The 397,791-nt window shown below is 52.1% G+C and carries 327 protein-coding genes, 14 tRNA genes, 9 rRNA genes, 2 other RNA genes, 4 pseudogenes and 4 riboswitches (1 of these 360 cut by a window edge); of the genes and pseudogenes, 257 read left to right on the forward strand and 99 right to left on the reverse strand.

What is annotated here, in order from left to right; translation table 11 throughout:
• The 14 genes from NST43_RS31235 to rpsF all read right to left on the reverse strand — a co-directional run.
• Nucleotides 1-386, reverse strand: the 5' portion of a protein-coding gene (locus NST43_RS31235) for a hypothetical protein (protein ID WP_339221399.1). Its footprint begins 298 nt before the window's first position; only the first 386 of its 684 coding nucleotides appear in the window; its start codon is at nt 384-386; its stop codon lies off the left edge, out of view.
• A 206-nt stretch (nt 387-592) separates the two neighbouring features.
• A complete protein-coding gene (locus NST43_RS31240) occupies nt 593-1,879 on the reverse strand; it encodes an adenylosuccinate synthase (RefSeq protein WP_339221401.1) in 1,287 nt (428 codons plus the stop codon).
• Nucleotides 1,880-2,095: 216 nt separating this feature from the next.
• Nucleotides 2,096-3,457, reverse strand: a complete 1,362-nt coding sequence (gene dnaB / locus NST43_RS31245) for a replicative DNA helicase (RefSeq protein WP_209987359.1) — start codon at nt 3,455-3,457, stop codon at nt 2,096-2,098.
• Between the two features lies 1 nt (nt 3,458).
• Entirely contained in the window at nt 3,459-3,905 is a 447-nt protein-coding gene (gene rplI / locus NST43_RS31250) for a 50S ribosomal protein L9 (RefSeq protein ID WP_209987362.1), read from the reverse strand.
• A complete protein-coding gene (locus tag NST43_RS31255; RefSeq protein WP_339221403.1) occupies nt 3,902-5,905 on the reverse strand; it encodes a DHH family phosphoesterase in 2,004 nt (667 codons plus the stop codon). Before NST43_RS31255 ends, rplI begins: the two co-directional genes overlap by 4 nt.
• Nucleotides 5,906-5,916: 11 nt before the next feature.
• The gene (locus NST43_RS31260) at nt 5,917-6,813 is read right to left on the reverse strand and encodes a DUF2232 domain-containing protein (RefSeq protein WP_339221405.1); all 897 of its coding nucleotides are present in this window, start codon (nt 6,811-6,813) and stop codon (nt 5,917-5,919) included.
• A gap of 27 nt (nt 6,814-6,840) precedes the next feature.
• Entirely contained in the window at nt 6,841-7,143 is a 303-nt protein-coding gene (locus tag NST43_RS31265) for a MazG-like family protein (RefSeq protein WP_206105356.1), read from the reverse strand.
• A 159-nt stretch (nt 7,144-7,302) separates the two neighbouring features.
• Entirely contained in the window at nt 7,303-7,728 is a 426-nt protein-coding gene (locus NST43_RS31270) for a CBS domain-containing protein (RefSeq protein ID WP_339221406.1), read from the reverse strand.
• A gap of 191 nt (nt 7,729-7,919) precedes the next feature.
• The gene (locus NST43_RS31275) at nt 7,920-8,972 is read right to left on the reverse strand and encodes an LCP family protein (RefSeq protein ID WP_339221407.1); all 1,053 of its coding nucleotides are present in this window, start codon (nt 8,970-8,972) and stop codon (nt 7,920-7,922) included.
• A 395-nt stretch (nt 8,973-9,367) separates the two neighbouring features.
• Nucleotides 9,368-11,089 (reverse strand): oligopeptide ABC transporter substrate-binding protein, encoded by a 1,722-nt coding sequence (gene opp4A, locus NST43_RS31280; protein ID WP_339221409.1) that lies wholly within the window; start codon nt 11,087-11,089, stop codon nt 9,368-9,370.
• Nucleotides 11,090-11,319: 230 nt separating this feature from the next.
• A complete protein-coding gene (locus tag NST43_RS31285; RefSeq protein WP_339221411.1) occupies nt 11,320-13,293 on the reverse strand; it encodes a DNA mismatch repair protein MutS in 1,974 nt (657 codons plus the stop codon).
• 557 nt (nt 13,294-13,850) lie between these two features.
• A complete protein-coding gene (gene rpsR, locus NST43_RS31290; protein WP_036699837.1) occupies nt 13,851-14,123 on the reverse strand; it encodes a 30S ribosomal protein S18 in 273 nt (90 codons plus the stop codon).
• Between the two features lie 21 nt (nt 14,124-14,144).
• Entirely contained in the window at nt 14,145-14,660 is a 516-nt protein-coding gene (gene ssb / locus NST43_RS31295) for a single-stranded DNA-binding protein (protein WP_173134671.1), read from the reverse strand.
• 49 nt (nt 14,661-14,709) lie between these two features.
• Nucleotides 14,710-14,994, reverse strand: a complete 285-nt coding sequence (rpsF, locus tag NST43_RS31300; RefSeq protein WP_036699842.1) for a 30S ribosomal protein S6 — start codon at nt 14,992-14,994, stop codon at nt 14,710-14,712.
• A gap of 247 nt (nt 14,995-15,241) precedes the next feature.
• Here rpsF and NST43_RS31305 point away from each other — a divergent pair, with 247 nt between their 5' ends.
• A complete protein-coding gene (locus NST43_RS31305) occupies nt 15,242-15,439 on the forward strand; it encodes a YjzC family protein (protein WP_209987382.1) in 198 nt (65 codons plus the stop codon).
• 335 nt (nt 15,440-15,774) lie between these two features.
• On the opposite strand, the gene NST43_RS31310 is transcribed toward NST43_RS31305, so the two are convergent.
• The 4 genes from NST43_RS31310 to NST43_RS31325 all read right to left on the reverse strand — a co-directional run bounded on the left by NST43_RS31310 (nt 15,775) and on the right by NST43_RS31325 (nt 17,457).
• A tRNA-Ser gene (locus NST43_RS31310) sits at nt 15,775-15,865 on the reverse strand.
• Between the two features lie 76 nt (nt 15,866-15,941).
• Nucleotides 15,942-16,154: a DUF951 family protein gene (locus NST43_RS31315; RefSeq protein ID WP_209987549.1), complete on the reverse strand. Its 213-nt coding sequence runs from the start codon at nt 16,152-16,154 to the stop codon at nt 15,942-15,944.
• A complete protein-coding gene (locus NST43_RS31320; RefSeq protein ID WP_339221415.1) occupies nt 16,154-17,188 on the reverse strand; it encodes a mechanosensitive ion channel family protein in 1,035 nt (344 codons plus the stop codon). Before NST43_RS31320 ends, NST43_RS31315 begins: the two co-directional genes overlap by 1 nt.
• A complete protein-coding gene (locus NST43_RS31325; RefSeq protein ID WP_339221416.1) occupies nt 17,185-17,457 on the reverse strand; it encodes a DUF3343 domain-containing protein in 273 nt (90 codons plus the stop codon). Before NST43_RS31325 ends, NST43_RS31320 begins: the two co-directional genes overlap by 4 nt.
• Nucleotides 17,458-17,654: 197 nt before the next feature.
• Here NST43_RS31325 and yyaC point away from each other — a divergent pair, with 197 nt between their 5' ends.
• A complete protein-coding gene (yyaC, locus tag NST43_RS31330; protein ID WP_209987552.1) occupies nt 17,655-18,263 on the forward strand; it encodes a spore protease YyaC in 609 nt (202 codons plus the stop codon).
• Here yyaC and NST43_RS31335 read toward each other — a convergent pair.
• The 12 genes from NST43_RS31335 to rpmH form a co-directional block, all read right to left on the reverse strand.
• On the reverse strand, nt 18,235-18,735 hold the full coding sequence (locus tag NST43_RS31335) for a DUF4446 family protein (RefSeq protein WP_209987391.1): 501 nt from the start codon (nt 18,733-18,735) through the stop codon (nt 18,235-18,237). The two genes, yyaC and NST43_RS31335, sit on opposite strands and share 29 nt — an antisense overlap.
• Nucleotides 18,736-18,821: 86 nt before the next feature.
• A complete protein-coding gene (locus NST43_RS31340; protein ID WP_209987393.1) occupies nt 18,822-19,985 on the reverse strand; it encodes an aminotransferase class V-fold PLP-dependent enzyme in 1,164 nt (387 codons plus the stop codon).
• Between the two features lie 92 nt (nt 19,986-20,077).
• Nucleotides 20,078-20,920, reverse strand: coding sequence for a ParB/RepB/Spo0J family partition protein (locus NST43_RS31345; RefSeq protein WP_209987395.1), 843 nt, complete (start codon nt 20,918-20,920; stop codon nt 20,078-20,080).
• Nucleotides 20,913-21,674, reverse strand: coding sequence for a ParA family protein (locus NST43_RS31350; RefSeq protein ID WP_209987398.1), 762 nt, complete (start codon nt 21,672-21,674; stop codon nt 20,913-20,915). The genes NST43_RS31345 and NST43_RS31350 overlap by 8 nt, the downstream gene beginning before the upstream one ends.
• Before the next feature lie 166 nt (nt 21,675-21,840).
• Complete coding sequence (gene noc / locus NST43_RS31355; protein ID WP_209987401.1) at nt 21,841-22,656, reverse strand: nucleoid occlusion protein; 816 nt, start codon at nt 22,654-22,656, stop codon at nt 21,841-21,843.
• A 296-nt stretch (nt 22,657-22,952) separates the two neighbouring features.
• Nucleotides 22,953-23,675 (reverse strand): 16S rRNA (guanine(527)-N(7))-methyltransferase RsmG, encoded by a 723-nt coding sequence (rsmG, locus tag NST43_RS31360; protein ID WP_339221422.1) that lies wholly within the window; start codon nt 23,673-23,675, stop codon nt 22,953-22,955.
• 3 nt (nt 23,676-23,678) lie between these two features.
• On the reverse strand, nt 23,679-25,565 hold the full coding sequence (mnmG, locus tag NST43_RS31365) for a tRNA uridine-5-carboxymethylaminomethyl(34) synthesis enzyme MnmG (RefSeq protein WP_339221423.1): 1,887 nt from the start codon (nt 25,563-25,565) through the stop codon (nt 23,679-23,681).
• A 15-nt stretch (nt 25,566-25,580) separates the two neighbouring features.
• Complete coding sequence (gene mnmE, locus NST43_RS31370) at nt 25,581-26,957, reverse strand: tRNA uridine-5-carboxymethylaminomethyl(34) synthesis GTPase MnmE (RefSeq protein ID WP_339221424.1); 1,377 nt, start codon at nt 26,955-26,957, stop codon at nt 25,581-25,583.
• Between the two features lie 79 nt (nt 26,958-27,036).
• Complete coding sequence (gene jag / locus NST43_RS31375; RefSeq protein WP_339221426.1) at nt 27,037-27,771, reverse strand: RNA-binding cell elongation regulator Jag/EloR; 735 nt, start codon at nt 27,769-27,771, stop codon at nt 27,037-27,039.
• Nucleotides 27,768-28,706 carry a YidC/Oxa1 family membrane protein insertase gene (locus NST43_RS31380; RefSeq protein WP_339221428.1) on the reverse strand — a complete coding sequence of 313 codons (939 nt, stop codon included), beginning with the start codon at nt 28,704-28,706 and terminating at the stop codon, nt 27,768-27,770. The genes jag and NST43_RS31380 overlap by 4 nt, the downstream gene beginning before the upstream one ends.
• An 87-nt stretch (nt 28,707-28,793) precedes the next feature.
• Nucleotides 28,794-29,144 carry a ribonuclease P protein component gene (rnpA, locus tag NST43_RS31385; RefSeq protein ID WP_209987450.1) on the reverse strand — a complete coding sequence of 117 codons (351 nt, stop codon included), beginning with the start codon at nt 29,142-29,144 and terminating at the stop codon, nt 28,794-28,796.
• Nucleotides 29,145-29,535: 391 nt separating this feature from the next.
• Nucleotides 29,536-29,670 (reverse strand): 50S ribosomal protein L34, encoded by a 135-nt coding sequence (gene rpmH, locus NST43_RS31390; RefSeq protein WP_039295761.1) that lies wholly within the window; start codon nt 29,668-29,670, stop codon nt 29,536-29,538.
• Nucleotides 29,671-30,407: 737 nt separating this feature from the next.
• Here rpmH and dnaA point away from each other — a divergent pair.
• From dnaA to gyrB, 6 genes are all read left to right on the forward strand, one after another.
• Nucleotides 30,408-31,754: a chromosomal replication initiator protein DnaA gene (dnaA, locus tag NST43_RS31395; RefSeq protein WP_339221431.1), complete on the forward strand. Its 1,347-nt coding sequence runs from the start codon at nt 30,408-30,410 to the stop codon at nt 31,752-31,754.
• Between the two features lie 196 nt (nt 31,755-31,950).
• Nucleotides 31,951-33,093, forward strand: coding sequence for a DNA polymerase III subunit beta (gene dnaN, locus NST43_RS31400; protein WP_209987456.1), 1,143 nt, complete (start codon nt 31,951-31,953; stop codon nt 33,091-33,093).
• Nucleotides 33,094-33,141: 48 nt separating this feature from the next.
• A complete protein-coding gene (gene yaaA / locus NST43_RS31405) occupies nt 33,142-33,372 on the forward strand; it encodes a S4 domain-containing protein YaaA (protein ID WP_209987458.1) in 231 nt (76 codons plus the stop codon).
• A gap of 20 nt (nt 33,373-33,392) precedes the next feature.
• Nucleotides 33,393-34,511 carry a DNA replication/repair protein RecF gene (gene recF, locus NST43_RS31410; RefSeq protein WP_209987461.1) on the forward strand — a complete coding sequence of 373 codons (1,119 nt, stop codon included), beginning with the start codon at nt 33,393-33,395 and terminating at the stop codon, nt 34,509-34,511.
• Nucleotides 34,512-34,526: 15 nt separating this feature from the next.
• Entirely contained in the window at nt 34,527-34,775 is a 249-nt protein-coding gene (locus NST43_RS31415; RefSeq protein WP_209987465.1) for an extracellular matrix/biofilm biosynthesis regulator RemA family protein, read from the forward strand.
• 46 nt (nt 34,776-34,821) lie between these two features.
• Nucleotides 34,822-36,732 (forward strand): DNA topoisomerase (ATP-hydrolyzing) subunit B, encoded by a 1,911-nt coding sequence (gyrB, locus tag NST43_RS31420; RefSeq protein WP_209987468.1) that lies wholly within the window; start codon nt 34,822-34,824, stop codon nt 36,730-36,732.
• Between the two features lie 69 nt (nt 36,733-36,801).
• Here the strand turns inward: gyrB and NST43_RS31425 are convergent, their stop codons facing one another.
• Entirely contained in the window at nt 36,802-37,689 is an 888-nt protein-coding gene (locus NST43_RS31425; RefSeq protein ID WP_209987471.1) for a YheC/YheD family protein, read from the reverse strand.
• 295 nt (nt 37,690-37,984) lie between these two features.
• Here NST43_RS31425 and gyrA point away from each other — a divergent pair, with 295 nt between their 5' ends.
• The 6 genes from gyrA to NST43_RS31455 all read left to right on the forward strand — a co-directional run bounded on the left by gyrA (nt 37,985) and on the right by NST43_RS31455 (nt 47,871).
• On the forward strand, nt 37,985-40,525 hold the full coding sequence (gene gyrA / locus NST43_RS31430; RefSeq protein ID WP_209987473.1) for a DNA gyrase subunit A: 2,541 nt from the start codon (nt 37,985-37,987) through the stop codon (nt 40,523-40,525).
• Between the two features lie 160 nt (nt 40,526-40,685).
• Nucleotides 40,686-41,786 (forward strand): HD-GYP domain-containing protein, encoded by a 1,101-nt coding sequence (locus NST43_RS31435; RefSeq protein ID WP_339221433.1) that lies wholly within the window; start codon nt 40,686-40,688, stop codon nt 41,784-41,786.
• 373 nt (nt 41,787-42,159) lie between these two features.
• A 16S ribosomal RNA gene (locus tag NST43_RS31440) occupies nt 42,160-43,718 on the forward strand.
• A 269-nt stretch (nt 43,719-43,987) separates the two neighbouring features.
• Nucleotides 43,988-46,930 (forward strand): 23S ribosomal RNA (locus NST43_RS31445).
• A 138-nt stretch (nt 46,931-47,068) separates the two neighbouring features.
• A 5S ribosomal RNA gene (rrf, locus tag NST43_RS31450) occupies nt 47,069-47,185 on the forward strand.
• Together the 16S, 23S and 5S rRNA genes form the textbook arrangement of a ribosomal RNA operon.
• Before the next feature lie 260 nt (nt 47,186-47,445).
• Complete coding sequence (locus NST43_RS31455; protein WP_209994351.1) at nt 47,446-47,871, forward strand: hypothetical protein; 426 nt, start codon at nt 47,446-47,448, stop codon at nt 47,869-47,871.
• Between the two features lie 84 nt (nt 47,872-47,955).
• On the opposite strand, the gene NST43_RS31460 is transcribed toward NST43_RS31455, so the two are convergent.
• The gene (locus tag NST43_RS31460; RefSeq protein ID WP_209994352.1) at nt 47,956-48,480 is read right to left on the reverse strand and encodes a hypothetical protein; all 525 of its coding nucleotides are present in this window, start codon (nt 48,478-48,480) and stop codon (nt 47,956-47,958) included.
• 210 nt (nt 48,481-48,690) lie between these two features.
• Between NST43_RS31460 and NST43_RS31465 the strand changes: the two genes are divergently transcribed.
• From NST43_RS31465 to rsmI, 10 genes are all read left to right on the forward strand, one after another.
• Nucleotides 48,691-48,876: a sigma factor G inhibitor Gin gene (locus NST43_RS31465; protein WP_209994353.1), complete on the forward strand. Its 186-nt coding sequence runs from the start codon at nt 48,691-48,693 to the stop codon at nt 48,874-48,876.
• A 217-nt stretch (nt 48,877-49,093) separates the two neighbouring features.
• Nucleotides 49,094-50,716 (forward strand): aminotransferase class I/II-fold pyridoxal phosphate-dependent enzyme, encoded by a 1,623-nt coding sequence (locus tag NST43_RS31470; RefSeq protein WP_339221434.1) that lies wholly within the window; start codon nt 49,094-49,096, stop codon nt 50,714-50,716.
• A complete protein-coding gene (tmk, locus tag NST43_RS31475) occupies nt 50,717-51,358 on the forward strand; it encodes a dTMP kinase (RefSeq protein WP_036723984.1) in 642 nt (213 codons plus the stop codon).
• A gap of 115 nt (nt 51,359-51,473) precedes the next feature.
• A complete protein-coding gene (locus NST43_RS31480; protein ID WP_036723983.1) occupies nt 51,474-51,803 on the forward strand; it encodes a cyclic-di-AMP receptor in 330 nt (109 codons plus the stop codon).
• A 5-nt stretch (nt 51,804-51,808) separates the two neighbouring features.
• The gene (locus tag NST43_RS31485; protein WP_036723982.1) at nt 51,809-52,252 is read left to right on the forward strand and encodes a YaaR family protein; all 444 of its coding nucleotides are present in this window, start codon (nt 51,809-51,811) and stop codon (nt 52,250-52,252) included.
• An 18-nt stretch (nt 52,253-52,270) separates the two neighbouring features.
• Nucleotides 52,271-53,245, forward strand: coding sequence for a DNA polymerase III subunit delta' (holB, locus tag NST43_RS31490; RefSeq protein WP_036696363.1), 975 nt, complete (start codon nt 52,271-52,273; stop codon nt 53,243-53,245).
• A gap of 150 nt (nt 53,246-53,395) precedes the next feature.
• Entirely contained in the window at nt 53,396-54,196 is an 801-nt protein-coding gene (locus NST43_RS31495; protein WP_036696365.1) for a stage 0 sporulation family protein, read from the forward strand.
• 31 nt (nt 54,197-54,227) lie between these two features.
• Complete coding sequence (gene yabA / locus NST43_RS31500) at nt 54,228-54,590, forward strand: DNA replication initiation control protein YabA (RefSeq protein ID WP_209994356.1); 363 nt, start codon at nt 54,228-54,230, stop codon at nt 54,588-54,590.
• 62 nt (nt 54,591-54,652) lie between these two features.
• Nucleotides 54,653-55,429 (forward strand): tRNA1(Val) (adenine(37)-N6)-methyltransferase, encoded by a 777-nt coding sequence (locus NST43_RS31505; RefSeq protein WP_339221440.1) that lies wholly within the window; start codon nt 54,653-54,655, stop codon nt 55,427-55,429.
• The gene (gene rsmI / locus NST43_RS31510; RefSeq protein ID WP_339221442.1) at nt 55,426-56,331 is read left to right on the forward strand and encodes a 16S rRNA (cytidine(1402)-2'-O)-methyltransferase; all 906 of its coding nucleotides are present in this window, start codon (nt 55,426-55,428) and stop codon (nt 56,329-56,331) included. The genes NST43_RS31505 and rsmI overlap by 4 nt, the downstream gene beginning before the upstream one ends.
• Nucleotides 56,332-57,146: 815 nt before the next feature.
• Here the strand turns inward: rsmI and NST43_RS31515 are convergent.
• On the reverse strand, nt 57,147-57,401 hold the full coding sequence (locus NST43_RS31515; RefSeq protein WP_019914502.1) for an AbrB/MazE/SpoVT family DNA-binding domain-containing protein: 255 nt from the start codon (nt 57,399-57,401) through the stop codon (nt 57,147-57,149).
• Between the two features lie 275 nt (nt 57,402-57,676).
• On the opposite strand from NST43_RS31515, the gene NST43_RS31520 reads away from it, so the two are divergent.
• The 13 genes from NST43_RS31520 (at nt 57,677) to NST43_RS31580 (ending at nt 70,350) form a co-directional block, all read left to right on the forward strand.
• Nucleotides 57,677-58,960, forward strand: a complete 1,284-nt coding sequence (locus tag NST43_RS31520; RefSeq protein WP_209994358.1) for an HD domain-containing protein — start codon at nt 57,677-57,679, stop codon at nt 58,958-58,960.
• A 62-nt stretch (nt 58,961-59,022) separates the two neighbouring features.
• Nucleotides 59,023-59,793, forward strand: coding sequence for a TatD family hydrolase (locus NST43_RS31525; RefSeq protein WP_209994359.1), 771 nt, complete (start codon nt 59,023-59,025; stop codon nt 59,791-59,793).
• A 198-nt stretch (nt 59,794-59,991) separates the two neighbouring features.
• A riboswitch (cyclic di-AMP (ydaO/yuaA leader) is annotated at nt 59,992-60,219 on the forward strand.
• Nucleotides 60,220-60,505: 286 nt separating this feature from the next.
• The gene (locus NST43_RS31530) at nt 60,506-61,666 is read left to right on the forward strand and encodes a 3D domain-containing protein (protein WP_209994360.1); all 1,161 of its coding nucleotides are present in this window, start codon (nt 60,506-60,508) and stop codon (nt 61,664-61,666) included.
• A gap of 161 nt (nt 61,667-61,827) precedes the next feature.
• Nucleotides 61,828-62,379, forward strand: coding sequence for a ribonuclease M5 (gene rnmV, locus NST43_RS31535; RefSeq protein ID WP_209994361.1), 552 nt, complete (start codon nt 61,828-61,830; stop codon nt 62,377-62,379).
• Entirely contained in the window at nt 62,376-63,260 is an 885-nt protein-coding gene (gene rsmA, locus NST43_RS31540) for a 16S rRNA (adenine(1518)-N(6)/adenine(1519)-N(6))-dimethyltransferase RsmA (protein WP_209994362.1), read from the forward strand. The genes rnmV and rsmA overlap by 4 nt, the downstream gene beginning before the upstream one ends.
• A gap of 74 nt (nt 63,261-63,334) precedes the next feature.
• A complete protein-coding gene (yabG, locus tag NST43_RS31545; RefSeq protein ID WP_209994363.1) occupies nt 63,335-64,243 on the forward strand; it encodes a sporulation peptidase YabG in 909 nt (302 codons plus the stop codon).
• Between the two features lie 274 nt (nt 64,244-64,517).
• A complete protein-coding gene (locus NST43_RS31550) occupies nt 64,518-64,793 on the forward strand; it encodes a Veg family protein (protein ID WP_036696386.1) in 276 nt (91 codons plus the stop codon).
• 229 nt (nt 64,794-65,022) lie between these two features.
• Nucleotides 65,023-65,199: a small, acid-soluble spore protein, alpha/beta type gene (locus NST43_RS31555; RefSeq protein ID WP_209994364.1), complete on the forward strand. Its 177-nt coding sequence runs from the start codon at nt 65,023-65,025 to the stop codon at nt 65,197-65,199.
• A gap of 260 nt (nt 65,200-65,459) precedes the next feature.
• Nucleotides 65,460-66,314: a 4-(cytidine 5'-diphospho)-2-C-methyl-D-erythritol kinase gene (ispE, locus tag NST43_RS31560; protein ID WP_339221447.1), complete on the forward strand. Its 855-nt coding sequence runs from the start codon at nt 65,460-65,462 to the stop codon at nt 66,312-66,314.
• A 76-nt stretch (nt 66,315-66,390) separates the two neighbouring features.
• Nucleotides 66,391-67,218: a pur operon repressor gene (purR, locus tag NST43_RS31565; RefSeq protein ID WP_209994366.1), complete on the forward strand. Its 828-nt coding sequence runs from the start codon at nt 66,391-66,393 to the stop codon at nt 67,216-67,218.
• A 209-nt stretch (nt 67,219-67,427) separates the two neighbouring features.
• Nucleotides 67,428-67,715 (forward strand): septation regulator SpoVG, encoded by a 288-nt coding sequence (gene spoVG / locus NST43_RS31570; protein WP_036696395.1) that lies wholly within the window; start codon nt 67,428-67,430, stop codon nt 67,713-67,715.
• Nucleotides 67,716-67,888: 173 nt separating this feature from the next.
• A complete protein-coding gene (gene glmU, locus NST43_RS31575) occupies nt 67,889-69,289 on the forward strand; it encodes a bifunctional UDP-N-acetylglucosamine diphosphorylase/glucosamine-1-phosphate N-acetyltransferase GlmU (protein WP_339221449.1) in 1,401 nt (466 codons plus the stop codon).
• 107 nt (nt 69,290-69,396) lie between these two features.
• Entirely contained in the window at nt 69,397-70,350 is a 954-nt protein-coding gene (locus NST43_RS31580) for a ribose-phosphate diphosphokinase (RefSeq protein ID WP_019914487.1), read from the forward strand.
• A gap of 102 nt (nt 70,351-70,452) precedes the next feature.
• Here the strand turns inward: NST43_RS31580 and NST43_RS31585 are convergent, their stop codons facing one another.
• The gene (locus NST43_RS31585; RefSeq protein ID WP_036696494.1) at nt 70,453-70,653 is read right to left on the reverse strand and encodes a hypothetical protein; all 201 of its coding nucleotides are present in this window, start codon (nt 70,651-70,653) and stop codon (nt 70,453-70,455) included.
• Between the two features lie 91 nt (nt 70,654-70,744).
• Between NST43_RS31585 and pth the strand changes: the two genes are divergently transcribed.
• The 48 genes from pth (at nt 70,745) to NST43_RS31825 (ending at nt 122,593) form a co-directional block, all read left to right on the forward strand.
• Nucleotides 70,745-71,305 carry an aminoacyl-tRNA hydrolase gene (gene pth / locus NST43_RS31590; RefSeq protein ID WP_209994367.1) on the forward strand — a complete coding sequence of 187 codons (561 nt, stop codon included), beginning with the start codon at nt 70,745-70,747 and terminating at the stop codon, nt 71,303-71,305.
• Nucleotides 71,306-71,394: 89 nt separating this feature from the next.
• Nucleotides 71,395-71,625, forward strand: a complete 231-nt coding sequence (locus NST43_RS31595) for an anti-sigma-F factor Fin family protein (protein ID WP_036696405.1) — start codon at nt 71,395-71,397, stop codon at nt 71,623-71,625.
• 132 nt (nt 71,626-71,757) lie between these two features.
• Complete coding sequence (mfd, locus tag NST43_RS31600; RefSeq protein WP_339221452.1) at nt 71,758-75,282, forward strand: transcription-repair coupling factor; 3,525 nt, start codon at nt 71,758-71,760, stop codon at nt 75,280-75,282.
• Nucleotides 75,269-76,318 (forward strand): peptidylprolyl isomerase, encoded by a 1,050-nt coding sequence (locus NST43_RS31605; protein ID WP_339221453.1) that lies wholly within the window; start codon nt 75,269-75,271, stop codon nt 76,316-76,318. The genes mfd and NST43_RS31605 overlap by 14 nt, the downstream gene beginning before the upstream one ends.
• Nucleotides 76,319-76,534: 216 nt before the next feature.
• Complete coding sequence (gene spoVT / locus NST43_RS31610; protein WP_209994370.1) at nt 76,535-77,077, forward strand: stage V sporulation protein T; 543 nt, start codon at nt 76,535-76,537, stop codon at nt 77,075-77,077.
• Nucleotides 77,078-77,282: 205 nt separating this feature from the next.
• Entirely contained in the window at nt 77,283-78,935 is a 1,653-nt protein-coding gene (locus NST43_RS31615) for a polysaccharide biosynthesis protein (protein WP_209994371.1), read from the forward strand.
• Nucleotides 78,936-79,006: 71 nt separating this feature from the next.
• Entirely contained in the window at nt 79,007-80,506 is a 1,500-nt protein-coding gene (gene mazG, locus NST43_RS31620; protein WP_209994372.1) for a nucleoside triphosphate pyrophosphohydrolase, read from the forward strand.
• Between the two features lie 324 nt (nt 80,507-80,830).
• Complete coding sequence (locus NST43_RS31625; RefSeq protein WP_036696423.1) at nt 80,831-81,103, forward strand: HU family DNA-binding protein; 273 nt, start codon at nt 80,831-80,833, stop codon at nt 81,101-81,103.
• Nucleotides 81,103-81,381: an RNA-binding S4 domain-containing protein gene (locus tag NST43_RS31630; protein ID WP_036696426.1), complete on the forward strand. Its 279-nt coding sequence runs from the start codon at nt 81,103-81,105 to the stop codon at nt 81,379-81,381. The genes NST43_RS31625 and NST43_RS31630 overlap by 1 nt, the downstream gene beginning before the upstream one ends.
• 141 nt (nt 81,382-81,522) lie before the next feature.
• Nucleotides 81,523-81,807, forward strand: a complete 285-nt coding sequence (gene yabP, locus NST43_RS31635) for a sporulation protein YabP (protein ID WP_209994373.1) — start codon at nt 81,523-81,525, stop codon at nt 81,805-81,807.
• Nucleotides 81,804-82,367, forward strand: a complete 564-nt coding sequence (yabQ, locus tag NST43_RS31640) for a spore cortex biosynthesis protein YabQ (RefSeq protein ID WP_209994374.1) — start codon at nt 81,804-81,806, stop codon at nt 82,365-82,367. Before yabP ends, yabQ begins: the two co-directional genes overlap by 4 nt.
• A 30-nt stretch (nt 82,368-82,397) precedes the next feature.
• Nucleotides 82,398-82,733 carry a septum formation initiator family protein gene (locus tag NST43_RS31645; protein ID WP_209994375.1) on the forward strand — a complete coding sequence of 112 codons (336 nt, stop codon included), beginning with the start codon at nt 82,398-82,400 and terminating at the stop codon, nt 82,731-82,733.
• A 125-nt stretch (nt 82,734-82,858) separates the two neighbouring features.
• Nucleotides 82,859-83,359, forward strand: a complete 501-nt coding sequence (locus NST43_RS31650) for a S1 domain-containing RNA-binding protein (RefSeq protein WP_036696437.1) — start codon at nt 82,859-82,861, stop codon at nt 83,357-83,359.
• 451 nt (nt 83,360-83,810) lie between these two features.
• On the forward strand, nt 83,811-86,318 hold the full coding sequence (spoIIE, locus tag NST43_RS31655; protein WP_209994376.1) for a stage II sporulation protein E: 2,508 nt from the start codon (nt 83,811-83,813) through the stop codon (nt 86,316-86,318).
• Between the two features lie 485 nt (nt 86,319-86,803).
• Nucleotides 86,804-87,550, forward strand: coding sequence for a VWA domain-containing protein (locus tag NST43_RS31660; RefSeq protein WP_339221457.1), 747 nt, complete (start codon nt 86,804-86,806; stop codon nt 87,548-87,550).
• Complete coding sequence (locus NST43_RS31665; protein WP_339221459.1) at nt 87,534-88,478, forward strand: serine/threonine protein kinase; 945 nt, start codon at nt 87,534-87,536, stop codon at nt 88,476-88,478. The genes NST43_RS31660 and NST43_RS31665 overlap by 17 nt, the downstream gene beginning before the upstream one ends.
• Before the next feature lie 86 nt (nt 88,479-88,564).
• Nucleotides 88,565-90,007, forward strand: coding sequence for a tRNA lysidine(34) synthetase TilS (tilS, locus tag NST43_RS31670; protein ID WP_339221460.1), 1,443 nt, complete (start codon nt 88,565-88,567; stop codon nt 90,005-90,007).
• Nucleotides 90,008-90,053: 46 nt separating this feature from the next.
• Complete coding sequence (hpt, locus tag NST43_RS31675; RefSeq protein WP_036696450.1) at nt 90,054-90,593, forward strand: hypoxanthine phosphoribosyltransferase; 540 nt, start codon at nt 90,054-90,056, stop codon at nt 90,591-90,593.
• A gap of 111 nt (nt 90,594-90,704) precedes the next feature.
• Nucleotides 90,705-92,750: an ATP-dependent zinc metalloprotease FtsH gene (ftsH, locus tag NST43_RS31680; RefSeq protein ID WP_209994380.1), complete on the forward strand. Its 2,046-nt coding sequence runs from the start codon at nt 90,705-90,707 to the stop codon at nt 92,748-92,750.
• Between the two features lie 245 nt (nt 92,751-92,995).
• Nucleotides 92,996-93,934 (forward strand): quinolinate synthase NadA, encoded by a 939-nt coding sequence (gene nadA / locus NST43_RS31685; RefSeq protein ID WP_036723934.1) that lies wholly within the window; start codon nt 92,996-92,998, stop codon nt 93,932-93,934.
• 39 nt (nt 93,935-93,973) lie between these two features.
• Nucleotides 93,974-95,590, forward strand: coding sequence for an L-aspartate oxidase (gene nadB / locus NST43_RS31690; RefSeq protein WP_209994381.1), 1,617 nt, complete (start codon nt 93,974-93,976; stop codon nt 95,588-95,590).
• Nucleotides 95,580-96,452, forward strand: a complete 873-nt coding sequence (gene nadC / locus NST43_RS31695) for a carboxylating nicotinate-nucleotide diphosphorylase (RefSeq protein WP_339221463.1) — start codon at nt 95,580-95,582, stop codon at nt 96,450-96,452. Before nadB ends, nadC begins: the two co-directional genes overlap by 11 nt.
• On the forward strand, nt 96,452-97,219 hold the full coding sequence (locus NST43_RS31700) for a type III pantothenate kinase (protein ID WP_209994383.1): 768 nt from the start codon (nt 96,452-96,454) through the stop codon (nt 97,217-97,219). The genes nadC and NST43_RS31700 overlap by 1 nt, the downstream gene beginning before the upstream one ends.
• Before the next feature lie 51 nt (nt 97,220-97,270).
• Nucleotides 97,271-98,155, forward strand: a complete 885-nt coding sequence (gene hslO / locus NST43_RS31705; RefSeq protein WP_209994384.1) for an Hsp33 family molecular chaperone HslO — start codon at nt 97,271-97,273, stop codon at nt 98,153-98,155.
• Nucleotides 98,156-98,164: 9 nt separating this feature from the next.
• Nucleotides 98,165-99,109: a peptidylprolyl isomerase gene (locus NST43_RS31710; protein WP_339221465.1), complete on the forward strand. Its 945-nt coding sequence runs from the start codon at nt 98,165-98,167 to the stop codon at nt 99,107-99,109.
• A 147-nt stretch (nt 99,110-99,256) separates the two neighbouring features.
• Nucleotides 99,257-100,195, forward strand: a complete 939-nt coding sequence (gene cysK, locus NST43_RS31715) for a cysteine synthase A (RefSeq protein ID WP_209879227.1) — start codon at nt 99,257-99,259, stop codon at nt 100,193-100,195.
• Nucleotides 100,196-100,359: 164 nt separating this feature from the next.
• Nucleotides 100,360-101,982, forward strand: coding sequence for an anthranilate synthase component I family protein (locus tag NST43_RS31720; RefSeq protein ID WP_339221468.1), 1,623 nt, complete (start codon nt 100,360-100,362; stop codon nt 101,980-101,982).
• The gene (gene pabA / locus NST43_RS31725; protein WP_209994388.1) at nt 101,979-102,560 is read left to right on the forward strand and encodes an aminodeoxychorismate/anthranilate synthase component II; all 582 of its coding nucleotides are present in this window, start codon (nt 101,979-101,981) and stop codon (nt 102,558-102,560) included. Before NST43_RS31720 ends, pabA begins: the two co-directional genes overlap by 4 nt.
• A complete protein-coding gene (locus NST43_RS31730; protein WP_339221470.1) occupies nt 102,557-103,435 on the forward strand; it encodes an aminotransferase class IV in 879 nt (292 codons plus the stop codon). The genes pabA and NST43_RS31730 overlap by 4 nt, the downstream gene beginning before the upstream one ends.
• Complete coding sequence (folP, locus tag NST43_RS31735) at nt 103,432-104,289, forward strand: dihydropteroate synthase (RefSeq protein WP_339225573.1); 858 nt, start codon at nt 103,432-103,434, stop codon at nt 104,287-104,289. Before NST43_RS31730 ends, folP begins: the two co-directional genes overlap by 4 nt.
• 33 nt (nt 104,290-104,322) lie before the next feature.
• Nucleotides 104,323-104,685 carry a dihydroneopterin aldolase gene (folB, locus tag NST43_RS31740; RefSeq protein ID WP_209994390.1) on the forward strand — a complete coding sequence of 121 codons (363 nt, stop codon included), beginning with the start codon at nt 104,323-104,325 and terminating at the stop codon, nt 104,683-104,685.
• A gap of 9 nt (nt 104,686-104,694) precedes the next feature.
• Nucleotides 104,695-105,246 (forward strand): 2-amino-4-hydroxy-6-hydroxymethyldihydropteridine diphosphokinase, encoded by a 552-nt coding sequence (gene folK / locus NST43_RS31745; protein ID WP_339221472.1) that lies wholly within the window; start codon nt 104,695-104,697, stop codon nt 105,244-105,246.
• On the forward strand, nt 105,198-105,407 hold the full coding sequence (locus NST43_RS31750; protein WP_209994392.1) for a helix-turn-helix transcriptional regulator: 210 nt from the start codon (nt 105,198-105,200) through the stop codon (nt 105,405-105,407). Before folK ends, NST43_RS31750 begins: the two co-directional genes overlap by 49 nt.
• A 45-nt stretch (nt 105,408-105,452) precedes the next feature.
• Nucleotides 105,453-106,469: a tRNA dihydrouridine synthase DusB gene (dusB, locus tag NST43_RS31755; RefSeq protein WP_339221474.1), complete on the forward strand. Its 1,017-nt coding sequence runs from the start codon at nt 105,453-105,455 to the stop codon at nt 106,467-106,469.
• Between the two features lie 224 nt (nt 106,470-106,693).
• Entirely contained in the window at nt 106,694-107,173 is a 480-nt protein-coding gene (gene greA / locus NST43_RS31760) for a transcription elongation factor GreA (RefSeq protein WP_209994394.1), read from the forward strand.
• 172 nt (nt 107,174-107,345) lie between these two features.
• A complete protein-coding gene (lysS, locus tag NST43_RS31765) occupies nt 107,346-108,860 on the forward strand; it encodes a lysine--tRNA ligase (RefSeq protein ID WP_339221475.1) in 1,515 nt (504 codons plus the stop codon).
• 378 nt (nt 108,861-109,238) lie between these two features.
• Nucleotides 109,239-110,797, forward strand: a 16S ribosomal RNA gene (locus NST43_RS31770).
• A 269-nt stretch (nt 110,798-111,066) separates the two neighbouring features.
• A 23S ribosomal RNA gene (locus NST43_RS31775) occupies nt 111,067-113,999 on the forward strand.
• 138 nt (nt 114,000-114,137) lie between these two features.
• Nucleotides 114,138-114,254, forward strand: a 5S ribosomal RNA gene (gene rrf / locus NST43_RS31780).
• A 359-nt stretch (nt 114,255-114,613) separates the two neighbouring features.
• Nucleotides 114,614-116,071 (forward strand): IMP dehydrogenase, encoded by a 1,458-nt coding sequence (gene guaB, locus NST43_RS31785; protein WP_209994818.1) that lies wholly within the window; start codon nt 114,614-114,616, stop codon nt 116,069-116,071.
• A gap of 126 nt (nt 116,072-116,197) precedes the next feature.
• Entirely contained in the window at nt 116,198-117,595 is a 1,398-nt protein-coding gene (locus tag NST43_RS31790; RefSeq protein WP_339221477.1) for a D-alanyl-D-alanine carboxypeptidase family protein, read from the forward strand.
• Nucleotides 117,596-117,714: 119 nt separating this feature from the next.
• Nucleotides 117,715-118,596 carry a pyridoxal 5'-phosphate synthase lyase subunit PdxS gene (gene pdxS / locus NST43_RS31795; RefSeq protein WP_209994802.1) on the forward strand — a complete coding sequence of 294 codons (882 nt, stop codon included), beginning with the start codon at nt 117,715-117,717 and terminating at the stop codon, nt 118,594-118,596.
• An 18-nt stretch (nt 118,597-118,614) separates the two neighbouring features.
• Nucleotides 118,615-119,199, forward strand: coding sequence for a pyridoxal 5'-phosphate synthase glutaminase subunit PdxT (gene pdxT / locus NST43_RS31800; RefSeq protein ID WP_209994803.1), 585 nt, complete (start codon nt 118,615-118,617; stop codon nt 119,197-119,199).
• Between the two features lie 90 nt (nt 119,200-119,289).
• Complete coding sequence (gene serS, locus NST43_RS31805) at nt 119,290-120,579, forward strand: serine--tRNA ligase (protein ID WP_209994804.1); 1,290 nt, start codon at nt 119,290-119,292, stop codon at nt 120,577-120,579.
• Between the two features lie 65 nt (nt 120,580-120,644).
• Nucleotides 120,645-120,733 (forward strand) — tRNA-Ser (locus NST43_RS31810).
• A gap of 154 nt (nt 120,734-120,887) precedes the next feature.
• On the forward strand, nt 120,888-121,229 hold the full coding sequence (locus NST43_RS31815; protein ID WP_209994805.1) for a hypothetical protein: 342 nt from the start codon (nt 120,888-120,890) through the stop codon (nt 121,227-121,229).
• A 12-nt stretch (nt 121,230-121,241) separates the two neighbouring features.
• Nucleotides 121,242-121,394: a small acid-soluble spore protein P gene (locus tag NST43_RS31820; protein ID WP_339221480.1), complete on the forward strand. Its 153-nt coding sequence runs from the start codon at nt 121,242-121,244 to the stop codon at nt 121,392-121,394.
• Nucleotides 121,395-121,498: 104 nt separating this feature from the next.
• Nucleotides 121,499-122,593, forward strand: coding sequence for a DUF6612 family protein (locus NST43_RS31825; RefSeq protein ID WP_173141060.1), 1,095 nt, complete (start codon nt 121,499-121,501; stop codon nt 122,591-122,593).
• 74 nt (nt 122,594-122,667) lie between these two features.
• Here the strand turns inward: NST43_RS31825 and NST43_RS31830 are convergent, their stop codons facing one another.
• Together NST43_RS31830 and tadA are read right to left on the reverse strand one after the other, a co-directional pair.
• Complete coding sequence (locus NST43_RS31830; RefSeq protein ID WP_209994820.1) at nt 122,668-123,243, reverse strand: GNAT family protein; 576 nt, start codon at nt 123,241-123,243, stop codon at nt 122,668-122,670.
• A gap of 42 nt (nt 123,244-123,285) precedes the next feature.
• A complete protein-coding gene (tadA, locus tag NST43_RS31835; RefSeq protein WP_339221482.1) occupies nt 123,286-123,789 on the reverse strand; it encodes a tRNA adenosine(34) deaminase TadA in 504 nt (167 codons plus the stop codon).
• Between the two features lie 306 nt (nt 123,790-124,095).
• On the opposite strand from tadA, the gene NST43_RS31840 reads away from it, so the two are divergent.
• On the forward strand, nt 124,096-126,426 hold the full coding sequence (locus NST43_RS31840) for an ATP-binding protein (RefSeq protein WP_339221483.1): 2,331 nt from the start codon (nt 124,096-124,098) through the stop codon (nt 126,424-126,426).
• Nucleotides 126,413-127,114, forward strand: a complete 702-nt coding sequence (locus tag NST43_RS31845) for a pseudouridine synthase (RefSeq protein ID WP_339221485.1) — start codon at nt 126,413-126,415, stop codon at nt 127,112-127,114. The genes NST43_RS31840 and NST43_RS31845 overlap by 14 nt, the downstream gene beginning before the upstream one ends.
• A gap of 86 nt (nt 127,115-127,200) precedes the next feature.
• Here the strand turns inward: NST43_RS31845 and motB are convergent, their stop codons facing one another.
• Both motB and motA read right to left on the reverse strand, forming a co-directional pair.
• Nucleotides 127,201-128,022: a flagellar motor protein MotB gene (gene motB, locus NST43_RS31850; protein WP_339221486.1), complete on the reverse strand. Its 822-nt coding sequence runs from the start codon at nt 128,020-128,022 to the stop codon at nt 127,201-127,203.
• Nucleotides 128,006-128,806 (reverse strand): flagellar motor stator protein MotA, encoded by an 801-nt coding sequence (gene motA, locus NST43_RS31855; protein WP_209994810.1) that lies wholly within the window; start codon nt 128,804-128,806, stop codon nt 128,006-128,008. The genes motB and motA overlap by 17 nt, the downstream gene beginning before the upstream one ends.
• 203 nt (nt 128,807-129,009) lie before the next feature.
• Between motA and NST43_RS31860 the strand changes: the two genes are divergently transcribed.
• Nucleotides 129,010-129,303: a hypothetical protein gene (locus NST43_RS31860; protein ID WP_209994811.1), complete on the forward strand. Its 294-nt coding sequence runs from the start codon at nt 129,010-129,012 to the stop codon at nt 129,301-129,303.
• Between the two features lie 180 nt (nt 129,304-129,483).
• Complete coding sequence (locus NST43_RS31865; protein ID WP_209994812.1) at nt 129,484-129,759, forward strand: 4a-hydroxytetrahydrobiopterin dehydratase; 276 nt, start codon at nt 129,484-129,486, stop codon at nt 129,757-129,759.
• A gap of 128 nt (nt 129,760-129,887) precedes the next feature.
• Here the strand turns inward: NST43_RS31865 and NST43_RS31870 are convergent, their stop codons facing one another.
• From NST43_RS31870 to NST43_RS31895, 6 genes are all read right to left on the reverse strand, one after another.
• Complete coding sequence (locus tag NST43_RS31870) at nt 129,888-130,244, reverse strand: c-type cytochrome (RefSeq protein WP_209994821.1); 357 nt, start codon at nt 130,242-130,244, stop codon at nt 129,888-129,890.
• Between the two features lie 127 nt (nt 130,245-130,371).
• Nucleotides 130,372-130,857: a GNAT family protein gene (locus tag NST43_RS31875; protein ID WP_209994813.1), complete on the reverse strand. Its 486-nt coding sequence runs from the start codon at nt 130,855-130,857 to the stop codon at nt 130,372-130,374.
• A 174-nt stretch (nt 130,858-131,031) separates the two neighbouring features.
• Entirely contained in the window at nt 131,032-131,523 is a 492-nt protein-coding gene (locus NST43_RS31880; protein ID WP_339221488.1) for a C40 family peptidase, read from the reverse strand.
• 4 nt (nt 131,524-131,527) lie between these two features.
• Nucleotides 131,528-131,671, reverse strand: a riboswitch (cyclic di-AMP (ydaO/yuaA leader).
• Nucleotides 131,672-132,068: 397 nt separating this feature from the next.
• Nucleotides 132,069-132,497: an NlpC/P60 family protein gene (locus NST43_RS31885; protein WP_209994822.1), complete on the reverse strand. Its 429-nt coding sequence runs from the start codon at nt 132,495-132,497 to the stop codon at nt 132,069-132,071.
• 57 nt (nt 132,498-132,554) lie between these two features.
• Nucleotides 132,555-132,693, reverse strand: a riboswitch (cyclic di-AMP (ydaO/yuaA leader).
• A gap of 214 nt (nt 132,694-132,907) precedes the next feature.
• Nucleotides 132,908-133,705: a hypothetical protein gene (locus NST43_RS31890; RefSeq protein ID WP_339221489.1), complete on the reverse strand. Its 798-nt coding sequence runs from the start codon at nt 133,703-133,705 to the stop codon at nt 132,908-132,910.
• A 45-nt stretch (nt 133,706-133,750) separates the two neighbouring features.
• Nucleotides 133,751-135,766, reverse strand: a complete 2,016-nt coding sequence (locus NST43_RS31895) for a M1 family aminopeptidase (protein WP_209994816.1) — start codon at nt 135,764-135,766, stop codon at nt 133,751-133,753.
• Nucleotides 135,767-135,870: 104 nt separating this feature from the next.
• Here NST43_RS31895 and NST43_RS31900 point away from each other — a divergent pair, with 104 nt between their 5' ends.
• Complete coding sequence (locus tag NST43_RS31900; protein WP_339221490.1) at nt 135,871-136,377, forward strand: YwhD family protein; 507 nt, start codon at nt 135,871-135,873, stop codon at nt 136,375-136,377.
• Nucleotides 136,378-136,484: 107 nt separating this feature from the next.
• Here the strand turns inward: NST43_RS31900 and NST43_RS31905 are convergent, their stop codons facing one another.
• The 3 genes from NST43_RS31905 to NST43_RS31915 form a co-directional block, all read right to left on the reverse strand.
• Nucleotides 136,485-136,967 carry a regulator gene (locus NST43_RS31905; RefSeq protein WP_209994778.1) on the reverse strand — a complete coding sequence of 161 codons (483 nt, stop codon included), beginning with the start codon at nt 136,965-136,967 and terminating at the stop codon, nt 136,485-136,487.
• Between the two features lie 267 nt (nt 136,968-137,234).
• Nucleotides 137,235-138,044: a DNA-3-methyladenine glycosylase gene (locus NST43_RS31910; RefSeq protein WP_339221491.1), complete on the reverse strand. Its 810-nt coding sequence runs from the start codon at nt 138,042-138,044 to the stop codon at nt 137,235-137,237.
• A complete protein-coding gene (locus NST43_RS31915) occupies nt 138,011-140,086 on the reverse strand; it encodes a PBP1A family penicillin-binding protein (protein WP_339221492.1) in 2,076 nt (691 codons plus the stop codon). Before NST43_RS31915 ends, NST43_RS31910 begins: the two co-directional genes overlap by 34 nt.
• Before the next feature lie 354 nt (nt 140,087-140,440).
• Here NST43_RS31915 and NST43_RS31920 point away from each other — a divergent pair, with 354 nt between their 5' ends.
• The 5 genes from NST43_RS31920 (at nt 140,441) to argS (ending at nt 144,938) form a co-directional block, all read left to right on the forward strand.
• Nucleotides 140,441-141,298, forward strand: a complete 858-nt coding sequence (locus NST43_RS31920; protein WP_339221494.1) for a carbon-nitrogen hydrolase family protein — start codon at nt 140,441-140,443, stop codon at nt 141,296-141,298.
• A gap of 23 nt (nt 141,299-141,321) precedes the next feature.
• Nucleotides 141,322-141,993 carry a GNAT family N-acetyltransferase gene (locus NST43_RS31925; RefSeq protein WP_209994776.1) on the forward strand — a complete coding sequence of 224 codons (672 nt, stop codon included), beginning with the start codon at nt 141,322-141,324 and terminating at the stop codon, nt 141,991-141,993.
• A 35-nt stretch (nt 141,994-142,028) separates the two neighbouring features.
• Complete coding sequence (locus tag NST43_RS31930; RefSeq protein WP_209994779.1) at nt 142,029-142,697, forward strand: GNAT family N-acetyltransferase; 669 nt, start codon at nt 142,029-142,031, stop codon at nt 142,695-142,697.
• Between the two features lie 115 nt (nt 142,698-142,812).
• Nucleotides 142,813-143,256, forward strand: a complete 444-nt coding sequence (locus NST43_RS31935; RefSeq protein WP_209994775.1) for a DUF1934 family protein — start codon at nt 142,813-142,815, stop codon at nt 143,254-143,256.
• Entirely contained in the window at nt 143,253-144,938 is a 1,686-nt protein-coding gene (argS, locus tag NST43_RS31940; protein ID WP_209994774.1) for an arginine--tRNA ligase, read from the forward strand. The genes NST43_RS31935 and argS overlap by 4 nt, the downstream gene beginning before the upstream one ends.
• A 310-nt stretch (nt 144,939-145,248) precedes the next feature.
• On the opposite strand, the gene NST43_RS31945 is transcribed toward argS, so the two are convergent.
• A complete protein-coding gene (locus tag NST43_RS31945) occupies nt 145,249-146,505 on the reverse strand; it encodes a S8 family peptidase (RefSeq protein WP_339221495.1) in 1,257 nt (418 codons plus the stop codon).
• Between the two features lie 544 nt (nt 146,506-147,049).
• Between NST43_RS31945 and rpoE the strand changes: the two genes are divergently transcribed.
• From rpoE to NST43_RS32115, 34 genes and pseudogenes are all read left to right on the forward strand, one after another.
• Nucleotides 147,050-147,601, forward strand: a complete 552-nt coding sequence (gene rpoE / locus NST43_RS31950) for a DNA-directed RNA polymerase subunit delta (protein ID WP_209994772.1) — start codon at nt 147,050-147,052, stop codon at nt 147,599-147,601.
• A gap of 359 nt (nt 147,602-147,960) precedes the next feature.
• On the forward strand, nt 147,961-149,568 hold the full coding sequence (locus tag NST43_RS31955) for a CTP synthase (RefSeq protein WP_209994771.1): 1,608 nt from the start codon (nt 147,961-147,963) through the stop codon (nt 149,566-149,568).
• Between the two features lie 334 nt (nt 149,569-149,902).
• The gene (locus tag NST43_RS31960; RefSeq protein WP_036698896.1) at nt 149,903-150,289 is read left to right on the forward strand and encodes a response regulator; all 387 of its coding nucleotides are present in this window, start codon (nt 149,903-149,905) and stop codon (nt 150,287-150,289) included.
• Nucleotides 150,290-150,495: 206 nt separating this feature from the next.
• A complete protein-coding gene (gene fba / locus NST43_RS31965) occupies nt 150,496-151,350 on the forward strand; it encodes a class II fructose-1,6-bisphosphate aldolase (RefSeq protein ID WP_209994770.1) in 855 nt (284 codons plus the stop codon).
• Between the two features lie 200 nt (nt 151,351-151,550).
• A complete protein-coding gene (locus NST43_RS31970) occupies nt 151,551-152,804 on the forward strand; it encodes a UDP-N-acetylglucosamine 1-carboxyvinyltransferase (RefSeq protein ID WP_209994769.1) in 1,254 nt (417 codons plus the stop codon).
• Between the two features lie 145 nt (nt 152,805-152,949).
• Nucleotides 152,950-154,308: a transcription termination factor Rho gene (gene rho, locus NST43_RS31975; protein WP_209994768.1), complete on the forward strand. Its 1,359-nt coding sequence runs from the start codon at nt 152,950-152,952 to the stop codon at nt 154,306-154,308.
• A gap of 25 nt (nt 154,309-154,333) precedes the next feature.
• Complete coding sequence (locus NST43_RS31980; RefSeq protein ID WP_339221500.1) at nt 154,334-155,611, forward strand: radical SAM protein; 1,278 nt, start codon at nt 154,334-154,336, stop codon at nt 155,609-155,611.
• A gap of 125 nt (nt 155,612-155,736) precedes the next feature.
• On the forward strand, nt 155,737-155,934 hold the full coding sequence (rpmE, locus tag NST43_RS31985) for a 50S ribosomal protein L31 (RefSeq protein ID WP_209994766.1): 198 nt from the start codon (nt 155,737-155,739) through the stop codon (nt 155,932-155,934).
• 46 nt (nt 155,935-155,980) lie between these two features.
• An RNA gene (ffs, locus tag NST43_RS31990) (signal recognition particle sRNA large type) lies at nt 155,981-156,249 on the forward strand.
• Between the two features lie 215 nt (nt 156,250-156,464).
• Nucleotides 156,465-158,234 carry a DNA polymerase III subunit gamma/tau gene (dnaX, locus tag NST43_RS31995; protein WP_209994765.1) on the forward strand — a complete coding sequence of 590 codons (1,770 nt, stop codon included), beginning with the start codon at nt 156,465-156,467 and terminating at the stop codon, nt 158,232-158,234.
• Between the two features lie 49 nt (nt 158,235-158,283).
• Nucleotides 158,284-158,595 (forward strand): YbaB/EbfC family nucleoid-associated protein, encoded by a 312-nt coding sequence (locus NST43_RS32000; RefSeq protein ID WP_209994764.1) that lies wholly within the window; start codon nt 158,284-158,286, stop codon nt 158,593-158,595.
• Nucleotides 158,596-158,631: 36 nt separating this feature from the next.
• A complete protein-coding gene (gene recR, locus NST43_RS32005; protein ID WP_209994763.1) occupies nt 158,632-159,231 on the forward strand; it encodes a recombination mediator RecR in 600 nt (199 codons plus the stop codon).
• A gap of 203 nt (nt 159,232-159,434) precedes the next feature.
• Complete coding sequence (locus NST43_RS32010) at nt 159,435-159,701, forward strand: hypothetical protein (RefSeq protein ID WP_209994782.1); 267 nt, start codon at nt 159,435-159,437, stop codon at nt 159,699-159,701.
• Between the two features lie 28 nt (nt 159,702-159,729).
• Complete coding sequence (locus tag NST43_RS32015) at nt 159,730-159,996, forward strand: pro-sigmaK processing inhibitor BofA family protein (protein ID WP_209994762.1); 267 nt, start codon at nt 159,730-159,732, stop codon at nt 159,994-159,996.
• A gap of 302 nt (nt 159,997-160,298) precedes the next feature.
• Nucleotides 160,299-161,857, forward strand: a 16S ribosomal RNA gene (locus NST43_RS32020).
• 125 nt (nt 161,858-161,982) lie between these two features.
• Nucleotides 161,983-162,099, forward strand: a 5S ribosomal RNA gene (gene rrf / locus NST43_RS32025).
• A gap of 47 nt (nt 162,100-162,146) precedes the next feature.
• Nucleotides 162,147-162,223, forward strand: a tRNA-Ile gene (locus NST43_RS32030).
• 29 nt (nt 162,224-162,252) lie between these two features.
• A tRNA-Ala gene (locus tag NST43_RS32035) sits at nt 162,253-162,328 on the forward strand.
• Nucleotides 162,329-162,550: 222 nt separating this feature from the next.
• Nucleotides 162,551-165,478: ribosomal RNA gene (locus NST43_RS32040) — 23S ribosomal RNA — on the forward strand.
• An 81-nt stretch (nt 165,479-165,559) separates the two neighbouring features.
• Nucleotides 165,560-165,651 (forward strand) — tRNA-Ser (locus NST43_RS32045).
• A 24-nt stretch (nt 165,652-165,675) separates the two neighbouring features.
• Nucleotides 165,676-165,752 (forward strand) — tRNA-Met (locus NST43_RS32050).
• A 9-nt stretch (nt 165,753-165,761) separates the two neighbouring features.
• Nucleotides 165,762-165,837 (forward strand) — tRNA-Val (locus tag NST43_RS32055).
• A 33-nt stretch (nt 165,838-165,870) separates the two neighbouring features.
• Nucleotides 165,871-165,946: transfer RNA gene (locus tag NST43_RS32060), tRNA-Thr, on the forward strand.
• Between the two features lie 17 nt (nt 165,947-165,963).
• A tRNA-Asp gene (locus NST43_RS32065) sits at nt 165,964-166,041 on the forward strand.
• Nucleotides 166,042-166,067: 26 nt separating this feature from the next.
• Nucleotides 166,068-166,143: transfer RNA gene (locus NST43_RS32070), tRNA-Phe, on the forward strand.
• A gap of 4 nt (nt 166,144-166,147) precedes the next feature.
• A tRNA-Tyr gene (locus NST43_RS32075) sits at nt 166,148-166,230 on the forward strand.
• Between the two features lie 11 nt (nt 166,231-166,241).
• Nucleotides 166,242-166,314, forward strand: a tRNA-Lys gene (locus NST43_RS32080).
• 175 nt (nt 166,315-166,489) lie between these two features.
• Nucleotides 166,490-167,560 carry a helix-turn-helix domain-containing protein gene (locus tag NST43_RS32085; RefSeq protein WP_339221502.1) on the forward strand — a complete coding sequence of 357 codons (1,071 nt, stop codon included), beginning with the start codon at nt 166,490-166,492 and terminating at the stop codon, nt 167,558-167,560.
• Between the two features lie 109 nt (nt 167,561-167,669).
• The gene (ugpC, locus tag NST43_RS32090) at nt 167,670-168,791 is read left to right on the forward strand and encodes a sn-glycerol-3-phosphate ABC transporter ATP-binding protein UgpC (protein WP_339221503.1); all 1,122 of its coding nucleotides are present in this window, start codon (nt 167,670-167,672) and stop codon (nt 168,789-168,791) included.
• A 228-nt stretch (nt 168,792-169,019) separates the two neighbouring features.
• Nucleotides 169,020-169,957, forward strand: a pseudogene (hprK, locus tag NST43_RS32095) (HPr(Ser) kinase/phosphatase).
• 12 nt (nt 169,958-169,969) lie between these two features.
• Nucleotides 169,970-170,992, forward strand: coding sequence for a prolipoprotein diacylglyceryl transferase (gene lgt / locus NST43_RS32100; RefSeq protein WP_209994490.1), 1,023 nt, complete (start codon nt 169,970-169,972; stop codon nt 170,990-170,992).
• 8 nt (nt 170,993-171,000) lie between these two features.
• Nucleotides 171,001-171,660: a pyrophosphatase PpaX gene (ppaX, locus tag NST43_RS32105; RefSeq protein ID WP_339221504.1), complete on the forward strand. Its 660-nt coding sequence runs from the start codon at nt 171,001-171,003 to the stop codon at nt 171,658-171,660.
• On the forward strand, nt 171,657-172,145 hold the full coding sequence (locus tag NST43_RS32110) for an acyltransferase (protein ID WP_339221505.1): 489 nt from the start codon (nt 171,657-171,659) through the stop codon (nt 172,143-172,145). Before ppaX ends, NST43_RS32110 begins: the two co-directional genes overlap by 4 nt.
• Before the next feature lie 2 nt (nt 172,146-172,147).
• The gene (locus NST43_RS32115; RefSeq protein WP_339221506.1) at nt 172,148-173,236 is read left to right on the forward strand and encodes an acyltransferase family protein; all 1,089 of its coding nucleotides are present in this window, start codon (nt 172,148-172,150) and stop codon (nt 173,234-173,236) included.
• Nucleotides 173,237-173,408: 172 nt separating this feature from the next.
• Here NST43_RS32115 and gntK read toward each other — a convergent pair whose 3' ends face one another.
• Complete coding sequence (gntK, locus tag NST43_RS32120; protein ID WP_339221507.1) at nt 173,409-174,962, reverse strand: gluconokinase; 1,554 nt, start codon at nt 174,960-174,962, stop codon at nt 173,409-173,411.
• 254 nt (nt 174,963-175,216) lie between these two features.
• Between gntK and NST43_RS32125 the strand changes: the two genes are divergently transcribed.
• The 24 genes from NST43_RS32125 to NST43_RS32240 all read left to right on the forward strand — a co-directional run bounded on the left by NST43_RS32125 (nt 175,217) and on the right by NST43_RS32240 (nt 198,509).
• Complete coding sequence (locus NST43_RS32125) at nt 175,217-176,434, forward strand: ATP phosphoribosyltransferase regulatory subunit (protein WP_339221508.1); 1,218 nt, start codon at nt 175,217-175,219, stop codon at nt 176,432-176,434.
• A gap of 69 nt (nt 176,435-176,503) precedes the next feature.
• Entirely contained in the window at nt 176,504-177,148 is a 645-nt protein-coding gene (gene hisG, locus NST43_RS32130) for an ATP phosphoribosyltransferase (protein ID WP_209994480.1), read from the forward strand.
• A gap of 37 nt (nt 177,149-177,185) precedes the next feature.
• Nucleotides 177,186-178,496, forward strand: a complete 1,311-nt coding sequence (hisD, locus tag NST43_RS32135) for a histidinol dehydrogenase (RefSeq protein WP_209994478.1) — start codon at nt 177,186-177,188, stop codon at nt 178,494-178,496.
• A complete protein-coding gene (gene hisB / locus NST43_RS32140) occupies nt 178,483-179,094 on the forward strand; it encodes an imidazoleglycerol-phosphate dehydratase HisB (RefSeq protein WP_246553205.1) in 612 nt (203 codons plus the stop codon). Before hisD ends, hisB begins: the two co-directional genes overlap by 14 nt.
• A gap of 1 nt (nt 179,095) precedes the next feature.
• Nucleotides 179,096-179,716 (forward strand): imidazole glycerol phosphate synthase subunit HisH, encoded by a 621-nt coding sequence (gene hisH / locus NST43_RS32145; protein WP_209994477.1) that lies wholly within the window; start codon nt 179,096-179,098, stop codon nt 179,714-179,716.
• Nucleotides 179,717-179,758: 42 nt separating this feature from the next.
• Entirely contained in the window at nt 179,759-180,508 is a 750-nt protein-coding gene (gene hisA, locus NST43_RS32150) for a 1-(5-phosphoribosyl)-5-[(5-phosphoribosylamino)methylideneamino]imidazole-4-carboxamide isomerase (RefSeq protein ID WP_339221513.1), read from the forward strand.
• Between the two features lie 26 nt (nt 180,509-180,534).
• Nucleotides 180,535-181,293: an imidazole glycerol phosphate synthase subunit HisF gene (hisF, locus tag NST43_RS32155; protein WP_209994475.1), complete on the forward strand. Its 759-nt coding sequence runs from the start codon at nt 180,535-180,537 to the stop codon at nt 181,291-181,293.
• Nucleotides 181,290-182,009 carry a bifunctional phosphoribosyl-AMP cyclohydrolase/phosphoribosyl-ATP diphosphatase HisIE gene (gene hisIE, locus NST43_RS32160; protein ID WP_209994474.1) on the forward strand — a complete coding sequence of 240 codons (720 nt, stop codon included), beginning with the start codon at nt 181,290-181,292 and terminating at the stop codon, nt 182,007-182,009. Before hisF ends, hisIE begins: the two co-directional genes overlap by 4 nt.
• A gap of 14 nt (nt 182,010-182,023) precedes the next feature.
• A complete protein-coding gene (hisJ, locus tag NST43_RS32165) occupies nt 182,024-182,851 on the forward strand; it encodes a histidinol-phosphatase HisJ (protein WP_209994473.1) in 828 nt (275 codons plus the stop codon).
• Between the two features lie 23 nt (nt 182,852-182,874).
• Nucleotides 182,875-183,822: a ribose-phosphate pyrophosphokinase gene (locus NST43_RS32170; RefSeq protein WP_173135697.1), complete on the forward strand. Its 948-nt coding sequence runs from the start codon at nt 182,875-182,877 to the stop codon at nt 183,820-183,822.
• A gap of 206 nt (nt 183,823-184,028) precedes the next feature.
• Complete coding sequence (locus NST43_RS32175; RefSeq protein WP_339221515.1) at nt 184,029-185,786, forward strand: tetratricopeptide repeat protein; 1,758 nt, start codon at nt 184,029-184,031, stop codon at nt 185,784-185,786.
• 45 nt (nt 185,787-185,831) lie between these two features.
• Nucleotides 185,832-186,785, forward strand: coding sequence for a thioredoxin-disulfide reductase (gene trxB, locus NST43_RS32180; RefSeq protein WP_076077056.1), 954 nt, complete (start codon nt 185,832-185,834; stop codon nt 186,783-186,785).
• A 49-nt stretch (nt 186,786-186,834) separates the two neighbouring features.
• A riboswitch (TPP riboswitch) is annotated at nt 186,835-186,941 on the forward strand.
• Between the two features lie 151 nt (nt 186,942-187,092).
• Complete coding sequence (gene thiC / locus NST43_RS32185; protein WP_339221518.1) at nt 187,093-188,787, forward strand: phosphomethylpyrimidine synthase ThiC; 1,695 nt, start codon at nt 187,093-187,095, stop codon at nt 188,785-188,787.
• Nucleotides 188,788-188,954: 167 nt separating this feature from the next.
• Complete coding sequence (locus NST43_RS32190; RefSeq protein WP_339221520.1) at nt 188,955-189,182, forward strand: DUF1858 domain-containing protein; 228 nt, start codon at nt 188,955-188,957, stop codon at nt 189,180-189,182.
• Nucleotides 189,183-189,196: 14 nt separating this feature from the next.
• On the forward strand, nt 189,197-190,459 hold the full coding sequence (locus NST43_RS32195; protein ID WP_209994470.1) for a DUF438 domain-containing protein: 1,263 nt from the start codon (nt 189,197-189,199) through the stop codon (nt 190,457-190,459).
• Between the two features lie 201 nt (nt 190,460-190,660).
• On the forward strand, nt 190,661-191,611 hold the full coding sequence (locus NST43_RS32200) for an ROK family glucokinase (RefSeq protein WP_209994469.1): 951 nt from the start codon (nt 190,661-190,663) through the stop codon (nt 191,609-191,611).
• A 45-nt stretch (nt 191,612-191,656) separates the two neighbouring features.
• Complete coding sequence (rapZ, locus tag NST43_RS32205; protein ID WP_209994468.1) at nt 191,657-192,556, forward strand: RNase adapter RapZ; 900 nt, start codon at nt 191,657-191,659, stop codon at nt 192,554-192,556.
• A 57-nt stretch (nt 192,557-192,613) separates the two neighbouring features.
• The gene (locus NST43_RS32210; RefSeq protein ID WP_209994501.1) at nt 192,614-193,555 is read left to right on the forward strand and encodes a YvcK family protein; all 942 of its coding nucleotides are present in this window, start codon (nt 192,614-192,616) and stop codon (nt 193,553-193,555) included.
• A gap of 19 nt (nt 193,556-193,574) precedes the next feature.
• On the forward strand, nt 193,575-194,504 hold the full coding sequence (whiA, locus tag NST43_RS32215; RefSeq protein ID WP_209994500.1) for a DNA-binding protein WhiA: 930 nt from the start codon (nt 193,575-193,577) through the stop codon (nt 194,502-194,504).
• Nucleotides 194,505-194,601: 97 nt separating this feature from the next.
• Complete coding sequence (locus NST43_RS32220) at nt 194,602-194,871, forward strand: HPr family phosphocarrier protein (protein ID WP_036690075.1); 270 nt, start codon at nt 194,602-194,604, stop codon at nt 194,869-194,871.
• Between the two features lie 103 nt (nt 194,872-194,974).
• Complete coding sequence (locus tag NST43_RS32225) at nt 194,975-195,487, forward strand: GNAT family N-acetyltransferase (protein WP_339225574.1); 513 nt, start codon at nt 194,975-194,977, stop codon at nt 195,485-195,487.
• Between the two features lie 94 nt (nt 195,488-195,581).
• Nucleotides 195,582-196,337, forward strand: coding sequence for an SIMPL domain-containing protein (locus NST43_RS32230; protein ID WP_339221522.1), 756 nt, complete (start codon nt 195,582-195,584; stop codon nt 196,335-196,337).
• 273 nt (nt 196,338-196,610) lie between these two features.
• On the forward strand, nt 196,611-197,714 hold the full coding sequence (locus tag NST43_RS32235) for a DUF4163 domain-containing protein (RefSeq protein WP_339221523.1): 1,104 nt from the start codon (nt 196,611-196,613) through the stop codon (nt 197,712-197,714).
• Between the two features lie 156 nt (nt 197,715-197,870).
• Nucleotides 197,871-198,509: a GDSL-type esterase/lipase family protein gene (locus tag NST43_RS32240; protein ID WP_209994464.1), complete on the forward strand. Its 639-nt coding sequence runs from the start codon at nt 197,871-197,873 to the stop codon at nt 198,507-198,509.
• An 84-nt stretch (nt 198,510-198,593) separates the two neighbouring features.
• Here NST43_RS32240 and clpP read toward each other — a convergent pair whose 3' ends face one another.
• Complete coding sequence (gene clpP / locus NST43_RS32245) at nt 198,594-199,190, reverse strand: ATP-dependent Clp endopeptidase proteolytic subunit ClpP (RefSeq protein WP_042132753.1); 597 nt, start codon at nt 199,188-199,190, stop codon at nt 198,594-198,596.
• Nucleotides 199,191-199,383: 193 nt separating this feature from the next.
• Nucleotides 199,384-199,458, reverse strand: a tRNA-Arg gene (locus tag NST43_RS32250).
• A 302-nt stretch (nt 199,459-199,760) separates the two neighbouring features.
• Between NST43_RS32250 and NST43_RS32255 the strand changes: the two genes are divergently transcribed.
• The 11 genes and pseudogenes from NST43_RS32255 to NST43_RS32305 all read left to right on the forward strand — a co-directional run.
• Nucleotides 199,761-200,813 carry a sugar-binding domain-containing protein gene (locus NST43_RS32255; RefSeq protein ID WP_339221526.1) on the forward strand — a complete coding sequence of 351 codons (1,053 nt, stop codon included), beginning with the start codon at nt 199,761-199,763 and terminating at the stop codon, nt 200,811-200,813.
• A 116-nt stretch (nt 200,814-200,929) separates the two neighbouring features.
• Nucleotides 200,930-201,940, forward strand: a complete 1,011-nt coding sequence (gene gap / locus NST43_RS32260; RefSeq protein WP_209994462.1) for a type I glyceraldehyde-3-phosphate dehydrogenase — start codon at nt 200,930-200,932, stop codon at nt 201,938-201,940.
• 132 nt (nt 201,941-202,072) lie between these two features.
• Complete coding sequence (locus tag NST43_RS32265) at nt 202,073-203,254, forward strand: phosphoglycerate kinase (protein WP_339221528.1); 1,182 nt, start codon at nt 202,073-202,075, stop codon at nt 203,252-203,254.
• Nucleotides 203,255-203,281: 27 nt separating this feature from the next.
• Nucleotides 203,282-204,037, forward strand: a complete 756-nt coding sequence (tpiA, locus tag NST43_RS32270) for a triose-phosphate isomerase (RefSeq protein ID WP_036690091.1) — start codon at nt 203,282-203,284, stop codon at nt 204,035-204,037.
• Between the two features lie 2 nt (nt 204,038-204,039).
• Complete coding sequence (gene gpmI / locus NST43_RS32275) at nt 204,040-205,584, forward strand: 2,3-bisphosphoglycerate-independent phosphoglycerate mutase (protein ID WP_339221530.1); 1,545 nt, start codon at nt 204,040-204,042, stop codon at nt 205,582-205,584.
• A gap of 75 nt (nt 205,585-205,659) precedes the next feature.
• Nucleotides 205,660-206,946, forward strand: coding sequence for a phosphopyruvate hydratase (eno, locus tag NST43_RS32280; protein ID WP_209994458.1), 1,287 nt, complete (start codon nt 205,660-205,662; stop codon nt 206,944-206,946).
• A 229-nt stretch (nt 206,947-207,175) separates the two neighbouring features.
• Nucleotides 207,176-207,409 carry a preprotein translocase subunit SecG gene (gene secG / locus NST43_RS32285; RefSeq protein WP_036690096.1) on the forward strand — a complete coding sequence of 78 codons (234 nt, stop codon included), beginning with the start codon at nt 207,176-207,178 and terminating at the stop codon, nt 207,407-207,409.
• Between the two features lie 231 nt (nt 207,410-207,640).
• Nucleotides 207,641-210,586, forward strand: coding sequence for a ribonuclease R (rnr, locus tag NST43_RS32290; RefSeq protein ID WP_339221532.1), 2,946 nt, complete (start codon nt 207,641-207,643; stop codon nt 210,584-210,586).
• A 178-nt stretch (nt 210,587-210,764) separates the two neighbouring features.
• A complete protein-coding gene (smpB, locus tag NST43_RS32295; RefSeq protein WP_036690100.1) occupies nt 210,765-211,244 on the forward strand; it encodes an SsrA-binding protein SmpB in 480 nt (159 codons plus the stop codon).
• 202 nt (nt 211,245-211,446) lie between these two features.
• Nucleotides 211,447-211,810: a transfer-messenger RNA gene (ssrA, locus tag NST43_RS32300) on the forward strand.
• A 434-nt stretch (nt 211,811-212,244) separates the two neighbouring features.
• A pseudogene (locus NST43_RS32305) lies at nt 212,245-212,483 on the forward strand (PD-(D/E)XK nuclease family transposase); the annotation flags it as partial.
• 20 nt (nt 212,484-212,503) lie between these two features.
• Here NST43_RS32305 and NST43_RS32310 read toward each other — a convergent pair.
• On the reverse strand, nt 212,504-213,355 hold the full coding sequence (locus NST43_RS32310; RefSeq protein WP_339221534.1) for a hypothetical protein: 852 nt from the start codon (nt 213,353-213,355) through the stop codon (nt 212,504-212,506).
• A gap of 171 nt (nt 213,356-213,526) precedes the next feature.
• Between NST43_RS32310 and NST43_RS32315 the strand changes: the two genes are divergently transcribed.
• Together NST43_RS32315 and NST43_RS32320 are read left to right on the forward strand one after the other, a co-directional pair.
• On the forward strand, nt 213,527-213,898 hold the full coding sequence (locus tag NST43_RS32315; RefSeq protein ID WP_339221536.1) for an Rpn family recombination-promoting nuclease/putative transposase: 372 nt from the start codon (nt 213,527-213,529) through the stop codon (nt 213,896-213,898).
• Nucleotides 213,899-214,767: 869 nt separating this feature from the next.
• The gene (locus NST43_RS32320) at nt 214,768-215,553 is read left to right on the forward strand and encodes a nucleotidyltransferase domain-containing protein (RefSeq protein WP_339221538.1); all 786 of its coding nucleotides are present in this window, start codon (nt 214,768-214,770) and stop codon (nt 215,551-215,553) included.
• Nucleotides 215,554-215,657: 104 nt separating this feature from the next.
• Here the strand turns inward: NST43_RS32320 and NST43_RS32325 are convergent, their stop codons facing one another.
• Nucleotides 215,658-217,529, reverse strand: a complete 1,872-nt coding sequence (locus tag NST43_RS32325; RefSeq protein WP_339221539.1) for an alpha/beta fold hydrolase — start codon at nt 217,527-217,529, stop codon at nt 215,658-215,660.
• 62 nt (nt 217,530-217,591) lie between these two features.
• Nucleotides 217,592-218,176, reverse strand: coding sequence for a TetR/AcrR family transcriptional regulator (locus tag NST43_RS32330; protein WP_339221541.1), 585 nt, complete (start codon nt 218,174-218,176; stop codon nt 217,592-217,594).
• Between the two features lie 111 nt (nt 218,177-218,287).
• On the opposite strand from NST43_RS32330, the gene NST43_RS32335 reads away from it, so the two are divergent.
• From NST43_RS32335 to NST43_RS32360, 6 genes are all read left to right on the forward strand, one after another.
• Entirely contained in the window at nt 218,288-219,541 is a 1,254-nt protein-coding gene (locus NST43_RS32335; RefSeq protein ID WP_339225575.1) for a mechanosensitive ion channel family protein, read from the forward strand.
• Between the two features lie 222 nt (nt 219,542-219,763).
• Nucleotides 219,764-220,525, forward strand: coding sequence for a DNA-binding protein (locus tag NST43_RS32340; protein ID WP_339221542.1), 762 nt, complete (start codon nt 219,764-219,766; stop codon nt 220,523-220,525).
• Nucleotides 220,512-220,670, forward strand: a complete 159-nt coding sequence (locus NST43_RS32345) for a hypothetical protein (protein ID WP_339221544.1) — start codon at nt 220,512-220,514, stop codon at nt 220,668-220,670. The genes NST43_RS32340 and NST43_RS32345 overlap by 14 nt, the downstream gene beginning before the upstream one ends.
• Nucleotides 220,671-220,795: 125 nt before the next feature.
• Nucleotides 220,796-221,020, forward strand: coding sequence for a hypothetical protein (locus NST43_RS32350; RefSeq protein ID WP_339221545.1), 225 nt, complete (start codon nt 220,796-220,798; stop codon nt 221,018-221,020).
• Nucleotides 221,021-221,102: 82 nt separating this feature from the next.
• Nucleotides 221,103-221,648, forward strand: coding sequence for a DUF6155 family protein (locus NST43_RS32355; protein ID WP_339221547.1), 546 nt, complete (start codon nt 221,103-221,105; stop codon nt 221,646-221,648).
• Nucleotides 221,649-221,785: 137 nt separating this feature from the next.
• Nucleotides 221,786-222,703: a VOC family protein gene (locus NST43_RS32360; RefSeq protein ID WP_339221549.1), complete on the forward strand. Its 918-nt coding sequence runs from the start codon at nt 221,786-221,788 to the stop codon at nt 222,701-222,703.
• A 70-nt stretch (nt 222,704-222,773) separates the two neighbouring features.
• Here the strand turns inward: NST43_RS32360 and NST43_RS32365 are convergent, their stop codons facing one another.
• Complete coding sequence (locus NST43_RS32365) at nt 222,774-225,104, reverse strand: helix-turn-helix domain-containing protein (protein ID WP_339221551.1); 2,331 nt, start codon at nt 225,102-225,104, stop codon at nt 222,774-222,776.
• Between the two features lie 255 nt (nt 225,105-225,359).
• On the opposite strand from NST43_RS32365, the gene NST43_RS32370 reads away from it, so the two are divergent.
• The 11 genes and pseudogenes from NST43_RS32370 to NST43_RS32420 all read left to right on the forward strand — a co-directional run bounded on the left by NST43_RS32370 (nt 225,360) and on the right by NST43_RS32420 (nt 241,353).
• Nucleotides 225,360-226,298 carry an ABC transporter permease subunit gene (locus tag NST43_RS32370; protein WP_209994845.1) on the forward strand — a complete coding sequence of 313 codons (939 nt, stop codon included), beginning with the start codon at nt 225,360-225,362 and terminating at the stop codon, nt 226,296-226,298.
• 10 nt (nt 226,299-226,308) lie between these two features.
• On the forward strand, nt 226,309-227,193 hold the full coding sequence (locus NST43_RS32375; protein ID WP_339221553.1) for a carbohydrate ABC transporter permease: 885 nt from the start codon (nt 226,309-226,311) through the stop codon (nt 227,191-227,193).
• Nucleotides 227,194-227,231: 38 nt separating this feature from the next.
• Entirely contained in the window at nt 227,232-228,773 is a 1,542-nt protein-coding gene (locus NST43_RS32380; RefSeq protein ID WP_339221554.1) for a DUF3502 domain-containing protein, read from the forward strand.
• Between the two features lie 32 nt (nt 228,774-228,805).
• Nucleotides 228,806-229,852, forward strand: a complete 1,047-nt coding sequence (locus NST43_RS32385) for a glycoside hydrolase family 130 protein (RefSeq protein ID WP_339221555.1) — start codon at nt 228,806-228,808, stop codon at nt 229,850-229,852.
• 86 nt (nt 229,853-229,938) lie between these two features.
• Nucleotides 229,939-234,459 carry a polysaccharide lyase family 8 super-sandwich domain-containing protein gene (locus tag NST43_RS32390; RefSeq protein ID WP_339221557.1) on the forward strand — a complete coding sequence of 1,507 codons (4,521 nt, stop codon included), beginning with the start codon at nt 229,939-229,941 and terminating at the stop codon, nt 234,457-234,459.
• 148 nt (nt 234,460-234,607) lie between these two features.
• Nucleotides 234,608-235,915, forward strand: coding sequence for an aminoacetone oxidase family FAD-binding enzyme (locus tag NST43_RS32395; RefSeq protein WP_339221559.1), 1,308 nt, complete (start codon nt 234,608-234,610; stop codon nt 235,913-235,915).
• Between the two features lie 31 nt (nt 235,916-235,946).
• Complete coding sequence (locus tag NST43_RS32400; protein ID WP_339221560.1) at nt 235,947-237,263, forward strand: NAD(P)/FAD-dependent oxidoreductase; 1,317 nt, start codon at nt 235,947-235,949, stop codon at nt 237,261-237,263.
• 437 nt (nt 237,264-237,700) lie between these two features.
• A pseudogene (locus NST43_RS32405) lies at nt 237,701-239,276 on the forward strand (IS1182 family transposase).
• Between the two features lie 354 nt (nt 239,277-239,630).
• Nucleotides 239,631-240,599, forward strand: coding sequence for a stalk domain-containing protein (locus NST43_RS32410; RefSeq protein WP_209994025.1), 969 nt, complete (start codon nt 239,631-239,633; stop codon nt 240,597-240,599).
• A 222-nt stretch (nt 240,600-240,821) separates the two neighbouring features.
• Nucleotides 240,822-240,953: a hypothetical protein gene (locus tag NST43_RS32415; protein WP_339221561.1), complete on the forward strand. Its 132-nt coding sequence runs from the start codon at nt 240,822-240,824 to the stop codon at nt 240,951-240,953.
• A 46-nt stretch (nt 240,954-240,999) separates the two neighbouring features.
• Entirely contained in the window at nt 241,000-241,353 is a 354-nt protein-coding gene (locus NST43_RS32420) for a nitrous oxide-stimulated promoter family protein (protein ID WP_339221563.1), read from the forward strand.
• A 36-nt stretch (nt 241,354-241,389) separates the two neighbouring features.
• Here NST43_RS32420 and NST43_RS32425 read toward each other — a convergent pair whose 3' ends face one another.
• From NST43_RS32425 to NST43_RS32435, 3 genes are read right to left on the reverse strand one after another with little or no spacing between them, the layout of a single operon-like run.
• Nucleotides 241,390-241,932 (reverse strand): GNAT family N-acetyltransferase, encoded by a 543-nt coding sequence (locus tag NST43_RS32425; RefSeq protein WP_339221565.1) that lies wholly within the window; start codon nt 241,930-241,932, stop codon nt 241,390-241,392.
• A gap of 16 nt (nt 241,933-241,948) precedes the next feature.
• Entirely contained in the window at nt 241,949-243,277 is a 1,329-nt protein-coding gene (locus NST43_RS32430; protein WP_339221567.1) for a HAMP domain-containing sensor histidine kinase, read from the reverse strand.
• Nucleotides 243,267-243,974 carry a response regulator transcription factor gene (locus NST43_RS32435; protein ID WP_339221568.1) on the reverse strand — a complete coding sequence of 236 codons (708 nt, stop codon included), beginning with the start codon at nt 243,972-243,974 and terminating at the stop codon, nt 243,267-243,269. Before NST43_RS32435 ends, NST43_RS32430 begins: the two co-directional genes overlap by 11 nt.
• A gap of 173 nt (nt 243,975-244,147) precedes the next feature.
• On the opposite strand from NST43_RS32435, the gene NST43_RS32440 reads away from it, so the two are divergent.
• The 4 genes and pseudogenes from NST43_RS32440 to NST43_RS32455 all read left to right on the forward strand — a co-directional run.
• Nucleotides 244,148-244,852: a VTT domain-containing protein gene (locus NST43_RS32440; RefSeq protein ID WP_339221569.1), complete on the forward strand. Its 705-nt coding sequence runs from the start codon at nt 244,148-244,150 to the stop codon at nt 244,850-244,852.
• A gap of 64 nt (nt 244,853-244,916) precedes the next feature.
• Nucleotides 244,917-245,306: a DUF948 domain-containing protein gene (locus NST43_RS32445; protein ID WP_339221570.1), complete on the forward strand. Its 390-nt coding sequence runs from the start codon at nt 244,917-244,919 to the stop codon at nt 245,304-245,306.
• A gap of 204 nt (nt 245,307-245,510) precedes the next feature.
• Nucleotides 245,511-247,652 carry a pectate lyase gene (locus tag NST43_RS32450; protein ID WP_339221571.1) on the forward strand — a complete coding sequence of 714 codons (2,142 nt, stop codon included), beginning with the start codon at nt 245,511-245,513 and terminating at the stop codon, nt 247,650-247,652.
• A gap of 18 nt (nt 247,653-247,670) precedes the next feature.
• Nucleotides 247,671-247,757: pseudogene (locus NST43_RS32455) on the forward strand (YgjP-like metallopeptidase domain-containing protein); the annotation flags it as partial.
• Nucleotides 247,758-247,766: 9 nt separating this feature from the next.
• Here NST43_RS32455 and NST43_RS32460 read toward each other — a convergent pair.
• Complete coding sequence (locus NST43_RS32460) at nt 247,767-248,852, reverse strand: saccharopine dehydrogenase (protein ID WP_339221572.1); 1,086 nt, start codon at nt 248,850-248,852, stop codon at nt 247,767-247,769.
• A 100-nt stretch (nt 248,853-248,952) separates the two neighbouring features.
• Nucleotides 248,953-249,273, reverse strand: a complete 321-nt coding sequence (locus NST43_RS32465; RefSeq protein ID WP_209994033.1) for a winged helix-turn-helix domain-containing protein — start codon at nt 249,271-249,273, stop codon at nt 248,953-248,955.
• A 122-nt stretch (nt 249,274-249,395) separates the two neighbouring features.
• Between NST43_RS32465 and NST43_RS32470 the strand changes: the two genes are divergently transcribed.
• Nucleotides 249,396-249,647 carry a hypothetical protein gene (locus NST43_RS32470; protein WP_339221573.1) on the forward strand — a complete coding sequence of 84 codons (252 nt, stop codon included), beginning with the start codon at nt 249,396-249,398 and terminating at the stop codon, nt 249,645-249,647.
• 711 nt (nt 249,648-250,358) lie between these two features.
• Here NST43_RS32470 and NST43_RS32475 read toward each other — a convergent pair.
• The 3 genes from NST43_RS32475 to NST43_RS32485 form a co-directional block, all read right to left on the reverse strand.
• Entirely contained in the window at nt 250,359-250,586 is a 228-nt protein-coding gene (locus NST43_RS32475; RefSeq protein ID WP_209994035.1) for a helix-turn-helix transcriptional regulator, read from the reverse strand.
• A 291-nt stretch (nt 250,587-250,877) separates the two neighbouring features.
• The gene (locus tag NST43_RS32480) at nt 250,878-251,684 is read right to left on the reverse strand and encodes a WYL domain-containing protein (RefSeq protein ID WP_339221574.1); all 807 of its coding nucleotides are present in this window, start codon (nt 251,682-251,684) and stop codon (nt 250,878-250,880) included.
• Complete coding sequence (locus NST43_RS32485; RefSeq protein ID WP_339221576.1) at nt 251,671-252,984, reverse strand: WYL domain-containing protein; 1,314 nt, start codon at nt 252,982-252,984, stop codon at nt 251,671-251,673. The genes NST43_RS32480 and NST43_RS32485 overlap by 14 nt, the downstream gene beginning before the upstream one ends.
• A 177-nt stretch (nt 252,985-253,161) precedes the next feature.
• Between NST43_RS32485 and NST43_RS32490 the strand changes: the two genes are divergently transcribed.
• The 5 genes from NST43_RS32490 to NST43_RS32510 all read left to right on the forward strand — a co-directional run bounded on the left by NST43_RS32490 (nt 253,162) and on the right by NST43_RS32510 (nt 259,064).
• The gene (locus tag NST43_RS32490) at nt 253,162-253,968 is read left to right on the forward strand and encodes a nucleotidyltransferase domain-containing protein (RefSeq protein ID WP_339221577.1); all 807 of its coding nucleotides are present in this window, start codon (nt 253,162-253,164) and stop codon (nt 253,966-253,968) included.
• Nucleotides 253,969-254,170: 202 nt separating this feature from the next.
• Nucleotides 254,171-255,436, forward strand: coding sequence for a class I SAM-dependent methyltransferase (locus tag NST43_RS32495; protein ID WP_339221579.1), 1,266 nt, complete (start codon nt 254,171-254,173; stop codon nt 255,434-255,436).
• A gap of 3 nt (nt 255,437-255,439) precedes the next feature.
• The gene (locus NST43_RS32500) at nt 255,440-258,040 is read left to right on the forward strand and encodes a metallophosphoesterase (protein ID WP_339221581.1); all 2,601 of its coding nucleotides are present in this window, start codon (nt 255,440-255,442) and stop codon (nt 258,038-258,040) included.
• Nucleotides 258,041-258,211: 171 nt separating this feature from the next.
• Complete coding sequence (locus tag NST43_RS32505; protein WP_339221583.1) at nt 258,212-258,661, forward strand: LytTR family DNA-binding domain-containing protein; 450 nt, start codon at nt 258,212-258,214, stop codon at nt 258,659-258,661.
• Complete coding sequence (locus tag NST43_RS32510; protein ID WP_339221584.1) at nt 258,654-259,064, forward strand: hypothetical protein; 411 nt, start codon at nt 258,654-258,656, stop codon at nt 259,062-259,064. Before NST43_RS32505 ends, NST43_RS32510 begins: the two co-directional genes overlap by 8 nt.
• A gap of 92 nt (nt 259,065-259,156) precedes the next feature.
• Here NST43_RS32510 and NST43_RS32515 read toward each other — a convergent pair whose 3' ends face one another.
• Nucleotides 259,157-261,538, reverse strand: a complete 2,382-nt coding sequence (locus NST43_RS32515) for a N,N'-diacetylchitobiose phosphorylase (protein ID WP_339221586.1) — start codon at nt 261,536-261,538, stop codon at nt 259,157-259,159.
• Between the two features lie 253 nt (nt 261,539-261,791).
• Here NST43_RS32515 and NST43_RS32520 point away from each other — a divergent pair, with 253 nt between their 5' ends.
• From NST43_RS32520 to NST43_RS32550, 7 genes are all read left to right on the forward strand, one after another.
• Complete coding sequence (locus NST43_RS32520; protein ID WP_339221587.1) at nt 261,792-262,724, forward strand: GNAT family N-acetyltransferase; 933 nt, start codon at nt 261,792-261,794, stop codon at nt 262,722-262,724.
• 340 nt (nt 262,725-263,064) lie between these two features.
• The gene (locus NST43_RS32525; RefSeq protein WP_339221588.1) at nt 263,065-267,621 is read left to right on the forward strand and encodes an S-layer homology domain-containing protein; all 4,557 of its coding nucleotides are present in this window, start codon (nt 263,065-263,067) and stop codon (nt 267,619-267,621) included.
• A 110-nt stretch (nt 267,622-267,731) separates the two neighbouring features.
• Complete coding sequence (locus NST43_RS32530) at nt 267,732-268,874, forward strand: response regulator (RefSeq protein ID WP_339221590.1); 1,143 nt, start codon at nt 267,732-267,734, stop codon at nt 268,872-268,874.
• Between the two features lie 93 nt (nt 268,875-268,967).
• Nucleotides 268,968-269,690, forward strand: coding sequence for a GntR family transcriptional regulator (locus tag NST43_RS32535; RefSeq protein WP_339221592.1), 723 nt, complete (start codon nt 268,968-268,970; stop codon nt 269,688-269,690).
• Between the two features lie 261 nt (nt 269,691-269,951).
• Complete coding sequence (locus NST43_RS32540) at nt 269,952-272,336, forward strand: phosphoketolase family protein (RefSeq protein ID WP_339221593.1); 2,385 nt, start codon at nt 269,952-269,954, stop codon at nt 272,334-272,336.
• Nucleotides 272,337-272,541: 205 nt separating this feature from the next.
• On the forward strand, nt 272,542-272,952 hold the full coding sequence (locus NST43_RS32545) for a hypothetical protein (RefSeq protein WP_339221595.1): 411 nt from the start codon (nt 272,542-272,544) through the stop codon (nt 272,950-272,952).
• A complete protein-coding gene (locus tag NST43_RS32550; RefSeq protein ID WP_339221597.1) occupies nt 272,915-273,676 on the forward strand; it encodes a HipA domain-containing protein in 762 nt (253 codons plus the stop codon). The genes NST43_RS32545 and NST43_RS32550 overlap by 38 nt, the downstream gene beginning before the upstream one ends.
• A 101-nt stretch (nt 273,677-273,777) precedes the next feature.
• On the opposite strand, the gene tnpB is transcribed toward NST43_RS32550, so the two are convergent.
• The 4 genes from tnpB to NST43_RS32570 all read right to left on the reverse strand — a co-directional run bounded on the left by tnpB (nt 273,778) and on the right by NST43_RS32570 (nt 277,549).
• Entirely contained in the window at nt 273,778-274,851 is a 1,074-nt protein-coding gene (gene tnpB, locus NST43_RS32555) for an IS200/IS605 family element RNA-guided endonuclease TnpB (RefSeq protein WP_339221599.1), read from the reverse strand.
• A gap of 6 nt (nt 274,852-274,857) precedes the next feature.
• On the reverse strand, nt 274,858-275,259 hold the full coding sequence (gene tnpA / locus NST43_RS32560) for an IS200/IS605 family transposase (RefSeq protein ID WP_339221601.1): 402 nt from the start codon (nt 275,257-275,259) through the stop codon (nt 274,858-274,860).
• A 101-nt stretch (nt 275,260-275,360) separates the two neighbouring features.
• Nucleotides 275,361-276,236 (reverse strand): TIGR03915 family putative DNA repair protein, encoded by an 876-nt coding sequence (locus tag NST43_RS32565; protein ID WP_339221602.1) that lies wholly within the window; start codon nt 276,234-276,236, stop codon nt 275,361-275,363.
• The gene (locus NST43_RS32570) at nt 276,236-277,549 is read right to left on the reverse strand and encodes a putative DNA modification/repair radical SAM protein (protein ID WP_339221604.1); all 1,314 of its coding nucleotides are present in this window, start codon (nt 277,547-277,549) and stop codon (nt 276,236-276,238) included. The genes NST43_RS32565 and NST43_RS32570 overlap by 1 nt, the downstream gene beginning before the upstream one ends.
• A 194-nt stretch (nt 277,550-277,743) precedes the next feature.
• On the opposite strand from NST43_RS32570, the gene NST43_RS32575 reads away from it, so the two are divergent.
• The 3 genes from NST43_RS32575 to NST43_RS32585 all read left to right on the forward strand — a co-directional run bounded on the left by NST43_RS32575 (nt 277,744) and on the right by NST43_RS32585 (nt 282,509).
• The gene (locus NST43_RS32575; RefSeq protein ID WP_036726332.1) at nt 277,744-277,935 is read left to right on the forward strand and encodes a hypothetical protein; all 192 of its coding nucleotides are present in this window, start codon (nt 277,744-277,746) and stop codon (nt 277,933-277,935) included.
• Nucleotides 277,936-278,245: 310 nt separating this feature from the next.
• Nucleotides 278,246-281,032 carry a glycoside hydrolase family 3 C-terminal domain-containing protein gene (locus tag NST43_RS32580; protein ID WP_339221609.1) on the forward strand — a complete coding sequence of 929 codons (2,787 nt, stop codon included), beginning with the start codon at nt 278,246-278,248 and terminating at the stop codon, nt 281,030-281,032.
• 190 nt (nt 281,033-281,222) lie between these two features.
• Nucleotides 281,223-282,509: a glycoside hydrolase family 18 protein gene (locus NST43_RS32585; RefSeq protein WP_339221610.1), complete on the forward strand. Its 1,287-nt coding sequence runs from the start codon at nt 281,223-281,225 to the stop codon at nt 282,507-282,509.
• A gap of 101 nt (nt 282,510-282,610) precedes the next feature.
• On the opposite strand, the gene NST43_RS32590 is transcribed toward NST43_RS32585, so the two are convergent.
• Nucleotides 282,611-283,003: a hypothetical protein gene (locus NST43_RS32590; RefSeq protein ID WP_339221612.1), complete on the reverse strand. Its 393-nt coding sequence runs from the start codon at nt 283,001-283,003 to the stop codon at nt 282,611-282,613.
• 290 nt (nt 283,004-283,293) lie between these two features.
• Here NST43_RS32590 and NST43_RS32595 point away from each other — a divergent pair, with 290 nt between their 5' ends.
• The 3 genes from NST43_RS32595 to NST43_RS32605 all read left to right on the forward strand — a co-directional run bounded on the left by NST43_RS32595 (nt 283,294) and on the right by NST43_RS32605 (nt 289,330).
• Nucleotides 283,294-286,359, forward strand: a complete 3,066-nt coding sequence (locus NST43_RS32595) for an S-layer homology domain-containing protein (RefSeq protein WP_339221614.1) — start codon at nt 283,294-283,296, stop codon at nt 286,357-286,359.
• A 590-nt stretch (nt 286,360-286,949) separates the two neighbouring features.
• On the forward strand, nt 286,950-288,242 hold the full coding sequence (gene ltrA, locus NST43_RS32600; RefSeq protein ID WP_339221615.1) for a group II intron reverse transcriptase/maturase: 1,293 nt from the start codon (nt 286,950-286,952) through the stop codon (nt 288,240-288,242).
• Between the two features lie 182 nt (nt 288,243-288,424).
• The gene (locus NST43_RS32605; RefSeq protein WP_339221617.1) at nt 288,425-289,330 is read left to right on the forward strand and encodes an AraC family transcriptional regulator; all 906 of its coding nucleotides are present in this window, start codon (nt 288,425-288,427) and stop codon (nt 289,328-289,330) included.
• A gap of 124 nt (nt 289,331-289,454) precedes the next feature.
• Here NST43_RS32605 and NST43_RS32610 read toward each other — a convergent pair whose 3' ends face one another.
• Nucleotides 289,455-291,248, reverse strand: a complete 1,794-nt coding sequence (locus NST43_RS32610; RefSeq protein WP_339221618.1) for a helix-turn-helix transcriptional regulator — start codon at nt 291,246-291,248, stop codon at nt 289,455-289,457.
• A 254-nt stretch (nt 291,249-291,502) separates the two neighbouring features.
• On the opposite strand from NST43_RS32610, the gene NST43_RS32615 reads away from it, so the two are divergent.
• Nucleotides 291,503-291,586 (forward strand) — tRNA-Leu (locus tag NST43_RS32615).
• A gap of 307 nt (nt 291,587-291,893) precedes the next feature.
• Here the strand turns inward: NST43_RS32615 and NST43_RS32620 are convergent.
• Nucleotides 291,894-293,180: a Gfo/Idh/MocA family oxidoreductase gene (locus tag NST43_RS32620; RefSeq protein WP_339221619.1), complete on the reverse strand. Its 1,287-nt coding sequence runs from the start codon at nt 293,178-293,180 to the stop codon at nt 291,894-291,896.
• A gap of 126 nt (nt 293,181-293,306) precedes the next feature.
• Between NST43_RS32620 and NST43_RS32625 the strand changes: the two genes are divergently transcribed.
• Both NST43_RS32625 and NST43_RS32630 read left to right on the forward strand, forming a co-directional pair.
• Nucleotides 293,307-294,122: an AraC family transcriptional regulator gene (locus NST43_RS32625; RefSeq protein ID WP_339221620.1), complete on the forward strand. Its 816-nt coding sequence runs from the start codon at nt 293,307-293,309 to the stop codon at nt 294,120-294,122.
• Nucleotides 294,123-294,247: 125 nt separating this feature from the next.
• A complete protein-coding gene (locus NST43_RS32630) occupies nt 294,248-294,967 on the forward strand; it encodes a bZIP transcription factor (protein WP_339221621.1) in 720 nt (239 codons plus the stop codon).
• Between the two features lie 66 nt (nt 294,968-295,033).
• Here NST43_RS32630 and NST43_RS32635 read toward each other — a convergent pair whose 3' ends face one another.
• The 4 genes from NST43_RS32635 to udk all read right to left on the reverse strand — a co-directional run bounded on the left by NST43_RS32635 (nt 295,034) and on the right by udk (nt 299,414).
• The gene (locus NST43_RS32635; RefSeq protein ID WP_339221622.1) at nt 295,034-296,347 is read right to left on the reverse strand and encodes a 6-phospho-beta-glucosidase; all 1,314 of its coding nucleotides are present in this window, start codon (nt 296,345-296,347) and stop codon (nt 295,034-295,036) included.
• A gap of 6 nt (nt 296,348-296,353) precedes the next feature.
• Nucleotides 296,354-297,349 carry a BadF/BadG/BcrA/BcrD ATPase family protein gene (locus tag NST43_RS32640; protein WP_209994062.1) on the reverse strand — a complete coding sequence of 332 codons (996 nt, stop codon included), beginning with the start codon at nt 297,347-297,349 and terminating at the stop codon, nt 296,354-296,356.
• Nucleotides 297,350-297,362: 13 nt separating this feature from the next.
• Complete coding sequence (locus tag NST43_RS32645; RefSeq protein ID WP_339221624.1) at nt 297,363-298,355, reverse strand: LacI family DNA-binding transcriptional regulator; 993 nt, start codon at nt 298,353-298,355, stop codon at nt 297,363-297,365.
• Nucleotides 298,356-298,784: 429 nt separating this feature from the next.
• Complete coding sequence (udk, locus tag NST43_RS32650) at nt 298,785-299,414, reverse strand: uridine kinase (RefSeq protein ID WP_036726376.1); 630 nt, start codon at nt 299,412-299,414, stop codon at nt 298,785-298,787.
• Nucleotides 299,415-299,609: 195 nt separating this feature from the next.
• Between udk and NST43_RS32655 the strand changes: the two genes are divergently transcribed.
• Nucleotides 299,610-300,701: a beta-eliminating lyase-related protein gene (locus NST43_RS32655; RefSeq protein WP_339221626.1), complete on the forward strand. Its 1,092-nt coding sequence runs from the start codon at nt 299,610-299,612 to the stop codon at nt 300,699-300,701.
• A gap of 100 nt (nt 300,702-300,801) precedes the next feature.
• Here NST43_RS32655 and NST43_RS32660 read toward each other — a convergent pair whose 3' ends face one another.
• The 4 genes from NST43_RS32660 to NST43_RS32675 form a co-directional block, all read right to left on the reverse strand.
• A complete protein-coding gene (locus NST43_RS32660; RefSeq protein ID WP_339221627.1) occupies nt 300,802-302,316 on the reverse strand; it encodes an oligosaccharide flippase family protein in 1,515 nt (504 codons plus the stop codon).
• A 44-nt stretch (nt 302,317-302,360) separates the two neighbouring features.
• Nucleotides 302,361-303,467, reverse strand: a complete 1,107-nt coding sequence (locus NST43_RS32665; RefSeq protein WP_339221628.1) for a polysaccharide pyruvyl transferase family protein — start codon at nt 303,465-303,467, stop codon at nt 302,361-302,363.
• Nucleotides 303,464-304,453, reverse strand: a complete 990-nt coding sequence (locus NST43_RS32670) for a glycosyltransferase (RefSeq protein ID WP_339221629.1) — start codon at nt 304,451-304,453, stop codon at nt 303,464-303,466. Before NST43_RS32670 ends, NST43_RS32665 begins: the two co-directional genes overlap by 4 nt.
• Before the next feature lie 210 nt (nt 304,454-304,663).
• Nucleotides 304,664-305,539, reverse strand: a complete 876-nt coding sequence (locus NST43_RS32675) for an aldose 1-epimerase family protein (RefSeq protein WP_339221631.1) — start codon at nt 305,537-305,539, stop codon at nt 304,664-304,666.
• 190 nt (nt 305,540-305,729) lie between these two features.
• Here NST43_RS32675 and NST43_RS32680 point away from each other — a divergent pair, with 190 nt between their 5' ends.
• The 7 genes from NST43_RS32680 to NST43_RS32710 all read left to right on the forward strand — a co-directional run bounded on the left by NST43_RS32680 (nt 305,730) and on the right by NST43_RS32710 (nt 315,511).
• Nucleotides 305,730-306,974 carry a Zn-dependent hydrolase gene (locus NST43_RS32680; RefSeq protein ID WP_339221632.1) on the forward strand — a complete coding sequence of 415 codons (1,245 nt, stop codon included), beginning with the start codon at nt 305,730-305,732 and terminating at the stop codon, nt 306,972-306,974.
• A 641-nt stretch (nt 306,975-307,615) separates the two neighbouring features.
• Nucleotides 307,616-309,202 carry an extracellular solute-binding protein gene (locus tag NST43_RS32685; protein WP_209994070.1) on the forward strand — a complete coding sequence of 529 codons (1,587 nt, stop codon included), beginning with the start codon at nt 307,616-307,618 and terminating at the stop codon, nt 309,200-309,202.
• 88 nt (nt 309,203-309,290) lie between these two features.
• Entirely contained in the window at nt 309,291-310,208 is a 918-nt protein-coding gene (locus NST43_RS32690) for an ABC transporter permease subunit (RefSeq protein ID WP_339221633.1), read from the forward strand.
• A gap of 13 nt (nt 310,209-310,221) precedes the next feature.
• A complete protein-coding gene (locus NST43_RS32695; protein WP_339221634.1) occupies nt 310,222-311,106 on the forward strand; it encodes a carbohydrate ABC transporter permease in 885 nt (294 codons plus the stop codon).
• A gap of 52 nt (nt 311,107-311,158) precedes the next feature.
• Entirely contained in the window at nt 311,159-313,492 is a 2,334-nt protein-coding gene (locus NST43_RS32700; RefSeq protein WP_339221635.1) for a helix-turn-helix domain-containing protein, read from the forward strand.
• Nucleotides 313,493-313,510: 18 nt separating this feature from the next.
• Nucleotides 313,511-314,647 carry a glycoside hydrolase family 88 protein gene (locus NST43_RS32705; protein WP_339221637.1) on the forward strand — a complete coding sequence of 379 codons (1,137 nt, stop codon included), beginning with the start codon at nt 313,511-313,513 and terminating at the stop codon, nt 314,645-314,647.
• 99 nt (nt 314,648-314,746) lie between these two features.
• On the forward strand, nt 314,747-315,511 hold the full coding sequence (locus NST43_RS32710) for a class I SAM-dependent methyltransferase (RefSeq protein ID WP_339221638.1): 765 nt from the start codon (nt 314,747-314,749) through the stop codon (nt 315,509-315,511).
• A 361-nt stretch (nt 315,512-315,872) separates the two neighbouring features.
• Here NST43_RS32710 and NST43_RS32715 read toward each other — a convergent pair whose 3' ends face one another.
• From NST43_RS32715 to NST43_RS32735, 5 genes are all read right to left on the reverse strand, one after another.
• Nucleotides 315,873-316,700, reverse strand: a complete 828-nt coding sequence (locus NST43_RS32715; protein WP_339221640.1) for a carbohydrate ABC transporter permease — start codon at nt 316,698-316,700, stop codon at nt 315,873-315,875.
• A 12-nt stretch (nt 316,701-316,712) separates the two neighbouring features.
• Entirely contained in the window at nt 316,713-317,594 is an 882-nt protein-coding gene (locus NST43_RS32720) for a sugar ABC transporter permease (RefSeq protein WP_036726391.1), read from the reverse strand.
• Nucleotides 317,595-317,828: 234 nt separating this feature from the next.
• Nucleotides 317,829-318,620: a response regulator gene (locus NST43_RS32725; RefSeq protein ID WP_339221642.1), complete on the reverse strand. Its 792-nt coding sequence runs from the start codon at nt 318,618-318,620 to the stop codon at nt 317,829-317,831.
• A gap of 27 nt (nt 318,621-318,647) precedes the next feature.
• Nucleotides 318,648-320,420, reverse strand: coding sequence for a histidine kinase (locus NST43_RS32730; RefSeq protein ID WP_339221643.1), 1,773 nt, complete (start codon nt 320,418-320,420; stop codon nt 318,648-318,650).
• A 536-nt stretch (nt 320,421-320,956) separates the two neighbouring features.
• Nucleotides 320,957-322,276, reverse strand: coding sequence for an extracellular solute-binding protein (locus tag NST43_RS32735; protein ID WP_339221644.1), 1,320 nt, complete (start codon nt 322,274-322,276; stop codon nt 320,957-320,959).
• Between the two features lie 313 nt (nt 322,277-322,589).
• Between NST43_RS32735 and ald the strand changes: the two genes are divergently transcribed.
• Complete coding sequence (gene ald, locus NST43_RS32740) at nt 322,590-323,723, forward strand: alanine dehydrogenase (protein ID WP_339221646.1); 1,134 nt, start codon at nt 322,590-322,592, stop codon at nt 323,721-323,723.
• A 403-nt stretch (nt 323,724-324,126) separates the two neighbouring features.
• The gene (locus tag NST43_RS32745) at nt 324,127-325,395 is read left to right on the forward strand and encodes a helix-turn-helix domain-containing protein (RefSeq protein ID WP_339221647.1); all 1,269 of its coding nucleotides are present in this window, start codon (nt 324,127-324,129) and stop codon (nt 325,393-325,395) included.
• Here NST43_RS32745 and NST43_RS32750 read toward each other — a convergent pair whose 3' ends face one another.
• On the reverse strand, nt 325,396-325,794 hold the full coding sequence (locus NST43_RS32750) for a GNAT family N-acetyltransferase (RefSeq protein ID WP_209992805.1): 399 nt from the start codon (nt 325,792-325,794) through the stop codon (nt 325,396-325,398).
• A gap of 412 nt (nt 325,795-326,206) precedes the next feature.
• Here NST43_RS32750 and NST43_RS32755 point away from each other — a divergent pair, with 412 nt between their 5' ends.
• The 4 genes from NST43_RS32755 (at nt 326,207) to NST43_RS32770 (ending at nt 331,268) form a co-directional block, all read left to right on the forward strand.
• Nucleotides 326,207-326,818 carry a hypothetical protein gene (locus NST43_RS32755; protein WP_339221649.1) on the forward strand — a complete coding sequence of 204 codons (612 nt, stop codon included), beginning with the start codon at nt 326,207-326,209 and terminating at the stop codon, nt 326,816-326,818.
• A gap of 144 nt (nt 326,819-326,962) precedes the next feature.
• Nucleotides 326,963-328,663, forward strand: a complete 1,701-nt coding sequence (locus tag NST43_RS32760; protein ID WP_339221650.1) for a DUF4127 family protein — start codon at nt 326,963-326,965, stop codon at nt 328,661-328,663.
• Nucleotides 328,664-328,995: 332 nt separating this feature from the next.
• Complete coding sequence (locus tag NST43_RS32765; protein WP_339221652.1) at nt 328,996-329,736, forward strand: hypothetical protein; 741 nt, start codon at nt 328,996-328,998, stop codon at nt 329,734-329,736.
• Nucleotides 329,737-330,539: 803 nt separating this feature from the next.
• A complete protein-coding gene (locus tag NST43_RS32770) occupies nt 330,540-331,268 on the forward strand; it encodes a protein-glutamine gamma-glutamyltransferase (protein ID WP_209992809.1) in 729 nt (242 codons plus the stop codon).
• Nucleotides 331,269-331,282: 14 nt separating this feature from the next.
• On the opposite strand, the gene NST43_RS32775 is transcribed toward NST43_RS32770, so the two are convergent.
• Together NST43_RS32775 and NST43_RS32780 are read right to left on the reverse strand one after the other, a co-directional pair.
• Nucleotides 331,283-332,899, reverse strand: coding sequence for a response regulator (locus tag NST43_RS32775; protein ID WP_339221654.1), 1,617 nt, complete (start codon nt 332,897-332,899; stop codon nt 331,283-331,285).
• Nucleotides 332,874-334,766, reverse strand: coding sequence for a sensor histidine kinase (locus tag NST43_RS32780; RefSeq protein ID WP_339221656.1), 1,893 nt, complete (start codon nt 334,764-334,766; stop codon nt 332,874-332,876). Before NST43_RS32780 ends, NST43_RS32775 begins: the two co-directional genes overlap by 26 nt.
• Nucleotides 334,767-334,845: 79 nt before the next feature.
• Between NST43_RS32780 and NST43_RS32785 the strand changes: the two genes are divergently transcribed.
• The 9 genes from NST43_RS32785 (at nt 334,846) to NST43_RS32825 (ending at nt 351,246) form a co-directional block, all read left to right on the forward strand.
• Nucleotides 334,846-336,321: an extracellular solute-binding protein gene (locus tag NST43_RS32785; protein WP_339221657.1), complete on the forward strand. Its 1,476-nt coding sequence runs from the start codon at nt 334,846-334,848 to the stop codon at nt 336,319-336,321.
• A gap of 250 nt (nt 336,322-336,571) precedes the next feature.
• Nucleotides 336,572-338,449 (forward strand): collagen-like triple helix repeat-containing protein, encoded by a 1,878-nt coding sequence (locus NST43_RS32790; protein ID WP_339221659.1) that lies wholly within the window; start codon nt 336,572-336,574, stop codon nt 338,447-338,449.
• 522 nt (nt 338,450-338,971) lie between these two features.
• Nucleotides 338,972-339,913 carry an ABC transporter permease subunit gene (locus tag NST43_RS32795; protein ID WP_339221660.1) on the forward strand — a complete coding sequence of 314 codons (942 nt, stop codon included), beginning with the start codon at nt 338,972-338,974 and terminating at the stop codon, nt 339,911-339,913.
• Between the two features lie 46 nt (nt 339,914-339,959).
• Nucleotides 339,960-340,853, forward strand: a complete 894-nt coding sequence (locus NST43_RS32800; protein ID WP_339221661.1) for a carbohydrate ABC transporter permease — start codon at nt 339,960-339,962, stop codon at nt 340,851-340,853.
• A gap of 54 nt (nt 340,854-340,907) precedes the next feature.
• Nucleotides 340,908-342,461 (forward strand): ABC transporter substrate-binding protein, encoded by a 1,554-nt coding sequence (locus NST43_RS32805; protein WP_339221663.1) that lies wholly within the window; start codon nt 340,908-340,910, stop codon nt 342,459-342,461.
• Between the two features lie 133 nt (nt 342,462-342,594).
• Nucleotides 342,595-346,062: a carbohydrate-binding domain-containing protein gene (locus NST43_RS32810; protein ID WP_339221665.1), complete on the forward strand. Its 3,468-nt coding sequence runs from the start codon at nt 342,595-342,597 to the stop codon at nt 346,060-346,062.
• Between the two features lie 137 nt (nt 346,063-346,199).
• Nucleotides 346,200-347,930 (forward strand): glycoside hydrolase family 3 N-terminal domain-containing protein, encoded by a 1,731-nt coding sequence (locus NST43_RS32815; RefSeq protein WP_339221666.1) that lies wholly within the window; start codon nt 346,200-346,202, stop codon nt 347,928-347,930.
• Nucleotides 347,927-349,249: a glycoside hydrolase family 88 protein gene (locus NST43_RS32820; protein ID WP_339221667.1), complete on the forward strand. Its 1,323-nt coding sequence runs from the start codon at nt 347,927-347,929 to the stop codon at nt 349,247-349,249. The genes NST43_RS32815 and NST43_RS32820 overlap by 4 nt, the downstream gene beginning before the upstream one ends.
• Before the next feature lie 2 nt (nt 349,250-349,251).
• Nucleotides 349,252-351,246 (forward strand): hypothetical protein, encoded by a 1,995-nt coding sequence (locus NST43_RS32825; RefSeq protein WP_339221669.1) that lies wholly within the window; start codon nt 349,252-349,254, stop codon nt 351,244-351,246.
• A 537-nt stretch (nt 351,247-351,783) separates the two neighbouring features.
• On the opposite strand, the gene hflX is transcribed toward NST43_RS32825, so the two are convergent.
• Nucleotides 351,784-353,055 carry a GTPase HflX gene (gene hflX, locus NST43_RS32830; RefSeq protein ID WP_209992819.1) on the reverse strand — a complete coding sequence of 424 codons (1,272 nt, stop codon included), beginning with the start codon at nt 353,053-353,055 and terminating at the stop codon, nt 351,784-351,786.
• Nucleotides 353,056-353,126: 71 nt separating this feature from the next.
• Between hflX and NST43_RS32835 the strand changes: the two genes are divergently transcribed.
• Entirely contained in the window at nt 353,127-353,360 is a 234-nt protein-coding gene (locus NST43_RS32835; RefSeq protein ID WP_209992820.1) for a hypothetical protein, read from the forward strand.
• A 307-nt stretch (nt 353,361-353,667) separates the two neighbouring features.
• Nucleotides 353,668-354,462: a hypothetical protein gene (locus NST43_RS32840; protein WP_339221671.1), complete on the forward strand. Its 795-nt coding sequence runs from the start codon at nt 353,668-353,670 to the stop codon at nt 354,460-354,462.
• Between the two features lie 114 nt (nt 354,463-354,576).
• Here NST43_RS32840 and NST43_RS32845 read toward each other — a convergent pair whose 3' ends face one another.
• Together NST43_RS32845 and NST43_RS32850 are read right to left on the reverse strand one after the other, a co-directional pair.
• Nucleotides 354,577-357,618, reverse strand: a complete 3,042-nt coding sequence (locus tag NST43_RS32845; RefSeq protein WP_339221673.1) for a DEAD/DEAH box helicase — start codon at nt 357,616-357,618, stop codon at nt 354,577-354,579.
• On the reverse strand, nt 357,615-359,252 hold the full coding sequence (locus NST43_RS32850) for an SWIM zinc finger family protein (protein WP_339221675.1): 1,638 nt from the start codon (nt 359,250-359,252) through the stop codon (nt 357,615-357,617). Before NST43_RS32850 ends, NST43_RS32845 begins: the two co-directional genes overlap by 4 nt.
• Nucleotides 359,253-359,437: 185 nt before the next feature.
• Between NST43_RS32850 and NST43_RS32855 the strand changes: the two genes are divergently transcribed.
• From NST43_RS32855 to kdgT, 3 genes are all read left to right on the forward strand, one after another.
• On the forward strand, nt 359,438-361,756 hold the full coding sequence (locus NST43_RS32855; protein ID WP_339221676.1) for a helix-turn-helix domain-containing protein: 2,319 nt from the start codon (nt 359,438-359,440) through the stop codon (nt 361,754-361,756).
• Nucleotides 361,757-361,938: 182 nt separating this feature from the next.
• On the forward strand, nt 361,939-362,955 hold the full coding sequence (locus NST43_RS32860) for a tripartite tricarboxylate transporter substrate binding protein (protein ID WP_339221677.1): 1,017 nt from the start codon (nt 361,939-361,941) through the stop codon (nt 362,953-362,955).
• Between the two features lie 42 nt (nt 362,956-362,997).
• Nucleotides 362,998-364,002, forward strand: a complete 1,005-nt coding sequence (kdgT, locus tag NST43_RS32865; protein WP_339221678.1) for a 2-keto-3-deoxygluconate transporter — start codon at nt 362,998-363,000, stop codon at nt 364,000-364,002.
• A gap of 345 nt (nt 364,003-364,347) precedes the next feature.
• Here kdgT and NST43_RS32870 read toward each other — a convergent pair whose 3' ends face one another.
• The 3 genes from NST43_RS32870 to NST43_RS32880 all read right to left on the reverse strand — a co-directional run bounded on the left by NST43_RS32870 (nt 364,348) and on the right by NST43_RS32880 (nt 367,189).
• Nucleotides 364,348-365,193 (reverse strand): copper amine oxidase N-terminal domain-containing protein, encoded by an 846-nt coding sequence (locus NST43_RS32870; RefSeq protein ID WP_339221679.1) that lies wholly within the window; start codon nt 365,191-365,193, stop codon nt 364,348-364,350.
• Between the two features lie 195 nt (nt 365,194-365,388).
• On the reverse strand, nt 365,389-366,267 hold the full coding sequence (locus NST43_RS32875) for an AraC family transcriptional regulator (RefSeq protein WP_339221680.1): 879 nt from the start codon (nt 366,265-366,267) through the stop codon (nt 365,389-365,391).
• A 22-nt stretch (nt 366,268-366,289) separates the two neighbouring features.
• Nucleotides 366,290-367,189 carry a GNAT family N-acetyltransferase gene (locus tag NST43_RS32880; RefSeq protein WP_339221682.1) on the reverse strand — a complete coding sequence of 300 codons (900 nt, stop codon included), beginning with the start codon at nt 367,187-367,189 and terminating at the stop codon, nt 366,290-366,292.
• Between the two features lie 203 nt (nt 367,190-367,392).
• On the opposite strand from NST43_RS32880, the gene NST43_RS32885 reads away from it, so the two are divergent.
• From NST43_RS32885 to NST43_RS32895, 3 genes are read left to right on the forward strand one after another with little or no spacing between them, the layout of a single operon-like run.
• Nucleotides 367,393-367,983, forward strand: a complete 591-nt coding sequence (locus NST43_RS32885; RefSeq protein ID WP_339221683.1) for an Ada metal-binding domain-containing protein — start codon at nt 367,393-367,395, stop codon at nt 367,981-367,983.
• Nucleotides 367,964-368,548, forward strand: a complete 585-nt coding sequence (locus tag NST43_RS32890) for a methylated-DNA--[protein]-cysteine S-methyltransferase (protein WP_339221684.1) — start codon at nt 367,964-367,966, stop codon at nt 368,546-368,548. The genes NST43_RS32885 and NST43_RS32890 overlap by 20 nt, the downstream gene beginning before the upstream one ends.
• The gene (locus NST43_RS32895) at nt 368,529-369,428 is read left to right on the forward strand and encodes a DNA-3-methyladenine glycosylase 2 (protein ID WP_339221685.1); all 900 of its coding nucleotides are present in this window, start codon (nt 368,529-368,531) and stop codon (nt 369,426-369,428) included. The genes NST43_RS32890 and NST43_RS32895 overlap by 20 nt, the downstream gene beginning before the upstream one ends.
• Before the next feature lie 197 nt (nt 369,429-369,625).
• Here the strand turns inward: NST43_RS32895 and NST43_RS32900 are convergent, their stop codons facing one another.
• Nucleotides 369,626-370,051 carry a VOC family protein gene (locus tag NST43_RS32900; RefSeq protein ID WP_339221686.1) on the reverse strand — a complete coding sequence of 142 codons (426 nt, stop codon included), beginning with the start codon at nt 370,049-370,051 and terminating at the stop codon, nt 369,626-369,628.
• A 114-nt stretch (nt 370,052-370,165) separates the two neighbouring features.
• Here NST43_RS32900 and NST43_RS32905 point away from each other — a divergent pair, with 114 nt between their 5' ends.
• The 11 genes from NST43_RS32905 to NST43_RS32955 all read left to right on the forward strand — a co-directional run bounded on the left by NST43_RS32905 (nt 370,166) and on the right by NST43_RS32955 (nt 387,867).
• Complete coding sequence (locus tag NST43_RS32905; RefSeq protein ID WP_339221687.1) at nt 370,166-371,128, forward strand: YafY family protein; 963 nt, start codon at nt 370,166-370,168, stop codon at nt 371,126-371,128.
• Nucleotides 371,129-371,403: 275 nt separating this feature from the next.
• Entirely contained in the window at nt 371,404-373,872 is a 2,469-nt protein-coding gene (locus tag NST43_RS32910; protein WP_209992837.1) for a hemoblobin-interacting domain-containing protein, read from the forward strand.
• 126 nt (nt 373,873-373,998) lie between these two features.
• Complete coding sequence (locus NST43_RS32915; RefSeq protein WP_209992838.1) at nt 373,999-375,810, forward strand: S-layer homology domain-containing protein; 1,812 nt, start codon at nt 373,999-374,001, stop codon at nt 375,808-375,810.
• Nucleotides 375,811-376,130: 320 nt separating this feature from the next.
• Entirely contained in the window at nt 376,131-378,167 is a 2,037-nt protein-coding gene (locus NST43_RS32920; RefSeq protein WP_339221688.1) for an S-layer homology domain-containing protein, read from the forward strand.
• 218 nt (nt 378,168-378,385) lie between these two features.
• Complete coding sequence (locus NST43_RS32925; protein ID WP_339221690.1) at nt 378,386-380,194, forward strand: histidine kinase N-terminal 7TM domain-containing protein; 1,809 nt, start codon at nt 378,386-378,388, stop codon at nt 380,192-380,194.
• Nucleotides 380,191-381,327: a response regulator gene (locus NST43_RS32930; protein ID WP_339221692.1), complete on the forward strand. Its 1,137-nt coding sequence runs from the start codon at nt 380,191-380,193 to the stop codon at nt 381,325-381,327. Before NST43_RS32925 ends, NST43_RS32930 begins: the two co-directional genes overlap by 4 nt.
• 102 nt (nt 381,328-381,429) lie before the next feature.
• A complete protein-coding gene (locus NST43_RS32935) occupies nt 381,430-381,984 on the forward strand; it encodes a GNAT family protein (protein ID WP_036723653.1) in 555 nt (184 codons plus the stop codon).
• A 213-nt stretch (nt 381,985-382,197) separates the two neighbouring features.
• Complete coding sequence (locus NST43_RS32940) at nt 382,198-382,671, forward strand: Hsp20/alpha crystallin family protein (RefSeq protein WP_339221694.1); 474 nt, start codon at nt 382,198-382,200, stop codon at nt 382,669-382,671.
• A 224-nt stretch (nt 382,672-382,895) separates the two neighbouring features.
• A complete protein-coding gene (locus NST43_RS32945; RefSeq protein WP_339221696.1) occupies nt 382,896-383,909 on the forward strand; it encodes a DnaJ C-terminal domain-containing protein in 1,014 nt (337 codons plus the stop codon).
• Nucleotides 383,910-383,984: 75 nt separating this feature from the next.
• Nucleotides 383,985-386,627, forward strand: a complete 2,643-nt coding sequence (gene clpB / locus NST43_RS32950) for an ATP-dependent chaperone ClpB (RefSeq protein ID WP_339221698.1) — start codon at nt 383,985-383,987, stop codon at nt 386,625-386,627.
• 814 nt (nt 386,628-387,441) lie between these two features.
• Nucleotides 387,442-387,867, forward strand: coding sequence for a hypothetical protein (locus tag NST43_RS32955; protein WP_339221700.1), 426 nt, complete (start codon nt 387,442-387,444; stop codon nt 387,865-387,867).
• Here the strand turns inward: NST43_RS32955 and NST43_RS32960 are convergent.
• From NST43_RS32960 to NST43_RS32975, 4 genes are all read right to left on the reverse strand, one after another.
• Nucleotides 387,794-387,961 (reverse strand): hypothetical protein, encoded by a 168-nt coding sequence (locus tag NST43_RS32960; protein WP_339221702.1) that lies wholly within the window; start codon nt 387,959-387,961, stop codon nt 387,794-387,796. The two genes, NST43_RS32955 and NST43_RS32960, sit on opposite strands and share 74 nt — an antisense overlap.
• Before the next feature lie 140 nt (nt 387,962-388,101).
• Nucleotides 388,102-388,323: a hypothetical protein gene (locus NST43_RS32965; RefSeq protein ID WP_339221704.1), complete on the reverse strand. Its 222-nt coding sequence runs from the start codon at nt 388,321-388,323 to the stop codon at nt 388,102-388,104.
• On the reverse strand, nt 388,266-388,607 hold the full coding sequence (locus NST43_RS32970) for a sigma factor-like helix-turn-helix DNA-binding protein (protein ID WP_339221706.1): 342 nt from the start codon (nt 388,605-388,607) through the stop codon (nt 388,266-388,268). Before NST43_RS32970 ends, NST43_RS32965 begins: the two co-directional genes overlap by 58 nt.
• Nucleotides 388,608-388,815: 208 nt before the next feature.
• Nucleotides 388,816-390,594: a glycosyltransferase family 2 protein gene (locus NST43_RS32975; protein WP_339221708.1), complete on the reverse strand. Its 1,779-nt coding sequence runs from the start codon at nt 390,592-390,594 to the stop codon at nt 388,816-388,818.
• Nucleotides 390,595-390,801: 207 nt separating this feature from the next.
• On the opposite strand from NST43_RS32975, the gene NST43_RS32980 reads away from it, so the two are divergent.
• Nucleotides 390,802-391,248 (forward strand): hypothetical protein, encoded by a 447-nt coding sequence (locus NST43_RS32980; protein ID WP_339221709.1) that lies wholly within the window; start codon nt 390,802-390,804, stop codon nt 391,246-391,248.
• Nucleotides 391,249-391,350: 102 nt separating this feature from the next.
• Here the strand turns inward: NST43_RS32980 and NST43_RS32985 are convergent, their stop codons facing one another.
• Nucleotides 391,351-392,190, reverse strand: coding sequence for an SDR family oxidoreductase (locus NST43_RS32985; RefSeq protein ID WP_339221710.1), 840 nt, complete (start codon nt 392,188-392,190; stop codon nt 391,351-391,353).
• A 219-nt stretch (nt 392,191-392,409) separates the two neighbouring features.
• On the opposite strand from NST43_RS32985, the gene NST43_RS32990 reads away from it, so the two are divergent.
• The 5 genes from NST43_RS32990 (at nt 392,410) to NST43_RS33010 (ending at nt 397,669) form a co-directional block, all read left to right on the forward strand.
• Nucleotides 392,410-393,444, forward strand: a complete 1,035-nt coding sequence (locus NST43_RS32990) for an AI-2E family transporter (protein WP_209992849.1) — start codon at nt 392,410-392,412, stop codon at nt 393,442-393,444.
• 173 nt (nt 393,445-393,617) lie between these two features.
• Nucleotides 393,618-394,634: a S66 peptidase family protein gene (locus NST43_RS32995; RefSeq protein ID WP_339221711.1), complete on the forward strand. Its 1,017-nt coding sequence runs from the start codon at nt 393,618-393,620 to the stop codon at nt 394,632-394,634.
• A 255-nt stretch (nt 394,635-394,889) separates the two neighbouring features.
• Nucleotides 394,890-395,774 (forward strand): DegV family protein, encoded by an 885-nt coding sequence (locus NST43_RS33000; RefSeq protein WP_209992851.1) that lies wholly within the window; start codon nt 394,890-394,892, stop codon nt 395,772-395,774.
• Nucleotides 395,775-395,789: 15 nt separating this feature from the next.
• Nucleotides 395,790-396,347, forward strand: coding sequence for a hypothetical protein (locus tag NST43_RS33005; protein ID WP_339221712.1), 558 nt, complete (start codon nt 395,790-395,792; stop codon nt 396,345-396,347).
• 206 nt (nt 396,348-396,553) lie between these two features.
• A complete protein-coding gene (locus NST43_RS33010) occupies nt 396,554-397,669 on the forward strand; it encodes a DUF4037 domain-containing protein (protein WP_339221713.1) in 1,116 nt (371 codons plus the stop codon).
• Nucleotides 397,670-397,791: the final 122 nt, after the last annotated feature.

Consider the following 397,791-nt stretch of genomic DNA (forward strand, 5'->3'; position numbering starts at 1 on the left):
GCGGCTTGTCCCATCACAGGCAGCGCATTATCCGGCACTGTCTCATCCACCGGTTTCTCTTGAATATTGCCGGATTTCCCGCCACTGCTATCCTTCTTCTCCCCGTCGACCTTGCTCGAATCCGCCTCCTTGGTGGAGTTCTTAGGCTCGCTTGATGCCGCTTTGGAGTTCTCCTTGGAGGTAGCCCCGCTGCCGCCCATTCCTGTCATACTCTTCACGAAGCCGCCGATTCCCGGTCCCGGCCCATCCAGTTTGATATCGAAGCTGGCCAGCACCGACTGGATATACGTATTCACCACATAAGCCGTTGTCAACATAGACAGTCCGCTGGCCAGCACCACAATCAGGCAGACGCTAAGTGCTCGCTTCACTATTTTCACCATCATCACTCCCCTACACCCTGCTCTATTCAATCTCTAAAGAATCAGTTCGCTATGATCCCATTCTCACAGTATTGACTAGAACAACGCCCGGGAAACGTCCCTGAAGCACAGAAAAGCTATTCACCTGCTGAAAAATCATCCAGACATACAGAAACAGGAGCCTCACCGAGGCCCCTGCTCCTATACGTATCTATTCAGTTCTGCCCAGTCTAGATATAGATTGGCAGCACTTGATTGGTCTGTTCACGGTTACGGCCCACGGAGAAGATCGAGATCGGAATACCCGTCAGCTCTGATACACGTTCCACATATTTGCGTGTGTTGGCCGGCAGATCCTCCAGTGTCTTCGCCGAAGTGATGTCCTCACTCCAGCCTGGAAGCTCCTCGTAGACCGCTTCACATTCTGCCAGCATTTTCAGGCTCGCCGGGTAATGTGTGATAATATCTCCACGGAACTTGTAGCCGGTGCAGATCTTCACAGTCTCAAGGCCGCTCAATACGTCCAGCGAGTTCAGCGACAGGCCGGTAATTCCGCTGACGCGGCGGGCATGACGCACAACCACACTGTCGAACCAGCCTACGCGGCGGGCGCGTCCGGTTACCGTACCGTACTCATGCCCGGTCTCACGGATATAATCACCGGTAGCATCGTTCAGCTCGGTAGGGAACGGGCCGTCGCCGACACGGGTGGTATACGACTTCGCCACACCGATAACCTGCTTGATCTTGGACGGGCCAACGCCCGAGCCGATGCAGACGCCGCCAGCCGACGGATTCGATGAAGTAACGAACGGATAAGTTCCCTGGTCGATATCAAGCATTACGCCCTGCGCGCCTTCGAACAGTACACGGCAATCCGCATCAATCGCATCATTCAGCACCACCGAAGTATCGGTTACATAGCCGCGCAGCACTTCTGCATACTCCAGATATTTGGTCAGAATCTCTTCCACATTCAGCGGCTCTGCGCCGTATACCTGAGTGATCACCTGATTCTTCTCTTCCATCAGCGGACGAAGTCTCAGCTCGAATTCCTCAGCGTCCATCAGATCGGCAATCCGGATGCCGTTACGGGCAGCCTTATCCATGTAGCACGGGCCAATCCCCTTGCGTGTTGTACCGATTTTGTTCGGGCCTTTGCGGTCTTCCTCAAGTGCATCCAGCACCATATGATAAGGCATAATGACATGCGCACGATCGCTGATTACCAGGTTCTTCGTATCAAAGCCATTGTCATGAATATAATTAATTTCTTGGATCAGCGCTTCCGGGTTGATAACCATTCCGTTGCCGATAACACAAGTCTTCTCTTTATAAAATACACCAGATGGAATCAAGCTCAGCTTGAACTTCTTTCCGTCAATCAGAATCGTGTGACCGGCATTGTTCCCCCCTTGATACCGGGCGACCACATCTGCACTTTCCGCCAGAAAATCCGTGATCTTCCCTTTGCCTTCGTCTCCCCATTGTGTTCCCACGACGACTACCGTTGACATGTTCATTCCTCCGTAGGTGCTAGCAAGCACCATTATTTTTCCGTTTATCATAGGAGCTTTGTACGCGCTTCATCCTGTACGCAGCCCTCCGGATACCAGGCGGTCAGGCCGCCAAAGCACAATAATCAGTGTAACAGCGGCACTTTTTAAAGTCAAATAAAAACGAACGATCACAGACTGAAATGTGCGATCGTTCGTGTATTGTGCGAAATTTGCCTAACCCGCGAAGGGTTCTGCCTGGGCCCGCTCGTAGTTAACGAACTTGTTAAAGTTCTTAAGGAACACAAGCTCCACCGTCCCCACCGGACCGTTACGCTGCTTGGCGATAATAATTTCGATAATATTCTTCTTCTCGGTATCCTGATTGTAATAATCATCACGGTACAGGAACGCTACAATATCGGCATCCTGCTCGATGGAGCCTGATTCACGAAGGTCACTCATCATCGGCCGTTTGTCCTGACGCTGCTCCACACCGCGGCTGAGCTGGGACAGGGCAATGACGGGAACGTCAAGCTCACGGGCGATCTGCTTCAGGGTACGGGAGATTTCCGATACCTCCTGCTGGCGGTTCTCGCCAGCCTTGCCCCGGCCCTGAATGAGCTGCAGGTAATCGATGACAATCATTCCGAGCCCTTTTTCCTTCTTCAGCCGGCGGCATTTCGCCCGGATATCGGTAACCGTAATGCCGGGAGTGTCGTCAATGTAGATTTCGGACTCGGACAGCGACTGGATACCCATCGTGAGCTTAGACCAGTCATCATCGCTTTTGAAATCACCGGTACGCATAATATTGGCATCCAGATTGGCCTCCGCGCAGATCATACGCTGAACCAGCTGGGGCGCCGACATTTCCAGACTGAAGATGGCTACCGTCTCCTTCGCCCGGACCGCCACATTCTGGGCGATATTCAGAGCGAAGGCCGTCTTCCCGACGGAAGGACGGGCCGCCACAATAATTAAGTCATTGCGCTGGAAACCGTTCGTCATGTGGTCAAGATCCACGAAGCCGCTTGGAATCCCCGAGGTTCCACCCTTATTCTGATGGAGCAGCTCTACCCGGTCGAATACCTGCATCAGCACATCGCGGATGGCGATGAACCCGCTGCCGCTGCGGCGGTTCGAGATCTCCAGGATTCGCCGTTCGGCGTCACTCAGCATAATGCCTACATCTTCGCCGCCGGTATAGCCTTCGCTGACAATCTGCGTTGCTGTGCGGATCAGCCGCCGCAGCATCGCCTTCTCTTCAATAATCTGGGCATAATATTCGACGTTGGCCGCAGTCGGCACCGCATGCGCCAGCTTAGCCAGATAGCTGACGCCGCCGATATCCTCAAGCTCCCCTTTATCCTGGAGCCGGGATGTCAATGTAATCAGATCAATCGGCTGGCTCTCTTCTCCGAGCTGCACCATCGCCTCAAATATCATCTGATGCGGTTTGTCGTAGAAGTCTTCGGTATTCACCCGCTCCATCGCGGTAATTAGCGCCTCATCCGACAGTAGAACTGCACCCAGTACGGCCTGTTCTGCCTCCAGATTCTGCGGGGGAACCCGATCGAAAAAGAGATCTCCACCCATCTTACTCCTCCGTTACCTGAACCGTGAGGTTAGCCTTTACTTCAGTATGCAGCTTTACCGTTACCTGGAACGTGCCTACATGGCGGATCGAATCGCTCAACTCAATTTTGCGCTTGTCGATTACGATTCCCTGCGAGGCTGCCAGTGTCTCGCCGATCTGCTTGCTGGTGATCGCGCCGAACAGACGGCCGCCTTCACCTGCTTTTGCCTTCAGAGTCAGGGTCAGCTCATCCAGCTTCTTGCCCAGCTGTACCGCTTCCTCCTTCTCCTGGTCCTTGCGGCGCTGTTCGGCTGCCGCCTGGTTCTCCAGTGTCTTCACATTGCCGTCTGTAGCCGGACGAACCAGCCCGCGCGGCAGCAGGAAATTGGCTGCATAGCCTTCCGATACCTCTTTAACCTGACCCTTCTTGCCCTGCCCCTTAACATCCTTCAAGAATATGACCTTCATTCAAATAACCCCTCTTTCGCTTCAATTTCGGCCAGCACTGCGAGCAGCCTGGCTTCCGCTTCTTTCGTTGTTCCTTCAAGCTGTACAGCCGCGTTAGACAGATGTCCGCCGCCGCCCAGCTTCTCCATCACTACCTGTACATTCATTCGTCCCAGGGAACGGGCGCTGATGCCAATCAGGCCGTCAGGACGCTCACTGATGACGAAGGACGCGACCACATTCGTCATCCCCAGCAGCGTATCCGCCGTCTGGGCGATCAGCAGCTGCGGGATCTTCATCCCGGACTGTGTAACCACCAGCGCTATTTGGTCATACACCATACGCGCATGCTTGATGATCTCCGCCTTCGAGATGTACTCCTGCAGATCCTCCTTCAGCATACGCTGGATCAGAATTGTATCCGCCCCGACCCGGCGCAGGAACCCGGCGGCCTCGAAAGTCCGCGACCCTGTGTGCAGCGCGAAATGCTTCGTATCGACCGTGATTCCGGCCAGCAGCATCGTGGCTTCCAGCGGGCTGAGCTTAATCTTGTCGTGAATATACTGCAGCAGCTCCGTCACCAGCTCACAGGTTGATGAAGCATACGGCTCCAGATACACGAGCACTGCGTCATTAATGAACTCTTCACCCCGGCGGTGATGGTCTACCACTACAATCCGGCTGGCATACTGCACCAGTCTCGGCTCCATAGTCATGGAGGCCTTGTGTGTGTCTACAACAATCAGCAGCGTATGCTCCGTCATCACCTGGAGAGCCTGCTCTGTCGTGATGAAGGTTTTGTAGAGCGGCTCATCCTTGCGGATCTCCTCCATCATCCGGGTAATCGAAGGATTCGGCGTCTCCATCACAATGCTGGCTTCCACATTGTACATCTGCGCCGCCTTGAGCAAGCCGATCGCCGCTCCCACCGCATCGATATCCGGTATCCGGTGCCCCATAATCAGCACCCGGTCGCTCTCCTGCATCAGATCCCGCAGGGCATGGGCGATCACGCGCGCCCGGACGCGGGTGCGTTTCTCTGCGGCATTGCTCTTGCCACCGTAGAAGGAGAGCCGCTGGCCCGCCTTCACAGCGGCCTGGTCCCCGCCTCTGCCGAGCGCCATGTCCAGACTCGACTGGGCAAGCGCCCCCAGCTCGCTGGCCGATTCCGAGCCGTAGGCAAGGCCTATACTCAGCGTCATCGGCACCTTGAGATCGGCTGTCATCTCGCGGACCTCGTCAAGCACCACGAACCTGCTCTCCTCCAGGGCCTGAAGGCTGCGGTGATTCAGCAGCATGAGATACCGCTCGGAAGACAACCGGCGCAGATAGACCTCGAACTGCTTGCTCCACTCAGTAATCTCGCTGGCTACCTTGGCAATCAGCGAAGTGCGCTGCTGATCATCCATACCCTGGGCGGCTTCGTCCAGATTATCCATCATGACAATTCCGATTGCCAGCTTCTCTTCCTCATACCGCTCACGCAGCACAACAAGCTCGGTAATATCGAATAAATACAGCAGGCGTTCGCTTGGAATCACCACGACCTCATAGTAACGGTCATCGACCGTGAGTTCATGGCGGTGTTCCTTCAGGACACCTTCCTTAACCGGTTCCCGCTTGGACGGCAAATTCTGCAGCGAAGCCATCACCTCCGGCATCAGCTCCTGCATACCTTCACCAACAAGAGACTTGCGGGAGAAGATCTGGCCGGCATTCCGGTTATGCCATTCCACCGCACGGTCCTCACTGTACAGGATGATTCCGAGCGGAAGCATGCTTACGGCCTCCCCCTCCACCCGCTTGATGCGGAAGGACAGACCGTTGATATAATCTACAAGGTTGCGGCGGAACGACAGCTCGGCCTGCAGCATGGTGAAACACAATGTGCCGGCCAGGAAGAGGCTGGCAACACCGAGGACCCAGTTATAGACACTGACTACTATAATCAGGACCAGCAGCAGTAAGAACGCCCACACGGTATGGTAGCCGTGCCAGCGTCTTTGCAGAAATTTTGGCATGAGCTCTCACCCTATCGTTTCGATTTCTTGACAAGCTCCCGCAGCGGAAACGCCAGGTCCACCACACCAATAATCCAGAATCCCGGCAGAGCAATTACAGGTATCGCCAGCAGAAGGGCAATGATCTTGCTCCACTTCCGTTCATGCACCAGGAAGAAGAGGAAGCCGACGGTCTGGATCTTGAACGCAATCTGCAGCAGCGGCAGCAGATTGGCCGAGACCATCAGCATGAAGCCGCTGTCTGCAGCGCCGAACAACAGGCTGATTACTACGCCAAGCAGATAATACCAGATGAAGGATTTGGCCAGTCTCCATTCCCGCGCCGGCTTCAGCTTGGGTACCGCATATCCCATACTGTTCAGAATAGGGCGGACAATCGAATGGGTGATGACAGCAATCACGAAGGCACTGAGGATCAGCGTCATCGGAATCGCCTGAATCGTCAGCCAGCTCATCTGTCCAATCTGATCGGAGGAGATAGCGATCTCGGACAGCAGCGGATTGCTTGCCCCCATACTTGTCAGCCACTCCGTATAAGTCCGCAGGACATCGTAGACATAGTCGTATAAATTAAACTTAAGGAACGCCGTACTGATTAGCAGAATCAGCAGGAATTCGGCTAGTATAGCGACCATGCCGGCAATCAGTGTAGAGATCGCTGAAGCACGCTTCTTGTACCATCGTCCCATCACAAGCGCCGGGATCAGGAAATAGGCCGCAATCAGGATATACATCGGGGTAATCAGGCCCACAATCAGCAGAACCGGTAACAGATGCAGAATGAACTGCTTGGTGTTAAGGGTCGTGAAGAGCACTATGGCCGGAATAATCATAAAGAATGTTGTAATAAGCAATAGCGGGGTTGACAGGGATAACAGCAGCAACAGATAAGCTATGCTCCAAGCCACAGATGTCCAGCGAAATTTCAACAGTATTCACCTCTTACGCATATGTTCTTCTAATGCAGATATATCCTGGTACCATTCTTCCAGCTGATGGCCTTCCTGCCTGTGCTTTCTCAGCTTCTCCAGCAGTAAATCATCCAGCTCGCGATAAGGGATGCCCAGTCTGCGCCCCAAGATGTACGAACTCATAATCAGACTGGCCAGACTGTCGCCGACACGCGCGGTACTGCCTTCCCACAGCGCTTTGAATAACCTTGAGACTTGATCAATTACTTCCGTCTTTAACCACTCAATTACCTTGGCACGTTTGGCCACATCCAGATCCTTCGGCACATTGGGCACTGTCTCTCTACCTCCGGCAAAAAGCATTATTCTCCATTATAGCATAAAAATTTCCGAGCCACACGGACGCCTGCCACCCCTGAATATAGCCTTCATTCTTTCAAAAAAGGCCCGCATTCCGTTTCGCCGGAAATACAGGCCCTGGTCCCCTTATAACGATTCGAGCGATTGCCTTGAGACAAACTTCTCGCAGTATTCAATAATCTGGCTCCGTCGTACAATACCAATGAACCGCTTCATGTCATCGACCACCGGAACAAAATTCTGCACCTTGGCCAGATTAATCAGATCCTCCATATCCGCATCAATTGAGACCGCCAGATTGTTCATCCGCAGCGGTACATCCTTGAGCAGAAATTTGGAAGCATTCTCAAAAGTGACCGCGCCGCCCGACTCCTTCATGTACCAGAGCAAATCACCTTCTGTAACCGTTCCGGCATATTCCCCGTTCCGGATCAGGATCGGTACTGCGGTATAGCGGTGAAACTCCATCCGTTCCAGGGTCTGGCGCAGCGTCGAATCCATGGTAACGCATGCAACCTCCTGCTTCGGAAGTAAAAAAAACGCAATATTCATCTCGTGATCCTCCTCAAAGAATTCCGAAGGAATGTTACTCTACCTTCCTTGCACACTAAAGCCCACCGTACTTATACGCCTGCACGCACAATTAGTTCCATTCCATTATAGCATGAAGACAGTAAACAGCAGCCATTAACCTGTGGGAATGGCTGCTGTTTTTATAACGGCAAGACTGGCCGGTCTAATCCTTATTGTGCTGCGGGTGTAGCCGAAGGCTCCAGCGCGTTCACTGCCTTGCCTGGTTCGATAAGCTGGTCAACCGGTGTACTGGCACTCATCCAGTTGTCAATCAGTACCTTGGCTTTGTTCAGATCCTCTTCATTCACAATATCGTAGTAGACACCGCCGATGCGCTTGCCTTCACCCATCACCGTGAAGCTGGAGATATCCATATCCTTGCCGCCCATGAACTTCTTGGCGAGACTGATGATCATGGAGGGCTGAATATCCGTTTTGAAATTCTCCCCCATAATGTCCAGCAGCTCGGGGATATTGCCAATTTGGCTGATCGATAACATTTTATTCGCTACGACATCAATAAAGACCTGTTGACGTTTCGTCCGGTTGAAGTCGCTGTCCTCACGGTAGCGCGTATAGTTGAGCGCCTCTTGCCCGCTGTAATTCGACTTATTGGCTTTGATCGTGAATTTCTCATGGTCAGCACCTTTGTTGACAATATCCTTCTTGATCGGAAGCGGAACTCCGCCAATGGCATCTACGGCATCCTTCAACCCTTGGAAGTTAATAGTGGCATAATACTGAATATCGTGGCCGAGCAGCGCTTCGAGCGTATCCTTGGACATTTGCTGGCCGCCGAACGCGTAAGCATGTGTGATCTTATCCTTCTTGTCACCGTTATGTCCGATGATTTCCGTGTAGGTATCCCGGGGAATGGAGATCAGCAGAATCTTGTAATCCTCCGGCCGGATCACCGCATACATCATGGTATCGGAGCGTGCGGTTTCATTCTTCCGCTGATCTGTACCCAATAGCATCAGAGAGAACGGATCGTTTTTGAGTGCCACGGGTTCAGCCTTAACGGAAGTTGGTGTCTTGCTGGTGTTATTCTCCAGAGGCACATAGGATGCATCCGTCAGCTTCTTCTCTACCTGATCGGATAAAAAGAGGTCAAAGGCCAGCACAGCAAGCGGCTTCTGGAACAGAAACGCTCCGGCGGCAATCACCAGTACCAGAATAAGCGCAATGTATCTTTTCTTTATTTTTTTAATCTTATTCATCATTATTAATTCCTTCTTTATGGTGGAATGTACATATCATTGCTGTAATCTATTTACAATGGCCGCCTGGGCTTCCAGGGCAGTCATGGGTGGGCTGTTCTTGCTGCTATGCGCCGCCCTGCTTCAGATTGTATTATTCCCCCTTTCCGGGATTCGGGTCGTTCTAATTGTAGAATAAACCTGGAAAACGGCTTTGACACATAAACAATATTTCTATTGTAATCACTTCACAACTAAAAAGAAACAACAAATAACGACAACATCAGCATCCATGCCACTAATATTCCATAAAGTATATGACGCAGCAAACACCGTTTTGATTCTTTTTGAGGCAGAAAAATAAAAAAAGACAGTCTGTACAGCCGCTCTACGCAGCAGATCAGACCATCTTCCCTAGCCTATTCAGTATCCTTAATCCACCAGCTCTGCGGATCGATGATATTGCTTAAGGTGTTCATCGTTATCCCCTGCAGCCGCTTATTCACCGCAGTAATATTCGACCGTTCTGCGAAAAAGATCATCGGAACCTCATCATTGATCAGCTTCTGCCATTCATAATAGATCTCTTTGCGGAAGTCCCTGTCATAGGCCTTCAGGCTGACTCCGTCCCGGATCAGGTCCTCACTGCGCTTCGAGGTCCACCGGGGATAATTCCATGAATCGGTAGCGCGCCATAAGCCCGAAGGATCAGGGTCACTGGCCAGTCCCCATACGCCGTTGAACAGCTCCACTGCCGGATCGTCTGACTCCACCGCTTCATAGAAGGCATTCAGCTCCTTCAGGCTTCCTCCGCTAAGCCGCACATCCAGCCCCACATCACGCCAATTCTGGAGAATGGCTGCCGTGCGCGCCTCGGCCGTTTTACTGCCGCTCATCGCATCATAATGAATAACGAACTTTTTGCCGCCGGGATCTTCGCGGAGTCCGTCCCCGTCCTTATCCCGATATCCGGCCTCATCCAGCAGCTGCTTAGCCTTCTCTGGAAGATAGGGATAGGTGTCAATCTCCTCGTCCGCTATCTTGGCCCAGCTGGAGCTAGGGACGGGCGTCTCAATAAGCGTCCCCAGGCCATAGGAATATTGATCAATGATCCCTTGCCGGTCAAGCGCATAATACATCGCCTTACGCAGACGTTTTTCCTGGAACTTGGGATTATCCATTACCACCTGGCCGCTGGCCTCATCCCAGTGTCCAAACTTAAAGCCGATATATTCAAACGACAGTCCAGGTGTGACCATAATCTGAACATTGTCCAGTTGGCCTGCGGCCTCATAGGCATCACGCGGCAAAGTGGCCATATCCACAGTTCCTGCTTCAAGCAGAGCGGTGATATCTTTGTTGTCAATCGCTTTGTACGTAATCCCGTCCAGAAGCGCCTCGCCCTTGTAATAATTATCGAACCGTTTCATTTCCACCGTCTGGCCCGGCACAATGCCGGTTACCATGAACGGACCGGTACCAATCGGCCGCTTGCGCACCTGATCGCTGTCCATCATGTCCTTGACTGCCACTCCCTCGAAGTATCGCTTGTTCATCGGGTAGGCCCACAGATTATCAATCACGTTCACCCGTGCTGAATTCATTGTAATGCGCAGCGTATAAGGGTCCATCACCTTAAGCCCCGTAATTTCCTTCGCCTGGCCCTGGTGATATGCTTCAGCGCCCTTAATCATCTCAACACTATAGTATCTGGAACCCGTATACTCCGGGCTGGCGATAGTCTCCAGGGCAAATTTCCAATCCTCTACAGTCAGCTCATCCCCGTTATGCCAGCGTACCCCCGGCTTAATGGTGAATGTGAACACCGTATGATCCTCAGACTCCTGCCAGCTGGCGATATTAGGAGCCGTAGACAAATCATCCTTCACGGTAAACATGCCCTCAGTGGTGAACTCAAGCACATTGGCATCATCTTCCCCTTCGAAGAAGGCTGGTTCAAAGATACCTTGAAAAGTGGACGGGTAACCAAAGGTCACAGTTCCGCCTGTAATGGGTTCATCGGCTGTTTGGCTAAGGCGCGCCACAACATTCTTGACGGCCGGGCTTGGCCCATTGCATGCCGACAATGCCACCAAGAGCGCAAGCGGTAGCATCAGTCTGCCGATGAGTCGGTTTGACATATATTTCTTCCCTCCCGGGTTGGACCACACAGTAATGTAAGCGGTTTCTACACTAGATTTTACTGTAATGCCTATTATGCAGATTGTGGACAATTCATTATTCCACATTATAGAGAATATACAATATTCACTGTAAAGTGAAGTCTTTAATTTATTTTGGGTCAGCCAAGAACCCTTCCTTTATTGAAAAAAGCCTGCCCTGACGGGCAGACTCCAGGTACAGCAGTGTCTTATTTTTCCTCCCCGGGATGGATGATGCTCAGGCCCTCCACATGCTTTTTCCGCATCAGCTTACGCTTCTTCCGGGTCTCCTTGCTCTCAAAAATAATATCAAAATCATAATCCTCCGGGTACAGCTCCTCCTTGGACAGATAAGGCTTCAGCCGCTTATGGTTAATGCTCAGCTTCTGCTGCTGAATCATCACTCCGACCCTCCCCCGGCTGTCCTTCCTCTCATAGACAATTCCCGTGCGCCCTAGCGAGCTGACATAGACGGCATCCCCTACCTCAAATTCAGGTTTCCGAACATTCTCCTCCTGTACTGCATCCTTTCCATTTCCATGTCCATGCTCTCCAGTAGCTGTTCTGTCCGCTCTTGGGGGTATTCCAGCTTCTGCAGCTTTAGCCCTCTGTGCAGCTCTGATAGCGTCCTTCCAAGGGCTGTGGCCGCCTCTGTGCCCTTGCTGCTCTGTAACGAGCTGTTTCGCCCGCTCAATGACGGAATGGACAATACCCAGCTTCTCGGCGATCTGTAGCGCATAGCTCTCGCCCGCCTCGCCAATCGTCAGCTGATACAGCGGCTGCAGAGTATTCTTATCGAACTCCATGCGCGCATTCTCGAAGCCTGACGTCGCGGCCGCGAAGGCCTTCAGCTCATTGAAGTGGGTCGTTACCACGATATTGGCCCCCTTCCGGTTCAGCTCCTCCAGAATCGCGATGGACAGCGCGAACCCTTCACCGGGGTCTGTGCCCGCTGCCAGCTCATCAATTAGCAGCAGCACGCCTCTGCCGGCATCATAGAGCATTCCTTCAATACTCTTCATCTGTGCCGAGAAGGTACTCAGGGACTGTGTCAGGCTCTGTCCGTCTCCGATTACGCTCATTACATTGGTGAAGACGGGGAAGTCGCTGCCGGGATCAACCGGGATCAGCAGGCCGGACTGTGCCATTAATACGAGCAGCCCCAAGGTTTTGAGCACAACCGTCTTGCCGCCTGTATTCGGCCCGGTTACGATCAGCGATTTATACCCCTGGCCCAGCTCCAGACTGACCGGCACCATCTCCTTCAGCAGCGGGTGCCGGCCGCCATTCATCCTCAGATAACCGCGTTCGTTCAGAGCGACTGGCCCCGCATCCATTACCCGGGCGTATTTCCCTTTGGCAAAAATAAAGTCATAACTGCCCGTTACCTCAATATTAAGCCGAATAGCGGCCTGCTCCTGCTCTAACAGCCCTGTCAGCATACTCAGGATTATTCCTTCCTCACGGGCCTCGTCGGCAGTTAGCAGCTCTATCTCCCCCTGAAGCGAGGCTACCTCATCCGGCTCCACGAATACCGTCTGCCCGCTGGTGGACTGGTCCAGCACCGAGCCCTTAATTTGCTTGTGATACTCCCGTTTCACCGGGATGACATAACGGCCGCCGCGCATACTGACCAGACTATCCTGCAAAATCGATTTGTGGCGGTTCATGATGCCCTCCAGCTTCCGGTGAAGGCGCTCCTTGGCAGCCTTCAGCCGTTTGCGTACCCGTTCCAGTCCTTTGCTGGCCTGGTCATCGATGACCCCCAGCCGGATACAACGTTCAATCTCATCACGGACCCCGTTCAGCTCCTGTAGGGATGCCCCGTAAGCGGCGATGCGCGGCGCAATCTGCTCCTTGGCGGCCATGTACTTCCTCAGCTGTCCGCAGCTGTTCAGAAACTGGGAAACTGCGGTGAAATCCTGCTCATTATACATGTATCCGGTCCCGAGTAACGACAGCACCCATTCAATGCCTTCCAGCGAGGGAATCGGCACACTGGCTCCGCGCTCCAGCAGCTCCTTTGCTTCCTGCGCCTCCTCGAGCGCCCGGTGTATGGCTGGCAGGTAGACCATCGGTTCTAGCTCGCTGACATACCTTCTTCCTTCATAAGATACCGCATGACGCAGCAATTCCTGCTTAATCGTCTCATATTCCAGTGTGTGCAGACTTTGTAGATTCAAGCTGAATTCCTCCTTGTATACAAGTATGTTTCTTATCCCAATCCACTGCGCATAACGCAAAAAGAGGGCAAAGAACCGCCACCACGGCAGTCTTCGCCCTCTTTTTGCTGCTACTTATCCTCTTTAGCTTCAAGGCTCCCCTTACGGAAAGACTCCTGAAAACAGAAAAAACCGTGCTGCAAGAGCACGGTTAATCACAAAGAGAACAATAGCCGGATAAAGAGGCCATCATGACGCTTCGCGTGTGTTCTTAACTAAATCATTCATTCCAGCAGCCCGCGGTCTATTCAGTCAGAGACGTCACCAGGACAGACTCTAACAAGACATGCCCTTGGAAAAATCAGAGCATTAGGCGGCTAAGAGCCGGAACGATATGAAATTGCTTAGTTAAGAACGCTCACCAACATCAAAATTTCCCCTTTAGTTATAGGATATCTGTAATTTACTACATCTGGAATCTATTTGTCAATGGAGAGTGAAGCAGTTTATCACCTTTGGGACTCCAGCTAAAACCCAAAAAAAAGCAGCCGGCTAAGCCGGCTGCTTCATAAAACGTCCTATTCTGTTGTGTAAGGCAGCAGCGCGATTTGACGCGAGCGCTTTACAGCAATAGTCAGAGCGCGTTGGTATTTTGCACTAGTACCTGTTACACGACGCGGCAAAATCTTTCCGCGTTCGCTGATGAACTTCTTAAGAAGCTCAGTGTCTTTATAATCAATGTGAGTAATCTTGTTCACAGTGAAATAGCACACTTTTTTACGCTTGTTGCGTCCACCACGACGTGCCGGTCTTTTGTCGTTGTCCGCACCTTCTCTTGGTTTGAAAGCCATGTTCAGTTCAGTCCTTCCTTATTAAAATGGCAAATCATCGTCCGATATATCGATCGGTTTTCCATCGCCCGAAAAAGGATCTTGGGTATTGTTGTTACGCGAGAAATTATTGTTATTTCCATTTCCGCGAGCACTGTTCCCACCGTTACCGCCGCCACCTAAGGCTGGCTCTTCAGGCATACTTCCACCACTTGATGCATTTCCGCCTTCACGGCTCTGCGCGGATTCCAGGAAACGGACATTATCGGCAATAACTTCAGTAACGTATACACGTTTGCCTTCGTTATTCTCGTAATTCCGTACTTGGATGCGTCCTTCTACGGCTGCCAGTCTTCCTTTGCGCAAGTAATTGGCACAGGTCTCAGCCAGCTGTCTCCAGGTTACTACCGGGATAAAGTCCGCTTCACGTTCACCATTCTGGCCCGTAAAGTTACGGTCTACGGCAAGCGTAAACTGTGTTACGGCAACACCAGCAGGAGTATAACGAAGTTCCGGGTCACGGGTCAACCGACCGATCAGAATGATACGGTTCAACAATTAGGTCCCCTCCTTAATAGCGCGATTCGTTACAAAGCTTGTCAATATCTTAGGCAACGTCGTTCGTAATGAGATAACGAATTACTTCGTCAGAAATCTTCATGATACGCTCAAGTTCAGTAACTACTGCAGGTTCTGCACTGAAGTTAACCAAAACAAAAACGCCATCACGATGTTTCTTGATCTCATACGCAAGACGGCGTTTACCTTGTACGTCGTGCTTTGTAATTTCTCCGCCGTTGGAGATGATGCCTTGGAATTTTTCGACTGCTGCTTGAACGGCTTCTTGTTCAATGTCAGGACGAATAATGTACATGACTTCATATTTGCGCATAATTTTCACCTCCTTATGGTCTGAGGCCCCTAATCAGGTCAGGAGCAAGGAACGAGCACAAACATAGACTCGCACCAAATCAATATACCAAATTGAGTAGAGGATTGCAAGTTTTATTAATACGTTCCAGATGCTGGACCCAAGAAAAAACTGTTGCCGGATTCCGTAAGAACCCCAGAGTAATCCCTGCTAGCCAGGGCAACAATATAACGGCTTCATCATTCTATGACAGGAGGGATATCCACCAATGGGCGAACAAACGGAATACGAAAAGGGCGACAAAGCCCCCAACCCGGGCATTTACACCGAAGTAGGCGAAGCGCGGAGCTTCCACACCGAGATTCAGAATCCGAAGCAGATCACGATGGAGAAAGGCGACACCTTCCCTGAAACCACCAACCAGAACCGCAAGTGGAAAAAAGTCGAGAAGGCCCGCGTCCATTAATTTGGTACAGCCAGGTATAAAACCCTGAAGGCCGCACATACTAGACCCAGGCAGTACAAAAGAGAGGTGTGGTTCCGTTGAACGTCGCAGACGAACACGATCACAGGGATTCTGAATTCAGCAGCTATCGTAGCACGGGTTTCAATACCCAATCACAGTAGTGGCTATAGACAGAGACTTCCGAACATCATTGCTGTACTGCCTCTGGAAGAGAGACCTGAGAAGGTCTCTCTTTTTGCATGCCTGTATCTGGACTGCGCACCGAAGTAATAAGACACAAAAAAGCCCCCGTATCAAAACGGAGGACTCATAGTTTAAGTATATAATTGCTGAAGTGGCGGAGAGGGTGGGATTCGAACCCACGCACGCTGTGACACGCCTAACTGATTTCGAGTCAGCCCCCTTGGGCCTCTTGGGTACCTCTCCGCAGCAAGAGTTATCATATCATGCTGAACTCACAATTGCAAGCATAATTAACCTACGCTTCCCTTCCTGCGCCAGCTTAATTATTCTCCGCTCCGCTTTCCGCTGACTGCAGCACCTTCTTCAGATTCTTCTCGAATTTGGCGCGGGGAATGAGGACGCTATGCTGACAGCCGGTGCACTTAATCCGGATATCCATCCCCATACGAATAATCTCCATCTCGTTCGTCCCGCAGGGATGCTGCTTCTTCATCTGTACAATATCACCCAGCCCGAATACCTTGCGTTCCATCACTCTTCCCCCTTCTCTCCCTCTTGCGCGGCAGCCATCTGTCGTCTTGGGCTTGCCTCATGCTCCTTACGGGCTCTACGGGCTTCCTCTGCGCGTTCCTGCTCACGAGCTGCCTCAGCTTCTCTTGCCTCCCTCTCCGCCTGCTCACACGCCTCCTGCTTGGCCTTAGCGGCCTCTAGGGCGCTCTGCTTCTCCAGAGCATGCTTGATATCGTTCTGAATCTGCCGCTCGGCAGCATCCCTGGCATTAGGCAGGCAATTCGCCGCTACACGGATGACATACTCCGAGGTGCTCATCGACTGGATTCCCAGAATATTAGGGTAGGCAATGACACTGGAGCTCCGCTCCTCGATGCCCTGAAGCGCCTCGCCGATCAGTGCCAGGGTGGCTTCCAGTCCGCGCTCTATTTTGACCGGAACATCTACTACAGCCAGTGCATTCGCCAGCGAATAATTCGTGACATTTACAATCGTGCCGTTAGGGATGATGTGTATCTCGCCCGTAGCACTTAATAGCCTTGTCGTCCTCAGGCCAATCATCTCTACTGTTCCCTTATAGGTTCCGCTCTGGATAACATCCCCCACTGCAAACTGATCCTCAAAAATGATAAAGAAGCCCGTAATCACATCTTTGACCAAACTTTGTGCGCCGAACCCTATAGCCAGCCCGACTACACCTGCTCCGGCGAGAAGCGGCTTCAGATCGAAGTTGAACTCCGACAGAACCAGCAGAATCATGGTGAAGTTACAGAAGAAGCTAACCACATTCTTCATCAGTCCGCCTACCGTGGAGAAACGGCGGTTGTTCGCTAACATTCTACCCCTCGTCTCCCGCTCCAGGGAACGGTCAATAACGCCCGAGACCACTCTGATAATCACCCGGGTCAGAATGAAGATCAGGAGAATCCGTATCCCCGCAAACAGCACGGCGGCCCACATATCCATATTGGTTATCCAGTCCCATATTCTATCCTTGAAGCGGACTGCATCCTTGAGGGCTTCTCCGCCAGTTGTTTCCAGTATCCAGTTATTCATCGAACCCCTCCTTCTTCCCCTACCTCTATATACCCGTCTCCCATAGCAGCTTTGGCATAGATTCCGCGGATCTCTATACTTTGCTCTGCCACAATGACCCGCACCTGTTCCAGCGCACTCCGGCAGAATTGGATCGACATCGCACAGCCGGCGGTGATCTCCTTTGGCGTAGGGAAGATATCGATTTCAATCTCCGCATATTCAAGCAGCATTTCGGCGCGCAGCGCCTGCTGGGTCGAATCAAAGGCTATCAGCAGTTCTTCCTCCACACTTCACGCCTCCCCTGGGCTATTGGTCCTATCTATTGCGGCCATAGTATAAAAAACCACTTCCATCCATATACTAGGATCATCAAAACACTCTCTCGCGGACGTAAGCCTTGGTAATCAGCAGCCTAGCAGACAGACCGCTTATTCAGCTGATTTTCCCCGTGATTCGCAGTCGCCGCCTCAGAAAGGACGATTATATGAATTTCTCTTCCAAAGCTCCACCACTTCAAGAACCATCCTGTTTAAAAATATCACATGCTGATCCCAATATCTATTCTGCCATTACCCACCGTCTGCTGTTCCACTTTTCGCGCACCCGCCCGGATACGCCTATTGTTATTATCTGCGTGGGGACAGACCGCTCTACCGGTGACTCCCTCGGCCCCTTGGTCGGCACGACACTGGCCCGCTTTCGCAGCCCGCTGTTCCATCTCTATGGAACGTTGGAGGAGCCGGTACATGCCATTAACCTGGAAGAGACCCTCACCCTTGTGTATCAAAAACATGCTAACCCGTTCATCATTGCCATTGATGCCTGCCTCGGCCAATCCACCAGCGTCGGCTGCATCCAGGTCGTTGAAGGTCCGCTGCGTCCCGGCGCAGGGGTCAACAAACAGCTTCCTCCAGTTGGTGATATCCATTTGACCGGCATCGTTAATGTGGGAGGATTCATGGAGTATTTCGTATTGCAGAACACCAGATTAAGCCTGGTAATGCGCTTGTCAGATATTATTTCATCCAGCCTCTACTCTGCCCTGAAGCAATGGAACCTGCATTCTAGATCTGCTGCAACGCGAGAGCAATGACCTCTTTTTCCTCCGGAGATAGAGGATACGGGGACTCTCCCTTTTCAAGCGGTTTAGCATAGATATATGAGTTCTCGCGGTTGTGCAGACTGCTCAGCACAATTCCGCTATGGTTGTCATCCAGAATGGCAAGCGAGAAGCTCAGATCATTGCCGCGTTCTCCAAAGGCATTATAGCGTTTCATCGCCACCTTAGACTTCATGCCGCGCATTTTGGTTTGTGCAGCTTCAAGCAGCGCCTTTTGCTCCTGCTGGGCCTCCTCCAGCATATCCCCCTGATTCTTCAGGTTGACCAGCAGATTCTCCAGATCCTCTATTCCATTTCCGCTCATCATGGCTTCATATCTGCTCCGCATTCTGCGAAGTTTGGTACCCTGGACAATCAGCATAATAGCCAGCAGTAAGATTACCCCGGCAAAGCCCATGATGAACACCGCTAATTGCTCGCTTAACAATTCATTTAATTCCGACATATTGAATCATCCTTTATATAAAGATAAGAATCCCCTCGCTGCAACGACACCGACCTGTACAATCCACCTGAATCCTTATCCATTTGTTATCTTGAACGGGATACGCCGAACATATCGTCCATGGCTGACAGTAGCCTCTGAACATCCTCTTCCGTGGAACTCACTCCCACACTTGCCCGCACTGCTCCGCTATCCAGCGTATCCGCAGATTGGTGGGCTAACGGTGTGCAATGCATCCCTGCACGTACGGCAATCTGGTATTCGCGGTCCAGCCGGTGGGCAATATGCGCCGACTCCTGTCCCTCTACGACAAAAGCCACAATTCCGCTGCGCGGAGCGCCCGGCGCCGGACCCAGAATCCGCATGCCCGGAATAGCAGCCAACCCTTCCATCAATAACTGTGTCAGCTTCCATTCCTGCCTATGAATCTGTTCTACTCCCAGAGCCTTAACCGCCTTCACACCAGCCAGCAGTCCGGCTATTCCGACGGCATTCTGTGTTCCTGCCTCATAACGATCCGGACGTACATTTGGCTGCTCAATATTCTCTGACTGACTGCCTGTTCCCCCATGCATTAGAGGCTCCAGATCCAGCTCAGGAGAGATATACAGCCCACCGGTCCCTTGTGGACCGAGCAGCCCTTTATGCCCTGGAAATGCCAGCAGATCAATATTCATGGCCGCCACATCGATATTAAGCGCCCCTGCACTCTGAGCAGCATCAACCAGGAATACAGCCCCATGCGATTTCACAACATCACCGATATCCCCAATCGGCAGAATACTCCCCAGCAGATTGGAGCTATGATTGCAGATCACCATCCGGGTGTTAGGACGCAGAGATCGCTGAAGCTCCTGAAGATTGATTTGGCCCTCACGGTCCGCCTGAATATAATCGACTTCAATCCCGATCATCCGGCGCAAATACTCCAAGGGTCTGCGCACTGAGTTATGTTCTGTCATCGTTGACACGACATGATCCCCAGGTTGAAGTGTGCCCTTAATAGCCATATTTAGCCCCATAGTTGTGTTATGAGTAAAAGCAATATCCTGGGCATTCGCTATACCAAATAGCTCTGCCAGCTGCATCCGCGCCCGGACCAACACCCGCCCTGTCCCGATAGCGAGTGAGTGATTGCCCCGCCCGGCATTGGCTCCTGCCTGCTCTAAGGCCTCTACCATGGCTACCGCCACCTCTGGCGGCTTCGGCCATGAAGTAGCTGCATGATCGAGATAGACCAACCGTTCCATCTTCCATCCTCCTTTTTTCGATTTAAAAAACATATCCCTCCATATCCGTATTAAGGATATCTCAGGATATGTTTTCGGTACAAATATCCACATCAGTCCCCTAGCAGTTCCAGCAATCTCTCCAGGTCTTGGGCACTGTAATAGTTTAATTCGATTTTCCCTTTTTCCTTACCTTGTTTGATTTTGACTGTTGTCTTGAACCGCTCCCGCAATACTTCCTCAACATTATCAATATAAGGATCGCGCTTAACGACCTTGGCCTTGATCCCGTTAGCAGGTTTGCGGTCAATATTCTTCACTACCTCTTCCAGTTCTCTAACACTCCACTGAAGCTCAACACATTGTGCAGCCAGTTGTTTGATCATCTCCGGATCTTTCAGGGCAACAATTGCACGGGCATGTCCCATCGAAATTGTTCCACGTGAAACATAATCTTTCACTTCTTCCGGCAAGCTAAGCAGCCGCAAAAAGTTAGCGATATGCGATCTGGACTTTCCGACTTTAAGTGAAAGCTCTTCCTGGGTCAGCGAGAATTGATCCATCAATCCTTGATAGGCAACCGCTATTTCCATAGCGTTAAGATTCTCACGTTGCAGGTTCTCGATCAGGGCAATCTCCATTACCTGCTGATCACTTAGGCTACGTACCACTGCAGGAATTGTAGCTTTACCGCAATACTGCGAGGCCCGGAATCTCCGCTCCCCGGCAATAATCTCATACCCTTTTAACACACTACGCACAATGATCGGCTGGATAACTCCGTGCTGTCTTATGGATTCTGCAAGCTCCTGGATTGCCTCTTCATTGAAGTCCTTGCGCGGCTGATAGGGATTGGCTCTCAGCTGCGTCAACGGGATCTCTACTACCTTGTCGTCTTCATTGATAGAGAGAGAAGGTATTAATGCATCCAAGCCTTTCCCCAATCGCTTACTCATAAGAGATCACTTCCTTTGCCAACTCTAAATATACTTCCGCTCCCTTGGAACGGGAATCGTAGGTAATAATCGACTGTCCATGTGAAGGAGCTTCACTGAGGCGCACATTCCGCGGAATAATCGTTCTGTATACCTTTTCCTGGAAATATTTTTTCACCTCTTCAATGACCTGAATTCCTAGATTCGTCCGGGCATCCAGCATAGTCAGCAATACTCCCTCTATTTTGAGATGAGGGTTAAGATTCTTCTGCACCAGCCTGACAGTATTGAGCAGCTGGCTTAGCCCTTCAAGCGCATAATATTCGCATTGTATAGGGATGATCACTGAATCTGCAGCCGTTAGAGAGTTAATGGTAAGAATCCCTAATGATGGAGGGCAATCTATGATAATGTAATCATAATTTGCCTTCACTGCATTCAGTGCCTTTTTCAGCTTCAGTTCTCTCGATATGGTTGAGACCAGTTCGATCTCTGCCCCTGCCAGTTGAATCGTTGCCGGAATAATATGCAGGCCCTCAATCCGGGTCTCCTGTATCGTTTCCTGGGGATTCACTTCATTAATAAGAATATCATAGATGCAATTCTCTACATCCGCTTTGTTGACGCCAACGCCGCTCGTAGTGTTGCCTTGCGGATCAATATCAACAAGCAGCACTCTCTTCCCCAGAGTAGCCATGCTGGCACCCAGGTTTACAGAGGTTGTTGTTTTACCGACCCCACCTTTTTGATTTGCTATGGCAATAATCTTGGACACTTATTTCACCTCGAATTGTTTAGAAAGAATCATCTCGTAGTTCTTAGCTGTTAACGGCATAATAATCTGGATTTACGGCATCACGTTTGCGGAGATGTAGACGTTCGGAGCTAGTCATAGAAAAGGCGGCCAACACCTCAGGGCCGCCTTCAGCTTTTGTAACCATTTATCGTTTTGGAATTTGGATAACAATTTCATAATGATCGCCGCGATCATTCTCGGAGGTCTTAATCTCCATTCCTGAACCGGTCACCATATCTATAGATTGGCGAATTGTATTAAGAGCGAGACGAACATCTTTGGTATAGGAGGTTCGTTTTGATTTTTTAGTCTGGCTTACAGCCTTATAAAAGGCAATACGTGCTTCTGTTTGTTTTACATTCAATTCCTTGGAAATAATCTCAGCCAGCACCTTATGCTGCATCTCCTCAGTGTCCAGCGACAAGAGCGAGCGTGCATGGCGCTCCGTAATTTTTCTTTCCATTAATGCCGTCTTGACCTGTTCGGGCAAATTCAGCAAGCGGATTTTGTTGGCAATGGTAGATTGGCTTTTGCCAAGCCGCTGAGCCAGACTTTCCTGGGTCAATTGATGCAAGTCAATCAGCTTCTGATACGCAATTGCCTCTTCAATAGAAGTTAAGCCCTCACGCTGCAGGTTCTCTATCAATGCGATGGAAGCAGCCTGTGAATCATTGAATTCGCGCACAAGCGCCGGAATGGTCTCCATGCCCAGCTTTTTAACCGCCCGCCAGCGTCTTTCGCCTGCAATAATCTCATACTTTGAATCACGCATACGCACAACGATCGGCTGGATCACTCCATGAGTTTTGATAGTCTGACATAACTCATCTATCTTCTCATCATCGAAAATGGTCCGTGGCTGATACGGACTGCTGATGACCTCATGAACCGGGATTTGTTTGATCTCTTCTCCGCTGCTCCGCTCGGTAAATCCAAAAAGCTTGGTGAATTGTTCTTTCATTCCGTTCATAACCACCTAATTTCGTTATAGTACGATCTCTAAACCTTTCATGCGAAAAGCTTATCGTACAGCGTAAGACGGCCGAGCAATAATTCTAATCCTATCTATTAAAAGACTTACTATATTATTCTATCACTTTTCTGCTAATAATCCTATTCTCCATACTGACCTATTTTTCCTGCAATACAGCTTGAAATGAGGTAGCTTTCCTTAAAAATAAAAAGATCAAGCTCACTTTTGCATGAGCTTGATCCAGTAGAACAGAAGACAGTCAATTGTTGTTTCACGTGAAACAATTAGATGAGTGGCGACTTGGCAGGTACGCCGGGATTCCGTGGATACTTGGACGGTGTTGCCCCCGTCTTACGTACAAGAATAATGTGGCGGGAAGATTCTTCCACCGGAAGAGTAAAGGATTCTACCTTGTGCAGCTCAGCACGCAGTTCCTTGAAGCTGCGCTTGGCCTCTTCCAGTTCCTCCGTCGGATCGCTCCCTTTCATAGCAGCGAAGATTCCATCCTTGCGGGTGAATGGCAGACAGAATTCATTCAGCAGCGATAAGCGGGCCACTGCACGGGCAGTGACCACATCATAAGCATCGCGGTGGACAAACTGTCTGGCGACATCCTCTGCCCGGCCGTGGATAAGCTGTACATCCGTTAAGCCTAGGCGATCACAGACATGCTGCAAGAAGGTGATCCGTTTGCTAAGTGAATCCACAATCGTCAGCTTAAGCTGAGGGAAGCATATTTTCAGGGGAATTCCAGGGAACCCCGCTCCCGAGCCGATATCAGCAAGACTCTTCGTCTCCTGCATATTCACATAGAAGGCTAAGGATAAAGAATCATAGAAGTGCTTGGTATAGACCTGGCCCCGCTCTGTGATCCCGGTTAGATTCATCTTCTCATTCCAGGAGACCAGCTCCTGGTAATAGAGTTCAAATTGTTCAAGCTGCTTCATTGAGAGTTCAACCCCTCGCTCCTTGAGCAGGGCGGTGAACTCGGCTACTGTTGTATCCATAGATTATCCTTTCGCCGCTGTTACACGGTTATAGTGCTCCAGATGAACCAGCAGAATTGAGATATCTGCCGGTGTAACTCCTCCGATGCGGGAAGCCTGGCCTATCGAGATTGGAGCGATTTTGGTCAGCTTTTGCCGGGCCTCCATTGCCAGTCCATGAATCTCATTATAATTGATGTCGTCAGGAATCTTCTTCTTCTCCATCTTCTGCAGCTTCTCCACATGTTGGAGCTGTTTCTCAATATAGCCGGCATACTTAATCTGAATCTCTACCTGCTCCTTCATCTCTTCATCCAGTTCTTCCGGGGAAGGAGAGATCAGATCCACGAAGCTGTAGGCTAACTCAGGGCGGCGCATTAAGGTCAGCAGATTACTTCCGTCCACAATTGGTGCAGATCCATAACCGGCTAGAGCTTCATTCACCTGAACCGGTTTGACCTTCGTCTCCTGCAAACGGATAATCTCACGGTCTACCCGACCTTTTTTATCAAGGAAGGCTTCATAGCGCTGCTCTGGTATCAGTCCAATGTCATAGCCGATTGGCGTCAAGCGGAGATCCGCATTATCATGACGGAGCAGCAGCCGGTATTCCGCACGGGAAGTCAGCAGACGATAAGGCTCATTCGTTCCCTTGGTAACGAGATCATCGATCAGAACGCCAATATAGCCCTGCGAACGGTCCAGTACCACCGGTTCCTTCTCCTGCACTTTACGCGCTGCATTGATGCCTGCAATAATTCCCTGCCCTGCCGCTTCCTCATAACCGGAGGTGCCGTTGATTTGTCCCGCAGTGAATAGTCCGGGCAGACGTTTGGTTTCCAGAGAAGGCCAGAGCTGCGTGGGAACCATGGCATCATATTCAATGGCATAGCCGTTGCGCATCATCTCTACTTTCTCCATACCGGGAATAGACCGCAGGACCGCCAGCTGAACATCCTCAGGAAGGCTTGTAGACAGGCCTTGTACATAGTATTCCGATGTGTTTTTACCTTCCGGCTCCAGGAAGATCTGATGCTGTGATTTATCACTGAACCGGACGACCTTATCTTCAATCGAAGGACAATAACGCGGACCTGTTCCTTCAATAATACCGGTGAACATCGGCGCCCGGTGCAGATTATCATTAATGATCTGATGGGTAACCGGAGAGGTGTAGGTCAGCCAGCACGGCAATTGCTCATTATCCGAGGATTTGGTTTCAAAAGAGAAGAATTTCAGCTTCTCATCGCCCGGCTGGATTTCCGTCTTGGAGAAATCAATCGAATCCTTGTGGACACGCGGCGGTGTTCCTGTCTTGAATCGGACCAAATCGAACCCCAGTTCGCGTAGATTCTCGGACAGCCGTATAGACGGCTGCTGATTATTCGGCCCGCTCTCATACGTCAGCTCACCCATAATCACTTTGCCGCGCAGATAGGTTCCCGTGGTCAGAATAACGGTCTTGCTGTGATACACCGTCCCGGTCTTCGTCACTACTCCGGCGCAGCGTCCGTCTTGGGCGATCAGCTCCTCCACCATCCCCTGGCGCAGGGTCAGATTAGGAGTCTTCTCCATCGTTTCTTTCATTGCGTGCTGATAGAGGAACTTGTCGGCTTGTGCACGCAAAGCGTGAACAGCAGGCCCCTTGCCTGTATTAAGCATTCGCAGCTGAATGAAGGTCTTATCTATATTGCGGCCCATTTCTCCGCCCAGTGCATCGATTTCACGCACCACATGGCCCTTGGCGGGTCCGCCAATCGATGGATTACAGGGCATGAAGGCCACCATATCCAGGTTAATCGTGATCATCAGTGTGCGGCTGCCCATCCGTGCAGCAGCCAGAGCCGCTTCGCAGCCGGCATGTCCGGCGCCGATGACGATAACATCATAGCTGCCTCCATCATAATTCATAACGGTTCCTCCTTATTATTTGCCCAAGCAGAATTGCGAGAAGATCTGGTCCAGCAGAGAATCAGCCGCCGTATCTCCAATAATCTCCCCAAGCTGCTCCCAGGCCAGTCGTACATCAATCTGTATCATATCTATAGGAATCAGCATCTGCGCTGCTTCATAGGCATCCTGCAGTGATCTATGCGCCTTCTTAAGCAAGGCTATATGCCTTACATTGCTTACATAGGTCAGATCGCCCGATTCCAGCTTGCCTCCGAAGAACAGTGCGGAGATCGCCTCTTCCAGTGTGTCGAGTCCTTCCTCTTCCAGCACAGACATTGGTACAATACTCGCTTCATCGAAAAAGGAGCGCAGCTTTCCCGTGTCCAGACGGGGCGGTAAGTCCATTTTATTCATGATGACCAGCGCTTGTCTACCGTGGATTTGTTCCATAAGCGCCAGTTCATCCTCATGAAGCTCCTCATTAGCATTTAGTACCAGCAGAATCAGATCCGCATCGCTGAATGCCGCCTTCGAGCGCTCCACACCGATTCTCTCCACCACATCCATCGTCTCACGGATACCGGCAGTATCCAGCAGCTTCAGCGGGATATTATTAATCGTTACATACTCTTCTATCACATCACGCGTTGTTCCCGGAATGTCGGTAACAATCGCCTTGTTGTCGCGGGCAAGCGCGTTCAGCAGTGAAGACTTCCCTACATTGGGCCGGCCCACAATAGCTGTCGTAATCCCTTCGCGCAGAATCTTTCCTTCATTGGCGGTCCGAAGCAGCTTATCTATGCCTTGCATAACCTCTTGACTCTTATCTTTGATGAAATCGGCAGTTAAAGATTCTACATCATGTTCCGGGTAATCAATGTTCACTTCAATATGGGCCAGTGTCTCAATAAGGGTGTGCCGAAGCTCATGAATACGTGTGGATAACGAGCCGCTAACCTGCTTGAGCGCAACAGAGAAGGCCCGGTCCGACTTGGAACGTATCAGATCAATCACGGCCTCCGCCTGCGACAGATCAATCCGCCCGCCCAAAAAAGCACGTTTCGTGAACTCTCCCGGCTCCGCTAATCTGATATCCTGCTGCAGCAGCAGATCCATTACTCTTCTTACAGAGATTACGCCGCCATGGGCGCTGATCTCTACCACATCCTCTGTTGTAAAAGAACGCGGTCCCTTCATGACCGTTACCAGAACCTCCTCCAGCTGCTCCCCATCCAGCGGACTTACGATATGTCCATAATGCACCGTATGAGAGTCAGCTTCCGTAAGGGGGATACGGCTTTTGAACAAGGGAGCTACTTGGGGGATGGCCTGCGGTCCGCTAACCCGGATGATGGCAATACCGCCCTCACCCAAGGCTGTCGATACGGCAGCAATAGTGTCACTAAGCATGTTGTAATTCACCTCTGGGTATGGTATTAAAAAACAATGACTCCTCGCATAGGTCAAGGAGTCATTGCGGCATATAGTTCTATTTCAAAGTGATAACGACGCGGCGGTTCGGTTCTTCACCCTTGCTAAGGGTGTTCACCTGCCGGTGATCCTGTAGTCTGGAATGGATGATCTTGCGTTCCTGCGGAGACATGGGCTCAAGCACCACCTCTTTGCGGGTCCTCACCACACGCCCGGCCAGACGGTCGGCCAGCTCCTCCAGCGTCTTCTTGCGGCGCTCCCGGAAGTTCTCCGCATCCAGCACGAGCCGGATGAAGCTGTCGGAATACCGGTTGGCAACAATATTAGCCAAATACTGCAAAGCATCGAGAGTTTGTCCTCTTCTGCCAATCAGCAGCCCAAGCTCCGGACCGGAAATTTGCAGAACAGTTGATTCCTTGGCATGAACAATTTCAACTTCCACCTCGAGCCCCATGCTCTTGGCGACATCTACAATGAAATGAACGGCCTGACCGTATGCTTCTTCCACCGGGTGTCCGGAATCCTGGCGCGGCACACCGCTGATCGCCTCTATATTGCTCTCTCTTGTTGACTGCTGAGACAGTAGCGGAGCACTCGCCGCTGATGCCGGTGCGGCTTCCGGGATCAAGGTCAATTCCACCTTGGCTCCCTTCGCACCGATCAATCCAAGGAATCCTTTTGACGGCTGTTCAAGTACGTTGACCGTTACCCGGTCCTTGTGAACTCCAAGCTGATTAAGTCCCCGTTCTACAGCTTCTTCAATGGTTTTCCCTGTCGCGACGACTTTGCTCATTTTGACTTTTTGACCCCCTTCTTCCCATTGCTTCCGTTTGCTTTAGCAGTAGGAGTTACATCTTTGCGGGCGTTAGAGTTGCTGTTCTTGCTCTTCGTCAGGTTAACATCCTTGGCCTTGCTGTTGCCTGCATTGGCCGTGGCATTGGCAGCAACAAGTGCTGCTTTGTGCTTATCATTGTTGCGGTACAAGAAGTAGTTCTGGACAATGGTGTAAATATTGCTGTATACCCAGTACAGAGGCAGAGCAGCCGGGAAATTGTAGGACATGATGAAAATCAGAACCGGATAGACCATCATCATGAACTGCATTGGACCCTGCTGTTGGACCGGATTCATCTTGGTCATCATGCGGGTCTGAATGAAGGTGGTTGCAGCAGCAAGAACCGGCAGGATGAACAAGTGATCGGGTTTGCCGAGCTGCAGCCACAGGAAGTCATGTAATCTAAGATCTGGGTTGTAGTAAATCGAGTTGTATAGGGCGATGAAGATCGGCATTTGCACAATCAGCGGCAGACAGCCTGCCATAGGATTGACCTTATTCTCCTGGAACAGGCGCATCGTTTCCTGCTGTACCTTTTCGGGCTCATCTTTATATTTTTTCTTAATCTTCTCAAGTTCCGGCTGGATGGCCTGCATGGCACGCGAACTCTTTACCTGCTTAATCGTAAGTGGAAGAATCAGCGTACGGACAATGATAACCATTACAAGAACGGCTAGACCATATTGGCCATTGAACCATTTCGCGAAAGTATCCAGGGCAATGGCGAAATAATACACTACATTACTCTGCCAGAAGCCTCCATTTTTCAAATCCTCCGTAGTGTGCGTCACTGTCGTCGCAGACGGAGAGCATCCCGACAGAACAGCGATCATTAGAACCATTAACCCGAGGAGAAGAAACATTTTTCCTCGCTTAGTCTTCATTAGAGACACTTCAAAACCCCTCTCATAAACATTCCATTGCACCGTAAATCATAACATAATTATGGATACAAATAAACAAGCCCTCTTCAGGCTCTTTTACTTGCGTAAAGCCTTGAGCAGCTTGGCTTTGCGCAGCACATGCAGCACGCTTTTCTCCAGCTCGCCGTAATCCTTGGAAAGCGCTCCTTTTCTGACGATGAACACGATGTCCAGATTGCCGGCAATTTCCGGCTCATGGTGACGCACAATCTCCTTCACCAGCCTTCTCATCCGGTTGCGGACTACAGCATTTCCGACCTTCTTGCTGACGGATATGCCCACCCGGAACCGTTCCACCTCTCTTTTGGGGAACCAATACACCACATACTGATGATTCGCAAATGACTTCCCATGGCGGTATACGCGGCTGAAGTCGGCACGGTTTCGTAATCGTAAACTTTTGTGCACGGGAATCTCCTATTCAAATACCGGAATTTCTCCAGGCTCCGGAATTTCATCTTCTAATTAGTATTGTCATTCAAGGGAGACCATAAACAGTTACCGCTGCGGCCCTGGAGACACCCTGCTAACAAACATAGACTCTTGTGCTACCTATAATAATGTGGAAATCATGTGAAACATATAAAATCTTATATTTTAAAAAAAAGCCCCGCAGTAGCGTCAAATCCTCTGCAGAGCCTTTCATTTATTGTCGCAGCAGCAGAAGTAATGGCTGGTTGTCCACTCTCTGAGCGTCATCCTGTTCTGCGCTATATATAGAAGAGAAATAAAAATAATGATACATTCTGCAAATTCAGCGTAAAAAAGGACCACAGCAGTGGTCCCAACGTGGCCTATCTTACGCACTCAAAACTTTTCTGCCTTTCAAGCGGCGGGCTGCCAGCACTTTGCGGCCGTTTTTCGTGCTCATTCTTTTGCGGAAACCATGCACCTTCTTGCGTTTGCTCACATTTGGTCTGAACGTCGGTCTCATGTATTGCACCTCCCTTACAGGAACATAATTACTGTCATATTAGCAGAAACGGACTAAGCCGTCCTTAAAGTAGGGACAGTATCTACAAGTATTATCAATTAAATTTGGAGACATATCCTCACAGAAAACACCTTTATATATTTAAACACATTTTTGCGGCAAAAGTCAACCTTGTCCCTTCTCCCTCTTTTTAAAGGTGTCCCCGTTTCCGGGTATCGGCCGGAATTTTATCCCCAGCTTACCTTGCCCTTCACAATTCTATCCTTAACCGCTTATCCACAAAGAAAAAAATCCAAAAAATAATCCACAGGCTTAAACAGTTATCCACCTGTGATTAATTATGAACGCAGTTTGCTCACAGGTGCGCACAACCTGTGTATAAAAAAATCGCGTCCATTGCAGAAACTGTCGAACGGTAAACAAATTATCAACAATATGTAGTGGTGTGCTTAAAAATTATACACAAGTGATTGAATTTGTGGATAAAATAGCGTGGCTCATTGAAAAACAAGGGGCGTTTTGCTATGATGGTATTACTTTTGAATGTGAATAGATTTGTTTGTTCAATAAATTATCAACAAGCTGTGGATAAAGTTGTGAACAATTCAAGTTTATCCATATTTTTTTGTCTCTTGAACTTGTATACTGGGGATAAGATTCAGCAACAACCCATTTTCTTCGACATTTCCACTTCATGGCTGATGCCACATTTGGAAGATTTAAAGGAGTGACAGTCTGTGGACAGCCATACTTCCGAATTATGGCAGGAAATTTTATTGATTATTCAAACCAAATTAAGCAAACCGAGCTTCGATACCTGGTTCAAGGCCACCAAGGCCATGACGTTCAATTCCCAGGCTCTTATCATCTCGGCGCCCACAACCTTTGCCGTAGAATGGCTGGAAAGTCGCTATACCAAATTGGTAGGAGCAACGGTATATGAAGTTACCGGACAGCAAGTGGAAGTCAGATTTGTCATTGAGGAGAACAAGCCCTCTGAGCCTGTTGTTCAACAAAATGCACCCACTCCCGTCGTCTCTCGCGAAGAAGCGCAGACGCATCTGCTCAATCCCAAATACACCTTCGATACGTTCGTGATTGGTTCCGGCAACCGTTTTGCGCATGCAGCCTCACTCGCTGTAGCCGAAGCGCCGGCCAAAGCCTATAACCCTCTGTTTTTGTATGGAGGCGTAGGTCTCGGGAAGACCCACCTGATGCATGCGATCGGCCACTATGTGCTGGAGCATAACCCCAACAATAAGGTGATTTACATCTCCTCCGAGAAGTTCACGAATGAATTCATCAACTCCATCCGTGATAACCGCGGCGAAAGCTTCCGCAACAAGTACCGCAGTGTTGACATTTTGCTGATTGATGACATCCAATTCCTGGCTGGCAAAGAGTCGACACAGGAGGAATTTTTCCATACGTTCAATGCACTTCATGAAGAACGCAAACAGATCATCATCTCAAGCGACCGGCCTCCCAAGGAAATTCCCACGCTGGAGGAACGGCTTCGTTCCCGGTTTGAATGGGGTCTGATCACTGATATTCAGCCTCCGGATCTGGAGACACGGATTGCCATTCTGCGTAAGAAGGCCAAAGCGGAGAACCTGGACATCCCGAACGAAGCGATGATGTACATCGCCAATCAGATTGATACGAATATCCGGGAGCTGGAAGGCGCGCTGATTCGTGTTGTAGCCTATTCATCGCTGACCAATCAGGATGTGACGACGCATCTGGCGGCGGAAGCGCTGAAGGATATCATTCCATCCAGCCGTCCGAAGATGATCACCATGAACGATATTCAGCAAAAAGTCGGCGAATACTACAATTTGCGCATGGAGGATTTCAAAGCGCGGAAACGCACGAAGGCTGTTGCTTTTCCAAGGCAGATTGCCATGTACTTGTCGCGTGAACTGACAGATTATTCGCTGCCCAAGATCGGTGAAGCCTTCGGAGGACGTGATCATACGACCGTTATCCATGCCCATGAGAAGATTACGCAGCAATTAAAGGTGGACCAGGAGCTCTATAAAGTGGTAAATAATCTTGCGGAGAAAATTAAAAATCCTTCCTAAGAGGAACAAAGAGCCTATACACAATCTATACACATGTGGGTAGGCTTAATTTTATGCTGTTTTGCGACTTATCCACATAAACGGAGCCCCTACTACTAATACTATTAAATAACTATAATAATTCATCTTCTAAGAGCAGGTTTCAAAGAGGATTTACGTAGACCCATTTCTCAATTTTTCAGCTAGGAGTGAAATTATGAAAATCAGCATTCTCAAAAATGAACTCAACGAATCCATTGGCCATGTCTCCAAGGCAATCTCCAGCAGAACAACCATCCCTATTCTGACCGGTATTAAGTTTGAGGTTAGCCATCAAGGAGTTACGCTGACTGCAAGCGATACGGATATTTCCATTCAGTCCTTCATCCCTGCCGAGAATGATAGCCAGACGATCGTCAAGGTAGAACAACCGGGCAGCGTAGTGCTTCCAGCCAAGTTCTTCGTTGAGATTATCAAGAAGCTCCCCTCCCAAGAGATTCACATGGAAGTTAAAGACGGCTTCCAAACCTTCATCTCCTCCGGCTCTACGGAGATTCAGATTGTGGGCCTCGATCCTGAAGAGTTCCCTGTCCTGCCAAGCATCGAGGAGAATGAAACCATCTCCATGCCTGGTGATTTGCTGAAGAATATGATCAAGCAGACCGCTTTCTCCATCTCCACCCAAGAGACAACACCGATTCTGACAGGCATTCTGTGGAATCTGGCTGACAATGAATTCAAGTTCACGGCTACCGACCGCCACCGGCTCGCTACCAGAGCTGCACATCTCGAAGGGACAGAGAGCATACAGTTCGCGAATATTGTCATTGCCGGCAAAACGCTGAACGAGCTCAGCAAAATCATCCCTGATCAGAATATGCTGGTGGATATTGTCGTGGCCGATAATCAAGTTCTGTTCAAAATCGACAAAGTGCTGTTCTATTCGCGCATTCTGGATGGCATTTATCCGGATACTTCTAGAATTATTCCAACCACCTACAAAACAGAACTAACTTTGGACACAAAAAAATTAAGCGAATCGATTGACCGTGCTTATTTGCTGTCCCGTGAAGAAAAAACGAACATCGTCCGCATGCAGACCCTGGAGAACGGCGATGTAGAGATCTCCTCCAGCTCGTCAGAGCTTGGTAAGGTACGTGAAGAGCTGGAAGTCATCGATTTCAAGGGTGAGCCGCTGCGGATCTCCTTCAACTCCAAATACATGCTTGATGTGCTGAAGGTTGTGGAGAGCGAGCAGCTTGTCATCGCTTTCACCGGCATGATGAGCCCGATTATTCTTAGACCGCTCGATGAGAGCCGGAGCCTGTATGTGATTCTGCCGTACCGGACAACTAATTAACGCCCTGTTCATCAACATGTGGATAAGTGGCAGGAAGGATAAAAAAAGATGAAAAAAATAGTTATCCACAGTGGATACATTAAGCTCGACCAGTTCCTGAAGCTCTCCGATTGTGTATCCACAGGGGGGATGGCCAAGGCGCTGCTGCAGGAAGGGCATGTGCAGGTGAATGGTGAGGTTGAAGAACGCCGTGGCCGGAAGCTCTACCCGGGTGATAAAATACAGGTACAGGATAACGGCGTGTTTGAAGTTGAGGGCGGCGGAGTCAAGGAGGAGTAACCCTAAGGAGGAACAGGCTCTTGTTTGTCAAAAATATCGGACTGCAGGATTACCGTAACTATGGGCTGCTGCGTCTTGAGCATCTGGGCGATGTGAACCTTATTCTCGGACAGAACGCCCAAGGCAAAACCAATCTCATGGAGGCCTTGTTTGTCTTGGCCATGACCAAAAGCCATCGTACCTCCAAGGACAAGGAACTGATCTCCTTCGATGCACCGTCGGGTTCGGCACAGATTGTTGCCGAGGTGGAGCGTAAGTACGGGGATCTTAAGCTGGAGCTGACCCTGTCCCCGCAGGGCAAGAAGGCCAGAATTAACGGCCTCGAGCAGCGCCGGCTAAGTGAATTCGTAGGTTCACTGAACGTGGTAATGTTTGCCCCGGAGGATCTGGAGATTGTCAAAGGCACTCCGGGAATCCGGCGCCGGTTCCTTGACATGGAGATTGGTCAGGTCCAGCCAAGCTACCTGTTTCATCTGCAGCAGTACCAGAAAATCCTCCTCCAACGGGGCAATCTGCTGAAGCAACTATGGGGTAAAGAGGCAAGCGGCCGGGAGCTTCTGGACATCTGGGACGCCCAACTTGTAGAACATGGTGTTAAAATCGTAAAAAAAAGGAAACAATTCATAAAGAAGCTGCAGATATGGGCAGAAAGCATCCACCGGGGCATCACAAACGGCGGAGAAGAGCTCAAACTGCTCTATGTCCCCTCGTTTGGTGAGCGTGAAGAGGAAGATGAAGCTGTCTTATTGGACAAATTTATGTTAAAGTTATCACAAACAAGAGATCAGGAAATCAGGCGCGGCATGACGCTGACGGGTCCCCATCGGGATGACCTGTCCTTTTTTATCAACGGAAGAGAAGCTCAGGTCTACGGTTCCCAGGGACAGCAACGTACGGCAGCTTTATCGCTCAAGCTGGCGGAAATTGAACTGATCCATGAGGAGATCGGAGAATATCCTGTGCTGCTTCTTGATGATGTTTTGTCCGAACTTGATCCCTATCGTCAGACCCAGCTTATCGAAACCTTTCAGAGCAAGGTGCAGACCTTCATCACCGCCACCGGTGTAGAGGGACTGAATGCTGATAAACTAAAGGGTGCAATCCTGTATCATGTTCATGGCGGCAAAGTGGAGCTATAAGAGCGGAGGAAGACCATGTATATTCATTTGGGCGGAGAAAAAATTATTCGATCCTCAGAGCTGATTGCTATATTTGATATATCGATTGAGAAATCCTCCAAGGTATCGAAGCAATTTATGACTCATTCCCAGCAGGATAAGAAGCTGGAACGCATTGGTGAAGAGGAAGCGAAGTCTATAGTCGTAACCAGAAATACTGTCTACTACTCCCCGATCTCCTCCTCCACTCTCAAAAAAAGAGCCAAACTCTTGTTAGAAATATAAGGTTTCACAAGTTACATGAGATAATCTGAAAGAAGTAGGTGAAGGCATGTCAATGAATCAACCGACATATGATGAGAGCCAGATTCAGGTACTGGAAGGGCTGGAAGCAGTTCGGAAACGTCCCGGCATGTACATTGGCTCCACTAGCGCCAAAGGTCTGCATCATTTGGTCTGGGAGGTTGTCGATAATAGTATCGATGAGGCGCTGGCAGGTTTTTGCGACCGGATTCAAGTCATAATTACTGAAAATAATAGTGTGACTGTTATTGACAACGGGCGGGGAATTCCTGTTGGTGAGAACGTCAAGCTGAAGAAGTCCACGCTTGAAGTGGTCATGACTGTCCTGCATGCGGGCGGAAAGTTCGGCGGCGGGGGTTACAAGGTGTCCGGCGGTCTTCACGGCGTAGGGATCTCTGTGGTTAACGCCTTGTCCGAGAAGGTAGTTGTCACTGTCAAACGTGACGGGCATGTCTACCAGCAGGAGTACAACCGCGGCGTGCCGCAATATGACATCCGAGTGATCGGGGATACAGAGGAGACGGGGACCACCACCACCTTCCACCCGGACCCGGATATTTTTACCGAAACCACTACTTTTGAATACTCCACGCTCCTTACCCGTATCCGGGAGCTGGCCTTCCTGAACAAGGGCATTGAGTTGTCACTGCTGGATGAACGGACCGGAGTCAACAATACGTTCAAGTATGAAGGCGGTATTGTGGAGTATGTGAAATTCCTTAACGAGAAAAAAGAAGCTCTTCATGAGGATCCCATCTACGTGGAAGGCTCACGGGATATGATCGCGGTTGAAGTGGCTCTCCAATATAACGATTCATACACAGAGAACATTTATTCATTCGCTAATAATATCAATACCCATGAAGGCGGAACGCATGAATCCGGCTTCAAGAGTGCCTTGACGCGGATCATTAATGACTACGCACGCAAGGCAGGCGTGATCAAGGACAGCAGTCAGAATCTGACCGGGGATGATGTCCGGGAGGGTCTGACGGCGATTATCTCCGTCAAGATTCCTGAGCCGCAGTTCGAAGGCCAGACCAAGACTAAGCTCGGCAACAGTGAAGTCCGCGGGATTGTAGAATCGCTATTCGGCGAGAAGCTGCAGGAGTTCCTGGAAGAGAACCCTGCCGTTTCGCGCAAGGTGCTAGAGAAGTCATTGCAGGCTTCCCGTGCCCGTGAAGCGGCCAAAAAGGCCCGTGAGCTAACCCGCCGCAAGAGTGCGCTTGAAGTCAGCGCCCTGCCGGGTAAGCTGGCAGACTGCTCCTCCAAGGATGCGTCTATCAGTGAGCTGTACATCGTCGAAGGTGACTCGGCCGGCGGATCGGCTAAGCAGGGCCGGGACCGTCATTTCCAGGCCATCCTGCCGTTGCGCGGTAAGATCCTGAACGTTGAGAAGGCCCGGCTGGACCGGATCTTGTCCAATGCGGAAATCCGGGCGATTATTACCGCACTCGGAACCGGGATCAGCGATGATTTCGACCTCTCGAAGGCGCGTTACCACAAGGTGGTCATCATGACCGATGCGGACGTCGACGGCGCCCATATCAGAACACTGCTGCTGACCTTCTTCTACCGCTACATGCGGAAGATTGTCGATGCAGGGTATATCTATATCGCCCAGCCGCCGCTCTTCAAGATCGAGCGAAACAAGGTTGTGCGCTATGCACAGTCCGAGCGGGAACGCGATGAGATTATTGCTACCTTTGGCGAGAACGTGAAGGTTAACGTTCAGCGCTACAAAGGTCTGGGTGAGATGAATGCCACCCAGCTATGGGATACTACCATGGACCCTGAGACCCGCACTATGTTACAGGTGACCATTGAGGATGCTATGCTGGCAGACAGTATCTTTGATACCCTGATGGGTGACAATGTCGAACCACGCCGCGAATTCATTCAGGAACACGCACAATCTGTCAAAAACCTGGATATTTAAGCAGCCTATAGCGGACCTCCGGATTATCCCTTGCGGGTGAAGCCGGAGGTTTTTTAATAATACATAGAGCTATACGTTGGATAGTCGCTTGCGGCGGCTGGGCACAGACTTCCGGTTAGGCTTTAACCGTCCATAGGCCACAGCATAACGGTGGATTCTGCGGTAAATCCCTTTGTTCGGGAACAATTTGAAAACAATGATAGAGGGTAAGGTGTTCACTTCAAGCAGCCATAGATCGTGGTGCTGGTCCATTGCTACATCAAGTCCGAGCTCTTTGAGTCCTGGATAAGCCGTTTCAAGCTGTGCCCCGATCCGGACGCCCAGAGATTTCAGCTGCTGGGTAGTCGCAGACATTTCGTCAGAGGTCATATGGTCCTTGAACAGGGTATCTACCGGAAAAATACTGCCCCCGCTGTGATAATTCGTAATCACCTTCTGCGGTGCGGCTACCCGGCCAAGCATGCCTGTAGTCTCCCAGCTACCGTGAGGATTCTTCTGGGTAAGCACGCGCAAGTCGAAGGGACGGTCCTGATACTGAAGCAGATCAATGCCCTGCTGGACCAGATAAGTGCGGTCTTTAACCCGGGGCACTAGCGCAGCATGAAGCTCTTCGGGGCTGTTAAAGACCTCGGCATCCTTGGCATACCTCAGAATATACATCAGCTTCGGCTCTGCCGGTACGGCTGCTTCACTGCTTACGGATTCTGGTTCCGGCTCACTGGTATCCGGCTGCTGCCCGCTGGGACTTAAGTGTACGATCCTCTGCTCGGCTCTCATTACTCCGCTGCCATAAGTGCCGCGGTCGGGTTTAATGTATACCGTGCCGTGCAGATGCAGCATTTCTTTCAGATCCTCCAGGCCATATTTGCGAGTTTCCGGAATATAGACCGAGAGGTGACGGTTTTGCAGAATGACTTTCGTTTTTGCCCATTTGCTGGACACGCGTTGAATCTTCATGTTCTGCCTCCGTTTCTTTACGCATAGCGAATTTTCAGGACAAGACAACTAAATAATGTTATAATATCAGGATATGAGATTTAACTTTTCGGGACGAAAACAGGGGCATGAAGCCAATTCTCTTGTCTCTACAGTCTATGTACTGAAGACAGCAGCGGAGAGGGCGTATACCCTTATCCGTACTAAAAGAAAATCAATATAGACGATAACAGGCTATCATGTTTAATTGTGCTGGTTTTGTGAAAGTAATATAATATAGGGTAGCGGTTTTTAACTGAAGGAGGTCCACCAACTCATGGCTGAACAAAATAACCCGCAAGTCAAGGATCGGGACATTGGCGTGGAAATGCGAGAATCCTTTATGGATTACGCAATGAGCATCATTGTAAGCCGGGCTTTGCCGGATGTGCGGGATGGACTTAAGCCTGTTCACCGACGCATTTTGTTTGCAATGTCGGAACTTGGTATGTCCTCGGATAAGCCACATAAGAAGTCAGCTAGAATCGTCGGAGAGGTTATCGGTAAGTATCACCCTCACGGTGACTCGGCGGTCTATGAAACCATGGTACGTATGGCACAGGATTTCTCCATGCGCTATATGCTTGTAGACGGTCATGGTAACTTCGGTTCAATTGACGGAGATATGGCGGCTGCAATGCGTTATACAGAAGCACGTTTGTCCAAAATTGCCGGAGAAATGCTCCGTGATCTGAACAAGGAAACGGTTGATTTCGCTCCCAACTATGACGGTGAAGAGAACGAGCCTGTAGTCTTGCCTGCGCGTTATCCCAATCTGCTGGTCAATGGTGTAGGCGGGATTGCGGTGGGTATGGCAACCAACATTCCTCCGCATAATCTCGGTGAGGTCATTGACGGTGTGCAGGCGATGATCAAGAATCCTGATATTACGCCTCTGGAGCTCATGGAATATATCCAAGGTCCAGACTTCCCGACGGCCGGGTACATTCTGGGCCGGGAAGGAATACGTCAGGCCTACCGGACAGGACGCGGATCGGTTACCATGCGTGCCAAGGCGACGATTGAAGAGAATAACGGCAAAGCACGGATCATTGTGCATGAGCTTCCTTACCAGGTCAACAAAGCCCGGCTCGTGGAGAAGATCGCGGAGCTGGTGCGTGAGAAACGCATCGAGGGCATTACGGATCTGCGTGATGAGTCTGACCGTAACGGAATGCGCGTAGTGGTTGAAATGAGACGGGATGTGAATCCAAGTGTTGTACTCAACAATCTCTACAAGCATACTTCCATGCAGTCCACCTTCGGAATCAACATGCTGGCTATTGTCAACAAAGAACCGAAGATTCTGAACCTGCGTGATGTGCTGTATCACTATCTGCAGCATCAGATTGAAGTCATCCGCCGCCGGACGATCTTCGACCTCAAGAAGGCGGAAGCACGGGCGCATATTCTGGAAGGTCTGCGTGTTGCCCTGGATCATCTGGATGAGGTCATTGCCCTGATCCGCGCCTCACGCACAACCGATATTGCCCGTGAAGGTCTGATGGAGACCTTCAGTCTAAGCGTGGAGCAGGCTCAGGCGATCCTCGATATGCGGATGCAGCGCCTGACCGGTCTTGAACGCGAGAAGATCGAGAATGAATATAACGAGTTGTTGTCCAAGATCGCTGAATACCGTGAGATCCTGGCTAACGAGCATCTCGTACTGGATATCATCAGCAACGAGCTGCAGGAGATTCGTGATAAATACTCCGATGACCGCCGTACGGAAATTACGGTTGGGGAAGAGAGCATTCTCGACGAGGATCTGATTCCGCGTGAAGAGGTAGTTATCACAATTACCCATACCGGCTATATCAAACGTCTTCCGGTCACCACTTACCGCAGCCAGAAGCGCGGCGGACGCGGTGTAATCGGAATGGACACTAAGGATCAGGACTTTGTGGAGCATCTCTTCGTGAGCAACTCCCATAACTACCTAATGTTCTTTACTGATAAGGGCAAGGTGTACCGGATTAAGGCCTATGAGATTCCGGAGCTTGGACGGACTGCCCGGGGAACGCCGATCATCAACCTGATTCAAATTGAGCAAGGGGAGAAGATTAGCGCGGTCATCCAGGTGGAGGAAGCGGACAGCGACAAGTACCTGTTCTTTGCTACCCGTGAGGGAATTGTGAAGAAAACACCTTTGGAAGATTACAACAACATCCGTAAGGGCGGCTTGATTGCAATCAATCTCCGTGAGGAGGATTCACTGATTGAAGTGAAGCTGACGGACGGTGAGCAGAATCTGATTATCGGTACTGCACGCGGAATGTCGATTACCTTCTCGGAGAATGATGTGCGCTCCATGGGCCGCAGCGCTACCGGGGTTAAGGGGATCACGCTTGATTCCAATGACCATGTTATTGGCATGGACTGCGTAGACCCGGAGCTTGAGGTGCTGATCGTAACCACCAAGGGCTATGGTAAACGGACACCTGCCGGCGACTACCGGTCTCAGACCCGCGGCGGTAAAGGCATCAAGACCATTAACCTTACAGATAAGAACGGGCCGGTTGTCGGGCTGAAGGTCGTCAAGCAGGACGAGGACCTGATGATTATTACGACCAGCGGTACCCTGATCCGTACCAGTATGGACGGAATATCTACAATGGGCCGTTACGCGCAGGGTGTTAGACTGATTAACATCCGTGAGGATGATGCAGTAGCCACACTGTGCAGAGCGGATAAAGAGGATGAAGAACTGTCTGAGCATGAGGACGGCGAAGACATTCAAGGAACTCCGGTAGAAGGCGATGGCGAAGTCAGCCAGCCTGAAGCGGATGCCGTGAACGAAGACGACAACCTCGAATAATGATTGCAGGAGAGCATGGGTTTCTGATGTATAGAAATCCATGCTCTTTTTTTATACCCAATTACCTGATGAACGGGGAATTCTCTATCTAGCCGCTTCCCGGGTTCCATACTATAATTAGAGAATTACAGGTGTCACCGACATAAAGGGGCTTAGGCTTATGCCAAACATATCCGTTGGAGAGATTAAAGCGGGTTCAAAGATTATTAAAGATGTGATCACTCCATTAGGAGGAGTGTTGTTCGGAAAGGGCAAGATTATTCTGCCCCGGGATATTGAGATTTTGCAGGCTTTTTTGATCGGACAGGTTGAGGTTGAAGGGGCGCAAGGGGAAGACAAAACTACGGAGAGCGCTAAACCGGCAGTAAAGCAGCAAGCAGCCAAGGCAGGTGCGCTGATCAATGAGTCGGTGCTGGCCAAGAGTAATTCTCCGCTTCACGATGAGTATGAGAAAATGCTGGTGCTTATCAAGCAGAGCTACCGTGCCGCCGCCGCTGCATCACTGCCAATCTTCGAACTGCGGAGTCAGCTGGAGCTGCTGATTACCCATTTGAAGGATTACCATGTCTTAAAGTTTGCGCCGCGTGTGTTGTTTGACCAGGAATATAATTATCATAATGCTGTCTTATCTGCCTTGACTTCATATAGAATTGCCCAGTGGTGCGGATATCCCCAGAAGGATTGGATGCAGGCTGCTTTTGCCGGCTTGCTGCATGATGTAGGCAACACTAAAGTAGACGAAGCTCTGCTACAGAAGCCGACTCCTCTAAGCGCTCCAGAGATTGACGAGGTACGCAGGCACACTACATACGGATACCAGCTGCTGCGCAATGTCACAGCCATTAACGAAGGGGTTAGACTGGCCGCCTTGCAGCACCATGAGAAGATAGACGGTTCAGGATATCCACTTAGGCTGGATGGCAGCCAGATTCATTTCTACGCCAAGATTGTGGCAGTCGCCGATATCTTCCATGCCATGACGCTGGGAAAAGCCTACAGAAAGGCACAGTCGCCTTATCTGGTATTGGAGCAGCTGCAGAAGGAGAGCTTCGGAAAGCTCGATCCAGTGATCGTACAGACCTTCATTCAAAAGACGACAGACTTGTATAACGGTACACGGATACGGCTCAGCGATGGGCGTCATGGGGAAATCATCTTTACCGACCGCAACAACCCGACAAGACCCATGGTTCAGGTTGAAGGAAACATCGTTAATCTGATCAATGAGCGAGAGCTGCATATTCAGGAGATTATTGCTTAGCACGAGTGGATAAGGGATCAGAGAGCTATGCTAGCTTGCTTGGCTAGGGCGGTTATGGATAGCATAGCTTTATAATAATCATTTCAAAATAATGCTTGCAATGAGTTTCTATCCATGATATATTCTATTTCTGGCCGCGAAACATCAACGGTTTGCTCGAAAAGAAGTTGAAAAAAAGAGCTTGCATTGATTGGCTGGATGTGATATATTATAAGAGTTGCTGGTGACGGAGTAATCGTCGCTAACAACGAGCTTGATCTTTGAAAACTGAACAACGAGTGAGTATCTGGAGATCACTTCGGTGAGATCCAAAAATGAGAATGAAAATTCTCGTCAGATGTTTCAAAATGAGCAATCGCTCTTTCTAAATACCAATTTGGAGAGTTTGATCCTGGCTCAGGACGAACGCTGGCGGCATGCCTAATACATGCAAGTCGAGCGGAGTTATGATGGAGCTTGCTCCTGATTAACTTAGCGGCGGACGGGTGAGTAACACGTAGGCAACCTGCCCTCAAGACTGGGATAACTACCGGAAACGGTAGCTAATACCGGATAATTTCTTTCCTCTCCTGAAGAGAGAATGAAAGGCGGAGCAATCTGCTGCTTGGGGATGGGCCTGCGGCGCATTAGCTAGTTGGTGGGGTAACGGCTCACCAAGGCGACGATGCGTAGCCGACCTGAGAGGGTGAACGGCCACACTGGGACTGAGACACGGCCCAGACTCCTACGGGAGGCAGCAGTAGGGAATCTTCCGCAATGGGCGCAAGCCTGACGGAGCAATGCCGCGTGAGTGATGAAGGTTTTCGGATCGTAAAGCTCTGTTGCCAGGGAAGAACGTCCGGTAGAGTAACTGCTGCCGGAGTGACGGTACCTGAGAAGAAAGCCCCGGCTAACTACGTGCCAGCAGCCGCGGTAATACGTAGGGGGCAAGCGTTGTCCGGAATTATTGGGCGTAAAGCGCGCGCAGGCGGTCATTTAAGTCTGGTGTTTAAACCTTGGGCTCAACCTGAGGTCGCACTGGAAACTGGGTGACTTGAGTACAGAAGAGGAAAGTGGAATTCCACGTGTAGCGGTGAAATGCGTAGATATGTGGAGGAACACCAGTGGCGAAGGCGACTTTCTGGGCTGTAACTGACGCTGAGGCGCGAAAGCGTGGGGAGCAAACAGGATTAGATACCCTGGTAGTCCACGCCGTAAACGATGAGTGCTAGGTGTTAGGGGTTTCGATACCCTTGGTGCCGAAGTTAACACAGTAAGCACTCCGCCTGGGGAGTACGGTCGCAAGACTGAAACTCAAAGGAATTGACGGGGACCCGCACAAGCAGTGGAGTATGTGGTTTAATTCGAAGCAACGCGAAGAACCTTACCAGGTCTTGACATCCAACTAACGAAGCAGAGATGCATCAGGTGCCCTTCGGGGAAAGTTGAGACAGGTGGTGCATGGTTGTCGTCAGCTCGTGTCGTGAGATGTTGGGTTAAGTCCCGCAACGAGCGCAACCCTTGACTTTAGTTGCCAGCAGGTGAAGCTGGGCACTCTAGAGTGACTGCCGGTGACAAACCGGAGGAAGGTGGGGATGACGTCAAATCATCATGCCCCTTATGACCTGGGCTACACACGTACTACAATGGCCGGTACAACGGGAAGCGAAGCCGCGAGGTGGAGCCAATCCCAGCAAAGCCGGTCTCAGTTCGGATTGCAGGCTGCAACTCGCCTGCATGAAGTCGGAATTGCTAGTAATCGCGGATCAGCATGCCGCGGTGAATACGTTCCCGGGTCTTGTACACACCGCCCGTCACACCACGAGAGTTTACAACACCCGAAGTCGGTGGGGTAACCCGCAAGGGAGCCAGCCGCCGAAGGTGGGGTAGATGATTGGGGTGAAGTCGTAACAAGGTAGCCGTATCGGAAGGTGCGGCTGGATCACCTCCTTTCTATGGAGAATCGTTTCCTGCAACGGAAACATTCAAATCGGAAGCTAAAGCTTCCACAATAGAACCCTTGGGTTCGAATACTCACTCGTTGGTCAGTTTTGAGAGTTTAAGCTCTCATCTTTAACTTTGATCCTTGAAAACTGGATACCGAAATGAATTTGCGTTTTAGAACATTCCTTTAAGCTGAACTTGTGTAAACAAGTTTCAATATTTTAGTGATGCTAAGCGAAGGTTTTCGATTGTGCAAACAAGCGAAACGCCGGAGCATTGGTTAAGCTACTAAGAGCACACGGAGGATGCCTAGGCGCCAGGAGCCGACGAAGGACGTGGCGAACAACGAAACTGCCTCGGGGAGCTGTAAGCAAGCTTTGATCCGGGGGTGTCCGAATGGGGAAACCCAGCTGTGGTAATTCGCAGTTACTCGTATCTGAATACATAGGATACGCAGAGGCAGACCAGGGGAACTGAAACATCTAAGTACCCTGAGGAAGAGAAAACAATAGTGATTCCGTCAGTAGCGGCGAGCGAACGCGGAACAGCCTAAACCAAGGGGCTTGCCTCTTGGGGTTGTGGGACGTCTCACATGGAGTTACAAAGGAATATGGTAGGCGAAGAGGTCTGGAAAGGCCCGCGATAGAGGTAAAAGCCCTGTAGCCTAAACTGTGTTCTCTCCGAGACGGATCCCGAGTAGTGCGGGGCACGTGAAACCCCGTATGAATCCAGCAGGACCATCTGCTAAGGCTAAATACTACCTGGCGACCGATAGTGAAACAGTACCGTGAGGGAAAGGTGAAAAGCACCCCGGAAGGGGAGTGAAATAGAACCTGAAACCGTGTGCTTACAAAAAGTCAGAGCCCTATGCTGGACTTGTCCAGCACGGGTGATGGCGTGCCTTTTGTAGAATGAACCGGCGAGTTACGTTTAACATGCAAGGTTAAGGTGAGAAGCCGGAGCCGCAGCGAAAGCGAGTCTGAATAGGGCGATTTAGTATGTGGACGTAGACCCGAAACCGTGTGATCTACCCCTGTCCAGGGTGAAGGTGCGGTAACACGCACTGGAGGCCCGAACCCACGCATGTTGAAAAATGCGGGGATGAGGTGGGGGTAGCGGAGAAATTCCAATCGAACTCGGAGATAGCTGGTTCTCCCCGAAATAGCTTTAGGGCTAGCCTCGGTGAATGGAGTCGTGGAGGTAGAGCACTGATTGGGTGCGGGGCCCGCAAGGGTTACCAAGCTCAGTCAAACTCCGAATGCCATGTACTTCTTGCCGGGAGTCAGACAGTGAGTGCTAAGATCCATTGTCAAAAGGGAAACAGCCCAGACCATCAGCTAAGGTCCCCAAGTGTGTGTTAAGTGGGAAAGGATGTGGAGTTGCACAGACAACCAGGATGTTGGCTTAGAAGCAGCCACCATTGAAAGAGTGCGTAATAGCTCACTGGTCGAGTGACTCTGCGCCGAAAATGTAACGGGGCTAAACACACCACCGAAGCTATGGCTAGATGCTTTGCATCTGGGGTAGGGGAGCGTTGTATGTAGGTTGAAGGTGTACCGTAAGGAGCGCTGGACAGCATACAAGTGAGAATGCCGGTATGAGTAACGAAAAGATCAGTGAGAATCTGATCCGCCGAAAGCCCAAGGTTTCCTGAGGAAGGCTCGTCCGCTCAGGGTAAGTCGGGACCTAAGGCGAGGCCGAAAGGCGTAGTCGAAGGACAACAGTTTGAAATTACTGTACCACCGTAATCCGCTATGAGCGATGGGGTGACGCAGGAGGGTAGTGACGCGGACTGATGGATATGTCCGTCTAAGCAGTGAGGCTGGTGTGTAGGCAAATCCGCACACTACTAAGGCCAGGCTGTGATGGGGAGCGAAAATTACAGTAGCGAAGGTCATGATCTCACACTGCCAAGAAAAGCCTCTAGCCAGGAGAAGGTGCCCGTACCGCAAACCGACACAGGTAGGCGAGAAGAGAATTCTAAGGCGCGCGGAAGAACTCTCGTTAAGGAACTCGGCAAAATGACCTCGTAACTTCGGGAGAAGAGGTGCCTCGGTAGGGTGAATAGCCCGAGGGGGCCGCAGTGAAAAGGCCCAAGCGACTGTTTAGCAAAAACACAGGTCTGTGCGAAGCCGTAAGGCGAAGTATACGGGCTGACGCCTGCCCGGTGCTGGAAGGTTAAGGGGAGTGGTTAGGGGCAACCCGAAGCTGTGAACCGAAGCCCCAGTAAACGGCGGCCGTAACTATAACGGTCCTAAGGTAGCGAAATTCCTTGTCAGGTAAATTCTGACCCGCACGAATGGCGTAACGACTTGGGCGCTGTCTCAACGAGAGATCCGGTGAAATTTTAATACCTGTGAAGATGCAGGTTACCCGCGACAAGACGGAAAGACCCCATGGAGCTTTACTGCAGCTTGATATTGAATTTGGGTACGATCTGTACAGGATAGGTGGGAGCCGGTGAGGCAGGAGCGCAAGCTTCTGCGGAGGCGCCGTTGGGATACCACCCTGATCGTATCTAGGTTCTAACCTAGTGCCCTTACCGGGTACGGGGACCGTGTCAGGCGGGCAGTTTGACTGGGGCGGTCGCCTCCTAAAGAGTAACGGAGGCGTTCAAAGGTTCCCTCAGAATGGTTGGAAATCATTCGCAGAGTGCAAAGGCATAAGGGAGCTTGACTGCGAGACCTACAAGTCGAGCAGGGACGAAAGTCGGACTTAGTGATCCGGTGGTACCGCATGGAAGGGCCATCGCTCAACGGATAAAAGCTACCCTGGGGATAACAGGCTTATCTCCCCCAAGAGTCCACATCGACGGGGAGGTTTGGCACCTCGATGTCGGCTCATCGCATCCTGGGGCTGAAGTAGGTCCCAAGGGTTGGGCTGTTCGCCCATTAAAGCGGTACGCGAGCTGGGTTCAGAACGTCGTGAGACAGTTCGGTCCCTATCTGTCGTGGGCGCAGGAAATTTGAGAGGAGCTGTCCTTAGTACGAGAGGACCGGGATGGACGTACCGCTGGTGCATCAGTTGTTCCGCCAGGAGCATGGCTGAGTAGCTACGTACGGACGGGATAAGCGCTGAAAGCATCTAAGCGTGAAGCCCCCCTCAAGATGAGATTTCCCAACATGTAAGACCCCTTGAAGACGACGAGGTAGATAGGTTGGAGGTGGAAGTGCAGCAATGCATGGAGCTGACCAATACTAATCGGTCGAGGGCTTATCCAAATTTCTAACACGCAGATTCATTTCGGATTCAGTTTTCAGGAATCAAATTCCTGAAAGATTTTAAGCTGCATGTCCTTTCTGAGGATTGATATTTTGCGGGAGTGATCTCACGGATGTCAACGCAGCGCAAAAATCATGTTTGGTGGCGATAGCGGAGGGGTTCCACACGTACCCATCCCGAACACGACCGTTAAGCCCTCCAGCGCCGATGGTACTTGGACCGAAGGGTCCTGGGAGAGTAGGACGTTGCCAAGCACATGAGCCATTGCCGATAATTCGACAATGGTTTTTTTGTATATCCACATATAAAAAAGCGGGTAGTGATACGGAAAATTAATATAAAAACGCTTACAAACGAGTGACATTTTTGTTACCGACGAGGCGATGGTTCCAAGTATAATGGAAAAGTGCAATAAATAAGCAAAAGCCTTAATACGAATGAACTACGTATAAATTCTAACTTGGAATTTTCTTGCGTCTTTAGATGCATGGTAGAGGTAAGGAGGATTTAAGGTATGAAGCGAACCCAACCTTTGTGGATATTAGTTATTCTTTGTATAGTCGGAGTAATGCTGGCGGGTTGCGGAACGAAAGAGCCGGCTTGGGATACTTTTAACGGTGCACTCAATGAGGAGGACTTCCCTGTTCCCAAAGAGGCAAGCTCTCCCGACAGAACAACTACAAATGTAGCCATGGACTATGTACGTTACTCCCTGCCGGGGCTGAAGGAGAAGAAGGGCGTACCAGAGCCTTATCTCGAGGCGATTAAAGCGTGGGGATGGGAAGAGCAGGAACAAGATCAGAATGCGGACGATTCCGGGAGCTCCCGTGTTTTTCAGAAAGAAGGACTTATTGTACACCTAACTATACATGATGATTACTTCATTGTAATGATCCCAAAGGAAAAGAAGGTCACGACCAAAGGTTTGAAGAACAGATAAAAAATCGCCGTCCGATTGTGGATGGCGATTTTTTGTGTGCATGCTTGGCCGCTTAAATACAGGGCTATGTATATCTGGTTGGGATTATTGGGCGTAATAGGAGGCATCTGCTGCATTGAACTTGAGCATTCCGTCTTTGGCTACACTGTTCAAGCGCAGCAGCGTATACAGACGGGGCAGCAGCAGCCACAGGTGGCATACCGCAAGCGAAGCCGTGAAGGCGGGCGGAGCCCAGAGGATGAAGAGTGCGGCTATGCAAAGACCGATCCAGAGGTTATGCAGCTGTACGGTGCGGAAGATGCCGTAATTAATATATTGATCAGGCATGTAACCGGGCCAGGGCAGGCGCAGGGACAATCTCCAGCGCTTGGCGATAGGGTGTCCGCTAATTAGCAGCACAGAGCGTGAGATGACATACTGAATCCACAGCATGACAGGTCCGGCTATAATCATGAACAGGACACTCAGCCAGGACAGAAAGACACTTTCGAGCACAAGGCATACAAAGGGAAGGGCGAGATAGACCCGCAGCAGGAATGCTGTAATAGTAATTTTTTTGATAAGCTTGTATTGATAGAATGTAGCGGCACCTTTGGTGTTTGGTTCCATACCGGAAATTCGGACCTCCTCGCAAGTTCTCTTGTTATTAATATCGGCCTGCTCCTGCGTTTTGTTAAACAACGGGCTCAGATTCACCGAATGGGTATCGGGCGAATATATATATTTTAGGCTATTAAGGATTAGGAAAAAACTATGAAAAGGTTTAAAATGATAGAAGGTGTACCATACTGTTCTTAAAAGAGTCAAGGTGGGATGAAAATGGAACAGCAAACCGGGCAGGCCTGCATTATCTGCGGGCAGGAAAAGGAAGAAGGCATTGTGATTGTCACGCATTTCATCTGTGAAGACTGTGAGAGTGAGATGGTGCGTACGGAAGCTGAGGATGTGAAGTACAACTTTTTTATTAGCCGGATGAAGAAGATCAATCTGCAAAAGCATGCTTAATGCACGAAGCGCAGTACTTGTAACAAGTAACATATAAAGAGCGGGCGGTGGATCTGTGTCGCGTTGGCTGCAAATAGAAGGTTCCTCTTAACGGCTTCTCCGCCCTGACCGGGTGAGGGGAGCCGTTTTGTTGCTTGTGCAGTCCTTTGCGGAAGTGATAGGCGTTTGGGTGTATTTGCGTTAAAATAGAAGGTAACCCCCAGGGAAGGAAGAATCTATGGACAAGCTACAGCCTGGCAGGGCACCTGTATACGAAATGCTGGAACAATATAGACATAAGGGTAATATATCTTATCATGTGCCGGGTCACAAGAACGGAGAGGCTTACCGGAGTACTGTCAGTGCAGAGAGTGCGGGGTATCTCACGGAAGTGATGCGTTACGATGTGACGGAGATAACCGGAACGGATGATCTTCATCATCCGGAAGGGGTAATAAGGGAAGCGCAGGAGCTGGCCGCCGATTGTTATGGCGCGGAGGAGAGTTATATGCTGGTGGGCGGCAGCACTGCCGGTAATCTGGCACTGATCCTGACGGTCTGTTCTGAGCCCGGCAGGCTGCTTATCTTGCAGCGCAACGTCCACAAGTCCGTGATCCATGGACTGATGCTGGCAGGAGCGCGTGCAGTCTTCCTGGAGCCGCAGATCGACCCGGGCAGCGGCCTTGCCGTGGCCCCGTCTGCTGAGACGGTGCAGGCGGCGCTGGCAGCCTACCCGGAGGCTGCCGGAGTACTGGTTACCCTGCCGAATTACTACGGCATGGGCATTGACCTTGCGCCCCTCGCGCAGGCCTGTCACACCAGCGGCGTGCCGCTGCTGGTGGATGAGGCGCACGGGGCGCATTACGGGCAGCACCCGGCGCTTCCAGCCGGGGCGCTTGCCGGGGGCGCGGACGGCGTGGTGCAGTCCACGCATAAGATGCTGACGGCGCTGACGATGGGCGCCATGCTGCATGTGCAAGGGCCATGGCTTGACCGCGCGCTGCTGCGGCAGCGCCTGGCCATGGTGCAGAGCTCCAGCCCATCGTACCCCGTGATGGCTTCGCTCGATCTGGCCCGGCGCCTGCTGCACAGCCAGGGCACCGGTGCCTTCACGGCGGGGCTCGCCGCCGTGGATGTCCTGCGGCGCGGCCTGACGGCGCTGCCGCGCTTCAGGCTGCTGCAGCCGGCTTCGCTGCAGCAGCCTGTCTGCGGCGAGGCGTGCGCCGCAGGAGTGAGTACGCCGCCGCTGCGCGGGGCGGCGTACGTGACCCAGGACCCCTTTAAGGCGGTCATTTATGACGCCGCAGGGGTCCTGGGGGGCTTCGAGCTGCAACGCAGGCTAGAAGAGAGGGGGATCGTGCCGGAGATGAGCGACGACCGGCACGTGGTTCTGGCCTTCAGCCTCGGCTCGAAGGCTGAGGAGGCAGCGGAGCTGCTGACAGCGCTGCAGGACATCGCAGCGCAGACCTCCTTGCCAGCGCCGCAGATAGGCGGGACCGCAGCCCCGGCAGCGTCATATAATAGCAGAGAGGGGGATGCAATCTCCCCTGGCCATATTTCCACGTGGAACAATTTCGACATTCCGGCAGTATCGGCTCCGGTTGCGTTCTCTACCAGGCCGGTGGCTGCCGGAGAGACAGAGAGCATAGAGCTTGAGGCAAGCGCCGGCAGGATTGCGGCAGAGATGGTTATTCCCTATCCGCCAGGCATCCCGCTCTTATATCCCGGAGAGAGCATTACAGCGTCTGTCTGTCACAGGCTGATCCGCCTGCGTACAGGCGGGGCGAAATTCCAGGCCTGTGCTGATCCGGCCTTACAGCATATTATGGTATACAACATTCAGAAGGGCGGAGAAGCATAAGTGAAGCGAGAAGGATTCTTCATTACACTGGAGGGAGGCGACGGCTCCGGCAAAACAACCGTACTAGGCAGGGTGGCAGCTTATCTGCAGAACCATTCCATGCCCTACTTAATCACCCGCGAACCGGGAGGGATTGAGATTGCCGAGAAGATCCGCTCTATTATCCTCGACCCGGCGCATACGGCTATGGATGCCCGGACAGAGGCACTCCTGTATGCTGCGGCAAGAAGCCAGCATCTGGCGGAGGTGGTCGAGCCTGCCTTGCAGGAGGGAATTACCGTGCTCTGCGACCGTTTTGTAGACAGCAGTCTGGTCTATCAAGGGTACGCCAGAGGGCTGGGCATCGAAGAGGTGAGGGGGATTAACCGGTTTGCGACTGGCGGGAGAATGCCCGATCTTACCTTTTACCTGGATGTAGATCCTGAGGTGGGCCTGTCCCGGATAGCGGCCAATCAGAACCGGGAAGTGAACCGGCTGGATCTGGAGAGCCTGGAGTTTCATCAGAAGGTGCGGGCGGGCTATGAACTGGTAACCAGCTCTGATCCGCAGCGGATTGTGGTGCTTGATGCGGGTCGTCCCATCCATATGGTGGAGCAGGATATTGTACGTGTACTGAAGGACAGGATATTAAAGGATTTCTAAGGTGTTTTGTCAAATAAACAATAGAGGTATAATGATTGAACAGGGCTTCTCCGCAGATTGAATCGATGTTGTGCGGAAAGCCTGTGAACATAACTAATTAGGAGGGGATACGAAGATGAATTTGATCATTGCAATTATCCAGGATAAAGACAGCAACCGGCTATCCAGTGAACTGGTGAAGGCGAACTTCCGTGCCACCAAGCTGGCGAGTACAGGCGGATTTCTCCGTGCGGGTAACACTACCTTTTTGATTGGGGTAGATGATATTCAGGTAGACGCTGTACTCAGTGTAATCCGTAACAGCTGCAAAGTACGCGAGCAACTGGTCACTCCGGTCACGCCGATGAGCGGCACGACAGATTCCTATTTGCCGCTTCCTGTTGAAGTGCAGGTGGGCGGAGCTACCGTATTCGTACTTCCCGTCGATCGTTTCGAGCATTATTGAGCATAATGAAGATCAACCCGGGCTACAGGCCCTTAAAAAGCGAAATGCTGACCACGGAGGCTGAGAGGCGGCCGGTTCAGCAAAAAAATTTCAACGATGTATTTCAACAGCAAAGCCAGCAGAAAACTATAGATGAGTTGAACCGTCAGATTAAAGATATCCAGCTGCAAGGCGACCGGCTCTCCAAATCCATGACTGTACGTGAGCTGTCGATCTACCGGAACCTGATCAAACGGTTTCTGGAGGAGACGGCCCGCCGCGGAGTGATCCTGAAGGACACCAAAGGCTGGGACCGGCGGGGGCGCGGCAAACGCTACAAGCTGCTCGAAGAGGTTGATGCCGCTCTGCTGAATATGGCAGATGATCTGCTGGACAGCGAGCAGGGGCGGATCGATCTCCTGGGACGGGTCGGAGAGATCCGCGGGCTGCTGATTAATCTTTCTTTCTGACAAACTTTGGAGGAAATTATGTCTTTTCATGAACTATTAGGCCAGGAGGACGCCAAGCGGCTGCTTCAGAATGCCTTACGCAAGGATGCTGTCAGCCATGCCTATCTGTTCACGGGTCCGGCAGGCAGCGGGCAGGTGAAGATGGCTTTGACGTTCGCCCAGGCGATATTCTGTACCGCCAGCAAAGATGATGCCTGCGGAGAGTGCCTGGAATGCCGCAAGGTGGAGCATGGCAATCATCCTGATTTAACGCTGCTGCGCCCCGATGGGGCGAGCATTAAGATCGATCAGATTCGTGAACTTCAGCGTGTTTTTTCCTACCGCTCGGAAGGAATTAACCCGAAGGTTTATATTATAGAAGGAGCGGACAAAATGACGGTGCAAGCCGCGAATAGTCTGCTGAAATTCCTGGAGGAGCCGCCGGCCCCTGCGGTAGGCATTCTGATCTCCGATAACAGCAGTTCCCTGCTCCCGACGATCCAGTCCAGAACCCAGCGCATCCCGTTTAGCCCGCTCCATCCGGATATTATGCTGCAGGCGCTGTCCGGTGAAGGGGTTCCGGTGCCGCTGGCACGGTGCGCGGTGTCGCTGACTGCCGGTCTTGACGGCTGCAGGGAACTTTTGGCACAGAATTGGTTTGCAGAAATGAGAAATCTAGTGTTACAATTAGCGAAGGAGTCTCTGGGCAAGGGCAGCACTGCGGTAGCAACCGCGGGTTCGAAGCTGTTCAAGACCGGACTTGGTGAACATTTGGACACTCTATTCAGCATGTTCCACTTATGGTTCAAAGATATGCTCTACTTCCTGTACCGAAAGCACGAAAGTATCGTTTTCATAGATCAGTTAGACTTTATTTCGAGGGCTGCCCGTCAGAGGAGTACGCAGCAGTGGGTGGCTTATATGGAATATGCGGCGGAGAGCAAGCGGAAGCTGCGTTCCAATGCCAATGCCCAGCTGTGTCTGGAGCAGTTTTTAATCCGGCTGGAAAGCTAGAGGCTCGGGTTATTTATAATAGATCCTCCGGGATATAATCCTCAGCACCTGGAAAGACCGGGTATAGCGGACGAGGAAGGACAAGCATGGATCATCAGGGAAGCAGTCTTGCTTAAGGGTTCCTTTACCGTCAAACAAGGGGGTTAATTTTTGTACAGCGTAGTAGGTGTCCGCTTCAAAAAAGCGGGTAAAATATATTATTTCGATCCGCTTGATTTCCCGATTGAACGCGATCAATGCGTGATTGTCGAGACTGCAAGAGGGGTCGAATACGGTAAGGTTGTCGTTGGCAAAAAAGAGGTGCAGGAAGCTGACGTTGTACTGCCGCTCAAGAAAGTCATGCGCATTGCCGGTGAAACCGACGCGCGCGTGGTGGAAGAGAACAAGGGTGCAGCGAAGGATGCTTTTACCACCTGTTTAAATAAAATCCGCGATCATGGCCTCAAAATGAAGCTGGTGGATGTGGAGTTTACGTTTGACCGCAACAAGATTATTTTCTACTTTACGGCCGAGGGCCGCGTGGATTTCCGCGAGCTGGTGAAGGACCTGGCCAGTATTTTCCGTACCCGCATTGAGCTCCGGCAGATTGGTGTGCGGGATGAAGCCAAGATGCTGGGCGGATTAGGCCCATGCGGACGGGTGCTCTGCTGCTCCTCCTGGCTTGGTGATTTCGAGCCGGTGTCCATCAAGATGGCGAAGGATCAGAATCTGTCGCTTAACCCGACCAAGATCTCGGGATTATGCGGACGGCTGATGTGTTGTCTGAAGTTTGAGCATGATAATTATGAGAGCACGAAGGAAGAAATGCCGGCCGTAGGCAAAATGGTCGTTACTTCACTGGGTGACGGCAAGGTAGTCGGTATCAATGCCGGCAGCCGCACGGTTCATGTGCAGTTGTTTGAAGTGGGTAAAGTTAAAGAACTTCCAATGGATGATGTTGTCGTCAAGTAAACCATTATAAGGTTACTTTCGGGGTGGAAACTTGGAGAAGAAAAATATATTTACACACATGCAGGAGATGGAAGCGCAGATGGATGAGATGCGCACCACTCTGGGCGATTGGAAGCAGACGGTCAAAGAGTTGATGGAAGCGAATCAGAAGCTGAGTCTGGAGAACGAGCAACTTCGTATCATATTGAAAAGGGAAGCGCCTGTAGATAAGGCCGCACTGTCTGCGGAGGCAGAGGCTATACTTGCTGCCGAAGGGAAAGAGGAGGTTGTCGGGGAAGGCTACGATAATCTGGCCCGGCTGTATCACGAAGGCTTCCATATCTGCAATGTTTACTTTGGGCATTTGCGGACGGAAGGCGATTGTCTGTTCTGCCTTTCTTTTCTTAATAAATGAGGATATCCAGCCGTAGGAGATTGTCGCCTACGGTTTTTTTGAATGTAGAGAAGGAGATTACAATGACCCATTCAATGAACAATACACCTGTACCCCTGCAAGAAGCAGAGCGGATCGATGACCTGCTCACCCATGATCTGAGAATTATCCAGAGTGACGAAGTGTTCAGCTTCTCGATGGATGCCGTGCTGCTGGCACGGTTCGCCAGTGTACCGCCGCGTGGCCGGGTGCTTGACCTGTGTACGGGTAACGGGGTCATCCCCATGCTGCTGACGACGCGGACAAAGGCTTCTATAGAAGGAATCGAGATTCAGCCCCGTCTGGCAGACATGGCCCGGCGTAGTGTGTCGCTTAACGGTCTGGAGGAGCGGGTACAGATTCATGAGGGTGATTTGCGGGAGCTTCATCTTACAGCGGGCTATGGCGTATACGATGCGATCACGGTGAATCCCCCTTATATGCCGCTGAACGGGAGCGATCTGAAGCTGAATTCCCATCAGGCGATGGCCCGCCATGAAATCGGTTGTACCCTGGAGGAGGTCATTCAGGCCTGTGTCCGGCTGGTCCGTACCGGAGGCAAAGTCAGCATGGTGCATAAGCCGCAGCGCCTCGTGGATATTATCAGTCTGATGCGGAAGCACCGGCTTGAGCCGAAGCTGATCCGCTTTGTGCATCCACGTGCCCATCTGGAAGCAAATATGGTTCTGATCGAGGCCGCGCGTGACGGGAAGCCGGAGGTGCGTTTACAACCGCCTTTAATCGTATATAATGAGGACAATCAATATTGCCCTGAGATTATGGATATTTATTACGGAAACAAAGAGGATAATAGCCAATGACCATACAATGCCAAAGCAGCTTTCAAAATAATCATGATGGAGCGAAGCCTGAAGGATGCGGATGTCTGTATCTAGTAGCTACGCCGATCGGCAATCTGGAGGATATGACTTACCGCGCAGTACGCACGCTGAAGGAATGCGATATTATCGCCGCTGAGGATACGAGACAGACGCGTAAGTTGCTGAGCCATTTTGAAATTACACCGTCCATGCTGTTCAGTTATCATGAGCATAACAAGGCCGCCAGCGGACCGGAGCTGATACGCTATATAATAGAAGGTAAAAATCTGGCACTCGTCAGCGATGCCGGTCTGCCGGCGATTTCCGACCCTGGTGCCGATCTGGTAGCTCTGGCTGTCAGTCATCAGATTCCGGTGATTCCGGTACCTGGAGCGAATGCCGCCTTGTCGGCTTTGATTGCCTCAGGATTGCCTACGGCAAGCTTCACGTTCATCGGCTTCCTGCCCAGAGAGCGCAAGGATATAAGGGCTGTTCTGGCCCCTCTGCGTGCTGCCCAAGGAACACTGCTCTTCTATGAATCGCCGCACCGCGTTGCCAAGACACTTGTTCATTTGCAGGAGGCCTTCGGCAACCGCCGGATTACACTGGCCCGTGAGCTGACCAAGCGCTATGAGGAGTTCCTGCGCGGAAGCATCGAGGAGTGCATAGCCTGGCTGGAGGAGCATCCTCCGCTTGGTGAATACGTAATCGTGCTTGAGGGAGAGAGTAAAGAGGAGGCGGAGCTGGCTGAATCTTCCTGGTGGCGCCAGCTTAGTACCGGTGAGCATGTGGCTCATTATGAAACTTCAGGCTTAACGCGTAAGGATGCTATGAAAAAGGCAGCGTCCGACCGCGGCTTGTCCAAGCGCGATATTTATAACGAACTCCTGGAGCGGAGGTAGAACACTGCTGTGCTGAAGTTGTTCGAATTCCAGTAAAAACCTAAAAATGGGTATAATCATCTGAACACCCAATGAAATAAATGTATTTCATACACTTATATGGATTGTATTATTCCTTTTATTAGTTATAGTTGTAGTTTATACATTTATATGTATAGGAAACGTACCATCTAGAGGATTTATATGGATATAAGTGTACAAAGTACACTTATATTGATCAGATGGATGAATTGGAAATAAATAGCTGCACGGAATACAGTTATCCAGTTAACCCATGCTGATTTTTCATTATCCATTAACTCTAGTTCACTAAAGTAACCGATCCCAATCATGTTCAAATTGACTAGCCGCTCCACAGTAAAGCAATTCCCGCAGGGAGAGCGATCTACGCTCATTCGTGGCACAAAACCACCCGGCTCAGCCGCCATAGGCAGCCTGCCTATGGCGAACCCCTTCGCTTGACAAGGCCCTGAGGAATCACCGCAGGGAGGCCGAGAAGGGCCGGTTCACCGCCGAACCTTGCTTCCTTCCGCGCCAGCTGCAGAGATTCACCAAGCTTCCGGGTGTCCAGAGGGCCGGGGCCCTTGGGGCCCTCCCTTTAGGGAGGGTTTGGGAGGGTAAGAGATAGATATAAAGTTTTTGAACTTCAAGCTTGAACTTCTGATTTGAACTTCTAGTAAGTAAAAGAAAAAGGGCATCCGGGGAAAGTCCCCGAAAATAGTACAAAAAAATACCTCCCGCGCGAACGGGAGGCCAAGGAGATATAAAAAGGTTAGAATTAACAATTGGATTAGTCCTATTATACCCTATTTATTTTAGTTTGTCACAGGGGTAGGGATAGCCGAAATGCATTCATGACAAACAATTTTACCCTTGAAGTAAGTTACATTCTCAGCATTACCGCAGAAAATACAAGCAGGTTCGTATTTCTTAAGCATGATCCGCTCACCGTCCACGTAAATTTCGAGCGCATCTTTTTCTCCAATGCCTAGCGTGCGACGCAATTCAATTGGAATAACGACCCGTCCAAGCTCATCTACCTTACGTACAATTCCTGTTGATTTCATCATTACAATCGTTGCTCCTCTCAATGTTCAAAAGCGTCATTATTCGACATTCTTCACTGTTTTATGATATTTATAATACCAACCATTCCCAAAACAGTCAACCTTTTTTCAGGCTAATTTTAAGGATTTTTTTGAGAGTACATTTATACCGCGATTGATCAAGCAAATTACCTTCAAAAAGCTTATAAAGATTTTTGTCGATTTGGCAGTCGTTTAATCGCTAATATTCGACAAAGAGCGACAATATATTATATAAAACAAGAAAAGGAGATGATTTCATGAAGCAACCTTTGTCAGAAGAGAAGGTATTTAAGGACCCGGTTCACAACTACATCCATGTACAGGACACCATTATCTGGAGACTGATCAACACTATGGAGTTCCAGCGCCTGCGGCGTATCCGGCAGCTTGGCACCTCTTACTTAACCTTTCATGGAGCGGAACACAGCCGATTCTCTCATTCTCTAGGTGTATATGAGATTACGCGGAGGATTATCTCCCAATTTGAACGGAGTGGTTACAAGGACTGGATACCGGAGGAAAGACTGCTCACCTTATGTGCGGCGCTGCTGCATGATCTGGGGCATGGCCCATTTTCCCATTCTATAGAAGAAGCTTTCGAAATGGATCATGAAGACTGGACCTGCCGCATCATTCTGGAGGATACGGAGATCACGGCTATTCTGCGCGATGTGGCGGAAGATTTCCCTGGTAAAGTGGCTTCGGTCATCTCCAAAACCTATGAGCATGAAATTGTTGTCAATTTGGTGTCAGGACCGCTGGATGCGGACCGGATGGATTATCTGCTGCGGGATGCGTATTATACAGGGGTGAATTACGGAACCATAGACATCGACCGGATTCTGCGGATGCTTCGCCCTTATGACGGCCGGGTGGTGGTGAAGGAATCAGGGATGCATGCGATTGAGGATTATCTGATGTCACGGTACCAGATGTACTGGCAGGTCTATTTCCATCCGGTAACCCGCAGCTCTGAGATTATTCTGCGGCAGATTCTCCGCCGGGCCAAGGAGCTGGTGCAGCAGGAGTATGCCTTCAGATTCATGATCGAGCCCTTGAGTGATCTGTTCAGCGGAGAGGTGACGGTAGCTCAGTATCTGCTGCTCGATGAAGCCTTGATGCAGACTGCCTTCATGCAGTGGACGCTGGAGGAGGATGACATCCTGAGCGACTTGTGCAGCCGGTTTATCCATCGTAAACTGTATAAATATGTGGAGATGGAGCATCTGGATTCCGGCACCATTGACGAAATCCGCCGCAGCTTCGACGGTGCCGGACTGCGGCCCGATTATGACCTGGAAATTGATTTCCCCACCGATCTTCCTTATGATGTGTTCCGTCCGGGAGACGGGTTTGACAGCAAGCAGATTCTGCTTCTGGACAAGTATGACCAGCTGAGGGAAATCTCCGAGGTTTCGGATATTGTACGCTCTATCAGCGGCATTCACCGCGGCAGATACCATCTGTATTTTCCGCAGGACAGGCTGCAGAAAGCCCTTCCACAGCTGCCGCCGTCTATCGCAGAGATTTTTGCCAAATAATCAGATCAAGCCTGGAATTCTGGAATTATAGATAGAATCACAAGCCGAAAGGATGTAATGTAATGCAGCTATTCGACACACATACCCATCTGGATGCTCCACAATTCGACGAAGACCGCGAAGAGGTCATTGCCAGAGCGCTGGAATCTGGAGTCAGCAAAATGATCAACATCGGCTTTAACCGGGAAACGATACCGACCACCATGCAGCTTGCCGAGAAATATGATTATATTTATGCAGCCGTAGGCTGGCATCCCCAGGATGCGATCAGTATGAAGGACGGAGACCTGGAGTGGATCGCCTCCCTGTGTGCTCATCCCAAGGTGGTCGCCATCGGTGAGATCGGGCTTGATTATTACTGGGACACCTCCCCTAAGGAAGTGCAGCATGAAGTATTCCGCAAGCAGATCGGGCTTGCCCGTGAGCTGAAGATGCCAATTAGTATTCATAACCGTGATGCTCATGAAGATGTCATCCGTATTCTCCGTGAGGAAAAGGCGGGCGAGGTTGGCGGCGTTATGCATTCCTTCTCCGGCAGCTGGGAAAGTGCCAAGATGTGTCTTGATTTGGGCTTCCATCTTTCTTTTGGAGGACCGATTACGTTCAAGAATGCCAGGGTACCCAAAGAGGTGCTTGCCCAGACTCCGCTGGACCGGCTTCTCATCGAAACAGACTCCCCATATCTGACTCCGCACCCGTTCCGGGGCAAGCGAAATGAGACCGCTCATGTGAGGCTGGTAGCGGAGGCAGCTGCGGCAATAAAAGGGATTGAATTACAGGAATTGGCGGAAATTACGTATGCGAACGCACTGGAACGATTTGGTATACTCTGAAAATGAGAGTAAAAGTGATGAAAAATGAAGTATAGCGGATATATTAAACTTTTATGACCGAAAAACGGCCGATTATTACAATATTTTAATCATTTTTTTACGTAAACGTGGTTGAATCGTCCTTTACAACATGTATCAAAACAGGATATCATCTTTTCAGTGCAGTGAGCTGTTGTAACTGTGACAGTCACTTTTTCATGGATCGTCTCGCTGAGTCTCCGGATGGAGAACGGGGGAACCAATAATGCTCTGCCGCATGAACGTATGAGAGTACAACACAGAATTGCCGCAGACTTTATTTGATTTCTTTACGTGGTCTTTGGGGTGAATTTGAGGGCAACCGCCGTGAGCGGGTGACCTGAGATAGGGCGTCTCTCTTATGCCCGAACCCGACAGCTAACCCCGTAAGCGCAAGTAAGAGAGGAAACCTCGTGCATAAGCATTCCCGCGTTTTTGACACCGGAGAAGCCACGAAAGAGTCCTCCATGAACTCTTTTTAGGCTTTTTTTGTTTTGAATAACGCGGATGCTCCCGGCATACTGTTATATAACAGATATCCGGAGTAACTATGCCGAGCAGGCGATCCATGAGCAGGAAACGCTGAAGCAATGCGGGCGTATCCTGTTGCAATCTCAAACCTAGTTTCGTCAGAAGTGATACAGTCACCTTGATATAACTTAGACGACGGGGCTATGTAAGGAGGATGGAGAGAGTGGGCGTATTCCAACCAGAGGTATCCCATGATTCGCAATCATCCAGCAGGTCTATCGCATTACGGTTGAAGCAAGTAAATCCCCGCGTAGTTTTACTTGCCGGTGTGGTATCGATTGTTATCGCACTGTTAATTCTGCTGTACGTACACGGTCAGAGCAAAAAGGAAATTACTCTAGTAATAGACGGACAGGTACAGACACTGGAGACGCGGGAAACGCTGTTCAGTGATGTGCTGGCTAAGGAACAGATTTCGCTGCAGGCGCATGATGAATTATCTATTGGCCTTAGTGATGAAATAAAAGACGGCGACCGTATCGTGATTAACACTGCGCAAAAGTTCGCTCTTACCGTAGACGGGAAGACCGAGACGTTATTTACGACCGAGGATACCATCGGTCAGGCCATTGGCAAACTGGGCCTCAGCCTGGAAGGCTTAGACAAGATTTACCCTTCGCTAGAAACCGCAGTATCTGCAGACATGGAAATCAAAATTGTCCGGATTAACAAGCATGTGGTTCAACGGACAACCAATTTGCCTTTCCGGGTAATCAAGACAGCAGACCCCTCTTTGACCAAGGGAACCGTAAGAGTTGCACAGGCAGGTAAGCCGGGCGTTATGATCCAGCACATCGAGAAGATCTATCAAGATGGCGAGCTGGCCACCATGCGCATGATCGGCAAAGAAGTACAGACGGTTACCAAGGACAAAGTCATTGCCATTGGTACCAAGCCGCTTCCTAAGCCCGCTCCTGTTGTTGCCAAAGTTTCCAAACCTGTAACAACCTCCAAGTCATCTAAAGCCAGTGCAAAGGCCAGCAATGTTACCAGTAAAGCTGGTGTGGATTTTGAGTACAAAAGAATGATTAAGAACGTATCCATGACCGCGTATTCCTCGCAAGAACCGGGTATTGGAACACGTACCGCCTCCGGCACGCGCGTAACGGAAGGCCGCACTATAGCTGTAGATCCAAGCATTATACCAATCGGCTGGTGGGTGTACATTGAAGGATTAGGGTTTCGCCGAGCAGAGGATACCGGCGGTGCCATCAAAGGCAACAAGGTGGATGTCTATTACGATTCACTGAGCCATGCCCGTAATTTCGGACGTAAGTCGCGGACACTTTATGTGATCGGACCTGTGAAGCCGGAGCTGAACTAAACGTAAAGTCTTTTGCAAATTAACGGTTAATACGATATAGTGAGGGAAGCACTTACGAAATTTTAGAGAGCTGCCGCTCATCACTTATACATTCTTTAGCCAAAAAGAAGGGGAGCGAATCCTCTTCTTTTTGCGTTCTGGAGTAAGGAGTAACATTATTTATGATTAAAGAGCTGATTGTGGTTGAAGGGAAAAGCGATACCGTTGCCGTTAAGCGGGCGGTAGAGGCAGATACGATCGAAACCGGGGGCTCGGCAGTGGACCGCAAGGTCATTGCCAAGATCCAGCTTGCCATGCAGCGCCGGGGCGTAATCATTCTTACGGACCCGGATCATGCCGGAGAGCGGATCCGCAAAATTGTCGCGGCCAAGGTACCGGGGTGCAAGCATGCCTTCATCCCGGAGAAGGATGCAACCCGCAAAGGGGATATCGGGATAGAGAACGCTTCGCCTGAGGCCATCCGCCATGCGCTGGAGCATGTGCATACCTCCTTCGAGGGGGCGCCGGTCATCATCGGGCTGGATGAGCTCATGGCCGGAGGGCTAATGGTGCATCCCCGCGCCGCAGAGCGCAGAATGCAGCTGGGCAATCTGCTCGGTATCGGTTATTGCAATGGCAAGCAGCTGTACAAACGTCTGGCGATGTTCGGCATTACCCGCGAGGAGTTCGCGCAGGCCCTCGCCCAAATTGATCAGGGAGGCATTACTTCATGAGTGGTACCGAGAACATCTCGTCCCCAACAAGAACCAAAGCGATAATTCAGCGTTACAAATTTTCCTTCAAAAAAAGCCTGGGCCAGAACTTTCTGATCGATCAGAATATTCTGGACAAAATAGTGGATGCCGCCGGTCTGGACAGCACAGCCGGTGCGCTTGAGATTGGACCGGGGATCGGAGCCCTGACGGAAAGATTGGCGATGACGGCCGGGGCCGTCACTGCGGTGGAGATTGACCGCAGGCTGATTCCTATCCTCAGGGACGTCCTGTCGCCCTATCCCCATGTGAAGATCCGCAATGACGATGTGCTGAAGGTGAATTTGCAGGAGCTGTTCGCTGAGGATTTCGCCGGCAGGGACCGGGTTAGTGTCGTAGCTAACCTGCCGTATTATGTGACCACACCTATACTCATGAAGCTGCTGGAAGAGAAGCTGCCGCTGGATAATATCGTGGTGATGATTCAGAAGGAGGTTGCTGAGCGTATGGCAGCGTCTCCGGGCGGCAAGGAGTACGGCAGTCTGAGTATTGCCGTTCAGTATTACAGCGAGCCTGAGCTGGTCTGTATGGTGCCGCGTACCGTGTTCATCCCGCAGCCGAATGTGGAATCGGCTGTGATCCGGCTGAAGGTCAGAGAGCGTCCTCCGGTGGAGGTAGCGGACGAGAAGCATTTCTTTGGTGTGGTTCAGGCGTCCTTTACCCAGCGGCGCAAGACGATTGCCAATAATCTTAAAGCCCGCTTCTTCCCGGAAGAAGGGCGTGAGCGCCTGGAGGCGCTGCTCTCTGAGGCCGGTATTGAACCCTCACGGCGCGGCGAGACGCTTAGCATTGAAGAATATGCACGGCTCAGTGCGGTTCTTCTGGCCGCAGGCATCGCATAGAATACAGAAAACCCTCCCGGGGGATGAACCAACCGGGGCCTTTGCCCATAACATGGGGTAGAGGTGGTGTTGTGATGAATCTAGGAGACTTGGTCATTCGTAAATCCTATGGCGGCGATGTGACCTTCCGGGTAGACAATATATTGCAGAATAGAGCAGTCATTAAAGGCACGGAGTTCCGTTTGCTGGCGGATTCCCCGCTGGAGGATCTGGTTCAGGTGCCTCCTACACGGGTTACCGAGCGGGGACAGCGTGCGCAGATCAAGGCAACAGAATCCTTAACCTGGCTGCGTAAAGACCGGCAGGTGCAGAGCCAGCGAAGCGGAGAGAGCGTATCGGGGACCACGGGGACCTGGGGTCAATCTCCGAAGGAAGCGGCTTATTTTGAAGTGCCGGGCAAGGTCCTGCATTTGGATGGGGACGCGCTCTATCTGAAGAAGAGCCTGAGCCTCTACGAGCAGCTGCGCATACCGGCAGAGGGACATCATGTCCATGAATCCAAAATGGCGGAAACGCTGTTCCGGCTGCTGCCCCGTGTGCGTCCCGATATCGTTGTGATTACCGGTCATGATGGAGTACTTAAGCAACAACAGAATTATGATCTGTACAGTCTGAGCAGCTATAAGAACTCACAGAATTTTGTGGCAGCCATCCGGGTAGCCCGTGAATATGAGCGGAATTTCGATGCCTTGACGATCGTAGCCGGAGCCTGCCAGTCGCACTTCGAAGCCCTCCTGGGCAATGGTGCCAACTTCGCCAGCTCCCCGGGCAGAATACTCATTCATGCCCTGGACCCGGTGTATATCGCGGCCAAGGCCTCCTTCACTTCCATCCGTGATACGGTGAACTTAAGCGATGTTCTGAACCATACGATCAGCGGTAGCCAGGGGATGGGCGGAATAGAGACGCGAGGCAGCTTCCGTATCGGAATGCCCCAGCTGCAGAATCTGGCAACGCTGAAGGTAGCGCCTTCGATGCTGTAAGCGGGCAAGCGGTAATTGAATAGATGGAAGAACAGGGTAAGCACTATTTGTGCTTATCCTGTTTTTGTTGGAGTAGGGGGACAGCTTCTGGCAGAAGGATGGGCTATGAAGCTGCCCTCGCCGTTACCGCTAACAAGGTGCTAAAGACAGGACTTTCCCTGTCTAAAAAAATTCCGTTGACAACTTTTTTGTCTTCATCTATAATTATTTATTTAATTTGACAACGTCATAAGGAAGTTGTATAATGGACAAGGAAAGAGGTGGTCGTCAGGTAATGGCTAATAACGCGCTGTTAGAAATTAAACGCAGTCTTGAAGCTCACGTCGGTCATAAGATCACGTTGCGGGCTAACGGTGGCCGTCGTAAGACCGTTGAACGCACCGGTGTCCTGGAAGAAACGTACCCTTCTGTATTTATTGTCAAACTTGATCAGGAGCAGCAGACCTTCAAGCGTGTCTCCTATAGCTATGCCGATATACTTACTGAATCTGTGGAAATCACAGTTACCGAAGACGATGGGCAGATGCGGATTATGTATATCAAAGCTTAGCGTCATGGCAGTCTCCCTTGCAGGGGGGCTGTTTTTTGATAGAATTTTTATGTTTTGGGGTCCCCGCAAAGTACCTGAGTCATCATCGAAGCTAAAGCCCCACTTTGTGGGGTTATTTTGCATGTAGGGGGTCTTCCTGAATTATGCTGCATGACACTTGCCCCTTGGCTGCATACTACATAGGCAGTACGTACGTTCATCATAGGGCAGCATAAAGGAGGAATTCGTAATGAGCCGCAGAAGACGGAGTATGATGTCGGAGGAATTGAAGACGGAGCTTGCCAAGGAGCTTGGGTTCTACGAAACGGTTGAGCAGCAGGGCTGGGGCGGAATCCGGGCAGTTGATGCCGGGAATATGGTGAAGCGGGCCATTCAGCTGGCGGAGCAGGCTGCGCGCAAATCATAAGAGCTGTAGCGGTGTTCTGCCGCACCGGGGTATCGCCAGCTGGCGGTACCTTTTCTGCTTGAAATATAAGCGTATTTATACGTTTTACACTATAAATTATCCTTCTATTTCTCGCCGAAACGGTACCGTCCTTTAAAAAGAACGGTAAAGCCGTTTCCACTTGATAGAACCGGATGTTTATTTAATGGACTTCACTGCCAGTTTCTCATATAATATGTTAAGTTGTTTTTTACGGGAAAAGCTGAGGGTGGGTGAACGCCTTGAAAATGTATGAGAAGGCACCGGCAAAAATTAATCTGATGCTGGATGTTCTGCATAAGCGGGCTGACGGATTTCATGAAGTGGAAATGATAATGACAATGGTCGATCTGGCGGACCGTCTGGAGCTGTCGGAGCTGAAGCGGGATTCGATTATTATCTCAAGCCAGGCCGGATATATTCCGCTGGATGAGAAGAATCTGGCCTTTCAGGCTGCAAGACTGATCAAGGACCGGTATAACGTGAGAAGCGGTGTACATATCCATCTGGACAAAAGAATTCCGGTCGCTGCCGGCCTCGCCGGCGGCAGCAGCGACGCTGCGGCTACGCTGCGCGGTCTAAACCGGCTCTGGCGCCTGGGTATACCGGTGCAGGAGCTGCAGGAGCTAGGTGCCGAGCTGGGTTCGGATGTCCCCTTCTGTGTCACAGGAGGCACTGCCCTGGCTACGGGCAGAGGAGAACGGCTGACCCGTATCACGAATCCGCCGCAAATGTGGGTCATCCTGGCGAAGCCGCCGATCAATGTATCGACGGCTGAGGTATACGGCCGCGTGCGCGCAAGCAGCATAACAGTGCATCCGTCCGCGCTCCAGATGCAGCAGGCCATTGAGGCCGGTGACTTCGCAGGCGTCTGTGCGGGCCTCGGCAACGTGCTGGAGGATGTGACCCTGAAGCTGCATCCTGAGGTGCAGCAGCTCAAGGAAGCGATGCTGAAGCTGGGTGCGGACGGCGTGCTGATGTCGGGAAGCGGTCCGACTGTATTTGGCCTCGTCTCCAAGCAATCCAAGGTGGCAAGAATCTATAACGGGCTGCGCGGATTTTGCAAGGAAGTCTATGCAGTGCGTTCACTGAGCTAAGTGGTTTCCGCTTGTATAAATCCGTACAATAATGATATTATTCATAGTAATATTCGGTTTTGGCGAGGAGCATTCCGTGAAAAAACTTAAACGAAGCCAACGGTTAGTTGACATGACTCAATTTTTACTGGAGAAGCCGCATGATCTGCTGCCGCTGTCCACTTTTGCAGAGCGGTATGGTGCGGCGAAGTCATCGGTCAGCGAGGACCTGGCTATTATAAAAGAGGTATTTGAAGGCGAAGGAATGGGCGAGCTGCAGACATTGGCCGGGGCAGCGGGCGGAGTACGGTATATTCCGCGCATGCCTATGGATATGGCGCTTGCCTTCGTGAACCGGCTGTGCGGGCAGCTTGAGCAGAGCGACCGGATTCTGCCCGGCGGTTATCTGTACATGTCCGATCTGCTCGGCCTTCCATCCCTGATGGAACAGGCCGGCAAGATCATTGCCACCGCCTTCTACGGGGTGGAGATTGATGTTGTGATGACGGTGGAGACCAAAGGGATTCCGCTCGCTTATTCAACGGCTGCGCAGCTCGGGCTGCCGGTAGTGCTGGTCCGCCGCGACCATCAGGTAACGGAGGGCTCGGCTGTAAGCATCAACTATGTATCGGGTTCCCATAAGAGCATTCATACGATGTCCCTGTCCAGACGGGCGCTGCGCGAGAAATCCCGGGTGCTGATTGTCGATGACTTCATGAAGGCAGGCGGTACTGTACGCGGAATGGTCGATCTGCTGGGTGAGTTCAATGCTGAGGTCGCAGGTGTAGGCGTGCTCGTAGAGTCCGGCGCCGTGGAGAATGAAGAACGTCTGCTGCATGACTACGTGTCGCTGGTGAAGCTGACAGAGGTGGACTCCAAGGTGCGGCGCATTTCGGCATTTCCGGGCAACTATTTCTCCTCCTGACGAGCGGGAAGTGCCGGTTCTGAAAAGCAGTGCATAATGTCGAAACTATGAGGATTCTTAAGATAACTGCACGAAATCTGTCGAAATTAGGGATTCGGCAAAAATAATCTTCTTAATCAGGCATTATTTGGAATGAAAAAGAAGGAATTCGCTTTGCTGTGTGGAATTATACACCAAGTCTCTGATGGAAAAAGGTGGTGAACACACACATGCAAATTACGGATGTCAGACTCCGCCGCGTCAACTCTGAGGGGAGAATGAAAGCAATCGCATCCATTACAATCGATAACGAGTTTGTTGTTCATGACATTCGCGTCATCGACGGGAATAACGGGATGTTTGTTGCAATGCCCAGCAAGCGTACACCTGACGGAGAATTCCGCGATATCGCACACCCGATTTCTTCGGGAACGCGCGAAAAGATTCAATCTGCGGTTCTGGCCGAGTACGAACGTGCCGCTACGGAAGAAGAAGAAGTTATTGAAGAGGGAGCTTAAGCGGTGAACCGCTGACTCTCTGGGATTTGCCGCCTCCCCAGGGCGGCATTAGGCCATACCGGATTTTATTGGGGTTCGAAGAAAAGGGAATCATGCCTGCATGGTTCTCTTTTCTTTTTGCCCGGAATGAGATATATTCAGTAGTGAGTTCAAGAAGTAGGAGGTTGGCATTCTTGAAAAGAATGGCTGTTGTACTTGCTGCAGGTCAAGGCAAGCGCATGAAATCTAAATTATACAAGGTACTGCACCCTGTCTGCGGTAAACCGATGGTAGGGCACGTGCTTGATACAGTGAAGGCGACCGGGTGTCAGCGTAACGTAGTTGTCGTAGGACACGGCGCCGAGAAGGTTAAGGCATACTTAGGTGAGGATGCCGAATATGTGCTGCAGGGTGTCCAGCTTGGAACCGGCCATGCCGTCAAGCAGGCCAAGGATCTTCTTGGAAGTGAAGAGGGAACCACCATTGTCATCTGCGGAGATACGCCGCTTGTGATGAAGGAGACGCTCGAAGGCATGATGGCGCTGCATGAAGCGCAGAACGCTGCTGCAACGGTCCTAACGGCTGTTATGGAGCAGCCTGCCGGATATGGCCGGATTATCCGTGGTGAAGATGGCGGAGTGCTGAAGATTGTGGAACAGAAGGACTGCACGGAGAGTGAAGCTGCGGTTCACGAAATCAATACAGGGACGTACTGTTTTGATAACGCCAAGCTCTTTGCTGCTCTGGAGAAGGTTACGAACACCAACAACCAGCAGGAGTATTATTTGACGGATGTCATTGGCATACTCCGGGCGCAGGGCGATATCGTCCTGGGTTACCAGACCCATGATGCCACAGAGTCCATTGGTGTGAATGACCGACTGGCGTTGTCTGAAGCTGAAGGCTATATGCGTCAGCGTATCAACCGGGGGCATATGCTCGGCGGAGTAACTATAATCGACCCGGCTTCAACCTATATCGGATCAGATGTTGAGATTGGAGCAGATACGGTGCTGTATCCGGGCACGGTGCTCAAAGGCAAGACCGTGATCGGTGAGGATTGTGTGATCGGACCGGCAAGCGAAATTGAAGACTGCATGATTATGGACGGTGCTGCCGTTAAGCAGTCAGTCCTGAATCAGGCTAAGGTCGGCGCACGGGCTTCCGTTGGGCCTTTTGCATATTTGCGTCCGGGTGCCGTGCTTGGCCAGGAGGTCAAGATCGGCGATTTCGTGGAGATCAAGAATGCTACGATCGGCGATGGCTCCAAAGTATCTCATTTAAGTTATGTCGGTGATGCTGAGATCGGCAAGAATGTGAATATCGGCTGCGGCGCCATCACTGTTAATTATGACGGCTATAATAAGTTCAGAACCGAGATCGGTGACGATGCCTTTATCGGCAGCAACGTGAATCTTGTCGCTCCGGTAACGGTAGGCAAAGGCGCATTTGTTGTCGCCGGCTCCACCATCACCCGTCCGGTTGCAGAGAACGATCTGGCGATTGCCAGAGCAAGGCAGGAGAATAAGCCGGGTTATGCAGAGAAGATCCGCTCCCGGGCCAAAGCGAAGAAAGACCAGCATAGTCCATCGTAAAGCTGTAAGCAGAAAGCAGCTGTAGGCTTAAAGCGCCGGACGGACTTCTTGCACATCCGCGCCGGCACTTTGGCAAGTTAAATTCCGTCACGGAGGGTTTATATTTTATGACTTATTGCGATTCCAAACTCAAGATTTTCACCTGCAACTCCAATCCTAAGCTGGCCAGCCAGATTGCCGATTATATCGGTATTCCGATGGGCGAGTCCCATACGACCAGCTTCAGTGACGGAGAGATTCAGGTTAAGCTGTCGGAGAGTGTCCGGGGCTGTCATGTCTATATCGTACAGTCCACCTGCGGACCGGTGAACGACAATCTGATGGAGCTTCTGGTTATGGTAGATGCGCTTAAGCGTGCCTCTGCAAAGAGCATCAATGTCGTGATTCCTTACTACGGGTATGCCCGTCAAGACCGTAAGGCCCGTTCCCGTGATCCGATTACGGCCAAGCTGGTAGCGAACCTGATTGAGAAGGCAGGTGCACATCGCGTCATTACCATGGACCTTCATGCGATGCAGATTCAAGGCTTCTTCGACATTCCTGTGGATCATCTGCTGGGTGTTCCGATTCTGGCCCAATACTTCCGTTCCAAGCAAATTCAGAACCCGGTAGTCGTCTCTCCTGACCATGGCGGTGTGGTACGTGCCAGAAAGCTGGCCGACTTCCTCAACGCTCCGCTGGCGATCATCGACAAGCGCCGTCCTGAACCGAACGTCAGTGAGGTTATGAACATTATTGGTAACATTGAAGGCAAAACAGCGATTCTAATCGATGATATCATCGATACGGCAGGAACGATCGTTCTGGGAGCCAATGCTCTGATGGAAGGCGGCGTGAAGGAAGTCTACGCCTGCTGTACGCATCCTGTATTGTCCGGTCCGGCGCATGAACGTCTGGAGAACTCGCCGATCAAAGAAATTATCGTGACGGATACCATTCCTATTCGCAGCAGCAACCCGACATCCAAGCTCAAGGTGCTGTCCGTAGCTCCGCTTATGGGCGAAGCTATCATTCGCGTGCATGAAGAGCTGTCGATCAGCAAGCTGTTCGAAATCGAATAGACTGCAGTCAGATCAGCAGAAAAAGGGTTACACCTTTCGTCAAGCGGAAGGTGTAACCCTTATCGGCGTGATGCAGCGGCCGGGACTGAGGTTAAATAGGCTTCAATATCCCGGACGGGAGATGAAGGTGAAGAGGCTGCGGTTGTACAGTGTACCCTGCAGCTCTACGAAGCCTTCATCCACCGCTGTAATCACACCGATGTCTACGTGCGCGTTCCCCCTATAGACTTCAACAGGCACAGCATATTGAATATGGTACTGGAAATGGCGCTGCAGTGTTAAAATATCGCCCTGATGTGGCATGTTCATCACCTGTCTCCGGAGTATAAACTTATTGTACCAAAAACGGAACTCTTCTGCTGAGAGTACCGGGTGGAAAGGATAAACCTTAATTATGAAATGGATTGTTGGACTTGGGAATCCCGGACCGCAATACGCGAAAACCAAACATAATGTCGGCTTCATGGCCCTCGATGTGCTTGCGTCCAGACACGGAATTGCTTTTAACCAGAATAAATGCAAATCGGTGATCGGTGAAGGGGTGATCGGCGGTGTGAAGACGGTACTGATCAAACCGATGACCTTCATGAATCTGTCGGGGGAAGCGGTACGGGCTTATATGGATTATTATAAGGTCCAGCTGGAAGATTTGATTGTAGTCTATGATGATCTGGACACGGAGCTGGGCAAGATCAGGCTGCGTTACCAGGGCAGTGCCGGCGGGCACAACGGTATCAAGTCCATCATTCAACACACGGGCACCCAGAGCTTCAACCGGGTGCGGATGGGGATATCCCGTCCGGAGCCGGGCTTTGCTATAGTGGACTATGTATTGTCTACCTTCGCCAAGAAGGATGGAGCAAGGCTTGAGAGCATGATAAGTGATACTTGCGATGCTGTGGAATACAGCCTGCAGCACACCTTTGAACAGACCATGGCCAAATTCAACGGATGAAATACAAGGCATAGGGCTCAGGAATTGAGGCTAAAGCCATCCCAGGCGGGGCATACTGGAGGTATATACTACCTTCAGGAGGCATATAGATGGCAATACACTATGTATGCAGGCACTGCCGGACGTTCTTGGGAAGCATTGGCAGAAGCGATATCACAGAGATGCAGCTGGGGCTGCAATCCTTGACCCCTGCGGAGCGCAGAGATATAATAGCGTATGATTCAGAAGGCGAGATTACGGTGAAGGTGACCTGCGATTACTGCAAGCAGGCGCTGGATAACAACCCCGAGCTCAGTCTGCTGGCCAGTCCGCTTCAGTAAGGTGGAAGCGCCTGTCTCTATCGTCATCCGCAAGCCTTGGCCTTATCCGCTAAGGCTTGTTTTCGATTCCAATTATAATAGGTGACAGCGGCGCTGCCGTTGTCAGCCTGTTTAGTAAGAGAGGTGCACCTGTTGTTACAAGGTCTTATAGAAGCTTTTTCGAAGGATTCCGATTTCCAGTCTGTCACTCGCGGTATCGCTGCAGGTATGAAGGAACAGCTTATCTCCGGTCTGTCCGGCTCGGCCAGACAAATCATGCTGGCTGCGCTGCATGAAGAGGTGCAGCGTCCGCTACTGGTAGTGACCCATAATATGTTCTCGGCCCAGAAGATGGCTGAGGATTTGCAGGAAGCGCTTTCCTCGGAGCAGGTGCTACTCTATCCGGCGAATGAGCTGGTGGCGGCTGAAGCCGCTGTCTCAAGTCCCGAGACGCTGGCCCAGCGGATTGATGTGCTGACACGCTGCGCCAAGGGCTTCCGTGGAATCGTAGTGGTTCCATACTCCGGCGTGCGGAGGCTGCTTCCCGCTCCACATATCATGGCTGAAGCCCAGCTTACGGTTTCGCAGGACGGAACCCTTTCGCTCGATGACTTCCTTATGTCCATGATTGAGATGGGTTATGAGCGGGTGGAGCGTGTAGAGAACCGTGGTGAGCTAAGTGTACGCGGCGGTATTATCGACTTCTATCCCATGACCTCTCCACTGGCTTACCGGGTGGAGCTGTTTGATGATGAGGTAGACTCCATTCGTACCTTCGATCCTATGGATCAGCGCTCCATTGATAAGGTCCGCAGTGTGAAGATTACACCGGCCAAGGAGATTATCGCTGATCAGCTCCGCCAGGATGCGGCTTCTTCTGCTGCATCTGCGATGCTGGAGCGGCAGCTGGAGAAGATGAGTGACCGTCAGGCCAAGCTGCGCCTGCGTGAGGAAATGGGCCGGGAGCTGGAGATGCTGCGGCAGGGCACCTATTTCCCGGAGGTCTATAAATATATCAGTCTGCTGTATCCGGAACGCTCTCATTTGTATGATTACATGGCTCAGGATACCTTGCTTGTCCTGGATGAGCCGGCCAGACTTCTGGAGACCGCCAAGCAGCTGGAGCGGGATGAGTCGGAATGGAATCTGCACTTGCTGCAGAACGGCAAAACGCTGCCCGAGCTGCATCTCTCTGTCGACAGCGATGTTATTATGTATCAGCGTCCGTTTCAGAGCCTGTTTATGTCGATTTTTCTGCGCCAGGTTCCGCATATTCAGCCACAGAACATTCTGGGCTTCATCAGCCGTGGAATGCAGGATTTCCATGGTCAGATGAATGTGCTGAAATCCGAGATGGAGCGCTGGCATAAGTCCGGCGTGAAGGTTGTGATGCTCGCGAATGGCGAGGAGCGGATGGAACGCATCCGCCGGGTGCTGGAGGACTATGGCATCGAAGAGCCAACCATCCTGCAGGGCAACCTGGGCTCCGGCTTTGAGCTTCCTTCGATTCATCTGGCTGTGATTACTGAAGGTGAGATGTTCTCGCAGAAGCAGCGCAAGGCGCGGAAGGTCTCCAAGAGCATTGATAATGCCGAACGGATTAAGAGCTATACCGAGCTGAAAATTGGGGATTATGTGGTTCATCAGAATCACGGGATCGGCAAATATATGGGCATCGGGACGCTTGAGGTCAGCGGCATTCACCGTGACTATATGCACATCCTCTATGCAGGAGGCGACAAGCTCTCTGTTCCGATTGAACAGATTGATCTGATTCAGAAATATGTAGGCTCGGAAGACAAGGAGCCTAAGGTATATAAGCTGGGCGGTAATGAATGGACACGCGTTACCAGCAAGGTGCGGAGCTCCGTCCAGGATATTGCCGATGATCTGATCAAGCTGTACGCGGAGCGCCAGAGCGCGCTTGGCTATGGCTTCGAGAAGGATACGCAGGAGCAGCACGAATTCGAAGAGATGTTCCCGTATGAGGAGACCCGTGACCAGCTTAGAGCGATCGAAGAGATCAAGAAGGATATGGAGCAGAACCGTCCGATGGACCGCCTGCTCTGCGGCGATGTAGGCTATGGCAAGACAGAGGTGGCGATCCGGGCTGCTTTTAAATCTGCGATAGAGGGCAAGCAGGTGGCGGTACTCGTGCCGACGACCATTCTGGCGCAGCAGCACTATGAGACCTTCCGCGAGCGCTTCGCCAATTATCCGTTGAATATTCAGGTGCTGAGCCGGTTCCGCAGCCGCAAGGAGCAGAATGAGACGATCAAGGGAGTACGCCAGGGGACTGTGGATGTGATTATCGGCACCCACCGGCTGCTGTCACAGGATCTAGTTTTCAAGGATCTCGGCCTTCTGATTGTCGATGAAGAGCAGCGGTTTGGCGTGACCCACAAGGAGAAGCTGAAGCGGCTAAAGACCAATGTCGATGTATTGACTCTGACAGCAACACCGATTCCCCGCACACTGCATATGTCGATGCTCGGGGTGCGTGACTTGTCGGTTATTGAGACACCACCGGAGAACCGCTTTCCCGTACAGACGTATGTCGTAGAGCACAGCCAGACGCTGACCCGGGAAGCGGTAGAGCGCGAGCTGGCCCGTGGCGGGCAGGTCTACTATCTGTACAACCGTGTACAGGGTATTCAGGAAATGGCGGCGCAGATCTCCATGCTGGTGCCGGAGGCAAGAGTGGGTATCGGGCATGGGCAGATGTCAGAATCCGAGCTGGAGAAGACGATTCTCGACTTCCTGGACGGAGAGTATGATGTGCTGGTCAGCACCAGTATTATAGAGACGGGTGTCGATATTCCTAACGTGAATACACTTATCGTTCATGATGCTGACAAAATGGGCCTGTCCCAGCTGTATCAGCTGCGCGGACGCGTCGGCCGTTCCAACCGGATTGCTTATGCCTACTTCACCTACCAGCGCGATAAAGTGCTGACAGAGGTGGCTGAGAAGCGCCTGCAGTCCATCAAGGAATTCACGGAGCTGGGATCAGGCTTCAAAATCGCCATGCGTGATCTCTCCATCCGGGGAGCGGGCAATCTGCTGGGAGCGGAGCAGCACGGCTTCATTGCCTCAGTCGGCTTCGACCTGTATTCGCAAATGCTGGCGGAGGAAATCCGCAAACGTAAGGTGAGTGTGCTTGGTGAGGAGGATACTTCGCTGAAGCAGGGGAATACGGTCATTGATTTGTCGATTGACGCCTATCTTCCTTCCGAGTATATTTACGACAGTATCCAAAAAATAGAAATCTATAAAAAAGTGGCTGCGGTGGCTACCTTCGAGGACGCCTCGGAGCTTGAGGATGAGCTGCTGGACCGGTTCGGCGAATTGCCGGAGGCCGTTATTAATCTGCTCTCTGTGGCCCGGCTGAAGGTCTACGGCAAGCTGTACGGCATGGAATCCATGGTCCGGCGCGGGGATGATGTAGCACTTAATTTCCACGAGGGAAGCCTCGGGGCCTTTGATACGGCAAAGCTCGCCAAAGTTGGTAATAGCTTTGAAAGGCGTGTACAATTTGATAAGGATGCCCAGGCAACCATTCGGATCAAAGCTAAGGATTTAGGTGACAAGGAGCTGCTGGATGTGCTGGAGCAATTCCTGGCGGCAGCCAAACAGTCTTTAAAATCGAAGGGAGAATTACACAATGTCGTTAAATAAAAAATCCTGGAAGGTACTGGTGGTCTCGCTGACCGCAGCCCTGTCCTTCTCCATGCTTGCTGCCTGCAGCAATAAAAGTGATGATACTGCGGTGGCAACGTATAAGGGCGGCACCATTACCCAGAAGGAATTCAATCTGGATACCCGCATAATGAAATTCCTGTCCCCTGAGCAGGCGCAGTATCTGGAGATTGATATGTTCAAGGAGTCCATCCTGAAGCAGGAGGTCGCGTTCGAATACTTGGCGGACAAGGCCACGGATGAAGCGAAGAAGGCTGCAGAAAAAGAAGTCGATACACAGATTGGCTCTATCAAGACTGCGCTGGGCGACAAATACAAAAGCACGCTGAAGGAACAGGATCTGAGCGAATCGGACCTGCGTTCGTATATGAAGCGTGTACTTACCGTATATCAGGACATGCTGCTGAAGTTAACGGACGAGCAGGTCAAGACCCATTATGAAGCCACCAAGGCTGACTATACAGTGGCTACACTGCGTCATGTATTGGTTGGCTTGACCGATAGTGCCGGTAAGGAGCGTACTGATGCCGATGCGCTGAAACGCGCCCAGGAAGTGAAGGCGAAGCTGGATGGCGGTGCGGACTTTGCAGCCGTTGTCAAGGAATACTCGGATGATACCCGCACGAAGGAAACCGGCGGTGAATACAAGGACAAGGCTCTGGTAGATTATGTAGCAGAGTTCAAGGCTGCGGCCCATAGTCTTCCGCTGAATACGATCAGTGAGCCGGTCAAGACCACCTACGGATATCACATTATCAAGGTGGAAGCCCGCAAGGACACTACCTTCGATACGCTGACTGCCGACCAGCTCAAAGCCGTGAAGAACGCTGCGGCTTCTGCGAGCCTGGAGACCTTCCTGGAGAAGGACCTGGATAGTCTGGAGATTAAAATCAATCTGCCGAAGAGTTCTGCTGCTGCAGGCAGCGCGGGAGCCACAGCTACACCGGCTCCGGCTGCGGGTAGTGACACGCCAGCCGCTACAGATGCACCGGCTGCTACAGAAGCCGCCAAATAAATTAAGGCTGGACAAGCCGCCTGATGCGCCACGCATCCGGGCGGCTTTTTTTGTCGATACAGAAGGAAATGCGGAGAAGCGGGCGGGGAGATGTATAAGGAACTGGGAAGAGATGAATACTATGGTCAGATATTACGATAAATCACTGGGATTAACCATTCCCATAATGGACAGTAGTTGGACCATACTTCTTAAGAAAGCGGGGCAACATGTGAAATGAAAGCTACTGGAATTGTACGACGTATTGATGACCTCGGACGAGTTGTTATCCCCAAAGAGATCAGACGCACCTTGCGGATTCGTGAGGGCGATCCTCTGGAAATTTTTGTTGACCGCGATGGTGAGGTTATACTGAAGAAATATTCGCCGATTGGTGAATTGGGCGATTTCGCTAAGGAATATGCAGAGTCGCTGTATGAAGGAACAGGGCATATTACCATGATTACGGATCGGGACACGTTCATCGCGCTCGCCGGCGGGTCCAAGAAGGATTATCTGGAGAAACAGGTCGGTGTGCTGCTGGAGAAAGTAATGGAAAGCCGTAAAACGATGCTTGAGAACAATGGTGGCAGCTATGATATCAGCAAGGACCACTCGGAGCTGTTATCCACCTATGTGGCCGCGCCTATTATCTCCGGAGGAGACCCCATTGGCTGCGTAGTGCTGCTGAATAAGGATGATTCGGTCAAGATGGCCCAGATGGAAGTAAAAATGGCAGAGACAGCCGCAGCCTTCCTGGGCAAGCAAATGGAGCAGTAATCAGCTAGTGTGACAGCCCCGCTTTTCCTTTGGTTATAATAACCGTTGGGAATAGCGGGTTTTTGCTGTGGAATCGGGCTGCTCAGGAATAGAAGCACGGCCATTTACACTTCTACCCTTAGATAAGTTATAATATAGAAATTCATTTGCTTAGGTAAAGCAAGCTCTATATTATGGCAGTTATAGCTGTAGAAGCAGGTAAACGATGACATCCAACACTCAAGGCTCGAAGCTGCTACAGGGCGCTTTTATTCTCAGCGCGGCAGCTATTTTCTCCAAATTGATCGGTACGCTTCAAAAGATACCGTTGCAGAATCTGGGCGGTGACGCCGCGTTCGGCATCTATAATACGGTCTATCCGCTGTATACCATTCTGGTTACGGTGGCGATGCTCGGACTGCCTGCCGCCATCTCGCGGTTCGTGGCTGAGGCTTCGGCGGCACAGGATGTGCAGAAGGGGCGGCGGGTGCTGCTGCTATCAGCCGGAATTACGGCGGCCAGCGGCCTTCTGCTCGGCATTCTGGTCTACGCCGGGGCTCCGCTCATAGCGGTATGGGTCGGCAGCTCCCATATTGTTCCTGCTCTGCGCAGCAGCGCCTGGGGGCTGGCGGTGGTGCCGCTGATGGCGGCGCTGCGCGGCTACTTCCAGGGACTGCATAATATGATGCCGACCGCAGTGTCGCAGGTGGTTGAGCAGTCGGTACGTGTAGCGGTTATGATCGCGCTTCTGCTGTATCTGACGGGCGCGGGCGCAGATGCGGCAGGAATTGCTGCCGGTGCGATGCTGGGCCCCGCCGGAGGCGGGATCGCAGGTCTTGGCGTGATGCTGCTGTATTGGCGCAGCCACCGCCGGGGGTTGCAGGACAGGCTGCCCCAAGCTCCGCTTAAGAATAGAACGGCATCGGCCGTAATAAGTGCTAAGCAGGGCGTTCCTGCCCGCGAGCTATTAGCCTATGGCCTCCCGGTGATGCTGGGCGCGCTGGCGGTTCCGTTAATCGGCCTGGTCGATGTCTTCACGGTTCCCCGTCTGCTGGCAGGGAGTGGCAGCAGTGAGACGGCTGCGATGGCCCAGTTCGGCATCTATAACCGCGGGCTGCCGCTCGTGCAGATTGTAACGATGCTGGCGACCTCGCTCTCGGTCGTCTTCATTCCGGCGCTGGCCGAAGCGAAGTACCAGCGGGATGAGGCCTTGATCCGCACGCGCATCACGCTGTCGCTGCGCTGGTTCTGGCTCCTCGGGCTGGCCGCGTCCGTAGGCCTGGCCGTGCTTGCAGAGCCGGTGAACACGGCTCTGTACGGAGATGCCGCCGGCAGCGGCGCGATGACCTGGCTGGCCTTCACCGCCGCGGGCGGCACGGTCAGCATCATCTCCGCCGCGCTGCTGCAAGGTCTGGGCGCCGTGCGTGCGCCGGCGCTGACCCTCCTGGCCGCCGCCCTGCTTAAGGCGGCCCTCAACCTGCTGCTGGTCCCGCAGCAGGGCATTACCGGTGCGGCCATCGCTGGCGTGGCCGCACATCTCTTCGCAGCAGCGCTGAACGTGCTGCTGCTCTACCGGCAGGGCTATCTGCAGCTTCGCTTCGCAGATGCCCTGCTGAAGCCCGCGGCGCTGCTCGCGGGCCTGGGGCTGGCCGCCGCAGCCGTGAGCCACGGCGCAGCCAGGGCGGCAGACGCCGCCGGCTTCGGCGGCGGGCGGACCGCGGCCCTGGCGCAGAGCCTGCTCGGCGTGCTCGCAGGCTGCGCCGTCTTCGCACTCGGCGCAGTGGCGCTGCGGCTGCTCAGCGAGAGCGAGCTGCGCCAGCTTCCGGGCTTCGGCCCGCGCTTAGCGGACAAGCTAAAAAAGCTGCGCCTGTTCCCTTAAGGCGCTGACCATACATAGCGCAGCCACCCTGCGAATAGCAGCAGGCGGCTGCCTGGAAGGAGTAGACTGGCATGAGCGCAATATTAACGATCGTCGGCCTGGGCTCCGGGAATCCGGACCGGCTGACACTGGGCATCATCAAAAAGCTGAAGGCGGCCTCCGCCGTATACGTGCGGACCGCAGAGCATCCCGTCATGGCTGCTCTGGCGGAGCTGGAGATATCCTGGGAGTCCTTCGACGGGTTGTATGAGTCGCTGGAATCTTTCCCTGAGGTCTACGAAGCCATTACGGCAGCACTGCTGGAGAAGGCTGCGGCCGCTCCGCAGGGCACGGAGATCGTCTATGCCGTGCCGGGTCATCCCATGGTGGCCGAATCCGCCGTCTCCCTGCTGCGTAAGCGGTGCCCGGAGGCGGGCATAGAGCTGAATATCCTCGGCGGTGAGAGCTTCCTCGACGAAGCGTTCGTCCGTCTGGGCTTTGATCCGATTGAAGGCTTCCAGCTGCTGGATGCCTCCGGTATCCGCAGCTCCCAGCTTCACCCGGAGCTGCACACCCTGATCGGACAGGTCTATGACAGCTTCACCGCGTCTGAGACCAAGCTCTGCCTGATGGAGCTGTACCCGCCCGAATATGAGGTGATTGTCGGACATGCGCTTGGTGTGGAAGGCGAGGAGCGGATTCACAGAGTACCCCTCTACGAGCTGGACCGGCTGGATGGCTATGGCAATCTGTCGCTGGTCTATGTTCCTGCGAGCCTTGCGGATGAAGCGCGTAACCGCACCTTTGCCCGGCTGCATGAAATTGTCGATATTCTGCGGAGCCCCGAGGGCTGTCCCTGGGACCGTGAGCAGACGCATGATTCCTTGCGCAAGAACCTGATTGAAGAGACCTATGAGGTGCTGGAGACGATTGACGAGGATGATCCGGACCATATGAAAGAAGAGCTGGGCGACCTGCTGCTCCAGATTATGCTTCACTCCCAGATGGAAGAGGAGCTGGGGACCTTCGGTGTCTACGATGTCATTGAGGGGCTGAATGAGAAGCTGCTCTTCCGCCACCCGCATGTATTCGGTGATCAGGCGGCCGGCAATGCCGAGGAGGCGCTGCAGAACTGGGAAGGGATGAAGGCCGAGGAGAAGCGGCGCAAAGGCGTGAAGCCCGAAGCCCTGTCCGCACTCAGCGGGGTTCCGAGGGATCTGCCGGCACTAATGAAGGCGTACAAGCTGCAGAAGAAGGCATCCAAAGTCGGATTCGACTGGGACAACACCGGCGATGTGCTGGCTAAGATCCGTGAGGAGATTGACGAGCTTCAGGAGGCGATTGAGACGGGACAGTCCCCAGAGGAGCAGATGCTGGAGCTGGGCGACCTGTTGTTCGCAGCCACTAATGTGGCCCGCTTCATCGGAGCTGATCCGGAAGAAGCGCTGACCCGCACCAACCGCAAATTCGTAGCCCGGTTCCAGTATATTGAGCAGCGTCTGCGGGATCAGGGGGTCCGGCTGGAAGACAGCTCCCTGGAAGAGATGGAGGCCCTCTGGCAGGAAGCCAAGGCAGAAGAGCGGAAGCAGTAGGGAGCTATCAGCAAGGACTTCCGTGAGAAGGCTTGAACGTCATAGAATAATAGTCTTCTGCGGTATATCCCGCGCGTTTCACGGCAATGCTGTGACTACGGCGCGAATCTCTGATTTGAAATGCAATGAGAGGTTTATAATGTTATAGTGCTATAAGCCCCCATATCCTACGCAAGATGTTACTTTTTCAAAAAAAACGGCGGATCGTGGCAGGAATTGAGGGTGGAATCCAGAATATCATAAAGACGAAATGACGATTTGCCGTGATTTTCCGGTAAACCTGATTTTCATTTATTTTTTGTATCCTAGGAGGAACTTCAAATTATGAACAAGACAGATCTGGTAAACAACATTTCCGAGAAAAGCGGATTGGCCAAAAAAGACGTAGAAACCGTACTCAACGGAGTTCTGGGCGAAATTACAGAAGCTCTCGCAAGCGGAGATAAAGTACAGCTGATCGGCTTCGGTACTTTTGAAACGCGCAAACGTTCCGGCCGTACCGGCCGTAACCCGCAATCGGGCGCACCTATCGAAATTCCTGAATCCACAGTGCCGGCCTTCAAGGCAGGCAACAAGCTCAAAGAAGCCGTTAACTAATGCGTCTGGACAAGTTCCTGAAGGTCTCCCGTCTGATCAAGCGCCGCACCGTGGCCAAGGATGTGTCCGAACAGGGCCGGGTGTTGATCAATGGACGGGAGTCCAAACCGAGCAGCACGGTGAAGATCGGTGACGAGATTACCGTGCAGTTCGGCCAAAAGCTTGTGACGGTCAAAGTGGAAAAGCTGGTGGAAACCACCCGCAAGGACGAGGCCGCCGGAATGTATACCCTGCTCCGTGAAGAGCCCGTTGTCAAAAGCACTGGACTCGACTGGTAGCAGAACATTGAAGTGTAAGGTTAAGAGGTATTCCCGAAGCCGGAAGACGGCGGAGCGGAATACCTCTTTTTTCTTCTTTTAACCGGTTCTATACCCTGTCCTTCCTTCATAGATTAGAACCAAGAAGGAGGGGTACATGCTATGATCGAGCCAGCCAAAGGGAGCAAACAGCATGATCTGCACATGCGCAGCCGCAAGCAGATTGAGCTTACAGGTGTGCAGAATGTGGAGAGCTTTGACAGCGAAGAGTTTCTGCTGAGTACAGAACTCGGCCAACTGACTATACGGGGTACTCATTTACATATCAAGAATCTAAGTCTGGAGAATGGAATGCTGTCCCTTGAAGGCAATGTTCATTCCCTGATTTATCTGGACCCCGGGGCACAAGGTAAAAATAAAGGGATTCTCCGCAAGCTGTTTAAATGAATCCCTCCGTTCAATGGATCACCCTGCTCTATATGATTCTGGCCGGCATTGCCATGGGACTGGCCTATGACAGCTACCGGGTGCTGTCGCAGAAGCTGAGATTTCCCCGTTGGCTGAATGCGCTGCTGGATCTGCTGTACTGGATAGGGGCGGCCCTGCTGGTCTTTCGTATGCTTTATGCCGGAAACCAGGGGCAATTGAGGTTTTATGTCGTTCTTGGCCTCTTTCTAGGAGTATGGATCTATTTTTTGATCTTCAGTATTACGGTACAGCGTTTTGTGGTAAGGTTAATTCAGTCGGTTCAGTATGCAGGCAGGATGCTATGGCGGTTCGTTACCATAGTCATTGGAGGTCCGATTCTCTGGCTGTGGCGCCTGGTTAAGGGAACGCTGCGGCTGCTCGGCCGGGTCCTTCTTTATATTTTTAAGCTGCTGCTGCGTCTAACCAAGCCAATCTGGGTACTTCCTGTAAGGTGGGTCTCTCCGTATGTATCCCGGTTCGTTCACAGTGACCGGATGGTGAGGATCACCGCTTGGATATCAGGGTGGCGGAAGCGTTGACCTTGAACCCTGGAACTGGAGGTAAGCTGAATGAACAGATTCTCTGCGGATGAGAAGGATAATAATCACCATGCTTCGGCCGCAGGCGCGAAGAGAAGAAAGTTTATATGGATTCTTGTGATGGCTGTATTCTTCGGCTGGGCCGGATTCACTTTCTTTGCCCAGAGCGCAGCGATCGCCGACAAGAGCGCACAGCTCGCCCGTAAGACAGAGAACAGTGAGAGTGTAACAGCCACGCTGAATCAATTGAAATATGAGGTCTCGCGCCTGAATGACGATGAGTATATCGGACAATTAGCGCGTAAATGGTACAATATGTATCCTGCAGGGGAATCACCTATCCGTACCGAGCAATCCGGGCAATAAAAGCAGGCGAAAAGAGGCTTACGCTGTGTTGCCTTGCTTTGCTCTTTACTGTATAATCAAATCACCGCAGACAGGATGGACATTATATTCGTCTGTATATTTTTAAGGGAGGATCATTTTATTCTATGGCAATTGAAGTGGGCACCAAGTTAGAGGGCAAGGTGACAGGCATCACGCATTTCGGAGCATTTGTGGATCTGTCAGGAGGTGTCACAGGTCTCGTTCACATCTCGGAGATCGCCGATAACTACGTCAAGGATGTTAACGATCATTTGAAGATTGCGGATGTAGTAACCGTTAAGGTGATCAATGTTGACAAGGACGGCAAGATCGGACTTTCCATTAAGCAAGCCGTTGATAAGCCGGCATCGGAAGTACGTCCCCCCAGAGCTCCAAGACCAGAACGTCCAAGCGGTGGAGACCGTTTCGGCGGTGGTGGCGGCAGTGGCGGAGGCGGCGGTGGATTCAATCGTGAACGGGGTGGGCGTCCATTCAAGCCTGCAGCCGGTAAACCTTCATTCGAGGATAAAATGTCACGCTTCCTGAAAGACAGCGAAGAACGGATATCTTCGATCAAGAAGAACACAGAAGGAAAGCGCGGCGGCCGAGGAGCCAAGCGCGTATAATCTGAGTCTTGTACATCATAAATAACCGCTGGGGCGCTTGCGCCCTTCGCGGTTTTTTTGTTGCGTCTGGGCGCTTTTCCACTTCATTGCTGCAAAGTCAGCTTGATTGTGATCCAATCAGGAGTTGTATGCTTCCAGCAGGCTTACGGCGGCAGGCTATTTTTGTCGGCTCAGAACAAATTGCCGACAGCATCCAAGCCATTCTCACATAACTCAAGGGCAATCGCTGACGAATGCCCGCGCGGGCGCTACCTGCAACCGGCAGCGTGAGCGCAGCAGTCTGCAGCCGATCTAGTACCCCGTAAGGGATTGGAAGGCTTTTCCACAGAATGTCGGGACAGGCTTTTTTGTCGGAAATTTTTTACAGATTGCTCTCCGTTTCTGACAAACTTTCTTAAGACCCCCGCTATATAATGAGAATCATAAAATTCATAAACGGGTGGTGCAGGGAATGAGTAAAAGCAATGTGGTGAATTTGCCGGAGTGGACAAGAGCAGGAAGCAAAGACAAGAATCAGAAAGAAGCCTTAGGAACGCGCTTGAAGGCGTGGGGCACCAAGCTGCCGGTTCTCCAGTTCATCGCGGTCAAGAAGTGGGTGCTGCTGCTGAGCCTAATGGGCTTTTTACTGGGACGGGCTATGATCCTGGATGAGCTTACCCCGTTTGCTGCTGCTTATTTCGCCGTCATTGTATTTATGCGCAGGGATTCCATGCTCCCTGTGGCCGCAGCCATCGTGCTCGGCAGTCTCTTCACACCGTTTCCGGGTGCCATCGTGGTTGCTGCGGAGCTGATTATTTTTTACCTGATCTATAAAGGGCTGGAGAATTTCCAGCGGGTGGATCTGTCTTATGCCCCATTGATGGTGTTCGTGGCAACTTTTATGGTGGGATTGTTCCAGGTCGTCATCGGTCCTTCGCTCACGTGGTATCCGCTGATGATGGCGGCCATTGATGCCATACTCGGTTTCGTGCTGACACTGGTATTCCTGCAGGCGCTTCCTTTATTCACCTATAAGCAGAAAAGCAGGGCACTCCGCAATGAGGAGGTACTCTGTCTGATCATCCTTCTGGCTTCCGTAATGACCGGCCTTGTTGGCTGGACCATTAACGGTCTATCGCTGGAGCATATCTTATCGCGGTTTCTGATTCTGATCTTTGCCCTGGCCGGGGGGGCGCCGCTTGGCGCAGCAGTTGGCGTAGTGACGGGGCTGATTCTCAGTCTGGCCGATATCGGAGCCATCTATCAAATGAGCCTGCTGGCCTTTGCCGGGATGCTGGCAGGCATGATGCAGTCCGGACGCAAAGGGGCGGTCTCGATCGGGATGCTGCTGGGATCAACGATTCTATCTGTCTATTTCATGGGACCGGGCGATGTCATGAATTCTACCTGGGAGACCTGCGCAGCCGTAGTGCTGTTTCTTCTAACACCTAAGGGGATGATTACTGCCATTGCCAAATATGTACCAGGTACGGCCGATCACAGCCGTACCCAACATGAATATGCCCGGAGGGTCAGGGATATTACAGCAGACCGGGTGACCCAGTTCTCGCAGGTATTCCAGCAGCTCTCCAGCAGCTTCGGGCAGATTCCCCGGGCCGCAGAGGCGGGCAAAAGTGACCGTGAGATGGAGGACTTCATGAATACGGTAACAGAGGGAGCCTGCGCCGGGTGCATCCGGCGGACTCACTGCTGGGATGCCAAGTTCTATCAGACCTACAGGTATATGACGGACATGATGACCACGGTCGAGGAGTGCCCGGATATTACCGCTGCCCAGCTGCCGCCGGAGTGGAGCCGGATCTGCGGCAGGACGGGGGAGGTTCTTGAGGTCATGAAGGGCCAATATGAGCTATACCAGCATGATATGCGCTGGAAGCGGCAAATATACGACAGCCGCCAATTTGTGGCCGAGCAATTATCCGGCGTCTCGCAGGTGATGGAGGATCTGGCGAAGGAAATTAAGCGGGAAGGGCAGGCGATGTACCGGCAGGAGAGCCAGATCCGGGAGGCGCTGGAGAAGCTGGGCTTATCCATTCACAGCATTGAGATTCTGAGCCTCGATCCCGGCCGGGTGGAGATTGAGGTCGTGCATGCCTACACCCGGGGCTTCGATGAATGCCGCAAAATGATCGCTCCGCTGCTCTCCGATATTCTGGAAGAGAACATCGCGGTTGTGAGTGAGACCGCCGTCCATCCCCGCGAGGGCTTGTCGATGGTGACGTTTGGTTCGGCCAAGGCTTATGAGATTAATACCGGCGTAGCCGCGGCGGGGATGGGAGGCGACATGCTGTCCGGCGACAGCTTCAGCACGGTGGAGCTAGGCAATGGCACCTTTGCCGTATCCATCAGTGATGGAATGGGCAATGGGGAGCGGGCCCGGATGGAGAGCAGCGCTGCCTTGTCCATGCTGGAGAAGCTGCTGCAATCGGGCATGGATGAGAAGCTGGCGGTGAAATCCGTGAATTCGATTCTGCTGCTGCGCTCCCCGGATGAATTCTACGCTACAGTGGACATGGCGCTGATCGACCAGTATTCGGCGCAGACGATCTTTATGAAGATTGCCTCCGCACCGAGCTTCATCCGGCGGGGCAGCGAAGTGATTCCCGTGACGGCCAGCAATCTGCCGATTGGAATCATCAAAGATATTGAGGTGGACCTGGTCACCATGCAGCTGCGTCCCGGCGATATCCTGATTATGATGACCGATGGTATTTATGATGCGCCGGGATATGCCGTTAATAAGGAGATATGGATCAAACGCCTGATCCAGGAGCTGGAGGGCGATGACCCTCAGGATATGGCAGACGAACTGCTGGACAAGGTAATCCGCTATCAGGGGAATGAGGTCCATGATGATATGACCATTGTGATCAGCCGTGTGGATCATTACCACCCGGAATGGTCCAGCTTGCATATGCCTGGCGTCGGCCGGATGGAGCGCCCGCGTACGGTTAGCTAACGCAGCTGGGATACGCTTACCGGGCACCACTTGAGTCTCATTCTGATTAAGCTGGAAATGTTGTACGAAATGCAGCCTGGTGTTGAAGATACCCGCTGCTGAAGCTCGATTGTTGCATGAATTGCAAGATTTTTTACACTAATCTAATTTAGGGAGGGGGATTCCTGCCTTTTGTGCAACAATTTCAGTATTTAGACGGATTAACGGGAGGAGAGTTGTATTTAAGGCAGGATTAGGAGATTCGGAGCTGGAGTAAGACTCTGAAGTGTAGAAGCGTCAGCGTTCGCCTTTGTCTTCCGATTTCAACCGCAAACCGCGGTCTCAAATCAGGAAATCGGAAGACAACAGCGATCGGAAGTCCACAATTCTTGCAGTGACCCTTACCTCACCTTGATTTCATTCCAAAGTTTTTCAGCTATAGGCGGCGTTTGAAATCTCTCAACCTTGGCAATGCTAGTAACTAGACAAGGAAGGGAGGAATGGTCATGAAGCAAATTCTGCTGATCACGGACGGTTGTTCAAATGTGGGGGAGAGCCCGGTGCTGGCGGCAGCACATGCCCGTCAGGAGGGCATCACGGTCAACGTGGTAGGGGTCGTGGATTATGGAACCATCGGTGAGCTGGGCAGCCGGGAGATTGCCGACATTGCCAAGTCCGGGGGCGGGATCAGCCGGATCGTGGGGACCCCGCAGCTGGCCCAGACCATCCAGATGATGACACGCAAGACAGTGGTTCAGACCATTCAGCAGGCAGTGAATAAAGAGGTGCAAAAAATTCTCGGCGACGGCTCGCTGGCGGAGCTGCCTCCGCAGCAGCGTTCACAGGTAGTAACCGTGGTCGATGAGCTGACGGAGACCTCGCCGCTGCGCATAGCGCTATTAATTGACGCAAGCGCCAGCATGAAGCCGAAGCTTGGCGCGGTGGAGGACGCCATCCGTGATCTGGCGCTCAGTCTGGAGGCCCGGGAAGGGAGCAGCGAGATTGCCGTGTTCCATTTCCCCGGGCGCTCCAGCAGTGAGGATGCCATGCTGGATATGGACTGGACGCGGAATGTATCCGAGGTCCGCTCCCTCTTTTCCAGACTGAAGATGCGGGGGGCTACGCCGACCGGACCGGCTATTTTCAAGGTGCTGGAATATTATCGTTATGATAAACTGGAGGAACATCGTGATTATCTTCCAGGGGAAGATGACGGGGCAAGAGAAGGGATGATTGGTGGGTATGTCGTCTAATCCATCCTATCCGGCAGGCACAGTAATTACCGGCAAATGGCGGGGGAACCGCTATGTTGTCGAACGTGTGCTGGGGAAAGGGGCAAACGGAACCGTATATCTGGTGCAGCGGGAAGGCCGGCGGGAGCGGTATGCGCTTAAGATCGGATACGATACGCTGGAGCTGCAGTCTGAGATTAACGTGCTGACCTCCCTGCAGTCCTGCCGCAAGCGCAGCGAGCATCGGGCCCGCAAGGAATCGCCGTTGTCCTCTTACCTGCTTGAATCCGATGATTTCAAGGACCGGGAGCATACGCCCTTTTATGTGATGCGTTATGTGGAAGGAAGGCCGCTGCACCATTTCCTGTCCAGGAACGGTGCTTCCTGGCTGGGGCTGGTCGGAATGACAATTCTGGAGAAGCTGCAGACGCTGCATGAGTGCGGCTTCGTGTTCGGGGATCTGAAGCCGGAGAATGTCATGGTATCCAGCTACGGGGAAGCCGAGCTGATTGATTACGGAGGGGCAAGCCCCATCGGCCGCAGCGTGAAGCAGTTCACCGAATGGCATGACCGTGGATTCTGGAATGCCGGCAGCCGGACGGGCGACGAGAACTATGATTTGTTTGCTTTTGCCGTCCTGTGTCTGCGGCTGCTTAATGAAGAAGGGTTGAAGTCCGCCGCCCAGCAGCTGCCGCAGACAAGGAGCGTAGAGGAACTGCTGAAGCTGGCCAGAGAGCTGCCGGATAAGAAGCTGTCTTCCTGGCTGTGCCTCGCGCTCAAAGGCGGTTTCCCCGGTTCCGCGCAGGCTACGGAGATCTGGAGAAGCCACATTTACAGAGGACGGAAGACTGGTCATGAGACGATGGCGACCCCACGCTGGCTCAAAAATGCATTTGGTCTGTCTTTATTTCTGCTGGCGTTCACGCTTTACTGGGTTTTCCGTTTCTGAGAATTGACAGTTGTAATTGTACATACTTACTAAGATGCTGACCGCCGGAGCAGGCCGCGTTAGGGATGGCAGGAAAGGAAGCCCCTATGGAGCACAGGAAAGAACTGGTGGAATCCGTAATAGAAGCTGCGGCTGAATATGAGCTGTGGGCGCCCCATGACACCATTGTAGTCGCAGTTTCCGGAGGGCCGGACTCTGTGGCTCTTTTGCGTGTTCTGCATGACATATCCCTGACCCGGATGCCGCTGTCTCTGATATGCGCCCATGTCAATCACGGCTTCAGAGCGGAATCAGCAGAGGAAGCGGAGCTGGTCCGGGCCTTGGCGGCAAGCCTGCGAATCCCCTTCGAGCTGGGCGAATTCGATATTCCGTCCATCATCAAGGAGAGCGGGCTCGGCCCGGAAGGGGCTGCACGGGAGAAGCGTTACCAGTTCCTGATCGCTACCGCACACCGTTACCACGCGCGCTCTGTTGCGCTGGCCCATCATGCAGACGATCAGGCCGAGACGGTGCTTATGCGGCTGTTGCGGGGGAGCGGGCCTTCGGGACTTGCAGGCATGCGCTGGAAACGGACTGAAAAAAAGGTGGAACTCATCCGCCCCTTCCTGCGTATTAACAAAACGGCTCTTGTCGGCTTTTGCCAGGAGGAGGGTCTTGCTTATGCGGAGGATGCAACCAATCTCCTGACGAAGTACAAGCGCAATGCAGTCAGGCTGGAGGTGCTGCCTATGCTGGAGCAGCATAATCCGAGAGTGAGACAATCGCTTCTGCAGCTGGCTGAAATTGCCTCGGCGGAAGATGAATATATGGAGGCGAATGCGGCAAAATGCTTTGATGAGCTGGTTTTCACCGAGCATGGAAAATACACCTTGAAGAGAGCTGACTTTGCAGCCATACCCTCCGCTTTACAACGGCGTTTGATTAAACTAATATTAAATTATCTGTCGGCGGATTCATCATTCATGGATTACCCCAAGATTGAAGCAGTACGCCGGGGAACGCTGCAGGAATACCCTACCGTCTGGACGCTGGATATGGGTGGGGGTTATGTCTGTGTGCGGCAATATGATACCATTGTGTTCTCGTCCAAGCCCTTGATCCGGCAGGTAAGCTATACATACCGGCTGTCTTTGACTCATCCCCGGATTAAGCTGAGGGAGATAGGAAAGGTTATGACGATGAAGGTGCTTGCGAGAGAGGTTTTTTCTGCACAGGAGGAGGATTACGGGAAGAACTCGGCTTGGTTTGACGGGGGCGATCTTGTCCTGCCGCTTACCATTCGTTCCCGATTGCCTGGAGATACCATAAGGGTTATGGGATTAAACGGAAGCAAAAAGGTAAAAGATATTTACATTGATGATAAAATACCTTCTTCCGAACGTCCTGCAATTCCCCTTGTTTGTGATGCGCTGGGCAATATCGTCTGGATTCCGGGCGTAAGACGCTCGATGCATGCCGCAGTTGGGCGGCACACGGTCTCGGTTCTGCTCCTGAGCCTCGAAGATATGGAACAGGGTGAAGAATCGTAATGGCCGAAGTAAGTCTTTCATAAGTATATCTTAGGAGGTTCGCAAGTTGCAGAATGATATTCAAGAAATCTTGATCAGCGAAGAAGAAATTCAACAGAGAATCAGGGAGCTTGGCGCCCAGCTGAGCAAGGAATATGCAGACCGCACACCTTTAGTGATTTGTGTACTCAAAGGTGCGTTTATTTTTATGGCGGATCTGGTTAAAGTGATTACAGTACCCGTTGAAATGGACTTCATGGCGGTATCCAGCTATGGCGGTACAACCAAATCATCCGGCGTAGTCAAAATCATTAAGGATTTGGACACATCGGTTGAAGGCCGTGATGTTCTGATTGTCGAGGATATTATCGACAGTGGCCTTACACTCAGCTATCTGATTGACATGCTGCAGGGGCGCAATGCCGCTTCTGTCAATGTAGTCACTCTGTTCGACAAGCCCTCGGGCCGCGCAGTTAATCTTGAAGCCCAGTATACCGGCTTTGTGATTCCTGATGCATTCCTCGTAGGCTATGGACTGGACTATGCCGAGCTGTACCGGAACCTCCCTTACGTCGGTGTACTGAAGCCTGAGATTTATACCAAATGAACTACCCGACAGCCTTAGATCTACGGATCACTTTTCTGGATTTCCTGACAATTTGAGGAGTCCGGTCAGGCTATGGTACAATAACTTGAGCGTTGCGAGAGGAGGTAGGGGATGAATCGGTTCATCCGGAATTCTGGTTTTTATTTGATTTTATTTTTAGTCGTGGTGGGCATAGTCCAGTTTGTAAGCAATGGAAATGAATCCGCCGATCTCCCTAGATATGACGAGTTGCGGCAGGAGATCTCGAACAATAATGTGAAGAGCATGACGGTTCAGTTTGAGGGGAATGCATTTCTGGTTACTGGCGAATATAGAGAGCTGCCACCCGAAGCTAAATCGAAGAATTTCTCCACTTATGTTCCTCCTACAGACCAAGCCCTTACTGAACTTGTGGATGCCAGCCAGAAAAATGGCATAGAACTTAGCCAGAAGAAAATGCAAGGGGACAGCATCTGGCTGACATTCCTTTCTTCCATGATTCCACTGGTTATCATGTTCATTCTGTTCTTCTTCCTGTTCAATAATGCACAGGGCGGCGGCGGCAAGGTGATGAACTTCGGCAAGAGCAAGGCCCGGTTATATAATGAAGAGAAGAAGAAGATCAGCTTCGAGGATGTTGCAGGGGCTGACGAAGAGAAGCAAGAGCTTGTGGAGGTTGTTGAATTCCTCAAGGACCCCCGCAAATTCGCAGCGGTGGGTGCCCGGATTCCGAAAGGGGTACTTCTTGTAGGTCCTCCGGGAACAGGTAAAACCTTGCTGGCCCGTGCAGTTGCAGGGGAAGCAGGAGTTCCGTTCTTCAGCATCTCCGGTTCCGACTTCGTGGAAATGTTCGTCGGTGTCGGCGCATCCCGCGTACGTGACTTGTTCGAGAACGCGAAGAAGAACGCACCTTGTATTATCTTTATCGATGAGATCGATGCTGTGGGACGTCAGCGCGGCGCTGGACTTGGCGGCGGACATGACGAACGGGAACAGACCCTTAACCAATTGCTCGTTGAAATGGACGGCTTCGGCGGCAACGAAGGCATTATCATTGTCGCGGCTACCAACCGTGCAGACATCCTTGACCCGGCGCTGCTCCGTCCGGGCCGTTTCGACCGTCAGATTACGGTTGACCGCCCAGATGTGAAGGGCCGTGAAGCTGTACTGAAGGTTCACTCCCGCAACAAACCGCTGACCAAGGATGTAAGACTTGACGTTATCGCCAAGCGTACAACCGGCTTCACTGGTGCGGATCTGGAGAACCTGCTGAACGAAGCGGCATTGCTTGCTGCACGCCGTAACCGCAAGGACATTACGATGCGTGAAGTGGATGAAGCGATTGACCGTGTCATTGTCGGTACCGAGAAGCGCAGCCGCGTCATCAGTGACCGCGAGAAACGAATTGTCGCATATCACGAAGCAGGCCATACCATTGCCGGCTACTTCCTGGAGCATGCTGATGTGGTTCACAAGGTTACCATTATCCCGCGTGGCCGTGCCGGCGGATATGTCATTATGCTTCCTAAGGAAGACCGGATGATCGTTACCAAGCAGGAACTCTTGGATAAGGTTACCGGATTGCTTGGAGGACGTGTTGCAGAAGAATTATTCATTGGTGAAATCGGCACAGGCGCTTATAGTGACTTCCAGCAGGCTACGCGCATTGTGCGTGCGATGATTATGGAATATGGCATGAGTGATAAGCTTGGGCCCTTGCAGTTCGGCGCAACCCAAGGCCAAGTCTTCCTTGGCCGAGATATCGGGCATGAACAGAATTACAGCGACTCCATTGCTTATGAGATTGATCAGGAGATGCAGAACCTTATCCGCAGCAGCTATGAGCGCTGCAGAGAGCTGCTGACCAAGCATTCCAAAGAAATGCACCTGATTGCCAACACCCTGCTTGAGAAGGAAACGCTGGAACTTGATCAGATCTCACAATTGATTGAGCAAGGTTTCCTGAGTGAGGATGGCAAGCCAGAAGAAGGCGACGCCATTACCAATGAAGCGGGCGAGCCGATTATCGATTCCATCGGTGATGTGCGTGTCCGGATTCAAGGTAAGAATGACGATGAATCCCCATTAGACCTGTCCAAGGATATTCCGAACAAGCCGGACCCTGAAGAGGGAAACGGACCGGATGACGGGAATAAGGGCGGCGGAAGTCTGGTATAACCCTTACAGCAGCAAACGTTGTAATCTAGTCCGGAGAACCACTGGTTCTCCGGGCTTTTCTTTTATATATAAGCACATAGAGGTTTCACACGTTAACTTGTTCTCCGGTTTCACTCTGAAACAGAGCGCCCGCTTGGATTGACAGGGGGTGGAACGTTGTGTACATTAGTGAATAAATATTAAATTTATCATTTATAAGAAATGTACTGGCGGCAAGCCATGAAGACATAAGGGGGAGACTGACCGTGGAAGCTCTGGCGCTTGAGCGCAAGCAGGAACAGAATCGTGAACTTCGTGTGCGCCTCGAACAGCTCAAGAAGGAACGGAACGCTATTATTCTGGCTCATTATTATCAGCGTGATGAAATTCAGGAAGTCGCGGATTTCCGGGGAGACTCTTTTTTGCTGGCCCAAAAGGCAGCGGAGACAGAGGCAGATGTAATCGTGTTCTGTGGCGTTCATTTCATGGGAGAAAGCGCCAAGATTCTGGCGCCGAACAAGACGGTTCTGATTCCCGATGAACGTGCCGGTTGCCCGATGGCTGACATGGTCAATGTGGATGGGCTGCGCAAGCTGAAGGCTCAGCATCCGAATGCGAAGGTAGTAACCTATATCAATTCTTCGGCAGAAATCAAGGCGGAGACGGATATATGCTGCACCTCGGCGAATGCAGTGAAGGTGATCGAATCGCTTGATGCCGAAGAAATCATCTGGGTACCCGATAAGAATCTGGGTCAATATGTCCAGGATCAGACCGGCAAGAAGCTGATTATCTGGGAAGGCTATTGCAATACTCATGACATGCTTACCGTCAAGGATGTAATGGAGATGAGAGCCAAATACCCGGAAGCCGAATTTGTGGTACATCCCGAATGCCGCCCGGAAGTCGTGGCGATGGGGGATTATGTAGGCAGCACTACCTCCATTCTGGAATATTGCCGGAAATCGGACCGCCGGCAGTTTATTGTGGGTACTGAGGATGGAACCGGGTATCAGCTGCGGCTGGACAGCCCGGATAAGGAGTTTCATTTTGCCACCAAATTCCTGGTGTGTCCTAATATGAAGGTTAATAATTTGAAGAAGCTGGTCAAATGCCTGGAGACAATGAAGCCGCAGATCTATGTACCGCCTGCAGTCGCCGACAAAGCCAGAACATCCTTAGAGCGCATGCTACAAGTCCGGTAGCATGCGCTACTCTTTCGTTGAAACAGGTGAAAAGCGGTCATGATTCCACAATATTTGGTTGATTTTGATCTTCAGGGACTTCCTGTAGTTAAGACAGACTGCCTTGTCATTGGTTCAGGCATTGCCGGGTTATTCACAGCGATCAAGGCCAGCGAAGACCGGAAGGTTATTATGATTACGAAGAAGACCGTAATGGAGAGCAATACACGGTATGCCCAGGGCGGAATTGCGGCCGTCATTTCCGAGGACGATTCGCCGGCGTATCACCGTCAGGATACCTTGATGGCCGGTGCAGGACTGAACTCTTCTGCAGCTGTGGATGTGCTGGTCAATGAAGGACCCGAAGGCGTCCGTGAGCTGATCCGGCTTGGCACTATTTTCGATAAGGAGAATGGTGTACTGGCTTTAACCCAGGAGGGGGCACATAGCCACCGCCGTATTTTACATGCAAATGGGGATGCTACAGGATATGAGATTGTCCGCGCACTCGCTGAACAGGCTGCCCGGCATGAGAATATTGAGACCTGGGATGACCATTATGTGATTGACCTGATTACTGAGGGCGGAGAGTGTCTGGGAGCGCTTGTACAGCGGCCTGACGGCGGGCGGTTATTCCTGCAGGCGGATTCAACAATCCTGTGCTCCGGCGGAGCAGGACAGCTCTACCGTTACACAACCAATCCTGAGGTGGCCACCGGAGATGGGGTAGCTATTGCCTACCGTGCCGGTGCCCATATCCGGGATATGGAGTTCATTCAGTTTCATCCGACAGCACTAAGCTATCCTGGTGCTCCGCGTTTCCTGATCTCGGAGGCTGTGCGGGGAGAAGGGGCCGTGCTGCGCAATATCAACGGTGAGCGGTTCATGGAACGTTATCATGAGCTGCAGGAGCTGGCCCCGCGGGATATTGTCGCCCGTGCCATTGTAAGCGAGATGGAATTAACCAAGTCTACCTTCGTCTATCTGGATATTACGCATGAACCGGCGGATATGGTTAAACACCGCTTCCCGACCATTTATGCCACCTGCATGAGCTATGGGCTGGATATCACAAGTGACTGGATTCCGGTAGCTCCTGCTGCGCATTATATGATGGGGGGCGTGAAGACCGATCTGAGCGGAGAAAGTACGGTGTCCCGCCTGTTTGCCTGCGGTGAGGTATCCTCTACTGGGGTGCAGGGAGCCAACCGGCTGGCCAGCAACTCCTTGTCGGAAGCGATTGTGTTCGGCCGCCGGATTATTGAACGAATCCGCGAGCTGCCGCCGCTTGACCGGGATAACGTAACGCTAGCCTATCATCAGGCAAGGCTGGAAGCTCCAACACAAGCTGTTGTAGAGCGGAGGCTGAAGCTGCAAAAGGTTATGGTGCGGTATGCCGGACTGCGGCGGAACCGGGAAATGCTGAATAAAGGACTGGATGAGTTAAAGCGCCAGCTGCCGGTTTTTAATGCTGAACTGACAACACGGGAAGAATACGAGTTCGCCAATATGCTTACATGCTGTCTGCTGGTTACCGAATCAGCCCTGGCACGGGAGGAGAGCCGCGGTGCGCATTATCGTGAGGATTATCCGCTGCGCAGTGACGCACAGTGGCAGAAGCATCTGCTCCAGATCCGGGAACTTGGAATAGTGGAGGAATTAAGTGATGATGTTTAACGGATATAATGAAGACCTGCTTAAGACTATTAAGGGCTGGCTGCAGGAAGATGTCGGCTCAGGGGATATTACTACCCGGACAACGATACCCGCAGGGCATGAATCTAAGGGAATCATTCATGCCAAGGAGGACGGGATTATTTGCGGAATCCCCGTGGCTGAGCTGGTGTTCGAAGTCGTTGATCCTGCGCTCGTATTCACGGCGCTGGTCCAGGAAGGACAGGCCGTTTCCAAGGGGACGGTGATTGCTGAGGTAGAAGGCAGCACCCATGCCATCCTGACCGGTGAACGGCTTGCCCTTAATTTAATGCAGCGGTTATCCGGTGTGGCCTCGCGTACAGCCTCTTTTGTGGAGAAGCTTCAAGGGCTGCAGACCCGCCTGGTGGATACCCGCAAGACCACGCCAGGCCACCGGATGCTGGAGAAATATGCGGTCCGCATAGGCGGGGGAGCCAACCACCGGTACGGCCTGTATGACGCAGTAATGATTAAGGACAATCACATCAAGGGAGCGGGCGGCATCCGTCAGGCAGTAGGGCGTGCCCGTGCCAATATTCCCCACACTATGACCATTGAAGTGGAGACGGAGAGTCTGGAGCAGGTTGAGGAAGCGCTTGCGGCCGGAGCGGACATAATTATGCTGGATAACATGTCCCCTGAGCTGATGACTGAAGCCGTGAGCAGAATCAGAACCAAAGCGAAGCATGTCACCATCGAGGCTTCAGGCAATGTATCTCTGGAGACGGTCCGGGGCATTGCCGAGTCGGGTGTGGATGTCATTTCGGTAGGACGGCTGACGTATTCCTTCGCGAGTCTCGATATCAGCCTGGATCTGAACGGCAAGAAGGAGGGTACCCTCTGATGATACTTGTCGTCGATATCGGCAATACGAACATCGTGCTGGGCGTCTACCGGGGCAGCGAGCTGCTGCATCATTTCCGGCTGAGCACTGCACGCCAATCCACCGTCGATGAATATGGCGTGATGATTCACAATCTGTTCAGCATGTCGAATCTGTCGTTCAGGGATGTTGAGGGGGTCATTATCTCCTCGGTGGTTCCGCCGCTCGTTCAGGTCATCGTGGAAATGTGTGTCAAATTTATCGGCAAGGAGCCGCTGCTTGTAGGACCCGGTATCAAAACCGGGCTTAATCTGCGTTATGAGAACCCGCGTGAAGTGGGGGCGGACCGCATTGTGAACGCGGTTGCGGCGATTGAGCAGTATAAATGCCCGCTTGTCGTGGTTGATTTCGGGACGGCAACCACCTTCGACTGCATTGATGCCGGGGCCAACTATCTGGGCGGTGCTATTGTGCCGGGTCTGGGCATTTCCACGGAGGCCCTCTATCTTCGGGCATCCAAGCTGCCCCGGATCGAGCTAGAGAAGCCTAAGAAGGTAATCGGGCGCAATACCGTACATGCGATGCAGGCAGGGATCATTTTTGGCTATGCTGGTCAGGTAGAGGGTATCGTCAGACGCATCAAGCTGGAGATGAATGCTCCCGTTCTTAAGGTCATTGCTACCGGGGGGTTGGCTTCACTGATCGCCAGTGAGACAGAATGTATCGACGAGGTTAATCCGATGCTGACGCTTGAAGGGTTACGCATTATTTACAACCGTAACAAATAATCATAAGGATGACCCCATACAGAACAGATAGATAGGAGGAGTATGCACCCAATGGATAATAAGAAGGACCGGCTGGTCCGGGGGACAGCTATGAACGGAAGAGTCCGAGCATTCGCTGTCCGTACCACAGAGCTTGTCGATGAATTGCGGCGCAGACATGATACGTATCCGACGGCTACAGCAGCGCTTGGCCGTACGGTTACCGCCGCAGCTATAATGGGGGCCATGCTCAAGGGACAAGAGAAGCTGGCGATTATGGTCAAAGGAAATGGCCCGATCGGGCAGATTACGGCGGAATCCAATGCCTTGGGAGAAGTGCGCGGCTATGTGCACAATCCGCATGTTCATCTGCCCAGCAACAGCATGGGTAAGTTGGATGTCGCCGGGGCGGTAGGCACGGAAGGCTTCATTGATGTCAGCAAGGATCTGGGGATGAAGGAGCCGTACCGCGGCAGTGTGCCTATCGTTTCAGGAGAGCTGGGCGAGGATTTCACTTATTATTTTGCCCTCTCGGAACAGACTCCTGCTGCTGTGGGACTGGGAGTGCTGGTGGAGACCGATAATTCGGTCAGAGTAGCCGGAGGCTTTATTATCCAACTGCTGCCCGGCCTGACCGATGAGCAGATTACTGAGGTTGAACAGGCGGTTGGAGCCATGCCTTCGGTAACATCCGTGCTGGATCAGGGGCTTGAGCCTGAAGAGATGCTGCGGCTGCTGCTGCCGGATGCTGTGATTCTTGATGAGCTGGAGATCCGGTTTGTATGTCAGTGCTCACGGGAGCGGATTGAACAGACACTGGTCAGTCTGGGTGAGCACGAGCTGGAACGGTTAATCGAAGAAGATGATACGGCAGAAGTCGTCTGCCATTATTGTAACGAGCGCTATGTATTTAACAAGGATGAACTGCAGGTAATCCTCGATCAAGCGAAGTCTTAGGGTTATGAGATGGTGACAAGACAGGAGCGCGCGCTGCGCAATGCCGTTATATTACTCGCCGTTGCAACCCTGGTGCTGGGGGGGCTATTATTCTGGAGCCTGCGTGCCATGGCACTGCTGAAGACAGAGACGGCTGAAGGGGAAGCCTCGGATGTCGCTGCTGCCGGAGGACAGCCGGTCACGGAACAGGAATGGATAGAAGCGCTTCAGAAGAAGCACGGGGAAGAAGTGCTGCTGAGCATGCTGAATCACATCGTGGTGGACAAGGAAGCCGCAGCGCTGGGGATTACGGTCACGGATGAAGAGATTGAGCAGGAGCTGAAGCGGGGAATCTCCGGTTACAGCTCAGAGGAGCAGTATTATCAGCAGATGCAGTCTGAGCTTGGACTTTCCCGTCAGGAGCTGCGTGAGGAGACGGCATACCGGCTGACGCTCCAGGCAATAGCTACGGCCGGGATTACGGTCAGTGAAGCGGAAATTGATGATTATCTGGAGCAAAATGGTGAGAGATTCGCGCCCAGGAAGCAGATGCAGCTCTCAATCATCCAGACCTCCACCTATAACGAGGCCGGTACAGTGATGGACCGTCTGGAGCAGGGGGAGGATTTTGCAGAGCTGGCCCGGGAGGTCTCGATCGACGAGGAGAGCCGCCAGCATGGCGGCAGTATCGGAATGGTCGAGGAGAAGGACCCGTTCTGGCCCGAGGAGCTGCTTGAGACGGCAGCAGGGCTTGAGAACGGGGATATCGCAGGGCCGCTGCAGATCAATGGGAGTTATGCGGTGATCCGTCTGGAGAAGCTGATTGATCCCGGGAAGCCGGATCAGGAGGAGCTGCGCCGGATGATCGGCCAGCAGCTGAGACTGGAGCAGGCAGCGCCCTTGCAGCAGGTAGAGCGTGAATTAAGGGCCAAATATGATACAGCAATATATATTGACAACAGCCTGCAAGATTGATAATATGAACTTAAATATAAAACCTACTGATTTAGTCGGAAATATTGAAGCGCGATAAAAATTACAACTGTTAGTTACCCAGGCATTGCGAACCGGGTGCTACGGTAATATAGGCTCTCATTTATCATTCCAAGGAGGTTTTTACTCATGGCTAAAGTCGTCAACAGTGTAACAGATTTGATCGGTGGCACACCGCTCGTCCGCCTGAACCGGATTGTTCCGGAAGGCTCGGCAGAGATTTTCCTGAAGCTGGAATACCAGAATCCAGGCTCCAGTGTGAAAGACCGGATCGCCATCAGCATTGTAGAAGAGGCTGAGAAAGAGGGCCTGTTGAAGCCAGGTGGCACGATTGTAGAAGCGACCAGCGGTAATACAGGGATCGGCCTGGCGCTGGTTGCAGCAGCCAAAGGCTATAAGGCAATTATTGTAATGCCGGAAACGATGAGCCTTGAACGCCGCAACCTGCTGCGCGCTTACGGTGCTGAGCTGGTATTGACTCCGGGATCGGAAGGAATGAATGGAGCGGTTAAGAAGGCTGAGCAGATTCTAAGCGAGAATCCGGATTATTTCCTTGCCGAGCAGTTCAAGAACAAGGCTAACGTGAAGATCCACCGCGAGACCACTGGACCGGAGATCGTTGAAGCGATTGAATCTGTCGGCGGCCCGCTGGATGCATTCATTGCCGGTGTCGGCACAGGCGGAACGATCAGCGGTGCGGGTGAAGTGCTGAAGAGTCAATATCCGGGCGTGAAGATCTATGCGGTAGAACCTGCGGCTTCACCGATTCTGGCTGGAGGCAAACCGGGCCCGCACAAGATTCAGGGTATCGGCGCTAACTTTGTGCCAGAAATTCTGAACCAGGATATCTATGATGAGATTATTCATGTTGAGAATGATGAAGCGTTCGAAACTGCCCGCCGCGTAGCCAAGGAAGAAGGCGTGCTGTCCGGTATTTCCTCCGGTGCGGCTGTATTTGCTGCACTGAAGGTAGCGAAGGAACTTGGCGCAGGCAAGAAAATTGTTGTCATCATCCCAAGCAACGGCGAACGTTACCTGAGCACTCCGCTCTATAACTTTGAAGTATAATTGCTGAGAATTCAGCTCTTACGAAGAGCCTGCCCTATCCGCTTTCACAGGGATACCGCAGGCTCTTTTTTCGGATAATAAGCATTTATAAGAATTGCGGGCTTTTCAAAGTAACCCTATGTACAGTATACTGACAGGCAATAAACTATCGATGAGACGGGAGAATGGTTGTGGAGATCTTAACGGCTTGGCAGGACTGGGAGCAGTGGGCAGAGGCAGATGAGGCCTGGAGCGTCCTTCCCCTGATCCTGAGGAAACGGCAGGACAACCAAGGCTTGCCCCGCAGCTGGAAGCAGGCCTGGGAACAGGCTTCCCCCTATTCGGTTGTCCTGGAGAGCGGCAAGGGCGGGCGCTACACCTATCTGGGCCTGAGCCCTGTCTCGATCATCGAAGGCCGAGGAGCTGTTGCGGAGAGCTATACTCCCGGGTCCAAGGCTCCGAAGCATACAGAATCCGCAATACTTGAAGGTCAGCCGCTGCAAGTGCTCCAGGCATGGATGAGGGAATATACGTCTCCCCGTCTGCGGCTTGACGGTCTGCCGCCGTTCACCGGAGGCTGTATCGGATTTCTGGGCTATGATGTAGCCCGTTCTCTGGAGAAGCTGCCGTCACTTGCCAAGAACAATCCTGTATTTCCGGATTATCTGTTCATGAGACTGGAAGAAGTGTGGATCTACGACGAGCAGGAGGAGCTGCTCTACTGTGCAGTGCATATCCCTGTGCCGGATACTGTATCCGGCAACCTGGACGGGATAAGGAGCCTGTATGAGGCTGCTGTGCACCGTGCGGAGCGCATGCTGGAGCAGTGGAGCCTTCTCTATGACCCGACAGAGCCGGAAGAAGCCGCCACTGCTAGGTACGCCGGGCTTACCCGCAGGGTGGAGGCTGAGGACGAGATCACCGGGGAGTGGCCCGGCATGAGCTCAGATTTCTCAGCCGTATGCTTCCAGCAGGCTGTGCTGAAGGTCCAGGAATACATCCGTGCCGGGGATGTATTCCAGGTGAACCTCTCGCTGCGCCAGCAGGCGCAGCTCAAATCCACACCCGAGGACGTCTACGAATGGCTCCGTAGACTCAACCCGTCCCCATACATGGGGCTGCTCCGCACGCCCGGCTTCGCGCTCTCCAGCGCATCGCCGGAGCTGCTCGTCAAGCTGCACGGGGACAAGGTCAGCGCCCGCCCCATTGCCGGCACCCGGCGGCGGGGCCACACTCCCGCGGAGGACGCCGCCATGGAGGCGGAGCTGCGCGGGAGCGAGAAGGAGATCGCCGAGCATATTATGCTTGTCGATCTGGAGCGCAGCGACATCGGCCGTGTCGCTGCCTACGGAACGGTCAGCGTGCCGGAGCTGCTGACCGTGGAGCGATACTCGCATGTCATGCATCTCGTCTCGCAGGTGGAGGGGATCGTGGCACCTGGTAAGGATGCCTACGACGTTATTGCCGCCCTGTTCCCCGGCGGCACCATCACGGGCGCGCCCAAGGTGCGCACCATGGAGATCATCGAAGAGCTGGAGCCGGTCCGCCGGGGGCCATATACGGGATCTATGGGCTGGATTGACTATAACGGCAATATGGAATTAAATATAATCATACGCACGCTCGCGGTGAAGGACGGAATCGGCTACATTCAGACAGGTGCGGGGATTGTGATCGATTCGGACCCTTACCGTGAGTACCGGGAATGCCACAACAAAGCCAAAGCGGTAGTAAAAGCCATTCTCTGCAGTGAACGCGAGCAGGAAGAGCGGGCTACCCTCGGCGCCGAAGGAGGAAGCGCAATATGATCTTGGTCATCGATAATTATGATTCCTTTACGTATAACCTGGTGCAGTATCTGGGTGAGCTGGGGGAAGAGGTTAAGGTAGCGCGCAACGATGAGATCAGCATTGAGGAGATAGAAGCATTAGCCCCGGATCATATCCTGATCTCTCCGGGACCCTGCACACCGAATGAGGCGGGGATTAGCCTTGCACTGCTTCAGCATTTCAAAGGCATCATCCCCATATTCGGCGTATGTCTCGGACACCAGGCGATCGGACAGGCTTTTGGCGGTAATGTCATCCGTGCAGAACGTCTTATGCATGGCAAAACCTCGCCGATCCACCATAACGGCACCTCCGTATTTGAAGGGCTGGAGTCTCCTTTCACAGCAACACGCTATCATTCACTGATCGTGGAACGCGAGAGTTTGCCGGATTGCCTGGAGATTACCGCTGAGACAGCTGAAGGCGAGATCATGGCCTTGCGGCATAAAGAATACCCGATTGAAGGCGTACAGTTCCATCCCGAGTCGATCATTACAGATCACGGGCATACGATGCTGCGCAATTTCCTGAAACGGAGAGCCGGAGAACCGGCATGAATTATATAGGACTTAACAACAAAGCAGTCGACGCCAAAGACGCCGTGGTCTCCGCTCTGGATCACGGCTTTTTGTACGGCATGGGCCTGTTCGAGACCTTCCGCACCTATGGGGGGCAGCCCTTCCTGCTGGAGCGTCATCTGAGCAGAATGGCAGAAGGCTGTCGCCAGCTGGGCATTCCCTTTGAGCCGGATGTACAAGGGCTGCGGGAATGGATTCGGCTTGTAATGGACAAGAATGAGCTTAGTGAGGCATATATCCGCTACACAGTTACCGCCGGTGAGGATATTCTGGGTCTGCCATCCGCAGCCTATAAGCAGCCTAATCATCTGCTCTATATCAAAGCCCTGCCGGTTACACCAACCGGCCTTTATACGGAAGGCAAAGAACTTCAGCTCCTGAACCACAGACGCAATACCCCGGAGGGTCCGGTAAGGCTCAAATCGCTGCACTATATGAACAACATTCTGGCAAAACGTGAATTGACTGGATATCCCTCCGCAGAGCGAGGGGCTGAGGGGCTGATGCTGACCGCTCAAGGCGAGCTTGCCGAAGGAATTGTGAGCAATATTTTTTTCATCTCCAATAAGCGGCTCTATACTCCCGATGTCGCCACCGGCATTCTTCCGGGAATTACCCGGGAAATGGTGCTTGAGCTGGCAGCGGCCAGCCTTCAGCCTGAACAGGGCTTTTACCGCTGGGAGCAGCTTGAGGCCGCGGATGAAATTTTCCTTACCAATTCCGTGCAGGAGATCGTACCGGTGAGCACCTTATGGAATGGAGAGCGGCCGGTAACCATAGGCAGCGGGCGCTGCGGAGAGCAGACGGCTGCACTTATGAGGCTGTACAGAGAAAGGACGGAAATGCTGATATGAAGCCGATCATCTATGAGCGGACTTACCGCTGCGGAAGCAGCGAGCTGAAATTGGGCAAGCGCACGCTGATTATGGGGATACTCAATGTGACGCCGGACTCCTTTTCGGATGGGGGCCTGTGGACGGAGCGGGATAGAGCCGTAGAGCATGCGCTGCAAATGGCGGCAGAGGGGGCCGATATTATCGATATAGGCGGAGAATCTACGCGTCCGGGTCACCAGCCGGTGAGTGCTGAGGAGGAATTGGCCCGTGTACTTCCTGTCATTGAGCGCATCCATCGTGCCGCCCCGCATCTCCCCCTCTCGATAGATACCTACAAGGCGGAAGTTGCCCGCCAGGCGATTCAGGCTGGTGCACATATCATCAACGATGTATGGGGAGCCAAGGCAGATCCGCAGATGGCGGCGGTTGCTGCGCAGGCAGACTGTCCAATCATTCTGATGCATAACCGCCATGACCGAGATTATAACGATTTGATCAGCGATATGACGGATGACCTGAGCGCGAGCATTAACCTGGCGCTGGCAGCTGGAGTGAAGCGGGAGAATATTATTTTGGACCCGGGAATCGGGTTTGCCAAGGACTATACAGAGAATCTTCAGGTCATGACGGGACTAAGCGCACTGACGAAGCTGGGATATCCGGTGCTGCTGGCCACTTCGCGCAAAAAATTCATCCGCACCGCTCTCGGGCTGCCCGCAGATGATGTCCTGGAGGGGACCGCAGCTACTATAGCCTTCGGGATTGCCCAGGGCTGTCAGCTTGTGCGGGTTCATGATATCGCGGCGATGAAACGTACCGTAGAGATGTGTGACGCCATGTTATATGCAGGATCACCTGTGCTCTGCGTATAGATTATATTCTTCAAGAGAAGGCAGGTACCTTATATGGATAAAATGAAGCTGCACCGCATGGAGTACTACGGTTACCACGGAGTGTTTGAAGAGGAACGGAAGCTTGGCCAGCGTTATTATATCGACCTCGAGCTGGAGCTTGATTTGCAGGGAGCGGGGCTCAGTGATGATCTGGAGCAGACCGTGAATTATGCTGAAGTTCATGTTGTAGTCCGAAAAATAGTCGAAACCCAGTCCTTCAAGCTGATAGAAGCTTTGGCTGAACATATTGCATCCGGGTTACTGGACACTTATACTGTTATCAATGCAGTAACGGTCCAGGTGACCAAGCCGCATCCTCCTTTTGATATTCATTTCCAGGGAGTCACTGTAGAACTGCGCCGGACGAGAAAGTGAGACAGACTGATGAACATACATTCCACCTCTGAGGCATCAGAGGCTTATATTGCTTTAGGGGCTAACCTGGGTGACCGTCAAGGTACCTTGAGAGAAGCCCTGCGACGGCTGGAGCATCACGAAGAGATTGAAGTGGTACGCACCTCCCGGGTATACGAGACGGAGCCCGTCGGATATCTGGATCAGCCTCAGTTTCTTAACATGGCGGCTGTTCTGCGCACCACACTGGCACCGGAGGATCTGCTTCATGTGATGCTGGACACGGAGAACCAGTTAGGCCGGGTCCGGGATGTACAGTATGGACCGAGAACGGTAGATTTGGATTTGTTGTGGGTAGAGGGGTTGACCCTGGATACGCCGGATTTGACGCTGCCTCATCCGAGGATGCTGGAGCGGGCGTTTGTCCTTCTGCCGCTAAGCGATATCTTATCGCAGAACGAAGAGTCTTCCGGATTCCGCAGATTAATCACAACAGCGCTGCAAGACATAGATGGAAAGGCAGGAATTCGCTTGTGGACAACAAACGTATGGGAAGACGGGTCAGAGCGTTCCGGAAGCTGAAGGGCTACACGCAGCAGGAACTGGCGGATTCTGTCGGAATATCACTTGCTGTGCTTGGCGCAGTAGAGCGGGGCAACAGACGTTTGGAAGATCAAATTTTAAATAAAATTGCGGATTTTCTGGAAGTTACAGTAGAGGAATTGGCCCATCCGGCACTATAAGACAGGGCTGAACGTTACAAATTAAGGTAGGGAAGTGATTGGGCCATGCTGAAGATCGGTGATATTGAATTAAAAAATCAGGTCGTGCTGGCGCCTATGGCTGGCGTATGTAACCCGGCGTTTCGTCTGATTGCCAAGGAATTCGGCACCGGCCTGGTCTGTGCAGAGATGGTCAGCGGCAAAGCAATTGTGCATGGCAATCAGCGTACGCGTGAGATGCTGTTTGTCGATGAGCGTGAGAAACCGCTAAGTCTGCAGATTTTTGGCGGGGACCGGGTGTCACTGGTGGATGCGGCGAGAATTGTCGATAAAGAAACGAATGCCGATATCATCGACATTAATATGGGCTGCCCGGTGCCAAAGGTAACCAAATGTGATGCCGGAGCGCGCTGGCTGCTGAATCCGGACAAAATCTACGAGATGGTATCCGCTGTAGTGGATGCCGTGGACAAACCGGTCACCGTGAAGATGCGGATTGGCTGGGACAGCGAGCATATCTTCGTTGAAGAGAATGCGCGTGCGGTGGAACGGGCCGGCGGAGCGGCGGTCAGCGTACACGGGCGGACCCGCGAGCAGCTCTACACCGGGCGCGCAGACTGGAATTATATCCGTATGGCTAAGGAGGCAGTATCCATTCCGGTGATCGGCAATGGCGATGTGAATACACCGGAGGATGCGCGGGCGATGCTGGACCAGACCGGCTGCGACGGTGTAATGATCGGGCGGGGTGCGCTGGGCAATCCGTGGATGCTGTACCGGACGATTCATTATTTGGACACCGGTGTGCTCATGCCGGAGCCTGGCGCCGAAGAGAAGATTAAGGTAGCTATTCTTCATATGGACCGCCTGATTGCTCTTAAGGGTGAAGCGGTGGCTGTCCGCGAGATGCGCAAGCATCTGGCCTGGTATTTGAAGGGTTTTAAGGCGGCGGCCCGCGTGAAGGACGTTATTATGGAACAAACGAAACGTGACGAGATGGTGCGGATTTTGAATGATTTTGTCGGTCAGCTTAAGCAGGACGAGGAGCAGGAGAGCGCAGATGGTGCGCTTTTCGCCGTATGAGCCTCACGAATTCCTGGGACTAAGCCCCTTTCCTGTGTGCTTTATTGAGTATCGCTAAACATTATACGGGGCGTCATTGACATTTTGTAGCGGTTCCAATATAATTTCACAGTATAAAATCGCCGTTACAGCAGGAGCAATGGTGAAGGAGGGTTCTGATCCCTCCGGATTCGCATATAGTATGGTGTTTTCAATAAATGTATACGACAGGAGAATCGGTTGAGATGAGCGATAAAGAAGTCATCCTTACACCGGACGGACTTAAGCGTCTGGAAGAAGAACTGGAGTTCCTCAAATCCGTGAAACGCCGCGAGGTAGCGGAACGTATCAAAGTGGCCATCGGCTACGGAGATATCAGTGAAAACTCGGAATATGAAGACGCGAAGAATGAACAGGCCTTCATAGAGGGACGGGTTCTTACTTTGGAGAAGATGCTCCGCAATGCGCGTATCATTAATAGTGATGAGATCGTGACAGATGTGGTAAGTATCGGAGTTACTGTGAACGTTGAAGATATGGAGTATGGCGACGTCATGGAGTACACTATCGTGGGTACTGCAGAATCCGATCCGCTCAATAATAAAATCTCCAATGAGAGCCCTGTAGGCAGAGCGATCATCGGCAAGAAGATTGGTACGATTGTGGATGTTAGTGTCCCGGCAGGCGTCATTCAATATAAAATTCTTGATATCAAAATGAAGTAAAATGGTTCCGAAAGCTTCCTTAGGGAAGCTTTTTTCAAAAGATATGAATACCAGCCGTAAAATATGGGTGAACACATACAGCTTATATTTTGTACCGGAACGGACTGTCCTCGGGTTTAGGGCGGAGCCGTTTCTTCTTTTGTATACCGTGAGTAAGAGAGGATGAAGAAACATGAAGGAAGAAGTCAACAACGTGGAAACTACAGAGAAGGAATTAAGTGAATTGCTGCAGATCCGCCGGGGCAAGCTGGACGAGCTCCGTGCACTCGGGATCGATCCGTTTGGCAAGAAATATGAGCGTACCGCTGCGGCGGGCGATCTTCTGGCCAAATACGACGGGCAGACCAAGGAAGAGCTGGACGAGCTGGCGCTGGAGGTCAGTGTGGCCGGGCGCATTATGGCGAAACGGGTCATGGGTAAGGCAAGCTTTTCTCATATTCAGGACCTTAGCGGCAAAATCCAGATCTATGTGCGCCAGGACAGCATCCCTGAGTCGCAGTATGCAGCATTCACGATCCTTGATCTTGGCGATATCGTTGGTATCCGGGGCACCCTGTTCAAGACAAAGACCGGCGAAACCTCCATTAAAGTGGATAACCTCGAGGTGCTTTCCAAGTCCCTGCTTCCGCTTCCCGAGAAGTATCATGGCCTGAAGGATGTAGAACTCCGCTACCGTCAGCGTTATGTGGACCTGATTATCAACCCTGAGGTGCAGCAGACCTTCATTATGCGTTCACGGATTATCCAGTCGATGCGCCGTTATCTGGACTCGCTGGGCTATTTAGAGGTGGAGACTCCAACCCTGCATGCCATCGCAGGCGGAGCAGCGGCCCGTCCGTTTATCACCCATCACAACACCCTGGACATGCAGCTGTATATGCGTATTGCCATCGAATTGCATCTGAAGCGCCTAATCGTCGGCGGTCTGGAGAAGGTCTATGAGATCGGCCGTGTATACCGTAATGAAGGCATCTCGACACGCCATAATCCGGAATTCACAATGATCGAGCTGTATGAAGCGTATGCGGATTACAAAGATATTATGCATCTGACAGAGAGCATGATCGCTCATATTGCCAGTGAGGTACTGGGCTCCCAGGTGATTAATTATCAAGGGCAGGAAGTAGATCTGTCTCCAGGCTGGCGCCGTGTTACTATGGTGGATGCCGTTAAGGAAGTAACCGGAGTAGACTTTGGTGTTCAGATGACGAACGAAGAAGCACAGGCACTGGCAAAGGAACACCGGGTACCGGTGGAGAAGCATATGACCTTTGGACATATCCTGAATGCGTTCTTCGAGCAGTTTGTGGAAGAGACGCTGATTCAGCCGACATTCGTAATGGGACATCCTGTAGAGATCTCTCCGCTTGCCAAAAAGAATGAAGAGGATCCGCGCTTCACCGACCGGTTCGAGCTGTTCATTGTGGCCCGCGAGCATGCCAATGCGTTCAGCGAGTTGAATGACCCGATCGACCAGCGTCAGCGCTTCGAAGCACAGATTCACGAGAAAGAGCAAGGCAATGATGAAGCCCATGAGATGGATGATGATTTCATCCGTGCCCTGGAGTACGGTATGCCGCCAACAGGGGGCCTTGGAATCGGAGTAGACCGTCTGATTATGCTGCTGACCAATTCAGCGTCTATCCGTGATGTGCTGCTGTTCCCTCATATGCGTAATAAAGACTGAGCATTTCTCTGATATCAGACCCTAATAACCAAGGGAGCTGCTCAGGCGGTTCTCTTGGCATAGGGGTTGAATACTCAGATATAATGGTTTCAAAATAATGCTTGCAATCAATCTCTATCCATGATATATTCTATTTCTGGCCGCGAAACATCAACGGTTTGCTTGAAAAGAAGTTGAAAAAAAGAGCTTGCATTGATTGGCTGGATGTGATATATTATAAGAGTTGCTGGTGACGAAGTAAACGTCGCTGACAACGAGCTTGATCTTTGAAAACTGAACAACGAGTGAGTATCTGGAGATCACTTCGGTGAGATCCAAAATGAGAATGAAAATTCTCGTCAGATGTTTCAAAATGAGCAATCGCTCTTTCTAAATACCAATTTGGAGAGTTTGATCCTGGCTCAGGACGAACGCTGGCGGCATGCCTAATACATGCAAGTCGAGCGGAGTTATGATGGAGCTTGCTCCTGATTAACTTAGCGGCGGACGGGTGAGTAACACGTAGGCAACCTGCCCTCAAGACTGGGATAACTACCGGAAACGGTAGCTAATACCGGATAATTTCTTTCCTCTCCTGAAGAGAGAATGAAAGGCGGAGCAATCTGCTGCTTGGGGATGGGCCTGCGGCGCATTAGCTAGTTGGTGGGGTAACGGCTCACCAAGGCGACGATGCGTAGCCGACCTGAGAGGGTGAACGGCCACACTGGGACTGAGACACGGCCCAGACTCCTACGGGAGGCAGCAGTAGGGAATCTTCCGCAATGGGCGCAAGCCTGACGGAGCAATGCCGCGTGAGTGATGAAGGTTTTCGGATCGTAAAGCTCTGTTGCCAGGGAAGAACGTCCGGTAGAGTAACTGCTGCCGGAGTGACGGTACCTGAGAAGAAAGCCCCGGCTAACTACGTGCCAGCAGCCGCGGTAATACGTAGGGGGCAAGCGTTGTCCGGAATTATTGGGCGTAAAGCGCGCGCAGGCGGTCATTTAAGTCTGGTGTTTAAACCTTGGGCTCAACCTGAGGTCGCACTGGAAACTGGGTGACTTGAGTACAGAAGAGGAAAGTGGAATTCCACGTGTAGCGGTGAAATGCGTAGATATGTGGAGGAACACCAGTGGCGAAGGCGACTTTCTGGGCTGTAACTGACGCTGAGGCGCGAAAGCGTGGGGAGCAAACAGGATTAGATACCCTGGTAGTCCACGCCGTAAACGATGAGTGCTAGGTGTTAGGGGTTTCGATACCCTTGGTGCCGAAGTTAACACAGTAAGCACTCCGCCTGGGGAGTACGGTCGCAAGACTGAAACTCAAAGGAATTGACGGGGACCCGCACAAGCAGTGGAGTATGTGGTTTAATTCGAAGCAACGCGAAGAACCTTACCAGGTCTTGACATCCAACTAACGAAGCAGAGATGCATCAGGTGCCCTTCGGGGAAAGTTGAGACAGGTGGTGCATGGTTGTCGTCAGCTCGTGTCGTGAGATGTTGGGTTAAGTCCCGCAACGAGCGCAACCCTTGACTTTAGTTGCCAGCAGGTTGAGCTGGGCACTCTAGAGTGACTGCCGGTGACAAACCGGAGGAAGGTGGGGATGACGTCAAATCATCATGCCCCTTATGACCTGGGCTACACACGTACTACAATGGCCGGTACAACGGGAAGCGAAGCCGCGAGGTGGAGCCAATCCCAGCAAAGCCGGTCTCAGTTCGGATTGCAGGCTGCAACTCGCCTGCATGAAGTCGGAATTGCTAGTAATCGCGGATCAGCATGCCGCGGTGAATACGTTCCCGGGTCTTGTACACACCGCCCGTCACACCACGAGAGTTTACAACACCCGAAGTCGGTGGGGTAACCCGCAAGGGAGCCAGCCGCCGAAGGTGGGGTAGATGATTGGGGTGAAGTCGTAACAAGGTAGCCGTATCGGAAGGTGCGGCTGGATCACCTCCTTTCTATGGAGAATCGTTTCCTGCAACGGAAACATTCAAATCGGAAGCTAAAGCTTCCACAATAGAACCCTTGGGTTCGAATACTCACTCGTTGGTCAGTTTTGAGAGTTTAAGCTCTCATCTTTAACTTTGATCCTTGAAAACTGGATACCGAAATGAATTTGCGTTTTAGAACATTCCTTTAAGCTGAACTTGTGTAAACAAGTTTCAATATTTTAGTGATGCTAAGCGAAGGTTTTCGATTGTGCAAACAAGCGAAACGCCGGAGCATTGGTTAAGCTACTAAGAGCACACGGAGGATGCCTAGGCGCCAGGAGCCGACGAAGGACGTGGCGAACAACGAAACTGCCTCGGGGAGCTGTAAGCAAGCTTTGATCCGGGGGTGTCCGAATGGGGAAACCCAGCTGTGGTAATTCGCAGTTACTCATTTCTGAATACATAGGAAATGCAGAGGCAGACCAGGGGAACTGAAACATCTAAGTACCCTGAGGAAGAGAAAACAATAGTGATTCCGTCAGTAGCGGCGAGCGAACGCGGAACAGCCTAAACCAAGGGGCTTGCCTCTTGGGGTTGTGGGACGTCTCACATGGAGTTACAAAGGAAGATGGTAGGCGAAGAGGTCTGGAAAGGCCCGCGATAGAGGTAAAAGCCCTGTAGCCTAAACTGTGTTCTCTCCGAGACGGATCCCGAGTAGTGCGGGGCACGTGAAACCCCGTATGAATCCAGCAGGACCATCTGCTAAGGCTAAATACTACCTGGCGACCGATAGTGAAACAGTACCGTGAGGGAAAGGTGAAAAGCACCCCGGAAGGGGAGTGAAATAGAACCTGAAACCGTGTGCTTACAAAAAGTCAGAGCCCTTTCTATGGGTGATGGCGTGCCTTTTGTAGAATGAACCGGCGAGTTACGTTTAACATGCAAGGTTAAGGTGAGAAGCCGGAGCCGCAGCGAAAGCGAGTCTGAATAGGGCGACTTAAGTATGTGGACGTAGACCCGAAACCGTGTGATCTACCCCTGTCCAGGGTGAAGGTGCGGTAACACGCACTGGAGGCCCGAACCCACGCATGTTGAAAAATGCGGGGATGAGGTGGGGGTAGCGGAGAAATTCCAATCGAACTCGGAGATAGCTGGTTCTCCCCGAAATAGCTTTAGGGCTAGCCTCGGTGAATGGAGTCGTGGAGGTAGAGCACTGATTGGGTGCGGGGCCCGCAAGGGTTACCAAGCTCAGTCAAACTCCGAATGCCATGTACTTCTTGCCGGGAGTCAGACAGTGAGTGCTAAGATCCATTGTCAAAAGGGAAACAGCCCAGACCATCAGCTAAGGTCCCCAAGTGTGTGTTAAGTGGGAAAGGATGTGGAGTTGCACAGACAACCAGGATGTTGGCTTAGAAGCAGCCACCATTGAAAGAGTGCGTAATAGCTCACTGGTCGAGTGACTCTGCGCCGAAAATGTAACGGGGCTAAACACACCACCGAAGCTATGGCTAGATGCTTTGCATCTGGGGTAGGGGAGCGTTGTATGTAGGTTGAAGGTGTACCGTAAGGAGCGCTGGACAGCATACAAGTGAGAATGCCGGTATGAGTAACGAAAAGATCAGTGAGAATCTGATCCGCCGAAAGCCCAAGGTTTCCTGAGGAAGGCTCGTCCGCTCAGGGTAAGTCGGGACCTAAGGCGAGGCCGAAAGGCGTAGTCGAAGGACAACAGTTTGAAATTACTGTACCACCGTAATCCGCTATGAGCGATGGGGTGACGCAGGAGGGTAGTGACGCGGACTGATGGATATGTCCGTCTAAGCAGTGAGGCTGGTGTGTAGGCAAATCCGCACACTACTAAGGCCAGGCTGTGATGGGGAGCGAAAATTACAGTAGCGAAGGTCATGATCTCACACTGCCAAGAAAAGCCTCTAGCCAGGAGAAGGTGCCCGTACCGCAAACCGACACAGGTAGGCGAGAAGAGAATTCTAAGGCGCGCGGAAGAACTCTCGTTAAGGAACTCGGCAAAATGACCTCGTAACTTCGGGAGAAGAGGTGCCTCGGTAGGGTGAATAGCCCGAGGGGGCCGCAGTGAAAAGGCCCAAGCGACTGTTTAGCAAAAACACAGGTCTGTGCGAAGCCGTAAGGCGAAGTATACGGGCTGACGCCTGCCCGGTGCTGGAAGGTTAAGGGGAGTGGTTAGGGGTTACACCCGAAGCTGTGAACCGAAGCCCCAGTAAACGGCGGCCGTAACTATAACGGTCCTAAGGTAGCGAAATTCCTTGTCAGGTAAATTCTGACCCGCACGAATGGCGTAACGACTTGGGCGCTGTCTCAACGAGAGATCCGGTGAAATTTTAATACCTGTGAAGATGCAGGTTACCCGCGACAAGACGGAAAGACCCCATGGAGCTTTACTGCAGCTTGATATTGAATTTGGGTACGATCTGTACAGGATAGGTGGGAGCCGGTGAGGCAGGAGCGCAAGCTTCTGCGGAGGCGCCGTTGGGATACCACCCTGATCGTATCTAGGTTCTAACCTAGTGCCCTAATCGGGTACGGGGACCGTGTCAGGCGGGCAGTTTGACTGGGGCGGTCGCCTCCTAAAGAGTAACGGAGGCGTTCAAAGGTTCCCTCAGAATGGTTGGAAATCATTCGCAGAGTGCAAAGGCATAAGGGAGCTTGACTGCGAGACCTACAAGTCGAGCAGGGACGAAAGTCGGACTTAGTGATCCGGTGGTACCGCATGGAAGGGCCATCGCTCAACGGATAAAAGCTACCCTGGGGATAACAGGCTTATCTCCCCCAAGAGTCCACATCGACGGGGAGGTTTGGCACCTCGATGTCGGCTCATCGCATCCTGGGGCTGAAGTAGGTCCCAAGGGTTGGGCTGTTCGCCCATTAAAGCGGTACGCGAGCTGGGTTCAGAACGTCGTGAGACAGTTCGGTCCCTATCTGTCGTGGGCGCAGGAAATTTGAGAGGAGCTGTCCTTAGTACGAGAGGACCGGGATGGACGTACCGCTGGTGCATCAGTTGTTCCGCCAGGAGCATGGCTGAGTAGCTACGTACGGACGGGATAAGCGCTGAAAGCATCTAAGCGTGAAGCCCCCCTCAAGATGAGATTTCCCAAGTCAGTAAGACCCCTTGAAGACGACGAGGTAGATAGGTTGGAGGTGGAAGTGCAGCAATGCATGGAGCTGACCAATACTAATCGGTCGAGGGCTTATCCAAATTTCTAACACGCAGATTCATTTCGGATTCAGTTTTCAGGAATCAAATTCCTGAAAGATTTTAAGCTGCATGTCCTTTCTGAGGATTGATATTTTGCGGGAGTGATCTCACGGATGTCAACGCAGCGCAAAAATCATGTTTGGTGGCGATAGCGGAGGGGTTCCACACGTACCCATCCCGAACACGACCGTTAAGCCCTCCAGCGCCGATGGTACTTGGACCGAAGGGTCCTGGGAGAGTAGGACGTTGCCAAGCACTTAAGACCACTGTTGATTCCTCGACAGTGGTCTTTTTGTATATTCTGGGATGTCGCCGAAATTCTCTCTATTGTCCACTGTAGACGGACTTTAGTCCAAGAATTCGCTTACCGGAGGGCGGATTGCCTAATCCCTTCACAGGGCGGTGTAATATTCTTGACAGGCCAAATGCCCTTTGCTAAGATAGCTCTAATATATTTTTGGACAAGCCTCTCAAACCTTAACAGAAGACACGATTATGTATAACTCCCAGGTCTCTACCGCTGTCTATGGGGTATGGACTTGACGCAGGAGTTTCTTTATTCATAAGTTGGCGGGTGGGTAGAGAAAAAAGAATTTAGAGGAGGAATGACCCAGGTGTGGGAAGATAAGTTTGGTAAAGAGGGATTCACTTTCGATGATGTGCTGCTGGTTCCGCGTAAATCCGAGGTATTACCTAAGGAAGTGGATCTAACCACTGTACTCAGCAAGAATGTGAAGCTGAATATCCCTTTGATGAGTGCAGGTATGGACACAGTCACAGAAGCTGCTATGGCGATTGCTATTGCCCGTGAGGGCGGGATCGGCATTATTCATAAGAATATGTCCGTGGAGCAGCAGGCAGAAGAGGTGGACCGTGTGAAGCGCTCCGAGAGCGGGGTTATTACCAATCCATTCTCACTTACGCCAGACCACTGGGTATCCGATGCTGAAGTTCTGATGGGCAAATACCGTATTTCCGGTGTGCCGATCGTAGATGAAGCGGGCAAGCTTGTCGGTATTCTGACGAACCGCGACCTGCGTTTCATCCATGATTTTAATATTCAGATCAAAGAAGTGATGACTCATGAGAATCTCGTTACAGCTGCTGTAGGAACCACTCTTCAGGAGGCGAAGGGCATTCTGCAGCGCCACAAGATTGAGAAGCTGCCACTGGTAGACGAGCATAATATACTCAAAGGTCTCATTACTATTAAAGATATTGAGAAAGCTATCCAGTTCCCTAACGGTGCCAAGGATTCCCATGGACGTCTGCTGGTTGGAGCGGCAATCGGGATCTCCAAGGACACATTTGAACGGACAGAAGCATTGGTAAAATCCGGTGTAGACCTGATTACTGTGGATTCTGCACATGGTCATCATATCAATATTATCGATGCAGTGCGTAAGCTGCGCGAGACTTATCCTGATCTAACGATTGTTGCTGGTAATGTGGCTACAGGCGAAGCTACCCGCGAATTGATTGAAGCAGGAGCCTCCGTAATCAAGGTGGGTATCGGCCCTGGATCTATCTGTACTACCCGCGTGATTGCCGGGATTGGCGTTCCGCAGGTTACCGCTATCTACGATTGTGCAACAGTAGCCCGTGAATACGGCATTCCCGTAATTGCAGACGGGGGAATTAAGTACTCCGGAGAGATTACCAAGGCCATTGCAGCTGGCGCTGCTGCAGTCATGATGGGAAGCCTGTTCGCCGGGACGGAAGAAAGCCCAGGGGAGTCGGAAATCTACCAGGGACGTAAATACAAGGTATACCGCGGCATGGGCAGCATGAGCGCCATGAAGCAGGGAAGTAAAGACCGTTATTTCCAGGATGATGATAAGAAGCTGGTTCCGGAAGGCATTGAGGGCCGTGTAGCCTTTAAAGGGCCATTGTCTGACACGGTTCACCAATTGATTGGCGGACTGCGCTCCGGTATGGGCTATTGCGGAACGAAGACATTAGAAGAGCTGCGCAATGATACCTCCTTCATCCGGATCACTGGAGCAGGCCTGCGTGAGAGTCATCCTCATGATGTACAGATCACCAAGGAAGCTCCGAACTATTCCCTATAAGCCGGGAAGAATCGCCATATTTTGTTGACAGGCAGGACTAAATTAGTCCTGCCTGTCTTTTTTTGCAGATACCCCTGTGTTAGAATAGAACAAGCACTGATTTGAGGATTAAAGGAGAGTTAATCATTGAAGTCCAAGCGAAAACTAAGCAGTAAGCAAATTGTGATTAAGACAGCGACAGTAGGTCTGCTTTTAAATATGTTAGCATTTCCTGCGGCTTCTGCGATGGCAGAGGCGGTAAATAAACCAGTAACCACAGAGGCCGGGACTAAAGCGCCAGTGAAGACTCCTGCCAAAACGGAAGTAGCCAAGATTCCAACCGTAGATTCACTAGGACTAAAGTTGAAATCTGCAGTATTGATAGAGCCGACTACGGGGGAAATCCTATTATCTTTGAATGCGGACGAGCCACTGCCTCCGGCAAGTATGACGAAGATGATGACGGAATATCTTGTGTCCGATGCAGTGAAGAACGGAAAGATCTCCTGGGATCAGAAGGTTGTTATTCAGGAGAATGCGTCGAAGCAGATCGGGTCGCGGATCTTCCTGGCTGAGCATGATGAACATACGGTAAAGGAACTCTACATAGCCATGGCTGTTGGTTCAGCCAATGATGCTACGGTAGCCTTGGCAGAGCTAGTCGCAGGTTCTGAGCAGGAATTCGTCACAATGATGAACGAAACCGCGAAGAAGATGGGAATGAAGACTGCTCATTTCATCAACTCCACAGGTCTTGACCGTGCAGATATGCCGAAGAAGTTCCGCCCAGAAGCCGAAGGCGAAACCGTAATGTCCGCCATGGATGCGGCTCTGCTCGCCAAGTTCATTGTAACCGACCACCCGGATTTCACAGAGTTCACAACGATTCAGTCTTATAAATTCCGTGAACGTGACTCGAAGCCGATGGTTAATTATAACTGGATGCTGGAAGCGAACAAGAATATCCCTAACTTCAAGGCCTACGCTTACCCGGGTCTTGACGGGTTGAAGACCGGTCATACCTCCAGCGCCGGCAACTGCTTCACAGGGACGGCGGTACGGGACGGTATGCGTTTGATCAGCGTCGTAATGGGGGCCAACTCGGAAGCACACCGCTTCACCGAAACGAAGAAGGTACTTGATTTCGGGTTCAACAACTTCGAGATTAAGCAGGTAGTCGCACCTAAGGCAGTGATTGAGGGAACTGAAACTGTGCCTGTGCTAAAGGGCAAGAATAAAGAGGTATCCGTAGTTACGGATGCTGGCGTTACGTTCATGGTTCCAAAGGGTACTGTATCGCCGCAGATCAAAACTACCGTGGTCACGAATGATCCGGCTACACTGGTCGCACCGATTGCTGGAGCCAGCAAGGTAGGTAAGGTCACGTATTCCTATAAGATCGAAGGAATGTCTCTGACGCAAGAGAAGACGGTTAATCTGATTACTGCCGAGGAAGCGGAGAAGGCGGGCTGGTTCAAGCTGCTGCTGAGAGCGATCGGAAGTTTTTTCGGTGATCTGTTCAAAGGAATTAAAAATCTGTTCTAGCCGAACAGAGATGCTGATCACCGCTTCATGACAAAATCCCAGTAAATAGGTTGTATATATTACGGCCTTACGGTAGAATTACATGCTAGATTAGGTTAGATCTAACGGGAGGCGTAGACATGGAAACAGGAACTTCGCGAGTCAAAAGAGGCATGGCAGAAATGCAAAAAGGCGGCGTCATTATGGACGTCATGAATGCAGAGCAGGCGAAAATTGCCGAGGCAGCGGGCGCAGTAGCCGTAATGGCCCTGGAGCGTGTACCTTCTGATATCCGCGCAGCGGGTGGTGTAGCACGTATGGCTGATCCTACTATTGTAGAAGAGGTTATCAAGGTAGTAAGTATCCCTGTAATGGCCAAAGCGCGGATCGGTCACTATGTGGAAGCCAAGGTTCTCGAATCTCTGGGTGTAGACTATCTCGATGAGAGTGAAGTGCTAACTCCTGCCGATGAAGTGTTCCATATCAACAAACGCGAATTCACGGTTCCTTTTGTATGCGGAGCCAAAGACCTTGGCGAAGCGCTGCGCCGGATTAGCGAAGGGGCCTCCATGATCCGTACCAAGGGTGAGCCGGGAACCGGCAACATCGTAGAAGCTGTCCGTCATATGCGCCACATCAACAGCCAGATTCGCAAGGTGACCGGCCTCTCGCTTGATGAGCTATATAATGAAGCCAAGACGCTGGGTGTTCCTTATGAGCTGCTGCTGGAGGTTCACGAGCTGGGCAAGCTGCCTGTCGTTAACTTCGCTGCCGGTGGTGTAGCTACGCCTGCTGATGCTGCGCTCATGATGCATCTGGGTGCGGACGGGGTGTTTGTCGGCTCCGGGATTTTCAAATCGGACAATCCTGAGAAATTCGCCCGCGCGATCGTCGAAGCGACAACCCACTTCACCGACTACAAGCTGATCGCTGAAGTGTCCAAGAATCTGGGCGCTCCGATGAAGGGGATTGATATCGCCACGTTGACCCCGGCTGAACGCATGTCGGAACGCGGCCGTTAATAGAGAGAAGGCTTCCGGATGAGAATTGGAGTGTTGGCGCTTCAAGGCGCCGTTACAGAGCATATTGTCAGTATTGAGAAGACCGGCGCACTGGGCCTGCCTATTAAGCGTATTGAGGAGCTTGACGGAGTAGAGGGTCTGATCATTCCCGGCGGCGAGAGTACGACGATTGGCAAATTGATGCGCAAATATGGCTTTATTGAAGCGATTCGTGAGTTTGCGGGTCAAGGCAAGCCTATTTTCGGCACATGCGCCGGTATGATTGTGCTGGCGAAGCGAATTGCAGGAGACGAAGCCGGTCATCTGGAGCTGATGGATATTACCGTGGCCAGGAATGCCTTTGGCCGCCAGCGGGAAAGCTTTGAATGTGACCTGGAGGTTAAGGGGATCGCTGAACCGGTGCGGGCGGTATTTATCCGCGCTCCGCTTATTGACGAGGTGGGGCCTGATGTCGAGGTGCTTACCCTCTATAAGGATGAGATTGTAACCGCTCGCCAGGGCAATTTGCTGGCCTGCTCTTTTCACCCGGAATTGACTGATGATTACAGGCTGCATCAATATTTTGCCGACATGGTAAAGGACAGTATTGCAGCCAATCTATAGAACTGCATATAAGGACATCTTGACTCTTTCAAAGCTGCAAACAAAACAGCATTTTGAAAGAGTTTGGGCTGTTTTCAGGAGGGAAACTTTGTGTTAGATGTTAAAGTATTGCGCAGCGATTATGCAAGAGTAGAAGAGGCACTGAATAAAAGAGGAAAGTCGCTGGATTTGATTGCCGGCTTCCCGGCGCTGGATCAGCGCCGCCGTGAGCTGCTTCAGGAAACGGAAGGGCTCAAGAACCGCCGGAACATCGTATCCGGAGATGTAGCCAAGAAAAAGAAGAACGGCGAACCGGCTGATGATCTGATCGCAGAAATGCGCACGGTATCTGACCGGATCAAAGAATTGGATGATGAGGTGCGTGAGCTTGAGGTCAAAATTGACGAGCTGACGATGAGCATCCCGAATATCCCGCATGAATCCGTGCCTGTGGGCACCTCCGAGGAAGACAATGTCGAGGTACGCCGCTGGTCGGAGCCAAGAGAGCTAGGATTCACTCCGAAATCCCACTGGGAGCTGGCGCAGCAGCTGGATATCATTGATTTTGAGGCAGCGGCGAAGGTTACAGGTTCCCGGTTCGCCTTCTATAAGGGACTGGGTGCTAGACTGGAGCGTGCCCTGATCAATTTCATGATGGACCTGCACAGTGGTGAGCATAACTATGAAGAGATGCTACCGCCTTACATTGTCAATAAGGACAGCCTGTATGGAACCGGACAGCTGCCGAAGTTCGAAGAGGATCTGTTCAAGCTGCGGGATACAGAATATTATCTTATTCCTACGGCGGAAGTGCCTGTTACGAACTATTACCGCGAAGAGATTCTGACGGCCGGTGATCTGCCGAAGTATCATGTAGCCTACAGCTCTTGCTTCCGTTCAGAAGCCGGATCTGCGGGACGCGACACCCGGGGGCTGATCCGTCAGCATCAGTTCAACAAGGTGGAGCTTGTGAAGCTTGCCAGCCCGGACACCTCTTATGAGGAGCTGGAGAAGATGACTGCCGACGCTGAACGCGTCCTGCAGCTTCTAGGGCTGCCGTACCGCGTCCTGCTGCTCTGTACGGCGGATATGGGCTTCACCTCTGCCAAGACGTATGACCTTGAGGTATGGCTGCCTGAGAGCGGCATGTACCGCGAGATTTCCTCATGCTCCAACACCGAGGACTTCCAGGCGCGCCGGGCCAATATCCGTTACCGCAAGGAACCCAAGGCGAAGCCGGAATTCGTGCATACGCTGAATGGCTCTGCGCTGGCTGTAGGACGTACCGTAGCAGCTATTCTGGAAAATTATCAGCAGGAGGACGGAAGTGTGCTGATTCCGGAATGCCTGCAGCCGTATATGCGTAATGTGAAGTCCATTTCTGCAAAAACAACTCAATAATAATAGTTGCATATTATTTGTGGGGCGTGGTATAATTCCTATTGCATGTGAAATTTTGATGCATTGGAGAGGTACCGAAGCGGTCATAACGGGGCGGTCTTGAAAACCGTTAGGGTGCAAGCCCACATGGGTTCGAATCCCATCCTCTCCGCCATTCCTTTACATTTAAATAAGTGTAGATAGAAGCCGTTCTCTTAGGAGGGCGGTTTTTTTGTTTGTTAAAGCCTCTTTTTCACAGAAGCTGTTCCAGCGGGAATAAAAAGCCGGCTTTCTCCGCAATGTATTAGAGAAGGAGGCTGATCATAAAGATGGACCGACAATTACAAGTAGACCAGCAAAGTCTGGTGTCTGCCTGGCAGGAGCGTCTGCCGGAACTGATGGAGAAGGGCGACAGCTTCAGTGTACAGGGGGACGCGGCTAACCAGAACAGTCTGCTCATCCATTTCAATGCAGCGGGACGACAGGGGTATTCTCTGGATTTCCGCTGCACCTATGTGGATAGCCGCGAGGTAGCCGTAGATTTGCTTGACGCTGAACAGGCGGGAGTGCATGCGGATGAGCAGCTGGATGCTGTTCAGCTGTTGGCACAGCAGTATTCGAGACAGATTCATGAATGCGCCCAAGCCCTTCAGGGCTTAACCAATCCATAGGAGGCTAACCAAATGAGCAAACCCAAGAGCATGCCTGTACCCGGCGTACAGCAGGACAACCAGGGACCCCAGAAGGAGCATCATTCTTCAGGTCCTGCGCCGTTATCCGGGTCTAAAAAGGTGAAGCAGGCCAACCATGTGGACCATAATAATCCGCAGGGTTAAACACACTTTACAATGAAAATGAAGAGAAATGTTTCTCATAATTGCCAAATGGTTTATCATTAGGGAGGGGAAAGAAACTTTTTACATGGGAGAGGAGAAAAATAATGAACAAAAAATGGGGGTTATCCGCTGCTGCACTGCTGCTTACGGCTGCAGTAATTCTGCCGGGTTGTGCAAAGAAGGAGGAGCCGAAGGAGGCTTTGACTTCAGCCGCAGCCAAAGCTACAGCCATGAAATCTTACGAAATGAAGAGTAAGGTGGTCATTAACGATCTGACGATAGACACCGGTACTAATGAGGCTGACGCTTCGACGGGTCAGATTCTAAGCATGCTTAAGAATGCAGAGCTTACGATTGATGGAGTCTATCAGGCTGAGCCGATGCAGACAGAGCTTACAACGGTTCTGAATCTGAAGGGGGATATGGCTATGTCCTTCACGGTTCCAATGGTTATGTCCGGACAGAAGCTGTACGTCAAAGTCCCTTCGATTCCGTTCTTGCCGATTCCTGAGACGATTGTCAATAAATTCGTAGAGGTGGATCTGAAGAAGCTGGCCGAAGAGCAGGGAACGGAATTCAATCCTGCACAGATGGATGCACAGAAAGTGCAGAAGCTGTCGAATGAAGTGATGAATACACTGCTGGGCGAGTATGATGAAGCGAAATACTTCAACAATATCAAACCTAAGGATGCCGGCCTGCCTGAAGGCGTAGATGCCAAGCAGGTAGTTCAGTTCCAGGTAACCAATGATAATGTCAAAGAGGCGCTTACGATCCTCGTGAACAACGCATTGCCTAAGATCATGGATATTCTGAGTAAGGATGAATATAAAGATCTGCTGCAGGTTGACCCTGCTGATCTGGCCAAAGCCAAGGAAGAGCTGCAATCCAGCGAGGCACGTGCCGAGTTTGATAAGAGCCTGGCTGATCTGAATAAGTATCTTACCATTAACCAGTTCCACCTGAACACTGCGGTTAATAAAGATGACTATCCGGTATACCAGGATATGCTCATGGACATCAAGGTTAATGATCCTGAGAAGGGTGAGAACGTCACCTTATCCATGAATGCAAGCAACCAGTACAGCAAGATCAATGAGAAGCAGACCTTCAAGATTGGCATTCCGCAAGGCGATGATGTCATTACTCTGGAAGAGCTGCAGCAGCAATTCGGAGGCATGGGTACAAGTACTTATTAATACAATAATGCAGCACGCCAAAACCCCGTATGAGCGATTTCCGCTTATACGGGGTTTTGTTGCGAATATAAGGATTAAAGGGACTCTTGTCCCTCTGGGAGAAAATCCTCAGCCAGAATGGCGTAGGTGCGATGATCCTGCCATTCTCCGTTGATTCGGATAAAGCGGCGCGCCAGTCCTTCGGCTTGGAAGCCGTTCTTCTCCAGCACTCTGCGGGAGCCATTATTATGGGGCAGGATGGCAGCCTGTACCCGGTGAAGCCCAAGAGAGCGGAAGGCGTACCCGAGAATCAGGTGTACGGCTGCGCTGGTGTATCCCTTGCCCTGCATCTCATGATCAATGAAGTAGCCGATATCGGCAAATTGTCCGACGCCCCGCACCACATTGGAAATCGTAATCTGGCCGATCAGCTCGCCGCTGAGCAGATAGATCCCGAACATATACGCGCTGTCCTGCTGTGAATCCAGGATACGCTGATTAATCAGCTGCCGCTGGCTCTCCAGCGTGAAGTAATCTTCACTGCGCAGGGGCTCAAATTGCTGATGTGCGGTGCGGTTGCGCAGACGGAGGTTAAGCAGCTCTTCGGCGTCCGTAAGCTCCAGCAGCGAGAGATAGATCCCCTGTGCGGTGTTGTACAGCTTGTAAGACATCATGTATCCTCCTTTATGAGTAAAATAGTGTGACTTGGACGTTCAGAGCTTCGCCGGCCTCTGCCGCAGTCTTCGGAAGAAGGAGGTCAGCAGCTCGGCACATTCCTCTTGCAGTACGCCCTGAATAACCTCTGTGCGGTGATTAAAGCGTGATTCCTCCAGCAGGTTCATTAAGGTTCCTGCACAGCCGGCCTTGGGGTCTGGAGTCCCATATACGGTCAGCGGCACTCTGGACTGCACCATAGCCCCTGCACACATGGGACAGGGCTCCAGGGTAACATAGAGCTGACAGTCGAGCAGACGCCAGGAGCCGAGGGCTGTACTGGCTTCCCGGATCGCCACCATCTCCGCGTGGGCTGTGGAATCGAGCGTCGTCTCGCGCAGATTATACCCGCGGCCTATAATGTGGCCCCCCTGGACGACCACGGCCCCAATCGGTACTTCGCCCAAGGCCTCAGCCTTGCGGGCTTCTCCTATCGCTTCTGTCATCCAATGTTCATGAAAGGCCCGCTCCTCCGCCGGCAGATCTTCAACCCTGATATTCAAATGCATCTTCCCTTCTTCTATGCCCCTTGTACAACGAACAAATATTCGTTCTTAACAAATTGTGGACAACTCTGTGGATAACGACCGACTTATGCACAAATTTGTACACATCGCCGTTTGGCATATTGTTTATATGTGCATAACCTGTGGATGGTTTCATACTTATTGTAGAGAAACTGTCTGGATAATTCAATATCTGCCAGCGCCCGGCTGCTGGGAAAGGTCTTTTCAAATGGAAGGGCAAAAGGTATGATAATTATGAATGCCCGCTAGGATTTACCAGCGGATAAGAGGTGAACAATACGCTTGTCCATTAAAACGAAATTATCAGCGATTATTTTTGGCTCGGTGCTCTTAATCTTGATGCTTAATCTTACGCTCAATCTTTATGCTGCCCGGAATAATCTGCGTAATGAAAGTGTAAGCAACATGAAGATCACTGCGAAGCAGGTTGCCGTATCGGTAGAGCAGAGCGGCTACAGCTCGAATTACGTGCAGGATAAAATTGCCCAGAACCTGCGGTTGACCGCCATTCTGGCGTCCTATGAGCTGGACCCGGACATCAGGAATATTAATAATGAACAATTGAAGGCGCTATCCACCAAGCTGGGTGTGTCAAATATCTCGCTGCTGGTCAAGACTGCGGATGATATCATCGTAGCCAGATCATCAGATCCTTCGGAGATTGGGCTTTCGACCAGGGGGATGGGTTTTTGGTATGTGGCTTTCCTGGAGCTGTTTGCAGGCCAGCAGGTATCTGTCGATCAGGGGCAGTCCCTGCAGCATTTCTGGTCCGGGCCGTTTGAATACTCAACCTCCAATCCGGAGTATATTGATAAGTGGGGTTATTATTATGACGGGACCCGCAATTATATCATAGATCCTTTTGTCCGGAGTACAGCAGTAAGCGATTATGTCAAAATTATGAGCCCCGATGAGATCATCAGGGAATCCAAAGCTGTTAATCCCGGAATTCTGGAGATCACAGGAATCAATCCGAAGACATTCGGAGCCACAAGTATGCTGCCAGACGGCGTAGATCCCAAGAATACCAAGCTGCGAAACCGTCCTATCCAATACGGCACATATACATACGGAAATGTTGCAGAGGATAAGGCGGCCATCCGCGAAGCGTTGAACAAGGGTGAGCCGGTCACGCTGGATACGAAGGTAATGGGTAAAAGAGTGCTCAAAAGCTTCATTCCGATTGAGCGGCCGGAAGCGGCGGATTATGTGATCAGTGTGGTCATGGACTATCAGGCCATCTCTTCGGTCATCCGGGAGCAGCTGTTCAATAATATCACCACCTCGGTGCTGCTGCTTATTATCTTTCTCTTGGCCAGCTATGTCTTGGCCGGTGTAGTTACACGCCCCATTCAGGATATACTGGCTAAGGTCAATGATGTGGCCAAGGGCAAGTTCGAGCCCCCGCTTACTGTATCCAGCCGTGATGAGCTTGGACAGCTGGCCCAGCGCATCAATGCGATGACCTCACACCTGCTGCAGCACACGAACCGGCTGGGGCAGACCCTAGAGGAGAACCGTGCGGTGAAGGAGCATCTGGAGTCGGTAATTAACGGCACTTCGGATGCCATTCATACGGTGGATATGGAGGGGCGGATTATCAGTACGAACAGGGCCTTCGAGGACCTCTATGGATGGGGAGCTGATGATGCCCTGGTCAAGCCGCCTTATCTGGTTCCAGCCACCGTGCAGCAGCAGGAGAGTATACGATTGCAGCAGCTTAAGGACGGGGTGTCACTGCCGCCTGTTGAGACCGTCAGGCTGAAGCGTGACGGCTCCCTGGTGGAGGTCAGCGTCAGCAGCTCGGTTATCCGGGATGAGGAAGGGCAGCCGCAGTCGGTTGTACATGTGTCCCGTGACATGACGGAGCGCAACCGGATCGAGGAGCTGCTAAGACGCTCAGAGAAGCTGACCACCGTCGGCCAGCTTGCCGCAGGGGTTGCCCATGAGATCCGCAATCCCTTGACCACCCTGCGGGGATTCCTGCAGCTGCAGCAGGAGAAGAAGGTTCTCGTTCCACTGCATATCGATCTGATGCTCTCGGAGCTGGACCGGATCAATATGATTGTCAGTGAGTTCCTGATTCTGGCCAAGCCACAGGCTGTTCATTTTCAGCAGAGGGATCTGCGGCATATTGTCGGCGATGTAATCTCCCTGCTGGATAGCCAGGCCCACCTGTTCGGCATAGAGTTCGCAACACATTTCCTGGGAGTGCCCGCTATGGTGCACTGTGAAGAGAATCAGCTGAAGCAGGTATTTATCAATGTGATCAAAAATGCGATTGAAGCGATGCCGGACGGGGGAACAATTACCTTGGAGCACCATCAACAGGATGATTCTGTGGTTATTGTGATCACGGATGAGGGCGGCGGCGTTCCTGAGGAGATGCTGCCCAAGCTGGGTGAGCCATTCTTTACGAACAAAGAGTCCGGAACCGGGCTGGGCCTGATGGTCAGCCAGCGGATCATTCAGGCACACAAGGGCAGCTTGGAGATAAGAAGCGAGTATGGCCGGGGGGCACAGGTAATCATTAAGCTGCCTGAAGCGAAGGAGCCTGCCCCACCGGCCGGGATGAATATAGAACGGAGTGAAGACGAACATGAGAATCAATAAATTCATCAGCGAGACAGGATATTGTTCACGCCGTGAAGCAGACAAGCTGGTCGAGGCGGGGAGGGTCACCATCAACGGTGAGCCTGCTGCTCTGGGCAGCCAAGCCGAAGCCGGGGATATAGTGCTGATTGACGGCCAGCCGCTTGAGACGGGCAGCAGGATCGTTTATATCGCACTTCATAAGCCGGTGGGCATTACTTCTACCACAGAAGCGCATATTCAAGGCAATATTGTCGATTTCATAGGACACGAGGAGCGGATTTTCCCTATTGGCCGGCTTGATAAGGATTCAGAGGGATTGATTCTGCTGACGAACGACGGGGATATTGTTAATAAAATATTACGAGCGGAAGGCAAGCATGAGAAGGAATATGTGGTTACTGTAGATAGACCCGTTACGCCTTCTTTTCTGACAGGCATGTCTACCGGGGTAAGAATTCTGGGCAGCAAGACACTTCCCTGTGAGATTACGCGGATCAGTGAGCGGGTATTCCGTATGGTACTGACCGAGGGCAAGAACCGGCAAATCCGCCGCATGTGCAGTGCCTTCGGTTATGAAGTGCGGCGGCTGCAGCGCATCCGCGTAATGAATATCCGCCTTGGCGAGATGAAGACCGGAGAATGGCGGGAGCTGTCCCGGGAGGAGAAGCAAGAGCTGGGGGCTATGCTGAATTATCAGCTGCACTAAGACTATACATGACCATACCCATAAAAAAGAGCTGCTTCGAACGGCCCCCACCGGGGTCTATCGGAGCAGCTCTTATTGGTTTCTATTCAGGGAGCTGTTACATTAGTTACATCCGTGGTCTCTGTAGCAGCATCCTTATATTTACGAAGGATAGATACTTCTACCCGGCGGTTCTTGGCCCGTCCGGCAGCAGTAGCATTCGTAGCGATGGGGTGGTATTCGCCAGAGCCGGTCGGGCTGAACTTCGTCGGGTCCAGGTTGGGATTCAACAGCAGAATCTTCATGAACTCAAGGGCGCGATCTACGCTAAGATCCCAGTTCGAGGAGTACGTGCTGTTGGAGATCGGAACATTATCGGTATGCCCCTGCACCAGTACTTCATAATCCGGAAATTGCTGCAGCATGCTTGAGATCGACTTGGCCAGCTGGCGGGATTCATCCTTCACCATAGCCTGGCCCGAAGCGAACAGGGCATTGTCACTAATCGTGATCATCAGCTGGGACTGATTCAGCTTCGTGCTAAGCAGATCGGTCATGCCGTTGTTCTTGATGTACTGGTCGAACTGCTTCTTCAGCTTCTCCAGATCCTCCTGCTCCTTGGCCCGGAGCTTGGACAGATCGGATGTTCCGGTGTTCTTGGCGATCACATTGTTCATTTTATCCTGTTTGCCTTGGTCAAGCTGGGTGCTGGTCGGGGAATCCGACCTGTACTCCAGGACACCGCCGCCGCCGCTGAGGGCTGAATTGAAGGCTTCAGCCATTTGTTGAAATTTTACGGCGTCCGTAGCGCTCATGGCGTACATAACAAGGAACAGAGCAACCAACAGGGTCATCAGATCGGAATAGGGAAGCAGCCAGGATTCATCGGCATGCTCTTCGTGTTCCTCATGCCTAGTCTTTTTGCTCACTGGAAGCCCCCTCCTTCTCGCTCAGCTTGGCACGCTCGGTCGGAGTCAGGAAGACAGACAGCTTTTGGTTAATGGCAATGGTAGACACCCCGGACTGAATGGAGAGCAGACCCTCCACCATCATCAGGCGGACTTCAATCTCGCGTTTGGATATCCGCTTCAGCTTGTTGGCCATAGGATGCCACATAACATAACCGGTGAATATCCCGAGCAGGGTCGCAATGAACGCTCCGGCAATTGCGTGGGCCAGGATGTCCATGTTGCTCATATCACCCAAGGCGGCGATCAGCCCGATAACAGCCCCGAGTACCCCTAGTGTAGGTGCGTACATTCCGGCCTGGGAGAAAATCAAGGCCCCGGCTTTATGTCTGTCTTCAGTAGCATGTATATCTTCCATTAATACATCACGGACGAACTCCTGATCGTTGCCGTCAATAATCATCCGCATGCCGTTTCTCAGGAAGTTATCTTCAATTTCATCGACATTGGATTCCAACGCCAGGAGCCCTTCGCGGCGGGTGATGGATGCCCATTCCATGAACATTGTAATCAGTTCAGGCTTGCCGACCATCTTTTTCTTCACAAATAGAATCTTTAACAGCTTAGGGAAATTCTTGACTTCCGACATCGGAAAGGCCATGAAGATAGAGGCAGCCGTGCCAAGAAAAATAATGACATAGGCAGCAGGGTTGTTCAAGCTTGCAAGTGGAGCATGCTTGAGTATCATCCCCCAGATTACTGCGATCAGACCAAAAACCAGGCCTAGAATTGTTGAAATTTCCATTTATGCACCTCGTCCATGAGAATTAAGAAGTGATCGACTAACCGCGTAATTCGTCCTTGAACCGCGGGAGAACACTCTGTTCGTAACCAAATCACGTATATTCTTCTTTATCGACATCATTCCCTTTTTTGTGAAGTGATTTTTTCGGCTATAATAGATAAGGTAGGTTATTATTCATCAGCGAAGAAAACGGAGTGATTGATGTGGGAGTTAAGCATGGCAGGGATTATAGTGAAATTCTTGTTGAACTGACAGGAGCCGTTGGACGGATTGCAGACGGGTACATTTTTTTTGAGATGGAGTCTGAAGAGTGGGCGAATCTGCCGGAGGAATCGAAGCAGGAGGTCTGGGAGGCGCTTGCGGAGGACCTGTTCTACGCACTGGGCAATGAGCCGGTCATTCAGGTGGGCAGCGGAGTTGTAATGTACGATAAAGAAACACACCGCATTAATATTTTGCTGGGCGATGAGGATCTGGCTTCGGTGGTTCTTGTATAAGCAGGCGGAATTGTGGCAGCGGGTTTGTTCCGGGCTTCCGGCCATGTTAAAATTGGAAGTGGAGTACTAATTGCCGGGATGTCAGAATACACTTAATCAAAAAATCTTTGGCCTGGCACATCCCTTGGACTTTTAGAAGCTGAGGGATGTTTTATTTAACTTAGCAAGGGAGGAAACGAATTGCAATTAACTGAGGAAGAACTGCAGGAGCAGATCAGCAAGCTTGAGGGCTGGAAGCTGGAGAGGGATAGGCTGGTACGCAAATATATGTTCAATGAATATATGAAGGGAATTGCTTTTGTGGATGAGGTGGCTGCCATTTCGGAGGCCTTTGACCATCACCCGCATATCACCATTGATTACAAGACCGTTGTGCTGCGGATGGCTGCAGATGTAGAGAAGCTCGATCTCCGCCAGGCTCGTGAATTTAATGAGGCGTTTGAGAAGAACCGCTAGAGGACAAGGCCCTTATGAAGACGACAGGAATACCTGATCAATAGAAATGCCCGTGCAAGGATTATTCGATATCCTTGTCACGGGCATTATACATAGGAATGAAGAGCGTGGTGAGTACAGGTTGCGGATTATTTCTTCTCGGCCAGCCATAAGGCTACATTCGCAATCTCTTCAGGGGCCAGCCTATCTTTGAAGGAAGGCATCTGGCCGCGTCCCTTGGTGACTATGCTGTAGATCTGCGGCGCGTCATGCGATGCACCCTCCTGTTGCAGGCTAGGTCCTGCACCGCCCTGAAGCTGGTCACCGTGGCAGGAGATACAGTTGGCCTTCACTGTCGCCTCTGCGCTCGCAGCATCAAGCACAACCTCCGGCATGGTCGGTTTGTTCTGTTCTGCCACCTGGGATTTGCCGGGCAAGGTAAACATTAAGATTACTGCAAAGGCACAGGCGGCAAAAAACAAACCGCTCATGATCCATTTCTGCATCTGCATCCGTCCCTCCATGTAAGCTGCTGTCTCCATTATAGCGGATGGTGAAGCGTTATCATAGTATTTGTGTCAAAAAAATGAACACATATGATCCATTTTTTTGAAAATACCTCCGTCCCCGGTGTTATTCCTCATAGACCATGCAGTAAAAAGGCTTATTGCCGGTCGGAGTGCGGCGTTCATAGGTATCCGTTATGGTGAAACCGCATTTCTGGTAGGCGCGGATGGCGCGCTGATTCCAGGTCAGCACCTCCAGATCGATCTCGCGCTCCGGGTAACGGGCCCGTGCTGCCTGCACAATAGCCTTCATGAACAGATGCCCCATTCCATGACCGCACAGATCGGGCCGCATTCCGACACCAAGCCGGACTACCCCCTCCATCGGAAAGAGCTGGGCGAAGCCGCACAGATCCCCCTGTCCGTTCACTACAGATACATATTGCCTACTTCGCAGCTGCGGGTCTCCGAACTCTACGCCCAGCGCCTGCATCTGCTCCCAGGACATCCACCCGTAAATATTATACGGAGGTTTGTAGCTCCACTCACAGATCTCAGCGGCATGCTGCGGTTCCATAGGTACAACATAAAAGGTTAGCGGGGAGCTAATCATAAGCGGGCGGCCTCCTTTCCGGGACAATGCTTTTTACTATATTATATATATTTTATGAAAAGGCGGAATGGGTGTTTTACAAATATAGAGCAGGGTAAGTAATTTTATAGACAAAAAAAGCCCTTCTCCAAGATTTCGGCAAAAATCTCGGAAAAGAGCGTAGGTTACAAAGGTTTATTGTACATCGTCGTTGTCTTGGGAATCCGAAGCTACAGTCTTGTAGGCATCTGTACTCATGATCCGTTTGGCGCCAACGTAGCGGTTGACGTAATAGCTGTCATTCAGCGAACTGATGGTTACACCACGTGAGGAAGAGGCATGAGCGAAATCGCCGTCACCGACATAAATACCGACATGGGACACGCCTTTACCGTTTGTATTAAAGAATACAAGATCGCCTGGTCTCATCTCGTCGCGGGACACGGCAGAACCCATCTCATACTGGGAGCCGGATTGATGGGGCAGGTTAATGCCGATCTTATCAAAAACAAACATTGTAAATCCGGAGCAATCAAACCCGTTAGTCGATGTACCGCCGGACACGTATTTGGTTCCGATGGTTTTGTCGATCACTTTATCCATTTTGGAATCCGCGAAAGCGCTTCCTGCTCCGATGGTGAAGATAATGGACAAGCTTAGTACTGCGGCTGCTAGCTTCTTCTTCAAAAGTAAGTACCCCTTCCAATGCCTACGAGGTTAGCTTAAGGGTTCGGTTGAAGGTCCCCTATGACCCCTCTTAGAATAGGAGGTCAATTCACCCAAAGTGGTTCCCCCGTTTCCCTAAACTCATTAGGGAACTCGGCATAACTGTTGATTAGGATTAGCTGTTCATTCAATACATGACAAAACCTATATTAAAAGCGATTCAATAATTACAAAAATGTTACTAAAAGCTCACTGCGATAATTGTAGCAAAGACTAAGTCGCTTGGCAATCACTTATAACATATTAATGCATCTTTTTTGCTGTTTTTTAGAGTTATAGACCTTCCGAAAGACTCATATCTATGCGCCGGGGCTATTTTATATGATTTTTTTCTTTGTTTTTGCAGGAAAATGCTGTTTCAAGGCTGCGGATTCGGTGTAAAAGGTAGAATAAGGAAAAGGAAAAACCCGGAAATGATTACGGCAATAATCATCCCGGGCTCGTATAAGTTACATTTAGTTGTTAGAGGCAGAAATATTCGGGGTATGCTTCAAGGGTTCTAAGGTTCAATCGTAAGCGACAGCTTGGTAGGCTGTTGTGCTCATTACTCGTTTGGCACCAACGTAGCGGTTGGCCCAGTAGGACTGGCTCATCGAACTGATGGTTACACCACGTGAACTCGAGGACTGTGCAAACTTCCCGTTTCCAACATAAATACCGACATGGGATACTCCATTGCCCAGGGTATTGAAGAACACGAGATCACCTGAACGCAAATTGCTCTTGGATACAGTGGTTCCTACTTTGTATTGTGCTTTGGAGGTACGGGGCAAGGTAAGCCCAACATTCTTGAATACGTACTTGGTGAATCCGGAACAATCGAAGCCGTTGGTGTTAGTGCCCCCGGTTTTATATGACGTTCCAATGGTTTTTGAAATCACAGTATCCATCTTGGAATCTGCGAAGGCACTGCCTGCTCCGAGTGTGAATACCATCACAAGACCCAGCGCTGCTGCGGTGCATTTTTTCTTGAAGTTCTGAATAATCAAAAGATGTACTCCTTCCAGGGCCTGCGAGGTTAGCTTAAGGATTCGGTAGAAGGTTCCCCTATGACCCCTCTAAAGCGAGATCAATTCACCCAAAATATGGTTCCCCCACTTCCCGGTGCAGGGAATTCGGCGTTATGTGCACCAGAACAGTGACTTATCGGCAATTAGTTAATTTTCAATGGTTACGGTAAATTCTGTTTGAAAGATTACAACTTTGTTACTAGTAGTACAGGCATCATTGTATCAGAGGTTTTACCGTTTTGCAAATGCTTTTGTCCTTCGCTTCAAGAAAAAAAGAGTCCTGCTCCCTGCTTGAGGGGCTGTGACTCTTTTTAGTATGCCGTTTTGACAGCTTATTATTGTGGAAATGATTTACTGGACCAGAGGTGGTACTGGGCAGCGATTCCCCACATATTGAACAGCGTGGAGGGCAGCGGAGCTGCCTGGCGGAGCATAAGGGCCGGCAGCCCCGGGTACAGCAGCGCAGAAGCACTGCAGAGGAGGAGCACCGCTAGGCTTCCCGCCCCCAGTATGATGGATATCCCAATGGAAGGCAGCAGCACCTTCAGGCAGATCAGCATCGAAGAGAACATGCCGGTACCGGCGGTATAGCCGAATTGCATATAGAGCAGAAGCTTGCGTATAAGGAAGAGATAGAGCAGCCAGCCCAGCACATAAGGCACCAGCTTCAGCAGGAGCGGGACATCGAGAACACCGCTGAGCAGATGACGGTACATACGCGGAAGCAGCCAGTAGAGCGGCAGGAGGGTTAGCGCCCATTCTGCGAGGCTGAACAGCAGTACAGGCAGCCCATACTTTTTCATTCCGGGAAAAAAGAACAGTCCCCGCGCCCCGGCGTGTTCCTGGTGAAGCTCATGCAGCAGTCCTGCGCGGATAAAGGGGGTCAGCAGCAGCCGGAGCACCGTCAGCGCCAGCAGCAGCCACAGCCAGTGCTGGACGGCGGGGTCGGTGCGCAGGGCAGTCTGCCCTTCGATATAATACAGCAGTCTGCCTATCCCGCTGCCGCCGGCATTCGCATCCGGATAGCGCAGCAGGACGGGAACAACCGCGCTTTTAATAAATTTGTACAGGAAATATCCCCAGAACAGCCGGTAGATAAATAGCAGAATCAATATATAGAACTGCTCTTTCATGCTGATCCAACCGCGGGTTATTGAACTTTTCACCATTCCTTCACCTCACCAGACAAGAGTTCCGAGCAGGGTTTCAAGCAGAGTAGATGCGCTAAGCGTCCAGCGGGAGAGTGTGCGCGGCTCAAGCTCCGCCATTCTGAAATTATTAAGATGCCTGCTCTCCAGCAGAATGGAATGTCCCGGATCGATCTCTGCGGAGACCAGCGGCGCTTTATACGCTAACTCAAAGGAGGTAGCCTGACCCTCGCCATTCCAGTATTGCTGCACGGTGTACCCGTCTGCGAAGGTGAATTTCACAGGAACATCAGGGTACAGGCTGCCCTTATTGCTTACATCGACTACAGCGTTATAGCGGCTCCCCCCGCCGTCGCTGCCATCTCGATTGACCGTGAGCCTGATATCATCAACTGCGAAATCGGGTGCCCCCCCACCGTAGACATACCGCTCAAAATAAGTCTGCCAGGATTGCTTGGTCACTTTCTCCACAACCTTCTGGAAGTCGGCAGTGGACGGATGCTTGAAGCGGTATTTGCGGGCATAGGCGTCGAGGATGGCGTCCATATTCTTGGTTCCTGCTATGCGCTCGATATCCTTCAGCACCAGCTTGCCCCGGATATACACATTGCGCGTGTAGGCATCATCGCCGCTGTATTTCCAGGTCTCCAGCTTAAGCGGCTGTGAGGAGGAGACCAGGCTGGACTGCAGCGGGAGGCTTGAGGCAACGCCGTATTCCTGTTCCATCAGCCGGTCTTCGGCATACGAGGTGAAGCTCTCATCGAGCCAGGCTTCTTCGAATTCATTGCTGGCCACCAGACCGTAGAAATATTGGTGCCCGATCTCGTGGATGATTGTGCGCTCAAGGGAAGTGTCCGGTGAAGTGTCCGTGGCGCCGAAGGCGGTAATTAGCGTCGGATACTCCATTCCCCCGGCTCCATTGCCTGACTCCGGCGGGACAACAATGGATAAGGTGGAGTACGGGTAAGGGCCGTACCATTTGCTGAATGCCGTCAGGGCAGCCTCAGCGGCCTGGAAATAGCGCTCCTGGAGATGTTTGTGCAGCGGGTCCAGATAGAGCTTAATCTTCACCCCGGGCACCTGCGGCGCGGAGAAGGCCTTCTCGGCAACCACGAACTCAGGCGATGCCGCCCAGGCGAAGTCGTGGACGTCATCTGCATAGAACTGATAGATCTTACGTCCTTTTACAACCTTGGCGTCCCTCACTGGAAACCCGGTTGCGGCGACCTTATACTCGGGTGGGACAGAAATCGATACATTGTAGATCCCAAAATCACTGTAGAACTCGGAGTTGCCGTGGTATTGATGCAGGTTCCAGCCTTCTTCCTTGAGTCCTCTTCTGCCGGCAGGCTCATAGACGCTAAGCTTCGGAAACCACTGTCCGGCCATCACGAAGTCGTCAGCGGTTCCCATCCGGGCGAAAATTTTGGGCAGCTTGACCTCGAATTTAAGCCTTACCGTAATGCTCTCACCGCCGTTCACCGGCTGCGGCAGATGGACCTTGAGCAGTGTTCTGTCATTGATATTGCCGTCGTCCGGTTGCACATATTGAGTGCGCTGCATCAGCGAAACGCCCTCGGAGGTCCGCAAATCTGTCAGCGTAATGCTCCCGTAACCTCCTGCAGGCATGGTGTCACCGCGAAGCGTACCGCCAGACTCTTTCATGAAGGTGGTGTTGGCCGATGCGAATGCATTGGGATACAGATGAAAGTAGAGCTCCTGGACCGGCTTTGCGCCCGGATGGGTCCAGGTCAGCGTCTCGGAGGCGACCAGTGTCTCCTTATCGGGCAGGAGCTCCACATCCATGTGATATTCAACCACGCGCTGACTTAAAGCCTCTGTCTCCGATGTGTAGATCATATCTGAAAGATCGGACTGCACGGGCTGCTGCCGGGGGATAATGGCGGGGGACTTGGCCTCTTTTGGAACAGAGGCAGTCCATGCGGCAGGGCTATGCCCTGACAGAAACCATATTCCGCCTCCAAGCAAGGTGAGGACAGCCAGGACTGCGAAGATGAGGGTATACCTTAATGAATGTGGCTTCATACTATGATTCCTCCCGTGACAAGCATCTACGGGATGTATATGTTTGCAATCGCCGCATTATTAGCTAAAATTAAATAATTAGTGAATGGAAAGGATGTGCACATGTGGATAACGTACAACCGGAGGGCAAAAAACAAATTGCCTTGAATATTGTGAACGCCAGAGCCAAACATAAAGGCTTCGGTGCAGGCTCGATTGATCTGAACAATGTATCGCCTGTCATTATTGACCAGGGGATCGCCGTTATCGATATCGGTGCCATGCATGCCAAGAGCAAAGTAGAGAAGGGAATCAAATTCTCCATGAACCGTGAGGATGTTCCGACGGGAAGACAGGTATGGGTCGTATGGGTGGCTGTTGACCGTACCCCGGAGGGGCAGTTCTACGGCGGGATTACCGCCTGTGAGATGTGGATTGATACCGAAGCGCGCCGCGGCTGGAAGATTCTCGCGGATCATGTCAATAAGCTGGATGCGGCTTTGAAGCGGAAGCTTATGCTGGAGGGACTTGGAAGTGCCGAGCGGGCAGCGCTGAAATCGCTGCTGATGGCCCACAATGAAGAGTGGTGGGCCGCCTCGCCTGAAGAGCTGAAGGCCGCGTTGTCGGAATAATACTTTGTATTTGAACAAGGGGTACGTTTATATTTCAAAAAATTAAGGCTTGGCCCCAAATGGGCCAAGCCTTATCTGATGTCTGTGCAGGGATGAATGGATAATGGTTACTGCGGGGCTGTTCTGCCGGGAGCGTTCAGCTTGCGCTTGAGCTGGCTGACTCTGGCTTGGCTGATGCCGAGAACCTCGGCAAGCTCCTTTTGATTGGCATAGGGATGATCTTCAATTGCTTTCTCCAGACGCAGACTCATTTCTTCGGTCTTGCTTCTCCGTCCCCCGCGGGCAGGCTCGGGATGTTCTTCTGCTGAACTTGGGGAGGCATGGATGGGTTCTGATCCGCGTTCGGGGTCACTAAGCTCCTTCAGACAGGTATTGCAAATGAACTGATCCTTATAGTAGATCACATGATCAAGACTTCTGCAAAAGGTGCATTCTGTGGAGGTGTACTTTCGGAGGACGATAATATCCTCATCCAGTATAAAAAATTCGATAGGATCCCCAATGTCAATATTACGTGTCATGCGGATTTCTACGGGAACCACAATTCTTCCGAGGCTGTCTAGGCTCCGGATCATGCCTGTATCTTTCATCCCATGTCCCTCATTTACATCTTTATATTTTTTGTAGATATCTATGATTATAACAGTAATTGTAAGTTAAGAGAACGGGGTAAGCGTATACAAATAAGGGATTTTATTGTCATTTTATAGGAAGTTTTATCATTTTATGACGTTTGAGGGGATAGAGGTTAATAGGATGAGAAAAACCTCTCCAAGTGGGAAGTTCCAAGGGAGAGGCTGATTAGGGTTCTCTTATTAATACCCAAATTACCGCGGCCGAAACAGTGTAACCCTCCTTCAGAGGAGCCTGTGGGGCTGTGCCTGCGGATCGATGGCCGAGACATAAGGATTGCCCTGAAGATAGAAGCGCCAAGGGCGCTCGGCATAGTCTCCCGCATAAGGAATATTAATGCGCGGGGCCTCGACAATATCCAGGGACTCAGGGTCTTCTCCCTGCTCAATGCTTAGTAGACCATCTGGAAGATCGAACCTGGAGTTGTTAAGACTCTTGTCAATCCGCAGCGCCCGGCACAGCTTGCCCGGCCCGCCGGAGAGGTCCGCGGGCTTCCTGACGGCAACTCCCCTATATGCCGCCATAAGCTCGGCATCTTTCTCCGTAAGCGGCTCTACTGCCCGGATCAGAACGGCATGCGGCTCGTCCTCTGCGGCAGTTACCACATTCAGGCAGTGGTACATGCCGTAAATCAGGTATATATACACGGCGCCTCCGGCGCTGAACATGACCTCCGTACGGGCGGTCCGGCGGCCGCCATAAGCATGGCTGCCTTTATCCTCGGCGCCTCCGTAGCTCTCTGTCTCCACAATGCGGCAGCGGATGTCCCCGTCTTCTGTACGGCGGACCAGATGCTGGCCCAGAAGGCGCGGCGCTGCTTCAACCGCCGCGAGCTTGTAGAGCTCAGGCTGCAGCAGCAACGGCGCTTGCGGCTCAAGGCCAGCAGAGTGATTCAGCTTCATGAATGGATGACACACCTTCCTGCGGCGGAGTAAGGCGGGCGTACGCCTCTGCCGGTCTCCCCATCGTAACGCAGACAGCGGGGAGCGGCAATCCCAGGTTAGTTCATCCACCAGCGCTTGATATTGTTCCATAGTGAATGCTCTTCTTTGGCCGGATCGGCAGGACCAGGAGTGGTGCTTGGTGAAGCACCGGGCTCACCGGAGCCGGAGCTATGCTTGTCACAATATTCGGTAGGCTCCGTGCCGCTGATGAAGGTCTCCAGCTTTTTCTCGGGACAGTCTGCTGTAGCCAGCATGCCGGACAGCGGATCGATATATACGCTGACTACGCCATCGGGAATGGGGAAAATCTTCGGCGGCACATTCTCCAGCGCCTTTTCCGTGAATCCGGCGAAGATCGGCGCTGCCCGTCTGCCGTCGGCGGTTGCAATATCCCGGCCCTTATCGTAACCGACCCATACGGCGGTTGAAAGCTCAGGCGTGAAGCCTACCATCCATCCGTCGGTATCTGTAGTGCCGGTCTTGCCGGCTACCGGCCGCTTGATCATCGAGGCCACCCGGTTCCCGGTGCCTCCGCTCTCGAAGACACCCTCCATCAGCCGGGTTAACACGTAAGCCGCTGCCGGCTCGACCACGGGCTGCCCCTCAGGCTGCGGAGCTTCATATAGAAGATGTCCGCCCGCATCCGTGATCTTTAGGACCGCAGTGACCGGCTGCTTCACTCCGCCATTGGCAATCACTGCGAAGGCTGCGGTCATCTCCAGCGGGCTGACAGGCGAGGTTCCGAGCGCCAGAGAAGGAACACTCTGCAGCGGGCTGTTAATCCCCATGGCGGCAGCCATAGCAGCCACCTTATCCGCCCCAATCTTCATAATGGTATTCACGGCATAGATATTGTCAGATGCGGCAATGGCCTGCCGCATATTAATCTCTCCCAGATATTTATCCCCGAAATTCCGGGGCTGGTACGTCTTGCGGTTATTGTCATAGTGGAACAGCGTCGGCTGGCTGTTGAAGACGGACAAACCGGTCATTTCCTTGGTCGACAGTGCCGCCAAATACATAATCGGCTTAAAGGAAGAGCCGGGCTGGCGCGTCTTCGCCAGCGCATGGTTGAAGGAGCTGGTCCGGTAATTTGTGCCCCCGACCATAGCCTTCACATAGCCTGTGCGGGGATCAACGGAGACCAGAGCCGTCTCCAGCTCGCTGCTGTGGTCCATGCCCTGATCCACCGCCTTTTCCGCAGCCTGCTGCATATCCGGGTCAAGCGTCGTATAGACATTTAGGCCGCCCCGGTCCAGCTCGTCACTGCTGATATGCAGGCTGTCGATCACAAGGCTGCGCACATAATCGCGGAAATAGGGTGCAGCCACCGTGGTATCCTTTTGACCCTGCGGGCTCAGCTTCAGCTGCTCCTTAGCGGCCTCCTGTGCCTGCGATTCCGTAATATCCCCCGTGTCGACCATGGCGGCCAGGATGATGCCTTGACGCTTCAAGGCGCTGTCCAGATGATTATAAGGAGAATAATAGGTGGGTCCCTTGGGCACTCCGGCCAGCAGGGCGCTCTCCGCCAGATCCAGATCTGCGGCAGCTTTGCCGAAATACATCCGGGCGGCAGCTTCAATTCCATAAGCGCCATGCCCGTAGTAGATTTCATTTAAATACATATTCAGGATTTCATCCTTGGTGTACTTCATCTCCAACTGCAGGGTGTATAACGCTTCCTTGGCCTTGCGGGTCCAGGTCTTCTCATGGGTGAGGTACAGATTGCGCGCGAGCTGCTGGGTTAGAGTGCTGGCCCCTTGTGTGCGTCTGCCCGTCTCCAGATTGGCGAGTACGGCTCTCCCCATGCCTTTCAGATCAAAGCCGATATGATTATAGAATTTCCGGTCCTCCACAGCCAGCGTGGCCTTGATGAGCAGCGGGGAGATCCGGTTCAGCTCAACAGGCTCGCGGCTGCGGCCATCTGTAGTGAAGGTGGTCATCACATTGCCCCGGGCGTCGAGCAGTCTGGAGCGGACATCATCCCCGAGCGGGGGGAGCGGTTTCTGATATAGATATCCAAGCAGAGCCCCGGCTGCCAGCAGGAACAGTAGAACGCAGACAACCAGCAGCCGAAAGAGCAGGCGTAAGCGGCGTTTGCGGACTTTAGGTGTAGCAGAATCGCGCGTCATGGTATCAGGCTCCTTCGAATTCAAGCAGTAACACAGGCTGGCACCATGCGGGCTGCCGCTGCTTGTATTCCTCATTATGGGAAAGGAAGAGCAGAGATATTCACGATTTGCAGAGAAAGCGGAAGCTGTCGAACCAGGCGGAGAAAAGGGGAGTATGCGCCCGCTGGGCCATGTGTGATTTTAAAATATAAGAATTTATTTGTTTCACACGATAAAATATCCTTCTATTTCTCGCTGAAACGGTACCGTCTTTGAAAAGGACGGTAAAGCCGTTTCCACTTGTGATCCGTTATGGTAAAATTTTAGATACTTATGAAAATGCATGTAACTATCATGCCCGGGAGGACTGCCGCCATGGCTTTTCGCGTATCTGCTGTACAATATCATCTGCATACCATCTCCTCCTTCGAGGAGTTTGCCGCTGAGTGCGAGCACTATATTAAGACAGCCGGAGAGTACGGCGCTGAATTTATTCTCTTCCCCGAATTCCTTACGACACAGCTGATGTCGATCGGAGGCGATGACGGGGAAGCGCTGGGGATAGAGGATCTGCCCCAGTTCACAGACCGTTACCGGGAGATGTTCTCCGGGTACGCCAAGAAGTATGCAGTACATATTATTGGGGGGACCCATGTCCTGCGCCGCAGCGGCAAGCTGTATAATGTAGCCCATCTTTTTTACCCGGACGGAAGAATTGCCGAGCAGGCCAAGCTGCATATTACCCCTGCTGAAGTAGAGGGCTGGAATATGGGGGCGGGTGAGGAGCTTCAGGTATTTCAGACAGAGCATGGAACCATTGCCATGCTGACTTGCTACGACATTGAATTCCCGGAGATTGTGCGCATGGCCCGGGCCAAAGGGGCGGATGTGATCTTCTGCCCGTCCTGCACGGATGACCGCCACGGCTTCCACCGGGTACGATATACGAGCCACGCCAGGGCTATCGAGAATCAAGTCTATGTGGTGCTGACCGGAACCGTAGGCTCCTTGCCTACCGTTGACCTGATGCGGGCTAACTTCGGCCAGGCAGCGGTAATTACACCTAATGACATTCCGTTCCCTCCCCAGGGTCTGCTGGCCGAAGGGGAAATCAACAACGATATGATCATCACCGCCGATCTGGATCTGGAGCTGCTGTACCGCGTCCGGGAACACGGGTCTGTAACCACTTGGCGTGACCGCCGCACCGATTTGTACACTGACTGGACATAAGGACGTAAGGGGGAAACTAACGGATGTATTATAAGAAGTTCTATGCTCTGGACGGCAAGACGCCTGTACCTGCGGTGATCCGCTCCTATACGGAAGCTGATTTCACAGAGCTGATCAAGATCCAGTCCGAGGCCTTCCCGCCGCCTTATCCTGCGGAGCTGTGGTGGAACCGGGAACAGCTGCTGAATCATGTAACGCTTTTTCCGGAAGGGGCGCTGTGTGTGGAGGTGGCCGGAGAGCTGGCCGGATCGGTTACCGGATTCCTGATGAATTTCGACCCGGAGGTACCGGCGCTTCATCATACGTGGTCAGAGGTTACGGCAGACGGATATCTCACCTCGCATCAGCCGGACGGGGACACGCTGTATATTGCCGATTTGTGTGTCCGTCCCAAGTACCGCAAGCTGGGTCTGGGTAAGGAGCTGGTCCAGTCGTTATATCATGTGGTCGTGGAACAGAAGCTGGAGCGGCTGCTGGGAGCGGGCCGGATGCCCGGCTATCACCGGGTGGCCGGTCAGATGACAGCGGAAGAGTATCTGGCCGGGGTTGTCGCCGGAAGCTGGTCTGATCCGGTGATTACTTTTCTGCTGCGGTGCGGTCGGTCTCCGGTTCGTGTGGTCGAGGGTTATCTGGAGGACGAGGAATCAGGGAATTACGCAGCGCTGATGGAATGGCGGAATCCTTTTAATAAATGAATACAGCCTATATATTGAAGGAGAGTCCCAAGATGATGGAATATAGAAGAATTACAGATATCACAGACCCGTTGTTCAAAGAGGTGCATCAGCTGCTGTCGGATGTATTTCCGCCTGAGGAAGTGCTGGAGTACAGCTTGTGGAAGGAGCCGCTTGCCGATCCGGGAATACGCGTGTTCGCTGCGGTGCATGAAGGGAAGGTTGTAGGCACTACGGAATACCGTTACTATGCCGACTGGAATGTAGCGATGACCGATTTCACCATCATTGGCCGGGAAGGACTGGGCATTGGCCGTTTTCTGGCGCGTCAACGCTTGAAGGACCTGGAGAAGCTGGCTGCTGAGAATCACATGGAGCTGCTGGGTATGTTCGCCGAGATCTATGATCCTTACCGGGTGGGGTATGATTTTGGCGGAATTAAGCCGATGGACCCGTACGTCCGCCGTGAAGTTCTGTCGCATTTGGGCTATAAAAGAATAGATATTCCCTATGTCCACCCTTCCTGGCAGGGGAATGGCGAAGCGGTGTCCGGTCTGGACCTCTGCTTCATGCCCGGAGATGAGGAGCTGGAGAGCATCGCGGCGCCGCTGGTGGCCGATTTCCTGACCCGTTATTACGCCGTGCTGGAGGGCAAGCCGGAAGCCTGGACATCGATGATCAGCCAGCTTCGCGGCAGGGAGAGAGTGGCGTTATTACCGCTGTGAGGGCCAAGGTTGATGAAAAAGCGGTTGAATTGCCCTCCCGATCTGGATATAGTGTACAATGGGAAAGCGAATATGACCTTTATGATTACAAGTACGAATAAGCGGGGAACATGTGATGACTGAAGGACCGCAAGGCAAATACGGCGTTTCGGTAACGCTGGAGAGTGTGCAGGGCACAGAGCGCAGTGTGGTACACGCTGCAGGAGAAGCTATTGCCAAGGGGCAGTCGCTGTACATCATTTATGAAGAGCAGCAGACCGGACCCGAAGGCGCAGCGGCCGTGGTACGCAACACGCTGAAGATTTCAGAGGGCCGGATCAAGCTGATCCGCCATGGCGCTGTACAGTCGGAGCAGTCCTTTGAGCCGGGGCAACCGCTGCCCGGATTCTACCGCTCGCCTTATACACAGTTCAATCTCACCACAGACACGAAGACACTGGACATCAAGCGCGAAGGAAGATCGCTTGCCGTTTCATGGGAATATGATCTCTACGTATACGGGGAAATATCAGGACAGTTCGCTATAAGTTTGAATATACAGGAGGAACCACAATCATGACACAATCTTTAAATCCGCTCCAGCTTGCCCATGAACGGGTGAAGGAGGCCATCGCCGATGCGGTTGTAGCCGCAGGTCTGGTGTCCCGCGAAGAGCTGCCAGCCATTGTGCTGGAAGTCCCGAAGGACAAGGCCCATGGAGATATGGCGACGAATGCTGCTATGCAGCTGACCAAGATCGCTAAGCGTAACCCCCGGCAGATCGCCGAGGCGATTATTGAGAACCTGGATACAGGCAGCGCTTCTATTGAGAAGGCAGAGATTGCCGGACCGGGCTTCATTAATTTCACTTTGTCCAAAAGCTATCTCTACCCCGTTATTGCACTTGTGGCCGATCAGGGTGACGATTATGGCCGTGTGAACATAGGCCAGGGCAAGCGTGTGGAAATAGAGTTCGTCAGCGCGAACCCTACCGGCAGCCTTCATCTGGGACATGCCCGCGGGGCTGCTGTGGGCGATGCCCTGGGCAACGTGCTGGATTATGCCGGCTACAACGTGATCCGGGAATACTACATTAACGATGCCGGAAACCAGGTTGCCAATCTGTGCATATCCATCGAGACCCGTTACCTGCAGGAGCTGGGCCAGCCGGCCGAGATGCCGGAGGACGGTTATCATGGAGCGGATATCAAGGTCTTCGCCAAGGAGCTGGTGGCGGAGAAGGGCGATTCTCTGCTCGCTATGACACCGGGCGACCGGGCGGCATTCTTCCGTACCTACGGGCTTGCCAAGGAGCTGGACAAAATTAAGCGCGACCTCAGCCGGTTCCGGGTGAACTTCGATATCTGGTTCAGCGAAACCTCCCTCTATGAGAACGGGGAAGTGCTGCGTTCGCTGGATGAGCTCCGCGAGCGTGGAGAAGTCTATGAGAAGGAAGGCGCCACCTGGCTTGCGACTACCAAATACGGCGATGATAAAGACCGCGTGCTGATCAAGAACGACGGCACGTATACGTACCTCACACCGGATATCGCCTACCACAGCGACAAATACGGCCGCGGCTACGACACGATGATCAACATCTGGGGAGCCGACCACCATGGCTACATTCCACGGATGAAGGCGGCCATGGCGGCGCTCGGCAATGATCCCGAGAAGCTCGTGGTGCTCATCGCCCAGATGGTCAGCCTGTTCCAGGACGGCGGGAAGGTCAAGATGTCCAAGCGTACAGGCAAAGCCGTGACGATGGAGGACCTGATGGAGGAAGTTGGAATTGACGCAATCCGTTACTTCTTCACGATGCGCAGCATGGATTCGCATCTGGACTTTGACATGGATCTGGCGATTTCGACATCCAATGAGAACCCTGTATTCTATGTACAGTACGCACATGCGCGGATTTGCAGCATATTCCGCCAAGCGGAGGAGCAAGGGATTGTAGTGCCGGATGCAGCGCAGATTGATTACAGCAAGCTGACTGCCACACATGAATATGATCTGCTCCGCAAAATCGGTGAACTGCCTGCGGAGATTACCATTGCCGCTGAGGGCTATGCGCCGCACCGCCTGGTCCGCTATGTATACGACCTGGCTTCGCTGTTCCACAGCTACTATAAGGCAGAGCGCGTAATCACCGAGGATGCCGCTCAGACGGTAGCCCGCCTTGCCCTGCTGGGCGCTGCACGGACGGCGATTGCCAACGTCCTGCGGCTGGTCGGTGTTACCGCACCGGACCGGATGTAACTTTATTGGCAAAGCGCCGCCCCTGTTGTACGGGGGCGGCGTTTTTGGTCTCATCATGATGCTTATTTAGCCGGGATTGTGCGGGGGAACAAGTTTCGATGGCAGGCTGACCGGATGAACCTACGGCAACAGCGGCTGGATAAATAGCATCTATTCCAGTACGTTTTACTCGATTAAGATACAGTATTCCATTTGTTGGTTGAAGGAGCCGGTGCCGTACCTTACGCTCATGCTGCCGAGCTTACGCCAAGGCATCCGCATCTTACGCCGCCCTTAGGCCTTCGCCGCCGCAGCCTTCGTCCCGCCGCCTTCACGCTTTCGCAGCCGCCGCGGCTTTCACCCCGCTGCTTCCGCCGCTAGCGCCGCCGCTGCCACCGGCTCCGCCTCCGCCTGCGGCGCTGCTGCCGCTGCCGCTGCCGCGCCGGGCCCGGATGCCTGCGCGCAGCAGCCGCAGCGCATCGGCCGCGCCGCCGCCCAGGGACGCGCGGCGCTGGCCCTTGCGCAGCCGCACCGGTTGGGCGGTGCGGCGCAAGAGCAGCTTCAGCTCGCGGGGCGACAGCCCCGGCCGCAGCGCGAGCAGCAAGGCCGCGGCACCGGTGACATGGGAGGTCGCCATGGAGGTGCCGCTCATTTCCTTGTACCCCTCCCGCAGCCAGCAGGAGGGGATGTTCTCGCCCGGACCGTACACATCAATGTACGGTCCGCGGTTGCTGAAGGCCGCAATGCGCTGCCTTCTGTCAAGGGCGCCTACGGCAATAGTCTCCGGATAGCGCGCGGGGTAATCCCCGCCGCGCTTGCCGTCGTTGCCGGAGGAAGCGATGATGGCGATCCCGGCCCGGTAGGCCTTGATCACCACATCATGCAGAGCCTTGCTCCGGTTCCTCATCCCGAAGCTCATATTAATGATATCGATTTTGTTCTGCACGCACCAATCGATGCCAAGAACAATGTCCGACACATAGGCGGAGCCGTTGTGGTCGAAAGCCTTGACCGGATAGATCAGCGCCCGGGGGGCTACGCCCATCATGTTGCGCGCACCTCCGGCGGCGGCCAGGGTGCCGGCAATATGCGTGCCGTGGCCGTTGTCATCCAGCGGCATCATGCCCCGGTTCAGCAGGTTTACCCCGGAGGCCAGGGCATGCCTGAGATCGGGATGGCGGAAATCTACGCCCGTATCAATTACGCCGATCTTCACATGGACGCCGGTCGATCTGGACCAGGCCTGCGGAGCGCGGATGGCCTTGATCCCCCAGGGCAGCAGAGCGGAACCGCTTTTGTCCGCCAGGACCGAGTGAACCAGAATCCGGTGGTCTTCTTCTATACATAGGGAGTCTGCATAACGGTCCATCAGGCGCTCTGCTCCTGCGGCAGGCACGAAGAAAGCCCGGATCAGCGTAGAGACCTGAACCTGCCGCAGACCAGGCTTTTTAGTCTTCAGAGATTTCCACTGCGATAGTGCGCCGGCATACATGCGGGGGTCGTTGAAGGTCACAATGTGCCGTGGGGCACTTTTGGGGGCAGCCTTCATTTCTTCAAGCAGCATCTGCCAAAATCCGTAATAATCCATAGGTTACGCCGTCCCCTCCTCGGTGCCGTGCTGCCATATTGTATGAGCGGGGGATGGCGTCCGAATGGGAACTTGCCCTTTTTTAACGAAATAGGCTGCCCATCGTGTCAAAAGCAAAGAGTTTACATAAAATGAACAGAGGGAACCGCGAGGCGCCCTGCAACATCCCGTAAGGAGCCGATCCTTGGCGTGGATACAGTCATGGCGGAGGGATAACCCCTCCGCCTTTTTGATAATAAAAGCGCGCTCAAGCTGTTCATATATATCGCCTTGTCCAGACGGACAAGCTTTCTTCAAAATATAAGAATTTATATGTTGCACACGATAACTTATCCTTCTATCTCTCGCTGAAACGAGTGCCGTCCTTTCAAAGGACGGCAAAGCCGTTTCCACTTGATCAGAAGGGCCGCAGATTCTGTTTCCCGGATCTTGCTGCAATAGACTTGCAATTTACCCGCAAATAGGTTTTACTTAGGTTTGTTAATGGATATCATGAATAAAGCATGATTTAATGTGAACAATGCGTGAGAGGAAGTGTCCTTTAGTGAGTACGCCACTCAATTTAAAGCTGGACCCTGAGAAAGTAAAAGAAATGCCGATGGTAGACTTGGCCTTCCTGGTGCTTAAGGCAGCCAATACGCCTTACTACTACCGTGATCTGATGGTTGAGGTTGCCAAGCTGCGCGGGTTGACCGATCAAGAGAGCCAAGATACGATCGCCCAGTTATATACCGAGATTAATATTGACGGGCGTTTTGCCTGTGTCGGAACCAACCTGTGGGGCTTGAAGCGCTGGTACCCGCTGGAACGCTCCGATGACCCTGTCGGCAACACCAAGCGCGTGCGGATCATCAATGATGAAGACGACGATTTGGAAGATGACGACTTTGCCGATGAAGAAGAGAATTATGCTGCTGAGGAAGAGGATTTCGATGCGATTGATGAAGATCGTGACGACCTCTATTCCGACGACGACAGCGAAGAGGAAGTTGACGAAGATGTGGTCATCGATGAAGACGACGACATTGACGAAGACGAATCGGATGGTGAAGATTCCGAAGACGGCGAAGAAGACGATGCCGACGATGAGGACTAGGAAGAGCAATATTAGGATAGTCTTTGTGGCAGCGCAATTCCTCCCTTGACAGGTGCAGGACCGTCAGAGTAAACTATTGCATGGGCTTATAATGAAAGTTAATATTGTTTTCTAAAATAAAAAGTGCCCCGGGTCTACGGGTGTCACTTTTTTGTTTTTTTACAAAGATATGAAGGAATAGGCTTCGCTTAACTTGTATGCCAAGAAGCTGCGGTTTTCCGCGATTCCCAGGCCCGTGGCCTTGGATTTTGGCGGGTGGAAGCAACTTTCGGGTTCCCCGGTTGGATGATGGAAAAAAGGGATACGATAAGGGGCAAGCGTCCCCTGAATTTCTGGACTTTATTTAGGAGGGTTTTACAGTGACAAAGTATATTTTCGTAACGGGTGGCGTTGTGTCTTCCCTTGGCAAAGGCATTACCGCTGCTTCGCTGGGCAGACTGCTCAAGAACAGAGGTCTCAAGGTAACGATCCAGAAATTCGATCCTTACATTAACGTGGACCCGGGAACAATGAGTCCTTATCAGCACGGGGAAGTATTCGTGACCGATGACGGCGCGGAAACCGACCTCGACCTTGGGCATTACGAGCGGTTTATTGACATTAATCTGTCGAAGAACAGCAACGTAACGACAGGCAAAATCTATTCCTCGGTCATCAGCAAAGAACGCCGCGGAGAATATCTGGGAGGAACCGTACAGGTTATCCCGCATATTACGAACGAAATCAAGGAACGCGTATTCCGCGCCGGCCGTGAGACAGGCTCTGATGTAGTGATTACTGAAATCGGCGGCACCGTGGGTGATATCGAGAGTCTGCCGTTCATGGAGGCCATCCGTCAGATCAAGAGCGATATCGGCCGGGAGAATGTCATGTACATTCACGTGACCCTGATTCCTTATATCAAAGCAGCCGGAGAAGTAAAAACAAAGCCGACACAGCATAGCGTCAAGGAGCTGCGCAGCATCGGGATTCAGCCCAATGTGATCGTATGCCGTACCGAATATCCGTTGACCGACGATATGAAAGCCAAATTAGCTCTATTCTGTGATATCGATGCGAACGCCGTTGTAGAATGCCGCGATGCCTCGACGCTGTATGAGGTGCCGCTGAATCTGCGCGACGAAGGATTGGATGAGATTGTCGTCAATCACTTGAAGCTGACTACTCCTGCACCGGATATGCGTGAATGGGAGAGCATGCTGGAGCGGATTCAGAAGCTGGAGCGTACGGTTGAGATTGCCATCGTCGGCAAGTATGTGGCGCTTCACGATGCTTACCTGAGTGTGGTTGAATCTTTGTCCCATGCCGGATTTGCTTCCAATGCCGAAGTGAAGCTCCGGTGGGTAGATGCAGAGCTGGTGACCGATGCGAATGTGGACGAGCTGCTGGGCGGCATCGGCGGCATTCTCGTTCCAGGCGGCTTCGGCGACCGGGGAATCGAAGGCAAGATCTCAGCGATCCGCTATGCGCGGGAGCAGTCCATTCCGTTCTTCGGCATTTGCCTGGGAATGCAGGTGTCCGTCATCGAATACGGCCGTTCCGTGCTGGGACTGGCGGGAGCGAATAGCTCCGAGATCGATCCTACGACGCAGCATCCGCTGATTGACCTCCTGCCGGAGCAGAAGGATATCGAAGATATGGGCGGCACTATGCGCCTCGGACTGTATCCCTGCAAGCTTTTACCGGATTCACTTGCTATGTCCTGCTACGACGATGAGCTGGTCTATGAGCGTCACCGTCACCGGTATGAGTTCAACAATGCTTACCGTGATGAGATGGAGAAGGCAGGTCTGGTCATTTCCGGAACCTCTCCTGACGGTCGTCTGGTGGAGATTGTCGAGCTGCCGGGTCACCCTTGGTTCCTCTCCGTGCAATTCCACCCGGAATTCACGTCCCGCCCGAACCGTCCACAGCCGCTGTTCCGTGAATTTGTCAAAGCTTCGCTTACACATTCCGAGCAAATCTAACAATGTGATGAATAGGCCTGCCGGGCCTGCGGGAGCCCCCATTAGGGGGCTTCTTTTTTAAAAATATAATTTATAGGTTGCTTATCCTTCTATTTCTCGCTGAAACGTTGTTTGCTTTGCACAATAGCTTGCGGATTTCAAGGGGACTGTACTCCCGCTTTTCAACTGTAAATACACCTTTATATGGCATAGATTTACGCATTTTAGCCAATTAGCAGGATTTTGGCTGCAAAGCACGAATAATAGGTTTCGTATAGACTAAGTTGAAGCGGGGCCGTTAGCTGTGAGAGAGCGCGGTATGGACAATCTGCCTTAAACTCTGGGAGGGTATCGTATGGAAAAAAAGAAAGTGTTAATCGTGGACGATCAGAATGGAATCCGGATTCTCCTCATGGAAGTATTCAATAGTGAAGGTTATGCCACCTTTCAGGCAGCTAACGGGAAATTGGCGCTGGACATTGTCAGGAACGAATCGCCGGATATGGTTCTGCTGGATATGAAAATTCCGGGGATGGACGGACTCGAGATTCTCAAGCATCTGAAGGAGCTTAATCCGGCGATCAAGGTCATTATGATGACGGCCTACGGAGAGCTGGACATGATTAAGGAAGCGACCAAGCTGGGAGCCCTGATGCATTTTACCAAGCCGTTCGATATCGACGAGATGCGCGTTGCCGTCAATATGCACCTGCACAACAAATCCGTTGACCAATGCAGCTAGCTTAGGTGAATTATAGTTTGGGGACATCCTGTTATGGATACGCTAAAAGAGGAAATGATCCGCCGGCAAAGGGTTGGCTGAATATCGTCCCACCGGGACATTTTTTTGTGTATCCTATTTAGTATTTAACACAGGATGTGCTATAATAGGCCTGTATGTGATGTCGGCTTATATAAGCAACCCAATATTTTAGGAGGATTGAAACCATGCCATTAGTATCTATGACAGACATGTTGACCAAAGCACTTGAAGGAAAATATGCAGTTGGCCAGTTCAACATCAATAACCTGGAGTGGACGCAAGCGATTCTTGGTGCAGCAGAAGAAGAGAAGTCACCGGTAATCCTTGGCGTATCCGAAGGCGCAGCTCGTCACATGGGCGGCTTCTATACAGTAGTTAAGATGGTTGAAGGTCTTATTCATGACATGAAAATCACCGTTCCTGTAGCCATCCACTTGGACCACGGTTCAAGCTTTGACAAATGTAAAGATGCCATTGATGCCGGATTCACTTCCGTAATGATCGACGGCTCCCACCACCCAATCGACGAGAACATTGAAATGACTAAAAAAGTCGTTGAATATGCTCACGCTAAAGGTGTTTCTGTAGAAGCAGAAGTTGGTACTGTAGGCGGACAGGAAGATGACGTTATCGGCGGCATCCAATACGCTGACCTTAACGAATGCGTACGCATCGTCAAAGAAACAGGCATCGACACTTTGGCTCCTGCACTGGGTTCCGTACACGGTCCTTACCTGGGCGAACCAAACCTTGGATTCAAGGAAATGGAAGAGATCCGCGATGCGGTTAACCTTCCGCTTGTACTTCACGGCGGTACTGGTATTCCTGTACACGACATTCAGAAATCCATCTCCCTGGGTACTTCCAAGATCAACGTTAACACTGAGAACCAAATCGCGTTCGCTAAGGTTGTCCGCGAAGTTCTTGCTGCTAAACCTGATGCTTACGATCCGCGTACATTCATCGCACCGGGCCGCGATGCTATCAAGCAGACTGTTATCGGCAAAATCCGCGAATTCGGATCCAGCAACAAAGGCTAATTATTACCCTGCTGCATAACGTTTTTCCGCACAAGACCTTTCGTTTTCCTCAGAAACGGGTGCCGTCCTTCAGATAAGGACGGCGCAGCCGTTTCTTCTTCTAATCACCAATCACAAGCAGTCCTTATGTCACCTTAAGCCACAACTGGTATTGCCACAACAACAAGCTGCAATACACGTAGGGGGAACCAGATAAATTTATGGAAAAATTAATGATTGGCGGCGGACGTCCGCTAGAGGGCGTTGTAACCATCAGCGGAGCAAAGAATAGCGCCATTGCGCTTATTCCTGCAGCAATTTTGGCGGAGTCTGAAGTTGTGCTGGATAATTTGCCTGCGCTTAGTGATGTTGCCGTTTACTCCGAAATTCTGGAGGAGCTTGGCGCGAGCGTGTCTTGGACAGGCAGCCAAATGAGAATTAATCCCTCCCGTATCGTATCCATTCCCATGCCTAACGGACCGGTGAAAAAGCTCCGGGCCTCTTATTATATGATGGGCGCATTATTGGGCCGATTTAAGGAAGCGACCATTGGACTACCCGGCGGCTGTAATTTTGAGCCCCGCCCGATTGACCAGCATATCAAAGGCTTTGAAGCGCTTGGTGCGACCGTTACCAATGACCATGGTTCGATTCATCTGTATGCCAAAGAACTGCGCGGTGCCAAGATTTACCTGGATGTATCCAGTGTCGGCGCCACCATTAACATTATGCTTGCGGCCTCCCGTGCCAAGGGCTCTACAATCATTGAAAATGCGGCTAAAGAGCCTGAGATTATAGATGTAGCTACCTTATTGAACTCTATGGGCGCTGTTATTAAGGGCGCCGGTACGGAGACGATCCGGATTGAAGGCGTAACTGAAATGCACGGCTGCCGCCATTCCATCATTCCCGACCGTATTCAGGCTGGAACATACATGATTGCTGCTGCGGCTACGCGGGGCAATGTGCTCATTGATAACGTGATTCCCAAGCATCTGGAGGCACTCACTGCCAAGTTGCTGGAAATGGGAGTAGACATAGAAGAGCTGGATGAGAGTATCAGAGTGATCGGCAAGGCCAAGTACGAGCCCGCCGATGTCAAAGCGTTAATCTATCCCGGATTCGCCACAGATCTGCAATCCCCGATGACCAGCATGCTGACTCAGGCTGAAGGCGTTAGTGTCCTGAGTGATTTCGTCTACAGTAACCGCTTCAAGCATGTTCCTGAATTGGTCCGCATGGGCGCCAAGATTCGTGTAGAAGGACGTTCTGCAATCATTGAAGGCGGCCGGCTGAATGCTGCCAAGGTGAAGGCTGCCGATCTCCGCGCAGGCGCAGCTCTGGTGATTGCCGGTCTTACTGTTGAAGAAGGTATCACCGAAGTGACAGGTGTAGAGTATATTGACCGCGGCTATGACAACCTCGTAAGCAATCTTCGCAGTTTGGGAGCCGATGTCTGGCGCGAGAACGAATAATAAGGATACCCGGATTGGCAAGAGCAGAAATTGAACGCTGAGTGCATATCTCCTTCCAATTCGGGTAATCCTATCCTAATAAGCATTTTCATAGACTCATAGTTTTGAACTCATCATACACAAATTGAATAGGTGGTTATAGCACATGGATCTTCAAATTTCCGATCTGGAAGAAATGAAGCTTACCGATCTGTATAAGCTGGCCAAGAAATACCAGATCCCTTACTACGGAACGCTTAAGAAACGGGAGTTAATCTTCGCTATTCTTAGAGCACAGGCAGAGCAGAGCGGTCTAATGTTTATGGAAGGCGTGCTTGAGATTCTGCCGGAAGGCTATGGCTTCCTTCGGCCGATTAACTACTTGCCGAGTGCAGAGGATATTTATATCTCCGCATCGCAGATCCGCAAGTTCGACCTTAGAAGCGGTGACCTGGTCTCCGGGAAATGCCGGACGCCCAAAGAGAACGAACGCTATTTCGGGCTCTTGCAGGTAAATGCCGTCAACGGCGAGAACCCGGCAACTGCAGCTGAACGGTTACATTTTCCGGCACTTACGCCGCTTTATCCGCAAGTCAAGCTGCCGCTCGAAACATCCCCAGCTCATTTATCGACCCGCATCATGGATTTGCTTGCTCCAGTAGGACTAGGACAGCGCGGTTTGATTGTAGCACCTCCCAAAGCAGGTAAGACGCTCCTCCTAAAAGAAATTGCCAACAGTATCTCCATTAATAATCCCGAGATTGCACTGTTTGTCCTGCTGATCGATGAACGTCCTGAGGAAGTAACGGATATGCAGCGTTCGGTTAAAGGTGAGGTAGTAGCTTCGACATTTGACGAGCTGCCGGAGAATCATATCAAAGTGGCTGAGCTTGTATTGCAGCGGGCGCTGCGGCTGGTGGAGCACAAAAAGGATGTCGTCATTCTGCTGGACAGCATTACCCGTCTCGCCCGTGCCTACAATCTCGTGGTTCCGCCATCCGGCCGCACACTTAGCGGAGGAATTGATCCGGCCGCGTTCCATCGGCCTAAGCGTTTCTTCGGTTCTGCACGTAACGTGGAGGAGGGCGGCAGCTTGACTATTCTTGCCACCGCACTGATTGATACCGGATCACGGATGGACGATATTATTTATGAGGAATTCAAGGGTACAGGGAACATGGAGCTCCATCTGGACCGCAAGCTGGCAGAACGCCGGATCTTCCCGGCTATCGATATCCGCCGTTCGGGTACGCGCCGTGAAGAAGTATTGCTTAGCAAGGAAGAGCTGGATACAATCTGGTCGATCCGTAAAAATATGAATGAATCCTATGACTTCGTAGAAGGATTCCTGAAGAAGCTGCGCGACACCAAGACGAACGCCGAATTCCTGGCCTCCTTTGATGTGGCCGGAGGCAAGGATTCCTCTTCAGCAAGCGGTACCGCCAGCAAGGGCGGAACCTCGAACAGCGGATCGTCCGCCCGCCGCACCACGCGGCCCAAGGCCCCTTCTGTGCCGACTACCTGAGAATAGATAACAAGAGGAGAATAACATGTATTTGGTATATGCCGATGAACAAGGAAACGTATATGATCATCCCGAGCTGTATGCCCTGGCCCGCAGTGGCGATATGATCGTTGAGATACTGGAGGAAGAGCTGGTTCCGCTGCCTGAGGGGGCCACGCTGGTCGGGCTTCCGAGCACGCGGGCGATTGGGATGAATCCGGAGACCGGTGAGATGCTGCCGCTGCCGGCAGGTTCGCAGGCTGTCGGAGCCTTGCTGCCGCAGGGATACACCCGTCTGTGCCTGCCCGGTTACGTCAAGACAGACAAGACCTACAAGCTTCCGCTCTTCGGATATTCCGCTGTTGTGTGGAAGGACGGCGGATTCTATGTGGCGGCTGATCTTACGGATGATCCGGAGCAGTGGAACCCGCTTAACTGCGACCGGGATGATGTGAAGACCGGCGTGGGGGATCTGACTGCCAAGTACCCGGAGAACCGTCTGTATGATCACTTGTCTAACTGTGCGCTGGAATATGAATGCTTAACCTCGTCCAATACCTTTTTGGGCCGCTGGGAAGGCGCCGTTCCGGTCTCCTATTCCTGTAACGCCGGTTGCTTCGGCTGCATCTCTGAACAGCCCGATGACAGCGGGTTTGTGTCCCCGCAGACGCGGATGAACTTCCGTCCCACAGCGAATGAGGTTTCACAAGTAATGCTGGAGCACCTGAAGACGCCGGAATCCATTGTCAGCTTTGGACAGGGCTGTGAAGGCGAACCGTCTACCCAGGCGAAGCTGATTATTGAATCCATCCGTGAAGTGCGCTCCGTTACCGATATGGGCTACATCAATATCAACACCAATGCTGGATTAAGCGATCATATCCGCGGTATTGTGGATGCAGGACTTGATCTGATGCGGGTCAGTACGATCAGTGCATTGGATGACCATTATAATGCCTATTACAAACCTCGCGGGTATACGCTGGCTAATGTAGAGAAGTCGCTGAAGTATGCTGCTTCACAAGGCGTATACACCTCCATTAACTATTTGATCTTCCCTGGGGTTACAGACCGGGAGGAAGAGATTGAAGCAATGGTGGAATTCGTCAGACGTACAGATCTTAAGCTTATTCAGATGCGCAATCTGAATATTGACCCGGAGAGCTATCTGGAGCTTATTCCCCCGGCCCGGGGTGAGATCCTTGGCATGAAGACCATGCTGGAGATCTTCCGTGAGGAGCTCCCGGAGGTTGTCATCGGCTCCTTCACCCATGTTCCTCCGGCGGAGCTGGCCCGTGCCAAGCAGCGCAGAGTACAGCTCTAGGCCCCCGGATGTAAGTGCGGCCAGCCTATTGCAGAGCTTGGGCTTCACGTGCTAGAATGTAGCTTGCGTTTATCATATAACTCTAGGTCCGCATGAGGCTTAGGGCGTGAGAGGTGAGATTTCATATGCAAACAGCCATTCAACCCAAGTACAATCTAACGAAGGTAACCTGCGCTTGCGGTAACACTTTTGATGCCGGCTCAACAGTACAGGAGCTTCGCGTCGAAATTTGCTCAAGTTGTCACCCGTTCTTCACCGGCAAGCAGAAGTTCCTGGATGCCGGCGGCCGTGTGGACAGATTCAAGAAGAAATACGGCATATAATATGTATAGTTGATTTTTGCCTGTCCGTAAGCTATACTTATCTTCGCCGTGCTAGACGGGGAGGTAGCGGTGCCCTGTAACTCGCAATCCGCTGTAGCGAGGTTGAATTCCTGTTAGAGGTGCTGTCGATGTGAGGCCTTGGTTCCTATGGGCTGTGTTGACGGCTTGGTCCTCCGCAATGAGTGCTTGTGAACCTGGTCAGGTCCGGAAGGAAGCAGCCATAAGTGAGTTTACTCTTGTGCCGGAGGGTGGCCTAGCCCGAGCAGTTTTGTAGGGTTACCGCTTGGATCGCAGCCATCAATAACAGGTGCACGGTTTATATACGGTGATAATAGCGTCTTTGCTACAAGCAAAGATGCTTTTTGTTTTTCTAGGTAAGTTTGGCAATAAGATAATATTTCCCGCGATGACTAATATCCTTCCTTATCGGATGGTAAAGCTGCATCTACTTGGTCAAAGAGTTGGGAATATAGTATAATAAGTTAGCGACAAATGCCGGAAAGCGGCAGCCTGAGAGAGGGTAATGCATAGTGGAACATATCGCACTGTACCGTGCCTGGCGGCCGCAGTCGTTTCAAGATATGGTAGGGCAGCAGCATATTATCCAGACGCTGCAGAATGCGATCCGCGAACAGAGGGTTTCGCATGCCTATCTGTTCAGCGGACCGCGGGGGACCGGTAAGACGAGTGCAGCCAAGGTATTGGCCAAAGCAGTCAATTGCGAGCGGGGCCAAGGTCCTGAACCCTGCAATGAGTGTCCGTCCTGTCTGCGGATTACCGCAGGCAACATCATGGATGTCCAGGAGATTGATGCGGCATCCAACCGGGGCGTTGAAGAGATTCGCGATCTGCGGGATAAGGTGAAATATGCACCTACCGAAGTACGCCGTAAAGTGTATATTATTGATGAAGTGCATATGCTGACAACAGAGGCATTCAATGCCCTGTTGAAGACGCTCGAAGAGCCTCCGCAGCATGTGATGTTTATACTGGCGACCACCGAGCCGCATAAGCTGCCAGCTACAATTATCTCGCGTTGCCAGCGGTTTGATTTCCGCCGGGTCTCGCTGGAGGAACAGACGGGCCGCCTGACCGAGATTTGCCAGAAGGAAGGCATTACAGCAGATGCAGATGCTCTCCAGTATATTGCCCGCCTGTCTGACGGGGGGATGCGGGATGCGCTTAGCATTCTGGATCAGATCTCTTCCTTCACAGACGGGAATGTAACCTATCAGCAGGTGCTGGGGATGACCGGGGGAATTCCCTCCGAACAATTCGCGCGTCTGGCTAATGCCATTCTTGAGAGTGACATGGGACAGCTGCTGGAGCTTGTGGAGCAGATGATGCATGAGGGTAAGAGCGCAGATAAATGCCTGGAGAATCTTCTGTATTATTTCCGTGATTTACTGATGATCAAGATGGTGCCTGGAGCAGACCAGCTAACGGACCGCGTGCTGAATCCGGCCGATTTCCGCGACATGGCTGAGGCTTTTACCCGTGACCGGTTATTCCTGATTGTGGAGACGCTGAGCCGCTATCTGGGAGAGATGAAGTATGCGACCCATCCGCAGACTATATTCGAGGTAGCGCTGATGAAGCTGTGCAGCGGTCCGCAGGATGCTGCTGCTTCACCTGCAGGTGTTCTGGCAGTGAATGCAGCCGCGCCTGCAGCCGCGAATGGTTCTCCGCAGGTACAGTCTGGTGAGCTGGACCAGCTCAGACGGCAGATTGCCGCGCTGGAGAAGAAGCTGGAGCAGGCTATTCAAGCCGGTGGTGTTGCCAGCGGCGGGCGTGAGCAACCGCCTCCGAGAACAGCCGCTCCGAGTGCTCCGCGCGTATCCTCGGCCTCTAAGCTCCCGCCGCAGCTGGATAAGTATATTGCGGGTAAGGACAGTCCTGATTTTAGCGCGGTATATAAGCAGTGGAGTCTTGTTCTTCAGGGTGTGAAGGAAGAGAAGGTCACGGTACACGCGTGGTTTGTGGACGGTGAGCCGGTGGCGGTAATGGAAGATGCAGTGCTGGTTGCCTTTAAGAATACCATTCACCGGGACACGACAGAGAAGCCTGCGAACCGGCAGGTCATCGAGAATGTAATGGCTGCCAAGCTGGGTAAGCCGTACCGGCTGGTAACTATGATGATGCGCGACTGGAATGAAGCAGCGACGAAATCTGCGTCCTCGGCCAGTACAGAGGAGCTGCGTCTGGAGCATGAGCACGAGAGCGGCGAAGGCAAGTCCGAACCATGGATTGATGAGGCGATCCAGCTCTTTGGAGAAGACCTTGTTGTCATAAAAGAATAAGGATTCAGCTATCAGCGCAGAGATGCGCATCCCAAAGGAGAGATGATGTATGAATAATATGAACCAAATGATGAAGCAGGTTAAAAAAATGCAGGAGCAGATGCTCAAAGCCCAGGAAGAGCTAGGCGGCAAGACTATTGAGGGTTCTTCCGGCGGCGGCGTGGTTACCGTTCAGGTGAACGGCCACAAGAAATTGCTGTCCATTCAGATCAAACCGGAGGTTGTTGATCCGGAGGATATCGAGATGCTGCAGGATCTGGTGATCACTGCTGTTAATGATGCTCTTACCCAGGCTGAAGATTTGGCTAATAACGATATGGGTAAATTCACCGGCGGAATGAAGATCCCTGGTTTATTCTAGGCTTACTCCACTCCCGACCAAAGGAGAACCATTACTTTGTATTATCCAGAACCGCTAGCCAAGCTGATAGAAGCTTTTACACGTTTGCCCGGTATTGGTCCGAAGACAGCCGCCCGGCTGGCCTTTCATGTGCTGAATATGAAGGAGGACGAGGTGATTGATTTCGCCAAAGCCTTGGTCAGCGTCAAGCGTAATCTTCATTATTGCTCGGTCTGCTGCAACATTACGGATACCGACCCGTGCCGGATCTGCCAGGACAAAACCCGCGATGCTTCGGTAATCTGTGTGGTTCAGGACTCGAAGGATCTGGTAGCTATCGAACGAACCAAGGAATTTGACGGCTATTATCATGTGCTTCAGGGTGCAATCTCACCCATGGAAGGCCTAGGACCGGATGATATTCGGCTGAAGGAGCTGCTGACCAGACTTAGCGATGAACGGGTGAAGGAGCTGATCATGGCTACCAATCCCAACATCGAGGGGGAGGCCACTGCCATGTATATCTCCCGTCTTGTCCGTCCGTTCGAGATCAAGATCACCAGGATAGCCCATGGCTTGCCTGTAGGCGGCGATCTTGAGTATGCGGATGAGGTAACCCTGTCGAAGGCGCTGGAAGGCCGTCGTGAGCTGTTCTGAGTGATGTGCAGTAGTGTTATGAGTATAGGGAGCCCGCGGGCTCCCTTTTTATTTTCCCTAAGAGTCGTTGCTATTCTGCTAAAAGTTATGCTAATCCCCGTCTCCGAGTTCTAAGTTTGTCCCTATTCCGATATGTATGAGATTAACGGGTGTGAATCACCGGTTGCATCTGCAGTTATTCATATATCTTAGGAGGGATTGCAATGGGATGGTGGAATACCAAATGGCTGAGCGGGAATATCGACAAGGAGAAGGTAGCGGAGACTGAAGAGGAATGGGGCACGGTGTACCAGGAGGTTTGCAAAGCGCAATCTGAATGGGAGAGAGCGTATTTGATGTTTGATGAGGCACGGGGCCAGGATCAGATTGACTATGCGATCTATATTCTGGAGGCGGCTGAACGTAAATATCAGATACATCTAAAGGATGCCAAGAGGCTCGGGCTTAACCGGAGCCAGTTACAAGTATGAGCACACATAACTTGCGAGGGGGAATTCGATGCTAAGAACTGTTGCTTTGAGTGTACTGATTATATCGGGGGCGCTGCTGATCCTAACGGTATTTAGGAAAAGGCTGGGCTGGTCATGGCTGAGCGTATTTGGAACCCATCTTATATTGGCGGCGCTTGGCATTTATATTGTTAACTTCTCAGGGGTTCTAACGGATCTGCACATACCGCTTAACCCAACAACCATAGGTGCTGTAACCATTCTTGGGCTGCCGGGAGTAGTAATGTTACTGGGTTTAAAATTAACTTTGTTTTAGTGGTTGACGAAGACTCCTGATTCATGATACATTAAGTCTCGGCCCTTTGGACAGGTGATCCTCGGATTACTTGCTGGAAGCTAAAGCGAAAAAAGAAAATAAAAAAACGCTTGACTGAAACGAGGGTGCTGTGATATATTATAAAGGTCGCTGCTGAGACAAACATCAACGACTAAAGATGAGACATTGATCTTTGAAAACTGAACAACGAGTGAGTGGGAAATCGCTTCGGTGAGATCCAAAATGAGAATGAAAATTCTCGTCAGATGTTTCAAAATGAGCAATCGCTCTTTCTAAATACCAATTTGGAGAGTTTGATCCTGGCTCAGGACGAACGCTGGCGGCATGCCTAATACATGCAAGTCGAGCGGAGTTATGATGGAGCTTGCTCCTGAATAACTTAGCGGCGGACGGGTGAGTAACACGTAGGCAACCTGCCCTCAAGACTGGGATAACTACCGGAAACGGTAGCTAATACCGGATAATTTCTTTCCTCTCCTGAAGAGAGAATGAAAGGCGGAGCAATCTGCTACTTGGGGATGGGCCTGCGGCGCATTAGCTAGTTGGTGAGGTAACGGCTCACCAAGGCGACGATGCGTAGCCGACCTGAGAGGGTGAACGGCCACACTGGGACTGAGACACGGCCCAGACTCCTACGGGAGGCAGCAGTAGGGAATCTTCCGCAATGGGCGCAAGCCTGACGGAGCAATGCCGCGTGAGTGATGAAGGTTTTCGGATCGTAAAGCTCTGTTGCCAGGGAAGAACGTCCGGTAGAGTAACTGCTATCGGAGTGACGGTACCTGAGAAGAAAGCCCCGGCTAACTACGTGCCAGCAGCCGCGGTAATACGTAGGGGGCAAGCGTTGTCCGGAATTATTGGGCGTAAAGCGCGCGCAGGCGGTCATTTAAGTCTGGTGTTTAAACCTTGGGCTCAACCTGAGGTCGCACTGGAAACTGGGTGACTTGAGTACAGAAGAGGAAAGTGGAATTCCACGTGTAGCGGTGAAATGCGTAGATATGTGGAGGAACACCAGTGGCGAAGGCGACTTTCTGGGCTGTAACTGACGCTGAGGCGCGAAAGCGTGGGGAGCAAACAGGATTAGATACCCTGGTAGTCCACGCCGTAAACGATGAGTGCTAGGTGTTAGGGGTTTCGATACCCTTGGTGCCGAAGTTAACACAGTAAGCACTCCGCCTGGGGAGTACGGTCGCAAGACTGAAACTCAAAGGAATTGACGGGGACCCGCACAAGCAGTGGAGTATGTGGTTTAATTCGAAGCAACGCGAAGAACCTTACCAGGTCTTGACATCCAACTAACGAAGCAGAGATGCATCAGGTGCCCTTCGGGGAAAGTTGAGACAGGTGGTGCATGGTTGTCGTCAGCTCGTGTCGTGAGATGTTGGGTTAAGTCCCGCAACGAGCGCAACCCTTGACTTTAGTTGCCAGCAGGTTAAGCTGGGCACTCTAGAGTGACTGCCGGTGACAAACCGGAGGAAGGTGGGGATGACGTCAAATCATCATGCCCCTTATGACCTGGGCTACACACGTACTACAATGGCCGGTACAACGGGAAGCGAAGCCGCGAGGTGGAGCCAATCCCAGCAAAGCCGGTCTCAGTTCGGATTGCAGGCTGCAACTCGCCTGCATGAAGTCGGAATTGCTAGTAATCGCGGATCAGCATGCCGCGGTGAATACGTTCCCGGGTCTTGTACACACCGCCCGTCACACCACGAGAGTTTACAACACCCGAAGTCGGTGGGGTAACCCGCAAGGGAGCCAGCCGCCGAAGGTGGGGTAGATGATTGGGGTGAAGTCGTAACAAGGTAGCCGTATCGGAAGGTGCGGCTGGATCACCTCCTTTCTATGGAGAATCGTTTCCTGCAACGGAAACATTCAAATCGGAAGCTAAAGCTTCCACAATAGAACCTTCGGGTTCGAACACTCACTCGTGTTCAGTTTTGAAAGAGCAAGTCTCTTTCGTATGCGTTTGGTGGCGATAGCGGAGGGGTTCCACACGTACCCATCCCGAACACGACCGTTAAGCCCTCCAGCGCCGATGGTACTTGGACCGAAGGGTCCTGGGAGAGTAGGACGCCGCCAAGCGAACAATCAATTCATTGATTGCTTCACTACTGTATGTTTTGTTATATGGGCTTTTAGCTCAGTTGGTTAGAGCGCACCTCTGATAAGGGTGAGGTCGGTGGTTCGAGTCCACCAAGGCCCACCATATAACAAATTTGAATTGAATACCTATTTGGGGCCATAGCTCAGCTGGGAGAGCGCCTGCCTTGCAAGCAGGAGGTCAGCGGTTCGATCCCGCTTGGCTCCACCAATTATTCTTTATAACAGTATATGCACATTGTCTGTTATTCCGAACATCACAGCCGTGATTGTTTCACAATAACAGCAACTTGATCCTTGAAAACTGGATACCGAAATGAATTTGCGTTTTAGAACATTCCTTTAAGCTGAACTTGTGTAAACAAGTTTCAATATTTTAGTGATGCTAAGCGAAGGTTTTCGATTGTGCAAACAAGCGAAACGCCGGAGCATTGGTTAAGCTACTAAGAGCACACGGAGGATGCCTAGGCGCCAGGAGCCGACGAAGGACGTGGCGAACAACGAAACTGCCTCGGGGAGCTGTAAGCAAGCTTTGATCCGGGGGTGTCCGAATGGGGAAACCCAGCTGTGGTAATTCGCAGTTACTCGTATCTGAATACATAGGATACGCAGAGGCAGACCAGGGGAACTGAAACATCTAAGTACCCTGAGGAAGAGAAAACAATAGTGATTCCGTCAGTAGCGGCGAGCGAACGCGGAACAGCCTAAACCAAGGGGCTTGCCTCTTGGGGTTGTGGGACGTCTCATATGGAGTTACAAAGGAAGATGGTAGGCGAAGAGGTCTGGAAAGGCCCGCGATAGAGGTAAAAGCCCTGTAGCCTAAACTGTGTTCTCTCCGAGACGGATCCCGAGTAGTGCGGGGCACGTGAAACCCCGTATGAATCCAGCAGGACCATCTGCTAAGGCTAAATACTACCTGGCGACCGATAGTGAAACAGTACCGTGAGGGAAAGGTGAAAAGCACCCCGGAAGGGGAGTGAAATAGAACCTGAAACCGTGTGCTTACAAAAAGTCAGAGTCCTCTTTATGGATGATGGCGTGCCTTTTGTAGAATGAACCGGCGAGTTACGTTTAACATGCAAGGTTAAGGTGAGAAGCCGGAGCCGCAGCGAAAGCGAGTCTGAATAGGGCGATTGAGTATGTGGACGTAGACCCGAAACCGTGTGATCTACCCCTGTCCAGGGTGAAGGTGCGGTAACACGCACTGGAGGCCCGAACCCACGCATGTTGAAAAATGCGGGGATGAGGTGGGGGTAGCGGAGAAATTCCAATCGAACTCGGAGATAGCTGGTTCTCCCCGAAATAGCTTTAGGGCTAGCCTCGGTGAATGGAGTCGTGGAGGTAGAGCACTGATTGGGTGCGGGGCCCGCAAGGGTTACCAAGCTCAGTCAAACTCCGAATGCCATGTACTTCTTGCCGGGAGTCAGACAGTGAGTGCTAAGATCCATTGTCAAAAGGGAAACAGCCCAGACCATCAGCTAAGGTCCCCAAGTGTGTGTTAAGTGGGAAAGGATGTGGAGTTGCACAGACAACCAGGATGTTGGCTTAGAAGCAGCCACCATTGAAAGAGTGCGTAATAGCTCACTGGTCGAGTGACTCTGCGCCGAAAATGTAACGGGGCTAAACACACCACCGAAGCTATGGCTAGATGCTTTGCATCTGGGGTAGGGGAGCGTTGTATGTAGGTTGAAGGTGTACCGTAAGGAGCGCTGGACAGCATACAAGTGAGAATGCCGGTATGAGTAACGAAAAGATCAGTGAGAATCTGATCCGCCGAAAGCCCAAGGTTTCCTGAGGAAGGCTCGTCCGCTCAGGGTAAGTCGGGACCTAAGGCGAGGCCGAAAGGCGTAGTCGAAGGACAACAGTTTGAAATTACTGTACCACCGTAATCCGCTATGAGCGATGGGGTGACGCAGGAGGGTAGTGACGCGGACTGATGGATATGTCCGTCTAAGCAGTGAGGCTGGTGTGTAGGCAAATCCGCACACCACTCAGGCCAGGCTGTGATGGGGAGCGAAAATTACAGTAGCGAAGGTCATGATCTCACACTGCCAAGAAAAGCCTCTAGCCAGGAGAAGGTGCCCGTACCGCAAACCGACACAGGTAGGCGAGAAGAGAATTCTAAGGCGCGCGGAAGAACTCTCGTTAAGGAACTCGGCAAAATGACCTCGTAACTTCGGGAGAAGAGGTGCCTCGGTAGGGTGAATAGCCCGAGGGGGCCGCAGTGAAAAGGCCCAAGCGACTGTTTAGCAAAAACACAGGTCTGTGCGAAGCCGTAAGGCGAAGTATACGGGCTGACGCCTGCCCGGTGCTGGAAGGTTAAGGGGAGTGGTTAGGGGTAACCCGAAGCTGTGAACCGAAGCCCCAGTAAACGGCGGCCGTAACTATAACGGTCCTAAGGTAGCGAAATTCCTTGTCAGGTAAATTCTGACCCGCACGAATGGCGTAACGACTTGGGCGCTGTCTCAACGAGAGATCCGGTGAAATTTTAATACCTGTGAAGATGCAGGTTACCCGCGACAAGACGGAAAGACCCCATGGAGCTTTACTGCAGCTTGATATTGAATTTGGGTACGATCTGTACAGGATAGGTGGGAGCCGTTGAGGCAGGAGCGCAAGCTTCTGCGGAGGCGCCGTTGGGATACCACCCTGATCGTATCTAGGTTCTAACCTAGTGCCCTTACCGGGTACGGGGACCGTGTCAGGCGGGCAGTTTGACTGGGGCGGTCGCCTCCTAAAGAGTAACGGAGGCGTTCAAAGGTTCCCTCAGAATGGTTGGAAATCATTCGCAGAGTGCAAAGGCATAAGGGAGCTTGACTGCGAGACCTACAAGTCGAGCAGGGACGAAAGTCGGACTTAGTGATCCGGTGGTACCGCATGGAAGGGCCATCGCTCAACGGATAAAAGCTACCCTGGGGATAACAGGCTTATCTCCCCCAAGAGTCCACATCGACGGGGAGGTTTGGCACCTCGATGTCGGCTCATCGCATCCTGGGGCTGAAGTAGGTCCCAAGGGTTGGGCTGTTCGCCCATTAAAGCGGTACGCGAGCTGGGTTCAGAACGTCGTGAGACAGTTCGGTCCCTATCTGTCGTGGGCGCAGGAAATTTGAGAGGAGCTGTCCTTAGTACGAGAGGACCGGGATGGACGTACCGCTGGTGCATCAGTTGTTCCGCCAGGAGCATGGCTGAGTAGCTACGTACGGACGGGATAAGCGCTGAAAGCATCTAAGCGTGAAGCCCCCTCAAGATGAGATTTCCCAGTATGTAAGACCCCTTGAAGACGACGAGGTAGATAGGTTGGAGGTGGAAGTGCAGCAATGCATGGAGCTGACCAATACTAATCGGTCGAGGGCTTATCCAAATTTCTAACACGCAGATTCATTTCGGATTCAGTTTTCAGGAATCAAATTCCTGTGCGGATTTACATGGCTACCATTAATTTGGAGAGATACCCAAGTGGCTATAAGGGGACCCTCTGCTAAGGGGTTAGACTGCGTAAGCGGTGCGAGGGTTCGAATCCCTCTCTCTCCGCCATTATAAATCCAATACTTGTAGTGTGGCGGCGTAGCTCAGCTGGCTAGAGCGTACGGTTCATACCCGTGAGGTCGGGGGTTCGATCCCCTCTGCCGCTACCATACATACCCGGAGGCTTAGCTCAGCTGGGAGAGCATCTGCCTTACAAGCAGAGGGTCGGGGGTTCGAACCCCTCAGCCTCCACCATTTTTATGTTTGAATTGTGTTACCTTACACCGTGCCGGTGTAGCTCAACTGGTAGAGCAACTGACTTGTAATCAGTAGGTTGGGGGTTCAAGTCCTCTCGCCGGCACCATTTTTACAACAAATTGTGGAACCGTGGTGTAGTTGGCCTAACATGCCTGCCTGTCACGCAGGAGATCGCGGGTTCGAATCCCGTCGGTTCCGCCATTTTTTTTGTTTTCAGGCTTTTTCATGGCTCGGTAGCTCAGTCGGTAGAGCAAAGGACTGAAAATCCTTGTGTCGGGGGTTCGATTCCCTCCCGCGCCACCATTATGGAGGCTTAGCGAAGTGGCCAAACGCATCAGACTGTAAATCTGCTCACGTACGTGTTCGGTGGTTCGAATCCATCAGCCTCCATCCCTTTTTATGAGCCATTAGCTCAGTTGGTAGAGCACCTGACTTTTAATCAGGGTGTCGAAGGTTCGAATCCTTCATGGCTCATCTTAAGTAAACGGTCATCACCTTAGGGTGGTGGCCTTTTTTGTCTTTGCGGGAGCGTCAAAGTATGTTCGGAAGTGCTACTTCCGCATTTTGCAGCAAAATATGATAAAATAAGCGAAAAAAGCAAAAGTGGTGGAGAATGGTGATGATGGATAGTGAGGTTCTGCGGCAAAAATTGGAGCAACTCACCGGAAAGAGAACCGGAATCAAGCAGCTGGGGAGACAGCATTCCGCTTCACTTTTTGGTATAGCTACGGATAAGGATCAGGAACCGCCAGTCCTTCATGAGGGTTACCTATGGGTTCCCCTATATGAGAATGATGGCCGTGTTACAGCAGTGTGGGTAGAGACAGAGGGGCTGTCGCCACTGGAGCTGCAGCTGGTGAATTATGCCGGACGCAATTTCGCGGTAGCACTGAAGGCAACCGGGTTCAAAGAAGAAGGAGAGATGGAGGCGCGGCAGCTTAGCGGCTGGCTGAACGCACAACTGGAGCAGGAGAAGGACGACGCAGAGATTCCGGATGAAATCTCGCTGAAGGGCCGGCTGTTCGGGGATATGATTCCCTTCATGCTGGTAAGTGAGAATGTTCATAATCCGCAAATGACGTATCGTTCGTTAATGAAGCTGCTGCGTAGTTATTTTGAGAATGATGTGCTGCTAGTTCCCTTGCTGGATAAGGAATGGCTAATTTTGGCCCGCAAGGAACTCCTCACAGGCGGAGATGATAAAGAGGATGAGGAAGAAAGTGAGGAGGATCTGCTGTCACAGACTTCTATGGGGCTGCATGAACTGATTGCCAGCGAGTGGGTTGGTGTCTTTCATCTGGCGGTCTCGCCGGCCATTGTTCCGGTCAAAGGGTTGACAGGAGCGGTAGCCTTGCTGCGGGAGACCATTATTCTGGGGCGGATCTTCCAGGTAGGCGATTATATCCATCTGCCGTGGGAGCTTCATATGGAGCGGCTGGTTAACAGTATTCCTGATGACCGGCGGAGACAGCTGCTGGGCCAGATCGGCGATTACACGGCAGTACTGGCGGATAAGGAAATGCTGCTGACGCTGGAGACTTTTTTTGAAATGGACTGCAATGTCAGTGAAACCGCCAAGAAGCTGTATATCCACCGGAACACACTGCTCTACAGGCTGGACAAAATCAAACAGGAGACCGGTGCCGATGTCCGCAGCTTTGGGGATGCCGCAATTGTGAAGTTGGCGATGTTATTGTATAAAGTGACGAAAAGAAAATAGGTTTTTTGTGAACCTTGCAAATAGCCATCTGGCCAGGTCTGGGGTAAGATAAGTGTACAAGAAAGCGTTTGATTTTTTATTCCAATAATAGACTCGAGGGGGAAATACAATGGCAGGCGTACGTTTAGAGCATATTTTCAAAAAATACCCGGGTTCCGATAAAGCAACAGTAATCGATATCAATCTTGATATTAAAGATAAGGAATTCCTCGTACTGGTTGGACCTTCCGGTTGCGGTAAATCCACAACCCTGCGTATGATCGCTGGTCTGGAAGAAATCTCTGAAGGCAAAATGTACATTGGTGACCGTGTAGTGAATGACGTTGCTCCTAAAGACCGTGATATCGCGATGGTATTCCAATCCTACGCCTTGTACCCGCACATGAGTGTATATCAGAACATGGCTTTCGGTCTGAAACTGCGCAAAGTGAAGAAAGAAGAAATCGACAAGAAAGTGCGCGAAGCAGCCAGAATCCTGGATATCGAGCATTTGCTGGAACGCAAACCTAAGGCACTGTCCGGTGGTCAACGTCAGCGTGTCGCTCTAGGCCGCGCAATTGTCCGTGATCCACAAGTCTTCTTGATGGATGAGCCTCTTTCCAACTTGGATGCTAAACTTCGTGGTCAGATGCGTGCTGAAATCACTAAGCTGGTGAAACGCCTTGAAACCACTTGTATCTATGTAACGCATGACCAGACAGAAGCTATGACAATGGGTGACCGTATCGTAGTTATGTACGATGGTATCATCCAGCAGGCTGCTTCCCCTGAAGAACTGTACAATGAGCCTACGAACCTGTTCGTAGCCGGATTTATCGGTTCCCCTACAATGAACTTTATCAATGGTACACTTTCCGAAGTGAGCGGCGCTGTCCGCTTCCGTGCAGAGAACCTTGATGTTGAAGTTCCAGGCGGCAAAGCAACAATCCTGCGTAACAAAGGCTTCATCGGTAAAGATGTAATCATGGGCGTTCGTCCAGAAGATATCCATGAAGAGCCAGTGTTCCTGGAAGCTTCCCCTAACACAATCTTCACTTCGATGGTTGATGTTACTGAAAACCTTGGTCATGAAATGCTCCTCTACTTGAGCGGTCTTGGCAATAACACTGTAATTGCACGTGTAGATGGACGTTCCACTACCCGTGAAGGCAGCAAGCCTAGATTGGCAATTGACATGAATAAGGTCCACATCTTCGATAAAGAATCCGAACTTAACATTCTGCTGGGCTAATATCTCTGCAGGGTGAACATGGTTGATATTGAGAAAGCCGCCTGAATAGGCGGCTTTTTCTTGTAAAGAGCATGATGAAACGGGACGATAACGGCGGGGTATAAGATTGCAATCACTGGCGTTATCCATTAAGATAGCAGGAGAATTACCTGTAGCTGGAATGGATAAAGATGTAACCGGTATGCGGGGAAGCGGCATGAGCCGCGGGTGACGAAAGGACGGACATATATGGCTAAAAAGGTAAAAGTATCGGAATTAGTGCAGCATTTTCAATTAGAGGTTGTATCCGGACATGAAGGTCTGAAGAGACCGATCACAGTGGATGATTTGAACCGTCCCGGGCTGGAAATGGCCGGTTATTTCGAATATTATCCGGAAGAACGTGTGCAGCTGCTGGGCAAAACAGAGTTGGCGTTCTTCTCTATGCTCTCAGAGGAGGAACGAAAAAGCCGGGTTCGCGGAATTTGTAACGACAATACGCCATGTATTGTGATTACACGTGGGCTGGACATTCCCCAGGAGTTTGTGGATATCAGCAACGAGAAGGGACTTCCGGTGCTGCGCAGCTCGATGGCGACTACGATTTTCTCAAGCAGACTGACCAGCTTCCTTGAGGGCAGACTGGCACCGACAGCAACAATTCACGGTGTTCTCTGTGATGTATATGGGGTGGGGATGCTGATTACAGGTACCAGCGGTATTGGTAAAAGTGAAACAGCGCTGGAACTGGTTAAACGCGGTCATCGCCTGATTGCCGATGATGCGGTGGAAATCCGCCAGACCTCGGATAATCAGCTTCATGGTACCGCACCGGAATTAATCCGTCACCTGCTCGAAATCCGTGGTGTAGGGATTATTAATGTTATGACACTCTTTGGGGCAGGCGCTATCCGTAATCACAAGCGGATTACCTGGTGGTCAGACTGGAAGCCTGGCAGCAGGACAAGCAGTATGACCGTCTGGGACTGGATGAGGAGACGACACGGATTATTGATACCGATGTGCCGCTGGTTACCATCCCTGTCCGTCCGGGACGTAACCTCGCCGTTATTATCGAGGTGGCTGCGATGAATTACCGGTTGAAGCAAATGGGCTTCAATGCTGCGCTGCAATTTACGAATAAACTTACCGCCACCATCTCAGAAGATATGGATGATCTGGATTAGGAGTGTGAGAGCATGTTTTATTCACTAGCGATTGACCCGATTGTCTTCTCAATTGGAACACTGCCGGTTCACTGGTATGGCCTGATCCTGGGTCTTGGCGCACTTACCGGGCTATTCCTATGTATTCAAGAAGGCAAACGCTTCAACATTCCACAGGAGTTCTTCATGGATATGCTGCTGCTGGGCTTGCCATCGGCTATTATTGGGGCGCGGCTATACTTCGTAGCTTTCAAGTGGGAAGACTATAAGGATAACCTGCTCGATATTTTCAAGGTCTGGAATGGCGGTATTGCAATTTATGGCGCCCTGATCGGCGCGATTATCTGCGGGATTATTTATTTCCGCTATAAGGGCTACCCGTTCTGGCGTATCGTGGATATCTGTGCTCCCGGACTGCTTGCCGGTCAGATGATCGGGCGCTGGGGGAATTTCATCAACCAGGAAGCCTATGGCGGTGTTGTAGAGGAATCGTTCCTGCGGGATAAGCTGCATTTGCCGGACTTTATCGTAAATCAAATGTACATAGGGGATGCTTTTCACCATCCGACCTTCCTGTACGAATCCCTCTGGAGTCTGCTGGGCATTCTGCTCCTCATGGTACTGCGCCGCCAGAAATTCGTACGTGCCGGAGAAATCTTCATGTCTTACTTCATCTGGTACTCCATCGGCCGCTTCTTCATTGAAGCTCTGCGTACGGACAGCCTTGCCTTTGACGGCAGCAGCGGTGTGGCAGCCTTCATTAACGGGCTATGGAGTCCGATGAAGTGGATGGGCTTCGAGCAAGGATATCTTGACCCGGCTTACGGGAATATCCGTATCTCTCAGCTGCTGGCGCTATTCATCATTATTGCTGCCGTTGCCTTGATTATTGTACGGCGGGTAAGTGGTCAGCCGAAGGATCATTATTTGGACCCGATCATCAGCACCAAACAGGCGGCAGCAGATGCAGTGGTTCCAGAGAGTGCTGCTAATACGCCTCAGAAGCCTGTTCAGCCGGTGGAAGATCCCCCTGAAGATAAGGAAACAAAGGAGTAATTCAATCAATGATAGAATGCGTGTTATTTGATCTGGACGGAACGATTGTGAATACGAATGAGCTGATCATTAGCTCGTTTATGCATGCGCTGAAGGAGAATAACCTGCCGGTGCTGACCCGGGAGCAGATCATTCCCATGATGGGAACTACACTTCAGCAGCAGCTAGGTGCGTTCTCCGGCCTGGAGGCGAAGGATATAAGCGTGCTGGAGCGGTCTTACCGTTCGTATAACAATGCCCATCACGATGAGCTGGTCCGCTCTTTTCCCCATGTGAATGAGACGATGGAGGAGCTGCTGCGCCGGGGAATCCGGCTTGGGATTGTGACCACGAAGATCCGGCCTACCACGCTCAAGGCGCTGGAGATGTTCGATCTGCTGAAATATATGGAGACGATTGTTACAGTGAATGATGTGACTCATCCGAAGCCGCACCCGGAGCCGGTACTCACGGCAGTTGCCAATCTGGGTGTTGATCCGGCCAAGACACTGATGGTAGGCGACAGCGCTGTCGATATTCAGTCTGCCAAGGCAGCAGGAGTGCGTGTAGCAGCAGTGGCCTGGTCGCTTAAGGGTGAGGATGTGCTGCGGACCTATGAATCGGATTACATCATCCATGAGATGAAGGATTTATATACTATTGTGGAGCAGGAGATCATGCAGCCGTGAGAAAGGTAACCCGTTATCCAATCGAGGGGCATAATTCGCTCTGGCATATTTACCGCACGGTTAGCCCGTGGAAGGGTGTGCGCAATTTTATTTTTATCCAGATTGCCCGCTATTGCCCGGTTCTGCCGCTCAAGAACTGGATTTATCGCCGGGTGCTCGGGATGAAGGTAGGCAAGCATACTGCGTTTGGGCTTATGGCGATGGTAGATGTTTTTTTTCCAGAGAAAATCTCTATCGGAGAGAACACTGTTATCGGCTATAACACCACGATCCTGGCCCATGAATACCTCATCAAGGAGTACCGGCTGGGTGAAGTCATTATCGGCGAGAATGTAATGATTGGGGCTAACACGACCATTCTTCCCGGGGTTACGATTGGGGATGGGGCTACGGTTGCGGCGGGGTCGGTGGTTCACAAGGATGTTGCTGCCGGTTCATTCGTCGGTGGGAATCCGCTGCGTGAACTGCGTAAACAGGAGGAATGATAATGGCTCAAAAGGAAAGAATCCCGCAGCTTGATATTTTTCGGGCAATTGCTATTTTTGCGGTGATCGCAATTCATGCCACTTCACGCACGTTAGCAGAGACATTGGGCACTTCAATGTTCCCCCCGTTTCTGTTCATTAACAAGTTCAGCCAATTTGCGGTGCCTTCCTTTATATTTTTGAGCGGATTCGTCCTGTTCTACAATTATATTGACCGTCCGCTGGGCGGGAAGGTGCTGGCCAAATTCTACAGCCGCAGGCTGATCTATATCATTGTGCCTTATCTTGTGTTTACGGTGCTGTATTTTGGACTCAAAATGACTTCCGGGCATACCTGGGGGCTGCCTCTTCAGGAGCTGGGAGGGAAGTTCTTCAAGTATCTATGGACGGGTACGGCGTATACACATCTATACTATATCATCATTATTATCCAGTTCTATCTGCTGTTCCCGCTGATACTCTGGTGTCTGCAGAAAGTCCGGCCTCTCGCGGCTTGGGCTCCGGTGATCGGGCTTGCGCTACAGTGGGGCTTCGTGCTGCTTAACAAATATATGGTGAACCACGGGTATTGGAAGCTGTCCAAGGGTAGTCTGGCCATTACGTATTTCTCGTATTTCCTGCTCGGTGCGGCGATTGCCATCTACTACAGCTCTTTGAAAAAGTGGCTGGTTCCCTCCCGCGAAGGCTGGCGCTCCGGTAAAGGGACAACCTGGGTGGTACTGTGGCTGTTATGGGCGGCTGCAGGAATTGGGCATGTGGTATTGTGGTATAACAACTATACGAAGAAAACAATAATCAATAGTCTATGGTACGAAGGGTTCTCGAATCTGCATGCCTTGCTCTCTTGTCTGGTACTGTTTCAGCTGTCCTTCCTGCTGTACGGGGCAGGACGCAGCGTGTTGAGCAGACTGCTGCTCTCGGCCGGGGCCTGCTCCTTCGGTATCTACCTGCTCCATCCGCTGCTGCTGTTCATGTACCGGAAGCTGCCGTTCCACGGCGGATCGCTGGCCTATACGGCGGCAATAGCGGGCGGCTGGCTGGTGGCCCTCCTGGGCTCTGGCTGGTGGTTGCGCTTGCCTTCCGTTATGTGAAGCCGGCTTGGATGGTGTTTGGTTCTGCACCGCAGAAGCCGGCAGCAGCGTCTAAGGCGACAGTGTAGAATTAGCGATAGGTCATCTTAAGATAAATTGAAAGCGCCGGCTGGCCGCATCTGCGGCCAGCCGGCGCTTTGTTGTTGTAAACGGGTGATTCTGAAGATCACGGTTAGCCGGGCTGTTCCCCCGCCTGCTCGCGCTGGAAGTCGGCGATAGCCTGATATTGGTCCTCCAGGCTGCGGGTTACTGAGATGAAGATGGGCAGCAGCTGTTTGTAGGCTTTGGCGTGGGCTGTAACCGGCACATGCCGGTGAGTAGAGCCAATCATGCTGAAGACAGCATCGAAGGAATCGATCCGCCGGATGGCGTATAATCCGAGTACGACTGCGCCGAGGCATGAGCTCTCGAAGCTCTCAGGGACGACCACCTCCTGATCGAAAATATCCGCCATCATCTGCCTCCATAGAGCTGAGCGGGCGAAGCCGCCGGTAGCAAGAATTCTAACGGGCTCGCCGATACATTCCTCCATAGCAAGCAACACGGTGTACATGTTGAAGATGACCCCTTCCAGCACCGCACGGATCATATGCTCCTTGCGGTGATTCATGCTTAACCCGAAGAAGGAGCCGCGGGCATCGGGATTCCACAGCGGCGCACGTTCGCCGGTCAGATACGGATGGAAGAGCAGTCCGTTACTGCCGGGCGGGACCTGCTCGGCAATCCGGGTTAATACTTCGTAGGGATCAATGCCGAGGCGCTTCGCGGTCTCCACTTCAGAAGCGGCGAATTCATCACGTACCCAGCGGAAGAGCATCCCCCCGTTATTCACTGGGCCGCCAATCACCCAATGCTTGTCTGTCAGGGCGTAGCAGAAGATCCGTCCTTTGGGATCAGTCAGAGGATGGTCTACTACAGTACGGATGGCGCCGCTTGTGCCTATAGTTGCAGCGATAACTCCCGGCTCTATTGCACCTACCCCAAGGTTAGACAGGACGCCGTCACTGGCGCCCACTACAAACGGGGTGTCCGTGAGCAGACCTAGCTTCCCGGTAAGCTCTGGAAGCAGTCCCAGCAGGATATGGGTGGTCGGAACCGGACGGGATAGCCGCTGCGGGGTAACACCGGCAATCCGCAGCGCCTCCTCGTCCCAATCGAGCTTCTCCAGATTGAACATGCCGGTGGCCGAGGCGATGGAATGGTCGATCACATATTCACCGAACAATCTGAAGAAAATATATTCTTTGATGGAGATGAACTTGTAGGTCTGGCGGAACAGCTCGGGCTGCTCCTCGCCCAGCCACATCAGCTTGGTGATGGGAGACATGGGATGTATAGGCGTTCCTGTCCGCAGATACAGCTCATGTCCGTTCAGTTCATCCTTCAACCGCCGGGCACAGCGGCTGCTCCGGTTATCGGCCCAGGTGATGCAGGCGGTCAGCGGCTTGCCCGAAGCATCTACAGCGATGACGCTATGCATAGCGGAGCTGAAGGAGACCAGCAGAATGGCTTCAGGTGCGGCAAGGCTCTCCTGCATGACCGAGGCTATAGTATGAATTACGGCTTCCAGAATCTGCTCCGGGTCCTGTTCTGCGACAGAGGGGTAGGGCTGATGCAGCGGATAGCCCTGATTGCTCTGAGCGACAATTGTTCCATTCTCCTCAAAGAGGACAGCCTTAGTGCTGGTGGTTCCAATATCAACGCCAATCATATAGGATGTACTCAAGCCGTCAGTCCTTCTTTCTGCTTCTGAATTAGATGCCGGGAATACTTCATGGAGGAAATAAAGTACAATCATATTAACCTATTATATTCTCCGCTTATCCCGGTGGCAAAAGGAACTCTGGAATTCAAGCGAATTGTTGACGCAAAAGGATAGTCCGTGATACGATATTGCCACTACTTTACTTTGCTACCACTTTACCATGATAAAGTATTTAATGATACCCTTTAACATATCCGATGAGGTGAACAATGAAAATGGCCAAACCAAAAGGATTTGAAAAGCCTGCCGGCGTAAGGGATTATCTCCCGCGTGCGGTAACGAAGCTGCGCAAGATTGAGAAGGATGTACTTCACTGTATGAGCCGCTGGGGCTACCGGCAGATGATTACGCCTACTCTTGAATATTACGATACGGTCGGTGTAGCCAGCTCTACATCCGATCAGAAGCTGTATAAATTACTTAACAACCGTGGGCAGGCGCTGGTGCTGCGTTCGGAAATGACAGCACCTGTAGCCCGTGTGGTCTCCTCTCTATTGAAGGATGAGCCGCTGCCGCTGCGTCTGTCCTACCATGCCAACGTCTTTCGGGCGATTGAAGAAGAGGCCGGGCGGGAGGCGGAGTTCTTTCAGACCGGTGTAGAGCTTGTCGGTGATGATTCGCCGGAGGCTGACGCTGAGGTAGTTGCGCTGGCGATTGCTTCACTGCAGGCCGCGGGCGTAAAGTCTTTTAAAATAGCAATCGGACATGTCGGCTTCCTCGATGGTCTCTTCCAGGAGGCAGTATCGGGCCTGCCGCAGGCTCAGGAGGAGCTGAAGAGCCATCTGCTCAGCCGCGATTATGTCGCCTTCCGTGAGACCCTGCGGCGTCTTGAGCTACCTACTGCCCAGAAGCAGGAGCTGGACGGACTGCTGCGGCTGCGCGGTGGCAAGGAGATCTGCGGACAAGCGTTGGAGCTGAGCAACCACCCGCTGGCGCGCGCGTCGATTGAGCATCTGTGCAAGGTATGGGAGGTGCTGGTTGCGTACGGTGTCTCGCAGCATGTGCTGATTGATCTGACGATGATCGGTGATTTCTCTTACTATACCGGCATGACCTTCGAGGGGTATGCTTCCGAGCTGGGCTTCCCGGTATGCAGCGGCGGCCGGTATGACAATCTGCTGCAGCAATTCGGGCGTCCGATTCCTTCCACCGGCTTCTCCCTGAAGACCAACCGTATTCTGGATGGAGTCTCCGGGCTGCTGGAAGAGGAAGAACTGCCGATTCTGGTCCAGTACGATGTACTCCGGCGCCAGGAGGGCCTTGCGGAAGCCGCGAGGCTGCGGTCGGAAGGGCATGTTGTGGTCACACGGCTGGCGGCCGGCCCGGAGGAGCTGAAGACTGTGAAGCGGCTGGATGCGGATACTATTCAGGCAGAGGGCGAGCTGTACGGCGAGATATACACGTTCGTGTCGTTTGTCAGCGAGCATGGGTGAGCGGAGCTGGTGCGTGTAATTTTTGATATGATGAAGAGAAGCTGAAATACGAAACGGGGGCGGGTATTGATGGCACAGATTCTTAAGGTAGCCATGCCGAAAGGCCGGATTTATAATAAAGCGGCAGAGCTGTTCCGCCAGGCGGGACTGCCGATTCCTCCGGACGGAGAAGAGTCGCGCAAGCTGGTGATATCATTGCCGGAGGCCGGAATGGAGTTCATTCTTGCCAAGCCGGTGGATGTGCCCACTTATGTAGAATATGGAGTGGCGGATATCGGGATTGTCGGCAAAGATGTATTGCTGGAGGAGAGCCGCGATGTGTACGAGCTGCTTGATCTCGGGATCGCCCGCTGCCGGATGTCGATCATCGGGCTTCCAAACTGGCAGCCGGGCATTCAGCAGCGGGTCGCCACCAAGTACCCGAACGTGGCTTCGCGGTATTTCCGTGAGCAAGGCCAGCAGGTGGAGGTTGTGAAGCTGAACGGCTCTATCGAGCTGGCACCGCTGATCGGGCTGGCTGACCGGATCGTGGATATGGTGGAGACCGGCCAGACGCTGAAGGATAACGGGCTGGTGGAGATGACGAGCATCTTCGAGATCACCAGCCGCCTGGTGGCGAACCGGGTGAGCTACCGGATGAAGAATGAGGAGATTCAACAGCTATGCGACCGGCTGCAGGCTGTTATTGCAGGACCGGGGCTGCAGGTGAAATAAGCTAAGCACAATTATAGAGTTCAAGGGGGAAGCGGCGGTGAAGGTCCAGTCCAGTAAGGAATTTAAGCTGCAGCGTGAAGTGGAATACGGCACGCCGGAGCAGAATAAGGCCGTACGTGAAATCGTGGCCGATATCAAGCAGGAAGGCGATGCGGCGCTGCTCCGGTATACGGAGCGCTTCGACGGCGCCGCACTGACGCCAGCGCAGCTGCGCGTCAAGCCGGAGGAGCTTGAGGCCGCCTATGGCCGGGTAGAGGAGTCCTTCGTGACGGCGATCCGCGCGGCAGCCGTGAACATTCGTGCGTTCCATGCGCGGCAGAAACGCAATTCCTGGATGGATCTGCAGCCGGACGGCACGATCCTCGGCCAGATCATCCGCCCGCTGAAGCGTGTGGGCGTCTATGTTCCCGGCGGCAAGGCGGCATACCCGTCCTCGGTGCTGATGAACGTGATTCCGGCACAGATTGCCGGGGTGCCGGAGATTGTAATGGTGACGCCGCCTTCGACGGGCGGCTCCGAAGGCATTGATCCTTATATTCTCGTGGCCGCCGCTGAAGCGGGCGTACACGAGATCTACCGCGTAGGCGGCGCGCAGGCCATCGCCGCCCTCGCCTTCGGCACGGAGTCCATCGTGCCGGTCGATAAGATCTGCGGGCCAGGGAACATCTACGTGGCCCTGGCCAAGCGCGAGGTCTACGGCGCTGTCGACATCGACAGCATCGCCGGACCGAGCGAGATCGTCGTGCTCGCCGACGATACCGCCGAGGCCGCCTACATCGCGGCCGACCTGCTCTCGCAGGCCGAGCACGACGAGATGGCGTCGGCGATCCTCGTGACGCCGTCGCAGCGTCTCGCGGAGGCAGTGGCTGCCGAGGTCGAGCGGCAGCTGCAGACGTTGCCGCGCGAAGCCATCGCGCGGGCCTCGGTAGAGAACTACGGCGCGATTATCGTCGTAGACTCGCTTGAGGAGGGCATCTCCGTGGTCAACCGGCTGGCGCCGGAGCATCTGGAGATTGTCGTGAACGACCCGATGGGGCTGACCGGCGCAATTGAGAACGCCGGGGCCATCTTCCTCGGGCCGTACAGCTCGGAGCCGGTCGGCGACTACTTCGCCGGACCGAACCATATTATACCGACGAATGGCACAGCGCGGTTCTCCTCGCCTGTAGATGTGGACGACTTCATCAAGAAGTCCAGTCTGATCTATTACAGCAAGGAAGCGCTGCTGCGGGACGGGGCGGCAATTATGGAGCTTGCCCGGCGTGAGGGGCTGGAGGGCCATGCACGTGCAATTGAAATCCGGCTGGAGAAGGAAGCGAGAGGTGGAGACGGAAATGGAGAACAATAATAACGAACAGGCGCTGCGAAAGGCCGGACTTAGCCGTACAACCAACGAAACGGACATCAAGTTAACCTTTGCCGTAGACGGCAGCGGGGTCTCGGAACTGGAGACCGATGTGCCTTTCTTGAATCATATGCTGGATCTGTTCACGAAGCATGGACAGTTTGACCTGAACGTGCAGGCCCGGGGCGATATTGATATTGATGACCACCACACGGTAGAGGACATCGGCATCTGTCTGGGACAGGCTCTGCGCGAAGCGCTGGGCGACAAAAAAGGGATTAAACGTTATGCAAGTGTCTTCGTCCCTATGGATGAAGCGCTGGCTCAGGTAGTGATTGATATCAGCAACCGGCCGCATTTTGAATACCGGGCGGAGTATCCTTCACAGCAGGTGGGCAGCTTCTCTACGGAGCTCGTTCATGAATTTCTCTGGAAATTCGCGCTGGAAGCCAGAATTACGCTGCATGTCATCGTACATTACGGCTCCAACACCCACCACATGATTGAAGCGGTCTTCAAGGCGCTGGGACGGGCGCTGGATGAGGCGACATTGGTTGATCCCCGGGTGAAGGGCGTACCTTCGACGAAGGGAGTGCTGTAGCATGGCTGTTGCAATCGTCGATTATGGCATGGGCAATCTGCACAGTGTCAGTAAGGCGGTAGAGCGGCTGGGCTATACGAGTCTTGTAACGGCCGATGCCGCTGCCATTCTGGCCGCAGACAGCGTGATTCTGCCCGGTGTCGGTGCCTTTGGCGATGCGATGGAGCACTTACGGGAGAGCGGAATGGACGATGTCGTCCGGGCTGCAGCAGAAGCGGGACAGCCGGTGCTGGGCATCTGCCTCGGGATGCAGCTGCTGTTCAGCAGCAGCGAGGAGCACGGCGAGCATAAGGGGCTGGAGCTTTTGCCTGGCGCAGTGGTACGCTTCGCCCCCCGGGACGGATACAAGGTGCCGCATATGGGCTGGAACAAGCTGAGCTTCCGCCAGCCGGAGAGTCCGCTGCTGGCCGGCCTGACGGAGGGCCATGTGTACTTCGTGCACTCCTATCATGCACTCGCGGCGGACGGCGATCTGCTGGCCGTCACAGACTATGGACATCCGGTAACGGCTATCGTGGGGCGCGATAATGTATACGGGATGCAGTTCCACCCGGAGAAGAGCGGGGAGCTTGGCATCAAGCTGCTGGGTAATTTCCTGCAGCTCCAGGCACAGCAGGCTTAGCCTGCCTGAATCACTAATTTGCAATGAAAGCGGGGAGTATTCATGTCTACTTTTATCCTATATCCGGCGATTGATATCCGGGACGGCAAGTGTGTCCGGCTACAGCAGGGCGATTATGCCCAAGAGACGATCTATAACGACAGTCCGGTAGAGGTGGCTAAGTCATGGGAAGAGCAGGGCGGACAGTATATCCATCTGGTGGATCTGGACGGAGCCAAAGCAGGCTGCCCCGTAAATGATGCCATCATTGGATCCATTGCCAAGCACGCGAATGTTCCTGTACAGGTCGGCGGCGGTCTCCGTACACTTGCCGATGTGGAGAAGCTGCTGGGTCTTGGTATCAGCCGTGTAATTATCGGAACGGCAGCCATTAATGATCAGGCGTTTACAGAAGCGGTTCTTGCCAAATACGGCGACAAAGTAGCCATCGGCATCGATGCGCGCAACGGCTATGTGGCTACGCACGGCTGGCTTAATACGTCGGAGGTTCGCGCGGAAGACCTGGCCAGGGAGCTGGCCGCCAAAGGCGCAGAGACCTTCATCTATACCGATATCTCCCGCGACGGGATGATGCAGGGGCCGAACGTGGAAGGTATTCTCTCTATGGCCAAGGCAAGCGGCCGCAGCGTAATCGCCTCCGGCGGCGTGACCAGCCTTAATGATCTGCAGCGCCTGAACGTACATAGCGGCAGCGGAATCGGCGGGGCGATTGTGGGCAAGGCGCTGTATACCGGTAATATTGATCTGGCTGAAGCGCTACAGGCCCTGGGCCAGTCCTCCGGATTGCGGTAAGTCTTATACTAGGGAGGGGTCTTGGAATGTTGGCGAAACGGATTATTCCCTGTCTGGATGTGAAGGACGGGCGTGTGGTAAAAGGCGTGAATTTTGTGAATCTGCGCGATGCCGGAGATCCGGTGGAGCTTGCGGCGCTGTACGACCGCGAGGGCGCGGATGAGCTGGTATTCCTGGATATTTCCGCTTCTGTGGAAGGCAGAGCGACCATGATAGAAGTGGTGCGGCAGACGGCGGGAGAGATTGCCATTCCTTTCACGGTGGGCGGGGGTATTTCGACCCCGGAAGACATGAAGCGGATTCTGCGTGCCGGAGCGGACAAAATCGGCATCAACACGGCCGCTGTCAATAACCCCCAACTTATCCTGGAAGGGGCCCGTCACTTCGGCTCCCAGTGCATTGTAGTGGCGATGGATGCCAAATATAATGAGGCTTGGGGCGAATGGGAAGTGTATACGCACGGCGGACGTACGCCTACGGGCATCCGGGCTTTGAACTGGGCCAAGGAAGCCGAGCGGCTGGGCGCGGGTGAGATTCTGCTTACGAGTATGGACGCGGACGGGACCAAGGACGGCTTCGACCTGAAGCTGACAGCGGCGGTCAGCGACCTGCTGAGTATTCCTGTCATTGCTTCTGGCGGGGCCGGGAAAATCGAGCATTTCTATGATGTATTTACGGAAGGCCGGGCAGATGCCGGACTTGCGGCAACCATTTTTCACTATAAAGAGATTGCTATTCATGATCTGAAGGCTGATCTGAAGCAAAGAGGAGTAGAGATCCGATGAGCGAGGACAAGAAGGATATCGCACTAAGCCAGCAGGAGGCAGTGTCAGGCATCCGCTGGAATGAATCTGGCCTGCTGCCTGCTGTCATTCAGGATGCGCGCACCCTGGAGGTATTAATGTTCGCCTATATGAATCCTGAGTCGCTGCAGCGCTCACTTACGAGCGGCCAGACCTGGTTCTGGAGCCGTTCACGCAGCGAGCTGTGGCATAAGGGGGGGACGTCCGGCAATACGCAGGCAATCACCTCGATCCATTACGATTGTGACAGCGATACGCTGCTGGTGAAGGTAGTGCCGGAGGGTCCGGCCTGCCATACCGGGGAGAACAGCTGCTTCTTCCGCGAGATTCCGCTCGATTCATCGGCAACCGTAGCTGACACTGCCGGGGCTGCCGTGAATACTGCTGACACAGAGAGCGGCCGGTTTGCGGTACTCGGTGAGCTGGAGCGTGTCATTGCCGAGCGTGAGGTGAACCGTCCTGAGGGGGCTTACACCACTTATCTGTTCGATAAGGGTGTGGATAAGATCCTGAAGAAGGTCGGTGAGGAAGCCTCCGAGACGATCATTGCCGCCAAAAACAAAGATAATGCTGAGCTGCGCCTGGAGGTCAGCGATCTGATCTATCACCTGCTGGTGCTGCTTCAGGAGCGCAAGCTTCCGCTGGATGAGATTCTGGAAGAGCTGAGCGCCCGCCATGAACGGCCGCGGCGGGATTAGGAGGACACTTCAGCATGCACATCGATTATCATACCCATCATGAACGCTGCGGCCATGCCGTCGGGAAGCTGGAGGAGTATGTGCAGCGGGGCATCGCTCTGGGTCTGGATCAGCTCGGGCTGTCGGATCATCTGCCGCTTATCCATGTCGACCCGGACCACTACTATCCCGAGATGGCTATGCCTCTTGCGGAGCTTCCGCGTTATGTGGAGGAATGCCTTACGCTGAAGGAGCGTTACCGTGGAACGATTGAGCTGCGTGTAGGGCTTGAAGCGGATTATATCGAAGGATATGAGGATCAGATCCGCGAGCTTTTGGCACCGTATCCGTGGGATTATCTGATCGGGTCTGTACATTTCCTTGGGGAATGGGATATTACGGACCACCGGCAGACCCATGGCTGGGAAGGTCAGGATGTAATGGACGTATACCGCCGCTATTATGATGCTGTACAGAAGTCGGCGTTATCGGGATTATATGATATTATAGGACATATGGATGTCATCAAAAGGTTCGGTTACGGACCCCGGACGCCGGAGGACCTGGCGGAGGCCAGAGCGCTTGAGCTGGATACGCTGAAGATCATCGCCCGCAGCGGAATCGCCATGGAGCTGAATGCTTCCGGGCTGACCAAGCCGTGTGCCGAGATGTTCCCGGCAGAGCATGTGCTCGTCCAGGCGCTGGAGCTAGGCATTCCGCTCACGGTTGGCTCTGATGCGCATGATCCCATGAAGCTGGGAGACGGCTTAACAGAGGCCCGGGACATGCTCTGGCGCACCGGCTTCCGCGAACTGGCCGTCTTTGAAGGACGCCGCCGTACATCTGTTCCGTTCAACGTATAAATTTATAATCCCAGGAGGGTACTATGCATCATCAATTACGGATTTTTTCCGGTTCGTCGAATCCGAAGCTTGCCGCTGATATTGCGGAGCGCCTTGGTGCGCCGCTTGGTCTGATCAAGCTGACACGTTTCAAAAGCGGCGAGATTTATGTGCATTATGAAGAGAGCATCCGGAACTGCGACGTATTTTTGGTGCAATCCCTGGCTCATCCGATTAACGAGCTGTTTGTAGAGCTGCTGGTCATGATTGATGCAGCCAAACGTGCATCGGCCAGAACGGTGAACATTATCGTCCCTTATTACGGGTATGCCCGGCAGGAGCGCAAATCTGCACCACGTGAGCCGATCTCGGCCAAAATGGTTGCTGATGTGCTGACCACCGCCGGCGCAACGCGGGTAATTACGATTGATCTGCATGCCGCAGCCATACAGGGATTCTTCAATATTCCGGTCGACCATCTGACAGCGCTCGATCTGATCAGCGGTTACTTGAAGGTGAAGGGTCTTACCGATCTGGTCGTAGTATCGCCGGATGCGGGACGCGCCTCCATGGCGGAGAAGCTGGCCAGCCGGCTGGATTCGCCGTTCGCCATCATGATCAAGAAACGTCCGGCCCATAATGAATCGGTAATTACGCATGTTATCGGGGATGTTGAAGGCAGAACGCCGATCATTATAGAGGATCTCATTGATACCGGAACGACCATCGTCAATGTGGTGGAGGGTCTGAAGGAGCGGGGCGCCCGGAACAGCATCGTCTGTGCTACGCACGGCCTGTTCTCCGGAGACGCGCTTGAGCGGATGGACCATCCCAATATTGACGAGATTGTCGTCACAGATTCGATAGCCCTGCCGGATGAGCATTCCAGCAGGTTCGCAGTGCTCTCGGTAGCCCCCATGCTGGCTGAGGCCACACGAATTATTATCGAGGGCGGTTCCATAGATAAGCTATTCAGAGACGCAGGGATTTAACGCCTGCGTCTTTTTTTTGTGAATGAGCCATGAAGCAGGCCCTGAGGCTGTATTTTCCCAAGCTTTCCCCTCCCCTTAGCTCTCTCTGGAGATTGAGAATCTGATTGCCACATGTGGTATACTGTGTGAAGAAGACAGCCGAGACCATAAATGGAAACGAACAGGTAAGGCTAGGGAAGCTGAAACAAGGGAGGTGCCTTGCTTCCATGATAGAGAGAACTTCAGAGAATGTCGCGGAGAACAGTAATATCATTCCGGTCACTCTGGATGCCAATTTTTTCTTTGAAAGAGCCGTACGGTCGCTGGACCGCTTTCAATATGATAAGGCATTAAAGAATTTTCGCAAAGCTGTTGAATATGAGCCGGATAATCCGGTGAATCATTGCAATATGGCGGGTATATTATCTGAGATGGGCAATTACACCGCCTCTAACGAGATTCTCATCCATGTCCTGGAGAAGATTGACCCTGCTATGACGGAATGCCATTTCTATATGGCTAATAACTTCGCTAATATGGAAAGCTTTGAAGAGGCGGAGCGTTCGCTGGTCACCTATCTGGAGGAGGACGCCAGCGGTGAGTTCATGGCCGAATCCGAAGAACTGATGGAGCTGCTGCAATATGAGCTGAACCGGCCTGCTCCGCTGGTGCGTATCCGCAGCCGTGAGGGAGTCGTAGAACATGACCGGGCGCGGAGTCTGCTGGAGGAGGGCAAGTTCCCTCAGGCTGTAGAGCTGCTGGAGGAGATAACTGCCAATACTCCGGATTTTTTGGCTGCGCATAATAATCTGGCGCTCGCCCATTTCTATATGGGCCGGTTCGCCAAGGCGAAGGCATGTCTGAATGAAGTGCTGAGGCAGGACCCCGGCAATTTGCACGCCCTGTGTAATATGGCTATCTTCTTACAGTATGCAGGGGACAAGGAGCAGCTTGAGAGGTTGCTGGGTATGCTTGAAGCGACTGTGCCATTCCATCAGGAGCATGTGTTCAAAATGGCCACAACGATGGGAATCCTGGGCCGGCACACCGCCGCTTACAGCCATTTCCGCCGTCTGCTGAAGGACGAGGAGGTGGCCGGAGACGCTGGCCTGTATCATTACTGTGCGGCGGCGGCAAGCAATAGCGGCCTGTACAGTGAAGCTCTGCGCTGCTGGAGACAGGCCGCCAAGCTGGACCCTGATTCTGCGGTCCCGGCGTTCTTCCTGTCCCAGCTCCAGCATGCCCGGACAGAAGGGCGCCCTATGCCTGCTGTCAGCTATAACTATCAGCTGCCCTTCCAGGAGCAGCTGAAGCAGTGGAAGGGCAATACGGGCAGGTTCACTGAAGAAGTGCGGAATAATCCGCTGCTGCGCGCCTCGTTCTTCTGGGCGCTGCGCTATGGCGATTCCGCTACGAAGCTTCAGGTGACCGAGGCTCTGCGCTGGATTGAGGATGAGGACATGTCCGAGGTGCTGCGCAAAGTGCTGGAGCAAGAGCCGCTCCAGGAGGACCGGCTGCAGGAGGCGGCATTGTTCAGCCTTCAGCGGCTGATCGGAGAGAACCTGAATGAAGCTGTCAGCTCGCCCGGCGAAGAGCAGGAGCCTGCGGCTGCTCCCGCCTCCAAGGGGACGCTGCCGGAATGGAGAGAAGACTGGCAGCGGATTATGGATCATGCAGCGGCCATGATGGACCGCAGATATGATGCGGTCCAGAAGAAGGATGCGGAGCACATCTGGAAGCAGTTCATCGGCAGCCTGTACCCGGATGTACCGCTGTTCCGCAATGACGGCGGCTGGTGCGCTGCACTGGAGTATCTGACGGCCCGGCTGCATGGGCAGCCGGTTACGTTCCGTGAGGCTGCCCAGCGTTATGGTGTGTCGGTCTCGATGGTAAGCCGTTATGCACGGCGGATTGACAGCGAATGTGATATCCGGGCCATGCTGCCCGGAACCGGCGGCTTATCGCCGTCCACCACCCGTATTTAAGCATTACTGCTGTAAGACAAACCTACTTGTAAGGAGGCCAATGTAATGTACAAAACGATTGTAATCGGAACAGGCCCGGCCGGGCTGACTGCCGCGATTTATCTGGCGCGTGCGAACCTGAGCCCGCTGGTAATTGAAGGCTTGCAGCCGGGGGGACAACTGACAACGACGACAGAAGTGGAGAACTTTCCAGGCTTCCCCGAAGGGATTCTGGGTCCGGACCTGATGGACAATATGCGCAAGCAGGCAGAACGCTTCGGCGCTGAATTCAAGAATGGCTGGGTGGAGTCCGTGGACTTCTCACAGCGTCCGTTCAAGGTAACAGTGGACGGAATGGGTGTATTGGAAGCGGAGTCGGTCATTATTTCAACCGGGGCCTCTGCAAGATATCTGGGTATCCCGGGCGAGCAGGAGAATGTGGGACGCGGGGTCAGCACCTGTGCGACCTGTGACGGCTTCTTTTTCCGTAATAAAAAGATTGTCGTCGTCGGCGGCGGGGACTCCGCTATGGAGGAAGCCAGCTTCCTGACCCGCTTTGCGTCCAGCGTAACGCTGGTTCACCGCCGTCCCGAGCTGCGTGCCTCGAAGATTATGCAGGACCGGGCGCGTGACAACAGCAAGGTCACCTGGGCCTTGAACCGCACACCGGTTGAAGTAACGGTAGGAGAGACCGGAGTGAAGGGCCTTACGGTGCTTAATAATGAGACAGGTCTGACAGAGCTGGTAGAGGCAGACGGCGTGTTCGTAGCGATTGGACACACACCGAATACAGCCTTCTTGGGCGGGCAGATCAACACGGATGCCAATGGCTATATTGTGGTGAACCCAGGTACCACCGAGACCAACATCCCCGGTGTATTTGCCTGCGGCGATGTGCAGGATACACGTTACCGTCAAGCGATATCGGCAGCGGGAACCGGCTGTATGGCCGCCATGGATGCTGAGAAGTTCCTGGAAGGCACGATGGTGCACGACTGGAGCGAATCGCTGGACAAATAACGGGTTTACAAGAATTACCCACACAGTTAAAATGTATTTAATTAGATAAGATACCCACTAGGGGAGTCTGAATAGGCTGAGACGGGAAAATTGAATTTCCGGACCCTTGAACCTGATCTGGATCATACCAGCGTAGGAAAGTGGAGTCGGACCTTTTTTGAATACAGTCTTATTTGGCTGTTCCTTTAATAAAGCCGCTCCAGGTGGAGCGGCTTTTTGATTTGCAAGAATCTATAGATTCTGCGGCTCAATCTGCTGCGTGACCTCTTATCTGATGGGTGTACAGAGCGAAGAGGAGGAGATTGAAATGACAGGAATGGTCAAAAACGAAGAGGTGGATCTTTCCGGATTCCCCGCAAGCCGTAAAGTGTATGTAGAGGGCTCACGCCCGGATATCCGGGTTCCGATGCGTGAGATCAGCCTCAGCAGAACCGAAGGCGTTGCCGGGGAAGAGGAGAATGCTCCGCTGCGTGTCTATGACACAAGCGGCATGTACACGGATGCAGCAGAGGAGACCGACATTCGGAGGGGGCTGCCGCCGCACCGTTCAAGCTGGATCGCGGAGCGTGGCGATTCGGAGGAATACACCGGAAGAGCCGTCCGGCCGGAGGATAACGGAATCCGCAGGGAGGGGGCCTTGGCAGAAGCTTGTCCAGGACTGAGCCGGAATCCCCGGCGGGCCTATACAGGCGGTAATGTGACTCAGCTGCATTATGCAAGGCAAGGAATTATAACACCGGAAATGGAGTATATTGCGATCCGCGAGAATACCCGGCCGGAGTTCGTAAGGGATGAGGTTGCCTCGGGCCGCGCGATTATTCCGGCCAATATCAATCACCCGGAGAGTGAGCCGATGATTATCGGCCGTAACTTCCTGGTGAAGATCAATGCAAATATCGGAAATTCTGCGGTCACTTCTTCTATAGAAGAGGAGGTGGAGAAGATGCGGTGGGCGACCCGCTGGGGGGCTGATACCCTCATGGATCTCTCCACCGGCTCGAAGATCCATACCACCCGGGAGTGGATAATCCGCAATTCTCCTGTGCCGGTCGGTACAGTGCCCTTATACCAGGCGCTGGAGAAGGTAAACGGCATAGCCGAGGACTTAACCTGGGAGCTCTACCGTGACACGCTGATTGAGCAGGCGGAGCAGGGAGTGGATTACTTCACCATTCATGCCGGAGTGCTGCGCCGCTATATTCCGCTGACTGCCCGGAGAATGACCGGCATCGTGTCACGGGGCGGATCGATTATGGCCGCCTGGTGCCTGGCCCATCAGCAGGAGAACTTCCTGTACACACACTTCGAAGACATATGTGAGATTATGAAGACGTATGATGTGGCCTTCTCGCTGGGAGATGGCCTGCGTCCCGGTTCTATTGCCGATGCCAATGACGAAGCCCAGTTCGCCGAGCTGGAGACGCTGGGAGAACTGACCCTACAAGCCTGGAAGCACGATGTTCAGGTTATGGTCGAAGGTCCGGGGCATGTGCCGCTGCACAAGATTAAGGAGAATATGGATAAGCAGCTTGAGATTTGCCGGGAAGCCCCTTTCTATACCCTCGGACCGCTGACTACGGATATTGCACCCGGTTATGATCACATCACTTCGGCCATCGGGGCGGCGATGATCGGGGGGCTCGGAACAGCGATGTTGTGTTACGTTACACCTAAGGAGCATTTAGGCCTGCCTGACAAGAATGATGTGCGCGAAGGGGTCATTACCTACAAAATTGCTGCACATGCCGCAGACCTCGCCAAGGGACATCCGGGAGCGCAGGACCGGGATGATGCACTGTCCAAGGCGCGGTTCGAGTTCCGCTGGCGCGACCAGTTCCATCTCTCCCTGGACCCGGAAAGGGCGCTGGCCTATCATGATGAGACCCTGCCAGCGGAGGGGGCGAAGCAGGCGCATTTCTGCTCAATGTGCGGCCCTAAATTCTGCAGCATGCGGATTTCGCATGATATCCGTAATTCCCATAGATGGAGCAAATCGCTCTAACATAGCTGCTAATACAGCGGAATCGTAACATTCTCAGACTATCTCCCAAGCTGAAAGGCTTGCGGGGATAGTCTTTTTATAGTTAGTGATTACAATCACAATTCACCACTGTACCCTATGCTAAGCTGTTGTTGAGAAGAATTCTCATTAGTGAGGTGTGCAAGAGAATGAGCAAAGCGTTGAAGCTGGATGAATCCATCTTTGAGCTGGTAACCCGGCACCCGGAAGTGGTTGAGATCATGGTGGAGCTGGGTTTCCGTGATATTGCGAAGCCTGGAATGCTGCAGACTGCAGGACGATTCATGACCCTGTCCAAAGGAATGAAATTAAAAAAAATAGAGCTGGAAACCGTTCGGCTGGCCTTTCAGCAGCATGGTTTCGAGATTATAGAATAGAAGGAGAGATTACGATGAGCGAACTGATTAATAACCGCGAGGTCGATGTGCAGGAACAGACACGCCGCCAGGCTATGCTGAGAGAGATCATCAAGGAGCTGCATGCGGGCAAAAGCGTGGAGGAGGTTAAGGCGCGTTTTGAAGAAGCGGTAGGCGATGTTACGGTGGAGGAAATCTCCGCCATGGAGCACTCCCTGATGACCGAGGAAGGCATTCCGGTAGAGGAAGTACAGCGCCTCTGCTCCGTGCATACGGCAATCTTCAAGGGCTCGATTGAACAGATTCACCGTTCTTCTAAGCCTGAGGAGCAGCCGGGTCATCCCGTGCATACGTTCAAGCTGGAGAACCGGGAGATCGAACGTCTGGTCAACTTCCGGCTGGAGCTGCATGCGGATAAGTTCAAGAAGAACGCCAGCGATGAGATTATTTTCAAGCTGCTGGAGGACCTGAGTCTGCTGCTCGATCTTGACAAGCACTACAGCCGCAAGGAGAATCTGCTCTTCCCTTACCTGGAGAAGTACGGCATATACGGTCCTACGAAGGTAATGTGGGGAGTGGATGACGGAATCCGCAATATGATCAAGGAAGCCAAGAAGGCGCTTAGCGCCTATGGCGGGGATAGTGGGCAGATTACAGCCGCACTGGAAGAGATCATTAAGGAAGTCAATGAGATGATCTTCAAGGAAGAGAATATTCTGCTCCCGATGGCGCTGGATAAGCTGACTGAGGATGAGTGGGTCAAAATCGCCCGCGAAAGCGATGAAATCGGCTTCTGCCTGACAGCGCCGGACCAAGAATGGATACCGGAACGTGCGGCGGAGCCTGAGGGCGCCGGTGTTCCGGCGGAAGAAGGGGAAGGTCTGTCCCCGCAGGGCTTCATCCGGTTCGAGACCGGGCTGCTGTCGCTCCACCAGCTTGAGACGCTGATGAATCATCTGCCGGTCGACCTCACCTTTATCGACGAGAACGATGTCGTCCGCTACTTCTCGCATGGCAAGGAACGAATCTTCGCCCGGACGAAGGCCGTCATCGGCCGCACCGTGCAGAACTGCCATCCGCCGCAAAGCGTGCATGTTGTTGAGAAGCTGTTGGCTGATTTCAAGGCCGGAGTGAAGGATGCCGAGGATTTCTGGATTAACATCAAGGATAAATTCATCTATATCCGTTATTTCGCTGTGCGGGATGCAGACGGCCGTTATATGGGGACGCTGGAATTCACCCAGAATATCGCACCAATCCGGGCCCTTGAGGGCCAGAAGCGGATTTTGTCCGAATAGCATTAAGGTATCTGGCACCCTACAATAGAAGAGAATGAACGGACTTTCTTGCCTGCCTGGTGAGAAAGTCTTTTTGTTAACAAATAAGAACTGAAGTCCATTGCCCCGGGTGTATCGCCTTTCCTTGACCGCAGGGGAGCCTTCTATTATAGTGGGTACGTAGGATTAACTATTTTAGCATAGAAAAAGGTGGCTTGTAACATGTCTGAACTTATCTACGTTGGCGTGGATTTAGGTGGTACCACGATTAAGGTTGGAATCTGTAATGCCGAGGGAAGCCTGCTGCACACTTACGAGGGTCCGACAGGGACTGCGGATGGCGCTGAGGCTGTCATCGACAATATCGAGAAGTATGTACGCCAGATTGTTGAAGACTCTCCGTATTCCTGGGACCAGCTGGCCGGTGTGGGAGCCGGACTCGCCGGATTTACGAATATTCGTGAAGGCATCATCATCCTTGCGCCCAACATAGGATTTAGAGATGTGCCGATCCGTTCCATTCTGGAGGGTCGTCTGAACAAGCCAGTCAAAATAGACAATGACGCCAACGTGGCTGCACTGGGCGAAGCCTGGAGCGGTGCCGGACGCGGCATTGAGAATTGTGTCTGCTATACGCTCGGCACAGGTGTCGGCGGCGGTATTATTATTAATGGTAAGGTGTATCAAGGCTTTGCCGGTCTGGCCGGAGAGCTGGGTCATATCTCAGTCGTTCCTGATCTGGAAGCGATCCAGTGCGGCTGCGGGAACATGGGCTGTTTGGAAACCGTTTCCTCAGCTACAGGCATTATCCGCATGGCGAACGATGCTGTAGCACGCGGGGACCGTACCTCCTTGTCCACCGTTGAAAGAATCGCCGCGAAGGAAGTATTCGATGCCGCCAAGGCAGGCGATGAGGCTGCGCTGCGGATTGTGAACCGGGCGGCCTTCTACCTGGGCAAATCGATGGCTTCCGTTGCTGCTGTTCTGAACCCGGAAGTATTCATCGTCGGCGGAGGGGTCTCCAAGGCAGGCGATATTCTCTTTGATGAAGTCCGCCGGGTGTTCGCTAAGCTGGCGCCTGCACCGCTGCAGACCGGAGTTACTATTGTGCCTGCAGCACTTGGCAATGATGCGGGTATTATTGGAGCGGCTGGTCTGCTGCTGCGTTCTTAAAAGACTGGAATTATTCATATACTAATCTTAGGGAGGGATGCTGTAATGACCGACCTCGAGCATACCTTGCCTGCTCATGCCACCCTAATTATCATTACAGGCATGTCGGGTGCGGGCAAGACGATTGCAGTGCAGAGCCTGGAGGATCTGGGGTTCTTCTGCGTGGATAATCTTCCGCCTGTGCTAATCCCGAAATTCGCTGAACTGATTGAGCAGTCCAAGGGTAAAATCGCCAAGGTGGCGCTGGTCATCGACCTTAGAGGCCGGGAATTCTTCACCGCCCTGTCGGAATCTCTGGCCTACATCAAGGACGAGTCAACGATCGGGTGTGAGATCCTTTTCCTGGACGCCACAGATTCAGTGCTTGTACAGCGATACAAGGAGAGCCGGAGGCATCATCCGCTTGCTCCCAAAGGCATGCCGCTGGATGGCATCCGCATGGAGCGCCAGATGCTGGAGGAGCTGAAGAATTCAGCTACCCTGTGCCTGGATACCAGCAGCATGAAGCCTGCCCAGCTCAAAGAAAAAATAGTGTCACGCTTCTCCCACCTCGGGAAAAGCACCCTCTCGGTTAACATTACTTCGTTTGGATTCAAGTATGGGATTCCGATTGATGCCGATCTGGTGTTCGACGTCCGCTTCCTGCCTAATCCGCATTATGTGGATCAGCTGCGGCCCAAGACAGGCCAAGACAACGAGGTGTACGACTATGTGATGAAATGGCCTGAAACGCAGACCTTTCTGACCAAGCTGCTAGACATGCTTCAATTCCTTATTCCGCAATACCGCAAGGAAGGCAAATCGCAGATTATTATCGGTATCGGCTGTACCGGCGGCAAACATCGTTCGGTAGCGATAGCTGAATATCTGGGCAAAATGCTGGGGGTTAGCGAGACGGAAACGGTAGCAGTCAGCCACCGGGATTCTGAACGCGACCGGCATTGATGAGAGAAGGGATGAATAGTGGCTGAAGAACAAGGAGAGCGTCCGAAGATTGTCGTGATGGGCGGCGGTACCGGACTCTCCGTAATGCTCCGGGGGCTGAAGGAGAAGCCGCTGGATATTACAGCGATCGTAACTGTCGCAGATGACGGGGGAAGCTCCGGAATTCTGCGCAGTGAGCTGCAGATGCCGCCGCCCGGGGATATCCGCAACGTACTTACGGCTATGGCTGACGTTGAGCCTTTGATGGCGCAGATTATGAAGTATCGCTTCAGCAGCGGAGAAGGCTTAGCAGGACACAGCCTGGGCAATCTGATTCTGGCTGCGTTAACCGACATATCCGGGGATTTCGTTACGGCAGTCCGGGAACTCAGCCGGCTCTTCGCTGTTCGCGGCCGGGTGCTGCCTGCGGCTGGAGAGGCTGTAATTCTGCATGCCGAGATGGCGGATGGCACGCTGATTACCGGCGAATCCAAAATCCCGGAGGCGGGCGGCGTCATCAAGCGCGTGTTCCTGGAGCCTGTGGATGTAGAGCCGCTGCCGGAGGCACTGGAGGCTATCCGCAACGCAGACGCTATTCTGCTCGGTCCGGGCAGTCTGTATACCAGCATTCTGCCGAATCTGCTGGTGCCGAAGCTGGCAGAGGCCGTAGTGGCTTCAGAGGCGATTAAGATTTTTGTATGCAATGTGATGACTCAGCCGGGCGAAACGGATAATTATACAGTTAATGACCATCTTCAGGCCGTATATGACCACATTGGGCTGCATCTGTTCGATTATGTGATCGTGAATGACGGAGAGATCCCGGAGCAGGTTCAGCTCAAATATGCTGAGAAGGGCGCCCGTCCGGTGCAGCTCGACCGCGAGGCCGTGGACGGCAACGGTTATAAGGTGATTGCCGATAAACTGGTATTATTCAAAACCTATTTGCGGCATGATACAGATAAGCTGAGTCATCATATTTTCCAGCTGGTGCAGGATTGGATTAACAGAAAGAGTTAACATGAAAGAGGTGAGCCCCTTGTCTTTTGCGGCCCTTACCAAAAAAGAGCTGACGATGGTCGAGAGCCCGCCCTGCTGCGAGAAAGCAGAAATGTCAGCGCTGATCCGAATGAATGGTACGGTGCAGCTTTCGAGCAAAAAGGTGGTTCTCGACATTTCGACGGAGAACGCCGCGATTGCAAGGCGGGTATATTCTTTGCTTAAGAAATATTACCAGGTCCATATCGAGCTGCTCGTGCGTAAAAAAATGCGTTTGAAGAAGAATAACGTCTATATTGTAAGAATCCCGAACCAGGTCCAGGAGATCCTGAAGGATCTGCGGATTGTCTCTGAGGGCTTTATTTTCACGGACGGGATTGATGAGGAGATTGTCGGCAAGAATTGCTGCAAGCGTGCCTATCTGCGCGGGGCCTTCATGGCCGGCGGTTCGGTGAATAACCCGGAGGGCTCTTCGTATCACTTGGAAATCGCTTCCATGTATGAGGAGCACTGCAAAGCGCTCGTTGAGCTGGCTGGTGAATTTCACCTGAATGCCCGCTGCATAGAACGCAAAAAAGGCTTCATCCTATACATCAAGGAAGGCGAGAAGATCATCGAGTTCCTCAGTCTGATCGGCGCTCATCAGGCGCTGTTCAAATTCGAGGATGTGCGGATCATGCGCGATATGCGCAACTCGGTTAACCGGATTGTGAACTGCGAAACGGCTAATCTGAACAAGACGATCAGTGCGGCGGTACGCCAGATTGAGAACATCAAGCTGCTGCAGCGCGAGGTGGGTCTGGAAAGCTTGCCGGATAAGCTGCGGGAGGTTGCCGAAATTAGACTGGCTCACCCGGATATTAACCTCAAGGAAGTCGGGGATATGCTGGGCGGGACAGTCAGTAAATCGGGTGTGAACCACCGTTTGCGCAAAATCGATGAGCTGGCGGACAAGGTCCGCGGCGGCTGATTATTTTTTTTCTAGTGCGGTATGCGTTATAATGATATAATATTATAAAATTAATGTGAAATTTTTGGGCAGATCTCAAATAGGGGGTAAGCGTTTCATGACAAAGCACCCGGTAGTTGTTCGGTTGAAGACGGGGCTCCATGCTCGGCCGGCAGCATTGTTTGTGCAAGAAGCTAATAAGTTTTCGTCGGAGATTTTCGTGGAAAAAGACGATAAAAAAGTGAACGCCAAGAGTATCATGGGCATTATGAGCCTTGCGATCAGTTCCGGTACGGAGATTCATATCAGCGCAGACGGTGCAGACGCGGAACAGGCTGTAACCGCTTTGACCAGTCTGGTAAGCAAGGAAGAGCTCGAGAATCAATAAATGTTACACTGTTTTACCGAAAGCCCTTAGGGGCTTTTTTTCATATCAGCTTAGTGGTGAGGAGAGGTATGGGATGCAGCTGCAAGACAGTGGAGTAATATTAATGGAGCCTGCTGAGGCGCTCAGAGAGCCGTATTTAGCCTTTTATGAGGAGTGGAGGGCCAGCGGTGAGCCGTTTGTGCCCTGGGTGACGGAGATGGACCCGGCTGACTTTGAGGGTATGGTTCAGTCTCTGCGCGGGCATGCCAGTGGTGTGAATATCCCGGACGGGTGGGTGAGCAGTTCAACCTTCTGGCTGGTGACCACGGACAAGCGGGTGGTAGGGGCTGTGAACATCAGGCACCGGCTGACGGAAAGGCTGCTCTATTCTGGCGGGCATATCGGTTATGGCATCGTCCCCTCTGCACGCAGACAAGGCTATGGCAGTGAGCTTTTGAAGCAGGCTCTCCTGAAGGCCGGTGAACTGGGTATTGAGCAGGCACTCGTAGTCTGTGACGCCATCAACACCGCATCGGAACGGACAATCCGCAGGAATGGCGGTATCGAGGATAGCGAATATATAGAGGAGGACGGAAATGTCATCCGGCGGTTCTGGATCGGAACGGGGAAGAAATAAAAAATAAATATCGTACATCGCTCATGCAACTTTTACCATGCTGTCCCGTCTAGAGGGTAATAACACTTAAACGAATCGAAAGGGGATGGCAAGCATGAGAAAATGGGGTAAATCGATTGGGTCGGTACTGTTGGCAGCGAGCTTGATGATTGGAGGAATGGGGTTGAGCGGAGTGGTGAAGGGTCCTGAAAAGGCTTACGCCGACGAGGTGCAGAAGAATATTGTGAACGTGGTAGGCAAGGGCGAGCTGTCGATCAAGCCGGATATCGCGTATCTCTCCATCGGGGTGAGCACCACTGCCGATACCGCGCAAGAAGCGCAGAAAGGCACAGCGGCGAAGATCACCAAGCTGAACGCCCTCTTCAAGACCACTTGGGGCATTGCGGACAAGGACATTCAGAGCACCCAGTTCTACGTACAGCCTAACTACACTTACAGTGAGAAGGACGGCCAGAAGGTAAAAGGCTATAACGCCCAGCACACCCTGGAGGTATCCTACCGGGATCTGACGAAGGTCGGACAGTTGCTGGATGCTGCTTCTGCAGCTGGGGCCAACAACATCGGCAATGTGCGGTTTGCCATTGAAGATCCATCGGCTTTTGAAGCCCAGGCGATCGAGAAGGCTATGCAGAATGCAGATGTCAAAGCATCTGCTATCGCCAAAGCATCCAAGCGCGGACTGGGTCAGGTAGTCACTGTTGTGCAGAGCGATGACGGGAACCATCCGGTAGTCTATGCTGAAGCGGCCTCTGTACAAAAGATGTCCATGGATAACAATGCCGGCAGCTCTGTTGAGCCCGGGCAGGTTAAGGTCACTACCCAATTGAGTGTAACGTATGAACTGAAATAAAATGTTTCTAAGAGGCGCTTGCTCTGCTTATATAGTGGGGCAGGCGCTTTTATATAATTATATGAATGTATATATATACACATATGCGCTATGTAAAGCTCTCAATTTGTTTAAATTGAGGTAACAGGATCTTTAGATAATCACGGCAAACCTTAAGAAACTGTAAGGCGGATTGTAACATCCCCTGAGCGTTCTTTTACTATAATAGGAACAGTGATACGAAGGAATACACATCATGACTAATCATACCACCAGGTGGAAGGGGAAATAACAATGAATTCGAACTCAAAGAAATACATGCGCAGATGGGGCGCGGGGATGCTCGCAGCAGGAATTCTGCTAGGAGGCACAGGAGTACTTCAGGCAGGCATTACGGAAGCTGCTCCGGCAGCCGCTCAGGTCAAGGCTAAATCCTCTTCAGTAGTATTGAAGGTGAACGGTAAGGCCGTAACGCAGACCGGGATTGTTCAAGAGGGAAAAGTATGGGTGCCGGTAACTTTCCTGCGCGATGCGCTGGGGATGCCGCTCTCTTATGATAAAGCGGAGAAGACCTACTCCATAGGAACAGGTATTGCGCAAATGAAGCTGGCGAACATGGATTACGGCATTATGATCAGTGTGAACAACTATTATATCGGCGAATATCAGGGCAAACAACTGAATAACCGGCTCTATGTACCATTCGAACTGTTAAGTGATTACATGGGCTATAAAGGGGACTGGAGCGCAGCTACAGGACGGCTGAATGTGATGAAAAAAACGCAGAATGCCATAACGATCAAGACAGCGAGCTATGTGAAGGATCATAAGGATGCGCCAATCAAGCTGGATTATCCGCAGGTCAGTGGTCTGGCAAGTGCAGAAGCAGAGAAGGCAATCAATGATCTGATCAAGCAGACCGTTCTGAGCTATGCGAAGGATGCTGAGGATCAAATCTCCAAGCGGTCGAAGGATGACCGTCCGTATGAATTCGAAGGCGGTTATGTGGTCACGTATAACCAGGATGGCGTGCTCAGCCTGATCACTAATCAATACGGGTATACCGGCGGTGCTCATGGGATGACTTACCGCAATGCCTTCACCTTCTCGCTCAAAGACGGTAAACGCCTGCTGCTGGGCGACCTGTTCGGGGCCAACCCTAATTACAAGAAACAGCTTAATGCCAAGCTGGCCACCGAGATCAAAGCTAACGGAGGATATCTGGGCGGGTTCAACGGCCTGAATACCGAGAAGTACTTCTATCTAAAAGACGGCAAAGCTGTTCTCTTCTTCCAGTTATACGAATACACTGCATATGCCGCAGGCTTCCCGGAATTCACCTTCGGCTTCAAGGAATTGTTGCCGGATGGAAGCAGTCCGTTTGCAGCGCTGAAATAATAAATTCGATTATCCAGGATGCCCTTGCATCTCCTCCGGGAGAAGCAGGGGCATACTTCATGTGCAGGGCCTATTCAGCCTGCCCTGCCGTTACCACTTCACCCGGTTGTTCATAAGCTATAGGAGGCAAGCAGCTTATAACGGGGAGGGAAGGTTATGGTCTATGCCTATACGGCTATCGGAGATTCACTCACAACCGGCTTCGGGGCGCTGCCCGGGAATGGTTTTGTCCCCATCTACCGCCGGATGGCGGAAGTGAGGCTGGGCACGCCGGTGGTGCCGGCGAATCTTGGCGTTAACGGTCTGACTACCGGGGGACTGAAGCAGCGGCTGAGGACCTCTAATGTCTACCGGGCAGCAGTGAAGGATGCGCAGATCATTACGATGTCCATTGGCGGCAATGACTTGATTAAGGCAGCCCGGGCAGCGGGGCCCAGGCCCGGTGAATTCCAGGGCTTGCTGCAGCAGGCGCTCCGGGATTGCAAGCGCAATTACAGCGACATCATGGGCACCCTTACACAGCTCAAAGCAGGTACACGCAGCCCCTATATCATCCGGTTGGTAGGCCTCTACAATCCATACCCTCAGGTGGACGAAGCAACAGAATGGGTACGGCAATTTAACCGCTATGCGTCAGGCTACAACAGTAATAACGTAGGTTTTGCTTCGATATATCATGAATTTGCCGGTAATGAGCGGGGGCTGCTGTTCCTGGACCATATTCACCCGAACGGGAGAGGCTACCGCGTAATCGCAGGCAAGCTGGATGCCCTGGGGTACGGGGGCTTGAGGTAGCTCATGTATAGGCATAACAAAAAGGCTGCAACGGGACCTGACCGGTCTGTTGCAGCCTTTTTGTGTATTCATTGGAGCGGGTACTTATACGCCTGTTGGCAGGGTCTTCTCAATTACCTTGTCCACGATGCCGTATTCAGCAGCGTCTGCCGCGCTCATGAAGTAATCGCGGTCGGTATCCTTCTCGATCTTCTCAATCGGCTGGCCCGTACGTTCGGACAGAATACGATTCAGCTTCTCACGCAGCTTGATGATGCGGCGGGCACGGATTTCGATATCCGAAGCCTGGCCCTGAGCACCGCCGAGTGGCTGGTGAATCATGATTTCGCTGTTCGGGAGGGCGAAGCGCTTGCCCTTGGCGCCGGCGTTCAGCAGGAACGCTCCCATGGAAGCGGCCATACCTACACAGATGGTGGAGACATCCGGCTTAATGTACTGCATTGTATCAAATATAGCCATACCCGCTGTGATGGAACCGCCGGGGCTGTTCACATACAGGTGAATATCCTTATCCGGGTCCTCGGCAGCCAGGAAGAGCATTTGTGCGATGATGGAATTGGCTACCACGTCATTAACCTCCGTTCCAAGGAAAATGATGCGGTCCTTCAGCAGGCGGGAATAGATGTCATAAGCGCGCTCACCGCGGTTGCTCTGTTCTACTACCATAGGAATATAACTCACGTGGAAAACCTCCTTGAAATTGGTGCTTCGAATGTGTTCATTTTTACTGTTACCGTATTAACCACATGATAAACAAATTCAAACAAAAAGTCAAAGAAAGTCAAACTTACTTTCAAAAAAAAGAGCCCTTAAGTGGGCTCATTGGTTAAATATAATATAATCGTTACTAAATTATGTACAAACTTGAAAATAATGGCGCGCCCGCCAAGAATCGAACTTGGATCTCAGGCTTCGGAGGCCTACGTCATATCCATTGGACCACGGGCGCAACAGAAATTATTATAATACACATCCCGGATAAAAGCAATGTGTATTAAGCATCCAGCAGGAAATAGTTTTTCTCTATTTCATAAAGATAGGTGAAAGACATGGAGAAGAGCGCCTCCAGCCTGTAGATCGCCGGACAAGCCCATGTATAAGATGAAAGCGGGCTGAGAATTATAGTCTCGGAACACTTGCACTCGGCGTCAGTTTTGGGTAGAATAAGGGTGGGACTTAAAAAGTTAACCCGGGACATTTTGAGACCATGAACAAGGGATAAGAGAAAGACGAAGTTGCAGGAGTGAAAGCATGCGTAATCTATTGGAAATCCAAAAGCAGCTTCTGCCTGATCTCATGGAAACCCTTAAGAGACGGTATACGATTCTACATCAGATCATGCTGTCCGATATTATTGGGCGCAGAACGTTAGCCGCATCGCTTGATATGACCGAGCGGGTGCTGCGTGCCGAGACGGATCTTCTGAAATCGCAGGGGCTCATTGAGATCGAGAGCGTCGGTATGCGCATTAGCGATGCCGGTCGCGGACTGCTTGACCTGCTGGAGCCGGTCGCCAAGAGCCTATTCGGCCTGGATGATCTGGAAGAGAAAATTCGTACTACGTACGGTCTCACCAAAGTAATTGTGGTACCTGGCGATTGCGAGACATCGCCGTTCACCAAGCGTGAACTGGGGCGTGCAGGCTCCAAGGCACTGCTCAGCGTACTGCGCAGTGACGACACGATTGCCGTCACCGGCGGATCAACCCTGGCCGAGATGGCCGATCAGTTGAGCCCGCCACTCCCCCTTTCCTATAAGAACGCCTGGGTCGTTCCGGCGCGTGGAGGACTGGGAGAGAGCATGGAGATACAGGCCAACACCATTGCTTCAACCATAGCCAAGCGGATTGGCGCCAATTACCGTCTGCTGCATGTGCCCGATCTGCTTAGCGGAGACGCTTATCAGTCGCTTGCGCAGGACTCCAATATTGGAGAGATTGTACAAATTATCCGCAGATCGCGTATTATTGTACATGGAATAGGTGATGCCATTGAAATGACCCACCGCCGCAAGCTGGACTCCGGGACGATCTCAGAGATTCAGGGCGAGGGCGCTGTAGCCGAATCCTTCGGATACTATTTCAATGAGGACGGCGAAGTGGTTCACACTATGCTGACCATGGGGCTGCGCCTGGAAGACATTATCCGTACAGAAGTCGTTATCGGTATTGCCGGAGGTAAACGCAAGGCGAAGGCCATTCATGCGATGCTGCGGTTCGGGCAAGAGGATATTCTCGTCATCGACGAGGCGGCTGCTGTCGAAATCGGTAAGGAAATCGACACACAGTTGCAAAAGGTCCTATAGATTCCATTAAATGGGGCGCGCGCAAAGGGTTTATGCATTATACTTAACATTGTTGTCTTGACGAGCCTTACGGCCTGTCTTGAATAAATAAAACGAAATCTAGGAGGAACTATTCAATGAGTGTAAAAGTTGGTATTAACGGTTTTGGACGTATTGGACGCCTTGCATTCCGCCGTATTCAAAATGTAGAAGGTATCGAAGTGGTAGCAATCAATGACTTGACTGACGCTAAGATGCTTGCTCATTTGCTTAAATATGATACAACTCAAGGTAAATTCCAAGGCGATGTTGAAGTGCATGACGGCTTCTTCAAAGTTAACGGTAAAGATGTTAAGGTTCTGGCGAACCGCAACCCTGAAGAACTTCCTTGGGGCGAGCTTGGCGTTGATATCGTTCTGGAATGTACTGGTTTCTTCACAACTAAAGAAGCCGCTGAGAAGCACCTGAAAGGCGGAGCTAAGAAAGTAGTTATTTCCGCTCCAGCTACAGGCGACATGAAGACAGTTGTGTACAACGTTAACGATGACATCCTTGACGGTTCCGAAACTGTAATCTCCGGCGCATCTTGCACAACGAACTGCCTGGCTCCTATGGCCAAAGTTCTGAACGACAAATTCGGTATCATCGAAGGCCTGATGACTACTATCCACGCTTACACAGGTGACCAGAATACTCTTGATGCTCCACACGCAAAAGGCGACTTCAGACGCGCCCGCGCTGCTGCTGAGAACATCATCCCTAACACTACCGGTGCTGCTAAAGCCATCGGCCTGGTTATTCCAGCCCTGAAGGGCAAACTTGACGGTGCAGCACAACGTGTGCCTGTAGCTACAGGTTCCCTGACTGAACTGGTTACTGTTCTGGATAAGAGCGTAACCGTTGAAGAAATCAATGCAGCCATGAAGGAAGCTTCTGACCCAGAAACTTACGGCTACACTGAAGATGAAATCGTATCTTCCGACATCAAGGGTATGACTTTCGGTTCCCTGTTCGATGCAACTCAGACTAAAGTACTGACTGTTGGCGACAAACAGCTGGTTAAAACTGTTGCTTGGTATGACAATGAAATGTCCTACACTGCACAGCTGGTTCGTACTTTGGAGAAATTCGCTAAGCTTGCTAAATAAGACCGATTTCATATAAGCAGTACAATAGAGCGGAAACAAGGAAAGTCTGTTTCCGCTCTTTCTAAATCAAATGGATTCGTGTGAAATGGCTTCGTGAAGGAACCAATTTTGGGTGTGGAGGAAATGTTAATCATGAACAAAAAAAGTGTCCGTGATGTAGAAGTAAAAGGCAAACGCGTATTCGTGCGTGTAGATTTCAATGTGCCAGTGGAAGACGGCAAGATCACTGATGATACCCGTATCCGCGAAACCCTTCCAACAATTAAATACCTGATTGAGAACGGTGCAAAGGTCATTCTGGCCAGCCATATGGGTCGTCCTAAAGGCGAATTCGTTGATTCCATGCGTTTGACATCCGCTGCAGTCCGTTTGTCTGAATTGCTCGGCAAACCGGTAGCTAAAGCTGATGAGGCGATTGGCGAAACGGTAAAAGCGAAAATCGCTGAACTGAATGATGGCGATGTGCTTGTACTTGAGAATGTCCGTTTCTACAAAGGCGAAGAGAAGAATGATCCTGAACTGGCTAAGCAGTTCGCTGAACTGGCTGACCTGTTCGTCAATGACGCATTCGGCGCAGCTCACCGTGCCCATGCTTCGACAGAAGGAATCGCTCACTTCCTGCCTGCAGTATCCGGTCTTCTGATGGAGAAGGAATTGTCCGTTCTCGGCAAGGCGCTTTCTAACCCGGAACGTCCTTTCACTGCCATCATCGGCGGTTCCAAGGTTAAAGACAAGATTGACGTTATCGACCACCTGCTGACTCTGGCTGACAATGTACTGATTGGCGGCGGCCTTTCTTACACGTTCACCAAGGCTCAAGGTTACGAAATCGGCAAATCTTTGGTAGACAACGACAAGATTGATGCAGCGCTTGGATTCATCGAGAAAGCTAAGAAGCTGGGCAAGAACTTCGTGCTTCCGGTTGACGTTGTTGTCGCTGACAAGTTCGGTGCAGATGCCAACACCAAGATTGTAGATGTAACAGAGATTCCTGCAGACTGGGAAGGTCTGGACATCGGTCCTAAGACTCGTGAAATCTATGCCGATATTATCAAAAACTCCAAGCTGGTTGTATGGAATGGACCTATGGGCGTATTTGAAATCGATAAATTTGCTGAAGGTACTATTGCCGTAGCTCAGGCTTGCGCAACTACTGAAGGCTACACAGTTATCGGCGGCGGAGATTCCGCAGCAGCTGCTGAGAAATTCCACCTCGCAGACCAGATGGATCACATCTCCACTGGCGGCGGCGCATCGCTCGAGTTCATGGAAGGCAAGGCTCTTCCAGGTGTAGAAGCACTGAACGACAAGTAATACCGAAGAGGGAGGCAATACATCATTATGAGTAGAACACCTATTATTGCAGGCAACTGGAAAATGTTCAAAACCGTTCCGGAAGCCGAAGGCTTCATCGCTGAAATCAAAGGCCAGGCGGAAGTGGCAGGCGTAGAGACTGTTATCTGCGCGCCATTCACTAACCTGCCTGCATTGGTTGCAGCAGTACAAGGCACCACCATCAAAATTGGTGCACAGAACCTGCACTTCGAAGATAACGGCGCTTATACAGGTGAGATCAGCGGCGTAATGCTGAAGGATCTTGGCGTAGAGTATGTTATTATCGGCCACTCCGAACGCCGTGCTTATTTCGGTGAGACGGACGAGATCGTCAACAAAAAAATGCATGCGGCATTCCGTCACGGCATTACTCCAATTGTCTGCGTAGGCGAAAAGCTTGAAGAGCGTGAAGCTGATCAGACTAAGGACGTATGTAAGGTTCAGACAGAAGCGGCATTTGCCGGTCTTAGTGCAGAGCAGGCAGCAAGCGTAGTTATCGCTTACGAGCCAATCTGGGCGATTGGTACAGGTAAATCCTCCACTTCCCAGGATGCCAACGAAGTTATTGCTTATATCCGTACCCTTGTTAAAGGTCTGTACGATGAAGCAACAGCGGAAGCAGTTCGTATCCAATACGGCGGCAGCGTGAAGCCTGAGAATGTAACGGAGTACATGAGTCAAAGCGACATCGACGGCGCTCTAGTCGGCGGTGCCAGCCTGCAGCCTGCTTCCTTCGTTTCACTCGTTGAGGGGGCGAAGTAAGGATGTCAGCTCCAAGACCTGTAGCACTGATTATCATGGACGGCTTTGGATTGCGTAACACGGATGAGGGCAACGCCGTTGCCCAAGCCAACAAGCCGAACTACGACCGTTACCTGAAGCAATATCCGAATACTACGCTAACCGCTTGCGGCGAAGCTGTAGGTCTGCCGGAAGGCCAAATGGGTAACTCTGAAGTAGGGCACCTTAACATTGGAGCCGGCCGAATTGTATACCAGGACCTGACCCGTATCGACAAGTCGATACGTGATGGAGAATTCTTCGATAACGAGACGCTGGTGGCTGCCGTAAGAAGCGCTAAGTCAACCGGCAAAAAGCTTCACCTCTATGCGCTGGTATCCGATGGCGGTGTACACAGCCACATCAATCACCTGTTCGCCATGCTCGATCTGGCCAAAAAAGAAGATCTGCATGAAGTTTATATTCATGCCTTCATGGATGGCCGTGACGTAGCACCTGACAGTGGACAGAAGTTCATTCAGGATCTGGTCGGCAAGATTGAAGAGGTTGGCGTAGGTACGATTGCTACGGTATCCGGACGTTACTTCGCGATGGACCGTGACAAACGCTGGGAACGTGTAGAGAAGGCTTACCGTGCAATGGTATATGGCGAAGGCCCTAAATATACCGATGCCCTTCAGGCCATTACTGCATCCTACCAGAATTCTGTGTTCGATGAATTCGTGGAACCAAGTGTGATTGTGGACAGCCAGAATAACCCGGTAGCGACAGTGGAGAGCGGCGATTCCGTCATTTTCCTTAACTTCCGTCCTGACCGTGCGATTCAGCTGTCACAAGTGTTCACGAACTCGGATTTCCGCGGCTTCGACCGCGGTCCTAAGTTCCCGCAAGGCCTGCACTTCGTATGCCTGACTACCTTCAGTGAGACCGTTCAAGGCTTCGTGGCTTACTCCCCGAAGAACCTGGACAACACGCTCGGTGAAGTACTGGTTCAGCAGAACAAGAAGCAGCTGCGTATTGCGGAAACCGAGAAGTATCCGCATGTGACCTTCTTCTTCAGCGGTGGACGCGATGAGGAGCTTCCTGGTGAGACCCGTATCCTGATCAACTCGCCCAAAGTGGCAACCTATGATCTGCAGCCTGAGATGAGCGCATACGAAGTGGCGGCGGCCTGCGTAGCGGAGATCGAAGCAGACAGACAGGATGCCATTATCCTGAACTTTGCTAACCCTGATATGGTAGGACACTCCGGCATGCTGGAGCCTACAATCAAGGCAGTTGAAGTAACGGACGAATGCGTAGGCAAAGTTGTGGATGCTGTGGTTGCCAAGGGCGGCGTAGCTATTATCATTGCCGACCACGGGAATGCGGATATGGTATTTGATGAGAACGGACGTCCGTTCACAGCCCATACCACCAACCCGGTTCCGTTCATCGTTACCACCGAAAATGTAGTTCTGCGTGAAGCTGGTATTCTGGCAGATGTGGCACCGACAATCCTAGATCTGATGGGACTTCCGCAGCCTGCGGAAATGACCGGACAATCCATGATTGCCAGCCGCAAATAAGCAAGACTCATAGTTCCGTTCCAATAAAGTTCCACTGCAACACCAAACCCAAAGTTAAAAGGAGATTAAACTTACATGACTATTATTTCTGATGTGTATGCACGCGAAGTCCTTGACTCCCGTGGTAACCCTACTGTAGAGGTTGACGTTTATCTGGAATCCGGCGCTAAAGGCCGCGCTATCGTTCCTTCCGGCGCTTCCACTGGCGCTCATGAAGCTGTAGAGCTTCGTGACGGCGACAAATCCCGTTACATGGGTAAAGGCGTTCTGAAAGCTGTTGAGAACGTAAACGAAATTATCGCTCCAGAAGTAATTGGTATGGATGCTCTTGACCAAGTGGGCATCGATAAGCTGATGATCACTTTGGACGGAACTCATAACAAGGGCAAGCTGGGCGCTAACGCAATCCTGGCTGTATCCATGGCTGTAGCACGCGCTGCTGCAACTGCTCTGGACATTCCTTTGTATGTATACCTGGGCGGATTCAACGCTAAAACTCTTCCAGTACCAATGATGAACATCATCAACGGTGGTGAGCATGCCGACAACAACATCGACGTTCAAGAGTTCATGGTTCTTCCTGTAGGAGCTACAAGCTTCAAAGAAGCTCTTCGTACAGGTGCGGAAATCTTCCACAACCTGAAGTCCGTACTGCAATCCAAAGGCCTGAACACAGCTGTTGGCGACGAAGGCGGTTTCGCACCGAACCTGGGTTCCAATGAAGAAGCAATCACTACCATTATCGAAGCGATCGAAAAAGCCGGTTACAAACCAGGCGTTGACGTATTCCTCGGTATGGACGTTGCCTCCACTGAGTTCTACAAAGATGGTAAATACACACTTGCAGGCGAAGGTAAATCTTACACTTCCGCTGAATATGTTGACCTTCTTGCTTCATGGGTTGAGAAGTACCCAATCATCACCATCGAAGACGGCATGTCCGAAGATGACTGGGATGGCTGGAAATTGCTTACTGAAAAATTGGGCGACAAAGTCCAATTGGTGGGTGACGACCTGTTCGTTACGAACACTGAGCGTCTGGCAACAGGTATTGAAAAGGGTATCGGTAACTCCATCCTGGTTAAGGTTAACCAGATTGGTACACTGACTGAAACCTTCGATGCTATCGAAATGGCTAAACGCGCTGGTTACACAGCAGTTATCTCCCACCGTTCCGGTGAATCCGAAGACAGCACCATCGCTGACATCGCTGTTGCGACTAATGCTGGCCAGATCAAGACGGGTGCTCCTTCCCGTACAGACCGTGTGGCTAAATACAACCAACTGCTTCGCATCGAAGATGAGCTGGGCGAATTGGCCCAATACAACGGCCTGAAATCCTTCTACAACCTCAAAAGATAATTCCTTTTGAATATAGGTACAATGAGCCTGCCGGTTTCCGGCAGGCTTTTTTGAAGCTGATATCCGCGATAGAAGGCAAACTTGAGATTTTCATAGTGAGATAAGGCTAGAATGCAGTCTGGAAGGTTGTATTCAATCTATGGCTATGATAAAATGAGAATGCTGTTTATGAAACGGAAATTCTAATTTAGCATAGATAGTGATGCTTGGACGTAGGAGGTGGAAGTGAATGGATATCTTTTTGAAAGTGGTGCTTCTGATTTTTGCCGTAGGTCTGATTGCGGTCGTTCTTCTGCAAAAAGGGAAAAGTGCAGGTCTTTCCGGTGCCATCTCCGGCGGTGCTGAGCATCTCTTCGGTAAAACAAAGGCACGCGGTATGGAGCTAGTGCTGCAGCGTGTAACAGTTGGTCTGGCGGCTGGATTCTTCATCATGTCAATTGTTGTTGCCATTGTTGTTGAATAATTGGTCTACAGTAAGCCTTCGCTCTGTTCTGAATGGAATAGACGGGGGCTTTTTTGTATGCGGATTTAATATTGTGAACATCATAACAGGGATGCCCGGGATTAATTTCGTGTATACTAGGGTATGAAGTATATAAAGGTAAATTTTACTTGAAATGATTACCGTGCAATAGGACAAGGCATACATATATGCCAGTGCATAGGAATGCTGCAGGAGGCTGAGGTGACGAACATGATAACACAAGAAATCTTGCTTGATTTCATGCGGGAGACCGCTTATAAACCACTAACTTATGAAGAACTGGTGAGCCATTTCGCCATTCAGGATAGTGCCGATTTCAAAGCCTTCGAAGCTTTATTGGTGGAACTTGAGAAGGACGGCCGGATCATATTGACCCGCAGCAGCCGCTATGGTGTGCCCGAGCGGATGGATTTGCTGCGCGGACGGCTACAGGTCCATGCGAAGGGTTTTGCTTTTCTGATTCCCGATAACCGGGAGCACCCGGATGTGTATATTCACGCGAACGATCTGAAGGGTGCAATGAACGGCGATATTGTCTTGATCCGTGTTACCTCGAAGAGCCCGTCCGGCGGGCGGATGGAAGGCGAAGTGGAACGGATTCTGATTAGAGGCGTGTCGCAGACGGTGGGTGTCTTCCAGAGCCTGGAGTCCTATGGCTTCGTGCTGCCTGACGATAAGCGGATTAACCGGGATATTTTCATCCCCAAGGAGTCTTTCAAGGGTGCGGTTGACGGGGAAAAGGTGGTTGTCCGCATTGTAAGTTATCCGGAGGGCCGTGCTGCGGCTGAGGGCGAGATCATTGAAATCCTTGGCCATAAGGATGATCCGGGCGTGGATATTCTGTCGGTAATCCGTAAGCATCAGCTTCCGGAGGCTTTCCCGGCTGAGGTGATGACGGAAGCGGAGCAGGCGCCGGATTCCATCACGGATGAAGAGATTATCGAGCAGGGGCGGCGTGATCTGCGCGGGCTCAATATCGTAACGATTGACGGCGCAGATGCCAAGGATCTGGATGATGCGGTCAACGTGGAGCGTCTGGAGAATGGCCATTATAAGCTGGGCGTTCATATTGCTGACGTAGGTTATTATGTGCGCGAAGGCTCTGAGCTGGACAAGGAAGCCTATGACCGCGGGTGCAGTGTGTACCTGGTGGACCGTGTCATTCCGATGCTTCCGCACCGGCTGTCGAACGGCATTTGCAGCTTGAATCCGCAGGTTGACCGTCTGACGATGTCCTGTGAAATGGAATTCGACGAGCAGATGAAGGTTGTGAACCACGATGTCTTCACCAGTGTGATCCGCACGAAGGAGAGAATGACCTACTCCGACGTACGGAAGATTGTGGAGGATAAAGATCCGGAGCTGCTGGAGCGTTATGCTCCGCTGATCGGGGATTTCCGGCTGATGAAGGAGATCGCGATGAAGCTGCGCGATGCCCGGATGCGGCGCGGGGCGGTGGATTTTGATTTTGAAGAGAGCAAGATTATTGTAGATGAGGCCGGTAAGGCTATCGATATTGTAAAACGTGAGCGCTCTGTGGCGGAGCAGATTATTGAGGAATTCATGCTGGCGGCAAATGAGACGGTGGCGGAGCACTTCCACTGGCTGAAGGTTCCGTTCCTGTACCGGATTCATGAGGACCCGGACCCGGAGAAGCTGCAGAACTTCATGGCTTTTGCGGCTAACTTCGGCCATCACGTGAAGGGCCGGGGGAATTCGGTTCACCCGCGCGCCCTCCAGGATCTGCTGGAGCAGATTCAGGGAACGAAGGAGCAGACGGTGATCAGCACGATGATGCTGCGCTCCATGAAGCAGGCGAAGTATGATGCTGAGAGCACGGGGCACTTCGGGCTGGCAGCGGAATTCTATTCCCACTTCACCTCACCGATCCGCCGTTATCCCGATCTGGTCATTCACCGCGTCATGCGTGAGGTGCTTGAGAATGGCGGAGCGCTGAACGAGAAGCGCCATGAATATATGGCTTCCCGGATGCCGGATATTGCCCAGCAGTCCTCGGAACGTGAGCGTGTGGCTGTCGAGGCCGAGCGCGATACCGAGCAGCTGAAGAAAGCGGAGTTCATGCAGGACAAGGTTGGCGAGGAATTCGACGCCATGATCAGCAGCGTGACCAGCTTCGGGATGTTCATTGAGCTGGACAATACGGTCGAAGGTCTTATTCGCCTCAGTGCGCTGACAGATGATTACTACCACTTCGATGAAGCTCATATGGCGCTGATCGGTGAGCGCACCTCCAAGGTCTTCCGCATCGGTGATGAAGTGAAGATCCGCGTCGCCAAGGTCAACATGGATGACCATACCATCGACTTCGAGTTGTTGGATATGAAGCCGCGCTCGGCTGGCGATCACCGGAATTACGGTGGTCGCGGCGGCAAAGGCGGCCGTCCGGGCGCCGGAGGCCTCAGCAAGCCGTTCGCCGGCAAGGCTGGAGGCGGCAAGGGCCGTGGCGGTAAAGGCAAGCCCGGCAGTGCTGCTGCCGGAGGCAAGAACGGCGCCGCCAAGAAGAAGGGCGGCGCGGGTACGGGCGGCAGCTTCGGCGCTGCCGGGAAGAACGGTGCCCCTGCTGCAGCAGGCGGAAGCCTCGGCGCCGTTACTGCAGGCGCCGGGAACGGGCCGCGCGCAGACGGAGCGGCGGCGTGGGACATCGCCGGCGCAGCAGGCAGCGGCCGCAAGCGCGGCCGCGGGCCGGAAGCGGCAGCGCGGCGCGGGCTTGCCGCCGCAGGCGCAGCGGGCGGCGGCAAGGCGGACCGCCGGGGCGAAGCCGGCGGGTCTGGCGCTCCGCGCGAGGGCGGCAGAGGCCGCGGCGCGGAGGCCGGTGGCGGTGCCGGGGGACGCGGCATCGCTTTCGGCTTTGGCTCGGGCAAGGGCGGCTACGGCGCGCCGAGCGGTGGCGGGTCTGAGCAGGCGGGCGGTGACCTGCGCGGCGTAGACGCGAGCACACGGTTCCGCAGCCGCGAGGATCTCGGGGCTGACGGCCGCGGCGCGGCGCCGGAAGGCAAGGGCAGCCGCAAGAAGAAAGGCGGCGTGTTCATTAGCCCCTCCGTGACGCCAGGCAACGTGGGGTCCGCAGGCCAGGCCGGAGCTGACACTGGCGAGATGAGCGGGCGCCGTAAGCGTAAGAAGAAACCTAAGGCGTAGGCTGAATGATATGAGGCACTGTTTCCTTTAGGGGAACAGTGCTTTTTAATAAGAATTAGGCTTCACACGACCACAGCATAGAGCGATCCTTCCTTGCGCTGGCAGCTCCGCTTTTGATACAATATAGACCTGGTGTCCATGAAGGATTGCCGGGAATTCGATTCAAGGAGTGACGCTCATGGGTAAAAAAGCAGACGGGAAAGTGCTCGCCCAGAACAAAAAAGCTTCCCATGACTATTTTATTGAGGACACCTACGAAGCTGGTTTGGTTCTTACAGGTACAGAGATCAAATCGCTGCGTAATGGCCGCGCCAACATAGGGGATGCGTTCGCTACGATCCGTAATGGTGAGATTCATATCCACAACATGCATATCAGTCCTTTTGAACAGGGAAACCGCGCCAATCCTACCGACCCTACGCGTACACGTAAGCTGCTTATGCATAAGGAGCAGATACACAAGCTGCTGGGCTCATCCAAACGGGATGGCTTCACCATTGTGCCGCTTAAGATATATGTGCGTAATGGCTATGCCAAGCTGCTGATTGGTCTGGGTAAAGGTAAGAAGGAATACGACAAACGGGATTCCGCCGCGAAGCGAGACGCTCAGCGTGATATCCAGCGTGTGTTGCGCGACAAACAGAAGGTGGCCAGATAGACTGACTTCTGCACCAGCGCCAAATGGTTCCAGATTCAACCTTCAATTCCTTTAACCCACGTGTTAAAGTGTTGATAAATGTGCTATACTGGGTAAGTAGATTTTTTGCTTCTGAACAGCCATCTTAAGTCAGATCGCTGTGTACCGGATCAGCATTTGTGCTTGTGATTGATCCGTTAATCCGAAGCGCCCTTTCTAATAAGGGGCCGTTCTTGGATTCGACGGGGATAGTTCGAGCATGAGTAGCGAGTAGTGGGGACGCGTCCGCTTCATCAACGCTAAAGCCTATTAAACGGCAAACAACAAAACAACTACGCTTTCGCAGCCTAAGAAACTGTGTGCGTGCTTCTACTCTGCATCGTCCATGTGACAGGGCTAGGGGCTAACAAATAGTGGAATACGCTGTCTCATCTCCGCCTGGGGTGAGCTGAAGAAGATAATCAGGCTGACCCGAAGGGGACCCGGTTACGGGGGCTTCTAGGGTGACATCAAAACTGTAACTACACTCGTAGAAGCTTATGTGCCGTTATCTTCGGACAGGGGTTCGACTCCCCTCGGCTCCATATGGAGTATCAGTGAAAGACACCTTAAGGGGTGTCTTTTTTCATTTCAGAGGCTGTTTGGACTATATGTGGTGGTTAAAAAGCTTGCTATGCCACTGTTTCTGGGGCTTGCTGTTAATGGGTACAGTGAGTTTCACTGAGGCTATACGGAGACAGGAGGTTTTGGCCGCCACGTAACCAGTGATAAAAAAACCCTTCGGTGTGTGTTTTCGCCTTCCATACCCATCATCCGCACCTCGATTCTTTAATACTACTTCTCAAAGTACCTCTCTAAAGCCTCCAAAGCTTCTCTGTTATTCAATTACTCTAATTTGCACATATCTGTACCTAAAATATTTCAAACGACAACCTGAGTCAATCTGAGCGCTTTTACGTATCTTTGCAAGGTTCAGAACCCTTGAAAAATGATATAATAATAATGAATGGAACTGATACCGATGGATTTGCTGGACCTGCGTGTGGATTTTGTATTTAAACGGATATTTGGCGGCGAGAACAATAAGGATGTGCTGCTGGCGTTTTTTAACCGAATTTTCACCGAAGCTGGCGAGCCGCGGCTGACTGAGATCATCCTGATGAACCCTTATACGGATAAAGACGATCCGCTCGACAAACAATCCATTTTTGATGTGTTTATGCCAAGACCTCTGGAGGTAATTTGATTGATATAGAGATGTACGAGTGTAGTTAGGTCAATCATAGCTTGCTGTATATGTATTCATTTTCTTCATCATAATCCATACGGTCCACATAAATTTTTTCTTTATTTGACAGTAACTTTCCGAAACATTTTTCTTCTATTGATGTTCTTTTTTCAAAATAGATCATAAGATCCTCTCGACCAGATACCTGATGTATCCTTCCGTATACCGAATTCTTTAAATATTCCACCATCCAGTCAATCCAGTCAGGATATAATTCATTATTGTCGGACACTCGCTCTAATGCTACTTTGTTGATTTGTTCTTTTAGGTCATCGGGATATAGGTAGAAAATCAATGGATTAAGGGGCCTCAATATCTGCTCAACCTCTAAAATATAATCCATCATTTGTTGTTCATCGCAATCCATTGTTCGCATAAGTTCATTTAAGATTTGCTGGAAAATAACGTTTTCGAACACATATACTTGATCAGAAGTAAGGGCTTGTTCAACAAATGCGGTTATTCTACTTATTAATGCCAGCATAAAACGGTCGGTCTCTAAATTTCCATTATCGGCTACATACTGCCCCAATAGAGCTTTAATTATCGGAAATTCTTTGACATCAGGAAGAAAAATGCAATACCAACCATTATAGATTTTTACTTTATTTCTAAGTACTTCTTCATAAATAGAATAATTCTGTATAACAGCTTCGAATTCTTTCTCTGTCATTACTGCGGTCATTCTTACGTCACAGGGGTTCTCAATAGTGGAGTCCATATGATATTCGAAAAAAACCACAGCGTTTATATTATTCATATTCAAGTTGTTGTATAGATTCCATGCACATGCTGATTTTCCGCTACCATGAATTCCTTCAAAGTTGATAAATCTTGTATTCATGTTAACACCCCATTCCAATTTTGTGTTTTTCGAAGCGAGCTGCATATCAATTTAATTTATCTATCCGAAAATAAGTGCAACGGTCTAAAATTTTGCCGGCTGCTTATAATTATATATTTTGGAAGATTGTGGTGCAAGGGGAAGAAAAACTGATAGTTATTCATTCCCTAGGTGCATTACCTGGAGTTGCCGATGCTAGAACGTAGTATTCCGTCTGAAGGCGGACTGATCAATTGGTTACTGTTTCTGAAGGGTGCTGATACATCACAATGGGAGGTGCTGAAGATGAATGAGCCAGGATTGGAAAAGGCCATGGATACTCTGCAATATCTAAGTCAGGATTCGGATGCTAGACGGTTGTATGAGGCCAGACAGAAGTATTTGCATGATGAGGCTTCTATGCTGGGAAGTGCAGAAATGGCGGGTATAAAAAAAGGTAAAATAGAAGTTGCCCAGAATTTGTTGGCTATGGGAATGGATCATGCTGCTGTCGCTAAAGCAACTGGTCTAAGTGAGGATGAAGTTCGGTCTATAAGGTTTTAATATCCCTATTCTTTCAGCTGATCATGTGACAGGGCTAGGAGCTAACAAATAGTGGAATACGCTGTCTCATCTCCGCCTGGGGTGAGCTGAAGAAGATAATCAGGCTGACCCGAAGGGGACCCGGTTACGGGGGGCTTCTAGGGTGACATCAAAACTGTAACTACACTCGTAGAAGCTTATGTGCCGTTATCTTCGGACAGGGGTTCGACTCCCCTCGACTCCATATGGAGTAAAGTAGAAGACACCTTTAGGGGTGTCTTTTTTCACTTCTGTGGCTGTTTATAATTATCGTTTTCAGTCAGCCCAAATGTGGGGTTACACAGGTATCCACTATTACTTTTACTTAAAAAGACTTATTCCAACAGTAACTCTTTAACCCTGAATATGCTGAGCTTTGTCCAGACTTGCTCCAATATGCAGAAAGTACCTTTGCTGGTACAGATGAGAACGGGAATACGTATTTAAACAGTGCCTTGCTTATTTTTCCGATGTCCCCGTCTTTAAAAGTTCGAAAAGTTATCCCCATGAGTATTCTCCTTGTTAGATATAATTAAGTTGTTATATATATTCAATTTTATATTTTGGGTGTCCGTAGTGCGAGAGAAAGAATGAATAATATCCTTTTTTTAGGTTCTCCCCTCACTAACAAGTTATTAACCCAACTATACCAAATATCCCTTTACGGGGGGCTTCTAGGTGACATCAAAACTTGATTTTTAGATGGAACTAAACTAACTGGCAGTTATCTATAACACGATTGATTCATTCGGGGGATTGCGGGAATTTCAAAAGTGGAATATTATTATTTATGATTAATGTATTGGCTTACTAATTAATGTTTATATTAATTTAATTGGAGTGGATGTATTATGTATCCCCATCATCAAGCTGCCATTGATGCCATCACCAACAAGCTTAAAGCCAGACCCGACGTACAAGGGATCATCATCGGGGGTTCCGTGGCGCATGGCTTTGCCAACGAAACCTCTGATATCGACATTATGATCGTCCTTTCTGAAGAGGATTACAAGAAAGCTTGTTCCATCCATAATCTTGGGTATTTCGAAACGGAATCTTGTTCTTATGAAGGCGGTTACGTGGACGGGAAAGTTGTATCCGCTTCCTACATCAAGCAAGTGGCCGAATCCGGCAGCGATCCTGCTAAGTTCGCATTCCAGGATGCGTTCGTCACCTATTCCAATATTGAGGGGTTGGAACAGTTGGTCCAAGACGCTCCCCGATATCCGGTGGAGAAAAAGGCAGAGAACATGCAGAAGTTCTATGCACAATTCGAAACCTGGAAATGGTATTATTACGAAGGACTGAAACGCAACAATCGTTTATTAATCGACTACTGTTTGACCCACTATGCCTTTTTCGCAGGTAGGTTGATTTTGGTACACAACGAAACGCTGTTCCCTTCTTATAAGTGGTTCTTAAAGGTTCTGGAAGGGGCCCAAAAGAAGCCGGAGAATTTGTTGGCGGACATCCATCGGGTACTGGAAGAACGAACGCCGGAAGCCGTCGAGAATCTGTACGAGAGTATTGTGGAATTTAATAACTGGTATCAGGCAGAGCATCATTGGACGGTTCAGTTCATGATGGATAGCCAGCTGAACTGGATGGACGGACCGGTTCCGGTTCTCGATTTATAAACTGTTCCGCCACCTCACCAAAAATCCTGATCATCATGCCGCGGCGAATTGTGGATCTGCCAAGCCATGGTTCGGCTCCATATGGAGTACAAGCAGAAGACACCTTATCGGGTGTCTTTTTTCATTTCTGTGGATGTATTACCTAGTACATAAGAAGCCGTTTCCCGTGGATGGTTAAGAGGAAAATGATGACCATAGGGAACAACATCAATCTTACCAAGCTGTACTGGAGCAGAATAGCGCCGATCTTGATCGCCCCAAATAATATGAAGATTAGACCCCGGTACTTTGGTGAAATCCCCCTGATAATTTTTCGACAGGAAACGGTTGAGCTGAAGAGTTGTATTTACAATTCTAGGCGAAGTGAAGCTACTGCGTACTTTGGCAATATAATGTTTCGGAATGCTCTCTGTGGTTTCAAACAGACCATGACCAATTAAATAACGTTCTAATGAATTAGCCGTTGCTAATTTCAATGCCCACTTGTTCAACAATTGAGGAGCATTGAACGATTTGGAATTTTTTTTGGCAACAGGTGGCTGAAGTAAAGTAATAGTATTCTTCGTATCTAGGTACTCTCGCGCTAACGCTTCCAGCAGAATAACCGCTCCGAAGGAATGGCCAATCCAATGTGCGCCATGAGCAGCTTTTCCTGATAACTCCTTAACTACATTCAAATAGAGATCTATAAGATTTATCTCATGCTTAAAAGGGGAACGTCCTAAACCCGGGAGATCCGGAATCCATACAGGTTGACCCGTTTGTTCATGAAGCTCTAGCCCTAAAGGAAATAAATCCTCTCCATCACTCAACAAACCATGGAATAAAATAAATGGCCGACCCTCTCCTTGTATTTGATGAATCACAGTGTTTCCGGTTAATGTTCGTTCATATGCATGATTATGCTGGTCATTTGGGTACATCAAGCGATAATCCAAATCTGCGACTACGGCCGGGAAAAAATTCATAACACTCGTCTTAGTAAACCAATCTGCTCCCATGACTTTTTTCGGTAAATCATTTGAAAACTTTCGATTTGTAATAAAGTTCAGTCCATCCGATGGAATTTGTGTGATTTTACTGAGCCCGCTGTTCATAAGTGCCTTCATGAAGCGAAGGGGCACAGAGATTGTAGGTGCGGCCATATTCATACTTTCTGACATCACGCCTAATAATTCAGATATATCCGGGTCCAGCGGTTGATCTGGAACAAGTGTATAGGTTTGAATAGACGATGGCACCAGCTTAACAACCTGAACAATAAACTTCGCCAGCGCATCGTTTGAAATAAGCGGTAATTTATACCCTTTGCCTCCAGGAATAACTGGCATCAGCCCTCTTCGCATACTCTCCACAAGCAAGCCTAAGCCGGCTACTTGCTCCGTACTCCCTGTTGTACTGCTGCCGACTACAGTTGGTGGATTAATCACAGACAGCGGATAGCCTACTGAGGATGCCTGCTGGCGAATATACAGATCTGCTAGAAATTTTGTTCTTTCATACGGATTTTTTATTTTCAAATAGTCGTGCCCTTCTTGGAACACATCAATCGCAACCTTGCTATTACTATCATCAAAAGGGGTCATATATCCAACTACATGAATAAACTGCTGCAAACCCTTCAATTGATGAATACGTTTAGCGAATTCACTGATATGCTTGGCACCGTTTAAAAATACAGAGGTTGCCTCTTGCGTTGTCGCTTGAATATCCATTTGTCCGCCTGCGTGAATAATAACATCTGTGTTCAATACCTTATCCTTATCTTCATCGCTTAAACCTAAATCTGTTTTGGTCAAATCACCTTCAATAAAGTGCATGGCTACCTCGTTTAAAAACCCTTTTTTCTGAAAAACACGTGTTGCTTTACTTTTCGACCTCACTAAAAGAAAAATCATAACATCTTCTTTAAGAAGCTCCTCTACAAGTTGCCTCCCGATAAAACCTGTTCCGCCTGTCAAAAATATGGTTCTCATATCATCCGCGCTCCTTTTTTAGTACTGATTGGTACTAATTTTGTGTAAAAAAAATGCTTCGCTTATCGAAGCAAGTTGAAAAAGTGGCTGGCTGTTCTCGTGATCACCGTTGCATCCTTCAATGTCTCTGAAAGAAACAGCGCTCCTTCAAGATTCGTTATAAAAAGTGCTGCTACCTCGTCTATATGAATCGTTTCTCTAAACTCGCCTTTTTCTGCTCCTTGTTGTAGCAATAGAGAGATTTTCGTTTGTAATCCTGTGAAAAAGAGACCTATTTTTTCCTTGATGTGCGTAGCTTGTGCAGGACTTTGAATATAAAGAGTAATAAATGGACAGCTCCCCTTATACTCTCTTGACTGAACTCCCTCCGATAATTGCTTTAAAAACATCTGGACACGATCTTCAACAGATAACTGGTTCTGAGAAAGGATTTGATCTATTGCCCGCTCATACGTTTCAATCCAATAATCAACGACTCCTGCTAACAATTCTTCCTTATCAGTGAAGTGATAATACACATTAGATTTGGATACTTTGCTTACACGTACTAATTCATCCATACTTGTATAAGCAAATCCCTTTTCTAAAAATAAGGCTGCCGCTACTTCAATCACACGTTTTTGATTCAATACTTTTACCTTTGTCATGACTAGAACTATACAGTACTAAATTATGTGTTGCAAGTATTTTTATTTTTGCATAGCACCTAACAATCCTCTATAATTGTAGGCTACTATGCACCCAGTCAGGAGGAAATGATGAACTTTATACAAGAACACCTTGCAGGATATGGCGTGAGCGAGCAGATGGTTGTTTATCTCTCGAACATCATTATGGTTTTATGTATTGCTTTACTCTCTATAGTGGCTAATCTTGTTGCCAAAAAAATCGTACTGAAGATCATCATCCATATCATTAATAACAACCGGTATACGTGGGATAATTTCTTTTTGGAGAAAAAAGTGTTTCACAAGCTGTCGCATCTCGCTCCGGCCTTTATCATCTATTACGCTGCACCAATTTTTCCGCTGTATCAGTCTTTCATTGTAAAGTTCGCCTTAGCTTATATGATTATTGTAACGATCACGGTGTTTAATGCCCTGCTTGATGCCATCGATGCTATTTATCGTACGTATGAGGTGTCCAAGTTGAGGCCGATCAGGGGCTACATTCAGGTTGCGAAGATTATACTGTATATTATTGGTGCGATTGTGGTGATTTCTAACCTTATGGGTCAGAATCCGCTGATTCTGCTTAGTGGACTGGGCGCGTTATCCGCTGTTCTTATGTTAGTGTTCAAAGATTCGATATTGGGCCTCGTGGCAGGTATTCAATTATCTTCTAACGATATGGTTCGTGTAGGCGACTGGATTGAAATGCCTAAATATAATGCCGACGGTAATGTAATTGACATTACGCTGAATACGGTAAAGGTGATGAATTTCGATAAAACCATTACTATGATTCCGAGCTATGCCCTGATCTCAGACTCTTTTAAAAATTGGCGGGGGATGGAGGCCTCCGGGGGCAGAAGGATTAAACGTAGTGTCTGTATTGATACAAGCAGCATATGTTTTTGTACCAAAGAAATGATTGAGGAGTTCCAAAAGGTTCACTATCTTAGCGATTATGTCCTGACAAGATTAGATGAAATTAACACCTATAATATCGAACATCATATCAATAGGGAGAGCAAAGTGAACGGGCGACAACTAACGAATATCGGGGTGTTCCGGGAATATGTCCAAGAATATCTTCGCAATCATCCCAAAATTCATAAGGATATGACGCTCATTGTCAGGCAGTTAGCACCAGGAGACAGCGGACTGCCTTTAGAAATTTATGCGTTCAGCAATGAGACTACCTGGGGTGTGTATGAGTCCGTCCAGTCGGATATCTTTGATCACATTTTTGCGATTATCCCTCTGTTTGGACTTCGCGTTTTCCAGAACCCTACGGGCCAGGATATTGTTAATTTAAAAGAGAGAAAAGAGTATTCGGCGGGATATTGAGGACATGACATATGGAAAATTACAAACAGGCCCTTTGGGGTCTTTTTTTATTTAAAACTTTTATTGATTGCAGTTGTTTATATGCTAATCCGTATACTCATAATGTTAATGGCATAGATAAACTTATCATAAATGGTTAGCGATAATCATAAATTAATAATTAGTGATATTGATAAATCGTAAATTTAGCGTTAGAATGGGGGAATAAAGGAGATGAACCTTATGAGTAAAGTTCTTTTCGATCTTACCCAACAACAAATTAATATAGGCTATAAAGAACAGAATGAAGGGATTCTTGAAAAGGAAACTGAATTTCTCTTCAATATGATTTATAAAACGTTCTTGGTTGCTTTTTCAGACAAGGTTGCTGCAATTAAAATGGATATGCAAACTTTGAGTTTAACGCCCAGCTATCTCTTTTCTGAAGAACATAAAGGCAATTTAATTAAGTGGCTTAGTCGCTTCTCACAAATGGAATTTCCTGCATCTGATTTGGAGTTTGGGAAATTGAAAATAGATTTTGAACATTGGTATATGCAACTAGGCGGAGAAAAGATTGAATTTGTTTTTGTTGAACACTATCTTTTGACACCATCTGAAGCAGCTGCTGCTTTAAATATTTCTACGGTCACATTGCAAAAATATATTAAACAAGGACTAGACTGTATTGATACGGAAAAGCATCGTAAAATTCCAAAGTATGCTATAGAACTTCTTAAAGATCCTATCTATGGTATACGTATGCAGATCCTTGCGCAGGAAAAGAAAAAAGGTAAGCAGTCAAAAGAGGAGCGGGCTAAAGAAATTGCTCTGGAGCTGATGGAGCTTCGACTAAAATATAAAGGTAAAACGTTTAAGGAAGCATTTGCAGACTACAATGGTGATGAAATGGATGATCCAACGGATTACCATCGGTGGTTAGACCTCGAAGAGGAATTAGCTGAAATTATGAAGCTCAGCGGAGGTGCAAATGACGCAAAGTAAGATTGAGCAATTAGCTAACAAAAAACTCTTACCCGCAAATCTATTTAATATTACAGCTCAATTCGGTCATTTGCTGGAGACTTATCCTAATGTTCCAGGGATTCAGGTATATATGGTAATTTCAAAAGGAATACAAATAAGTTAGATGTACTTTTTCCTTTAAAAGAACATCCTGTACACGGCATTACTGATTTACATGCGTTAGAATCATACGACGATGCTGGTTATGTTCGAAGATACACTTATAGCTGGAAAATTATCATTCCAAAGATGGGCATCAGTCTGCATCATATATCAGCTTGGGGCAACGACCCTCATGATTTGCCGGATACACCTGAAGAGTTCAAGGTAATTACCGAACCTCATCACCATCATCATATTCCTGGCAACCGGAGGCACAGAAAAGAGAATTGGGATGTGCATACTCTGGAAGAAGCGTTTAATTATATAGAGCCTTATATAGTTAATGGCATCGAATATATAGGCGATAATTAGAGAGACTGCTCTAAGTGAGGATGAAATCCGTACTATAAAGTTGTTATAGTATACCTTGAAAGCCATAGAGAGGAGTGTTTCAGTGCCGAAGCTAAGAAAAACAACACTCAAAAAGCATCTGAACCAATTTACGAAGGAAGAGCTTGTTGAAGAAATTATGAATCTGGTGAAGCAGCAACCGATGCTTGAGGAATATTACATATCATTGTTAACTCCAAATGAGGAAGAGATTCTGAATAAATACAAGAAAATAATTGAGAAGCAATTTGGCGACAGAGGAGAGGTTCTGCGTTACCCTGTTATCAAGCAGGCGATCAAGGACTTCAGTAAAGTCTCCACCAATAAGGAGCAAATTGCGGAGATCATGGTGTTCACAGTGGAGTGTGGGGTGGACTTCACCCGGGCTTACGGAGATATCGATGAGCGGTTCTATCTGACGGTGTCCAGTATTTATAGACAAGCGTTGGAATACATTGTGAAAAATGATTTGGAAGAAATATTCGTAGGCCGTTGCAGAAGGTTGGTGGAACGTAGTCAGGGCATTGGCTGGGGCTTTGGAGATGCAATGGTCGAATTCTATTACGACTATTTAGGGCACATGGAGGAAGAGGAAGAGACAGAGGATTAGACTGTGCGAGCTAGGCCGGAGGCCCTGCAACGTTTTCCAATATAAAGAATAAAGGAGCCTCTCCGTAGTGTATAATAAAGCAAATTAAAGCCCCTATCCCTGGTTCGGAACGGACAGGAAACTGAGGAGGAATCGTTGTGGCCAGCATCAGACAGAGAATTGTCCTGCATCTATGGTATGACAAGGAGGCGGCAGAAGCCGCCCGCTTTTACGCTTCTGTGTTCCCGGAGTCCAAGGTAACGAGTGTGACCACCATTCAGGATACGCCGTCCGGCGATGCGGATCAGGTCTCTTTTGAGGTCTGGGGGCAGCCGTTCATGGCGATCAGCGGAGGTCCTTATTTCAAGCTGAATCCGTCGGTGTCTTTCTTTGTGAATTTTGATCCCTCCCGCGACCAGGATGCAGCAGGCAGACTGGATGAGGTGTGGGACAAGCTGTCTGAGGGCGGTACTGCCTTGATGCCGCTCGGCAAGTATCCGTTCAGTGAGCGGTACGGCTGGATTCAGGATAAGTTCGGAGTGTCCTGGCAGCTGATTCTAACGAATCCGGAGGGTGAGGAGCGGCCTGCGATTATTCCTTCCTTGTTGTTCGTCGGGGATCAATGCGGGAAGGCGGAGGAAGCAATGTCCTTCTATCTGTCCGTATTCAAGGAGTCGCGCCAAGGGCTTATTGCCCGCTACCCGGCAGGCTCTGCGCCGGATCAGGAAGGAACGGTGATGTTCGCGGACTTCATGCTGGAGAACCTGTGGTTCACGGTCATGGACAGTGCGCATAATCATCAGTTCAGCTTCAATGAAGCCGTCTCCTTCATGGTATCCTGCGATTCTCAGGAAGAGATTGACTACTACTGGGACAAGCTGTCCGCAGTTCCTGAAGCCGAGCAATGCGGCTGGCTGAAGGATGCCTTCGGCATCTCCTGGCAGATTGTTCCCTCAGAGATGAATGAGATGATGAAGAAGGGCACGCCGGAGCAGCTGGCGCGTGTGACGAAGGCTTTTTTGCAGATGAAGAAGTTCGAGCTTGCGGAGCTGCGTAAGGCCTATAAGGGAGAATAAGAGCGACAACTTGCTGGAATACCAACACAAGCGATAAGGAACATATCCTTATCGCTTTTTTCCACTTGCCTCACACCTTCCCCCCGCCATCCCCCGCCCGGTACTTCTTCCGGTACTGGGCCGGGGTCATGCCGTACACCTTTTTGAAGCTGGAATAGAAGGTGTTCAGGGACGAGAAGCCGAAATGCTGCACGATAGGCTCGATCGGGGAGTCGGAGGCAATGAGCTCCTGGCAGATGAAGGTTAGCCGCTTCTCGGATATTTTGTCGGTGATGGACTGGGTGGTCTCTGCTTTGTACAGACTGCGGAAGTAATTGACCGACAAGCCCAGGTGATCGGCCAGAATGGTGGCCGACAGATTCGGGTCGGTGAGATGACTCTCGATGAACTGGTCCACCTGGCCGATCAGGGCGATATTCTTGGATTGGCTGCGGGCCGCCGTAATGTCTGCGAGTGTTCGGGTAATCAGGGCTTCCATCCATGGCATGACGTTATCCATTGTTTCCTGCTGAATGATCTGTTTCTCGATGGACGTCAGTCCCCACGAGCTGGGCAGCGGCTGGGAGGAATGCTCCTGGATGAGCCGGCGGATGTCCATGAACAAGGTAATCAGAGACATTTTACATTCAAAATAAGGCAGTTCCCGCAGCTTCACTACCGCTGAGCGTAAGACCTCCAGAATGACGGCGGCGTCCCCCTTGAGTATGGCCTGGGCGATCTGCCGCTCCTGGCTCACAGGCAAATGATATAATTCCCCGGGCGCAGCGGGCAGCCATTCCTTCACAATGAGCGACCGGTGTCCGAACCGGAACCGCTCCTGCGTCAGATCATACGTCTCCAGATACACCTCATGCATGTCGGTTAAGCCAGGCAATGTCCGGCCCCAGGCCACGGTGGTTCCCACGGACAAATACTGCTGGATCAGCTGCCCTGCAACTTGCAGCTCCTTCGCGAATTCCTCTGACAAGGGAGCCGATAAGACTACAGCCACGTGGTCGTCCCCCATATCTACCGTCTGCAGTTTGTGTCTGGATGATTGCAGCGACTCCTGAATGATATTGGACATGGCGAACCGGAGCAGGCGCCGGTCCTTCTCCGGGTATACTCCCGAGAATTCTGCGAAGTGGTCGATCCGGAAGATGGCTACGGACAACTCATCGCTCGGCAGATCAATCCCCCATTCCACGAATTGAGCGCGGATCTCCGCTGCCGAATGGTAGGTCTCCCCCAGGAAATCCCTTAAGAATCGCTCTCTGCCCAGAAATTTATTATGCCGCCATTGCTCGGTAAGCTCGTGAATCTGATTATGCTGCGAGGTAAAAACGCTCGATAAGTATTCGAGTTCATTGGCGTTCACTCCAAGGCCGGGCTTCTCCGCCTGATGCTGCCGCATGACCCGGCTGATCAGCTCCTGAATGGGTGAGTACACCCGTTTGGAGATTAGAATAATCACCGCCAGGGAGGCCGCGAACAAGGCGAGGAACAGGATCAGACTGGTGTCGCGCAGGACCGTGATTTTATTCAGGATGGCGGACTTCGGGATCATCTCAATGAAGGTCCAGTCCTGAATGCCCTTAACGGAGGAGTCGGCATAGACCACTAGCTTTTCCCCCTGATCCTGGGGCTGGAACAGCTTCCAGCCGCTGGCTCCCTTCATTCCGTGGCTTCTGAGCTCGGCAATCTGTTGCGGATTCATTGGTGTGCTGCTAAAAATCGTCTCGTCCCGGTCATTCAGCACGGTGATCGACCGGCTCGCGAAGTTTGAATTGTTCTGAAGCAGGGTCATCAGATTCTGAGTATCCACATTCATGACGAACGCGGAGATAGAGCTGCCTTTTTCATAAAATCTTACAATAGTCATCACTTCTTTGGGTGTGTTCCCGGTAAGAGGGAGGGACAAAGTTCTCGGAATAAGCACGCTATGGTTCGCTGTTTCCGGGTCACGTAAGCGCTTAATAATGTCCTGATCGTAAAAAGTTGCGGTATCATTTAACCCAAGTCTGGAGTCAATGACCGTACTCGTATAATCGTTAATGAGGTAGACAGAATCAATCGAGGGGTTGGCGTTCTTAATGTCCGTCAGCTGGCTCCATACCTCATAGGTCTCGAAATCGCTGTAATGGTCCGAAAGGGCATACACCTTAAGCGCGCTGTCATTACTGGAGGAGAAGCTGAAATCAAGCGCCCATTCCATCAGCCTTGACGTATTCCGGGCCCCATTCACGAGGAGGGATTCCGAATGATCGCCGATTTCCTCCAGCAGTGTCTTGGAAGATTGCCCATAGAGCAGTACGAAGGATATCCCTAAGACCAGAACGTTCGCACTGACAAAGTAAAAAATAAGCTTCATGTAGGTAGGGTGCCGCTTCAGCGAGGCGAAGAACGGTTGTCTGAATTTCATGGCTCTGGAACCTCCGTAATCATAACTGTCCGGCTCATTATAAGTAGATTTATTATAGCACACAGGGTATTTTCGTCTGCCGAATCGTATGTTTTGGGAAGAGTGTTGTTTTTGGGAAGGCGGTAAATCTGCACTTGCGGGAAGGATCGGCGTTTCTCGGAATTGCTCAGGGCGCAAGGGCTTGATAAGGTGACGGCATAGATAACGGGACGCTCTTGGGGCGATTACCGGTCTTGAGGAAGGGGGGGTGTACAAATGAACTACCAGCTTAACGCAGGTAAACGTTCAAAATGGAGGCATATCACGCAGAATCCTTTTCTGTATGTGATGGCTGTACCGGGGCTGTTGTTTTTTCTCGTGTTCAGTTATTTTCCCATATACGGGATTATGATTGCCTTCAAAGATTATGATTTTGCCAAGGGGATCACGGGGAGTGACTGGGTAGGCTTTCGGAATTTTGATTACTTTTTTACATCAGATGATTTCTGGAATATTCTGCGGAACACACTGCTGCTTAATGTGCTGTTTATTGTGTTCACGACAGTAGCGGCCGTTCTGATTGCGCTCATGTTCAATGAGATCCGCAATAAGTATTTCAAACGGATATCGCAGTCGCTTATTTTCCTGCCTTATTTCATGTCCTGGATTGTGATCGGGATGATTGTCCAGTCCTTATTCGGCGGGGAAGAGCCCATGATTAATGTCTGGCTGCAAAATATCGGCATGGAACCGGTCAACTGGATGTTTGAGTCGAGTCTTTGGCCTTATATTCTGACGGTGATCCGGGTGTGGCAAGGGGCCGGTTATCTCTCGATTATTTTCCTGGCCGCCATTACGGGCATATCGGAGGACCTGTATGAGGCTGCCCGGATTGACGGGGCTTCTAAACTGCAGATTGTGACGCGCATTACGCTGCCGCTGCTGGTTCCGACGATTATGATCATGACGCTGCTGGCCGTGGGCAAAATTTTCAACGGGGACTTTGCGATGATCTATGCCATCATTGGCGACAACTCGATGCTGTATCCGACTACCGACGTTATTGATACCTTTGTCTTCCGCTCCATGCGGCAGCTGCACGATTTCGGCATGTCTTCGGCAGTGGGTTTGTTCCAGTCCATTATGGGTCTGATCTTCGTCATTGCTGCCAACTGGGTAACCCGGAGGGTATCTAAAGAATCTGCTTTATTCTAGGAGAGTAACTATGAGACAGAAACATAGCGCTGCGGATCGCACCTTTACGGCATTCGCCCATACGTTCATTTTGCTGTTTACTTTATTTTGTCTGTTTCCTTTTCTGCTGATGATTGCCGGTTCTTTTACGGATGAGGAGGAGCTGATTGCACACGGCTATACCTTATTCCCGTCTAAATTATCGCTGGCCGCGTATAAGGCGGTCCTGCAATCAGATGTACTGTTCAATGGCTATGGCGTTACCTTGTTCATCACGGTTGTCGGGGCCTTAAGCGCCCTGTGCATTTCCGCCATGCTCGGCTATTCACTGGCGAATAAACGGAATGTTCTGCAAACGCCCTTTCTGTTTTTTTGCTACTTGCCTATGCTCTTCTCGGGAGGTATCATTCCGTTCTATATTGTAGTCAGCCAGTGGCTGCATTTGCAGAATACGATCTGGGTGCTCATACTGACGATGTTATGCCAGCCGTTCCTCGTCTTCCTGCTGGTCAGCTTCTTCCGCACCATACCTGAGGAGCTGGAGGAAGCCGCCAGAATTGACGGAGCGAATGAGATGAGAGTGTTCTTCCAGATTATGATTCCGATTTCCAAGCCGATTCTGGCTTCTGTGGGTCTCTTCTATGCGCTGAGCTTCTGGAATGACTGGTTCATGGGACTGATGTTCATCGATAACGAGAAGTTATTCCCGCTGCAGTTAATCCTGCGCCGGATGGTCTCCAATATGGAAGCGGCCAGGAATCTGATCCCTTCCGGTGCAGCGATTGCAGTGACTCCACCGACGTACGGGGTGCGGATGGCGACCACGGTACTCACCATCGGCCCGATTGTGCTGCTGTATCCGATGCTTCAGAAATATTTTGTCAAAGGTCTAACGGTTGGTGCTGTCAAAGGGTAAGCCATTCAGATTGTCCATAGATACAGGAGGGTAACGAGATGAGGTTAAAAAAATGGTTCGGCACGGCAACAACAGCGGTATTGGTGTCGTCACTGGTGCTGGCAGGCTGCGGGGGAAATGCGAAGAATGAAGGCAATACGGCGAATTCTACGAATTCCCCGTCCAGTTCAGAGGGTGCAGCGCCTGCTGCCAAAGAAGTAGTGACGCTGAAGGCTTATTTCCCGGGAGATAAACCTGCGGGGTTCGATGCTGTGCTGCAGGCAGTCAACGACAAGCTGAAAAAGGATAATATCGGAGCCGCGCTGAATATCAACTTCATGCCTTGGACCGATTACGGGAATGCGGTATCCGTGAAGATGTCTGCCGGGGAAGAGTTCGATATGTATTTGGATGCCCCTTGGATATCTATGAACCAGATGATCGAGAGTAAATCGTTAACGGAGCTGGATGCGGCAGTGGCTGCACGGCCTGAGCTGAAGGCGTCTATTCCTGAGGAAATGTGGGAGTATAACAAATTCGGCGGCAAAATTATGGGGATTCCGCTCGGCACCACCCAAGGCCAGCTGTATGGCGTACTGATCCGGAAGGATTTACGCGAGAAATACGGGCTTCCCGAGCTGAAGACTCTCGATGATCTGGAGAAATTCCTGTATGCGGTTAAGGAAAATGAGAAAGACATCAAGCCTTTTGTCATTAACGGAATTAAGGCGGATAAGCTGCCATTCTTCCTGAGTAACTCTGCCAATCTGGCGCAGGATGAAGTGCTGGAGATTGGGGTCAACATGTTCTCGTATTCGATCAAGGATAAGAAAGTCATTGGCCAATGGGCCAGCCCGACGATTGCCGATGCTTATGAACGCGTTACCAAATACTACAAGGATGGGATTATCTCCAAAAATATTGCCCAGGAGCAAAATGCTGAGACGCTGTTCAAGCAAGGTAAATATGCGGCGACCTACTATGCAGCCGATGGGGTCGAGGGGCTGAAGTATTCGGAAATGCTGAAGGATGGCAGCGACAAGCTTGAGATTTTCATACCGAACGGGGAGCAGGCTAAGCCTTATACGGCTTATCAGCAATGGAACTTCCTGTGTATCCCGACGACCTCCAAGCATTCCGATGTCACTATGGATGTAGTGAATTGGCTGTCGATTAAGGAGAACCATGATCTGATGGAATACGGCATTCAAGGGAAGGACTGGGAGCCTGTCGGCGATTCGAGCTATAAGGCGTTGTCCGGCTATACCTTCCCTGGTTATGTGCTGACCTGGCGTCCGACACTGAACCGTACGCCTGACACTATGATGCAAGATGACAAGAAGTGGTTCGACTTCTCGACCAAGACGTCCAATTTCACGCTGAGTCCGATTGCAGGCTTCAACTTCAACGCTGAGAAGGTAAAGACAGAATACGCCAAAATCACGCCGCTGCACGATTCGATCTTCCTGCCGCTAAGCCAAGGCCTGATCCCTGCGGAGGAAGGAAAGAAAACGATGGAGGATAAAATGGCCAGTCTCGGCGGGCAAAAAGTAATTGATGAAATCCAGGCCCAGATTGATGCCGTTACTTCCGGGAAATAACCGTACTTCAAACACAGAAAGAGGTCACTCTAATGAAAATAATACGCAGCGCGCATAATCCTCTGATTGAAGCCGGGGATGTTGCCCCTTCCCGTCCCGATTTCCAGGTGCTGGGCGCGTTCAATGCAGGCGTAGCGCAGTTACAGGAGGAGACGATCCTCTTGCTGCGCGTTGCCGAAGCGCCAATATCAGACCGGACGGATGAGGTGCTTGTTCCCCGGTTGAATGAAGCAGGGACGGAGGTGCAGGTCGAACGGTACGACAGGAATGATCCGGGCTATGATTTCTCCGATTCACGCTTCGTAGCCAAGGACGGACAGACCGTGATGCTCACCTCCTTATCCCATCTGCGTGTAGCGCGAAGCCAAGAGGGCGTTCATTTCGAGGTCGAGCCGCAGCCGGCCCTGTTCCCGGAGCATCCTCTGGAAGCGTGGGGGATCGAAGATCCGCGTGTGACCCAGATTGGAGACACCTATTACATCACTTACAGCGCGGCCTCTGTCCGCGGTGTCGGCGTCGGGCTGGCGGAGACCCGCGACTTTCAGACCTTCAAGCGGCGGGGGATGATGCTGCCTCCCGAGAATAAGGATGTGATGATTTTCCCTGAGAAAATCAACGGCAAATACTACGCTCTGCATCGCCCAGTGCCGAAGTCATTCGGCGCGCCCGAGATGTGGATCGCGGAATCCCCGGATCTCGACCATTGGGGGAATCACCGCTTCCTGATGGGACTCGGCGAGCAGGGCTGGGACTCGGCCCGCATGGGCGGCGGGGCAGTTCCGATCCGCACACCGCAGGGCTGGCTTGCGCTGTATCATGGCGCGGACAGCAGTCACCGCTATTGTATGGGGGCGGTGCTGCTGGATCTGGAGGACCCGTCCCGGGTGATTGCGAGATCCCGTGTCCCTGTGCTGGAACCGGAAGCCTCCTATGAGGTGAACGGATTCTTCGGCAAGGTCGTGTTCTCGTGCGGTGCGCTGCTGCTGGACCAGACGGTCCGCATGTATTACGGTGCGGCAGACGAAGTGATGGCTGTAGCGGACATCCCGCTCCAGGATATATTAGATACTCTTGTGTAAGGGAGGGGCAGTGCGAGCTGCCTTCTCTAATCTCTAGAATAGAAAGCGCTAACAAAAATATGGTAGATAGGCAAAGGAGCGTGTACATGGCTGACAACATGCAAAGCAGGATCAAGAGATGGATATGTCTCGTTATGGTTGGATTAATGATCTCGACCCTCGGTTTCCATTACCCTGTATCGGCGGATGCTTCGTCGCAAGAGCTGGCGGAAATGAAGCTGATGAAGCAGCGGGCGGTGGATTTTTATATCTCCAAAGACATCATCAATGACGGCACGAATGGCCGGGTCGAATGGACTTTTAAATCACAGGCCGGAACCTACTTATCGAGTCAAAAAGCGAATGGAAGCTGGGCGGATGTGGATTATGCGAATACCACCTCCAGCGCGAACGGCAGAGGCTGGTCGCCTTACCTTGCGCTGGACCGGATGCAATCGATGGCCCAGGCCTTCGCTGACCCGAAGAGCCCTTACTATCACGATGAAGCCATGTTAGCCGGTATTCAGAAAGCGCTGGATCACTGGTTCACGGTTAAGCCGACCTCCACCAACTGGTGGGAAACCGGCATCGGGAAGCAATTGCGGCTGGGCAAAATCGCGCTGCTGTGTGAAGGCTATCTGACTGCGGAGCAGGCTGCGAGTATTGTTGACACATTAGACAGCAAACCGAATACGGTCGATGGAGCTAACTCCTCCTGGTACAATCAGAATTATATGATTCGCGGCCTTTTGCTGGAGGATGCCCAGAACGTCCGCATCGCTGTAGAGGCATTTAACGTGCTCTCGGCTGTGACGGTGACGGTAACGGGAATTCAGTCCGACATGTCCTTTTTCATGCATGGGAAGACGAATTATACCACGGGCTATGGACGGAGTTTTGCCAGAGATATGTCCTTCTGGGCCTATGTAGTCTCGGGCACAAGCTTCGCCTACAGCCAGGCGGCTATTGATTCGTTATCCTCCTACCTGCTGGATGGGACCAGGTATCTGGTGAGAGGTGATGTTGCCGATCTGGGGATGGGGATGAATGGACCGGAGTGGCCGGATTATGAGAGCTCTGCGCTGACCTTCTACGAAGATCCGCTGGAGTGGATGCAGGCGGCTAACCCGAAGCGGGCGGATGAGTTCGCTGTCTTCCTCGATAATATCCGCAACATAGGAACGGTCAAGAGTAATGGACTGGACGCAAATAATATGACGCAATGGCAGACCCTGGTCTCCTCTCATATGCGGAAGGATTACGGAATTACAGTCAAGATGTCCTCCAGCACGGTCAAAGGCGGCGAATGGAGAACCATTAATCCAAGCGGATATAACCTGCTCTATTGGACTTCGCAAGGTGCCACGGCCATCCAGAGAACCGGGGATGAGTACAGAACCGTGTACCCGCTGATGGACTGGGCTCATGTTCCAGGGACAACAGCTCCCTACGTATTCACGAAGGAGAATAATTTCAACAACCCGAAGACCTTTGTAGGCGGTGTGACCAATGAGCGTTACGGAGCCACGGCGTTTGACTTCAATAAGCTGAGTACCAGCGGGAAAAAGGGCTACTTTTTCTTCGATGATGAAATGGTAGCGCTGGGCGCAGGCATCACTTCAACGAACGCTGCACCAGTCCATACCACGCTGAACCAGAGTCTGGCAACAGGCGATGTGCTTGTAGACGGCAAAGCCGTTGACGACGGAACCTCGCAGGTTAACGGGCGCTGGGCGTATAACGATCATACCGGGTATATTTTCCCGGACAAGACGGATTTCCAAGTGAAGCAGGAGACGAAGACCGGGAAATGGAGCGATGTGGTTACTGGCAGTTCAACGGAGCCAATCACTAAACCAGTGTTCTCGATGTGGCTGGATCACGGCGTGAAGCCGGTCAATGCCTCCTATCAATACATTGTGCTGCCGGGTAAAACTGCCGGAGAGGTTGGCAGCTACGCAGAAGCAAGCCCGATAAGTATTCTCGCGAATACAGCTTCCGTGCAGGCAGTCCGGCACCGTTCGCTGGGTATTTCGGAATTGCTGTTCTATCAGCCGGGTACAGTGACGCTAAGAGAAGGCCTGACCGTCACCGTAGATAAACCGTCGATGGTGATCGTCGATGAATCCGCGGACCCTGTCCGCATCTCGGTGGCGAATCCCGAAACGCCGGGGATTACAGTGAATGTAACGCTGAACCGGAACGGAGAACAGACCACAACTACGTACAGACTCGGTAAAGATACGTTTACCGGCCGGAGTATGACGCTGAGAGAGGGAGCTTCTATCGACGATAGAGGGTATGATCTGGCTTACAGTAAAGGTGCGGTGGCTTCCTCCAGCGTGGGCAAGCAATTTGCTTCGAACGCTACCGATTTGTACAGAACCTCCAGTTGGAGTTCGAACGCTTCGGACGATGAATGGATTTATGTTGATCTGCAGGATCAATATATGATCAATAAGGTTAGACTGCATTGGGAGAAGGCTTACGGAACGAGCTATAAAATCCAAGTATCCGATGATGGGGCCACCTGGAAGGACGTTTATGCGACCTCGATGGGAGATGGGGGAATCGACGACATTTCTTTCGGTAAGACCAGCGCCAGGTTCGTCCGGATGCAGGGCATTCAGCAGGGAACTGGTGAGGGCTACTCGCTTGCTGAATTTAACGTGTATGAAGCGGTTGCCCCCAACCTTGCCGAAGGCATGACGGTAAAAGCAAGCTCGTCCAAAGCCGCTGATGTATCAGTGGAGAATGCGGTAGACGGCTCATTGACGACCCGTTGGGGGTCCAACTATGCCGATCCGCAGTGGATTTACGTCGATCTTGGCGCAAGCCAGCCCATTTCCAAGGTTATGCTGCACTGGGAAAGCTCCTATGGGAAGGAATACCGGATCGATGTCTCCGATACGCTGGAGGATTGGAAGACAGTATATAGTACGTCCAGCGGAGACGGGGATATCGACGAGCTCTCCGTAGGTCCGGTGAATGCCAGATATGTACGGATGTATGGAACTCAAAGAGCAAGCAAATACGGATACTCGCTCTGGGAATTCAAAGTATTCGGACCAGAAACGCAGGAAACCGTTCCCGCCCGGGTACAGCTTGCGGCAGCGCCATCTTCGGTGGTGCCCGGAGGCAAAGTATCCGTTACGGGGGCCGTCTACAGCGATGGCGATCTTCCGGTTCCCGGTGTGGAGGTTGAACTTACAGCAGCCGAGGGAAGCCTTGGGCCTGCAAAAGTAACTACAGATGTGTACGGCCGGTTCAGTACGGTCTTTACCGCACCTTCCGTTCCCGGCGAGGTATCCATCTCAGCCGTCCTGCCGGCAAGTCCATCCGTGACAGGGGTGGTCAACGTGTCTGTAGAAGAAGAGGCTGTGCCTGTGTCGGCCCGGATTGAACTGGAGGCCACGCCATCCTCCGTATCTGCTGGAGGCAGAGTGTCCGTTACCGGAACCGTCTATGACGGTGAAGATCTTCCGCTAGCGGGCACTGGGGTCAGTCTCATGGCAGCATCAGGCAGCTTTGAGCCTGCGCTTGCTGTAACGGATGAGAACGGCCGGTTCAGCACGGTCTTTACGGCACCGTCTACGGCTGGGGATGTGGTCATTACGGCTGTACTGACCGACAATCCTTCCGTGACCAATACGGTAACTGTATCTGTGAGCAAGGCGGTTCCAGTCCCTGTTCTTATTGAACTTCAGGCGGCACCGTCTGCCGTGAATACCGGAGATGACGTATCCATCACGGGAATCGTCTCAGGTAGCGACAATCTTCCAGTCTCCGGCCTGGAGGTCGAACTCGCGGCATCATCGGGCAGCCCGGAGCCTGCTCATGCTGTAACGGATGCAAACGGCCGGTTCAGCGCGGTCTTTACGGCACCCTCCACACCTGGAGAAGTGACGATTACGGCGGTCTTGAGTGCGTATCCGTCCGTTACGGGAAGAATTAACATCTCGGTTAACGGGCGTTCGGGCGGCGATCCCGGAGGTGAAGCGCCAGTGACTCCGCCAGTAACAGTGCCGCCGGTTATTGTTGGAACGCCTAATAAGCCGGACGAAAACCCCCAAGTCCCGGCTACTCCGGTGCCCGGTCCATCCTTCGCCGATATTGCCGGACATTGGGCCGAGGCCAGTATCCGCGAAGCCGTCAAGCAGGGCATCATTACAGGATATCCGAACGGCTCGTTCCAGCCTAACCGTAACGTGACCCGTGCTGAATTCACGGTGATGCTGGCAAAGGCACTGAAGCTTCAGAACACAGAAGCAGCATTGTCCTTCAAGGACAGCGACCGGATCGGACCGTGGGCCAAGACAGCCGTTGCGCAGGCAGTAGCCCTGGGAATCATCCAGGGGGATAACAACAGCAATTTCCGCCCGGATGCACCTGTAACCAGAGCGGAAATGGCTGTCATGCTGGCAAGAGCACTACACCTGGCTCCTGTTGCCCGCTCCGCAGGATTCACGGATGACCGCGACATCCCTGCCTGGGCGGTTGGAGCGGCAGCCGAGATGAAGGAGTCGGGACTGATGCAAGGCAAGGGCAACAACAACTTCTTCCCCAAAGATGCCGCAACGCGGGCAGAGACGGTTACGGTTCTGCTGCGGATGCTGGAAGCTAAGTAAATAAAGCCAACCTTTCATCGTTATACGTTAGAACACAGCAAAGCAGCGATTCTCCTGTTAATAGGGAATCGCTGCTTTGCTTATGCTATAATTTAATAAAGTGTTTTTGTGCTTAGAGAAAATTGGATAAAGGATGCATTGACCAACCATGTATGAGAATCAGACTTCTATGCACCACAAGCTTTTTATTATCGGCGCAGGTGCTGCCGGACTAATGGCTGCTGTTACTGCGAGTGATATGGGGATCGATACTGCCATTCTGGAGAGTAACGACCGGATTGGCAAGAAGATCTTAATGACAGGTGATGGCCGCTGTAACATTACGAATGAATCCACTGTGACAGATACGGATGAAGCAGCTGCTTTATCGCGCAAGTATCACAGTAATCAATCCGGATTTCCGCTTGCGGTAGTTCAGCAATATGGCGTCGGCCAGACGATTGATTTTTTCTCCTTTCTTGGGCTTCCGCTGACAAGACTCAAGGGGGGCTTGATGTATCCGATGTCGCTGCAGGCAGCGGCGGTACTGGATATTTTCCAGCTGGCGCTAGAGGATCGGAATGTTCCAGTATACCTTAAGAATAAAGTGGTGGATGTTACTGTTTCGGCAGATCATCCGCGCTTTACGATAAAATGCCTAACGGAGACAGAAGAAGAGATTGTTTATACTAGCGACTATCTGCTTCTGTCTACAGGTGGCAACACCGGTCCAAATGCAGGAAAAGAACCTCCCGGTTATACACTTGCCGAACGTCTGGGGCATACCCTGATTGAGCCTTTTCCGGCCATTGTGCAACTGAAGCTGCAATATCCGAATATGAGGGCACTGTCCAGTATCAAATCTCAGGGACAAGCTCATATCCTTGTAAAGGGTAAAGTCATCGGCAGTGAACAGGGTGAGATGGCCTTCACAGACTATGGGATTACCGGTCCGCCCATTCTCCAGCTAAGCAGGAAGGCTGCGTATCATCTGGCAAGAGGAGAACAGGTGAAATTGTCGGTGGATCTGATGCCGGGCCGCACAGAGGAAGAGTTAGTTGATTTTTTAGAAAAGCTCTGGGAGACCTTTGGGCACCGGACTGTGGCGGATTCCCTCGTGGGTATCTTCAACAAGAAGCTTGTTACGGTCCTGCTTAAGGAGACGGGCTTAGATCAACAGCCACAGCTTCTTTGCCAGAATCTGCCGCCGAGAACTAAAGAGAATTTTTATCGGATCTTGAAGCGTTGGGAATTTAAAGTGACGGATACCAATGGCTTTACGAATGCGCAGGTGACAGCCGGCGGCATTGATACGTCGGAACTCACCCGGGGAACGCTGGAATCCAAGCTGGTGCCTGGGCTGTATTTGGCTGGCGAAGTGATGGATGTGGACGGAGATTTCGGCGGCTATAACCTGCAATGGGCCTGGAGTTCCGGATATGTGGCCGCCATGGCGATAGCTAAGTCCATTCAATAAATTTATTAGGAAAAGGGATGCATCAATTAACATGTATAAGGATCAGACTTCTAAGCACCACGAGCTGTTCATTATCGGTGGGGGTGCTGCAGGTCTAATGGCTGCAGTTACAGCGAGGGATCAAGGTATTGATACAGCCATTATTGAAAGTAATGACCGGCTCGGGAAGAAAATAATAACGACAGGTAACGGGCGTTGCAACATTACGAACCAATCCACCGCCACAGGTACGGATGAAGCAGCCGCTTTATCAGTTAAGTATCACAGCAATCAGGCAGGATTCCCAATACATGTACTGCGGCAATTCGGTGTCCGCCAGACGATCGAATTTTTCTCCTCGCTCGGGCTTCCTTTTATGAGCCTGGAGAATGGCCGGATGTATCCGATGTCGCTGCAGGCGGCTTCGGTGCCGGGGGTGTTTAAGCTGGCGCTGGAGGACCGGAATGTTCCCGTATATTATAAACATAAAGTGCTCAATGTGACCGTCTCGGCGGGACATCCGCGGTTCGCGATAACCTGCCAGACGGAGACAGAGGAACAGGTTGTGTATACCAGCGACTATCTTTTTCTATGTACAGGCGGCCTTACCGCTCCAAAAACTGGAACAGACGGCTCCGGTTATACGCTTGCCCAGCGTCTGGGGCACACCATGATCCACCCGGTGCCGGGCATTGTACAATTGAAGCTGGATTATCCGTATTTGAAGGAACTGTCGGGCATCAAATTTGAGGGAGAGGCCCATGTTATCGTAAACAATGAAGTCATCCGCACGGAGTCTGGCGAGATTCTTTTTACGGACTATGGTATCTCGGGCCCGCCTATACTTCAGCTAAGCAGAAAGGCTGCGTATAATCTCGGCATAGGAGAATCCGTGACCCTGTCGGTTGATTTGATGCCGGAGCGCACGGAGGAAGAGTTAATTGATTTTCTGGAAATACATTGGGGGATCTTCGGACACCGGACGGTTGCTGATTCCCTGATAGGCATCGTCAGCAAGAAACTGATTCCAGTGCTGCTGAAGGAGGCTGGAATTGATCAACAGCTGCATCTGCTGTGTCAGGATCTAACATGGAAAACCAAGAAAATATTCTATAAACTATTGAAGCGTTGGGAATTCAAAATCACCGATACCAATAGCTTCACGAATGCCCAAACCACGGCCGGTGGCATCGATACGACGGAGCTAGTCGAAGGAACGCTGGAATCTAAGCTGGTGCCTGGGCTCTATTTGGCCGGTGAGGTGATGGATGTAGACGGAGATTGCGGCGGCTATAACCTGCAATGGGCCTGGAGCTCCGGATATGCCGCCGCGATGGCGCTTGCTGACCGGCGTGCCCGCACCACGTAAGAGTTAGATAGAGGGTCGCTGATATCTTGGTGCGTTGCGGTGAATACATGCATGCATTGAATGCGCGGCGGCTAATTGTGGATTTACCATGCCGTGCCTCGGCTCCAAATGCAGTAATAATGGGGGCTGTCCCAAAAGCCATGAAATGGCTGCTTGGGACAGCCCTTTGTTTTGGAGTAGAATCAACGTGAACACTTGGGTGGACGCTGTGCGAACGGACCGTTATTCCAATCGCTGTGGTCTCCAGATTTTTTTAATTCCCCTTAGCGGTGAAAATCCGGAGACCAAGGCGACCGCTATCGCTTTTACACAATCGTTCCGTTCTCTCCGCTGTTTAAGCGGAAAATGGATGACAATATTTATAAAAACGAAAAAAAAGAAACCTCTCTTTTGTTAAAATGGAGTTACCACACAACCATTTCAAAGGCGAGGTTTCTTTGTACATTCAATATACCATGGACCAACTTTGCTTGCCAATGGATCTGGAAGAAGATATCCCGGAAAATCACCTCGTTCGCGTCGTGAATACCGCCGTCAATCGGCTGGACAACGCCATTTTTGACGCGGCCTATCCCGGCGGCGGCCGTGACAGCTACCATCCTAAAATGCTCACCAAAGTAATCATCTACGCTTACACTCAGCGAATCTATTCGTCTCGCCAAATCGCCAAAGCGGTCCGGGAGAACATTCCCTTCATGTGGCTGGCCGGACGGCAGCGACCCGACTTCCGCACGCTGAATCGCTTCCGTTCCCAGCGGATGAGAAATGTCCTCGAAACGGTATTTACCGCCGTGCTTCAGTTTCTGGCTGACGAAAAATACGTGTCTCTGGAGCATTATTTTGTGGACGGAACTAAGATCGAGGCGAATGCCAATCGCTACACCTTTGTCTGGAGCAAAGCGGTCAGCAAACACAAAGCGAAACTGCGAGATAAGGTACAGGCCCTATTCGCTGACATTGAAGCAGCGGAAGAGCAGGAAGAACAAGAGAACCAGGGCAAAGATCTGGATGAACTCAGCACGGGTTCGGAAATGGACAGTGAGAAACTCGAACAAGCCGTGCAAAAGCTTGAAGCTCAGCTTGCCGAAAAACCGAAAGACAAGCCCCTAAAAAAGACGGTTCGGACGTTGCGTAAGGATTTGCTCCCTCGACTGCAGAAGTACGAACAATATCAAAAGCTGCTTGGGGACCGGAACAGTTTCAGCAAGACCGATCCAGAGGCAACGTTTATGCGGATGAAAGAAGATCACATGCGAAATGGCCAACTGAAACCGGGATACAATGTGCAAATCGGGACCGAAAACCAATTTATTTTAAACCTACAGTATACATCAAAGACCGACCGACACCCGCTGTTTAGAGCCGCATCTGGAAAAAGCCCAGCAGATCCTCGGGAAATGGCCAAAGACAGTCATTGCGGATGCAGGCTACGGCAGCGAAGAAAACTACGCCTATCTGGAAAAGAAAGAGATACAGGCGGTGGTGAAGTACGGCAGCTACCACAAGGAAAAGACTAAAGCCTGGAAAGCGAATGTTGGTAAAATCGAAAACTGGACATACGATACAGCCGAGGATCACTGGACGTGCCCATCTGGGAACAGGCTGCATTTCCACAGGGAAAGCAAGGAGACCCTAGAGAGTGGCTATGAAATTCGCAGACGGCATTACCGCAGCAGCTCCTGTGAAGGCTGCCCCCTAAAGGAGCGTTGCACGAAAGCGGCAGGAAATCGGGAAGTGGTCGTCAGCCTGGAACGGCTGCGATACCAGAAACAGGCGCGTGAAACTCTACGGAGTGAAGAAGGTTACACCTTGGCCGTACGCCGAATGACGGAGCCGGAAAGTGTATTCGGACAACTGAAGAACAACCGGGGATTCCGGCGATTTCTGCTTCGCGGCGTGGAGAAAGTGACGCTTGAGGTCGGATGGCTTTCCCTTGCTCATAATCTGCTGAAGCAAGCCGCCAATGACCAAAAAGTGAGCATTAAGACTGAAGAGAACTGTCTTCCGCCGTAGAAAACCTACTTTTGGGACAGCCCCTTTTTTCAAAATATAATTTATATGTTTCATACGATACATTATATTTCTACTTCTCTTTGAGGTTATTTCAATACGCATGTATGCAGAGCCATGTATATTTAATAAATTCCGAGTAAAGGATTAACAATTGCTCCCTATTATTCCGATAAGTAAATTGATACATATTTTTACTTTGAAAATGAATTGTGGGATAAATCCCAGAATATCTTGTCAACTGGTATTTATGAACCTTATAGAAGTAGTGTGACAAGCGGTTCATTTCATTATTTTGATAGCTTTAACTTATGGTAGTGCATGTAGCATCAAATAAACTGTAGGGGGATTTTCAGAATGAAGTTAGTTAAAATGAGGAAGTCTGTGTTTGTTTCATCTATTGTAGTTTCAAGTCTACTATTTGGCACAGTAGGGGTGTTTGCAGGAAATGGTGTTGAAGCAATCAAGGCAAAATTGAACCATGATATCAAGTTTGTCCTTAACGGTTCCAAATGGACTCCAAAAGATCAATCGGGTAATAATTTATCTGCTTTAGTATATAACGGTTCTACATATGTGCCCTTAAGATCTGTTTCAGAAGCTCTTGGAGCGGATGTTAATTTTGATGGGGCTTCTTTAACTATTTCCATTGATGGTTCAGGTGATAGTGGTATTCCTTATAAGGATACCAGTACGGCATCGACTCCCCAAGAACCCGTTAAGCAAACTGTTAACCCGACTGTGACAAATACACCACCTCCAGCAGCAACGACGGCGACTGCTTCGACTAATGGTGGTAAAACCCTTAGTTCCGCAATTCCAATAGGCAAGTCGGTTACATTTAATGACCCCTATAGTTATGATGGTCTGACATTCACAGGAAACTATACTGTCTCCGTAAGCTCAGTAAAGTCAATCTCAAGAAGTGAAATTGCAATTCTTGGTTTCAGAGAACCAGAAGCCAATGCTTTGATTGAGTATAAATTGGCTAAGGTGAAGTTCGTTATGAATAATGGAAAGATTATCTCTGATGATAAAAACGAAGGCACTTATGTTGCTGTTGATTTTGTACCACAACTGTGGGGTTCTAAAACTTCAGACGGAGACAGTATCGTCGGTGTGAAAAATTCTGGTTTCACTGGCTCCTTGGATGATGCTATTCGTGACGCAACTGATTTAAAAAAGCTTAAGTCGGGTGAAAGTTACAGCTACACTGCAGAAGGTCTTGTAATCGTACCTGTACATAAGGGTGTGGCGAACTATCTGGCCGTCCAGCTCAGAGATAATAGCGATTATGACAAGTCATTCTTTTACTTCAACCTTTAGTCATCAAGAGGCCTAAGTAATCAAATATGAGAGGGGTATCTCTAAAGTCAAAGTATGGCTTAGAGGTACCCTTTGTTTCTTGAATACGAGAGATGAAGAGAGGATCAAATGGTTCTTTACGAAAAGGGGGTGTCACAAATTGCCGATAGGGAATGACAACAGAAGAGCTGAACGAGATCCGTATGAGAGGACTTGGGAGAAGAAGATGGAGGGAAAGAGCTAATGACGAGTATGCATAAAAAGAAAGGGAGCATTTCTCTATTGCCTGAACAGGTTCGGCCTGAGGTCTTGGAGGCGTTCTTCAATGTGTTTGAAGAGGATCTGGGCATTCTTGAAGACCTAAGGGATCGTTGATATGACTAGATTTATAAGTTCAACTAAGTCAAGGAGGCCTTATTATATGAGCAGAGCAGCAAAGCAGCAGCTGAACGACGGCCCTAAGATCCGCAAAGAAAAAATGATAGCTGCAAAAATGATTCGTATCTATTGCAAGAAAAAACATCATGAACAAGAGCTCTGTGAGGAATGCCGGCACTTAAATGAGTATGTTATGACAAGACTCTCCTACTGCAAATTCGGTGAAGAGAAAACAGCTTGTGCGAAGTGTCCGATTCATTGTTATAGACCGGTCTACCGCCAAAAAATAAAGGGGGTTATGCGTTTCTCAGGACCCTGGATGTTGTTGTATCATCCGTTAGAGTCCATAAAGCATATCCCCATACCGGAGAAGTTAAAAAGACCGCTGTCCCGATAGTCGGCAGCCACCTCTGCTGATGCCGGGCGAATGGCGCTACACCATCCCCTGCCCCAACCACTCCCGCTTCAATATCGCAAATTGCTGGGTATTCTCATACTTCGGCGTTCCGTCTTCGTTCTTGGTGAAGGAGATGAATTCCATGAAGCAGCCTTCTCTGCGCATACCCAGCTTCTCGCAGAGCTTCTGCGATCTGGAGTTGTCGTCCTCGACGTAGGCGTAGATGCGTCTGGCTTCCTGCTCCAGGAAAAGATAGCGCAGTAGCGCGCGGGCGCTTTCGCTGGCATAGCCGACGCCCTCGTAGGCCGGGTTGAAGTGCCAGCCTACGCTGTAGGTATCGGGCTCTTCTTTCATGCAGAATAATTCGCCAATGATTGAGCCGGTATCCTTCAGGCAGACGGCGAGATGGGAGTCGTCCTGACTCCGTTCGCTGGCGGTGGCGATGGCTTCCTCTAACGTGGAGAGGCGTTCGCTTAGGAAACAGTTCACCCGCGGATTAGCCAGATACTCCAGCATACCCGGTGCATCCGTCTCCCGGAAGTTTCTGATGATTAAGCGGTCGGTAGTAAATTTTTGCATGATGATCCTCCCTAAATTAAGTGAGCGTGTTATTTACCGGCAAGCGGATGTGAACGGAATACCTGCCGCCATTGCTTGTGAATGTGATTTCGCCCTTATGCTGGCTGATGATTTTGTGGCAGGTCTTGAGGCCGATTCCGGTGCTATGCACCTCATGGGCCTCCTTATTTATAACATTCGTGATATCTATCAACAGCCAGCGGTCTTCGATTCTATACGCAATCGTTACGGCCGCAGACGTATCGGCATACTTCGTAATGTTGGAGAAAAGGTTGTCGAATACCCGCCTGAAGGAGATCAGGTGAAGCTCCACGCGGAAAGGGACAGGGGACGGCTTCCGTGCTACCTGGAAGCCGTGATTCTCCAGCAACATCGACTGCTCATCGATTAACTGATCCATGAGCTGAATCCCATCGTAGGAATCGAACTCCAGATCATTCTCCTCTGTGTTATACACGGTGAAGTACTCGAATAGCTTGTCGGACAGATGCTTGATCTGATAGGCTTTTTCCCTGCTGCTGTGAATGTATTTCGCTAACGCCTCCTGATCCTGATATTTCTTGTATTCGATGATGTCCAGGTAGCCGACCAATGCGGTGAGCGGTGTCCGCAGATCGTGGGACATGGCGGTGACCAGCTCGCTGTTGGCGACTCTGGCCTGCTCCTCGCTCTCCAGGCGCTCGATGAACGATTTCCTCATCTCATTGATGCTCTGGGCCAGAGACGACAGCTCATCCTTCCCCTTCAGCGTAATCGGATAGTCCAGATTCCCGCCCTCCAGAATTTTAATCTCTTTCTCCAGCACGCCAATATAAGAGGTCTTCTTGTTGATGAAGAACAGGACCAGGACGATGAAGAATAAGAACGACAGAATCACACCCAGAATCGTAATGAGGTTGTAATACTTGTATTCAAAAAAATACTCCATATAGACCTGAGCAGTCGTATCCGCAAAGGTAACCGTGGAATATTGGGATTTGCTGAAAATGCTAGGGTCCGGTAGAAACCTTGTATTCTCGGTCTTGATGGTGTACCCGTCTGTAGAGTAGAGAAATTGGTTGTTCTTATAGAGATAGAGGTTCACATACTTGGCTTTTCGGACCCATTCCGCTATTTTAGTATCATCCTTAAGCGAAAGATGCTGCCCGGAGATATATTCCTCAAGTGCCGGAAGGGATTGCTGCTCTTGCTTGTCAATGAACGAGCTTCTGGCCCGGTAATGCTCCAGCAGATCTTCGCCTGTGGACTGCAGCAGCAGGAACAGCATGGAAGAGGCGAGGAACGAACCGATCAGGCACAGGATTAATTTCAGTTTCAGCCTGCTCCACCGTAGCTTATGATTCAATCCGGTACCCCTTTCCCCAGACGGTTTTGATGAACTTGGGATTCTGCGGGTCCTTCTCCAGCTTCATCCGCAGGTTGCGGATATGAACCATCACCGTATTGTTACAGCTGTAGAAGTAAGGCTCGCCCCACACACTCTCATACAGATTCTGTGCCGAGAAAATCTTATTGCGGTTGCCGGCCATCAGCGCCAGCAGCTTGTACTCAATTTCGGTCAGGGTCAGCTCCTTCTCATTCATCCTTACCTCGTTGACGGTAGTATTAACACTTAGCCCATTGAAGGTAATCACATCTGAGGGGGCAGAGGTATCCTCTTTGCCTTTGTATACATAATACCGCCTAAGTAAGGCCTTCACCCGGGACACCAATTCGGTGTAGGAGAAGGGCTTGGACAGGTAGTCGTCACTACCCGCAGAGAAGGCCAAGGTTTTATCAGAATCTTGAGTCTTAGCTGTCAAAAATAAGATAGGCGCGCTGGTCAGCTCACGAATCTCCACGCAAGCCTTGAAGCCCGATTTCCGGGGCATCATGATGTCCAAGATAATCAGGTCGATGGTATCGTCTACTTTATTCACAGCGTCTTCGCCGTCTATAGCCTCTATGACATGATATTGCTCGCTCTCCAGCAGTACCCGGACAATCTCCCGGATCTCGTGGTTGTCGTCGGCTATAAGTATGGTCTTGGCAGCATTCATCATCCATCCCCCTCCCTTCCTGAGCGCTCACTGTGCTTCCATTATAGATTGTAGATAGCTCATAAACCACAGGCGGCCAGGCGACTTAAGAATTCTTAAGGAAGTTCATGCCCGGATCTTAAGAATATTGACCTAAGCTGGAGATAGTATAAGCCAGTGAAGAGAGGGATTCGTAAATGGATTGGTTATTACACAAAAAGCGGGTCAGCAAGGTTCTCCTCGCTTGCGTAGGCCTTGTGACCATTATCATATTCATCAGATACCTGCCGCAGCTTCTGCGCGTGACGATGTCTCTGGACGGCTTCCGGGATTACATCCTTTCTACGGGAAAATTAGGACCGGTCATGCTGGTTCTGTTCCAGATTCTCCAGACGGTCATTGCCCCCATACCAGGGGAGGTTGTTCAAATTGCCGGGGGATACATCTATGGGACAACTCTAGGGGCGGTCTTCGTGACCGGGGGAATGCTGCTGGGGGCGATGATCGCCTTTTACTTCACCCGGTTTCTGGGCGGGACGCTCATTGAAGGCTTGCTGAAGCGGGACAAGTTCAAGTGGATGAGAGGGATGATGGACAATAACAAATTTTCGGTCTTCCTGTTCATCATCTTTATCATTCCCGGACTGCCCAAGGATATGTTCATTTATGCGGCGGGACTGACGACGATCAAGCCCTTAAGATTCTTTACGATTCTGCTCATCGCCAGACTCCCGTGGCTGCTGGCTTCTGTGAGTATCGGAGCTAATATCTATCACAAGAATTATGGACCCACCATCATCATATCCGCGATCTCTGTCCTGGCCTTCATCCTCGGCTTAATCTATAAGGACAAGCTGATTCATAGATTAACTGCCTTCAAAGGCGGCAAAAGCGGGCAGTAGGCGCAACATGTAGGAATGATGTCTGTAAGTTGGACATAGAGTGGTACTACAGGAGGCGTTGCATATGGTTATCCAACTTAGTGTTGCTTTGGCGGCGGTTGCTTTTGTCTGTCTGGTTGCATTCGTGATCCTTACGCTGCGCAAGGGAATGACCACCCTCGGCGAGACTAACCGGACGCTGGGCGAGGTGAGGAATGCGATTCATGGATTAACGGGCGAGGCGACTCAGCTCATTCACACGGCGAATCAGGTCACCCGGGATGTGAAGGGTAAAATCAAAACGATCGATCCGATCTTCGAATCTGCGCACAATGTGGGCGAGGTCATTCAGACTGTGACCGAGACCTTCAAGAAGAACGCTGCCGACATCGGGCAGAGCTTGAACCAGGAGCCGGAGAAGGCTGCGGTCAAAAGTAAAAGCGGCCAGATCCGCGTTAATACGAAGTTTCAGTGACCTTTGTGTCATCGATAAGAAGCCTCAGTTCAAGGCACCCCGGGCGGGTGTCTTTTTAAATACAGTTATCATTTCGCTGCAAAATAATCATTTTCTCATAATAGTGCATAATCGCAGGAGAACTGAGCAAATGATTGTTTCAGCACTAATTCGGCTTCTGCTATGCTCGGGGTGCCAGCAAACCTAAATCGGGAGGCCGAATTCATGAAAAGAATCGTTGCGAAGGTAACCAGTATGACTCTGTTGTTCACTCTTACACTCACTCTACTATTCAGCGGGTGGGGAACGTCGGTGGTGCACGCTGCAGGACTTACGGTAACAGGCAGTGGAGGCGGAAATGAAGCTGCATATGTGGAGTGGTCACCTGTCAGTAATGCATCCGGCTATATGGTATTCATCAAAGCGGCGAGCGCCGCAGATTCCCAGTATCAGCAGCTCCATAATGAATTGATCCGCAAATATGCCTCCTACTGGAGAGCAGATGCCGTAGGCCTTGCGGCCGGAAGCTATGTTATGAAGGTGGAAGCCGTGCTGTCAGGCGGGGGAACGGCAAGTGCAGTGACGGGTACGCTGGCCGCCGTGCCGTATGACCGGTCCGGGTTTGCTTTTTCAGCCCAATCTCCATATGGTACAGGCTCCGGCGCTTATACTAACAATGGAACGCTGAAGAGCGGGGCACAGGTGCTGTATGTCACCTCCCAGAATGCACAGACTGTAACGCTCCCCGTAGTGGTCAGCAGCTCAGGTACAGTGCAGACGGGAGTAGGTCTTGGCGGCATTCTTTCGCTTCGGCAAAAAGGCTATGATACCACCCCGCTCGCGATCCGGTTTATCGGAAAAGTGACGGCTGCTGATCTGAGCGGACAGCTCAATAGCGGCGGTTATTTGGAGGTGAAGGGGAAGAGCAATTACACCGAGATGAATCTGACGATTGAAGGGATCGGCACAGATTCGTATGCCTATGGCTGGGGGCTGCTGCTCAGATATGCAGGGAATGTAGAGGTGAGAAATCTTGGCCTGATGTTATTCCCGGATGACGGCATTTCCATGGATACAGGCAACGCGAATGTGTGGGTGCATAATAACGATATTTTCTATGGATCGGCGGGGAGTGATGCCGACCAGGCCAAGGGCGACGGCTCCACGGACCTCAAGAAAGGCTCCACGTATATCACCATTTCGTACAACCATTACTTCGATTCCGGCAAAGCAGCTCTGGTCGGACTTAGCGAATCCACAGAGTTCTTCGTCACCTTGCACCACAACTGGTTCGATCATTCCGACTCGCGTCACCCGCGGATCAGAGTAGCCTCGGTCCATGTGTATAATAACTTCTATGACGGCGTGTCAAAATACGGTGTGGGCGTGACGACCGGTGCTTCGGCCTTCGTGGAAAGTAATGTGTTCCGCAATGCCAAATATCCGATGCTAAGCTCCCTTCAGGGGACAGATGCTCTGGGCGAAGGCACGTTCTCCGGGGAAAACGGCGGGATGATCAAAGCGTACAACAACAGTATCACGGGTGCGGCGAGTCTGATCTATGCGAACTCCAACAGCGGAACGGCTCCAGCCAATGCAGCCTCCCACGATGCTTACCTGGCCTCATCGAGAAGCGAAGCCGTTCCCGGCTTGTACAAAGCACTTGTCGGCGGAACAGCATATAACAACTTCGATACGCTGGTCGATACAGGTGTCAGCGTAGCAGCTGTCGATAACGTAAGCGCAGTAGAGCAGAAAGTTACAGCGGGAGCGGGACGCCAGGGGGGCGGCGATTTCAGCTGGGCCTTCAATAACGCTGTAGATGACACCGCCTATGCCCTCAATGCGCCGTTAATGTCTGCCATCCGCAGCTACACCTCAGGGCTGGTATCTGTGGGAGGCAACGCTAACCCGGGAGGCCCATCGCCGACTCCAGCAGCAACGCCTGTGCCAACGGTAACTCCGGTGCCAACAGCGACTCCGGTGCCGACAACAACTCCCGCGCCGACAGCAGCACCTACGTCAACGCCTGCTCCGGGAGCGGCGGTTCACAATTTTACAGCGTCAGGAACTTCGAGCAGCTTTTTCACCATTCAGGGCAATCTCTCCACCAGCAAGGGAACGGTCTCCTATAACGGACTGACCTTAACGCAATGTCTGAAGATCGAGAGCGCCACCAGTATCCAGTTCACCACAGCCAAGGCTTCAACGCTAACACTGGTGTTTGGCTCTGAGGGAACCAAGATTAAGGTGGATGGGACAAGCTATCCTATAACGAACGGTGTGGCCACCGTCCCCCTTGCGGCAGGCGCGCATACGATTTCGAAGGATAGTACTGCTAATTTGTATTATTTGGTGGTGGAGTAATATAACTCCTAACCCCATTATCGCTTAGCGATGGCGTCACTGGAAGTGATGGATTGTGTCATGATTCATGAACTGTGCCATATTCACCACATGAATCATGACCGTATCCTGGTATCAAGAATAAGATACTTGAACATCGTATTGTGTGAAAAAGTGAGTGACTGCATCCATGTCCATTCGGTGATCGAACAAGTGCTCAGGATAATAGATGCCTGGATCCATCGGCTCATCCGTAGACATCATCAGCAGTAAATTTTCGGCCTGCACCGCAGCGCCAAGCGCAGTCATATGGGTTTGACCGAGTGGATCTGAGACGGTCATCTTTCGTTCCACTAGGTTACCCTTCGCATCCATGCCTTTCAATTGAATAACCAGGTGATGAGCGCTCCCGGTTCCCGGATTGTACAATAATTTCCGTCTGAAAGGCTTGAATCGATCCCCACTAATCATCTTCCATATTCCGGTTTTGACCAGTCCTGCGAGTGCATAAGTGGAAACCTTATGATCGAAGGAAATGCGAAAGCTGGCAGAATCGATATGATGGGTACGGGGCAAGGTGACATGATCAGGAGTATCCAGTCTGTAACAGTGCGTCGCGTATCCATTTGGAAACTGTACTTTAACCGGGTCAGTCATGGGATAGACAAGTCGGCTCGTATTGGATTGAGTGATATGAAAAGGAATGCTCATCCGGTCCATGAAGGCTGCTGAATCCGGGCCGGCCTTATCCCGCAGGGAGTACAAGGCATGGATGTTAACCTCAACGTTCTGAAGCGATTTCGAGAGCATCATTGCAAACAGGGAGGCCGTTCCCGCCATCCAGCCCGAAGATAGAATCACGGGGGCATGAAGCTCTTCCTGATCTAATGTGCGTATCGCTTGCTGAAACACTTCTGTCCAGCGTGTGACATCAATGAGTGGAATTTTTCTTCGCACTGCTGATACCAGTAGTCGATCATCCAGATCGTTCACGGCATTAATGATTAAAGTTATATTTTCTCCTGCGTGAATCAGCGGATCGACTGCCTGGGTATCAACAACAACCGTGTGCACCCGGTCCGATGGGAAAGGGGCTGCTTTGCCAGCAGAGCGACCGCCCAGCACTAACTCCAGATCAGGGTGCCTGTCATGTAAAATGCGGGCAATCTGTACCCCTACAGCACCATAGCCTCCAGCGATGAGAACCTTTTTTCTATTCATTTGTTAACCTCCGTTTATATGTTTGTGTACTTATACGTTTAAACAATTGAACATAATAGTGTGAAGAAAAGGAATGCGGTTCACCAGCGCGCGGCGTGCGCTAGCTCTGACATTCCACTTCTACGAGATGAACGAGCTGTTTGAGCAATTCGATAGCATCGTTGAACTCCAGTTTGTAATACATCTCAGTCCCTTTTTTCTGAACCGACAGCAGCCCGGATTGGCGCAATATTTTCAGGTGATGAGAGACTGTAGGGCGTGACATGGGAATATGCTCTGCAATCTGTGATACGTTCATGCTATCTCGATCAATTAGCAGCGATATGATTCGCTGGCGAACAGGGTCTCCTAGACCTTGGAGATAAGGGCTTAGATTCTCGAAAATATCAATGACTTGTTGATTACCTATCGACTCGCTCATGGCTCACTCCGTTATAATGTTTAATTATTTAAACATATCATAACTCTTATATGCCACTAAAATCAAATTTAATATTCCTGCCACATGAAAATAGCTGTTCCGCTTGGTTCAAGGCCGGAACGATGACTACTAACAATCCTAAGATTTCAGATTTCAAAATGTATGCCATACAAGCTTCAAATTCTTATGATAGTTATAATAATTACGGTGGAGTGTATGCCTTAGAGATTGTTGGGATAGTTGGAGCTATACCTTTTGCAAATGCAATAGCCGCAGTAGCTGCTGGGGGTATTGTGGTATGGACTGCCTACCAAGGATATAGCGCTTGGAGCTCTATGAATCAAGCCATGGCAAATGCCTATTCCCTTCTTTAGATTAAAAAACTGCATTTTAATGCAGTTAGAGTGCCGAAAAAGTCCATAGGGCTTTTCGGCACTTCGATTTTTATATGGGTAGATTGATCTTTCAAAACAAAAATTGATTTAAAACGATCTAAGAACCTTAGTCTTTAGAATAACGAGATGAATCCTCCCTGCGTAAAACCAGGTTTTCTCGACAACTGACTATTTTAATGTATATTTTTCCGAAATTTCATATAATTAATGTAATCACGCTAGCGAGAGGTAAATGTATGAAAAAAACCAATAAATTATTTGTATATTTATGTTGGTTCGCTGCTCTAGGAATCAATATAAAAATTTTAATAAGATCACTTTCGAATAATGAGCCTATATTTATTAATGTAGTAGGTGTGATTTTATTAATAGTTGTTATTTCAACCTTACATCTTAATATTAAGACTAAGAAAAAATAAGTCACAATAACAAGTAGACAAGCAAAAAAAAACTTGAAAATAAATCACAGTTATTAATAGACTTTTGAAGTATTTAGTTGAACATATTTGAGTAAATAATAAAAAACCCATCAGGCATAAGCCAGGCGGGTTATTTTATGTAAACTCTGAATTCAGTTTACTCTTCAACCGCGAAGTCTTGAATGGAGACCCGGATCCCTTGGGGATAGAAAATCCGATTGGTTTTCAATGCACCGCTTCAAGTTCTAATCTTAAGGACGTCTTATATAGATTATTGTTTTTCATTACTATCAACCAAATCAATAATCTCCCTTATATCTTCAATATTTAAAGCCTCTGCAATTCTAATGATATGACTAAAATTAATACTTTCTCGTTTTCCATTGGCCAGTTCGCTTAATGCAGCATGGCGGACAAGCGATAGTCTAGACAACTCCCGCATCGAAATCTTATGCTTTTTAGCTAAATCAGCTATGTTAACCACTATTCTTTTCCCCATAGTAACCCCTCACTCATCCTGAATATTTTATTGACTTTACGCATAAGCGTATCATATTATTTCTTTGTTTTTGGTACGCTCATACGTAAATTAAGCGTTTTTAGTTTGAAATTTCTTTGTATATTAGAAAGGAGGCCCCCATGCCAAGCATTCTCGAATCGCTATATCATGGCAGTCTATTTCCTACAGGGAATGGATATGACGGCTGCATTTGTGTCCGGGACTATGATGATGATTGAGGTGCTAGTCGATGGGCAGCATGTTTAAATGATAATGACCTATTGAAACGCCTCACTTTTCCATCTCCCCATACCTTCCCACCGCCATCTCCGCTGACTTCAGCATACGCTGCTTCAGCTGCTCGCCCTGGGTGATCTTTACGCGCAGGCCCAGGAAGCGGATACGGGAGAGCAGGAACTCGCTGTCGTCCCTCATGTAGTGGACGGTGATGTGGTAGATCCCGGTAGCTTCATCGAAGGCCACGGACTTATCGAAGCAGGAGAACGTGGACAAGATCCGCGACAGCTCGGCATTGTAGACAGGAATGACCTGAATGCAGGCCGATTCTCTCAGACCGTCTAGGAGACGGGCGATCCGGGCCTTGAGGCCGTCGATCCGGTGGGCGGGGATGGGAGCGGGATCGGCAGACACGATGTTCCGCAGCTTCGTGGACATGAGCGAGCGCTGCCGGGTGCTATACCATTGTAAGTACCACTCCCGCTTATACATATTGTACTCCAGCTTGTGAGGGAAGCCGGACGGATCGTTCCGTTCCCCGCCATGCTTGATCGCATACGTGATCTGAATTCCCTGATTCTGCATGATGATGCGCCGTAGGGGGCGGAGCAGCGGATGATAGACCTGGCGCTCCTTGCTGCGGGCCTTCTCGATGATAATCTCTCCTACTTCAATAGAGGCTTCGGCCTCGAGCAGGGAATTCAGTTTACGTAAGGTTTCGGTTGAAAAAGCTTCAGCCGCCGCCGGATGTCCCAGCATCGTCTTCAGCCAGGAACGCTCCTGCGAGGTTAGCGCCAGGGAGCCGGCCTCTTCCAGGCGGGAGATGATCTGGAAGTTGAATATTTTCTCAAAGGGATTCATAGTAGCTCTTAATCTCCTTCCATTCCTCCATGAACTGCTTGCGCAGCCAGCGGGGCTCCAGAATCTCGCAGCTGGAGCCGAAGCTCCGCAGCCACGGCTTGATCTCAAAGATCTCGTTCACTGTAATCTCGTACAGGAAGGTAGTATCGGATTCCTCCGTAATGGTTCCCCACTGCCCCTGCGCCTCGACCCGCTCGCGGATGAAGTTGGCGCCGGACCGGCTGGGGTTATAGAATCGGACGACAACCTTCACCGCACGGGTGGTATCAGTTACCCAGCTATACTCCAGCTGAGCCTCCAATTGCTTAAGTCTCTGCGCAAACTCCTCTTCTTCTACAGGCTCGCCTTCTTCAACCTGGGTCAGGCCATCCATCCGTAATTTCTTAATCCCAGTCCGGCTGTGATAGCCGATCAGATACCAGCGCCCATACTGATGATCGTAGACGACACGCAGCGGAAGAAGGCTGTCCGTAATCCCGGCCGATTCCCGCTCGAAGAGGGGGTTGGTGTTCTGGGAGGTGTAGTTCATGCCTTTTTTAGGCGACAGGTAGAGGAACCTGATTCTCCGCCGCTGCTGGATCGCCCCGTGGATCGTATAGAGATGCGCCTCATCCAGAATCCGTGAATGGTAATGGTATTTGTACCGATGGGTCTCTGTGGCTTCGGGAAGAATGTCCCGTATCCGCAGCGCCTTCTTCAAGGTGTCACGCAGGAGGTAACCCTGGACAGACGGAATCTGCGTATTGGCAATGACATCTACATAATCGAACAGGTCGAGTAGCTCGTCATCCGTCAGCTGGTCCAGCAGTTCGTTGGCTGCCTTGTACCGGTAGGGGCGTTTCTCATTCACCCTTACAATTACGCCGACCTCCTCCAGGTATTTTAGGTCTCCCCGGATGGTCTTCTCGTCCGGCAGCGGCGAATCGGCGGGCATCTGGTCACAGCAGCCGTCATGCAGCTCCTTGGCCGTCAGCTCCTCACTCTGAAGTGCAGTTAACAGCAGCGTCAGCCGGATGCTCTCCGTCTCCTTCAGCGATTTCGCCCGGAACAGGAACAGGAGCAGCGGATCGGCCGATTCATAGTAATTGTAGCGGAGCCATTCGGACAGCTCGGTGCCTTGTTCTGTGCTCAGATCCTGCTGCAGGACGGTTACCATCTCTTTGAGATTGCGCAGCGTTTTGTCATAGGTATGTACGGAAATGCCGAGCCGCTCGGCGAATTGCTGCCTGCTATAAGCTCCCCCGGCTAGTGACAGCATACGGAGAAACTGGATTTCTTTATCGAAGCTTTCCTTGGCCATATGTATACCTCCAGCCTGTAACGCGTTCATGAGTTGTAATAGTTAATACCTCTATTAAGCACCAGAGTTGCTTGAAAGGGAAGGTTTTTTGCCTGCTGCCATACTTTCACCCTGTTCACCCTTGGAAAAATGAGGGAAGATAGAGCCAGCGAAGCCGACTTGAAACGGAGGGATGGCATGAACCCTATAAATACGCTCATCCATGAGCAATTGAAGCAGATTGAACAAGAGGAGCAAGTGACGATCCTCTATGCCTGTGAGTCAGGCAGCAGGGCGTGGGGGTTCCCCTCGAAGGACAGTGATTATGATGTGCGGTTCATCTACGTGCATCGGCCAGAGTGGTATTTATCGATCTGGGATACAAGGGATGTCATAGAGCGTCCTATTAACAATATGCTGGATATTAGCGGCTGGGATCTGCGCAAAGCCCTCAAGCTGTTCCACAAATCCAACCCGCCGCTGCTGGAGTGGCTGCAATCTCCGATCCAGTATGCTGAGAAGTTCAGCGTGGCGGAGCAGCTTAGTGGGATCTCACCTTATACCTTTTCGCCGAAATCCTGTATGTACCATTACCTGAATATGGCCAAAGGCAACTACCGGGATTACCTGCAAGGGGAGCAGGTCAAGATCAAGAAGTATTTCTACGTGCTGCGCCCGGTGCTGGCCTGTGAGTGGATTCACCGGTACGGGGAGATGCCGCCGATGGCATTCGAGGTACTGGTGGACCGGCTGATTCCAAGGGACGGTGAGCTATGGCATGTCGTGCAGCAACTGCTGGCCCGGAAGAAGTTGGGTGAGGAGCTGGACCTGGAGCCGCGGCTGAGTGCGATTAACGAGTATCTGGAGGAGCAGCTGAAGGTGCTGGAGCAGATCGCGGCGGCATACCTGAGTGCTAAGAAGGATAATCGGGACGGGCAGCTTGATGCTCTGTTCCGGGATGCCTTGCGGGAAGTATGGGGGTTGAATTTAAACTATATAGATTGAACTAAATAATTTAAGTTAAGGGAAAAGTGGCGGAGGGGAATTTTGGAACTGTAGGAGCGATAGCGACCGCCTTTATGGTTGGATTTCTACCGCCATTGGCGGTCTAAATCAGGAAATCCAACCATAACAGCGGCCGGAAGTCCAAAACTTCTCTGGAGTCACGGTTAATCCCAAAACAGAAAAAGTTGGGAGGAAGACAATCATGGCTATTGTACAACTGAGATCAACGAACCCGCAGCTAAGCTTCATAATTAAAAAGAATCCGCAGAGCGGCATGCAGCTGCGCCCGGTCCGTCAGGGTACCGCTTACGGCTGGTATTCGGATGAGACCACCTATAATGTGTATTTCAAGGATGCTGACAATGAGGTCTCCTATAAAAAAAACGATGGCGAGAGCTTCGAGTACCTCAATGTCTCCCGCTATAACACCCCGTTATTCCCGCTGAATGCGGTGAATGAGTTCTTCTCTACCCCGTTCAAGGCACGGGATGATCGGGATGCGGAGGGGTTTGAGCACTCTTTTACCATCCAGATGATTCATGTCGAGCGGTTGCACTACATCCGGTTCTTCGAGCAGCATCTGAAGGATTATACGTTCACCCTGGAGCATCAGGCGCATAAGAGCTATTCCCTGACCATTACTACGCATAAAAGCTTATACCACCTCCTGCATGTGGTCAGTGTGCTGTCCTTATTCTTATCGATCTTCGGGGATGAATATATCGATATTTCGGATCGGATTCTGGACAAATATATCCGCAGTCTGAACGTGATGGACGCCCCATTCTATATCCGCAGCCTGTTCGCCCGGAATCTCCTGAAGACCCGGGAGCAGTTCAAGCGGTACAAGGCGGCGGTCGAGCAAACGGATCTGTACCCGATTGGTCTGGAATATGGCAGTACGGCGATGCAGCGGCGGACGTTCATCTCGGGTGTGCTTCCTTTCGATAAGCCCATTCTGGATATCGGCTGCGGGGAAGGCTTCTACGCCATTCCGTATGCCGGGAAGATTGAAGGCGCTTATTATGCGGTGGATATCAACGAGGAGCTGCTGGAGGTCGTGAACCGGAAGGCAAAGGCCAAGGAGCTCGATAACATCGTCACCTTACGCTCGCTGGAGCATTTCCTGGAGTCGTACAACGGGGAGCAGGTGGATATCATACTGACTGAGGTTGTGGAGCATATGAGCGAGACGGAAGCGGCTGCGCTGATCCGGCAGATCATCCGCCATGTGGACTTCGGACAGCTGGTTGTGACCACGCCGAATGCGGAGTTCAATCCTTACTATGAGCTGGAGGGCTTCCGGCATGAGGATCACAAGTGGGAAAAGGGTCAGGCGGCGTTCGAAGAGTGGCTGACTGCCACACTGCAAGGGCTGGGCGTGGAAGCCGAATTCTCGCTCATGGGTGACCGGGTGGGCGACATTCGTACCACGCAGAGCGCGATTGTGCGCAGACAGGAGGGTTAGGCCATGGACATTCAGACGAAGGTACACACGATATTCATGCTGGTGGGAGCGACGGAGTGCGGGAAGTCTACTTTTGCCAAAGAAGTGCTGATCCCGCAGCTTAAGGCTGCGGACAGCACCACAGGTCTGCGCACGAATGTGCAGTACCTCTCCTCAGACCTGATCCGTCAGGAGCTCTTGGGCTTCGACTACGATAAATATGACCAGGTTATGCTGGAGGCCAGCTCGCATACGTTCGCGCTGTTGTTCGAGCGGCTGAAGCGGGTCACCTCCTGGCCGATTAATGCGGAGTTTGTCATTATGGATACGATTGGTCTCGCCGAGGATTACCGCAGCAAGGTGCGGGCGATTGCCCAGGAGAATAACTACAACCTTGAAGTGATTCTGTTCGATTACCGTAAGCGGGAGGATTATTATGCCTCGGAGCGCTCGAAAAAGCTGATCTCAAATCACCTGAACCGGCTGCGCCGGGAGGTATTGCCTGTGCTGTCCCGCGAGGGCTATCATGGTATTCATAAGGTGCGGGCGAAGGATTTTCTGCTGGAAGGTCCTGAAGGTATGGGGGAAAAGCTGCCGAACCCGGATTACCGGGTGCACATTCAGGACTGGGAGGCCTATGCCGCTGCGGTGCTTCCGCAGGAGCAGGAGTACATTGTGATCGGGGACGTACACGAATGTGTTCAGGAGCTGCAAGGCCTGCTGCGAAGCTATGGCTACCGGATGGAAGAAGGGAAGCTAAGCGCTACGGATAAGCTGAAGAATACACGGATCATCCTGGCGGGCGACTGGATCGATAAAGGCAAGCAGACCCGGGAGATCATACAGTTCCTGTATGACAATCAGGAGCATTTCCTGTTCGTAATGGGTAACCACGAGAATTTCGTCTACAAGTACCTGCGAGGGGAGATTAAGGGGACTGAGCCGGAGCTGCTGAGAACCTATTTCGATTCCACTCAGGTGTTACAAGAAGATGAGGAGCTGTTCCGTCAATTCTCCGTGCTGGTGGAGAGTGCGAAGCCGTTTTACCGCTATATCGGGAATCGGGGGCCTTCCTTCTATGTGACGCATGCCCCTTGCCGCAATAAGTATGTCGGGAAGCTGGATACGAATTCGCTGCGTCATCAGCGCAACTTCCGGTTGGACCGTGAGTCTGCGTACGAGCAGCAGCTGGGCTTCCTGAAGGAGGAGGCGGAGGGGAACCATCCGTTCCATCTGTTCGGACATATTGCTGCTAAGCAGACGTTCCGCATCAAGAACAAATTACATCTGGACACGGGGGCGGTGCATGGGAACGGGCTAACTTCTGTCCATATAACCTTCAAACCGTTCTACAAAAGCCATAAATCCCGCCAGCAGCTATTGCCGGAAGAATTGCCGGTTCTCTTCCGCGAAGTGAGCACGGTCTCTGTGGAGGAGCTGGATGCAGAGTCCATGCGCAGACTGCACTATTCCTCGCAGAATAAGGTCAACTTCATCTCCGGGACGATGTCGCCGGCGGATAAGGATGAAGTAGCGGGCGAGCTGGAGTCGCTGCGCAAGGGATTGGATTATTTTGCCGGACGCGGGGTGTACGAGGTGGTCCTTCAGCCCAAGTACATGGGATCGCGCTGCACGGTGTATCTGTACCGGGACGTAGAGCATTGCTATGCGGTTAGCCGTAACGGTTATAAGGTCAAAGCTGTAGATCTGACGCCGGTCTATGAAGCATTGCTGGAGCGGTTCGGAGCGTATATGGCGGAGCAAGGCATCCGTGTGCTTCTGCTGGACGGGGAGCTTTTGCCTTGGAAGGCGCTAGGGGAAGGGCTGATTGAACGCCAGTTCCAGCCCATTGGGCGGGCCCTGGAGAACGAGCTTGCGTTCCTGAGGCAGCACGGGTTCGAGGAATCGCTCGGTGAGCTGATCCAGGCGTATGAAGCCAGCGGGTTCGAGCAGGACCAGCACCATCTGACCAAAGAAGCGCTTAACACCAGCTACGGCGCGCATGTATACCAGACGTATAAGCATGTCCGCAGCATCCGGGATACCTATGTGGGGCTTGACCAGCGTGATGAGGCGTACCGGGTGTATAAGCAGCAGTTGGAGCTGTATGCAGGGGATGCGGAGCTTATGTATAAGCCTTTTGCCATCCTGAAGGAAGTGCTCGAGAGCGGAGAGGAACGGGTGCCTGAAGGGGTAACCTCAGAGCAGTACCGCTTCCTGAATGACGATGAGATCCTGGTGCTGGACCTGCAGGAGCCGGAGGCTTACAGCCGGGCCGAGGAGTATTTCGCGACTATAACGGTCGAACGGCAGATGGAGGGGATCGTGATTAAGCCGGAGCAGGAGCAGCCGGGAGTGGTCCCTTACCTGAAGGTCCGCAATCCGGGTTACCTGTCGATCATCTACGGCTACGACTACAGATTCCCGCACAAGTATGCCAAGCTGATGAAGCAGAAGAATATCGTACCCAAGCTGCGGACTTCCCTTGCCGAGTACCGGTTGGGTAAGCAACTGCTGGAGGTCAAGCTGGAGGATATTTCGGCGGACAACAGCGGCTATAAGCAGATTGCCGCGAACCTGTTATTCGAGGTGACGAAGGAGAAGGAGATCGATCCTAGGTTATAAAAGATAGTCAGGCAGGCTGCCGGGAAGCTCCCGGCAGTCTTCTTGATGCGCCTGCGGGGCACAGCCCGCGCTGTGATGAAACAAAACAGCGGATTTCTGCAAGAGAACGCAGATTGATGGTCAAAACGCTTTTAGGATAATAATATGGGTGTTGAGAGGAGGCAGTGCCAGTTGGAGATCAGATTTGAAGCAGACAGCGGGATGGATCGGGGATGGGCTAAGGTCGTTACGCATCCGGCGGAGCAGGAGCATTGGAAGAATCTTGAGGCAGCCTTTCAAGCAGCAGAGAAGCGGATCATAGTGATCAATGCCAGCAATAACCGCCAGGTCTCCCTGGAGACAAGCAAGGTTGCGGTAATCGAAGCGGAAGACCGGATGTGCAGTGTACACCTGATTACCGGAGAGATGTACCTGCTGAATACGAGGCTGAAGTTCGCGCTGGAAGCGCTGGATACGCCCGGGTTCGTCAAGATCAACAACCAGACCATCATCAATACCCGCTATATCAAAGAATTCTCGGCAACCGCTAATGCGCGGGTGGAAGTCCTGCTGACGAATGATAGTTCTTATACTGTCAGCCGCTACTATATCAATCATTTCAGGAGGAGTTATCATGGCTAATCAGATCAGGCAAGGATTCTTTCAGGTATTTACTCTTACGTCGCTTTGGGTCACGCTGCTGTTAACGGTGTTCTTCAGAGATCAGCCGGTGGAGATGTTGTATCTGTGGCGTCTGGCGGGTATCGCCACTATCGCTGCCGTAGTCTTCGGGGTGATGTATAATGTGCTGTGGAATCACTTTACGCTGAAGCCGCTGTGGAATATTCTGATCGGTTCGCTTCTCAGTATTGCCGGCGGAATGGGCATGGTGTGGTTGTTCTCTGTCGAGATGTTCGATTCCATCAGTGCATGGTGGCCAGGAATGCTGCTGTTATCCTTGATCCTGCATACGGTTGCGTTCTACTTCTATGCCAGAGCGAATAGCAGGAAGTCAGCGGAGGAATTGAATAAGATATTGAAGTAACATAATGCGTGATGCCAAAAGAAGGAGAGCACCCGCTGGGTCAGCTCTCCTTCTTCGTATCGATCTATGCCGTTCCTTGGACCGGCGTGAAGTTAACCCATCACAACCAGCACTTCGTTCTCTGCCGCCATCCGGGACACAGGAATCAGGTTGCCCTCGATCTCTTCGCCGTTGATGACGATGCGGGAGACGCCTTTCTGGACGCCGCTCTTGTTCTCGACCTGGATGTTCAGCTTCTTCCCGCGGAATTCGCGTACCATGGAGAAGTTGGTCCAGTCCGAAGGGACACACGGGTCCAGACGGAGGCCGTCTTTCTGGGGCTGAACGCCCATAATGCCCTCAGCAAGTGAGACCATGACGGTGGAGGCCGTGCCGGTCAGCCAGTGGACATGGGCCCGGCCCTGATACGGGCTGTCCTTGGACTCCACGAATTGGCCGTGGACGTAAGGCTCCAGCTTGCGGACCTCCGCATTATCATTCATGGTGGCCGGGCTGCAGTTCAGGAAGTACTCGAACGCGCGTTCACCGTTACCAATCACCGTCTCCGCCAGGATGAGCCAGCCCTGCGGCTGGCTGAAGATGCCGCCGTTCTCCTTGGTCGAAGCGTTGAACAGCGCCATCAGTGCTACCGGCAAGCCGTATTTGCGGAATGGCGGGTAGAACAGCATCGTGCCGTAATCGGTCCGCAGATTGTCATAGACCTTGTCCATGGCGAGCTTGGCCTGTTCAGGACGGGCTGCGCCGCTTAATACCGACCAGCTCTGCGGGTTCAGCCAGATTCGGCCCTCGTCGTTCTCCCAGGAGCCGATGGTATAGTTGTCCTCGGTGAAGCCGCGGACGAACTGATCCTTCTCCCAGGCATACTTCTGGATGTTGCCGTCCAGCTCCTCCAGCAGGCCTTGTGCCCACGCAGCATCCTCCGGCTTGTTCTTGTTCTCCGCGATGTCCATGAATACCTTGAAGCCCATGTACAGCTGGAAGGCCACGAACAGCGATTCACCCTTGGCACCAAGCCGCAGGCAATCGTTCCAGTCGGCATGAAGTCCAACCGGCATGCCGTGGGCACCCATCCGGTCAAGACTGAATTGAAGGGCCTGCCGCAGATGCTCATATACCGTGGCCTCGCCTTGATCCGAATAAGGAATGACCTCATCGGTGAAGTCCCAGTTCCCGCTCTCATTCAGATACTTGATTACCGTTGGGAATAGCCACAGGGCATCATCGGCCCGATAGTGGGGATGCCCGGTCTCCCGTACATATTCCGGGTCGTCCGGTGTGCCTTCATGTCCCGGATTATGATCGAATTTCACGAGCGGAAGCCCGCCGCCGTTAGAGACCTGGGCCGAGATCATCATCCGCAGGCGTTCCAGGGCCATCTCATGATCGAGATGGATAATGCCCTGGATGTCCTGCACCGTATCCCGGTAGCCGAGCCCGTTGCGCAGGCCGGAGTACTGGAAGGAGGCGGCACGCGACCAGATGAAGGTGATGAAGCACTGATATGCGTTCCAGGTGTTGATCATATGGTTCAGATTGTTGCTTGGAGTCTGCACCTGGAAACGGTTAAGCTTGCTGTGCCAGAAGGTCTTCAGTTCTTCAAGTTCCCGGTCAACCACGGATAAATCCTGGTAGTGGCTAAGAATGCCGGAGGCTCCCTCTTCATCATATTGTCCCAGCAGGAAGGCAATTTCCTTCTCTTCTCCCGGCTGTAGCTCTACATTCATCTGCAGGGCACCGCAGGCATTCGCATTATAGTTCAGCGAGTTTGAGCATTGACCGTTCTCCACGGAGAGCGGATTCCCGTAGCTGCGGTAATCTCCAAGGAATGTATCGCGGTCCCCGTCATAACCGGCCACCTCTGCTCCGGCTGCGCCGAAGAATCTCCAGGTCTGCTCTCCCGCGATATTTTCATTGATCACTTGAAGAATTTTATCGTGCTTGAAGTAGGTCCGGGAAATAAACAGCGTGTATTGCAGGTTCACGGTATCTTGCTCATAGTTGTTGTCATTGGTGAATTCGGCGAAGCCGAAGAGAGCCAGCTTACGCGGAGTGCTGCCGTCATTGCGGATCTTCATACGCCATACTTCATAGGTCTTGTTCAGCGGTACGTAGTATAAGGACTCGGCATGGATATTGTCATAATCTGAGACGATGTTCGTGTATCCGGTTCCATGATGGCAGACGGACTTGTATTGCTCCAGATCCTTGCCCACAGGCTGCCAGGAGCCGGACCAATAATCGCCGTTCTCCAGGTCTTTGACATAAATGTAGCGCCCAGGCTCATCCTTGGAGTTGAAGTGATAGCGGATATGCCGTCCGTTGGCCCCGGATTTCACGAAGCTGTAGCCCCCGGCGTTACCTGAGATAATCGCACCGTATTCCGGCGAACCGAGATAGTTGGCCCAAGGAGCAGGCGTATTCGGCTTCGTAATCAGGTACTCTTTGTTCTTGTCGTCAAAATGACCGTATTGCATAACCATTCCTCCTCATGATAGATGACAGGCAGGGTTATGAACGCGCGTTCATAAATGACCGAAGAATCCCGCCCAATTCCATTATAAGACAGTTGTGGTCTGACAATATACCCTATATTTGAGAAAAAAACAAACAGTAGAGTCTTTTTATAGCAGTTTCCTATATTTGAATGGGCACATGGCCTTGTTAAGATCAAAAGGAAGATCTATGTGAGTGCAGCCGAATGGCTGGAGGTATAAGGAGGAGTGCGCGATGAGTGTAAAGCAATGGTCTGAAGATACGATATCCTACGATTTAAATGGTGAATGGACTATTCAGAGAGCAGAGCCCGGGGAGTGGGGAGTATATTGCTCCGTCTATTATAACATGCAGTATAACGGCTTTTTTAGAGAAGAAGTTTATACGAATCCGCGCAGGAATGCCTTTTGGATATACAAGGGGGAGAGCAGAATCGGCGGAGTCCGGATGTCACCGAATGTGATCTACCATCTCTTTGTAATCCCTCCGTTTAACGATTCATTCGGAATATTGAAGCAGCTTAAAAAGTTGTTGATTCAGTGGTCTGACCGGAAGGAACCGATACGGACCTATGAGGTTCTGCCCGATCAGGTTCAGCTATACGCGCGGGCAGGTTTCTGGCCGGATGAATTCAGATGCCGCTGGATGCAGCGGCCTACAGAAGAGTTCCACATCAACTGGGAGGACAATCTGCGGATTGAGAGTCCTGAAGTAGAGGAGAATGAGGCAGGGGATAAACGGTTTATCCTCGCAGAGGAGATTGCCCGCTGTGATTTTGAAAGTTTTAGAGGCGGACTGGATGCAACCCGGAGGAAGCAAACCGTTGTGGGAGATTTCCTGCCCACTGATCCTAATTACTCCAATGAAATATTGACGCAGGCTTCCACGCTGGTATTCGATAACGCGACAGATCAGCTCATTGCGGGCTGCAGGCTGTGTCTCCAGGATAATGTGGCCGCAGTCTATAGCATTGGCGTGAATCCCGCCTATCGGGGAAGGGGGCTGGCTACACGGATGCTGCAAAGAGCGCTGACGATGCTGAAGGGGACTTATCCGCTGCTGAGATTGTATGTAATGGAGGGAAATGATGCGGAATCTGTGTACTATAATCTCGGGTTTAAGCCCGGGGTGCAGGAGGTTCAGAACATGTATATCCCGGTGAATTAACGGAAATAAGCTATCCGCAGGATCAACCAGGGCACCCTTAGGGTGTCTTTTTTTAAGTTTTTTAAATGAACCGCAACACAAGTCCGGGGGAAGATTCGCAATTATGCAATGATCTTTGTCACAAAAAAGGGGATTTGTAGAGTTAATGTAGAGGACTGTCGGATAGTATTAGAAACTAAGAGATTATGATACACAACCTGTCGGTATCCCGTTAGTACGATTTGGTGAACGCCTGCATAGGAAGGGAGGAATTTACAGGTAATAGGCAAGCGGTCTATGAACAATAGGAAGTGTCGGCTGATCCCATAAAAGTCCCATTAGATGAGGAGTACAAAAAAAGATGACAACATCGAAGAAATGGAATAAAAGATGGTCCCGAAGTCTGGCCGCCTCTTTGTCGATTGCACTGGTCGCCGCTAACTTTGCGGTGCTTGGGCCAGTGGCTCATGCGGCAGTCGCGGAGAATGAGGGTACAGAACAAATTTTCACTTCGGAGAAGTACCGGAGTTTCACCAAGGATAGCGGAGCTGTTAACTTAACCTTCCCGGAGCTATTTATAACCGCAAATGCCGGAGAGAAGATGACGGGCGCAACGATTGTCATTAACGGATATAAGTCAGGTGACAAGATTACATTCGTAACGGCCGGTACAGGAATTACAGTTACCTCCGGCGGGAACAATGGGGTATATATATTAAAAGGTGAGGCTTCGACCGAAGTTTATCAGAATGTACTGGAGAATGCCGAATTTACAATGACATCGCCAGGAGAGCGCAGTCTGACTTTCGGTCTTGGTCCTGTCCCGGCCTTTAATAAAAATGGCCATTTCTATGAGTATGTGGCGGAAACTAGCATCACGTGGCCGAAAGCCAAGGCGGATGCCGAGAAGAAGAGTTATTATGGACGCAAAGGGTATCTGGTGACGATTACTGACCCGGATGAGAACGCTTTTATTGTCGATAAGACTCCAGTAATTGGCTGGATTGGCGGGAAAGATGTAGCCCGGGAGGTAGATGCGAACGGAAAGGCTACAACACGTGTCTCCACCCTGCAGAACATTGAAAAATATAAAGGCTACGGCGATTGGCGCTGGGTGACTGGACCGGAAGGGGAGCTGCAGTACGAAGGCAAATCCGGGCTTCCTTTCTATAAGGGTTATAAAGCTGCTGGGGGAAGAGATGATTCCGCCAAGGTTACGGATGCAACTTACGGAAATACCATGTACGCTAACTGGGCTGTGGGAGAGCCCAATGATTCTGTATTCGAGTATGTGGTCCATATTTATTCTGGTGGTGCTAACAGCGGAAAGTGGAATGATTATCCAATTGACAGCGAGGTAAATGCCTACCTAGTTGAATACGGCGGCATGCCAGGCGATTCCAACACCAGCATTAACACAACCATAACACTGGTGGACAAAACAGCGCTGAAAACGGATGCCGGTGAAGCGCAGGAAATTCTCGACCTCGCTCCGCAGGTCTATACGAAGGAATCTCTGGCCGTTCTCAAAAAGGCAGTAGATGATGCCAACGCTGTTCTTGAAGATGAACATGCTTCCCCTGAAAAGGTTGAGGCTGCCCGTAAGAGCGTGGCGGATGCGGTTGAGGGACTGGTGAAGCAGCCACCTGTGGCTGAGGAAGCGAGCTATACAGCCGGAAGAAACGATCAGGTATCCATTAAGTTCGACAAACCGGTCAAATTCAATGGAAACGATGCGGACCCGACGGACGACTTCAGAGTGACATTGGACGGAAAACTGGTTGATGTTACGAATGCTGTAGTATCGTCCGAAGATCCCAGTGTCATTATTCTGACCTTGGCCAGCCCGCTGGTTAATGACCCTGTGGTTAGAATCGAATATGATGACGCGCAATCGGCAATCGAGGCTAAGACACCGGGGAAAGAGCCGGTTTCAGACTTTACGCTGATCGCGAACGGTCCATTCGGTGACTCTTTGCAGATCCAAGAGCCTGCGAAGGGAACAGAGGTATATGGAGCAGACTTCCCGCTCCCGGTAACCGGACAAGCTGCACTGGACTCGGTAGTTACGGCTGCTGTCTATAATGTGGACGCCCATCCCGACGCCTATCTGTTTGACCTTGAGGTGGGAATTACCGTCACCGATAATGTTTACAAATGGGATACCAAGCTGCCGGGTCCACTGGCACCGGGCTCCTACCATGTGGCGGTGACTTCGACCAAGACATTCGGCGATGAAGTGAGAACAGAAACGAAGCTGGTGCCGTTCACTGTACCACAGCTGGAATTGACTCATGTGGCGGTAAACGAAGGTCAGCCGGATCACGCGGTATTGACGTTCAACCAGCCTGTAGATTCCATGTTGACGGCTGCTGATCTCACGGGACTTACCGTCGATGGACGTAAGGTTATTGCTGTGAAGTCTGTACAGGGCGATAAAGTAGAAGTCGTTCTGGAAGATGCCCTTGGTCCAAATGATCCATTGGTCGTAGGGTACGATCCTGCTGCCGGTAATGTTACGGCTGAGGGCAACGTCCTGAACGAATTGAAGCCGATCCAAGCCGGCGAGCAGTCAGGCATTACGAAGGATAACAATGTAATTCCGCTTCAGCTGATCGCCGCCTATCCCGAAGCGGGCAAGCTTAAGCTGGTGTTCAACAAGCCGATCAACGATCTGACCGATCTGGCCGGATTCACTTACGGCGGAGTGCCGCTTCAGGAGCCTTTTGAGATCAATGGCAATGAATTGATTGTTCCGATTCCTGCTGATCATAAGGGCGGTCTGCTCAGCTACGATCCAGCGCTTGGCAACGTAACGGAGAATGGCAACAAGAATAACCCGCTTACGGGTCTGCAGCCGGGAATTGATCTTGGCGGGGATTCCAAGTATATCTCAGACGCAGGCAAGCTGCCTGAGGACGGTCTGGGATTAAGTGTTGGGGGTAAGCCGGTACCCTTAAGTCCAGCCTTCCAGCCGGATGTACCAAGCGGCTATCAGGCGACCGTGCCTAATGAGACGGGTACTATTGCGCTGAATCTTGCTCCGGCAGGAGACAACGATACGCTGCGCAAGGTTAGCTTGAATGGTGTAGAGGTTCCTGACGGAGACTGGAGCAAGCTGCCGCTTCAGGAAGGGCTGAACATCATCCAGGTAGATATTGTGGATGCGAAGCGTCCAGGCGTTAAGCTGGGGCAATACCAGATTCAGGTCATCCGCGCAAGCGGGAAGCTCGTATCGCTTGATCCTTCGAGCGGCACACTGCAGCCTGAGTTCAAGCCTGAAACTGCTAGCTATGATGTATCCGTAGCGAACAGTGTATATGAAATGTCATTCAAGCCGGTTACACTTGATCCGGGTGCGGTGGTAACACTCAGCATTGCCGGTGAAGCTCCGGTAGAGGTGACGAACGGAGACTGGAGCAAAGCGCTCCCTCTAAAAGTAGGCAAGAACGAAGTTCTGGTTACCGTCAAGGATTCTGCTGGTAAAACGAACACTTATACGATAATCGTTACCAGACAAGAGCCTGTTTCGAGTGGCGGCGGAGGCTCCGCACCTGCTCCTGCTCCAGATACCACCAAAACCGAAGTCATTGAGGTAGATGTGGCTATCGGCGGAGCCAATGTGGCTGGCATCACGAAAGTGCCGGTCCAGCGGACGACTCACAGCAACGGAACGATAACGGATCTGGTCCGCTTCACCAAGGATAAGGCCGAAGAAGCCGTGAAGAAAGCGCAAGAGACGGGACAAAGCATCGCCCGTGTGGTCATTCCGGATCCGGCAGACAATGTCAGCGAAGTGAATGTCCAGATTCCGGCAGAGACTGCCAAATTGCTGAAAGAGAATGGCATTGTGCTTGAGATCTACACAGAGAACGCAATCATCCGTATCCCGAACGCTTCTCTGGAAGGAATCGGGCAGGATTTCTATTTCCGGCTAGTACCGGTAAGGAATGCAGCAGAGCGCAATGAGATTGAGAAGAGAGCCACACTTGAGGCTGTAGTCCGTGAAGTGGCGAAGGACAATCGGATTGAAGTGGTCGCAAGACCGATGACCATCGAGACGAACCTGTCCAGCCGGGCGGTAACTCTGATTCTGCCGCTCAAAGATGTGAAGCTGCCTGCGAACGAAGCGGCACGTAATGCATTCCTCGCACAGCTCGGTATTTTCATTGAACATACCGACGGCACGAAAGAGGTTGTCAAAGGCAAAGCGGTTACCTATAAAGAGGGACTGCTTGGACTGGAATTCTCGGTAAGCAAATTCAGTACCTTTACGATTATCAACTTCAATAATCAGTCGCCTGCTACACATGTATCCTATATCGTTGGCTTCCCGGATGGTCAATTCAAGCCGGACGATCGGGTAACGCGCTCGCAGATGGCACTCATGATTGCCCGGAATCTAGGCTATGATGCTAGTGCGGCTGTAGGCACTCCTCCCTTCCCGGATGTGGCTGTCCGCCATTATGCGGCAGCAGCCATTGCCTTCGTGAATGCACAGGGCGTGATGAAGGGTGATCCGGCCGGGAAATTCCGGGGCAATGCACCGATTACGAGAGCAGAGATGGCCGCTGCTGCTGCCAACTACCTGAAGCTTGCCTTACCGGTAGACGGAAAATCGAGCTTCAGCGATACAACTGGACATTGGGCTCAGGCGGTAATTGAAGCCAACGTGTCGGCAGGCCTGCTCAAGGGCTACCCGGACGGCAGCTTCAAGCCGAATGCTTATCTGACCCGTGCGGAAGCAGTAGTCATTGTTAATCAGATGTTTGACCGCGGCCCGCTCCATGGAGCAGATGCGGTGAAATTCCCGGATGTCTCCAAGAATCATTGGGCCTACCTGGATATCCAGGAGGCTATCATCGACCATCAGTACCGGATCGACAGTGAACAGAAGGAACAACGGGTTACAGAATAAATGAATAGGGGTTGGAGGAGAGATCATTTCTCCTCCAGCCCCTAAATCATTAAATTTGAAGTATAATGGTTATACAACCGTACCGATTTCCAGTTGCGAAGGAGATCCGAATGAAAGCAATCCTGATTGACGATGAAGAATTGGCACTAAAGGCTTTGGAACGCCAATTGCATGCGCTTGGTGATTTTGAGATTATCGGCAAATATACCGATCCGCTGCAAGGGCAGCAAAAGGTGGAGGAGACCGAGACCGATATTGTGTTTCTCGATATTCATTTACCGGAGCTGAGCGGGATTGAGCTGGCGGAAAGGCTGCTGGAACGGAGACCCGATCTGCAGGTTGTATTCGTAACGGCATATGATAAGTATGCGATCAAGGCTTTTGAGCTGAATGCCCTGGATTATTTGCTTAAGCCGATTCATATGGACCGTCTGAAGCTTACAGTTCGGAGATTGAATGCTCAGCAGAAGCCTGGCCTGGCAGCCCGGGCAGCATCAGCGCAGACAAGCTGGAGAATGCTGATGTTCGATGCCTTCCGGATCTACGAAGGGAGTCAGGAGCTTCCGTCACTGCAATGGAGAACGGCGAAGGCGCAGGAAATCTTCTTTTATCTGCTGCATCATCGCGGCAAAGTGGTCAGTAAAGCCACTCTGATTGAATTGCTGTGGGCTGATTTTGATCCGAACAGGGCCTATCCGCAGTTATATACCGCTGTGTATCATATCCGCAAAATGCTGGAGCCCTTCAGCAGAGAACGGATTCTTCTGCAAAATACGGCGGACGGCTATCTGCTCAAGCTGGATGGAATCTGCCTGGACATTGATGAGTTTGACCGCTTTATCCAAGCGGGGTTAGAGCTCTCGAACGACACACTGCCCGAATATGAACGAATCCTGAAGCTGTTCAAGAGTGAATACCTGGAGGGTTACGATTATGTGTGGGCGGAGCTTGAACGGCAGAGATTCCAGCTGCAGTGGATTCGGCTGAAGTTGAATCTGGTCCGCTGGTATATGGGGAATGCAGAATATGAACAGGCCTTCAAGCACATTGAACAGGTCTGCACCCGCTATCCGTTAGAGGAGCAAGCGCAATTATTATACATGCAAATATCGGATAGAATGGGTTTTCATTTTCTGGTGCAAAGACAGTATGTATTACTGGAAACGGTTATGGAAGCTGAGGTTGCGGAGAAACCGAGCCGGGAGATTGTCAAATGGTACAGGGATTGGGACAACAAGCGTCAAAAAGGGTGAATCCGTGGATTCATCCTTTTTGCCCTATCTAAATTATGATATATTTAATCTTGAATGAACTGGTTCTGCAAAGACCCGACGAAGGAGCACCCCATGACCCAATTTGTCTACAAGCAGATTATTGCTGACCTCAAAACGAAGATCTTTGCCGGGCAGTACGCCGATATGAAGCTGCCGGATGAACGCAGTCTCAGCGAGGCGTATCAGGTTAGCCGCAGTACCATTAAGCGTGCGCTGATGAAGATGGAGAGCTCGGGTATTATTTTCAAGAAACGCGGCTCTGGCACCTTCATCAATCCGTTGTACATAAAGAACGATTCGATCTTCAATTACGAAGGCTCTAATCTTGGGGTGTCGGATAACTTCCAGATGCACGGCAAGAAGCCGGAGATCAAGGTGCTGAACTTCGAGGTCATCCGGCCCACGGAGGAGCTTCAGCGGGATTTGTTCCTGATGCCCCATGATTTCGTGTATAAGATCGTGCGGCTGCGCCTGTTTGAAGGTGCGCCCTTCATGATTGAGACGGGATATATTCCGATCAAAATTGTGCAAAATCTCGACCAGACGATTATCGAAGGGTCGATTTTTCATTATCTGGAGGAGTCGCGCAATCTGGCGGTAACCAAATCCTTTTTGTCTATTTTTGCCGAGCCTTCGCTGCCTGAAGATCAGGAGCTGCTGCATCTTCGGGAGAATGAACCCGTGGGGATTATGGAGGGGATCTTCTTTCTGGATAACGGTACGCCGTTTGAATTCTCACATATGCGCTTCCATTACGAGTATCTGAAGTTTAACACGTTCGTATCTGTGCATTAACGGACATAACTGAGGTATAGCAGGCCGGGAGGAGTCCCGGTCTTTTTTGGCAATTTTTCAGATAACATATTAATCCAAAATTATAAAATTAAACATCTTTTTGTGCGTGATTTGCAGCGAATTTCATACTATGTTCAAAATTTCACAATATTGGACCGTATTAATTTCTAAAAAGATTGAATTTCTGAAATGCCGATGTATGATGTAACTGTAGAAGTGATACATTCAATTTACAAAGAAAAAGATTAGGGAGTGGAAGACATGGGATTAACAATCGAACAGGTGGATTATTCCTCGAAAACGTATCTGGCAAAGCTTGACGCTTACTGGCGTGCAACGAACTACATCTCCGTAGGCCAGCTTTATTTGAAGGATAACCCGTTGTTAAGAGAACCGTTGAAGGATGCAGATGTAAAAGTAAAGCCGATCGGACACTGGGGCACAATCCCGGGGCAGAACTTTATCTATGCGCACCTGAACCGTGTAATCACTAAATATGATCTCAACATGTTCTATATTGAAGGCCCGGGCCATGGCGGTCAGGTGATGGTGTCGAACTCTTATCTGGACGGAAGCTACACCGAAATCTACCCGCAGATCACTCAAGACATCCCGGGTCTGAAAAAGCTGTTCAAGCAGTTCTCCTTCCCTGGCGGTGTTGCCTCCCATGCTGCTCCTGAAACGCCTGGATCCATTCACGAAGGCGGCGAGCTGGGTTATTCCCTGTCGCACAGCGTGGGTTCGATTCTCGATAACCCTGACCTGATCTCCGCTGTTGTTGTAGGTGACGGTGAAGCAGAGACTGGCCCGCTGGCCGCTTCCTGGCTGTCCAACCGGTTCATTAACCCGATCACAGACGGTGCTGTATTGCCGATTCTGCACTTGAACGGCTTCAAGATCAGTAACCCGACGATTCTGTCACGGATGAGCAGAGAAGAATTAACCGCCTATTTTGCCGGAAATGGCTGGGAAGCGTTCTTCGTGGAAGGCGAGAATCCGGATCTGATGCACCCCGAAATGGCTAAGGTGCTAGATACCATTGTAGAGAGAATTGCCGCCATTCAGAAGAATGCCCGTGAAAATAACGACACTACACGCCCTGTGTGGCCGATGCTGGTCTTCCGTACACCTAAAGGCTGGACCGGTCCAAAAGCATGGGACGGCGTGCCGAATGAAGGCTCCTTCCGTGCCCACCAGGTGCCGATTCCGGTTGATCAGAAGAACATGAAGCATGCTCCGGCATTGCTGGAATGGCTGAACAGCTACAGACCTGAAGAATTGTTCGATGAGAACGGCCGCCTGAACGCAGATCTGGCTGAGCTGCTGCCAACCGGCGACAGACGTATGGGGATGAACCCTGTAACGAATGCCGGCAAGCTGATCAAAGACCTGCACAAGCCGAATTTCCGCAACTACACCCTGGATAATTCCGTTCCGGGTCAAGTGATTGCGCAGGATATGGCCGTGCTGGGGAAATACCTGAAAGAGGTTGTAACCCTCAACGAAGAGAACCGCAACTTCCGGATTTTTGGACCGGATGAGACCATGTCCAACCGTCTGGGACCCGTATTTGAAGTGACTAAACGCCAATGGATGGATGCCATTCAGGAACCGCAGGATGAATTCCTCGCTCCATACGGCCGTGTCATTGACTCCCAGCTGTCTGAGCATCAGGCAGAAGGAATTCTGGAAGGTTATGTCCTGACTGGACGCCATGGATTCTTCGCCAGCTATGAAGCCTTCCTGCGCGTGGTCGATTCGATGATCACTCAGCACTTCAAGTGGCTGCGTAAGGCTACAGATCAGACCTGGAGAGAGGACATTCCTTCCCTGAACGTGATCGCCACATCGACCGTGTTCCAGCAGGACCATAACGGTTATACCCACCAAGATCCGGGTCTGCTCGGACATCTGGCTGACAAGAAGCCTGAATTCATCCGTGAGTATCTGCCATCTGATGCGAACAGCTTGCTGGCCGTATTCGATACGATCCTGAATGACCGTCAGAAGATCAACCTGGTCGTATCCTCCAAGCATCCGCGTCCGCAGTGGTTCTCGGCTGATGAAGCTCAGGAGCTGGTAACTAAAGGCCTCAAGATCATTGACTGGGCCAGCACCGACAAAGGCGGAGAGCCGGATCTCGTTATCGCTTCTTCGGGTACAGAACCCACTATGGAAGCCTTGGCTGCCATCTCGATCCTGCATGAGAAGCTGCCTGAGCTGAAGATCCGCTACATCAACGTGGTCGATCTGCTGAAGCTGAGAAGCCAGAAGCTTGATCCGCGCGGCTTGTCTGACGAGGAGTTTGATCAATTTTTCACAAAAGATAAACCGGTCATCTTCGCCTTCCACGGCTATGAAGGCCTGATCAAAGACCTGTTCTTCGACCGCCACAACCATAACCTGCATGTGCATGGCTACCGCGAGAATGGCGACATCACTACACCGTTCGATATGCGCGTACTCAATCAGATGGACCGCTTCGATCTTACGAAGGAAGCTGTGCTGAGCCTGCCGGAAGCAAGCAAATACCAGGCTATCGCTGACGAGATGGACGCCATCGTGCAGAAGCATCACGCATACATCCGCGAAGAAGGCATCGATCTTCCAGAGGTTGAGAACTGGGTATGGAAGGCTTTGAACTAGGCTTTAGATAATAGTGTTATTTCATTAATAATATAGTAGGTTTCAATCAGGGAGCGCTCCGGTTAGTCATGTTGATGGCTGCGGGGCGCTCCTTTTGTTGTAGAATGATTGGAACCTTTGGCGAATGAAGGATTTCCCGCAGTTTTTAGTTTATACTTGTGAAAAGAAAGACTATCAATTTATTGAAGTGTTCAGGAGGCTGACGATGATGGATATTAACAAGTTCATAGCCCCTCCTCTCCAGTTCGAGGTGCTGGAGCATGACCGTGTTATTGCTAAGGTTAAACTCCACTATATGAACCAGACTGTGGAAGTATGGCAAGATGATACGGTGGAGCCGGTATTCCTTCCTTTTCCAGGAAAATCAAAGGTACTTGTGAGCGATGTGCTCGATTATTTCGAGTCCCGCTGTGTACCACGCACCCGGCACCACATTGATAAAATCCTACAATCTATGGGACTGCAGGAATATGTTCCTACCGATATCGTGAAAAAGACACATGGCGTTCTATATGATGATTATGTCTGGATTAGATTCTCTGGTGAGGAGCTGAATTGTACGGATGTCCATCCCCGTTATGCAATTGAACAAGGAATCTCGTCGGACCTTTATTAGTAGCAGCAAGGGCGATCAAATGAAATGGAAAATGGGAAACGTATGGGCAAAGGCCAATAAGTTTGGCTACGAGGGCTTAGCGGAATGGGCTTCGTACGAAATTATTAAGTGTTCCAATATTGATCCCCAGTTAATAGTTCCTTATAGTCAATGCATTTTGAGAGAAGAGGATACTACTGATTATCCGGGATGTTATTCGGAAGACTTCCTCATGCCCGGAGAAAGTCTTATTACTTTACAGCGTGTCCTTGAAAGCTATGGGATTCGCTTTGAAGAGATTACCCGTGACCGGAGCACTCACGATGCTGTACTGTTTATAGTTGAATTTATTCGCAACGCAATACATCTGGATACTTTGGAGTACTTCTCGATTATGCTCCCGCTCGATGCCCTGCTGTTAAACGAGGATCGTCACTTGAACAATATTGCTTTCATTCATGGGGATTCGGGATACCGGCTGTGTCCTTTATTTGATCATGGATTAAGTCTATTATCAGACACCAAGGATTATCCGCTCACCATGCCGGTTGATGTTGCTATACGAACTGTTAAAGCTAAGCCATTTAGCAAAGATTTCTCAAAACAGGCGCGTGCGCTTGATACAACTCTTCAGATCAACCGTTCCTCTGTCTTACAATTTATAGAGCAAAATGATAAACAACTAGGAAGAGTATCCAAAATCCTTAGATCACAGATAGTTAAGTATGAGTATTTATTTGTGTGAACTACCCTCCACCTAAGAGGTGGCGGCTTCTTGGTCAATGAAGCTACTGCTCCAAGTTTACCCAAGCTCAAAGGCTAGTCCCTAGCCCAATCATTGCAATATCACATTGCTAGTTTCAGTAGGTTTTGAGCAGCGTTTACATCGCGATCATGATGCACGTTACATTCTGGACAAGTCCACTCTCGCAAGGCGAGATTCTTCACCTCTGCGTTCTTATAACCGCAACAGGAGCAAAGCTGACTGCTTGCATAGTGCTTAGGGGCAATAATAAGTTCTCTGCCATACCATTGAGCCTTATATTCAAGCATCGAACGGAACTTACTCCAAGATACCTCGCTAATCGCTTTTGCAAGTTTGTGATTCTGCATCATATTCTTTACACGTAAGTCTTCCATCACGATGACTTGGTTTTCGTTTATCATTTTGGCAGACGTTTTATGTAAGAAGTCTTTACGCTGATTCGCTATTTTTTCATGTAGTTTGGCAGCTTTCAGCCTAGCCTTATGACGGTTATGGCTTCCCTTCTTCTTCCGCGATACATCCTTTTGCAGCTTCGCTAATCGCTTTTCAGACGTACGCAAGTATTTAGGATTGGATATGATTTCGCCATTTGAAGTCATAGCAAAGTCTTTCAGCCCAAGATCAACGCCAATCTTCGTATGCATTTTGGGCAACTGGACGATATCCGTTTCAACCAATACGGAAGCATAATACTTTCCCGTTGGTGTTTTTGAAATCGTGCATGATTTGATCAGCCCCACGAATGGGCGGTGCAGCTTGATTTTGATGCCAGTTTTTAGCTTTGGAATCTTGAGATATCCATCCTCTATAGCCACTGTTCCATTTTGGTTATTCGTTGTGAAGCTATGATTATTCGTCTTCTTGCTCTTGAATTTAGGAAATCCCGTTTTCTTATCCCGATAAAAATTCTTATAAGCCTTGTCTAAATTCAGCTGTGTATTCGCTAAGGCAAGGCTATCGACTTCTTTCAGCCAGTCGAATTCCTTTTTGTATTGTGCAGGTGTATTCCTCAGCATCGTTTCCGTTTGCTTGTAATGTTCAATTTTATCTGCAAGCATTCTGTTGTAGATGAAGCGAACGCATCCGAACACTTTAGCGAAGTAGTGTTGTTGCCCATGGCTTGGATAGATACGGTATTTGTAGGCTTTCAGCAATGGCGATCACCCTTTCACACCTTGTTTTTCAATGTACTTTTGAATGACGTCTATTGGCGCTCCACCCGTTGTAAGCAAGCAATAGGAGCGTGACCAAAAAGCCTCTTTCCAAAGTGATTCTCGGAGGGTAGGAAACTCCTTCTTGATCAGCCTAGATGATGCACTCTTATAAGCGTTGAGAAATTTAGAAATGTCGGTATTAGGATGAGTTTTCATTAGGATATGAACGTGATCCCTGTCATGATTCCATTCCTGCAAAGTCACATTGTAAGTAGGCTGAATGTATGCAAATATCTCTTTCAGACGTTCGGATATTGGATCTGTAATGACTTTCCTACGATACTTGATGACTAGAATAAGGTGAAAGTGAAGGGAGAACACTGAATGGTTATTCGAATCTAACTTCATTGATTTAACTTACCTTTCCAAGATACGACTGAATACTTTAATTATAGCATCTTAGGCGGTTAGAATCCATGTAGAATAAACCGTTTCCATTCATCCCCCACTTAAAGAAGATGGGAGAATTCTGTCAACTGGGGGTTAAAAGCAGCGGGGAGGGAACCGGCTGTCCTTGAATCCTCCGGCTGCAATGCCTTTTTCCGCTGCCCCGTGGTAAGTACAGGCACACCGCCCCTCCCGTTCATCTCCACCATATGCTTCCAGTAGCGCTTCGGCATTAAGGAGGAACGCAGCCGGTCGTTGCGGCGCTCCTTGATGCCGATGGCATTATAGAAGCCGGTCCATAAGCGGCGGTACGCTTCCTCCGTCTCATCGGGCTCGGGCGGGGTCCACCCGCTTAACGGTACGATGGCCTCCCGCCCGGGCTCATGAATCAGCGCAGCCCCGTGCGTCTGATCATAGATCATGAAGCTCTCCCCCTGGAACCGGTCGCAGAAGTGCTCCTGAATCACAGGAAGCACATAGCCCTGCGGCTCAATAACTGCAGCCATGACCGGGCCGTATACAGAGAAGCGGACGAAGCCTGTATACAGATGCGCTTCATGCCGGAGCTGCTGAACGGCCTTCATCAGACTATTAACGGTGTCATCGGCCAGCATATTCATGACCTTGCGGCCATGCCGGAAGCCAAGATACAGGAAGTTCAGCAGCAGCATTTCTTTATCGGGGGCGGAGCTCCAGAAGCCCAGACGCACCAGCTCCTCGGCTTCGCGGCTGATCCGCAGCGGCAGGGACTTCAGTACCCGCGCTGCCTTGTCCTTGTCGGTCTCAATCCATTTCGCTTCCAGCAACAGGTCTACTTCCCCACCCTCAGCATGAATCGCCAGCGGAATCTCCTTCCAGGCATAGCTCTCAAATACACAACACAACAGACCCTCGAAGCTTCCGTCATAGGTGTACGCCAGTGCGGACGGCTTGAACATCAGGCCTTCGCCCCCTTCTTGAGCAGGTTCCAACCATCTGCTGCCGGTAGTGCTGACAGGTTGAAGTCGTCAAATAGGGTTAACTGCTCAACTTGCGGCGGCTGATTAGGTGCCAGTTCCTGCCCGGACATGAGTGAGCGAAGCAGCGTATGCTCGCTTACCTTCAGCCCTTCCAGCGGTTTGTCTTTGCAGGTGATGAAGAACTGGGCACGCTTGAGGACCACTCCCAGCTTCTTCAGCGCATGGAAATCTAGCGATCCGGCCCGTCTGGCCTTAACGATCCGCTGTGCACTTCTTACGCCGATGCCGGGTACACGCAGCAGCATTTCGTACGGGGCGCGGTTGATCTCAACGGGAAATTGCTCCCGGTGGTTAACGGCCCAGCTGCATTTGGGGTCCAGCAGCGGGTTGAAGTTCGGCACGGCCTCATCCAATAATTCATTCGCCTTGAAGCCGTAGAAGCGCAGCAGCCAATCGGCTTGATAGAGCCGGTGTTCCCGCAGCAGCGGCGGCTTGGTGTCTAGGGCGGGTAGGAGGGAGTCCTCTACTACAGGGGTGTAGGCAGAGAAAAACACACGTTTGAGTGCATATTTGCGGTATAAGCCTTCCGTCAGATTAAGGATCTGGTAATCGGTATCGGGCGTTGCCCCCACGATCATTTGGGTGCTCTGTCCAGCCGGAGCGAAGCGGGGTGCGTGATTATACCGGACGATATCGGAGCGGTTCTCCTTGATCCGGCTTGTGATCAGCCCCATCGGCTTCAGGATGGACACCTTGCTCTTATCGGGGGCGAGGCGTCCGAGACTCTCCTGCGAGGGCAGCTCGATGTTGACGCTCATGCGGTCGGCGAGCAGACCCAGTCTGGACAGCAGGGCTTCGTCTGCTCCAGGGATGGCTTTTACATGAATATAACCGTTGAAATGATAGACATTGCGCAGCAGCTCAAGTGCGGCGATTAACTGCTCGGTGGTGTAGTCCGGATTGCGCATAATACCTGAGCTGAGAAATAGTCCTTCTATATAATTACGGCGGTAGAATTGCATGGTGATATCTGCGATCTCTTCGGGGGTGAAGGCTGCCCGGCGAATGGGGTTAGATTTGCGGTTGATGCAATAGGCACAATCATATACACAACCGTTAGTCATTAGCACCTTCAGCAGTGAGATACAGCGCCCGTCCGCCGCGAAGCTGTGACAGATGCCCATCGCGGAGGTGTTGCCGAGCGTCCCGGCCTGGCCCTTGCGGTCAGAACCGCTTGAAGTGCAGGCCACATCGTATTTGGCAGAAGCGGTCAGAATCTCTAGTTTCTCCATTACATCCACGGTCTCAATCCCCCTCATATGAGTGCATTATATACCGAACATACGTTCTTGTCAAAAGCATAAACCGCCTCCCTGGCCGCCTGCAAAATGTATGCGCATTCCTTCTTGTGCTATAATAGAAATTGATGGTTCATGGAATGAGGAATCATACGGTTATTGAAAATAGGGTTAGGAGTGTTGCTGAAGTGAGAGGATATAACATATGGCGGCCCATCATGCTGATTGCGGTTGCGCTGCTGACAAGACAGTTAGTGACAAGTATTTGCCTTATGTTCGGCATGTCGCAGGAATCGGCAGGCAGTGTAGCCATGCTGGGTATGATCGTTGCTGCTCTTATTATGTACAACCGCATGATGAAGGGCCGCCGCCGCAGATAAAATAAATAGAAGATCCGGCCGTATCTCTTCAGGCGGAGCGGATTGCATAGGAACAGGCTTGAAAGACGCCCGCACAGGTGTCTTTTTATTTTAGTATTGTCTTTTTCACTAAAAAAATTTATGCAGACAGATGCGCATCCCGGCAATCCGGCAAGCGGTGCTTGAATAATATGGCTGGAGCTTATATCCTTAGAAGGATATGCTATATGAAGGACCATACAGATTCAAGGTAACGTACATCCCTATTGGGAGGGCGTTATCTATAGAATCAACCCACAGCATGGGAAATGAACATACAGGAGGAAACCAATTGAGTACACAGAACATTGGAGTGCCGTTAGAGGGTTTTGCAGAATTTAGCCGGACGGTAGCCGCAGAAGGTGCGGTACTGCTGAAGAATGAGGGACAGGTGCTCCCGCTGGGTAACGGTGAGAGCGTTGCTGTTTTTGGCAGAATACAGGTGAATTACTACCGCAGCGGTACAGGATCGGGCGGTAGCGTTCACGTTGCATATACGACGAATCTGCTGGATGGACTGCGCAGCAAGAAGAACATTAGCGTGAATGAAGAGCTGGCTGCAGCCTACGAGGCCTGGATCGGGCTTAACCCGTTCGATGACGGCGGCAAGGTATGGGCTGCGGAGCCGTGGAACCAGAAGGAAATGCCGCTTACGGACGAGCTGGTGAAGCAAGCACGAAGCCAGTCAGCCAAAGCGGTTGTGGTTATTGGACGTACGGCGGGTGAGGATCAGGATAATGCCGATACCGCAGGCAGCTACCGGCTGACGGAAGATGAGAAGGCGATGCTTGTCTCGGTTACGGCTCATTTTGAACAGACGATTGTGGTGCTCAACGTGTCCAACATTATAGATATGAGCTGGGTGAATGATGCCGCTTATGTGAATCCTATCTCTGCTGTGATCTATTCCTGGCATGGAGGCATGGAAGGCGGCCACGCAATTGCCGATGTTCTGGCCGGAGAAGTGACACCTAGCGGCAAGCTGACGGACACCATCGCGTATTCCATTGAGGATTACCCGTCGACCCGTAACTACGGCAATGAGTTCAAGAACCTGTACGAGGAAGATATCTATGTGGGCTACCGTTATTTCGAGACCTTCTGCCCCGACAAAGTTCAGTATGAATTCGGTTATGGGATCTCCTACACGACCTTCAAGCTGGAGCCGGAGGAAGCGAAGCTGGTGAACCTGGCGGGCGAGCCACAGATTGAAATTGGTGTAACCGTAACGAATACGGGAGCAGCTTATGCGGGAAAAGAAGTGGTGCAGGTGTACGTTGAAGCGCCGCAAGGACAGCTGGGTCAACCGGCCAAAGCGCTGGCAGCCTTCACTAAGACTAAGCTGCTGGAGCCTGGTGAGTCTCAGCGCCTTATTGTAAGCTTCCCGCTCCATTCCGTGGCTTCCTACGATGACGCCGGTGTGACAGGGTATCCTTCTGCTTATGTGCTGGAAGCCGGAACCTACCGCTTCTATGCAGGAACTAGTGTCAAAGCGGTATCAGCAGTGCTTCTGGATGGACAAGAAGGCTATGTGCTGGATGAGCTTAAGGTCGTGGAACAGCTGCAAGAGGCTATGGCGCCTACCGAGAGCTTCATGCGGATGAAGCCGGGTGCCCGCAAGGCAGACGGTTCGTATGAGCTTGTCTCCTCCGAGGTGCCAACGCGCAAGGTAGATCTGGCGGAGCGGATTGAACGCAATCTGCCGCAGCAGCTTCCGCAGACTGGCAATCAGGGATATACCCTGAGAGATGTCCATGACGGAAAAGTTAGCATGAGCACCTTCATTGCCCAGTTAAGCGACCAGGATTTGGCGGCGATTGTCCGGGGCGAAGGAATGAGCAGCCCGCTGGTCACTCCGGGTACGGCATCGGCGTTCGGGGGCGTGAGCGACAGTCTGTTCAGCTACGGCATTCCGGTTGCAGCTACAGCGGACGGCCCTTCCGGGATCCGTATGGACAGTGGAGCTAAGGCAACACAGGTATCGATTGGAACCCTGCTGGCCGCTACATGGAATGCAGAGCTGGTGGAAGCACTGTATGTTATGGAAGGCCAGGAATTATTGCGCAACCAGGTGGATGCGCTGCTGGGACCGGGGCTGAATATCCGGCGCAGCCCGCTCAACGGGCGTAACTTCGAATATTTCTCCGAAGATCCGCTGATCTCAGGAATCTTCGCTGCCGCCTGCACACGCGGAATTATGAAGGGCGGCTCTAATGCGACGCTGAAGCATTTTGCCTGCAACAATCAGGAGAAGCACCGCAGTAAAGTTGATGCTGTCGTATCGGAACGCGCGCTGCGTGAGATCTACCTGAAGGGCTTCGAAATCGCAGTCAAGCAGGGCGGAGCCAATTCGATCATGACCTCCTACAACCCGGTGAACGGGCATTGGGCGGCCTCCAACTATGACCTCAACACCACGCTGCTTCGCGGCGAATGGGGCTTCCAGGGGATCGTCATGACCGACTGGTGGGCCATCATGAACGATGTGGTGAACGGAGGGCCGGCAGACCGTAAGAATATGAACTGGATGGTCCGTGCTCAGAACGATCTGTACATGGTCGTCAGCAATTACGGGGCTGAAGTGAACGCTTACGATGACAATACGATCGCATCACTGGAGAACGGTACGCTTACCCGCGGGGAGCTTCAACGTTCGGCAATCAACATCTGTGAGTTTATTATGAAGGCACCTGTATTCTCCAGAAAGCATGAGATTATTGAAGCGGTCGATACGTTCAAGGCTGATCCGGCTATCGCGGCTGAGCATGTACAGGTTCTGAGCGAGAACGCACAGGTAACTCCAGCGGTGTCTGGCCCGACTTACATTCAGGCAGATGAAGCGGGTCAATACCGCATTATTGTCAGCATCATGTCTCCTGAGCCTGAGCTTGCGCAGAGCGCCTGCAACCTGACTCTGAATGGACAAGCGGTAACCACCATTCAGACGAACGGGACGGAAGGCCGGTGGATCAGACAGAAGCTGGTCAAGGTTGAGCTGGAAGCCGGACGGTATGAGCTGAAGCTGGACTTCGTCAAGCCTGGCCTGCAGATTGAATGGATTGAATTCAAGCAGGTATAGCATCAGCAGCCATAGTATCTCAACCATTCATAGCAACAGCATCATGGCACCCTCCGGGGTGTCTTTTTTTGCAAATACAAGAATTTACATGCTAAGGGGTTATCCTGATATCCGCCTAATTCCGCATACCCGCACGGCCGCCGAATAAAATAGAGATAAAACGGCTACTATGAAGGGATGGCAGGAACGTATGCAAATACATGTAGTGCAGCCGGGCCAGACGCTGTATGGCATTTCACAGGCCTACGGAGTAAGCACTGATACTATAACTGAGGCGAATCAGCTCTCTGCGCCGGGAAGCCTGGTGGCAGGGCAGGCGCTGGTAATCCCGATTGCCGGACAGTATTATTGGGTGCAGCCGGGCGACAGCTACTACAGCATCGCCAAGCGGTTCGGCCTGAAGGCAAGCGAGCTGGCGGAGGTGAACGGGCTGACGCTGAATCAGCCGCTACAGGTCGGGCTCCGTCTATACCTTCCTCCTGGACCCAGGCGGCAGGCGGAAGTGAACGCTTATGTGGAGCCCCGGGGGGAGGGTGTCTCCCAGCCGCTGCAGAATGCTGCGCGTGAGGCTGCTCCTGAGCTGACGTATCTCGCACCGTTCAGCTTCCGGATCAAACGGGATGGAACACTGGTGCCGCCGCCTCTGGACGGTCTCGCCTCCATTGCCGCAGATCATCAGGTGACGCTGATGATGGTCGTGACGAATCTGGAGGATGCCCAGTTCAGCTCCGAGCTCGGGCGCATCATTTTGAACGATCAGGAGGTTCAGGATCGGCTGCTTGAGAACATCATTGCGGAAGCGAAGCGGCTGAACTTCCGGGATATCCACTTTGATCTGGAGTTTCTCCGGCCGGAGGACCGTGAAGCTTACAATACTTTTCTGCGGAAAGCGGCAGAGGTCATTCACAAGGAGGGCTTCCTGCTGTCCACCGCCCTTGCCCCCAAGACAAGTGCGTCACAGGTTGGGGCCTGGTATACGGCGCATGACTACAAGGTCCACGGCGAGGTGGCTGACTTCGTCATTATTATGACGTATGAATGGGGCTACAGCGGGGGGCCGGCGATGCCTGTCTCGCCGATCGGGCCTGTCCGTCAGGTGTTGACCTATGCAGCAAGCGAGATGCCCGCCAGTAAAATCATGATGGGCCAGAATCTGTACGGTTATGATTGGACGTTGCCTTTTGTAGCAGGTGGACAATATGCCAAAGCGCTCAGTCCGCAGGCGGCCATTGATCTGGCAAGGAACAGGAATGCAGCCATTCAATATGACTATAGAGCCCAGGCGCCGCATTTCAATTACACCGATGACGAGGGGCGGCAGCATAAGGTATGGTTTGAGGATGCCCGCTCGATTCAGGCCAAGTTCGATTTGATCAAGGAGCTGGGGCTGCGGGGCATCAGCTACTGGAAGCTGGGCCTGCCTTTTCCGCAGAATTGGCTGCTGCTGGAGGATAACTTCAAGGTGGTCAAAAAATAGACCGGAGACCGTGCGGACAGCGGCGGCGTAAGAAGCTCCACACCAAAACGGATGTGCCCATGCGAAATGGCGGCACATCCGTTTTTTTGAAAATATAAGTGTTAGCCCATTAAGCCCTTGAGCCCGCCCAGAAAAGGCCGGATCGATTTGATCATGTTGTAGCCCATCTTCATCACCGGCATAGCCTTCTGCACCATTCCGAACATGCCCATGAACCGTCCGAGACCCCCGCCGATACCGGCCGCTCCGCCTCCCCCGCCCATCAGCGAGCCGAGTAGAGGCATGAAGCTGGATACCTCTGCTCTGCGCGCAGCTGAAGAGGATTTCCGTTTCGAGGGTGGCCCCTTACGCGTGCTGGGTCTGGACAGAATCACTGCCTCCTGGTTCAGGTCTGTAATCCACCCTACATAGGAACGCCCATTATGCAAAGTGATGCAGACCGGCTGGCCTTTCAGCTGCTGTGCCCGCTTGCGGAGCTTTGTTGAATTCGCCATTCGTCATTCACCTCACTGTTCTATTTACTTTATTTTACTCAGAACCTGGGGGGCGGCTTGTGCGGGTATGGAGTTCTGCTGAATATATTTGAACAACCCGGGGCTGTCTTTGGGGGCAGATGGTCTGAAAATATACAAATTGTGAATTCTATTTAATTGTCGTGAAATATTTTACAGTGAAAAAAAGGGAAACGGATATGCATGTAGAATTACCCTGAAGTACTGAGTTTGGAGTGAAAAATCATGACTTTAGTCCCAGTGCTAATTCTATTGGGGAGTGACCTAATCTCTTGGCTATCCATCGTTTATTAAGAAATACTTGCTTCATCGTCTTATTATTTGTTCTTCTACCATTTACACGGAGTTACGCCGATGCCAAGCAAATGGCGGACATCAAAGGACACTGGGCGGAATCCGATATTCAGCAGTGGTTGGATCAAGGACTCATTACCGGCTATCCTGATCATACCTTCCGGCCGGGGGCAGAAGTATCCAGAGGTGAGTTCGTAACACTCGTGAACAGAGCGTTTAAGTATTCGGATACGAAGGCTATCAGCTTCAAGGATCTGAAGCCGGCGAATTTTGCGTACATAGAAGTGCAGAAAGCTACCGCTCAAGGATATATCAGCGGATTCAGCGACAATACCTTCCGTCCTGATAAGCAGATCACAAGACAGGAAACTGCTGTTATAATCTCCAGAATACTAGGCTTTGACAGTACAGGGGCAACGGCCTCAGTCTCAGTACAGGACGCAAATCTCATCCCTGCTTGGAGCAAGCCTGCCGTAGGGTATCTTTTGGACAAGGGGATTATGAGCAAGAATTCGGATGAAACCTTCCAACCGCAGCGCAATATGACCCGTGCCGAGACTGTAGTGGTCATTAAGAAGGCGCTGGCGTCGAGCACAATGGTCTATGATCAGGCAGGTACATTTGGCGAGGCCGCAGTTAGCACAGTACAGCATAATGTGAGAATTACAGCTTCCAATGTCACGCTCCGCAATATGCATATCCGGGGTGACCTCGTCATTGCTAAAGAGGTGGCAGATGGGAACGCCTACCTTGAACAAGTTCAAGTAGACGGCGTAACACGTATTGAAGGCGGAGGCAGCAACAGTATTCATATCCGGAACAGCAAACTAAACACGGTATCTGTGAATAGGCTGAATCATGCGGTGAGAATTGTAGCTGAGGGTACAAGCGTTGTGCAGGACGTACAGATTCTATCCAGCGCTGTTATTGAGGAGAAGGATCTTACCGGCGATGGTTTTGTGAATGTAACCGTGCTTCCTGATGCCCAGACATCTTCATCAGAGCGCACAGTGGTGCTTGCCGGGGACTTTAAGAAGGTTTCTGTAGGCGGCAGCCTCAAAGAGTTCAATGTTCGCTCAGGCAGCGTAGCTAATTTGCTTATCCAAGAAAACCTGGTGATTCCTACCCTGAATTTCAGCAAGAATGTTGTTATTGAAAAGCTTGAAATGAAGAGTAAGCTGAAGATTTCCGGCGAGGGTAAAGTCAAAGGCGTTGTATTGTCGGAAGGCGTTCCTGATCCTAAGCTGCCAAAAGAACAACAGCCTGCTGCACCTGCGTCTGGCGGCGGCGGTGGAGGCTCCTCTAATCCTGGCCCAGGTGGTGGTAGTGGCGGCGGTACACCTGATCCGGGTAATGGCGGCGGGAACGGGTCTACTCCTGTACCAGCATTGGCTGTAACTGGAATTACCGCGGCCAATGGTATGGTTGAAGTCGTATTTAACCGGAACCTGGATAGCCTGCCGGATGCTGCTGATTTCGCAGTTCTCGAACAGGTCAATCGCGGCGAATTTCATAAGGTTGAGGTAACTTTGGTTACGCTGCTTGATAATAAAACTACAGTGAAGCTAACGATTCCTTCGATAGCAATTAGCGAGGCTGAGCAACTGGCGGTATACTCCTTGTCTTATAAAGGTGGAACCCCCATGTTATCTGAGGCGATTACTGTGCCTAAGGCTAATGTGACTGTGACTGGACGTTTGTTTGCTCAGCCTTACACGGAGAATAAGCCTCTTCCTGCCTACAACCTTCATATCTATCTAAGAGGAGTTAAGGATACTCGGGCGACTTATACGGCTATCGTTGGAAAAGGCGGAGAGTTCGCTTTTGACAATGTGATGCCGGGGACTTATGTTGTACTTATCCCTCTCTCCCCGTACACCTATTATACAGATGAATTTACTGTAAAATCAGGCGAAAATCTGGTTCTGCCAGACCTCACAGTTATACAGAAGCTGCCTGAAGCTGAGGTTAAGCCAATTACTTATACAGATTTGCCTTATATTAGCGGCAGTGTCAAAGGTTTGGGTGTGCCTTTCAGTGTTAAGATCGAGCTGGAGAACGGGGAGCAACTTTACACCCTTACCAGTAAATACGATACGTTCTTTGACATTGATCTATATAACTATAATCCGGATCTGCATCTGAAGGCTAATGATAAATTATTTGTGACCTTATACACAGATCGCGGTTGGACAAGCCAGCGGTTTGAGGTGAAGGTATTCGAACGACCGCAGACTAAGGCGCCGGTAGTGACCAGCGTGGTGTATGACGATACCAATAGGATCAGAGGCACCACAGAAGAATCTTCTGCTGATATTACATTAACCAGGGAAGATGGAACAATAATTGGGATAGCTAGTAGCTATGGTAGCATGTTTGATATCTATCTTGGTAATTCTAATTCCCCGCTTTTCCATGCTGGTGAGAAGCTGAAGGTCTATGCTCAGGCGAGAGATAAAAGAAAGAGCGAGCCTGCCTACATTACTGTTCTAGCACCTACGGCTGTAACAGCGCAACCGGTCGTTACGAAAGTTGTTTATGAATATGATAGGGAAATCTATGGCACATCTGATGGAGACTCGGACATCATTGTCAGACGTGCAGACGGAACTATTTTGGGGCTGTCAAAGAATTTCGGCCCATCCTCTAAAAATTTTTGGATGTATCTTAATTCGCAACTTGTTGCCGGAGAAACTCTATATGTAACCGCCAAGGGATACGAGAAACTCCCTAGTAAGCCTGTTGAGGTCGTAGTAGCCAGTAAACCAGTTACTCCCACACCTACGGTGGTTGGTGTGGTCTATGGTGACAGGACTAAGCTAGATGTTTATGTTCCTGGTCTATCCGGCGAATCGCATTTCTTTCTTAAGACCAAGGATGGTAATATAATTGGAGAGTTTTTTATGTTCGGTGAACAAGCCTCCTACTGGTATAGTAGACTTACTCCCAATACACAATATCAAGCGACGGTTGCTGGCCTACTAATGAAAGAGAGTGAACCTTTCTTCTTCACAGTGATAGACCGAACCAAAGAGGCCGAATAATGAAGCAATTATATTAAAAAGTTAAAAAGACACCTGCGGGTGTCTTTTTTGATAGGCGTGCCCAGAGGCACGCATTATCTAGTTGGTGCAAGTCCAACCAAGAGAGGGGCCAAGCCACTCTTGTAGCTAGGATGCTTGCGCATGGCGAAATCTGTGTGTAAAAGCGCATCGACAAAAGTACCGGTCAGAGACTGGGCGAGCAACAACCCAGGCCGTAACATCAAGTGAATCCTGCCGCGTCGTCAAAAAGGCCCTGCGAAGGGGAAGAGAGGAAGCCGAGTCCCGCTTTCATGGACGAAGGCCAAGGAAGCTGTACAGAACTTGGAACAACAGTGAAGAATCCTCCGGGGTATAGGGATCGGCATGGGTTGAAAGATAATGCAGTGAACTGGGGAGACCCTCCCCCACACGGGGGTTTTTTTTTTTTTAGAAACCCGTAAATAGGCGCTCTATAAGTCCAAAAGACGAAATGAACCGTCTGTGGGAAGGGAGTCCGAGGGGCTCGTAGTACCGAAGAACCTAAGGACAACATAACCTTAGGGAGGGAAGGAGCCCTGCTTTGTTTACGCTTTTGGAGGAGGTACGAGTGAGTGAATGCCAACCGGCTAACGACACCCAAAGAAAAAGTTCAAGAACTCCAAGAAAAGCTAGGTCATGCGGCCAAGGAGAACAACAAGCGTAAATTCCATGCGCTGTACGACAAAGTCTATCGCTGGGATGTGCTGAGTGAAGCCTGGAGACGAGTTAAGGCAAACAAGGGAGCGGCTGGAGTAGATGCCGTGACGCTCGCAGATATTGAAGCACAAGGAGAAATACGGTTCCTGAAGGACTGTGAGCGAGAATTGAAAGCAGGTAGCTACGATCCAGAGCCCGTACGGCGGCACTATATCCCAAAGAAAGACGGGAAACAAAGACCGCTGGGTATCCCGACGGTGCGCGACCGAGTCATACAGATGGCAACGAAACTCGTGATTGAACCGATCTTTGAAGCAGACTTCGAAGAAGTATCCTTCGGATTTCGCCCGAAGCGAAGTGCGAAAGGAGCGCTGGATCGAATCCGGAAAGCCTGCAACCGCAAAGGGAATTGGGTAGTCGACGTCGATATCCAAGGCTACTTCGACAACATTAACCAGGAGAAACTTATGAAATTGGTACAAATGCGTATCAATGACAGGCGAATCCTGAAATTAATACGGAAGTGGCTTCAAGCGGGTGTGATGGAAGAAGGAAACGTAAGGCGTTCCGATTTAGGCACACCGCAAGGTGGGGTGATTTCACCGCTACTGGCGAATATCTATCTGAATTACTTTGACCGACTATGGGAGAAATACGGAAGGGGGTTGGGAGAACTGACAAGGTATGCAGACGACCTGGTGGTGGTCTGTAAAACCAAAAAGGACGCCGAACATGCTTATGAGCTCATAAGCAGGATTATGGAACGTCTAGAGTTAACCTTACACCCGGTCAAAACTCGCATTGTAGGCCTGTGGACAGGAGAGGAAGGATTCGACTTCTTAGGAATGCACCACCGAAAAACGAAAGCAGAAACCTCTCAAGGGAAGGTGTACTATACCACCCAGCAGTGGCTAACGAAGAAGGCAGAGGAACGTATTCGAGGCGTGGTCAAAGATAGATTAGCACCGCCCGGCATGCGATCTAAATCGTTTGCGGAACACGTGAAATGGCTCAATCCGAAGATACAAGGATGGAGAAATTATTACTACACGAACTACAGCCAAAAGAGATTAGCTAAGCTAGACTGGTATATTCTGCAGCGATTAACCCGGTGGTACGCGAAGAAGAGACAGCGCAGAAGATGGATGAGTTCACTATCTGAAGTCAAGTATATAGCCAACATGAATGGACTAAAAACGCTATTGTGATCTGCATGCTCATGAATGACAAACATCGGAAAGCCGTATGAGGGAAAACCTCACGTACGGTTTGATGAGGAGGGGCTGGTTAATCCAGCCCTTTACTCTAGGACCGTTAACTCAGTGCAACTCAAGTCATATGTATACGATGTGTCCCTGCTAAGATTGGATGTGAAAGGAGGAGAACAACAATGTACGAATGGAATGAGATGGTTCAGCGCATGATTGACTGGGTGGAGGAGGATCTTGCGGCTTCGCCTACGCTGCTGGAGATGTCGAAGCATTTAGGGTATTCGCCGTATTACTGCACCCGGCAATTTCATGCGCTGACCGGGATGACGCTGCGGGATTATGTCTGGCAGCGCAGGATCGGCCGGGCGGCCTTGGAGCTTAGGGACACGGATACGCGCATTCTGGATGTTGCCGTCAAGTTCGGATTTTCCTCTCAGGAAGCGTTCACGCGGGCTTTTCTCAGAGCCTTCAAGCTCACTCCCCATGCTTACCGCAAAGCTCCACAGCCGATTTCTCTGGCCATTCGTGCCGAGGTGTTCTCTCCTTATCATTATCTGATCAGGGAGCGGGATAGAATGAGACAGGTACATTTGCAGGAAGCAGAAATCAAGCTAGAGTTCATACCGGCGCATAAGTTTATCGGCATCCGCGACATCGATTCTAGTAACTACGGCGGGTTCTGGGAGAATGGGCATGATTGCGATGAGGTCTCCGGAACTCTGGAGAGCATGTCGCATCATACGCTGCCCGGGCAACTGGGCCAGACGGCGGGCTGGTTCTATCAGGACGGGCGCAAAGGCTACCTGTATGGTATCCTTGTCGCGGCTGATTACGACGGGGCGGTTCCGGAGGGCATGGAATGCTGGGATATCCCGGAATCGGAGTACCTGGTCTTTTTTCATCCGCCCTTTGATTACTTACAGGATAATGGGCAGGTGATGCGTATTGTTGAGGAAGTTGCTTGGAATTATGATCCTGCGGTTATGGGCTATGTGTGGGATGAAGAGGAGAAGCAGGATTATCAGCGGCATTTTCCGGAGGGTTACGGGTATGCGGTGCTGCGGCCGGTCCGTAAATTAGACTAACTTCAGACAGCAGGTTGGCTTAAGCAAAAGCATCCGGCGCTTCTGCTTAAGCTGCTGTCTGTTGCACAAAAATTCTACGTCAGGCCAAACCTGGCACTAGAGCCGTTATACATCAAATACACTATTAAGTTAGGCCCAGCACCACTTCAGCCAGAGTATCTCCCCTATGCTCCAGCGTAACGGCCATCGCCAGCAGCTCTGCCTGCTGCTCACGCTGCCGGGTCGTCCAGTAGGCTCTCGGGGCAACGCCGGTTGTTCGGAGTATGGCCGGATCGGACATCTCCTTATAGTATTTATCCAGCAAGGCAGCCATCTCCCCATAGATTGCTGACATCTCCGCCAAAGCGGCCTGTTGTTGCAGATCATGCACCAGTGGCAGAGAGTCACGTAAGTAGGCGGCGGCGCTGCGGCGGGCATCTGCCAGGGCCATCATGCAGAAGTGATTGATAGATAACCTGCGGCTGAAGGCTTCTTCGTCCGCTGCGGCATACCAAGGGTGGTCCAGCAGCCCCTCTCTCCATAGTTCCAGCGCCTTGTATCCTACAACATAAGAGCTATTGTTGGCTATAGCCTCAGCCTGCATAGATTCCAGCTTAACACGGAGCGATGCATACAGATTCTCAAGCGCAGACGGGGCCTCTGACTGATCGCCTAGGCGAATCAACCGGTAAGGCCATTGATCCACATGGAGATACCCTTGGCTTATCCTCATATGAGCCTGGAATTCAGCATCAGCTTCAAGCTCACTGAAGGTCTCATCGTCAAAATAACTGCGGCACAGCAGCACATCCCCCTCCGCCAGATATCCTGTAATGACTCCCCATTCCGGCGCTACCCTGAGGTTAATGGCAAGGGGCAGTCTGCCTTGGCGGATATCCTCCAGAATCGCCAGCTTCTCGGCTGTGCGCTGCTGCGGCTCCAACCGGTTGGCCCGGCGGGCACTTAGTCCATAAGCCTTGCAGGCGGGGATGGAGTAATCATAGACGACAAGGGCATCCGCAGCGCTGTAGTCCCATGCCGGTTCAAAAGCCACTCTCCAGCAGGCTCCCGAATAGCCCATCACCTGCTCGTAGGTGGTCACTACGCCTCTGGCGGTAAGGGCGAGCGTCATGGCCCCTGCCCAGGAGCAATCCTGACCCCGTCCGAAGCCCAGCTGCGGAATCCCTTCAATAATGCACTGATCCCGGGAGGAGCGGGTCTGATAGAGATGACTGCGTTCCCCGCTGTAATGAATCTGTTCGCCTTCCGCGCAGCTTACGGCATGAATGCCTTCAGTATTCAGGTAGACCAGCAGCAGGTAGTCTTGACCATCGCAGTCGATCAAGCTGGGAAACAGCTCATGTGTGGCGGTGAACTGAGTCCAGCGGAAATGCTCATAATGCTTCATTTTGTCCGCAACGCTGCGGTATGCCTGTTCATTCCCATAATGGGCAGCAATAATCTGCAGCTCATCACTGGTTGAGACATACCCGTTCGAATGGATGTCTATTGTAAGCAGCTGGTCCTTCAGCACAAAGGTCGAATATATGCCGTCAGGGGTCTCATAGGTAACAAGCAGCAGCTTCAGGCGGCTGTCGGTCCATGAGTGGGGGAAAAGGTGCTCCCCGGGGATTAAGCTTAAGCGGTCTGAGGCTACGAACTGGTTCACAAGCTGGGTAACATCCAGCTCCTGCTGTCCGTCCGTATAGATTGCAGAGAGCACCACAAGCTCCTGGGGCAGGAGAATGCTGTCAATCGAGTGATTCAATGCGGCGGACAGCAGGGGAAGGGTGGCTGTCTCCGGCAGAGACTTGCCGGTCTCCCATTTGGATACCGCCTGGGCGCTGACATGGAGCAGTTCCGCTAATTGTTCCTGGGACAAGCCTTTCGTTTTGCGGAGGGTAGCAATCCGTTTACCAACTTTTTCGCTAACGATCATACGCAGTACAACTCCTATAATGGATTCCGACGTCGTAAGTCAATTATAATCTCCACTCTCGAAATAACCCATATACTGGAGTAGGGCGCGCGGTATTAATAAATCAACCGTTAGTTGAGGCAAGCTGTGAAGCGCCAGCTAACCCCTTCCCAATGCAGCTATGTCCCTCCTTAACCATGATAAATAAAAAAAGACTTGTTCTTTTGAAGAATTCATGATATATTACTTCTTGCGTTGCATTGATTGTTTTCTTTGCGGTCATGGCGGAATTGGCAGACGCGCTGGCTTCAGGTGCCAGTGGTAGCAATATCGTGGAGGTTCGAGTCCTCTTGACCGCATAATGGTTTTAACCGTAATGCAAGCGAAGGCCCTTCTTATATGAAGGGTCTTTTTTTTGCTGAGAAAAGAATATAGGCGAAAAACCGAACACAATGTGCTGGCGTGACGGTGAGCGGACCAGTGTATGCGAAAAACCGAACACAATGGCCGTGTGCAGCCGCGAAGTAGAACACTATTCACCCGTTAGGGTGAATGTGTACTTAACAGCCCCCTTTCACCACAATCCCGTGGCAAAAGGGGGCTGCTGCATTAACATGCATGGCTCATCACATTTTTGCTGGTACACTGGGCGCCTACCTACTCTACCTACCCCCGCCAGATGTCAGCGATCCGCACCGGCTGGCCGGTCTTCATGGAGCGGTTAGCAGCTATACCCGTCATGATGGACATCGCGCCGTCCTTGTGCGAAGCTGCGCGATTGAAGCGGTCTTCCTGCTTTTTGTCAAAAATATCGCTCAGCAGCACCGGATCACCGCCGCCGTGTCCACCGCTGCTGCTCTCGAACTCTACGCGGTAAGGCTCCTTGAAGTGCGGATAAATCATAATGCTGACGCCTTCCAGCGCGCCTTCGTTTTCTTTTTTGCCGCCGGAATTGACGTAGGACTGCTCGGTAATCCGCACCTCCATCCGGCCCTGTGTACCGTTGAACACGATGATGAAGCCCTCCCACGGCATATATGCGTTAAGCGAATAGTTCATGACGGTCTTATTCTTGTATTTGACCATGACATTCATAGTGTCCTCGATGCTGATATTGTCCCCGAACACACTCTGGTCGCGCTGGTACCCGTCCTCGTGCTCGGCATCCAGGTACATGCTCTTCAGGTGTTCGTTACGGTCCAGGTGTAGCGCGAACGGGTCGTTCTCGGCAGCCTTGCTGCCGTAGGCACGCTGATAGAACTCGGTGATGCCCCGTTTCTCTGCATTCTCTCTGCCGTAGAAGCGCAGGTCGCCCATTGCAAAGACCGTATCCGGCTGCGACCCGAGCCAGAAGTTCATCAGGTCGAAGTGATGCGTCGATTTATGCACCAGCAGGCCGCCGCTGTTCCGCTTGTCGCGGTGCCATCTGCGGAAATAGTCCGCTCCATGCTGGGTATTCAGCAGCCATTCGAAGTTCACGGACAGAATTTCGCCCAGCACACCGTCCATAATGACTTCACGGATTTTCGTGTTATGCGGCGCGTAGCGGTAGTTGAAGGTTACCCGCAGATTCCGGCCGGTACGCTCAATGGCATCGAAGATGTCTTGGCATTTCTCCTCGTCAATGGTCATCGGCTTCTCGGAAATGACATCACAGCCCAGCTCCATCGCGCGGATGATGTACTTGTGATGCGTCCGGTCAATCGTAGTCACCAGCACGAAGTCGGGCCGGGTCTCGGTGATCATCCGGTCGAAGTCTTCAGCCTTATACGTAGGAACCTCATGATAATCGTATTTGCCCGTAAGCATATGATTGGCGAAATTCATCCGCGTCTGATTGACATCGCAGAAGGCCACCAGCTCGGAGGTTTCGTTGTAAGCGGTAACAATAGCACCATAGAAAAATTCAGCCCGGCCGCCAGTGCCGACAAGTGCATATTTCTTTTTGGACAAGGGGATCACTCCATTTACTTGGATTTGATTCTATTTTATAGTATAGAAAATGCAGAAAGTGAACGGTATTTAGTCTGTTTTGCTCAAAAGTGTGTATATCTTATCCTGGCAGGGGGCTTGGTGAAGGTGGAACCTATCTTTCAGATTGAGCAGCTGAGGCGCATCGGGCATTTCAATATGGACACCGACCATTTCCATGATTTCTACGAAATATATTATCTGCTGTCCGGGCAGCGGCACTATTATATCCGCAATGGAATGTACGCGCTGGAGGCCGGAGACCTCGTGTTTATTAACAAAAATCACCTTCACCGCACAACTGGTGGAAGCCATCTGCCACATGAGCGGGTACTGATCAGCTTCAATGATGCCTATCTGGAGCCGGTGGCACCCGGGGCAGATTGGATGAATGTGTTCGAAGGCGAGAGCTTCCTGCTGCGGCCCACGGCGCATGAACAAGGAGTCATTACAGATCTGCTTCAGGCGATGCAGGAGGAACAGAAGATGGGGCTGCGCTGGAGCACTGAATATACAAGGATGCTGCTGCTGCAACTGCTGATTACGCTGGAGCGGATAAGGAGGGCGAAGCCCGCCCTGGTCTCCCCGGAGCAGAGCGAGGGGCAGCGCCGGGTGTACAGCATTATCGAATATCTGGACAACCATTACAGCGAGCGGCTGAGTCTTGGGGGAGTTGCCGAGCGGTTCTTCATCAGCGCAACATATCTATGCCGGATTTTCAAGCAGACGACAGGCTTCACCATCATTGAATACCTGAACTATGTCCGCATCCGTGAGGCGAAAGTACTGCTCACACAGACGAAGTGGCCGATCACCCGGGTGGCGGCGGAGACGGGATTTGAGAGCATTGCGCATTTCGGGCGGGTGTTCAAGGCCATTACAAGGCGTTCCCCTCTCCAGTACCGCAAGCAGCACAGGGGATGACGATTACGGCTCCCATTCGCTGTTTTATTCGACAATAATGGTGGAGATGTTACATATTTTTCTATCTTTGACGCCGGAGTTGTCTTATAATAGTGAAGGTTTAAATACAAATATTGGGGTGTGTTATGACAATGAAATCAGGGGGCCTCTGGCTTGCTGCTGCCATGCTTGCCGTATCCGTAACCGGGTGTTCCTCGGACAAGGCGGGTCCCGCACCAGAAGACCTGGACAAGCTGAAGACAGAGATTAGTGAGCTGCAAAAGGAGAACAAATTCCTAAAAGAACAGAATGAGATGTTAAAGGAGAGCCTGGTAAAGCCTGTGACAGCGGAAGAGGAGGGCGGTACGGCTGAACTTCTAAATAACGGGAGCAGCCCCGCAGCGGCTGATTCCGGCGATGAACACAAGCTGATCGTAAAAGGTACGCCGCTGGTGATCGATGGAACCGGTGAGTATACCATCACCAAGACCTCTTTTGACAAGAAAATTATTCCGTCCAATCCGGGATCATTCTACACCTACTATGAAGCTAAGGAACCGGGTACAACTTATCTGGCGATCACTTTGAAAGTGAAGAACCTGGCAGGTGAGGCTATGGATGCAGAGGATGTAGCGGATGTGGAGGTTACCTACGACAACAAATACAAGTATAGTACCTTTGATACCATGGAAGAGAAGGGCGGGGAAGACTTCACCTATACCAGTCTGTCAGAGATCGAACCGCTGAAGAACGGCACGCTGGTGTTCCTGGCCGAGGTGCCTGATGAAGTGAAGTCCAGCGGCAAGCCGCTATATGCCGACTTCAGCATCGGGGGCAAAACCTACCGTTATACCATTGCGAAATAAGAGAAGAGCCTGTGCGGCCGCAGAATGAACTGTGGTTGGCGCAGGCTCTTTGTTGGTGTTAAGGGATTAGTCCTGACCGAAAAAGGACGGCAGATACTCCCTGTTCGCTTCCAGCATCTCATTCAGCATGGCGATGGCAACCTCCACGGAAGGGACAAGGGGGTGATGGGCCAGCGCCTGGATCGCCAGGCTGCGGTCACCAGTTACGGCGGCGTCGATGGCTAGCTGTTCATAGACTTTGACGGCATGAATCAGCCCCTTCGCCATCGGCGGAATCTGGGTCAGCGGGAGGGGGAGGGGGCCAGTCTTCGTGACGACACAGTTCACCTCGATACTGGCATCGTCCGGCAGGAAGTCTATGGTGCCCCGGTTTGCCACATTCAGCGTCTGAATGTCATTGGTGCCACTATAAAGCGAGCGCATCAGGTTCACGGCCGCTTCGGAATAAAAGGCTCCGCCGCGCTGCTCCAGCTGCTTCGGCTTCTCATCCAGCGCAAGGTCGCTGTAGATGGCGAACAGCTCCTCCTCCACACGCTTAACGACTTCGGCACGGTTCTTGCCTTGGGCGGCGGCTTCCTGCTGCTCCGCGAGCATCGCATCGGTCATGTAGAAGTACTTCAGATAATACGAAGGCAAGGCGTGCAGCGATTGCAGGAACTCGGGGTTCCATTCGCGTGCCGGAACATTCTTCGCGCTGTAGCCAGCGGTATCCTCCAGCATCTCCTGCAGCTTGTCTTCACCCTCCACATCAATGCGGGTAATCCAGTGCAGGTGGTTCAGGCCGACGAACTCGGCGTAGATCCGGTCAGGGGTCGCGCCATATTTGGCCGATACCTGCTTAATTAGGCCAATCGGGGCATTACAGAGACCGATGCTCTTCACCTTGGAGTACCGCAGCACGGCTTCGGTGACCATACCTGCGGGATTGGTGAAGTTGAGCAGCCAGGCGTCCGGTGCCAGCTCCTCGATATCCCGGCAGATGCCGAGAATGACCGGGATGGTGCGCAGCGCCTTCAGCATGCCGCCGGGACCGGTCGTCTCTTGGCCGATCACGCCGTATTTCAGCGGAATCGCTTCGTCGCGGGCGCGGGCATCCAGCATGCCAACGCGGATCTGCGTGCTGACGAAGTCCGCACCGGCAATGGCCTCGCGGCGGTCGGTGGTGAGATGGACCTCGATCGGCAGGCCGGACTTTTCCACCATACGCTTCGCCAGAGCGCCCACGATGTTCAGCTTATGCAGACCAGCCTCAATGTCTACGAGCCACAGCTCCCGGACCGGAAGCTCCTTATGATTGAGGATGAAGCCTTCTACCAGTTCGGGGGTATAGGAAGAACCTCCGCCGATGACGGCAATCTTAAGACCTTGGTTCGTTGTCACAATGAATCACTCCTGTCTGGTGGTAGTGGGAATAAGCTCGAACTCCCTGTAAGCACGCATCGTCTCATACATAGCCTGGCTGACGGTGATCCCGTCACTCTCCAGTGCCGACCAGAGAGCGCCGATCACAGGCTCGGTGGACAGTGTGACCACCGCCGCCTCCGGTGCCGCTTCGTGTACCGCCTGCTCGATCGGACCGCGAATCCAGCCGCGGTCGCCCCGGGTCAGCAGGCTTCCGGCCAGCACCACATTGAATTCATCGTTCTCCATACCGAGCCGATGAATGACGGCCGCCGCAGCCTTGCCAAGCTCCACGCCTTGGCGGTTCAGGATCGCCAGAGCGGCGGCATCGCCCTCAGCCGCTGCCGGGAAGAGCAGGCGGGCCGCATCAAGCGGTACCTGCTTCCCGTGATCCAGGAAGTCATCGTACATGTCTTCCACCTGCTCATAGCCGAGCAGCCTGAGGAGCGGCTCCGTCAGCAGCGTGGGGGCCTCGCGGCCGTCCCAGGCCCGGATCACTGTGCGGAACACCTCGATGTTCAGCGCGCCGCCGCCGCCGAAATCGCCGTACATATAATCGAAGCCGCCGCACTGGAAGTGGCGGCCTTGCGCATTACGGCCCGCCGCATTGGTGCCGGTGCCGCAGATCAGGGCTACGCCGTAGGAGCGGTCCGTCCCCGCCCGCAGGCCGATCATCGTATCGCCGCTGATCGTGTACTGTGTGAATCCGATCCGGCGGATCATCGGATGAAGAGTATTATAATCGGTCTGGCGGTCCGCCCCGGCCAGACCGAGGTAGGCATGGCGGAGATGCTCCAGCCGGAGCCCGGCTTCGGCCAGCGCGCCGAAGGCTGCTTCGCGGATGCTTGCTTCTGCCTGCTGCACGCTGGTCTGGTGATTGCCGTTGCCGCTCCGGCCCTTGCCGAGGATGCGGCCTTGTTCATCGCATATGAGGGCGTAGGTTTTGCTGCCGCCCCCGTCGATTCCCATATAATAAGCCATTGATTTGTCACTCCTAGAGTTTTGTCTTCGTGGATTCCCGCACAATAAGCTCCGGATCGATCCGGATAGCAGAGCCGCGCTTCATCTCCCCGCTGATCCGGCGCAGCAGCATGTCAGCGGCGGCGACTCCGATCTTGTCCGCCGGCTGGCGCACAGTGGTCAGATGCGGGTGGAGCTGGGAGGCGATATAGTGGTCGTCGTAGCCGACTACAGCAACCTCCTCCGGCACCTTCACTCCCGCCTCCATCAGCGCATTGATCACCCCGAGGGCGATATTGTCATCTCCGGCGAATACGGCCCCCGGCAGCTTACCCTCCGCAAGCCAGCGCTGCACTGTATCGTAGCCCATGGCGATCTCGAATTCACCGGGCACGATCTCGAACGGGGCGAGGTCCTGCTCCTGCAGCGCTTGCAGGAAGCCCGCGCGCCGCTCCCGCGTACTGCGGAACATCTCCTGCCCGCAGAGATGGGCAATGGAGGTATGCCCCAGCTCAAGCAGGTGGCTGGCTGCGGCATACCCGCCTTTGAAGTTGTCGATGGTAATGGAATAGCTGTCATTCTCCGGCAGCTGGTTGTCAATCAGCACATAGGGAATGCTCCGCCGCTTCAGCTCGACAATATAATTGTCCTCTTTGATCGGGGAGAGCAGGATGAGGCCGTCCACCCGGTCTTCCTGAATAAGGTAGTGGCTCTCGCCGGAGCCAATGCCATCATGCACAGAGATGGCCAGATAATATCCGTGCAGGGCGAGCGTCTCATTCAGCTCCTTGACCACAGCATCGAAGAAGGAATCCTGCAGGGTCGTTACAATCAGGCCGAGGATGCCGGTCTTGCCGCTGGCCAGACTGCGGGCTGCTGCATTCGGGCGATAATCCAGCTCCTTGATTGCGTCGAGCACCTTCTGGCGGTTGTTCTCCCGCACAGACGTTGCTCCGTTTAATACCCGCGATACGGTGACCACGGACAGCCCTGATTTTTTGGCTACATCAAAAATACTTACTTTCATCTCAAGCGCTCCTTGCGGCAGATTTGCGGGTGCTGATATTGGTTCTCCAGTAAACAGGCAATGCAAGGGTTCAATCTTGATCCTAATATTAGCCCAACGAGCTTCTCAAAAGTATGAGCGCTTTAACTTTAAGGACAAATCAAAGCGGTGAAAAGGGAATTGAATGTAGATAATGGTCCTATTCAAAATGTTGGATCTGACGCTGTATGAGTTTAAAAATATTATGTCTAAATAATTAAATTAAACCGCTTAAACTTAATGCCCGGCTGTTGACCTTATCATAGTGGATGATCAGGAAATAATCAACAGTTCGTTAAGGCTTATAGTGGCGGAGTTTCGAAAAAACCAACCCTCATCCCAAAAAAACCAAAAAACCGTCCGGCACGCCGGACGGTCCTTGCACCCCTATTAGCCGTTGCGCGGCTTAATTCAGTTCCACTGATGATCGCCGGACAGATACTTCTCCGTCAGTACCGACAGCAGCTCGATCCCGACCTGATTCTGTCCGCCTTCCGGGATGATCAGGTCCGCGTATTTCTTGGAGGGCTCGATGAAGGCCTCGTGCATCGGCTTCACCGTGGTCAGATACTGCGTATGGATCGAACGGATGGTCCGCCCGCGTTCCTCGATATCCCGCAGCACCCGGCGCAGGATACGCACATCGGGATCGGTGTCCACGAACACCTTGATGTTGAGCTGCTCGCGCAGCTTCTCATCGGACAGCACATGCAGCCCTTCGAGAATGACGATATTATTCGGGGCAAGCTCCACGGTCTTCTCGGTTGAACGGGCATGAACCGTGAAGTCATACACGGGAGCGAAGGCGGCTTGGCCCGCTTTGAGACAATCCAGATGCTCGATCAGCAGTTCCGTGTCAAAGGCCAGCGGGTGGTCGTAGTTAATTGCACCGCGTTCAGCCATGCTGAGGTAAGAATGGTCTTTATAGTAGTTATCCTGGGATATGAATGTTACTTTGTCAGAGCCAAGACGGTCAATCACGGAGCGCGCTACCGTTGTCTTGCCGGAGCCGGTCCCGCCGGCGATACCAATAATAAGCATGGTGAATTTATAAACCTCCCTAAGCAATTGCCTTTGCAATTCCAATATTGTAGCACAGCGGTCAACTTATTTCACCTTGCTGGAGAGGAATATCATGTGAACATTCTAATAATTCGGTTATTTTGTAGAGGAATGATATAATTTCAACGATTCATTCAGTTCGGGTGCTACGGAGAAGGGGGCTAGGAGAACAAAATGAACGAGGAGAATGCTTTAATGGAGGCGTTCGGCAGGACGCAGGTGCAGCTTGCAGGCCATGGCGGACGGGACGCAGCCGTACTCAAGAAAGCGCTGGCTAGTGTAGAGGACAGTCTCGCTGCGGACATGTACGGGACAGGAACGGTGATTGAGGAGTTCCAGGCGGAGATGGCGGAGACGCTGGGCAAAGAATGCAGCGTGTTCTTCCCCAGCGGCACGATGGCCCAGCAGATTGCCCTGCGGATCTGGAGTGACCGGGAGGGCAGCAAAAAGGTCGCTTATCATCCGTTATGCCACCTGGAGATTCATGAGCAGGACGGCCTGAAGGAGCTGCATCATCTGGAGCCGCTGCTGCTGGGCAGTGCAGACCGTCTGATTACCCTGGAGGATGTGAAGGGGATGGGACCGGGGGTTGCCTGTCTGCTGCTGGAGCTGCCGCAGCGCGAGATCGGCGGACAGCTGCCGGAGTATGCCGAGCTGGAAGCGATATCGGCGTATTGCCGGGAGCAGGGAATTAAGCTCCACCTGGACGGGGCGCGGCTGTTCGAGGTGCTGCCTTACTACGGCAAGACGGCGGCCGAGGTCTGCGCGCTGTTCGATAGTGTATATGTCTCCTTCTACAAGGGCATCGGAGGGATTGCCGGAGCGATCTTAGCAGGAAGCCGGGAGTTCACAGAGACCTCGAAGATCTGGAAGCGCCGTCACGGCGGCGACCTGATCAGTCTCTATCCTTATATTGTCCCGGCCTGGTATTATTACCAGCAGCGAATCGGCAGGATGTCAGAATACTATGAGCAGGCCAAGGAGCTGGCAGCCTTATTCAACAGCTGTGATAAGGTATCCACGCTGCCGGAGGTTCCGGTCTCGAATATGTTCCACATCCATTTCGCGCTGCCTCTGGAGCAGCTTGCCCCTGTATTGATTGGGATCTATAACGAGACCGGCATTGGCCTGACACCACGGCTCAAGCCAACCGGCGGGAACTCCTGCTACTACGAGACGAATATCGGCGATGTCTACGGCGGCGTTTCCAAGCCGGCTCTGAGGGAAGCGTTCCGGCTGCTGGATGAGCGGCTGAAGCAGCTCTGACCGGCAAGCTTGCCAAGCCAAGAGAAGAAGCCTCTGCGGATCTTGTCCGCAAAGGCTTCTTTACCTTACATGCAGTTCAGCGCCCGCCTCACGTAGAGTCCTAGGCCTGACTCCGCAGAGCCATTTTTCTAACCGGTCCGGCCACCATCTGCTTCTCCGCCCCGTTCAGTCCGAACAGCCACATGGTAAGCACATAGAGAAGGGAGTACAGGATGACATACATGCCCAGGTACACGTAAGAAGTGATGCTCAAGAAGCTAAGCAGGAACCCGCACACCCCGGCCAGCAGCACCACCGGAATGAAGACGCGGATGATCTGCAGCCAGAAGTGAAGAATATCGAACTTCAATTTATATTTGTAGTACACATTATTCAGGCATACATTGATGATCATCCCGATAGCCGTAGCAATGGCGCAGCCTGTAATCCCCCAGATCCGGATGAACCAGAAGGTTAAGGCCACCTTCAGAATAGCAACAGAGAAGTAGATGAAGGCCTTCACCCTGTGCATATTCATCGCTTCCAGCATGGTGGCGAACAGCGATTGCACAATCGACGTGATCTGGGGAATGATGATGATCAGCGCAACCGTGTACGCATATTTGTAATCATGGCCGAGCCAGATCAGTATGAAGCTCTGTCCGAATAACACGAAGCCCGAGACGATGTAGCCTACGATCAGCGCCTGGATTCTGCCTATTTTGACCAGCTCCAGCATTAAGGCCGCCTGATCTGCCCCCTTGACGATCATCTTGGTGAGCTTCGGCAGATAGAAGCTGGCCAGCACATTGGAGAAGTTGAGAATATACGTGTTGAGCTGGGCGGCGATGGCGAAGATGGCGATGGGCGTGGCCCCGAGGAACATCCCGATGATCAGCGGATCAGCATTCGTATAGATCTGAAAGGCAATCGACGACAATAAGATATAGGAAGAATAGCTGAAGATCTCCTTGAACAGCTTGGTATCGAAGCCGTGGAACCGGACTTTCAGATTCAGCTTGGTCCGGCAAAAGACCACGTTAATCACGCCGATCGTCAGGTTCAGCACAAGCGCAACGGTGACCATTCCTGTCGATCTGAATTCGAACAGCAGGACCAGTACCATCATGGCGGGAGAGAGGACCACGCGGATCAGATTGATGATTTTGAGATAGACGAACCGCTCATAGGCCGTAATGATCGAGCTGAAGATATTCAGCGGGAACGAGACCGCTACATTGATGGCGGCAATGATAAATATGGTCTTCAGAATGCCCAGCTCAGCTTCATCGAGGCTGCTAAAGATCACATCGAAATTAAATACCAGAATCACACTGGCAAGTAAGGAGAGGAGTCCGATGGCTGAGAAGAGCAGCAGGAACATTCCGTTAATATTGCGCTGGCCTGCGGAGTCATTCTCAGAGATGTATTTCGCATTGAAGCGGATGACCGCACTGCCGAAGCCCAGATCCAGCAGGACGATATAGGCGATGATGGAGTTCACCAGCGCGAATAATCCATATTCGGATTTCCCCAAGGTCGACACAATGAACGGCGTCGAGCCTAGGGAGATAATAACGCCTAGAAATACCGAAGCATAGGTTATGATTGCAGCAAGTTTTATATTTGTTTTCAAGGGTGGGATCGCTTCCTCGCTACAGAGAGTGTCTTGTGCTTATCTTAAGCGGTAACGATAGACGAAGCAGGTTCTCTAGCGCTGCTGCTTGCCATGGATTCAATGATCTGGCTGTAATGCTGGACCGAGAATTCATTATTGTACCGGGGACGCTGGATCGTCTTCAGTTCTTCCAGCAATGCCGGGATGTGCTTCACATCGTTCGTGAATTTCACATAACCCAGATGCTTGATCCATTCGTAGCTGCCTACGACCTTATAATTGTAATTCCCCAGTGCAATACAAGGCGTGGACGTAATCGCCGCAAAAATCATCCCGTGCAGCCGGTCCGTAATCACAACCTCGGCCTCCTTGAACTGATTCCATAAGGTGTTCAGCTCGTGGTCCCGGTCTTCCAGGGAGACAGAGCGGAGGATGCAGGTATCCGTGAACGTAGTGTTGCTGTAGTGTTTGGAGGTGTACTCCTGGATGACCTTCTTGTCCTGCTCGCTGAAAATGCTCTCCTTATCGGCTCTAATGCACAGAAGGGCACCGTGGCGCTCCTTGGGAGGGTCGGTGATGTCCAGAGACATTACAATGTCCGGCGTTAACAGCACTGCGTTGTTTCTGAAACCGGCTTTCATAATTTCATACGACGTTGCCTCTCTGGCGACCAGCGTGAGGTCTTTGTGGGAGCCATAGATATCCTGTGTCTTCTTGAACTCCGCGCGGCCCAGCTCGGTATCACCGAAGTAGATGGTTTGCGGGAAGACGATGATTTTGTTATTTGGGAATTCAGAGATAATCTTGCGGCGCACCTCTTCCTCGCGGAAATACTCGATTCCGAAGTTGCCCCCGCCCTGAAGCACGAAGATATCCTCCGGCGTGCAGAATTCCTCCAGACACTTCATGTTATGCATCAGCCGGTTGGCGACAATCTCAATCAGGGTATAGTCGGGAAAAGCTTTCCGCAAAAAATTCATCTGCGCATAAGTGATGGCGTGATCGCCCAGATTGTCATGCTCGGGGGAGCCGACGACGTAAATGGCTTTCGTTTTGTCTTTATATGCATTCCGGTAGCTCAGATAGCCCTTATAATATTGATAGACGGGAATATTGCTTACATAATTGCGGAAAGACAGCGGCAGGATCTTCTCAAGGGCTTGGCTCATATCATATTACTTCCCTTCAAACGGAGTTTGGAATAATACAGCATTTTGTATACCGTGGAGCTGGTCAGAATAAGCAGGGCTGCGGTCTTCATCTCCCGGCGGATAATACGGTTGCGCAGGATTGCGGAGGTATGCTTGCTCAGGAACCCGCCCAGCTCGGCCAGATATTCCTTGTTCACTGCAGTCTCGCCGGTAATCAGCTGGAAGTTGCACAGCTCGATGCCTTCGGTTACGGTCCGGGATAACGAGATTTCTTTGGCGATCGGATAGTTTTTATCCTGAATCGTCTCGTAGATCTCCAGCGCCGCACAGAAGCGGTCGTAATATTTCCGGTTGTTCATCGCTCCGGTGATGCTGTCGCTTCGCTTCAGATACAGGTATTTGGGGGAGTCCAGCGAGACGGTCTTGTTCGCCTGGAGGAATAATTTATAGGTGGTAAAAATGTCCTCGAAATACCGGCCGACCGGATATCTCACCTGGCTGAACAGCTCGGCCTTATACAGCTTATCCCAGGCAAGGTTCTGGATCTCGGTATCTTCCAGCAGCTTGTCAAAGGCATGCGCATTATCGTATACACGCACCTGGTGCGTGAAGGACTTTTCCAGCTTGACCTCATCCTGTACCTCGCAATGACCGCATACAGCGATATCTGCATTGTGGGCGGTGATGAGTCCGTGCAGGGCTTCATACATGTCCGGTTCTATCCAGTCATCGCTGTCAACGAACCCGATATACCGGCCCTTTGCCACATCAATACCATAGTTCCGGGCATCGGACAATCCGCCGTTCTGCTTATGAATAACTACGACACGGGGGTCCAGCTCTTTGTAATACTCGCATATCTCGCCGCACTTATCGGGTGATCCGTCATTGACCAGAATCAATTCAAAGCTGCGGAAGGTCTGCGCCAATATCGAATCCACACACTTCCTCAGGTACAATTCCACGTTGTAGATAGGCACAATAATACTTATCTCTGGCTTCACTCGAGCAGTCACTTCCTTTCCCGGTTCTGATTCGGGTCTACGCGTCACTTGATTTGTGAATATCTTACTATCCGGGTCAAAAGGTTGTATATACTACTAAAGTGTACTTATCGCTTGAGGAGGGGTGTGAACTGCCTGACGAGAAGCCGCTGTTCCACAGCAAAAAGACCACAGCACCACGGGGTGACTGCGGCCTTCGCCTGTTGAAATTTAGTTAAACGTAATCGCCAGCGCACTGGTAAACTGGCCCTCCGGCGGCAGGGAGATGACGTTCTGCTTTTCCCGGAAATCGCCGGTGAAGCCTTCGATATCGGCCACACCATGCCAAGGCTCGATACATACGAATGGTGCATTCTTCGGCTGCCAGATGCCGAGATCGGGGAAGCCCGTGAAGGCGACCGTTACGCTCCGGTCAGACTGTCTGCTTTTGAGGGCAACCGATTTGGACTGGACATTGCGGAAAACCAGTGCGTCATTTGCGAACATCTCATGGTCAAGCGGAAGTGTATTTCCGTCTTCCAGCAGGGTCTCGCTGGTACCCTGGATGATCTGGCCGGTCTTGTTCAGGAACAAGCGCTCCAGGCGCTCCGGCTGTTCGAATTCAAGATAATAGTCGGTGAAGCTGCCTTCTCCGCCAATCGGGCAGTTGAACGCCGGATGGGTGCCGAGCTGGAAGAAGATTTCCTGTCCGCCGGGGTTCTCCACACGGTAGCCGATCTCAAGCGTATTGCCGCTCAGGGTGTAGGTCAGGAACAGGTTGAACGGGTAGGGATAGCTCGCCAGAGTGTTCTCGCTGTGCGATAGCCGGTAGACTGCCTGCGTCTCGCTTGCTTCTACCAGCGTGAATTCACTGCGTCTGGCGAAGCCGTGATTGGCCAGCTTGTACGCCTGCCCGTCCACCTGGATCTCGCCGCCCATGGCTGCCCCGATAATCGGGAACAGCACAGGCGAACGGCCTGTCCAGTAAGCGGCATCCCCGCTCCACATATATTCCGTCCCGGTATCTGTTCTTTTGAAGCTGACCAGCTCTGCTCCGAGTGAATGAATCTCGGCTACGGCTGAGCCGCTGCGTAAAATGGTATTCATGCTCTGTACCCCTCCCGTAATGGTAATGCTAACGTCTCATATTCTAACAGACTTCCCCGCAGGTGCCAGCATATAACGGAAATTCTCCAGCCTATAATTTTTACAGAATGTACAATGACAAACATGTGGAATTCGTTAACATATAAGGATAGCAATCATTCCATATCAGCGGAAACGGGGGAATAAGCCGATGCAGGTTAAGCAACTATTGGTGAACGGTGAGCGGCTGAAGAATACGATTGAGGCTTTTGCTGATTTCGGGCGGACAGACCATAACGGAGTTACCCGGCTGTCGCTGTCGGAGCAGGATGTGCGGGTGCGCGGCTATTTCACCGCCTGCTGCGAAGAGCTGGGCATGAGCGTGAAGGTGGATGATATGGGCAATATGTATGCCACTCTGGCTGGCAGTGAAGAGGGGCCGCCCATAGTGATGGGCTCACATCTGGATACTGTCAAGAAGGGCGGCAGATTCGACGGTGTGCTGGGGGTGATTGCAGGCCTTGAGGTAGTGAGAACCTTGGTGGATCACGGGATTAAGCCATGCCTGCCTGTCACGGTGATGAACTTCACCAACGAGGAGGGGGCGCGCTTCGAGCCGTCCATGATGGCCTCGGGCGTCTTGTCCGGCAAGTTCGATAAGGCGGCTATGCTGGAGAAGAAGGATGCGGAAGGCATCCGCTTCGGCGAGGCGCTGGAGGCCAGCGGTTATGCCGGGGAGTCGGAGAACCGGATCAGGGAAGCGGCGGCTTATCTGGAGCTGCATATTGAGCAAGGCCCCGTGCTGGAGAAGGAGAACGTTAAGATCGGATTGGTTGACTGTGTTGTGGGTATGGTCTGCTATGAGATTGAAGTGACCGGGGAGTCGGATCATGCCGGGACTACGCCGATGGATATGCGCCGGGATGCGTTGTTTGCCGCTACGGATATTATTACAGAGCTGCGCCGCAAGCTGGCGGTGCTGGACCCTGAGCTCGTCTACACGATGGGCAGAATGAACGTGCTGCCTAATATTCATACCGTCATTCCGAACAAGGTGATCTTCACCGTGGAAGCGAGACATAAGGACATGGATGTGGTCCGTGAAGTTGAAGCGATTATTCACGGCCTGCCGGAGGAAGTGCTGGAATGCAGCGTATCGAAGACGAAGCTGTGGGGCCGCGACACGGTATGGTTCGATCCAGGGATCTGTGCGCTGGTGGCTGACGCAACGCAGAAGCTGGGCTATAGCAGCCGGAAGCTGGCCAGCGGTGCGGGGCATGATGCCCAGTTCGTGGCCGGGTTCCTGCCGTCGGCGATGATTTTCGTTCCAAGTGTGAACGGGAAAAGCCATTGCGAGGAAGAACTCACTTCCTATGAGGATTGTGAAATGGGTGTGAATGTGGTGCTGGAGACGGTGCTGTCGGTGCTAGCCGTGCCTGAGGGGCGGGTAGGCTAGGCGAACTCCATAGTTTGGCGATGAAGGCACTTAACGGTGTCTTTTTTCGTGTTGGTGAAGGTGCGTGGGCCAAATGTAATCGAAAAACCGATTACAATGTGCCGGCGCGAAGGTACATGGGCTGGATGTAGCCCAAAGGGAGCGAATGTGGAGCACTATACTGCACTAGAATCTGCCGGAAGCGGGCGGTACGTGATCTCACCTGGCAGGCAGGCTGACTGGGTTAAGTTAATTAGCTGTAAAGTTAAGGGGAAAGTGGCGGAGGAGAATTTTGGAACTGGAGGAGCGGTAGCGTCCGCCTTTGTATTTGAATTTCTACCGTGAACAGCGGTTTTAATCAGGAAATTCAAATACAACAGCGGCCGGAAATCCAAAACTTCTCTGGAGTCACGGCTTATCCCCAAACGTAATCTTTTGACCGAATCAATCCTGATTTCTCAACATCCGTATGCAATTCCTGTGCTGGACAGGGTATAAGCAAGATATCGATATCGCGGCAAGAATGGGAGATAGTCAAGGCGGGGGCGGAAACGTTAAGTTAGATGAGCAGGAGGGCAGAACACAGCAGGTCGGCAAACGAAGCGATCGTTCACCTCCGGCAGCTCTATATCTATCATGAACACACGGGGGAGATGTGAAGGATGAAGAGATCTTGGAGAAGGCGGCTACTGATGAGTGCCAGTCTGCTGCTGGCGATAGGCGGACTGGCAGGCTGCTCGGGTGGCGCAGACGGGAATAAGAACGCGGAGGGCGCTGCGGCCAATGAGCCGACGCCGATCTCCATCTGGGCGTCATTGAACACGAATGTCTCGATCACGCTGAAGAATATGAGTGAGATCACGGCGATTCAGGAGTGGGAAAAGAAGACCCACATTAAGACGGAATTTCAGCATCCGGCGGTCGGGGCAGAGACGGAGCAGTTCAACGTGATGCTGGCCTCCAATAAGCTGCCGGATGTGATGTTCGTCTATGGCGATTATTCCAAGCTGTACACGGACGGCAGCATTATTAAGCTGAATGACCTGATCGATAAGTACGCGCCTAACCTGAAGAAGATTCTGGACGAGAATCCCGAGGTGGCGAAGCAGTTGAAGGCGGATAACGGAGACATCTATGCCATCCCGCATCTGCGGCTGGGCAAGTACAAGACCTTCGGCGGCATGTTCATCCGCCAGGACTGGCTGGATGAACTGAAGCTGCCGCAGCCGGAGACGATCGCGGAGTGGGAGACGGTGCTGCAGGCCTTCAAGGAGAAAAAGGGCGTAAGCGCCCCGCTCCTGTACGGCGCTCCGCCCAAGCTGACGACGATGGGCCCGGCGGCCGCGAATTTCCTGGAGGCCTACGGAATCACGAATACGATCTTCCTCAAGGACGGCAAGGTGGCGTTCGGGCCGGTCGAGCCGGAATTCAAAGAGTTCCTGACTACCTTCCACCGCTGGTATCAGGCGGGGCTGATCGATCCTGACTTCGCCACCAATGATCAGAAGACCTTTGATGCCAAGATTCTGAGCGGCCAGGCCGGTGCCTTCTTCACTTACATCGGCGGCGGCATCGGGCGTTATCTGCCCGCCCTCCAGGAGAAGGAGCCGCAGGCCAATCTTACGGCCGTCCAGTTCCCCGTAGTGAACAAGGGCGATGAGCCGATGTTCACCGGCCGGTCCTGGGAGTGGAGCGGTGCCGGAGCAACGATCACCAAGAGCAACAAGCACCCCGAGGAGACCGTGAAGGCGCTGGATTATTTCTTCAGTGAAGAAGGCCATATGCTGAAGAACTTCGGCGTAGAAGGGGTGACATACACGATGAAGGACGGGTATCCGACCTACACGGATGAGATTCTGAAGAATCCGGACGGGTTGTCGGTGGTTCAGGCGATGGCGAAGCATTTCATTGCCAACTATCCGTTTGTCGGGGAGGATGATGACCGGTACAACGAGCAATATTACCAGTTCCAGCAGCAGAAGGACGCGGTAACGCTCTTTTCCAAATATAGTGACAATACGCTTAAGGTCGGTCTTCCTCCGGTCAGCCTGACGACTGAGGAATCCAGTGAGTACAGCAAAATCATGAGCGACATCACCACCTACCGCGATGAAATGTTCATCAAGTTCGTCATTGGCGCTGAGCCGCTGGAGAACTTCGATAAGTTCACAGCCCAGATCGGCAAGTTCAATGTGAAGCGGGCGATAGAAATTCAACAGGCGGCAGTAGACCGCTACAACGCAAGATAAATCAGGATGAAGGCCACCTGCGGAGCGGCAGATTAAGCACTTTGCTCCCGCAGGTCTGTCCTGCAGATAGAAGAAAGGAGGGAGACTTGTGACACAGAAGTTATCCCTGGTATGGCTGAATTACAAGCGGAATAAAGTGATCTACTGGATGGCTCTTCCGGTGGTGTTATACTTCCTGATCTTCAAGTATCTGCCGATGTATGGTGCGGTCATCGCTTTCAAGGAGTATACCGTCGGCAAGGGCATCTGGGGCAGCGAATGGGTGGGGCTGCAGCATTTCCGCGATTTTTTTCAGAGCTATTATTTCTGGCGGGTGCTCAAAAACACACTGATTCTCAGCTTCTACCAGCTGCTGTTTGGCTTCCCGGCCCCGATCCTGCTGGCGCTGCTGCTCAATGAGCTGAGGCATGAGCTGTTCAAACGCACGGTGCAGACGGTCTCTTATATCCCCCACTTTATCTCTCTGGTGGTCATTTGCGGGATGGTGGTCGATTTCTCCTCCCGTGACGGGCTGTTCAATTCGATCATTACGTTCTTCGGCGGGGAGAGCAGCGCGCTGCTGAGTGATCCGGGCAATTTCCGCACGATCTATACGGCCTCCTCCATCTGGCAGGAGCTGGGGTTCTCGACCATTATCTATCTGGCTGCCCTCAGCGGAATTAACCCGGAGCTCTACGATGCGTCGAAGGTGGACGGGGCCAGCAGGATACGCCGGGTATGGCATATTACGCTGCCGGGAATTATCCCGATGATTGTGATTCTGCTGATTCTGCGCATAGGCGGACTGATGGAGATCGGCTTCGAGAAGGTGATCCTGCTCTATAATCCCAATGTCTACGATACAGCGGATGTCATCTCCACCTTCGTCTACCGCAAAGGGATCAGTGAGAGTGCAGAGTTCAGCTATACGACGGCCGTCGGCCTGTTCCAATCGCTGGTCAATTTCATTCTGCTCATCGGCGCCAACCGTCTCTCCAAGGCGGTATCCGACAATAAGCTGTTCTAAGTGGGGGAATCTCATGACGATTAAACGAACGATAGGCGAAAAACTGTTTGACAGTCTCAATGTGCTGCTCATGGTTCTGCTTATTATCATCACTTTGTATCCGCTGTGGCATGTGCTGAATGCCTCGTTAAGCGACTCCAACCGGCTGATGGCCCATAGCGGGCTGCTGCTGCTCCCGGACGGGTTCAATCTGGACAGCTACAAGCTGGTGCTCAGTAATCCGAGCATTCTCTCCGGCTACCGCAATACGCTGGTGATCGTAGTGCTGGGCACGGCGCTCAATTTGCTTTTTACTATCCTGGGGGCCTATACCCTGTCCCGCAAAAGCTTCATGCTGCGCAATCCGATCATGCTGGCCATTGTATTCACCATGTTCTTCAACGGCGGGATTATCCCGACCTACCTGCTGATCAACAATACGCTCCACCTCGGCAATAACCTGCTGGCACTGATTGTACCCGGGCTGGTCAGCAGTTATAATCTGATCATTATGCGTACAGCCTTTCAGGGAATCTCCGAGAGTCTGCTGGAATCGGCCAGAATCGACGGGGCGGGGGAGATGCGCATTCTCTGGCGGATTGTCGTACCCTTATCGATGCCGGTCATTGCGGTCATGATTCTGTTCTACGGCGTAGGCCACTGGAACTCCTGGTTCAGCGCCATTTTGTATATCCGCGACCGTGATTTGTATCCGCTTCAATTGGTGCTGCGTGAGATTCTCATCCAGAATAGTACGGATTCGATGACCACCTCGGCAGCTATGGGTGACAAGGAAGCGATTGGAGAAAGTGTGAAATACGCAACGGTGATGGTGGCGACACTGCCGATTCTGTTTATTTATCCGTTTTTGCAGAAGTATTTTGTGAAGGGCGTCATGATTGGCGCAATCAAGGAATAGACAGGACACGTGCCTGGACTTATCTACATCATGAACAAGGAGGAGGAGCGCCATGAAAAAGAAAAGCATCCTGCTGTCCTGGAGCCTCTCTTATCTGGTCATCCTGCTCATCCCCGTCACCATCGGGGCGGCTGTCTTTGCGGAGTCCCGCAATCTGCTGAAGGAAGAGGTGAACCGCTCCAACATGGTGCTGCTGTCCCAGGTGCAGGAGACCATCGACAGCCAGACCCAGGATATCAGCAGCATCAGCAGCCAGCTCATGGCCGATTCCCAGCTCAGCAGCTTCATCAACCACGCCTCCGAGCAGGATGCCAGATGGCGGCTGATGGGGCTGGAGCTGATCAAGAACCTCAAATCCATCCGGATCGGGAACGGGCTCATCCGCGAGCTGTACATCTATGTGAAGTCTTCGGATGTGGCGCTGTCCTCCTCTTCGCTGGTGTCCAAGAAGCTGCTGTATGACATTTACTATGAGGGGACCGGGGTAAGCGGGCCAGAGTGGACCCGGCTGATGCAGGAGTCAGACCAGAGTGTTTTTCGCAAAATGAAGGTTCTCAGCGAGGACCGCCGCATTGAAGAAACGCTGGTCTACCTGCAGCCGTTCCCGGTTCAGGTGTCGCAGAGCAGCCCGGCGACCTTTGTGGTGATGCTGGACCCGGAACGGTTCCAGCAGGCGATCAACAATGTGCGGCTGGAGCCGGAGAGTATTGTATTCATCCTGGACCGTGACGGGCGGACGCTTTTTTCTACAGGAACGGTTGAAACCCCTTACACAATACATCAATATTTGCAGCAGAATAAGGACAGCGAACGGCGGACCGGCACGGCCGACTGGAACGGGGAATCGGTGACGGTCTCGCAAATATCCTCTAGTGTTGAGGATTGGCAGTATGTCTCTATCGTTCCGACCCGGATCTATGCCAAGAAGCTGATGGTGATCCGCAGCATCACCTTTGCCGGTGTGGCTGCTGTTCTGCTGCTGGGCGGCATCGCCGCCTGGTGGTTCACCCGCCGGAATTACCGGCCGCTCGGCCGGATTATGGATATTATCTCTGATAAGGTCAAGGGGAAGCTGGAACAGCCGGATGATGAGTTCGGCATCCTGCAGACGGTGCTGACCCGGGCCTGGGAGGAGCAGGACCAGTTCGCCACGCGGCTGAAGGAGCAGCAGTCGATGGTGCGCAGCAGCTTCCTGGCGAGGCTGCTAAAGGGGCGGGTGCAGCCGGGAGAAGGGCTTGCCGGTGAGATGGAGCGTCTGGGCCTTTTTTGGGAGAGTGATTCCTTCGCGGTACTGCTGGTACACCTGGAGAATTATGAGGGTCTGTTCCGCACACGGGCCCCGGAGGATGAGGAGGGGAAGCGCCAGTTCGTCCATCTGATCCTGACTAATGTGCTGGAGGAGCTGCTGGGCCCGGCCGGTCCGGTCTATTCCGCAGAGATGGATGGGCGGATCGCGCTGCTGGTCAATCTCCGGAGAAATGCGGCGGACGCTGTGCCGGAGCTGATCCGGGCGACCGGGGAGGCGCAGCATTTCATTCAGTCCCGCTTCCTGATCTATTTCTCCGTTGGCGTCAGCAGTGTCCACACCTCTCTGGCAGACATCTCCGCCTGCTTCCGGGAGTCGGAGGAGGCGCTGGAATACCGGCTGATTCTCGGCATCGGCCAGATTATTGACCAGGACCGTATCCGGCAGCCCAAGGAGGAGCTATATTATCCGCTCGATCTGGAGCGTCAGCTGGTCAATTATATTGCCACAGGCAATTATGCCCGTTCCACCGAGGTGATGAATGAGATTCTAATGACCAATTTTGCCGGGGAGCCCTTATCCGTTGAGCTGGCCCGCTGCCTGATGTTCGAGCTGATCGGGACCATGCTGAAGGCTACGGAGCAGCTCAAGACCGATGACCTGAAGGAGCTGACCCGGCGCAATGAGCTGATCCGGCGGCTTTTTGCCTGTGAGACCTTCGAGGAGATAGAGACGGAGCTGCTGCAGATTCTGGAGACGGTCTGCCAGATGGTGCATGAACGCAAGCGTTCCCACAACACCGAGCTGAAGGAGCAGCTCCTGGAATTCATTCATGAGAATTACAATGATGTGAATCTGGGACTGACCCATATCTCGGAACGCTTCCGGTTCCATCCTACGTATGTCTCGAAGTATTTCAAGGAACAGACCGGCACCAACGTTATCGACTATATCAACCAGTATCGGATCGAAGAAGCCAAGCGGATTCTGGAGGCGGATGAACTGAATGTGCAGGAGGTCTCGGAGCGTGTGGGCTTCCTGAACAGCAATTCCTTAATCCGTGTGTTCAAGAAATATGAGGGGATCACTCCGGGCCAGTACAAACAGGCTAATCGGCTGATCCAGCAAGATAACTTATAACAAGGAGGAGTAACTGATATGTTGCAACAAGCAATTGAGGACGCACTTCGCGTAACGAAACGCAATATTACAAGATTCGGGGACCAGTTCCCCCATGTGAGTACCGGGGATGAGCATTATACGCTCAATGATAATACGGAGTGGACGGCGGGCTTCTGGTCCGGCATCCTCTGGCTCTGCTCTGAGTACAGTGAAGATTCGGTCTACCGCGAACAGGCGTTAAGGACCGTCCAGAGCTTCCGCCGCCGTATGGACCACAAAATTATTTTTGATCATCATGATATTGGTTTCCTCTACTCCTTGTCATCCAAGGCCCAGTGGATCATCGAACGGGATGAAGGGGCCCGGCAGCTTACGCTGGAGGCGGCGGACATGCTGATGAAGCGCTGGCGTGAAGAGCCTGGCTTGATCCAGGCCTGGGGGCGGGAGGGGGATGCCGTTAACGGCGGACGGATCATTATCGACTGTCTGCTTAATCTGCCGCTGCTGCTCTGGGCGCATGAGCAGACCGGCAATGACGCCTACCGGCGGGTAGCCGAGCTGCATGCCCTTAAGTCCCGCCGCTTCCTGGTACGCGGGGATGATTCCAGCTATCATACCTTCTATTTCGATCCTGTGACCGGAGACGCCATCCGCGGCGGTACACATCAGGGTTACCGTGACGGCTCCACCTGGACGCGCGGGCAGGCATGGGGCATCTATGGCTTCGCCCTGATCAGCCGTTATCTGAAGAGTGCGGAGATGCTGGAGACGGCGAAGCGGCTGGGCCGTTACTTCGTGGCCCATCTGCCGGAGGATGGGGTCGCGTATTGGGATTTCGACACTCCCGTAGAACCGGGGACGAAGCGTGACAGCTCGGCCTCAGCCATTGCCGCCTGCGGGCTGCTGGAGATTGCGGCGCAGCTGGAGACGGCAGATCCGGAGCGCCTATTCTTTCAGGAGGCGGGAGAGGCAGCGGTGGGGGCACTGGCAAAGCATTATTCAACCCATGGTAACGAGCAGGCAGAGGGTCTGCTGGAGCACGGCGCATACTCGGCCAGAGCCGGGGATTCACCGGATGATTACACCATCTGGGGCGACTATTATTATCTGGAGGCGCTGATGCGGCTGGAACGGGGGATTCCAGGGTATTGGTATGAGCGGCCCGTTCTATAGATCCCAGCTATGTGGGATGGCGGTTCCGGGGCCCGGCCCTGATAATTGGTACATGACCTGTTGTGGTCATGTACCAATTACTACATCGGAGGGGATGGATTGAACAGCAGGACATCTAATACAGCCAATACAGCCAATACAGCCAATACAGGTAGCCCGTGGGAGCAGGCCGACGGGGATCAGTACGTACAGAACATCAGCCGCAAAATCCCTGGATACCAGCTCCAGTATGACTTAATGGATACGCTGATTACAGCACTGCTGGATCAGCGGCAGCGGGAGAAGCCAAGGCTGCTGGTCGTCGGAGCGGGGGGAGGACAGGAGATCCTGAAGCTGGGCCTGAGTCATCCGGCCTGGGGCTTCAGCGGCCTGGATATCTCGCAGCGTATGCTCCAGGCTGCACAGCAACGGCTGGAGTCTGCGGGTCTGATGGACAGAGTGCAGCTGCATCATACGGAGATCAGTACCTGGAACTGCACTAGAGCGTATGATGCCGCAACCTGTATGCTGGTGCTGCATTTCTTGCAGGGTCGGGAGAACAAGCTGGCGCTCCTCCGCGGCATTGCCGCGCGGCTTCGGCCGGGCGCACCGCTGTGTATGTCCGCCATCTGCGGGGTGCCAGGCACTCCTGCATGGGAGCTTCAGATGGCGGGCTGGCGGCTGCATATGCTGAATAACGGCATCGCAGAGGAACAGTGGCAGACCTTCGAGCAATCGTTCGGAGTAACCTCCCATCCGCTTCCTGCCGAAGAGATGGAGGAGCTGCTGGAGGAGGCCGGGTTCACGGCCGTATCCAGATTCTTCGGCGCTTATCTGATTGACGGCTGGGTGGCGGTGAAGGCGCAGGATCAACAGTTGGAATAACGGATCTTAATTCGCCGGATTTACAGGAACGATAGCAATTGCATTTTGTACAATGGAGTGCTTTAAAAAGGCTTCGAAATAGATTCTATTGTATTCAGTGCAATGGAATGTTGAAAAAAGGCCATTTTTCAGCTAAAACGCAACATTCCACTGTATGAAATACAATAGATTCTCATTTAACGGTCAGCTTTGCGTTTTCTATTGCAGGAAATACAATCAGCTACTTGATTTTAAGAGTAGAGATCGGCAACGGGTGCAGGATTAGCCTACTATTAGCTCAATGTTCATGCTCAGACTTTAACTGAGGTTCATTCTTACAGTTTTAAAGCCGATGCTGTAAAGCTCCTAGCCCCCCGCAACGTCACCCCTTCACCGCCGAGCTGGCCACCCCTTCAATAATGTATTTCTGGCCGAGCAGGAAGACGAGAATCATCGGGATGATACCGGCGGTTGCGGCGGCCATCATGCCGTTGTAGTCAACATTGTTCTCCAGGATGAAATTCTGCAGCCCGAGCGGCACGGTGAACAGATCCTGATCGATCAGGAAGACGAGCGCGTTCTCATAATCGTTCCAGTGCCAGGAGAAGTCGATAATCGCCAGTGTCGCCAGCGAAGGCTTGGCCATCGGCAGGATAATCCGCGAGAAGATGCGGAAATGGCCGGCACCGTCGATGAAGGCAGCCTCCGAGATTTCATGGGGCACGGAGAGGAAGAACTGCCGCATCATGAATACGCCGAAGATGGTGAACATGCCGGGTAGGATCAACGCCCAGTGGGTGTTATAGATGCCGGCCCAGTCGAACATGATGAACTTGGGCACGAACAGCACCTGCGGAGGAACCATCATCATGGACAGATAGACCAGGAACATCGTGTTACGTCCCTTGAACTCAATCCGGGCGAAGCCATAGGCCGCGAGGGCGGACAAGGAGACAGCACCTATGGTGCTCAGAATAGCCACCTTAAGGGAATTGAGATAGTAAGGCACGAAGCTGCCCGTACCGGACCAGACCTTAATATGATGACTCCAGTTAAAGTGGTCCGGAATCCACTGGATCGGATAGCGGAATACCTCTGCAGGGGTTTTGAAGGAGGTGCTGATCATCCAGAGGAAGGGCACAATCATGACGATGCTGAAGAACAGCATGATTAATGTGGTGATGATTTTGGCAACAGCGGCTTTATTCATATTCTCAGCTCCTTAGTAGTGAACCCAGCGTTTCTGGCCCAGCCATTGAACGACGGTGAAGATCAGAATGATCAGGAACAGGGCCCAGGAGACCGCTGACGCATAGCCCATCTCGTAATAGCGGAAGGCATTCTGATAGATGAACAGGGATAATACGGTGGTGCTGTTCCCGGGACCGCCCTGCGTGATTGCCTGGATGATGCCGAACTGCTTGATTGACATGATCAGCCCGGTGATCAGCAGCAGAAAAGTGGTGGGACTCACCAGCGGCCACAGGATGCTGCGGACCGTCTGCCACGTGCGGGCACCGTCGATGGTAGCTGCCTCCAGCAGCTCGCCGGACACCTCCTGCAAGGCGGCGAGGTAGATAATCATGTTATAGCCGAGCATGAACCAGATCCAGATGATATCAATCGCATACATGGACGTATCCATCGTGGACAGCCAGCCGGGAGGGTTCTCGATGCCCATAGAGCGGAGAATGCCGTTAATCGGCCCGTTATTCGGGTGGAACAGCAGCATCCAGACGAAGGCTACGGCTACACCGCTGGTAATGTAGGGCATGAAGTAAAGGGCGCGCAGCAGCTTTTTGAGATACACGGAACGGTTCAGGATGACAGCCACCAGGAACGCCAGCCCAATGGATACAGGAACAGAGAGCAGGAACAGCAGCGTATTCTTAATGGCAATATAGAAGACCTCATCCCCCAGCATCCGCCGGATATTGGCCAGCCCGATGAATTTGGTATGGGGACTCATAAACTTGTAGTCTGTAAACATGAGATAGAACGAATACATAGCCGGTATGATAAAAAACAGTATCACGCCAATCATATTGGGTCCGATAAACAGATAGCCCAACAACTGCTGACGTCGCATCCAGGTTGCTTTCACAATAGCCCCACTCCTTTAGGTCTTAATAAGTACATTACAAGCATAGCAAGCGTTCCCTTGAGGGTTAAGGAACAAAACCACCCACTTCATGGCACAGAAATATACAATTACGCAAGCGGTGGCAGGCGCTCCGGTCTTAGTTATGTTCTATCCATGTTCCGGCCAGCAAGAAAAGCGGCATTCCCGGAAGGAATGCCGCTGGATCAATACTATGATCGTTATCTGAAAAGCAGGCTATAGACTTAAGCTATCCGGATTCTCCCGCTGTTGATGCCGGTATTGACTGGGCGTCTGCGCGGTCAGGCGCTTGAAGATTTTGATGAAGTAGTTATCGCTCACGAAGCCGACCCGGTTGCCGATCTCATAGACCGGCAGGTCGGAGCCGGTCAGGAGCCGAATCGCCTGATCTACCCGTACACGGTGCAGATAGTGGATGAGGGTGTGGCCGGTTTTCTTTTTGAACAGGGTGCTGACATAATTCTCGGCCATCATGACATACTGCGACATCGACTTCACGGTAATATCCTCAGCGTAGTGTTCGTGCAGATAGTGAAGGATCTTCTGGATCTCCGGGTGGCTCGTAATCTCCTCATGGGCCTGCGGGGGCGGGGGAGACTCCTGAGGGCTATCCGGTTCAGCCTTGCGGTTCTTCTCCAGCTCGCCGCTGATCTTGCGCAGTGTGTCACGGAGTGAATTCACGCTCATCGACAGCTTCAGAATATAATTGGACGCCCCGTATTCCATGGCCTGCCGCACATTCTCGAAGTCATTCATGCAGGTCAGCATGACGAAGCGGGAACCATACCCCTCCTCACGGGTTCTGCGCAGCAGCTCGACTCCATCCATCTCCGGCATGACGATATCCGAAATCACCAGATCGGGCGTATCCTCCCGGATCATCTCCAGCGCCTCTGCCCCATTGCCCGCTTCTCCGCTGACCGTGAAGCCAAGCTCTTCCCAGGCGATGATCTCGCGCACGCTTTCCCGTACGAATACCTCATCCTCCACCAGCAGTACCTTCCACATGTGTAATCCCTCCCGTAGTTATGCGCTTCAATCCGGATGTTCGTTGCCGTAAGGTGTGGACATTAGCAGCGGCAGCGTCAAGCGGACCGTAACGCCTTCGCTGGTAGAGAGAACCTCAAGCCGGCCCTCTTCCCGGAACAACAGCCGCAGCCGCTCCTGAATGTTATTCAGTCCGATACCCGGACGCTTGCGCGGAGCCTTGGGACCCTCCGTCTGTTCCATGCCTACGCCGTTGTCCCGGATCTCGATAATCAGCCTGTGCTCTTCACGGCGGACATTCAGCTCAATGAGGCCATGGCCGGGCAGCCTGCTGATTCCGTGGATAATGGCGTTCTCCACCAGCGGCTGGAGGCTGAGCTTCGGCACCAGAGCATACAGAATGTCCTCGTCATACGTGAACGTACAGTCGAATTTGTGGGCGTAACGGACCTGCTGAATATGGACATAGGCCTCAACGAGCTCAATTTCATCCTTGAGATGGATCAGATCCTTATCGGTATTGAGACTGGCCTCCAGCAGCTTGCCGAGCGACAGAGTCATGTTAGTAATATCCTCGTTATGCTCACGGATGGCGATCCATTTGATCGTATTCAGCGTGTTGAGCAGGAAGTGGGGATTCGTCTGGGCCAGCAGCATCTGAAAATGCACCGCCTCCTTCTGGCGCTCCTCGGCCTTCAGCTTCTGGATCAGCAGGTGGGTGTCGTCAAGCATCGTATTGAAGGTCCGGGTCAGCTCCAGGATCTCGCCGCTGAATTTGTGCTCCGGCAGGCGGATCTTCAGGCTTTTCTGCACCGCCGCCTTCATCTTGTTCTGCAGATGGGACAAGGGCCGCGTAATGGTCGTAGCAATCACGAAGGTCATCATCAGGAAGATGCTCGTCAGCACCAGGAATGTAATGAAATACTGCTGCTTCAGCCCCTCGATCTCCACGAACAGCACAGACAGCGGAATCCGGTTGACGATATACCAGTCCAGCGACTCCACATAGATATAGTTAATCAGGGCGTTCGAGTCCTTGTCGATAAAATACTGCTGTCCCGGCTGCCCGGCAAAGCCCGCCTTCACCTTCTCAGATAACTGGCTGCCCGGAACCGACTGGGAGATATCCTCACCCGAGCGTGTGATCAGGAAATACTGCTGCTCCAGATCGGACTGCTTATGGATGGAGCGCAGCCAGTATGTATAATCAATGCTGATCCGGGCCATGCCATACGGCTGGTTCCGGGTATCCTCCAGATAGGCATATAAAGAGAGAAGATAGGCGCTGGTAGAGACATCGCGCAGTACGTAGTTGGCATCATTAGGCACCCAGTGATAAGAGCTGTTATTCATCTGCCCTCTGTCGAACCCAGGATTACCCCGCAGATCCGAATAGACCAGTGAATCCTTGGGCGGGTATGAGGTGTATGCGCTTTCAGATAAGTCCAGAATCAAGAAGTAGACCGAAGGATTATACAGGAAGAAGCTGTTGTTCAGGTTCTTGAAAATATTCTCCATCAGCCGCTTATTCTCCAGCTGATTACGCTGTTCAGGATGGAGCAGTACAGACTTCACAGTGTCATCCTGCTTCAGGAACAGCAGCGTCTTGAAGGCGATGCTGATCTGGTCCTCCAGCGTGCGGTACATCTGCTCCAGCTGATAGTGGCTTTGCTGGCTGATTTTCTTCTGGACCAGCGTCTCAATACGCTGATAGTTATAGATGTTCAGTGCGCCGAACGGCAGCAGAATCAGGCATACGAACGCGGTGAACAGACGGTATTTCAACTTCTGGGGAATCAGCACACGCAGCAGCTGTGACACAGGGAAGCACCTCCAAGCCTGACCGAACCTGCCCGGTTCGGGACGGTTGATATGCTAGATTATAGCATAATCCCTCCGCCGGATTGGCGATATTTCAAATTGCATGGTTTTGTTCCAGCGGGCACGGGAGGATGGCGGAAATGCATAGTTTTGTTCTATTCGGGCTGCTTGACAGGGGGACAAGAAAGACGGAGCGGATAGTTATCCGCTCCGCCTTGTCAAGGGATTTCCTGGAGTATGCAGGTGCATTTTCCGGTCAAAACCATCGTGCCCGCGCTGCTAATCCTCTTATGATGGACCGACGGACTCACAGGCCTTTATTTGGCGAAAAAATCAACTTTATGCCGGCAAGCGGACTCAGAGGCCGTTATATCACTCCAGGTAGCCGGAAATGAAGAGGGAAATTGTAATTAAGCGCATCTGAGTCCGCTTAGCCTCCAGAATAGCCGAATTTGCCAAAATAAGCGCATCCCAGTCCGCAAGAATACTCAAGAAGACTACATTTCTCTATTTCTTCTCTGTCTGCGCCCCAGCCGCTACTTCGTCTGCTTCAAATACTCATTATGCCGGGCTGCCATGGCCTGTATGGTCTGATCGAGCGGCTGGGAGCCGAGGAAGTATTTCTCGTACTCCTGCGAGCGCAGGTCCATTACCTCTTGCGGCAGGCTGCGGACATAGGTTGGCGTCTTATTGTCGAACATGACGTACATCAGGGAGTCCAGATCGTAGGAGTCACTTTTGTCGCCGATGAGGCTCTTGAGTGCATCCTCCTGCTTGGCATCCTTGGAGGCCGGGAGTCTGCCGCCCGCTGCCATCGGGGACATGCCGCCATCGGAATACCACTTCAGGAACTCCCAGGCCGCTTCCTGCTTCTTGGACTTGGCGTTAATGGAGATGTAATCGCCGAGGCCCCCGCGGGTTACATAATCACCTGCAGCTTCGGCGAGTCTCGGTACCGGAGCGAAAGCGATTTTGAAATCACGCGGGAAGTCGGTGAAGTTATTCGAGCTGCGCAGCAGCCACGCCCCGATATTGAGCATCGGCACCTCTCCGCTGAGGAAGACCTGCTCCACCGGCATTTTGGAAGTTAATTGCTCGCCGAGCGGCGGTGTGGTCTTATCGTCCTGCATCATCCCGTTCAACGTCTCCAGCCATTGTCGGACCAGCGGATGATCGAGATTGGAGGTGCCGTCCGGCTTGGTGTAGCCCTCCTGTGACAGCACGGAGTCGATGGGGTCCACGAAGGGCTCCATATTTTGAATAAAACCGTACGAATTGCCGATCTTCAGCTTCTTCGCATACTCGCGCAGCTCATTCCAGGTCCATTCCTTCGGAACGGGCAGACCGGCCTTGTCCAGGGCGTCTTTGTTCAGAGCGATGAAGAACGGGCTTTTGGTCGTCGGAACGCCGTAGAATTTGCCGTCAATCTTCCAGCTTGCGGTGTCCGCGCCCATCTTCTCTTCAATGTTGTAATCGGTGAAGCCGCTGAGGTCCAGGGCCAGTCCCGATTCCACCCGCTTGGCGGCATGGGAGATCGTATAGTTCACGAACAAATCCACATCCTGGCCGGTAATCATCGCCGTATCCAGCTTCAGATTGCCGTCATCATCATTAACATAGCGTACATATTCCACCTGAATATCGGGGTGCTCCTTGTTCCAGTTGTCCATGACCTGCTGCGGACCTGATTCCGGGGGGACACCGCCCCACATTTTGAGCGTAACCGGTGTATTCTTACCTGTGGCAGAGCTTCCATTGTCCGCTGAAGATGAATTGCTGCTGTTCCCGCAGCCTGCGGCCAGGCCCATGATCAGAACGAGTGAAGTGATTCCGGCGATAACACGGCTCTTGTTCAAAGCGACAACCTCCCTGTGTGTACTGTGTATAAGCTTGCAATTCAAGAATAGCAGATGGCCGGAAGCGTCAGAAGGAACAAAAAACAGGAGAATATGGAACATAACTTTACATTCTCTTCCCGGATTAGGGCTAGGGCGGCAATAGTGCAGGGAAACGTTCTATTCCGGGAGCAGCTGGTGCGGCGTTTCAAGTCCATTGTGTAAAAACACAATCATGTCAGATCATGTTTTTCTTTTTACCCAAAATGCAGTGGTGACCCGTATGTTATGATTCTTTACATAAGAGAACCCTAACTGACAGGAGCGATGAAAGATGATTATTGGCGTACCGAAAGAAATCAAAAACAATGAAAACCGCGTAGCGATTACCCCTGCGGGTGTGGTAAGTCTAAGCGCAGAAGGCCACAAGGTGCTTGTTGAGGCCGGAGCGGGTGCGGGCAGCGGATTCCTGGACGAAGAGTATGGCGCCGCTGGTGCGGAATTGGTTGCAGAAGCCGCCGTAGTGTGGGCTGCCGCTGAAATGGTAATGAAGGTGAAAGAACCGCTGAGCAGTGAATACGGCTACTTCCGCCCGGGGCTTATCCTCTTTACTTATCTGCATCTGGCTCCAGAGCCTGCTCTTGCTGCCGCCCTCAAAGACAAAGGCGTATTCGCCATCGGCTACGAGACCGTAGTGGATGGACGTACCTTGCCGCTGCTCACCCCGATGAGCGAGGTAGCCGGGCGCATGGCTGTACAGCTCGGTGCACAATTCCTGCAAAAAAACTACGGCGGACAGGGTATCCTGCTCTCCGGGGTTCCAGGTGTAAGCCGCGGCAAGGTCAGCATTATCGGCGGCGGTGTGGTCGGCACCAACGCAGCCAAGATGGCCATCGGACTTGGTGCCGAGGTGACCATTATCGATCTGAGCGCAGACCGGCTCCGCCAGCTCGACGATATTTTCGGTGCCCAGATCAGCACCCTGATCTCTAACCCGTACAATATTGCTAAGGCTGTTGCTGAAGCGGATCTCCTGGTAGGGGCAGTGTTGATTCCAGGTGCGAAGGCACCTAAGCTGGTAACGGAAGCAATGGTGCAGACGATGAAGCCGGGCTCGGTCATTGTTGATGTGGCGATTGACCAGGGCGGAATTGTGGAGACGATTGACCGGGTGACCACGCACGATAACCCTGTCTTCGAGAAGCATGGAGTCCTGCACTATTCGGTCGCCAACATGCCGGGGGCAGTCGCCAAAACCTCGACCATCGCCCTAACCAACGTTACGGTTCCCTACGCGCTGCAAATCGCCAACAAGGGCGTGTTCCAGGCCATCGAGGACGATGCCGGTCTAAAGAGCGGCGTCAATGTAGCCAACGGCAAAATCACCTGTCAGGCCGTAGCCGAAGCTCTTGGGGAAGAGTACTTCACGGTTGAGGCCGCTGTAGAGCAGGAGTTCACGCTGATCTAATCTGTAGAGATAAAAGTCGGCTAGAGGGGTATTGTAGTAGACAAAACAGAGCATGCCTACCTTGGCCCGGTGAGCGATCACCGGGATTTTTGTGTTGGAGTGGGCTAAATGTAATCGAAAAAGTGAACACATTCGGCGCTGCGGAGGCACGTAGGCCGAATGTAATCGGAAAACCGATCACTTTGACCCCGCGCGAATTGCTGCTGCCAAGGCAGGTGTGCCGGACATACGCTCGATGTCAGCTATCGCTCCGCACTATTTTTGCTTTTGACGAAAATCCCTCATCGGATGTTAGGTTTCCTCCATATTTCTTGCATCTCCCTATAGGCAACTGCCAGGCGCTGTAATATAATGTAATCACTTATATAAGCTTCGGCTATTCTTAGGGGTTGGGGTGGGAACATTGACAGAAGCAGAGCCATCATTTGACCGTTTTTTTGACAGCATGGAATCCTTGGCCGATACCCTCAGTGAATCGCTTCAGGCTCAGGTTACGATTGAGGACAGCAATCATCATGTAATCGGCTACAGCTCCCATCAGTTTGAGAGTGATGCGGCACGAATCTCGACCATTATCGGCAAAAGAGTACCGAATACCGTGATCATTGGCCTCCGCAAAAAGGGTGTTATGCACAATCTGGAGAATACCGGCCATCCGATCCGCATCCCCGCAGTGATGGAGGTGGGTCTGGGTCCCAGACTTGCCATGTGCATCCGGCACCAGCAGGAGATTCTCGGCTATATTTGGGTGGTGGACGGGGGAAATCTTGCCGAAGGTCATGCGGAGCGTATCGTGGAAAAGGCTGCCGGGATTGCCGGACGTTATCTGCTGAAGCAGCGCGGCTGGAAGACGAAGCAGGAGAAGACGTTCGAGGATTTCTTTTGGAAGCTGCTGACCTCGCATTATGAGAGTGAGCCGCGAATCCGCCAGGAGGCAGAGGCTGGTGCGATTCTGCTGCCGGAGCGTTATTATATCGGGGTGCTGGAGAGCAGCAGGCCGGTGGATGAGCATTTTTTGCAGAAATTCCGCAGGGTGATGGATACCTATACCGGGCAGAGGCTGCTTTTTCAGACCGCCGAGCAGAACCGGCTGATTATTCTTTTCTCCTTTATGTTTCCGGTGGAAGGGACCGGGCGTCTGTCTTCGTTCCTGCACAAGCTGCTAGGGGAGCTGAGCCAGAGCGAAGGCTGCAAGCTTACAGCAGGCTGCAGTCCTGAATACCGCGAATATACCTCGGCTGCTGAAGCATACCGCGAAGCGCTACAGATTCTGGAGATGAAGAAGCTGCTGCCTTATCATACGCGTGAGCTACTTCTCTATGAAGAGATCGGGTTCTGGGCGTACCTTCCGGCTATTCTGGAACAGAAACGGAGCCGCCCCCGCCGGAGCCCGCTGCTCTATCCTTTGAAGGAGCATGACCGTGAGCATAAGAGCGATTTGCTGAGAACCCTCGCTGTATACCTGTCGCTGGACGGCAATCTGAAGGCATCGGCCGCTTTTCTGCATATTCATACCAATACCTTAATGTACCGACTCAACAGGATCGCCGAGATTACAGGCCGGAGCCTCAAGGAGACCGATTACCGCACCTCCATCTACCTGGATCTTCTGACCGAGGAGACCGCGCAGGTGAATCTATGGTTCCAGGAGGCTGCCGGTTCCAGAGAGTAGCTAATGTTTGCGGGCGATCCGAAAGGCATTGGTAGCAGCTTCAAAGCCGATTTGAGGATAGAACGTTAAAGCTTCCTCTGATGACAAAAGCACGATGGCTACTTGATCTCCTAAGGTCTGCTGAAGGAGTTCTACCAGTTCTTTACCTATATTTTTCTTCTGATACTCTTGGACGACGGCCAGATCCGACAGATAACAGCAGTAGCAATAGTCAGTGATGGCCCGAGCTACTCCGACTACCCGGCCGCCATCCCAGCAGCTAATTAAGATATCGGCTTGATCAATCATTTTCTCCATACGTTCTAAATCGTTGTGAGGACGCTTTAGCCCTGATAATCTAAACACCTCAGCCATTTGTTCAGGCAACAGCTTTTCATTAACCTTAAATGCTAAGCCCATACTAATTACCTCTCCTTTTACATTCATTTTTATTATTCTAAGCTATAAATGAGAAAAAATGGATAAAGGATACTCTTGCATCGTCTAGGATTAAGTGGAGGTTTTATTATCTCTGAAGCACTTGGCGCACAGGTTACTTGGAATAAAACGGCTGATACTGCCTTCGTGTATATTAACTTTTCTGAATAATACTGAATGAATATATAGAGTCTGCCTTTCAACTGGGTAGGCTTTTTATGTTGAGAAGACTTACGGGTATATCCAACATTGTATCCGGGTAGATCGTACCAAAAAGAAAGAAAGTATTGACATAAATTTAAATTTAATCATAAATAATGTTAATATTATGTCAATCTTGGGTTCATTTGCTTTGATATAATTTCTGCTAAGTAAGTGAAAGGAGATTAGAGTGTTGAAAAAAGAGCTAGGATTATTGATGTTATTGAGTACTATTTTGCTGTCAGGGTGTGGGGGGGATAAGCCCGCAACAGTCACGCAAGGTACGGGGGATTTGCCCAGTAAACAAGTAATAACTCAACCGGAACAGAATACAGATCGTTCTGGAGATTGTACTGTAGACCGTATAAGCTTGGATAGTGAAACATCACAAAATTTCTATGGAACTTGGAAAGTTGAGAAACTTCTAGGGTTCGCAAATTCATACAATGATGCTTCCGAATATCCAACAGGGCAAAAATTCATTGGAGATAAAATTATCATCAAAAAAGATTTTTTTTCATCAAAAGGACTTAAAAATTACACGAAATATCAAACTGAACTAAAAAATCCATTATACGAAATTACAACGACATGTACTAACTCTACCTCTTTTTATAGATTCTATAAAATAGATATTCCAGACTTAAATATAAAGGATGTAGTAAAAGTAATAGATGTAAGTGATCCTTATACAAAACTTGGCATACCTTCTGGCTTGAATTTTTTTTCTGTTAATAGTGACAGGCTTATCTTGTTATCAGAGGCAACTATTTTTGAGCTTAAAAAAATTACTGATGAAATGTAAATACTAGAGTCAATGTAAATTCCCTTTTATGGACGCGTGGCAAAAAAAATATTGTTCTGGTTGTAATCCATCTGTGTAAATTACCTTATATAGTGAGGGCATCTGTTCTGAGCCTATCTGCTAACTAGAGGGAGCGTGACATCAATGAAGAAAGTGCTATATGTACCATTGGATGATCGGCCGGTTAATCTGGATGATGTGATTGTGCAGGGGAGATCGGCGGGGATTCATGTGATCACACCGGATGTAACGGACCTTAAGAATCGGCTGGATTCGCAAAAGACCGCATCGGGCACAACCCTGCTGACCACAGGTTCACCGGCTTATGGAGATACCGCCAAGATCCGGCAATATATTCGGAATCATGCAGCTTCTGTGGATGGTTTCATCCTTTCAGCGGATATGCTGGCCTATGGGGGGCTGATTGGCAGCCGCCGTCTGCGTATGGATGCAGGGGGTGCTTATCCCGCTTACGATGCTGCAATTACAGACTTGCTCGACGTCATCCGTGAAGTGAAGCAAGCTTACCCGGACAAGCCGATGTATGTAATGGATACAATTATGAGACTGGCGACCACCTCTTTTGCGGGAGGACTGGACCTCACGGCGTATACGGAGTCCCGTAATTTCATGCTTCAGCCGCGCAGAAGCTTCACGCAGTTCGATGATATTCTCAGCGGATATAACCTGTCCCCGACTGGCGACTATGGCAGTACGGCTGCTTTCAATAAAGAGCAGTATTACAATACCAGAGCGCATAAGTTCAAGACGAACCGCTATATTCTGGAGGTGCTGGCGCAGGAGGGCTCTATTGATTTCCTTGCAGTCGGTGTGGATGATGCCAATACTCAGGGCGTGCAGATTAACGAGATTCACTATATGGAAGCAGGCATTAATGAATGGCTGGGCGGGACTCAGGGTCAAAATCCGGACCGGGCCGTCATTCTCCCGGATGCAGACGGACTGGGACAGTCCTTACTGGCGCGGATGGCGAATCAGCTCTACCGGAACGGGGCGACCACCAGGTACACTGTTGAATATTTCGGACCGCATGGCTCTACCCTTACGAGTCCGTATGAATATATGGATGTGCATCAGAACATTTTGCGCCATCTGGATATTGTGGGGGGAGAGGCGGTAGGCGATGCCCGTGAGGTGGAGATTATCGCGATTACCGCTGCGGATCAGGTGCTGGCTGCGGTTAACCGTATTGAAGATAACGATTCCCGCGCCGTCCCGTCGTTAGTGATTGACTGTGTCGGCGCAGGTGCAGCAGATGCAAGTATAACTGAGGCTTTGCTGGGCAGCAGGCATACTGGCGCTCTATTAGGGTATAGCGGCTGGAATACGCCGGGGAACAAAATCGGCCTCGCACTGGGCATGGCCCAGGCCCGGTACGCTTATATCGTTACAGAGACCGATGCGGCGGCGCTGGATCTTGCGGTTAACGCTCACGGCTCACTGCTGTTCAAGCGCTTCCTGAAGGATTACTTCTACAAAAGGCTGGCGATTGGCGAAATCCGGACGTACTCCAGAGCCCATTCGCTCTATGAGAATGTTGCAACGTTTACAGATCAGAATATGTTGTTGTTCAATAGCCCGGAGGACTACGCTCATCTCGAGGCCCTGCTAAGAGAGCGGATGCAGACACACACGGCCACGCTTGCCGGGACGGGCGCCTTCCTGATCGGCAGTGCTGAACCGGCGTGCAATATCCGGCAGATTAACGGGGGCAGTTGGGTCTTCTCTGAATACGCCAGTGTGGTGCTTCCATACGATGATCCCGATTATATTTGGGGCCGCGCCTTTGAGATTACTTTGAATCCTAACCTGACTTTGCAATAATAGACTGTTCTTCATGGGTTGAATTTTAAATATTTTGAGGGGGGAGCTAAGCTCCCCCTATTTAGGTTTGTGGAAAGAAAAATAGATAAATCTAATAAGGGGGAAATATATATGGTATAATAAGTAAAAATAGGGAATGAGCAGCTGTGAGGGGAAGGATAATAACATAATGGTATGTGAAATGGATAAAATTAGGTGTATGGTACTTCCCATGGAATTGATTGGATAACAAAAATATGACTTAAATATTAAATAATGTTAATTATATGTTATTCATGGATTCATTTGCTCTGATATAATTTCAGATAATTAGACGAAAGGAGTTTTCAGGGTTGAAAAAAGAGCTTGGTGTATTGATTGTGTTGAGTGTCGTTTTGCTTTCAGGATGTGGATCAGATAAACCTGCAACGGTTAATAATGGTTCGGGTGAGTCTCCTAGTAAACAAGTTATGACACAGCCGGTGCAAGATAAGGATGTGAAGTTGCTGGGGTCTTCAGAAGATGAAAAAGTAAAGTTTTATACAAAAACTGATGGGATAACACTGGATATTAACGGTAATAAGAAAGACTATCCTTGGAATATTCCTATGGATACTGGAACTGCCCCGCAGGTATTTTACACGGATGTTACAGGCGATGGGAAAGAAGAAGCCGTAATTATCATCCAGACTGGGCGAGGAACAGAATTAAACAATTATGATATTCATGTCGTTAATGCCGAGGATCTATCCGAAATTAAAGTCCAAAGTTATGAAGAGATTGTTGCGAATCAGCTTGAAACGCATGTTGCTAAAAACGGTGATGGTACACTAGTGATTTCCGTTAAATCACAAGGAAAAGAATATGATTTCAACTATGGATTTGATCCAGCACCGGATTACAAGCAAGATAGCCTTGCTTTTGGAGGAGTATATATTTATTCATTGGAGAATCAAAAAATAAAATTGAACCTTGGAGGATCTGTAGGTGTGTCTCCCACATATGTATGTGATTTCAATATCACATACAAATTCGATAGTGCCAAGAATGAATTTCTTGCTGATCAAATTGAAGTTAAACCAATTGAAAAATAAAAAAAAGCTGACCAACTGTGGTCAGCTTTTTTTGAATGATTAAATTAAACGACATAATCAAAGAATGTGTGTTTACCGACTACGACTTTGGAGCTGACTTGAACCGTGCCTCCGCCTGGGAAACTATAATAGAGTTTTCCACCAGAAGTATAGCTTAGTTCAGCAAACCTGGTGTTAGTAGAATAGAAACACTTGCTACCGATTTCATTCGTATAGTTACCTTGTTAATTTAGCCTCAAACCTCCAATATGTTTTTTTGTAGATCACCGGCGTTAAATTAGCAATGAAAGTAGCGATGTCACCCTCCATCATCATTCATCCCCCTTCTTTCATTCGTCTTTTTTTGTCATAATTGATAGAGTTGTAGTATATGAGATTGGCCATATACGTGATAAAACGACGATTCAAGTCATCATCTGTCAATATAAGCCCCCCGTCCTTTTTAAAAAGAGAGTACTCCTACCCTATAAAGAGAAATGAAATGTATTTTTTACAACCATTTTCCAAAAAATAAAGAACGTATGTTCCTATATTTTAACATTGATAATATTGCAGTCAATGAAACTAAATCTATGGTGCTTAGGATCGGGGGGCAAGGGCATCATCCAGCGTGAAAAAGGCGCTCCGATTGCCGGGAAGCGCCTTTTATTCGTTCTTCCATAGGACCGGGAAACGGCCAGGAAGGAGAGCACCGGCAAAAGCCGGTTCTTTTGGCGCAGTAAGCAAACTCCTCCGCACCAATTGCGGCCCGACACGTACAATAACCTATATTTCATGACAAGAAGACGAAAGGGGGAAGCAGAATGGGGTATGGATACGCGGCTCCGGCGGATATGGCCTTTGAGAGCAGAATGCGGGGGGAGATTATTGCGGCAGCCCGGGCAATGAATGTAGGGGGGACTGATTTCTCGACCTTCGAGAATTCCCGCTGCAATCCGAGGTACTGGACCCGTACAGGAGGCGGTGGATTTGAGCTGAATGCAAATGTCACTCCTTCGGCGGCGATTAATGATATTTTTGTGAATGGACAGCTGTATGCCTTCGAATGTGCTATGGCGATGGTGATGATTCTATATAAAGCAACCATCAACATGATCGGGGAGGCGGCCTTCAACCGTTATTTCACTGGTCTGTACCTGTGGGACTGGAACTATGACAGCAATCTGAAGCTGATTACCACGTTCAACAGGAATGAGCTGCAGCCGGGCGATGTGGTCTATTTCAAGAATCCTGACCATGATCCGGCTAAGCCGGAATGGCAGGGGGAGAACGCGATTATGTTGTCCAGGGACAGTTACTACGGACACGGGCTCGGGATCAAGAATGCCACTCAGATGATTGTATCGCTCAACAGGGAGCGGGTGCCGGGCAGCCGGACCTCGGCCTATCTGGCGGATGAGGGGCTTCACCCGGACTTTGCCTATATTGCTTCACTGGGCAACGCACGCATGGGCCCGCCGGTCTCCGCGAAAGTGAATGCAAAAACCGCCATCTACTCCAGAATAGGTACGAAATCGTATATTATCCGCTAGAGCGGGGGGGCGGTCTAACCCTTGGCCGAACGGAACTTGAGCGGGTGCAGGCCGGTGGTTTTTTTGAAAACTGTACTGAAATAATGGGGATTCTCATAGCCGACCCGCTCCGAGATCTCCATGACCTTCAGGTCCGTAGTCAGCAGCAGCTCCTTCGCCTTGCCTATGCGGATCTGGGTGATATAGTCGGTAATGGTTCTGCCGGTCTCCTTCTTGAATAGCAGGCTGATGTAGTTAGGTGTCAGAAACACCTCCTCGGCAATCCTGGACACGGACAGCTCCGAGGCGTATCCCTCCTGAACGATGGTACGGATGCTGCTGACGATCCGGCTGTTCCTGGAGGTGTTCTTACCTGCTACATAAGCGCTTAAGTCATGCAGGAGTGACAGCATATACGCCTTAAGGCCGGTGATCGTGGTCTGCTGGTACAGCTTATCCATGATGCTAATCCGGTCGCTCAGCACCTGCCCGATGTCCTCATCAATCTCATATAGAGCTCTGGCGGAGGTGAAAATCATCTCCGCGCAGAGGCTCTGCACATATTCAATTCTATGCTTGGGCCCGGCCAGCCCGCCGAAGAGCTGCTCCATCAGCCGGGTGACGGTGTCCGTATGTCCTGCCTTCAATTCATTCATCAGCCGGGCCTGGAGTTTATAGATAAAAGTGCTCTGCAGCTTCTCCGTGTCGGGCTGGATATCCTTAATGTAGAGGACAGAGGCAGGCCCGGTATAGAATTTGTACACCAGCGCGGCCAGCGCATCCTTATAGGAATCCTCAAGCTGGCCCGCCAGCGGACAAGCCCGCCCGATGCCGACGGAGGCGTCCAGCCGCAGAGACTTCTGAATGTTGGCGATAATCTGCCCGCATGTTCCGGAGAGGGAGGGGGACGGAGGCGTCTGCGGGGTGCAGAATATCAGGATGAACTCGTTCTCACTGGCCACGAAGCTGATGGCGCAGGGGTGACTGTCCAGGCTCTCCTGAATGACATTCTGGATGGAAAAATAAAGCAGCTGCTTATGCTCCTCCGAGTATTTAGCCACCGCGCTCCGGTATTCATCCAACTGGAGCACACAGACGCTAAGCAGTGTCCCCTGCTGGAAGGGCAGGGCGAAATACTGTATCTTTTGCCAGATCTCATCCTCCTTGCGGTACAGGCCGGCGATCAGATTCTGGAGGAATTTCTCCCGCAGCAGCGGCATATTGTCTTGAAGCTGCTGCTTAAGCTGCTCTATATCCAGCTGCTGCTCGCGTTCCTCTGTCAGCTTGGCCACCGCCTGGCGGAAGACACTGCGGATCTCGGGCAGCTTGACAGGCTTCAGAATATATCCCTCTGCGTTCACCTTCAGTGCCTCCCGGGCGTAGGAGAAGTCCTGGGCGCCGCTGATTATAATAATCCGGGCCCTGCAGCCTGCCTCCCGCAGCTTCTCTGCTACCTCAAGTCCCCCCATTAGCGGCATCATAATGTCGGTGAACAGGATGTCCGGTCTGAGCTTCAGGCATAATTCGTACGCCTCCAGTCCATCTGAGGCTTCCCCGATAATCTCAATCCCGAACTCTTCCTGCCAATCGAACACACGGATCAGACTGTTGCGGATAAACGGCTCGTCATCCGCTACGATCATCGTTAACATCTTCCTTCACCTCATTCCAAGTAGTGACCACCGGGAACCGGATGACAGCCAGCAGACCGCAGCCGTCTTCGGTATTGTCGTAATAACGGATGCCATAGGACTCTCCGAAAAACTGCCGGATTCGCATATGCACATTGCGGATGCCGTAAGACTGGTTGCCCGGCTGCGAGTCTGCCAGCAGCTGGTTCAGCCGTGCGGGATCGGCGCCTATTCCATCGTCGAACACGGAGATGCTAAGCAGCTCCTCCGTCTGCTCGACCCGGATGCGGATCGTGCCTGTGCCCCGCCGCTGCTGAATCCCGTGAATCAGGGCATTCTCCACCAGCGGCTGGAGACTGAGCTTCACCACCAGACATTCCTCTGCCAGCGCCCGGTCCGTCTCCTCCAGCTCATAGTGAAGCCGGTCCTGGAAGCGGAACTGCTGAATCTGCAGATAGCTCTCGACCTGCCGCAGCTCATCGCGGAGCGGGATAATATTGCGGCCCTTGCTCAGGCTGTACCGGAAGAAGTCCGAGAGCGAGGTGACCATGCTGCTGATCTCGGGGATATCGTGGTTAATGGCAATCCAGTTAATGGAGTCCAGAGTATTGTAGAGAAAATGCGGATTGATCTGGGCCTGGAGCATTTGCAGTTCGGCTTCCTTTTTGCGCAGCTCGGTGACGTAGAGCTTGTCGATGAGTGCCTTAATCTGCTGAAGCAGCTTGTTGTAGCGGTTGAATAAATAGGAGAATTCGTCCTTGCGCCGGTAGCGGATGGGGATATTGAAGTTCCCGCTCTCGGCATGCGACATCGACTGGATGAATTTGCGGATCGGTGCGGAGATATTCTCGGACAGCAGCAGGGCCATCAGGAAGGAGACGAGCATGCAGATGACTATTACGATATACATCACCCGGCGGAAGGAGATCAGCTCCCCGTTAAGCTCGCGGACAGGTGAGAAGGATAGGATGGTCCAGCCGGTGTTTTCCAGCGTCTTGTACGAGACGAGCATCTCCTCGCTGCCGATGGAGTGGCGGAAGGAATGCAGGGCGGATGAGTGGTCTGGAGAGAGAGGGTTGCTGGTACTGTCAGCAGGCCCTATAGTCAAGCTAAGCTTGCTGTAATAATCCTGGGCAGCGATATTCTGGCCGATAAGTGACGGCTCAGGGCTGATGGCGATGGTTCCGGCCTTGTCTGCGATATAGACCTTACTGCCGGGCGTGGGCTTATAATGCTCCAGGAGCGTGCCGAATTCGGCCGCCGGGATATCTAGGGTGAGCAGTCCGACATAGGGCAGTTGTGCATGCCGGATACCGAACAGGCGCTTCGCGAATTTGAGGGTGAACCGGGAATCCAGCGAGCTAAGACCCACCACGGCAAAATCGGCTTTGGCCGGAATGTTTAAATACCAGGGCTTCAAGGTAATAAGATCGATATTGAATACACGCCGTGAGAAATTATATTGGGTATATTCCGGCCGGTTCAGCATATAGAGCATAGGAACGAAGCTGTTGCCGGAGGTCCCGTTCGCGGGGAAATCCTCAAGGATTTTGCTAAGGGCGGCCAGCTCATTAATGATTCCGGTACTGTCTGTTGGCCGGTTGGAGGAGATGAGGTCCGCGAATTCAGAATTCAGGTACAGCGCGGTCATGGATTGATTGGCGGCTTCGAACCGCCGGGCGAGATTATCCTGAACCAGATTGAAGTTATTCTCAATGGATGTATTCATATTCCGGGTAATGATCCCGGCGGATTTGTTATAGATGGTGACAGAGATGATCGTAGTCGGGAGAAGAACCAGGAAGAGGAAGTAGAGAATCAGGCGGCTGCGGATGCTGAAGTTATAGAGGAAGAGTGCCTTCGACAACGAATCGTAATATTTCTTCATCGGAGTTCTCCTTCCGAGTCAATAACTGGTATACATTGTAAAACGCGTGAAGTCAGGATGTCAATGCAGGAGGTGCGGTGTGAAAAGGTTACTGTTCTATTTTATTATCATCTTAGGCTGCGGGCTGGCTATTTACACTCTTGGTTATAACCGCCCGCTGCTGCCGGACCTCACTCAAGGCGAGAAGGCCGTACCGGCGGCGCAGACCACCCGGGTGAGGGTCGCCCTGTCTGACTGGACGGAGAACCTGGAAGTGAAGAATGCTATCAGCCATTATAATAAAACAAATCCCGATCAGATTGAGATTGTAGTGATGAACCTTGCTACAGACGCATATGACGATACCTTGAATATGCTGATGACCTCCGGGCAGGGGCCGGATGTGTTCAGTGTCGATAACGCCTGGCTGGCCACTTACGTCAACAAGGGGTATCTCGCTAATTTGTCTGCTGATCTGGATGCCGGCTGGCTGCTGCGCTTCCCGGTATGGGCCAGAAAGCACGCGTCCGGCTCGTTGTTCAAGGGCGGAATCTACTTCATGCCCTCCAGTATTGATACCGTGCGCCTGATCTACAATAAGCAATTGTTCCGCAGCGCCGGACTTGACCCGGAGCGGCCTCCGCTTACCTTCGCTGCACTGGAGCAGGCGGCCCTGCAGATCAGCCGGGCCGGAGCCCCGGTGAACAAATACGGCTTCGCGTTGCCCGCCGGGGATAGCCGGGCCAGCCTCCAGGCCGGACTGGAACTATCGAATACCTACAGCGGTTATTATCTTTATGACTACCGGTCGGGCCGTTATGACCTGAGTGTGTATGCCCCCTGGCTGCAAATGGTGCGGGAGATGAAGCAGCAGGGCAGCCTCTACCCGGGGGAGACTCTGTTGAAGCTTAACAGCGCGCTCCGGCAGTTCGCAGACGGCAATATCGGCATGATGTATGTTACCAGCAAAGATTATGTCAAGCTGCAGGAGTATATGCCTAAGGATGACTGGGGAGTAGCGCTCCCTCCGGCAGCGGATCTGTCACGGCGCCGGGCCGGGGCCCTGATGATGGTCCCCCACGCTCCGCTGGTGGTGAACAGTGCGGCGCAGAGCCGGGAGGCTGCGGTGAAGGTCTGGAGATTTCTTCAGTCGAAGGAATTCCTGGGCATGCTGTACCAGCAGGCACTCGCCCTTCCGGTGACAGACGGGATTATGGATAAGCCGGGCGCTTCACGCGGGCTCCGCCACTTCAGGGAATTCTATCCCACCGCAGCAGAATCGATCTATCCGCTCTCCCCGCAGATCATGGACCAATACGACCCGAATACGGTGTCCATGGAGCCGCGTTATTCAGGCGACCGTCCAAGAATGCAACTGTACCTGCGGATCATCGCGGGGGACATTCCGCTGGACCAGGGACTGGGCAGCGAGAGTGAGCGGCTGAATCAGATGCTGGACATTGCAGCTACCGGGTATTCTTTTCGGCGTGAGGAGTATATCTATCCGCAGTTCGATCCCCGTTCCCCGTTATTGGGGGAGAGCCTGCTGAGCCGTTCAAGCAGCGGACGGGAATAGAATAGGCTTATATTCAGGAACCTTTCCTGGCCAGTGCGGCTCGCGGGAGGGTCCTTTTGTGTTGTCTCCTATTTATACAGGATGGCTGCCGGAATCTAGCTGTAATGCACACACCGTGCCGGAATCGCAGAATATTACTATATTGATCCATCTTTCTGCTGCTAGCTTCTATGTAGTCAAAAGATAGATTAAGCGAGGAAAGGACAATCTAGCAGGGCAATGCAAATCTGTCATTAAAGGAGACTGGAAAATGACTCTACTATCCACAGGACCGCTGGAAAATAATGCAGTAGGAGGAGTAAGACCCACTACACAGGTTACGGTCAGAATTGATAACCGCAGTAATGTTTCAGCTTATACGGTAGTTTTACAAGGCTATTACATGCAGGGAGGCATGCGTGTACTGTATGTCAGTCAATCACTTAATGTAGCTGCCAACGGATCTATTACTAATACTTACTATGCGGATCTGGATGCCTTTGAATTTGTGTTTGCCACTTCAGATACTGTAGATGATCCGGTTCAGATCTCTGTATGGGGCAAGAGCAGTACGGGACAGCTCGTCACCGCCCACCGGTTGGTCTCGGCTGAATTATTGGGTGATACTGGCGTAACGGGGGCCACTGGGGCTACTGGGGCAACCGGCGTTACGGGTCTGACAGGCGCAACGGGCGCGGGAGTGACAGGTGCGACTGGAGTAGGTACGACAGGTCCGACCGGGGCGACTGGAGTGACGGGTCCGACAGGCGGGACCGGGGCAACGGGGGCTGGGGTGACCGGGGCGACTGGAGCTAATGGGGCGACTGGCGTTACGGGTCCGACAGGTGCAACTGGCGTAGGAGTAACGGGGGCGACTGGAGCAACGGGTGCGACCGGAGTAGGTACAACAGGTGCGACCGGCGTGACAGGTCCGACCGGGGCAACGGGCGTAGGAGTGACCGGGGCGACCGGAGCAACGGGCGTGGGAGTGACTGGAGCGACCGGAGTGACTGGGGCGATCGGGGCAACGGGCGTAGGAGTGACCGGGGCGACCGGAGCAACGGGCGTAGGAGTGACTGGAGCGACCGGGGCAACGGGCGTAGGAGTGACTGGAGCGACCGGGGCGACTGGAGCAACGGGTGCGACCGGAGTAGGTACAACAGGTGCGACCGGAGTGACCGGGGCGACCGGGGCAACGGGCGTAGGAGTGACCGGGGCGACCGGGGCAACTGGCGTAGGAGTGACTGGAGCGACCGGGGCAACGGGCGTAGGAGTGACTGGAGCGACCGGAGCAACGGGCGTGGGAGTGACTGGTGCGACCGGGGCAACGGGCGTAGGAGTGACTGGAGCGACCGGAGCAACGGGCGCGGGAGTAACGGGTGCGACCGGAGTGACTGGGGCGACCGGGGCAACGGGCGTAGGAGTGACCGGCGCAACGGGAGTGGGAGTAACGGGTGCGACCGGAGTGACTGGAGCGACCGGAGCAACGGGCGCGGGAGTGACTGGAGCGACCGGAGTGACTGGGGCGACCGGGGCAACGGGCGTGGGAGTGACTGGAGCGACCGGGGCAACGGGCGTAGGAGTGACTGGAGCGACCGGGGCAACGGGCGTAGGAGTGACTGGAGCGACCGGAGCAACTGGAGCAACCGGAGCAACCGGCCCGAATGCTGCAACGGAAGGGTTCTCTGCATTCCTGCCGACGTTCTCGGCCGCGACCAGTACGCAGCTTACGGGTTGGACTGTTACTTCGCCTTACTATGACAGTGCGACATTTAATGAGACTACGGGCAACTACACGATTCCGGTATCCGGCAGATATTCGTTTGAGGCAACCATTAACTACAGCACTACGGCTGCCATCTCGGTTGCATTGGGAGCGGGAATTGATCCGGCTTTTGTAGTGCGGAGAACATCCCCGACAGTAACAGATCTGGTAAACGGATTGTTCCCGCTGCTGAATGTTAACATTGCGCTTCTGTTGTCTCTGCGGACAATCCTTGGTAATGGTACGGTAACATTGGCAGGTGAAGTTGAACTGACGGCAGGCGATGTGATCGGACTCTTCTATGAAGCAGACGGATTAACAATTCCGCTTGATCTTGGAGGTGTCTCTTCGGGCATTGTGTGGTCTGTTCACAGACTGACCTAGTCCCGGCAGGCAAGACCAGACCCTTAAGCTTCAGCTAAAAGAGCGTTCCACGCGATCATCGCGGAGCGCCTTTTTGTGTTTTGTCCATGCCTCTGCATAGCTTCCGGTACGGAAAATAATTGGATTTTCGCCACTTACTCATGACCAGAAGTCCTCATGTTCGGAAACAGTTGGAGAAACAGCACTTAAAACTCAGCAAATATAGCAAAGTAGGGAAAATACACAAAATTAAATGACGTTTCTCCAACTAAAACCCGAAGATGATCCAAAATATCCAAATTAAGATACGTTTATCCAACTGGTTCACCTCATGCCAGAGCGAGAAGGGGCGCGCTGTCCCATCCCTTGTGACCGCCGTTTCGGCTTGGCCCGAAGCGGGCGGCAGTCAGCCGTCCGAAACTCCGTAGGATTTTGAACTTTTATTATAGATGGTCTTATTTAGCATGGAGCCGCCTGCGGGTACACTTAAGTCAGGGAAGAGAGGGACTGCTGAAGGAACACGGGAGGCGGAAGACAATGGTTATGAAGACGAAAAAGAGACACGGGCTGAAGCATCTGCTGAAGCATCTGCTGAAGCATAAGGTGCTGCTGCTGATGCTGCTGCCGGGCGTAGTGTTTTTGCTGATCAATAATTATCTGCCAATGTTCGGAATTGTGATTGCGTTCAAGAATATCAACTATGTGGACGGGATTCTTGGCAGTCCGTGGGTTGGGCTGGATAACTTCAAATTCCTGTTCGCCACCTCGGATGCCTGGATTATCACGCGCAATACGGTGCTCTACAACTTCGTGTTCATTGTGCTTAATCTGCTCTTCGCCGTATCCATTGCGGTTGCCCTGAATGAGCTGAGGAACAAGCTGGCCGCCAAATTCTATCAGAGCATCCTGTTCTTTCCCTACTTTCTGTCGATGGTGGTGGTGAGCTATCTGGTATTCGCTTTTCTGAATGTTGAATACGGTTTCATCAATAAAGGGGTCTTCGCCCTGTTCGGGCTGGATGAGCTCAGCTGGTATTCGGAGCCGAAGTACTGGCCGTTCATTCTGCCCCTGATTAATCTCTGGAAAGGGGTGGGTTATGGCTGTGTCATCTACCTGGCAGCGATCATCGGCATTGACAACGAGTACTATGAAGCGGCCCTGATCGACGGCGCCAGCAAGTGGAAGCAGATTCTGCACATTACCATTCCGCTCATCCGGCCGGTCATTATTATTACAACGATTCTGGCCATCGGGGGCATCTTCCGCTCCGACTTCGGGCTGTTCTACCAGACCACACTGAACTCCGGGGCGCTGTACCCGACTACACTGGTCATCGACACCTACGTCTATAACGCGCTGATTAATATGGGTAACCTGGGGATGTCCGCAGCGGCCGGATTATACCAATCGGTGGTCGGCTTTTTCCTGGTCCTCGGCTCGAACTGGATCGTGCGTAAGGTTGACAAGGATCAGGCGGTTTTCTAGCTAAAAGTCAGGCAGCACACGTACCCTGTAGAAGGAGTGGAAATCCGTGGCTAATAACGAAATATCCCGCTTCACTAACGTTCTCCTCCATATTATTTTTATCATCCTGTCCCTGGCCTGTCTGCTGCCGATTGTACTGGTCTTCATGATCTCCATCACCGATTACGATTACATCGTCCGCAATGGCTATCAATTCATTCCGGAGAAGCTTAGCCTGGAGGCTTACGCCTATCTATTCAAGGATTACAGTGTGGTGCTGCGGGCCTACGGCATCTCTTTCTTCGTCACGATCACCGGAACGCTGGCGAGTGTGTTCCTCTCTTCTCTGTATGCGTACCCGATATCGCGGGCGGATTTCCGGTACCGCGGGGTGTTCGCTTTCCTGATCTTTTTCACCATGCTGTTCGGTGGCGGGCTGGTACCGTGGTATATGGTCTACACCCAGGTGCTCGACCTCAAGAACTCCATCTGGGCGCTGGTTGTGCCGATGCTGCTGTCCCCGTTCAATGTGCTGATTATGAAGACGTACTTCCAGATGAGTGTGCCGCCCGCGCTGATTGAAGCCTCTACGATTGACGGGGCCGGCGAGCTGCGGACCTTCTTCAAGATTGTATTTCCGCTGTCCCTGCCGGTGTTCGCCACGATCGGGCTGTTCAATACCCTGCATTACTGGAACGACTGGTTCAACAGCATGATCTTCATCACTGATACTGACCTCTACTCCCTCCAATATCTCATGTACAAAATGATCTCCCAGGCCGACTACCTGAGCCGCAACGGGGCACTTATTCAAGGCTCGGCCACCGAGCTGGCCAAATTGCCGGGGGAGACGATCCGCATGGCGATGGCGCTGATCGGCATTGGGCCGATTGTGCTGGCCTATCCGTTCTTCCAGCGGTATTTCATCAAAGGACTGACGCTCGGCTCTATCAAAGGCTAACCTCGGAACCTACCGATTAGCATATATCTGTTTCATCAAGGGGAGGAAAAAAGTATGGCAGGTAAAAAAGTCACAGGTCTGCTGTTGTCGCTTGTGCTGATAGCCGGATTCACCCTGGCCGGATGTGCGGGGAACAATGGCAATACAGCTGCGCCCACAGAGAAAGCGGGAGAAAGCACCACAGCTCCTGCAGCAACGAAGGAAGCTACAGGAACGGAGGCAGGCGGAACGGAGGCGCCGGGTGCGCTTGAGCCGGTGGAGTTGTCCCTGTATCTGCCCGGCGGGCCGGATAAGGATGTGGCGTCCGTGGAGCAGGAGATCAACGCCTACCTGAAGGATAAAATCAACGCTACCCTCAAGATCAACCAGCTAAGCTGGGATAAACCGGCTGACAAGGTCAATCTGATGATCCAGTCCGGCGAGGTGTTCGACATGGTCTATACCTGGAACTTCATGACCAATGCCGCGAAGGGGGCTTATCTGCCGCTGGAGGAGCTGCTGGACACCTATGCCAAGGAGACGAAGGCACAGATCAATCCGGCTTACCTGCAGGCAGCTACCGTCAACGGACATTTGTATGCGGTTCCAACTGAGAAGGAGCTGGGGCAGTCGGTCGGGTTTGCTTTTGACAAGGCGATTGTGGATAAATACGGCTTCGATGTGAACAGCCTCCAGAAGCTGGAGGATATCGAGCCGATGCTGAAGACGATTAAGGAGAAGGAACCGGCTCTCTCGCCGCTGTTCATGAACCATACCGACAGCCTGCACTGGTTCACCGCGTATCCTGACAGCGAGGATCTGGACGGCAGCAATGATATCCCGACCCTGCTTGATTACAAGACCATGAAGGTGTTCAACGAATATGACACGCCGGCCATGACGCAGCGGCTGAAGCTGATCCGCAGCTGGTATGAAGCGGGCTATATCAACAAGAACGGAGCCACAGACAAGACCGAGCTGAAGGATGCGGTCAAAAGCGGCAAAGCCTGGTTCGTCTACGGCAACATGAATCCGACCTCCACCAATGACTGGACCCGGCTTGCCGAGAAGCCGATGATTATCAAGACGCTGCTGCCTGTTCAGGTCAGCACCAAGAGTCTGCAAGGCTCCATGCTCGCCATCTCCAGAACCTCGAAGAACCCCGAGCGGGCCATGATGTTCATGAACCTGCTTCACACCGATCCGGTGCTCTACAACCTGCTGACCTTCGGCATTGAGGGCAAGCACTACAAGAAGCTGGAGAACAACACCGTGGAGTTCATTGCGGACAGCGGCTATAACTCCGTATCTTCCTGGATGATCGGCAATGTGCTGCTGAACTACCTGAATAAGGATGAAGATCCGAAGCGTGTGCAGCTCTATACGGACTGGAATAAGAATTCGAATATTTCACCGGTCATCGGGTTTGTGTTCGATTCAACCAAGGTGCAGTCGCAGATCGGGGCGCTGATCAACATCACGAAGCAGTATAAGAACACCCTGTACTCCGGGGAAAAGGACCCTGAACCGGTCCTGAAGGAGATGAACAGCAAGCTGAAGGCCGCAGGCCTGGACGCTGTGATTACGGAAATTCAGAGTCAGCTCGACGCTTTTCTGGCCGCCAAATAAGCAGTAGAGGCCATAGCACGCCCGTTATCCTGCCGCAAGCAGCCAAAGCGCCCGCCTGTGGCAGGTACCGGGTATTCTCTTTCGCTAATCCAGCCTTTGGGGAGCCCCTATCTGATCAAGAGAGGGTGTTATTATGCGAATTCAGAGAATCACAGGTAAATTGCTCATTGCAGTACTGGTATGGATGTCCGCTTCATTGCCCGGAGCACGAATTAGCTCTGCCGAAATGCCGCCTGCACAGGTGATTGTGGAAGAACATGTAAATAAAAGTACAGTCACAGAGGATACCTACCAGCCGTCTCCGCTGCTCTGGCAGGTGGGCGAGCAGGATGACAGCTCCGCAGAATTTACAGTGTATCAGGATGTGTACAGTGAGAATATTACCCTCCCCGTAAATCCCCTGAACTGGAATACGATCTCCCGCGGCATGAAGCTAGACCGCAATGCGGCGATGGAGCTAAGCTTCAATCTTACGGAAGTCCCCCTTTATGGTGTGGAGTTCAGCTTCAAGGTACTGGATGCAAGCACCGCTATTCCGCAGCTGGCCGTATTCACCAATGGCAGCTTCAGCGGGCTGATCCAGATTACCGGGCTGAACGACGGAGAGACCCCCCTTACGAACACATGGAAAGAAACCTATAGACTCTACATTCCCTCAGAACAGCTGAAGATTGGCAGCAATGAGCTGAAGCTGACCGTGGACCGCGGGCTATACGCAGATCCCCAGTCTCCCGGATATGACGGTGACAAGTATCTGTGGTTCGAATGGGATTATCTCAGGCTGGGCGCATTGACTGAGCCAGCCGACGAGCCTATCCACGGACGGTATGTCCACCTGGGAAGCACGATTGCCGCCTCGACCTTCCGGTATGACGAGCATGCGATCCGCCATCTGGCCCCGATGGCCAAGTGGCTGGGCATTGCCTATAGCGGCAACTGGATGCGCACCTCCTTCTGGTCCGATACCAGCGCAGGCTGGGACCCGCAGGGCCGCAAGTACCTGGAGACACTGCGCGACCTCAATCTTACCCCGATGGTCAATATCATCGGCGGCAACTGGAAGACTAACAGTGAGCTGGCGGCAGGGACGATCAGCTCTGCGCTGAGAAGCTATTATAGCGGATTTGTCACCAAATTCGGCGATCTGTACCAGTATGCCGAGACAGGCAATGAGCCGGGATTGTTCGGCTGGGCACAGAAAGCGGTGCTGGCGCTTCATGAAATGATGGACGAGGAGAGGCAGACGAACGGCCAGCCGCACCTGAAAATTGTCGCCCCGGGCTGGGCATACTGGCCGTATAATGGAAGCCCTGACGGCTGGGAACGGGATGCCGCCCAGCGGGCACCGATTGAAGCGCTGTCGGATGTGTCTAACGGACACAGCTATGGCGGGACCGGGGTCCAGCCGTTGCCGGGAGGCAGCCTGTATGAGAATCTGCGGGTGTATGGCGATTCGGAGGAAGGCTTCGGCAAAGAAATGGCCATGAGCGAGACCGGCAGCAACGACAATCATTCCGACAATACGAAATACGGCACGTATGCTTACAGGTTCGCTTCTGCTTTTGACCGGGAGCTGCGGGGGAATATCGGTTATGTCGATCATATTATGCAACACGCCGCTTTCTTCAATGACGGGACGGAGTTTGGGCTGTTCGATTCTGCGATTAATTGGAACACGCACCGCTATGAAGATACAGCGGCGGTACCGGCCAATATCAACGAATCCGGGGAGACCCGGCTGAAGACGTTCCGCAGACTGGCCGCCGCTTATGCCACCCATGGAAGCCCGCTGGGCTACGAGGTGCTGAATCCGGCTGAGCTGACCGGGCTTAAGGCGTATTTCCGCGCAGTGGATACCTCGGCGCTGGGCACTTCGGCCATCGGGGCGGCTTCGGATAAAATCCTGCTGAACTTCGTGAATTTCGAGAAAACTCCGGTAACGATGCAGGTCCGGGTTGCCATGCCTTCCAGCGGAGTGTATGCCGGGGAGCGGTTTGGTCCAGGAGAGACGTACGCCGCCGCCTACTCCCGGGTGGAGCTTACGGCAGACCCGTACATTACACTTACAGTAGCACTGGACGCGGGAGAGACGGTCCAGTACATCCTGGATGAGCAGGATAACACGCTGCCTGCTTCTCCGGGCAATCCTGCGGCAACAGCCGTCAGCCATGAGCAGATCCGGCTGACCTGGGCAGCTTCGACAGACAATGATGCTGTCGTCAGCTATAACGTCTACCGTGACGGCGGAGCAGCTCCAGTGATCAACATTCCGGGACGGCTGACCTTCTGGAGTGACTATACCGTAGCGCCCCAGACCTCTTACAGCTACACAGTGCAGGCCGTGGATGACTCCGGCAATGTATCGCCTCTCAGCGCAGCCGTATCAGCGACCACACCGGTCATGCCCATTACACCGCATGCCGCAGGAGATCCGTCCAAGTTCGAGGCCGAAGCTACCGCCTTCGCCCTGCCGCTGAAGACCGGCAATAACAGCAGCGCCTCGGGCGGCAAGGTCGTCGAGCAGACGCATAGCGGAGGCTTAACGATCCAAGGCTTCCATTCCGTGAACGGGGGCAGCTACACCTTAACAATTGTATACGCTTCCAACGAAGAATCGAAGAAAAATATTCTCGTGAACGGCGTGAAACTGTCCACAGTAACCCTGCCTTCTACGGGAAGCTGGACCGCGAATCTGACCGCACGGCAGTATGGGATTACCCTCCAGCCTGGCTATAACACGATCAGCTTCACCTCGGCCGGGAAAGGGGCAAATCTCGACTACTTCAAGCTGGAGGAAGGGCTGTATGTTCCGCTCTCCCACTGGTATCCGGCCGCACACGATCATCCTTTCATTGACTATGCCGGATTCACCCCTGCGCCCAATGGAGTCTCCCATGTGACCTATGAGGAGGATGCCACGGCTGCCTTCAGCTTCAATGGTATCGGCGTCCGCTGGAGATCGGATATCAAGAGCGATATGGGCAGTGCAGATGTCTACGTCGATGGCGAGCTTAAGGAGACTGTAGTGATTCCGCAGGCAGGGCTGGAGGGCGATCATAAAATTGTCTACGAGCTGACGGGCCTAGCATATGGGCTGCACCGGATTGAGATTGCAGGCAACGGCGGGAAGGTCATGGTCAGCGGGCTGGAGTATGAGAGCTACGAGTCTGTATTGCCCGTGCCAGGACCGGATCTGACGGTGACGGATATCGGCTGGCATATTGTGAACAGCGACGGAAGCCCTTCTGCGCACAGCACGCCGCAGCTGGGCGACTCCCTGATCTTCTGGGCCAAAGTGAAGAACATCGGCGTCCGTCCCACACCGCTGAATGCTTCGACCGGACTCGGGCAGATTACCGGTGGCGCCTTCTCGGTCAACGGCGGGGTGGTCTCGTGGACGGACACGAATACCAGTGTGATTCAGCCGGGCGAGGAGATTACACTGACGGCTAACGCCAGTGCGCAGGGCACCCCCCGGTGGACGGTGCCGACCATCGGCGAGTTTACGGTCAGCTTTTTTGTGAATGATATCTGGCGGTATGCGGAGATGAACAAGGAGAATAACAAGCGGGCACAGGCGCTGGAGATCAGCTTGCCCTGACGGGCTATTCAGCCGCTGGGCATATCCGCGCAGGCAGTTTGTAGAATATTGAACTTATATTATAGCTGGCTGTATGTAGAGCAGCTTCGCGATCCGGTACACTGGACTCAGAACAGAACCTGCCGGGAGGAGTATGAATGATGCAGAAGCCGTTAAGCAAGGAAGAACAGGAGTGGGTAGAGGGTACGCTTGAAGCGATGAGCCTCCGTGAGCTGATCGGGCAGACAATGCAGGACCACGCAGGCAGACTGCCGTTCAAGGGAGATGATGAAGCGGGTCTGCGCAGATATCTGGAGCAGTATCCGGTGGGCAGCTTCTTCATCGGCGGGGAGGTTATTCAGAAGGCCGCGGGCAAAGCGGAGGATTACCGGGACTGGGCGGCAATGCTGCAGGGCATCAGCAGGTTCCCGCTGCTGTTCTCCGGTGATCTGGAATTCGGGGCAGGCTCGGCCGTGAGAAGTCTCACGGCCTTCCCGCCGCTCCTTGCGCTTGCCGCCGCCGACGATGAAGACCTGGCTTACGAATACGGCAAATATACCGCGCTGGAAGGGCGGGCAGCCGGGTTCACCTGGGCGCTGGCTCCGGGCACCGACCTGCTGCTGAACTGGATGAATCCCGTTATTACGACCCGTTGTTTCGGCGATGAGGCTGGACGGGCGGCACGCCTGTCCGCCGCTGTTATGCGGGGCATGCAGGAGCATGGCCTTGCAGCCTGCGCCAAGCATTTTCCCGGTGATGGGGTCGATTACAGGGATCAGCATATCATTACTACGGTGAACAGCTTATCGGAAGAGGACTGGTTCTCCACGTACGGGCGGGTGGCCGGGGAGATGATTAGCCAGGGTGTGATGTCCTATATGACCGGACATATTGCCCTTCCCTGGATCGAAGACGGGGCAGGCGGCGCTGGATCGAAGCCGGTCCCGGCAACCGTCTCGGAACGGATTACATCAGGGCTGCTGCGGGAGCGGCTGGGCTTCGATGGAGTGGTGTTATCAGATGCGCTGGATATGGGCGGATTCTTATCCTGGGGAGACTACACGCAGCGCATCATAGACTGCTTCAATTGCGGTACGGATGTGCTGCTCTGGCCGGGAGTGCGGTACTTCGCAGTGATGGAGCAGGCGGTGGAAGACGGGCGCGTCAGCCGGGAACGGCTGAAGGCCAGCGTCCGGCGGATTCTGGAGCTGAAGGCACGGCTTGGCGTGCATGCTGCCCGCGCCGGGGGAGAGGATGGCCGGGCGCTGCCGCTGCTGGACGACAAACTGCCGCCCGGCCTGGACCGGCAGGTCAGACAATTCAGCCGCGAGCTGGCCGGGCGCTGCATTACCCTGGTCCGCAACCGCACCGGCCAGCTGCCGCTGAATCCCGGAGCGGTCCGCCGGGTGCTGGTCATCATGCTGAACAAGGTGACGGAGGGGCGCAGATATGAGCGGATGAATCTTTTTGTAGAGCAGCTTAAGGCAAGGGGGCTAGAGGTCGATATTCTGGATGAATTCGAGCCGCTGACAACGCTGCGGCAACGGGAGCTGTCCGGGGTCCGCTGGGATGCCGCCTTCGCCCCCTATTTCCTTCCGCTGCACGGAATGATGAATACCGCCCGTCCGGTGGGCGAAGCAGCCAAAGCCATCTGGGCCATGCAGCATGCGGAGACAGTCCGGCCGATCGGCATTTCGTTCGCTACGCCGTATCTGCTGCAGGACATTCCCTTTTTAGATACCCTGGTGAATGCGTATTCCCTTCATGAAGATACGGTAGAGCTGACGGTTAAAGCGCTGTTCGGAGAGATTCCGTTTCAGGGAAGCTCTCCGGTGAAGACGGAGATTCAAGCGGACGATTACGGTTCAGGGAGGCTTCAGACGTCTTGACTACGAAGCGGGAATTAGCGAACAGGCAGGCATTAGAGCAGAAGCTGGAGTGTATCTGGGCATACATGCGCTCCGAACGTCATCAGGGTAATTGGGCAATGGATATAGATCATTGGGACTGGGTGCCCGGCGTGGGCGTAATCTCATTGCTGGAATACGGTACAGCGACTGGTAAAGAAGAGGTGACGGATTACCTGCTGCACTGGGTGAACCGGAATAAGCAGAAGGCCGAGGGGGCTCGGGTTATTAATTCCCTGGCCCCTTACGCGCTCTTTCCCGAGCTGTACCGGCTGACCGGGGACCCTTGGTTGCTCAGCCAAGCGCAGGAGGTTGCCGCTTGGATGCTGGGGACTGCCCCCAGGACCCGGGAAGGGGCACTGGAGCATACGGTGACAGAGGCGGTGGAGTTCCCGGAACAGGTATGGGCCGATACGGTATATATGGCCGTGCTGTTCCTGGCCCGGCTTGCGAGTCTGACCGGAGACAGGGAGCTTGCCGCCGCCGCCGTGCAGCAGACGCTGCTGCACCTTCGTCTGCTACAGGACCCGGAGACGGGGCTTCTGTTCCATGGCTGGAACAGCCGGGCAGGCAGCCATATGTCGGCTGCCCGCTGGGCCCGGGCCAATGCCTGGGTGGCACTCGCGGTCCCGGAGATTGTGGCCGGGACCGTAAGCCTGACTGCTATTCCGCAGGAGCTATACAGCCGCTACCGCAGGCTTGCTTCTGCGCTGCGGCAGGCGCAGGGGGCCAGCGGCTTGTGGCATACGGTGCTCGACCAGCCGGATGATTACGAGGAGACCTCGGCCAGCGCCGGTATTGCCTGCGGCTTCCTGAAGGCGGTGAAGAGCGGACTGCTGGAGGATGCCTATCTGGAGAGCGCGGAGGCGGCCCTTGTGGGAATTCTTCCGCTTATCCATGAAGACGGTGAGGTGCAGGGGGTCTCGGGAGGCACCCCGGTCATGCCGTCGATAGCAGCCTATAACACCATTGAGAGATATCCGGCACTGTACGGGCAAGGGCTGGTGATGCAGCTGCTGACCGAGGCTTTGGATCTGGAGCAGACAGAGCATCGGCTTGAGGGGCAGGGACGACAAGAGGACCAGGGGTGTCAAGAACATGAGGAGCGTCAGGAGCGCCAGGGACGACAAGAGGACCAAGGGCGTGAAGAACATGAGGAGCGCCAGAGACGACAAGAGGACCAAGGGTGTGAAGAACATCCAGAGCGTCCAGGGGGACAGCAACGTCAGGAGGATCAGCAACGTCAGGCGCAATCCGATGGGATGGGTTCATTAAATGTTGAAGGAGAGGCAGGAGGATGACCGTGAAGAATAACGCAGAAGCTGCGGGTGGAGGGCTGGATCAGCGGCAACGGCTGATTCATAAGCTGGCCGGGCTGGAATCCCGCTACGATTCGGCCATCTGCATGCTGCGCTCTCCGTTCAGCAGCCCGGGGTATCATACGACGCTGAAGCAGGCGGAGTTCATCCACTCCACCAGAGACTCGCTCAGCTATGCGCTTGGACTGCTCGACACGGAGCTGGCCCGTTATGAAGAGCGGGCATTCGATATTATCCGTCAGGTCATCTCCTTGCAGGATACGGAACCGGCGCATGACACCTTCGGCATCTGGTCCTGGTTCTATGAGGAGCCGCTGGACCAGATGGCTCCGCCGGACTGGAACTGGGCTGATTTCTGCGGCAGCCGTCTGGTGCAGGCCCTTTCGCGCCACGGCCACCGTTTCCCGTACGATCTGCGGGAAGCAGCCGTCTTGTCCATAGAGTGTGCCTGCGAAGCCATTATCCGGCGGAATGTTGGACCGGATTATACCAATATTGCGATTATTGGCGCGTTCGTGACCAGAATTGCCGGGGAGAAGCTGGGGCGAAAGGATTATGCGGACTATGGGCTGGAGCGGCTCAGGAGGCTGCATGCCCACACCCTGAAGCATGGGGCTTTTCAGGAATACAACAGCCCGGTCTACACCTACATTGCCATTCTGGAGCTGTCGAAGCTTCAGACCGAGACCTCGGACAGCAGGGTCAAGGCATGGACCGGGGAGCTGCTTGAGCTGACCTGGAGGACCGTGGCCGGGTATTATCACCCTGCCACGGCCCAGTGGTCCGGGCCGCATTCCCGCTGCTACGGAGTGCTGCTGGAAGACCAGAGCAAAGCGTTTCTGCAACTGGCGACAGGAGGAGCCGTGATGTTCTTCCCTTGGGAGGAGCTGCCCTACGAAGAGGAATGGTATAAGAGCGGCATCCATTGTCCCCCAGCCTATCTGGGTCGATTCAAGATTCCTGATACGAAGGAGGTAAGGCAGCGCTTGGAAGGGCAAGAGCAAGAGACTGGGAGGGGACAAGAACGGGGGCAGGGAGAAGGGAAAGGCCGGGTGTGGGAGCGGGGTCATGAACGGGAGCAGGGTCTGGGGCAGAATCAGAATCAGGGGCATGACGGCAAGTGGGCGGTCACTTATATGACTCCGCAGTGGAGCATGGGCTCCTTCACCCACAGTGACCTGTGGAACCAAAGACGGCCGCTGCTGATCTATGCAGATAATTACGGCCAGCCTGCCTATATCCGGCTCCGCTGCCTGCATGACGGCTATGACTATTGCTCCGCACGCTTCCAATCGCTGCAGGAGGAAGGCCATGTGCTGTTCGGGATCGACTTTATAACGGATGGCGGGGATACTCATCCGAATCTGGACCGGACCGGCGGTGTGATTGCGGCCTCAGACCTGCGGCTGCGGCTGGAGGTTGGCGGCGCTCTGGAGGGAGTTACAGCCGGATTAACAGAGGAAGGTGCGGTGATCAGCATCGGAGGAGTAGAGTTCGGCCTGACCACCTGGTTCGCGGCATTCAGCGGGCAAGTGGATGCAGGGAAGGGCCTGGCGTGGGAGGTTCATAAGGCAGACGGCCGGATGAATATTGATATGATTCTCTACGCCGGTCCGCAAAGGATACTCGATTTCACCTCCATGCAGCAGGCCGCGCTGGTGTTCTCTCTGGCGGCTGGAGAGGTTGGGGAATTGAGCTTTGCCTCGCTTCTGGAGCTGACGGATGAGGGCGGGCTGCGGGTTAGCAGCGGCGTAGAGCACGAAGAGGACAGAGCGCAGGGAGATGAAGGAGAGGAGGCGGCAGAGAGAGCGGAGAGAGCCAACGAATCGAATGAAGCGAATAATGCGAATGAAACGAATGCTGAGAAGGGAGAGCGGGCTGTAAAAGTCGTGAAAAGCGTAAAAAGCATGAAAGGCGGTTTCGTACTTAACCTGCGGCCCGCTCCGGGAGAGCTCCTGATATCACCGCTCAAAGGGTGAATGTATGCGGAAAACCGAACAAAATTTGCTGGTACAACGGCCGATGACAAAATGTATGTGAAAAACCGAATACAATGGGTGAGTGCGACGGCACATGAACCAAACGTATGCGAAAAACCGAATACAATAGGCTAGCGCACCGCACTTGGACCAAATGTATGTGAAAAACCGAATACAATCGATGCTGCTGCGATGAGGGATGGACCCCATGCTCCGCAGCCCGTAACATTTTAGAGAAATCCTGCAAAAAGTGCAGCAATATTGCCCAATAGAAGCAGCTTACTCTTATGCTGAAATCCTGCATGAAAGGCAACAAAGCCAGTGCTAACTTGCTCTTATCACCGGAATTCCTGCAAATGATGCAACAATGCGATCCATACAAGCGGGTCCGTGAGAGGAAACGCTAAGAATTGGCAAGAGATAGGCGGAGCACAGCCATGTAAGGAAAGAACACTTCAGAGCGTATGCGAAAACCGGCTACAACACAAGGAGCTGGCCCCGTAATGCGGGGACCAGCTCCTGTGACATTCAGTGATTTTATTGCGGCAGCTCTATAAAATCATCTCTGAACCGCTCGTAATCGGCGGCCCGGCATTCCAGCTTCAGGCGTGTGCCCTGCTCTTCGTAGCTCACGGACTGCACATCGGCATGTTCATTGAAGTAGGAGACAATGCTGCCCCGGTCGAACGGGACTAGAATCTCACACTGTACATAGTCGGTGAAGATGCAGCTGCGGATCAGAGTGACCAGCTCGGCGATCCCGCGGTTTTTCTTAGCAGACAGGGTTACAGAGTTCCCCTCCACCTGCGGGTAAGGCTCCTCCCTCAGATCGGCCTTGTTGTAGGCGTACAGGGTAGGAATTCCGTCAGCGCCCAGCGCCTTCAGGGTCTCGAACGTTACAGCCATATGCTGCTCATGCTGCGGATCGGCAATATCGACGACATGAATCAGCAAATCCGCTTCTGTTACCTCCTCCAGGGTCGAGCGGAACGCCTTTACCAGATGATGGGGCAGCTGGCTGACAAATCCTACGGTGTCGGTTAGCAGGAAGGTCTTGTGATCGGGCAGCGCAATGCTGCGCACCGAGGTCTCAAGCGTCGCGAACAGCATATCCTTGGCGAGCACGCCTTTGCCCGAACCGGGATGATAGGTCTCGACCAGGGTGTTCATTAAGCTGGACTTGCCGGTGTTGGTGTAGCCGACCAGACAGACCACAGGCACCTCGTTCTTATGCCGCTGCTTACGCTGGATCTGGCGCCGGGCGACCTGCGTCTGCAGCTCTAACTGCAATACGGAGATCCGCTCTTCAATCCGTCTGCGGTCCAGCTCCAGCTTGGTTTCCCCGGCCCCTCTATTCTTCAGACCGGCCCCGCCGCCCTGTCTGCCGAGAGACTCACGCAGGCCGCTCAGGCGGGGAAGCATATATTGCAGCTGTGCGACCTCTACCTGAAGCTGGGCTTCCTTGGTCTTCGCCCGCGAGGCGAAGATATTCAGAATCAGGATGGTCCGGTCAATGACCTGGCGGTCCAGTGATGACTCCAGATTGCGGATCTGGGAGGGTGACAGCTCATCATTGAAAATAACGATCGGTGCTTCGTGCTGGTCCATCAGCAGTGCCAGCTCCTGGATTTTGCCGGTCCCGATGTAATGCGACGGGTTCACCCGGCTGGATTTCTGGCTAAGCTCAGCCACGACCTCAATCTCGCAGGCGGCTGCCAGATTGCGCAGCTCCTCCATCGAATAAGCGAAGTTCGTGTCGTTCTGCAGCTGCATGCCGACGATAACGGCTTTCTGTTGTACGGGTTCCATATATAGATCAACCTCCATAGTGTAATTTGGGCATCAAAAAAGCACAGGCAGTCTGCCTGTGCTAACAGTAGGTGGAGGAACAACAGAATAAAGTCTGGTATAGCCCGCTGTGCGGGAGCAGCTATACGGCCATGCTTGCCATAGACACCATGAAGGTTCAAGCGGCAGGGGCGAAGGGCTCCGGCAACTTAAAAAGATATAGAGCTAATCCTCCCGGCAAACGCAGAGATCCTGGCGGAGCGGATACAGGCCCTAGTGGGCATAGTGTACTGGTTCCGGGTATCAGCGTACAGGTTGCGGATTAACAGGTGTATGCTATGGGTTACGTGTTATGGACAGACTTATCCTGAGTCCTCTGCACAAGGCAGAGCTTTCGCGCTATGGGAAAATAATTAGCCGCGCAAAGTGCGAATCCGGATATAGTCTATCACACGCAACCCTCCGTTCTAAAAAAGTTACATTGATTTTAGCACAGTCCTTGTCATCTGGCAACAATCTCCAGGGGCGGGAGCGTCAGTGGATTGACAACTGCCATGGTCTGAAAGCCGACCAGAAACTTCCAATTCCCTCTGCATATCCTATTGAACACAGCTCTAACGGAGGGTGATAACTATGCCTATACTGACAACCAATATGTTAACAAAGAACCTTACCCCGGGAGCAGGACTCATCAGTCAGGCAGTAGTGAAGGTAGTGAACAACGGGATAGCTCAGGGAACGGTCTATTTGACCGGTTACAACAATGATGTAAGTCCCTCAACGCTGTTCGCACAGGAGTTGTTTGAGTCGAACTATCGGGAAGTTGTGACCAAAACGTATAATATTACGCATAATTTTTTCCAATTCAATATTTCCTACTCCCAGGATCAGATCCGGGTCCGCATCTATCTGGTGGACAGCGGCGGAGTCTGGATTCCCGTTCCCCTGCAGCCCATGGCGCTTAGCCGGATTACCTCAGAGTTTCGTAACAATATCCCCGTAACGAGCAGCGACACCGCAGCCATCAGCTTCCGCAGAAGCACCACGATCGCCGTTCCTGAAGCAGTGGCCGCCGAGATCGTTCCAGACGGGCTGGAGATTCTGGCCTCTACCCCTATCCGCTATAAGGTGGTAGCCGGGGGGACGGTTAATGGAACTTTTGTGAATTACCCTACGCCTACTACGTCTATCCCCGTCACTGAAACAGCGCTGTTGGTGAATTATACCTGTACAACGGTCACAGGCGGACGGATGCTCACTCAAGGCATCGGCTCCGGCATATCCGGAGCGTACCAGAATGTAGCGGTGAATCTGCTGAATCAGCGGCTCGCCTACGATCTTCAGCAAGTACCGGTCACGCTGGTGGTCAGCTCGCTTGCCGGAGAGGACAATGTGGCGGCTACCTTCCGAATGTCAGAGCAATGGTGAAGACCGAAGGGTGAAGGATCAGTACTGCTGCGTTGGGTGGCCGGTAACAGACCAATGACAGACCTGTAGCATATAAAAGATAGCCGAAGCAGGGGGGATATCCGCAGCGGCGGGTTATCCCACCCATTCCCGGCGCAGCGTGAACAGATCCTTCAGCGCGTCCGTGGACAGCTCGGTGATCCAGCCCTCGGAGCCGGAGATGACGTCGTCGCTGAGCTGCTGCTTGCTCTCCAGCATCTCGTCAATCTTCTCCTCCAGCGTGCCGAGCGAGATGAACTTATGCACCTGTACATCCCGGGTCTGGCCCATGCGGTAGGCACGGTCAGTGGCCTGATTCTCCACCGCCGGATTCCACCAGCGGTCGAAATGGAACACATGGTTGGCGGCCGTCAGGTTGAGGCCGACCCCGCCCGCTTTGAGCGAGAGGATGAATACATTTGGCTGATCGGACGGCTGTGCTCCGGCGGCTGCATCTGCAGCGGCTTCGCCCGCGGGCAGTGCGGGAGCCTGGAACCGCTCAATCATACGGTCACGCGTGTTCTTCGGCGTGCTGCCGTTCAGGTACAGCACAGGTTCCTGAAGCTCCTGCTGAAGTACGGCCTGGAGCATTTTACCCATGCCTACATACTGGGTGAAGATTAGGCAGCGCTCGTTCTCCTCGCGCAGCTCGCGGACCATCGCCAGCAGCCGTTCCAGCTTAGCAGAGCGCTCGATCAAGGAGATGGTGTCCAGAGCGCTACCCGCTTCCGGCTCAGGCAGTGCCTCCTTGGTCAGCAGCATCGGATGGTCGCAGAGCTGCTTCAGGCTGGTCAAGGCGGCCAGAATGGCTCCCTTCCGTTCGATGCCCTCCAGCTTCTGCATCCGTTCAAGCAGGCTGTTCACGTTCTGGTCGTAGAGTGCTGCCTGCTCGGCCGTCAGGTTGATGTAGGTCTTCATCTCATTTTTATCCGGGAGATCAAGCTGAATGGCCGGGTCCTTCTTCTTGCGGCGCAGCATGAACGGCTTGACCAGCCGCTGCAAATCTGCGGTCCGCTCGGCATTGCGTTCCTTCTCAATGGCATTTGCGAACCGGTCCTGGAACCCCTTCGGGCTGCCCAGATAACCTGGCGTAATGAAATCGTAGATCGACCACAGCTCGGACAGCCTGTTCTCAATCGGCGTTCCGGTCAGGGCGATCCGGTGCAGGGCCGGGAAGCTGCGCACAGCAGCGGACTGCTTCGTTCCGGCGTTCTTGATATTCTGTGCCTCATCCAGGCATACGGTTGCCCAGGTGAACTGCTTCAGCAGCTCCTGGTCCAGTGAAGCAGTAGCGTAAGAGGTAAGCACGACATCCGCCTGCGAGGCCGCGCCGTAGAAATATCCGGCATCCAGCCGCCGGCTTCCATAATGCAGCATCACGTTCAGGGAAGGCGCGAAGCGCTGTAGTTCCTTCTGCCAGTTGCCCAGCACCGAGGTCGGGCAGATGATCAGCGAAGGCCAGCCTGCCGGTTCGGTCTGCCGCCGGGCCACGGGTGCGCCGGAAGCAGCCGCTTCCTCTTCCTGCTCCTTCAAATGGAGCAGGTAGGCGATCAGCTGCACCGTCTTGCCAAGCCCCATGTCATCGGCCAGGCAAGCGCCCAGCCCGAAGCGGCGGAGGAACACCAGCCAGGCGAAGCCCTCATGCTGGTAGCTTCGAAGCTCAGCGTGCAGAGCGGCCGGCACCTCCGGCTGCGGCCACTGGCTGCGCTGCCCCAGCTGGCCGATCAGCTTCACGAGATGGGCGTTCAGCTCGACCTCCAGCTGGACGCGGACCGCTTCTTCCTCGGCCCGCTGCGCTTCTGCTTCCTCTGAATCGCCGTCTGCACCGCTGCTTAGCAGGTGCAGCTGCAGCACATCCTGGAAGGACAAGCCGCGCGACTTGTCCATTCCGGCCATGGCCCGCTGAATCTGCGCCAGCAGCGCAGGGTCCAGCGGAATCCACTTGCCGCGGAACTGGACTAGGCGTTCTCCGCGGGCGACAAGGTCCGCGAACTCTGCCTCGGACAGGTCGGCGTCGCCGATGGAGATGCGCCAGTCGAAATCGACGAGCGCATCGAGGCCGAACAGCGACTGCCCGCGGCTGCCCTCAGCCGTGCCGGAGCTGATCTTCGCGCGCAGGCGCGGCTTCCTGCGGCTGGCGGCTTCCCACCACGCCGGCAGCAGCACCTGCCAGCCGGCCTCCAGCAGGAGCCGGCTGTCGGCCGTGAGGAACCGCCACGCGACCTCGTCGCTCAGCGGCTCTGCCAGCACATCGGCGCCGCGCCCGATGTGCTCCGGAAGGCTGTCACGCAGCCGTGACAGCCACCCGCCCGCGCGCTCGTGGACATGCTCTGTCCACGCTGCGGGCCAAGTGCCATGCGGCTCGCCGTCCCCGGTGAGCCGCAGCGGCACAAGCGCGGATTCGTCGCGCTTGTCCTGGAGGAGCAGCTGGAGCCGCCAGTGCGGCAGCTCATCGTCAGGCTCAAGCAGCTGCAGCACCGGCCGGAACGGCGCGGTGTCTGCCTTCCAGCCGATGGACATCAGCCAGCTGTCTTCGTCCATGCCGGCTGCGCTTCTCCCGCCTGCGCTGAACAGCAGCGGGAATTCACTGCGCAGATCACCGGCCTGCGCCTCGGTGCTGTAATGCCGCTGGAAGACCGCCGCCGAGAAGGCGGCCTGCAGCCCTTCGGCGAACCCGCTGCGCTCCTGAAGACGATGCAGCGCGGCGGCATCGTCCCAGTCGGCCTCGGCGGCTTCCGCCAGTGCTTGCTCTGCCCAGACCCAGCGGAGCTGGCCTTCACGGTAGGCTGCGAAGCTCGGGGCATACTGCCGGGCCTCCAGCACTCCGGCCAGCAGCGGGGCCAGCCGGGTTAACAGCTGGGCATCGCCCTGCCAGCTCCAGCCGACATGCTGAAGCAGCCGCAGGTCGGCAAAGAAGGGCAGGACCTGCTCGGCAGGCAGCACCACCAGCTCGACCTCATCGGCCTTCGAGGTGCTAAGCTCCGTGCCGTAGAAGGATTCCTCATGCCAGGCGAACAGCTTCTGCTTGAGCTGGACACCGGGCATATAATCATCCCGGTCATCCACGCCGTAGATCAGCGCATCGCCATACTGGGTGAGGGCGAGCTGAACGGTAATATTGCGCATCTTTATATTCATGGAATCAGTTTTCCTTTCCGCAGCTCCTCCTGAAGGGCGCGCAGGCGGCTATGCCTGTCTGTGAAGCCGTCCAGGAACACTTCCCAGCGTGCTTCGCGTTTCAGTTTTTTGTACAGCTTGGCGAGCCGCTTCAGCAGCTTCACGGCCGCTTTGTAGCTGTGCCGGTTCTTGTCCAGCACGAAACGCTCCACTGCCTGATGGTAGAACGGCAGGAGCAGCTCCGGTGCATTCTTCTCGATCGGCTGCAGGTCGCTCACCCGGAAGTCGGAAGGCTGATGGCCGGAGGAGATCTGCATATCCATCCATTCCTGCCATTTTCCGTAGGCGAGCAGCTGGACTTCATAGATCTCGCGTGACAGCGGCAGCATTCCCGACAGCGTATCCCACATCAGCGGCTCTTCTTCGGGCAGGTGACGCACAGCCTCATCCCAGTAGCCCGCATAATCCAGCAGATTGTACATTCGGCTGTTCAGCAGCGAGCCGAGCGCGGCCAGCCACAGGGTCAGACGTCTCCACTGACCGGCTTCGGCCAGCGGAGGCAGGAAGCTCATCAGCTCCTCCGGGTGCAGCCCGGGCCGTTCGGACGCTGTGTTCAGCTTCTCAATTGCGGCCGCATCCTCATGCAGCAGCGCATGCATCCGGCTCTCAGCCAGCAGCAGGGCATGGCGGGAGGAAGCGGCGCTTAGCTTTTCTCCGGCCTGTTGCAGCTCCTCCAGCTCCTTGGTGTACAGCTCCGGTCCGCTTAGATTCGGGGTAATCCAGTTGATCCATAGCAGGCTGTAACAAGCAGAGAAATAAGGCTGTTCTCTGGCACGGTCGCGCGTTTCGGTCAACATCTCGCTTCGCAGATAGGCAATCGTATCGTAGACTCTGGGCCACTCCTCAGGGGCTTCTGCCAGCGGCAGACCCCGCTTCATCATGTCTGTGATATGCTCTTGCAGCTCGGAAATCGCAATAGAGGTGTAGTAACCCACGGAATAACCAAGGGACAAGGGGCTCGCCATGAGGGAAGTCCCGCCAGGCCGGAGGATACTCTCCAGCACACAGAGATGAGCGTGTAACTTGAACAGTTGGGCAGCAGCGGGAGGCAGCTTGGGCTGTGCCCCGGTGATGGCGGCGAGCGCCCGGTCAGCATACTGCGGGTTACGCACCGTATGGGCAAGCGGCTCCACCAGCAGCGCCATGTATTCACGCCACTGCTGCACCGTAGCCTCAGGAATCTGCGCAGCTAGCTTCTTCAATGATTCCCCGCGCCGTCCCGGAACAGCGGACACCGCAGCGGAATGAAGCTTGGGCTGGTCGACCAGCGCCTTGGCGTTCGCGATGGAATGCACAGGCTTGTCCTGCTCCTCGGCGTATTCCATCAGCACAGCCGCCATATGCTTGCACATCCCGGATACAGGGCAGTCGCAATGGCTCTCCTGCAGATCGTCCAGGTCAATGGAGACCGCATAATCCTCCCGGCCTTCGACCAGCGCCATGATTCTGTGCGGCGTGACCACTCTGAAGGCCTGCACGCGCTGCTGCTTATAATATTGATATCCCCGTTTCAGGGTCAGATCATCGAAAGAATGGGCGACCTCCGAGATGAGCTTATCCCACCCGGCAGCATCCATGATATAGTTTGACTGCATCGCTATCGTTCTCCTGTAGCAGAATGGGTGAATCCGTCGTTCCATTATATCATTATTGTATAGCGTATCCCGGAAAAGTCTGAAATCCTAACAGGTATGATATGCCCCATATTGAAATATTAGGGGAACATGCTAATCTGAAATCTAAACCTATGAGCAACCGCTGGAAGGATGAAGCTTAAGCAATGCTGCGATTTAAAATGAAATACCTGCTGCACAACAAACAGAACCGTCTAATCCTGATGCTGACAGCCGGGGTATCCCTTCTGATTACTATGATTGGTCTATTCTCCTATAGAGAGTACCGTAATGCACTGGACACCGAGCTGAATACACCGAATATTGAACTGCTGCAGATTAATGTAGATGTTACGAACCGGGCCTTCCGGGAATCCGACAACAAGGCAGTGGATCTGTCCTTCCATCCCGCTGTGCTGAGCTATATCGATGCGTCTGAGGCGGATAACCGCGGCAGAGCCGTAGCGGCGCAGGAATACCTCAAGGCGCTGGCGACAGAGCCGGATGTACACGCGATCAGCGTGGTTAAGTTCAAGGGCCGGTCTGTGCTGTCCAGCCGCTACGGCTATGTTCCGTCCTGGGGGGAGGCGCCTGAGCATGAGTGGGAGTCCTGGATTGGGGGAATGAAGGAGAAGCCGCTTTTGATCAAAAGAAGGCTGTATACCGGCACCGGTTCCCTCTCCGGTGATACTGAGCTGTTATCGCTTGCCCGGCCGGTGGTGGTGAACGGCGAAGTGGCCGGTGCCGTGCTGATTGATCTGGATTACGATACGCTGTTCTCCAAAATGTACACCCATCTCTCCAGCTACCAACTCGTCTATAACCTGGAAGGAGAGCTGATCTACCCCAAGCTGAATCTTCCGTTCCCGCTGGCGGAGCTGGGGAAGGTGCTGGAGGACATCGATGTCAGTCCCTTTGCCCATGTCACCATCGGAGGCCAGGCCTATATGGCGAATCAGACCTTCTCCAATGTGACCGGCTGGCGCCTGCTCTCGCTCGTACCCATGGAGCAGCTGCTCAAAAATGTGAAGATTGCGCGCAATATGATGCTGATGCTGTCACTGATCTCCATCGCCGTAGGTCTCGCTGCCATGTATTATTACAATTTTGCCGCCTTCCGGCCGCTCAAACGGATTAACAAGCTGCTGCTTCCTGAGCAGAAGGCAGCCGGGCAGGGCGGACTGTACGATCTGGAGCCAGTCATCGGCAAGCTGGTCGGTGATTTCCGCAGTAAGTCGCTGGTGGCGGACTGGAGTCTCCCGGAGCTGCGCTCCAAATTCCTGCAGGACCTGATCACGCGGAGTATCGGCACACAGGAGACACAGACCCGGTTTGAGCACTACTTTACCGGCTGGGAGGAAGGGCCGTTCGAGCTGCTGGTCTTATCCATTGACCGGCATACCGAGTGGTCTGCGGGCTTTAAGGAAGAGGATCAAATGCTGCTCAAATACGCGATGATTAACATGGCCTATGAAATCTGCGAAGCTTCCTGGCGGACCGTGGTCGCTGCACCGCAGCAGAATAGTCTCGTCATCCTGTTACAGGCGGCAGGCGGAGAGGAGCAGGAGTTGTATGCAGATGCCCAGCGGCTGGCGGCTGCCATGCTCGATGTGCTGAAGATTCCGGTGTCCGTTGGCATCGGTGAACAAGCGGGCTCAATTACCCATATCGCCCAGTCCTACTTAGAGGCGCAGACTGCGCTCTCCTACCGGTTATATGAAGGGTATTCCCATGTACGGGTCTATTCCCGCGCAGAGAACAAATATGAAGAGAGCAGCGGGGCAGCAGATGAGCTATGGAAGCAGGAAATGCTGAACGCCCTGAGAGCATCCGATGCCGCCGCTGCACAGGATTGGGTCCGCAGAGGGATTGCCGAGACCCGCAAGCGGGGAATTCAGCCGCAAAAAGTATTCCGCTCGCTAAGTGACCTGCTGGAGGAGATTCTGCATATGGCGGCTGCCGGGGGATACCCGGTGCCTGCGGAGCTGGCTGACTACACCTGGCATCAGGTGACGACGATGGAGCTTAATGAGATTGAACAGATGCTGTGCAGCATAGCGGTTCAGCTATCGGACGCCTTCGGGGCGCACCGGCAATCGAAGGAGTTCCTGCTGGTTCAGAATCTTATAGAGTATATGAAGGAGAATCTGCAATTCAATATCGGGCTACCTAATATTGCCTCCCATGTGAACATGGGGGTATCCTCAGTGAGCACCATCTTCAAGGAAGAGACCGGAACTACGGTATATGACTATCTGACCAACTTGAGAATCAATAGAGCCTGCGAGCTGCTACAGGACAGCAGTCTGAGAATTGCCGAGATTGCCCAGCAGGTGGGTTATCAGAATGAGAACAGCTTCATCCGGGTCTTCCGCAAGATTAAATCGACCACACCCGGCAAGTTCAGGGAGAGCAGCAAATCTTCCAAGGAATATGCAGATCGGCCAAAACCGCGCCATTCCGGCGTTTCTGAGGATTCGGAATAAGATTATGCGATTGAAGGCATACCCCCGGTTGCGATAAAGTTCTATTTGAGAAAACTTTCACATCCTCCTATGGCAGGCTGCTGATACTCAAAGAAAACGGGGGTGAGGGCACGGGCGCAAGGCCAGTCATAGGCATCAAGCATCTGCAGGCTGCCCGATTACTTCTATATTAGAGAAGAGGGATGGATTTGAAACGATCGACTCAAATAGGACTCTGGACAGCGGCTGTAGCAGCTCTAATCCTGTTGATTCTTAGAATCGGGATTCCTGGGGGAGGCGGCCCGGGCCAGGAGACTGCCGGCACAGATTATCCCGGACGGCCAATCACACTGCTTGTGCCCTATGCCGCAGGAGGAGGAACGGACGCCACCGCGCGAGCGCTCGCCACCGCGACAGAGAAGGTGCTGGGCCAGCCGGTAATTGTGGTTAACCGCACCGGCGGCGGAGGCTCCGTAGGACTGATGGAAGGCGCGAATGCCAAGGGAGACGGCTATACCGTGACTTTTTTGCCGGCCGAGCTGACCATTCTTCCGCATCTGGGATTATTGCCGATTACCTATGAGAGATTCAAACCGATCGCTCAGACGAATTTTGATCCTTCCGCCATCACCGTAAGACAGGACGCGCCATGGCAGGACGTCAATGAATTTCTCGACTTTGCGAAAGCGCATCCAGAGGAATTGAAAATGGGAAACGCAGGAACGGGGAGCATTTGGCACTTGGCCGCCGTAACGTTAGAGCGGGAGACCGGTGTGAAGTTCGCGCATATTCCCTTTGAAGGTGCAGGGCCGGCCGTCTCCGCCTTAATGGACGGATTCGTGGATGCGGTACCAGTCAGTCCCGCCGAGGTGAAGAAGTATGTGGATGAAGGGAAGCTGCGGATATTGGCAGTCAATGCCGACAAGCGCTCAGAGGCGCTGCCGGATGTGCCGACCCTGGAAGAGCAGACCGGCATTCATGTGAACTTCACGGGAACATGGAGAGGACTGGCTGTGCCGAAGGATACGCCGGATGCGATTGCGGAGGTATTAGCCGGAGCATTTATCAAAGGGACCGAAGACAGGGAATTCCGCGAATATATGAACTCGAACGGGCTGGGGCTGCTGGTGAAGGACGGCAAAGCTTTTGCGAAGCAGCTCAAGGAGAGCGATGATCTGTTCGCCGCCATGATTCCCGAGCTTGGACTAAGCCGCAAGTAGAACATACACACTCATCACGAGTAAGAAGGGTAGGGTAATCATATGAAAATCAAAAAGACACTGGATCGGATTCCCGGCGGAATGATGCTAATTCCACTATTTCTGGGAGCGATCATTCACACTGCTTTTCCTGATGCAGGCGAATATTTCGGAGGGTTCACCAAAGGCCTGATGACGGGCACCGTGCCGATTCTGGCCGTATGGTTCTTCTGTATGGGGGCCGCGATCGATGTCAGAGCCACCGGAACCGTACTGCGCAAATCGGGCACGCTGGTATTGACCAAGATTGCCGTGGCCTGGGTTGTTGCCCTGATCGCTATTCAGTTCCTGCCTGAGGGCGGGGTGCAAACCGGCTTCTTCGCCGGACTATCGGTCCTCGCCATCATCTCCGCTATGGATATGACCAACGGCGGGTTGTACGCTTCCATTATGCAGCAATATGGGACCAAGGAAGAATCCGGTGCCTTCGTGCTGATGTCACTCGAATCCGGGCCGCTCGTAACCATGCTCATTCTGGGCAGTACCGGTGTGGCTGTATTTGAACCGCATCTCTTCGTCGGCGCTGTCCTGCCGTTCCTTGTCGGATTCATCCTGGGTAACCTGGATCATGATCTGCGTGCCTACTTCGGCAGAGCCACCCAGACGCTCATTCCCTTCTTCGGCTTCGCCCTGGGCAGCTCGATCGACCTTGGCGTAATCGTTGACACCGGCCTGCTCGGTATTCTGCTTGGCGTTGTCGTTATTATTATTACAGGCATCCCGCTGATCCTGGCCGACAAATTCATTGGACGCGGTAACGGGACTGCCGGACTGGCCGCCTCCAGTACAGCCGGTGCTGCGGTCGCCAACCCTATGCTGGTAGCGAACATGAAGCCCGAATTCCTGCCGGCCGCCCAGTCCGCTACAGCGCTGGTAGCCGCATCCGTGATTGTTACCTCCATTCTCGTCCCGGTCATCACCGCCTATTATTCCGACTACATGAAGAAAAAGAACCCTCCGGCCGCAGAGGGACCTATAGATGCTAAGGCTCAGAAGGCAGCGGGTTAAACATCAGATAACAACGTAATTAACACATATTAGAGCAATTGAATTCTATGTTACTTAGAACCTCGGGCCAGCGTTAGGGCTGCTCCGGGGACTTTTTTTAATCATCTAAATGAAGGAAGAGTAGATGGAGAAATCCTGCAAGAAGTGCAACAATACTGCCCCATAGAAGTGCCAGATGCTGAAATCCTGCAAGAAGTGCAACAATGGAATCCATACAAGCGGTTGGTGAGTGGACCCGTTAGGGTGATTTTGTTCTTAGTTCAACCAATCAAACGAATAAATACATAAAATTGATTTTATAGAAAACACCCTTTTCCCGGGAGCTAACTTTGGCATATAGGTTCCTTACTCCGGGATGGCCCGGATCAGATCCGTGTAAGAGAGGCCGGGGAATTTAAATGTTGTTACAGCGCCGTCGCTAAGCGTGTGATAACCGTTATACACACCGTTGTCGTAGCTAAAAGAATCCTGAAACAGATCGGAAATATACGCTGGCTGCACACCGCCGAACGTAGTTGCAGGATAACCGGGGATATCTGTCTCCGAAGCCTGCCATATGGCTGTTGCCGTTGTGCCTGTAATTTCAACCACAGTGGTTATTTCTCCATTGCTGTAGTCATAGCGGGTGGCGTCTTTTGAGGCAAAGGAATAGCTGTAGTATTGGGACTCATCACTTTGTATACTTGTACCAGGCTTGAAGGAGTAGCGAACCGGCAACGAAATGGCCGCCAGGCGCGCCTGCTTCAGATCTGCTGAATGGATGGCCTGGGCATCAGGAGTGAAATTCTGGGATTGAATGAAGATGATCTCCCTTATCTTTTCATAGTACACACTGTATCCAAATGCCTCACTGACGAACTTTGCGGGAACCATGATTCGTCCGTTGTAATTATTGGCTTCACTATCCATTTGTACAGGTGCGCCATTCTTGTAAGCCATAGATTGTCCCTGTGTCATTTCGAATTGGTCATTGGAGGAATTTGTGACCGTTACCATATGGCGGATAGCGTCCCAGGAATAGTGGAGCCCCAGGGAAGCAAGCGTGCGGATGGGAATCATCGTTCGGCCAGATTGTATAAAAGGACTGCTGTCGGCGGAGATAAAAGCACCGTTGATGTTAACTTGTATGGGTCTAAGCGTGGAACGGGCAGGGCTGGTAGCAGGAGCGGCCGCAATAACATTGGGAAGCATAAGCATTAACAGCATAATGCAACAGGCAGGAAGCCATCTTTTTAATGAAGACATAGACCAATCATTCCCTTCCAGTAATTTGTATATATTGATTATAACGTGAGAACGGAGAGGCTAACAATCGTTACCCTGGTCCGAATAAAAGCCCTCCAGATGCCGTTATGGCTGCTAGAGGGCTTATTAGTAATCTTGTATCTATTTCTTCACTACAGGAATCCATACCTCGCAAATACATTCATCGTGCTCATCATTCGTCCAAAAGTATTTCTCGATGCACGGACCTTCTACTTGTTCAAAGCCTGACGACGGGAACCATTCCGAATAGATCCGCCGCCACACATTCTTAATGTCTGACCCCAGCTCCGGGTCGTTGGGCACCTTATCCAGGCAATCGAATACAGCATACGTCTGGCCTTGTATAGTCAGATTAACCAGCTCTTCTGGTACCTTCTGTCCTTCCGGCAGTTCCGTTCCCATCAGATAGCGTTTTGTCCCATCCTCACGGAAGTCATAGTAATAACCGAACAGCAGCGAACCGGCAGGTCTTCCGGCACATTCGTTAATCCGGTCATGCGTCCCATCGTTCCAGATTTTCTCTACGAACGCAGGGATTTCGCTATAAGCATCCTGGTGGATAATAACCTCCTTACCCATGACGCCATAGCCCCTCTCTTCAACCATCCTGTAATTCATTTCGCTTTCCCCTTTGATCTGAATTTGAAAGGAGATGCGGGAGAACGATTTGAGCTTCACGTTCTTTTTCTTCGCCATATTGGGGGTCACCCCATGCACCCGCTGAAACGCTTTAGCGAAGGACTCCGGCGTCTCGTACCCGTACTTCAGCGCAATGTCGATCACCTTGCCGTCCGTCCCTGCCAGTTCTTCCGCCGCCAGCGTAAGACGCCTATTGCGTACATATTCGGTAACAGTGAACCCTGTCAAGGCATGGAACATCCGCTGAAAATGGTACTTCGAGGTCATCGCCGCTCCGGCAATATCCTCGACGCCAATGGCGTTATGCAGATTCTGCTCTACGTAATCAATCGCCTGCTGGAGCAGCCGTATCGTTTCCATCTCCGCACCTCCCTTTCAATATTCATTGTAGAGAAGCGGGCAGGGAGGGGCCTGACCGGGAATGCTCTGAGTTGTCCGGATTTTTTATCATATACTCCATTCTATGCGTCTCCTGAAATCCAAGGCTGTTATACAAATGTATGGCTTCGTTACCAACGACGCAGGATAGGATAACGCGTGTGTAGCCGCGCCGATGGATCTCATTGCATAAGTACTTCACGAAGGTTCGTCCGATTCCGCGTCCCTGAAGGTCTGAACGTACACTAATACTGCTGATTTCATTCCCGTGGAGGTGGCTGTACGCAGCAATTTCCCCGTCAAGCTCATAGACCAAACGGTCCTGCGCATCCGCTGCCCAGGCGTTTCGTCTGCCTTCATTAGGCTCTGCAACCACAGAATCGGGGAAGCAGCCGACACTCACCCGCATTTCATGAAAAGCATTAGCATACAGCGAATGGGCGGCAACAAAGTCCTCATCTCTATACAACCTTGCTGAGGCTGTTTCCTGAGTAAAAGAACCGCCGGTCCGTTCCATATAAATAAGTGAATAGTATGGAGCATAGCCAAGGCTGCGGGCAAACGCAAGAGAAGAGGATACCCCGAACCGGACAGAAGTACTGACCTTTCGGGTTCCGCCTGCCTGTAATTGAGCTTCTGCCATCTGCATCAATGCCCTGCCAATGCCTTGTCTGCGATACTGTGGGGCGACAAATACATTCAAATGAGACTGGGGGATGGACGCTTCCATTTGGACTAACGCAATAAGCGTCTCATCTACATAAGCGGCAATAAATAGTTCCGGCTCTTCTTCCAGCACCTGCAGGAGGTCAGGACCAGAGTCCGCGTCCAGGCTTAATAGTTTTGTGGCGGTGAGAGAATCCTTCTCGCGCAGGCGTTCGCAGCGGATGTCTGATAGTTTCATTGGGTTCTTAGTCCTCCGAATAAAGATTGTTAATTCAAGCAGTCAATTCTAGCACTAATAGCTGATGTTTTTCCACTTTTTTCCGCACGTTGCTCGGAAATTGGCTAAACCCTTAGTCTCACTGTCGTAATCTTGCTCTCCTATTGCAATAGGCTGCATATGTCAAAACGAATCGTTTATACTGGCGGTAAGAGGTGATGGGGATGGACCCGCAATTGTTCGAGCGTATCTATGAAACGGTGGTGCGGCGTGAGCCGACCTATGACGGGATCTACTATACGGCGGTGCGGACGACCCATATTGTCTGCCGCCCTTCCTGCCGGGCGAGAACGCCAAAGGCAGCGAATGTTGTTTTCTATGGCTCCTTGCAGGAGGCTATTTCGGCAGGCTTCCGTCCCTGCAAAAGATGCCGCCCCGAGGAAGGCGGCACCCTCCGTCCGGATGCAGTTCTGGCGGCGCAGGCAGATACCATTATGGACGGGCGGTTCGGCAGTAAGCTGACCCTGGAGTCGATGGCTGCAGAGCTGAAGGTCAGCCCGTTCCACCTGCAGCGCACCTATAAGCGGGTAACCGGCCAGTCACCGGCTGCCAGATTGGATGCGCTGCGCACAGAAGAAGCCCGCAGGCTGTTGACGGAGACCGCAGCGGGGATGGCTGAAGTCGGCGGAGCTGTGGGGTTCCGTACGCCCTCTCATTTTGCCGCCTGGTTCGTGAAGAAGACGGGGCTGTCCCCTACAGAGTACCGCAGCAAGCATAACGAAGGAGGAAACCAACATGAACCCAAGCCGGAATAACAGCCGGAGTACCAATACTATTATGATTTATCATCATACCCTGAATCCCGGAAACGGGGAGTGGACCCTGTGGGCCAGCGATAAAGGCCTGATCCGCGTATCCTTCCCGCAGGACGAAGGGCAATTGCCCGCCTCCTGGTTGAAAATGTATGCGCCTGCCCATGAGCTCATGAAGGATGCCGGGAGATTTGAACAGCTTGGGGTGATAACGCTGCTGGAGCGGTATTTTGCCGGAGAGCCGGTAGATTTCAGCAGTGTTGAGCTGGATCTGTGGGGCACCCCGTTTCAGCAGGAGGTCTGGCGGGGGCTGCTTACCATCCCGCACGGGGAGACTGCCAGCTACAAGCAATTGGCTGAGCGGATCGGCAGACCGTTGGCTGTCCGTGCTGTCGGTGCGGCCAACGGGCAGAACCCGGTGCCGGTCATTGTACCCTGCCACCGGGTCATTGGCGCGAATGGTACCTTAACCGGCTTCCGGGGCGGACTCCAGATGAAGCAGGAGCTGCTCCAGCTGGAGGGTATTTTGAATGTAAAGGCGGCTGGTCATGAACGATTTGCTTTTTAAGCTGCAGCTGCCGGAGGACTTCGACCTGGGGGCCTGTCTGGAGTACATGAACCGCTCGCCGCTGGAATGTCTGTTCCGCACGGATGAAGCAGGCGTCAGCCGGATGTTCAGGATAGAGGGCGGCCCGCTCCTGGTGAGGCTCAGTGTGTCAGAGGGCCACAAGCTGAGTGTAACCCGGCTGCATGGGGCGGTTCCCGGTGCGCTGGAGCAGGAGCAGCTGGCCCGCTACATTGTGGAATGGTTTGATCTGGACCGGGACCTTGCCCCGTTCTATAAGCTGGCGGCTGCGGACCCGCTGCTCGGGCCGCTGGCCAGCCAGCACCGGGGGCTGCGGATCATCGGCATCCCGGATCTGTTCGAGGCGTTATGCTGGGCGATTCTGGGGCAGCAGGTGAATCTGGCTTTTGCCTACAGGCTGAAGCAGCGGCTGACTGCTGAATACGGGGAAGCGCTGGAATGGGAGGGGCAGACCTACTACCGTTTCCCTGGCCCGGAGGTATTCGCAGAGGTGCAGGTAGAAGAGTTGTGCACCTTGCAGCTAACCCGCAGCAAAGCACAGACGGTGCTTACCGTAGCCTCGCTGATCACCAGCGGGGAGCTAAGCCGGGAGGAGCTGCTGGCACTCCCGTCCCCGGCCGCCGCCGAGCAGCGGCTGCTGCAGATCCGCGGGATTGGCCCGTGGACCTCGCAGTATGTGCGGATGCGCTGCCTGCGCGATGCGTCCTCGTTCCCTGTAGGCGATGTCGGCCTGCAAAATGTGATCAAGTTCCTCACCGGCATGGACCGCAAGCCGACACCGGCGGAGCTGCTGGAGCTGGCCCGGCCGTGGCAAGGCTGGGAAGCCTACGCCACCTTCTACTTGTGGCGGGCGTTATATTAGAACAAAGCCCTGTCTCCCCGGTTTTTCGGGAGACAGGGCTTTTTATATGACATGTAGAGCGACTTTGGTGCTGAACGTGGCTGAAGTATCGCCGGGAGGAGCAGGAGTGTACCTGATTCCATTGGTCAAAGGCCAAATGTATGCGGAAAACCGAACACAACCGAAGCCGTGGGGGCGCTCACTCGCCCGCCTAATTCCTACTTCCTGTTATCCATGAAAATCTGGAAGCATACGCCGAACTTATCGGTCACCATGCCGTAAGCGGGACTGTAGTAGGCCGGGGCCAGCTCGATATCGACGGTGCCGCCTACCTTCAGTGAATTGAATAGCTGCTGTGCTTCAGCCTCGGTCTCCACCGTGAGACAGATGTTGATGTTATTGCCCCGGCTGCGCGGCATACCCGGCTCATAATCCGCCACAAAAAACTTCGTCTCTCCCGCCAGCAGCACCGCATGGGCAATCTGCGCTTTCTCCTGCTCCGTCATCGGGGCGTCCGGGTTCTGCGGGCCTTCGCCCATCGTTTGCTTGAACAGCACCGCAGCGCCAAGCGCCTCCTGATAAAAAGCTATCGCCTCCTGGGCAGATCCGTCCACCAGAATATAAGGGTTCATTTGCAGTTTCATGTTTTGTTCGCTCCTTGGAAGGTATATTTGCCTGTACTAACCGGCTATGGTTATAGTGTAGACTATAATAGTGACAGGTATTGTCATAGTTAAAATATAAATGGAGTGAACTCTGTGTCGAAATCCAAAAGGCTGCTGGACCTCATGATGACTGTCAACCGCAAGCGTAAATTCACCGTCAGGGAGCTGGCTGACGAATTCCATGTCTCCTCACGCACGATTCTCAGGGATTTACAGGAGCTTGGGGAGCTGGGCGTACCGCTCTATTCCGAAGTGGGGCCGCATGGAGGGTATCAGGTGCTGAGCGAGAGAATCCTGCCGCCGATTGCGTTCACGGAGGAAGAGGCGGTGGCGATATTTTTTGCCAGCCATGCCCTGCGCCATTATAAATATCTTCCCTTCAAGGAAGAATCCTTATCCGCCTTGCACAAATTCTATAACTACATGTCTGGCGATGTCCGTGACCGGATTGATGAGATGAAGAACAGAATTGATTTCCTGACCCCGGCACGGCAGGCGGAATTCCCTTATCTTCCCCAACTGCTGGACGCGGCTACCGGGCAAAAAGTGCTGCTGATCGATTACCAATCGAAGGGCCGGCGGCAGCAAAGGTGGATTCAGCCCGTCGGCATCTATGCCAGTAACGGCCTGTGGTATTGTCCGGCGTATTGCTTCCTGCGGGGCGGCATCCGTACTTTCCGCTGCGACCGGATTCAGTCTGCCGGGTATGATGAAGCGGGACCGGCCGCGCTTGATCTGCGTCATATCCACTTGGACAATACGGAGCATTACGGCAGCCCGCCGCAGGAGCAGGCCGAACAAAGCCTTATCCGGCTGTACGTGGAGCTGGGGAATGAAGGGGTCCAGGCCTGTGAAGGGGAGGTATGGTCCCCGCAGCTGCTGCATATCCGTGCAGACGGCACAGGCTGGCTGGAGGGAGAGATTCCGGGAAGCGATCTGGGCTTCTTCGCACGGTTTGTGATTGGCCTGTGCAGTGAGGCTACCGTGCAGGAGCCGCCGGAGCTGGTAGCAGAGGTGAAGCGGACGCTAACCGAAATGCTGGAGAAATATAAATAGAATGAGGGAATCAGGAAAATTACGAAGCGGTTGATACCTGATTGAACTAGTGAACAGATGGAGTCTCTTATATAGAGGCTCTTTTTTTGAAATATAAGCATTTATATGTTGGCCACTATAAAGTTCCTTCTATTTCTCGCAGAAACGGTACCGTTCTTTAAAAGGATGGTACCGTTTCTGCTTGTCGAACTTTGTCATTTCCGTGTCATTGGGTGCAGATATACTTGGCTTTAGTATCAATTTGAAATAATAAAATTTTGGGAGTGAGAATCTAAATGATAGCAAGAGGCAAAACAAACAGGCTGAGATTCATGCCAACCGTGTCCAAAATGTTGGCTGTGGTGATTACAGCAGTATCTGTACTGACGGTGTCACCCGGTGCAGGCTATGCAGACCCGGCAGTCTCGGAAATCACCTCTGCAACAGCAGAAGTGAGCAGCAATAATGCCGCTGTAACCGTAACCTTCAATACCTATGCCCAGCCTGCGGGCAGCCTGTCCGATCTGATGGACGGTATTCAAATCGAACGTTCCGGTTCGGAGCAATGGGTGGATCTTGCGGCAGACAGCGCCGGCAATGACATCAGCATGAATGGAGATGGTGCGTTAGTGATCACGCTGGGCACTGCGCTAACCGGCACCGACAATAGCATTCAGATTGCAGCAGGCGCGGTTATGAATACGGAAGAACGTCTCTCTGCCAATGTCCTTACCCTCTCTTCCATTGCAGCACACGATATTACCGCTCCTGTTGTTACAGGCTCCAGATCGAATGATGGCAGCTGGTTGAGAGTGTTTTTCGATGAGAACTTCTCGCTTAACGTGCCTGACGGGGCTACCGGCGAGCAAGCAGCGGCTTTCCTGAAAAGCCGACTGAGTGTAGCTGGCGACGGGGAGCACTTTGCTCCGTTTACGAATAATGAGGGATCTGCCTATCAGAACAACGCCCGCGAGTTGTATCTGAATTACAATAATAATATGAAAATCATTTCTGGGCTAAATACAGTCATCCGGATCGCAAGCGGCACACTAAAGGATGCGGCAGGAAATCTAAATGCGGAAATGAATCTGCATGTGAGTCCCCCAATAATCCAGTCGGTGGCTGTCAGCAATGACAATCATGATGTAGTGGTGACCTTTAATAAAGAAGTGTTAAATAACACCTCTTCGGACGATAACCTGAAAAGCAATATTTACTTAGTCAGAACAGTCTCCGGACAAGAGAAGTCCCTCAAGGCTCTGGTTGCACAAGACACTGTATCCATTGAATCCAACAAGCTGAGTATTCATTTCGCTGAAGCACTCTCCGGCACGGAGAGTCAAATTTCCATTAACGGAGGAGCACTCACCGATCTCAACGGAAATGTCCAGGAACAAAGAACGATCAGCGGTTTTCTGGAGACGGCTGTTGGAGGTGTAGACCCGAATCCGGCAGACACAACTATGCCGGCATATCTGTATTCTTCCGTGTCCGATGATTATCAGAATATTACTTTCGTGTTCAATGAGGAGATCTTTAATGCTAAGGGGAGTGACAGCAAATTCCTGGAGGATGTGCAGTGGTACGATCCTTACAGAAATCAATGGCTGTATACCTTGCCTTCAGACGTTACGTTCACCTTCTCAGGCACTAAGCTCATCCTGCATTTCCCGGAGCCGCTCACAGGCTACCAGTATTATTATCAGATCAATCCGGGGCATTTCATGGATGCAGCCGGGAATGTTCTGACTGGTTACGCAGCTACAAACTGGATTTACCCTCAGAATCAAGCAGCAGGGCTGTCTTACAATGGCGGTTATTTTTCAGGTGACGGACGTTTCTTGAGCTTGTCGTTCAACACTAATACTGCTCTTGCCGATCAGACGCTTGTTGACGGAGTATCCCATCTGAATGAGTACATTACCATTTCTACTGATCATGGAGTAACCTATTCAGCCCTGGATCCGCTGGATACCGTATCTCTGTATGGCTCCCAGATCGGCATCATCTTCTACAATGCCAAACAGCAGGGCTCGGTGAAAGTCAAAGTAGCTCCGGGTGTGCTTAGCGATCTATATGACAGTAAGCGCAACAGCACAGTTGAGGCAACAGTTGCCTATAATACCCCTGAACTCACAGGATATTTCTACAGTAACACGGAAAGCGAGTTTGCTTTTACCGACAATGCGGCCTGGAGAGAACATGTAGGAAAGGTAACTGTCTATGACCGGAATGTGGGACAATACAGAACATTGAATGCCTCAGAATATGTATTAAGCGAAGGGAAGCTAACCTTGGCCGGGGGGATATTCACAGCAGGAACCCGGTACACGGTTACTGTGGATGCCGAAGGCTACAGCAGTAAATATCTGGAGGGTGGAGCTTATAAATCTTCAGAAGTATTCTCTATGACTGCGCCGGTGGTTACCGCCGACAATGGAATTACAGCAACGATCCGGTTGTTTAACAATGCCTATGCTGAAGAAGTGAATGGAAATCAGACGATCCTATTTGAGCTCTTCGACGGCAATGCACCGGTTAGTATTGTTGCGGCTAATTTGAAGTTAAGTACGGGAACGTATTCTGCCAATTTCAATGTGAGTGATGTTGCGGTGAACCCGAATTATTCAGTAAAAGCCTATGTGGTTAGCCGGTATGGCAATGATCCTGCGAACCTCGGACTCAATCTGGCAACAGTTAAGACTCCGCTGGAACTGGATTTGGCGATACTGGCTGCCAATGAAAATAATAATAATAACGACTAGAAATGATAGATTAACAGGAAAGCGGGGAATGTCCAAGTGAAGTTACGCAAGTTTAGGTTGACTCTGATTATGGCTCTTTGTTTATCCCTCGTTCTGCCTGTTGCAGCATTTGCTGACAGCACGGCCGTGACGCTACATCCTCCGGCTGCTGTGGAGCTGGGCGGCACGGTGAAGATTACCGGTACTTCTACTCTGGATGAAGTCATTATTCAAGTGCAGCGGCCGGTCAAAAGTACTCTGTTCTATGATATTGTTCCAGTAAGCAACGGGCTATTCTCTATTTCGTTTGCTTTGTCCAAAAGTGAGGTTGCCGGAACGTATAAAGTGCTGGCAGGAGCGGGCACCCAAGTTGCCGCAGCTGATCTGATTGTCAAAGCGCCGTCAACAGGAGGCGGCACTGGAACTGGCGGCGGAAGCGGAGACGGAGGCGGCACCGGAACTGGTGGGGGCACCGGAACTGGTGGGGGCACCGGAACTGGTGAGGGCACCGGAACTGGTGGGGGCACCGGAACTGGTGAGGGCACCGGGACTGGCGGCGGCACCGGAAACGGCGGTGGAACCGACAGCGGCACTGGAAGCGGCGGCACCATCAGCACTGGTACCAGCACCAGCGCTCCGACGGGAACGATCACGGCAGCAGGCAAGCCAGTCACTCCGCCGGCGTCGAATGCTACGCCCGTTCAGGTAGATACAAGCAAGAATACTGCCGTATCGGAGACGGCGGCGAACGGCCGGGTGACCACGACCGTTAATCAAGACGGCACGGCGCTGGCTGCTGCTCTCTCCGCTGCAGCACAGCAGGATAATCACGGAGCTGCTCCGATTGTTTTCATGGCTTATAATAACATTTCAGGAGCGGGGGTGCGTTTTAGTCTGCCGGCCTCCGTTCTGTCAGCCGCAGCCTTGAATGCACCGGATACGATTATATCGATGCAATCCAATGACGGCGAGTATTCACTGCCGCTAAGTGTTCTTGACTTTGCTGCAATCGTGCAAAGCCTGGGCACAGCACCGGATAACCTCACGATTCAAATCAACATTTCTCCGGCAGCGGCAGATGTGAACGCGGCAATTCAACAAAGTGCGCGGAACATTGCGGCCTCCCAGTTGGGAAGTGCCATTGAATTTACAGTTGCTGCAGCAGGGAGCGGGAAGACAATAGAGCTGAACCGTTTTGGCTCAACCTATGTCAGCCGAAGCATTGTCCTTCCCTCATCTGTGGACAAAACACATGCATCAGTAGTTCTTTATGATCCGTCTACAGGACAATTTTCATTTGTCCCCGCTTTGTTTGATAAGCAGGCAGACGGATCGACTAAAGTAACTTTTAAACGGAATGGCAACAGTACGTATACCGTTCTTGCGTCCACCCGGACATTTAATGATATCCGCAGTCATTGGGCGAAGGCAGATATTGAACTGCTGGCTTCGAAGCTGATCGTGAACGGGTCCACGGAGACTCAATTTGCTCCGGATAGTGATATAACCAGAGCGGAGTTCGCGGCATTGCTCGTCCGTTCACTGGGACTGACTCCTGATACAGCGGGAGCGAACTACACTGATGTGATGACGGGAGACTGGTATGCCGGAGCCATTGGTGCAGCAGTTCAGGCCAAGCTGGTGGAAGGCTTCCAGGATCAGAGCTTTAGGCCGAATGACACGATTACCCGTGAGCAAATGGCGGTCATGATCTCCAGAGCGATTTCATTCGCCGGACAGACTAACGATGCTATAAGCGGGCAGGTCCGGCCGCTATCTGCTTTCCAGGATCAGGCTGAGATTAGCAGCTGGGCTCAAGGGGCAGTAGCACAAGCTGTTCAGGCAGAGATTATTACCGGTATGACACCTGAAACCTTTGTTCCGGCTGCGAAAGCCAGCCGGGCCCAGGCTGTTGTCATGCTATCCCGTTTATTAAAATACACTGGGTTTATGAACTAGACTGAGAAGTTCAACCGAGCGCTGCCCGCAGAGGCGGCGCTTTGAATTTATAATGGAAGTAACACATTTTGCTCATAACATGTCCCCAATTCATCAGTGTTGTTTAAAGGGCAACATTACTCCTCCTTTACGCAACTTTTCACAACAATTCTTGTATTTCCTCGTTCGTACAACACTCTCCTGTTCGCCCTGGTATTGCTCCAGCGTTGTCGAACTTTGTCATTTTCCCGTCATTGAGCCTGTGTATAATTATTTTAAATATAAGATATGGGAATTTGAAGGGGTGGAAGAAAACAGTGAAGAGAAATTCAATATGGAAAATGGGGCTAATAACAGCAATGGCTTCGGTTCTAATAAGCGGATGTGTTGTAAGCACCAGCTCTGTCACATTTAATTATCCTGCTGACCAACCGGACAGCACCGAGCATGTATATTTACGGTATTCGGACGGTACAGTAGCTGCAGTTCCTGATGCTGCAGGAGGCAGCAGTGTAACCGTTGCGACTTACAGTAATAAAACCATTGTTGGCGGGTATGTGAGCGACGGCAATATAAGCTGGGTTCCGGAATATTCGTATTCGTACCCCACGGTGAACGTATCCGGATTTCAAACCTACAAGCCTGCTTTTGCCGCAGATCATGTGAAACTGGCTAAACAGCCGGAGCAGGATGCCAATTATCCTGCCTATATCAATGTTACTCTTGCTGTCTATGATACTGACGATAACCTGGTGACCGGCCGCACCGAAGTATTTGCCCATTCGGCTACAGCTTACACCGTATTTAAGAATACAGATCCATTGGATAATCTCAATAATAATAATACTGCTAATGGAGGCTTCTCCTCGTATACAGAGAACGGCCTCGTCACCTTCCTCATCCAATCGGACAGTGCGGATATCTCTTCCCAGATTTCGCTGTACTCGGGTGCGCAGATCATCGCGGAGAATATCTTCAAAAAGGTAACCGGAATTACAGTAACAAGTATCGGCGGCTCCGATTCCCTGTATGCGGGGGACTCACTCACTATGAGTGCTGAAGTCCTGCCGTTGCATGCTGCCAACCGGGCTGTAGTCTGGTCTGTTGTATACGGCAGCGGGTCCGCGACTATTGATGCAACAAGCGGTGAACTTACCGCAGTTGATCCAGGTACAATAACTGTTACAGCCGCAGCTACAGACGGCACGGGTACAACGGGCAGCCTCCTGCTTACTATATTGGAGACGCCAGTACCAACAGCATCGCCGATGCCGACTGAGGCCCCAACAGAGGCGCCGACGCCGACCGAGGCCCCAACCGAGACGCCAACATCGACGCCGACCACAGCGCCGACCGTGGCGCCAACCGAGGCGCCAACGGAGGCGCCAACATCGACGCCGACCACAGCACCGACCACAGCGCCAACCGAGGCGCCAACATCGACGCCGACCACAGCACCGACCACAGCGCCAACCGAGGCACCAACATCGACGCCGACCACAGCACCGACCGTGGCACCAACGGAGGCGCCGACCACAGCGCCAACCGAAGCACCAACCGAGGCGCCGACCACAGTGCCAACCGAAGCACCAACGGAGGCGCCAACATCGACGCCGACCGGGGCGACAGCACCCATAGGGGTCACGGCGACAGCTACCCCTACAGCAACACCAACGGCTGCCCCAACGGCCGCAGCAACGCCAATACCTGCAGCTGCTGGACCGGGTGTGCAGTTCATAAGCAATGTTGTCGATCTTTCCAGTGTGCTGACCAGCCTTTCGCTTAGAATTGAAGATGTCAAATTGAATCCGGCTCCGTTAATTTTTACAGATACCACGGCTCACTGGGCCAACTCTGCCATCGGTATTTTTGTAAAGTTAGGTGTGGTTTCCGGCTATCCGGATGGCGGCTTCCATCCGAATGCAAGCATTACCCGTGCGGAGTTCGCTACCGTTCTTGCTAAGGTGTTCGGCCTTTCGGAGACCGCTTCGCCCGGAAGCTCCTTGAGCGATACCTCCGGCCACTGGGCCGAAGCTTCCATCCGCGCTCTGCAGCAAAGGGGGGTGATCTCCGGCTATCAGAATGGCCTGTTCCTTCCTAACCGTGAGATTAGCCGCGCCGAGATTATTGCTATGATCTCCAAGATCATTGACCTGAACAGTGTGAATTCTCCTGCCTCTTCCGGATTCTCTGATCTGGATAAGACATGGAATCAAGAACAGATCATGCAAGCGGCGGCAGCCGGTATTATTAGCGGGTCAGGCAATGGCGTCTTTCTTCCAGCCAGGCAGGCGTCCCGGGCCGAAGCTTTGACTATAGTCCTGCGTGTATTGGAGACTAATCCGGAGCTTAAGACCCTTCTGGATACCTTGAAATAAGCAAGCCACGTGCGGCTTCTGCAGACTTCTTGTCGGTAGGAAAGCCCGCTTCAGCCTTTTCGGAGGCCGGAGCGGGCTTTTTCTGGAATTTTAGAGGCCGGGCGCGGCTTTTAGCTGTTGAATAAAAATATAATATGAAGTATCTCTGGCAGATCAGTTTCTGATAAGATAGGAGGCACAGAATGCAAGATTCCTTCCTGAATAGAGGTCAACCATCTATGACATATAATGTGTATTTATCGGCACTTTTGATGGCTGCGACCTGTTGCTCATTACTGCTGGTTTATCTGTGCTTCAAAAGAAGAGACCTTCCTATAGCGGTAAGCTACGGTCTGGGGATGCTGGCCGGCTCCTTTTATTCTTTTGGCTATGCCTTCGAAATTGTCAGTACCTCTCTGGAGCATATCCGTTTTTGGCTGCGCGTTGAATATATCGGGATTCCGTTCGGCACAGTGCTGTGGTTCATTATGGTACTTCAGTATACCGGCAGGCAGTCGTGGGTCCGTCCCAGGAATATTGCATTAATGATGATTGTTCCCCTAATAACCTTCACAGCCCACAATACCAATGAATGGCATCATTTATTCTATACAAGCATAACGATGAACGAGACAGAGGGCTTTCCGCTGGTCACCCTCATAAAAGGCCCGTTATATAAGCTTCATGTTCTCTATTCCTATAGTTTTTTCATCATAGGGATGTTTTATTTGCTGCAGATGCTCTTCCGGGCAGTCCGGGGGATGAAGAAGCAGATTGTCCTGATGATTATAGGTTCCTGGGGGCCCTTTGGTTTTACACTAATTTATTTGAGCGACGCGATCTATATGCCTATCGACATTTCACCCTTTGGTTTCCTGTTCTCCGGTGTTTTTTATATGTGGGGAATCTACCAGTTCAATATGCTGAGGATCGCGCCGCTGGCACTTCAGCGGGTGTTCGAATCGATGGAGGAAGCGGTCATTATTCTTGATACCGACAACTGCCTCACCAGCTTTAACCGCTCAGCCAAAGGAATAGTCGGCGGGTTGAATTACAGAAATACAGGCCAGCCTGCTGCACAGGTTTTCTCCGGGTATCCCTTGCTGTTGAAGATGATGGCACAGGGGCATGACAGCGCATCAAGAATTCAGCTTGCAGGCCCTGACGGCAATTTCTATAATGTCCATCTGTCTTTTGTCAGGAATAAGCATCTGAAGATTGTCGGAAAAATGCTGCTGCTAAGAGATGTGACAGAAGCTGTGCATGCAGAAGAACGGCTGCGTGACAATGCCCGGCAGTTAAGTGAGCTGAACATGTTCAAAGACCGGATGTTCAGTGTGGTTGCCCATGATATCCGTGATCCCTTGGCGGTCCTGGTCAATCTGATGGAGCTGCTTGAAGAGGAGATACAGGATGGCAGCGGGGATCATGATGAAGAGATCCTTCACGAAATGGGTCAGCAGATCCGGAACACCTTCGGGCTTGTGGAAGTGCTGCTGGACTGGTTCCGGAGCCAGAGGGAAGGGATGATCTTTGATCCGGTAACGCGGGATCTGGCATATACGGTACGGGCTAACCTGCGGCTCCTGCAGCAGCGGAGTGATACCAAGCAGATTCAGATCATTTCAGAGATCCCGGAGGAGAGCTATATCTATGCGGATAAAGAAATGCTGGATCTGATCATCCGCAATCTCTTGTCCAATGCGATTAAATTCTCGTACCGTGGAGGAAGCATCCGTTTAAAGGCGGAGAGGAGAGACCGTCACATGGTCATCGCTGTGAGTGATACAGGGGGAGGGATATCCCCGGAGCAGGCCGGTACCCTGCTGCAGGATGATTACCGGATCTCTTCATCCGGTACCTCTGGAGAGCGGGGAGTGGGCTTGGGACTGACTCTGTGCAGGGAGTTTGTACAGTTGAACGGGGGAGAGCTATGGTTCGACAGCGTACCTTCCAAGGGGAGCACCTTCTATTTCTCGCTTCCGCTCCCTCCGGAAGCGGAACTGGCTCCAGCAGGCACGCAGCACGGGGAGGGACTAAGTCAATGAAAGTGATCATTATTGATGATGAGAAGGCTATGCATCTGATATTGAAACGGATGCTTGCCAAGCTGGAAAAGGTTGAACTGATGGGCAGCTTCCTGGATACTGCCGCTGCTTTTACCTATTTGAGCACTCATGAGGTGGACCTGATCTTTATAGATATCAGCATGCCCAGAGAAAGCGGCCTGGAATTTGCGGCGAGGCTTAGAAGGGGCGGCAGGAATCCCAAACTGGTGTTCATCACTTCCCATAAGGAGCATGCGTTGTCTGCCTTTGAGGTCTACGCCCTCGATTATATTGTGAAGCCGGTGATGCAGGAGAGGCTGCATGAGACGGTGCTAAGAGCCGCTGCACAGACTCATCTGGAGCGTGCGGCAGAAGCCGGACGGGAGCCGGATTTAGGCAAGGAAGTGCGGATCAGCTGTCTGGGCGGAATTGAAATCGAAGGGGTGCAGGGGAACAAGACCAAATGGAAATCACGGAAAAGCGCGGAGCTCCTCGGCTACTTGCTTGTACATAAAGGCAGGCTTGTGTCCCGTGCACGGCTCATTGAGGATATCTTTGGCGATATGCCGCAGAAGAATGCAGAGATTTATTTGAATACAACGGTCTATCAGCTGCGCAAGCTGCTGGATACCTATGGGCTGAAGAAGCATTTGCATTCGGAGAGTAACCATTATGCTTTTACGTGCATGGGGGTTGATGTGGATCTGCTTGGTTTCGAGGAGGGCTGCAGAAGCATGCCTGTGATAGATGAGGCTAATCTGGAACAGGCTATCGAGCTTGAACAGCTATATGCGGGCGATTTATTCGGAGACCATGTGTATCCTTGGGCCTGGAATGAGATTGAACGGCTGTCGCTAATGTATTCCGCATTCACCCGGCGTCTTTGCACGGCTCTGCTGGACAAGGGGGAGACGAATACGGCGAGGCGCCTGCTGATCAAGCTGCTGAAGCGCAATGAGCTGGATGAAGAAGCGCATATGCTGCTTATGAGGACCCTGGCTCTCCAGAATAACAAAGATGCCCTGAACCGGCAGTACCTGCAGTTCGCTGATATTTTGAACCGGGAGATCGGAATCCCTCCTTCGCTTGAGGTCAAATCTTATTATGCACAGCTGCTGTCCGGGCTAGGCTAACTTAATATATAGTTTTCCTGAGGTAATGAGTCGTGTATAATTTAGGGAATTATGCATTTTTTGAGGATTTGTAAAAGAGGGTGAAGGTGGGAGATGACGGGAATGAACAGGCATTCAGAACTTGTAACAGGGGAAAAGGTATATCTGCGCCCGCTCAACGGGGAAGATGCCGAAATGTATTACCATATGTTCTACGGCACGGAAGTCCGCAGGCTTACAGGAACGAAGAAGCATATCACCAAAGAGCAGATTGAGAATTATATCGCGCGTAAATCCGGAGATGACAGCACGGTGCTACTGCTCATCGCGCTGAAGGAGAACGACGAGGTTATCGGCGACATCGCTATTCAGGACATCGATGGGGATAACCGGAATGCCAATCTGCGGATCGCCATCGGGGACGAGCGGCATCAGGGACAAGGATATGGTCGTGAAGCGCTGCTGCTGATGCTGGATTATGGCTTCGGCATTCTGAATCTGCACAGGATTGAGCTGGAGGTCTACAGTTATAATGCCCGTGCTGCGCATGTATATGAGTCCATCGGGTTCGTGCAGGAGGGGGTGCGGCGTCAGACGCTGTTCTATAACCATGAGTATCATGATGTGATAATGATGGGCATGCTGGAAAGTGAATACCGGGAGCGTTATTTGAAGTAGAGCAGGAAGGTCAAATAAGGTCAAATCCTTAATAATGTTAAAATTTATTATAAAAAAAGAGCCGAAACGCCGGATTTTCCCGGTTTTTCGGCTTATACCGGTTTTGTTTTCTCCGGGGGTGCAGGCTATAATAAAGCCATAGGTCAGACAAAGTCAAATTCTTAGCAAGACCGAATTCAAAAAATCAAAAGTCAAATGAGAGGAGAATGAAAGATGTTTGATTTGGTTCCTTTTGGTAAACGCAGAGATGATGCTTTTGGTGTGCTGGCGAAGTCGCTGAACGAAGTGTTTAATGATGATTTTTTCGCACCGCTGACAAGTAACGCGCTGTCTTTCCGGACCGACATCCGTGAGAGTGAAGGGGCATATCTGATCGAGGCCGAGCTTCCGGGCTTCCGCAAAGAAGAAATCGACATTGATTATTCCAGCCCTTACTTGACGATCAAGGCGGTTCGCACAGAAGAGAGCAATGAGGAGAACAAGGACCATCAGATGGTGCGCCGCGAACGGCGGTATGGTGAATATGTACGCCGGTTCTATGTCCAGGATATCGACGATGCGGGCATCCGCGCTTCCCTGAGAGACGGTGTGCTGAGCCTGGAGGTGCCGAAGCGGCAGAAGCCGCAGGGCAAACGGATCGAAATTCAGGATGGCGGCAATGCATCAGATCGGAAAGAGCTACAGTAAGCGGAAGGACAGCCTTATGAGGAAGATGGACCTCCAAGTCCGGCTGAAGCTGCCGCTTCCGCAGGAACTCCGGGCTTAGCGGCTGTAGCCGCTGGCCTATCCGGTTCACCGGGCTTTTCATATAGCACTAATATTAGACGCATTGTAGTGGGAGTCCCGGCTATAATGCGTCTTTTCCCGGAGGAAGGTAGAAGGTTCCCAATACACGAAAGGAGGAGGTTCCGGTGGCGGCAAATTACTATGAGCGTCTTGGGGTAGATCAGAAGGCCTCGAAGCAGGAGATCAAGAAGGCCTATCAGAAGCTGGCCAAAAAATGGCATCCCGATGTCAACAAGGCCCCGGAGGCAGAGGCGAAATTCAAGGAAGCAGCCGAGGCATATGAGGTGCTGGGCGATGAAGACAAGCGCAAAATCTATGATGAGGAGCTCCGCTATGGTGCCGCTGCAGGCTCACGGGGTCAGCGCAGCCACGGATCAGCCTCCTCTGCGTCATGGGAATCGCCGTTTGGCGCGGGCTGGAGCAGCGGAGCCGCCTCTTCCGGCGGTATACCGGATGAGGATCTGTTCGGAATGTTCTTCGGCAGCCGGGGTGCGGCTGACCGCACCGGCTTCTTCTCGGGCGGCAGCGGCGCCCGTCCAGGCGGAAGCCCGTGGGGGGAGGAGTTCAGTACGATGCAGGCCCAGCTTGAAATTACGCTGGAGCAGGCCTACAAAGGCGGAAATATCAGCGTTCAGGCGGCGGGCAAGGACCTGAACGTACAGATTCCGGCGCGCTCGGCGGAAGGGACTATCATCCGGGTACCCGGCGGCGGAAGCGGAGCGGGCCAGGGCAAAGGCAAAGGCCAGGTCGGGGATCTGCTGATCTCGCTGCATCTCCTGCCGCATGAGATCTATGAGCCGGACGGCGGGGATCTGCTCGGCACGGTTGAGATCGCCCCTTGGCAGGCTGTGCTTGGCGGAGAAGCCAAGGTGGCGCTGCCGGATGGCAGCAGCGTGAAGCTGAAGATTCCTGCCGGTATAGCCAGCGGCGGAACGCTGCGCCTCTCTGGCAAGGGGCTGAGACGTCCGGGCGGAACAAATGGGGACATCCTGTTCCGGATGGAGTTGGTCATTCCGTCCGATACATCGGAGGCGGAGAAGAAGCTGTACCGCCAGCTGGCGGAGTCCAGCAGCTTCCAGGCCGGGGCGAAACGGCGCAACTCTGGCGGGGCACAGCGGCGTAGAACGGCAACGCGGTAAGAAGCAAGCACGTTCAGCATATATCACAGCCGGGTAACCGCTGATTAACCTATACATTAGAAAGGCGATGATTTTATGGATTTCAATAAGCTTACCCAGAAGCTACAGGAAGCGGTGGCAGAGGCGCAGTCGCTGGCGGCCTCCGGCGGGCATCAGGAGATTGACAATCTCCATCTGCTGAAGTCACTGCTTCAGCAGAATGAGGGCCTGCTGCCCCGGCTGCTGCAGAAGATGAATGTTCCCGCAGCCGAGCTGCTGCAGGGCACGGAGGCGCTGCTTCAGCGCAAACCCAGCGTTAGCGGGAGCGGATCGGGCACCATGCGGCGCTATGCCTCGCCTGCGCTGATTGCCATGCTGGAGCAGGCGGAGCAGGAAGCGGCCCAGATGCAGGACGAATTCGTCGCGGTGGAGCATGCTGTTCTGGCGATGGTCTCGGATGCAAGCAGCGGGAACCGCGAGCTTCGCGGATTATTCGTTACCCGCGGGATTACCCGGGAGAAGCTGCTTGGCGTGCTAGCGGAGATTCGCGGACACCAGCGGGTGACCAGCCGGGAGCCGGAGGCCACCTATGAGGTGCTGGAGAAGTACGGCCGTGATCTCGTGGCTGAGGTGCGGGCCGGCAAGATCGATCCGGTCATCGGGCGCGATGCTGAGATTCGCCGGGTGATCCGTATTCTCTCCCGCAAGACCAAGAATAACCCTGTGCTGATCGGGGAGCCGGGTGTCGGCAAGACTGCGATTGTCGAAGGGCTGGCCCACCGGATTGTCCGCCGGGATGTGCCGGAGGGACTGAAGGACAAGACGATTTTCTCGCTGGATATGAGTGCGCTGATTGCCGGTGCGAAATACCGGGGGGAATTCGAGGAGCGGCTGCAGGCGGTGCTGAAGGAGATCCGCGAGAGTGACGGACGGATTATTCTGTTCATTGATGAGCTGCATACGATTGTCGGTGCGGGCAAGACGGAGGGGGCTATGGATGCGGGCAACATGCTGAAGCCGATGCTGGCCCGGGGTGAGCTGCACTGTATCGGGGCGACCACGCTGGATGAGTACCGCAAATATATCGAGAAGGACCCGGCACTCGAACGCCGCTTCCAGCAGGTACTGGTCAGCGAGCCGGATGTTGAGGATACCATTTCGATTCTGCGCGGCCTCAAGGAACGCTTCGAGGTGCATCACGGGGTCAAAATCTATGACAGCGCTCTGGTCGCAGCCGGTGTGCTGTCTAACCGTTATATCACCGACCGTTTCCTGCCGGATAAGGCGATTGACCTGGTCGATGAAGCATGCGCAATGATCCGCACGGAGATTGACTCCATGCCCGGTGAGATGGATGAGGTAACCCGCCGCCTGATGCAGATGGAGATTGAGGAAGCCGCGCTCAAAAAAGAAACCGACGACGCCAGCGCGCGCCGTCTGGAGAACCTCCAGCGGGAGCTGGCCGACCTCAAGGAGAAGCATCTGGGGATGACAGCCCGCTGGGAGAAGGAGAAATCGGCCATTCAGGGCATTCGTGACCTGAAGAAGCGGCTGGAGCAGGCCCGTAAGGATCTGGTCGATGCGCAGGAGATCTACGATCTCAACAAATCGGCTGAATTAAGCTACGGCATTATTCCTGATCTGGAGCGGCAGCTTAAGGGCGCAGAGGAAGCGGCGCAGCAGGATCAGGAGACCCGGCTGCTGCGTGAAGCCGTGACGGAGGAGGAAATCGCCGATATTGTCTCACGCTGGACGGGAGTTCCCGTAAGCAGACTGGTGGAAGGCGAACGGGATAAGCTGCTGCGGCTGGAGGATACGCTGCATGAGCGGGTAGTCGGGCAGGATGAGGCGGTCCGGCTGGTAGCCGATGCTGTTCTTCGGGCTAGAGCCGGCATCAAGGACCCGAACCGTCCGATCGGCTCGTTCCTGTTCCTCGGGCCGACAGGGGTCGGGAAGACGGAGCTGGCCAAAGCGCTGGCGGTATCGCTGTTCGACCGCGAGGACGGCATGATCCGTATCGATATGTCGGAGTATATGGAGAAGCATAGTGTCTCCCGTCTCGTGGGTGCTCCTCCGGGATATGTCGGCTATGAAGAAGGCGGCCAGCTGACGGAAGCGGTGCGCCGCCAGCCGTATACGGTGGTCCTACTCGATGAAGTAGAGAAGGCTCACCCGGATGTGTTCAACATTTTGCTACAGCTGCTGGATGACGGGCGGCTGACCGATTCGCAGGGCCGGATGGTCGACTTCAAGAACACCATTGTCATCATGACCTCCAATATCGGCTCACCGCATCTGATTCAGGGCACGGATGACAACGGCGAGCTGACCGAAGCGGTGAAGGACCGGGTCATGAAGGAGCTGAGCGGGCATTTCCGTCCAGAGTTCCTCAACCGGGTAGATGATATCGTGATGTTCAAGCCGCTGACACTGGGCGAGACTCAGAGAATTGTGGTTAAGCTGGTCGATGGCCTGCGTCTGCGTCTCTCCGAGCGGAACATCGGTCTCATGCTGAGTGACCAGGCAGTCCGATTCATTGCGGAGGAAGGTTTCGATTCTGTCTATGGCGCCAGACCGCTGAAGCGGTTCATCCAGCGCAGCCTGGAGACCCGGGTAGCGCGCGCGCTGATCGCCGGAGAAGCAGAGGAAGGCTCAGTGATGACGGTCGATGAAGCGGACGGCGAGCTGACTGTTGCAATAGCGAAATCAGAGTCTGCGAAGACAGTAGGATCGGTGTGAAATGTAATGGGCCCCGGCACCTCCCCTAAGGAGGAAGCGGCAATCTACAAAGCATCCACAAAAAAGCGTTCTGCCTTATTGAGGCAGAAGCGCTTTTTTTACTGTTTAGGAAATTATGATTTCCTTTTATTGTGGATAAGATGTGCATAGATTTGGGGATAAGTATTCCTTGAATACATCCAAATGAGCAGTCAGGCATGTAATCGAAAAACCGAACACAATTGGACTGGGAGCGCCACGTAGGCCAAATGTAATCGAAAAACCGAATACATTGGGTGCCGCTTTCCTAGGGAAGGGCCCCATGCGTCACAGCCAGTAACATTTTAAGAGGAATCCTGCAAAAAATGCAACAATACTGCCCCAAAAAAGCAGTCTATGCTGAGAATCCTGCACGAAATGCAACAAATTCTGCGTTTACTTACTCTAAACACCGAAATTTGTGTAAATAATGCAACAATGTACTTCAACCAGTAAAAGGTATAGAGGAATCCTGCAAAAAGTTCAACATTACTGCTCCTTAAAAGCGGCCGGTGAGAGAGGCATTAGCTTCGTTCACCCGCAGGGGGATTTTGTTCAAATATAAGAATGGATTCAAATAAAGGAGTGGGGATAGTGACAACTTTAGGGATTCGGCCAGACGCTTCTTTAATATACTCTTCTCGTATTTCATGTTATATCACCTCAGTTAATAGGTCTTTGGTATGGTCCAACCAGCATCCGATTGAGACTATGCGACGATTTTTTGTAAATATGTGGTTGAAATGTTGTCATGGCGGGGGCTGCCGGGTAATAGAAATGATTAGAACTTTCGAATATGGCTGGATTAGAAGCAGAAGCCAAGGAAACGGAGGGAGAGATCATGGCGGCACAGATGGTATCCGGTATCAGCCCGGTACAGGCCACTACAGCTTACGGCAGCACACAGAGTGATGTTAGTTCTCTGGAGAAGCAGCGCAACCGGCTGCTGATGGAGCTGGACAAGGTGAATGCGGCGCAGGGCGGAGAGATGCAGACCCCTTATCGCCGGGAGCAGTTGCAGCGGCAAATACGGCAGCTGGAGGCCCATCTGGTGCAGAAAAGCGGGAGTACCGCTTCGGATTCATTTGTACCTGCTCCCCCGCTTCAGGATCACACTCCGCCTTGGCGGACTGAGGGAAAGGGAGGCCTTAAGGGCATCGGTCTGACCGATCCCCGGACAGCGACGGTAGACGCAGAGGGTCATTTCGATGCGTTGATTTAGATAAGGGAATAGTGAACCCAATCCAGCGGTAGCCTGTCGCGGGATCGATCGCTGCGGGATGAAGCAGACCGATCTCGTCGTAGTGCCGGAGCATTTTGGTGGTAACCTTACCCTAGCAGGAATGTCAATACCTAGGGTGCAGCCGGCATGAATGCCGGTCTTGCCTGATAGATTAGCTATTCCCAATGAATGACAAGCGGGCAGCGCCACGTAGGGTGGCGCTTGCCCGCTTGTTCACGTGCTATCCCCGGCCTGTATGAAGCTAAGGATCTCCGTCACAATATGGGAAATAGCTTCCTCGCGCGGGAGAAGGATGCACTGACTGACCATTTCGATGTCCTCCTGAAATAGCTCAATGATCTGGAGCATGGCCTCCGGCTGTTTCTGACGGACACCGGTCAGAAGGTCTGCGAATTCGCTGTCTGTGATAGCTGCTGGAGCATTTTTTGCTTCCATTTGTTAACCCCCTGTTGACTCATATGCAGCTGTGCCGCGACCTCAGCCTCTGTCATTTCCTGTAGATAAATCTTCTGCAGAATTACCTTTCCTTTGGCTGGAAGTGTATCTAATAGTTGTTCAATGGACAACCGGTTAATCATCTCCTCCGCTTCATCCCGCTGAGCCGGGCGGATATCCATGAAGGTACACTCATGCCGGCGGGTTCGCTTGCTCCGGTATTGTAAGCGCCAGCCGATTCGATAGATTTCCTGCCGGTAACGCTGTATCATTTGCTGTTCCATTGCCGTTATGCCTCCTCTTCTATATATCTTTCTAATAATAGGGAAATATTAGGTTATATTTTACAACCAAAATGCGAACTTATGTTCTGTTATTTTAGCATATTTGCCTGCGGACCTATAGTGATATATTTCCTGAAGCGTATTCGCAAAAAAAGAAGAAGCTCCGATAGGGAGCTTCTTTCTCTCTTCTTATGCCTTAGCCCTCGCCCTATTCGCTCCAGGGCACCAGCCGGGGCTTCGGGTCAAGGATAGACTGATACTGCTCCTTCCAGCCGTACTCGGCATCCGGGTCCAGCAGCATATAACGCAGATACTTCTCCAGCCGGAATTCCGGCTTCGACCAGCCAAGATGCTTCAGGCGCAGATTGCTTAACTGATGGGACAGCTCGAAGATATTCTCTGGCAGCCGCCCGCAGTGCTGCGGCAGATCATTCCAGGCATAGGTGAAGTCTTCCCGGTAACGAAGCAGGAACGGGCGGTAACTCTGGTGGGCCTTCCAGTACATATCCTCACGGTAACTTGCCTCATCCCAGAAGTCGTAGAGCCGGAAGCAGAATAAGTCGCAATCTGCTGTCCGCAGCAGGGAGTCTACCTCCTCTGGAAAACATGATTCGAACAGCTCATCTCCGTCCAGATTAAGAATCCACTCCGGACGGGTCTTAACCACTGCCTCCCACTGCTGCTTGCGCAGCTCTGATTCATTATGGAAGCGGGAGACAGGGTTGTGTATCAGGTGGAGCGGAATCCCCTCAAGAGCCTCGCGGCAGATATCGGCTGTATTATCTGTGCTTGCGTCGTCGATAATGACGGCCTCATCGATATACTTGCGGTGCTCCTCGAGCACCTGGCGCAGGAACCTGGTGCCTTCATTCTTGACGATCATCGTGAGGGTCAGCTTGGGCCGGCGGGAAGCAAGCGCTGCCGGAGGCTCCTTGGACAAGCGCTGCCGGGCTTCGGCTTCAGTCCACAGCACATCCCACTGTGCTGCTGCCTCCTGTACTCTTTTGTCAGCGGGAGCCGGAGCCGTCTCTGCCTGGCCCGGCAGATCAGTGTCGCTGTCTTCAACGGCCGGCGCTTCACCTGAGCCGTCAGGTTCTGCTTCACTCCTGGCCCCGGCTGCTCCTGAATGACTGCCAGCTTCATCCTTCGCTTCTACTATAGAGGCTGCTTCCGCGCCCGAGGTGTGCCGGATGAACTCCGCGACCAGATCCAGATCACTGTCTCTGTAGAGGTGCAGCGCAGGGAAATGGGTATCCACGAAGAGCGGAAGGCCGAGGGACGCTGCACGGATGCAGAAATGACGGTCCTCTCCCCAGTAGGAGATATTACGGACCCGGTCGTAGCTGATCCCGGAGCTGAGGGCTGAGCTGCTGATCAGCGTGCAGGCGCCAAGTCCGCCAACCTCATAGATTCCAGGCTGCTGCATCTTCAGCAAAAAAGCATGGAAACGGCGCTGAATCTCCTCCGGCGAGAGCTGCTCTCCCGGATGAATCTCCCACTGGTTGTATTCGTCATGCATCCATACCTGCGGCTGCAGCATTGTATTCGGCTGCCACTGTGTCCAGAAAATCTCGGAGATAATATCCTTGCCTGTACCGATCAGATGCAGGAGCGTATCCGGGTGCAGAATGAGGTCGGAATCAATCAGGAACAGGTAGTCATAGCCGAAGGCCTCCGCCCGCCGGATCATCAGGTTCTTGAATCCGGCCACCTTCCAGACCAGATTGGAATGCCAGACATGAGTATGCTCATCTCGGATATAGTCATCATGGTAGCCGGAGGATTGCAGGAAGACGGATCTGCCGTTCCGGGCGAACTGCTGCAGCAGCTGGCTTGCGGCTTCATCCGGGTTATCGTCAATCAGATAGAAATCAAGATCGATATCCTTCAGGTTCAGACGCAGCAGAGAGTTCAGGAATTGCTCCAGGATCGCCGGTTTCTGATGGATTGGGCTGCCCAGCAGAACCCGGGTTCTATTCTGATTCATAGCGGGTCACTCCGGAATAAGGTCAACATGATAGAACATCCCCTTGGATTCGAAAATAGTCGATATGAATTATATGTATTCAATATATTTAGAGAAGTACCAGACTAACCCCCGTTTGGAGAAATAATAAGCTGCCCGCAAGAAGAGAGAGGATTTGATGTATAGCAGAGAGCTGTTGTACAATACCGCATAAAGGGAGGTTATCAAATGGTAGATAGACAGAATAAGGTGAAGTTATCGCAATGGGATGCCCTGTTGCTGGAGTCGCTGCGTTCGTACGGCTGGTCAGAAGAGGAATTGCTGCGCAGAGTTAATGAAGGGGAACTGCCGGCGGATGAGAGCAAATACGAGTTCGATTACGGGCAGCTGTCTGTACTTGCAGATGAACAGCCGGAGGTATTCCGCCAGGCCGTTCTGGAAGGCTACCAGATTAAATACAATACCATCCGCGGAATCCGCAGCTGGATAGAGGTTGCGCTAGGAATTGAAGCGAAGCTGGAGCTTGCGGAGGGGCACGAAGCGGTGGAAGCGGAATTAACGGAGACTGAACGCGAACGGCTGGAGGCTGTATTGTCTTACGGCTGGGCGGTTAAAGGCGGAGCGGCCATGGACGGCAGTGCCGGAACGTACCGGATTGAGCCGATTCAGCGGTAGAATCTAAAAAAGGGAACGCCACAAACAGCCGCTCCGAATCGGAGCGGCTTCAGGAAAGAGGCTGGAGTATATCCGTAATAGGCGTGCGGCGGATGCTTACACTTACATATTTAACTGGATTTTCCGCGTGCTTAGTACGCCTTCCAGTCCGGTAGGGTCGGTGCTGACCTTGCGGAGAACGAATTCTTCGGCCCGCTCCGAGGTGCGCAGGCGCAGCGGCTTGGTCTCAAGCTGTACCAGCTCCCACATCACCTCCGCTACGGATTCTGCACTCTGCGGCTCCACATTCCGCTCCAGGAATGCTGCTCTGTAGGCATCCAGAATCGGCTTGTACTCATCCTCGAGAACACCGCCGGTGCTGGCGACATGCCCCATTACGGTTGAATTGAATTCCGTGGCGATTGCCCCCGGCTCAAGCAGCGTGATATCGATGTTGAACTGCGGCTTGTAATAGGTCGCCAGACTCTCCAGCAGCCCTTCCACCGCGAACTTGCTGGCGCAGTAGACCTCGTTCATCGGTTGCCCGACCAGTCCGCCGACACTGGAGGTCGCCACAATATGGCCGTAGCCAGTCTTTTGCAGCAGCGGCAGTGCAGCCCGGATCGTATGCATTACCCCGTACACGTTGGTGTTGAAGACATCCTCGATCTCAGGGAACGGTGCCTGTCCGAGCGCTCTCAGGTATCCGTATCCTGCATTGCAGAATAATACATCCAGCCTACCTTGCTCCGCTTCTATCCGGTCTATAACCTGCTGAATACTCTCCGGCTGTGTCACCTCAAGCTCTACGAACTGTAGATCCGCTACATCACGGTACAGCTCCTGTTCGCGCTCCAGATGGCGGGTTCCGGCGTAGACGGTCCAGCCTTCATTAGCGAATTTCAGTGCGGTGGCAAGGCCAATACCGGAGGATGCTCCGGTGATACAGATTATTTTTTTCATATAGCTTCAGCCTCCATTGTATTTGAAAATATGAAAAGGGTATGAATTGTACAATTTTGCCCACATTATAACATATAGTAACCGAACTCCGTCAAAACGACATAAAGTTCGTTTTCCCGCGCGGATTAGGCTAGACCAAAGTTGCTATAATTGTTTTCGGTACGGTACAATTAAATAAAAAATCCTAATCGCTTGCGAATGGAGAGGAACAAGGAAATAATGGAAGTACTCAAGCGTTATATCGCCAATTTAACAGTCCGGCGCTTCTTGATTTTGGCACTGATTGGACTGCTGCTGTACAGCATTAGAGACATGCTCAATCTGGTGCTGCTGACGTTCCTGATCGCTTATGTGATGAACAGCTTCCAGGTATTGCTCAGCAGACGGATCGGCAAATTCGTGAAGGTGAACAGTAAGGTTATCATCATTGCATTGTATCTGGCGCTGATTAGCATGATCGTCCTGGCACTCGTGAAATATCTGCCTAAGGTGTTCTCGCAGATTAAGCAATTAACTGCATTTCTGGGCACACTAACCTCCGAGGATATTCCGCAGAACCAGATTATGCAGTATTTATTCAATATGGTCAAGGAGCTTAACTACCAGAGCTATTTGAATCAAGGCATCGAATACGTATTCAAAATTAGCAACTGGGGAACCACCTTCGTCCTGGCTACGATCCTAAGCCTCGTCTTCATCCTGGAGAAGAACAGAATTGTCAGCTTCACCTCCCGTCTGAGAGACAGCAAGATATCCTGGTTCTATGTCGAGCTGGAGTATTTCGGCCGGAAATTCATTTCCTCCTTTGGTAAGGTGATTGAGGCTCAGATCTTGATTGCGCTGTTCAATACCCTGTTTACGGTCGTTGGATTGTGGGTGCTGGGCTTCTTTTTCGAACCCTTCCCGTATCTCTTTGCCCTCTCCATCATGATCTTCATGCTCAGTCTGATCCCGGTCGTCGGCTTTGTCATTTCGCTGATTCCGTTATGTATCATCGGCTACAACACCGGCGGACTGGCGCTGACGATCAATATTCTGGTGATGATTGCCATTCTGCATGTCATTGAAGGCTACTTCCTGAATCCGAAGCTGATGTCCTCCAAAATGAACCTGCCGATGTTCTACACCCTAGTAGTACTGCTGTTCTCCGAGCATTATATCGGGGTATGGGGACTGATTCTCGGGATTCCGATCTTTGTCTTTTTCCTGGATATCCTGGATATCAGCCGGGACAATAAGCCTTCACTGGAATGATGCAACCAAGCTATATCATACGTAATTCGCATAGGGTGATATTCAACCTGCTCAAGGTTCGGGTATCACCTTTTTTATAGAATTTATATGTTTTGGGGTCCCCGCAAAGTATCTGAGTCATCATCGAAGCTAAAGCCCCACTTTGTGGGGTTACCTTAAGGAGGAGTAACCAGATGATCAGATATCCGGAATTAGAAGCAGGAGCCGTTATTGGTGTAACCGCGCCTTCATCAGGAGTGGGAGAGGAACTTCGTGAACTGCTTGAACTGGCTGTAGAACGGCTGCAAAAAAGAGGGTACGGCGTAGTATGCGGACCGACAGCGTGGACACAGGAGAAGGCCAAATCGGCCCCGGCTGCTGTACGCGCCGCTGAATTCAACACGATGATGGCAGATGAGTCCATCGGACTCGTCGCACCTCCCTGGGGCGGGGAGCTGCTGATCGAGATTCTGGAGCAGGTGGAATTCAGCAAGATGAAGTGTAAATGGATTCTCGGCTATTCCGATATCAGTGTGCTGCTGCTGGCTGTCACGCTGAAGACGGGGATTGCCACTGCCCATGGTACCAATTTCATTGATCTCCGTGGAGAACAGACAGATCCGACAACCGCTATGTGGGACAAGGTATTGTCTACCCCAAGCGGCGGGTCCGTAATTCAGCATTCCTCACAGCAGTACCAGCTGGAATGGGGAGGAGGCGAGCCGTCGCCCCATGTGTTCAACCTTACAGAAGCAACTAGCTGGAAGACGGTGGGTAATCAGGCCATCACCATGCACGGCCGCCTGCTGGGCGGCTGTATTGACGTTATCCGTCATCTGATCGGCACGCCGTATGGAGAGGTGCGGCATTTCCAGCAGCACTATATCCATAATGAGCCTATTCTGTGGTACTTAGAGAACTGTGAGCTGTCCGTGACCGACCTGCGCCGCTCCCTGGTGCAGATGAAGCTGGCGGGCTGGTTCGAGCATTGCAGCGGCCTCATGTTCGGCCGCAGCGCGGCTAACCGCCCTATGGAGGGGTACACCGTAGAGGATGTCTACCAGGAGCTGGCCGATGAGCTGGGACTGCCGGTGGCATACGACATCGACTGCGGGCATCTGCCGCCGCAGGTTACTTTGGTAAATGGCGCTTTTGCAGAGGTAGCGGTTGGAGAGGGCAAGGGAACTGTGACTCAGTACTTCCGGGCATAGATTGGATATTAGGATGTTGCTCGTATGAACTCTAATTTCCTGCCTCTTCTCATACCATAAGCAGTCCGCTCTTAAACAGGTATATTCGTCATATAGAATGTGAATTTATGTCGAATTTAGTTGAAAAAAAGTGCTGGGATTATTCAAGGAATGCTCTACGAATGGCTGGCATCCTGTATAATTTATGAATATACAGACAGCTAGAGCTGCCGATTCCTGATCGCAGTTAATCCCTCACGAAAGAGAGCAGTGACTATGAAATCCATCGCATGGGTGACTGACAGCACCAGCACCATTGATTCTGAATTCGCCATGAATAACCATGTTTATATCGTTCCCCTCCGTCTAATCGTCAATAATGAATGTTATAAAGAAAATATAGATATTAACGCCGATCAGTTCTATGACAAAATGCGGCAGCATGACAAGGTAGGCAGCTCCCAGCCGCCGATTGGCGAGTTCGTGGAATTATACGAGCGTCTGAAGGAAGAGTACGACGAGATTATTGCGATCCACTGTTCCTCCGAGCTTAGCGGGACCTTCAACACCTCGATGCAGGCGGCGGATATCGCTGGAGTGAATGTAATAGGTATCGATTCCAAAGTAGGCGCGTACCCGATCCGTGAGATGCTTCTGCGCGGTATTCACTGGCAGCAGGCAGGTTGCTCTGCGCAGGAGATCAAGAACAGAATTGATAATATAATCGAGGAAATGTCCTTCTATATCATCCCTGCCAGCCTGAGCCAGCTGCACCGCAGCGGACGGCTCTCCGGATCTCAGTTCCTGCTGGGCCAGCTGATGCGGATTCATCTGCTTCTGAGGTTCGATGAGGGCAAAATTGTCGTAGTTGATAAAATCCGGACCTTCAAGAAGACGAAACAAAAGCTGCTGGAGACCATCCAGCAGGAAATCGGCCGCTTCCAGGATGTATGTATTATGCACGCCAACAATAAAGAAGAGGCGCTGAGCCTGGAGTGGGCCATTAAGGCCATGTCCCCTTCGGTTCGCACAGAGATTATGACCTTTGTCCCGGTGGTAGGTGCTCATATGGGCGAGGGAACACTGGCGCTGTCATGGATTAACCGTACGGCCCTGAATAGTATTGATGCTGAGGATGAAGTGCTGGAGTCTGTGCTCTAGAAAAGGAGCGGAACGATGTTCTTATATCATTATTATGATGCAGCTGTGGGGCCGTTTGTCAGCCTATCCGATTTACCGGGCGATCAGGCGAGGGCTGTGCTGGAGACGATTAAGCAGACCAAGCCCCAGGTCCAGAGCGCCCAAAGACACGATAAGTATGTGGAATATCGGCGGAACTGCGAGAGCATCATCCGGGCGGCATTTATTAGTAAGGGCGGTCTTGTCCAGCGGTCCTCCCCGCATTATATGGTAGTTGAACACAGTCCGTGGCTAAGTACATGGTTCGAGAATGGCGCATCGCTCAAGATTCCGATAGAGGAATTTGATGTGAACACGATTTCTTTTACCTATGGGGACTCCATGCCCACCTTCAGCCCGCTGATTAACGATGGAAAAGAGTACAGGCACACTCTGTATACCTATCCCGAGATTGTGAGCATCATTGACAAGTACGGGTTACCGCAGAATTGGAACAATGACGGAAAGTACGGTCCCGAGCGGTACGTCGAAGCGCATGTCTGGAGCGATGGGGCGGTTGGCCGGTATCTGAGTGAGCGGAGCCGGGCCCGATAATATGGTATCGAAATAACCAGAAAACGGCTGGATCAGGGGAACCTGACCAGCCGTTTTTAATGGAATAGTATTATTATCAAGACTTCAATCTAAATGATAACAGAATTCAAATGAATAGTCTAGTAATTTTTGGGCGAAGTGTTAACATAAGGTTACCGGTAAAACAAAATGTGAGTGCGCACTGTTACATGAAATGGAGTCTGTAAATGAAGGGCTTAGACTTGAGCGAGGAGTTCTATTGGGAGATTGTGCGGCCGCTTATAGCCAGACGTTTCCCGCAATTAGTGGAGAAGCATGCTGCCGGGTTGATAGGATATGGTTCGGATGTTCTGGGTTATGATGACGTTCTTTCCAGAGACCATGAATGGGGGGCGAGGTGCTATGTTTGGCTGCTAGACTCGGATTACGATAAATATGCTATAGCGCTTGATCAAGCATTGGATGAAGAGGTACCAGCTTTGTTCAAAGGGTATCCCTCCCGGTTTTCGGTAGATGAATCTCATGAGGTGCTTGTACCCTACAATGGGCGCAACAACCTTCATCATATTGCAATTACCAGCGTCTCCCGGCACATGCGAATCCAGTTGGGACTGCTAACCCCATACCCATCCTTATACGAATGGTTAGTCATTCCCGAGCAGAAATTGCTGGAGTGGACAAGGGGAAGGATATTTACAGATCCTGTTGGGGAAATGACAGAAGTGCGAAGGGGACTGGCTTATCTGCCCGATGAGATATGGCGGTACAAATTGAAATATGCCTGGAGTTCATTCCGGCAGCTGTATGTGGCAGGACTTGCAGACCTCCGGGGCGAACCGTTGTCGGCCAGGTTGCTCATCAACCGCATGGTGGAGCAGGCAGTTCAATTGATTTTTCTCTATAACAAAAGGCTCCGGCCCGGAACCTACAAATGGATATCCAGGGAACTGGCGCAGATCAGCCCTGAGGTTAGCCGTCAGACCAAGCAGCTTGAAGCCATCTTGCTGGAACCCTCTGTTACAAGGGCCGTTGAACAAATGGAAGAGATATTAACGGAATTAGTGAATCAACATAACGCGATGAAGCTGACAGATCATATTGAGCTTCAACCCTCCATTTTCTACGCAAGAGACTTGCAATCCTATTCTTATATCAATTTGGGGGATGCTCTATTCGCTACGTTACCCGAAGAACTTCAGCAGCTGGAAATCCCGGGTACGCTGGATCAATTCATTACAAGTGAACAGCTATTGATCTGGGCGGATCACTATTCCAAATTCAAGTCAATATACAGCGTCAGGTCTGATATAGAGAGAACTGGGGTGGGGGATATGATTGTATAGCTTTTGCAACTCAAGGTTGCAGAGGGGATATGTATTACTCTACTTACGCTCGATTTCGATATCAGCTCCTCTATGCTACTATTGGCTGTGTTGAGTGATAGTAGAGTGGAGGTGCGGGTACT

It is taken from the genome of Paenibacillus sp. FSL H8-0332 (assembly GCF_037963835.1).
GTDB lineage: Bacteria > Bacillota > Bacilli > Paenibacillales > Paenibacillaceae > Paenibacillus_AQ > Paenibacillus_AQ rhizoplanae.

Bases quoted from the DNA above. Each gene is read 5' to 3' on its own strand.
- NST43_RS31915 (WP_339221492.1), bottom strand. From the start codon at position 140,086: ATGACGCGCGATTCTGCTACACCTAAAGTCCGCAAACGCCGCTTACGC.
- tnpA (WP_339221601.1), bottom strand. From the start codon at position 275,259: ATGAAGTTAGATTCGAATAACCATTCAGTGTTCTCCCTTCACTTTCAC.
- hisF (WP_209994475.1), top strand. From the start codon at position 180,535: ATGTTGGCGAAACGGATTATTCCCTGTCTGGATGTGAAGGACGGGCGT.
- NST43_RS32925 (WP_339221690.1), top strand. From the start codon at position 378,386: ATGACATATAATGTGTATTTATCGGCACTTTTGATGGCTGCGACCTGT.
- NST43_RS32585 (WP_339221610.1), top strand. From the start codon at position 281,223: ATGCAAATACATGTAGTGCAGCCGGGCCAGACGCTGTATGGCATTTCA.
- spoVG (WP_036696395.1), top strand. From the start codon at position 67,428: ATGCAAATTACGGATGTCAGACTCCGCCGCGTCAACTCTGAGGGGAGA.
- NST43_RS31870 (WP_209994821.1), bottom strand. From the start codon at position 130,244: ATGCAGAAATGGATCATGAGCGGTTTGTTTTTTGCCGCCTGTGCCTTT.
- eno (WP_209994458.1), top strand. From the start codon at position 205,660: ATGACTATTATTTCTGATGTGTATGCACGCGAAGTCCTTGACTCCCGT.
- NST43_RS32930 (WP_339221692.1), top strand. From the start codon at position 380,191: ATGAAAGTGATCATTATTGATGATGAGAAGGCTATGCATCTGATATTG.
- rpsR (WP_036699837.1), bottom strand. From the start codon at position 14,123: ATGGCTTTCAAACCAAGAGAAGGTGCGGACAACGACAAAAGACCGGCA.
- NST43_RS32540 (WP_339221593.1), top strand. From the start codon at position 269,952: ATGGGATTAACAATCGAACAGGTGGATTATTCCTCGAAAACGTATCTG.
- fba (WP_209994770.1), top strand. From the start codon at position 150,496: ATGCCATTAGTATCTATGACAGACATGTTGACCAAAGCACTTGAAGGA.
- NST43_RS32500 (WP_339221581.1), top strand. From the start codon at position 255,440: ATGGACATTCAGACGAAGGTACACACGATATTCATGCTGGTGGGAGCG.
- NST43_RS32385 (WP_339221555.1), top strand. From the start codon at position 228,806: ATGAAAATAATACGCAGCGCGCATAATCCTCTGATTGAAGCCGGGGAT.
- NST43_RS32490 (WP_339221577.1), top strand. From the start codon at position 253,162: ATGAACCCTATAAATACGCTCATCCATGAGCAATTGAAGCAGATTGAA.
- NST43_RS32440 (WP_339221569.1), top strand. From the start codon at position 244,148: ATGGATTGGTTATTACACAAAAAGCGGGTCAGCAAGGTTCTCCTCGCT.
- folB (WP_209994390.1), top strand. From the start codon at position 104,323: ATGGATAAAATGAAGCTGCACCGCATGGAGTACTACGGTTACCACGGA.
- NST43_RS32365 (WP_339221551.1), bottom strand. From the start codon at position 225,104: ATGAAATTCAGACAACCGTTCTTCGCCTCGCTGAAGCGGCACCCTACC.
- yabP (WP_209994373.1), top strand. From the start codon at position 81,523: ATGATCGAGCCAGCCAAAGGGAGCAAACAGCATGATCTGCACATGCGC.
- NST43_RS32815 (WP_339221666.1), top strand. From the start codon at position 346,200: ATGATGCAGAAGCCGTTAAGCAAGGAAGAACAGGAGTGGGTAGAGGGT.
- rho (WP_209994768.1), top strand. From the start codon at position 152,950: ATGGATCTTCAAATTTCCGATCTGGAAGAAATGAAGCTTACCGATCTG.
- folK (WP_339221472.1), top strand. From the start codon at position 104,695: ATGAACATACATTCCACCTCTGAGGCATCAGAGGCTTATATTGCTTTA.
- NST43_RS31930 (WP_209994779.1), top strand. From the start codon at position 142,029: ATGGAATATAGAAGAATTACAGATATCACAGACCCGTTGTTCAAAGAG.
- NST43_RS32565 (WP_339221602.1), bottom strand. From the start codon at position 276,236: ATGTTCAAGCCGTCCGCACTGGCGTACACCTATGACGGAAGCTTCGAG.
- rnmV (WP_209994361.1), top strand. From the start codon at position 61,828: ATGATTAAAGAGCTGATTGTGGTTGAAGGGAAAAGCGATACCGTTGCC.
- NST43_RS32115 (WP_339221506.1), top strand. From the start codon at position 172,148: ATGGCTCAAAAGGAAAGAATCCCGCAGCTTGATATTTTTCGGGCAATT.
- clpB (WP_339221698.1), top strand. From the start codon at position 383,985: ATGGATTTCAATAAGCTTACCCAGAAGCTACAGGAAGCGGTGGCAGAG.
- NST43_RS32880 (WP_339221682.1), bottom strand. From the start codon at position 367,189: ATGAAACTATCAGACATCCGCTGCGAACGCCTGCGCGAGAAGGATTCT.
- hisB (WP_246553205.1), top strand. From the start codon at position 178,483: ATGGAGAACAATAATAACGAACAGGCGCTGCGAAAGGCCGGACTTAGC.
- spoVT (WP_209994370.1), top strand. From the start codon at position 76,535: ATGAAAGCTACTGGAATTGTACGACGTATTGATGACCTCGGACGAGTT.
- NST43_RS31945 (WP_339221495.1), bottom strand. From the start codon at position 146,505: ATGGATTATTACGGATTTTGGCAGATGCTGCTTGAAGAAATGAAGGCT.
- NST43_RS32665 (WP_339221628.1), bottom strand. From the start codon at position 303,467: ATGAGCCAAGCCCTTGAGAAGATCCTGCCGCTGTCTTTCCGCAATTAT.
- NST43_RS32480 (WP_339221574.1), bottom strand. From the start codon at position 251,684: ATGAATCCCTTTGAGAAAATATTCAACTTCCAGATCATCTCCCGCCTG.
- yaaA (WP_209987458.1), top strand. From the start codon at position 33,142: ATGAAAAAAATAGTTATCCACAGTGGATACATTAAGCTCGACCAGTTC.
- NST43_RS32380 (WP_339221554.1), top strand. From the start codon at position 227,232: ATGAGGTTAAAAAAATGGTTCGGCACGGCAACAACAGCGGTATTGGTG.
- NST43_RS31700 (WP_209994383.1), top strand. From the start codon at position 96,452: ATGATACTTGTCGTCGATATCGGCAATACGAACATCGTGCTGGGCGTC.
- rpmH (WP_039295761.1), bottom strand. From the start codon at position 29,670: ATGAGACCGACGTTCAGACCAAATGTGAGCAAACGCAAGAAGGTGCAT.
- NST43_RS32965 (WP_339221704.1), bottom strand. From the start codon at position 388,323: ATGGAAGCAAAAAATGCTCCAGCAGCTATCACAGACAGCGAATTCGCA.
- NST43_RS31625 (WP_036696423.1), top strand. From the start codon at position 80,831: ATGAACAAGACAGATCTGGTAAACAACATTTCCGAGAAAAGCGGATTG.
- NST43_RS31905 (WP_209994778.1), bottom strand. From the start codon at position 136,967: ATGAAAGATACAGGCATGATCCGGAGCCTAGACAGCCTCGGAAGAATT.
- NST43_RS32775 (WP_339221654.1), bottom strand. From the start codon at position 332,899: ATGTTAACGATGATCGTAGCGGATGACGAGCCGTTTATCCGCAACAGT.
- NST43_RS32790 (WP_339221659.1), top strand. From the start codon at position 336,572: ATGACTCTACTATCCACAGGACCGCTGGAAAATAATGCAGTAGGAGGA.
- NST43_RS32425 (WP_339221565.1), bottom strand. From the start codon at position 241,932: ATGCAAAAATTTACTACCGACCGCTTAATCATCAGAAACTTCCGGGAG.
- NST43_RS31585 (WP_036696494.1), bottom strand. From the start codon at position 70,653: ATGCCACATCAGGGCGATATTTTAACACTGCAGCGCCATTTCCAGTAC.
- NST43_RS32750 (WP_209992805.1), bottom strand. From the start codon at position 325,794: ATGGGCTTAGCATTTAAGGTTAATGAAAAGCTGTTGCCTGAACAAATG.
- NST43_RS31820 (WP_339221480.1), top strand. From the start codon at position 121,242: ATGAGCAAACCCAAGAGCATGCCTGTACCCGGCGTACAGCAGGACAAC.
- NST43_RS32725 (WP_339221642.1), bottom strand. From the start codon at position 318,620: ATGTGGAAGGTACTGCTGGTGGAGGATGAGGTATTCGTACGGGAAAGC.
- NST43_RS32320 (WP_339221538.1), top strand. From the start codon at position 214,768: ATGTATCCCCATCATCAAGCTGCCATTGATGCCATCACCAACAAGCTT.
- yabG (WP_209994363.1), top strand. From the start codon at position 63,335: ATGAATCTAGGAGACTTGGTCATTCGTAAATCCTATGGCGGCGATGTG.
- NST43_RS31935 (WP_209994775.1), top strand. From the start codon at position 142,813: ATGACTGAAGGACCGCAAGGCAAATACGGCGTTTCGGTAACGCTGGAG.
- NST43_RS32875 (WP_339221680.1), bottom strand. From the start codon at position 366,267: ATGGAAACGATACGGCTGCTCCAGCAGGCGATTGATTACGTAGAGCAG.
- NST43_RS31910 (WP_339221491.1), bottom strand. From the start codon at position 138,044: ATGGAACAATATCAAGCGCTGGTGGATGAACTAACCTGGGATTGCCGC.
- NST43_RS32970 (WP_339221706.1), bottom strand. From the start codon at position 388,607: ATGGAACAGCAAATGATACAGCGTTACCGGCAGGAAATCTATCGAATC.
- kdgT (WP_339221678.1), top strand. From the start codon at position 362,998: ATGAAAATCAAAAAGACACTGGATCGGATTCCCGGCGGAATGATGCTA.
- NST43_RS32550 (WP_339221597.1), top strand. From the start codon at position 272,915: ATGCAATTGAACAAGGAATCTCGTCGGACCTTTATTAGTAGCAGCAAG.
- NST43_RS32630 (WP_339221621.1), top strand. From the start codon at position 294,248: ATGACAATGAAATCAGGGGGCCTCTGGCTTGCTGCTGCCATGCTTGCC.
- pth (WP_209994367.1), top strand. From the start codon at position 70,745: ATGAAATGGATTGTTGGACTTGGGAATCCCGGACCGCAATACGCGAAA.
- NST43_RS32935 (WP_036723653.1), top strand. From the start codon at position 381,430: ATGAACAGGCATTCAGAACTTGTAACAGGGGAAAAGGTATATCTGCGC.
- dnaN (WP_209987456.1), top strand. From the start codon at position 31,951: ATGAAAATCAGCATTCTCAAAAATGAACTCAACGAATCCATTGGCCAT.
- NST43_RS31315 (WP_209987549.1), bottom strand. From the start codon at position 16,154: ATGGAACGCAAGGTATTCGGGCTGGGTGATATTGTACAGATGAAGAAG.
- NST43_RS32975 (WP_339221708.1), bottom strand. From the start codon at position 390,594: ATGAATCAGAATAGAACCCGGGTTCTGCTGGGCAGCCCAATCCATCAG.
- NST43_RS32760 (WP_339221650.1), top strand. From the start codon at position 326,963: ATGAAGAAAGTGCTATATGTACCATTGGATGATCGGCCGGTTAATCTG.
- NST43_RS31970 (WP_209994769.1), top strand. From the start codon at position 151,551: ATGGAAAAATTAATGATTGGCGGCGGACGTCCGCTAGAGGGCGTTGTA.
- NST43_RS32485 (WP_339221576.1), bottom strand. From the start codon at position 252,984: ATGGCCAAGGAAAGCTTCGATAAAGAAATCCAGTTTCTCCGTATGCTG.
- NST43_RS32335 (WP_339225575.1), top strand. From the start codon at position 218,288: ATGAACTTTATACAAGAACACCTTGCAGGATATGGCGTGAGCGAGCAG.
- NST43_RS31335 (WP_209987391.1), bottom strand. From the start codon at position 18,735: ATGTCGGAATTAAATGAATTGTTAAGCGAGCAATTAGCGGTGTTCATC.
- NST43_RS31550 (WP_036696386.1), top strand. From the start codon at position 64,518: ATGGCTAATAACGCGCTGTTAGAAATTAAACGCAGTCTTGAAGCTCAC.
- NST43_RS32985 (WP_339221710.1), bottom strand. From the start codon at position 392,190: ATGAAAAAAATAATCTGTATCACCGGAGCATCCTCCGGTATTGGCCTT.
- NST43_RS31980 (WP_339221500.1), top strand. From the start codon at position 154,334: ATGTATTTGGTATATGCCGATGAACAAGGAAACGTATATGATCATCCC.
- NST43_RS31345 (WP_209987395.1), bottom strand. From the start codon at position 20,920: ATGAGTAAGCGATTGGGGAAAGGCTTGGATGCATTAATACCTTCTCTC.
- NST43_RS32855 (WP_339221676.1), top strand. From the start codon at position 359,438: ATGCTGCGATTTAAAATGAAATACCTGCTGCACAACAAACAGAACCGT.
- NST43_RS31275 (WP_339221407.1), bottom strand. From the start codon at position 8,972: ATGATGAATAAGATTAAAAAAATAAAGAAAAGATACATTGCGCTTATT.
- NST43_RS32545 (WP_339221595.1), top strand. From the start codon at position 272,542: ATGATGGATATTAACAAGTTCATAGCCCCTCCTCTCCAGTTCGAGGTG.
- NST43_RS31305 (WP_209987382.1), top strand. From the start codon at position 15,242: ATGGGCGAACAAACGGAATACGAAAAGGGCGACAAAGCCCCCAACCCG.
- tpiA (WP_036690091.1), top strand. From the start codon at position 203,282: ATGAGTAGAACACCTATTATTGCAGGCAACTGGAAAATGTTCAAAACC.
- hisA (WP_339221513.1), top strand. From the start codon at position 179,759: ATGTCTACTTTTATCCTATATCCGGCGATTGATATCCGGGACGGCAAG.
- greA (WP_209994394.1), top strand. From the start codon at position 106,694: ATGAGCGATAAAGAAGTCATCCTTACACCGGACGGACTTAAGCGTCTG.
- cysK (WP_209879227.1), top strand. From the start codon at position 99,257: ATGGCTAAAGTCGTCAACAGTGTAACAGATTTGATCGGTGGCACACCG.
- NST43_RS32170 (WP_173135697.1), top strand. From the start codon at position 182,875: ATGCATCATCAATTACGGATTTTTTCCGGTTCGTCGAATCCGAAGCTT.
- NST43_RS31660 (WP_339221457.1), top strand. From the start codon at position 86,804: ATGAAGCAAATTCTGCTGATCACGGACGGTTGTTCAAATGTGGGGGAG.
- NST43_RS31650 (WP_036696437.1), top strand. From the start codon at position 82,859: ATGGCAATTGAAGTGGGCACCAAGTTAGAGGGCAAGGTGACAGGCATC.
- NST43_RS32795 (WP_339221660.1), top strand. From the start codon at position 338,972: ATGAAGACGAAAAAGAGACACGGGCTGAAGCATCTGCTGAAGCATCTG.
- NST43_RS32220 (WP_036690075.1), top strand. From the start codon at position 194,602: ATGACAAAGCACCCGGTAGTTGTTCGGTTGAAGACGGGGCTCCATGCT.
- NST43_RS31580 (WP_019914487.1), top strand. From the start codon at position 69,397: ATGACTTATTGCGATTCCAAACTCAAGATTTTCACCTGCAACTCCAAT.
- NST43_RS32195 (WP_209994470.1), top strand. From the start codon at position 189,197: ATGAGCGAACTGATTAATAACCGCGAGGTCGATGTGCAGGAACAGACA.
- NST43_RS32895 (WP_339221685.1), top strand. From the start codon at position 368,529: ATGAACGATTTGCTTTTTAAGCTGCAGCTGCCGGAGGACTTCGACCTG.
- ftsH (WP_209994380.1), top strand. From the start codon at position 90,705: ATGAATCGGTTCATCCGGAATTCTGGTTTTTATTTGATTTTATTTTTA.
- NST43_RS32400 (WP_339221560.1), top strand. From the start codon at position 235,947: ATGTATAAGGATCAGACTTCTAAGCACCACGAGCTGTTCATTATCGGT.
- mnmG (WP_339221423.1), bottom strand. From the start codon at position 25,565: ATGAATTATGATGGAGGCAGCTATGATGTTATCGTCATCGGCGCCGGA.
- NST43_RS32200 (WP_209994469.1), top strand. From the start codon at position 190,661: ATGTCTGAACTTATCTACGTTGGCGTGGATTTAGGTGGTACCACGATT.
- lgt (WP_209994490.1), top strand. From the start codon at position 169,970: ATGTTTTATTCACTAGCGATTGACCCGATTGTCTTCTCAATTGGAACA.
- NST43_RS31885 (WP_209994822.1), bottom strand. From the start codon at position 132,497: ATGGTATTCACACTCGGAGCAGGCAGTGCCTTCGCAGATTCCAAGATG.
- NST43_RS32340 (WP_339221542.1), top strand. From the start codon at position 219,764: ATGAGTAAAGTTCTTTTCGATCTTACCCAACAACAAATTAATATAGGC.
- NST43_RS32470 (WP_339221573.1), top strand. From the start codon at position 249,396: ATGACTACTAACAATCCTAAGATTTCAGATTTCAAAATGTATGCCATA.
- NST43_RS31515 (WP_019914502.1), bottom strand. From the start codon at position 57,401: ATGATGAAATCAACAGGAATTGTACGTAAGGTAGATGAGCTTGGACGG.
- NST43_RS32190 (WP_339221520.1), top strand. From the start codon at position 188,955: ATGAGCAAAGCGTTGAAGCTGGATGAATCCATCTTTGAGCTGGTAACC.
- rnr (WP_339221532.1), top strand. From the start codon at position 207,641: ATGATAACACAAGAAATCTTGCTTGATTTCATGCGGGAGACCGCTTAT.
- pdxS (WP_209994802.1), top strand. From the start codon at position 117,715: ATGGAAACAGGAACTTCGCGAGTCAAAAGAGGCATGGCAGAAATGCAA.
- dusB (WP_339221474.1), top strand. From the start codon at position 105,453: ATGCTGAAGATCGGTGATATTGAATTAAAAAATCAGGTCGTGCTGGCG.
- NST43_RS31340 (WP_209987393.1), bottom strand. From the start codon at position 19,985: ATGGAACGGTTGGTCTATCTCGATCATGCAGCTACTTCATGGCCGAAG.
- NST43_RS32310 (WP_339221534.1), bottom strand. From the start codon at position 213,355: ATGAATACAAGATTTATCAACTTTGAAGGAATTCATGGTAGCGGAAAA.
- NST43_RS32525 (WP_339221588.1), top strand. From the start codon at position 263,065: ATGACAACATCGAAGAAATGGAATAAAAGATGGTCCCGAAGTCTGGCC.
- NST43_RS32940 (WP_339221694.1), top strand. From the start codon at position 382,198: ATGTTTGATTTGGTTCCTTTTGGTAAACGCAGAGATGATGCTTTTGGT.
- rpsF (WP_036699842.1), bottom strand. From the start codon at position 14,994: ATGCGCAAATATGAAGTCATGTACATTATTCGTCCTGACATTGAACAA.
- nadB (WP_209994381.1), top strand. From the start codon at position 93,974: ATGATTCCACAATATTTGGTTGATTTTGATCTTCAGGGACTTCCTGTA.
- jag (WP_339221426.1), bottom strand. From the start codon at position 27,771: ATGAGCAAAGTCGTCGCGACAGGGAAAACCATTGAAGAAGCTGTAGAA.
- hisH (WP_209994477.1), top strand. From the start codon at position 179,096: ATGGCTGTTGCAATCGTCGATTATGGCATGGGCAATCTGCACAGTGTC.
- NST43_RS31520 (WP_209994358.1), top strand. From the start codon at position 57,677: ATGAAGCAACCTTTGTCAGAAGAGAAGGTATTTAAGGACCCGGTTCAC.
- NST43_RS31595 (WP_036696405.1), top strand. From the start codon at position 71,395: ATGGCAATACACTATGTATGCAGGCACTGCCGGACGTTCTTGGGAAGC.
- pabA (WP_209994388.1), top strand. From the start codon at position 101,979: ATGATCTTGGTCATCGATAATTATGATTCCTTTACGTATAACCTGGTG.
- tilS (WP_339221460.1), top strand. From the start codon at position 88,565: ATGGAGCACAGGAAAGAACTGGTGGAATCCGTAATAGAAGCTGCGGCT.
- NST43_RS31505 (WP_339221440.1), top strand. From the start codon at position 54,653: ATGACCCATTCAATGAACAATACACCTGTACCCCTGCAAGAAGCAGAG.
- NST43_RS32465 (WP_209994033.1), bottom strand. From the start codon at position 249,273: ATGAGCGAGTCGATAGGTAATCAACAAGTCATTGATATTTTCGAGAAT.
- NST43_RS33010 (WP_339221713.1), top strand. From the start codon at position 396,554: ATGAAGGGCTTAGACTTGAGCGAGGAGTTCTATTGGGAGATTGTGCGG.
- udk (WP_036726376.1), bottom strand. From the start codon at position 299,414: ATGCTTATTATTGGTATCGCCGGCGGGACCGGCTCCGGCAAGACAACG.
- NST43_RS32420 (WP_339221563.1), top strand. From the start codon at position 241,000: ATGAGCAGAGCAGCAAAGCAGCAGCTGAACGACGGCCCTAAGATCCGC.
- NST43_RS31895 (WP_209994816.1), bottom strand. From the start codon at position 135,766: ATGAAGCCACATTCATTAAGGTATACCCTCATCTTCGCAGTCCTGGCT.
- NST43_RS32530 (WP_339221590.1), top strand. From the start codon at position 267,732: ATGAAAGCAATCCTGATTGACGATGAAGAATTGGCACTAAAGGCTTTG.
- NST43_RS32395 (WP_339221559.1), top strand. From the start codon at position 234,608: ATGTATGAGAATCAGACTTCTATGCACCACAAGCTTTTTATTATCGGC.
- NST43_RS32995 (WP_339221711.1), top strand. From the start codon at position 393,618: ATGATCAGATATCCGGAATTAGAAGCAGGAGCCGTTATTGGTGTAACC.
- NST43_RS32010 (WP_209994782.1), top strand. From the start codon at position 159,435: ATGGGATGGTGGAATACCAAATGGCTGAGCGGGAATATCGACAAGGAG.
- pdxT (WP_209994803.1), top strand. From the start codon at position 118,615: ATGAGAATTGGAGTGTTGGCGCTTCAAGGCGCCGTTACAGAGCATATT.
- ugpC (WP_339221503.1), top strand. From the start codon at position 167,670: ATGGCAGGCGTACGTTTAGAGCATATTTTCAAAAAATACCCGGGTTCC.
- NST43_RS32900 (WP_339221686.1), bottom strand. From the start codon at position 370,051: ATGAAACTGCAAATGAACCCTTATATTCTGGTGGACGGATCTGCCCAG.
- NST43_RS32370 (WP_209994845.1), top strand. From the start codon at position 225,360: ATGAACTACCAGCTTAACGCAGGTAAACGTTCAAAATGGAGGCATATC.
- smpB (WP_036690100.1), top strand. From the start codon at position 210,765: ATGGGTAAAAAAGCAGACGGGAAAGTGCTCGCCCAGAACAAAAAAGCT.
- rsmI (WP_339221442.1), top strand. From the start codon at position 55,426: ATGACCATACAATGCCAAAGCAGCTTTCAAAATAATCATGATGGAGCG.
- NST43_RS32810 (WP_339221665.1), top strand. From the start codon at position 342,595: ATGCGAATTCAGAGAATCACAGGTAAATTGCTCATTGCAGTACTGGTA.
- NST43_RS31605 (WP_339221453.1), top strand. From the start codon at position 75,269: ATGTCGTTAAATAAAAAATCCTGGAAGGTACTGGTGGTCTCGCTGACC.
- NST43_RS33005 (WP_339221712.1), top strand. From the start codon at position 395,790: ATGTTCTTATATCATTATTATGATGCAGCTGTGGGGCCGTTTGTCAGC.
- NST43_RS32780 (WP_339221656.1), bottom strand. From the start codon at position 334,766: ATGAAGAAATATTACGATTCGTTGTCGAAGGCACTCTTCCTCTATAAC.
- NST43_RS32210 (WP_209994501.1), top strand. From the start codon at position 192,614: ATGGGCGGCGGTACCGGACTCTCCGTAATGCTCCGGGGGCTGAAGGAG.
- NST43_RS32860 (WP_339221677.1), top strand. From the start codon at position 361,939: ATGGATTTGAAACGATCGACTCAAATAGGACTCTGGACAGCGGCTGTA.
- spoIIE (WP_209994376.1), top strand. From the start codon at position 83,811: ATGAGTAAAAGCAATGTGGTGAATTTGCCGGAGTGGACAAGAGCAGGA.
- NST43_RS32910 (WP_209992837.1), top strand. From the start codon at position 371,404: ATGATAGCAAGAGGCAAAACAAACAGGCTGAGATTCATGCCAACCGTG.
- NST43_RS31460 (WP_209994352.1), bottom strand. From the start codon at position 48,480: ATGGAACCAAACACCAAAGGTGCCGCTACATTCTATCAATACAAGCTT.
- rsmG (WP_339221422.1), bottom strand. From the start codon at position 23,675: ATGGATACAACAGTAGCCGAGTTCACCGCCCTGCTCAAGGAGCGAGGG.
- NST43_RS31845 (WP_339221485.1), top strand. From the start codon at position 126,413: ATGAGAATCAATAAATTCATCAGCGAGACAGGATATTGTTCACGCCGT.
- NST43_RS32535 (WP_339221592.1), top strand. From the start codon at position 268,968: ATGACCCAATTTGTCTACAAGCAGATTATTGCTGACCTCAAAACGAAG.
- NST43_RS31485 (WP_036723982.1), top strand. From the start codon at position 51,809: ATGAAGATCAACCCGGGCTACAGGCCCTTAAAAAGCGAAATGCTGACC.
- argS (WP_209994774.1), top strand. From the start codon at position 143,253: ATGACACAATCTTTAAATCCGCTCCAGCTTGCCCATGAACGGGTGAAG.
- nadC (WP_339221463.1), top strand. From the start codon at position 95,580: ATGATGTTTAACGGATATAATGAAGACCTGCTTAAGACTATTAAGGGC.
- NST43_RS31875 (WP_209994813.1), bottom strand. From the start codon at position 130,857: ATGATTAGCTCCCCGCTAACCTTTTATGTTGTACCTATGGAACCGCAG.
- NST43_RS33000 (WP_209992851.1), top strand. From the start codon at position 394,890: ATGAAATCCATCGCATGGGTGACTGACAGCACCAGCACCATTGATTCT.
- NST43_RS31425 (WP_209987471.1), bottom strand. From the start codon at position 37,689: ATGAAGATTCAACGCGTGTCCAGCAAATGGGCAAAAACGAAAGTCATT.
- NST43_RS32605 (WP_339221617.1), top strand. From the start codon at position 288,425: ATGTACGAATGGAATGAGATGGTTCAGCGCATGATTGACTGGGTGGAG.
- thiC (WP_339221518.1), top strand. From the start codon at position 187,093: ATGACAGGAATGGTCAAAAACGAAGAGGTGGATCTTTCCGGATTCCCC.
- NST43_RS32390 (WP_339221557.1), top strand. From the start codon at position 229,939: ATGGCTGACAACATGCAAAGCAGGATCAAGAGATGGATATGTCTCGTT.
- NST43_RS32955 (WP_339221700.1), top strand. From the start codon at position 387,442: ATGGCTGGATTAGAAGCAGAAGCCAAGGAAACGGAGGGAGAGATCATG.
- NST43_RS32705 (WP_339221637.1), top strand. From the start codon at position 313,511: ATGTTGCAACAAGCAATTGAGGACGCACTTCGCGTAACGAAACGCAAT.
- NST43_RS32255 (WP_339221526.1), top strand. From the start codon at position 199,761: ATGCGTAATCTATTGGAAATCCAAAAGCAGCTTCTGCCTGATCTCATG.
- ald (WP_339221646.1), top strand. From the start codon at position 322,590: ATGATTATTGGCGTACCGAAAGAAATCAAAAACAATGAAAACCGCGTA.
- NST43_RS32570 (WP_339221604.1), bottom strand. From the start codon at position 277,549: ATGGAGAAACTAGAGATTCTGACCGCTTCTGCCAAATACGATGTGGCC.
- NST43_RS32445 (WP_339221570.1), top strand. From the start codon at position 244,917: ATGGTTATCCAACTTAGTGTTGCTTTGGCGGCGGTTGCTTTTGTCTGT.
- NST43_RS32515 (WP_339221586.1), bottom strand. From the start codon at position 261,538: ATGCAATACGGTCATTTTGACGACAAGAACAAAGAGTACCTGATTACG.
- NST43_RS32840 (WP_339221671.1), top strand. From the start codon at position 353,668: ATGCCTATACTGACAACCAATATGTTAACAAAGAACCTTACCCCGGGA.
- NST43_RS31480 (WP_036723983.1), top strand. From the start codon at position 51,474: ATGAATTTGATCATTGCAATTATCCAGGATAAAGACAGCAACCGGCTA.
- NST43_RS31470 (WP_339221434.1), top strand. From the start codon at position 49,094: ATGGACAAGCTACAGCCTGGCAGGGCACCTGTATACGAAATGCTGGAA.
- NST43_RS32715 (WP_339221640.1), bottom strand. From the start codon at position 316,700: ATGAATAAAGCCGCTGTTGCCAAAATCATCACCACATTAATCATGCTG.
- yyaC (WP_209987552.1), top strand. From the start codon at position 17,655: ATGAATTTCTCTTCCAAAGCTCCACCACTTCAAGAACCATCCTGTTTA.
- NST43_RS31240 (WP_339221401.1), bottom strand. From the start codon at position 1,879: ATGTCAACGGTAGTCGTCGTGGGAACACAATGGGGAGACGAAGGCAAA.
- NST43_RS32330 (WP_339221541.1), bottom strand. From the start codon at position 218,176: ATGACAAAGGTAAAAGTATTGAATCAAAAACGTGTGATTGAAGTAGCG.
- NST43_RS31455 (WP_209994351.1), top strand. From the start codon at position 47,446: ATGAAGCGAACCCAACCTTTGTGGATATTAGTTATTCTTTGTATAGTC.
- NST43_RS31465 (WP_209994353.1), top strand. From the start codon at position 48,691: ATGGAACAGCAAACCGGGCAGGCCTGCATTATCTGCGGGCAGGAAAAG.
- NST43_RS31710 (WP_339221465.1), top strand. From the start codon at position 98,165: ATGGTGACAAGACAGGAGCGCGCGCTGCGCAATGCCGTTATATTACTC.
- NST43_RS32885 (WP_339221683.1), top strand. From the start codon at position 367,393: ATGGACCCGCAATTGTTCGAGCGTATCTATGAAACGGTGGTGCGGCGT.
- NST43_RS32850 (WP_339221675.1), bottom strand. From the start codon at position 359,252: ATGCAGTCAAACTATATCATGGATGCTGCCGGGTGGGATAAGCTCATC.
- gyrB (WP_209987468.1), top strand. From the start codon at position 34,822: ATGTCAATGAATCAACCGACATATGATGAGAGCCAGATTCAGGTACTG.
- folP (WP_339225573.1), top strand. From the start codon at position 103,432: ATGAAGCCGATCATCTATGAGCGGACTTACCGCTGCGGAAGCAGCGAG.
- NST43_RS32870 (WP_339221679.1), bottom strand. From the start codon at position 365,193: ATGCTTCCCAATGTTATTGCGGCCGCTCCTGCTACCAGCCCTGCCCGT.
- NST43_RS32510 (WP_339221584.1), top strand. From the start codon at position 258,654: ATGGCTAATCAGATCAGGCAAGGATTCTTTCAGGTATTTACTCTTACG.
- NST43_RS32435 (WP_339221568.1), bottom strand. From the start codon at position 243,974: ATGATGAATGCTGCCAAGACCATACTTATAGCCGACGACAACCACGAG.
- hisJ (WP_209994473.1), top strand. From the start codon at position 182,024: ATGCACATCGATTATCATACCCATCATGAACGCTGCGGCCATGCCGTC.
- NST43_RS32345 (WP_339221544.1), top strand. From the start codon at position 220,512: ATGACGCAAAGTAAGATTGAGCAATTAGCTAACAAAAAACTCTTACCC.
- hslO (WP_209994384.1), top strand. From the start codon at position 97,271: ATGGATAATAAGAAGGACCGGCTGGTCCGGGGGACAGCTATGAACGGA.
- NST43_RS32450 (WP_339221571.1), top strand. From the start codon at position 245,511: ATGAAAAGAATCGTTGCGAAGGTAACCAGTATGACTCTGTTGTTCACT.
- NST43_RS31630 (WP_036696426.1), top strand. From the start codon at position 81,103: ATGCGTCTGGACAAGTTCCTGAAGGTCTCCCGTCTGATCAAGCGCCGC.
- NST43_RS32675 (WP_339221631.1), bottom strand. From the start codon at position 305,539: ATGAATACCATTTTACGCAGCGGCTCAGCCGTAGCCGAGATTCATTCA.
- NST43_RS32700 (WP_339221635.1), top strand. From the start codon at position 311,159: ATGAAAAAGAAAAGCATCCTGCTGTCCTGGAGCCTCTCTTATCTGGTC.
- holB (WP_036696363.1), top strand. From the start codon at position 52,271: ATGTCTTTTCATGAACTATTAGGCCAGGAGGACGCCAAGCGGCTGCTT.
- NST43_RS31435 (WP_339221433.1), top strand. From the start codon at position 40,686: ATGCCAAACATATCCGTTGGAGAGATTAAAGCGGGTTCAAAGATTATT.
- NST43_RS32680 (WP_339221632.1), top strand. From the start codon at position 305,730: ATGCAGGTTAAGCAACTATTGGTGAACGGTGAGCGGCTGAAGAATACG.
- NST43_RS31960 (WP_036698896.1), top strand. From the start codon at position 149,903: ATGGAAAAAAAGAAAGTGTTAATCGTGGACGATCAGAATGGAATCCGG.
- gap (WP_209994462.1), top strand. From the start codon at position 200,930: ATGAGTGTAAAAGTTGGTATTAACGGTTTTGGACGTATTGGACGCCTT.
- trxB (WP_076077056.1), top strand. From the start codon at position 185,832: ATGTACAAAACGATTGTAATCGGAACAGGCCCGGCCGGGCTGACTGCC.
- NST43_RS32590 (WP_339221612.1), bottom strand. From the start codon at position 283,003: ATGGCGAATTCAACAAAGCTCCGCAAGCGGGCACAGCAGCTGAAAGGC.
- NST43_RS31255 (WP_339221403.1), bottom strand. From the start codon at position 5,905: ATGCCAAAATTTCTGCAAAGACGCTGGCACGGCTACCATACCGTGTGG.
- NST43_RS32685 (WP_209994070.1), top strand. From the start codon at position 307,616: ATGAAGAGATCTTGGAGAAGGCGGCTACTGATGAGTGCCAGTCTGCTG.
- rpmE (WP_209994766.1), top strand. From the start codon at position 155,737: ATGCAAACAGCCATTCAACCCAAGTACAATCTAACGAAGGTAACCTGC.
- hflX (WP_209992819.1), bottom strand. From the start codon at position 353,055: ATGGAACCCGTACAACAGAAAGCCGTTATCGTCGGCATGCAGCTGCAG.
- NST43_RS32890 (WP_339221684.1), top strand. From the start codon at position 367,964: ATGAACCCAAGCCGGAATAACAGCCGGAGTACCAATACTATTATGATT.
- NST43_RS31815 (WP_209994805.1), top strand. From the start codon at position 120,888: ATGGACCGACAATTACAAGTAGACCAGCAAAGTCTGGTGTCTGCCTGG.
- NST43_RS31555 (WP_209994364.1), top strand. From the start codon at position 65,023: ATGAGCCGCAGAAGACGGAGTATGATGTCGGAGGAATTGAAGACGGAG.
- NST43_RS32495 (WP_339221579.1), top strand. From the start codon at position 254,171: ATGGCTATTGTACAACTGAGATCAACGAACCCGCAGCTAAGCTTCATA.
- NST43_RS31525 (WP_209994359.1), top strand. From the start codon at position 59,023: ATGCAGCTATTCGACACACATACCCATCTGGATGCTCCACAATTCGAC.
- NST43_RS32655 (WP_339221626.1), top strand. From the start codon at position 299,610: ATGAACGAGGAGAATGCTTTAATGGAGGCGTTCGGCAGGACGCAGGTG.
- NST43_RS32695 (WP_339221634.1), top strand. From the start codon at position 310,222: ATGACGATTAAACGAACGATAGGCGAAAAACTGTTTGACAGTCTCAAT.
- hisIE (WP_209994474.1), top strand. From the start codon at position 181,290: ATGAGCGAGGACAAGAAGGATATCGCACTAAGCCAGCAGGAGGCAGTG.
- NST43_RS32015 (WP_209994762.1), top strand. From the start codon at position 159,730: ATGCTAAGAACTGTTGCTTTGAGTGTACTGATTATATCGGGGGCGCTG.
- opp4A (WP_339221409.1), bottom strand. From the start codon at position 11,089: ATGTCAAACCGACTCATCGGCAGACTGATGCTACCGCTTGCGCTCTTG.
- motA (WP_209994810.1), bottom strand. From the start codon at position 128,806: ATGGAAATTTCAACAATTCTAGGCCTGGTTTTTGGTCTGATCGCAGTA.
- NST43_RS32770 (WP_209992809.1), top strand. From the start codon at position 330,540: ATGGGGTATGGATACGCGGCTCCGGCGGATATGGCCTTTGAGAGCAGA.
- NST43_RS32225 (WP_339225574.1), top strand. From the start codon at position 194,975: ATGGAGCCTGCTGAGGCGCTCAGAGAGCCGTATTTAGCCTTTTATGAG.
- NST43_RS32610 (WP_339221618.1), bottom strand. From the start codon at position 291,248: ATGATCGTTAGCGAAAAAGTTGGTAAACGGATTGCTACCCTCCGCAAA.
- dnaB (WP_209987359.1), bottom strand. From the start codon at position 3,457: ATGGGTGGAGATCTCTTTTTCGATCGGGTTCCCCCGCAGAATCTGGAG.
- NST43_RS32375 (WP_339221553.1), top strand. From the start codon at position 226,309: ATGAGACAGAAACATAGCGCTGCGGATCGCACCTTTACGGCATTCGCC.
- yabQ (WP_209994374.1), top strand. From the start codon at position 81,804: ATGAATCCCTCCGTTCAATGGATCACCCTGCTCTATATGATTCTGGCC.
- NST43_RS31720 (WP_339221468.1), top strand. From the start codon at position 100,360: ATGGTTGTGGAGATCTTAACGGCTTGGCAGGACTGGGAGCAGTGGGCA.
- mazG (WP_209994372.1), top strand. From the start codon at position 79,007: ATGAGCGCAATATTAACGATCGTCGGCCTGGGCTCCGGGAATCCGGAC.
- NST43_RS32000 (WP_209994764.1), top strand. From the start codon at position 158,284: ATGAATAATATGAACCAAATGATGAAGCAGGTTAAAAAAATGCAGGAG.
- NST43_RS32645 (WP_339221624.1), bottom strand. From the start codon at position 298,355: ATGAAAGTAAGTATTTTTGATGTAGCCAAAAAATCAGGGCTGTCCGTG.
- NST43_RS32475 (WP_209994035.1), bottom strand. From the start codon at position 250,586: ATGGGGAAAAGAATAGTGGTTAACATAGCTGATTTAGCTAAAAAGCAT.
- NST43_RS31920 (WP_339221494.1), top strand. From the start codon at position 140,441: ATGGCTTTTCGCGTATCTGCTGTACAATATCATCTGCATACCATCTCC.
- NST43_RS32845 (WP_339221673.1), bottom strand. From the start codon at position 357,618: ATGAATATAAAGATGCGCAATATTACCGTTCAGCTCGCCCTCACCCAG.
- secG (WP_036690096.1), top strand. From the start codon at position 207,176: ATGGATATCTTTTTGAAAGTGGTGCTTCTGATTTTTGCCGTAGGTCTG.
- NST43_RS32265 (WP_339221528.1), top strand. From the start codon at position 202,073: ATGAACAAAAAAAGTGTCCGTGATGTAGAAGTAAAAGGCAAACGCGTA.
- NST43_RS31415 (WP_209987465.1), top strand. From the start codon at position 34,527: ATGTATATTCATTTGGGCGGAGAAAAAATTATTCGATCCTCAGAGCTG.
- NST43_RS31645 (WP_209994375.1), top strand. From the start codon at position 82,398: ATGAACAGATTCTCTGCGGATGAGAAGGATAATAATCACCATGCTTCG.
- NST43_RS32415 (WP_339221561.1), top strand. From the start codon at position 240,822: ATGACGAGTATGCATAAAAAGAAAGGGAGCATTTCTCTATTGCCTGAA.
- NST43_RS31825 (WP_173141060.1), top strand. From the start codon at position 121,499: ATGAACAAAAAATGGGGGTTATCCGCTGCTGCACTGCTGCTTACGGCT.
- hisG (WP_209994480.1), top strand. From the start codon at position 176,504: ATGGCACAGATTCTTAAGGTAGCCATGCCGAAAGGCCGGATTTATAAT.
- NST43_RS32125 (WP_339221508.1), top strand. From the start codon at position 175,217: ATGGCCAAACCAAAAGGATTTGAAAAGCCTGCCGGCGTAAGGGATTAT.
- NST43_RS32520 (WP_339221587.1), top strand. From the start codon at position 261,792: ATGAGTGTAAAGCAATGGTCTGAAGATACGATATCCTACGATTTAAAT.
- NST43_RS32990 (WP_209992849.1), top strand. From the start codon at position 392,410: ATGGAAGTACTCAAGCGTTATATCGCCAATTTAACAGTCCGGCGCTTC.
- NST43_RS32920 (WP_339221688.1), top strand. From the start codon at position 376,131: ATGGGGCTAATAACAGCAATGGCTTCGGTTCTAATAAGCGGATGTGTT.
- NST43_RS31925 (WP_209994776.1), top strand. From the start codon at position 141,322: ATGTATTATAAGAAGTTCTATGCTCTGGACGGCAAGACGCCTGTACCT.
- NST43_RS32325 (WP_339221539.1), bottom strand. From the start codon at position 217,529: ATGAGAACCATATTTTTGACAGGCGGAACAGGTTTTATCGGGAGGCAA.
- NST43_RS32350 (WP_339221545.1), top strand. From the start codon at position 220,796: ATGGGCATCAGTCTGCATCATATATCAGCTTGGGGCAACGACCCTCAT.
- NST43_RS32240 (WP_209994464.1), top strand. From the start codon at position 197,871: ATGGTCTATGCCTATACGGCTATCGGAGATTCACTCACAACCGGCTTC.
- NST43_RS31830 (WP_209994820.1), bottom strand. From the start codon at position 123,243: ATGTCTTACAAGCTGTACAACACCGCACAGGGGATCTATCTCTCGCTG.
- lysS (WP_339221475.1), top strand. From the start codon at position 107,346: ATGAAGGAAGAAGTCAACAACGTGGAAACTACAGAGAAGGAATTAAGT.
- NST43_RS32230 (WP_339221522.1), top strand. From the start codon at position 195,582: ATGAGAAAATGGGGTAAATCGATTGGGTCGGTACTGTTGGCAGCGAGC.
- NST43_RS32640 (WP_209994062.1), bottom strand. From the start codon at position 297,349: ATGGCTTATTATATGGGAATCGACGGGGGCGGCAGCAAAACCTACGCC.
- NST43_RS32960 (WP_339221702.1), bottom strand. From the start codon at position 387,961: ATGCTCCGGCACTACGACGAGATCGGTCTGCTTCATCCCGCAGCGATC.
- NST43_RS32980 (WP_339221709.1), top strand. From the start codon at position 390,802: ATGGTAGATAGACAGAATAAGGTGAAGTTATCGCAATGGGATGCCCTG.
- NST43_RS32460 (WP_339221572.1), bottom strand. From the start codon at position 248,852: ATGAATAGAAAAAAGGTTCTCATCGCTGGAGGCTATGGTGCTGTAGGG.
- NST43_RS32805 (WP_339221663.1), top strand. From the start codon at position 340,908: ATGGCAGGTAAAAAAGTCACAGGTCTGCTGTTGTCGCTTGTGCTGATA.
- NST43_RS31320 (WP_339221415.1), bottom strand. From the start codon at position 17,188: ATGAATAACTGGATACTGGAAACAACTGGCGGAGAAGCCCTCAAGGAT.
- rplI (WP_209987362.1), bottom strand. From the start codon at position 3,905: ATGAAGGTCATATTCTTGAAGGATGTTAAGGGGCAGGGCAAGAAGGGT.
- NST43_RS32175 (WP_339221515.1), top strand. From the start codon at position 184,029: ATGATAGAGAGAACTTCAGAGAATGTCGCGGAGAACAGTAATATCATT.
- gpmI (WP_339221530.1), top strand. From the start codon at position 204,040: ATGTCAGCTCCAAGACCTGTAGCACTGATTATCATGGACGGCTTTGGA.
- NST43_RS31730 (WP_339221470.1), top strand. From the start codon at position 102,557: ATGAATTATATAGGACTTAACAACAAAGCAGTCGACGCCAAAGACGCC.
- NST43_RS31615 (WP_209994371.1), top strand. From the start codon at position 77,283: ATGACATCCAACACTCAAGGCTCGAAGCTGCTACAGGGCGCTTTTATT.
- NST43_RS32410 (WP_209994025.1), top strand. From the start codon at position 239,631: ATGAAGTTAGTTAAAATGAGGAAGTCTGTGTTTGTTTCATCTATTGTA.
- ppaX (WP_339221504.1), top strand. From the start codon at position 171,001: ATGATAGAATGCGTGTTATTTGATCTGGACGGAACGATTGTGAATACG.
- noc (WP_209987401.1), bottom strand. From the start codon at position 22,656: ATGAAAGAACAATTCACCAAGCTTTTTGGATTTACCGAGCGGAGCAGC.
- NST43_RS31890 (WP_339221489.1), bottom strand. From the start codon at position 133,705: ATGAAAGAGCAGTTCTATATATTGATTCTGCTATTTATCTACCGGCTG.
- rsmA (WP_209994362.1), top strand. From the start codon at position 62,376: ATGAGTGGTACCGAGAACATCTCGTCCCCAACAAGAACCAAAGCGATA.
- NST43_RS32235 (WP_339221523.1), top strand. From the start codon at position 196,611: ATGAATTCGAACTCAAAGAAATACATGCGCAGATGGGGCGCGGGGATG.
- gyrA (WP_209987473.1), top strand. From the start codon at position 37,985: ATGGCTGAACAAAATAACCCGCAAGTCAAGGATCGGGACATTGGCGTG.
- mnmE (WP_339221424.1), bottom strand. From the start codon at position 26,957: ATGCTTAGTGACACTATTGCTGCCGTATCGACAGCCTTGGGTGAGGGC.
- NST43_RS31270 (WP_339221406.1), bottom strand. From the start codon at position 7,728: ATGAATATTGCGTTTTTTTTACTTCCGAAGCAGGAGGTTGCATGCGTT.
- rapZ (WP_209994468.1), top strand. From the start codon at position 191,657: ATGACCGACCTCGAGCATACCTTGCCTGCTCATGCCACCCTAATTATC.